General features: G+C 49.5%; 281 protein-coding genes, 2 tRNA genes, 1 other RNA gene, 2 pseudogenes and 3 riboswitches. Of the genes and pseudogenes, 124 read left to right on the top strand and 162 right to left on the bottom strand.

Annotated features, from left to right (window positions below):
* Nucleotides 1–604: 604 nt before the first annotated feature.
* A complete protein-coding gene (pssA, locus tag Q1B47_RS11770; RefSeq protein ID WP_299793585.1) occupies nucleotides 605–1,405 on the bottom strand; it encodes a CDP-diacylglycerol--serine O-phosphatidyltransferase in 801 nt (266 codons plus the stop codon).
* Nucleotides 1,406–1,556: 151 nt separating this feature from the next.
* Between pssA and Q1B47_RS11765 the strand changes: the two genes are divergently transcribed.
* On the top strand, nucleotides 1,557–1,991 hold the full coding sequence (locus Q1B47_RS11765; RefSeq protein ID WP_299793583.1) for a DUF4124 domain-containing protein: 435 nt from the start codon (nucleotides 1,557–1,559) through the stop codon (nucleotides 1,989–1,991).
* Nucleotides 1,992–2,146: 155 nt separating this feature from the next.
* Here Q1B47_RS11765 and clpB read toward each other — a convergent pair whose 3' ends face one another.
* From clpB to rluD, 3 genes are all read right to left on the bottom strand, one after another.
* Entirely contained in the window at nucleotides 2,147–4,720 is a 2,574-nt protein-coding gene (gene clpB / locus Q1B47_RS11760; protein ID WP_299793582.1) for an ATP-dependent chaperone ClpB, read from the bottom strand.
* 100 nt (nucleotides 4,721–4,820) lie between these two features.
* Entirely contained in the window at nucleotides 4,821–5,561 is a 741-nt protein-coding gene (gene pgeF, locus Q1B47_RS11755) for a peptidoglycan editing factor PgeF (protein WP_299793580.1), read from the bottom strand.
* Nucleotides 5,562–5,564: 3 nt separating this feature from the next.
* The gene (gene rluD / locus Q1B47_RS11750) at nucleotides 5,565–6,536 is read right to left on the bottom strand and encodes a 23S rRNA pseudouridine(1911/1915/1917) synthase RluD (RefSeq protein WP_299793578.1); all 972 of its coding nucleotides are present in this window, start codon (nucleotides 6,534–6,536) and stop codon (nucleotides 5,565–5,567) included.
* A gap of 122 nt (nucleotides 6,537–6,658) precedes the next feature.
* Here rluD and Q1B47_RS11745 point away from each other — a divergent pair, with 122 nt between their 5' ends.
* Together Q1B47_RS11745 and Q1B47_RS11740 are read left to right on the top strand one after the other, a co-directional pair.
* Nucleotides 6,659–7,420, top strand: coding sequence for an outer membrane protein assembly factor BamD (locus Q1B47_RS11745; RefSeq protein WP_299793575.1), 762 nt, complete (start codon nucleotides 6,659–6,661; stop codon nucleotides 7,418–7,420).
* 302 nt (nucleotides 7,421–7,722) lie between these two features.
* Nucleotides 7,723–7,798 (top strand) — tRNA-Phe (locus tag Q1B47_RS11740).
* 83 nt (nucleotides 7,799–7,881) lie between these two features.
* On the opposite strand, the gene Q1B47_RS11735 is transcribed toward Q1B47_RS11740, so the two are convergent.
* Together Q1B47_RS11735 and Q1B47_RS11730 are read right to left on the bottom strand one after the other, a co-directional pair.
* Complete coding sequence (locus Q1B47_RS11735) at nucleotides 7,882–9,462, bottom strand: diguanylate cyclase (RefSeq protein ID WP_299793573.1); 1,581 nt, start codon at nucleotides 9,460–9,462, stop codon at nucleotides 7,882–7,884.
* A gap of 54 nt (nucleotides 9,463–9,516) precedes the next feature.
* Complete coding sequence (locus Q1B47_RS11730; RefSeq protein WP_299793570.1) at nucleotides 9,517–11,379, bottom strand: methyl-accepting chemotaxis protein; 1,863 nt, start codon at nucleotides 11,377–11,379, stop codon at nucleotides 9,517–9,519.
* 277 nt (nucleotides 11,380–11,656) lie between these two features.
* On the opposite strand from Q1B47_RS11730, the gene Q1B47_RS11725 reads away from it, so the two are divergent.
* The 4 genes from Q1B47_RS11725 to Q1B47_RS11710 all read left to right on the top strand — a co-directional run bounded on the left by Q1B47_RS11725 (nucleotide 11,657) and on the right by Q1B47_RS11710 (nucleotide 14,775).
* Entirely contained in the window at nucleotides 11,657–12,613 is a 957-nt protein-coding gene (locus tag Q1B47_RS11725) for an ornithine cyclodeaminase family protein (RefSeq protein ID WP_299793567.1), read from the top strand.
* 151 nt (nucleotides 12,614–12,764) lie between these two features.
* A complete protein-coding gene (locus tag Q1B47_RS11720; protein WP_299793564.1) occupies nucleotides 12,765–13,301 on the top strand; it encodes an RNA polymerase sigma factor in 537 nt (178 codons plus the stop codon).
* Entirely contained in the window at nucleotides 13,301–13,834 is a 534-nt protein-coding gene (locus tag Q1B47_RS11715) for a hypothetical protein (protein ID WP_299793561.1), read from the top strand. The genes Q1B47_RS11720 and Q1B47_RS11715 overlap by 1 nt, the downstream gene beginning before the upstream one ends.
* On the top strand, nucleotides 13,831–14,775 hold the full coding sequence (locus Q1B47_RS11710) for a DUF4097 family beta strand repeat-containing protein (protein WP_299793558.1): 945 nt from the start codon (nucleotides 13,831–13,833) through the stop codon (nucleotides 14,773–14,775). Before Q1B47_RS11715 ends, Q1B47_RS11710 begins: the two co-directional genes overlap by 4 nt.
* A 69-nt stretch (nucleotides 14,776–14,844) precedes the next feature.
* Here Q1B47_RS11710 and rsuA read toward each other — a convergent pair whose 3' ends face one another.
* Nucleotides 14,845–15,537 carry a 16S rRNA pseudouridine(516) synthase RsuA gene (gene rsuA / locus Q1B47_RS11705; RefSeq protein WP_299793556.1) on the bottom strand — a complete coding sequence of 231 codons (693 nt, stop codon included), beginning with the start codon at nucleotides 15,535–15,537 and terminating at the stop codon, nucleotides 14,845–14,847.
* A 127-nt stretch (nucleotides 15,538–15,664) separates the two neighbouring features.
* On the opposite strand from rsuA, the gene Q1B47_RS11700 reads away from it, so the two are divergent.
* From Q1B47_RS11700 to Q1B47_RS11675, 6 genes and pseudogenes are all read left to right on the top strand, one after another.
* Nucleotides 15,665–16,246 (top strand): sugar O-acetyltransferase, encoded by a 582-nt coding sequence (locus Q1B47_RS11700; RefSeq protein ID WP_299793554.1) that lies wholly within the window; start codon nucleotides 15,665–15,667, stop codon nucleotides 16,244–16,246.
* Nucleotides 16,247–16,272: 26 nt separating this feature from the next.
* Nucleotides 16,273–16,377 (top strand): annotated as a pseudogene (locus tag Q1B47_RS11695) (sugar O-acetyltransferase); the annotation flags it as partial.
* A gap of 242 nt (nucleotides 16,378–16,619) precedes the next feature.
* The gene (locus tag Q1B47_RS11690; protein WP_299793551.1) at nucleotides 16,620–18,704 is read left to right on the top strand and encodes a M13-type metalloendopeptidase; all 2,085 of its coding nucleotides are present in this window, start codon (nucleotides 16,620–16,622) and stop codon (nucleotides 18,702–18,704) included.
* A gap of 190 nt (nucleotides 18,705–18,894) precedes the next feature.
* A complete protein-coding gene (locus Q1B47_RS11685; RefSeq protein WP_299793549.1) occupies nucleotides 18,895–19,683 on the top strand; it encodes a GTP pyrophosphokinase in 789 nt (262 codons plus the stop codon).
* Nucleotides 19,684–19,865: 182 nt separating this feature from the next.
* A complete protein-coding gene (locus Q1B47_RS11680) occupies nucleotides 19,866–20,267 on the top strand; it encodes an SMI1/KNR4 family protein (protein WP_299793547.1) in 402 nt (133 codons plus the stop codon).
* Nucleotides 20,268–20,340: 73 nt separating this feature from the next.
* Nucleotides 20,341–20,841, top strand: coding sequence for a DUF4447 family protein (locus Q1B47_RS11675; RefSeq protein WP_299793544.1), 501 nt, complete (start codon nucleotides 20,341–20,343; stop codon nucleotides 20,839–20,841).
* 87 nt (nucleotides 20,842–20,928) lie between these two features.
* Here Q1B47_RS11675 and Q1B47_RS11670 read toward each other — a convergent pair whose 3' ends face one another.
* Together Q1B47_RS11670 and Q1B47_RS11665 are read right to left on the bottom strand one after the other, a co-directional pair.
* Entirely contained in the window at nucleotides 20,929–21,552 is a 624-nt protein-coding gene (locus Q1B47_RS11670; RefSeq protein ID WP_299793542.1) for a glutathione S-transferase family protein, read from the bottom strand.
* Between the two features lie 148 nt (nucleotides 21,553–21,700).
* Nucleotides 21,701–24,286, bottom strand: a complete 2,586-nt coding sequence (locus Q1B47_RS11665) for a TonB-dependent receptor (RefSeq protein WP_299793540.1) — start codon at nucleotides 24,284–24,286, stop codon at nucleotides 21,701–21,703.
* A gap of 336 nt (nucleotides 24,287–24,622) precedes the next feature.
* On the opposite strand from Q1B47_RS11665, the gene Q1B47_RS11660 reads away from it, so the two are divergent.
* The 4 genes from Q1B47_RS11660 to Q1B47_RS11645 all read left to right on the top strand — a co-directional run bounded on the left by Q1B47_RS11660 (nucleotide 24,623) and on the right by Q1B47_RS11645 (nucleotide 29,708).
* Nucleotides 24,623–25,900, top strand: a complete 1,278-nt coding sequence (locus Q1B47_RS11660) for an Nramp family divalent metal transporter (RefSeq protein ID WP_299793537.1) — start codon at nucleotides 24,623–24,625, stop codon at nucleotides 25,898–25,900.
* A gap of 10 nt (nucleotides 25,901–25,910) precedes the next feature.
* A complete protein-coding gene (locus tag Q1B47_RS11655) occupies nucleotides 25,911–27,266 on the top strand; it encodes a serine hydrolase (protein WP_299793534.1) in 1,356 nt (451 codons plus the stop codon).
* Between the two features lie 87 nt (nucleotides 27,267–27,353).
* A complete protein-coding gene (locus Q1B47_RS11650; protein WP_299793531.1) occupies nucleotides 27,354–27,818 on the top strand; it encodes a DUF1456 family protein in 465 nt (154 codons plus the stop codon).
* A 201-nt stretch (nucleotides 27,819–28,019) separates the two neighbouring features.
* Nucleotides 28,020–29,708, top strand: a complete 1,689-nt coding sequence (locus tag Q1B47_RS11645; RefSeq protein WP_299793528.1) for an NAD-dependent malic enzyme — start codon at nucleotides 28,020–28,022, stop codon at nucleotides 29,706–29,708.
* A gap of 474 nt (nucleotides 29,709–30,182) precedes the next feature.
* Here the strand turns inward: Q1B47_RS11645 and Q1B47_RS11640 are convergent, their stop codons facing one another.
* Nucleotides 30,183–30,620: a DUF3069 domain-containing protein gene (locus Q1B47_RS11640; protein ID WP_299793615.1), complete on the bottom strand. Its 438-nt coding sequence runs from the start codon at nucleotides 30,618–30,620 to the stop codon at nucleotides 30,183–30,185.
* Nucleotides 30,621–31,136: 516 nt separating this feature from the next.
* Here Q1B47_RS11640 and Q1B47_RS11635 point away from each other — a divergent pair.
* The gene (locus Q1B47_RS11635) at nucleotides 31,137–33,053 is read left to right on the top strand and encodes a diguanylate cyclase (RefSeq protein WP_299793525.1); all 1,917 of its coding nucleotides are present in this window, start codon (nucleotides 31,137–31,139) and stop codon (nucleotides 33,051–33,053) included.
* Here Q1B47_RS11635 and Q1B47_RS11630 read toward each other — a convergent pair whose 3' ends face one another.
* Nucleotides 33,054–33,860 carry an ABC transporter substrate-binding protein gene (locus tag Q1B47_RS11630; protein ID WP_299793522.1) on the bottom strand — a complete coding sequence of 269 codons (807 nt, stop codon included), beginning with the start codon at nucleotides 33,858–33,860 and terminating at the stop codon, nucleotides 33,054–33,056. It lies immediately after the preceding gene.
* A gap of 379 nt (nucleotides 33,861–34,239) precedes the next feature.
* A riboswitch (purine riboswitch) is annotated at nucleotides 34,240–34,339 on the top strand.
* Nucleotides 34,340–34,437: 98 nt separating this feature from the next.
* On the opposite strand from Q1B47_RS11630, the gene add reads away from it, so the two are divergent.
* Nucleotides 34,438–35,433, top strand: coding sequence for an adenosine deaminase (gene add / locus Q1B47_RS11625; protein WP_299793520.1), 996 nt, complete (start codon nucleotides 34,438–34,440; stop codon nucleotides 35,431–35,433).
* 111 nt (nucleotides 35,434–35,544) lie between these two features.
* On the opposite strand, the gene Q1B47_RS11620 is transcribed toward add, so the two are convergent.
* Nucleotides 35,545–36,921: an MFS transporter gene (locus tag Q1B47_RS11620; protein ID WP_299793518.1), complete on the bottom strand. Its 1,377-nt coding sequence runs from the start codon at nucleotides 36,919–36,921 to the stop codon at nucleotides 35,545–35,547.
* 206 nt (nucleotides 36,922–37,127) lie between these two features.
* Between Q1B47_RS11620 and queG the strand changes: the two genes are divergently transcribed.
* Complete coding sequence (queG, locus tag Q1B47_RS11615; protein WP_299793516.1) at nucleotides 37,128–38,315, top strand: tRNA epoxyqueuosine(34) reductase QueG; 1,188 nt, start codon at nucleotides 37,128–37,130, stop codon at nucleotides 38,313–38,315.
* Between the two features lie 142 nt (nucleotides 38,316–38,457).
* Here queG and Q1B47_RS11610 read toward each other — a convergent pair whose 3' ends face one another.
* The 4 genes from Q1B47_RS11610 to Q1B47_RS11595 form a co-directional block, all read right to left on the bottom strand.
* Complete coding sequence (locus Q1B47_RS11610; RefSeq protein WP_299793514.1) at nucleotides 38,458–38,673, bottom strand: dodecin; 216 nt, start codon at nucleotides 38,671–38,673, stop codon at nucleotides 38,458–38,460.
* A 303-nt stretch (nucleotides 38,674–38,976) separates the two neighbouring features.
* The gene (locus Q1B47_RS11605) at nucleotides 38,977–40,656 is read right to left on the bottom strand and encodes a GMC family oxidoreductase (protein ID WP_299793512.1); all 1,680 of its coding nucleotides are present in this window, start codon (nucleotides 40,654–40,656) and stop codon (nucleotides 38,977–38,979) included.
* Between the two features lie 58 nt (nucleotides 40,657–40,714).
* A complete protein-coding gene (locus Q1B47_RS11600; protein ID WP_299793509.1) occupies nucleotides 40,715–41,422 on the bottom strand; it encodes a gluconate 2-dehydrogenase subunit 3 family protein in 708 nt (235 codons plus the stop codon).
* A complete protein-coding gene (locus tag Q1B47_RS11595) occupies nucleotides 41,416–42,003 on the bottom strand; it encodes a TlpA disulfide reductase family protein (protein WP_299793506.1) in 588 nt (195 codons plus the stop codon). The genes Q1B47_RS11600 and Q1B47_RS11595 overlap by 7 nt, the downstream gene beginning before the upstream one ends.
* A gap of 250 nt (nucleotides 42,004–42,253) precedes the next feature.
* Here Q1B47_RS11595 and Q1B47_RS11590 point away from each other — a divergent pair, with 250 nt between their 5' ends.
* Nucleotides 42,254–43,627, top strand: coding sequence for an FAD-dependent oxidoreductase (locus Q1B47_RS11590; RefSeq protein WP_299793504.1), 1,374 nt, complete (start codon nucleotides 42,254–42,256; stop codon nucleotides 43,625–43,627).
* A 49-nt stretch (nucleotides 43,628–43,676) separates the two neighbouring features.
* Nucleotides 43,677–44,042 carry a hypothetical protein gene (locus Q1B47_RS11585; RefSeq protein ID WP_299793502.1) on the top strand — a complete coding sequence of 122 codons (366 nt, stop codon included), beginning with the start codon at nucleotides 43,677–43,679 and terminating at the stop codon, nucleotides 44,040–44,042.
* A gap of 142 nt (nucleotides 44,043–44,184) precedes the next feature.
* On the opposite strand, the gene Q1B47_RS11580 is transcribed toward Q1B47_RS11585, so the two are convergent.
* From Q1B47_RS11580 to Q1B47_RS11565, 4 genes are all read right to left on the bottom strand, one after another.
* Nucleotides 44,185–44,625, bottom strand: coding sequence for a protein disulfide oxidoreductase (locus tag Q1B47_RS11580; RefSeq protein WP_299793613.1), 441 nt, complete (start codon nucleotides 44,623–44,625; stop codon nucleotides 44,185–44,187).
* Nucleotides 44,626–44,781: 156 nt separating this feature from the next.
* Nucleotides 44,782–45,600 (bottom strand): DsbA family protein, encoded by an 819-nt coding sequence (locus Q1B47_RS11575; protein ID WP_299793500.1) that lies wholly within the window; start codon nucleotides 45,598–45,600, stop codon nucleotides 44,782–44,784.
* A 97-nt stretch (nucleotides 45,601–45,697) separates the two neighbouring features.
* A complete protein-coding gene (locus Q1B47_RS11570; protein WP_299793498.1) occupies nucleotides 45,698–47,824 on the bottom strand; it encodes a protein-disulfide reductase DsbD domain-containing protein in 2,127 nt (708 codons plus the stop codon).
* A 193-nt stretch (nucleotides 47,825–48,017) separates the two neighbouring features.
* The gene (locus tag Q1B47_RS11565) at nucleotides 48,018–48,428 is read right to left on the bottom strand and encodes a hypothetical protein (protein WP_299793495.1); all 411 of its coding nucleotides are present in this window, start codon (nucleotides 48,426–48,428) and stop codon (nucleotides 48,018–48,020) included.
* Nucleotides 48,429–48,815: 387 nt separating this feature from the next.
* Between Q1B47_RS11565 and Q1B47_RS11560 the strand changes: the two genes are divergently transcribed.
* The 3 genes from Q1B47_RS11560 to Q1B47_RS11550 all read left to right on the top strand — a co-directional run bounded on the left by Q1B47_RS11560 (nucleotide 48,816) and on the right by Q1B47_RS11550 (nucleotide 52,508).
* Complete coding sequence (locus Q1B47_RS11560; protein WP_299793492.1) at nucleotides 48,816–50,366, top strand: glutamate synthase-related protein; 1,551 nt, start codon at nucleotides 48,816–48,818, stop codon at nucleotides 50,364–50,366.
* Between the two features lie 304 nt (nucleotides 50,367–50,670).
* Nucleotides 50,671–51,315, top strand: coding sequence for a recombinase family protein (locus Q1B47_RS11555; RefSeq protein ID WP_299793490.1), 645 nt, complete (start codon nucleotides 50,671–50,673; stop codon nucleotides 51,313–51,315).
* Nucleotides 51,312–52,508 (top strand): multidrug effflux MFS transporter, encoded by a 1,197-nt coding sequence (locus tag Q1B47_RS11550; RefSeq protein ID WP_299793488.1) that lies wholly within the window; start codon nucleotides 51,312–51,314, stop codon nucleotides 52,506–52,508. The genes Q1B47_RS11555 and Q1B47_RS11550 overlap by 4 nt, the downstream gene beginning before the upstream one ends.
* Nucleotides 52,509–52,585: 77 nt before the next feature.
* On the opposite strand, the gene metE is transcribed toward Q1B47_RS11550, so the two are convergent.
* Nucleotides 52,586–54,895: a 5-methyltetrahydropteroyltriglutamate--homocysteine S-methyltransferase gene (gene metE / locus Q1B47_RS11545; RefSeq protein WP_299793485.1), complete on the bottom strand. Its 2,310-nt coding sequence runs from the start codon at nucleotides 54,893–54,895 to the stop codon at nucleotides 52,586–52,588.
* Between the two features lie 213 nt (nucleotides 54,896–55,108).
* Between metE and Q1B47_RS11540 the strand changes: the two genes are divergently transcribed.
* Nucleotides 55,109–56,014, top strand: coding sequence for a LysR family transcriptional regulator (locus tag Q1B47_RS11540; protein WP_299793482.1), 906 nt, complete (start codon nucleotides 55,109–55,111; stop codon nucleotides 56,012–56,014).
* A 127-nt stretch (nucleotides 56,015–56,141) separates the two neighbouring features.
* Here the strand turns inward: Q1B47_RS11540 and Q1B47_RS11535 are convergent, their stop codons facing one another.
* The 8 genes from Q1B47_RS11535 to Q1B47_RS11500 all read right to left on the bottom strand — a co-directional run bounded on the left by Q1B47_RS11535 (nucleotide 56,142) and on the right by Q1B47_RS11500 (nucleotide 64,362).
* Nucleotides 56,142–56,870 (bottom strand): HDOD domain-containing protein, encoded by a 729-nt coding sequence (locus tag Q1B47_RS11535; protein ID WP_299793479.1) that lies wholly within the window; start codon nucleotides 56,868–56,870, stop codon nucleotides 56,142–56,144.
* Between the two features lie 354 nt (nucleotides 56,871–57,224).
* A complete protein-coding gene (locus Q1B47_RS11530) occupies nucleotides 57,225–57,830 on the bottom strand; it encodes an arylesterase (RefSeq protein ID WP_299793476.1) in 606 nt (201 codons plus the stop codon).
* Nucleotides 57,831–58,121: 291 nt separating this feature from the next.
* Nucleotides 58,122–60,131, bottom strand: coding sequence for a TonB-dependent receptor (locus Q1B47_RS11525; RefSeq protein WP_299793473.1), 2,010 nt, complete (start codon nucleotides 60,129–60,131; stop codon nucleotides 58,122–58,124).
* 109 nt (nucleotides 60,132–60,240) lie between these two features.
* Nucleotides 60,241–60,484: riboswitch (cobalamin riboswitch) on the bottom strand.
* 137 nt (nucleotides 60,485–60,621) lie between these two features.
* Entirely contained in the window at nucleotides 60,622–61,407 is a 786-nt protein-coding gene (locus Q1B47_RS11520; protein ID WP_299793470.1) for a hypothetical protein, read from the bottom strand.
* Nucleotides 61,408–61,616: 209 nt separating this feature from the next.
* Complete coding sequence (gene nrfD / locus Q1B47_RS11515; protein ID WP_299793467.1) at nucleotides 61,617–62,567, bottom strand: cytochrome c nitrite reductase subunit NrfD; 951 nt, start codon at nucleotides 62,565–62,567, stop codon at nucleotides 61,617–61,619.
* Entirely contained in the window at nucleotides 62,564–63,259 is a 696-nt protein-coding gene (locus Q1B47_RS11510; RefSeq protein WP_299793464.1) for a 4Fe-4S dicluster domain-containing protein, read from the bottom strand. Before Q1B47_RS11510 ends, nrfD begins: the two co-directional genes overlap by 4 nt.
* Before the next feature lie 14 nt (nucleotides 63,260–63,273).
* Nucleotides 63,274–63,774: a nitrite reductase gene (locus Q1B47_RS11505; RefSeq protein WP_299793461.1), complete on the bottom strand. Its 501-nt coding sequence runs from the start codon at nucleotides 63,772–63,774 to the stop codon at nucleotides 63,274–63,276.
* 84 nt (nucleotides 63,775–63,858) lie between these two features.
* Complete coding sequence (locus Q1B47_RS11500) at nucleotides 63,859–64,362, bottom strand: DUF2726 domain-containing protein (protein WP_299793458.1); 504 nt, start codon at nucleotides 64,360–64,362, stop codon at nucleotides 63,859–63,861.
* A 377-nt stretch (nucleotides 64,363–64,739) separates the two neighbouring features.
* Here Q1B47_RS11500 and Q1B47_RS11495 point away from each other — a divergent pair, with 377 nt between their 5' ends.
* Nucleotides 64,740–65,720, top strand: coding sequence for a LysR family transcriptional regulator (locus Q1B47_RS11495; RefSeq protein WP_299793455.1), 981 nt, complete (start codon nucleotides 64,740–64,742; stop codon nucleotides 65,718–65,720).
* A 38-nt stretch (nucleotides 65,721–65,758) separates the two neighbouring features.
* Here the strand turns inward: Q1B47_RS11495 and Q1B47_RS11490 are convergent, their stop codons facing one another.
* Entirely contained in the window at nucleotides 65,759–66,760 is a 1,002-nt protein-coding gene (locus Q1B47_RS11490; RefSeq protein ID WP_299793452.1) for a LysR family transcriptional regulator, read from the bottom strand.
* 471 nt (nucleotides 66,761–67,231) lie between these two features.
* On the opposite strand from Q1B47_RS11490, the gene Q1B47_RS11485 reads away from it, so the two are divergent.
* The 7 genes from Q1B47_RS11485 (at nucleotide 67,232) to Q1B47_RS11455 (ending at nucleotide 75,874) form a co-directional block, all read left to right on the top strand.
* Nucleotides 67,232–68,833, top strand: coding sequence for a pepsin-like aspartic protease (locus Q1B47_RS11485; RefSeq protein ID WP_299793409.1), 1,602 nt, complete (start codon nucleotides 67,232–67,234; stop codon nucleotides 68,831–68,833).
* A gap of 19 nt (nucleotides 68,834–68,852) precedes the next feature.
* Nucleotides 68,853–69,440 (top strand): GNAT family N-acetyltransferase, encoded by a 588-nt coding sequence (locus Q1B47_RS11480; protein ID WP_299793405.1) that lies wholly within the window; start codon nucleotides 68,853–68,855, stop codon nucleotides 69,438–69,440.
* A 109-nt stretch (nucleotides 69,441–69,549) separates the two neighbouring features.
* The gene (locus Q1B47_RS11475; protein ID WP_299793402.1) at nucleotides 69,550–70,347 is read left to right on the top strand and encodes an SAM-dependent methyltransferase; all 798 of its coding nucleotides are present in this window, start codon (nucleotides 69,550–69,552) and stop codon (nucleotides 70,345–70,347) included.
* A gap of 123 nt (nucleotides 70,348–70,470) precedes the next feature.
* A complete protein-coding gene (locus Q1B47_RS11470; protein WP_299793399.1) occupies nucleotides 70,471–70,749 on the top strand; it encodes a hypothetical protein in 279 nt (92 codons plus the stop codon).
* Between the two features lie 496 nt (nucleotides 70,750–71,245).
* Complete coding sequence (locus tag Q1B47_RS11465) at nucleotides 71,246–72,568, top strand: GGDEF domain-containing protein (protein ID WP_299793396.1); 1,323 nt, start codon at nucleotides 71,246–71,248, stop codon at nucleotides 72,566–72,568.
* A gap of 130 nt (nucleotides 72,569–72,698) precedes the next feature.
* Nucleotides 72,699–73,202, top strand: coding sequence for a hypothetical protein (locus tag Q1B47_RS11460; RefSeq protein WP_299793393.1), 504 nt, complete (start codon nucleotides 72,699–72,701; stop codon nucleotides 73,200–73,202).
* A 209-nt stretch (nucleotides 73,203–73,411) separates the two neighbouring features.
* Complete coding sequence (locus Q1B47_RS11455) at nucleotides 73,412–75,874, top strand: ATP-dependent Clp protease ATP-binding subunit (RefSeq protein WP_299793390.1); 2,463 nt, start codon at nucleotides 73,412–73,414, stop codon at nucleotides 75,872–75,874.
* A 115-nt stretch (nucleotides 75,875–75,989) separates the two neighbouring features.
* Here the strand turns inward: Q1B47_RS11455 and Q1B47_RS11450 are convergent, their stop codons facing one another.
* Both Q1B47_RS11450 and Q1B47_RS11445 read right to left on the bottom strand, forming a co-directional pair.
* A complete protein-coding gene (locus Q1B47_RS11450; RefSeq protein ID WP_299793387.1) occupies nucleotides 75,990–76,523 on the bottom strand; it encodes an NAD(P)H-dependent oxidoreductase in 534 nt (177 codons plus the stop codon).
* 124 nt (nucleotides 76,524–76,647) lie between these two features.
* The gene (locus Q1B47_RS11445) at nucleotides 76,648–77,883 is read right to left on the bottom strand and encodes a Bcr/CflA family efflux MFS transporter (RefSeq protein ID WP_299793384.1); all 1,236 of its coding nucleotides are present in this window, start codon (nucleotides 77,881–77,883) and stop codon (nucleotides 76,648–76,650) included.
* Nucleotides 77,884–77,985: 102 nt separating this feature from the next.
* Here Q1B47_RS11445 and Q1B47_RS11440 point away from each other — a divergent pair, with 102 nt between their 5' ends.
* A complete protein-coding gene (locus tag Q1B47_RS11440) occupies nucleotides 77,986–78,909 on the top strand; it encodes a LysR family transcriptional regulator (protein ID WP_299793381.1) in 924 nt (307 codons plus the stop codon).
* Nucleotides 78,910–79,064: 155 nt separating this feature from the next.
* Here the strand turns inward: Q1B47_RS11440 and nqrF are convergent, their stop codons facing one another.
* The 6 genes from nqrF to Q1B47_RS11410 all read right to left on the bottom strand — a co-directional run bounded on the left by nqrF (nucleotide 79,065) and on the right by Q1B47_RS11410 (nucleotide 85,007).
* The gene (gene nqrF / locus Q1B47_RS11435; protein ID WP_299793378.1) at nucleotides 79,065–80,282 is read right to left on the bottom strand and encodes an NADH:ubiquinone reductase (Na(+)-transporting) subunit F; all 1,218 of its coding nucleotides are present in this window, start codon (nucleotides 80,280–80,282) and stop codon (nucleotides 79,065–79,067) included.
* A gap of 57 nt (nucleotides 80,283–80,339) precedes the next feature.
* Nucleotides 80,340–80,948 carry an NADH:ubiquinone reductase (Na(+)-transporting) subunit E gene (gene nqrE, locus Q1B47_RS11430; RefSeq protein WP_299793375.1) on the bottom strand — a complete coding sequence of 203 codons (609 nt, stop codon included), beginning with the start codon at nucleotides 80,946–80,948 and terminating at the stop codon, nucleotides 80,340–80,342.
* 9 nt (nucleotides 80,949–80,957) lie between these two features.
* Entirely contained in the window at nucleotides 80,958–81,581 is a 624-nt protein-coding gene (locus Q1B47_RS11425) for an NADH:ubiquinone reductase (Na(+)-transporting) subunit D (RefSeq protein WP_299793371.1), read from the bottom strand.
* A gap of 1 nt (nucleotide 81,582) precedes the next feature.
* Entirely contained in the window at nucleotides 81,583–82,353 is a 771-nt protein-coding gene (locus tag Q1B47_RS11420) for a Na(+)-translocating NADH-quinone reductase subunit C (protein ID WP_299793368.1), read from the bottom strand.
* On the bottom strand, nucleotides 82,343–83,557 hold the full coding sequence (locus Q1B47_RS11415) for an NADH:ubiquinone reductase (Na(+)-transporting) subunit B (protein WP_299793365.1): 1,215 nt from the start codon (nucleotides 83,555–83,557) through the stop codon (nucleotides 82,343–82,345). The genes Q1B47_RS11420 and Q1B47_RS11415 overlap by 11 nt, the downstream gene beginning before the upstream one ends.
* Nucleotides 83,558–83,645: 88 nt before the next feature.
* Nucleotides 83,646–85,007 (bottom strand): Na(+)-translocating NADH-quinone reductase subunit A, encoded by a 1,362-nt coding sequence (locus Q1B47_RS11410; protein WP_299793362.1) that lies wholly within the window; start codon nucleotides 85,005–85,007, stop codon nucleotides 83,646–83,648.
* A 620-nt stretch (nucleotides 85,008–85,627) separates the two neighbouring features.
* Between Q1B47_RS11410 and Q1B47_RS11405 the strand changes: the two genes are divergently transcribed.
* Nucleotides 85,628–87,805, top strand: coding sequence for a cation:dicarboxylase symporter family transporter (locus Q1B47_RS11405; RefSeq protein WP_299793357.1), 2,178 nt, complete (start codon nucleotides 85,628–85,630; stop codon nucleotides 87,803–87,805).
* 275 nt (nucleotides 87,806–88,080) lie between these two features.
* Here Q1B47_RS11405 and Q1B47_RS11400 read toward each other — a convergent pair whose 3' ends face one another.
* The 5 genes from Q1B47_RS11400 to Q1B47_RS11380 form a co-directional block, all read right to left on the bottom strand.
* Nucleotides 88,081–89,046 (bottom strand): ABC transporter permease, encoded by a 966-nt coding sequence (locus tag Q1B47_RS11400; RefSeq protein ID WP_299793354.1) that lies wholly within the window; start codon nucleotides 89,044–89,046, stop codon nucleotides 88,081–88,083.
* 3 nt (nucleotides 89,047–89,049) lie between these two features.
* Entirely contained in the window at nucleotides 89,050–90,180 is a 1,131-nt protein-coding gene (locus Q1B47_RS11395) for an ABC transporter permease (RefSeq protein WP_299793351.1), read from the bottom strand.
* Nucleotides 90,177–91,766, bottom strand: a complete 1,590-nt coding sequence (locus Q1B47_RS11390; RefSeq protein ID WP_299793348.1) for an ABC transporter ATP-binding protein — start codon at nucleotides 91,764–91,766, stop codon at nucleotides 90,177–90,179. Before Q1B47_RS11390 ends, Q1B47_RS11395 begins: the two co-directional genes overlap by 4 nt.
* 142 nt (nucleotides 91,767–91,908) lie before the next feature.
* Entirely contained in the window at nucleotides 91,909–92,913 is a 1,005-nt protein-coding gene (locus Q1B47_RS11385) for a BMP family ABC transporter substrate-binding protein (RefSeq protein ID WP_299793345.1), read from the bottom strand.
* A 907-nt stretch (nucleotides 92,914–93,820) separates the two neighbouring features.
* Entirely contained in the window at nucleotides 93,821–96,061 is a 2,241-nt protein-coding gene (locus Q1B47_RS11380) for an OmcA/MtrC family decaheme c-type cytochrome (protein WP_299793342.1), read from the bottom strand.
* A 403-nt stretch (nucleotides 96,062–96,464) separates the two neighbouring features.
* Between Q1B47_RS11380 and Q1B47_RS11375 the strand changes: the two genes are divergently transcribed.
* Nucleotides 96,465–97,418 (top strand): LysR family transcriptional regulator, encoded by a 954-nt coding sequence (locus tag Q1B47_RS11375; RefSeq protein WP_299793339.1) that lies wholly within the window; start codon nucleotides 96,465–96,467, stop codon nucleotides 97,416–97,418.
* A 16-nt stretch (nucleotides 97,419–97,434) separates the two neighbouring features.
* On the top strand, nucleotides 97,435–98,385 hold the full coding sequence (locus Q1B47_RS11370; RefSeq protein WP_299793336.1) for a LysR family transcriptional regulator: 951 nt from the start codon (nucleotides 97,435–97,437) through the stop codon (nucleotides 98,383–98,385).
* Between the two features lie 89 nt (nucleotides 98,386–98,474).
* Here the strand turns inward: Q1B47_RS11370 and Q1B47_RS11365 are convergent, their stop codons facing one another.
* Nucleotides 98,475–98,702 (bottom strand): hypothetical protein, encoded by a 228-nt coding sequence (locus Q1B47_RS11365; protein WP_299793333.1) that lies wholly within the window; start codon nucleotides 98,700–98,702, stop codon nucleotides 98,475–98,477.
* Nucleotides 98,703–98,979: 277 nt separating this feature from the next.
* Here Q1B47_RS11365 and Q1B47_RS11360 point away from each other — a divergent pair, with 277 nt between their 5' ends.
* On the top strand, nucleotides 98,980–99,519 hold the full coding sequence (locus tag Q1B47_RS11360) for a redoxin domain-containing protein (protein WP_299793330.1): 540 nt from the start codon (nucleotides 98,980–98,982) through the stop codon (nucleotides 99,517–99,519).
* A gap of 73 nt (nucleotides 99,520–99,592) precedes the next feature.
* Here Q1B47_RS11360 and Q1B47_RS11355 read toward each other — a convergent pair whose 3' ends face one another.
* A complete protein-coding gene (locus Q1B47_RS11355; RefSeq protein WP_299793327.1) occupies nucleotides 99,593–100,378 on the bottom strand; it encodes a CLCA_X family protein in 786 nt (261 codons plus the stop codon).
* A 77-nt stretch (nucleotides 100,379–100,455) separates the two neighbouring features.
* The gene (locus Q1B47_RS11350) at nucleotides 100,456–100,998 is read right to left on the bottom strand and encodes a dihydrofolate reductase family protein (RefSeq protein ID WP_299793324.1); all 543 of its coding nucleotides are present in this window, start codon (nucleotides 100,996–100,998) and stop codon (nucleotides 100,456–100,458) included.
* Nucleotides 100,999–101,135: 137 nt separating this feature from the next.
* Here Q1B47_RS11350 and Q1B47_RS11345 point away from each other — a divergent pair, with 137 nt between their 5' ends.
* On the top strand, nucleotides 101,136–101,702 hold the full coding sequence (locus tag Q1B47_RS11345) for a TetR/AcrR family transcriptional regulator (RefSeq protein ID WP_299793321.1): 567 nt from the start codon (nucleotides 101,136–101,138) through the stop codon (nucleotides 101,700–101,702).
* Nucleotides 101,703–101,775: 73 nt separating this feature from the next.
* On the opposite strand, the gene Q1B47_RS11340 is transcribed toward Q1B47_RS11345, so the two are convergent.
* A complete protein-coding gene (locus tag Q1B47_RS11340) occupies nucleotides 101,776–102,387 on the bottom strand; it encodes a transporter substrate-binding domain-containing protein (protein WP_299793318.1) in 612 nt (203 codons plus the stop codon).
* A 258-nt stretch (nucleotides 102,388–102,645) separates the two neighbouring features.
* Nucleotides 102,646–102,885 carry a hypothetical protein gene (locus Q1B47_RS11335; RefSeq protein ID WP_299793315.1) on the bottom strand — a complete coding sequence of 80 codons (240 nt, stop codon included), beginning with the start codon at nucleotides 102,883–102,885 and terminating at the stop codon, nucleotides 102,646–102,648.
* Between the two features lie 537 nt (nucleotides 102,886–103,422).
* Here Q1B47_RS11335 and pyrC point away from each other — a divergent pair.
* Nucleotides 103,423–104,457: a dihydroorotase gene (pyrC, locus tag Q1B47_RS11330; protein ID WP_299793312.1), complete on the top strand. Its 1,035-nt coding sequence runs from the start codon at nucleotides 103,423–103,425 to the stop codon at nucleotides 104,455–104,457.
* A gap of 89 nt (nucleotides 104,458–104,546) precedes the next feature.
* On the opposite strand, the gene Q1B47_RS11325 is transcribed toward pyrC, so the two are convergent.
* From Q1B47_RS11325 to Q1B47_RS11315, 3 genes are all read right to left on the bottom strand, one after another.
* Entirely contained in the window at nucleotides 104,547–104,855 is a 309-nt protein-coding gene (locus Q1B47_RS11325) for a hypothetical protein (RefSeq protein ID WP_299793309.1), read from the bottom strand.
* A gap of 424 nt (nucleotides 104,856–105,279) precedes the next feature.
* On the bottom strand, nucleotides 105,280–106,398 hold the full coding sequence (locus Q1B47_RS11320; RefSeq protein ID WP_299793306.1) for a permease: 1,119 nt from the start codon (nucleotides 106,396–106,398) through the stop codon (nucleotides 105,280–105,282).
* Nucleotides 106,399–106,776: 378 nt separating this feature from the next.
* Nucleotides 106,777–107,097: a metalloregulator ArsR/SmtB family transcription factor gene (locus Q1B47_RS11315; protein ID WP_299793303.1), complete on the bottom strand. Its 321-nt coding sequence runs from the start codon at nucleotides 107,095–107,097 to the stop codon at nucleotides 106,777–106,779.
* Nucleotides 107,098–107,297: 200 nt separating this feature from the next.
* Here Q1B47_RS11315 and Q1B47_RS11310 point away from each other — a divergent pair, with 200 nt between their 5' ends.
* The 7 genes from Q1B47_RS11310 to Q1B47_RS11280 all read left to right on the top strand — a co-directional run bounded on the left by Q1B47_RS11310 (nucleotide 107,298) and on the right by Q1B47_RS11280 (nucleotide 114,547).
* A complete protein-coding gene (locus Q1B47_RS11310; protein ID WP_299793300.1) occupies nucleotides 107,298–108,674 on the top strand; it encodes a DUF3943 domain-containing protein in 1,377 nt (458 codons plus the stop codon).
* 100 nt (nucleotides 108,675–108,774) lie between these two features.
* Entirely contained in the window at nucleotides 108,775–109,053 is a 279-nt protein-coding gene (gene ppiC, locus Q1B47_RS11305) for a peptidylprolyl isomerase PpiC (protein WP_299793297.1), read from the top strand.
* 392 nt (nucleotides 109,054–109,445) lie between these two features.
* A complete protein-coding gene (locus Q1B47_RS11300) occupies nucleotides 109,446–109,832 on the top strand; it encodes a VOC family protein (protein WP_299793294.1) in 387 nt (128 codons plus the stop codon).
* A gap of 371 nt (nucleotides 109,833–110,203) precedes the next feature.
* Nucleotides 110,204–111,133: an aromatic alcohol reductase gene (locus Q1B47_RS11295; protein WP_299793291.1), complete on the top strand. Its 930-nt coding sequence runs from the start codon at nucleotides 110,204–110,206 to the stop codon at nucleotides 111,131–111,133.
* A gap of 123 nt (nucleotides 111,134–111,256) precedes the next feature.
* Entirely contained in the window at nucleotides 111,257–112,624 is a 1,368-nt protein-coding gene (locus Q1B47_RS11290) for a Na+/H+ antiporter NhaC family protein (protein ID WP_299793288.1), read from the top strand.
* Between the two features lie 84 nt (nucleotides 112,625–112,708).
* Nucleotides 112,709–113,584: a helix-turn-helix transcriptional regulator gene (locus Q1B47_RS11285; protein WP_299793285.1), complete on the top strand. Its 876-nt coding sequence runs from the start codon at nucleotides 112,709–112,711 to the stop codon at nucleotides 113,582–113,584.
* Nucleotides 113,585–113,668: 84 nt separating this feature from the next.
* Nucleotides 113,669–114,547 carry a nuclear transport factor 2 family protein gene (locus Q1B47_RS11280; RefSeq protein WP_299793282.1) on the top strand — a complete coding sequence of 293 codons (879 nt, stop codon included), beginning with the start codon at nucleotides 113,669–113,671 and terminating at the stop codon, nucleotides 114,545–114,547.
* A 120-nt stretch (nucleotides 114,548–114,667) separates the two neighbouring features.
* Here Q1B47_RS11280 and Q1B47_RS11275 read toward each other — a convergent pair whose 3' ends face one another.
* From Q1B47_RS11275 to Q1B47_RS11265, 3 genes are all read right to left on the bottom strand, one after another.
* Entirely contained in the window at nucleotides 114,668–115,132 is a 465-nt protein-coding gene (locus Q1B47_RS11275) for a hypothetical protein (RefSeq protein ID WP_299793611.1), read from the bottom strand.
* Between the two features lie 447 nt (nucleotides 115,133–115,579).
* A complete protein-coding gene (locus tag Q1B47_RS11270; protein ID WP_299793279.1) occupies nucleotides 115,580–116,569 on the bottom strand; it encodes a Gfo/Idh/MocA family oxidoreductase in 990 nt (329 codons plus the stop codon).
* A gap of 3 nt (nucleotides 116,570–116,572) precedes the next feature.
* On the bottom strand, nucleotides 116,573–116,875 hold the full coding sequence (locus tag Q1B47_RS11265; RefSeq protein WP_299793276.1) for a putative quinol monooxygenase: 303 nt from the start codon (nucleotides 116,873–116,875) through the stop codon (nucleotides 116,573–116,575).
* 116 nt (nucleotides 116,876–116,991) lie between these two features.
* On the opposite strand from Q1B47_RS11265, the gene Q1B47_RS11260 reads away from it, so the two are divergent.
* The gene (locus tag Q1B47_RS11260; RefSeq protein ID WP_299793273.1) at nucleotides 116,992–117,873 is read left to right on the top strand and encodes a LysR family transcriptional regulator; all 882 of its coding nucleotides are present in this window, start codon (nucleotides 116,992–116,994) and stop codon (nucleotides 117,871–117,873) included.
* A gap of 12 nt (nucleotides 117,874–117,885) precedes the next feature.
* On the opposite strand, the gene miaA is transcribed toward Q1B47_RS11260, so the two are convergent.
* The 3 genes from miaA to Q1B47_RS11245 form a co-directional block, all read right to left on the bottom strand.
* On the bottom strand, nucleotides 117,886–118,797 hold the full coding sequence (gene miaA / locus Q1B47_RS11255; protein ID WP_299793270.1) for a tRNA (adenosine(37)-N6)-dimethylallyltransferase MiaA: 912 nt from the start codon (nucleotides 118,795–118,797) through the stop codon (nucleotides 117,886–117,888).
* Between the two features lie 198 nt (nucleotides 118,798–118,995).
* Complete coding sequence (deoD, locus tag Q1B47_RS11250; RefSeq protein ID WP_299793267.1) at nucleotides 118,996–119,706, bottom strand: purine-nucleoside phosphorylase; 711 nt, start codon at nucleotides 119,704–119,706, stop codon at nucleotides 118,996–118,998.
* A gap of 452 nt (nucleotides 119,707–120,158) precedes the next feature.
* On the bottom strand, nucleotides 120,159–120,758 hold the full coding sequence (locus Q1B47_RS11245; RefSeq protein ID WP_299793264.1) for a short chain dehydrogenase: 600 nt from the start codon (nucleotides 120,756–120,758) through the stop codon (nucleotides 120,159–120,161).
* A gap of 124 nt (nucleotides 120,759–120,882) precedes the next feature.
* On the opposite strand from Q1B47_RS11245, the gene Q1B47_RS11240 reads away from it, so the two are divergent.
* The gene (locus tag Q1B47_RS11240; protein WP_299793261.1) at nucleotides 120,883–121,764 is read left to right on the top strand and encodes a LysR family transcriptional regulator; all 882 of its coding nucleotides are present in this window, start codon (nucleotides 120,883–120,885) and stop codon (nucleotides 121,762–121,764) included.
* 175 nt (nucleotides 121,765–121,939) lie between these two features.
* Here the strand turns inward: Q1B47_RS11240 and Q1B47_RS11235 are convergent, their stop codons facing one another.
* Nucleotides 121,940–123,682, bottom strand: a complete 1,743-nt coding sequence (locus Q1B47_RS11235; protein ID WP_299793258.1) for a DUF5666 domain-containing protein — start codon at nucleotides 123,680–123,682, stop codon at nucleotides 121,940–121,942.
* A gap of 315 nt (nucleotides 123,683–123,997) precedes the next feature.
* Here Q1B47_RS11235 and Q1B47_RS11230 point away from each other — a divergent pair, with 315 nt between their 5' ends.
* From Q1B47_RS11230 to Q1B47_RS11205, 6 genes are all read left to right on the top strand, one after another.
* Nucleotides 123,998–125,620 carry an HD family phosphohydrolase gene (locus Q1B47_RS11230; protein WP_299793255.1) on the top strand — a complete coding sequence of 541 codons (1,623 nt, stop codon included), beginning with the start codon at nucleotides 123,998–124,000 and terminating at the stop codon, nucleotides 125,618–125,620.
* A gap of 8 nt (nucleotides 125,621–125,628) precedes the next feature.
* On the top strand, nucleotides 125,629–127,473 hold the full coding sequence (locus tag Q1B47_RS11225) for an adenylate/guanylate cyclase domain-containing protein (protein WP_299793252.1): 1,845 nt from the start codon (nucleotides 125,629–125,631) through the stop codon (nucleotides 127,471–127,473).
* Nucleotides 127,454–128,014 (top strand): hypothetical protein, encoded by a 561-nt coding sequence (locus Q1B47_RS11220; RefSeq protein WP_299793249.1) that lies wholly within the window; start codon nucleotides 127,454–127,456, stop codon nucleotides 128,012–128,014. Before Q1B47_RS11225 ends, Q1B47_RS11220 begins: the two co-directional genes overlap by 20 nt.
* The gene (locus tag Q1B47_RS11215) at nucleotides 128,011–128,883 is read left to right on the top strand and encodes a M48 family metalloprotease (RefSeq protein ID WP_299793246.1); all 873 of its coding nucleotides are present in this window, start codon (nucleotides 128,011–128,013) and stop codon (nucleotides 128,881–128,883) included. The genes Q1B47_RS11220 and Q1B47_RS11215 overlap by 4 nt, the downstream gene beginning before the upstream one ends.
* 289 nt (nucleotides 128,884–129,172) lie before the next feature.
* Complete coding sequence (locus tag Q1B47_RS11210; protein ID WP_299793243.1) at nucleotides 129,173–129,877, top strand: helix-turn-helix transcriptional regulator; 705 nt, start codon at nucleotides 129,173–129,175, stop codon at nucleotides 129,875–129,877.
* 271 nt (nucleotides 129,878–130,148) lie between these two features.
* Nucleotides 130,149–133,706, top strand: a complete 3,558-nt coding sequence (locus Q1B47_RS11205) for a hypothetical protein (protein ID WP_299793241.1) — start codon at nucleotides 130,149–130,151, stop codon at nucleotides 133,704–133,706.
* A 182-nt stretch (nucleotides 133,707–133,888) separates the two neighbouring features.
* Here Q1B47_RS11205 and Q1B47_RS11200 read toward each other — a convergent pair whose 3' ends face one another.
* Complete coding sequence (locus tag Q1B47_RS11200; protein ID WP_299793238.1) at nucleotides 133,889–134,569, bottom strand: energy-coupling factor ABC transporter permease; 681 nt, start codon at nucleotides 134,567–134,569, stop codon at nucleotides 133,889–133,891.
* Between the two features lie 276 nt (nucleotides 134,570–134,845).
* Here Q1B47_RS11200 and Q1B47_RS11195 point away from each other — a divergent pair, with 276 nt between their 5' ends.
* From Q1B47_RS11195 to Q1B47_RS11185, 3 genes are all read left to right on the top strand, one after another.
* Entirely contained in the window at nucleotides 134,846–135,748 is a 903-nt protein-coding gene (locus Q1B47_RS11195; protein ID WP_299793235.1) for a GyrI-like domain-containing protein, read from the top strand.
* 398 nt (nucleotides 135,749–136,146) lie between these two features.
* Nucleotides 136,147–136,392 (top strand): YdcH family protein, encoded by a 246-nt coding sequence (locus tag Q1B47_RS11190; RefSeq protein WP_299793232.1) that lies wholly within the window; start codon nucleotides 136,147–136,149, stop codon nucleotides 136,390–136,392.
* Nucleotides 136,393–136,605: 213 nt separating this feature from the next.
* Entirely contained in the window at nucleotides 136,606–137,487 is an 882-nt protein-coding gene (locus Q1B47_RS11185) for a prohibitin family protein (RefSeq protein ID WP_299793229.1), read from the top strand.
* A 122-nt stretch (nucleotides 137,488–137,609) separates the two neighbouring features.
* Here the strand turns inward: Q1B47_RS11185 and Q1B47_RS11180 are convergent, their stop codons facing one another.
* The gene (locus Q1B47_RS11180; protein ID WP_299793226.1) at nucleotides 137,610–138,164 is read right to left on the bottom strand and encodes a porin family protein; all 555 of its coding nucleotides are present in this window, start codon (nucleotides 138,162–138,164) and stop codon (nucleotides 137,610–137,612) included.
* 195 nt (nucleotides 138,165–138,359) lie between these two features.
* Nucleotides 138,360–140,276: a methyl-accepting chemotaxis protein gene (locus Q1B47_RS11175; RefSeq protein ID WP_299793223.1), complete on the bottom strand. Its 1,917-nt coding sequence runs from the start codon at nucleotides 140,274–140,276 to the stop codon at nucleotides 138,360–138,362.
* Nucleotides 140,277–140,706: 430 nt separating this feature from the next.
* On the opposite strand from Q1B47_RS11175, the gene Q1B47_RS11170 reads away from it, so the two are divergent.
* Both Q1B47_RS11170 and Q1B47_RS11165 read left to right on the top strand, forming a co-directional pair.
* A complete protein-coding gene (locus Q1B47_RS11170) occupies nucleotides 140,707–141,024 on the top strand; it encodes a DUF1840 domain-containing protein (RefSeq protein ID WP_299793221.1) in 318 nt (105 codons plus the stop codon).
* A gap of 179 nt (nucleotides 141,025–141,203) precedes the next feature.
* On the top strand, nucleotides 141,204–143,273 hold the full coding sequence (locus tag Q1B47_RS11165) for a M13 family metallopeptidase (protein WP_299793218.1): 2,070 nt from the start codon (nucleotides 141,204–141,206) through the stop codon (nucleotides 143,271–143,273).
* Nucleotides 143,274–143,490: 217 nt separating this feature from the next.
* Here the strand turns inward: Q1B47_RS11165 and Q1B47_RS11160 are convergent, their stop codons facing one another.
* From Q1B47_RS11160 to Q1B47_RS11150, 3 genes are all read right to left on the bottom strand, one after another.
* Entirely contained in the window at nucleotides 143,491–144,768 is a 1,278-nt protein-coding gene (locus Q1B47_RS11160; protein ID WP_299793609.1) for an outer membrane protein transport protein, read from the bottom strand.
* Between the two features lie 390 nt (nucleotides 144,769–145,158).
* The gene (locus Q1B47_RS11155; RefSeq protein WP_299793215.1) at nucleotides 145,159–145,407 is read right to left on the bottom strand and encodes a hypothetical protein; all 249 of its coding nucleotides are present in this window, start codon (nucleotides 145,405–145,407) and stop codon (nucleotides 145,159–145,161) included.
* Nucleotides 145,408–145,542: 135 nt separating this feature from the next.
* A complete protein-coding gene (locus tag Q1B47_RS11150; protein WP_299793212.1) occupies nucleotides 145,543–147,840 on the bottom strand; it encodes a molybdopterin-dependent oxidoreductase in 2,298 nt (765 codons plus the stop codon).
* A 359-nt stretch (nucleotides 147,841–148,199) separates the two neighbouring features.
* Between Q1B47_RS11150 and Q1B47_RS11145 the strand changes: the two genes are divergently transcribed.
* From Q1B47_RS11145 to Q1B47_RS11135, 3 genes are all read left to right on the top strand, one after another.
* Nucleotides 148,200–149,618 carry a trypsin-like peptidase domain-containing protein gene (locus tag Q1B47_RS11145; RefSeq protein ID WP_299793209.1) on the top strand — a complete coding sequence of 473 codons (1,419 nt, stop codon included), beginning with the start codon at nucleotides 148,200–148,202 and terminating at the stop codon, nucleotides 149,616–149,618.
* Between the two features lie 261 nt (nucleotides 149,619–149,879).
* A complete protein-coding gene (locus tag Q1B47_RS11140; protein WP_299793206.1) occupies nucleotides 149,880–150,506 on the top strand; it encodes an AAA family ATPase in 627 nt (208 codons plus the stop codon).
* Nucleotides 150,507–150,647: 141 nt separating this feature from the next.
* A complete protein-coding gene (locus Q1B47_RS11135) occupies nucleotides 150,648–151,400 on the top strand; it encodes a sporulation protein (protein WP_299793203.1) in 753 nt (250 codons plus the stop codon).
* A gap of 102 nt (nucleotides 151,401–151,502) precedes the next feature.
* On the opposite strand, the gene Q1B47_RS11130 is transcribed toward Q1B47_RS11135, so the two are convergent.
* Entirely contained in the window at nucleotides 151,503–152,084 is a 582-nt protein-coding gene (locus Q1B47_RS11130; protein WP_299793200.1) for a TetR/AcrR family transcriptional regulator, read from the bottom strand.
* A gap of 141 nt (nucleotides 152,085–152,225) precedes the next feature.
* On the opposite strand from Q1B47_RS11130, the gene Q1B47_RS11125 reads away from it, so the two are divergent.
* Complete coding sequence (locus Q1B47_RS11125) at nucleotides 152,226–153,278, top strand: alkene reductase (protein ID WP_299793607.1); 1,053 nt, start codon at nucleotides 152,226–152,228, stop codon at nucleotides 153,276–153,278.
* A gap of 298 nt (nucleotides 153,279–153,576) precedes the next feature.
* On the opposite strand, the gene Q1B47_RS11120 is transcribed toward Q1B47_RS11125, so the two are convergent.
* The 4 genes from Q1B47_RS11120 to Q1B47_RS11105 all read right to left on the bottom strand — a co-directional run bounded on the left by Q1B47_RS11120 (nucleotide 153,577) and on the right by Q1B47_RS11105 (nucleotide 156,581).
* Nucleotides 153,577–154,818, bottom strand: a complete 1,242-nt coding sequence (locus Q1B47_RS11120) for a DUF2325 domain-containing protein (protein ID WP_299793197.1) — start codon at nucleotides 154,816–154,818, stop codon at nucleotides 153,577–153,579.
* A gap of 253 nt (nucleotides 154,819–155,071) precedes the next feature.
* A complete protein-coding gene (locus tag Q1B47_RS11115; RefSeq protein ID WP_299793194.1) occupies nucleotides 155,072–155,473 on the bottom strand; it encodes a ribosome recycling factor family protein in 402 nt (133 codons plus the stop codon).
* 94 nt (nucleotides 155,474–155,567) lie between these two features.
* Complete coding sequence (locus tag Q1B47_RS11110) at nucleotides 155,568–156,416, bottom strand: HDOD domain-containing protein (protein WP_299793191.1); 849 nt, start codon at nucleotides 156,414–156,416, stop codon at nucleotides 155,568–155,570.
* 39 nt (nucleotides 156,417–156,455) lie between these two features.
* The gene (locus Q1B47_RS11105; protein WP_299793188.1) at nucleotides 156,456–156,581 is read right to left on the bottom strand and encodes a hypothetical protein; all 126 of its coding nucleotides are present in this window, start codon (nucleotides 156,579–156,581) and stop codon (nucleotides 156,456–156,458) included.
* Between the two features lie 369 nt (nucleotides 156,582–156,950).
* Here Q1B47_RS11105 and Q1B47_RS11100 point away from each other — a divergent pair, with 369 nt between their 5' ends.
* Complete coding sequence (locus tag Q1B47_RS11100; RefSeq protein WP_299793186.1) at nucleotides 156,951–158,402, top strand: DUF3360 family protein; 1,452 nt, start codon at nucleotides 156,951–156,953, stop codon at nucleotides 158,400–158,402.
* 120 nt (nucleotides 158,403–158,522) lie between these two features.
* Here Q1B47_RS11100 and Q1B47_RS11095 read toward each other — a convergent pair whose 3' ends face one another.
* The 3 genes from Q1B47_RS11095 to Q1B47_RS11085 all read right to left on the bottom strand — a co-directional run bounded on the left by Q1B47_RS11095 (nucleotide 158,523) and on the right by Q1B47_RS11085 (nucleotide 162,357).
* Nucleotides 158,523–158,765 carry a hypothetical protein gene (locus Q1B47_RS11095; protein WP_299793183.1) on the bottom strand — a complete coding sequence of 81 codons (243 nt, stop codon included), beginning with the start codon at nucleotides 158,763–158,765 and terminating at the stop codon, nucleotides 158,523–158,525.
* Nucleotides 158,766–159,014: 249 nt separating this feature from the next.
* Nucleotides 159,015–160,088 carry a DUF3083 family protein gene (locus tag Q1B47_RS11090; RefSeq protein ID WP_299793180.1) on the bottom strand — a complete coding sequence of 358 codons (1,074 nt, stop codon included), beginning with the start codon at nucleotides 160,086–160,088 and terminating at the stop codon, nucleotides 159,015–159,017.
* 715 nt (nucleotides 160,089–160,803) lie between these two features.
* Nucleotides 160,804–162,357: an ammonia-forming cytochrome c nitrite reductase subunit c552 gene (locus Q1B47_RS11085; protein WP_299793177.1), complete on the bottom strand. Its 1,554-nt coding sequence runs from the start codon at nucleotides 162,355–162,357 to the stop codon at nucleotides 160,804–160,806.
* A 911-nt stretch (nucleotides 162,358–163,268) separates the two neighbouring features.
* On the opposite strand from Q1B47_RS11085, the gene Q1B47_RS11080 reads away from it, so the two are divergent.
* Nucleotides 163,269–164,003, top strand: a complete 735-nt coding sequence (locus tag Q1B47_RS11080; RefSeq protein WP_299793175.1) for a nucleoside phosphorylase — start codon at nucleotides 163,269–163,271, stop codon at nucleotides 164,001–164,003.
* A gap of 224 nt (nucleotides 164,004–164,227) precedes the next feature.
* Here the strand turns inward: Q1B47_RS11080 and Q1B47_RS11075 are convergent, their stop codons facing one another.
* A complete protein-coding gene (locus Q1B47_RS11075) occupies nucleotides 164,228–164,476 on the bottom strand; it encodes a DUF3297 family protein (protein ID WP_299793173.1) in 249 nt (82 codons plus the stop codon).
* Between the two features lie 276 nt (nucleotides 164,477–164,752).
* A complete protein-coding gene (locus Q1B47_RS11070) occupies nucleotides 164,753–165,859 on the bottom strand; it encodes a M20/M25/M40 family metallo-hydrolase (protein WP_299793170.1) in 1,107 nt (368 codons plus the stop codon).
* 223 nt (nucleotides 165,860–166,082) lie between these two features.
* Between Q1B47_RS11070 and Q1B47_RS11065 the strand changes: the two genes are divergently transcribed.
* Nucleotides 166,083–166,520 carry a dCMP deaminase family protein gene (locus tag Q1B47_RS11065; RefSeq protein WP_299793167.1) on the top strand — a complete coding sequence of 146 codons (438 nt, stop codon included), beginning with the start codon at nucleotides 166,083–166,085 and terminating at the stop codon, nucleotides 166,518–166,520.
* Between the two features lie 91 nt (nucleotides 166,521–166,611).
* On the opposite strand, the gene Q1B47_RS11060 is transcribed toward Q1B47_RS11065, so the two are convergent.
* From Q1B47_RS11060 to Q1B47_RS11045, 4 genes are read right to left on the bottom strand one after another with little or no spacing between them, the layout of a single operon-like run.
* Nucleotides 166,612–167,199, bottom strand: a complete 588-nt coding sequence (locus tag Q1B47_RS11060) for a cytochrome b (RefSeq protein WP_299793163.1) — start codon at nucleotides 167,197–167,199, stop codon at nucleotides 166,612–166,614.
* Nucleotides 167,180–167,359, bottom strand: coding sequence for a hypothetical protein (locus Q1B47_RS11055; RefSeq protein WP_299793160.1), 180 nt, complete (start codon nucleotides 167,357–167,359; stop codon nucleotides 167,180–167,182). Before Q1B47_RS11055 ends, Q1B47_RS11060 begins: the two co-directional genes overlap by 20 nt.
* A 10-nt stretch (nucleotides 167,360–167,369) precedes the next feature.
* Nucleotides 167,370–168,188, bottom strand: a complete 819-nt coding sequence (locus Q1B47_RS11050) for a nuclear transport factor 2 family protein (RefSeq protein ID WP_299793157.1) — start codon at nucleotides 168,186–168,188, stop codon at nucleotides 167,370–167,372.
* Nucleotides 168,189–168,239: 51 nt separating this feature from the next.
* Nucleotides 168,240–168,566: an antibiotic biosynthesis monooxygenase family protein gene (locus Q1B47_RS11045; RefSeq protein WP_299793154.1), complete on the bottom strand. Its 327-nt coding sequence runs from the start codon at nucleotides 168,564–168,566 to the stop codon at nucleotides 168,240–168,242.
* Nucleotides 168,567–169,582: 1,016 nt separating this feature from the next.
* On the opposite strand from Q1B47_RS11045, the gene Q1B47_RS11040 reads away from it, so the two are divergent.
* The 12 genes from Q1B47_RS11040 (at nucleotide 169,583) to Q1B47_RS10985 (ending at nucleotide 180,435) form a co-directional block, all read left to right on the top strand.
* Nucleotides 169,583–170,011, top strand: a complete 429-nt coding sequence (locus Q1B47_RS11040) for a hypothetical protein (RefSeq protein WP_299793151.1) — start codon at nucleotides 169,583–169,585, stop codon at nucleotides 170,009–170,011.
* Between the two features lie 131 nt (nucleotides 170,012–170,142).
* A complete protein-coding gene (locus tag Q1B47_RS11035) occupies nucleotides 170,143–170,670 on the top strand; it encodes a Na+/H+ antiporter subunit E (RefSeq protein WP_299793148.1) in 528 nt (175 codons plus the stop codon).
* Complete coding sequence (locus tag Q1B47_RS11030; protein WP_299793144.1) at nucleotides 170,670–170,966, top strand: monovalent cation/H+ antiporter complex subunit F; 297 nt, start codon at nucleotides 170,670–170,672, stop codon at nucleotides 170,964–170,966. The genes Q1B47_RS11035 and Q1B47_RS11030 overlap by 1 nt, the downstream gene beginning before the upstream one ends.
* Nucleotides 170,963–171,304: a monovalent cation/H(+) antiporter subunit G gene (gene mnhG / locus Q1B47_RS11025; RefSeq protein ID WP_299793141.1), complete on the top strand. Its 342-nt coding sequence runs from the start codon at nucleotides 170,963–170,965 to the stop codon at nucleotides 171,302–171,304. The genes Q1B47_RS11030 and mnhG overlap by 4 nt, the downstream gene beginning before the upstream one ends.
* A 26-nt stretch (nucleotides 171,305–171,330) precedes the next feature.
* Nucleotides 171,331–172,326, top strand: a complete 996-nt coding sequence (locus tag Q1B47_RS11020) for a Na(+)/H(+) antiporter subunit B (RefSeq protein ID WP_299793138.1) — start codon at nucleotides 171,331–171,333, stop codon at nucleotides 172,324–172,326.
* Nucleotides 172,307–172,669: a cation:proton antiporter subunit C gene (locus tag Q1B47_RS11015; protein WP_299793605.1), complete on the top strand. Its 363-nt coding sequence runs from the start codon at nucleotides 172,307–172,309 to the stop codon at nucleotides 172,667–172,669. The genes Q1B47_RS11020 and Q1B47_RS11015 overlap by 20 nt, the downstream gene beginning before the upstream one ends.
* Complete coding sequence (locus tag Q1B47_RS11010; protein WP_299793135.1) at nucleotides 172,669–174,147, top strand: monovalent cation/H+ antiporter subunit D family protein; 1,479 nt, start codon at nucleotides 172,669–172,671, stop codon at nucleotides 174,145–174,147. The genes Q1B47_RS11015 and Q1B47_RS11010 overlap by 1 nt, the downstream gene beginning before the upstream one ends.
* The gene (locus Q1B47_RS11005; RefSeq protein ID WP_299793132.1) at nucleotides 174,144–175,634 is read left to right on the top strand and encodes a monovalent cation/H+ antiporter subunit D family protein; all 1,491 of its coding nucleotides are present in this window, start codon (nucleotides 174,144–174,146) and stop codon (nucleotides 175,632–175,634) included. Before Q1B47_RS11010 ends, Q1B47_RS11005 begins: the two co-directional genes overlap by 4 nt.
* On the top strand, nucleotides 175,624–175,986 hold the full coding sequence (locus tag Q1B47_RS11000; RefSeq protein ID WP_299793129.1) for a hypothetical protein: 363 nt from the start codon (nucleotides 175,624–175,626) through the stop codon (nucleotides 175,984–175,986). Before Q1B47_RS11005 ends, Q1B47_RS11000 begins: the two co-directional genes overlap by 11 nt.
* A complete protein-coding gene (locus Q1B47_RS10995) occupies nucleotides 175,973–177,685 on the top strand; it encodes a Na(+)/H(+) antiporter subunit D (protein ID WP_299793126.1) in 1,713 nt (570 codons plus the stop codon). Before Q1B47_RS11000 ends, Q1B47_RS10995 begins: the two co-directional genes overlap by 14 nt.
* A gap of 489 nt (nucleotides 177,686–178,174) precedes the next feature.
* A complete protein-coding gene (locus tag Q1B47_RS10990; protein WP_299793123.1) occupies nucleotides 178,175–179,569 on the top strand; it encodes an AAA family ATPase in 1,395 nt (464 codons plus the stop codon).
* Nucleotides 179,569–180,435: a DUF4435 domain-containing protein gene (locus Q1B47_RS10985; RefSeq protein WP_299793120.1), complete on the top strand. Its 867-nt coding sequence runs from the start codon at nucleotides 179,569–179,571 to the stop codon at nucleotides 180,433–180,435. Before Q1B47_RS10990 ends, Q1B47_RS10985 begins: the two co-directional genes overlap by 1 nt.
* A 126-nt stretch (nucleotides 180,436–180,561) precedes the next feature.
* On the opposite strand, the gene Q1B47_RS10980 is transcribed toward Q1B47_RS10985, so the two are convergent.
* The 8 genes from Q1B47_RS10980 to Q1B47_RS10945 form a co-directional block, all read right to left on the bottom strand.
* Nucleotides 180,562–181,020, bottom strand: coding sequence for a hypothetical protein (locus Q1B47_RS10980; RefSeq protein WP_299793117.1), 459 nt, complete (start codon nucleotides 181,018–181,020; stop codon nucleotides 180,562–180,564).
* Nucleotides 181,021–181,354: 334 nt separating this feature from the next.
* The gene (locus Q1B47_RS10975; protein ID WP_299793114.1) at nucleotides 181,355–181,513 is read right to left on the bottom strand and encodes a hypothetical protein; all 159 of its coding nucleotides are present in this window, start codon (nucleotides 181,511–181,513) and stop codon (nucleotides 181,355–181,357) included.
* A gap of 726 nt (nucleotides 181,514–182,239) precedes the next feature.
* The gene (gene gcvP, locus Q1B47_RS10970; RefSeq protein WP_299793112.1) at nucleotides 182,240–185,128 is read right to left on the bottom strand and encodes an aminomethyl-transferring glycine dehydrogenase; all 2,889 of its coding nucleotides are present in this window, start codon (nucleotides 185,126–185,128) and stop codon (nucleotides 182,240–182,242) included.
* 148 nt (nucleotides 185,129–185,276) lie between these two features.
* Nucleotides 185,277–185,666, bottom strand: coding sequence for a glycine cleavage system protein GcvH (gcvH, locus tag Q1B47_RS10965; RefSeq protein ID WP_299793110.1), 390 nt, complete (start codon nucleotides 185,664–185,666; stop codon nucleotides 185,277–185,279).
* 305 nt (nucleotides 185,667–185,971) lie between these two features.
* The gene (gene gcvT, locus Q1B47_RS10960) at nucleotides 185,972–187,066 is read right to left on the bottom strand and encodes a glycine cleavage system aminomethyltransferase GcvT (RefSeq protein WP_299793108.1); all 1,095 of its coding nucleotides are present in this window, start codon (nucleotides 187,064–187,066) and stop codon (nucleotides 185,972–185,974) included.
* 312 nt (nucleotides 187,067–187,378) lie between these two features.
* Nucleotides 187,379–188,593: an FAD-dependent monooxygenase gene (locus Q1B47_RS10955; protein WP_299793105.1), complete on the bottom strand. Its 1,215-nt coding sequence runs from the start codon at nucleotides 188,591–188,593 to the stop codon at nucleotides 187,379–187,381.
* Nucleotides 188,594–188,693: 100 nt separating this feature from the next.
* On the bottom strand, nucleotides 188,694–189,941 hold the full coding sequence (gene ubiH / locus Q1B47_RS10950; RefSeq protein ID WP_299793102.1) for a 2-octaprenyl-6-methoxyphenyl hydroxylase: 1,248 nt from the start codon (nucleotides 189,939–189,941) through the stop codon (nucleotides 188,694–188,696).
* A 129-nt stretch (nucleotides 189,942–190,070) separates the two neighbouring features.
* Nucleotides 190,071–190,637 carry a UPF0149 family protein gene (locus Q1B47_RS10945; RefSeq protein ID WP_299793099.1) on the bottom strand — a complete coding sequence of 189 codons (567 nt, stop codon included), beginning with the start codon at nucleotides 190,635–190,637 and terminating at the stop codon, nucleotides 190,071–190,073.
* A gap of 641 nt (nucleotides 190,638–191,278) precedes the next feature.
* On the opposite strand from Q1B47_RS10945, the gene zapA reads away from it, so the two are divergent.
* From zapA to Q1B47_RS10910, 7 genes are all read left to right on the top strand, one after another.
* Nucleotides 191,279–191,587, top strand: a complete 309-nt coding sequence (gene zapA / locus Q1B47_RS10940; protein ID WP_299793096.1) for a cell division protein ZapA — start codon at nucleotides 191,279–191,281, stop codon at nucleotides 191,585–191,587.
* A gap of 66 nt (nucleotides 191,588–191,653) precedes the next feature.
* A non-coding RNA gene (gene ssrS / locus Q1B47_RS10935) (6S RNA) lies at nucleotides 191,654–191,835 on the top strand.
* Nucleotides 191,836–192,437: 602 nt separating this feature from the next.
* The gene (locus Q1B47_RS10930; protein ID WP_299793093.1) at nucleotides 192,438–193,901 is read left to right on the top strand and encodes a glycerophosphodiester phosphodiesterase family protein; all 1,464 of its coding nucleotides are present in this window, start codon (nucleotides 192,438–192,440) and stop codon (nucleotides 193,899–193,901) included.
* Nucleotides 193,891–196,350, top strand: coding sequence for a hypothetical protein (locus Q1B47_RS10925; RefSeq protein WP_299793090.1), 2,460 nt, complete (start codon nucleotides 193,891–193,893; stop codon nucleotides 196,348–196,350). Before Q1B47_RS10930 ends, Q1B47_RS10925 begins: the two co-directional genes overlap by 11 nt.
* Nucleotides 196,351–196,367: 17 nt before the next feature.
* Complete coding sequence (locus Q1B47_RS10920; protein WP_299793087.1) at nucleotides 196,368–198,257, top strand: zinc finger-like domain-containing protein; 1,890 nt, start codon at nucleotides 196,368–196,370, stop codon at nucleotides 198,255–198,257.
* Between the two features lie 149 nt (nucleotides 198,258–198,406).
* Entirely contained in the window at nucleotides 198,407–199,018 is a 612-nt protein-coding gene (locus Q1B47_RS10915) for a 5-formyltetrahydrofolate cyclo-ligase (RefSeq protein ID WP_299793085.1), read from the top strand.
* Nucleotides 199,019–199,095: 77 nt separating this feature from the next.
* A complete protein-coding gene (locus tag Q1B47_RS10910; protein ID WP_299793082.1) occupies nucleotides 199,096–199,581 on the top strand; it encodes a copper resistance protein NlpE in 486 nt (161 codons plus the stop codon).
* Here the strand turns inward: Q1B47_RS10910 and ung are convergent.
* Nucleotides 199,565–200,233 carry a uracil-DNA glycosylase gene (ung, locus tag Q1B47_RS10905; RefSeq protein WP_299793079.1) on the bottom strand — a complete coding sequence of 223 codons (669 nt, stop codon included), beginning with the start codon at nucleotides 200,231–200,233 and terminating at the stop codon, nucleotides 199,565–199,567. The genes Q1B47_RS10910 and ung overlap by 17 nt on opposite strands.
* 247 nt (nucleotides 200,234–200,480) lie before the next feature.
* On the opposite strand from ung, the gene Q1B47_RS10900 reads away from it, so the two are divergent.
* The 3 genes and pseudogenes from Q1B47_RS10900 (at nucleotide 200,481) to Q1B47_RS10890 (ending at nucleotide 202,452) form a co-directional block, all read left to right on the top strand.
* Nucleotides 200,481–201,044: a type II secretion system protein gene (locus Q1B47_RS10900; protein ID WP_299793076.1), complete on the top strand. Its 564-nt coding sequence runs from the start codon at nucleotides 200,481–200,483 to the stop codon at nucleotides 201,042–201,044.
* An 84-nt stretch (nucleotides 201,045–201,128) separates the two neighbouring features.
* A pseudogene (locus Q1B47_RS10895) lies at nucleotides 201,129–201,686 on the top strand (type II secretion system protein).
* 466 nt (nucleotides 201,687–202,152) lie between these two features.
* The gene (locus tag Q1B47_RS10890) at nucleotides 202,153–202,452 is read left to right on the top strand and encodes a DUF3144 domain-containing protein (protein WP_299793074.1); all 300 of its coding nucleotides are present in this window, start codon (nucleotides 202,153–202,155) and stop codon (nucleotides 202,450–202,452) included.
* Between the two features lie 236 nt (nucleotides 202,453–202,688).
* On the opposite strand, the gene Q1B47_RS10885 is transcribed toward Q1B47_RS10890, so the two are convergent.
* On the bottom strand, nucleotides 202,689–203,348 hold the full coding sequence (locus Q1B47_RS10885; RefSeq protein WP_299793071.1) for a LysE family translocator: 660 nt from the start codon (nucleotides 203,346–203,348) through the stop codon (nucleotides 202,689–202,691).
* 178 nt (nucleotides 203,349–203,526) lie between these two features.
* Between Q1B47_RS10885 and Q1B47_RS10880 the strand changes: the two genes are divergently transcribed.
* The 3 genes from Q1B47_RS10880 to Q1B47_RS10870 all read left to right on the top strand — a co-directional run bounded on the left by Q1B47_RS10880 (nucleotide 203,527) and on the right by Q1B47_RS10870 (nucleotide 208,704).
* Nucleotides 203,527–204,987, top strand: coding sequence for a sigma 54-interacting transcriptional regulator (locus tag Q1B47_RS10880; protein ID WP_299793068.1), 1,461 nt, complete (start codon nucleotides 203,527–203,529; stop codon nucleotides 204,985–204,987).
* Nucleotides 204,988–205,193: 206 nt separating this feature from the next.
* Nucleotides 205,194–206,639 (top strand): cytochrome c oxidase accessory protein CcoG, encoded by a 1,446-nt coding sequence (ccoG, locus tag Q1B47_RS10875; protein ID WP_299793065.1) that lies wholly within the window; start codon nucleotides 205,194–205,196, stop codon nucleotides 206,637–206,639.
* A 466-nt stretch (nucleotides 206,640–207,105) separates the two neighbouring features.
* The gene (locus Q1B47_RS10870) at nucleotides 207,106–208,704 is read left to right on the top strand and encodes an AMP-binding protein (protein ID WP_299793063.1); all 1,599 of its coding nucleotides are present in this window, start codon (nucleotides 207,106–207,108) and stop codon (nucleotides 208,702–208,704) included.
* Nucleotides 208,705–208,790: 86 nt separating this feature from the next.
* Here the strand turns inward: Q1B47_RS10870 and Q1B47_RS10865 are convergent, their stop codons facing one another.
* A complete protein-coding gene (locus tag Q1B47_RS10865) occupies nucleotides 208,791–210,611 on the bottom strand; it encodes an ABC transporter transmembrane domain-containing protein (RefSeq protein WP_299793603.1) in 1,821 nt (606 codons plus the stop codon).
* A 300-nt stretch (nucleotides 210,612–210,911) separates the two neighbouring features.
* Between Q1B47_RS10865 and Q1B47_RS10860 the strand changes: the two genes are divergently transcribed.
* Nucleotides 210,912–211,238 (top strand): DUF2956 domain-containing protein, encoded by a 327-nt coding sequence (locus Q1B47_RS10860; protein ID WP_299793060.1) that lies wholly within the window; start codon nucleotides 210,912–210,914, stop codon nucleotides 211,236–211,238.
* A gap of 195 nt (nucleotides 211,239–211,433) precedes the next feature.
* On the opposite strand, the gene Q1B47_RS10855 is transcribed toward Q1B47_RS10860, so the two are convergent.
* Entirely contained in the window at nucleotides 211,434–212,372 is a 939-nt protein-coding gene (locus tag Q1B47_RS10855; protein ID WP_299793057.1) for an ion transporter, read from the bottom strand.
* 416 nt (nucleotides 212,373–212,788) lie between these two features.
* Entirely contained in the window at nucleotides 212,789–213,079 is a 291-nt protein-coding gene (locus Q1B47_RS10850) for a winged helix-turn-helix domain-containing protein (RefSeq protein WP_299793054.1), read from the bottom strand.
* 175 nt (nucleotides 213,080–213,254) lie between these two features.
* Here Q1B47_RS10850 and Q1B47_RS10845 point away from each other — a divergent pair, with 175 nt between their 5' ends.
* The 3 genes from Q1B47_RS10845 to Q1B47_RS10835 all read left to right on the top strand — a co-directional run bounded on the left by Q1B47_RS10845 (nucleotide 213,255) and on the right by Q1B47_RS10835 (nucleotide 216,252).
* Complete coding sequence (locus Q1B47_RS10845; protein ID WP_299793051.1) at nucleotides 213,255–213,941, top strand: PH domain-containing protein; 687 nt, start codon at nucleotides 213,255–213,257, stop codon at nucleotides 213,939–213,941.
* A gap of 1 nt (nucleotide 213,942) precedes the next feature.
* Nucleotides 213,943–215,484 carry a PH domain-containing protein gene (locus Q1B47_RS10840; protein ID WP_299793048.1) on the top strand — a complete coding sequence of 514 codons (1,542 nt, stop codon included), beginning with the start codon at nucleotides 213,943–213,945 and terminating at the stop codon, nucleotides 215,482–215,484.
* 228 nt (nucleotides 215,485–215,712) lie between these two features.
* Nucleotides 215,713–216,252, top strand: a complete 540-nt coding sequence (locus Q1B47_RS10835; RefSeq protein WP_299793601.1) for a DUF924 family protein — start codon at nucleotides 215,713–215,715, stop codon at nucleotides 216,250–216,252.
* 117 nt (nucleotides 216,253–216,369) lie between these two features.
* On the opposite strand, the gene Q1B47_RS10830 is transcribed toward Q1B47_RS10835, so the two are convergent.
* From Q1B47_RS10830 to Q1B47_RS10800, 7 genes are all read right to left on the bottom strand, one after another.
* Nucleotides 216,370–217,995 (bottom strand): methyl-accepting chemotaxis protein, encoded by a 1,626-nt coding sequence (locus Q1B47_RS10830; protein WP_299793045.1) that lies wholly within the window; start codon nucleotides 217,993–217,995, stop codon nucleotides 216,370–216,372.
* A gap of 389 nt (nucleotides 217,996–218,384) precedes the next feature.
* Nucleotides 218,385–218,816 (bottom strand): universal stress protein, encoded by a 432-nt coding sequence (locus Q1B47_RS10825; protein ID WP_299793042.1) that lies wholly within the window; start codon nucleotides 218,814–218,816, stop codon nucleotides 218,385–218,387.
* A gap of 253 nt (nucleotides 218,817–219,069) precedes the next feature.
* A complete protein-coding gene (gene pcaF / locus Q1B47_RS10820; protein ID WP_299793039.1) occupies nucleotides 219,070–220,290 on the bottom strand; it encodes a 3-oxoadipyl-CoA thiolase in 1,221 nt (406 codons plus the stop codon).
* A gap of 1 nt (nucleotide 220,291) precedes the next feature.
* Entirely contained in the window at nucleotides 220,292–221,674 is a 1,383-nt protein-coding gene (locus Q1B47_RS10815; RefSeq protein WP_299793036.1) for an aspartate aminotransferase family protein, read from the bottom strand.
* Between the two features lie 127 nt (nucleotides 221,675–221,801).
* Complete coding sequence (locus tag Q1B47_RS10810) at nucleotides 221,802–222,482, bottom strand: 3-oxoacid CoA-transferase subunit B (RefSeq protein ID WP_299793599.1); 681 nt, start codon at nucleotides 222,480–222,482, stop codon at nucleotides 221,802–221,804.
* A gap of 41 nt (nucleotides 222,483–222,523) precedes the next feature.
* Nucleotides 222,524–223,234, bottom strand: a complete 711-nt coding sequence (locus tag Q1B47_RS10805; RefSeq protein ID WP_299793034.1) for a 3-oxoacid CoA-transferase subunit A — start codon at nucleotides 223,232–223,234, stop codon at nucleotides 222,524–222,526.
* Nucleotides 223,235–223,249: 15 nt separating this feature from the next.
* Complete coding sequence (locus Q1B47_RS10800) at nucleotides 223,250–224,851, bottom strand: hypothetical protein (protein WP_299793031.1); 1,602 nt, start codon at nucleotides 224,849–224,851, stop codon at nucleotides 223,250–223,252.
* A gap of 460 nt (nucleotides 224,852–225,311) precedes the next feature.
* On the opposite strand from Q1B47_RS10800, the gene Q1B47_RS10795 reads away from it, so the two are divergent.
* Entirely contained in the window at nucleotides 225,312–226,151 is an 840-nt protein-coding gene (locus Q1B47_RS10795) for a LysR family transcriptional regulator (RefSeq protein ID WP_299793028.1), read from the top strand.
* A 231-nt stretch (nucleotides 226,152–226,382) separates the two neighbouring features.
* On the opposite strand, the gene Q1B47_RS10790 is transcribed toward Q1B47_RS10795, so the two are convergent.
* The 3 genes from Q1B47_RS10790 to Q1B47_RS10780 all read right to left on the bottom strand — a co-directional run bounded on the left by Q1B47_RS10790 (nucleotide 226,383) and on the right by Q1B47_RS10780 (nucleotide 227,833).
* The gene (locus Q1B47_RS10790; RefSeq protein WP_299793024.1) at nucleotides 226,383–226,826 is read right to left on the bottom strand and encodes a universal stress protein; all 444 of its coding nucleotides are present in this window, start codon (nucleotides 226,824–226,826) and stop codon (nucleotides 226,383–226,385) included.
* A gap of 77 nt (nucleotides 226,827–226,903) precedes the next feature.
* Entirely contained in the window at nucleotides 226,904–227,335 is a 432-nt protein-coding gene (locus tag Q1B47_RS10785; RefSeq protein ID WP_299793021.1) for a universal stress protein, read from the bottom strand.
* Between the two features lie 120 nt (nucleotides 227,336–227,455).
* A complete protein-coding gene (locus tag Q1B47_RS10780) occupies nucleotides 227,456–227,833 on the bottom strand; it encodes an STAS/SEC14 domain-containing protein (RefSeq protein WP_299793018.1) in 378 nt (125 codons plus the stop codon).
* 386 nt (nucleotides 227,834–228,219) lie between these two features.
* Between Q1B47_RS10780 and Q1B47_RS10775 the strand changes: the two genes are divergently transcribed.
* The gene (locus Q1B47_RS10775; RefSeq protein WP_299793598.1) at nucleotides 228,220–229,644 is read left to right on the top strand and encodes a coniferyl aldehyde dehydrogenase; all 1,425 of its coding nucleotides are present in this window, start codon (nucleotides 228,220–228,222) and stop codon (nucleotides 229,642–229,644) included.
* Between the two features lie 88 nt (nucleotides 229,645–229,732).
* A complete protein-coding gene (locus tag Q1B47_RS10770; RefSeq protein ID WP_299793016.1) occupies nucleotides 229,733–230,308 on the top strand; it encodes a TetR/AcrR family transcriptional regulator in 576 nt (191 codons plus the stop codon).
* Between the two features lie 351 nt (nucleotides 230,309–230,659).
* Here Q1B47_RS10770 and Q1B47_RS10765 read toward each other — a convergent pair whose 3' ends face one another.
* The 13 genes from Q1B47_RS10765 to Q1B47_RS10705 form a co-directional block, all read right to left on the bottom strand.
* Nucleotides 230,660–231,004 (bottom strand): hypothetical protein, encoded by a 345-nt coding sequence (locus Q1B47_RS10765; protein WP_299793014.1) that lies wholly within the window; start codon nucleotides 231,002–231,004, stop codon nucleotides 230,660–230,662.
* Nucleotides 231,005–231,502: 498 nt separating this feature from the next.
* On the bottom strand, nucleotides 231,503–232,867 hold the full coding sequence (locus Q1B47_RS10760) for an ATP-binding protein (protein ID WP_299793012.1): 1,365 nt from the start codon (nucleotides 232,865–232,867) through the stop codon (nucleotides 231,503–231,505).
* A 73-nt stretch (nucleotides 232,868–232,940) separates the two neighbouring features.
* Nucleotides 232,941–234,404, bottom strand: coding sequence for a sigma-54 dependent transcriptional regulator (locus Q1B47_RS10755; protein WP_299793009.1), 1,464 nt, complete (start codon nucleotides 234,402–234,404; stop codon nucleotides 232,941–232,943).
* Between the two features lie 124 nt (nucleotides 234,405–234,528).
* Nucleotides 234,529–235,737, bottom strand: a complete 1,209-nt coding sequence (locus Q1B47_RS10750) for an FtsX-like permease family protein (protein WP_299793006.1) — start codon at nucleotides 235,735–235,737, stop codon at nucleotides 234,529–234,531.
* An 18-nt stretch (nucleotides 235,738–235,755) separates the two neighbouring features.
* A complete protein-coding gene (locus Q1B47_RS10745; RefSeq protein ID WP_299793003.1) occupies nucleotides 235,756–237,057 on the bottom strand; it encodes an ABC transporter permease in 1,302 nt (433 codons plus the stop codon).
* Nucleotides 237,058–237,068: 11 nt separating this feature from the next.
* Nucleotides 237,069–237,842: an ABC transporter ATP-binding protein gene (locus Q1B47_RS10740; RefSeq protein WP_299793000.1), complete on the bottom strand. Its 774-nt coding sequence runs from the start codon at nucleotides 237,840–237,842 to the stop codon at nucleotides 237,069–237,071.
* Between the two features lie 156 nt (nucleotides 237,843–237,998).
* On the bottom strand, nucleotides 237,999–238,358 hold the full coding sequence (locus tag Q1B47_RS10735; protein ID WP_299792997.1) for a hypothetical protein: 360 nt from the start codon (nucleotides 238,356–238,358) through the stop codon (nucleotides 237,999–238,001).
* 10 nt (nucleotides 238,359–238,368) lie between these two features.
* Nucleotides 238,369–239,631 (bottom strand): HlyD family efflux transporter periplasmic adaptor subunit, encoded by a 1,263-nt coding sequence (locus Q1B47_RS10730; RefSeq protein WP_299792993.1) that lies wholly within the window; start codon nucleotides 239,629–239,631, stop codon nucleotides 238,369–238,371.
* A gap of 364 nt (nucleotides 239,632–239,995) precedes the next feature.
* Complete coding sequence (locus tag Q1B47_RS10725; protein WP_299792990.1) at nucleotides 239,996–240,460, bottom strand: DUF6691 family protein; 465 nt, start codon at nucleotides 240,458–240,460, stop codon at nucleotides 239,996–239,998.
* 85 nt (nucleotides 240,461–240,545) lie between these two features.
* Nucleotides 240,546–240,998, bottom strand: a complete 453-nt coding sequence (locus tag Q1B47_RS10720) for a YeeE/YedE thiosulfate transporter family protein (RefSeq protein ID WP_299792987.1) — start codon at nucleotides 240,996–240,998, stop codon at nucleotides 240,546–240,548.
* Between the two features lie 39 nt (nucleotides 240,999–241,037).
* Entirely contained in the window at nucleotides 241,038–242,690 is a 1,653-nt protein-coding gene (locus Q1B47_RS10715) for an FAD-dependent oxidoreductase (RefSeq protein ID WP_299792984.1), read from the bottom strand.
* A 241-nt stretch (nucleotides 242,691–242,931) separates the two neighbouring features.
* Nucleotides 242,932–243,315 carry an MAPEG family protein gene (locus Q1B47_RS10710; RefSeq protein WP_299792981.1) on the bottom strand — a complete coding sequence of 128 codons (384 nt, stop codon included), beginning with the start codon at nucleotides 243,313–243,315 and terminating at the stop codon, nucleotides 242,932–242,934.
* Nucleotides 243,316–243,585: 270 nt separating this feature from the next.
* Nucleotides 243,586–244,425: a cobalamin-binding protein gene (locus Q1B47_RS10705; RefSeq protein ID WP_299792978.1), complete on the bottom strand. Its 840-nt coding sequence runs from the start codon at nucleotides 244,423–244,425 to the stop codon at nucleotides 243,586–243,588.
* Nucleotides 244,426–244,663: 238 nt separating this feature from the next.
* On the opposite strand from Q1B47_RS10705, the gene Q1B47_RS10700 reads away from it, so the two are divergent.
* Nucleotides 244,664–244,750 (top strand) — tRNA-Leu (locus tag Q1B47_RS10700).
* A 719-nt stretch (nucleotides 244,751–245,469) separates the two neighbouring features.
* On the opposite strand, the gene cobO is transcribed toward Q1B47_RS10700, so the two are convergent.
* The 8 genes from cobO to Q1B47_RS10660 form a co-directional block, all read right to left on the bottom strand.
* Nucleotides 245,470–246,084 carry a cob(I)yrinic acid a,c-diamide adenosyltransferase gene (gene cobO / locus Q1B47_RS10695; protein WP_299792975.1) on the bottom strand — a complete coding sequence of 205 codons (615 nt, stop codon included), beginning with the start codon at nucleotides 246,082–246,084 and terminating at the stop codon, nucleotides 245,470–245,472.
* A 231-nt stretch (nucleotides 246,085–246,315) separates the two neighbouring features.
* Nucleotides 246,316–246,933, bottom strand: coding sequence for a bifunctional adenosylcobinamide kinase/adenosylcobinamide-phosphate guanylyltransferase (cobU, locus tag Q1B47_RS10690; RefSeq protein ID WP_299792972.1), 618 nt, complete (start codon nucleotides 246,931–246,933; stop codon nucleotides 246,316–246,318).
* Entirely contained in the window at nucleotides 246,930–247,709 is a 780-nt protein-coding gene (locus Q1B47_RS10685; protein ID WP_299792969.1) for an adenosylcobinamide-GDP ribazoletransferase, read from the bottom strand. The genes cobU and Q1B47_RS10685 overlap by 4 nt, the downstream gene beginning before the upstream one ends.
* 138 nt (nucleotides 247,710–247,847) lie before the next feature.
* A complete protein-coding gene (gene cobT / locus Q1B47_RS10680; protein WP_299792966.1) occupies nucleotides 247,848–248,876 on the bottom strand; it encodes a nicotinate-nucleotide--dimethylbenzimidazole phosphoribosyltransferase in 1,029 nt (342 codons plus the stop codon).
* 268 nt (nucleotides 248,877–249,144) lie between these two features.
* Nucleotides 249,145–250,188 carry an iron ABC transporter permease gene (locus Q1B47_RS10675; protein WP_299792963.1) on the bottom strand — a complete coding sequence of 348 codons (1,044 nt, stop codon included), beginning with the start codon at nucleotides 250,186–250,188 and terminating at the stop codon, nucleotides 249,145–249,147.
* The gene (locus tag Q1B47_RS10670) at nucleotides 250,175–251,026 is read right to left on the bottom strand and encodes an ABC transporter ATP-binding protein (RefSeq protein WP_299792960.1); all 852 of its coding nucleotides are present in this window, start codon (nucleotides 251,024–251,026) and stop codon (nucleotides 250,175–250,177) included. The genes Q1B47_RS10675 and Q1B47_RS10670 overlap by 14 nt, the downstream gene beginning before the upstream one ends.
* Nucleotides 251,027–251,298: 272 nt before the next feature.
* Nucleotides 251,299–251,789: riboswitch (cobalamin riboswitch) on the bottom strand.
* A gap of 240 nt (nucleotides 251,790–252,029) precedes the next feature.
* A complete protein-coding gene (locus Q1B47_RS10665; RefSeq protein ID WP_299792957.1) occupies nucleotides 252,030–252,728 on the bottom strand; it encodes a histidine phosphatase family protein in 699 nt (232 codons plus the stop codon).
* Nucleotides 252,729–252,868: 140 nt separating this feature from the next.
* The gene (locus Q1B47_RS10660) at nucleotides 252,869–255,721 is read right to left on the bottom strand and encodes an ATP-binding protein (RefSeq protein WP_299792954.1); all 2,853 of its coding nucleotides are present in this window, start codon (nucleotides 255,719–255,721) and stop codon (nucleotides 252,869–252,871) included.
* A 566-nt stretch (nucleotides 255,722–256,287) separates the two neighbouring features.
* On the opposite strand from Q1B47_RS10660, the gene metH reads away from it, so the two are divergent.
* Nucleotides 256,288–260,028, top strand: a complete 3,741-nt coding sequence (gene metH / locus Q1B47_RS10655; protein WP_299792951.1) for a methionine synthase — start codon at nucleotides 256,288–256,290, stop codon at nucleotides 260,026–260,028.
* A gap of 780 nt (nucleotides 260,029–260,808) precedes the next feature.
* Here metH and Q1B47_RS10650 read toward each other — a convergent pair.
* The gene (locus Q1B47_RS10650) at nucleotides 260,809–262,548 is read right to left on the bottom strand and encodes an ammonia-forming cytochrome c nitrite reductase subunit c552 (RefSeq protein ID WP_299792948.1); all 1,740 of its coding nucleotides are present in this window, start codon (nucleotides 262,546–262,548) and stop codon (nucleotides 260,809–260,811) included.
* An 891-nt stretch (nucleotides 262,549–263,439) separates the two neighbouring features.
* Between Q1B47_RS10650 and Q1B47_RS10645 the strand changes: the two genes are divergently transcribed.
* Nucleotides 263,440–263,823 (top strand): TM2 domain-containing protein, encoded by a 384-nt coding sequence (locus tag Q1B47_RS10645; protein ID WP_299792945.1) that lies wholly within the window; start codon nucleotides 263,440–263,442, stop codon nucleotides 263,821–263,823.
* 431 nt (nucleotides 263,824–264,254) lie between these two features.
* Here the strand turns inward: Q1B47_RS10645 and Q1B47_RS10640 are convergent, their stop codons facing one another.
* Nucleotides 264,255–265,556 (bottom strand): multiheme c-type cytochrome, encoded by a 1,302-nt coding sequence (locus Q1B47_RS10640; protein WP_299792942.1) that lies wholly within the window; start codon nucleotides 265,554–265,556, stop codon nucleotides 264,255–264,257.
* A gap of 190 nt (nucleotides 265,557–265,746) precedes the next feature.
* Complete coding sequence (locus tag Q1B47_RS10635; RefSeq protein ID WP_299793596.1) at nucleotides 265,747–267,411, bottom strand: methyl-accepting chemotaxis protein; 1,665 nt, start codon at nucleotides 267,409–267,411, stop codon at nucleotides 265,747–265,749.
* Nucleotides 267,412–267,816: 405 nt separating this feature from the next.
* Between Q1B47_RS10635 and Q1B47_RS10630 the strand changes: the two genes are divergently transcribed.
* From Q1B47_RS10630 to Q1B47_RS10620, 3 genes are read left to right on the top strand one after another with little or no spacing between them, the layout of a single operon-like run.
* A complete protein-coding gene (locus Q1B47_RS10630; RefSeq protein WP_299793594.1) occupies nucleotides 267,817–268,554 on the top strand; it encodes a basic amino acid ABC transporter substrate-binding protein in 738 nt (245 codons plus the stop codon).
* Nucleotides 268,555–268,561: 7 nt separating this feature from the next.
* Nucleotides 268,562–269,242, top strand: coding sequence for an amino acid ABC transporter permease (locus tag Q1B47_RS10625; RefSeq protein WP_299792940.1), 681 nt, complete (start codon nucleotides 268,562–268,564; stop codon nucleotides 269,240–269,242).
* The gene (locus Q1B47_RS10620) at nucleotides 269,235–269,960 is read left to right on the top strand and encodes an amino acid ABC transporter ATP-binding protein (protein WP_299792937.1); all 726 of its coding nucleotides are present in this window, start codon (nucleotides 269,235–269,237) and stop codon (nucleotides 269,958–269,960) included. The genes Q1B47_RS10625 and Q1B47_RS10620 overlap by 8 nt, the downstream gene beginning before the upstream one ends.
* 127 nt (nucleotides 269,961–270,087) lie before the next feature.
* On the opposite strand, the gene Q1B47_RS10615 is transcribed toward Q1B47_RS10620, so the two are convergent.
* Both Q1B47_RS10615 and Q1B47_RS10610 read right to left on the bottom strand, forming a co-directional pair.
* Entirely contained in the window at nucleotides 270,088–270,711 is a 624-nt protein-coding gene (locus Q1B47_RS10615) for a hypothetical protein (protein WP_299792934.1), read from the bottom strand.
* 348 nt (nucleotides 270,712–271,059) lie between these two features.
* A complete protein-coding gene (locus Q1B47_RS10610) occupies nucleotides 271,060–271,425 on the bottom strand; it encodes a response regulator (RefSeq protein WP_299792931.1) in 366 nt (121 codons plus the stop codon).
* Nucleotides 271,426–271,781: 356 nt separating this feature from the next.
* Between Q1B47_RS10610 and Q1B47_RS10605 the strand changes: the two genes are divergently transcribed.
* On the top strand, nucleotides 271,782–272,438 hold the full coding sequence (locus Q1B47_RS10605; RefSeq protein ID WP_299792928.1) for a LiaF domain-containing protein: 657 nt from the start codon (nucleotides 271,782–271,784) through the stop codon (nucleotides 272,436–272,438).
* A 104-nt stretch (nucleotides 272,439–272,542) separates the two neighbouring features.
* On the opposite strand, the gene Q1B47_RS10600 is transcribed toward Q1B47_RS10605, so the two are convergent.
* The 7 genes from Q1B47_RS10600 to Q1B47_RS10570 all read right to left on the bottom strand — a co-directional run bounded on the left by Q1B47_RS10600 (nucleotide 272,543) and on the right by Q1B47_RS10570 (nucleotide 280,620).
* The gene (locus tag Q1B47_RS10600) at nucleotides 272,543–272,743 is read right to left on the bottom strand and encodes a hypothetical protein (protein WP_299792925.1); all 201 of its coding nucleotides are present in this window, start codon (nucleotides 272,741–272,743) and stop codon (nucleotides 272,543–272,545) included.
* A 61-nt stretch (nucleotides 272,744–272,804) separates the two neighbouring features.
* Complete coding sequence (locus tag Q1B47_RS10595; RefSeq protein ID WP_299792921.1) at nucleotides 272,805–275,678, bottom strand: assimilatory sulfite reductase (NADPH) flavoprotein subunit; 2,874 nt, start codon at nucleotides 275,676–275,678, stop codon at nucleotides 272,805–272,807.
* 234 nt (nucleotides 275,679–275,912) lie between these two features.
* The gene (locus Q1B47_RS10590; protein WP_299792917.1) at nucleotides 275,913–276,197 is read right to left on the bottom strand and encodes a tetrachloroethene dehalogenase; all 285 of its coding nucleotides are present in this window, start codon (nucleotides 276,195–276,197) and stop codon (nucleotides 275,913–275,915) included.
* A 2-nt stretch (nucleotides 276,198–276,199) separates the two neighbouring features.
* On the bottom strand, nucleotides 276,200–277,606 hold the full coding sequence (locus Q1B47_RS10585; protein ID WP_299792915.1) for a reductive dehalogenase: 1,407 nt from the start codon (nucleotides 277,604–277,606) through the stop codon (nucleotides 276,200–276,202).
* 86 nt (nucleotides 277,607–277,692) lie between these two features.
* Nucleotides 277,693–278,673: a LysR family transcriptional regulator gene (locus tag Q1B47_RS10580; RefSeq protein ID WP_299792913.1), complete on the bottom strand. Its 981-nt coding sequence runs from the start codon at nucleotides 278,671–278,673 to the stop codon at nucleotides 277,693–277,695.
* 249 nt (nucleotides 278,674–278,922) lie between these two features.
* Complete coding sequence (locus Q1B47_RS10575; protein WP_299792911.1) at nucleotides 278,923–280,005, bottom strand: rhomboid family intramembrane serine protease; 1,083 nt, start codon at nucleotides 280,003–280,005, stop codon at nucleotides 278,923–278,925.
* A 30-nt stretch (nucleotides 280,006–280,035) separates the two neighbouring features.
* On the bottom strand, nucleotides 280,036–280,620 hold the full coding sequence (locus tag Q1B47_RS10570) for a hypothetical protein (protein ID WP_299792909.1): 585 nt from the start codon (nucleotides 280,618–280,620) through the stop codon (nucleotides 280,036–280,038).
* A gap of 406 nt (nucleotides 280,621–281,026) precedes the next feature.
* Between Q1B47_RS10570 and Q1B47_RS10565 the strand changes: the two genes are divergently transcribed.
* On the top strand, nucleotides 281,027–281,890 hold the full coding sequence (locus tag Q1B47_RS10565) for a pirin family protein (RefSeq protein ID WP_299792907.1): 864 nt from the start codon (nucleotides 281,027–281,029) through the stop codon (nucleotides 281,888–281,890).
* Between the two features lie 41 nt (nucleotides 281,891–281,931).
* On the opposite strand, the gene Q1B47_RS10560 is transcribed toward Q1B47_RS10565, so the two are convergent.
* Nucleotides 281,932–282,861, bottom strand: a complete 930-nt coding sequence (locus Q1B47_RS10560; protein ID WP_299792905.1) for a hypothetical protein — start codon at nucleotides 282,859–282,861, stop codon at nucleotides 281,932–281,934.
* Nucleotides 282,862–282,904: 43 nt separating this feature from the next.
* Nucleotides 282,905–284,386, bottom strand: coding sequence for a protein adenylyltransferase SelO (locus Q1B47_RS10555; protein ID WP_299792903.1), 1,482 nt, complete (start codon nucleotides 284,384–284,386; stop codon nucleotides 282,905–282,907).
* A 359-nt stretch (nucleotides 284,387–284,745) separates the two neighbouring features.
* Between Q1B47_RS10555 and Q1B47_RS10550 the strand changes: the two genes are divergently transcribed.
* The 3 genes from Q1B47_RS10550 to Q1B47_RS10540 all read left to right on the top strand — a co-directional run bounded on the left by Q1B47_RS10550 (nucleotide 284,746) and on the right by Q1B47_RS10540 (nucleotide 287,353).
* Nucleotides 284,746–285,798 (top strand): MBL fold metallo-hydrolase, encoded by a 1,053-nt coding sequence (locus Q1B47_RS10550; protein WP_299792901.1) that lies wholly within the window; start codon nucleotides 284,746–284,748, stop codon nucleotides 285,796–285,798.
* Nucleotides 285,799–285,977: 179 nt separating this feature from the next.
* Nucleotides 285,978–286,193 carry a ribosome alternative rescue factor ArfA gene (locus Q1B47_RS10545; protein ID WP_299792899.1) on the top strand — a complete coding sequence of 72 codons (216 nt, stop codon included), beginning with the start codon at nucleotides 285,978–285,980 and terminating at the stop codon, nucleotides 286,191–286,193.
* Nucleotides 286,194–286,423: 230 nt separating this feature from the next.
* Nucleotides 286,424–287,353, top strand: coding sequence for a DMT family transporter (locus Q1B47_RS10540; protein ID WP_299792897.1), 930 nt, complete (start codon nucleotides 286,424–286,426; stop codon nucleotides 287,351–287,353).
* Nucleotides 287,354–287,388: 35 nt separating this feature from the next.
* Here the strand turns inward: Q1B47_RS10540 and Q1B47_RS10535 are convergent, their stop codons facing one another.
* The 7 genes from Q1B47_RS10535 to Q1B47_RS10505 all read right to left on the bottom strand — a co-directional run bounded on the left by Q1B47_RS10535 (nucleotide 287,389) and on the right by Q1B47_RS10505 (nucleotide 295,696).
* Nucleotides 287,389–288,717 (bottom strand): diguanylate cyclase, encoded by a 1,329-nt coding sequence (locus Q1B47_RS10535; protein WP_299792895.1) that lies wholly within the window; start codon nucleotides 288,715–288,717, stop codon nucleotides 287,389–287,391.
* An 82-nt stretch (nucleotides 288,718–288,799) separates the two neighbouring features.
* Nucleotides 288,800–289,795 (bottom strand): ABC transporter substrate-binding protein, encoded by a 996-nt coding sequence (locus tag Q1B47_RS10530; protein ID WP_299792893.1) that lies wholly within the window; start codon nucleotides 289,793–289,795, stop codon nucleotides 288,800–288,802.
* A 107-nt stretch (nucleotides 289,796–289,902) separates the two neighbouring features.
* Complete coding sequence (locus Q1B47_RS10525; protein ID WP_299792891.1) at nucleotides 289,903–291,792, bottom strand: HD domain-containing phosphohydrolase; 1,890 nt, start codon at nucleotides 291,790–291,792, stop codon at nucleotides 289,903–289,905.
* 303 nt (nucleotides 291,793–292,095) lie between these two features.
* Entirely contained in the window at nucleotides 292,096–292,584 is a 489-nt protein-coding gene (locus Q1B47_RS10520) for a hypothetical protein (RefSeq protein WP_299792889.1), read from the bottom strand.
* A 496-nt stretch (nucleotides 292,585–293,080) separates the two neighbouring features.
* The gene (locus tag Q1B47_RS10515) at nucleotides 293,081–293,278 is read right to left on the bottom strand and encodes a hypothetical protein (RefSeq protein WP_299792887.1); all 198 of its coding nucleotides are present in this window, start codon (nucleotides 293,276–293,278) and stop codon (nucleotides 293,081–293,083) included.
* 408 nt (nucleotides 293,279–293,686) lie between these two features.
* Complete coding sequence (locus Q1B47_RS10510) at nucleotides 293,687–294,613, bottom strand: hypothetical protein (RefSeq protein WP_299792884.1); 927 nt, start codon at nucleotides 294,611–294,613, stop codon at nucleotides 293,687–293,689.
* 21 nt (nucleotides 294,614–294,634) lie between these two features.
* Nucleotides 294,635–295,696 (bottom strand): endonuclease/exonuclease/phosphatase family protein, encoded by a 1,062-nt coding sequence (locus tag Q1B47_RS10505; RefSeq protein WP_299792881.1) that lies wholly within the window; start codon nucleotides 295,694–295,696, stop codon nucleotides 294,635–294,637.
* Nucleotides 295,697–295,939: 243 nt separating this feature from the next.
* Here Q1B47_RS10505 and Q1B47_RS10500 point away from each other — a divergent pair, with 243 nt between their 5' ends.
* On the top strand, nucleotides 295,940–297,220 hold the full coding sequence (locus Q1B47_RS10500; RefSeq protein ID WP_299792879.1) for a hypothetical protein: 1,281 nt from the start codon (nucleotides 295,940–295,942) through the stop codon (nucleotides 297,218–297,220).
* A gap of 40 nt (nucleotides 297,221–297,260) precedes the next feature.
* Here the strand turns inward: Q1B47_RS10500 and Q1B47_RS10495 are convergent, their stop codons facing one another.
* Together Q1B47_RS10495 and Q1B47_RS10490 are read right to left on the bottom strand one after the other, a co-directional pair.
* The gene (locus tag Q1B47_RS10495) at nucleotides 297,261–298,922 is read right to left on the bottom strand and encodes a diguanylate cyclase (RefSeq protein WP_299792877.1); all 1,662 of its coding nucleotides are present in this window, start codon (nucleotides 298,920–298,922) and stop codon (nucleotides 297,261–297,263) included.
* A 173-nt stretch (nucleotides 298,923–299,095) separates the two neighbouring features.
* Nucleotides 299,096–300,745, bottom strand: coding sequence for a CHASE domain-containing protein (locus Q1B47_RS10490; protein WP_299792874.1), 1,650 nt, complete (start codon nucleotides 300,743–300,745; stop codon nucleotides 299,096–299,098).
* 345 nt (nucleotides 300,746–301,090) lie between these two features.
* Here Q1B47_RS10490 and Q1B47_RS10485 point away from each other — a divergent pair, with 345 nt between their 5' ends.
* Complete coding sequence (locus tag Q1B47_RS10485) at nucleotides 301,091–301,750, top strand: DNA-J related domain-containing protein (protein WP_299792871.1); 660 nt, start codon at nucleotides 301,091–301,093, stop codon at nucleotides 301,748–301,750.
* 170 nt (nucleotides 301,751–301,920) lie between these two features.
* A complete protein-coding gene (locus tag Q1B47_RS10480; RefSeq protein WP_299792868.1) occupies nucleotides 301,921–302,583 on the top strand; it encodes a thiol:disulfide interchange protein DsbA/DsbL in 663 nt (220 codons plus the stop codon).
* Nucleotides 302,584–302,663: 80 nt separating this feature from the next.
* Here the strand turns inward: Q1B47_RS10480 and Q1B47_RS10475 are convergent, their stop codons facing one another.
* From Q1B47_RS10475 to Q1B47_RS10445, 7 genes are all read right to left on the bottom strand, one after another.
* On the bottom strand, nucleotides 302,664–303,704 hold the full coding sequence (locus Q1B47_RS10475) for a glycosyltransferase family 4 protein (protein WP_299792865.1): 1,041 nt from the start codon (nucleotides 303,702–303,704) through the stop codon (nucleotides 302,664–302,666).
* 83 nt (nucleotides 303,705–303,787) lie between these two features.
* Nucleotides 303,788–304,324, bottom strand: coding sequence for a cytochrome b/b6 domain-containing protein (locus Q1B47_RS10470; protein ID WP_299792862.1), 537 nt, complete (start codon nucleotides 304,322–304,324; stop codon nucleotides 303,788–303,790).
* Nucleotides 304,325–304,443: 119 nt separating this feature from the next.
* Nucleotides 304,444–304,965, bottom strand: a complete 522-nt coding sequence (hemG, locus tag Q1B47_RS10465; RefSeq protein WP_299792859.1) for a menaquinone-dependent protoporphyrinogen IX dehydrogenase — start codon at nucleotides 304,963–304,965, stop codon at nucleotides 304,444–304,446.
* 223 nt (nucleotides 304,966–305,188) lie between these two features.
* Nucleotides 305,189–306,802 (bottom strand): di-heme oxidoredictase family protein, encoded by a 1,614-nt coding sequence (locus tag Q1B47_RS10460; RefSeq protein ID WP_299793592.1) that lies wholly within the window; start codon nucleotides 306,800–306,802, stop codon nucleotides 305,189–305,191.
* Nucleotides 306,803–306,949: 147 nt separating this feature from the next.
* Complete coding sequence (locus Q1B47_RS10455) at nucleotides 306,950–308,098, bottom strand: imelysin family protein (protein WP_299792856.1); 1,149 nt, start codon at nucleotides 308,096–308,098, stop codon at nucleotides 306,950–306,952.
* 62 nt (nucleotides 308,099–308,160) lie between these two features.
* Complete coding sequence (locus Q1B47_RS10450; RefSeq protein ID WP_299792853.1) at nucleotides 308,161–309,558, bottom strand: hypothetical protein; 1,398 nt, start codon at nucleotides 309,556–309,558, stop codon at nucleotides 308,161–308,163.
* 430 nt (nucleotides 309,559–309,988) lie between these two features.
* Nucleotides 309,989–310,834: a formylglycine-generating enzyme family protein gene (locus tag Q1B47_RS10445; protein ID WP_299792850.1), complete on the bottom strand. Its 846-nt coding sequence runs from the start codon at nucleotides 310,832–310,834 to the stop codon at nucleotides 309,989–309,991.
* 186 nt (nucleotides 310,835–311,020) lie between these two features.
* On the opposite strand from Q1B47_RS10445, the gene Q1B47_RS10440 reads away from it, so the two are divergent.
* Together Q1B47_RS10440 and Q1B47_RS10435 are read left to right on the top strand one after the other, a co-directional pair.
* Complete coding sequence (locus Q1B47_RS10440; protein WP_299792847.1) at nucleotides 311,021–312,223, top strand: MFS transporter; 1,203 nt, start codon at nucleotides 311,021–311,023, stop codon at nucleotides 312,221–312,223.
* Nucleotides 312,224–312,283: 60 nt separating this feature from the next.
* Nucleotides 312,284–313,117 (top strand): TIGR03899 family protein, encoded by an 834-nt coding sequence (locus Q1B47_RS10435; protein WP_299792844.1) that lies wholly within the window; start codon nucleotides 312,284–312,286, stop codon nucleotides 313,115–313,117.
* 282 nt (nucleotides 313,118–313,399) lie between these two features.
* Here the strand turns inward: Q1B47_RS10435 and cobA are convergent, their stop codons facing one another.
* Nucleotides 313,400–314,209, bottom strand: coding sequence for a uroporphyrinogen-III C-methyltransferase (gene cobA / locus Q1B47_RS10430; protein ID WP_299792841.1), 810 nt, complete (start codon nucleotides 314,207–314,209; stop codon nucleotides 313,400–313,402).
* Between the two features lie 628 nt (nucleotides 314,210–314,837).
* Between cobA and Q1B47_RS10425 the strand changes: the two genes are divergently transcribed.
* The 4 genes from Q1B47_RS10425 (at nucleotide 314,838) to Q1B47_RS10410 (ending at nucleotide 317,971) form a co-directional block, all read left to right on the top strand.
* A complete protein-coding gene (locus Q1B47_RS10425) occupies nucleotides 314,838–316,385 on the top strand; it encodes a S41 family peptidase (protein ID WP_299792838.1) in 1,548 nt (515 codons plus the stop codon).
* A 114-nt stretch (nucleotides 316,386–316,499) separates the two neighbouring features.
* Entirely contained in the window at nucleotides 316,500–316,847 is a 348-nt protein-coding gene (locus tag Q1B47_RS10420; RefSeq protein ID WP_299792835.1) for a hypothetical protein, read from the top strand.
* A 149-nt stretch (nucleotides 316,848–316,996) separates the two neighbouring features.
* Entirely contained in the window at nucleotides 316,997–317,377 is a 381-nt protein-coding gene (locus Q1B47_RS10415) for a hypothetical protein (RefSeq protein WP_299792832.1), read from the top strand.
* 63 nt (nucleotides 317,378–317,440) lie between these two features.
* Complete coding sequence (locus Q1B47_RS10410) at nucleotides 317,441–317,971, top strand: redoxin domain-containing protein (RefSeq protein WP_299792829.1); 531 nt, start codon at nucleotides 317,441–317,443, stop codon at nucleotides 317,969–317,971.
* 142 nt (nucleotides 317,972–318,113) lie between these two features.
* On the opposite strand, the gene Q1B47_RS10405 is transcribed toward Q1B47_RS10410, so the two are convergent.
* From Q1B47_RS10405 to Q1B47_RS10380, 6 genes are all read right to left on the bottom strand, one after another.
* Entirely contained in the window at nucleotides 318,114–318,968 is an 855-nt protein-coding gene (locus Q1B47_RS10405; protein ID WP_299792826.1) for a PA4780 family RIO1-like protein kinase, read from the bottom strand.
* Nucleotides 318,969–319,093: 125 nt separating this feature from the next.
* A complete protein-coding gene (locus Q1B47_RS10400; protein WP_299792823.1) occupies nucleotides 319,094–319,507 on the bottom strand; it encodes a DUF3010 family protein in 414 nt (137 codons plus the stop codon).
* A gap of 80 nt (nucleotides 319,508–319,587) precedes the next feature.
* Nucleotides 319,588–321,324 (bottom strand): hypothetical protein, encoded by a 1,737-nt coding sequence (locus tag Q1B47_RS10395; RefSeq protein WP_299792820.1) that lies wholly within the window; start codon nucleotides 321,322–321,324, stop codon nucleotides 319,588–319,590.
* Between the two features lie 774 nt (nucleotides 321,325–322,098).
* Nucleotides 322,099–322,866: a phosphoadenylyl-sulfate reductase gene (locus Q1B47_RS10390; protein WP_299792817.1), complete on the bottom strand. Its 768-nt coding sequence runs from the start codon at nucleotides 322,864–322,866 to the stop codon at nucleotides 322,099–322,101.
* Nucleotides 322,859–324,568 carry an assimilatory sulfite reductase (NADPH) hemoprotein subunit gene (gene cysI, locus Q1B47_RS10385; protein WP_299793589.1) on the bottom strand — a complete coding sequence of 570 codons (1,710 nt, stop codon included), beginning with the start codon at nucleotides 324,566–324,568 and terminating at the stop codon, nucleotides 322,859–322,861. The genes Q1B47_RS10390 and cysI overlap by 8 nt, the downstream gene beginning before the upstream one ends.
* Before the next feature lie 117 nt (nucleotides 324,569–324,685).
* Complete coding sequence (locus Q1B47_RS10380) at nucleotides 324,686–326,464, bottom strand: assimilatory sulfite reductase (NADPH) flavoprotein subunit (RefSeq protein WP_299792814.1); 1,779 nt, start codon at nucleotides 326,462–326,464, stop codon at nucleotides 324,686–324,688.
* Nucleotides 326,465–326,822: 358 nt separating this feature from the next.
* Here Q1B47_RS10380 and Q1B47_RS10375 point away from each other — a divergent pair, with 358 nt between their 5' ends.
* Both Q1B47_RS10375 and Q1B47_RS10370 read left to right on the top strand, forming a co-directional pair.
* The gene (locus Q1B47_RS10375) at nucleotides 326,823–328,199 is read left to right on the top strand and encodes a MipA/OmpV family protein (protein WP_299792811.1); all 1,377 of its coding nucleotides are present in this window, start codon (nucleotides 326,823–326,825) and stop codon (nucleotides 328,197–328,199) included.
* 349 nt (nucleotides 328,200–328,548) lie between these two features.
* Nucleotides 328,549–328,809, top strand: a complete 261-nt coding sequence (locus tag Q1B47_RS10370; protein ID WP_299792808.1) for a hypothetical protein — start codon at nucleotides 328,549–328,551, stop codon at nucleotides 328,807–328,809.
* A gap of 119 nt (nucleotides 328,810–328,928) precedes the next feature.
* On the opposite strand, the gene Q1B47_RS10365 is transcribed toward Q1B47_RS10370, so the two are convergent.
* From Q1B47_RS10365 to hldE, 3 genes are all read right to left on the bottom strand, one after another.
* Nucleotides 328,929–329,408: a TetR/AcrR family transcriptional regulator gene (locus Q1B47_RS10365; RefSeq protein ID WP_299792805.1), complete on the bottom strand. Its 480-nt coding sequence runs from the start codon at nucleotides 329,406–329,408 to the stop codon at nucleotides 328,929–328,931.
* Between the two features lie 128 nt (nucleotides 329,409–329,536).
* Entirely contained in the window at nucleotides 329,537–330,400 is an 864-nt protein-coding gene (locus tag Q1B47_RS10360; RefSeq protein WP_299792802.1) for a hypothetical protein, read from the bottom strand.
* Nucleotides 330,397–331,827 carry a bifunctional D-glycero-beta-D-manno-heptose-7-phosphate kinase/D-glycero-beta-D-manno-heptose 1-phosphate adenylyltransferase HldE gene (hldE, locus tag Q1B47_RS10355; protein ID WP_299792799.1) on the bottom strand — a complete coding sequence of 477 codons (1,431 nt, stop codon included), beginning with the start codon at nucleotides 331,825–331,827 and terminating at the stop codon, nucleotides 330,397–330,399. The genes Q1B47_RS10360 and hldE overlap by 4 nt, the downstream gene beginning before the upstream one ends.
* A gap of 159 nt (nucleotides 331,828–331,986) precedes the next feature.
* On the opposite strand from hldE, the gene Q1B47_RS10350 reads away from it, so the two are divergent.
* Both Q1B47_RS10350 and Q1B47_RS10345 read left to right on the top strand, forming a co-directional pair.
* The gene (locus Q1B47_RS10350) at nucleotides 331,987–332,913 is read left to right on the top strand and encodes an LpxL/LpxP family Kdo(2)-lipid IV(A) lauroyl/palmitoleoyl acyltransferase (RefSeq protein ID WP_299793587.1); all 927 of its coding nucleotides are present in this window, start codon (nucleotides 331,987–331,989) and stop codon (nucleotides 332,911–332,913) included.
* Nucleotides 332,914–333,560: 647 nt separating this feature from the next.
* Nucleotides 333,561–333,974, top strand: coding sequence for an NUDIX hydrolase (locus tag Q1B47_RS10345; protein WP_299792796.1), 414 nt, complete (start codon nucleotides 333,561–333,563; stop codon nucleotides 333,972–333,974).
* Nucleotides 333,975–334,048: the final 74 nt, after the last annotated feature.

The following is a 334,048-nucleotide window of genomic DNA, read 5'->3' as shown; positions in this document are numbered from 1 at the left end:
ACCATCTAAGATGGTTTCGAATAACTCAACACCTGTGAGTGTCCACACAGATTTCTTGTCTTAACTTGTTAAAGAACATGGTGCTTGATAACACCGCCGCAGACGCTAGGCCCTTGGCTTGAGGAGGCGTATTTTACACTTCCCGCAGTTGGCGTCAAGTAGTTTTTAAAACTATTTTCGACCTCAGTTTTCACCGACTAAAATAGTTATCTATTCCGTGTCAGTGGATGCGCATTATAGGGGGGCAGAGCTCGAGTGCAAGCCCTTTTTGGATGTAGCCAATTAAGCGTTCACTTTTCAGGCGAAAAGTATAATGATAGCCGACCAACCTTGCCTTTCCCTACGATATCTTACCTCGCTCCTGTCTGAGAACCTCGTTCTAAAGAGCAATCACATATATCAGGGAACTAAGTCTGGCACATTTTAAAATTGCTGCACGAAAATTTCATAAAAAAATTCACATGGATTTTCGAGATGATAAAAATTAGACCTGCGACTTTCCCCCAAAAGCAAACAACAAGGGTAATAGGAGTACCTCACCTCTCTATTGACTCTCTCCATTGACTCTCTCCATTGACTATGAAGTGAAACGAAGTGAAACGCTTTACTCCTCTTTAGATTTTTTATCCTCTTTATCCTCATCTCTCGTTTTTGATATATCACCAGACATAGTTACCCGCTTTAGCTTTCGAATACGGTAGATGGTTATCACAGGTCCGGAAAGCGCATAAAGATAAAAGATCGAACACAGGATCAAGGCGGGCTCTATCGAAACAAAAACAAATACTCCAACGACAATTAATATAACGATAAAATTGACTTTACCGCGCCAGTTAAAGTCTTTAAATGAGTTATAGCGAAAGTTACTGACCATCAGCAGACCTGAAATAATCGTTACCAAAGCTACCAACCAACTTACCTCAGCTCCCACTACGCCACTTTGATCACCAAACCATATACTACCGGCGATGAGTGCCGCTGCGGCTGGACTTGCCAGGCCTTGGAAATACCTCTTGTCAGCAACTCCAACCTGGGTATTAAACCGAGCCAACCTTAGCGCCGCTCCAGCACAATAGATAAATGCAGCGAGCCAACCGATCTTACCTAACTCCGCAAGTCCCCAGTTATAAGCTATCAAGGCAGGGGCTACGCCAAAAGATACCATATCAGCCATGCTGTCATATTCGGCACCGAACTCACTCTGAGTATTCGTCATCCTGGCAACACGGCCATCGAGCCCATCACAAAGCATGGCAATAAAAACTGCGATTGCCGCCGACTCAAAATGGCCATTCATCGAAGCAATCACGGCATAAAATCCAGAAAACAAGCCAGCGGTAGTAAACAAGTTAGGAAGCAGGTAGATACCTTTACTCTTAACCGATTCTTTATCAAAGTTTTGCATAATTTTAAAACACTAGTATCTTGTATGAAAAAGATACCATACTTTAGGTATCCAATGCTTTACCGTTTAACCTGCACATTGATTGTCCCAGGCATTTAATGGAATAAGCTCCCGTATTTAACTATGTTGGATGTTGCGACCGGAAGGAATCATGTTAATAAAGTCATTAGTAGTCATTTTAACTCTCATGTCGATTGGCTCGGCATCAGCAACCGTCATCTATAAATGGGTGGATAAAGACGGGGTCACTCACTACAGCCAACAGATCCCTGAAGATGCAGCCTCAGACAAACTCTATAGTGAAGACATTGAGCAGCAGCCTATTGGCTTTATCGCTCCGAAGGAAAGACCCGCAGAACCAGAGCCAAGTGAAGAGGAGAAAAATGCGGCAAGGATAAAGAAGGAAAATAAGCAGCATGCTGCCGATATTTGCGAAAATGCCAAACATAGCCTGAAATTTCTGACGACCCACTCAAGGCTCAGAAGTAAAGATGAAACCACAGGTGAGATGGTAGCGATGAGAGAGGAAGATCGACAGGCAAGAATTAAAGAGCAAGAGGAGCGGATCAGGCTATTCTGTAAATAGTTACCTGACCCACCTATCCAATACCCTCTAAATCGAATAAAAACAGGCTCATTTGAGCCTGTTTTTATTTGGAGCTTATAAAGTTATCTTCATACGAGCCAAGAGCAAGCTGTCACTCACCCCATGAATTAACGACAAACCCCAAATTTCGCTCGTTATTGCCCGAACGCCAACTCAGCCCCCGCACATTCGACCTTAATTGGCTTACCAGGAACCAGGGAGCCGCTCAATATCTTTTGCGCTAATGGGTTTTCAATTTCATGCTGCAAGGCTCTTTTCAATGGTCTGGCACCATATATAGGATCAAAGCCTGCACGGGCGATAAGAGACAGGGCCTCATCACTCAAAACAAGTTCAAAATCTTTCTCAGCTAACCGTTGCCTTAGTGACTCGATCTGAATCCCTGCAATATGCTTAATATGTTTCTCATCGAGAGGGTGAAAAACTACCGTCTCGTCGATACGGTTGAGAAACTCGGGTCTGAAGCTGTGAACAACTACGTTCATCACCTCGGATTTCATTTCGCTATATGAAAGTTGTGTAAACCTATCCTGAATGATATCTGAGCCCAGGTTAGAGGTCATAATAACGACTGTATTTCTGAAATCTACCGTTCTCCCTTGTCCGTCGGTTAGTCGGCCATCATCGAGCACCTGAAGCAGGACATTAAATACATCCGGATGCGCCTTCTCAACCTCGTCGAGCAAGATGACAGAGTAGGGCTTTCTTCTGACGGCTTCCGTCAGATAGCCTCCCTCTTCATATCCGACATAGCCGGGAGGAGCTCCAAGTAAGCGCGCAACAGAGTGCTTCTCCATAAATTCAGACATATCGATACGAACCAGAGCAGATTCTGTATCGAAAAGAAATTTGGCCAAAGACTTACATAGCTCAGTCTTACCGACCCCGGTGGGGCCTAAGAAGAGGAATGAGCCTATAGGGCGATCCGGATCTGAAAGCCCGGCTCGACTTCGTCGAATGGCATTAGAAACTGCATCGACAGCTTCATTTTGACCGATCACTCTGGAGTGAAGGACTTCCTCCATATGCAGAAGCTTCTCCTTCTCACCCTCAAGCATTTTAGATACGGGAATACCGGTAGCCCTGGAAAGAACCTCAGCAATTTCAACATCGGTGACTTTATTTCTAAGCAGGGTCATCTCCTGCATCTCTGCTTGAGATGCAAGATCTAACTGTTTCTCAAGCTCAGGGATGCGACCATATTGAAGTTCAGACATACGAGTCAAGTCACTGGCCCTGCGGGCGACATCGAGCTCCAGTCTTGCCTGCTCAAGATCCGCTTTAATATGTTGAGTTCCGGCCAAAGAGGCTTTCTCTGTATGCCAAATCTCATTCAACTCAGATGATTTGGCATCGACAGTTTTTAGCTCCTGGCGTATTGAGTATAGGCGACGCAGGCTGGCTTCATCAGACTCCTTCGATAGCGCCTGCTCCTCTAGTTTTAGCTGTATAGAGCGACGCTCGAGACGATCCAAGGGCTCAGGTTTAGAATCTATCTGGATACGTATACTCGAGGCCGCTTCATCGATAAGGTCAATGGCTTTATCGGGTAGCTTACGATCGGACACATATCGATTCGACATACTGGCTGCTGCAACAATAGCGGGATCGGTGATCTCAACATGATGATGTAACTCATAACGCTCTTTTAACCCACGCAGTATGGCAATGGTATCTTCTACACTCGGCTCTTCGATCAACACCTTTTGAAAACGTCTCTCCAACGCAGCATCTTTTTCGATATATTGACGGTACTCATCTAATGTCGTCGCTCCCACACAATGGAGATCACCACGGGCTAATGCGGGTTTGAGCATATTACCCGCATCCATAGCACCGTCACCTTTACCGGCACCGACCATGGTATGCAGCTCATCAATAAACAGAATAATCTGCCCCTCTTCCTGATAGAGTTCATTCAGAACAGCCTTCAGGCGCTCTTCGAATTCACCACGATACTTGGCTCCGGCAACTAATGAGCCCATATCCAATGAAAGCACACGCTTATTTTTGATCCCTTCCGGCACTTCTCCATTGATAATTCGTTGAGCTAGCCCTTCGACAATGGCCGTCTTACCCACGCCGGGCTCACCAATTAAAACAGGGTTATTCTTGCTTCTACGCTGCAATACCTGAATAGTACGACGGATCTCATCATCACGACCAATCACTGGATCCAGCTTCCCCTGCTCCGCACGCTCCGTCAGATCGACGGTATACTTCTTCAAAGCCTGACGTTGATCTTCAGCATTGGGATCGTCGACATTCTTTCCGGCCCTGATCTGTTTTATCGTCTCTTCTAACAACTCTTTAGTGGCACCGGATTTTTTTAAACTTTGTGCAAGGGTGTCATTTCCTTCCAGTGAGGCCAAAATAAAAAGTTCACTCGAGATATATTTATCTTTTCGTTTCTGAGCTAACTTGTCGCATAGATTCAATAGTCGTATCAAAGCCTGCGATAACTGAATATCTCCGCCGGTTCCTTCGACTTGAGGTAAGCGTTCCAACTCCTGCCCCAGAAGTGAGCGAAGAGTACTAACACGAATACCCGCTTGTGTCAGCAGAGGGTGAATCGAACCATTATCTTGATTAAGCAGGGCCATCATCAGATGTATAGGTTCAATAAACTGATGATCACGCCCTAATGCCAACGACTGGGCATCGGAAATTGCAGTCTGAAATTTATTGGTCATACGATCGAGTCGCATACAGCCTCCACAAACGAAAAGAACTACTTCAATAATAAAAATATGGGGACAGATGGTGGTTTTTCAAGGCAGAGCAACTCTTTATCTGCAAAAGCGAGTGCTATACCAACCAGATAAATGAAGCCATACGACCTGTGACATTATCTCTGCGATAGGAGAAGTAATTATCGGCATTTTTAAAGGTACAGGTATCTGCTTGATAAACCTCATTTACACCAGCCAGATTTAGCCGAAATTTTGCCAGCCCCTGAAGGTCTGCAAGGTATTTCTTTTCGGTTGAGTCTGAAGAGGCTTTACTAATAAAGAAGATGTCACAGTCAGGATGCACAGAGATAAACATCTCCCTGACCTCCTCCCCGACTTCGAAGGCATCGGCACCAATTGCCGGCCCCAGATAAGCGATAAGCTCATCACTATCTGATTTAAACTTCTCCAGGGCCACCTCAATTATTCCGTCACACAGGCCTTTCCAGCCGGCATGAACGGCGGCAACCTCAGTTCCAGCTCTGTCGCACAACAATACAGGTAAACAGTCTGCGGTCATAACCACACATACCTGATTTGGGTGTTCAGCGTAGCTACCATCGGCATCATGTACGGTTTGATTATCGGCAACGATGACTCTGGTACTGTGGGTTTGCTCTAACCAGGCAGGAGAATTTGGAAGTTCAAAGCGCTCACGAATGAGCGCCCGGTTTTGCAGCACTTTCTCCTCGCAATCCCCAACATGCAAGCCAAGATTCAGGCTCTCGTATGGGGGGGTGCTAACGCCATCACGACGCGTAGAAAAAGCGATCCTCACTCCCTGAGGAATATGCCAACCTTTTACAAATGGCGGCATCGATTAAACAATCGAAGGGTTTTCAAGGGTATCCTGACGTAGTGCTTTAGTCAGTATCGCCATATCTTCAGGCACGGGAGCCTGCCAACTCATAATTTCACAGGTATGAGGATGTGCAAGCTCGAGTCTGATAGCATGCAGAGCTTGGCGCTTGAATCCCATGTAAGTTTCGAAGAACTCAGGCGTAGCCCCCTTTGGTGGTCTTGGGCGGCCACCATAAACAGGATCACCAACTAAGGTGTGACCTATATGAGACATATGTACACGGATCTGATGCGTTCTTCCCGACTCCAGGCGCAGTCTTAATCTTGTATGAGCCCTGAACTTCTCGGCAACACGGTAGTGGGTCATAGCAGGCTTACCTGTATGCACCACAGCCATATGGGTTCGCTTAGTTGGGTGACGGTCGATAGGTTCATCTACTGTGCCACCTGAGATGAGTGTGCCTTGAACTATGGCTTCATACTCACGTGTGATCTCTCGAGCTTGAAGAGCTGCCACCAGGTGAGTCTGTGCTTCTACTGTCTTAGCTACGACCATCAGGCCGGTTGTATCTTTATCCAGACGGTGAACGATCCCCGCGCGAGGAACCAGTTCAATATTTGGACAATGGTGCAATAAAGCATTCATCAAGGTACCGTCTTGGTTACCGGCACCGGGATGCACAACAAGACCAGCCTGTTTATTGATGACAATAATATGATCATCTTCATAAACGATATCTAAGTCTATCGCTTGCGCCTCAGCCTTAGTCTCCTCGACTAATGTTGCTTCAACTTGTATCTCTTGCCCTTCAAGCACCTTTTCTCTCGGCTTAATGGAAACCACACCGTCGATGTAAACCCAGCCAGCTTGGATCCACTCTTTGATGCGTGTGCGTGAGTAATCAGGAAACAATTCGGCCAAAGTTTGATCCAATCTTTGCCCTGTTTGTGTTGCTGTTATCTCACTTTTTAGATTAATCTCTTGTGTCATAGGAACCGTACCCGCGTTTCGGGGTCCAAAAATGTGTGCTATCTGTTACAATCGAATTGTTTCTATTTTATATTGAAATAGAAAAATTCTTAACCATAACTTTAAAAGAATCGAACTTAAGTATGCATAAATTTGCTAAAGGTGCCGTAGTAGGCCTGTTTTCATTGGCCTTAGCGGCCTGTAGTAGTAGCCCGGAAGAAGAGCTAAAGGTAAGTAAATCCTCACCAGATATACTATATTCTCAGGCAAGAACATCTATGGAGCTCGGAAACTTCAGTAAAGCGGTACGCTCATTAGAAGCATTAGACTCTCGCTACCCTTTCGGCCCGCATAAAACTCAAGTACAACTCGATCTCATCTACGCCTATTATAAACTAGATGACGCTGCATCTGGAATCGCTAATATCGATCGTTTCATCAGACTCAACCCGACTCATAAAGATATCGACTATGTGTACTACATGCGTGGCCTGGTTAATATGCAGTCTGATAACTATATGTTCCACGATATGCTGGATATCGACAGAACAGACAGAGATCCTAAAGTTGCACAAGATGCCTTTAAGGATTTCGATCGCCTGATAAAGTCATACCCAAACAGTAAATACGCACCGGATGCAGCTAAACGCATGCTGTACCTGAAAAATCGACTGGCTAAGTACGGTATCAGTGTCGCTGAGTACTACATAAAGATGAATGCCTGGAGTGCTGCAGCAACACGGGCTCAATCGGTTATGGAAACCTACCCGGGCACTAATTCAACCGAACGAGCATTGGAAATTATGGCTACGGCTTACGGTGAGCTGGGTCAGAAAAAGCTACAAGATAATGTGCTATCGGTGATGAAAGCTAACTTCCCGAATAATAAGCTGTTATCCCGTTAATTTCAGCGATAGTTTAGCGGTATCATATTAAGCTCCGAACTCCGGAGCTTTTTTGTGTGCCACTGTAACGATTTTTGATACAGCTGAACCAGCCATCGGCTCATTAGCAGTCGATACTCCAGACACACGCTTTTCCATATTCGTCAGGGCAGCCGCGATGAGGGTTACGAAGTGATTTTTCATACGTTACGGCAAGCATAGAGACAAATTAGAACAAAACTCATCCAAACGAACCACAAATACGATTAAATTAAATAAAGTTATTGACTCAAAACTCTAAAACCCGTTTAATAGCGCTCGTTGCCCGAATAGCTCAGTCGGTAGAGCAGAGGATTGAAAATCCTCGTGTCCCTGGTTCGATTCCGGGTTCGGGCACCAATTTTCTTCTCCTGACTTTAAGGTCAGACAAAGTTCTTATCTCACTATAATTCCCGATATTTAAATCATTTTTAGCAGTAAAACTACTCCACGAGTTGTAATGGCTTAGCTCTTCTGTACTCAAGCTTGAGTTGATTGCGTCCGGACAACTTAGCCTTATAGAGCTGCTCATCGGCCAACGCCACCATGCTTTCCCAACTTGCTTCAGTAAACGAAGGGTGGAAATGCTCATAAAAGACTCCGCCTATACTCACAGTGATCCTATCCCCGAAACTGGATTTTGGATGATATATATTGAGTTCTCTTACTTTTTCCAGCATCCTTTTTGATAACAACTCCATCTGTGCAAAGTTATCTCCCTGGATAACGACACAAAACTCCTCTCCACCATAACGTGTTACTAACTCTCCCCTGCGCCTGCACTCAAGAAGCAGGGTTTGAGCGATAGAGAGAATGGCCTTGTCTCCGGCTTGGTGACCTAAACTATCGTTGTATTCCTTAAACAGATCGATATCTATCATCAGGAAGCCGATGACACCCTTCCCCTCCTTCCATTGAGTAAAGGCGCGCTGTGCGAAAACCTCCAAACTGCGGCGATTAGCAATTCCGGTTAAGGGGTCTTTATAGGATAGAGACTCGAGATAATTCTGATGCCGTTCTAATTTATCTACCATCAAGTTAAAAGAGCTGGACAGGCGAACTATCTCATCGATATGCCATGTCGTTCTCATCTTATACAAGACCCCTCGCTCGGCCATTTTATCTAAAACCAAACTGGCACTGCGTATTGGCCTCAATATCATCACCGACACAGGAATCACCGAACACGCCGTTGCAATAATCAAGGTGATAAAGAGGAGGATAGACTCTGGAGTAAAAATTGAAGGCGAGAGCCTCTCATCATGAACCACCGTGATCTTCAGTGTCGGTACTCCAAAGATATCGTTAATAAGCCACTCATGTTTAGAGGCCAGCTCTCCTATATCAGGCGAGCTATCAAAATTTGTAAGGCCGGAATATGACTGCCCGGGATCTAAACTTTCGATATTGAAATTAACCAAGCTCAACTGCCTTATCTGCTCGAGCAAACTGGTGTCTATCGCCCTAATCATCAACAGGCTACCGACTATTTCACCACTCCCCCGCGTCGGTAACACCACGGCATTACTGAAATAGACCACAGTTCCGTTTAAGTTGATGATGCCATTTCTCGTTGATGGTTTTTTGCCATCAATAACATTGTCATCGGGTAATACATCCCCAACCCAGGCAGCATCATTTCGTTGTAAAAGGTGGGAGGATAGCTTAGGGTTAGCGTAATACTGCCACAGCAACTCCCCCTGAGTATCGAAGAGATAGGCCCCATCGATATCGGCAGCTTCAAAACTATTTACACTTAAGTTGGAATCGATAAAGGCTTGCTCGCCGGAATCGACAAATTCAACCATCTCATCCCAGACGGCGTAATCATAACAGAGGGTTTCCAGACTCTTTTGAGAAAACTTGATACCACGCTGAACAGCAAGAAGCTCCTTCTCCTGCTGTGAACGAATCTGTGACTCGATGGCCGGCAGGTAGACAAATTGATAGATCACACTCGCCGCCAGGAATGAGAGCAAGAGGATCACTAAGCCAAGTAAATTTAAAAAATGATTTAATTTCATCAATCGAACTTGCATCCCCCTGCGTATGTCTAACTTCGCCGAATAAGTCCGGGCCTAAATCTTAAATAAACTTACGGCTTGATGAAGCGACTCGGCACGAGCTTGAACCTCACTCGAAGCTTGCGCGTTTTCATCTGCAGCTGTCGCCGAATCCTGAGCAATATCTCTGATAACTACGACATTCTTGTTAACCTCTGAGGCAACCATACTCTGCTCTTCGATTGCTGCTGCAATTTGAGTACTCATATCCATGATATTTGTCACATCGACATTTATCTGCTCCAACAGGGTACCGGCTGATGCCGCCTGTTCCGCACTCTCTCCACCTTGCCTTTGTGTCGCCTCCATCAACTGTACTATGGAGCGGGTTCTCTCCTGCAGAGTTTGAATGATCCCGGCAATCTCTTCGGTCGATTCCTGAGTCCTCATCGCCAGGCTGCGCACCTCATCGGCGACAACCGCGAATCCCCGTCCCTGTTCACCCGCACGAGCCGCCTCAATAGCCGCATTAAGCGCAAGCAGGTTTGTCTGTTCAGCGATGCCTCTGATCACATCCAGTACGCTACCGATCGTCTCGCTGTCCTTCTCCAACTCGCCGACTACCTGCGCCGATCCGTTAAGTTGTTCGGCCAAAGATTGAATCTTCTCTATGGTCTGTTCGACTCCTGCCTGCCCTTTTTGAGCATTCTCATGGGTATTACCGGCCCTGTCGGCGGCCAGCTCGGTATTCTTTGCAATCTCATCGATAGTGGCCCCCATCTCGGTTATGGCGGTCGCCACCATATCGGTTTCATTAAGCTGCTGGCCCACGCCTTCTGAGGCTTTGGTTGCATTTAATGAGAGCTCTGCACATGAGTGGTTCATGATCTGAACCGATTCAATCACCTCCTCAATCAGCTTCTGGAAGCTTTCTACCATGAGGTTAAAGTGTTTAGCGATCTGGCCCAGCTCATCATTGGCGGTAGCATCGCAGCGAACCGACAGGTCTTTATTTTTTTCGATATTTGAGATTGCAAGAGTGATCCGTGTAACCGGCTCCATAATACTGCGGATAATGATGAAGGTGAAGGCGCAAAGAACAATTGCGATCAGAACAAATATCACGACTCCCCTCGTAAGAGAGGACTCTTCAGCGGCGTGGATAGCCGTAACGGCTTGCTCTTCGAGCCGTTCGGAATCCTCTTCTGCCGTCGCGATGGCATCACGCAGAGCCGCCATCTCACCATCATTCTTGGTTAAACCCAGAGCTTGCTCCTTGGCGACCAGGGTTCTGAAATCCCCCTGATAACTTCCGATGAGTGACAAAGTCTCACTTTTGGCCCTCTCGTCCAGTGCGGACTCGGCTAAGGCCTGCTCAAATTTGCTGATATTGCTGTCAAATTTTTCCTTATATTTCATATCCCGACGAAGCATGAAATCTTTCTCATTACGCCTCAGTTGTAACATGATCACCATCAACTCTGGCTCGTCATACTTCTTAACCAGAGTTTCCACATCATGAACGGCTTGTCGCAATGTGCCATAGAGACCGGTTTTCGGCGTTAAGCCAATCTCCTGCTGCAGCTTGACCACATTCTTGAAGGACTGCCCATAGTGACTCAAACTCCTCTCAAAGCTCTGCAATGTCTCGGTCGAAATATCGTAGGCAACGAAATCCTCCCTTAACTTCTCTATCACCATCGCAATCTCATCTGATTTTGCCTGATGCTTATCCAGATAACCGAGCTCTAAGCGGGCGAAAAAATCCTTCTCATCTTTTCTAAGGCTTAACACCCCTCTCTCTAACTCAATAATATTTTGAGCGGTATGTGACAGATCATCCTGTACACCGCTTGAATATAGTTGCAGTCCAAACATGGCAAATATCGAGAGAATCGACACTGCGGCGCTGAGCAGTAATTTATGACGAATAAGCATATTGGCGACCTTTTAACTAGAGCACTCTATTAAGAATAGTTGTAAATAAATCACAGGGCTAAGTTGATTACAGCAGGATTAAAATTATTATGATGTATCTCCTGCTGTTATCGGCACCTAAGCCAGCATCATTAGCTGATTTTAGTAAAAATACATAATATAACCATGAAATACAGCCTTTTTCAGACTTTAATAACGCTCCTTACATAAATTTAATAGTATATCTCCCACCCCAAATTGGTATACAATATCCAAAAAAAATACAAGCGGAGCCTTTATGTTAGTCATCGATGCCGACACCATTCATCAAACACTGAGTTTTCCGAAGCTGATCTGCGCACTGAAAGAGACCTTCTCTAAACCAGCCGGTATGCCTCAACGGCAAGTATTTTCTTTAGATGAATCATCATCCCACAGTGATGCCTTTGCCCTGCTCCCCTCATGGAATGAGCAAACAATTGCAGTTAAGGCCTTCACCTACTTTCCCGGTAATCCGGCTAAATCATCAGAGTTAGAGAGTCTCTACTCCAAAATCATGATTTTTGATCGTAAAACCGGCGTTCCGCAGGCATTAGTCGATGGTACCAGCGTGACTTACTGGCGTACCGCCGCCATCTCGGCGCTGGGAAGTGACTTCCTGGCAAGAGAGGACGCCTCAAGGTTGCTGATATGCGGAACCGGACGCCTGGCATCGTTTATGGCACTCGCCCACGCAAGCGTCAGGCCTATCACCGAAATAAAGATATGGGGCCGTAGCCCGGAAAAAGCACAACAAATTATCGATAAAGTGAACACCAGTCGACCGGATATCGATGTTCAACTATGTGATGACCTTGAAGCTGCGGTGCGAAATGCTGACATCATCAGTTGCGCCACCGGTTCTCCGTCCCCTCTGTTCGACGGTGACTGGGTACAGGAGGGGACACACACCGATTTCGTTGGTAACCACAACCATGACAGGCGAGAATGCGACACCAAGCTGATCTTAAAATCCGATGTTTATGTCGACTCAAAAATCAATGTTTTTGCTGAAGCCGGAGAGATCAAACTTCCCATCACCGAAGGGGTATACAGCACAAATAAGGTCAAGGGGGAGTTGGCGCAGTTGTGCGATGCCAGCATCAAGGGCAGAACCGACGACAAACAGATAACCCTATTTAAAACCGTCGGTACCGCTTTAGCCGATCTTGTCGGAGCACAACTGGTGTTTGCTGAAATAAAGCAAAACCAATAACCTTCAAGGGAGAGGAAGCCCCCTCTCCCCACCCAAACAACACATATACCTTTTTGCAACATTTATTTAATATGGGTTCAAACCTTTTCCTGCCAAGCCTATGTCTAAAACTATCAAAAGAGTTTGGAACTCATAACACAGGGAATATTGCGTGAATGCACAGATACAGTTCATCGAGAGCCATCAGCTTTCAGAGCCGGAACTGATTGAAAAAGCGAAGCTGGGGGATAAGACCGCCTTCAGGCAACTCTATCTGCTTCATCACAAGAGAGTGTATGGCCTCTGCTTCAGGCTATCAGGACAAGCCTACTTAGCCGAAGAAGCAACACAGGAAACCTTCGTGCGCTTGTGGCAGAAGCTACCTCAATTTCGGGGAGATAGCCAATTTAGCACCTGGCTACATAGCATGACCGTCAATCAGGCATTGAACAGCATTAAGAAACACAAAAGTTTTTGGGCCAGATTCTCATCGATACATGAACATAGTGAAACCGGCTGTGAGAAAGCAGAGTATGAGGTGTTTGACAAGTTACTGCTCAGACTTCCCGAGCGGGCAAGAATAGTGTTCATCCTGTTTTCAATTGAAGGTTACAAACACGATGAGATAGCCAGCTTGCTGGGCATCGCATCCGGCACCAGTAAGGCGCAATACCACAGAGCCAGAAAGCTACTACAGGAGATGCTGTAATGGATAGTAAAGGTAGCAAGCTAGACGATTTAGTCGCTAATCTGCCCAGGGAGATGACTCCGGAGCATGACCTATGGGGCAACATAGATAAACGCCTCGACGCCCCCATTAGTAACCCCGGCATGCGTGGCAAAGGCCACCTATGGCGTAATGCAGCATTAGCCGGAGTGCTATTGACTGCTCTCCTGTTAGGACAGAACTACATGACGCCGGATTTACAGCCCATCGAGACAAATGCCCCCCTGATAAATACCCTCGCGGAGATAAAGTTTCAACACGACATGCAAATTGCACAACTTCAACAAGCGAGTGCACTGGTTAACTGGCGGAGCAGCCAATATAGCTCTCCCGTCGAAACAGGTATCGAACAGCTAAGGGAGGCCGCCAGACAGCTCTATGAATCACTGCAACGTAACCCAACCGATAAACAACTCTGGCAATTGTGGCTATGGACCCAACACAGAGAGATAGAACTTTTAAGGCAGGGGCAGAAGCTACCTGTTTCACAACATTCACAAGGAGCGACAATATGAAACCCTCTCAAATATTAAGTTACCTCGCCATCCCCCTTATATTGGTAGCAAATATGGCTATCGCCGCACAGTCTGTCGATAAGCAATTATCTGTAGGTGACAACCTCAAACTCAATATCAAGGTGCTGAGGGGAGAGATTAAGATAAGCTCCTGGGATAAGAATGAGATAAGCGTAAAGGGGACCTTAGATGAACTCAGCGAAGGTTTTATATTAGATAAGCAGGGAAATCAGGTCACACTGGAAGATAAGATGCCCCGTAATTTCAATGGAAATAATAGCAAGGGTTCTGATTTTATCATCAAGGTGCCTAAAAACCTGACTCTCGACGCAGAGGGGCTTTCCTCCAGCTACAACCTCTCCTCGCTATCCGGAATCATTGGTGTCTACTCCGTCAGCGGCGATATCGAAGCCTCCGATATCACCAATCAAACCTTCATCCACACAGTATCCGGTGATATACAAACATCGAACTTAGCCGGAAAGATAAAACTGGATACGGTATCGGGAGCGATAGAGGATAGAAACAGTAATGGAGAGATAAGCTATAAGCTGGTCAGTGGAGAACTTACGGCAAACTCCTCAGCCGAAAATGTCTCTATCGAGCTGATATCGGGAGACGGCAAGGTTCAACTGAGTGAAGTTAACGAGTTAAGAGTCCAGACTATCAGTGGCGATATCTCGCTCAAGATGACGGGCCTGAAATCCAGAGCAAACCTGGATAGCGTGAGTGGTGATATAGCATTGAATCTCCCTGAAAATATAGCCGCCAACTTCAATATTAACGGCGGACCGGGAGGAAAGATCAGAAACAAACTTACCGATGACGAGCCCAAAAAGGAGAAGTACTCTCCAACCTCTTATCTTAAATTCCAAACCGTCAGCGGCGGTGCCGATATCAAAATATCGACCATCAGCGGTTCAATTGAGCTCTCTGACTGAGTATGATTATTTATTAAAGCCGATAACGAAAGGCCTGCATCTGCAGGCCTTATATCAATAGATATTCGTCTACTTGACCGAGTCTATCTCCTCATCGGTTAGGTAGCGCCACTCTCCGGGTTCAAGCTCTTCATCCAGCTCAATCTTACCCACGCACTCTCTGTGTAAGGCGGTGACTCTGTTTCCTACCGCAGCAAGCATACGCTTAACCTGGTGATATTTACCCTCGGTTATCGTCAGTCTTGCCTTATGAGGCGTTAAAATTTCCAATATAGCCGGTTTCGTTAATCCATCCTCATTATTAAGCTGCAACCCCTTCGCAAACTCATCGATGAGTGATGAGTCCAGAGATTCGGCCACCTCAAGCAGGTAGCGTTTACCGCACTCTTTCCTTGGAGAGGTGATTTTGTGGGACCACTGGCCGTCATTTGTGATCAGTACTAACCCTGTCGTATCTGCATCGAGGCGCCCCGCAATATGGAGATCTTCGGGCTTTTCAATATCCAACAAGCCAAGCACCGATGGATACACCTCATCTATGGTCGAACAGATAGTGTCGACAGGCTTGTTGAGCATGATAAAACGGGGGCCGACAACCGAAAGCTGCTCGCCTTCGAGGCAGATAGTATGAGCATCGGTCACCTTAAAGCCAGCGTTCTTAACAACTTCACCATCACAAGTCACATCACCACGATGCAGGGCTTTCTTCGCTAAAGAGCGGGTTAGCGAAGTAGATTCGCAGATAAATTTGTCTAAACGCACTATGGTTCTCAGCTAAAAATACACAAGTGGCGACATTATGAAGCCCAAGCTCACAAAGGGCAAAGATTTGCTTGGCAAGTAAGTCGACTTCCCCCTAACCTGTTTGGAGATACGAGCAGGAGCGCTTATGAACCAGGAACTCAGTAACTATCAAAAAATGATCTCCGGTCTGGAGTATAACTACTTAGACATGGAGATCATGGAGCTAAGAAAGCAACAACAGATCCGTAATCGACAGGCTAACCTGATGCTCGATTACCAACATGATGAGAAACTGCTGCCGCATATCTCATCCGATGCCATCATAGTCCCGCCTTTCTATATCAGTTACGGCCTGCACATTCACCTTGGCAGCAGGGTATATATCAACAGTAATGTGACTCTGCAGGACAACGCTCCCATCCACATTGGGGAGCACACCATGGTTGGTCCTAATGTCCAGTTTTATACCGCCAACCACCCGCTCGATGCTGAAAAGCGTTGTCGGGGCTTCGAGATTGCCAAGGCTATCACCGTAGGCAAACGGGTCTGGATTGGCGGCGGCGCAGTTATCCTTCCGGGTATCAGCATAGGCGATGAAGCCGTGGTCGGTGCCGGCTCGGTAGTCACTAAAGATGTTCAGGCAAAAACTGTGGTTGCCGGAAATCCGGCAAAATTAATCAAAGTGTTATCGCCAGATAATCAGCATAGACAAGCGCCTGAATTATAGGCGCAATTTCCCCTCCAAATACTAGCATCGGCGACGAAGCCGTTGTCGGTGCCGGCTCGGTAGTCACTAAAGATGTTCAGGCAAAATCTGTGGCGGCCGGAAACCCGGCGAAAGTGATCAAGCAACGCTAAGCCGATATTTGCCGGTTTCATGGTGGAAGAAACCTTTACTTACATAACTAAATGGCTTGAAACACACGTAAGTGCCCGTCAACACTTGTCTATACCCACCTCAAAACCTTAACATGTGTAACACGATGTAAGCCCCACATAGACTTACTGAGCAAAATCCAGTTGCCGTATCATTAAAGCAGTGGCATTGGACATAACAACAATGACCCAAAGATGGGCAACCAGCAGACAAAGGAATCGTAATGAAGAAAGTACTCGTTGGGGGACTTTGTGCCTCATTGATAGTAGGTCTCAGTGCCTGCAATAATAAAGAAGCCGAAATAAAGGCTCCTGAGACCAGTAAAACTGAGGCAGCAGCTGCAGTAGCTAAAGCACTGGGCTCAGGTATAGAGTTCGCCAATTTTGATAAGTCAGTTCGTCCCCAGGATGACTTCTACAGCTACGTCAACGGTACCTGGATAAAGAACACCGAGATCCCGAGCGACAGAACCAGCGCAGGGGCATTCTATGACCTTCGTGAAAAATCCCGTGATGATGTAAAAGCCATTATTGAAGAGGTTGCCGCCACTCCAAACTTAACTGAGGGTAGTGACGAGCAGAAAGTTGCCGACCTGTATCGTTCTTTTATGGATACAGATACGCTAAACAAGCTAGGAGTTTCGCCGATACAGGGCGAGCTGGATAAGATAGCCGCACTAAAGTCGAAAGAGGAACTGGTCAGATATTTTGCTCACAGCCAGCTCATAGGCGGTGGCACTCCACTGGCTTTCTATATCAATGTCGATGCTAAAGACTCCAGCCGTTATGCGACCCATATCTGGCAATATGGTCTGAGCCTCCCTGAGAAGGACTACTACTTCAACGAAGGCGAGCGATTCGTGAATATTCGTAAAGCCTTTGTCGAACATATCGAAAAGATGTTCACTCTGGCTGGTCTTGCAAACCCTAAAGCCAGCGCCGAGCAGGTATTAGCCCTCGAAACAGCAATAGCCAGCAGGCACTGGGATGTCGTCGAGACTCGCGATAGCACTAAGACCTATAACCTGATGCAAGTTAAAGACCTTCCAACATTGGCACCCGACATCGATTGGAACGGATACTTGACGACATTGGGTGTCGAGAAACAGAGCGACATCATCATTAATCAACCAAGCTTCATTCAGGGCTTCAATGAAGTCCTAAAGGCCAACGAACTTGCGACATGGCAGACTTACATGCAGTGGCAACTGCTTACACACTTTGCCGGCCAACTAACGGCTGAACTTGACAGGGAAAACTTCGAGTTCTTCTCTAAGACACTGAATGGCCAGGCCGAGCAGCAACCACGCTGGAAACGTGGCGTGAGCACGGTTAACTCACTACTCGGTGAGGTCGTGGGTAAAGTCTACGTTAAGCGCCACTTTACGCCTGAAGCCAAGCAGCGCATGCAGGCACTGGTTGAGAACCTGCGCGGGGCTTACGGTGACAGCATAGATAACCTGGACTGGATGGGTGCCGACACCAAAGTTGCGGCAAAAGATAAGCTCGCTAAATTCGATCCCAAGATTGGTTACCCTGACAGATGGGAAGATTACAGTAAGCTGACGATTAAAGCCGATGACCTCGTCGGCAACAGTATTCGTGCAAGTCTGCTGGGCCATGAGAAAGAGCTGGAGAAGCTTGCGGGCCCAATCCGTAAGTGGGAATGGCATATGACACCACAAACGGTCAACGCTTATTATAATCCGACCATGAACGAGATCGTATTCCCCGCGGCAATCCTTCAACCTCCGTTCTTTAATATGCAGGCCGATGATGCCGTCAACTATGGTGGTATCGGTGCCGTCATTGGTCATGAGATGGGCCATGGGTTCGACGACCAGGGGTCGAAGTTTGACGGTGAGGGCAACATGCGGGACTGGTGGACAGAGCAAGATCTATCTGAATTCGCCGCACGCGGTAAAGCCTTAGTCGAACAATATAATGGCTATGCGGTATTCGATGACCTAAACGTTAACGGTGAGCTGACACTGGGTGAGAATATCGGCGATCTATCGGGTGTCACCATTGCCTATAAGGCCTATAAGAAGTCTCTTAACGGTAAAGAGGCTCCGGTTATCGACGGCTTAACCGGCGATGAGCGCTTCTTCATCGGATTTACTCAGATCTGGCGTGCGAAGATCAAAGAGGAATCTATGCGTAACCGTGTGGCAACCGATCCTCACTCTCCGGCTAAATTCCGTTCAGTGGGAGCCCTGTCTAACATGCCTGAATTCTACACCACATTCGATGTAAAAGAGGGTGATGCCATGTACCTGCCACCCGAGAAGCGTGTAAAGATCTGGTAAGTTAACAAACCTATTTTATCTTTCACAAGAGCGCGTTAAGCGCTCTTTTTTTATATCTGAATCGGATAGACTCCTATATGAACAAACTTTAATTACCCATTCAGCGTGGATTAAGCAATCAGAGCCTAAATTAACCTTATCGTTTAGTATTTCAGCGAGAAAAGAGGTCTACTTTATGTTTATGACTAGTATGAACAGATTGTTTCGTACGTTTTTTATCTTCCTGCTTCTTCTATCTACCCGCACAGGGTTCGCGGCCACTTACGAACTACAAAATGACGTCAAAGAGAAAAGTGATAACTATGCCGTCAGGCAATCTCTGACCAAAAACCTGACCGGACTGACCTCTATCTCCAGTCACCAACACCAGATCCCCAGACAGACCAGCTGCGATCTCGCCACCCTCTACTCTCAGGCGCAGCCCGCGCAAGACGAGCTGAACCTTATCATGCACACCATAGCCGAAAACAGCCACAGCTCGCCTCTGCTGCCTCCCATCAAGAGTTACTCGAGGGCTCAGGAGAAGATGATAACTAAGTTTGATGGTGACGCGAGTCTGTTAACCGATCTGGCAAGAGCCACACTGGTTAGCAATAATATTCATGATCTGATGCAAGCCTATGAATCACTGAGCACAAAAACTCAGATAGTCCAGGTCAAAAACCGCTTCGCCTCACCCAAGGAATCAGGCTATCGCGATCTCAACGTACTTATCAGGCTGCCGGGGTCAAAGATGATCGCCGAGGTGCAGCTTCATTTAGATGAGATAGCAAAGATAAAGAGTGGCGCAGAGCACTTAGTGTATGAAGAGGTACAGGCGATACAAGCCCAGGCTAAGCGTGAAAGCAGAGCGTTAAATGAGTTTGAAACGGCGAGAATCACTCACCTGCGCCAGACCTCACATAAGCAGTACCATAAAGCCTGGCTGCAATATAAGCGCATCGATGAAGCCGGACTCATTACCGCCGCAGCAGCCTAACCCTTTACTGCCAACACAGGATGAGTGGCTCGGTTAAACCTCTGAGTCACTCACCGGGCTATCAACTCCCCAGATACAGAATAAGTAAAATCAAAATATGAGTTTTGCTACAAAGCCTAACTAACAAAATAACGACAATCAGGATATACTGTCGCCACTGATACATAACCAGCGAAGAGACGATGCACGACATCATTGAGCAACTACGGGAACTAAGCGAAACGGTTCCTATCCCTTTAGAACTCCCGACCTTTGAACAACTCGTGGTCGTTGAAGAGGAGATCCTCATTCCTCTGCCTGCAGAGCTAAAGGAGTACCTTCTTTTCGCCAGTGATGTTATCTACGGAACCATCGAACCGGTAACCGCCAGCGATCCCTACTCCCACACCTACCTGCCGGAAGTCACCGCCTATGCCTGGTCTATCGGCATGCCAAGAGAGTATATTGCTATCTGCCAACAGGGTAATAGCTTCTACTGCATCGACCAGGAGGGTCAGGTGATGCTCTGGAGCGAAGATGAGCTGGAGAGTGAAACCTGGGAATCATTCTGGCAGTGGGCCGAAGAGGTCTGGTTACAGAGCTAGATTCCAGGTTCTAAACAAGTTAAATAAATTTTCGCATCAAGCTTGCGGAAATCATCTCTATTTGGGAAAAATCATGTCAAAAAGTGCCGGCTTAAATGCCATCGAAATAAAGTACCTACGTTTATCTGTAGGTCTAACCCCTGCGCAGGTCGCCGAACTTTCAAAAGCGAGTGAAGAGGATGTTCTCGCCTGGGAAGCCGGCGAGAAACCGGTATCAGGTCTTGCTGAGAAGAAACTGCTGGAGATAGATGAGATCATTGAAATGCAGGTACTGAACACCTGTGACGGAATCGAAGAGTTATTTAAGAAAGAGCCTAAGCGCAGACTCAGTTTTGTGGTCTACCCGACTCAAGCTATCTATACCCAATACAACCCTGAGTTCTTGAGTTCGCTGCCGCTCACCGAGCTATATAACACAGCCGCGTGGCGTATCAAGAAAGAGTGTAAGCTTGTTCTTGAGGTCGAGGTAACCTTAGTCCCACTCGATGTTGAAGGTTACAAAGCCTTCCGTGAGAAGGAGGGCCTGAAAGAGAGCCGCGAAAGCCGGGCAAAATGGGCTGCAACGCAGATATAAATAGCGAGTTGCGAGTTGCGAGTTGCGAAGAGAGCATCAAAAAAAGCATCTAAATAGATGCTTTTTTTGTGTGCAACTCAGCGGCTTTTACTCGGCGCCGGCCATCTCTTTTTCGAGTGCTCTGGCCATCGCGGGTCTCGCAGTAACACGGTCTCGATAGGCCGCAAGTTTTGGCGGGATATCCTGCTCGAAACGCGTCGCCCACAACAGAGTATGTGCTAACAAGATATCAGCCGCGGATAAACTCTCCCCTAACAGGTAATCACTGTCCGGCAGCCACTCTTCCGCAATAGCCGCCGCCCTGTCAAACTCCCACTTAGCAACAGGTAATATGCTGCTCTGACGCAGGTTTTCTGGCAGGGCAAATTTGTGCTTACCCATGGTCCACAGAGGTTGCTCTAACTCACAGATAATAAAACTCACCCACCTGTGGTGGATGGCACTGAGATCGCAACCGACTTCGGGTAGCAGTTTCCTGTCGCCATACTTTTCCGCCAGGTGCAAAACGATAGCCGCCGACTCTGTCATAACCAGCTCGTCATCGATCAGTGCTGGCACTTTACCGCAGGGGTTCACCGCCAGAAAATCTGCGCTCCGGCTATCTCCTTTGGAGAAATTGATGAAGTGATACTGCCAATCCAGCCCTAACTCCTCCAGCGTCCATGAGACACGTAGCGAACGGCTACGGGGAACACCATACAACTTAATCATGACACACTCCTTCGTTATCCAAATTGCCTGCTCAAATACCAATGGGTACTGATTTAACTCTCTATTTAAAGGAAAAAATGCGGCCTATGGAAGACCGCATTTACATTCTCTTACCCTTTTATAATATCGCTCACTCCACGACTAGCCATTAAAAACGGTAGCTTGCTTTGGCATACCAGAGGGCCCCAATCGCCGAGTGGGTCGACTGATCATATCCCATAAAGTCAGCCTGACTAAAAGAGGGCTCCTGATTCAGAACATTATTACCACCTACTGTCAGGCTCCACTGCTGAAATCCGACATAGGTTACATTTAAATCAAGTGTCACCATGGAATCGATCATGCCTTCGGCTCCTGCATCAACATTATCTTCATACTCGCCGATATAGTTCACCCGTGCACTGGTTTGCCAGTCGGTGATGCCCCAGTCCAGTCCCCCTGTCCAACGAAACTCAGGGTGCTGATACTTGCCAGCCAACGCTTTCTTACTGCCATCTTCACGAACCTGATCGAATGAGTTAACCCAGGTCAAATTGTAGCTAAAGCCAAACTCTCCCATGCTCCCGGTATCCATACGATATTTAAGATCGAAGTCGATACCATCCGTTGTCTGGCCACCTAAATTCCTGAATTGGTCATAGATCTCAATGATACGGCCGGGTACACCACCAGCAGAAGGCTCACGCTTAACCACAGATGGATCTGAGCCCTGGGTATCGACCAAATGCTGCGTATCTGAGGTAATTAGCCCCTCTTGATCATAATTCCAATAATCGATACCGACACTTAAGTCTTCAGCAATTTCCCAAACACCGCCGAAGTTATAAGATGTTGACTCTTCAGGTTTAAGGTTGGGGTTGCCCGAAAACAACACGGTACGCTCTTGCGCACTACAATCCTCTTCGAGCCCGGTTAACGGGCAGCGAACCGAATCGACGATTCCGGGAGACTCCTGTGTTGCACCAAGGCCCATCTGAACTAAGGATGGAGCCCTGAATGCCTCTCCCCAACTCGCTCTCAGAGTCAAATTATCCAGTGGCGTATATCTCAGAGCAACCTTCGGATTGGTGGTGGTACCAAAGTCACTATAGTCTTCGTAGCGTAACGCCAACTGTGCTTCCAGTTTCTCAAATACCGGCACCGCAAACTCAACAAACAGTGAAGTTTGATCTCGCTCCCCCGCTGCCTGTGTCGCTTCAGTACCGAAAATCTCACCACGCAGGAAAAGCTCATCCGGATTATCCGATAACTCCTCCTCCCTGTACTCGAAACCGACCGCCATAGCCACGCTGCCGGCAGGCATGTCGAAAAGCTCACCAGCTATCTTGCCATCTACAGCTTGTGTCGTAGATTTACCGTCACGGGTCGTATTTACCGATATTTGCTCTAACACCTCTGCTGACTGGGTCGTTGCCAGAGGATTGAAGTTACCCGCATTAATCTGCTCCTGCAATCTGGGCGTCCAGACAAAACCTTGCTGACCGAATTCATAGTTACGGTTATAGGAGTAGGTGTACGCCAGCTCCCATTCCCACTGCGCCACCATTCCCTCAAGCCCCAGTACGACACGAGCACTATCCGATTCGGCACTCTTCTGTCTCGGACCCGTTTCAGTCAGGCGACGTCGCATGGTTAAGTCTTCGCCGGGGAAAGGATTTGTCGCGGCTCCGCTGGTGAAAAGAGGATTACTGTCAAGCATGTAAAACTCACTGAAAGATGGACTCGCCGCACCTTTGATCACGCTCTCGTTATGCTGATACATCAGCTCGGCAAACATCTTCAGATCGTCATTAATTTCAAAATCCTGAAAGACGGATAGACCGATACGACGGGTTTCCGGCACAGAGGTCATGACCGGAGCGTAGTCGTAGCGGCAATAGGCACCACCTATATTCTCTGCCGGACAGTTCGGATCCGGCGTCCAGCTATAAAGGTCTGACTTAGGTGTAATCGAACCATCAATGCCTATGGTGGCTGGAATATAGCTACCGGGATTACCCGCCGATGAGCGGAAATCGAAACCACCATTTGCGGTCTGATTCGCTGACTTAGAGTAATCCCTGTCACCAAACAGAGTCTCATTCTCTTTAAAATAGTCCAATATCACAGTGGTATGGGAACGTTCCGAGCTGGTCCCCCAAAGCATCGACGCCGCAGTTTGACCGCCGCCATCCTCAACTGTTTCAGCGACCTTTGCATTCACCTCGAAGCCTTCGAAATCTTTCTTCAGAATGATATTTATCACTCCGGCAATTGCATCGGAGCCATAAGTCGCAGAGGCACCATCTTTAACGATATCGACACGTTTTACCGCTGACATGGGAATAGAGTTGATATCCACAAAGGCAGTATCGATAGACTTAGCAAACGAAGAGACCGCGATTCGGCGTCCGTTAAGCAAGACCAGTGTCGAATCCGCCCCTAAACCACGCAAAGAGACCGCCGCGCCACCGTTGGCAGTATCGTCGGAGTTGTTACCTTGTGTGGAAAATGTACCGCTACCAGAGATGGGTAACTTACTCAAAAGTTGAGACATATCCTGTGCACCTGAGCGAGCGATATCCTCTTCGCTCAACACCGTCATAGGCGAGGCTCCCTCCATATCGATACGTTTAATATGAGTTCCAGTAACTTCGATTCTCTCTACGGGCTCATCGTTTGCAAACGCATTTGAAGTGAGTATTGATGAAACAGCCAGTGCGCACAGGCTGGGGTAAGCTTGTAGTATCTTCATAATCATCCTTTGATTTTTTTATTGTTTTTAGCGCCATGACTACCACAAACTTCAGTCCGGTTGCTGTAAGTGCTGCCAAAACTAAACTAAAGCCTAAATTAGCAAAGTCAAATAATTTAAGTTCAACACGTATCAAACAGGCAGAGGAAAGTGTTTAATGAGCTCCTCATTCCGAACCTTCCACATTAATGCAGCTCTCAGCATTGGTTTCATTGCAACATCTTGTTAATCTAATTTATTCGCTTTGCTAAACAAGGGGCGATAGATGGATAGGACATTAGTCAAACAGATAGAAATTAACGCCACTCAAAACGATTGCAGAGCGAACACTTTCTCATGGAAAAATTAGCCGATAAGCCTGATTTAAACTCACACAAGGCCACCTATAGCTCAGCGAGAGTACCCCTGAAGGCATTGGGGCCCGGCTTATTAATGGCCGCCGCAGCTATAGGCGCCTCACACCTGGTCGCCTCTACCCGGGCCGGCGCCGAATTCGGCTGGCAACTTGCATGGCTGATCTTAGCCGTCAACCTGCTCAAATATCCATTTTTTGCCGCCGGAGCCCGCTACACGGCGGCAACCGATGAGAGCCTGCTCCATGGTTACCAGAAACAGGGCCGGGGCTACCTGATACTATTTACCTCACTCAACACCATAGCGGCCATAGCCAGCACGGCAGGGGTAACCATGTTAACCGCAGCCATGCTGACACTATTCATCCCGTTATCTATCGATATATTGGGGCTGATTGTCTTAATATCCAGCTTGACTCTGCTTATTTTCGGCCACTATGCGCTTCTCGATAAACTCACTAAGGTGATCATGTTTTGCCTTACGGTCACCACCTTGATTGCCGTCGCCTTGGCACTGAATGCCCCCTCTCTGGTCGATTCCGAATTTATATCTCCCTCCCCATGGCAGTGGGGGTATATCGGTTTCCTGGTCGCCATGATGGGATGGATGCCCGCACCGATAGAGGTCAGTGCATGGAACTCTTTGTGGTTATTGGAAAAACAGAAAAGCCAAAGTATCACTAAAGAGCAGGCCATCTTCGACTTTAATCTTGGCTACATAATCACGGCTCTGCTAGCCGTCGTTTTTTTAGCCCTGGGCTCCTTGGTCATGCATGGCAGTGGTGAGCAGTTCTCAGCATCGGGGGTTAAATTTGCCAGCCAACTTATCACCCTATACAGCCAGATCCTGGGGGAGGAGACCCGTTACCTGATTGGTGCTGTCGCCCTGTTATGTATATTCAGCACCACAGTGACCGTTATCGATGGTTATAGCCGCACCCTGAACATGGGCATGCAGTTACTGACCCAAAAGCCCAATTCAAACAAGCTACTTACATGCTTCATGCTGCTCATCAGCGCCCTGGGGCTCGCCATCATACTCTTCTTTAAGGGGGCATTATTGCCACTGCTGGAATTTGTCATGATATTGGCCTTCATGACCACAGTGGTGTTTGCCTGGTTAAACTATAAACTGATGACCAGTTCCCCCCTCCCCGAATCTGACCGCTATGGCTGGAAGATGAAGCTACTCTCTAAAATAGGCCTACTCTATCTGCTCGGTTTCGCCGGCCTGTTTATCTACTGGATAGCAACGAAGTAAGGAAGTTAAGATGAAATCAGGGATTAACCCAATTGGCTTACGCGGGATTGCAATCCTGCTCAGTTTATTAATAGCCCCCGTTCATGGCGACACCCCAGATGCCAAAGAAAACGCCACCGCGGAAAACAGCCTGAACGAACAGGCTGACTCGAATAAACAAGCCTCGCAGGTGACTCCCCTGGCACATAGAGTCAGGGAGGCCATCGATAACTCCCTGCAACCCTTTAGCGGCAGTGTACTCTTGTCACAAGGGGGGAAACCTCTGCTCAGTTTGCAAAAGGGCAGAGGGATCGATCAAGAGTCCAGTTTTGTCATCGCCTCTCTCTCTAAACAGATCACTGCGACCTTAATATTGCGAGCCGTCGATGCCGGAAAACTGCACCTCGACCGTACAATTAACAGCTATCGATTCGATAGCGACACACGGGTCGATAACGAGCCGAACTTGAGTAAAAAGCCTGAGAGTGAGGCATCTCCGGGCTTCGATGCAAAGTTTGAGACAGTTGCCGATGCAGACTTAGCAACAGCTCAAGCCGATGACGAAAATGCACCGAGCAGCACTGCGGCTCTGCAGAGTCCCTCTCCCGAGAGCGTACCTGAGATCCTCTATGGCACCTCCACACAGGAGCAACCGTTTTTCAATCCGAACCGCTTCGATGAGAGAATTACCCTTCATCACCTACTGAGCCATACTTCGGGTATCGACAGATTAGGCAAGCCCAACCGCTTCGAACCGGGCTCACAGTTTCAGTATTCCAACTATGGATACACGGTTCTGGGAGAGTTGCTTGAGCAGGTTAATCAACAGCCGCTGGCTCAGCAGATTGCCGACTTCAAACTGGCCAATAGATTAGGAGGCATCTATGCAGAGCTGGGGGATATTGATGATATTCGTCAACGAGCCCCCGCTCTCGCCATAGGGTTAACTGAAACTGCAAACGGGTTAAGTCCATCAGATCTCGAGATAACCCCATCCCTGATCCCAGCGGGGGGAGTGATAGCCACCGCCAGAGCCTTCGCCGATTTTCAGCAAAAGCTACACTCGGGAAAGTTAACCAGTGCCAAAAGTTATCATCTGATGACAACGCCTCACACCGAGATAGCGTTCCTGTGGCCGAATATGAGTTACGGATACGGGCTACGCATAAACTTTGATGGTGACCTCACCGAATATAGCCATACCGGGTATCTGCCTGGCTATATGTCTATGACCCTCTACTATCCGCAATTTGACATGAGTCTGGTGATGCTTGAAAACATCTCATTAAACCTGAACTCTCTGGAGCGGGTATTTGAGCTGCATAACCAGGTTCGGGCAATCATCAGAGAGAGGCTGCTGTCGACACAGATTCAAGATGTTAAATAAATCCGGAGGTTCACCGGTAAATTCGGCTATAATAGCCACCACAAGATCCCGCAGACGCGGAATCATCGAGATAAAGAAATAAACATCATGATTAACAACGATATTTTACGCCGCTTACGTTTCGTGTTCGACTACCCAAATGCCAAGATGATCAAGATCTTCGCTAAAGTTAAGCATGAGGTATCTCAGGAGCAAATCATTAATTTGCTAAAGAAAGAGGCGGAAGAGGGGTATCAGCCCTGTAACGATAAGACCATGTGCCTGTTCCTCGATGGATTGATCATCGAAAAGCGTGGTCTGAGAGAGGGAGCGGAGATCCCAAAGCCGGTATCTCAGCTCAACAACAACCTTATCTTTAAGAAGTTAAGAGTTGCACTGGAGATGCGTGAAGATGACATCATCAACACTTTAGCGCTGGCCGACTTTAATATGTCTAAATCCGAACTCGGTGCCCTGTTCAGAAAGCCGGGTCATAAGCACTTCAAAGAGTGTGGCGACCAGGTACTGCGTAATTTCTTAGCCGGTTTGTCCCTTAAACATCGCGGTAAGTAGACTGACTGTCGAAGTTAAAACTAAAGCACAGCTCGGGCTGTGCTTTTTTGTCTCTGTGATCCAGAGTGTTTTAAACAGATAAGATAGAAAATAATCACAAAATTAGTCGGCTAAAAGGCAACAAAGATCACACTTTATGTTAATCTTGCTGGAGACAGATAACAGCATCCTAAATAACTAAAAATATCATAAAGGTTACCAATGGACGATCATAAACGCCCCCTCTACCTTCCCTTTGCTGGCCCCGCTATTCTCGAGGCTCCTCTGATCAACAAGGGCAGCGCATTTACCGATGAAGAGCGTGTTTTCTTCAACCTGGAAGGCCTGCTTCCCCATGTGATTGAAACCATCGAAGAGCAAGCCTCCCGAGCCTATGATCAATATACCAACTTCACTAACGATCTCGACAAACATATCTACCTGAGAAACATTCAGGATACCAACGAGACCCTATACTACCGTTTGGTTCAGAACCATATTACCGAGATGATGCCAATCATCTACACCCCGACAGTGGGTATGGCCTGTGAACGTTTCTCAAAAAACTATCGTCGTAATCGTGGTCTGTTTATCTCCTATCCAAACAAAGATCGTATCGATGATCTGCTGAATAACTCCACCCGTCAGAAGGTAAAAATAATCGTGGTCACCGATGGTGAACGTATTCTGGGTCTGGGTGACCAGGGGATCGGCGGCATGGGGATCCCGATCGGTAAGCTGTCGCTCTATACCAGCTGTGGTGGCATCAGCCCCGCGTATACCCTGCCTATCACACTCGATGTAGGTACAGATAACCCTAACCTTCTCGAAGATCCTATGTATATGGGCTGGCGCCACCAGCGTATTGGTGGCGAAGAGTATGCCGAATTTGTCGAAGCCTTCATGCAGGCAGTACACCGTCGCTGGCCGGATGCATTAATCCAGTTTGAGGATTTTGCACAGAAGAATGCGATGCCGCTGCTCGAGCGATACAAGGACCAATATTGCTGCTTCAATGACGATGTTCAGGGCACGGCGGCGGTAACCGTAGGTTCCTTGCTAGCGGCCTGTAAAGCGGCTAAAACCAAACTGAGTGAGCAGCGCGTCACCTTCCTCGGTGCCGGCTCCGCGGGCTGTGGTATTGCCGAGGCCATCGTGGCACAGATGGTGTCTGAGGGGCTCAGCGAAGAGCAGGCACGTGCACGGGTCTTCATGGTCGACCGCTGGGGCTTACTGCAAGATAATATGCCAACCCTGTTACCATTCCAGCAAAAGCTGGCGCAAAAATGTGACGACATCGAGAGCTGGGAGAACTTCAGTGAGAACATCTCACTGCTGGATGTCGTCAACAACGCTAAACCGACCGTATTGATTGGTGTGTCAGGTGCACCGGGGATCTTCAGTGAGGAGATCATCAAGGCGATGCATAGCCACTGCCCCCGCCCTATCGTCTTCCCGCTGTCTAACCCAACCAGCCGGGTCGAAGCCACTCCCAAGGATGTGCTGCACTGGACTCAAGGTCAGGCCCTCGTCGCCACGGGAAGTCCGTTCGAGCCCGTGGTCGTCGATGGTGATACCTTCGAGATAGCTCAGTGTAACAACAGCTATATCTTCCCGGGGATCGGCCTCGGCGTCCTGGCATGCGGTGCCAAACGGGTCAGCGATGAGATGTTGATGGCATCGAGCCGCGCACTGGCCGAGTGCTCGCCACTGGCACTGGAAGGCGAAGGCCCGCTGCTGCCACCGCTGGGGGAGATCCACAAGGTCAGTAAACATATCGCCTTTGCCGTTGGTAAGGTCGCCATCGAACAGGGACACGCCCTGCCCTGTACCGATGAGTTACTCGAGCAGGCCATCGAAGACAACTTCTGGACGGCAGAGTATCGACGTTATAAGAGAACGTCTTTCTAACTCTCTCTCTCGTCATCCTGAACTTGTTTCAGGATCCAGGTTCGAGGTTCGAGGTTCGAGGTTCGAGGTTCGAGGTTCGAGGTTCGAGGTTCGAGGTTCGAGGTTCGAGGTTCGAGAACAGCATAAAGCTACCGGTTAATATCGGTAGCTTTTTTTTGCCTTGGAATGACGGCTGGTTACATCTTCTATCTGTTCTTTATATTGGTAAGTATGTTGAAGCTTTTGCCTTCATGGTCATCTATTGCCTTCCCGACAGGGGTTATGCGCTCTTTACTTTGGGAGGCTTCTGCGAGCCGCAGGCTATAGATAACTCTGAAGCTACGGCACCCAGTAATCTGACTCAGTAGGTAGGCAACAGCAGTAAGGTACCTGCTGGCGGCAGATACAAAAAAGGCCATGGTTTCCCATAGCCTCAATCAGCACCCGGTAAAAGGATTAACACCTCATACTCGGGAGGTGACTACTCTCCTTCGACTACTTACCTTCAATAACCGCGCGAATGCTGTTGAGCAGGGCTCTGTCGGTGCGGGATTTCTTCAACTTCTTCGCGCTCTCTTTGAGCGACTCATCTGAGATGCGGGTAAATATACCGTTGTACTCCTTCTCATCGATGGCTTCATCGCTGTCGGCCATATCCGAGATATCCTGGGCGACACGACTTAGCTGCAGCCAGGCATTAGCGATATAGAAGCCGTGAAAGTCTTCTCTGGGCAGTAACGCCTTGGCACTATTTGGCAGCGCCTCCCACCCCTTGGCAAACTTCTCATCATTATCTTCGACTAGCTCATTACACAGGTTAGCATAGGCTTCCATCAGGTTTTCAGGGATCTGATCCATAGGAATCACTGTGTTACATACGTTCAATGAGACTTGCTCAACTCGTGCTTTATATTCAGGGGAGATATCAGTCATAGTTAACTCGGTGTCTTTTAAATTCATTCTGTTGAGTGCCGATTATCGGGCACAGATCGTTTGCCTATTGCATGCTTGTCGCTTGAAACATTCCACTCACACATAGGCGTAATTGCCATCTCCCGCAACCGGGGCGAGGGAGGTACCTTTATGGGGTTCAAAATAGATCCCGGATGACACACCGATAGCGGCGGCCACCAAGGCACCTTCGACATGATGCTTATCTCATTTCCGGCAACCCGGCTGTAACCAGGGTAAGCGACTCACTCATGTCCGGATAATAAAGCGTGCAGTTATACCCGCAGACAGGCTCAAATGCAAAAGTCTCTTACCCGGGAACCTCCCGACAAGACAAAAGTATACAACGGCCTGAAGGTGGGTGTAGTATTAGCCGACATAAAGCTCATTGATAAAAACCTAATTGATGGTTAATTAATACAATAAGTGCATGCGGATAGGGAAAACTGTATGCTATGTTTAAATGATGAATAAGATCAAAGGCATTAGTCCAATAAGATGAATAAACAATGGCTGAGCAGAGTATATTTTTTGCTGATAAGTTTCGGCCTCTGCTCTGCGCTTTTTTCATCTTCTCTGTTCGCCATCGAACAAACCGATATCGACAAGGTTTTTGACGAAATAGAGAGCGGGGTTGCAATCACTCCCGCCGAATTGACCGAAAAAATCCAGTATCTTAAAGCACGGATATCAATCGATAACGTCCCCCATTACTTCAGGCTACAGAGTGTACTTTGCTGGAATCATGACCCTACCGATGAAAAGCAGAGGGCAGAGGCGATTAAACTTGCCAATACCAACTTAACTTCCGAGAAAATTAGTCAGGTCCCTGAATTACTCACCGACATTAAACTTTGCCGTGCCTGGTTCTATCAACATCAGGGGCGTGTCGAGCAGGCATTGGAGGAGTACAACCAGCTGGTAGGAGACGCTTATCAACTGGAGTCACCTAAACTTATCGCCGATGTACGCAGCATCCGTGGTGCCATCTACTCGTTTCAGGGCAATTTTGCCCAGGCGCTGGAAGACTTGATCACGGCTCAGCACCTATATGACAGCCTGGAGCTGAAATATTGGTCCCTCTACAACCTAACAGAGCTGGCGACCAGCTATAGAAGGTTCGGTGACCCTCAAACTGCTATCAAGTATTACCGACAGCTCGAAGATAAGTTCATCGAACTCGGCGATATGAACTCGGCAACCGGCATATTGTCAGAGATGGCCATTGCGCTGGAGGAGCTTGGAGAGTATGAACAGGCGCTGGATAAATACCTACGGGTTTACAAGTATTGGACCGAACAGAGAAGCATCCGGGGGGCGAGCACTATTGCCGTCAATATGTCAGGAACACTGCTGAAATTAAACCGAATCGATGAAGCAAAGCAGTATCTGAATGAGGCGAATCAAACGATTAAACCGGATGATGAAGCCTTCTACAGTTTTATGAAGTTGTTCGAGGCTCAAGTGCATCTGATGCAGGCGGATCCCGCTCAAGCCTTAGTTGAACTCGAAGAGGCGAAAGCGGCGTTTTCCAGGGTTAAGAACACCCGGGGGATGGCGCAACTTCTTCTCCTGGAAAGCCAAACCTTCAGCACTCAACAGAATTGGAAGCAAGCCTTCGCCTCACTGGAGCAGTACCTTGTTCTGCACAACGAGTTGGATGCAAAGCTACAATCTAACCGTACCACAGAGATGCGCACCCGCTTCAATACCAAGCGGATTGAGACTGAAAATGAGCGTTTAGTCGAGCATCAGAGAATCAAAGAGCATGAGCTCGAGATTATGCAACAGAATAAACTGCTGCAATACGTGGTACTGGTGCTGGCATTCATTATCATCTTGATCATCTCCCTCTTTGCCTTCAAGCAGGCACAAAAGTCCAAGCTGCTGGAAGTGCTCGCCATGACAGATCACCTGACTCAGCTTCCTAACCGCAGGCATACGTACGCCACAGGTGAAAAGCTATTTTCAATTACACCACCTTCACTGGCGATCATTCTCTTCGATGCCGATAATTTCAAATCGATCAATGATAACTACGGCCATGACATAGGCGATAAGACACTGATAAAACTTGCAAAAATAAGCCGCGACCATATGAGAAAAAGCGATCTCGTTGGCCGGGTAGGCGGCGAAGAGTTTCTGATAATATTGCCTGATACCACACTCGAACAAGCCAGCGAGATAGCCGAGCGGCTCGTTAAGACGATTGCCGACACTGAGCTTAATGAGATAGCCGAAGGTTTTAAGATAACAATCAGTGCCGGTGTTGCCGCACAAGAGGAGGATAAGAGTTTCTCAGATCTGCTTCAACGAGCCGATAGTGCTCTTTATCGGGCCAAGTCTGAGGGAAGAAACCGGGTCATCAACAACACTGGCTTAACCGCTTCTGATACCAACAGTTCTAAGGGTTGATCACCTCTCCCGCCACAGTATCTCTGTCTCACCCGGTTCGCGCACCTCTTTGAACCAGCGGTGATAAAGTTTGCTGTACTGGCCAGAGTCTTTAAACCTAATGAGTGCCTCACTCCAGCGGGTTACCACAGATTCATCGGTTCCCTTTGAAAAAGCCAGATAGAGCTCGAGCTTTGAGATAACAAACACAGGCCTGACCCGCTCAGGATCTCCCCCTACCTTTGCCAACAAGCTGTTGACCGCAATATCGGCCTGACACCAAAACCGTACTCTGCCACGCATCAACTGCTTCGCATTTTGATGGGGAAAGCTGGCGATCAATAGCTGCTCTACGCCCGAGCGCCTCAACACCCCCTCTCCCAAAGAGCCGCGATATGCGCCGATTATTCCGGCCCTCTTCACCTGCTCCATTGAATCGATCTCGATCGTGTCTTCGGCTCTGGTATAGAGAGAGATATTACTCGTCAGAATAGGGCCAACAAAGTCAAACTGCTTTCGACGCTGCTCATCTACAGAGGTGGCAAAGAGGAGCACATTTGGAGTAGAGGTGGCGATCGCGAAACCTCTGGCCCAGGGAAGAACCTCGATCGGGTGTTTGGTTCCTATCGAAGCTTGCAAGTGATTTACCAGCTCGACAGCAAAGCCTTTTGCTACGCCCTCAACTTCATAAGATACCGGCTCCCAGGGCTCGGTGAGTAATCGTAACTCAGCCTCTGTCTGCCCGGCAACGGCCCTATTTCCGATACAATAAATAGCTAGCAGTGATGAACACAACACGAGCAAAGTTAACTGACCCAAACGCCCCATAAGACTCCAAAGTTACAAAACAACTCATCCATAAAAATCTCTCCGCCATAGTCTGAGACTTAGCTTAAGCTTCAAGCCAGACAGTATCAGTTTAAATCCGGTCAAGCCATAGCGAGCCACTCAAGCTGGCTGTAACCATTCCCCCATATTCTTGACTCAATATAGTAAGTTTAACCTATGCCCGAGTCTAAGCAGCCCAAAGCTGAAGTGGTAACTGAGTAACCCGTAAGTATAAAAGTAAGAGTACGGTAACTTTCAGACCGGTATTTGTAAAACCATAGCGATTTGCAGCGACATTAGTGCTCAAAGGAAGACAAAAATGAAATTTTTTGAATGATTTGTAAATCTAATATATTGCGACGATTTTATCGTAATGTTAATCTACGCGTTCGAATAGCTTCGTATAATCCCAATGATATGGTTTGGGAGTTTCTACCAAGAGCCACAAATTCTTGATTATGAAGTCTGTAACTTTATGCACTATCCAAAATATGTACTATTTCTATAGGTAGAACTGTTTAATTCAATTTATAGACTGCATTCATATTTAGGTACTATCCAATAAAGGTAGAGACTCATGAATTATTTTAACCTGCCCAAGATCGATCTACATTGTCACTTAGACGGCAGCGTCCGCCCGCAAACAATTATCGATCTCGCACAAGAGCAAAACATCCCTCTACCAAGCCAGGATATCAATGAGATCAACTCATTAATGATAGCGCCTGAGACTTGTCAAAACCTTGAAGAGTACCTGATGCGTTTCGACCTGCCCCTGTCAGTTATGCAGACCGAAGCCGGAATTGAGCGTATCTCATTTGAGCTTTTTGAAGATGCAGCCAGGGAAAACGTAAAATACTTCGAGGTCCGTTTCGGTCCGCAACTGCATCAGCAGCAGGGTCTGAGTTTCGAACAGATCATCAACAGCGCCGTCAAGGGTATGCAGCGCGCCGAAGCTCAATATGATATCAAGGGAAATTATATCCTCTCTATCTTAAGAACCTTTGCCAAAGATAACATCAATGCCGTTATCGATGCCGGCACGGATTTCTTAGGTAAAGGGGTTGCCGCTTTCGATCTCGCCGGTGCAGAGCTACCGGGCTTCTGTCAGGAGTTCATTCCCTATGCAAAATATGCAAAAGAGAAGGGTTACCACATCACCATACATGCCGGTGAGCAAGGGGTTGGCCAGAATGTATATGATGCGGTATCACTGCTTAATGCCGAGCGCGTCGGTCACGGCATCCATATCACAGGCCATCAGGGCGCCTATGACTTAGTCAAACAGCACAACATCGGCTTAGAGACCTGCCCCAGCAGTAATATCCAGACCAAAGCGGTGGATAAGTTAAGCGAGCATCCGTTTAAGGCGTTCTATCAGGCCAACCTGCCCACCACCATCAATACCGATAATCGCACCGTGTCTAACACCACTATGACCGATGAGGTGCGTAAGGTAGTAGAGGAGTTCAATCTGAGTCGTGAAGATTACTTCAACATCTACAGGATCAGTGTCGAGCAGGCGTTCGCCTCCGATGAGGTCAAACAACATCTGCTGCAGTACGCCGAATAACTTATAGGTCTAGCAAGCGGTCTGCCAATAGAGGGAAACTCATGAAGGGTTTCCCTTTTTTATTGCAAGTGCAACTGCCGGCGGTGAGCAGGCGCAGGCTTTACAGCAGGGTTACCCCCCTGTCTTAGCCGCCACCTCTCTCGAGGGAAGTGTCGGATACTGCCCCATGCACAGTATGAGTATACAGGCAACCACCATGGTGCCTGACATAATCCACAGCACCTCGGTGTAACGACCCAATCGGTCATAGGTCAATCCCATAATCAGAGGGCCTATACTGGCGCCCAACTTGAAGCCGGAGTAGCCGTATCCATAGATGACGCCGAATGAGCGTTTGCCGAAATACTGAGTCGTGAAATATGCCATCACATCAAACTCTGCACCGATGGCAATACCGATGAGGCCGGTTGATATCGCCGCCATCTCTCCGGTGGCCCCCATGGCAAATGCTGCCAGACCGACAACCGGACTTAGCATGAAGATGGCCACCACGTAAGGCGCGAAGAACTTATCCATCAGATAGCCTGCAACTAATCGCCCTGCGACTATCGAGATCCCCAGGTAGGCAAAGGTCTCCACGGCCTCATGCAGGCTCTCTCCCCTGTCCATCATCATAGGCACCAGATGAACCAGCACAGTAGAGGTGGTCAACCCCGTGATAATAAACGAGCCCACCATCAACCAGAATGTTCTGCGCCCCAGCGCCTCTTTAGCGGTAAAACCCAGCTTGAAATTTTCATGACGATTCAGGGGAAGCTTAGCTTTCGCCTCCTCGTCCATTGGCATACCATCTGCCGCTAATCCCCTATCCCGGGGTTTATCGGCAACGACTAATCTGGCAATCGGCCAGACCAGCAGCACAATCAACCCACCGATGAAGAGGTACGCCTCTCGCCAGCTATAGTGCTCGATGAAATAAGACACGATAAACGGCACCAGGGCGGTCCCCAGCCCCACACCGCTCAACCCTATTCCCAAGGCAAGTCCGCGCCTCTTATCGAACCAACTCACAAGCAAGCGGGAGTATGTGAGTGGTGCCGTACCTGCCCCAAGGAGTGGGATAAGAATACACATGGCATAGAAGTGCCAAATTGATGGAGTGAGCAGCGACATGGAGGCCATGACAAGGCCAAAGACAAAGGTGGAGGGTAGCAGGATCTTCTTAACCCCGTACCTGTCTACCAATCCACCCGCATAGGGAAAGAAGAGAATAGCCGTGATACCTATGACAGTAGAGCCAAAAGATATCTGACCCCGCGTCCAACCAAAGCTCTGTTCGAACTCCTTGATGAATGCACCGAAGGACATGGTCATCACACTGTAACCCAGAGATAAGCCTATGATTGAAAAGAGGACAATCCACCAGCCATAAAAAATAATAGGGGTACTCGAAGCGTTGACACCACTCCTGTCCGAAAGCGAACAAGCTAAGGCGATATCGTTTTTGCTTGCAACTGCTCCACTGTGTTTACTGTTATTGCCTTTCAAACCACAACCTGTTCACTGAGAAAGAGAGCGAAATATCCAAAACGGCTTCACATAGGGAGCATTCGCTTAAACAATCATGCCAAAAGAGCATTAAGAATATATGAATTACAATCACATTACATGGGTTATCTCCAGAGCTTTAGTCGATAGCATAAATACTGCTATCATATAGCTGTTCACCTTTGCCAATAGCCCTGAAGTTATCTATGTCAGACACACCCCTTAGCCAACCTTATACACTCTCACCTGGCGATCTCACCAGGCTTGCTATGCAGATCAAGCAGTGGGGGCGGGAGCTTGGCTTCGCTCAAGTCGGAATTTGCGACACAGATCTGACAGCTCAGGAACCTCAACTGCAGCAGTGGCTCGATGAAGGGTACCATGGAGAGATGGGATATATGGAGAGCCATGGCATGATGCGGGCTCGCCCCGGTGAGCTTCATCCGGGCACAATCAGAGTGATCTCCGCCCGCATGGATTACCTGCCCCCCAAAGCTGGGTTTGCCACCAACTTAAGCGACCCGAATCTGGCCTATATTTCACGATACGCCGGCGGCCGGGACTATCACAAGATGATCCGCAACAGGTTGAAAAAGCTGGGGCAGATGATAGAAGCTGAACTGGTCAAACTGGGAGCCAGCAAGCCAGGTTTCAGACCCTTTGTCGACTCGGCTCCGGTGCTGGAACGCCCCCTCGCCGACAAGGCCGGACTGGGCTGGACCGGAAAACACAGCCTGTTGCTCAATCAGGATGCAGGTAGCTGGTTTTTCTTAGGCGAGCTCTTCATAGACCTGCCTCTGCCTGTCGACATTCCGGTGTCAGAGGGGTGTAATACCTGTGTTGCCTGTATCAAGTCATGCCCCACCAACGCAATAGTCGAACCCTATATTGTCGATGGTCGCCGCTGTATCTCCTATCTGACGATTGAACTACAGGAGGCTATTCCCGAAGAGTTCCGGCCACTGATCGGCAATCGTATCTACGGCTGTGATGACTGTCAGCTTGTTTGCCCGGTTAATGCCGGGGCACCACTGACCGATGAGAGCGACTTCCACACCCGCGAGCCACTTCAACAGCCTGAGTTACTGGAGCTGTTCAACTGGAGTGAATCGCAATTTCTCAAGCTCACCGAAGGCAGTCCCATCAGACGAATCGGACACAAGCGCTGGCTGAGAAATATTGCCATCGCACTGGGTAATGCTCCGTGGTCAGAAGCGATCATCACCGCCCTTAAAGAGAGAAGAGAGTCAGATGAAGTGGATGAGATGGTTATCGAACATATCGATTGGGCCATCGAGGTGCAGCAGATGAAAGATGCAGGCTCAGACAGACTCAGCCGAAAGACCCAAAGGGTCATACGCAGTGTAGAGAAAGGCCTGCCAAGGGATGCTTAAAGAAGTGCTAAGCTCAAGAAAGAACAAAGACAGCGATAAGCTATAAGTTCAAAACTAAACAATTGTAATCAACTTAGCGACCAAGCGAACCGCTTAATCGCTTGCAGTTACTTATGACTTAAAACTTATCACTTAAGGCCTCTTAATCTTCCGGCTCTTCTAGTGTAAAACCTATCTTCAGTGTCACCTGCCAGTGGGCAATTAGCCCCGCCTCCAGATGTCCGCGGGTCTCGACGACCTGAAACCACCTGAGGTGTTGTAATGTCTGGCCTGCGGTCTTAACGGCATTCTTTATCGCCTCATCGGAGCTGATTGGCGATGTTCCGACTATCTCAATGATTTTATATGTATGGCTCATATTGAATCCCGGGATTAGAGAGTATATTCAGTAAATTAAGTATAGAAGGGATATCTCAACCTGCTCACCATAAAGGCCATATTTGTCACAGATTTCAGTTTATTTTGGAAAGAAAGGTTCCGGGTTCCGGGTTCCGGGTTCCAGCAGCTTCAATCATTTCACCACCCAGTCCATAAGTTCTGAGCCGTTAAACAGCTTCGCGGCTAAAGCCCGCTCCTACAAGGTCTAGCCTGTCGTCTATGAAACGATGTCCAGAGCCATAGTCTCAACACTAGTCTTTACATACCACTTAAAACTTACCGCTTATAACTGACTCATCTCCTCCAATATCTTATCCGCGACCCGAAACGCGTTGGCATAGATGGTCAGTGTCGGGGTAACTGAGCCACCATTGGGCATAAAGCTGCCATCGGTCACATAGAGATTATCGCAGTCATGTACCCGGCAATTTCTATCCAGCACCGAGGTATCCGGGTCATTGCCGAAGCGGCAGCCCCCCGCAACCAGATTGGAGGTGGGCGAGGTAAACACATTGCCCCAAGCCTCGTCTGCCCCCATGGCCTTCATCACCTCTACGCCGCGGTCGACCAAATACTGCGCTACCTTCTCGTCGTGGGGGTGAAAACCGGCACGCACCTTAGCCACAGGTTGATCCCACTTGTCCCTCTCATCAGGGTCTAAGCTGACATAGCACTCATCGTTTGTCAGCCAGTCACAGAACACCTCGAACTTAAAATCTTTCGATTGGGTAAAGTGCGACTTTATCTTCTGCTTCAGCGGCGTGCCCCAGAGCAGGTTATCTCCTTCCCACTTCAGCCCCGCCGCCTCGGCCGTGGGAGATGGCGGATCGAACACAAAATCTAAGGTACCGCCCTTTATCGGTTTATCAGAAACCGACCTGTCATCGATCACATACCAATCCTGCAGGGCGCGATTAAAAAACGGTCCCCGAATCTTGAGCTGTTTAGCTTCGGGGTCGGTGAGCTTGTTGAGCTTAAATACGCCATGCCCCGTCCCGCCGGCACAGCAGTGCAGGTTTTTACCAACCTGTCCCCTGTTGTTACCTATGCCATCGGGGTGCTTATGACCCTTTGAGCTTAATAACAGACGCGCGCTCTCGATAGCGTAACAGGCTACCACGAAGACCTTAGCCCGCACCCGTACAGAGGCGCCATCTTTGTCAAAGTAATCGACAGAGCTCACCCTGCCATTTTCATCGCTGTTGAGCCGATATACTTTCGCCTGGGTGATAACCTTGCAATTACCACCTGCAACGGCGTCATCTAACAAGGCTGCCCGGGAGCTGCCCTTGGCTCCGGAATGACAGCCATAGCTACCGCAATAGCCCGAATACTCACAGCTCATGCGGCTATTAAAGGGCACCGACAAGATAGCCCGCGCCATGGGAAGGGGGTGGAGTTTAAGCTTCCGACAGGCTAAGTCGAACCTCTGCGCCACCGGATGCTCGGCAGTGGGAGGAAAGGGAAAGTCTTTGGTCGAACGCGGCTCAAGATGGGGGTGTTGAACCACCCTGCCCGATACGCCGACAAGCTGCTCAACCTTAGTGTAATAGGGCTCTAACTCATCATAGCTAATCGGCCAGTCGACGGTGTTGGCCCCCTCAATCTCACCATATTCACTGACTAAGCGAAAATCCTCCGGCTTGAGGCGATGAAAGTAGCCACTCATAAAGTTAGAGGCACCTCCGACGATATTACCGCCCCAAAACTGTGCGGTGGTATCACGCGACCAACTGCCATCACCGTTGGGTTCCTCTAAGGTATGACGCTCGTCCCTGAATTGAGATCTAAATACCCGGTGGCGTCCCAGTTGCTCATCTTTGAAGAAATCACTCTCAGTGAACCACTTCCCCTTCTCGAGCACACCGACCTTGTAGCCCGCCTTAGCGAGCTCATAAGCCACGGGGCCACCACCTACGCCACTGCCTACGATACAGACATCAAATTCGTGTGTTTTTTTCATATGTTATCCGGCCTAATCCTGAAACCAAGCGGAGCTAGATTAACTAAAATCTAATTAGCTAAAAATCTAAATAGGTTTTCCCTTCGACGGGGCGGGGAAAGCCTGGTTGATGTTCGAGCCACTTCCACCCAATGCCATCCGGGTTACCACCATAGATGGGGTCGAGTGTCAGTGATTCGAGCAGATAGTAGAGCAGCAGAGATAGCCAATTTTCACCGGCTCTGGTTTGAGATATCTGCCGCATCACAGCATCCTGTGCAGCCGGGGTTAACTTTACAAAGCTCTCCCCCTGCGTACTCTTTGACTGCTCCTCTAACCAGCCTACGCCTCTTAAAATGAACGCCTTATCGCCATCGGCAACATTATCCGGCTCCTCCAGCGCCCAGGTCAGATACCTGAACCCATTGAGCTGCCTGGCCGAAGGGCCGTCACCATCATCGGGAAACAGCTGCTGCTGCACCGCCTCGATAACGGCGCGGCTGTGGGCATCAAACCCACCCTGTGCCTCCCCCGTGGATGACACAGGATCCTGTGCCAATGCCACATCGGGTTTGGTTCCAAGCAGAGCCAGTAACACGGCCGCGGCTCCCGTCTGCCGCAAAAAAGCACGTCGATTGAGGCCTGAATCATAGGCACTGACATATTCGGGTTTAATCGAGCCCTTCTTACACTTGGCCTCTGCGGCAACGCAGAGCCCCTTACCATCAGACGATGATACTTTAAGCTTCTCCCGTACACATTTTTCTAGCCGGCTCTTTTCTAGCATAGGCTCTCCTTTTCACACGCCACGCCGGCCAGGGACACGGCATTATCCTCGGTAGCTGAGAGACGATTCCAGCGCTCAATGTTGGCCGCCAGTGTATGGGTGATGCCATCGACCTGCCTAATCACACCGTTTATATCGATAAGAAAACTGGTAGGCGTACCGATCACGCCGTACCTGTGGGTGACATCGGCATTATCGTCGAATGCTATGGCGTAATTAGGCTCGAACCGGGCCTGAAACTGAGATATCTCGGCTAACGAATCGCTCCAGCCGGTGTTGATAGCCAGCAACTCCACCCTCTCACCAAACTCACGTTCGATGGCTATCAGATCCGGTACCTTCTTCATACAATAGCCACACCAGGTATTCCAGAACACCAGATAGACGGAGCGTTTCCCCCTGTAATCGCTCAGGGTGAAAGTGCTGTTATCGGTCTGTTTTAAGGTAAAGTCGGGGGCTCTCTCCCCGACACTTAAGGGCTCGGCATTAATACAAAACGTAAGGGTTAAGGCAAAGAGCAGCGCCACGACCTGACTAGCCGAGCGGCGTAACTTAAACAGTGATGAGATGACCCTATACATATAACAGTTCCTCAGCCCTATATCGAAAATACCCAACCCATTAAAAACACCCGACCGCGACATCGACTCAGCTATCACTATAGGATAAACCCAAAACCGACAACCTTGCAGCTACATTCAATTAACAGACCGTATTCATCTACAAAATAATTCATGTTAAATCACTTTTCGGTGAAAATTTGATTCAGAACAAGTTTTAACCACCCACCCAAGGTAGCTTGTCATCATTAACTCCCCACGGACAGAGACGATGAAACCGAAACCTAATCTGAATGAAAGTAACGAGGTCGCAATTATCGGTGGGGGAATTATCGGACTCTGCAGCGCCTATTACCTCCACAAAGCCGGTAAAAGGGTCACTGTGATAGACAAAGGCGAGATTGGCAAAGGCTGCTCCTTTGGTAACGCCGGCTACATTACCCCCAGCCATTTCATTCCGCTACCTGCGCCGGGTATGATACTCAAAGGACTCAAATGGATGTTAAACCCGCAGAGCCCCTTCTTCGTGCGTCCGAGCCTCAATCCCGGCTTTCTGCACTGGCTCTGGTCCTTCGCAAAAAAATGCACCAAACAACACACCTTAGATAGCCAAGAGGCTATCTTAGATATCAACCTTAAGTCATTAGCCCTTTATAAAGAGCTCCATGATGAAGATGCACTGGAGTTTCAGTTTTATCACCGGGGGCTGTTAATGCTCTATAAGACGGAGAAAGGCTTACGGGATGAGGCTGAAACGGTCAGACAGGCCAATATGTTGGGCATTAATGCCAGAATGCTCGGACCCGATGAGCTTAAGTCTCTGGAACCCGATATCGACTTCGATGTTATCGGCGCCGCTCATTATCCGGAGGATGCACACATAGCGCCCCATGAACTGCTCAGCAGCTTAAGAACCCACCTCGAAGATGACGGGGTTGAATTTATCGAGCACGCCGAGATCACGTGCTTTAATACCGGCTCGCTTTCGGGCGATGAAGCGATTGCAGGCTGCGCCGGACAGGACAAACTGATCTCGGCAAACTACATTAAAGACGACAAAAAAAGGGTCATCAACGCCGACGAGTTTATACTTGCCAACGGTGCCTGGTCGGGAGAAACGGCAGCTCGCTTAGGCTTGAAGCTCCCCGTTCAGGCCGGAAAGGGGATCAGCATCACCCTGAGTAACAGCTCAAATGAACCGAATACTCGCGCCACTTTTGAGTGTAAGACCCCCTTCATTCTCAGCGAGGCTAAGGTCGCGGTCACCCCTTTCAAGAATGAGATCCGCTTCGGCGGCACAATGGAGCTAGGAGTGCTCTGTGCTCAACAGAGGCCGGGGATCAATCCATCGAGAGTCAAAGGCCTGCTCAAATCGGCCGCTCGTTACCTGCCCGGCTTCGACGGGGATGGTATCGACCAAAATCAGTTCTGGTCGGGCTTACGGCCCTGCTCTCCGGATGGGTTACCTATCATAGGTCGCTACCACCAATACGCTAACCTGACGGTGTCGACAGGCCATGCCATGATGGGGTTAAGCCTGGGGCCTATCTCCGGAAAGCTGGTGAGCGAGATAATCACAGATTCAAAAACCAGCGTCGACCTCACCCCTTTCGATCCCAATAGGTTTCACAGCGGAAGAAAATAGCTTAATCTGGAGGTGTCATCATCACAGCGAGCCATTGCAGCGAAAAGGTATGAAGAGAAAAATAGCATTCACCCTCTGCCTGTTAATTATGATGAGTGCTATCGCTTATCATTTTCTGTCACCTAAGGTCGTACTTGAAAACCGTTCGGATAAGCGCTATTCCGCCTTAAACTTCTCGCTGCCATCCAGCAAGGTCTCCTTCTCATCCATCACCCCCAGAAGCCGTCAAACCATCTACTTCTCTCCACAGAAGCAGCTTGGCGTCATCACCTACAGGCTCTACTCCGATTCGGGTGATGTCGTGGCGCAAGGGCAGTTGAGTTATATCGGTGACGAAAGCCCGTTAGCCGAGCTGGGAAATACTCTCAGCTTCATCATCAATGAAAACTATGAGATAAGTTTTACCACCGACTAGAAAAGACGGGGCGGTTGTCACCATATCGGTTTTCTGCCGATGACATTGAGCCACCAGAGTGGAAAACTTAAACGATGGCAAAACAGAGGATGAGACCGATGCGGCGTCCGTTTTGAACACCGCATCGAACAGATAATCACATTTATGCAAACAGCATTCGCCACCACATACCCGGCAGACTGGTAAACCCTGTGGTGTAGTGCTTCAGCTCTCCATCTTTAAATACCATGATGGTCGGGGTCAGTTGTACCGACCAGGCTTTGGCAATGCTGTTACTCGAGTCATTAAGCACCTCGAACTCATACCCCTTATGTTTAAGGTACCTGACCATCTTATCATCGCTCCCCGAGTTCATCGCCACCGTCACCACAGGGTAGCGGGTCGCTAATATATCGACAGCCGGACTCACCAGGTTACACACAGGGCACCAGCTGCCCCAGAAATAGACCAGTACGGCCTGATCTGAGCTAAGCGCGGCGATATCCACACTCTCCCCGCTCAGGGTGATACCCGAGATACCGGGAAGCGTGTCTTCAGGGATGTCCCGCCCCCGCCACATATCCAGTCCGGCACTGAACACCATGGCAAATAGTATCAACACAGCAAGCTGCTTTCCCCAGCCCAGAACACGCCTTAAAAATGTGGGCTTGAGCTCCGCATCTTCTTGCCTGTTTTCGACGCCGTTATCGGCACTGTTATTATCGCTCATCGCCACTCTCCCTCAATACAGCCCTTAGGCTTAGCCCTTAGCCAAAAGCTCCTCTTCGAGCTGCGCCTTAAGCTGCTCGTAGGTGACGAGCCCGGGGATCACCTTATCTCCGAAGATCATGCTCGGCGTCCCGGTTAGCCCTAACTCTCTCATCAGGGAGACATTATCCCGCACGGCTTTAACGACACGCTCGTCCCCCTTACCCAGCCACTGCTCGGTATCCGTTAGCTTAGCCACCTTCTCTATGGCAGCACTATCGAGCCTGCGTGGACTGGACATCAACATATCCTTCAACTTGCTGTATTTTTCAGGCTCGTTTAGCCACACCTTCTGAGCCAGCACGACCGCTTTCTGAGAACCCTCCCCCTGAAGTGGCACCATCTTAGTGATGACCTTCAGCTTTGGATAATCTTCGATTAACTTCTCCAGTGTCGGCTCGAGTTTCTTACAGTAGGGGCAGTTAAAGTCGGTAAAGTAGACCATAGTGAGTTCAGGGTTCTCAGACCCTTTCCACGGATCGGTTTGAGCCTCAAACAACTCCTGCTTATGCTGCTCGACCAGACTATCTCTGACCTGATTCATCTGCTCCTCTTCACGAAGTTGCAGCGCGATAATGGCCTCTTTTAACAGCTCAGGGTCGTTGACCAATGCATCTTCAACGATCTCCCTGATCTCCACTCTTTGCTCATCGGTGAAACTGTTGTGATCTGCATGGGCAAGCTGACTGGTCATCAGCTGCGATGAGAGTACAAACACCGCACCGGCAACTGTGGTCAGCATGGCAAATCTGGCCTTACGGGACTGAAACAACCTGTCGGTAACGCTTAATAAACGTGATATAACTTTCATGATATTCCTTTGCTGTGCAAGGCGGCTTGATCGCCCTGCACACGCAATTATTCAATTTAGCGATTGACGATAAGCTCTATGAGCTTCAAAAAACGTCCTAGTTGTAACTTCTTTGGTCCGACGGATTCGCCGCCATGGCTCCCGAAGAGGCTCTTTCAATCGCCGACAAGACCTCGGCGCTACTTAAGATCTCCGGTAAGGCTATCCCCTGTGGTGCATTGGGACCATAGACCACATTAAAGGGCACGCCGAAACGGTTATGGCGCTGCAGGTAGCTGGTGATAGGGGCCGAGGGTTTAGTCCAGTCTCCCTTCATGATCACCATATTCTCCTGCTTAAGCTCGCTATAAACCGGGTCCTGCAGTATCACACCCGCCTTATTGGCCTTACAGGTGATACACCAATCCGCCGTCACATCGACAAACACCGTCTTGCCATTGGCAACCTGCGTCGCGATCTCGGTTTCATTCAGGGGAGTCCATACCAGATCGGTCGGCAGAGGTCTGGCCCACTGCTCAGAGGTCATAAAGGCCGTCACTGAGCCGAACAAAATCGCCAGACTCACGCTCGCAACCACGGCCGGAGCACCATGCTTCTTCGCCATAAACAGAATAAACAACAGCACCAATAACCCGGCTAATACCCATAAAATACCCGAAGCGATAAAGTTGCTGAGCAAAGTGATTAACCACAGGCTGGTTAGCAACAGCATCACCGAGAAGAACACCTTGACGATATTCATCCAGCGACCGGGTTTAGGGAAGTAATTAGCCACCTGAGGAAACAGCGCGACCAATAACCAGGGCAGTGCCATACCGACGGCCAGAGCGGTGAAAACAACAAACAGAGTTAACAGATCTGCACCCAGGGCAAATGCCACCGCCGTCCCGAGGAAAGGCGCACTACAGGGTGTCGCCAGCAGGGTCGCAAACATCCCCTGCAGAAAATGTCCCCGGTTATTGTTACCGCCTGTGGTCGCCAGCTTAGTCTGTAAACCGGAGGGCAGGTTAATCTCAAATGTACCCAGCATGTTGAGGGCGAAGAGAGAGGTCACTATGGCCATAAAGCCGATAAACCAAGGGTTCTGGAACTGAACGCCCCAACCGATCGCCTGCCCGGTTAGTTTCAGCACTATGATGAAGCCGGCCAGCAGCCAGAATGAGACCAGGATCCCTAAGGCAGATGCCACAAACTGCTGACGTATCTCGTTACGCTTAAGCTCGGGAGCGGCGATTATTGTGCTCAACTTCATCCCCAGTACCGGAAGTACGCAAGGCATGACATTCAATATCAGGCCACCTAACAGCGCAATAAATAGCACCTTCATCAGTGACAGTTCATCTTCAAGCACCTGAACCGGTATCACTTCATTTGAAAACTCCAGCGCCTGCTGTGTATCAACGATAGTGACATTGAGCGTTTTCCCCAGTAGTTCGGGAGCGCCCAACCAGCTCTTTCCATCGAAGATTGCAATGAGCTTAGTCAGTCCACTGTTACTGTCAGCATCACTCTCCCTCTTCTTGAGAGAGGTGAGGGTAAATACCGTATCGGGCTCGCCATCTATCAGGATCTCAGGTTGTCGCCATTGACCCGCATCGAGCTCAACCATCAGCTTACTCTTAGCGCTGTCCCAGCCAATTTGAATAGGCGAGTCGGCACCGTTTTCGACCTTTTGCGGCACCATAGAGAGGGCTTTGTTGTAGATGAACATCGCCTCACTGTCGGCACTTAACTGAGAAGGGATGACATCCAGTGACACCTCATAATCGGTAAGCACACATACGGTGGTGCACGATGACAGAGTGACCTTTCCCCTTAAGTTAGTGACTGCATCGCTATTGTTGACCGAAAGCAGCAGAGGAAAGCTGACATGTTCTCTATAGCCCCAGGTCTGCAGTCCCATCAGGGAGAAGTGTTCCGGTACAGGCCAGGACCAGTCGACACTCTCCAGGTTGGTCGACTTATCCCACTTTATTCCCGGAGCTATTCCCCCCTCCCCCGGGCTGCGCCAGTAGGTTTTCCAGTCATCCTCTAACTTTACCTCGAGTACGGCAGGCATGGTTTTAGTGGCAGGATCAAACTCACCGGTCAGCATAAACCTGAGTTTCACCGGCGGGTGGTTAGGATTTTCAATCCAGGGAGTGGATTGCGCAAACGCCGAGCTCGATAACAGGATCAAACAGAGCGCGAATAGATTTTTTAGATACTTCAAGTTCATCTCCATTGCGTAGCTAATACACAATAAACAGAGTTAATCCAATCGATGGTGACTGGCTTTGAATAAGCATGCACTCAGTAACAAGTGCTTTTAAATAGCTGGCTTTAAATAACAGCCTTAAACACAGTCTCTTATTTACGGGCACCGCGACCGACAACAGCCGGGATCACAGGCAGACCGACGAAGCCGCAAAACGCCTCTACTCCTGAAAGCGACAGAAGGTGAGATGAATTCGCCGAGATCTGAGAAATGAAGCATTCCTGGGAGCCTGGTTTAATATCCTGACAAGCGAAGGAGAGAGGGGAAGCAGAAACAGTAAAACCAATAGCGCGGCGACACTCGTATCTTCCAGGCATAAACGCATCGACTTTTCAGAGAGTTCACAGCGCTTAAATTCGAAACTTCCTGCCTGGGAAGAGTCGGCATCTAAGGACTGTGACGCGCCAACGCTAAACTCGCTACTGCCTCCGGCAGCCTCCGTTTCGAAAGCCCCTGCATACAACACAGATAACGGCCCAGCCGTCCCCCCTTGAGCTTTGCCTAAGTTAGCAGCCAAGTTGAATAACCCACTATTTTGAGCCAGGCAGAACAGCGTTAAGACAGTGACCACTATCGCCGTCCATCTGGTGCCTGCACGCTTAGCAAATGCCTGAGTGATTATCCTCTCCTGAAGAATGTATAGGTACTGTTTTGTCCATGGAGATATGACCGGGTTAAGCCGACATTAGTTCACCGAAATCGGCATTTTTTCCTCTCCGCAACCATAAACGAATAAAAAACCAGCTATTGCAGAAATAATATCCATCGCTTAGGTTATCTTTAAAAGAGCATAAAAATTCACCAGCGCACCAACTATTTTGATCCTTTGTCTCTGGTTGGTCGTTAATCTACTAAAATCTATATAAAAAGAGAAAGCAGAAAAGAGAACAGATAACCGCATAATCACTCGAACATGCCAAGAGCCGGGCAGCGGGTTAAACTTCATCAAGGAGATGGTATGAGCAATCCTATCGTTGCAGATAACAAACCTAAGAAAGTCGAACTCACCAAGGGAAAAGAGTACTACTTCTGCGCCTGCGGAAGATCCAAGAGCCAGCCTTTTTGCGATGGCTCCCACGCGGAAACCTCCTTCAAACCTAAAGCCTTTATTGCTGAAAAAGAGGGCGAGGCATACCTGTGTGCCTGCAAACACACGGGCAACGCCCCCTTTTGCGACGGCACCCATAAACAGTTCACAACTAAACAGGTCGGCAGCGAGGGGCCCGGGCGGACTATTGCAACCGATAAAGACAGCGCCCCCACGGCAAAGGCCACTGTTGAGGAACCTACCGTCGAGTTTATCCACCAACTTGCCAGAGATGGCTTGACCAAGCTTGGTCACCACGGTCCCATGACCTCCATGGGAGTGCCCCGCCATGAGCTGCCCCACTGGGATGATATTCAGATCATGACGGCACAGATGGCGACAAAACCTCTACAAGAGGATGAAGTCGTCTCCACCGAGCTGATCATCGGGCCTCAGGCAAGGAAACCACTGAAATTGAAAATCCCCCTGTTTGTCTCCGACATGAGTTTCGGCGCCCTGTCTGAAGAGGCAAAGACGGCGCTGGCAAGGGGCGCAGAACTGGCTGGCACAGGTATCTGCTCGGGAGAGGGAGGCATGCTGCCCGAAGAGCAGGCCGCCAACTCCCGCTATTTTTACGAGCTGGCCAGTGCACAGTTTGGCTACAGGGAGGAGCTGCTGCACTCGATACAGGCCTTCCACTTTAAGGGCGGCCAAGGGGCTAAAACAGGCACCGGAGGACACCTGCCCGGTATCAAGAACCATGGCAAGATTTCACAGGTCAGGGGCATTCCCGAGGGAGAGCCCGCCATATCGCCGCCAACGTTCAGGGAACTTAAAAGCTCATGCGACTTCAAACGCTTCGCGGACCGGGTACGCGAGGTCAGCGGCGGTGTGCCGGTCGGATTTAAACTCAGTGCCAACCATATTGAACGCGATATTCAGTTTGCCCTCGATGCCACCGCTGATTACATCATACTCGACGGACGAGGCGGCGGAACGGGAGCCGCTCCCGAGATGTTCCGGGACCATATCAGTGTTCCCACCATTCCGGCGTTGGCCAGGGCCAGGCGCTATCTCGATGAGCAGGGGGCGACAGGAAGGGTCACCCTGATAGTGACCGGCGGACTGCGAGTGCCGATGGATTTCGTCAAAGCCATGGCCTTAGGTGCCGATGGAGTGGCTATCTCCAACAGTGCGATGCAATCTATCGGTTGCGTCGCGGCGCGCATGTGCAACACCAACAACTGCCCCGCCGGTATCGCCACCCAAGATGCCGACCTGCGCCAGCGACTCAACGTAGAAAAATCATCACAACAACTGGCCAACTTCTTCAATGCCTCAATAGAGCTGATGCAGGTGATGGCCAGAGCCTGCGGTCATCACAACTTGAGCGATTTCAACAAGGATGATCTGGCTACCTGGCACAGAGAGATGGCACTGTTATCCGGAGTTAATTACGCGGGATTCACGAAGTTGGATTAGCCTCTTCAGCGATAAGCTGTAAGTTATAAGTTGTAAGTAACAGAGCGAGAATCTGACTTTTCTCGCTTTGTCCTCCGGGGCTGGTAGCTCATCGCTTCTTTGTCTTAGCGTTTACTTACCACTTACAGCTATCTCGGCTCTGTCTCTAACTTATAACTTCTTTACCCACCCTTCTCTCAACTTCTCAGCCTCTCAACTGCCTGTCCCCGATCTTTTAACTGCCAGCCTGCTTGGCATTGATCAAATTGGCTGGTTCGCATACAATAATGAGCCACAACACCAAGTGAGCCACACAAAGGATATTATGACGACCTATCTTTACACCCGCTTTTCCCCCAGGAATAAAGCGTATCCGGAGCAGCTCGCAGCCCTGAGAGCATTGGTTCCTGATGCTGAGCACTTTCAGGACAAGGTACGTGGTGACGTTCCTCCGATGGAGCGAGCGGCGTTTAGCCAGCTATTTAGCTCTCTCAAATCGGGTGATAGGGTCATCATCTGGTGGCTGACCGATTTTGGTCATGATTTCAGTCAAACACTGCAAGTCATCACCAGCTTGCTGGAAAAAAGGGTGATATTGCAGACTGCCTGTGAACCGCTGGAATTTGAAGCCGAGTCTGCTCATAGCCAGGCTCTGCTGACGCTCATATCGGGTTACGGAAAGGTACAAACCCAGCGTCGCCTGTTCGCCGCAGAGCAGGGGAGAAAGGCACTCAAAGAGAAGCCTGAACTGTGGAAACAAAGATTCAGCGGCAGACCGGCAAATAAAGAGAAGCATCGGCAGATAGCCACACTGTTACTCGAGGGGGAGACTCTACAAAGTGTTGTAGAGCGGTGCGACGTCAGCCTGTCCACGGTTAAAAGGGTCAAGGCCAGGCTGAATGAATTTGATGATGAAGGCTGCTTGAGACGCAGAGGCAAAGCACACTCATCTTCGGGTGATGCATCGTGAGCAGGGCAATTGAATTTAAAACAATTCTACTGGCGTGTTTAATCATCAGTGTCGGGCAATTTAGCATGGGGCTGGTATTTCCATCACTCCCATGGATAGCCAAAGACTTTGCGGTGTCCCATGAAGAGGTTCAGATACTGGTCAGTATCTACCTGCTGGGATTTGGCCCGTCACAGTTTATCTATGGCCCGATCTCCGATGCGCTGGGGCGCAAGAAGGTATTATTGGTTGGACTCACAATCGCCATGATAGGCCTGTTGATGATCATTTTTTTCAGCCATTCGTTTACCACAATGGTATTTGGCCGCTTCCTGCAAGGTCTGGGTACAGGATGTTGTGCCGTATTGGTACGAGCCTCTATACGTGACAGCTTCAGTGGTGCACAGCTCCCGGTTGCAATGTCCTACATTGCAATGGCCGCATCCATCACACCTCTGCTGGCTCCTGTTATCGGTGGCTTCATCAACTTTCACTTTGGCTGGAGTATGGTGTTCATCTCCTTATTGGGTTATCTCTCTATCGTTTGGGCGGTCATTGCATTGAGATTCCAGGAGACCGTCGGTCAAACCAGCGCGCTCCCATCTCCAAAGAAGATGTTACAGCAGTATTGTGACCTGCTCAGCTCACGTTACTTCATGAGTTTTGCCAGCATAGGTTGGCTGAACTTCAGTTTGATGATCACCACCATTTCTGTGATGCCTTTCATCATGCAAGACCAAATAGGCATGACATCTGATAAATATGCGATCTGGGCGTTGCTCCCCGCGCTCGGGATGTTAGCAGGTGCCGGGATCTGTAATCGTGTGCGCCCCATTATAGGGAGTAAGAAACTGCTGCTATATACTCCTGCGCTACATGTGGCGGCTGCGCTGTGGTTATTCTTCTGTCCACTGGAACCGTTATACCTGATGCTGGGACAGCTATTGATGATCCTGGGCAACTCTATCGCCCTGCCTTGCGTGCAAGCCATGGTGATGCAGCCATACAGGAAACAGGCGGGAGCCGCAGCGGCGATGTCCGGAGGCGGACAGATGGTGGTCTCCTCTATCCTCAGCATGGTGCTGGTGCATTTAGGCTTGAGCCAGGCATGGCACCTTTCTTTGATCATTGTCCTCTTTGCCGCCATTACGCTCGCTAATGTGCTGCGCGGCTTTGCCACCCCCGAAGCCCAGCAGCAAACCGCAGCAACTTAACAGCTCAACCTATCAAAGATGAAATGACTGTCAGTGAAAGACAGAGGCTAGAGACTCGAACCTCGCAGCTCGACTCTTTACCCCAACCTTCTCCTCAGCTCCTTAGTCGCCTGCACCAGGTTCTGCAGCGCAGGCTCCACCTCCTCCCAGGTGCGGGTCTTGAGACCACAATCGGGGTTGACCCAGAGCTGACGTACCGGGATCTTATCTGCAGCCTTTTCGATAAGCGTCACCATCTCATCCACCGTCGGCGTGTTCGGGCTATGGATATCATAGACTCCGGGGCCAATCTCGTTGGGATATTCGAAATCCTCGAATGCGGTGAGCAGCTCCATGCGTGAGCGTGAGGTCTCTATGGTTATCACATCCGCATCCATGGCAGCGATCGCCTCGATGGTTTCATTAAACTCGCTGTAACACATGTGTGTGTGGATCTGTGTCTCATCACTCACACCGGCGGCACTGAGTTTAAAGGCATCCACCGCCCACTGAAGGTAGGTATCCCACTCGCTCCTCTTAAGCGGCAGCCCCTCACGAAAGGCCGGCTCATCTATCTGAATGATCCCGATCCCCGCATTTTGAAGATCGATCACCTCATCACGAATCGCTAAGCCGATCTGTGTGGCTATCTGTTCACGGCTGATATCTTCGCGGGCAAAGGACCAGTGCAAAATAGTCACCGGACCGGTCAACATCCCCTTCACCGGCCTGTCAGTCAGGCTCTGAGCATACCTCGCCCAATCGACGGTCATGGCCCCGGGTCGTGACAGATCACCGTAGATAAGCGGTGGTTTAACACAGCGGGAGCCATAGCTCTGCACCCAGCCAAACTTTGTAAAGCCAACGCCCTGCAGCTGCTCCCCGAAGTACTCGACCATATCATTACGCTCGGCCTCGCCATGGACCAACACATCTATCCCCAGCTTAAGCTGACGATCCACGGTATCTTTAGTCACCTGACGCAGCTGATCCTTATAAAAGGTTTCACTGATCTCCCCCCTGCGCCAGCGGCTGCGTAAGCCTCTGATCGCCGGAGTCTGGGGAAACGAGCCTATGGTCGTGGTCGGCAGTAGTGGCAGCCGGTATTTCTGCTGTTGTCGGACCTGCCTCGCTGCAAATTCACTGTCGCGCTCATAATCTGCTGGGCTCAGGGCCGCGACTCTCTCCTGTACCCGCTTGTCGGCGGCCTCTGCCCGGGCGTTTCGCCGTGCGATACAAGCGGCCCTGATCGCATCGGCTTCAGCCTTGGTGCCAAAGCTTTGGTCAGTGGTGAGTAAGGTCTTTAACTGAGTCAGCTCAGACAGTTTCTGTTTCGCAAAGGAGAGCTGCTGCCTGAGCGCCGGGGCTAACTCATCCTCGACATCCAGATCCACCGGACTATGCAGTAGTGAACAGGAGGGCGCTATCCATACCCGCCCCTTGAGATCGTTCACCACAGGCTTGATGCGCTGCGCAATCGAATCGATATCTGCGGCCCAGACGTTTCGGCCGTTGATCACCCCTAATGATAAAACCTGCTCTTCCTGCAGGTGAGCGGCAAAGTCGGCCAGCTGCTCCGGCGCCGTCACCAGGTCAAGATGAAGGCCCGCAACCGGCAGAGCCGAAACTAAACTCTGGTGATGAGCAATGGTGCCATAGTAGCTAGCCAGTAAGATTTTAATCCCGGCATCTTGCAGCGCAGCATAGGTCACAGCGATAGCCTCCTGCCAGTCACTATCGAGCTCCAGAGCTAAAACCGGCTCCTCCAGTTGCACCCACTCTACGCCCTGAGCTACAAAGCGCGCTAAGATAGCCCCATACGCCTTAAGCAGATCAGGGAGCAGGGTTAATTTGTTGAACTCACTCCCCACCGCCTTAGCCAGATAAAGGTAGGAGACCGGGCCCAGAAGCACAGGCTTTGCCCTGTACCCCAGCGCCTGAGCCTCGCATACCTCATCAAATATCTGCTCATAGGCGATAGTGAACGTCTGCTCAGCCTTCAGCTCCGGGACTATGTAGTGATAGTTAGTGTTGAAGAATTTGGTCATCTCGGAGGCAGGGGCATCCTCTCCCGTAGGTGCACGACCACGGGCGACCCGAAACAGGGTATCGAGATCCACGCTCCCTTCCTGAGCTTCCCCCCGATGGCGGTCTGGAATAACGTTCAGTGTCGCACTTAGTGTAAGCACCTGATCGTAATAGGCAAAGTCACCGACGGGCAGCAACTCGACTCCGGCTTTGGCTTGCCACTCCCAATGAGTGCTGCGCAGCACCTTGGCAACCCGCGCCAACTCAAGCTGAGTGATTTCCCCACGCCAATATCGCTCCAGGGCAAACTTAAGCTCACGCTGACGACCGATTCGTGGAAAGCCTAGATTAGCTATCTGTACCGCTTGAGATGTTTGCATATTGTATACCTTTTTGCTTTAATGTGAGCAGAATTCAGAGTAAACGCGCCAAGAACCTTTTCTGGTGCTCATGGTGATTAACATCTGTCGATGCAAATCACATTTGGGCGTCTGGACGTCTAGAAGTTTATTGTGATAGTCTCTCTGCTGACAAACGATTTGATTTCAAGCGCAACATGAACAAGATTCATGTGGGAATAAACGGGTATATATATGATAGAGCTTAGACACTTACGAACATTAGTCGCCCTGAAGGAGAGTGGCAGCCTTGCCGGTGCAGCAAAGAAGCGCTTCGTCACTCAGTCGGCTCTCTCTCATCAGATCAAGGAGCTGGAGACCCGTATCAACTCCTCAATTTTTGTCAGAAAGAGCAAGCCTCTCTCATTCACGCAGGAGGGAACCAGGCTGCTCAACCTTGCCGAGGAGATCTTGCCTAAGGTGATTGAGACAGAGTCAGATCTGAAACAGGGGCTCAATGAGGAAGATAATCAGCTCGGCGTCGGTATCGAGTGTCACAGCTGTTTTCGCTGGTTGATGCCGGTGATGGAGGAGTTCAGAGCCCGCTTCCCTCAAGCCAACCTGGATCTCTCCAGTCGTCACCTCTTCGACTCACTCAACGCACTCGAGATGGGAGAGCTGGATGTGGTGCTCACCTCAGATCCGGTTCCCGGCCAGTCCCTTGCCTATCAGCATCTGTTTGACTTTGAGGTGAAGCTAGTGGTCGCTAACGACCACCCCTTGGCGCAGCAGGAGTATGTGACTCCAAGGCAGCTGGAGAAGCAGACCATCATCAGCTACCCGGTTCCCCTGTCGCGCCTGGATCTCTATCGACACTTCCTTGAGCCCGCGGGCATCGAGGCGGGTGAACAACTCAGCTGCGACCTGACCATGATGTTACTGCAACGTATCGCCTGCAAAGACGGAATCGCCGCCCTGCCCACCTGGTCTATCAGCGAATCCCATGGCTTAAATCTCACCGCACTCAAACTGGGCCCAGAGGGACTTAAACGCCCACTGTTCGGCGCTTACAGAAAAGATGGCTCTAATGCGCTATTAGCTCAAAAATGGCTCGAACTCGTCGCCATCGAGGGAGTGGCGAAACAGCATAAGTTGAATTAAAAAGAAGCGATAAGCGGTAAGCGGTAAGCGGTAAGCGGTAAGTAGGTTAACAAAAAAGCGAGAGTCTAAAGTTAAACACTCGCTTATCTTTTACTTATCGCTCTAAACTTACAGCTTATAACTTTATCTACAAAGGCTTAAGCAGTTGATTTCTCATCGATAAGACGCGGCGAAGCACCAGGCCTGGAGAGTTGGGGTCGCGAGTCTGTCGCAGGTTATGAGCAATCATAAACTCATCTTTAAGCTCCTCATCTAACCCCAGAGATTCGAACGCCTCTATGGTTAATGTCTGCTTCTGATTGTCGATGAGTGATTTTATGATACTCAAAGGGAAAGACTCTTCCGATTCAGCATTCAGATAGGCGAATGCGGTCAGGGCGATAATCTCACCAAATACACTGAACAGGGCTAAGGTCTGCACCTCATCGGGATTGATATCCACCCCTTCCATCATATGCAAACTATCGACGGCATCGGTAGCGATACTCTCGGTCAGCGCCCAATAGCCGTACACCAACTTCTTATAAGGCTGAGGCAACTCATCGAGTCGCTCTTTAAGATAGAAAGTGAAGGCATAACGATAGATATTGACCTGCCCCAGTCTAACCAGCGCATCTTTAAGAGAACGATTCTTTGATGACTTGCTGCTGACACACGAGGCTGTCTGACTACGCCATAGCATATGGGCCGCTAAAGCGGGATCTGATGACACAATATCGATGACATTACGAATATCACCATCGGCAATAATGGCTTTCTTTAACGGGATCAAAATACCCCGGCGACCAATTACCTGCTCTTCGTTACTGATAATTGCACGTACTTGAGTGAATACTTGATGCTCAAGATCTGTCATGAGAACTTTTTTACCTACTTTTTATGATGGCACGTCACCATTTGTTATCGGGGAATTTACCCACAAAAGGGCTATCATGGTCAAGTTGATTTCGCCTAAATGAATACTTTAACTCGATTTATCTGCCTTATGTCAGATAACACGAATTATATCACTCCATCAGGCCGATAAAAAAGGGCCGATAAGCCAATGTAAAACCCCCACCTCCTAAAGTATGGTCATTTAATCGCCATAATCCTAGGAGCAATGAATAATATGCCTGGAAACGATTCTCATCGGCATGTAACGGCTCTGATACACAGACAAGTGAAGAGAGCAGACCGCTCCTCTCTCCCGGTAAAGCCCCCATTTTGTTTAAAGGGCCTCGACCTCAATAAGACGGCGATGTATCACTTCGGCTAACGCCCTGTAACCTGCAGCATTGAGGTGAATCGTATCCGACTTCATCGAAGGGGTTTTCAAAAGGTCCGTTAACTCATCCTCTATGAAGATCACCCCATAGGTTTCAGCCAGCTCACTATAGAGTTCTGCAGGAGAGAGAAAGATACCTTTTTCCGGTACCCCCACCAGCACCACAGGAATCGCTCGACTCTGTGCCAGCTCTATCATCTGCGCCAGATTAGCCTTAGTCAGGCCGGTATCATGGTTACGCAGAAAATCATTTCCGCCCTCCATCAAGATAAGCAGCTCCGGAGAGTCATACTCTAACAGGTGTGTTAACCGCTCCAGCCCCTGTGTGGTGGTCTCCCCCGAGACCCCTTCATTGATCACCCGCCTGTGTGAAAGCTTTGCCAACACCGCCGGATAATCCTGCCCCTGTGGCGCCCCCTTGCCATAGGTCAGACTATCCCCGAACGCCCATATCTCGGCATCAACTGCAAGGGGCTCAAGCTTAGGGCCGGAGCAGGCCGATAGCAGCACTAAAGCTATCGGGAGTAATATGGCTGATACAGATTTCATCTCCTCTCCTGTGAGCATTAGCTGTAAGTTTTAAGCTGTAAACTGTAAGTTTTAAGTTTTAAGTTTTAAGTTTTAAGTTAAGGATAGAGCGAAGAAAGTTTCGAGCATCGAGTCGCGAGCGACGAAAAGCGAGAAGCAGTTATCTCGTAGCCCGTAGCTCAAATCTAGCACATAAAAAAGCCAGACCTAAGGTCTGGCTTCAATCTTTCACGGCCTGTCCCGTCCTGAGAATAAGTTATCAGGCTTGTGACTTCACTTACCGCTTATGACTTATAACTTACAACTTCCTTATTAAAAACGATAGCTGGCCGTCAGGCGCAGGGCACGTCCGGTCCCCGCGTAATAGCCGTTACCCCAGCTACTATAGTAACCGGCGCTGACATACTGCTCATCGAACAGGTTATCGACGCGCAGGCTGGCAAGCCAGGCATCGCGACTGTAGTTAACCGCCAGGTTGGTTAGCCAGTATGCGTCCAGCTTAGGGTCGGCATTGCCGTTATCCCCCTCGATGAAACGCTCTCCGGTATAGACCAGTTCGCTGAACACCTGCCAATGCTCGTTGGCATCGAGACTCAAGTAGCCACGGCCCGTATGCTCGGCGACCCAGGAGAGCTGCTTACCCTCGTTAAGCCCTTCGGTAAACTCGGCATCGATATAGTTATACTCGGCGCCCAGTTGTACCTTATCCGTCAACTGCCAATCCCAATCGGCACTCACACCGTAGCGGCGTGACGCATCGGCATTCACATTGGCCCCGGGAAAGCTCCCACCCGCCGGCGTTTCGGCACTCGGGTCGAAGACGATCTCATCTTCAAGATCTAAACGGTAGGCACTCAAGCGAACTGTGTGTGACTCGGGTGTCCAGTCCCAGCCCGCTTCATAGGAGCGTCCCGTCTGGGGCTTGAGGCCTACGACACTCGCAGGTGTATAAGCCTGCTCGTCGACCTTGGCGAAGCGGAAATTATCGTCGGCGCGCAGATAGAACCTGTGGGAGAGACTCGGGCGATAGTTCAATCCCAGCTCGAAGGCGTGAGCATCTTGATCTAACTCGACACCATTGGGGTATGATGCAGGATCAACCAGTTCATCTGTCACTTCCGCATAGCGTCCGCCCACCACATAACTGAGACTCTTCGATAGTGGTACCGTCGCTTGCACGAAGGCACTGGCGAGTTTCTGAACATTACCACGACCACTGCTGAACTCAGACTCGCCGCGGCTCAGGTCGATACCTGTGACGATATTCAGCTCACCCTTTTCGGTCACGATATTAGCCACGGCCTTAGGGGTAAACTCTAACAGGGAACGTGTGTCCCTTCTCGATGTACCCCAATCATTAAGCCCTGTTATCAGGGTCTCAGAGTAATTAAGATCGGCGCCCAGTGACCACTCATCGTTAATTTGGTATTGATATCCACTACGGGCAGCCGTAGTCATCTCGTGCATATAGCTGTCAAATGCCCCCGGCTTTGTCGCATTCGATTGACGCGGATCTTCCTTTATCTGCTCCTCAGTCAGCGCCCCGGCTAACTCACGATCGTTATCGTAGTAGCTGGCCTCGACGAAAAACTCCTGTGGGCCGTCGGCGTACTGCAGGCGACCTAATATTGACGAGGTCTTATTGGCGTTGTGGTCACGATAGTTATCGCCCTGGTTATAGCTGGCCGCTGCGTAGTAGCGCCAGTTATCGCTGATGGCACCGGAGATATCACCTTTGCCTTCATAGGTGTCGAAACTGCCGCCTGAAAGCTGGATACCACCGCCTGCGCTGTCGGGCGCCTTGGTGATGATATTAATCACACCGCCCACCGCCTGATCGCCATAAAGCACACCGGCACTGCCCGACAATATTTCTACGCGTTCTATCTGATTGAGTGGGATAGCATCGATGCTTGGCGCCGCGATATCGATATTATTCAATCGACGGCCATCGACCAAAATCAAGGTATTGTTAGCCGCCTGGCTGGCAGAAAAACCGCGCATGGCAAACACGGCGCCCGAGTTTGAGTCTGCGATCTGTATGCCACTCTGGCCACGCAGCACTTCGGTCAGTGTCGTCGCGCCGCTCATCTCGATAGCGGCCGCATCGATGATGTTGACATTGGAAGCGATGTTGAGGGGTGTGTTTTCACTGCGACCGATGACGGTTATCACCTCATCCACAGTGTCAGTAACGCCGATATCAGTTTTTGATGAGTCGGCCGCGAAAGTCAACGCTGATGCAGACGACAACGCCAAGGCACCACCGATGAGAGTGGCTAATGTTGATAATTTGTTTGATGGTCTAGCTTGAGTACCCATTTTACCTTTAACTCCTGAAAGGAAAACGGGGCAAAAATGTCACGACGAGGACGAGTTCAGTTCACCGAACTCAATCACCCTATCGCATCTCGAGATCTGCCCGCCGAAATCTCAAAATCATCTAATGGGCCGGTCTCCGGACTGAGGCTATTCGGTAGGGCCAAGCAGCCTTTCCGAGCAAGTTGAGATTTTTTTAACACCCTGCCATTACATCAAGAATGGCCAGGCGCACCTCACTTTCACCTTTCACCGTTGCGGGGGCAGTGCCAGATTTTCACAGGCTTCCCGATTATCCCATCTCTGTTCACGCGCTTAACGTTAAGAGAACGGGCACCACAAAAGATTGACAGCATAGATGGTATTATCGATCTATGCTCACACGTCTCCGGATAAACAGCCGGCTCACGATTGGCCGCATTATAGACGTCTATACGTATAAATGTCTAATATTTACGAATAACCCCCCTTTCCCGGCCGTCGCTATCATCCATCAGCGACTGAGTCTCACAGGGGAGATAGCCGACATAACATTGTTCTGCTTTAACCACTCCATAGGCGGGTCATCTGCACTGAATAGTTCGCCACGCCTGGATTGATGCAGGAGATAAAGGTCATCCACCCCGGAGATGGCGGTGTAATGGCCTATCTCCCCCTGCGGAACCGAAGTTATGCCGGTAGCGGTATAACGGGTCGCCCTATGGGTATCGGGCATGCGGGTGCAAGCTAAAATGGCACTGAAGCCCTCCAGGCCATCGACTTCACTCTCACCCAGCTTGTTATAGATAACTTCCCCCTCACAGGTCTCTGCATAGGCCGTTGCCAGCGAATCGATAAACGCTTCGGGCTCAATATTATCACTCAAGCCCTCAAAGCCCTGCACACAGAACAGCGAAGACCAGGAGCTTAACTGTTGATCTGATGGCACAAACTCGGCAGCGTACATTCCTGCTTGCTGCTGATTAAACGCCAACCTCCACTCTCCGGACAGGTTAAAGCTAAGCTCCTGACTGAAGATAGGGAGTGTATGTTTAACCTGTGAGCCACTGTCACTGTCGTCGAGAAAATCATCCAGAATTAACCCATGAGCCGCAGGGGGAAACAGGTAAACAGTAATGACAGCAGCGGTAATGGCGGCTGTGATAACTGATGCGGAGGCGGCAATTACCGATGCTGAGAAACGAGTCGTTTTAAACGGGGCTGACGCAGAGCTCTGTGACTGTCTGTGACGGGAATATTGCGTGCGAACATAGAGGGGAGATCTATTGAGAAATTTCATACTTATCATCCTTGATTAGCTTCTTGGTTCGATATTACCTGAGTATGAAAAATACGCAAAGAGGTTTACATGAATAGATTAATGAGATGATAGAGACGTTTACAAAAACAGAGGCAAGGGAAAACTCTCTCCTCACCTCCTCTGAGAAACCATAAATATCTAAAGCGTTGCCATTGACTCATTAACTAACTCTTTTACCAACTCTTTAACTAAGTCCCCGTCATCTGGCCGGTATAGAGAATAAAGTTACGCAGCAGTAATACCCCCACTAAACTGAAGCTTGCTGTCACCGCGACATAGGCAAACTTTCTGTCGGCCGAGACCTTCATCCACAGGTTAAACGCCAATGGCAGGGTCAAACCCAGACCAACCACGCCCCCCCAGAATATCCAGCCCCAGAAACCTTCGCCCAGCGCATTAAACGCCGCCACCTGACTCTGTCCGCCAGAGAGGATGAGTCCCGCGAAGAAGGTAAAGAGTACCGCCATCTCGATGAGTATCATGGGGATCTCAATTCCGTGAATGAAGCGCACCTCGGTGCCATTGGGGTTGCCCTTGAGCAGCACACCAACCAATAGCGTCGCCGCCGCGCCGGAGGTGAGACCCGAAACCAGAAACAGGACAGGTAATACCGGGTTATTGAGCAGCGGGAAGCCGATCAGGGCTGACAGCAGGAAGCCGGTGTAAGCCCCCAGCGACAGGGAGAGTATCAGCAGTATTCCCGTTATCACATCTTCCCACTGCTGCAACTTGATCAAGCCCCTTTGCAGCAGGTGCCAGTGTCCCTCCCGCCCCTCGCACCACTGCACCACGGGGGTTGCGAATAAGGTGCCGATCCAGGCAAACAACATTAGCTGATAGAGCATCAAAACCAGCACGCCCATGGACATCACGGAGGTGGAGTTATAGAAAACCAGGATCTTCCAAAAGTCGAAGGGCTTAGTCAGATCGATAACTAAGATGCCTAAGCCGGCACAAACCGTCACGGGTGCTATCAGAGCCGCCGCCTGAATAAAACGTGACTGATAGGCCTTCTTCCCCAGCTTAAAATGCTTCAGCAAGATGCCGAAAAAAACTGCCCCTGCCGACAAACCGGCCAGAAACAGGTAGATTGCGATCGGCCAATGCCAGACTAATCCGTCGAAATGAAATGCACTCATAACACTATCTCCCCATCAATAGTCGATACATGGAACAACTTAGGGTGTGTGCCTAAATCTGTTTTGGCGCGATACGTAGGTTTCGACTTTAACGTCTTAACCAGCTCGGACTCAGGGTCTCTGATATTGCCAAACACCAGGGCATTGGTCGGACACGCCTCGACGCAAGCAGGTAGTTTGCCCTGCTTTAGCTGCGTCTCTTTGCAAAAGTCACACTTGTCTGCCGTTCGGGTCTCGGGGTTAATAAACCGCACCTGATAGGGACAAGCCGCAATGCAATACTGGCAGCCGACACACCTATCCGGGTTGACATCGACAATCCCGGTATCGGGATCTATGTAAGCTGCACCCGTCGGGCACACCTTCACACAGGGCGCATCTTCACAGTGCCGACAAGATTTACGACTGAAGCGGTAACTCTGATTCGGGTACTCTCCATATGGACCGCTGCGATTGATCACCACCCGGGAAACCCCATCGGGAACATGGTTTACCTGCCGGCAAGCCTGCTCACAGGCGTTACAGCCGATGCAGAGGTTCTCATCATGCACCATGGCATACTTGATGGTTTTAGTCTGATCGACTGAGGCTGCGGTCTCAGACTCTGCAAGCTCTCTGGCTACCGAGTAGATAGAAAATCCCGCGATCAGCGTGCCGCATCCGGTAAGAAAATGTCTTTTTGAGATATCCATCTTTGATACTCCCCTTATTTAACCAGATGACACCCGCGGCAGAGCTGGCTGCGCTCCTGAGGCGTGTTAGTCAGCATGGGGTCATATTCCACATGCAGTTGATGACAGCTGGCACAGTTAACCTTGTCGGCATGAACATTATGGGTCCAGTCGGCCAGGGCTAAGGCCTCATGATCATGACAATCGAGACAGGCTGTGGTCTGCTCACCGACAGGGGTTGCGCTATCATGTGAAAAACTTCGTATTATCGAGCCCTTTCTGGGGTGCTTGCCTCGTTCTCCATGACAGCTCTGACACTCTATCGCCAGTGCGTTATTGCCATGGAGGCCAAACATGGTGCCGTTACGTTTATGGCATTTCATGCAGGTGTTTTGATTTATGGTCAAAGACTCACCTGGCTGAGCAGCGGCGTAACCTGACACTCCCGTCATGGCTAAGCAGATGATTGATGGCAACAGGAGTGATAGCAACTCAATTGCAGGAGACAGTGACCAATAGCGGGATAATCTGGACATGACTCGTCCTTACATCGACAGATGAATGCTAAAAATATTGGCTGGAGAGTGGCACCAAACTGAATCGCTTGGTGCCATTAGCGGCTATGCGGCAAGCGCGTTTCTGATCAGGGCCTCATCGCACTGTTTCTCTCTATCGAGCTTGATAAACTGCACGCCTGTGTATGCCAGGCACTTCTCGATAAACTCGACCTGCTCGCTGCTGCTCTCCTCAGGATTGGTCATCACCAGCTTCACTGATGAAGACTCATTATCCACGACCACGTAGTCAAGGTGGCAGTGCTCCATATACTCCTGCACCTCATCATGGTTCTTAACGGCCTGATCGATATCGACCACATTCACTAAAGATGCATCATAAAGCACATCGTAGCGGCCCTCGGCTATGGTTTTTAATGTCTTTAAAAACGCCATGGATTGCGTATCTAACAGGTGTGGCTTAATGCTGACTTCCGTTGCTGCCATCTGTACGTCACTTGTTTGGAAGAACTTGATGCAAGTCATCACAAACGTCACGATAACTAATGGAACGATAACAAACAGAACAAAGTACATAAATGTATAACTGAGTATGACGGTGGCGTTCATGATAAACCTCCAGAACTTCTGTTTATATTTAGTTTGCAATTAAGTATTGCGCCTAAATTTAAATATTTGCAATTATTTTCATCACAAAATAATTAAAAACAAACTTACTGTCATAATTTCAAATATAGATATTTCCCTTTGGAGATTATCGACAGTTAAAAACAACAGTTTTATATATTGCATATCTAAAAATTGAAAATAGAAATAACGATGAAAAACAACAAGTTACACGACAACCAAATTCACACCCTAGAGAGTATAAAATAGTTTAATTATTTTAACCATTTTATTAGCGCTTATTCAACAATAGCGTTATATTAACTTATGAAATTCACACATTGTTATTAATGCAAGTGTGTACCTTAGGGAGGATTAAAATGCACAATCTAAAACTTGATACTTTAGATCTTCTCAGCATTAATATTCTGGTTAATTTATATGAGCATCATTCGGCCACTTTCGTGGCTAAACAGATGAATATTTCTGCGCCTAAAATAAGTCGTTGCCTGCAGCACTCAAGAGTCATTTTTAATAACCCGCTATTTATCAGGAAAAAACATGGCTTGATTCCCAATGAGTTTGCCAAACAACTCTACCCTATCGCCAAAGAGATAGTGCAATGCTCTGAGCACCTTTACCAGCTCAATGCCGGCGATAGCCATAATGAAACATCACATTTCACCATTCATGTCAGCGACCTTATTGTGCACCATCTTCCCCAGCTGTTAGCCAACGCCATCAAGGAGAGTCACTTAGACCTCAAGTTCACTATCAGTGCGGATTCTGACGATCTCATCACCGACATCATCGAGAACCGGATCGATATCGCCTTAATCAGCGAGTCCGGCGGCGAACGACTGAAACAACTCAGTGAACAGGTCGATCTTCAGGCATTGAAACGGCTATCTCACCTCTATCTGGTGTGTGATCTTCACCATCCCCTGCTCAGGCAGGAGATCACCTTAGAGACCATAGCTCAATATCCCTACGTGAGTGTGCTTGGTGAACCGCAGCAAGCCAACATAGATCCATTTATACGCTACTGCAGCCAGCATCAGCTTGCTTATCAACTGAAGAACGAAGACCTGACCAACCATAACTTCAATATCGAGTCGCTCAGCCAACATATCACCGCTACCGATGCGGTCGCACTGCTGCCCTACAGCAAGGTCTACGATCACAGTAGTCAGCTGCCGAATCTGCACGTTTGCCGACTATCGGAGATAGAAACCGAGCGGCTCTACCTCTCCATTCAGAGTCCCACCCTATATTTAGCCTCAAAGAAAGGACTGCGGTCGCCCAATGCCGCCTGGCTGGTTGATACCATAGGCCAGATAGTCAACCGCAGTATTCATTAACGAAGAGGGGTGATTAATAGCAATCGCTTTAATCAACCTTAGGTCAGAAAAGCTTTAACACCGGCTCTCACATTAGTGGGGGCCAGCCCCTGTGAGCTCTCGTAATGGTGTTGGATGTCGATAAGCTTCTCGGTCAGTAATCTGGCCATACACTGCGCCAACAAGGGGGTCACCGAGCGGTGACAATGCAGGAAGTAACTCTCGGGTTGTTGTTCGACACAATCGCGCCACTGCGCCGAGATATCGATAAAGCCGACATCCTGTCGATCTTCAAAATACTCATAGGCCATGGCAGAGCTCAACACACACACATCCTCGGTTCGACTGGCATGATCGACAATCATACGCAGACTCGGGCTCTTAAGTGCGACCCTGAGCTTTATCCCCTGCTCATGGGCATACTCTTCGATTCTATGCAGTCTGTTGTTGTGTAGGTTTGAATTTACCAGACCGAGTTTATAGTTGAAGATATCCCTCAGCGGATCGGCCGAGGTCAGAATAGGGTGACCGACCCTGGCCACCAGGAAGAAGTGGGTGATATCGCCGATATTCACATCATCAACCATCTCATGCCGGATAGGCTCGATGGAGATACTGCAATCAAGTTTCCCCTGACACAGACGCTCACTCACGTTTTCAGACCAGGGCTGCACATTTACATTGACTCCGCCCTCGACACAGCAACATTGATGGGTCACACAGTTAAACACCATCATGGACCACTGTTCATGGGCGGCCACCGTCAACTCATAGGGGGCCACTACGGTATTTCGTGTCGTCGATATTATCTTGTCGTACTGTTCGAGAATGGATTGCGCCATGGGGTAGATACGCAGCGCAACTGAGTTAGGTTCGAAGCCATACTTCTGACGAATGAAGAGCTCATCGTCCAGCACTTCACGCAGACAGTTCAGTGCCCGGCTCACCTTAGACTGAGTCGTATGTAACTTATCGGCGACGGCGGAGCCGTTTTTCAACTCGACCAGGCCGACCAGCACCATCAAAGTGAAATAATCCAGACGGTTCACCTTCTTTAACATTAATCACTCCCCCGAAGCTTACATTTGTTATAAAAGCGTCATAACTGGTGCTGGAAAAAACGAATAAAACTCTGAGAACCTGCGTCACCTCTGGATTTGAGGCGACTTCGAAGTCAAGCAAGCATGAAGTAATTCTAATGTGTATCATTTTTAAACAAACAGATATGTGAAATAGATCACACATAATAAACCCTTATTTTATCAGTACTTGCTAATAAAAGGAGTAAAGTTCCCTCTGTTGACATCGCCTCAAAAAGCGCGAAAAAAAAAGCAGCTTTTCTCAGGGAGGCATACAGCGCAGGTGTTAGCCGTTGAATGATTTACCGCCATTGATAAATGTGAGCTTACAGGTTAAAAAAGAGAGGGTTAACACAAACACCTGGTATGGCCAGTGTGCAGTTACAACATTTAACAACAGGCATTAAACAAACCATTTTGCGGCAGATAAGAGAGTTAAGGAGATACCTCTGCATGGACGGTCAGATAAAAGCGCGCACGTTGAAAGTCCCCATCACCAATGTCTACGCCAAGGGCGACTACTGCGCACAGCTGCAACTGGGCAAACCACCGCAGAGGGTCAACCTTATCCTCGACACAGGGAGCAGCACCCTTGTCGTTAAACAAGGTGTCGTAAAACAAAGTGATGTTAAACAAAGCTTGGAAAGCCAGAGCTTGGAAAGCCAGAGCTTGAAAAATCAAAGCGCCTACCGCCCTGAGGATGACAAGCTGCTGACTCCCACCAGCCTGGCTCAGGAGGTCAACTACGGCATCGGCGGCTGGGACGGCCCCGTGGTCACCACCCGAGTCGCTATCTATGAAGAAAACTGCCAAGAGCCAGAAGAGAATAAGTGCGAAGAGAACTGCCAAGAGCCAGAAGAGAATAGGTGCGAAGAGAACTGCCAAGAGCCTCGGGAAAGTACATGTGAAGAGAGCGGTGAAGATGAAGCCCATCGGCCTCTGGTACTGGAGTCCTGCCATCTCGCCATCGTCTCGAGTGTAAAACAGCAACAAACCTTCGCTGACGCCGATGGCATATTGGGACTGGGCTACCATCATCTCAACAAGAGCTACGATCTCAAGGCCTATCTCGAACGCCATCACCACTCACCTGCGGTGACTTACCCCTGGCCCTTCGCCGATGCTAAAGCTAAGGATCACAGCCAAAGTGATACTAAGAGCAACTGCCAGAGCGATGTAAAGAGTCAGAGCTCATCAAAAGATAAACAGAAAGCAGAACCCTCTTTCAGCAGCGAAGACCTTAAGCAGTTTAAGCATTTCCTCTGGCAGCAGCCTGAGCAGGATCTCATCCCCTACTTCACCGCCCTCGAAGAGCATGGCCTCACCGCAAATAAATTTGCCCTCTACAGTCGCCGCTCCAGCATCCATGTCAGCAACACAGCTTTTACACCTAAGCAGCTGGCCGACGACCCGCTCAACCAAGGCTGGCTTATCCTGGGCGACGCAGAGCAGCATACCGAGCTCTATCGAGGGAATTTTCGCACCATCAAAGTCGACCACGATATCTATTACAACGTCACCCTCACCTCGATACGTGTCGGAAACCAGGCCGTGATACCCGCTCCCGCGCTCGAAGAGCAGTACCGTAAAAACTACTACAGCAATGCCATCGTCGATACCGGCGCCTCGGCCATCGCCCTCACCGAGCCCCTCTACCTGGCCATGTTGGCGAGCCTGGAAGCCATATCGCCAACGTTTGCCCCCCTGATAGCCCCCTTCAAAGAGATAGCCGCTCAAGAGACAGGCATAGACGCCTCGCTCCTGGACCTGAGCCAATGGCCGGAGATAACCTTCAGCTTCATAGGCGATATTAAAGATGATGTGGGTGCTCTTGATGCGGGTATTAGCCGTGAAGTGAGCATAGTCTGCAAGCCCGAAAGCTACTGGCAGCTCAACGCCCCAAGTGAAGGCCGGGCCTGCTTTAAGATATTGAGTCAACTGCCCAACTGGCCCAATCAAACCCTTTTAGGGCTCCCCCTGCTCAACGACCATCTGGTCATATTCGACCGCTCGGTGCATATAACCGGCGTGATCCGGTTTGCCGAGCAAAAATAGTCATCATTGGAGATAAAACGTGGAGCGAGTCATAAGTAAGAAGTCCAGAATAAAAAGTATATTAAACTCCCATGTGTTTACCACCGAGCGCCTGCTTATCAGGCCAATAGAGCAGCAGGATAAGCAACTGTTTCGTCAGTTATATACCGACAAAAAAATCATGCGAAACATAGCCGAGCCGATGACTATCGAGCAGGCAGATCGGGCCTTTCAGATTTCATTAAACAACACGAAAAAAGACAAGCCCAAACAGATGAGCTGGGTGATCACATCACTCGAGGATGACCAAGCGATAGGAATACAGGGCTTAGTCTGGCATGGCGAAGAGAGGTCTCAGGCAGAGATTGGAATTATGTTGCTGCGTAAAGCCAATGGAAAGCTGCTACCCGAAGAAGCCATGGGGGCATTAATGGAATACGCCTATAGCAAGTTAGAGATAGTTCGCATTAACGCCCAATTTTCCGGCCGCAACCTGGCTACTGAGCGCTTCGTAAAAAAACTTGGATTCGTCTTCGAAACACCATTGATTTCAACGGAATGTATTGAGAAGCAGAGTAAAAGTTTAGATAAACACTGCTTCGCCGAAAAGAATCACTACAAACTCTAAATTAAAACTCGAATATCCGTCCCTCGACAAGCAAGTTAACACTTTCAAAACAAGCTGATAACTGGTAGTTTGATTAAAAAATAACAGGAAGCATAAAAGGGACTTTTCAATGGCGGGTAGTTTAGCGTGTGTCGGTATCGGCATGACATTGGGGGCACATATCTGTCCCCTGGCTAAGAGCTATATCGAGCAGGCCGATGTGGTCTTCTCCGGCGTCTCCAATGGCATAGTCGAACTCTGGCTGCAGGAGATGCACAGCGACGTACGCTCCCTGCAGGTCTACTACAGCGAAGGTAAGTCCCGCCATATCACCTACCGCGAGATGGTCGATGCCATGCTGAGTGAGGTGCGCGCCGGCAAGAAAGTAGTCGGCGCCTTCTACGGACACCCCGGCGTATTCGCCCATGCGCCGCACAAGTCTATCGAGCTTGCCAAGGTCGAGGGCTTCGATGCCATCATGGTGCCGGGCATATCTGCAGAAGACTGTTTGATTGCCGAGTTAGGCATAGATCCCGGCAAGTACGGCTATCAGCAGTTCGAAGCCAGCCAGTTTATGTTTTACAAGCGCCGCTTTGACCCCTCCTGCTACCTGGTGCTATGGCAGATTGGTCTCGCGGGCGACAGGAGCCTGGCTAAGTTCGCCACCGGCGCGGCCCACCGACAAGTGCTGATAGAGCTGCTCGCCGACCAGTATCCGCTGGATCATGAGGTGATCTTATATGAGGCCGCCGTACTGCCCATAGACACGGTGCGCAAACAGAGACTGACATTGAGCGAGTTGGCCGATGCCGAGATATTTATGCACACCACACTGGTGATACCACCGAGCCAAAAGATGCAGCCCAACCATGAAGTACTGGAGAGGCTGAAGCAGATCGAGCATCAGCTCGAAGAAGCTGAGCTGTAGGACCGGCTTTAGCCCGGAAAGATGGAACAAACAGGCGATCGCAGCTAAAGCAGCTCCTACATAAGAGCTCGTAGCTCGTAGCTCGTAGCTAAAATCTTACAACAACAAAAAGGAAGAGAAATAATGTCAAATGTAATTGAACTGCTGGAACGTATGGGACAGGACGCTAGCTTACAAAGTACAGAAGAGCAATGTATAGCCATCAAAAGTAGCGGTTTGGAAGAAAACATTAAGGAACCACTTCTAAAAAAAGACTTAATAAAGTTAAAAAAAGAATTAGATATTTGTCCTGATGTAGTTTGTATCTTCTTCCCTGCAGAGGATGAACCAGAAAAAGATTCACCGGAAAAAGAATCACCAAAAGAAGACGAATCTGAAATAAAATCTGTAGCTAATGGTTAATTTGTTCTCCAAACAACTTAAAAGAGGTAGAATTTTTTGCCTCTTTTTGATGCTTATTGTCCATAACTCTTGGTCAGCACAGATAGAGGGAACCCAGAGCCTATTTAACCAAGCCGAACAAATCCGTAGTAGTGACCCAGTACAATTCATCAAAATCATTGAAAAACTAAAACAAAGAGAAGAACTTTTAACTAAAGAACAGTATCACCATCTAAAATATTTAACTGGCTACAGCTTATCTTTCCAAGGAAAGTTTGATGAGGCCTTAACGATCTACAAGAATATTTTAAGCTCTAATGCACAAACGACTTTAAAATTGAAAGCTAATTTATCAATAGTAAATACCTACGCAATATCAAAACAATGGCCAGAAGGCCTTTACTACCTCTCTGACACTTTAAATACTCTACCGAAAATTTCAGATAATTTACTTATTCAGCGTAGTTATGCCGTTGCTGCAATATTCTATAACCAACTAGGTCAGTACGAACTAGGTATGAGTTTTGCTGACAAGCTTCTGCAGGAGCCAATTGAAGGTCGAACACTCTGTGTAGCTCATAACCTGAAATTAGAGTCACTGTTTAAACTCGAGCTTCTGGAGGAAGATGATCCGCAGATCCGGGAAGGTATCGAGGCTTGCCAACAGAGTAACGAAGTGGTGATGGAGAGTGCCATCTATAGCTATTTAGCGACCCTATATTTGAAAAAGAATAACCCACATCAGGCAATATCCATACTGGAGTCGAATTTCGATTCTCTTAAAACGACAAAGTATGTCCCATACTTGGCTATTTTTAATTCTCTTCTATCTCAAGCTCATCATGTTATCGGCGCCAACAGACAAGCTGAAGAGTATGCATTAGTTGCAATCGATGAAGCTAAAAATATCAACATTAGTAACTCCACAGTCAACGCCTACCGGGTTCTCTACCAGATAGCCGAGTCCCGGGGCGATCATAAGATGGCGCTGGAGTATCACAAGAAATATGCCGAGGCGGATAAGGCCTATCTGGATGACATCAAGACCAAACATCTGGCGTTTCAGCTGGCCGAGCATCAGGCCGCGGAGCAGAAGAGCCGTATCGGGCTGCTGGATAAACAGAATAATCTGCTCAAGATAGAGCAGAGGCTGGCCAGGAGTGAGGCGGAAAATAATCGGCTATTTATAGCCCTGCTTATCGCCATTATTACCCTGCTCAGCTTCTGGGGCTATAAGTCGTGGATGACGCAGAAGCGGCTGAAACAGCTGGCCGAGTTCGACGCCCTCACCGGGGTGTTTAACCGCGGCCACTTCACTCAGCTGGCCCGAAGTGCCCTGCAGTATTGCCGGAACAGCGATATCTATCTCAGCTGCATCCTGTTCGATCTGGACAAGTTTAAATCCATCAACGACAGCTACGGTCACGCCTGTGGAGATTGGGTGCTGAAGAGGGTGGCCGATGTCTGTAAGGTGCAGGGCAGAAGCAACGATATCTTCGCGCGCCTGGGCGGTGAAGAGTTCTGTATCCTGCTACCGGGCTGCGACCTGATGACCGCGACCAGATTGGCCGAGACCTGCCGCAAAGCGATAGCGCAGATAGATACCCTGGATTCGGGCGCCGAGTTTATGCTCACCGCCAGCTTCGGCGTCACAGATGCCAAACTATCGGGCTATGATCTGGAAAAACTCACCGCAGATGCGGATATGGCCATGTATCAGTCCAAGCGTGACGGCCGCAACCGCACCACAGTCTTCGGACGCGCTGATTCAGGCGAAAAAACTGACCTGAATAGCGCCGGCAAGGAGAGCGAAAACCGTCAGGGGCAGCTGACGCTCTGATGGCTATTGGCACTGACCATCAAAGGCGCTTATCGTCACTGACGCTGTATAATCGCCGCCAACGCTTTATAATGGGTCGCTAACAACTCACCTCTCAAACCCAAGCATAAACATAAAGGGCAAAAGCGATATGACAGGCTCTCGCCAAAAAAATAGCCTCACCCACAAGGTACTCGGTTTTCTATCCGCCTACTTCTACGCCTTTATCGCCATAAGCGCCTTCGTGCTGGTGGAGTTTCTGCCCTATTATCTGCAGGAGAAAGCCCTGGCAGAGAGCTTCAACCAAGCGGTCACGGGCACAGTTATCAGGGTCGAGCGCAACATCTTGGGTAACGCCCAGCGCCCCGCATCTGATGAGGAGAGGAGCTGCACCCTGGTTTATCAGTACCCTCTCGATGATCACCTGTTCAGCGGCAGCTACCGGCATAGCTGCGCCGATTTCGCCGGTTTAAACAAGGGGGACAGCATAGATATCCTGCTGCAGGCCAATCAACCGACCAACTCGAAACCGGCATGGGTGACGCTCTCTCTCGGCTGGTTAAAAACCGGCAGCTATCTGGGACTCCTCTTTCTGCTATTGGGAGTCATCGGCATCATAGCGCGCATAAAGGGCATTGAAAAGCGCGACGGGTAGAGCTGTAAGGCTCCCCCCATCGGCTCAGGCCGTTTCCTCTCCTAAATTATCTGAGAAAAATTTTCGGCCGGATAAATGAAAGTAAAAAAATCGTCTAAACTCAAAGGAGGAGCTTAAGCGACTGATATTACTGGGCTGGCCGACACACTTGCTGCCAGCCGGTAAGACGCCGAGGCTAACGCTGCTGACAATGATGAAAGGAGTTCAAGGTGTTTCAGCAATATATCCGCCAATGCAATCAAGAGGTCCACAAGACCCTCAACGCCGCCATAGCCGAGCTTGCCAATGCCCATCAGAATGTGCTGACGCCAGAACATATCCTGCTCGGCTTGCTCTCACTGCCCGGCTCGGAGGCGTCGCAGCTGCTGCAACAGATACTGCCCGATCCCGAGAAAGATATCCAAGCCCTGACCCAAGCGGTATATCACGACCATGAGAATACCCCGCTCAAGGGCGATACCGGTCAGGTGGTCGCCGCCCACGAAGTGGAAGAGGTGTTCGGCATCGCGCTCAGCGAAGCCAAACGACTCGGCGATGCCTATATAGGCACGGGCAGTTTACTGCTGGCCCTTTGTGACAAGCGCTCAGGCGTTACCGCCATCCACCTGAAAAACCAGGGGATAGAGGCAGGCCCGGCCCGTGAGGCGCTGGTTAAGCTGAGAAGCGGTAAGACCCTGGACTCACCCGATGCCGAAGGGCGCAGCGATCCGCTGGATGAGTACACCCAGGACTTGACCGAGATGGCACGTAACAACCAGCTCGACCCGGTGATCGGCAGAGAAGATGAGATAGGCCGCGTCATTCAAACCCTCTCGAGACGTAAGAAGAATAATCCGGTGCTCATCGGCGAGCCCGGCGTAGGCAAGACCGTCATCGTCGAGGGTTTAGCCCAGCGTATCGCCGACGCCGAGGTGCCCGACACCCTGCGCGATAAGCGCCTGCTCTCACTGGATCTCGCCGAGCTGGTCGCCGGCGCCAATATGCGCGGAGAGTTTGAGGAGCGACTCAAGGGTGTCAGGGATGCGGTAATTGAGGCCAAGGGCGAGATCATCCTCTTCATCGATGAGCTGCATACAGTAGTAGGCGCCGGCGCCGGCGCCGGCGGACTGGATGCCCCCGCCCTGCTCAAGAGCGCCCTGGCAAGAGGTACGTTGCAGCTGATAGGCGCAGATACCCTGGATGAGTACCACAGGTATGTCGAGGCGGACAAGGCGCTGGAGCGGCGTTTTCAACCCATTTTAGTGCGCGAGCCCACCATAGAGGAGACCATAGATATCCTCAATGGCTTAGCGACCAAATATGAGGGCCACCACGAGATAGAGTACCAGCCCGAGGCGCTGGAGGCCGCAGCCAGACTATCGGAGCGTTACATCTCCGACCGTCACCTGCCGGACAAGGCGGTGGACCTTATCGATGAAGCCGGCGCCGACAGGCACCTGCATCTGCTGGCGCTCTCCAGGCCTATGCAGGAGCTGGAGCGCAAGCGTCAGACCCTGCTGTCGGGCAAGCAAAAAGCCTATAACGAGCAGGCCTTCGAGCGCGTGGCCAACATGCAGACCGAGATCCTCAAACTCGAGCAGCAACTCAAGCAGCAACGCGAAGAGCAAACCACAGACATCGACAGCGAGGATAAGGCGGTCAACCCCGAGGATATCGCCCGTGTGGTCGCCCGCCTGACCGGGATCCCCGCCGCCCGTCTTGCGGAATCTGAGGTCGAAAAGCTGTCCCGCATGGAGGATAAGCTGCATAAGCGCATCGTGGGCCAGCAGGACGCGGTCTCTGCAGTGGCCAACGCCATTCGCCGTAACCGTACCGGCATCAACCGGGGTCACCGCCCCATCGGCTCCTTCCTGTTTCTCGGCCCCACCGGTGTGGGGAAGACCGAGCTGGCTAAGGCGCTGGCCGAGTTTATGCTTGATGATGAGAGCCGCATAGTCAGGCTGGATATGTCTGAATATATGGAGCGCCACGAGGTGTCCAAGATGATTGGGGCGCCACCGGGTTATATCGGTTACGGTGAGGGGGGGCAGCTGACTGAGAAGGTGCGCCGCAACCCCTACACCATCATACTGCTGGACGAGATGGAGAAGGCGCACCCGGATGTGTTCAACATGCTGTTGCAGATCTTAGAAGATGGCCGCCTCACCGACGCTCAGGGGCGCACCATCTCGTTTCGCAACACCCTGCTGATAGGCACTTCGAATCTGGGCTCCGAATCGCTGATAAGCGACCGCACTCCGGTCGGGTTTATCTACAGCGAAGACCCGGACTACGAGGCCGCCCGCCGCACCGTGATGAACGAGGTGAAGAAGTTCTTTAAGCCTGAGTTTCTCAACCGGCTCGATGAGGTGATCGTATTTCACTACCTGACTCAGGAGGATGTGTTCAAGATAGCCAAGTTGCTGATATCTGAGCTGTGCAGACAGATGAAAGACAACGATATCACCCTGCATATCGACGCCGATGTGATAGAGCAGGTAGCAAAAGACGGTTTCGAGCCTGCCTATGGTGCCCGGCCGTTGAGGCGGGTGATAGAGAAGCAGATAGAGAATCCTATCGCCTCGCTTATCGTCAATAATGAGCATGTCACCGGCAGCGAGATACATATCAGCCTGGGCGCTAAAGGTAAGGCGTTTAACTTCAGGATAGAGTCTGGAGAGGGGAGCGAATAGGAGTTCCTTCCCCGGATATTACAGAGGGTCAGCCTTTACAGCCTGACCCTCTTTACATATCGGCACGAGTTAACTATTGGCTAACCATTAGTCAACCATTAGCTAAGCACAGACATCAACTCGTCGGCTGAAGCTTAAACACGGCGTCCACCAGCTGGCTGTTCAGCTCTTCGTTACGCATCCTGCCCGCTTCGATATCGAAATTATCATAGAAACTTGGCACCGACAGACTGGCTTTGACATCGGCGGCAAAGTAAGGCGCACTGCCTGTCGCAGCGGCCAGTACAGTAGCCGCTCCGCCGGGCCCCGGTGAGGTGGCAAGCAACACCATAGGCTTATTCTGAAACACCTTCATATCGATACGCGATGTCCAGTCAAACAGGTTCTTGTACGCCGCGGTGTAGGATCCGTTGTGCTCGGCAAACGAGATGATGATCCCGTCGACGCTGCCTATCTTGGCAAAGAACTGCTGCGCTAACTCGGGTTGGCCGAGTTCGTTCTCTCTCTCCTGGCTGTAGATAGGCATCTCGTAATCGTTGATATCTAAGATCTCAATCTCGGCCCCCTCGACCAGGGATGCGGCGTAGGTGGCGAGCTGCTTATTGATAGATGCCGAACTGTTGCTGGCTGCAAAGGCTAATAGTTTCATAGTGTCTCTCTCAAAATCTGTGTATAGGGTTAGTTAAGCTGGTTATGAGTCTTTTTTTTCTCACTCAGCAGTTATCTGTTATTACATGGCGCGCAGCCGAATTAGCGTTATCTGTCTGTATCACTCACTGCACCGGCATCCGAGCCTCTTCACCGCCCTGCTCGCCCTCTTCACAGGCCGGGGTGTTGGTGTAGATATAGGTACTGAAGATGGCGGCACAGGCACAAGCCAGCCCCATAAAGGTCAGCAGGGCCACCGGTGACTGCGCGTCCGACAGACTGATCGCAGCGCTGAACAGGGCGCCTAAGGCAAACTGGCTGAAGCCGAACACGCCCGATACCGCCCCGCCCTGAGCCGGAAAAAATGAGATGGCAGCCGTGATGGCATTCGCCGAGATAAACCCCAGCAGCAGGTTAAAGATAAAAACCGTGACCACAATTGTGCTTAAGGGGGCATCCATCTGTGCCAGCATGAAAAACAGCAGGCTCAGGGGGCCCAGCAGGGTGCCCGCAACAATCGCCTTAGCCTTAGGAGCGATCTGTCCCAGCAGCTTCACACTCACCAAACTGCCGATGATCACACCCAGCGCATTCCCCCCAAGCAGGTAACTGTAGTGTTCGGCGCTCACTGAAAAGTAGTTCATAAAGACATAGGGCGATCCGGCTACGAAGGAAAACAATCCGGCAAAGCCGAAGCTGCCAAGCAGAATATACGCCAGTGGCAATGGCTGTTTAAATACCTGAATAAAGTCCGATATCGAGGCGGCGCGGCGACGCTGTAGCTGCTCCCCTCCGCTTTCAACCTTATCGGCCTGAGTATGGGTCAACAGGCTCGCCACGAAGGCGAAGATGCCTGTTGCGCCCAGGGTATAGAAGACCCACTGCCAACTTGCATGCTTTAATATCTGTCCGCCGATCACAGGCGCCAACAGGGGAGCGGCCACCACGGCGGCCATCACGTAGGTGAGTACCCTCGCCCCCTTTTGCTTATCGTACTGCTGCTGGATCATGGCAAAACAGACCACAGAGCTCGCCCCGCCGATAGCCTGGAATATACGGGCGATATACAAACCAGTCGCTGAGTCCAACATAGGTATAGCCAGACTGGAGAGGGTGAAGATAACCAAGCCTGTCAGTAACAGATTTAACTTATGATATCGGTCGGCCAGCAGGCCGAAGAGGGGCTGCGCAATGGCGAAGGCCAACAGGAATACCGCTAACGACATCTCCATCTGACTATGGGTTGCATTCAGGTGCCGGGCCATCTCGGGCAGAGCCGGCAGAGACATATCTATCGCCAAAGGAGACAGGGCAAATACCAATACTGTGATAGCAATGAAGAGAAAAACTCTATTATTCATACCTGCTCCGCTGACGTTATTTAGCTGACAATTCAATGAGGATAAGTGTATATTGATAGCCAAATGAGATTAATAACCTAAATTGATAAAGACTATTTCCATATGACTAGCAATAAGCTGTTCGATGGCATCGTAATATTTACTCAGGTGGTTAAAACCGGTGGGTTTTCAGCGGCCGCGGAGCTGATGGGGCACTCCAGCTCCTACGTGAGTAAAGAGATCAATAAACTTGAAGCCCGCCTGGGGGTGCGTCTGCTTAACAGGACCACACGCTCTATCGGCCTCACTCCCGAAGGCGAAGCCTACTATCAGCAGTGCCAACAGCTGATGGTGGATGCAGAGCAGGCGGTGGAGCTGATAACCCAGCATGATGTCGAGCCCAAGGGCAGGCTCAAGATCAGCAGCCCCATAGGGTTTGCCAACAGCTATCTGCAGCCCATTCTGTCTGAATATATGCAACGTTACCCCAACGTGAGTCTGGAGCTGGATCTCAACGACAGGCGGGTCGACGTAGTGGCCGAAGGGTACGATCTGGCGATAAGAGCCGCGCTCCAGCTGGAGGAGTCCAGCCTCATCTGTCGTAAGATATTCAGCTGTAAGGGCTATACCGTTGCCAGTAAGGAGTATATCTCCAGGCATGGTCGTCCCCATCACCCTCAGGAGCTCAGCCGCCATCACTGCCTGTGTTACTCCAACCACAAGACACCGGGTCGCTGGCAGTATAAGGACAAGCAGGGAGAGCCGATACAGGTGGATGTGAGGCAAAAAGTGCTTAGCAATAACGCCGAGATGCAGCTGGCGATGACACTGAGCGGACACGGGATCTGCCGCCTCCCCAGATTCTATATGAATGATGAGCTGGAATCCGGCAGGCTGGAGATACTGTTTCCTGAGCTGCCCGCCCCGGAGATCGATGTCTATGTGGTCTATCCCAGCCGCAAGCACCTGTCGCCCAAGGTCAGAGCCTTTATCGACCTAGTGGTGGAAAAGATCCCGCCCACCATGCTCACGGGCGGCTCCTCATAACAGTAAGGGATAATCAGGCACAACGAAGATTTTATGCCATCCCTGGCAAATCTTCATAAGTGTTCCGGACACAAAAAAGCGAAGCCACGGCTTCGCTTTTCTTATATCGGCGTTAACTCGCCAATCCGGTCCTGGTTACTAATCTAGTCACCATTCTAGTCACCAAAGTCATCCAGCAGGATGTTTTCCTCTTCCACACCCAGACTCTCGAGCATGTTGATTACAGAGGAGTTCATGATTGGAGGGCCACACATGTAGAACTCACAATCTTCCGGTGCCTTATGGTTCTTGAGGTAGTTCTCATACAGGACATTATGAATGAACCCGGTATACCCATCCCAGTTGTCCTCAGGCAGAGGATCGGACAGGGCAACGTGCCAGACGAAGTTATCATTCTCGGCCGCCAGGGTATCGAAATCCTCCTGATAGAAGACTTCACGGGTCGAACGCGCACCGTACCAGAAGCTCATCTTACGCTTGGTCTTCACACCTTTAAGCTGGTCGAAGATATGCGAGCGCATAGGCGCCATACCCGCACCACCGCCGATGAATACCATTTCGGCATCTGTCTCTTTAACGAAGAACTCACCGAATGGCCCGGAGATAGTCACCTTATCACCCGCCTTGAGGTTAAAGATATATGAGGACATCTTACCCGGCGGCAGGCCTTCTGAAGGTGGCGTCGCGATACGCACGTTCAACATGATGCGCCCCTTCTCATCGGGGTAGTTCGCCATAGAGTAGGCACGCAACACATCTTCATCGACCTTAGAGATCAGGTCAAACAGGCCATACTTTTCCCAGTCGTCGCGATACTGCTCAGGAATATCGAAGTCTGAGTAGTGAACCTTGTGGGCAGGTGCCTCGATCTGAATATAACCACCGGCCTTAAACTTAACGTCTTCACCTTCCGGCAGTTTCAATAGTAACTCTTTAATGAAAGTAGCGGTGTTGTCGTTTGAGATGACTTCACACTCCCACTTCTTCACACCGAAGATCTCCTCTTCGACTTCGAGCTCCATATCTGTCTTAACCGCAACCTGACAGGCCAGACGACAACCCTCTTTCGCCTCTTTCTTGGTGATATGGTCGAGCTCAGTAGGCAGAATATCGCCGCCACCGGATTTTACGGTTACGCGACACTGACCACAGGTTCCACCGCCACCACAGGCCGAAGGGATAAAGATATCTTTGTTCGCTAATGCGCCCAACAGCTTATCGCCGGCCGAAGTTGTAATGCTTTTTTCTGCATCATCGTTGATGCGAATATTGACGTCACCAGTGGACACCAGTTTACTTTTGGCGAATAAGATCACCATAACCAGCATACTCACAACCAGAGTAAACATGCCGATACCAATTGCCATTTCCATCGAATCTACCTTTTCAATAATTCGTTTTCTTTAAGCTCATCTCGTAACAAGAGTCGCTTAAATAGAAATACCAGAGAAAGCCATAAAGCCCAGAGCCATCAAGCCGGTAGTGATAAAGATGATACCAATACCCTGTAACCCTTCGGGTATTGCATGAAACTTCATTCTCTCGCGCAGACCCGCCAGCATCACAATCGCCATAGCCCAACCCACGCCTGAACCCATGGCAAATACCGCAGATTCACCCAGGCTATAATCACGGTTAGCCATGAAGATAACGCCGGCAAAGATGGCACAGTTCACCGTCAGTAGTGGCAGGAAGATACCCAGAGAGTCATACAGACTCGGAATATACTTGTCTAAAACCATCTCCAGGATCTGAACCAGCGCCGCAATCACACCGATGAAGGTGATCAGCTGCAGGTAGCTCAGGTCCAACTCAGGCATGCCCGCCCAGGCCAGTGCTCCCGGTGCCAGCACGTTGGCATAGATCAGCTGGTTCAGCGGGACCGCCAGGGTCATCACCACGATAACCGCGATACCCAGACCGAAGGAGGTAGAGACCTTCTTAGATACGGCCAGAAAGGTACACATACCCATGAAGAATGACAGCGCCATGTTGTCGATGAAGGCTGCCTGAATAAAAAGATTAATGTAGTGTTCCATATCTCTTCCTTAACCTCGTTTGCGCTGTATTACGTTAATAGACCAGATCATTAATCCGATCAGGAAAAACGCACTAGGTGGGAGTTTGAACATCTCATTAGCCAGATACCAACCGCCATTTTCAACGGTCTGCAGGATCTCATGACCAAACAGGGTGCCACTACCGAGCAGCTCACGAACGAAGGCGACACCGAGTAAGATAACGCCATAACCCATGGCATTACCCACAGCGTCAACGACCGCAAGGTGAGGCGGGTTCTTCATGGCAAACGCTTCCGCTCGCCCCATGATGATACAGTTGGTAATGATCAAGCCGACAAATACCGATAGCTGACGGGACAGCTCGTAAGCGATATCCTGCAGCACCATGTCGACGATAATCACCAGAGATGCAATAACTGTCATCTGAGCGATGATACGCACACTGTTCGGGATCAAACGGCGTATAGCTGAGATGATCAGGTTTGAGAACACGAGTACAAAGGTCACGGCCAGTGTCATCACTAACGCCGTTTGCAAAGAGTTACTCACTGCCAGTGCCGAACAGACACCCAGCACCTGCATGGCAACGGGGTTGTTACTGAAAACAGGGGTGACCAGTATATCTCGGGTGGATGCGATATTAGTACTCACCTTAGACCTCCGAAGCTTTTAACTTGTTGAAGAAGGTTTGGAAGCCCTCTTTACCGAACCAGAACTGAATCGAACGTTGAACACCGCGCCCCGTCATGGTTGCACCACTGACGGCATCAACACCGTGAACATCACCCTCTTTAGCACCACCTTTAACCACTCTGAATGCCACTTTACCCTTGGCATCGAAAAGCTGCTTGCCCTGGAACTTACCAGTCCACTCGCTATCGTCGAGGAAGTCACCGATACCCGGCGTTTCACCATGTTCGTAAAAGACCACATTCTCGATGGTATTCATGTCCGGCTTAACCGCGACAAAACCATAGATGATCGACCACAGTCCCTTACCGTAGACAGGCACGACCACGCTGCTCAGCTTGCCGCTGTCGTCGAATACCTTAAAGACCCGAGCCTGATCCGCACGACTCTTGATCTTGGCGGTATCTTTCTTCGGCTTGCGCGATGTCTTGGGGTTGATGGCCGCCATGCGGTCATCGAAGTCCATGATCTCGCCTTCTGTCGTTACTGCACCGGTATCGAGCTCAACCAGCATAGGGGTGACAGATTTTTCAAAAATTGCACGAAAATCTTTGTCGCCGCCAATATCCACATCGGCAGCCATAAGCACGTAACGTTTCAGTTCGTCACGCTTCTTGGCAAGCTTACGCTCCTTGAGCAGATCCGCTGTACCTGTGATCATAAATGAACACAACAGGCACAGTGTCACTGTGAAGATCATAGTCCCAAGAACGGTATCTTTTTTAAAGGCCATTGCGTTTCAGTCTCCGCTTGATATTCGCTTTCGCGACCAGATAATCAAAAATAGGTGCCCATAAGTTAGCGAACAAGATAGCCAACATGATGCCCTCCGGCATCTTAGGGTTAACCACACGGATAAGCACAGTCATAAAGCCAATCAACAGACCATAAGCCAGCTTGCCTTTACTCGTATAAGCGGTAGTAACGGGATCGGTAGCCATAAACATCATACCGATAGCAAAACCACCTGTGACCATGTGCCAGGTCCAAGGCATAGCGAACAGTTCGTTTTTAGCCGAGCCGATCAGGTTGAACAAGACTGCGGTCGCTATCATACCCAGCATGACACCGGCGACGATGCGCCAGTCGGCCAAACGGGTCAGAATCAAGAGTCCACCACCAATCAGCAGTGCCAGAGTACTGGTCTCACCAATCGCACCAGCGGTAAAGCCGAAGAAGGCATTCCACCAATTTGGATCGGTAAACGCGTCATACCAGGCATAGTCTGCAAAGCTCATCTTGCCTGCGGCGGTCTGAATTAAGGCGGTTGCACCTGAGAAACCATCTACGGCAACCAGCTGACCGACCACAGAGACCTGAGATGGATAGGCGAAGTAGATGAATGCTAATCCGGCTAATGCAGGGTTGAGGAAGTTATACCCCATGCCACCAAACACCTCTTTGCCGATAACGACACCGAAGGTGATACCCATGGCCACTAACCACAGCGGGGTAGACACAGGTAAGATTAGGGTGAAGAGTAAAGCTGTGACGAAGAAACCTTCGTGCAGCTCCTGTCCTCTCACCTTAGCGAAAACCATCTCCCAAAACAGGCTGACAATCAGGGCGGTCAGATAGATAGGAATATAAAAGCTGGCACCGTAGAGAAACAGGCCAATCAGACCGGTCTGCTCCGTTAAACCACCAGATATCAGGTTAAACGGAATAAGTTGCCATACATCGGGTGTAGCCAGTCCACCGGCGACAGCAAGCTGCGCCTGCAGGCCTAAGTTGTACAGACCAAACAGAATGGCTGGCAGCAGGCAGAGGCCCACTAAGGTCATGGTACGTTTAACATCAATCGCGTCACGAACGTGCACTTTACCTTTAGTGCTACGACCATGAGCAACGACCAGCGAACGAAGGTAGCCCTTCATCGCATGCCCGGGTGCGTAGTAATCTTCCTGCGCGTCGGGCTTTCTATCTTTGCTACTCATTAACCTTCCCTCTGAATACTTAATTTGAACAGGTTAGGAACATACGGGGTCACGCCCTGCACATAGGACTCATTATTTAACTCAGTCATTAACCTTCTCTTTCAATAATATCTAAGCAGGCACGCAGCTCTTTGCCGAAGTCATACTTACCGGGACAAACGAAGGTGCACAGAGCCAGATCTTCCTCGTCCAGCTCCAGAGCACCCAGCTCCTGAGCCTCATCGGTATCACGAACCACAAGGTCGCGAACCAGCAGTGTAGGCAAGATATCCAGAGGCATCACCCGGTCCAGCTGACCGAACGCCATCATGGCGCGTTCTGAGCCCCCTGTGTGAGTCGTCATCTCAAACAACTTCTTAGTGGGTTTGAAACGAGAAGTTACGGCGCGGGTAATGGAGAACTTTTCAGATCCACCACGAACCCATGACAACAGATGATGCTCCGAGTCTTCGGTCAGGGCTGTAACCTGACTATGAAAACGCCCCAGATAATCGTGAACACCCGTAGCTGTGTGTCCCGAAAGCACCGAACCTGACACAACACGTGAGTAACCAGGCTTAAGTTCATCCTTGACGATACCGCTCATTTCGGCGCCCAGTTGGGTGCGAAGAAGACGAGGATTGCTGACGTTAGGACCGGCAAGCGACACCACACGGTCGGTGTAGAGTTCACCGGTAAGGAACAACTTGCCGTAGGCGATGACATCCTGATAACCGATATGCCAAACCTGACGCTCTATGCTGACAGGCAGGGTGAAGTGAATGTGTGTACCTACTAACCCGGCAGGGTGTACACCACCGAAACGACGGGTCTCAACCTGAGAAAGCTCGTGTCCCGGCAATGACTCACCTTCATCATGACACAGGTATACCTTGCCATCGGTCAGACGGGTCAGGGCCGACATACCCACAGCAAATGCCTGTTCATTTTCGGCAATGATCAGACGGGGGTCAGCCGAGAGTGGGTTGGTGTCCATGGCGGTTACGAAAATTCCCGCCGCAGTAGCGTCGAGCTGGGGCACGCGTGAGAAAGGTCGGGTACGAAGTGCGGTCCAAAGACCACTCTTGACCAGATTATCCTGCACCGACTGTCTGCTCATAGACGACAGGTCGCTGCTGGTCTCGAACGTCACCTGTTCATCGCCCTGGCAAGTGATAACCACAGATTGCAATACGCGGCGCTCACCGCGATTGATAGCCGTGATCTCGCCACTGGCTGGTGCAGTAAAGAGTACACCGGGGGTTTTCTTATCTTCGAAAAGAGGCTGGCCCTTTTTGACCATATCGCCGACTTCCACCATCATGGTGGGCTTTAAGCCAACATACTCTTCACCGAGAAGGGCCACGCGCGATGGCCTTGAGGCTTTGTCAATTTCCTGCCGGGGCTCCCCGGCAATGGGCACATCTAAGCCCTTCTTTACTATTCTAATCTGGTCTGAGAAACCTGCCATCACAACATCAACCGTTAAAATTTTGGATAGTTAATAGTATATCTTTGTTAACTTAAGTTCCGCTATTGGCGTCACATTACTCAGCCGTTTTGTAACTTAGTAACATTATTTTGGCTGATTTTGTGATCCAGCTTCACTTTCAGATCTACCACGTGTTACCAATGTAGTTTTATAACAATAAAAGTAGAAATCAATCATCGCTGATTTAGACACGACTAAATCTATAAAAAAACTACGATTTGTCACAAAGAATAGTCGAAGATATGAAGGAAAATTGTTTTATTTGAGAAAAATATCCAAAAGCATGTAATAAAGCCTCCAGAGTAACAAACAACAATATTTAAAATCCGCTCACTCACCCATCAGAAACTCATAGCTCGAAGCTCGAAGCTCGAAGCTCGAAGCTCGAAGCTCGAAGCTCATCATGATTTAAACGGATGGGATGGAAAACCACTGATAGAATGATAATGAAGTTAGCCATTAGTGTTACCATTTGATAGATATTACTTTAATTTATGTGAACACCTGGGCGGCAACGAATGGCCCCCTAAGTGCTGGCACTCTAAATAACACTTAACATCCGCTCAATATTATCAGCGGTGTAACACGACTCAACCGGAATGAAACCTGTGTTAAAAAAAATCTTCTCTATGACCAGCTCCACCCAGATGTTGGTCGCTATGTTTTTCGGCTTTGCCATCGGCATCTTCTTCGGCGAGTCCGTCGGTTGGCTTAGTTCCATCGGAACCAGTGTGATCTTACTGATGCAGATGACGGTACTTCCCTATATCGTGGTCTCTTTGGTAGGCGGCATAGGAAAGTTACAAAAAAGCACCGCGTCACTGATCTTCAGCCGCGCCGGTCTGATCATGCTACTGCTATGGTTAATCGGCCTCATCACTGTCGCCCTGATGCCATTGTCATTTCCCTTCGTCGAATCGGCCTCATTCTTCAGCACCAGTGCCATAGAGCCGAGTACGCCTATCGATTATTTCAAACTTTATATCCCCTCCAACCCATTTGAATCTATGGCTGCGGGATATGTGCCGGCCATGGTGGTATTCAGTATCGCCATGGGGCTGGCGCTTATCGGCATGGAGGGGGAACATAAACAACAGATACTCACCTTCATGCACACCACAAGCGAGATTTTTTCCCGTATCACTCAGGGACTGGTGAAGGTACTGCCTATCGGCATCTTCGCCATGTCGGCATCGGCGGCGGGTACCATGGGGGTCGATGAATTTGCCAGCATGCAGGTCTACCTGGTCAGTTATTTTGTACTCTGTTTGCTGCTCACCTTCTGGCTACTGCCCTGGATTATCGCCTCTGTCACCCCGATCACCTTCGCTCAGTCATTGCGGATCTCCAAGGCCAGCTTAGTCACCGCCTTCGCCACCGGAAACATCTTTATTGTGATACCTGTGATTGTTGAGGAGTGTAAGCAGATCATGCGCGAGCAGGACAATCTCAGTGAAGATGGCGCAACGCTCATCGAGATCTTAGTTCCCATCGCCTTCACCTTCCCCAATATCGGTAAGCTTACAGTGATTCTGTTTGTCTTCTTTGCGGGCTGGTTTAATGGCACACCGGTCGAACTCACCAGCATCCCCTCCCTGTCGGTCAGTGGCCTGCTGTCGCTGTTTGGCAGTGTCTACGTCGCCATCCCCTTTATGCTGGATCTGGTTCACCTGCCCTCGGATCTGTTCCAGTTATTCGTGATGGCCGGATTTATCACCGGAAAGTTTGGCTCCATCGCCGCCGTGATGAACCTGTTTGCCCTGACCCTAATAACCGCCGCACTGTTTCAGAAGAGTCTCAGACTAAAGCCGCCACAACTGATAAAGATGGGACTGGGTGTCGTCAGCGGAGTTCTGCTGACGCTCGTCGTCTGTCGCGTCGGCATGGGGCTGTTTATCACCAGCCCGGAGATCACCAGCGAGGTGATAGCTAATATGCAGGTGGCCGACAAAGTGCCGACTAAGGTAAAGAAACAGTATCCCGTCTTAGGTCAGACCCCCTCCTCCCCGGTTGCAGATATACCGGCCATTCGCAGCCGTGGAGTATTAAGAGTCGGCTATATCCCCAGTAATGTCCCCTTCAGCTACTACAATAACGGCGGACAACTGGTGGGCTTCGATAGCGCCATGGCCACTAAACTGGCCGAGGATCTTGGGGTCGAGGTAGAGTTTATTCCGTTTCGCAAGGCAGAATTAGCCCGCTCTCTTGATGCTGGCTATTTCGATATCGCCATGTCCGGGCTGGCCATGGATATAGGACAGATGGACCAGCTCAGTTACTGTGAGCCGATACTCGAACTCAATCTGGCCATCGCCACCAGGGACCACCTGGTGAGCAGCTTCAAGAGTAGCCAGAGCATATCTGAGATGGAACATGTCACCATCGCCTACGCCGAGCATAGCGATGCCATCGAAGATGTAGCCGCAAGCTACCCTAATGTGGAGTTTGTTAAGATCGAGGGATATAAGAACTTCTTCAGGCAGAAAAACGACAAATACGATGCCGTAGTGATCAGCGCCCAGGCAGGATCGGCCTGGACCCTGTTCTTCCCCGGTTATGGCATCGCCCTGCTGGAGAGCAAGTCCCGCTACCCGGTGGCTTATGCCGTCGCCCAGAACAACCAATCACTGCTTAACTATGTGAACAACTGGCAGCGTCTGCGCAAGGTCGATGGCCATCAGGAACGTTTCTATAACTACTGGATGCTGGGCCTGGGAGCCACCGAGCCCAAGCCTCGCTGGTCGGTTATCCGCGATCTGTTGCATTGGGTGGATTAAAAGAGTGTAGGAGCGGCTTTAGCCGCGAAGAGTCAGTTTGTTCCATCCTTCCCGGCTAAAGCCGGTCCTACACGTAATGCTGAATGACTCTGTCTGTAAAGAACAGCATCTAGACTTTCCCTGCTCGCTCCCCGTTCCTCGCTGTTATTCTGAAAACAAAAAAGCCGGGTATTAACCCGGCTTTTTAACTAACATTACTAACTGATGCGATGAACTAGCGCGACAAACTATCGCGACGAACTATCGCGACGAACTATCGCCACTAACTTACGCTGTTAACGTGTCTTCACGTATGGTACACCGATTGACTTAGGACCGACCGCGCGGCCGATAAAGCCTGCCAGCAGGAGTACGGTCAGGATGTAAGGCAGAACCTCGATAGCCTGTACCGGAATTTCACCCACTATCGGTAACTCGGCGCCCTGCAGACGAATCGCTACCGCATCGAGGAAACCAAACAGCAGACAACCAAACAGTACCGGTACCGGTTTCCACTTACCGAAGATCAATGCCGCCAGGGCGATAAAGCCTTTACCGGCACTCATGTTAGGTACGAAGCCTGCACTGTGTGCGGTCGACAGATAAGCACCGGCAATACCACATAATATACCTGCACAGATCAGGGCGCGATAACGTATCCAGGCAACGGAGATGCCCGCAGTATCCACCGCATGAGGGTTTTCACCCGCCGCGCGAAGACGCAATCCGAAACGGGTTCTGAACACGATCCACCAAACAAGCGGCACCATGGCCAACGCCAGATAGACCAGAATGTTATGACCCGATATCAGCTCGCTGTATAACAGGCCAATAACGGGAACATCGGCAACCGCATCGGCACCGGGAAGCGTGACCGGCGTGAATCGCTCACTGTCAGACAATGCTGGAGTCTGTCCCCCCAGACCAAACCAGAAACGGCCCAGTGTGACAGTCAGGCCCACAGCCAACATGTTGATCGCCACACCCGAAACGATCTGATCGCCTCTGTGGGTGATAGAGGCAAAGCCATGGATCAACGATAAGCTGACAGAAACTGCGATAGCAACCAGTAATCCAAGCCACACATTTCCGGTAACCGAAGCCGTAGCCGCAGCGGCAAACGCCGCCGACAGCAGTTTACCCTCAAGGGCAATGTTCACAATACCCGAGCGCTCAGAGAACAGGCCGGCAAGTGCAGCAAGAATAAGTGGCGCCGATACCCTGAGGGTAGCGTCTAAGATTAAAATAATATTCTCATACATAACTTAAGCCTCCGCCTGTGCATTGCCGGTGGATTTTTTCTTCTGATCCAGATAGACAAAGATTCGCTCGGTTGGTTTTACCAACATCAGTGAAAGCGCACCACTGAACAACACCACTAAGGCCTGCACAACCTGAATCATCTCACGGTCGATATTAGGGAAATCGAAAGAGAGCTCCGCTCCCCCCTGATAGAGCACACCAAACAGCAGACTCGCTAAAATGATACCCACCGGATGGTTACGACCAATCAGACACACTGCGATACCGGTGAAGCCATAACCGGCCACAAAGTCCAGCTTCAACTGCTGACTATAGCCCTGTACTTCGTTGAGACCCAACATGCCCGAAAGTGCACCCGAGATAAGCATCACTATGATGATCAATTTCTTATGGTTAATTCCGCCATATTCGGCAGCCGATGGGCTGGACCCCATGGCTCTGATGGCATATCCCCAACGCGTACGCCAAAGTAGAATCCACACCAAAACACAACAGGTCAATGCAATGAAGAAACTGAGATTCATCGGTGATTGTGAGAAGGAGAAGCCAAACCAAGCCGCTATCTCATGGAACATAGGCATCACGGCAGATTGTTCAAACACACGCGATACCGGCGCCATCTGACCGTCGAGCTTAAGCACGTTCACCATCAGATATACCATCAACGCCGAGGCGATAAAGTTAAACATGATGGTGGTAATGACGATATGGCTGCCACGATAGGCCTGCAGATAGGCTGGAATGAGTGCCCACAGTGCACCAAAGAGCATACTGACGACCATAGTGATAGGTAACAGCGCCCAGAATGGCAAGGTATGATCTAAGCCCAGACAGGCCAGTCCCACACCTAAGCCACCGAGATAGGCCTGACCTTCACCACCGATATTGAACAGCCCGGCAGAGAAGGCTACCGCTACCGCTAAACCGGTGAAGATAAAGTTAGTCGCATAATAGAGGGTGTAACCTACCCCTTCCTGATAACCCAGGGCTCCCTTCACCATCACGACCGCAGCCTCGACAGGGTTCACATCCACCGCAACGAAAATAATTGCAGAGAACGCAAAAGCAAAGAGGATATTGACCAGGGGCAGTCCGATGATATTTACCCATGACGGGATTTTTGAGTCGTTCACGACTGACCTCCGCTGCTAGTTTGTTCTTCACCCGACTCTTTAAGCTCATCGGGCATTATGTTGGCCATCATCATTCCGAGAATCTTCTCGTTCGCCTGTTCGGCACTCACTTCACCCACGATATGTCCATCAAACATCACGATGATCCTATCGGACAGGGCCATGATCTCATCGAGCTCCACCGATACAAGCAAGATACCTTGCCCCTGATCCCTCAGCTCGATGATACGTTTATGGATAAATTCGATGGCACCGATGTCCACCCCTCGCGTCGGTTGACCGATCAGCAACACATCCGGGTTCTTTTCCACCTCCCGGGCAATAATCAGCTTCTGCTGGTTACCACCTGAAAATAGTGAGCTTCTCAGCTTAGGATCCTGTGGCCTGACGTCCCACTCCTCCATGAGACGCTTACACTCTTCAGTTATCGCCTTAGGCTTATTCATCACCAGGCCATTGTATTGCGGCTGGTTCTGATGTCCCAGGATGGCTGACTCTTCGGCACTAAACGCCTTAATCAGGCCCATCTCCAGTCTGTCTTCCGGCACATGGCCCACGCTGAGCTGGCGCACGCCATCGGGCGTACTTGGGAACTCAGGAGAGATACAGGTATCACCTATGGTGATTAAACCACTGGTCGGTGTGAGCAGGCCTGCAAGTGCATTAATAAGCTGAGACTGGCCATTTCCGGATACACCGGCAATACCGACGACCTCGCCGGCCCTGATTTCCATGTTGACCTTTTTAAGACGGTCGACACCCATCTCATCTGTATAGGTCAGATCTTGAGTTGATAGTACAACGTGGGCAGGATTAGCCGGTTTCTTATCGACTTTCAGGCGTACCTTTCGTCCCACCATCAGTTCGGCCAGCTCTTCCTTATTCGTCTCCGCCGTTTTTCTGTGCGCAACCATCGCACCCTGGCGCATGATCGAGACATTATCTGTCGCTGCCAGAATCTCTCTGAGCTTGTGGGTAATAAGTAAAATAGTGACACCCTGCTCACGCAGCGCATCGAAAATATGAAACAGATGATCAGTTTCCTGAGGAGTCAGTACACCGGTAGGCTCGTCGAGAATAAGGATCTTAGCGCCGCGATATAGGGCTTTTAAGATCTCAACCCGCTGCTGCAGGCCAACCGGCAAGTCTTCAATTAAGGCATCTAGCGGTACTTCAAGCTGATAATCTTTTGCCAACCGCTCTAACTCTTTGCGGGCATCATGGAGACTGTGCTTGAGCAGGGCGCCATTTTCGGCACCTAAGATCACATTCTCAAGAACCGTGAAGTTGTCGACCAACATGAAGTGTTGGTGAACCATACCGATTCCGTGAGCGATAGCCTCTTTCGAGTTGGTCAGGTTCTGGACCTCACCGCCAATCATAATCTCACCGGCATCAGCGGTATAAAACCCGTAGATGATGTTCATCAGGGTCGATTTACCCGCCCCGTTTTCACCGATAATGCCATGGATGGTGCCGGGAGGAACTTGTAGATCAATGTTTCGGTTAGCGTGTACTGCGCCGAATCGTTTATCGATACCACGCAGTTCGAGTGCAAAAGGTTTGTCGCTAGGGAGTGTAGACATAAGTTATGTTTCTCTTTGCCGCCCTATGGGTACTTCTCAAAAAGCTCCCCCGCTTGAGACAGGAGAGCGAACTTTCACTTCTTACAGATGTTGAGCACTAATGCTAGTGCTCACATCAGTATTTAACAATAAGCACTTAACTTTAGTACTTACAGCTGTTATCAGCCATGTAATCGTGAACCTTAATATCTCCGGCTACGATCTTAGCTGAAATTTCACCCAGCTTAGTTTCCATTTCAGCCGTCACTAAGTCACGGTTGTACTCATCGATAGTCCAGCCAACACCGTTCTCTTTAAGACCACGGGCGTCGATACCCGGAGTGAAAGTACCACCTTCAGCAGCCTTAAATACTTCAAATGTCGCTAAACCTACGCGCTTAACCATAGAGGTAAGCATGACACCCGGATGCAGGTAGTTTTGGTTTGAGTCAACACCGATAGCAAATTTGCCTTCATCTTTCGCAGCCTGATAAACACCAACACCGGTACCACCAGCGGCGGCGAAGACTACGTCGGCACCTTTAGTGAACTGACTCTTAGTCAACTCGGCACCACGGGCAGGGTCTGACCATGCTGCGTTCGTTGAACCCGTCATATTCTGGAATACTTCGGTATCTTTACTGATGTATTTCGCACCCTGCTCATAGCCACAGGCAAACTTACGAATCAGTGGAATATCCATGCCGCCAACGAAACCAACTTTATGGCTTTGTGACTTCATTGCAGCTAGCGCGCCGACAAGGAATGAACCTTCATGCTCTTTAAACACAAGAGACTTAACATTAGGCAGGTCAACCACGGCATCGATAATCACAAACTGACTATCCGGGTACTTCTTAGCGACCTTTTCCAATGCCGAACCATACATGAAGCCAACTACAACGATTGGGCTGAAGCCACGACGTGCCAGACGCTCAAGGCCTTGTTCACGCTGTGCATCGTTTGCCGGTACAAATTCACGTACATCAATCTTGGTTTGTTCTGTAAATTTAATTACACCGTTCTGATAAACCGCTTGGCTGAAAGATTTATCAAACTTACCCGATGAGTCATAGGCTACGGCTGGTTTAAAATCTGCAGCGTTTGCGACAAACGAGCATAGTGCCAATGACACAGCTGTCGCAGTAGTTGTTAGGATTTTCTTCATGATTGTCCTCGTTGTAGGTATGTAAGTATGTATATAGATATGTATATGGGCAGTAACTTTATAATTTTTCGATTCAGTATTTTTATGCCCCTAAGCTCAGCTTGCTATGTTGCAAAATTACTGGCTCAGATACTGACTTTGTACATTAACGAAGATAGAGCTTACAGCAGGAAAGTATAGGATGGCTAGGGTTAATTGTGCCTTGGTTCCCATTCAATCTAAGTAACAGATACGATTAGCATTCATGTAATTTTAGAACAAAAAAGCAGACAATTTACGGCGTAATTGCGTTATCTGCCCCCACTTGGCCTAACTTTACAACTGGACAGTAATTATACAGCGCGACAAACAATATCCCTGTTCGTAATATGGGATGGAGAAAAAGAGAGAATATAAAGAATAGACATATGTATAACCACCAAACCATCGAACATCTGGTTAACACACGATCAACACACCGCCCATTAATAACTCAGGTTGTTCTGAAATCGAGACAATCACTTTCAATGTAACAAAACAACATTTTTAGCTGATTTTAGCTTGAATTATGACGCCAGACGGCCATGGGTAGTGGATCCTTCCCCATTTAGCCCATTTAAATGCCCCTAAAAAGCATAAATATCCAATTATATTATTTTGAAAAAATGAGATACGGATCCGACCAGCTAACTCGGTGTGGGCACTAAGCTGTCGTATTGGGACTGATATCGCCTTTCAAAGAGAGGAAAATCTACCACAGTAGAGGCTACGGCTTTGGGGGGGGCAATATTAATAAGCCTGCCCATTCGAAATAAAAAAGGCACCCTAGGGTGCCTTTGACATTGCAGGAAAACTTACTTTAGAACTTTACTTCACAATATAAGCACCCGGAGTCAACGCAGGGATTGCTCCTCCGGGCGCTTAATTCTTAAAGAGAGTGACCGTGATGCTCCATGATCTTCTCTGGGCTATGACAAGTCGCACAAGCTTCTTTAGCGTCTTTAGCCATCTGTTTGTCCGGACCGAAGTATGCGCCATTACTCTCGAAGTGGCTCATCGCAGCATCAGACAGGTACTTCTGGTGACAGCTCATACATGCAGCCGCATCAGGTGAGGCGTACCAGGTTTCAACTGGGTTTGCTACCGGATCATTACCTTCGCCAGCGATAAAGCTAGGTACTGTATGTGCAGCTCCGGCATTGCGACCAAGCTCGAAGCCATAGTCCTTACCGCCCCAGCCTTCGACTTCAGCATGACAAGTCATACAGTCTGTCTTCAGGATAGTACCGCTACCACCATGACCATTATCATGACCTTCAGCCTTGTGAGCCTTATACATAAAGCTTGTAGACTTCATCTGTCCCCATGGTACAGGCGCCCAGTTCTCTTCCACTGCACCTAACTTCTTGTCGTTAGTATGACAGGCGATACAGTTCACGCCGTTAGCATCATGGTATAGCTCCTCGCTATGACAGCCCATGCAAGTCCCTTCATTGATGATAGGTCGACGAGTCTGCTTATCACCGTAAGGACCGTCCAGAAGAACACGGTATGGTTCAGTTTGAACGTAAGCAGGGTATGCACCTTCTGCTGAACAATCTGTACGGGTACCACTGCCTTCGGCAAAACAAACTTTAACCAACGGAAGAATCTCTAAAGATCTGTCAGTCAGAATATCAGCCGGTACATCGGTACGATATGTCTTGCCACCTTTCACCTTCTCGGTGATGACATGGAACACTTTAGTGTCAGCGTTGTAGGTAGTTGAACCATCCCCCTTCAAGCTGAAACGTCTGTGATCATAGGTTGTGCCAATAGTCAGACTATCAGTCTCTGAAGTCACAAGCTGCTCAGGATAATCACCTTCGATATCCCAGCTCACAACCATATATGGGTTGCTGTAGCCTTGCTTGTAGATCTCATCTTCGGTGACCAGTGCACCTGCAGCGTCCATAACCTTGACGTCAAACTCAAGCAGGCCGTCAACGTTTAAGACAACATTGCTAACTTCAACACTGTAGTCTTGTGCAGCGTCATATGGCTTCTTGTGGTCTGTATGAACGGCTGCACTGTGACAGTCTGTACAGGTCAGAGAAGGGTTCTTGTCAGAATTATGCTGTGCCGGAGAGTCTGTGTGACAACCGGTACAGGCATTAGCATTGGCATTGGCCAGCCATAGATCTTTATCCGCCAGGCTTTCATCATCCAGGTGACAAGCCGCACAATCCATAAATGGCTTAGTTGGGAATGCAGGGTAGTCGAATGCATGATCGCCGCCGTAGCCCGCGATAGTGTATGGCATTTTAACTACGTTACCTTCAGCATCTTTACCTTCGCGATTTGGTCCCATATGGATAGCGTGTACCATATGCCCAAGTTCGACCGATACCGCATTAGGATCACTGACAATTCCGTTGTGACACGATTGGCAGTTTTCCATATCCAGACGACGACCACCATGAGCCTTTAAGCTGTCTGGTTGGTGACAGGTGTAACAGGTTTCCAGTGTAACCAGGTCACGGGTCGCTATGCCCTCTTGTGCATTGGTCGACGGGATCCAGTCATAGTGTGCATTTTCTGCCAACTCATGACCCGAGTCATATTCGAACTGCATCTCGATGGCGATACGCTGAGTCAGATCGGCATCGAATACGATACCCGCAGCATCTTCGGCAGCAGTTAAGTCAGTTTTGAAGGTGTAGATATAAGTACCATCACCGTTATCGACCAGACACTCGGGGCAGTCTTTTAACTTCTCGAAGCCTTGCTCGAATGTCGTCCCTTCATCGTTGGTCGTTTCGTTAAGTAGTGAGATCCACTGCTTAAGATCTGAACCTTGATTAGTTTGCAGCTGAGCCAATGAGAAGCGGAAATCATGAAACTCGTTCTCTCCGGTCAAGCCAAACAGGCCTACGCCCTCTTTGTTAGCCAGATCGAAATCGACAGTAATGATACCGTCTGCATAAGCAGCCTTGGTAATATTTGCAGTCGCTTCAGCGGCCATGTCGATATGAAGACCGGAGGTACCAGGCTTACCATTCTCGCCATTGCTACCATTTGAGCCATCTGCGCCGTTTTGCCCATCTTTGCCATCTTCACCACAGGCTGTGACCATCATTGCAGATGCAATTAACAGTGCCAGTGATGTTTTTCTTTTAGTTATAATCATTTTTTCTCCCTAATGTGTAACCACCATGTGGTTCATACAAAATGCTAGAGATAATTCAGATAAATAAATTTGAAGCACATCACTTTGCTATATCGACCACCAACCAGTCGATAACACTAAGGAGCGCGAAACAAACAAAACAACACCGAGGCGCTTGCAAGATGTGACCAGATTTAATATCAACAACATAAAATTTAACAGTTGTTCCAACCATAATTCGATAAATGGAATTGCGAACTACGAATAATAGAAATGAGGGGAGTGGATATTGTTAACAGATAAACGCAAGATCACAAAAACATAACCTGAGTTACATTTCACCCATTTCCATGATATTGATCCTCGCTTTACCTCATCTTTATCTCTAAATTAGCTGGGTGTGTTTTATATAACCAGAATAGTGATGAGTAAGTTTAAGCAGAATAATCTCTTTGATATCCAAGTATTTGTACTTATTTATGAATCGTTAAACTCAACATTAGTCGGCCAGGCACTGAATGTTCCCGCTTCTAAAATAAGTCGAAGTTTAAAGGCGTTACGTCACTCCCTCGATGCACCGTTATTCATCCGTAAACAGCATGGCTTCGAGCGTAGCCAGTTTGCCGATGAGATCTACCCTTCGATGAAGAGGATCATTCAGATTACTGAGAACTGTGGGCGCCTCAATGTTGAATCGGATAATAACCATAAGAAAGAGATTGTTATCGCATGCCCGCCGCTGCTCTCATCCAACCTGAGCCGTCTGCTGCAAGATAAGGCGACCGAGCATCAGAAAAACTACCTGTTTAATATCAAACCTTGCACGGCGGATATTGGCAACCTGGTAAAGCAGAAAGAGATCGATCTTGCCATCACACACAGAGCCTATAATACAGAGCAGTTACAATCGGATTTTATCTGCGAGGGGGAGTCTCTGTTTCTTGTCGGTAACAGGAGCCACCCTATCTGGGAGACGGTCAACCCTACGGCGCTGGAGAACATTCTGGAGCAGGCCTATATCGTCATCGACGCACCTGAGTTCAGCGACCCCAGAGATCCACTGGAGTTCTATGCTAAGGATCAGGGAAAGGAGCTAAATATTCAGGCCAAGGTGAGTGGCATTGCCGATCTCGCCTCCCTGCTGGAATTCGGCCACGCCATGGCTTTGCTCAGCTCCTTGAGTGCGATCAGCTTTCTAAACAAGAGTAGTGATATCCGCTCGATGCGGTTGTCGGCAGAACAGCAACAACAGCTCTGCCAGAGAAGCGGTCTTCCCCGTCACTATTTGACCAAAAGGAAGCAGAACCACCAAATCCCCAGCTGGTTACAGCTGGCGATAACACAATTTATATTCGATAACACCGCATCTAAAGCCTGAAGAAGAGGAAGGATAAATGTCCATAGATAAGTTGCTCAATCTCAACTTACTAAGCATTGAAATATTTTGTCAGGTCTATCTGAAACATACGGTGATCGATGTAGCCAACCATTTAGAGTTGTCTCAGCCCAAGGTGAGCAGAGAGCTTAACTCGCTCAGAAAAGCCTTTTCAGATCCGCTCTTTATCCGGCAGAACAACCGTCTGGAAGCCACCGAGTTCGCTCACAACCTCTACCCAAAGCTACAGGAGATGCTGCAGGCGAGCGCCGAGGCACAAAAGCACTTACTCAATATTCGCCACCGTCGCGAACCCAGCTTCACGATTGCCACCGTGCCACAACTTGAGATCAACTTGCCACAAACCATTCTAAAGGCGGCACAGAGGAGCAACACCAAGATAGATGTCACCCTTTGCCCCTGGACCAAATCGAGTATCGAACAGTTCCAAAGCGAAGAGCTCGATGCGGCTATCGCCTTCGAGCCAGCCGATAGAAAGGGGATACTCTCTAAACCCATCATACAACACAGAGGCGGACACTTAATTGCCCGTGAAGGTCACCCGATCTGGCAAAACCCCGTCATCGACGAGATGATAAACTATCCGATAGTGAAGCTTATCACTATGCCCTTTCCGGCCAACAAGTCACCGCTGATGAACTATGCAAAAACCCAGGGGAAAAAACTGGAGGTCTTCGCTACCGTATCCGATCTGGGGAGCGCCGCAAATACCCTGTTAAACTCGAATGCCATCATCATCGTCGGCGTGAGAGCCGCAGTCAATTTCTTGCAAAACATCAAAGGGATCCATGCTGAAATACTGGATTATCAACAAGATAAAGACATACTTAAGAATTTCAGTTACCCAACAACCTATCTTTGGTTAAAACACAACCATGAGGGTCAGGTCACGGCACCACCATGGTTACAACAAGCGCTGGAAAAATTTATCACCGAGGCTCACAAGTAGCGAGTCTAAAAGGATATGCGGAGTAATAGAGGTTAACAGCAGGAAGTTTGTCCTCGGCACAAGCCGGCCGAGGACGCTAAAGCCGGGAATTACATTCCGTGACAGTCAGCACACTCTTTCATCGTCAGTGTTGCTTCATGAAGCTCCATATCCACCTCGTGCGCACTGCCCATATCGTGACAATCATTACAGGTAGCCAGTGTCGCTTCTGCTTCTAAGTGAACAGTCAAATCGATTGTTTCGTGACAATCAGAGCAATCTGTCGCAGCGGCAGAACCAGCAAAAACAAGAGCAGTTAACAGAGTCAGGTATTTCATAGTTATTCCTTAAAGAATCGAAGATATAGTTATCTATGCCAATTCGCTACCATGTTAAGCATCATTATTAATTTAAACTTAATAAACTGAAAATTTCTGAATACTTGCTGAACAGATCACCTCTGCCACCTTTAAGCTGTGATCTAAATCATCTGCCACTTTTTATGATTAACTTATGCTCAAATAGCTGAGAAAACTTTCCGCCCCAAAATCCCCGGTTATTAGACTAAAATTACATTGTCACCCCCTACCACTCATCTTTAAGTGGAGAAAAATTATGAGTGTTTCAGTAAAGTTATCGGCAGGCTCTAACTTTCCATCGGTGAGGGTCAACACACTCGATGGCACTACGATCACATTGGGGCGGGCCTACCATGGGGCGTTATGGCAGATGGTGGTGATCTACCGGGGACAGCACTGTCCGCTATGTACAAAGTTTCTGAACCGGTTAGAAGACTATAAGGCCCGGTTGCAGAAAATTGGCCTCGATATTGTTGCCGCATCGGCCGACTCCATCTCTCAGCTTAAGGAACATAAAGAGCGGCTCACGACCAGCTACCCAATTGGCTACGGCTTGTCTCAAAAACAGATGCAGCAACTGGGGCTATATATCTCCATTCCCCGCTCTGAGCAGGAAACCGATCACGACTTTGCCGAGCCCGGGTTATTTGTAGTTAACCGACTTGGAGAGATCATCGTCATAGACATCTCCAATAATCCCTTCTCTCGCCCGGAACTCGAGTCCCTTGTCTCAGGTCTGGAGTGGATAAGCGACCCGGATAATGATTACCCCATCCGCGGTACCCTTGCCTATTGATAGAGGCGTCTTAGATTGGTCTCTGCTTAGGTCAATCTAAGCTTCTCTTTACCTATCTTCACCTGTTACCTTCTCAGGCCTTTTCACGCCCCAAGGCCTCACCCAGAGGCTCAAAGTATGCGATAAGGGCTGAGAAAATTTGTTCTCTATGGGCAAGGTCCGGGTAACCACCACTATCAGCCAGAGATGAACTCAAGGTTTCGGCGACAAGATAGGGGTTACTTATCTCTGGTTGTGATTCGATACACGCCTCGAAGGCGCGGGCCATCAGCTCGGTAGGCTTAGAGAAATATTGCCGACCATACTGCTTATCCAGTGCCACGGCGCGGCTGACAAAGTCATGGCAGTCGAGCCCGTCGCCACTGAGCATAGTCGTTGCAAAGACCTGTTGCAGACGCTGGTTCAACGGGTGCTCGATAGCCCTCACATCGGCAAGCCAGCTACTGCTGGCAAAGGAGATACCTTGTGAAGAGGTATTAAATGCCTTAGAAGCAATATAGTGGTCGAAGGCATGCCAAAACTCATGGGCAAGAGCTCCGGCTCCCGCGTTCTTAGCCAATGCAAGCTCACGACCAGCAGGCATGTAATGAGCCTGCACGCCCTGTTGGCCACCGCTACCGAAGGCCAGATTCAGGGTCTGTCTCAGGCCAAGGGCTTTTGGCGGCAACTTAAGTATAAAAGCCAGGTCGGCCAGAGAATCGAAGATCAAGTTGGCGGCCTTCTCCTTCTCCTCCTCTTCTACCCAGCTACCTAACCGAATATGATTAAGGCCAAAGGTCTCTTTGATATCATGAAAGCTCACCTGCTCACCGAAGCGATAATCGGGGCCGGTGCGTTGATACTCTCTATGCTTTAACACGTATACTTCTTCGCTAACTAATCTGACTCTGAGTACTAGTCTGAGGCAAAGCTCCTCTACAGGCCAGTTTATTTCCCTTAAACTCCGTCACGTACCCTGAGATAGTGATTTTTGACCAAACAATCCAGCAATCTTTCACACTTCACATGCTTGAAGTTTAATGGCGACACAAGATCAGCAAACAGAGGCAGGCCACCACCTAAGAGCACGGGTATCGTGGTGATGATCATCTCATCGATAAGGTCTGCTTTCAGAAAGTTCTGAATCGTCACCCCTCCATCTATATAGAGGTCCTTGTAACCCTGCTGGTTCAGTGTAGCCAGCACCTCATCGAGGAGCCCCTTAACCAAAAACACCTTATCCTCGTAACCGGAAGGTACCTGTTCCAGAGTATTGCTGAGCACAAACACTGGCTTACTGTAAGGCCAATCGATATCAAAACTCAGTACCATATCTAAGGTATTGCGCCCCATAATCAAGGCATCGACCCTCCCGATAAACTCGCCAAACCCCATATCTGAATTTTCAGGATTTGGAATTGAGTGTAACCAATCCACACTTCCAGCTTTATCGGCGATGTAACCATCCAAACTTGCCGCGATATACACTATGTTACTCATCAATTTCTCCACAAATTTTATCGAGCCGGACAAGCGTACCGATTCGATTCAGTAAGCATAATTGCTTGGATTATCCGACAAATTCAACTAAAATATTCTACACTGTAGAATTGCAATTATGTTAGTGAGAATAGGTAATGTCTGTCAAGGTAAAAAAAAGGGGACGGCCCACGGCATCTGCCGGACAACTGAGTCGCGAAGTCATCATAAATAAGGCAAAAGAGCTAATGCGGATCGAGGGGAAGGTTCCCAGTATCCGTAAACTTGCAAACAGTCTCAATATTGATGCCATGGCCATCTACCACTACTTCGACAATAAGAATGCACTACTGGAGGCGATCACAATCTCATTGATCGAGGCCATCTATCAACCTGAAATAAGTCACCAATGGCAAGCCGAACTCAAACTGTTATCATTGAGTTATCTCGGCTTGCTTCAGCAATACCCTGGCTTACTGGAAACGATGTTAGCAATGACAACAGATGGTCCTGCTGTGGTTTTTATAGCGCGTTTTCAGACCGCAGTAACGCCACTGAACTTAACCGACGCCACACTCAAACGTAGTTTAGACCTTTGGGTCGACTACCTTCACGGACTGGCACTGGCTGTAAACTGTGCCCAGGATGCCCATGAGATTGAACCTCTGCTTGAAGGGCCATTTATTTTTTTCACGAGATCACTGGAACACATGGGGTCAGGCTGACTCATCGGGAGAGCTCATATTATCCAGGTGGAGTAGTTCGACACTAGAGTGGGAAATATGCCAATGGTGCACACTACTCATTGAGCCAGCGCTTTAGAATAGCCTCATAGCGACCGTCGTTTTTTAATATGATCAATCGCCTCTCAAACTCTTCGCTGATCTGCTTGAGACCAGGGTAATCCGAGTTCTTAATGAATGGCATGGGATACCCCTTGGAAAATACAGACCTATCGTAGGAGACAACGCTTGCTTGCAGGTTATTTTTATTGACTAAGTATTGTCCGGTAATTCGGTCTTCAAGGAAGAAGGTGACTCTTCCACGCCCCAACATTTTCAGCGCATGGCTCGGCCCCTTAACAATAAACAACTGCTCGTTGTACATGTCATATTTTTTAAGAGTTGGAGAGTAAGTTGTCGTACCATCCTTATAGGGGAATGCTTTCCAAAAAGCCTCATCATAGGAGGCGCCTCGCCAGACGCCTACCTTGCCCCCTGAACTTGCCACCTCCTCATAGCTGCCATTGGGTGCCAGGTGTATATTCACATCCTGAACAAAGAAGACAAAATCTGAGCGCCACATATCTGTCTTAGGGTAGTAGAGATAGGGCTCTCTGAGCTTTTTTCTGGAAGTGGTAAATGCGGCCTCCCCCTCCCCGTTTTCAATTTTATGCCAGACCCTGGCCATATACCAATTGCACTAAATATCTGACCATTCAGCGGGAATTCAAAGCCCTGTAGGCAAGGTGAATGATTGAAGCTAATAGTTATTCTATATCGAAAGCATTCAACGCAGCATAAAGGGCTTTGAAACCCGCACTACGTGAGCTCTTCAGAATTTTCACTTCTGCTTTGCATTGACTTAAAAGGCCGAGTTCTACAACCAAGAGCAGCATTCCTTCATCAATGCGCCTTGAATTGAAAAACCTGAAGGGCTCTGAATTGATTACATATTTAATGCATTTGGTATTAGATCGATCACCTCATACTCCAGCTCCATCTCATCGAAGATAATATCGATAATATCGATAATATCGACGCAGATGCCGACGACCTCTCCCTTGCTATCGGTAAAGTGAAAAGGGGGGCGATCATGAGAAAGGATCTTCAGGGGTCTGCTTTCCGCGATAGCGAAAAGAGAGGGGAAGAACAACAGCAGCAATAGAAACTTAAATAATCGGCGCATCGAGAGTACCCTTGGCTTATACCAATTGCATTAAGTACCTGACCATTCAGCGAGAATTCAAAGCTCTTTAGGCAAGGGCTATATTTGCTCCTGCAATATAGACATATACCACATCCATGTGGCTATAGGATGATTGAAGCTAATAGTTATTCTATATCGAAAGCATCCAGTGCAGCATAAAGGGCTTTGAAGCTCGCACTACGTGAGTCCCCCAGGCTTCCCACTTCTGCTTTGCATTGACTTAAAAGGCCGAGTTCTACAACCAAGAGCAGCATTTCCTCATCAATGCGCCTTGAATTGAAAACCCTGGGGGACTCTGAATTGGTTAATTATTTAATGCAATTGGTATTACACCTCCATTGTAGTTCAAAAATCCCGGTTAAGCAGTGAACCGACTCCCTGGCTCTCCCATAACAGAAGCTGAAGAAACCATCTTGATATAGCTCAAACTCACCTATCAAAAAAAGTCGATTTCAGGCATAATATGTCGCAGAAATAAGCGAGCATATGCTTATCGCAGACCCTTAGGAACCCTAAATGACGCAGATCACCCTACTTACTCCCGACGATTGGCACCTTCACTTCCGTGACGGTGATATGTTACAAGAAACGGTACCGGCCACGGCCAGACTCTTCCAGCGTGCTATCGTCATGCCTAACCTGTTACCACCTGTGACCGATGCTAAGATGGTAAATGCGTACCGTGAGCGTATTTTGGCGGCGCGTCCGGAGGGTTCTGATTTCGAACCTCTGATGACTATCTTCCTGACCAACGACACCACTAAACAGGACATCATAGATGCCAAGGCGGCCGGTGTCGTTGCCGCCAAGCTCTACCCTGCCGGCGCGACCACTAACTCAGACGCGGCGGTAAAAGCACTCGATGCACTCTTCCCTGTTTTTGAGCAGATGGCTGAAATCGGTATGCTATTGTTGGTGCACGGCGAGGTGACCGAGTCTCATATCGATATCTTCGATCGTGAAGCGATATTCATCGAACGCAACCTGACCCGTATCGTAAACGCATTCCCGAACCTTAAGGTGGTATTTGAGCATATCACCACTAAAGAAGCAGCCGAGTTCGTGATGTCAGCATCCGATAATGTCGCCGCAACCATTACCCCGCAGCACCTGCTGCTAAACCGTAACGATCTGTTAGTTGGTGGGGTGCGTCCACACAACTTCTGCCTGCCGGTGCTAAAACGCAACATTCATCAGGAAGCGCTGCGCGCAGCGGTGTCAACCGGATCGAGTAAGTTCTTCTTAGGTACAGACTCAGCGCCACACGAGAAGCATCGTAAAGAGTCGGCCTGTGGTTGCGCCGGTTGCTACAGCGCCTGGAGTGCGCTTGAACTCTACGCACAGGTGTTCGATGACCTGGGGATCATCGACAAGCTTGAGGGCTTTGCCAGCATCTATGGCCCTGATTTCTATGGTCTGCCGAGAAATACCACTACTGTCACTCTGGTCAAAGAGAAGTGGACAGTACCGAGCGAGATCATCTTGCCAAATGGTAACCCTATAGTGCCTTTCTTCGCCGGTGAAGAGGTAAACTGGAAGGTTAAGAGTTAATCCGGATTTAACTTCTTCAGCCAACAAAAAGCCCGCTTAATGCGGGCTTTTTGTTATTCAAGTTATTGACTCGTTCAGTTCATCGGATGTTATTTACTGCAACTCTCACAGGAGGCATCGACACCAATATCTATCTCACCGCCCGCATCATGCACACCATACTGAAAAACTGCCGCCTCTTCATGATGCTCACAGTTGTGGCTCTGTATCGTGGTAGCTGAAAAAACAAAAACGATAAAAAACATCAGGTTCCCAAGCAAGATATAGGGAAGGTTCCCTTTTGTCTTTACCGTGATCACCAAATAACTCAGCACATTAACGACACAGATGATACCCAACAAAGCCAGCAATCCGGTGACGTTATTAAAAATATGAAAATAGTGAAAAATAGCAATCATTATGGTTAAACATATACATATCGCCGGAGTTAACAGCAACAGCAAACTCAACTTTTTCAACATAAGCCCCTTGTTTTATTTAATTATTATATCGTCTACATATACGCTGAATGAAGTAGCTTAGATTCAGCATCAAGCTTCCTTTATTTGAGCTCAGCCTCCAAAAGAAACTGAACCAGAGGGGGAGGAAAGGGCTATGACGGCCAGTCACAACTATCACTTATTGAGCATAGCCATAACAATTGGTTCAATTTGTTTCAAAGGGAAGGCGTCATTAACAAAGGAGTTTTGAGTGGACTCACATAATAAAGAAACAGGGCTAAAGAGAGGGAACTAACCGGGAGGGGAGTCACCATCCATACCCAGACGGCGGGATCCCTATAGAGAATTCGCGCCATAGACTCCTACGGCGCGAACCACTCATTTAACTGAACATATAGCTGTAGAGGTAGCCAGCGCCTATGGCCATACCCAAGATCACGGTAAGAAATGCGGCAATCATCTGATTCTTAAAGATAGACTTAAGCAGAATCACTTCTGTCAGACTCGCCCCCGCACTACCGATAATCAGCGCCATCACCGAACCTAATGCCATACCTTTCTGGACCAGTGCCGCACTCAGTGGGATCACTGCTTCGGCTCGAATATAAAGTGGAATACCGATAATCGCCGCCACAGGGATCGCATACCACATCCCCTCACCCGCATATTTAGCAATCAGCTCAGTCGGAATGAAACCATAGATAAACGAGCCTAAGGTGATACCCAGCAGCAGATAGGGAAACACCTGCTTGAAATCCTTCCAGGTCGAGCGCCAGATACGCAGCCAACGATTCTCCGCACTGCTCACCTTAGTGTCTGCAGTTCCACATGTTGAAGCAGTACCACAGGCGGAAACAGCTGCTGTTGAAGTGGTTGCTCCACATCCCCCCGCCTCCATTGCCAGTGCAGGAGTTGATGTAGCGCCGCAGCTTGTCTCAGATTGAACAGCGGAGCTTGTTTGACTGTCGCAGCAACTTGACTCGCTGGCTTCAACTGCTGTTTTGGTATCGCCACACGTCGCTCCACAGCTTGATGCATCGGCCGCTTCATATGCCTCTTGTCGAACATAGCGCTCGAAGCCCAGTTTTTCCAAGACAAAACCGGCGGTAACGGCCACAACCAGGGCAATGGTGAAGTAAAACAGCGCCACCTTTATGCCGAAGGTCACCACGAACAGGCCTATGATCACCGGGTTTAACAGAGGGCTGGAAAACAGAAACACCATCATGGGGCCGAATCCCGCTCTTGCTCTGAGTAACCCCTTAAGGAAGGGGATGGTCGAGCAGGAGCAAAACGGTGTGATAGCCCCCAGCAGCGCCGCAATCACGTAGCCCTTGCCGTTACGGGAGCTCAAGATAGATTGAATTTTCTCCGGTGTAATAAACTCCTGCAGTACACCAACAAAGTAGCTGATAACAAGAAAGAGGATGATCAATTCGGTTGCCAGGAAGGCAAACATATCTGCGGCCTCACGGGCCATGGTTAATATTTCAGGACTCATAATCATTTCCAATTTAATTAATTTTCCCCTCATTCAAATTGTCGCTATCCCTTTTAACCAGGTAACTCAGCAATTCTGTGAGAGAATGTTATTTCGAACAATATCGAAATGATAACCCACTAACGGCTTGTGTCAACTATATTTCTAGAATCTTCGAAACAATACTTGAGCGAACTGGCTAACAGACGAATCCAAAATGAATCAACCCATCAAATAGACTTTATAAAACAACATGTTACTACCTAGCTACTCGGGTAAAGCCCAGTTTGCTTAAATGAAAAATTTTATGGCACGGGCTTGCGTGTGACAGACAAGCAGCCCCTGAGGGCTGCGAGCTATTGTGGGGATAATAATGAAAGGAGTATAACTTTTGCGTCGCTAAGCCTTTTGGGTAGATAACTTAGGCGCACACTCTTCGTCGATACAACACTCATCCTGGAGGAAACCAATCACTCCCTCCAGCTTATCGAACTCGGCGACACAAAACAGGGTCCTGCCTTCACGACGCTGGGAGAGCAGTCCGGCAGACACCAGGCTGGAAATATGATGTGACAGGGTTGAGCCCGGGATCTTGAGCTGTTCCTGCAAGCTACCTACGGCAAGGCCCTGAAAACCGGCGCGCACCACACGCTTATATATGGTTAATCGTGTTGTATGACCCAGCTCTTTTAGCGCCTTAGCGACTACTTCAATATCCATCACGACATCTGCCCGTATCTACTCAAAAAATATATTTCGATATTAACAGAAATATATTTTTATACCAATAGCTGCACACATTTCCCAAATCTCATTTAAGTAACTAAACTCTTAGACAATAGTGGCTCATAAGGGAGGCATACCCTCCCAAACCAAATGAAAAAGCTTACGAATCGGCACTCTACACCAGAGAGGGTTTAATGAAATATTACTCAGTCCCCTTCTACAGAACTGCCTGCTTTGCCGCCGCCCTGAGCGCTTGTAGTGGCCTTGTATATGCTACAGACAAGAGCGATGAAACTGCAGAGATATATCGCCCCTCGATCACTAACAGCAGCTGGGAAGATACCGTCCGGTCACCCAGTGTCTACGAGCAGCCTTACAAGGTCTCCCTGTTCAGCGCAGAACACGGAGAGGACAGTGATCGTCTCTGGTCACAGACCAAGTCGGTTGCAGCCTACGGCGTAGCCTTCGCCGGTTTTCTGGCCCTTCTCCCCTCCTCTATCACCAACTGGGACAAGAGTGGTGAGAAATTACACAAAAAATGGTGGGACAATGTAAGTAGTGGCCCGGTATGGGACAGAGACAACTTTACCATCAATTACATAGGTCACCCCTACTTTGGTGGCGTCTATTATCAGTCCGCAAGAAAATCCGGCTACCGTCAGTGGGATGCCTTTATGTACTCCTTCATGATGTCGACCTTCTATTGGGAGTATGGTGTCGAAGCCTTCGCCGAGGTGCCATCGATTCAGGATCTGGTCGTGACCCCGGTACTCGGCTGGGTCTATGGTGAATGGGCCTTCAACAAGGAGCGGGAGATCCGCCAACGGGGAGGAACAGTATGGGGTTCTGAAGCCTGGGGAGATACGGCGCTGTTTTTTTTAGACCCCATCGACTCACTGGGAAGAGGGGTCAACATCCTGTTTGACGACGACATCGTCAAGGCCGGTACAGGTTACCTCTCGATGAGAGAGGTGCCGCTCGACAATGGTCAGATCGATAAACAGCTCCAGTTTCAGGTGCAATACGCCATAGGAGCGGGTGAAGCTACAGAGGGGGTCAGTCGTCACTCCAAAGCTAGCGATAAGGCTTCATCAGCAGAAGACCCGGTCGATTATAGCATTGTGGGCCTCTCTATTGGCAGCAGTTATATGTCACCGACAGAGGAGTGGGGCCTTGAAAGTGGCTGGGCACCCAGTGCCAGCGTAGGGCTCTACTTTACCCGCAGCTTTTCAACCAGGTTAAGCTACGCCCGCGGAAAGCTAACCGACAAGCGAACGGGAGAAAGCACAACCTTCGAGAACTACAGCTTCGACGGCCAGTACTACCTCAATGGCCAAAATAGATTGAGGCCCTTTCTGACGTTCGGTTTAGGCGAGTCTTTAATAGAGTTAGACAGGGAGAAAAAAACCTTTCAGGTCAATGGTGGAGCCGGCCTGCACTACCGCTTGACTCCCAATTGGGCACTACAGCTGGACTGGCGTTATTTCTATAGCGCTAAATTGTCCTCCGGGGACCAGCTGACCGTTGGGCAGTTGGTCTATCGCTTCGGCAGCGGGGAGAGCTGGTTATGACTCTGTAGCCTTGATTAGCCATAAACGGGTATAATTCAGCGAATGAGTCTGGCTGAGTAATTGAGTCAGTTTATGTAATAGATGATGAGAGTTTACAGAGATGGCAAGAACCGCTGCTGCACTGCACATATTGGTCAAACACAAAGAGCAGGCCGAAGATATTATTAAGCAATTGAAAAAAGGCGCTAAGTTTGATGTGTTGGCCAAGAAGCACTCAACCTGCCCATCGGGTAAGAAGGGGGGCAGCCTGGGTGAGTTCAAGAAGGGGCAGATGGTGCCTCAATTCGATAAAGTCTGCTTCACCGGTGAGCTAATCACTCCGCACTTAGTAAAGACAAAGTTCGGCTGGCATGTGATAAAAGTGCTTTACCGGACTTAAGGTTCTAGGTTGATGTGACCCATGTAGGAGCGGCTTTAGCCGCGAAGCTTTTGAGGTTCGAGATTCTAGGCTCTAGGTCCAGATTCAAGCTAGGAGGTTCGAGTCCGGCCTAAGGCCTTCGAGAACAAGCATTTTCTCTTCCTAGCAGACAACTTATTTGCGCACTCTCAAGGAACTTGTTCCCGCTCTCGTAACTCGAAGCTTAACGAGCCACTTTCTTTGTCTCCGCTCCTCTTCAGCTTTAAAAACCAGCAACCATTCTATTAATTAGAACAAACTCCGCCTTTTTTTCTACTTTTTCACCCAACTCAATATCGGTAAGATCCGCCTCTCGCTGAGCCCTTCAGCACGCGTAAATTGAAGATGAATTAACAGAGTGAAAAGGCGTTAACATGATTTTCAAGAGAGTCGACCACGTAGAACTGGTTCCCAAAGATCCCCACATCACCATAGGCTTCTTCGTTAATATCCTGGGCTTCAAGATAAAGAACCGAACCAAGGTTGATCTGCCCCCCATGGAGGAAGTTATCTTTCTTGAGTTGGGCGACACAGTCGTTGAGATCATCTCTGCGAAAGAGCCCGAGCAGGTATCGGAAGCTCCATGGCAGGTTGGTTACCGGGCCTTAGCGCTCGAGGTTGAAGATATGAGCAAAGCGGTGAACTACCTTAAGGCTAAGGGCATCCCCATGGCCGTCGATCCTGTCGATCTGGGCGGCTCCTACCGCGCAGAGATAAGAGATCCTAACGGACTGATTATCGAGCTCAGACAGTGGAAGTAGCGTTCGCTTACAAGATAGATGCTGTACGAACATATTAGGGGGAGCAAAATAGAGCCTACTGAACAGCATCGGTCTGGCTCTACCCTTCCCCTTCATTCAATGGCTTCTAAGCCCCCTGCAGGCAATAACATCAGGCTCCCCTTGCTAAACCATAACCGATGACACCCACATACCTGTTCCGATAAAAAAGGTCATTAACGGGGTTTAGGTTCGGGATTAACCATTTTTAGACTAGGTATCACCATGTAATACCTCTTTAGCTTGATTAACATTAACGTCAGAAAAAGCTGAGTATATTCAACCGATGACAAGCGCTTCGATACTCCTTCCCATTATCAAATATCGACTGGCTAAGCCAAAAGGAGCTTTCTATGGACAAAAAACATGTTGCAGTCATTGGTGCTGCGGGTCAGGTTGGTACGCCACTGACCAAGGGCCTGCTCTCATTAGGGCACAAGGTCACCATCATCTTTCGCGCCCGCAATGCACAAAACAGTGTCAAATTAACTGAGTTTGAAGCGCTGGGAGCAAGACTTATCGAGTGTCCGGATATGAAAGATCTGCATGCTCTGACAAAGGCCCTTCGAGGGGTTGATACCTTCGTCGTCAGCGTACCCGGCTCTAAGGAGAACATTCAGGATTTTGAACCTCTTTGGCTTGAGGCGGCAGTGAAAGCCGGCGTAAAACGGTTTGTCCCCACGGAGTTTGGCGCTCATACCCAGGCACTTGAGATGGGGGATGGAGAGGTCTTCGACCAGAAGAAACGCTTTCACGATCTACTCTTAAACTCAGGCCTTGATTGGACCCTGTTCTACAACGGTGGCATCTTCGACTACTTCCTGCCAAATCTACGTTTTTTCAGCAAGATAACTACATTCGGCAACATGGATATTCCTATCTATACCCACGATATAGAGGATATCGGCTACCTGGCCGCCATGGCGGTAACCGACGAGCGCACCGTGAATAGATGTGTTCAGCTCGATTACAACACCTTGACTCAGAACGAGATGTTAGCCCAGCTCAAACAGAACTGGCCAGATCACCCGTTTGAGTATGAGCACTTCACCAGCGAATATATCATTGAGCAGAAGGAGCACTCGGGTGATGAGGTGACTGCAAAGAAAGGGGCTGAAACCGACAAAGAGCGTTGGGGCATCAACTATGTCATCTATGTCGTCGACAAGCTTGCTGCGTTCACCGAACAGACATTAGCGGCAAGTCAACTCTACCCCGACTACATGTGTAAACGTCCTGAGGATGCGCTTAAGGATGCAAAATTTATCTTCGAAGATGAATAGCTGACAATTTCGAGATAATCTGCGGATTATCTCTTTTTACATTTTGATGAGCTCCCTCCGACTTTTAGCCTCTGAAACTGTCTCACGCGAAAGCTCTGAACACCAAAAGAAATAGCTCCTATTATGAATACTTGGTTAACCCTACTGCCTCCCAGTCTGGCAATATTGCTGGCGATTACCACAAGACAGGTCTATGTGGCGATTTTTGCTGGCATAGCAACAGGTTCTATTTTGATTTCACAGGAGCCGTTGACCGGCTTAGCAAACAGCTTTAACGCAATAGCGAATACCTTTCACTCCCCCTCAGCGGTCAAGAGCCTTATCTTTATCTTGCTAATAGGTGGCATCATCAATGTCATGAAACAGTCCGGCGGTGTGGATGCGCTAATCTTCCAGCTGTCAAATAAAGGAAAGCTGATAAAATCGAAATCGAGTGCCCAACTGGTCACCTTCTCGTTTGGTTTCTTGATGTGTCTGGAAGGGGTAGGCTCTATGATGCTGGTCGGCCTTGTAGGACGGCCACTATTTAGTAAATTTAAAATCTCGCGGGAGAAGCTGGCATTTGTTGCCAATAGTACAGGCTCTCCCCTGGCATGGCTGATGCCCTTCAGTGGCGCGGGGGTTTTTCTTGTCAGTCTAATCACTGCCCAGGTGGAAAACGGCACCTTAACCGATAAGCCTATCACCTATGTTTTTGCCGCCTTGCCTTACCAATTCTACTGCATATCGATATTGGCTTTGGTGCCTATAATGGCGTTTAGCAAGCGTGACTTCAACCCTGTCACTCCAACAACAGCCGACTCAACATCCAGCTCGTTTGAGCCACCACAAACCGGAATAACCGCTATCATACTGCCTATCAGCTTACTGTTAACCTCGATTGGTACCATCGCCTTCACAACCGGCAAGGGCAATATTCTGGCTGGAGATATAGGTTCGGCAATCTATTGGAGTGGCTTCATCTCCCTTATCGGCTCCGGTATCTACTTCCGCATGACAGGTGTCAATGCGCAGAGGTATATTGAGTGGTGTATTCAGGGAATGCAACAGATGTTGCCCGCGGTCATCATACTGGTGTTAGCCTTCTCCCTGAGTGATATAACATCACAGCTGGGAACCGGAGAGTACCTAGCGGGTTTGATATCAGCCGGGCTTCCGGCTTGGCTGGTGCCGGCGTCGATTTTTGTAATCTCTATATTGATCTCATTTTCAACAGGCAGCTCCGGTGCCACCGTGAGTATTATGACACCGATCATTATCCCTCTCGTTATAGGTATCGATATACCAGTGCCTCTCGCAATAGCGGCACTGATCTCAGGCGCTGTGTTTGGCGATCAAAGCTCCCTCATTTCAGACTCTGTCATCGTGGCCTCAACGGCGGCCGACTGTCCGCCACAGCGCCACTTTATGACTCAGTTACCCTATACTTTGGCTATGGCTTTACTTTCACTCACATTATATCTGGTCGTTGGATTTAACACTCAGATTTAAACACTTATATGCAAATGCTCAGGTTTAATCTCACTAAAACAAAACAAAAAGAAAATCAGCATGTAGCGGAGTCGCAGTTTCAATATGAAAATTCCAGAAGTAAACTTTAACTATCGCAAGTCGGCCAGCCGTGAAATTGAGGTCATAGACTTAGAGGAACTCTATGGGCGGAATCACAGCGACTCTCATCATCCCGGTGTGCCTCACAGAATACACTTCAATAACCTGATCTACATCGAGGAGGGTGAAGGTACTCACCTAATCGATTTTGTTAACTACCCCTATCAATCAGGCGCATTTATCTTCGTTCAAAAAAACCAGGTTCATGCATTTGATTTTAAAAATAAGCCTAAGGGAAAATTGCTGATATTCACTCAGGCATTTATCGATCAGGCATTGATGAATATGAGGCTATCGGACTTCACTCCGACACATCTGGCTTACTCCTATCAACCGGTTTTCTTCCCCGGTCCAGAGGTCATGAGCAGCAGTGAAAAGTTACTGAGCGAGATAGATAAAGAGTTGATACATCCGCAGTCTAACCCCTTAATCGTCATGTTTCTCTTCTCTTCACTGTCGTTGATGCTGCATAGGGTCATGCCGGAAAACCAACATGACAGGTTAAACAAAGATCAACAAGCTAAATTCACCGGTTTTATCGAACTGCTCGAGCAAAACTTCCACCGCACCCGGGATGCCATCTACTACGCAGATAAGCTGCATACTACCTACAAAACTCTGAATCAGATCTGCAAGATGGCCACCAGCCAGACCGCTAAGCAGCTCATAGACGCTCATACCATCTTAGAGGCCAAACGTCGGCTCATCCTGGACGGCCTTCCCACTCAACAGCTTGCCTATGATTTCGGCTTCGAAGACGCCAGCAACTTCGTAAAATACTTTAAGAAACATACCCTGCTCACCCCTTCTCGCTTCCAGAAGCAATTTAAAGGTGCGTAATTGACCATTTTTAGGCCAGCTCTCACCATGTAACTGTTACCAGTTTTCATTACAATTTTCTCACACTAACGAGAGGAAGTTATGATGAAAAAAAGTATTTCTACGGCCTTAGCTACGACGGTTCTGTTTTGCGCGGCGTGCTCCAGCCCGGTTACAGTTGAGGAGAAGAACATTAGCCTGTCAAACAAAGGCAAGGCTGTTGCCCTGCTTAACAGCATAGAAACCGGCGACAGAGAAGCAGTGGGTTATGTCAACCCAGACAAATATATCCAACATAACCTGGCTGTTGCCGATGGCTTAGCAGGATTCGGAGCTCTGCTTCAGGCGCTACCTAAAGGCAGCGCCAAAGTCGATGTGAAGCGTGCCTTTCAGGATGGTGACTATGTATTTACCCATACCGACTATAATTTCTTTGGTCCAAAAGTGGGTTTCGATCTATTCCGATTCGAAGATGGTTTAATCGTAGAGCACTGGGACAACCTGACAGAAAAAGCTGCGCCAAACCCAAGTGGTCGCACTCAACTCGATGGCCCGACACAAGCTAAAGACTTAGCTAAGACAAAGCAAAATAAGGCATTAGTTGCCGACTTTGTCGACACGATTTTAGTCAAGGGCGACTTTAGCCAGCTTGGACGTTTTATCGACAAGGGGGAGGCTAACTATCTTCAGCACAATACGGCTATCGCCGACGGTTTGAGCGGACTGGGGAAGGCGTTAGAGGAGATGGCTAAGCAGGGCATCAAGATGGCCTATACCAAAAACCATATCGTACTAGGTGAAGGGAACTTCGTACTCAGCATCAGCGAAGGAAGCTTCGGCGGTCAACACGTCTCCTTCTACGATCTGTTCCGTGTAGATAATGACAAGATTGTCGAACACTGGGACGTCATTGAGCCGATTCCAACCAAAGACAAGTGGAAGAATAATAACGGAAAGTTTGGTTTTAAAGACTCAATAAAGTGATCTTAGCAATAACAAGTTCCCCCTTATACTGATAGGTATTTAAAGCCACTAGCGATGCCCCAAGGCAAGGCACAAAAAACGAACCTTAACGGGTTCGTTTTTTTTAGCCTTTGCCTGCCTCTATTCACAAGCACACATGGCAGATTGTTCACAGGGCGCCGCCGCGGCGACCATACACATCCCCCCCTTCTTACCCGTACCGACACACCAGGCATTACAGTCGAAGGTGTCCGGATGTCCTATGTCATCTTTATGAGCGTGAAGAACATCTTTACCCGGATTAGACTCAACCAACAGACCGTTTGGCAGGCAGGCCTCACCAAACACCCTGCCATTAGGCACACCGTTCTCATCCGTGCCGATATGACACCCGGCGACACCCGGGGCCACGCCATCACTATCTTTCCACCAGCTCTTCTGTCCCGACATCCAGTCTGCGGGTTTAAACTCGAAGGTGCCTTTAGCACCCGGCATATCCTTAGCACCGCTCGAAGGTGCCCCCTCATGGTGCCCGGCAAATACACTGATAGGAAGCGCCAGAGCAGCGAGCAGGACGATACGTTTAACATTCTTAATAAGATTCATCACTTAGGTACCTTTTAATAAAATGTTTTCATCACTGATTAAACAGGCTGGAACACCTAGATACGACTAATCGATTAATACCTGTGCCATGGTCGGGCCGAAGCAAACACAACATAGCGACAGGCAGATAAAATTAAAACTCCACACCGAAGTTAGCAGCCACTAATTAACTCTTCCAGTTTATGAGTACCTGGCGTTAAAGGGCTGCTCTACAGGGCCATAGCGGATAAGGGCAGCACATTAATGGAAGTGAAAACAGCAAGGAGTAGAGCATCTGGCCCATCACGCAAGTTAACGCCACTCCTTATTAATTTGCATCACTCTCTACAATTGAGGTTGACGTTGCTCCCCCCCTCGCGGCTAAGCTCGTTAAGTTAGGGGAGAAAGAGACTGGATAGTCACTATCGTTGTAAATCACTTAACAAGCATGACAACAAAGGTGTTAACTCACTCGGGTCGCTGTTTCCAATCCGTCAGTAGCTGCATGATTTGATGAGAATCTTTCGCTGTCGCCGCCGGGCGTTGTAGTGAGTTTCTCCCCTGCTCTATGGCCTCAAGAACTAATCTGACCTGATATAAGAAACCGTTACCCTCTGCGGAAACGGTTACCGTCTCTTCATGCTGTTCATACTCAGTTATCACTAACCGGTTACCCTCAGACTCAGGTAGCCAGGGATTAGAAGCAAGCACTAAACTTCCCTTGCTGCCAAGCACCGTAAAGCCGGCATGCAGCCCATAATCTTCAGCCGTATGAAGCTGGCAGATAACACCATTGGAAAATTGAAGAGTGGCTGCCGACTCGCAGATATTGCCATCTTCGCCGACACGGCCAAATGCCGAGACATGGTAGCTGTCAAAAACAGTGTCTCCGAAAGCCTGTTGCATAACCAGGTGCATGAGTGACGCAGGGTAACAACCCAGGTTATACAGTGCCCCCTTACTTTCGGGGTTAACGAACTGAGATATGGCGGCGCAGTACTCTCCCTTGATGGAACGAATATCACCAATAGTCCCCGCACGGATCACCTCACGCACCTTTACGGCGAGCGGGTGCGTGAGGTACATCAGGCCCTCGGCGAAAAATACACCATGCTTCTCAACGGCGGCCAACGCTTCGCGGGTTTTCTCCATGTCGATTGATAACGACTTCTCACACACAATAGCCTTACCAGCATTAGCCGCCTTGACTACAAATTCATGATGGAGATGGTTAGGTAACGCGATGTAGATGATATCTACCGCATCATCTTTAATCAGGGCATCATAATCCCTATACACCTGCTCTATTTCGTACTTTTCGGCAAAGGCAACTAAGGGAGCTTCAGAACGTCCCGCCACAGAATAGAGTTCTGAGCCCCCCTCTTCGATGATGGCATCGGCCATAACCCCGGAGATAAAGCTGGTACCTAAAATCCCCCAATTCAACCTCTTTCTCATGGTTTACCTCTCCGCTGTCAGTATCTGGCTTTCAAACGCCTGAACAAGATCTGTTAAGCCTGACTGAATAAATCTCTGAGTATGTTCGGCCTGAAAGTGTTGTTCGAAGGCGGCTTTATCTTCATAACGTTCCCAGAAGATGAATCGGCGAGGGTTGTCTTTATCTTGCAGTGGAACAGCCATGGAACACCCGGCCTCACTGTTCATGCCTTCACAAAAGGTATGAATGGCCTCTATAGCCGTTTCGAGATCGACATCAGGTTTGATGCGCAGTTCTGCTGTAATAAATAAGCCTTGTTCAAACATATTATTTGTAAGTTAACCCAAAGAAGTGATCAGATAATGAGGTAGCAATTTAATTGAAACCGCCAGGTTGATAAACTACCATCCAGTTCATTCTTTAAAAACTATAGGTTGTTAATGTGGATAGACTGAAAAGCATGCAGGTGTTTGTCAGTGTGATACAACACGGCAGCTTCTCTCACGCCGCCACAGAGTTTGCCGTCACCTCGACCATGATTGGAAAACACATTAAGTTTTTAGAAGCCCACCTGGGAACCAGACTAATCAACCGTACCACTCGCAGACAATCATTAACCGAAACCGGGCAGCTCTACTACCTGGAATGTAAACGAATTCTGGATGATATAGCCGAAGCCGAAAATAGTCTGCAGACATTAGAAAATATGCCCAGAGGCAAGGTACGCATTAACTCGCCGGTCACCTTCGGTAATATTGTACTTGCGCCGATAGTGGCTGATTTTCTGCAGCAATACCCCGACATCAATATTGAGCTGACATTGGATAACGACTTAATCGATCCTCTGCATGAGCCGGTAGATGTGGTGTTCCGCATAGGTGAACTTGCCAGTTCAACCCTAATAGCCCGTAAGCTTGCCGTCTATGAGATGGTATTTTGTGCTTCACCGGATTATCTCGCCAAACACCAAGCTCCGCTTTCGTTGACAGATTTAATTGAACATCAATGTCTTGGCTTCAGCTATGGTGATATTCAGGCGAGTCTGGCACTGCAACTCGACACACGGGCCTTTGACCAACAGCACTCAAGACTGACCTCGAACAGTGGTCAGGCGTTGAAAGTCGCGGCATTAAAAGGGGCGGGCATAATACTTCAGCCACGTTTGCTGTTATCGGGAGAGTTAATGCGGGGAGAGTTGATCCAGGTCCTGGGTCATCAAGTCCCTAAGCCGGCTCCTGTACACATTATGTATAAGAGCAAGGCGCTGCCATTGAAAACGCGAGTCTTCATCGAGTTCGTTATGGCTGCGCTCAACCGCTCATAACGTCAGTCGGTATCAAGCTTGCTCTAATTCAGCCAACACATCGCAGGCCTGTTTGTAGATGTCGCCGGAGCCTTTTAACCAGTGGATCTTGCCGCCGTGCTTTTCGATTCGTCTGAACCAGGTTTCCTGACGTTTAGCGTATTGACCTATCGCGGTATTTAGCCTGTCGAACATCTCCTCATAACCTATCTGACCCGCTATATATTGGCTGACGAAGCGATACTCCAGGCCATAATATTCCAGCTGCTCGTGTGATACGCCGTTATCCAGCAGCCCCTGCACCTCCTCGACCATCCCCTGTTCCAGGCGCTCCTTCAACCTGATCTTGATTCGCTTTCGCAGCACTTTTCTGTCCCATTGAATGCCGAAATAGAGGGGCCTGATCTCGGGAAGAACCTTAGCCGGCTTTGGGGCGGCCTCTCTGTGTTTTGCTATTTCGATGGCGCGGTAGAGCCTGGGCCTCACCGTCAGGTCGATTTTTTCATATTGAGCGGCATCGAGTTCCTTAAGCAGGTTCTGAACCTGCTCCAATGGCAGTTGATCCAGCTCGGCCCTGAGCGCTAAGTCTTTATCTAACTGAACAAATTCATAGCCGGAAACCACGGCATCGACATATAAGCCCGTTCCACCGACGAGAATCGGCTGTTTATTGCGGGACTCAATATCTTTAAAAGCCTCGAAGAAATCTTTTTGAAATTGGAAGGCGTTGTACTCATGGGCGGGCTCAACAATATCGATAAGGTGATGGGGCACCTCACCATATTCGGCCAGGTCCTTACCCGAACCGATATCCAGCCCCCTATAAACCTGCCTGGAATCGGCTGAGATGATCTCACCATTGAGTGCTCTGGCAAGCTCAACACCCAGGCGGGTTTTCCCCGAGGCCGTAGCACCAATGACCAGAATAAGGTTGAAGTTTTTCATAAAGAGGCTGTATCCAGTAACAGGCAATGGGTGAGAGTATCGAAATTTTACCTTAGCGCCGCAGAGGCGCCAACAGGATTCTGCTTAAGAGTGGTAAAACTATGGGCCGATAACGCTTGTTAAGATAATTAGCGACCCGTATATCAATAGCGGCAACCACCCGAATAGCGAGCGGCAACCGCTACGTTCGATAAACGCCTATATACTGATAGCCGTCTCTAAGGCGACACTCATCATCTCGTTGAAAGACTTCTGCCTGTCTTCGGAGCTGAGCTTCTCACCACGTTTAATATGATCCGATACCGTGAGTATGGTGAGCGCCTTGGCATCTAACTCGGCGGCCACACCGTAGATCCCCGCCGCTTCCATATCCACAGCCATGATCCCCATATCCTCCATCTTGGCGAACAGTTCGGGCTGAGGCGTATAGAAGAGATCCGCCGAGAAAATATTACCCACACGCACCGACACATTCTGCTCGCGAGCCTTGCTCACGGCCGTCTCCAGCAGATGATAATCTGCGATAGCAGCAAAATCATGGTCGCTGAACCTCATGCGGTTGGTTTTGGAATCGGTGGATGCCCCCATGGCGATCACCACATCCATCATATTTACATCGTCACGCACGGCTCCACAGCTGCCGATACGAATGACATTCTTCACATCAAACTCACTGATTAACTCATGGACATAGATGCAGCATGAGGGGATCCCCATACCGTGACCCATGACCGAAATAGTAGAGCCTTTGTATGTCCCGGTAAAACCTAACATGCCACGAACATCACAGACCTGCTTAGCATTCTCCAGGTAAGTGTCGGCAATATATCTGGCGCGCAAAGGATCGCCGGGCATGAGTATGGTTTCGGCAAAATCACCGGGATTAGCATTAATGTGGGGAGTCGGCATAACAAATTCCTTATTGCTTTAGTTGACGATGACCTGAGTGAGAAGCATGAGGGCGTCAATCGAGCTTAGTGAAACAGACTTTAGACACGGGGTGACTTCTACTCACATTTACATTAAATACTAGTTAATTATTACGAGTTTGCGCTTATTGTTTCCCTAAACCTGAAAGTAAAAGCTGAGGCTCTGTAGACAAAGCTCTACGAGTTAGGAATAAAAGTGTCGGCGCTTAGATTAAGAAGTGAAAATGGACACTAGTGTGAAGCTAGTGTGAAGTTCGAGGTCGTAAATAGCAGTTGGCACCGCCATAACCGAGTATGAGTCAGGGCTGAGTTAACTCACTCAAGGCAGACGGTGCCGAATCTTGTAAACTAAAAACACCGGCACTGAAAGACAGCTGAACGGATCATTAAGGTATCCGGAGCTCCGGTTTAGTTAGCATGCGGCACAAGTACTTATTGATGCTCTGCCACATCCAGGGTCTGCCCATGCATCTCCCCCTTAACCGCCAGTTCATAGACTTTTGCCGTATCGGCCGCCGAAATCCCCCACTCGGGATCCATCCCCATCATCACCATGGTCTCTTTAACGAACGCCGGTGCAATAACATTCAGCCTCAGCTGATCGAATTCCAGTGCCGCAGCCTTCACAAAGCTCTCCAGGGCACCGTTAGCCATGCTGATCGATGCACTGCCCGGCATAGGCTGACGTGACAGGACACCGGAAGTCAGGGTAATTGAACCACCTTGACTAATATGATCGCGCCCGATTCTCAATAGATTAACCTGCCCCATCAGCTTGTTGTTCAGGGCAAGCTCAAAGTCCTGATCACTGTGTGCCTCCAGTGGAACGAAGTTTGCCAGACCTGCCGCCGACACCAGGGCGTCCACCCGCCCCACCTGCTCAAACATCTTTTTAATCGACTCTTTATCGCCGAGATCGACGGTAACATCCCCATCCTTATAGTTAGCCGTGATCAGCTCATTATCACCGGATAAACGCTTATATACCGCCTTACCTATGGTGCCGCTCGCACCGATTATAAGAATTTTCATACTCTCTCCAGTCACATTCATCTGTTTTTAAACCGGGTATCGTTTCGATATCGGTTAGCTTGTCTTACAGCTTATACCTGTGATTAAATATGAAAAATAACCTTCAGATGAATTGAATTTTCTCATGAAGAGAAATATAGACCTTATCACCGCCATGAGGACATTCCTCATAGTGGTCGAACGACACAGCTTCAGCGCCGCTTCCCGGGAGCTTAACATCGTGGTCTCTGCCGTCAGCCGGCAGGTGGCGGATCTGGAAAAGCATTTCAACTGTCAACTGCTCTATCGCACCACAAGAGCCATGCACCTGACATCCGAGGGGGAACATTACCTGCGTCAGTTTCAGGAGATCATAGCCCGCCTTGATAATCTGGAGTCCTTCTCCCGCCATCGCGGCGAGCTCATTACCGGTCACCTTAAGCTCACCGCCCCCCAAAACAGCGCCCTTATCGGCTTTCAGGGAGCAATACAGGAGTTTTTGAGACTGCACCCTAAGGTGAAAATCTCCCTGTTACAGCTCAATCGCTATGTGGATCTGGTCGACGAAGGGGTCGACCTGGCATTGAGAGTGGGTGAACTACAGGACTCGAGCCTGGTCGCCCGTCCATTTGGTCAGTTCACCCTAAAATCTGTCGCCAGCCCGGAATACCTGAGGCTCCATGGCATCCCAGAACACCCCGATGAACTGGAAAAACACCGCTGCATCTCAGACAGCTCCAATCGCCAACCCGGACGATGGCAATATCGGGGATCAGGTAAAGAGTTTCAGATCCGGATCAGCGCCGATGTCGAAGTGAATAATGGCGAAATGGTGGCTCAATTTGCGGCGGCCGATCAGGGAATAGCCCAACTCCCCGACTTCCTGGTACAGAAACATATCGAAGAGGGCACTCTGGTGACAATTCTTGATGAGTTCACCATAGCCCCCATCCCTATGTATCTGGTCTACCCGGCCAAACAGATGAAAAGTCCGGCGCTGGAGGCACTGCTCGACTTCCTGCTTTAACGCGGATAAGAGCACTTATATTGCAGGATAACGCCGCCATAACCATCATCTCAACATCACTGATCCATTGGACGATTTTAAATGAGTTCATTAATGCCGTGATAGCGACAAACACCTATGAGAGTCAGGCAACTCTCACAGGTGTCATTAGTGAGTGCACTTTCAGAAACGGGATTTAATCATCACTATCATCCTCTAACTCAACTTTATGAGCGATCAACTCTCCTCCGTCCCTCATGCCTTTTACCTCAACATCATCGCCAATTTGCACAATTTCAAGGAACCCTGCCATAGAGATCAGACTATCTTCCACCTCAAAATGAGTCATGGAAGTGAATGACACCCTGAGCCCGGACACCAATAGTCCATTCTCCAGAATCTCTTCGACCTGCCCCCGAAACTCACTCATATGGTGTTCACCCCCTTCACCATCCCCATGTTCACCCTCAATTTCGACTCGAATCGCTACAACACCATCACCGGTTTCGATGACCTTAACCTCGAGTATCATTCCGTCAACCAGTTGCCCGAAGAAGGTTTCCCGCTCCATTTCCTCGCCAAAAGCTCCCTTAAACATAGTCTGATCATTGACGGTAACAGCAACACCGACAAGGGTAAAACCGGAATCGGTAATTGTATTCACGGGCCCTTTCAGCTCCACATAGGGGTGGTGTTCGTCCCGGTGATTCTCCCGCTCAATCTGTGAAGCGATATTATCGCCATCACTATCAACGAACCCTTTTACACTGACAAAATCTCCAACCATAATCGATTCGAAGTTAAAGAATCGCTCTTCATCATCTGACTCATCATGCATCTGCGTCTGGTCTGTAACATGAAAGAGCGTCTCGATAACTGTAATGGTTTTCATGTCCGGGTTCAGCGCCGTAACCTCACCTTCTACCCGCAGCTGGCTCGAATGGTGAATATGGATCTTTTCCGCAACGAGTCTGCCTTCCGCATCAAAACTTCCCTTAACCTTAACCCAGCTATCTATCGAGAGATCGTCTAAACCGCCATGTTCAACCTCTGTACTTTCATGGGCGATAACCACAATATTATTGACGACAAAATTCACACTCGAAGTGAACTCAGTGATCACTCCCTCTATATGGCTCAAATCTCCCTCTTCGTGCTCCTCAAACCTATGGAGCCGTTTAATATCTGAAACCGTCAATACACCATCGACCAAGGAGGTTAGGGCCCCCTTCACGCGAACCTGAACTCCGTTCACTAAATCGGCAGCTCCATTATCAAAACCATGAAACTCGGCCTGGCTGTAATCGACAATCAGATTGTTGAGAGTAAAGGTCTCATCTGAGCTATTGAGCCCAAAAACCTCACCTTGCACCCTAACGTACGCCTGTTCAATCGATTCCAGCTCGATTCTGGTTGCATGAAGCTCATTTTCTTGATTAAAAAAACCATGAACTTCCAGAAAGTCTCCCGGCTTTAACTCCTCTGGCACCAGGTTTTCCATGATAGTTAAATCATCATAGTGAATGACCTGCCCTAAGATGGTTATTATCTTTAACCCCAGGTCTATGCTTTCCAGTGGCCCCTTAATCTGTTCGTCGTACTCGATGGATTTCGCCGTACCGGTCACTCCACCATCATCTATGCTGCCTGAGAGTTCCACAAACATACCGAGCTGAAGATCGGACTCACTCCCACTCTCATCATCGTTAGAGATCTCTGCGCCACCAGTTTCATACTCCACGCCGTTGATAAACACACTACCGAACCCGGTAATAACACCTGAGGTAAAAGTCGTTTCAGGCGGCACACCTGTGACCGGAGGTTGGGGGGGCTCGGGCGGTGGAAGGGGCGTACCCCCACTGTCTCCGCCGCCACAGGAAACGAGTGCAAGCAGGGTAAGTAGATTGGCAAGTAAGTGTATAAAACGGAACTTCTTCATTAGACTATCCTCTTAACATGCCCAGAGGCCACGGCTTATAAGCCTTTTAGGTAAAGTTTAGCCAAGAGGTGAATTTCTGCTTCAAAGGTCAAAATAAAGGGGGAAATATTTAGCATCGCAGAAGTGTCGCCTGCTCTTTACCCTGAGGTCGCATGTCTCACATTTTCTTCAATTTCCCTCTCCATGAGAATAAGCCTCACACCAGTTTGACGCCACCTGGGATCACGACTATATGAAGTAGAAGCACTCAATAAAAGCGCCTCGACATAGGGCTTAACTCTATCCCCTGAACTCTGATTTTAAGTGGTTTTGAATATGTCTGAACTCAGTAATAAACAGATTGCAGAGCGGCTGCAGCACCTTACGACCTTAAGTATTGCCCTCAATGACATCAAGAACGTCAAGGTCCTGCTGGAGCGAATTCTGCAAACGGCAAAAAATATCACCAATGCCGACGGGGGCACCCTGTACCGGGTCAGTGCAGATAAACGCTTTCTCGAGTTTGATATCCTTATCAATGACTCTCTGGGACTCCATTTTGGTGGAACCGAAGAGAAAACGGAACAGATGAGGTCTATACCGCTATATCTGGACAGTGGTGAACCGAATCTGGAAGCGGTTGGTGCCTACGCCGCAAACCGCAAAGAGTCCGTCAATATCGAACATGTTTACGATACGCCCCTGTTCAACTTTTCGGGTATGCGAAAGTTCGATCAGTTCTATGGCTACCACTGCCAATCCCAGTTAACTGTTCCCATGCTGGATCATAACTCCGAGTTGGTCGGCGTACTGCAGCTGGTCAACTCCAAAGAACCTTTCTCTCATCAGGTTCAACCATTCTCAATGACGGATCAGGTATTTATCGAGGCGCTAACCTCTCAGGCGGCCATCGCCATCACCAATCAGGAACTGATATTACAACTGGAAAACCTGCTGGAATCTCTGGTGAATTTGATCAACATAGGGATCGATGAGAAATCCCCCAACACAGGCAGACACTGCCAACAGGTGCCCAAATTGACCATGATGTTGGCCGATGCAGTGCAGGAGACAGATGAGGGGGCATTGAAAGATTTCTCCATGTCGGAAAGCGAACGCTACGAGCTCTGGTTAGCCGGGATGCTACACGACTGCGGCAAGATAACCACCCCCGTACATGTCATCGAGAAAGCCACAAAGTTACAGACCATCTTCGACCGAATTCACCTCATCGATTCCCGCTTCGAGATCCTCAGACGAGATGTAGAGCTCCAGTTCCTGAAGCAGCAAGCCCTACATGGGCCATCGAAGCAGTTATCCCGGGAGCGGGAAGATAAACTTAAACAGTTCGAGCTTGATCGCACCTTTCTGGCTTATGCCAATATCGGCTGTGAGCGGATGAAAGATGAAGATCTGCAACGCGTCGCCTCCATAGCCAAATACACCTGGCAGGACAGTCAAGGTAACCCGCAAACACTTCTTACCGACGAGGAGGTCGAAAACCTGATGATCCCCGCCGGCACCCTGACCGGTGAGGAGCGCAAGATAATCAACAACCATATCTCTGTCACCATACGTATGCTGGAAACCTTGCCCTGGCCAAAACACCTGCAACACATCCCTGAATTTGCAGGGGGACACCATGAACGAATGGACGGTAAGGGCTACCCAAAGGGCCTAAGGGGAGAGGAGATGTCGGTACAGGCAAGAATAATGGCTATCGCAGATATCTTTGAAGCCTTAACGGCCAGAGATCGCCCATACAAGACCGGCAAAACCCTGTCTGAGTCTTTGCACATTCTGGGAAAATTCAGTTTAAACGGTCACATCGACCCCGAGCTGTTCCAGATCTTCGTCAAACAGAAAGTCTACCTGGATTACGCTCAGCAATTTATGGACAGTGCCCAAATCGATGAGGTCGATGAGGCTCTGCTTCCCGGCTTCTCCAAGCCTCAATAAGTACTTAGATGAAAGAGAGTAAGCATTTTCTCAACGCATTCAGCTTAGTCTTCCTGTTATTGGCCCTCGGCGAGGTCCTCTGGCTTAAGACATTGATGCCTCTGGAGTTTGGCCTTTCCGATTATTTCGTCAGGATACATGCGCAAAACATAGAACCTGATCCCGATATCGTAATAGTTAACATCGATGATGCCAGTCTGGCCCGTATGGAGAACCGGGTGGGAAGTTGGTTCTGGCCTCGTTCGGTTCACGGTGAGATGGTTGAGGGGATCAACAGGCAACAACCAAAGGCCATAGTGTTTGACCTCTCTTTCGTCGAGCGGGACCTCTATCGCCCGGAAAGCGATGCCCTTTTTAACCGGGCGCTGGAACAAAAAGAGAATATCTTCTTCGCCTTAGTCCGCCTCGACTCGCAGCAAGATGAGAATGGCCCCGAGCTTGCGCTTATCGCCGATAAAATTGGCTTAATTAAAACCCCAAAGGCGTCCCCCAAAGCCAGAGCCGCGCTGATGCCGCCCCTGGCGATAGATCCCCGATACTGGCGTGTGGGCACGGTAAACTTTCTCAACGACAGTGACGGCGTAGGACGAAAATATGATGTTTACAGAAACCTCTACGGTTGGCTATTGCCCTCCCTGCCAGCTCGGGTCATGAGTGGGCTGGGCTATGAGCTGCCCATGGTGGAGCATATTACACTCTCATGGCGCGGCCCGAAAAATCCCTACCCAAGGCTCTCCTATGCCGATCTCTATGATGACTTTAACCGGGAGCACCCCCGAAGAGACCCAAACGAGCTGAAGGATAAAATTGTCATCATAGGCGCCGATGCCTCTGCGCTACATGATGTACGCGTGACACCGATCGACAGCCTCTACTCCGGCCTGGATATCCTGGCTACCGCCATCGACAACCTAAAAAACCAAAGTTATATGGCAAGCCTGCCCCAATGGAGCTACCTGCTGATATCTGTGGCCGCTATCGCTGGCGTTTACCTGTGTTTCATCTTCAGACTCAACGCTATCTCAGTGGGTATCTCTCTTCTTGGAGTGACTGCCGTAGCCCTGCTCATCAGCTACCTGGTATTAGACTGGCAGCTCTTACTTCTTGTATTAACACCACTATTATTGATGTGGCTCTACTACTTCTCTCTATCCCTGCGCGAATACCTGCTCGAACTGAGGGCGAGGGAGAAAACGGTTGAGCTCTTCAGCCGATTCGTCGATCCGGTTGTGGTAAAAGAGCTGGTCTCAAGCGAGGGGCTGAGTCGTGAAGGGGAGAGCCGACAGGTCTCGGTACTTTTCTCTGATATTCGCGGCTTCACCAGCCTCTCAGAAAACCGAACCCCACAAGAGGTGGTGAGCCTGTTAAACCGTTACTTTACCCTGCAGGTAGCAGTTGTGTTCAAACATGGAGGCTCACTCGATAAGTTTATCGGTGATTGCATCATGGCCTTCTGGGGTGCTCCGCTGGATGACCCTCAGCACGCCATTCATGCAGTCAATGCCGCACAGGAGATGGCTCAGGTGCTGCAGCAGTTCAAACAGGAGTTAGGGGAGCAGGATGCCGACTTCGATGTCGGTATAGGCATACACTCTGGCCCTGCCGTAGTCGGCCTTATCGGCTCCGAGCAGCGTAAGGAGTATACCGCCATCGGTGACACGGTAAACTTGGCCAGCAGGATTGAGGGGCTGACAAAGGGGGTCTCACGGATCCTGGTCTCCGCTGATACTAAGGCATTGTGCGCCGACCACTTTGACTTCAAGCCATATGGCTTCTATAAGGTTAAGGGCCGTGCACAAGATGTCGAACTTTTCGCACCGGTAAGGAAAACTGATGAAAATGATAGAGACTAAGCGAAAGGGGATGCCGCTCTGGCTGACACTCATCCTGTTCACAGTCGTCTGCCCTCTCCATGGACAGGAAAAAGCCGAGCCCAAAAGCGCTAGTCTGGTAAGAGATACCGAGCTTAAACACAAGCCATTCAGCGATGCTGCTACGGTAGCGACACTCCCCCGGGCCCTCGATATCCGTGTGCTGTCACGGCAGTCGAGTTGGTTGCAGATCAAAGCTGAAGATAAAAACGGCTGGGTGAAGATGTTCAGCGTGCGCTTCAGTGGTCCTGCAGAAACGACTTCAGACACCTTTGCAGGGACTAAGGAGTTATTCAACCTAATCACAACAGGCAGTAGCGGTAGCACAGTTACTACTGCCTCCCGCGGGCTCGATGAAAACAGGTTCTCCGAACCTATGCCTGACCCCGCAGCATTTACAGTGATGCAACAGCTGACAGTTTCTCGCTCTCAAGCCCGCGCCTTCGCAAGGGAGCAAAGTCTGCAAAAACGGCAAAAAGATTATCTGCCGGCCTCAGCGCCAGATTCCGGAGGTAAGTCATGAGACCTGTAGCCCTATCCCCTCTTCTCTTTGGCTTCATCATAATCTGCTCCGGCTGCGCTTCAAACCAGAGCCTGGTATTCAATAATATCGATATTGGCAAAGGACTCTCGGCGCTGGGACACACTCAGGAGGCCCTGACCGAGATCGATGAAACAGCCGAAATAGCCTTGGGCCGCGAGATAACAACAAACCTGCTAGGCGTAGCCCCCCTGCTCGATAATTCCGATGTGCAACAATATGTGAACAGTGTCGGTCGCTGGGTCAGCATGCACTCTGAGCGGCCAGATCTTCCCTGGAGCTTTGCCGTGCTCGACCATAACAGCATCAACGCCTTCGCCGCCCCCGGAGGCTACATAGTGCTCACCAAAGGGCTGCTGCTAAGCCTGGGCAGTGAAGCTGAGCTGGCCGGAGTACTCGGGCACGAAATATCCCATGTACTTCGCAGGCATCACCTAAACGCACTGAAGAAAGCGAGTGGAATGAGTGCATTAACCGAGTTCACCGACGTCATCTTAACCGCAAATGAGCGCAGTACAGAGTCGCTGAAGTTCGTTACCGCAGGCACCGAGCTCTATACCCGGGGCTTAGATAAGGGTGATGAGTTTGAATCTGACCGTATGGGGATAGTGTTAGCAGCCCGAGCAGGCTACGACCCCTATGGCCTGCCCGCCGCGCTGCAGAAGCTGGATATGATAAACCCCGATGACGCGGCCCTTGCCCTGCTATTTAAGACTCACCCGTCATTCGATGAGCGACTCAGCCGCTTAGAAACGGCGATGACGGGCCAATTCGAGCAGTTTGAAAGCCAGCCCTCGGCCGAAGCCAGGTTCACCCGCGCTATAGCAGCCATCTCTTCGAAGGAGAGGTAGGAGAGGCTTTAATTGACAGCAGCAAGACGCTTTAGCCCGGTTCTGCTACAACCATTACAGCGTCGCTCTCTTCCTCGTTTAGAGGCTTATGTTCTCTCTCTTTGGTTACCGCTATCCAGTTCGGCAATATCGTCTTCCCCCTCCTGTATTTGAAGGAAATGAGTAAAACCAATTTAATTAACCTACTGATTTCAAATGGCTGTCGTAAAACTGTCGGGATAAATATCTCGACAACTAACCAATAAAAACTAAATATGAGACCTGACTAAGTCGTGGAGTAGGCAAACCGGTGCAATTATCAACAAGTAAACTGAAAGCATTAAGAGGTGAGCGAAGCTGGTCTCAGGAGGTATTGGCAAAGTCCACCGGCCTGTCACTTCGCACCATTCAACGAATTGAAAGTGAAGGGAAAGCATCGGCGGAGTCAACCTTAGCTCTGTCCTCGGCCTTCGAGGTGACACCAGGCGATCTGATATCGACTCAGGCAGCCATCGATGTAAACTTCACCGGGAGAAGAGTCATGCAGGGCGATCTATTACTAATAGCAATATTTTCCACACTGATATCATTATTCTTTCTCGCCTCCGATGCGCTCTCCTATTTCGATCTGCCGACCTTAGTATTTACCTACACCCTAACCTACATGTTAACAGCACTCTCCTTTGGGTTCGATGGCTTAGCCCGCTCTATAACCGGGTTGAGGTACCTGTTTGCTAAAGAGCTCCTCGGAGGGAAAGCTGCAGTTTTTTTAGCAAAGCTCTATGGATGTCAGATACGGTTTTGCTACACCAGTGCCGTTCTGATTTTCCTGATAGGTTCAATCGCTATGTTGCGGCAGGCAAGTGAGACACAACAAGTAACGGATCTGTTTTTACTGCTTGAGTCTTCGGCCCCGGTAGTTGTACTTCCCTTTCTTTACGCCGTGATTTTATGTGAATGTCTCATCAGGCCACTAAAGATCAAGCTCGAGTGCGAAGATATTTCCACATCATGATCCCCCCTTAACTGAGCGGCCCCAAGCCTGTGGTCGCCCAGATAAACAAGCCAAATCAAGTTAGTAAAACCACACGAACACCACTCGCCGCTCATGAATCCTTCACTCTGGATAAAGTAGCGCTCCCCGGCACAAAGGTTAACAAACAAACCTCAAATAATTTACACGCAAGCAACTGTTATTTATGCAGTAATCAGATATTCTTTGCCATATTCCCAAAGCATTACCTTATGCCTATCAGGCCGCTTTTTAAATTTAACAGGACGTTTAGATGGACTCATTTCCAAAATCTCAGATCATCGAATTCAATCGCCGCGACATCGACAGCATCGAGCGGGCACTAAAGGATTATCAAACTCTTTTAGATAACCATCAGGCTTTCGAAGAGAGCCTGTTTGATATCGCCTTCATGGATATCGGTTCGGGTCAAAGGCAACACCTTCAGCTCAGCGACACCGCCAATGCAGAGCTGGTAATAAACGCACTCAATCTCACTCCTGACGGCGGATATGACCTGCAAGATACCGTGAGTGAGCAGAGTAGCCTCTATATCTCAGAGGCACTGCTGTTCGCCATCGCATTGGAGCATGATTCACTCAAACCGCAACTTCGCCTTACGGCTCAAGCCATGGTTAACTATGCCCGTCATGAGAATGACACCAGCGAGATGTGGGTAGATGATATGCGGGTCTTTGGCGCTGAAGCCCTCTATATGATGGCCGTAAAAGATGCCAATGATGCCGTATATCTGGCACAGTTTTTTATCCCCTACTGGGATGATGAACATGCCGGTGGTTATGAAGATATGCTGCTCAGCCTGCTCAATCAGCACGGCTGGTGCGATGCCATGATGAAGGCGTTTATCTGGTGTGACAACGCCGCTTTCCGCTTTGCCTTTTATGGCAGCCACTGGGAGGACACAAAACCCCGATATCAGCCATTGGGTGAATACCTTCAGGAAAAGCCGCAACTCTATCCACGTTTTATCGAGCTGATAAGACAGCGTTTTACATCTCAGCCTATGCTCGCCTACAGTGAAGATGAGGAGCTCGACAACCAGAAGCCGGTATTGGAGCTCTTCAAGAGTCTGTTCCCCGAGTTCTGCAGCTGGGAGCAGGAAGATATCGACATGCAGCTCGGGCGACACTTTATCCATAACAGCCTGGAAAATGAGGCGATGGATCTACAACTGCAGCTGGAAAATGAACTGCTTCGTCCACTGATGAGTTATGCCCAGAGTGTCTTTCAAAGACAGGAGGAAGAGCGCGCTCGCAAAGCCCTTAGAGAGGAGCGCGAGGCCGAGTTGGGTGGCACCCATATGCTGACCGATTTTATCGCAACACTGGACAACAGCGAAGCACTGCTGAAGTATGTCGTCTTCAACGAAAACCCTGCCGTTCTCGATGCTCTGCAACCATTCGATATTTGGGCACACTGTAAAGCACATGCACCCTCGCTGTTTGATGCCATGGATGATGCCTGCTGGGATCGGGGAAGCATTGAAAATCTGCGGGAAAACCTGCATGAGGTGCTTGTCTATCCCGCCAACGACCTGCTCGAAGATGAAGACTGCTTTGTACGCGTCGAGTTTAAAGATGGCACCCTGTCGAAAGCCTACGTCGCTGAGGGTGAAAACAGTGATAACCATGTTCAATCGGCCCATATCATGCTGAGGTTTATCGATATTTTTTATCGATTATTAGGTCGGCAAACACTATCTTCCGAACTGTGTGAAATGCTCACCGGTGAAGGGGACTATCAGGCCATTATCACCACCGAAGCCTACTACGCCCGTTTCGACCCGGCACCACCGGCGAGAGAGGGGGAACTGAGCAAACACGATAAACGCAAACTGGAACAGCTCATCGATGGCTTTTGCGACTTTGATGAGCCGGTAACCGGCACCATGCTGAAGCAGGCCGATAAGCTATTAAAGCAGCGCACCTGCTGTGATACCACAAACTGGCATGAGAACAATCTGGGTACTGACGCCCTGAAGGCCTACCGCCTTTTCCGGGATATGGAGGATCGGATTCATGACACCTTCACCCAAGGATTGCAAACCAGCTTAAGCGGCGTGTTCGAACGCGCCCTGAACTTACTGCTCGAACGGGCAGAGATCATGGGAGAGGGCCACTTCAAGCAGAAGGGGTTTAATCAATCGGAACTTGATCAGATCAGAGGTTTCTTCACTAAAGATCATGCTGAACTCAGCCAACAAGCGACAATCGACTTATTCGACAGGCATCTGCACAGAGATGAGGTATGCCGCCAATCCGATCTCTACTTCCCCAAGATTAGCGAAAAACAGATTGGCTACCACTTCCTTAATGACTACGACGATGACTACCAGCGCGTGGCCATTATCTGCTTTTGGCTAAAACAGCTTCCGATAGCCGAGGCTAAAATTGCACAGCGGCTATGGCAGCTTCTGGTAACTATGGCACCGACCAAGATGATCCGTCATATCAGTCGCCTCTATAGTGACCATGATTACAGGTTACGCTTCGACAACCAGCTCGATGAGATAAACTTCTACGAGATGCTTAACCGCCACGGCATAGCTCAGGACTATACTCTCGCATTTCAGGTCGAGCAGTCCGTCGACAAAACAAGCTGTGAACAGGAGTACCTCGCACTGGTAGAACTGATGGAGGCTAACACGCTTAATGATGAAGATAGCAGCATGATCGGCACCGCGAATAAAAGCCGGGCTCAGGCACTATTACGGGGGCTTGATTATACCTACCAGATGCACAAGTTGAAGTTTCATCAGGATGTCGCCCTGCGTTTCCCCAAGCAACTCTTTTCATTAGACGATGACTTTCGTCGATGTCTGGGAGACTTTATTAAACTCAATAGTCACTCCTGGGAGAGTGTGATTGCCCGCCAATTCGACTCATCGACACTCTTCTTCGACCATATCTGTGACCCGGAGGATCTCCCCAAGAGGCTAAGGCTACCGATACGGTTGCACCCACAGGCCGATACGACTCAATCCCGTCATTGCGATCATATGAGTTGGATCGACGCCACGATAGCGCAGCGTGTCGGTGATGAACTTCAGCTTCTGGTTGTCGATAAAGAGACAGCCAGTCGAGAGCAACTCTATCTGGGCGGGCAGGTACTCATCCTGGATAGCGATATCGATGCAGCTAAGGTTATCGCTGCCGTAGGTGAGCTGCCAGACCTTAGCGAACGTCGCCGGCTCACCGAAGAGACACTGTGGTCCTACATTCAGGGAGAAACCAGCTATGAAACTGCCGCCCCACTGTTTAACGCCTATATGCGCGAAGAGACCGTCGTAGGTGTCGATGAATATCGTACCTACAGTCTGGGGCAGTTCCTGTGGCGTATCGATACAGCACGCCGCGAACGACTCATGCTACTGTTGGCAAACCACAGCTATCGGGCCTACAAGGTAATTACAGAGCTACTGGTCGAAGGCGAGATGGACAGCTTGGTTCGTGACGGCAAAATCGACCTCGCTACCCGTCTGGATCTGGATAGCGATGACTATGAAGAGCAAGCCTATGACAGGCTGATGGGCTGGCTGCTGAGTCATGATATCAGGCGTGAATTAGTTGTCCTGTTTGCCATAAAAAACTATCACAGCTGCATGGGAGGCTACCTCGCGGCACTGGCCCGTAAAGGAGAACTCAAGTCGGTACTGACATACCTTAATGTAAACAATCGCGCCGCCCTGGTGGATATCCTGGCCCGGCAAACAGATGCATCTCAGCTACTGGAGATATTCAAGGGAGACAAGTCACGCCAGGTTCGCGACAGAGTCGATATCGCCACCCGAGCCATGGAAAACGCCGGATAGGCTTCCCCACTAACGATAAACATTCAAAGGCTTCCGCTATGTGCAGAAGCCTTTCTTATTTTGAACTATCAGAAAAAGCATAGACAGAAGGGGCACTGTGTCACGATCCCATTATAAAACCTTGACTCTTGTTCGGTTCAGCCAGTTTCTGAAGGGCTCAGCCGAACATCACAACACGTCTGTTAAAAGTAGGTGTTATCGGAGTAGTCATAGAGCCACTGCGGACGGTAGACCACAAGGAAGGTGATCGCCATGCCATTGAGCAGTGCTTCTGGAAACCCGAGCAGCGGGATCAGCAACAGGTAGTTATCGGTAAGAAAGGCCCAGTCATAATCCGTCGTCAGCCACAGCCAACCCGACCAGGCGAAGATATGAAACACTATAGAGAGGAAGCCGTTGAGAAATGCGCTGCCGAAGATATAGATAAACAGGTGGTGAGGTAAATATTTAAATATCTGACTATAGACCCCATAGCAGAGAAACAGAGGCAGACCGACGGCCAACAAGCCATAGATTGCAAAATCGAACGGCATCCTGAACATGAAGATGGTAAAAAACAGCACCGGCAACAGGGCAACCAGTGTCGCCAACCGCCAGCCATACATCAACATCAGGGTGACCAGCCCCAGAAAATGAAGATGTATCCCAGGTGTAACACTGGCATCCATCAACCACAAGCCGTTGACGCAAACTGCCACCAGCAGCAACCGTGACTGTCCGGCCTTATCCTTTATCAAATTTCTGAGGTCTTCGCTCGGCCATATTGCCCACAACCAGAGCAGCAACAGGCCCATCGAGAGGAGCTGCCCTCCTCCGATACTCCAATCTATCTCGCTGTAGCGTTGCAGTAAAAACTCCGTCATAACCTGCAAACCCTATGTATGAAATCATCAAGGCTTACTGCAAACTTAGATCAATATTGGTTAAGCGGCTACTAAAGAAGAGAAAAATTGAACCAGGTAGAATATGTTTAATGCCATATGGTTACACAACAACTCCCCACATGGGGCAGGTTCCGGTATGACATTTAACAGCACTATATCGATGTTGCGATAACCTCTGTTTATTAATGGATGAAAATCTGTTTTACTTGCGGCCTTCTTCTCCTTTACAACATACGTCTGAATCGAGAGCCCCCGATGAGAACCGATTACCAGCTGCGATTAAAACCTGTGATCCGCTACCTCGAACAAAACTTCAATCAACCACTGAACCTACCCGAGGTCGCAGCCAAGGCCAACATATCTCCCTACCACTTCCACCGGATATTCAAGGCCGTCACAGACGAGACACTGGCAGAGTATCTCAGACGCTTGAGGTTGGAGCGTATAGCCACAGATCTCTTCTATAAACAGATCTCCATCACCGAGCTGGCATTGAATAACGGCTTCTCAAGTTCACAAAGTCTGGCCAAGGCATTTAAACAACGCTTTGGCCTAACACCGAGCGAGCTAAGGGAATGTGAAAGCAGTGAGAAACTGTGTCAGTTAATGCGAAACAGCAAGATTGGACACACGCTGCGCAACATTGGAAACGCCAATGAGCTCGAGACTCCCTACCATGGTGACATTGACCAACAAGGGAGAGTCACAATGGAAACCACAACAATTGAAGCAGGAACCTTAGCCTACATTCGTGTCACCGGACCATACGGACAGGGGTACGAGGAGGCGATGAAGAAACTCTGCTTATGGGCCGGAGCCAAAGGGGTCGACTGTGAGAATGCGATATTCATCTACCACGACAACCCGGAGATCACCCCCGATGAGAAGTGTCGTACCGATATCTGCTTCAGGGTGCCGGCAGATACAGAGGTAAGTGGTCAGGTGGAGCTACAGGCGTTTCCCGGTGGAAGCTATGCCAGTATCCGCAAAACGGTGAAGCAGGTAAATGAGTACGGTCAGGCATGGAATGAACTGATGAAACAGGTTGTCGACACAGGACTCGAGTCGGACGAACGTCCCTGTTTCGAGCTATATCATAGCTTCGATCCAAAAACATATGTGAGCGATGTCAGCTTCTGCACCGCGATTAAAATCTAGCTTCTATTTATAGACTTAACACGACTCACAGCAATCTACAGGGAAACTTAATCGTTTCCCTTTATAGCCCTTCATCAAACGTTCCTGCCGCACATTATTTATGGAGTTAAAGAGAGGCTGGCGGCTAACATATTCAAACCAGCAATTGATTTACATCAAACTTCACCCAAAAACCTATTCTCCCGATGCGCTTAATGGGTTAGATTTTAATCATGGGTGATGAAAATTAACGCAGCACCCCTGGTTAATGAATCACCTGTTCATTCACCTTAATGCCACTAACACGATAAACGGATTTTATATAAAGCTTGCTTGTAAACTTGTAATTAACGACAGGGTTAGCTTTACTTATAAAGCGACAACACTGTTTATTAACTACCTAATTAAAAGGGGTTTTTATGTTAGGCGAAGATCACTCTCTTATCAATGAGTTTCCTGAGTACCAAGACATTATTGTCCAGCTTTCTCAAAGCAACGAAGCCTTTGCAAAAGGCGCCAAACAATACGATGCGCTAGATAAGGAGATTCGAGAACTCGAATTAAAAGGCGCGCCAATCAATGATGAATCCATGCACCAATTGAAACATGACAGAGCCGAGCTGAAAGACTCGCTGTTTCAGCGCTTAGCGAGTGAAAAAGCGTAGCGTTATTCGTTAAACCCGCTTTAGCCGGTTCACACAAGAATAAGCAGACCTGAGTCCAGTTCAACTCAGGCCCGCTTATTTTTTTGCCTTTTCCAAATCACAATTCAAAGAAACAATCTACAACCCTTGCATTACAAATGTTTCACAAGGTTACATTAACTGGTATCTTTGCCCGGCATATTTAGAAAGGATACTCAAATGCTGGCACAAAAAATGAAAACTTCTCAACTATTCAAATCACTTTCAATCGTTAAGCTTCTGCCACTCTTTTTACTGGCTATTGCCCTGTACAACTCCTATTTCATCGTTATCGAAGGCCATGTAGGCGTGGTGAAACGTTTCGGTGAAGCCAAGGGGCAGGAGAATCCTGGGTTACACTTTAAGATCCCCTTCATTGAAACTGTCGAGATGATCGAGGTCCGTACGCGTAAGAATGCTGAGAAAATGGCATCGAGCACCAAGGAGCAGATGCCGGTTACCATAGAGGTATCCGTTAACTGGACCGTAAACAAAGAGGCTGCCCTGGATCTATTCAAGCGCTATGGCGGCTTGACTCAATTTGAGCAGCGTATTTTAGACCCGCGTTTTCGCTCCGCTACCAAAGATACGATTCCGCAGTTTGAAGCTGAGCAACTCATTCAAGACAGAGCCAGCGCGATTCAGGGCATAGAGCACCGTCTGGCGGAAGAGATGGAGGGGTTCCCGGTCATCGTCGATAACATTCAAATTGAAAATATTGTCCTGCCACAAAAATACATCAACTCGATTGAGATCAAACAGACCGAGAAGAACCTCGCGGCGGCAGAGGAGCACAAGCTCGAACGTCAACGCCTCGAAGCCTTAAGAGCAGTTAACACCGCGGATGCGAAAGCTAAAGGGATCTTGAAGATTGCTGAAGCCGAAGCACAATCCATTCTGTTGAAGGGTAAGGCCGAGGCACAGGCGATTGAAGCGAAAGCTAAGGCCCTCAAGAATAATCCGCTGATTGTAAAGCTGACTGAAGCCCAGGCCTGGGACGGTAAGCTGCCAACCACTATGATGGGTGAAGGGGTTATGCCGATCATGGATATCAGAGAGAAACCAGAGTCGAACTAACTTATGGTTACCGGGAGCTTAGGTGAAATAGAACCTGACTCAGCCTATTAGAAAAAGGGATATCTCAGATATCCCTTTTTTAATGCCTACTCGCCCCTCAAGGATTGAGAAAGGAGGATCGATTAGAACTGGTAGTGCATGCCTAACGCGAAGTTAGAGATATCGGTATCTATGTTTTGAGCACCATTATAATACTCTGAATCCAGCTCACCGGTCACAACATCATAGCCTAGGCGAATGTTCAGATTCTCAGTCACAGAGGCATTTACCCCTACGCCATAGGCCCAACCGAAACCGCTGAAGTCTTCATTTCCATAGAAACCGTCTTTTGTAACAACCGCCATAGACGCAATACCGACCTTGCCGTATACGGAATAGGTATCATCGATCTGATAGGTAAACTTAGGGGTAAAAGCGAAAGTACCGGCACCGATATCAGTATACCTGTCACCCAGATCGCCGGAGACAAATAGGTTAGCTTCCAGTCCAAACCACTCGTTAAAGTTATAACCGCCGTATGCGCCCAAGCCAAAGCCAGTTTCACTGCCTTTGGCTTTTAGTTCTAGCTGGCCCAGGCTGCCACCGACGTAGAAGCCTGTATGGTCGTTGGCAGCCATAACACTCGTTGATGCAAAAATTGCTAATAATGATACCGCTGCGATAGAAAGTTTTTTCACACTATTCCCCAAAAAATATATTTTTCATTACATCTGTTTCGATATGGCGCGTAGGTTAATGCAATTCGACCCGAAGCGTTAATCAATTCTGTGGCAATCTGCTGCGTGTTCAGCAAGCATTCAGGTTTACAACCTCTCCCCTATTGAGGAGAGGTTGTAAGCAGATAACACAAAACGAAAAAGGTTAAATACGACTTAAATTTTAAACTGTCCAACCAATCTATCTAACTGAGAAGATAGATTCGACAAGTCTTCACTTGCCAGCGCAGTATGCGATGCTGCATCCGTAGTTTTGGCCACAACATCATTGATATTTGTGATATTTTTATTTATCTCATTTGAAACCGCACATTGCTCATTCGCCGCACTGGCAATTTGTATATTCATCTCCGTAATGGTATTAACGGCTGTCGAAATTTGGTTCAGCGCCTGATCAGCTAACGATGCTTGATGAACACAACCATCGGTAAAACCTCGACTGCTTTTCATGACATCAACCGTCTTCTTGGCTCCCAATTGCAGTTGCTCGATCATTTTTTGAATATCCAAAGTGGATGCCTGGGTTCGGCTTGCAAGCGTTCTGACCTCATCAGCAACAACTGCAAAACCTCTCCCCTGCTCACCGGCTCTTGCCGCTTCGATTGCAGCATTTAGTGCAAGTAGGTTCGTTTGATCGGCGATATTTCGAATCACCTCTAAAACACCATCGATATTTGCTGTTTCACTTTCTAAATGGGCCACAGCCTCTGTCGCCACCTCAATTTCAGCAGCAAGTTCATTAATTTGAACAGACACTTCACTCACCACTTGTTTACCGACCTCTGAGGCATCATGAGCTTTTTGAGCAGAATCTGCAGCTTCAGTCGCATTCTGTGCCACTTCTTGTACTGTGGCACTCATCTGATTCATGGCCGCAGCGACCTGCTCTGTTTCTTGTTGTTGCAACAAGGTGTCAGACTGAGTCTCATGTGTGATAGCCGTTAATTTTACAGCTGAATTTGATAGTTGCGCAGTTGCCCGTGACACTTGCTCTATCGTGCTATGCACTTTCGCGGCAAACTGGTTGAATGCACCTGACAGTTGAGCAACTTCATCATTACCTTTTATATTAAGGCGCAGTGTTAAGTCACCATCACCTTCAGCAATGTTACTCATCGTTTGGGTGGTCACATCTATTGGGCGAATAATACCTAAGCTAATGAACCAAGCAATAACCACCCCAAGAAGCAAAGCAAGCAAACCTATAAATACCACCCTATAGGTGACATCATTTAATGCATTGGCGTTATGGGAGCGATCTAATGCAATTTCAAGCACCCCAATAGACTCACCTGAAAAATCCTTTATTTCATGTAGATACACTGCATATGGTTTATTATTGAAAACTTGTTGTGTACTAATGGCTTGACCATCCAGCGCTTGTTGAAATTGGCTGGAAGTGGCAAACTGGTGATCCTTTACCGTTCGACCAAATGCTGAAAACTGATTGTTTTGTTCAGTATAAAGGGCTATTTCTACATTGTATTCGCTTTTGAATTCATCAAAAAATGCTTGCCCAAAAGACATACCAAACTCTACTGAACCTATATGTAACCCTTGATGTGATACTGGCACAATGCCACGAATACCGATCCCCGCAACACCTTTTTCTAACCCTTTTACCGCCTGTTTCTCCCTATTCGTATCGATAACAGTCTTCCTGAATGAGGATAAATCATCACCAAACTTTTTTGGTTTATGCACGCGTAAAAAGGAGGTCGCGGGAGGAAGATGGAATTGAAACTGTCTAACAGCATATTCTGATTTCAATTTAGAGAATAAAGGTATGGTTCGTTCAGCCAGCGTTTCACGATCCCCATTTGCAAAAAGATTTTGTACATCAGGATCTTGAGCGATCACGCTTGCTAACGCCATCGCAAGCGTTCCTTTAGATTCAATTTCTGCAACCGCAGCACCATAAAGTTTGTGAAGCTCTCTCTCTTCCGCTCTATCAATGTTTTTAGAAAATTCACTGAGTACCACAGGGATAACGATGGACATAACTAGCACGAGTAATAAAATAATCCCTACAATAATGCGGGTACGAATATTCAAATGAATTTTATTGAGCATACTACATTCCCCAAATAGCAAACAATTGCCCACAATTGAGCAACGACATTTTACAAACTGTTACATGGACATTATCCAACTGTCATACAACTTATTGAGATTCACAGCTCAAAATCTGCCAATATTTATCTAGATTTCAAATTTTGTGAGGCTGGTGACCCCATTAATTTTGGTAGGAGAAATGACTCAAATAAGTTTAAATATTTTCGATTATCTCTATGATATTTAACGTCCGTAGCTGAGATTTTTCGTTCAAAGGATGGTTATTGCTTAACATGATAAATTGTCAAGATAGACAAGCATCCTTGAAGAGAAAAACAGCCTATGAGAAGATTTTTGCTGGCAGCCTCATATCTACGCGAGCATACTGATGGTATGACACAAACTCATTTTTAACACTTAAACTGATAAATCAGATAAAGAGGCCTTCATGCTTGTTACCTTCAAGACAAAGTACTATTCGAACATCACCCTGTTCGGAAATATCGCACTCACATTTATCAGAATCATGGGTCACAGCAGCACAGTACCGGGGGCGATTCGAGCAGAGGATGTGCCCGCAGCACTGCGAAGATTATCTAAGGCTATCGAGCAGGAGCCTGCTTCCGAAACTTCCCCGTCAGACTCCGGCTATGATGACGATAACGGAGATAATGAACCGGTAGTAAGCTTAAGGCAGCGAGCTCTGCCTCTCATCGAGCTGCTTCAATCTGCGGTGGAATCGGAATCAAACGTGATGTGGGAATAATACCTTGCTAAAGAGCTTTGAATTCTCTACGAATGATCAGGTACTTAATGCAATTGGTATAACTCTCAATCTTTAGTAACAATTCTTTGGTTGACATTTTATGGCAGTCTTAGAATATGGTGCCGTTTATTTAATACCAATCGGTATAACACTCCCCCAGCAAGGAAGAATATAAAACAATGAAAAAATCCTTAATAGCTATCGCCTTAGCAACCACTTTTTTAGCGGGCTGTGGCACTTCAGAGATCAACAAAGAAACGAATGCAGAGGTCACCAAGGCCGTCTCCGGCAAAGCCGAGCTGGGCAGCTTCGGTGTCGATCTATCGGCGCGCAACGAAGCCGTTAAACCCGGCGATGACTTTTTTATGTACGCCAGCGGTACCTGGTATGACAACTATGTCATGCCTGCCGATAAAACCCGTTACGGGGCATTTACCGGGCTAGCCGAACGCAGTGAGAAACAGGTTAAAGAGATCATCGATGATATCGCGAGTCGCAGCGACCTAAGCGGTGAAGAGCAACTGATCGCCGATTTTTACCACTCATACATGGATACAGAGACCATCAACGCACTGGGTATCACCCCAATTCAGGGCACCTTAGATCAGATAGCAGCCATCAAATCTACCGATGACCTGACCAAGGTCTTTGGTAACGCCTGGCTCACGGGCGCAGCCTCTCCAATCGGTGGCGGCATGTGGTTTAACCGCCTGGATCCCAATCAGTATGAGATGTCTATCGGTGCCGGTGGCTTAGGTCTGCCCGATCGCTCCTACTACCTCGAACAGAGCGAACGCTTCGCCAAGATCCGTAGCGCCTATGTCGAACATATTGCCAAGATGCTCACCTTTGCCGGCGTAAAAGACGGCAAAGCTCGCGCAAATGCAATTTTAGCCTTAGAAACCAAGATGGCCGAAGGGCAGTGGCCAAGAGAGAAGCGTCGCAACCGCGACCTCACTCTTAACCAGATAAAGCGTGAAGCGTTAGCCAAGCAGTATCCGGATTTTAATTGGGATGTCTACTTCGCCCAAACCGGGTACCAGGTACCACAGCTGAACATCTCCCAGCCTGAGCCGGTTAAGGCCATGATAAAGCTGGTCAATGAAGAGTCTATGAATGTCTGGCAGGACTACCTGACTTTCCACACCATCAGTAATAATGCAGGCTTACTGTCTGAAGATATCTACGCCGCCAGTTTTGACTTTTATGGCAAGACCTTAAGCGGTCAGGAGGAGCCTAAACCACGCTGGAAACGTGCCGTAGCAGAGATGTCAGGCACACAGTCACTTGGATTCGCCATCGGCAAGGTCTATGTCGCACGCTACTTCCCGGAGTCATCTAAACAGCAGATGGCAGAGTTAGTTGAAAACCTGCGTACGGCTCTGGGTCAACGTATCGACGGCCTCGACTGGATGGGCGATGAGACTAAGGTCAATGCCCACGCCAAACTGGCCGCATTTACCCCTAAAATCGGTTACCCGGATGTGTGGCAGGAGTTCGACGGCTTAACTCTGACAGGCAAAGATCTGGTCGGCAACATCAAAAACCTGCGTCAGTTCTTTAAGGCCGAAAGCGTAGCCAAAGAGCTGAAGAAGACCGACCGTAATCGCTGGGGCATGACGCCACAAAGGGTCAACGCCTACTACAACAGCTCCTTTAACGAGATTGTATTCCCTGCGGCCATCCTGCAACCACCATTTTTCGACCCCAATGCCGACCCGGCCGTTAACTATGGCGGTATCGGTGCGGTGATCGGCCACGAGATGGGCCACGGTTTCGACGATCAGGGCTCGAAGTCTGATGCCAACGGCATCCAGCGCAACTGGTGGACAGATGAAGACCGCGCCGCCTTCGACGCTAAAGCGGATAAGCTGGCCGAGCAGTACAGTAAGTACGAGCCTATTCCGGACAACTTCGTCAATGGCCGTAACAGCCTGGGCGAAAACATCGGTGATGTGGGTGGTTTGGCTATGGCTTACCATGCCTACCAGCTGAGTCTGAATGGCAAAGAGGCACCGGTTATCGACGGCCTGACAGGCGATCAGCGATTCTTCCTTGCCTGGGCACAGGTATGGAAAGAGAAACGTACCGAACAGAGCATGCTCAACCAGCTCCGTGGCGGCACGCATGCACCGGGCCGATACCGTGCTCTGGCACCACGTAACCACGATGCATGGTACAAAGCCTTCGATGTCAAACCAGGTGACGCCCTCTATCTTCCGGAAGATGAGCGCGTACGTATTTGGTAAGAGGGTTTGAGGTTCTAGGTTCGAGCAACGGGGTTCGAGCCTAGACCTACAGGCACTATTGCACGAACAAGATATTCTCTATGTAGGAGCGGCTTCAGCCGCGAAGCTTTTAGGGGTCTAGGTTCGTTAAAAGAAAAATGCCAGTCAGAAACCTGACTGGCATTTTTTTATCGTTAGTTTAACCGTCGCTCAGCTAATAGTAATCGGTATAAAAAGGCTAAAAAGTCCTGTTGTACTGCAATCCGACCATCATGGCGTTGGCATGACTGGTCGCCGAAATACTGGTGGCCAGATAGGTGCCGCTGGCGATATCTATCGGGATCATAGGTTTAGACTCGACCACACTCACATCTTCACCCAATACATAGGTAAAACCAAAATCCAGGTCTGAGTCCGGCGTTAACCGATAGCTAAAGCCGGTCGAAAAGAACTGCCTGTTAGAATCCGGCACTGAAATGGAGGTGAGCTTATCCTGCGCGCTGGTATCAAACAGATAACCCGCCCTTAGAGTCCAGGTGCTGTTTAGGTAGTAAGTCGCACCGATAGCATAGTGCCAACCATCTTGCCACTGATAACGATTAAGGGTACCACTGGTCTCGGCCTCGAGGTTTTCAAATACGCTCCAACCTATCCACTGAATGCTGTAATGCAGCGCAAGCTTACTATCCTCCAGGTGGTGAAAACCGGAAAATTCGGCCATATTCGGCAGAGGTATCACTACCGTATCGTCGATGGGGCCTGATTCCGGAAGGTAGCCTGCGTAATCGACATCTCCCTCAGTCTCAAGCTCCGGACTATAGCGGTAAGACAAACCAAAACGGTTGTCATCATCCAGCTCATACACGGCTCCCAGATTAAAGCCCAGCCCCCACCCCTTGGCATCGACGGTCAACAGCTTAGTGTCTGTCGGTTGCAGGCTCCGCTTTAACTTGCCGGTACTGGCAATGATATCGAGCCCGGCACCGATGCTGAGACGCTCACTCAATCGATAGGAGGCCGATAAACCCAGGTTATAGCTCTTCACCTCACTCATGCCGCCATATTCACCGGCGATGTAATCATCACTGTACTCAGTCTTGGTGCCGAAGTTGGAATAGGCGTTAATACCCCAGGCGAACTTGTCAGTAACTGGCATGATAAAGTGAATATTGGGCGCGATAGCCATGTCTCCGGCATCATCATAGTTGGCCGGTTGAACCGAGCTGTCGACGAGTGCTCCCTGGCTATACAACTCACGGGTATAGAGCGCATCTTTAACTTCAACCATAGATGTGATGCTGATGAAGCCCGCCGAAAGGGCTGCCTCATCAAATAAGGCCATGGTAGCGGGGTTACGTGCCATAGAGGAGGCGTTATCGGCGATCACAGCATCGCCGGCAAATGCGCGCCCCAAACCTGCATTAGACTGTGCGTTAAGCTGAAAGCCGGCGCAATAGGCCTGTAGTGGTAGCAATATCGTTGCGCCAATAATGATTGTTTTATTCAATCGACTCATCTTTCTCATGGATTGCTACCCTCTGCTCCCGCCCTTTCCGGGCTTATCGAACCTGGTTTAACCGAGTAAACGCAGCCATAAAGGCCGACGCAAAATTAGAGTAAAAACACTACAACGATGGTAAGCGAATATCGAGTGCATTAATGAAATTAAGGTCGTATTTTGGACGAAAAAGTAAAAATAATTGTTGAATAGTGAAGCAGATGTTTCAGAAAGAAGACGATAGGATACGAGGAGCGGGAGTTAAGGGGGTGGCTCGGTAACCTTGTCTCTGTGTAACGTGTAATACGAACCTGTATGGAACTCAAGGTTATTTAAGTTGGAGCGGGATATCTCACTCCTCGCTCCTCAACTCCTGGCCTCTCACCAGACAGGACAGTGAGATGACTTTTAGTGCTTAGCTTTCACTCCATTACGAACCATCTCTTTGCCGTTCTCAAACACCTCATCGGTGATCCAGCGGGCATGCAGTAATTTATTATTGTTATCGAAAACCGCTACGAAGTGGCGACCATCTGCGTTGTTAGTTGCCATACCTACACCGGCAACACCTTCCAACCCCAAACCACCATTTTCAACCGACAGCAAGAAGCGCTCTAACTCTTCCAGGTTATCGATAACATTCAGTTCGTCATTCATTGTTCAGTACTCTTAGTTCTTTATCGGGCTGCGGATAGCGCAGCCTCAACGGCAATATGTGGCGTACTTTACAGATCATAGTCGATGATTTGAACCCTCAGTAACCACAGATACAGATTTAGCCCCCTATTCGGCTCACTCTTTTTGAGTGCCGGGGTTAATGAGCCTGCACCGCTGACTCTTCAAGTGGTTCGAGCCACTGATTGGATCCGCTTGTCCCTGCTCTATGATGCCATTATAGTTTTTGCCACTTTGCTGCCAGCCATACTGAGCACACAAGACGTTTTTCGCCAGATCGGCATTCAGTCTGACAACTGCCGTCATCCGCCCGATGGGGGTTTCAATAATAATCTCCTGATTAGTGCTAATCGACATCTCTTGAGCCAGCGCCCTGCTTATCTCAACAATCGGACCATCGACGCCGCGATTAAGCTTTTCGATATCCTTATGTTGGCTATGACAATGCCCCCTGAATTTTGCCGAGGTGAGGATAAGTGGGTAGCCTGAATCACTGTGGCTCTCAGAGAACTGAGGCACTGGGGCATATCCCGCTTTCAGTAAACAGGTAGAATAAAACTCCAGCTTGCCGCTGGGAGTATTAAAACCCTGCTCGCGATATTTCCGGTAATGAGTCTTAAGCCTTAAGTCTATGCCAGCCGGTTTCGCCTTAAGCTCTGATAAGCTCACTGCGCAAGGCGCTAACAACTCCTCGAGGGCAGCGTCGATATCTCCCTCCCAAAAGTGCTCACCTAACCCCAATGCTCTTGCGAGCTCGAACACGATCTCGGTATCCGATTTAGCCTCACCAAGAGGTTCGATGACAGCTTTTCGTAGCTGCAACAGAGATTCAGCCTCCTGTGAAACCAAGAAGCCAGGTGTGAGTCCCGAACGTTCCCACAAGCTGGATACGGGCAGTACGATATCAGCCTCTTTGGCCGACTCATTCAAAAACAGATCCCCATGCACATAGAACTCCAACTCCCGCAGAGTCTCACGCACGAAAGCCTCATTGGGTTTAGTCGCGATGGGGTTGCCGCCAAAGGCGATAAGGGCACGGGTTTTATAGGGCGCTTCATCTATCACACTTCTATGCAGATCGTTTGAGTTGACCCACCCCATCTTCCAGGGGCCCAGTGGCTTATCGGCCCCCAGCGCATCTTTTCGCTGCTCACTGCTAAGTAGCGAAAACCCCATGAGATTATTAACAGGCGGCTTAGAGAAGTAGACATTGCCCCCTCGTTTATCCAGACACCCGGTGAGCCCATATAGACAGGCTATGGCTAACGTAGTCTGCGTCGCTTGTTGATGCTGTGCGGTTCCCGTCCATGAGAAATAACTCACCGCACCGGACTGGCCGATCATCGAGGCCATCAGCTCAATTTGCTTAGCCGAGATACCGGTTACAGATTCGGCATACTCCAGGGTGTAGCGCCGGCAAGCATCCTTATAGTGCGAAAAAGCGGGCCGACATGGAATGCCGTTGAGCACTCTCTGACCGTCCAGAGCGAGTACGGCCTCCTCTATCGCGTCGCTCAGATATAGCCGTGACCTAGCATCATAAAGTACAAGCCCTTGCGCTCGTTCGTCCCAGGCAACGAGTTGCTCACCACCATTCGCACAGGGGAGCCCCAGATCATCGGCAGTCAGCAGGCAGCCATTGTCATCGCGCACTAAGAGTGGGCCATTGCTCCAATGACGAACAAAACTTTGATCGTACTGCCTCCCGGCGATTAACAGGTTGGCTAATGTCATAGCCAACACCCCATCGGTTCCCGGCTTGATGCCTACCCACAGGTCAGATTGTTTAGCCAGACCCGCTTTTCGGGGATCGATAACGATCAGTTTCGCCCCGCGTTTTTGCGCCTCCGTCACTTGCAGAGCATGGGCCGGCCAGGTATCCCTCGGATTAAAACCCCATAGCAAGATACAGTCGGTATTTTGATAGTCTGGCATGCCGATGCCCTGACCGAATACATAAGCATGAGTAAAGTCTTTATGCCAATTACAGTTCTCAGTGGCAAACAGCTTATTAGGAGAGCCATATGCATGGGCCAGACGATTAATCCAGGTAAAGCTGTCGGCAATGGCGGTGGCACTCGGGGTCGTTATCCCCCAACAGACAGACTTGGCACCGCTCTGAGATTTAAACTGCTTGAGTTTATCTGCGATAGTACCAAACGCCTGCTGCCACGAGATAGGTTGCCAACCGGGATTATCGCTCCCCTTGGGATTAGTACGTTGCATCGGCGTGAGCAGACGGTCGGGATGGTAAACTAGCTGCGGTGCCGCCTTTCCCTTAATACAGACAACATCTCCGGTCGGATGCTCCGCCAGGGTTTGTACTTGTGTTAATGTTCCATCTTTCACCCTAACCAGACAGCCACAACGCGAAATACATTGAGCGCAATAACCCGGCACCTGCTGCTCACCCATGATTTCCCCCTATACAGACTCAAGACGCCCCTATTAGATGCCCGCAGCTTACCTCTATTGCTTTGCTGTTCACAAATCCGGAGCGACAGAGTTTGAACTGCTCCCCCATAAACCATGGTCGCAGCGACCAGTATGTCCTTAACGATCCAAACAGCAGCCTACCACCTTTTTTGAGGCCAACTGTGGTGAGCTGTACTATTAATTACGGTTTATCTCCCCCGGACCAGAAAAGTTTCCCTAAGCATTGAATCAGTTAGATTCACAGGGAGACAGGATCAAACCGATAAACTCTGCGAAGGGGGTTAACACAGATAAAAACAGCTATATTTAAAAGAGGGGAAACAACGAAGGTAAAACAGATGAAGTACTTCAATCAACTCCTCATCATCGCCTCACTAGCGCTTGCCATTGCAGCCCAATCCGAAGCACAGGCCGCAAGTAAGGCCCCGGAGATAGCTTCGAAAGGGCAGGCCATAGCAGAGCAGAAGCAGGCGATGAAAAACCTGCATGGAAAACTTAACGCATCACTGCGCACGGCCAAGCGACACACTGTCGAACTGACCAGCAGTGAACTACAAACCCTGACCACACCGGGCATGGATCCCACCGGCCGATACCGGGTCGGCGTACATCGCGCCATCGGAAAATCGGTCTCCCACGACAACAGGGATCTGATAATCAACATTCCAGGCGCCCATGGTATTCGACTTGAATTGAGCCATGTTAAAGGCGTAGTTTCTGTGTTCAACGAGGCCGGCCAGGCCTACCAATATTCACAGGATGGCTTCACCCATACCTTTATCGGGAACCAGGTAACTGTTCGTGGCACAGCCCATATAGAGGGCGCTGGCGCCGTCAACATGGGCGGGAATCTGTGTGACTTCAATGCTTCATGCATTGAGAACGCACAATGCACCAGCATCCCGAACGATATAAATGCCGTGCGTAACGCCTACGCCAGCATACTATTCAGGTCCGGCGCTTTCTACTATGTCTGCTCCGGAGGCCTTGTGGCCGACAGCGACAGCAATAGTGAGATCCCCTACTTTCTGACGGCCAGACACTGTATCAGCAAGGGGCGGGAAGCCAACTCGGTCGAGACCTTCTTCCAGTATATCCAGAGCAGTTGCAACCAGCAGACAAATTGTAGTCTCCCCGACTCCAACACAGTTGGTTCGACCATAGTCAAAAGCGGCAGAAAAGGTGACTACTCCCTGCTGCGGCTCTCGGGTAATCCCCCAGCCAATTCTGTATATCTTGGCTGGAACTCAGACCCCATCGCATCCACCGATGCAGCCGAACTGTTTCGCATAAGCCATCCCGGCGGCGCACCTCAGGCATACTCAAAACATGAGGTAGATGTCGATGCTCCTAACTGTAGCTCCTGGCCACGGGGAGATTGGATCTATAGCCGCGATCTATTTGGCGCAACCGAAGGGGGCAGCAGCGGCTCACCTGTGATAAACAGTGATGCCGAGATCGTAGGCCAACTCAGCGGTGGTTGTGGCTACAACATCAACGATGTTTGTGACAGCGGCAATAACGCCACAGTCGATGGTGCCTTCGCCGCCTACTACTCAGATATTTCACAGTTCCTCGGAGGCGGCGACCCGGATCCCGGCGGTGACTGTACCGATGCCGACGGAGATGGCTGGTGCGTAGAAGAGGGAGATTGTGATGACAACGACCCGCAAGTCAATCCCGGCAGAAGTGATCGAGGACGCAAATGGGGCAATGATGGAAAAGACAACGATTGTAACGGCATTATCGACGGTTAAGCACTCCCGCTCCATAGCCGAAACGGAAATATCCTGAATCAGAGATAGCCTCAGACAGCCGCCAAACTATGGTGGCTGTCTTTTGTCTGGTAGAGGCGCCAGAACAATGAGCAAGTCCCGTTCCCCCTCACTGATAACCCTCACTATTGACTTACCCAATTTATTTTACTGTTTACATTCGATAAGTTTGAATCACGTGCCATAATGGCTTGTAGTAGCTAATCTTTTTTCAGTCAAAAAGCATACTCCCTGGCAGAGGTGATGATGAAAAGACAACTGAAAGTAGTGGTAACCGGTGGCCCGGGTGGGGGCAAGACCACAGCGCTCGACCTTTTCCGCCGCGAGCTTGGCGATACGGTTGCTATCGTTCCCGAGTCTGCGACCGTGCTCTTTTCCGGTGGCATCCCGAGATCCTCCGATGAGCAGGTAGTCAAGAATGTTCAAAAGACCATCTTCGCTCTGCAGCAGAATGTAGAGAATATCCAGGAGAAACAGTACCCTGATAGACTTCTCATCTGTGACAGAGGTACGTTGGATGGTCTTGCCTACTGGCCCGGAACGGAAGATGAATTTTTTGAGGAGGTAGGCTCCAGCATTGAAAAAGAGCTCAACCGTTACGACGCCGTTATCTTCTTCGAGTCTGCCGCCGCAAGTGGACGTGACATTCAGAGTAACAACCCCATAAGAAACGAGTCTTCGACTCAGGCTGCAGCGCTGGACAAAAAGCTACAGAATATCTGGTCGAGACACCCCTCTTACTATTTCGTTGGTAACTCGGAGTCCTTCGTCAAAAAAATTATGTTTGGAATCATGACCATAGAAAATGTGATCAACAGACACAATGGAGGATATGTTGGACCAAGCTTTGTGCCTGAATTCACAAAGTAACCACGCCCCAGAGCTCTTCCTTAGTGCACTTTCTTAGTGCCTTGCCCACTTTAACTATCCAGTTACAAAGTGATTATTGAATGGCAGAAGCCAGAGTGCTAGTGTCAGCATCAAGCTAGTTCAACATCTAAGGAAAGAACCATGTTAAAGAAGATCTTAGCCAGCGTCGGTATCGGGAAAGCGACCGTAGATACCATATTGCTCGACAAACAGTTACGCGCAGGCGAACCATTTAAGATTGAGGCAGTCATTAAAGGCGGCGAGGTCGAACAGGAGCTCAATGGTCTTGAGTTCGCCATCATGGCACAGGCCAAGGCCGAGAAAACAGTGGGCGATGACGAGGTAAAATATAACAAGAGTGTCGTGCTACAAAGCTGGAAGCCGATGCTAAAACAGGTTATTCAACCCGGTGAGACCGTCACCCGCCAATTCGAACTAAACCTTCACCCTGAGGCTCCCGCCACCAGCCTGTTTGGTCAGCGTATCGGCAAGGTCTGGCTACAAACAGGTCTTGATATCAAAAATGGTATCGATGGCAGCGATAAAGACCCATTAGTCATCGTCCCCTCAAACACTCAGCTTGCGGTATTAGAACTAATAGAGAGCAGCGGCTATCGCCTGTTTAAGAGCGATATCGAAGCCGGTTATGTACATGCCCACGAGTTCTCATCACACCTGCCATGTTACCAGGAGTATGAGTTTAAGCCTGAGTCCCGCTCATTTTTCGGTGCCCGTGAGCTCGAAGTCACCTTCGTCGACAATGGCGAAGAGACCGGTGTTCTGATAGAGATAGACAGGGCCTTCGTAGGCGACGGCTACCGCAGCACATCTATCCCCAACCACTGTGACAGCGTCGAAGCCGTCAGACCTTACATAGAGAACCTGCTCTCTTAGTCTCGCCTGAGTGCTGATAAGAAAACAGAAAGGGCCGGAGTTAATCAGCTTCGGCCCTTTTACTCTTTATACTGATTGGTATTAGACTTTTTATTGAGAAAATTAAGCGCAGATATCCAGATAGAGCTGATCCGCTAACTCTTGCAGGATTTCCCCCTGAGGATGGGTATGTGCAAAGGTTCTTAAACCATAGATCCCCATGGCCAGAAAGCGTGCCAGATGTTGGCTATCGCGATTAGTGCTGAGCTCTCCCTTAGCCTGGGCCTGCTCAAAAACATCGGCGAGCCCCTGCTGCCAGCTAGCCAGGTTCTCCGTAATAATTTTTTGCAGCTCTTCATCCTGCTGAGCCATCTCGTTAAGCGCTTTAGTAAGCAGGCAGGCCTTCACCGCCTCGCCACTCACGCACTCCTGAACGATGCTATCCAGATAGGCTTTCAGCTCGGTTAATACCGGCCTCTCTCCAGAGAAGAAGCTCTGAAACTCGGCACTAGCGTCACGCTGATACAGCGCTAAGGCCTCTAACAGAAGGCCACGTTTATTGCTGAATGCGCAGTAGATAGACCCAGGGTGTATGCCTGTAGCTTTAGTTAGATCTTGCATACTCGTCTTGCCATAACCTTTCTTCATAAAGGCGGCTATGGCGGATCTCAATACTTTCTCTCTATCAAATTCAGCGTTGCGCATCTGGGCTTTGGCTCCGGGCTATGACTCACCAATCGTCAGTAAGCTGATTGTACTTAATTTTGAATGCTTGTTCAAAATAATACTTGAATGATCGTTCAAATAAGAATATCTTGAATGGACATTCAAGAAAAAGAGGTCGCTATGACTGAGAATCTATTTCAACCCTTTGCACTCAACGAGACTATCACCCTACAAAACCGCATCCTGATGGCACCGCTGACTCGTTGTATGGCAGATGAGGAATTAGTGCCGACTCAGGCCATGGCTGAATATTATGCTCGTCGCGCCGAAGCAGGCCTTATCATCTCTGAAGCCGTACTTGTTCGTCCCGACGGTCAGGGCTACCCCAATACCCCTGGTCTGTTTACCCCGGCTCAGATCGATGGCTGGCGTGTAGTGACAGATGCAGTGCATAAAGCCGGTGGCAAAATATTCGCCCAGTTATGGCATACCGGCCGGGTCGCCCACCCACACTTTTTCGAAAAATCTGGTTCTACTCAGGTATTGGCCCCATCCGCCGTTGGCCTGGAGGGAACTCTGCCCAGAATGCGAGAGTTGAGCTATCACCTCCCTAAAGCAGTAACTCATGATGAGATAACTCAGCTAGTTGCTGATTTCGCACAAGCTGCGGCGAACGCGATAGATGCCGGCTTCGACGGCGTCGAGATCCACGGGGCAAATGGTTATCTTATCGATCAGTTCCTGCATCATGACAGCAATCGTCGCACCGATGAATATGGTCAAACAGCCGAAAATATGACCCGCTTCCCCTTGGCCGTTGTGGATGCGATATCTGACCGCATCGGCAATGACAGAACAGGCCTAAGAGTTTCACCGGGAGCCTATGTCAATATGGCCGGAGACATCAGAGACCGTGCCGTATTTGATTATTTTCTCGCTGAGCTGGAACAACGCGAACTGGCCTTCCTGCATATCGGTATTTTCGATGATGCCATGGAGTTTGATTACCTGGACGGCAGCGCATCGAGTTACGTACGCAGCGTTTATAGTAAAACCTTGGTTGGGGTAGGCAGCTATAGCGCAGAAACTGGCAGCGCAGCCATCGCCGAAGACAAATTTGATCTGTTAGCGATCGGCAGACCTTTTATCGCTAACCCCGATTATGTAGCCCGAGTCCGTGAAGGGGCTGAGTTGGTGGAATATTCCGATGAGATGCTAACCAGCTTACTTTAAAGGTATTAGTTTAAAGAGATGGGTGTAAAGAGTTTGCTGCAATAAATTTAGAGTGAAAAGTTTTTAAAAATCATCAATCCTGTGTCTTATCTTTGTCTTGAGGCAGAAGAGGCTAACCTAATGGTTAACCTCTTTTTTTTTACCTAAGTGGGCCTCCTTTGGTCACCGGACACACCATCAGCATCACTTTCTGACGGCGATCTATTGATAGCCGCACAGAGGTAGGTTTCATTCAAAATAATCAACTACAGCTTATGAGCAGCGCTATTAAAACCTTCGCAACCGGAGCCGTCCTACGTCAAAGGCTGATGCAGCTGACCTCATTGGCAACATCATCCATCGCCTTGGCAAAGCTGGATATGCCGGATGAAGGGATAAACAGGTGGCGCTTCTTGTGCTGCTTGCAGAAACGCTTCAACCGATAGTAGGCGTCGTGACTGATACAGTCGGTGGCACAGATAACCGCATCGGCGGACCAGAGCAGGGCATCGAGGCGCTTGCTGCGATCCTCGATGCCGCCGTCATGGTGACTGAATTCGCCATTGCAGCGAGACACCAGCTCCCGGTACTGATCTGTCATGCGGTGCAGACCGCCAACACAGAGGATCTTCTGCCCCTTGAGATCCGGACAATCGCGACAGCTGTCGGCACTACAACCATTACAGGGAGAGAGACTCTGTTTTACAAACCCTTCCAGAGCCCGGGTCTCCTGCTCCCGCTGCTGTAGCTTCTGAGTTAAGTCCAGAATGTTATCTTCACTCTGCCTCAGTTTCTGCTGCCACTGCAGCTTTTGCTTATCCAGGATCTCGACCGAGCTACTCTTGCTGGAAAGCTCGTTACGCAACTGCTGCAGTTGCGGCGCAAGAGCCCTGCTCCCCTCCTGCTCTAGTCTTTGGCTGTGCTCCTTGAGGCGCAGATTCTCCGCCTTGAGTTCAGCCAGTTGCTGCTGCAGTGTCAGCAGCTGACTCTCTTTGCTGGAGATGGTCTGTCGCGCCTTCTGCTGGCTTTTATCCAGCGCTTTTTTCAGTTCAGCCAGCTCCTTTTCGACATCATGCAGGCGTTTCAGATCGGCACGCTGACCGGCACCAATCTGGTGCGACAGCATATGAATAGTTTCATATGCCATATCCTGCGTGGCCAGATCGCACAAGGGGTGGGTTAGCAATGCCCACAAGGCTTCGGCACTGGCCCCTCGATCAATATGTTGCTGCCAGGCCTGCTTGAGTTTATCGCGGCATTTAAGCTGACCAAAGCGCTTGATGGCGGCGGCAAACTTTTTATCCAGATGCTTTTGCACCGTCAAAGAGAGCCGGTGTTTGCTGTCGCAGTTGGAGACCACCCAGGTATGAAGCCAGTAATCGCCTTTTCGGGCCTGATCCTTATCGACAACCTTCTCCGCCAACTTTCGGATCTCAGAGGTGGTCAGGCAGGTACCTATAACCGGGCATAGCAGCTTGCCGGGTAGCTCCCACAGTTTACGCTTCCCCTTAAAGCCGTTTGATACCTCTGCCCCTTTGGCACTAGCTGACGCATCGCACATGCCATCCCCCTTATTCTATCGTGGTTCTGTCGCGGTTATGCTTGCCCTTTGGCAATGATTCATTCGTTAATGAGGTTAGTGTAATGGTTATACCCACTCTGTCAATGATAATAATTATCATTACCAATGATAAAGGTAAAAGAAACAGAGTCAGACTCATTAACAGCATGAGCCGGTCGATATGGATATATCTCTGAGGTTAGGCTGGCAGTACCAAACTTGATTAGCTCCCCTTTTCGACCGCCAGATACTTTTACCAATCGTCGGCATTAAAACGTGCCGATCTCGCTTCAGCCAGAGAGCAATCGGTAATATGCATCAACTCATTCAGGGTGATGTTGGGGGTGTCGGTAATAAGACGGGCAAGCTTTGCCTCTATCGGTTCCAGCTTGTCGGTATGCTCAAGCAAGGCGGTTTCAACCTTTTGGATAAGGTAACGAAATTCAACTGCTTCCCTTTGCAACTGAGTCGCTTTCAGCTGTCCTGTAAAGGATTGAATGTTGATGGCATCACCGGATATGCCCCAATTTCTGGAGCGGCGCACACGCTTGAGCTCGCACTGATATTGCCGAGCCACGGCTTGGGCCTGTTTGACAGCCTCTCTCCCTATCCGATGGATAAGGGATGGAAGTGGGATAGTGATGGCTTCATTCATGGCTGCATTTCATTTATAACCGCTGACTCTTATTCTACTTTGCCCTGTATTTCCTATGAGTGTGCCGCCACGAATGGCTGTTAGCAACCCGGTGTTACCTCTTTCGGCCCTGTATCGGAAAAGTCGCCAGAAGCTCCATCGCTTGTAGGTTACAATACTGAAGCGACTCGTTTAACTCATCTAAGCTAATACCCATATCATCCAGGATATCCGCATTGATTAACGCCTCTTTAGTATAAATCCCGGGTTCTGCGTTAATTACGGCCAGACGCGAGGCAATATAAAGCAATTTACTATTCTCAGGCAATGGTTCAGTTTCGACATGATTGAACTCTGCGATGGGCTGTATGATGGTCTCCGGTAAATTCCACAGCTTTAACAGCTCGGTGGTACAATCGGCAAAGGTAAATCCAAACATCTCACACTGGCGATACCAGGGAGTTTCGTCACGATCATAACCCTCACAATATTTAACTTTATCCGGGTCGCTCGTGACCACGGCCAACATCCCCAGGTTATGAAACAGCCCGGACAGGAAGATGTTATCGGTATCCTTAATCTGCATATTTTTTGCGAAGTACTGACAGATAAGGGCGCAATCGACACTGATCTCCCAGAATTTATCCATATCCACGACCTTAGGGTCGATAGCTGAAAATGCCGCAGTCACACCATAGGCATCGACCAGTTTCTTTACCTGCTTGATACCCAGCAGAACTAACGCTTTAGAGAGGCTGTCTATCTCTCTCGGCATGCTGAACATGGCACTATTGGCGATTTTTAAGATCGATGCGGCTATAGCCGGCTCATAGGCAATAGCATCGCCCAGCTCCTCCATGCTGCAACCATCGCTGGATAACATTCGATTCAATTTTATATAAACATCGGATAGCACGCATAATTCCTGCGCTTGCCTGGCATAATCAAGAGGTGATTTTGACATTGGATTCACCTTGAACGGATAGGGTAGTACTAATAATAGTTAATGCCATAATTTGTTCAATGCGATTAAAGAGCTGTATGCGATAGAGGGGCAACCTGTCCCAGCAAACAGAAACTCTTCATCACTAACAGGTGGCTCGCTACTGACAAGTCGGGGTTTATTCATACCCGGCTCCCCATTTACTCCCTACATTATTCACTCCCGCCCAAGTTTTACTGTCGCTCCCCTTTATGACGACAAAAAGTGACTTTTAAGTGCCAAAAGTCTTAATGACACATAAGCCTTTGACTCTAATGAAGAACCACAAGTGTGACAGAGATCTCATTTCAGGTTCTACTAATACGCGAAAGATCACAAGATCAAAAAATGTCCAACCTGTATATTAAAGATCACTAATTGTTATTGAAATTGTTCAGACCATGCTTAAACTTCGTTAATAGAACTTTCATTAATGTAAACTTCTTTCAGTAACATAAGTTACTTTCACTAACAGAGAGTATTTTCAGCTGATGTTATTGATAAATCGGAGAAGATATGAGTACAGAACAAGCGACCTATAAACAGCGCCGTCGCAAGGCAAGCGAGTTTGAATCGAGGACCGCCTATCTTGAGCATGAATTATCAATCATGGATCTAAAACGTTGGCGGATTAACCTACCGTTTCGTGACTTTGGTATCGAAATAGAAGATTGGGTACCGGCGCTTGCCGCAACAATCGGTAAAGTTGTGATGGTAGCCGCTATGGTTGCTGCATTTGCGAGCCAATTTGGCCTGTCACAAGAGTTTGTCGCTGAAAACACCCGCTTCGAACTATTGATAGCCGGTATCATCTTTGTTGTATTCTTCTCCGCAATCCTCAACCCCTTGACTAATTTGGCTGGTACTCACGGGCCAATGATCCCCCTCATTCCTTTAATCGCAGCGGCTGGCGGACACCCGCTGGCACTGGGGATTATGGTGGGTCTGTTTGGCTTAATCCTGAGTGCAACCAAGGGCGGCTCCCGGCTGGTAAACCTGACCGGCGAAGGGGTTCGGGGTGGATTGCTGATATACCTGGGTGCAGTGGGACTAATCGGACAATTAAACAAGTTTGAGTCCTGGGCCATAAGCTCTGCCCAAGATGCGGTCCCATTCGTGGTCATTCTCACCTCCATCATTATCTATGCCTATCTGGCCAAAATTCAAAAGCGTTGGGTGGCTATTCCACTGTGCTCACTGATCGCCGGTATCGTTTCATTCGCCATGGGCGTACCGTTTGAATTCGTTACCGAGCCGGGTTTGCCCAATATGAATCCGTTCTACTGGTGGGGTGAAACGACCGGTTGGCAACTGGGCTGGCCACAGCTGGAGCACTATATTGCCGTTGTTCCTTTCGCCATTCTGGCTGTGGCGATGTGGTCACCGGATTTTCTTGGGCACCGCGTATTCCAGGAACTGAATTACCCTAAAAGTGCTAAAGGCACATTGATGAATGTAGATGACACCATGGCCGTGTGTTCTATTCGTCAAATTGTCGGTGCAGGTTTAGGTGGAGGTAACCTCTCCTCATCCTGGGGGACATACATGATCCCGGCAGCGATAGCCAAGCGTCCCATTCCTGGTGGTGCATTACTGACAGGCCTGCTTTGTGTCATGACAGCCGTATTGGGATTCCCGATGGATCTCGCAATGTGGGAACCTGTTCTGCGCGTTGCACTGTTAGTGGGTGTATTCCTGCCGCTGTTGGAAGCCGGAATGCAGATGGTGAAGAGTTCGAGTAACGCTCAAAGCGCTGGTATCTGTATGTTCGCTTGCGCCCTGGTCAACCCTGTATTTGGCTGGGCACTGACTATGGTACTCGATAACCTTGGATTAATAGGCAACAAAGAGCGTGCAGACTCTCTTTCACGCACAGACAAACTTGTAATACCGATGGCCGCCTTGATCATCTGTGTTGGTTCGTTGGCGCTTGTGGGTCAATTGCCGGGTATACCAGCCTTGTTATAAGCTAAAACCTGTGAAACAGATAGGCCAGATATCTGGCCTATCTATCACGACTGAGTATAGAGACAGGCCAACAGGCCTTAACGAGTAGAGGCAGAAAGTCCGCACTTACGCTGAGCTCACCTATCCCCCCTCCGGCTTTTCCTTTTCAGTTTCTCTCTTTACCAGAAGAAAGGTCAGGTACATCTTGGTCGGCAGAGACAGCGCCATACCAAAGGCCACACACATGGCACTGATGATGATCCCTTTTACCCCCATAGCCTCAACCATTTCGCTGAAGTTGTGGAAATAGATGCCCAGAGCTATCAGGACCAGACCGAGAGCGATACAGCACTTCAGCAGCAAGATTAGCTTTTCATCAGTCACTATTATCCCTCATCCGATTGCATCATATTTAACTAATGTAATGGATAGCTAGACGCAATTTCAAGTTAACTGAATTAAAAAAGCAAAAGTCTGACAACGGCAAACTAAAGAGAGGATGAATGGTTAACTTTCGCAGTTAACCATCCACTTAGCTCTGGCCCAAAGGCCAAGCCTACTTAAACATCCTGGTCGATGTTTAAGGATAGGCAAGGCTCCTGCAAGGAAGATGAGTGCTTATCAGCCGATAAGCTACTCCGGATATTGGTAGCTGATATGTTGATGGAAGCGTACGATGAGCTCCTCTCGTGCTCTGTCTAACTCTAACTCAGACGTCAGGCTCTTCAACGCATCTTCAACCCGGTTCAGATAACGGCTGAGTCCACCATCTTTGGAGTCTTTCACGCCAGAGGCTATGGTAAAGTTCACCGTTTCGACTAGGCGATTACCGTCCCAGTGACGAATATATTGCTGCTCCTCAACATTGGGATCGAAACCTAGCATCTGCACTTCGTCGGTGCCATCGACCTGATCGTATTTACTGTTTCGTACCAGAGGGGTGAGCCCATTGGCAACCATGGCGATCCGGTTCAACTGCTTAGCCGATGCCGCCTGAATGAAGGTATCTTCCAGCTTCTTATACAGAGGCGTGAAGTCATCGGTATGGCTCGGTAAGAGCGCCTGTTTGAGCTTACGGCTAATGGGGAGTTTTACCGTGACATAGCAGAGCGAACCATGCCCTTGCGGCAGAGAACACTCCCTCGCTCTGTATCTGTCGCTGATTGAGCGTAGCTTATAACCATAACTCTCTTTATTACCCTTAGCCTTGGCGAACAGATCATAAGAGAGATGCTGGTGATCGCGGATTTTAATTCTCAGATCTTTTTCCGGCAGTTGAGGCGTCAACTTCCCGAGGAAAGATTGCACTCTTATATGAAAATTAGCCGAGTTGCTGCGGATCTCTTCACCCGTGGCTAACAGCACAATACGTATTTTGCGTGCCCGGTAATCATCCTTACTATGGAGCGTTTGCGCCTCATGATACTCAGGATTATAGAAGAATATGATCTGTTCAGCGGTCGGGAAACAGTAGGCTTCGGTATGAAAACGAACTACGGGTAACTTATCGTTAGTGATCACATGAACGTTATATAGCTCTTCCTGTTCCGCAAGATTAAAGATGGTGCGGCTGATACTCTGATAACAGGTTTTGTAATCAGGATAATGGGCCAGTAACGCATCCGTTACTATGATTTCCGCGGTGATGTACTGATTGCTGCGAACGTCCTTGGGTAGATACACTTTCTGCTGATGGCTAAGGGCCATAAAAACTCCTTGTGATATGTAAACCATATGTAGCTTAGTGCCAATGGTAACGATAAATTATGACGAGAATACTGCTATAGAGCACACTTTTAGCTGAAGCTACATAATACCCTTCGAATATGATTTATTGCTTAAAATCGATAAGCCAAAAAGCTAAAAACAGAGATAAATATCTCACTGGCCGAACCGCCTCATGACTCACTGCAAGCCCAAAACAATCCATGCACCACAACGCCCTTTGAATTCGGGCACTTAATCAAATTGATACCTTATTGACTTCAGCGATGCTTCCTCAGTACCAGCCACAGGAGATAACCAGGGGAAACTGATTGCGACCAGGTGAACTGCCGCAATACCGGCAGTTTTCAGGTGCAGTGAGAAGTTAAAAAGCACTCATGAGCGGACACTCACTATCAAACGCTTATTAGGAGGAGTATAAGATAGGAATGATGATTAAAGTCTGAGGTTGCGACTAAGTAAAGCCTGCGCCAGCTAAGTGGAGCATCGACTTAATACAAAAGAGAGAGGCATACTCTGCTCCGGTTTATTAATTTTCACTAAATACAATAAACCACAGCAATATAAACATTTAATTATCCGCCACTATTTTAGTAATAACAGATGACAATATTACTTTATTAAAAAATGAGTAAAAAAGGCCAGTCGACTTACACCGACTGGCAAACGGATTTGAGAGTAATAGTGGAGAGGCTATTTATTTCAAATCAACGGGCCACTCTTTTTCAACGCGTTTCTCGATAAATTTGTCTTTCGAGGTTTTCATCGCTTCAAAATTTAGACCTGCTAAAGGTTGAACCTTAGCTTTAGTATCGTATTTACTGCCATCATAAACATAGTTAGGCGCATACTTAGCTAATAACAGATCGGCTTCAGCAATTGCTTCATCCAGAATTGAATTTGATTTTTCCAGCAGACGTACCGCTTCTGTAGGGTTATGAGCATGGATACCGTGAGACGCTGTTGCACTGTCCCAGAACCACTGACCATGTCTGATTTTAGTTAATAAGCTATCCATCTCTGCCGCTAACGGAGTGCCTGCTTTTAGTGCCGCTTCGTAGTTACCCTTAGCTTCAGCAATACTCTTACCTGCTTCCAGCCCTTTAATCCCGTTCGCAGACCATATGGCCTGTGCCTTAAAGTGGGCTTCAGTTAAGCGGGGATCTGTACCATTGGCAGCAAAACGTAACTTTTTGATCTCAGCTTTACGCTCATCAAATATCTCTTCGAAGTCAGTACCTTCATGACAACTTAAACAGTTTTCAGGCAGTTGTTCAGCGTCGAAGGTCACCTTATGGTTAGAGTACTTAGTCCCGGCTTTATTGGTCGCCTTAGGCATATGACAAGTCGTACAACCAAACTCTAGATGGTTATCCATCGCATGGTCAGTTCGATCTGACATGTTTTCATACTCAGGGTGTTGCGCTTTGAGCGATGGTGCCCCCGAAATGGCATTAGTCCAGTCTTTGAAGTTACGCTGATCATAATAAGCAAGCTTAGCTTCAGCCGCAAAACCTTCATACAGACCATCAGTCCCGGTGTAGTTCACGACCTCTTTATAATCCGTTTTCACACCCGGCACCCAATGATCCCAAGGGTAGCGAACTTTCTTACTGTCAGAACCTTCGAAGTAATATTCAATATGGCATTGAGCACAGGTCTGACTGGCTTGCATAGTCTGTGTTTGAGCGGCAAAGTCTTTGCCAATCACTTTCATTGCACGATCGGCATATGGGCGACTAATTCTAATTTCATCACTGCCTAGCTCGTGACAATCGGCACAACCTATGGTGTTAGACATTTCGTGGCCCCAGGTTGACCAGCTATTGTCAGAGAAATTAGCCTCCCCTACTTTGTCATACATGCGAACAATGTCGGGGGTTTTACAAGACCAGCAGTTAGCAGGCATCGCTTCGCCAACGACGACCCCATCATGGCCGACAACCGGATGACCTGTACGCAGTGTCTTTACGATATCAGTCATGGCAAAGTGATGACCTCTGGCACGGTTATAATCTTTCGCAAAACCGTAACCGGCCCAGGCACTGACGAGGTTTGGGTTAGAAGCTAAGAAATCATCTAATTTACCGGAATCAGGAGTAGTCTGTTCTGTTTCAGCCCAGGTAGTATATTGTTCAGGAAATTGCTTTTTCCAATTTTCACTTTTATATAAATCGACTTCTGTTGCCATACTATAACCGGTAAATACGGTTGATAGCATGACAGCAGCTGCCAGCCTTTTAATTTTCATGTTCATTCCTCATCTGCATTTTTAATTCTTATTAAAAACCAGCTCGCCAGCAATTAAATCAACTCAGCCAACAAACTTGAAATAATTAATATCACAGCAAAAACAGCTGAACATAAATTTAAAGTTACAATGTGACAAACCCCTAATCAAATTTAATAAGTATGTTGCAGATCAAATTTCACACTCAAATTAACTATCTCCTTATAGGTATGCAAATTTTATTTATTAATTAAAAACAACATCCAATTAAACGATATATCGCACATATAGCGATATATCGCGACCCAGATTAAAGACTAAATAAGCTTATAAAAAACCAAAATTAATACAAGCAATATAAAAACACAAAATAACAACAACTTACAAAAGGAGAAAATCTTTTGTTATGCAACTTAAAATATTCATTTCACTTATCAAAAAACATTACCGACAGAGTTCACAAACCAACACAGTAACAACGACCAGTTCAAATTAAACTGCCGCAGATCAAGGTTAGCAGTAGAGCAAAACGGGGTCACCTACAACGCAAACCTTAACTCAAGCTTAATTTCAAGCTGAAATAATGAGAGCATCAAAGAGAGATAAACCAATAAGGTGAAGTAAATCATTAGCTCCTGATACTTGCGAACCTTAAAAGATGGTGCATAAGTTAGCACTGCATCTCTTAAGCCCAACAAAGCCACCCACCACACCGAAAACCAGCTTTTGGTGACTAATTTAATTCAATAATGGCGACAAGATCTAAGTATCTGAATGCCAAGTTGATATGATAGCCGGCATACTCGTTGCTGCCGGCTTTCTTCACTGAAGCCGGGGCAGACAGAACCAAATAACCCCGCCTCTGTCACCGTTAACTACAGCCGACCATTTGGCTGCAGCGGCTGATGGCGGGTATTGTCATTAAGAGGCAAATGATGAGCAAACAACCCCATATCGCGGTGAGTCCACAGCAGGTAGCAGAGCGTGTCATAGTCTGTGGTGAGCCGGATCGCGTCAATCGCATCTCCTCCCTGCTGGAACAGGTTGAACTGATAGCCGATAACCGCGAGTTTCGACTGATGAACGGACAGTATCAGGGCAAGATGATCACCCTTTGCAGCACAGGTGTCGGGGCACCATCGGCTATCATAGCTTTGGAGGAGCTCAAGCTGTGTGGCGCCAAATATCTGGTGCGGGTCGGTTCGGCCGGGGCGCTACAGCACAATATAGGCCTGGGCGAGCTGATTGTTGCCGAGGCTGCGGTGCGAGACGAGGGAGGCTCTAAAGCCTATGTCCCCGGCGAATTCCCGGCCTGTGCCGATCGCCATCTGCTCTCTGGTATCGAGGCATATCTTTCGCAAAACAACTACCCGGCACACATAGGGGTGGTGCGCTCCCATGATAGTTTTTATCGCGATGATGAGGATGATATCTGTCAGCGCTGGAGCCAAAAAGGCGTGCTGGGCGCAGATATGGAAACTTCCGCCCTGTTGACCGTAGGCAGGCTAAGGGGGATGAAAGTGGCATCGATACTCAATAACGTCGTGCTCTACCAACAGGATGTCCAGGATGGGGTCAATCAGTACCTGAATGCCGACGACGTGATGATGCAGGGGGAGATGGCCGCCTCGAAGGCCGCGCTGCACGCCCTGTGGTTAGAGCCTTAAAAGAAGTAAAAAAAGTTATAAGTGGTAAGTTTTAAGCTGTAAGTTTTAAGCTGTAAGTTATAAGCAGTAAGTTTTAAGCTGTAAGAATGGTATATAGATTCCGGCGAAAGCGATCGCCGGAATGACGGCAATATAGCCCTCAAACTCCGCCTATAAAAAAACGAACCGCAAGGGGTTCGTTTTAATCACTTCGCGGCTAAAGCCGCTCCTACATTAAAAGCGTTTTATTTATAAAACGCTTCAACCTCGCCTTTCATCGTCATCAGCAGAGGTTGACCGCGACGGTCTAACGCCTTGTGTGACGGCACCTTTACCCAACCTTCACTGATGCAGTACTCCTCGACATCGAAACGCTCTTTGCCGTTAAGCTTGATACCGATATCATGCTCGAAGATCTCTGCCACATGATGTGGGCTACGTGGATTAACGGAAAGACGATCGGGTAAAGCTGGTTGCGCTGTGGTGTCGGTCATGGTCTGGCCCCAATTATAAGAAAGTTGAAAGATTGCATAAAAAAATCGTGCGCCATTGTAGGCATTACAGACATTGGGCTCAAGCACGGCATTCATAAATGTGAGTGGCCCTTCCCCTGAGCCATAGACATAAGCTGAACAATAGCCGGGCAATGGCTCGTCATTGATCGTGACCGCATTGCCCCCGACTCAGATAGAGCAGAGAGCGAGGCCGCTATCGGCACAGACCGATAGCTTGCCTCATGCTTCATAAGTGGTGAGAACAATCCACCTTCATCAACGCGTCAGGTAGCTGCTGATAAACTCTGTGATTTTTACCATGTCGGCGACGGCAATGAACTCATCTGTGGTGTGCACTTTTGTCATCCCCGTCGACAAGTTAACCGTCTTCAGCCCTTTCTCATTGAAGATGTTGGCATCTGACCCGCCACCGGTAGGCTTAGTGACACCTTCGATACCTATGGCCTCGAAGGCGGCCTTAATCGCAACGACGTGCGCGTCATCGTCAGCGATATGATAGGCGTTGTAGGAGCGGGTTGAGGCGATCTCTATGCCTGCGCCATGCTTTTGTGCCGCCGCTTCAAAGGTCGATACCATGTGCTCCACCTGTTTCGCCAGCTTATCATCATTGAGTGAGCGGGCTTCCGCTTCGATGCGAAGCTCAGGCATCACTATGTTGGTCGCCTGACCACCTTGTACCACACCGATGTTGGCGGTGGTTTCATCATCGATTCGACTCAGCTGCATCTGGCTGATGGCATCGGCGGCGACCGTCAGGGCATTGATGCCGGCTTCAGGTTCCAGCCCCGCATGAGCAGGCTTACCTTCGATGGTAATTTTAAGGCTTTGCTGACCCGGAGCGGTAGTGATAATGGTGCCAATGGGCCCACCGGAATCGAGCACGATAGCCTGGTCAGACTCAATCTTACTCATATCGAAGTTCTTAGAGCCATGCATGCCACGCTCTTCATAAACAGTAAAGGCCACTTCAATGGTTTTATGTGCTTCACCGCTCTCTTGAATGCTGCGTACCGCCTCCATGACCGCGGCGATACCGGACTTGTCATCGCCCCCTAAGATGGTGTCGCCTTTAGCGCTGATGATGCCATCTACGATGATAGGTTCAATACCATTACCCGGTGTTACTGTATCCATATGGCTGCTGAAAACAATGCTGCCTTCCAGCGAACCCTGTAGCTTGCCGTAGATATTAAAGCCATTAGAGATGGTGCCCGGAACGCTAAGCTGAGTCACCTCAAAGCCCAGTTGGCCGAGTTGCTCTGTCAGCAGTTGCGCAACGGCTTTTTCATTGCCTGATTCACTGTCGATTTTCACCAGTGAGATAAAGTGTTCAACCAACCTTTCCTGATTAATATTTGTCATCTGTATGCGGCTTCTTTTCTGCGAAATAGACAAGAATCATAAACCTAAGTTACACAGCGGATAGGTGAGTTACATCAAAGAAATGACAGAAAGGAAAAGTGAAGACTCACTCAGGCCCAGCTATATTGATTGCTTATGTGTTGATTTATCATTGTTCTCCATAGAGAATAACGCTTGGTACCTGTGGTTTACTCAATAGTATTGATTTAGGAGTTTCTGTTAGATGATGACAAAATGGGCGATACGTTTTTTACAGATGGCCGAGCTTGTTGGCTCCTGGAGTAAAGATCCCTCCACTCAAGTCGGGGCGGTGATCACCGAGAATAACCGCATTGTCTCATTAGGGTTCAACGGCTACCCCCATGGGATCTCCGACAGTGCCGATACCGATAACCGGGAGATGAAGCTGCTGAAAACCCTTCATGCAGAAGAGAATGCCATTCTCCATGCAAAACGTGATCTGAGCAGCTGTGAGATCTGGGTGACCCACTTCCCCTGCCCTAACTGCGCCGCCAAGATCATCCAGACAGGTTTACGTGCCGTACATAGCCCGCAACCAAGCCAGGACTTTCTTTCCCGCTGGGAAGATAAGATTAAAGTCAGCCAGGATATGTTCGAGCAGGCCGGCGTTCAGGTCGACTGGATGCAGGTAGAGCAGTAAAGATAAACTTCTATAATGAGGCCATACCTGGGGTCAAAGCTGGCTTAGATTAAGTTTACTCTGGCCCCACCTATCTTGGATAAAAAAACAACTAAAGCATTCTTTTTAAAGTATTATCCCTCTTAACAAAATGGTGGTACATGGCTGCCATTGCGTGCCCTAATATCAAAATCCACACTAACCACTTACCGCCGATCTCTTTATGAATAAAGTCCATTGTCGGTTCAATCGCTTCAAAGCTGGAATTCAGCCCATCTACGACTAATGCCTGATAAATCCAGGTATCGGCAAACTTACTGATATCAAATAAAAAGAAGAATTCAGTGTTGGCTCCGGTACCCATGTAACCCGTTAACGGCATAACAAGCATGACAAGATATAAGGCGTAATGCCCCAACTTAGCTGCAAGGTGTTCCATAGGCGTTCCGGGTTCAGCTCTAGGTGTAACGTTAATCAATTTCCAGATTATACGCAGCAGAACCAAAACGCCTATGGTTACTCCGACTGATAAATGAACTTGAAGGGCATTCCAATTTTCCGGCGTTTTCTCCTCAGTAAACCATTGGCGGTAATACACGCTAACGTAAGCTAATAAAAACAGTATTGCGACTGACCAGTGAATCCATTTGGCAATACGCCCATAAGCCTGCTCAGTATTTTTAAAATGTTGATGTTTCATTGCTTAACCTCGCCGTTAATATTGGTTTACTCACCTGGAACTTGAGCTGATAACCCAGATAGGTATAACTAGCACCCGACTCATCACGCTTACCACAGTATAAATCGCCATAGTTATAGTTATAGTTATAGTTATCGCCATAGTTATCAGCCCATATCACGCTTACAAACCTATCTCTTTAATGGAAACTGGCAGAACTCCTTAGCGACTTCTGGATCGGGGTCACTGGGCAGGTTCAGGAAATCGTAACTGGGATCATTACGCCCCAGGTCGCTGCCGTCGTGCCATTCACCGGACTTACCATCCTGATTTGTATCACGGGAGCCCTTGAATCTGTCCTTATAGCCTTCAGCAAAATGGCCGGTAGCGGGGACTTTTGTAAACCAGTCAAAAACAGTCAATCGTTTTAAGATGCGCCATTCATCACCGCGCTTTTCAAAGTTAAAAAGCATGCGGCCATACAGTGTCACCTCATGAGCCTCTTTACCTTCACCGACAAGATGAAAAGCCCAGACATAGCTCTCTGCATTAGCCCTGTTTTCATCCAACAGGTCGATGACGATGTTGCTAACACGGTGTTGCGTGGTTCTTAATGTCGAGAACCCCTTCATAGCCTGGCAGGCAAATTGATTATAGGTCGCTGGGGCAGGACTAGATTCTGCATCTGTAAAAAACACCGGGAACTCAGGATCTTGATGCTCTTCAATTGCTTCCGGCCAATATGTTGACCGCATTAAACCACGATCCATGCGGTCAAGTGAGCGAGTCAGGTGATGAATAACGTCTTTGATTGCTTCCTTATCCAGTAAATCTTGCAATCTATTTTCCGTACTTCTTCTCCAGTTTTTTCCTTCAACAGACTTATCCGTAAACTGGCGTTCAAAATCCGAGCCTTTAGCGGTTTCTCCGGCGATTCCCGGTTGGCTCACAATAATTCCCATAACAGAAAACACGATTGCAGCCTTGGTAACCCTTTTTAAAATCTTCATAAAATATATCCCAGAACTTGGCTTAAACTAAGGTAAGGAGTAAAGGCCCCATTAAGCGCCCTTCTTCCATTCACCAATTGGCTCTAAAACCGCAAATGTTCTTGGGCTTGCAAGCATTTCAGGCAAGATTTTTTCATATTCAGCTCGATACTGCTTAACCTCCAACTGGTTCTTCACAAAAGCATCCATTGATGGCTCGTTCCAGCGTTCATACAGGGTAAACTTATTTGGCTCGTTCACATTTCGGTGAAAATAGGTATCAATAAAAGTATCCTCATGGGACATGGCTTCAAGAACCTTAGTGGCCTCTTCAACGAAACGCTCAACAGATCCCGCTTTAACATCAAACTCAACATAAAACACAAGTGGCTTACTCATAGTTAACTCCAACACTTACTCTTTTAGTAACGATAGATAAATAGTAACCACCAAATATTTGGAATAGTAGACAGGAAAATTGAATAGCTTTCATTCGATTTTGGAATACATTTAAGATCAGATAACTGTCATGTATTTATATGGGTTGAAAAGCCGGGGGCTTTACCAACATCGCCTGAGAGCAACACGGCCCGCAACCAAGACAGGACTTGCTTTCGCGCTGTAAAGATAAGGTTTAAGTCAGCAGGGATATATTCGAACAGGGCGGCGTTCAGGTCGATTGGATGCAGGTTGAGTCGCAGCGGCAAACTTCTATCTGTAGGCCATATCCGGGGTCAAAGTTGGCTTAGGTTAAGTTTACTCTTACCCCACTTACTCTGCCCCCACTTATCTGCCGCTTATAACGTCGATATAGCAATATAGATACATCATTACTTGAGCGAGACTCTATTACTTAAACGAAACGCCAATATGGTTATCCGCGGACAGACCGCGAAGCTTAAAATAAACTTAATTAAAGGTTAACCCAAACTTTAATTAAGCTTAACTTAACATAAATCAAAACTTAAATGTTCTGACATTTTCATCTGACAGGCATTTGACGAAAAAAATTAACCCCACCAAACAATAACTTATTACCACACCTCGTTATTTCCGATGAATAGAGAAATAATATGCGAGTTTACACTAACTTGCCATTTCCTCTTAAATGTCAAAACTTATAAATGACCACATAGAATAGATAGAACATTGGTGCACCTCGACTTAAATAAATAAAGTAATAGCAGATACATGACAAAACTCTTTACCTCACTATATGCAGTTACGGAAAACCCATGACGTGAAATATAAACAGATAGGGTCAAGCGTTTAATTTACTGAGGCACAGCAGAATCTGAATTGACGGTTAAGAAATAATAACCGCACACATTGAGTTGTTATTTCTGGTTACGAGGCACTTAAAAAACGGGAACTATTCACAAACGAACAGGCTAACACATCGCCAAGGAATTCACATGAAAATCATCCAGTTATTAATAATTGCAACATTAACCCTCCCCTTTTCGTTATCTGCAGATTCGGAAAACCATGAATATGAGGAACAGATGGTGCTTGCATCTTGCATGTCACTCAAAAAGCCATCTGCAGATATTTCAGCTGACTCCTGCATCTACTATATTCAGGGGTTTCTTGCCGGCTCCTTAAACATAAACACTAATTATAAATTCCGTGAAACATCGGGGGGATTTTTAGATAGAGCCTATAACACCAGAGTAGGGAAACAGACATCAAAGAAACAACTTACCCAATTATGCATCCCCAAAGATGAAAACTTTGAAGATCTTGCCGGGCGTCTGGTTGGTCATTTGTCATTTCCTATCGACTCTATGCAATTGCTGCACAATCAAATTTACCAAGCGCTCGAAGTGGAATCTTTATGCTAATAAATAACTGTAAAAAAACAATAAATCTATTGGTAGCATTGAAACTTACAAAGCAGAAATAAGGCCCTCTTCAATTTGCATCTTGTAAATACTTACCAATTTTCTGTTTATGCTAGGTTTAAAGGAAGACGATGAACAACAGCAAGGTATTAAATACATTGACACAGGACACAAATAACAGCCATTTGCCGAGCCACAAGCTCAGCCTATTGCTCACCTTAGCCCTGTTTTGGTGGATCAACTCCAATTACAGCAACCCGCTTCTGCTCTCATTGGGGGCGGGGTCGATCATGCTGGTGCTCTACATCGCACAGAAAATGGATGTGATCGACCATGAGTCTCAGCCCATTCATCTATCAATCAATATGCCCGGCTATGTGGTGTGGTTAGCAAAAGAGGTGATTTTGTCCAATATCAGTGTGGTTAAGCATATCTGGCTGGGCAACAAGAGTATCTCACCGACACTGACCACCATAGATACTCGCCAGTGCACGGATATCAACAAGGTTATCTACGCCAACTCCATCACCCTTACCCCAGGCACAGTAGCGATAGACCTGATTGATGACCAGATCACCGTCCATGCCCTGCATAAGGCGGACATCGAGACACTGAAAACCGGCGAGATGGATCGCCGTGTAAGGGAGCTCGAAGACTAATGTTAGCTGCCGCCACTATCGCCATTCTCGTCGTCATGCTGCTGGCGATCATTCGCTGCGTCGTTGGTCCGACCCTGTACGACCGCATATTGGCCTTCAATATGTTTGGCACCAAAACAGTACTGCTGATCTCTGTATTGGGCTTTTTAATGGGCCGTCCTGAGTTCCTCGACATCGCCCTCGTCTACGCCCTGATTAACTTCATCAGTGTGGTGGGTGTATTGCGCTTTTCAGACTCAGCCGAGTTCAAGGTCACCCCCTATGAACGTCCTTCAACCAAGGAGAGTAAAGAATGAACCTCCTGATCGATATAAGCAGCGGCTTGTGCCTGCTCATTGGCTGCTTCCTGTGCCTGTCTGGCGGGGTCGGCATATTACGCTTCCCGGACTTTTACACCCGCATGCATGCGGTGAGTGTCACCGACACCTTAGGGGCTGGCCTGGTGCTGATAGGTTTAATGCTGCAAAGCCCCGATGGCTTAGTCCTGATCAAGTTGATACTCATCTTACTTTTCACCCTTTTTATCAACCCATCAGCCAGCCATGCGCTAGCAAAAGCGGCGCTGCATAATGGTTTGTTACCCAAGCAAGGTAACGAGGCTAATCAAGGAGGAAACACGCCATCGAAGCGCTAGTTGATATCGTACTATTAACCTTTCTGGTGGTGATCGCCATCGCCATAGTACGGACAAAAGATCTGTTGGCGGTTGTCATGTTAACGGGGATCTATGGCTTATTATCAGCCAGTTTCTTTGTGGTACTCGACGCCGTAGACGTGGCCTTTACCGAAGCTTCTGTAGGGGCCGGGATATCCGGCCTGCTCATGTTGTCGGCCATAACCATGACCGGACGTAAAGAGGCGCCGGGGCGACACAAGCCATTTCTGGCGCTATTCGTGGTGCTCGTCACCGGCGGTATGCTGGTCTATGGCACCATGGACATGCCCTATTTTGGTGCTGTCGATGCCCCGGTTCATCAACATGTAGCGCCGCGCTATATTCACGAATCGATGCAGGAGGTGGGCGTTCCCAATGTCGTTACCGCCGTATTAGGCAGTTACCGGGCCTTCGATACCTTAGGCGAAGTAGCCGTTATCTTTACCGCCGGTATTGGTGTGCTGTCACTGCTGTCGCTGCCAAGGCGCCGCAAAGATTATCAATCGGATGAGGCCACCGAAGAGCAGATGCATGAGCGTCATATGGTACTGCGCATTGTCAGTAAGGCCTTGATCCCCTTCATCTTGCTGTTTGCACTCTATGTGCAGTTCCATGGCGACTTTGGCCCGGGAGGTGGCTTTCAGGCCGGCGTGATCTTTGCCGCTGCCATCATCCTCTACACCATGCTATTTGGCTTAGATACCGCCAAGAAGGTGTTTAATCAGGGGCTGGTTCAGCTGCTGGCCGCGGTGGGACTGCTGCTCTACGCCAGTGTTGGCGTGGTTTCCATGCTCAATGGGGCTAACTTCTTAGATTATGACGTACTCGCCGATGACTCTATTGCCGGCCAACACCTGGGGATTTTGCTGATTGAGTTAGGCGTCGGAATCACCGTCGCATCAGTAATGCTAATCATCTTTTTCAACTTCGATGGCCGCAGGCAGGCCCAGCTCAACGGCAACAAACAAATAGGGGAGCATGATGTTTCTCGGACTCTATAACTACTGGATCGTGGTGCTGCTGATGATGATCGGATTCTACATCGTCATCGCCCACGGAAATTTAATCAAAAAGCTGGTAGGTCTCACCATTTTCCAGACTTCGGTGTTTATCTTCTATATCAGCATCGGCATGGTCGAGCGCGGCAGTGCGCCAATCTTAGCCGAAGGGATCAGCGATTACTCAAACCCGCTACCCCATGTATTGATCCTAACGGCCATTGTGGTGGGCATTGCTACCACCGCCCTTGGACTCGCGTTGGCGGTGAGGATAAAAGAAGCCTACGGCTGTGTTGAAGAGGATGAGATCCAGAAACAAGATCAGCTTAACGAGGATAAGTCATAGTGTTAGCTCACCTGCCTGTTTTACAAGTCGTACTGCCGCTGATGGCTGCGCCATTCTGCTGGTTTTTAAACCGCGCCAAGCTGGTGTGGGTCTTCGCCCTGCTGGTCAGCGGCGCAGTCTGTGTCAACAGCGTACTGCTGCTGATAGAGGTGATGAACTCCGGCACCATTATCTATGAGCTGGGGGGCTGGGAAGCGCCCTGGGGGATCGAATACCGCATCGATAAACTTAACGCCCTGTTACTGCTGATCATCTCGACCATAGGGACTGTGGTGCTGTTTGCGGCGCAAACCAGTATTCAGAAGGAGTTACCCGAAGATCGCCACACCCTGTTTTACAGCCTCTACCTGCTGTCATTGACCGGCATGTTCGGCATTGTCGCTACCGGTGATGCGTTTAACGTGTTTGTATTTTTGGAGATCTCGTCGCTGTCGGCTTACGCCCTGATCGCCCTGGGCAGGGATAGACGCGCGCTTTGGGCGGCGTACCAATACCTGATAATGGGAACTATCGGAGCGACCTTTATCCTGATCGGCATCGGCCTGCTCTACCAGATGACCGGCACCCTGAACATGAACGATCTCGCCGGTCGACTGGCAGAGGTTGGTCATACCCGTACCGTGTTTGCCGCGTTTGCCTTCCTCATCGTCGGCATCTGCTTAAAGCTGGCGCTGTTCCCACTACACCTGTGGTTACCCAATGCCTATGCCTACGCACCCTCGATGGTGACGGCGTTCTTGGCGGCAACGGCGACTAAGGTGGCGGTGTACCTGCTGATCCGGTTTACCTTTACCGTGTTCGGCATCTCATTCTCCTTCACCACCCTGCCGCTGCAGGACATCTTGATGGTGCTTGGACTTGCGGGTGTGTTTGCCGCCTCCATCGCGGCCATTTACCAGAAGAATGTGAAGCATATTCTCGCCTACTCCAGTATCGCGCAGGTGGGTTATATGATTATCGGTTACTCCATCAACACCAGCACAGGTGTCATGGCAACCCTGCTACACCTGTTCAATCACGCCCTGATGAAAGGCGCGCTGTTCTTAGCCTTAGGCGCGGTGATGTACCGCATAGGTAGCGTGCAACTGAGTCAGTTCCAGGGCTTAGGCCGACAGATGCCCCTCACCATGGCAGCCATAGTAGTGGGTGGCCTCAGCCTTATCGGTGTGCCCCTGACTGTAGGGTTCGTCAGCAAGTGGTATCTGCTGGTTGCCAGCGTCGAAGCGGGAATGTGGCCGGTCGCCGTGCTGATCCTACTGGGCTCACTGCTGGCCATTGTGTATATCTGGCGCATCGTTGAAACCGCCTACTTCAGGCCGCCACTGCCGGGTCGCGAAGCGGTGAAAGAGGCGCCTTGGTCTTTCCTTGGGCCAATTTGGGCACTGGTCATCGCTAATATCTACTTCGGTATCGATACTCGCCTGAGTGTGCAGGTCGCACAGGCGGCTTCTCAGAGTTTGTTTGGAATTAACCCATGAATCTTTCTTTAGCGCTGATGTTACAGCTCACCATTCTACTGCCGCTGCTGGCCACCCTCGCCATCGCGGCGACAGGGCAGAAACCTAACCTTCGTGAGGCGATCACCATAAGTATCAGCCTTGTGGTGCTTTATTGCGTGGTTAACCTCTACCATGCACTCAAGGCAGGCGCCAGCATAGCGGTGTCATGGTGGGAATTAATACCCGGCTTAGAGATAAGCTTTGTGGTTGAGCCCCTCGGCATGCTGTTCGCCCTGATTGCCAGTTTTCTCTGGCTGATCACCACCATTTATGCCATCGGCTACATGCGTGGCCATGGTGAAGACAATCAAACACGATTTTATCTCTGCTTTGCCTTAGCCATCAGTGCCGTGATGGGGCTGGCGTTTTCGGCGAACCTGTTTACCCTATTCGTTTTCTACGAGGTGCTGACACTATCGACCTACCCGCTGGTGACGCACGCCGGTACAGACAAGGCAAAAAAAGGCGGGCGGGTCTATCTCGGGATCTTGCTCAGTACCTCTATCGCCTTCTTCCTGCTGGCTATCATCCTCACCTGGTTTGTAGCCGGAAGCCTGGAGTTTAAATCCGGCGGCGTCTTCGGCCCAAGTGTCGATACCGGCCTGGTGGGGGCCATCCTGGTGCTGTTTGTTTTCGGCATAGGTAAAGCGGCAATAATGCCGTTCCATCGCTGGCTACCAGCCGCCATGGTCGCGCCGACACCGGTCAGCGCCCTGCTGCACGCCGTCGCAGTGGTCAAGGCCGGCGTTTTCACCGTACTGAAGATCTGTATCTTCATCTTCGGACTCGATCTCCTGCCAAGCCTGCCGACTACCGAGTTCCTGCTCTATCTGGCCAGCATATCTGTCTTGCTCGCCTCGATTGTGGCAATGCGTCAGGACAACTTAAAAGCACGGCTGGCATACTCTACGGTGAGCCAGCTGGGCTATATCACCATAGGCGCACTGCTGGCCACCTCATCCGGGGTTATCGGCAGCTCGATGCACATTGCGACTCATGCTTTTGGCAAGATAACTCTGTTCTTCTGTGCCGGTGCCATCTTAGTGGCGGCCCATAAATCTAAGGTAAGTGAGATGCGTGGCCTGGGCTTTACCATGCCGGTCACCATGGCGGCCTTCTTCATCGCCAGCCTCAGTATCATTGGGGTTCCGCCGGCGGGTGGCACCTGGAGTAAGTGGTTCCTGTTAATGGGCACCATGGAGACAGGTTATTGGTCCATCATGATGGTGCTGATGCTGAGCTCACTGCTCAATATCGCCTATCTGTTGCCTATCCCCTATCACGCCTTCTTCCCGGGTAAGGAACACTCGCCGACAAAGGCCGGGCTCAAGGAGGCACCTCTGCCCTCATTAATCGCGTTATCCATCACCACCTTAGGTTGCCTGCTCCTGTTCATCTACCCGCAGCCTTTTTATGAACTGGCGAATGCTATCTTGACAGTACCGGGAGTCAGCCATGAACAATGAGAAACAGTATTTCTTTGATCAACCCAAGAACGTCAAACGCATCTTGTATCTGCTGTATGCCTGCTGCGCCCTGCTTGTGGCGCTTGAGTTTGTCATCCATCGCCATGTCTATCACAGCTGGGAGAACCTTATCGGCTTCTACCCCATCTATGGCTTTGTCGGCTGCGTGATTTTGGTGCTGATAGCACGTTGGATGCGAACCTTCCTGATGCGCTCGGAAGACTACTATGACCGTAATGACGACAATGACCATGACAACCATTCAGAAGATGCTCCCGGGCAGCACACCCGAGGCGGTGGGGCAGACGGGACAGCAAACAAAAATATAGGTGATCATAATGTGGATGCTTGAGCTACCGCCCTTTACCCTGTTCTTTATCGGCGGGCTTATTGCTGCACTGACCAGCGGCAAGCTGCGTGGCGCACTGATGATTGCCATCCCGGTTATCAGCGGAATCCATCTGTGGACCGTACCAGAGGGAATTCATCTGCAACTCATGTTTTTAGATTATGAGTTGATCCCCTACCGCGCAGACAAACTGAGCCTGATGTTCGGCTATATATTCCATATCGCCGCGTTTATCTCCGTCATCTACTCACTACATGTGAAAGACACGGTGCAGCAGGTGGCGACCATGCTCTATGCCGGCAGTGCGCTGGGCGCGGTGTTTGCAGGCGACCTGCTGACCCTGTTTGTATTCTGGGAGCTGCTGGCATTTACCTCGGTATTTCTGATCTGGGCGCGCCGCACGACTCGCTCCTATCAGGCGGGCATGCGCTACCTGATCATTCAGGTATTATCCGGCGTCATTCTGCTCGTTGGTGCGCTGTTCTATATCAAAAACACAGGTTCAACAGCCTTTGACTATATCGGTTTGGAGGGTGCGGCCGGCTGGCTTATCTTTATCGCCTTTGGCATCAAGTGCGCCTTCCCCTTTGCCCATAACTGGCTCACCGATGCCTACCCGGAAGCCACGCCTACTGGCACAGTTATCTTAAGCGCATTTACCACTAAGGTGGCCGTTTATGCACTGGCGCGCGCCTACCCGGGCACCGAGCTGCTGGTCTATATCGGCGCCGCCATGACCTGCTTCCCCATCTTCTTTGCCGTGATTGAGAATGACCTTCGCAGGGTACTGGCCTACAGCCTGATAAACCAGGTCGGTTTCATGGTGGTCGGCATAGGTATCGGCACCGCACTGGCACTGAACGGCGCGATCTCACATGCCTTCAACGACGTGATCTTCAAGGGGCTGCTGTTTATGAGCATGGGGGCAGTGCTGCATATGACAGGCAGGATGAACGGCTCAGATCTCGGCGGCTTGTATAAAACCATGCCCAAGACCACGATACTCTGTATCGTCGGCGCCGCCTCTATCTCAGCCTTCCCGCTGTTCAGTGGCTTTGTCAGTAAATCTATGGTGATGTCTGCCGCTATAGAGAACGGTTATGACTGGATCTGGTTGATGCTGCTGTTCGCCTCCGCCGGTGTGTTCCATCATGCAGGGATCAAGATCCCCTACTTTGCCTTCTTCGCCCACGACTCGGGACTGCGAGCGAGCGATCCACCAAACAACATGTTACTGGCCATGTTGATCGCGGCTACCTTATGTATCGCCATCGGCATCTATCCGCAAGCGCTCTACTCGCTGCTGCCATATGATACGGGCTACAATCCTTATGATGCGACCCATGTATTGGCACAGACTCAGCTGCTGCTGTTCTCGGCCCTGGCCTTCGTCTGGCTGAACCTTAAGAATATGTATCCGCCTGAACTACGTTCGACCAACCTGGATGTAGATTGGTTCTATCGCCGCGCCATCCCCAATGTGCTGCAAAAAGTGTTTGCAGTCATTTGGAAGGCCGATGGCGACCTGCGCCAGGCAGCCAAGGTTAAGCTGGATCTCTGTCGTGGCTACCTTGCCCGCCAGCACAAAGGCTTGGGAGGCCTGATGTCAGGCACCTATCCCTCGGGCAATATGGTGCTCTGGGTCGCAATACTGCTGGCCTCCTACCTGTTTATCGGCTTTGTGAGTAAGCTATCTGTTTAGCGTAAGGCTCGAATAAAGAGAAGGGAACTTAAGCGGCTTGCATAGGGATATGCAAGCCGCTTTTTTTACATCAACCGCCCATACACCGATACAAAAACAGCAACCAGAACAGAGCACTAGAACAAAACACAGAGTTTTCTATTTTAATTAGAAATATGTGATAAATGTATTGAAACACACATCAAAAGTAGGTTAATGTCTGTGCAATTAGGGGAACACAGGCAAGCTCTCACATGAGCAAACAGCCAATCAGGGATGAAGGAAAAGAATATGCCAAAATCAGCTCAAACATATGAATGTTATCAACCTTCTCTTTCTTTTTACAAAAATGCATTACCCCAAGCTTTTAGTCAGTTAGGTTTAGAATGATTAACACCGTCATTTTTTATGATTAAAAGAGATAGGACTTCGTTGAAGTTATAACACTGTGCTTTCTTAACTTTGTACATTAATCGACACTTAACAAACCTTTTAAGAATGGTAAATATAATGGATGGTTACATAAGACGTATATTAATAGATGGATTATTCGAAGAAAAAAACAATTACAGAATTGACCTTGAGCAGGGGTGTAATTGCCTATTTGGTGATAATGGCTGTGGCAAAACGTCTATCATAAATTTAATTGTTAATTCATTAACCTTGAACCTGGAGGGATTACGTGAAATCCCTTTTAATAAAGTAACATTAATGTACGCTAAAACTGGGCAAAAAAGGGCATCAAAATTACTTACAGTTTTAAAAAGTTCTACCAAAACTGAGCAAGGGCTTGACGAACTTAATTTAGTATGTGAAATCCATCCTTTCAATCTTAATTATACATTTAATGTATCTCGCATTGAATTAATTGATAGAAATTATGGCCCAGTTATCACTCACTTTAAAACAATGCTCTCTGATTTCGTCAACTTAACACATGTACCATTATTAAGATTGCATGAGTCAGAAATGGATTATGATGATGACATATTAAATAGAGCATTAAGAAAGAGAAGGTTTTCACAAAAACAAATATCAGAACTTTTGGACCCAAGCGTGAGAACATTAGTTTCTCTAAAAAAAGAATTCAAAGAAGCATACACTGAAAAAACAAAAGTTATTAAAGATGAATTAGAGTCATTAAAGTCTCGAATCATTGAAAAGGTTATGATTGACGCAAGAGTTGTGCAAGAGACAAGTCGCTCATTTGCCTTAATGAACAGAGCACTAGAAAAAGAGCCTGAAGAGATAGATGTAAATTTATATGCAGAGAAGTTTAATTTAGCGAACCTCAATGTTCCCATAGAAAAGGTTCAAGAACATTTCAAACAGTGGCAGGCTCTTAATGAAAGGCATCGCCAGAACTGGTTGAAGCTAAACAAAATAAACAGTAATAAAAATGTGTCACAGAAAGAAAAAAGAAAAGCTGACACAGAATACAGTAAAAGTTACTTCAATTTATTTTCGTTAACACATATCTACAATCGATTTGAATCGATTGTAACTGATGTGGAAAATGTTCAAGACTCACAAGCTGAAGAGTTGCAGGTTTTTACAAACTACGAAAAACAGGTAAACGAATTTTTCAAAAATAAAAAATTTAGAATTACCGAGGATGGTGACTTTGAAATAAAGTCTGGAAAAAGAGAAATTGATATTGCTAATCTTAGTAGCGGTGAAAAGCATATCTTAACTATATTGGGGCGTGTCGCCTTATCCAGTGAAGGGGTTTCGTCTTTTATTGCTGACGAGCCAGAATTATCACTTCACTTGGATTGGCAAAGGAAAATTATTCCAGCCATAACAGCATTATCTCCAAATACTCAAGTTATTGTTGCAACTCATTCACCTGCAATCTTCGAAGAGGGAGCTATAGAGATTGATATCGAGGAGTGCAAAGTTTAATGGGTAATAGACCAATATTTACGTATCAAGAAAAATTGCGCTCGATAAGGCGTCGGCCAGGTACAAAATTTGTTATTGTTGAGGGTGTAGATGATGTTCCGGCATTTTGTTCAACCTTTCGTGCAGCAGTTGGCCCAGCCTCTGCACAACACTGGGAGGTATTCCAGGCTGAAGGTAAACGCGGAGTTTGTGATTTCTTAAGAAGCTATCAAGGCAGTAATGTAAGGTACATTGTAGACAAGGATTTCGATGATATAGACTTGCAAGATGAACGACTAATTATATTGGGGCGATACTCAATAGAGAATTACTATATTTGCCAAGATATACTTTCATGTAGTTTGTCAGTTCCTTTGAAACAAGATCCTACATTAGTAAAAGATGATTTACAGGTGAATCATTTTCTCGAAGAAGTGGATAAGGAGGGAGCTAGATTGCTAAAGGCTTGCTTCTATTATCACCGTGTAGTAGCACCTGAAATTAATGGAGAAAAACCATCGTGGACGGATGATGATATATATATCAAGCAAGATGCGAATTCTTGGGGGCTTTGTAGAGCTTCAATTGATAATATTATCAACAAACTGTTACCAGGGTTAGAGGACTGGGAAGAAGTAAATAACTATTTCAATCAAAGCTTTAACTCTAGTGGGCAAACTGCGTTTGATTTACCTGGTAAGATGTTAAAGGAGCCACTGCGTCGATTCGCTAAAGAGTACTATCGAAGTAAAAAGCGTAAAGGTGGAACTCAGTTTAATACTTTAGATGGTTTTTTGGGAGTTGTTGTTGCTAATTTACCTGTATCAAAAGACTTTAGAGAGAAAATTGATCCTGTAATTGACTTTCTATCAGGTAGAGCAGCATGAGCATAGTGATAATAGGGTCGTAATCAACTAGCCTCTAATAAACGTGGGCTGAGTAAGCTTTCCATTTCCCATAAAAAAGCGAACCATCTCTGGTTCGCTTTAATCCATTCGCGGCTAAAGCCGCTCCTACACCAAACCCAACAACCCATGCTCGCTTGCCACAGAGTTGGCAACAGCTGTCAGTCTGTCTTTTATCCCCTGCTCGATACCCACGCCAGCTTCAAGCAGATCATCAACCGCAATGAAAGCAGTTGTCATCAGGTTGCTGCTTTCATAGTGATAGGCATAGCCTTTCTCAATATTCCAAGCCGCCGCGCTCCCATTACTTGTATTACAAGACGCTCCGGCAGCCTCCAACTGTTGCATCTTCTCATCCAGTGATCTGATCAGAGTAAAATCAAAATTGAGGACAAACTCTTCATCACCATACCAATCCGCTTTCAGCGCCTGAAAGTTGAGCCACATCTCCAGCTCGGTCAGCAAGGGCTTGAGCGAACTCGAGAAGCGACTATCAGCCGCTATGGTAATAGGAAGTTCCTGCTGCAACTCTGCAATTGTCTGTGCTTCTGCGTTTTCTTTTGTCATGGGTAATAGCTCATTGAGCATACTGGTGATAAGAGTGATTCTGCTAGCTAACTCCTCCTGATGCAACCACAAGAATGATAATAGTGGTAAGTTGTAAGTGGGGAGAAAAGACAGGACTGCCATATCTTTAGCCCTTTAGCTTTCCTCTATTGGGCTTTAAGTTACCTCAACTTGACCTCGTGTGGGATAGAAATTATTGCCTCAACTCGACGAACATTATTTTTAGAAAGATTGGCGTCCCAGAGTCTATGTAGTGTCACGACCTGCTTTAGACTGATATAGAAACCTTAAGGGGTTATAGTCCGCAATCAAGTGACCATAACCCAAATTTTAATCACTTACCTTTTGATGGTGCATTACCACGCCCACCTCCTGACGGTTTACCCGATGTACTTGGCCAATTACCACCAGGCCCAGGATGACTAGAAGGGCCTTTACCGCTACCACCTTTACTTCCGCCTCCACCTTTAGAGCCACCGCTGCCTTTACTCATAATAAACTCCATTATTTTCTGCTAAAAAATACAACTTCACTATGAACACAATGCTCACATTTTAAGTATAGGCATTGGGAACCGAGCTCATAAAGATACAGGTAGCTCCAAACACCCTCGCAGACAACAACAGTCCCCGTTGGAAGTTGCCGAAGGGCTTCGCAGAAAATAGCGTGAGCCCCACACGGATGTGGGGCTAGTTTTCGGGGGGCATGGACGCCCCATCGGAAACGTTAGCTATTTTCAAGAAAGACCGGAGGAAGACAACTTCGCCGGGGCGTTAGGGTGGATGCAAGGAGGGCGAGGACGAGCAGTCCTCCTTGCCCTGGTGTGGAATGGAATTCCACGACGTTAATGGCCGACAGGCCATAAAAAGGTAACAAAAAAGCGAACCATCTCTGGTTCGCTTTAATCAATTCGCGGCTAAAGCCGCTCCTACATCACATGAAGCCAACTACTCCATAATTGCGTTGCTGACGAAGCTAATGCAAGGCGGACCGAAGGCTCTAGCGCGGAGTTGACTGTTGTCATACTCTTTATAAAAGAGCTGGCTGGAGCCGAGGTTCAACGCCGCAGTAGCTAGCTCAATGAAACCATTGAAGCCTAAATGACGTTACTGCCGACGGTAAGACAATAAAGCCGATGGTTTTCGCCGCGGAGTTGACTGTTGTCAATGAGCAGCGAAAACCTGAGGCTGAAGCCGTATTACCTAGGCCAAGTAGTCATTTACTCGTAGTCAGACATTGGCACACAGGCACAGAACAAATTCCTGTCACCAAACACATCATCGATACGATTAACCGTTGGCCAGAACTTATTCGCCTTAACCGCCGCCGTCGGGAACACGGCCACCTCACGGCTGTATGGACGCTCATCGAACGCTGGGTCCATGATATCGGCCATGGTGTGCGGTGCGTTGTGCAGCGGGTTGTTGTCGGCAGGCCACTCGCCCGACTCGACACGTGCCGCCTCACCGCGGATGGCGATCATCGCCTCGATGAATCTGTCCAGCTCAACCTTAGACTCAGATTCCGTCGGCTCAATCATCAGCGTGCCCGCTACCGGGAAGCTCATGGTTGGCGCGTGGAAACCGTAGTCGTTCAGACGCTTGGCGATATCCATCTCGGTCACGCCCGATGACTCTTTGAGCGGACGCAGGTCGATGATGCACTCGTGCGCCACACGGTCATTACGGCCGGTATACAGCACAGGATAGTGCTCAGACAGCTTCTTCATCACGTAGTTGGCGTTAAGCAGTGCAACCTGAGTCGACTGACGCAGCCCCTGATGACCCAGCAGCTTGATGTACATCCAGGTGATAGGCAGGATGCTTGCGCTGCCGTATGGCGCCGCAGATACCGCACCATTGTTGTCAGACTCACGACCATGCTTGACCACCACGTGACCGGCAACAAACGGTGCCAGGTGCGCCTTAACACCAATCGGGCCCATACCGGGTCCACCGCCGCCATGTGGAATAGCGAAGGTCTTGTGCAGGTTAAGGTGTGATACGTCGGCGCCGATAGAGCCCGGCGTTGTCAGACCCACCTGAGCGTTCATGTTGGCACCGTCGAGGTAGACCTGACCGCCATGCTGATGAATCACTTCACAGATCTCACTGACCGTCTCTTCATACACACCGTGGGTCGATGGGTAGGTGATCATGATGCATGACAGGTTGTCGGCAACTTCTGCGGCTTTCGCCTTAAGGTCTTCCATGTCGACGTTACCGGCCTTATCACAGGCGGTGACGACGATCTTCATGCCCGCCATCTGCGCCGAAGCCGGGTTTGTACCGTGGGCAGACTGAGGGATCAGGCAGACATTTCTGTGGGCGTCGCCACGTGAGATGTGGTAGTTCCTGATTGCCAGCAGACCGGCATACTCGCCCGATGCACCTGAGTTGGCCTGCATGCACATGGCGTCATAGCCAGTGATGTCCACCAGCCAGTCGGCAAGCTCTTCGATGAGGTCGGTGTAACCCTGGGACTGATCCAGCGGGCTGAACGGGTGCATGTTGCCAAACTCAGGCCAGCTGACCGGCATCATCTCTGTGGCCGCATTGAGCTTCATGGTGCATGAACCCAGTGAGATCATCGAGTGGTTCAGCGCCAGATCTTTATTTTCGAGACGCTTGATGTAACGCATCATCTCGGTTTCGCTGTGATAGCTGTTAAACGTCGGGTGAGTCAGGATGGCATCTTCACGCACCAGCGGAGCCGGAATTGAAGCGCTGCCGGCCTTGATGATCTCAGCATCGAGTGCGGCCACATCCAGACCATGGCCTTCGCCTAAGATCACATCGAACAGTTCAGCCACATCTTCACGCAGCGTGGTCTCGGCCAGGCTGACACCTAAGATACCATCACCGTCGATACGCAGGTTAATGCCCGCAGCGATTGCACGAGCCGTGATAGCCTCGCTGTCGATGCCTTTCAATGAGATGGTATCGAACCAGCTCTTGTTAACCAGCTCAACGCCCTTAGCCTTAAGGCCGGTTGCCAGAATATCGGTGAGGCGGTGAATGCGCTCGGCGATGATTTTAAGGCCTTGTGGGCCATGGTATACGGCGTAGAACGAGGCCATGTTGGCCAAAAGCACCTGAGCGGTACAGATGTTTGAGTTGGCTTTTTCGCGGCGGATATGTTGCTCACGGGTCTGCATCGCCATACGCAGCGCGCGATTACCCCGGGTATCTTGTGATACACCGATAATACGACCCGGCAATGAACGCTTATGTGCGTCACGGGTAACGAAAAACGCTGCGTGCGGACCACCAAAGCCCATAGGTACGCCGAAACGCTGAGCACTGCCGAAGACCACGTCTGCGCCCATAGAGCCGGGTGATTTCAGCATCACCAGCGACATGATGTCGGCGGCAACCGTTACGACCGCCTTCTTAGCTTTAAGCTCGGCAAACAGCTCTGTGTAGTCACTGATCTCACCGAAGCGGTTGGTATACTGGAACAGGGCACCAAAGAGCTCGTAGTTGACCGCGTCCTTTGCAGGACCGACGACAACCTCGAAACCGAAACACTCGGCGCGGGTTTTCACCACATCCAATGTCTGCGGGAACACGTCATCGGCGACGAAGAAGATGTTGGCTTTTTTCGCCTTGGAGACGCGCTTGGCCAGTGCCATGGCTTCTGCCGCTGCCGTTGCTTCATCGAGCAGGGAGGCTGAGGCAAGGTCAAGGCCGGTCAGATCCATAGAGACCTGCTGGAAGTTAAGAATCGCTTCTAAACGGCCCTGGGCGATCTCCGGCTGATAGGGGGTATATGCCGTGTACCAGCCGGGATTTTCGAATACGTTACGCTGAATAACAGCAGGTACCTCAGTACCGTAGTAACCCATACCGATGTAGCTCTTGAAGACCTTGTTCCTGTCCGCTATCTCGCGGATATAGGCCATACCTTCGGCTTCACCACACGCGCTGCCAACGGCAAGGTCACGATTGAGGCGAATTGACTCAGGTACGATCTGCTGGGTGAGATCTTCTAAAGATTCTGCACCAACAAAGTTCAGCATCTCCTGACGCTCGGCACTGTCCGGACCAATGTGACGGCGGATAAATAGTTCGTGCTGCTCTAACTGAGTGAGGGTTTCTGTGGTCATGATAACCTGGTTCCGTTTTTGCCGATATCCAGCCTGTAGGGGGGCGGAGTTACCGGTCTCATTTTTGATTAGTTTGATTTAGCAATTTGAAGCGGTATAACGAACAAAGCCCCATATTTTGATATGAGGCTTTGTCTTCAATCGGCGATTACTCTTCGTCGATAACGGCTTGGTAGCCTTCTGCATCGAGCAGGCTGTCGATTTCGGCAACATCGCTTGGCATCACGCGGAAGAACCAACCGTCACCGAACGCATCGCTGTTTACCAGCTCAGGAGAGTCTTCGAGTGCTTCGTTAATGGCAAGTACTTCACCTGACAGCGGTGCGTAGATGTCTGAAGCCGCCTTTACAGACTCGGCAACGGCACAGTCTTCACCGGCACTGACGGTATCGCCAACTTCTGGAAGCTCAACGAAAACCATGTCACCAAGAAGCTCCTGTGCATGCTCACTGATACCAACGGTATAGCTACCGTCCTCTTCCTTACGGATCCACTCGTGAGAAGAAGCGTATTTCAATTCAGCTGGAATGTTGCTCATTATTGTTAATCCTTATTCCGTTATCTAAATTTTTATTCGTAAGACAATATACTGATTTATCGTTCGAATTAGCAGGTGTTTCGCTCACGTTTTAGGAGCCTGCGCACTCTTGGAGTGCATCTAAGACCACAGACGACAAAAAACTCACCACCACTAACTCTACTATCTGTTCTACTAACTCATTTTCTGCGGTTAATACGCAGGAATTTCGTTCTAATTTTAGGAGCCAGCGCGCAGTTGATACGTATCAATGAGCACTGGCGACAACAAAGTAGGACGAAATAACCAGTATTAAGCCAGAAAAATTAAAAAGCTTGTTTACCGTTGCGCACAAAGCTTGGGGCAACAACCTTAACAGAGACACGCTTCTTACGCATTTCGACTTCAGCCGTATCACCTATGCTTCTCGGTACGCGAGCCATGGCAATAGAGTAGCCCAGAGTCGGCGAGAAGGTGCCGCTGGTAATGGTGCCCTGCTGCTCTACACCTTCGCCGTCGGTGAAAAATACCGACATACCCGGACGGATAACGCCTTTGGCTTCCATGATAAGGCCAACCAGCTTCTCGGTACCGGCGGCTTTAATCGCGGCCAGCACTTCACGGCCGTTGAAGTCACGGTCCTGTGGCTCCCATGCAATGGTCCAGCCCATGTTGGCCGCTAACGGATTAACCGTTTCGTCCATATCCAGACCATAGAGGTTCATACCGGCTTCTAAACGAAGGGTATCACGGGCACCGAGTCCACAAGGCTTAACGCCGGCGTCTAACAGTGCCTGCCATAGTGCTTCGGCTTCTGCCTCGGGTACGATGATCTCATAACCGGTTTCGCCGGTGTAACCTGTGGTGGCGATAAAGAGTGAATCGGCTTGCACTCCGAAAAATGGCTTCATCCCTTCGACGGCCGCATTTTGTGCGTCGTTAAATACCTTAGCGGCCTTCGCCTTGGCATTGGGGCCCTGTACGGCGATCATGGCAAGCTCAGGACGCTCAGTAATAGTCACGTCGAAGCCTTTAACCTGCTCGGCAATCCAGGCCAGATCTTTTTCACGTGTGGCTGAGTTAACCACGATGCGGTAATGGGTATCGGAAAGATAATAGGTGATCAGGTCGTCAATCACGCCAGCGTTATGGTCCAGCATGCCGCCATATAGCGCCTTACCGGGAACCTTAAGCTTAGCGACATCGTTCGCTAATAATTTACGCAGGAAAGCACAGGCGTCAACACCGGTCACATCGACGACGGTCATGTGTGACACGTCAAACATACCGGCATCTTGACGAACCGCGTGATGCTCTTCGATCTGAGAACCATAGTTAAGCGGCATATCCCAACCATGAAAGTCGACCATCTTGGCGTCAGATTCCAGGTGCTTATTAAAGAGTACAGTTTTATTAGCCATTATTATCTCTTCTTTGTGGCCCTTTTCGGGTCTTTGCCTGGCGTAGGGAACATCACTGCCAGGATGTGATTGCAAAGATAAAGCTTACCTCTATCGCGTCGAACAGAGATCTTTGCAAGGTATCAAAATGCGGCGAAATTATACCTTGCGTCACAGTTTTGTATACAAGAGAATTTTCTAATCCGAACGATTCAGTCATTACTTTTTCTCATGTTAAACATGTAGTTTTTTTACATGCTCAAACAGGCTTTCAAATAAAGCACTAACAACTTACTGAAAAATTTGGATTATTAATCCTGTTCAACAGAGCCCCTATTCTGCTTTGCAGAGTTTGGGTAGGCTGTTTTTATTACCCATGGCCTGCTGCATAAACAGTGTTTTCACAGGAGAAAGATTATCGACCAAATTAAGACCGAAATCCCGCAGGGCCTTCTTGACCGGATTGCTGCCCTCGAAGAGGCGTTTAAAGCCCTCCATCGCCGCAATCATCTCCAGGGCGTCGGCCTTTCTCCAGCGCTCGAGTGAGCGCAGGTTGCTGTAGTCGCCGATATCTTTGCCATCGAGCTTTAACTCGCCAATGGTCTCGATGATCGCCGCCGCATCCAAAAAGCCTAAGTTAACCCCCTGCCCCGCCAACGGGTGTATGGTGTGCGCCGCATCGCCGGCCAGTAACAGGCGGTGACGGGCGAAGTGGCGGGCATAACGCATTCTGAGTGGAAACGCCTGAGGCTTACCCTCTAAGTGGCACATCCCCATGCGGCCATCGAACTCGGCGGTAAGGGTGCGCTCAAACTCCTGCTTGTCGGCCTCGAGCAGAGAGTTAGCCTTTGCCGGTGGCACAGACCAGACGATAGAGCAGAGGTTGTTTTCATACAGGGGCAGGAAGGCCAGTGGCCCCTCATCCAGAAAGACCTGCCTCGCCGTGTCCAGGTGGGGGATCTCGGTGCGTATGCTGGCGACGACGGCATGGTGGCCATAGTCCCAGAAGGTCATCGGGATCTTGCACTGCTCGCGTACCCAGGAGTTGGCGCCGTCTGCGCCTATGACCAGGGCGGCGCTGAGGTTGTCGCCGTTATCCAGCGTCAGCCAGGCTTCGCGCTCACCGAAGGCAATCTTATCGAGCCTGTGATTTTCCAAATGGGTAATTTCGTCAAACTCCGCAGCCCGCTTGGCAAGAGCAAAGCTGATATTGTCATTTTCTATGATGCTGCCAAGGTGCTGCTCGCTCAGGGAGTGGGCATCGAAACCAATTTTCCCCAGGCTGTCTTTATCCCACACCTCCATTTTCTGGTAGGGACTGAGGCGTTCACCGTCCAGGTAACTCCAGGCGCCAAGATTTTGCAGCAGTCGCTGGCTCGCCTTGTTGATTGCACTCACCCTCAGCCTTGCTTCGCCCGAGACGGCATGAGTTTCACCGGCATCGATAACCACGACCCGTAACTCTTCCATTGCCAGCCCGATTGCGGTAGCCAGCCCGACCATTCCTCCGCCGATTATGGCGACATCATAGGTTTGTGAACTCAACATTTAGATTTCCTTAAAAGTAAACACTTATGATTCTGCAAAGCCAGTACTCAACGCTCAGCTCAGCGTGAATGTTCAAGCCGGGGTTTTAAACCCGGCGGACTTATGTTCTCCACCCCATAGCTGTGCGCGCGACAGGCGTCTTCAGTGGCGGCAACCAAGACAGTAGCCTCAAAGCCAGATTTCGCCCCGCGACCAGCGGCCAATAATCGTTAGAGAAGCCCCGCACCAGAAACTCGATGTTGGTCATGGTGCTGCTTCGGTCCGCTTCCCGGCTCTGCAGATATTTATGGATCACATCGGCGCCGCCAAGATCCGGCAACTCACCCGCTTCACCCTCTATGGCCTGTTTCAGCACCTCGAGCAGACTCACCAGATCTCTCAAGCCTAAGTTGAATCCCTGCCCCGCGATGGGGTGCAAGGTCTGCGCCGCATTTCCGATAAAGACGGTGCGATGATAGATGGGTCTGGGCATATGGGTGAGCAGCAAGGGATAGGAGTGACGTTCACCCATGCCGGTAAACCGGCCGGCGCGATAACCAAAGGCCTGCTGCAGCTCGGTCAGGAACGTATCGGTGGGGACCGACATCAACCGCTCGGCCTCATCGGGTCGCAGTGCCCACACCAGAGAAAGCCTGTTTACCCCTTTAGCGTTCGCCATGGGAAGAATCGCCAGCGGACCTGAGTTGGTAAATCGTTCGTAGGCCCACAGCTCATGAGGCCGGTCGGTTTCAATGTTGGCAATGATGGCCACCTGATCGAAGTCGACCTGCTCCAGCGGCTGGTTAAATGCCTCCCTCACCCTGGAGTTGACCCCATCGGCGGCGACCAGCAGTGAGGCGCTGATTTGAGTGCCATCGTCCAGTGTCAGCAGTTGAGCATCGGTTTGCGCCTCCACCGAGGCGAGTTTGGCCGGGCAGTAGAGTTCGACATCGCTGTCGGTAAGCAGCTTAAACAGCACCTGCCCCACCTGCTCCAGTTCGACCACCTGCCCCAGGTACTTGAGATGGAGATCATCGGCGTTGAGTTCTGTCATGCCGCAGTGGCCACGGTCAGAGACATGGATATTCTCTATCGGCGTGCCAAGGTGGGCAATCTTAGGCCAGATACCGAGTCGATTCAGCTCGAAGATGGAGCCGTGGGCGACGGCAATTGAGCGCGCGTCAAACCCCGGATGCTTGTCGTCGGGGCGGTGAGCCTCGATAAGCGCCACCTTGAGGGGCCTGTTAAGATCTTTGGCAAGCCGCTTTAACCCCAGGGCTAAGGTCGCCCCGGCCATGGCGCCGCCAACGATAGCGACATCGACAACATTGATATTTGAGCTGCCATCTTGTTCAGTTTGAGCTTTCATTGAAATTCTCTACTACACCAAAGCTTCAGGTTTACGACTTTCACTGTAAGGTCAGTTACGCACACTAAGCACAGTACGATAAGCGAGGCACGACAAAATCTGTTTTACTTCTATCGCGCCTCAACTCGGCTAGTGGATAATAGTCTCATCTGGATCTGAGGGCTCGGGACCGAACTCTGAGTAGCAGAGCAAGGCCGCCATCTTAGAGAACTCCATCAGCTCCATATACGCGGCTTCGGACTCTTCATCATCGGCGACATCGAATTCGACCAGGGCGATCTCGGCAAGATCTTTTATGACCTCCTGCACATCACCCGATGCCTTGTTCAGCTTTGGCTGGACGATCGCGATACCGGTAAGGAAGCTTTGCACCCACAGGGAGAGAGCCTCGACACGCTTGGCCAGGGGCTCCTCCTCTTCAGGCAGCATAGGAGTAAAGCCAAAATCGATATCCGACAGTCTTGTCAGCGTATCCTTGTAGAGTTCATCGATGAGTTGCTGCAGAGTTTCCGGCAGCGGCTGACCATCATTGATCAACTCGAGAAATGCACTATTCCACTCTCTTCTTGACTGCTCGACACCGCCGCAAATCAAGCCCACCAGCGCACCGTGGACCTCAACCGGTTGCTGACCAATTTCTGCCGCATCTAATGCAGCCATTAAGTTGTCTATACGTAAAGATGGAGGGGTAGCCATAACTGTGTCCGAAAGCAAAAAATACTGGTACACATGCTAGCAGAAGTGAGACGTTCGACCAAGAAAAGCGATGCACAACACCGACATCGGAACGCTTTTGTATCCAGAGGCGCTAAAGGAAGTGATAAGTTGTAAGTTCAAGACAGAGCGAAGAGAGTTTTAAGTCGTAAGTTTTAAGCTGTAAGTACAAGATAAAGCTATCAAGGCCACGAGCTAAAGCTTTTACCTCGTGGCTAGAACCTCGCCACCTAAACATTCGCGGCTAAAGCCGCTCCTACATAAAAGCGCTCCGAGCGTCCTCACCCTGCTGTTGCTGTTGCTGTTGTTGCTCTTACTTATCACTTACAACTTACCGCTTATAGCTTCTTTGCTTACCGCTATCACCCATGCCATTGACTCTTCTCCCTTTATTCATGCGCTTTTCATGCGCTATTTGGTTATCTAAACAAACCGTTTTGAAACTAGCCAATCTGGAGCATCTTAGCGGCTTTTCTTGGAAACTGGGCGTTATCTATTCAGCTTTAGGTTATCTAAACAACATTTAATCTAATATGGAGCATCTTAGCGCTTCCTCATGTTGCACTTTGCCAGACAGACCGATATAGTCCGCTCAAGAGCCAGAAGAGAGGACCCTTTGCGTCATGAGTAGCCACGCTATTGAAATTAGCTTATTAGGCCGTACATACTCTATCGCTTGCCCGCAAGGACAAGAGGAGGCATTGCAGCACGTGGCACAAAACCTCGAAAAACAGTTGAGTTCACTGAAAACCCGAACCAACAATTTGAGTCGCGAAGAAATTGCCATTATGGCAGCCTTGAATATTGGTTATGAGTTGTTGGAAGAACAGCAGAAGAATCAAGATTATATTCAGCAGATGGATGATAAAATCGGTTTGCTTCAATCAACTTTAGAGAACGCACTCGTTGAGCGTTCGACAAAAGACGATTAAACTATAGATATAGATTGTTTTAACTCGGTGTCCGCCCGCTTTAAGAGTGAACCCGATAACCAGTTTTGCTCCCTGGTATATGCGTCAGTCGGCAATGTCCCTGTGCCGATATTTACAAACCCAGGGTGAATGCTTTATTGACATTGTGCAAGCTCGGCTCGTATCGAGAAGCCTTAGGATATAATCATTTACCCGCCTTGAACCTACGGTTCAAGGGCTTACGCCGGCAACGGTATTTTGGGGAGCATTCCAAATAAGAAAGCCACTGTTAATTAAGACAGTGGCTTTTTTATGTCTGAATTTTATGGGATTAAAACGAACAACATACCCGCCCTGAAACATTTATAGTTCAAGGAGCTACTCCAGTAACGGTATTTTGGGGAGCATTCCAAATTCAACTTAGGTTGAAGCAACCAAGCCATCACTGACAAGTGATGGCTTTTTTGTATCTAACACTTAAACCAATCAGCAACTCCCCCGCCTTGACCCCTTCTTTCAAAAAAAGCCTATGGTTCAAGGGCACTCTTTATAACAGAGAGTGGCGGCAAGGGTATTTTGGGGAGCATTCCAAATAAGAAAGCCACTGTTAATTACAGCAGTGGCTTTTTTGTACCAGATGATCCTCGCCAATACTGCTAGCAGACAGAAGTAGCTGAGATGAATAGACTGCGGTGCGCATTTTGGCACCAATCACAGCATTGCTGGTGACTTTTCAAGCGACCAACTAACTAATTTACAAGCGTTTCACCTTTGAGGTCAAAAAATTGACAACCCCCTAACTTAAACGGTTGCAGTTTATGATCCAATCCAGTATAAACCCCTTACAATTAACAACTTGCAATCAGGATACATGACAAGTTTAACATGGAAGTCATATCAGCTACCGCTACTCGTTTTCACTATTCTCACCCTTATTTCTGGTTGTAAATCCACCCCAGAACCTGACAGTAAAGCACAAATCACCAAGATACCTGCAGTGTTAAGCCACTATCCTGCCGATGTTAAAATCACTGGTGATGATATTGTCGATATTCAACTGGCACTGGGGGACAGAAACCTCTATTTGAATCAAAACGGCAACATCAAGATGCAGTCAACCCGCCAATGTCCCATCGATATTGCGGCTCACCGCGGCGATTACCGCCAACCAGAAAGCAGCAATCTAGCCATCGCAGCGGCGCTCAACGATAACTACAACAGTGTCGAGATCGATGTGATGCTGCTAAAAGATGGCACCTGGGTCAACCATCACGATAAATATACCGGCCGCGCAACGGTACACTATACCGGCCAACGTTATAAAGTTGAGAAGATGAAGCTAAACCAGTTTGCTCAACTGAAACTACGCAATAAGCAAAGCCACGACCTGCTGGATATTCGTCCCATCACCGCCTATGAAGCGTTCCAAACCTTTGTCGCCTATCGCAGCCCAGGACAGAAGCTCAATGTCGAGATCAAGTCAGATACCTATGGCCAGAAGCTGGTCGAGCTGGACAACATGCTGCGGCAACTGGTGGGCCAAGGACACTTCTACTACTCTAGCGCCGATCTCGATACCCTTGAAAAGCTGCGCGGCATCAACCCGACCACCTACCTTGGTTTTGTTCAGGGCGCCCATCCCACAAGTGTTGAGCTGTTGCAGCGAGATCTGCGTCGTGGCGTAAAAAACGATGCCTACTACCTCGATAACCAGAACAAACTGGAGTTTGTCGGTAAATATGGCACCAAACGTTACCGTTCCCGTTATAAGAACTACGCCTCCAGCAAGGGGGTTACCAATCTTGTGCGTAAGCTGGGACGCAACAGCGGATTGCATCTGGATATTCGCAGCTATATGCAGCACAAAAAGGTGAAGCGTTATGCCGAGGATTTTGGCATGAAGACCTACACCTACTCCATCAACGGCAGTGAGTACCATCAGTCACAGCTACTACGACTATCACGCGCAAGCCTGCCCCATGGCGCCATCGTTGATGCCACTCCCTTTAAGATCTGCCAGCAACTGTTTAGCCCAGCCAAACCTAAAGGAAATTATCACGCGCTGTCAGCAGTTGGCCGCTATATTGAAGCGCTGCCCGCCGACGCAGACTTTGATCAGTTTCAGCAGATGCTTGGCTATCAACACGAGGGCTATTACATCTCACTGAACTCAGGACTAAAAGCGATCAACGCCAGACAAACCACAGTCGTGGAGACCCCTAAGGCCAAAACCACCGCGACCCCCATGTTTCCAACCATTGTCGATGAGACCATCGAGACACGCTCCACTAACACCATTATTTTAACGCTGCCAAGTAACAAAGATGAACGATAACAAACAGAGCCCATTTGCCACCCAACTGCTCAATGATGACCCCACGCAACAGAAGCTAGCCAGTGCCAATAAAGCACTGCAAAAAGAGCAGAAGCAACAGCGCAGCCAAGCGGCAAAGCAAGCGAAACAGAAGCAACGTGACACACAAATTGCGATCACAGGTAAGCCGTTTTGGTGGATGTTGACCATGTTCATCTGCTCGGTGGTGTACCTGTTTCCCGAAGCGGTATTTAATGCCGCGCTGACCGAAGTTGCTGGAGGACGCAACTCCAGTGAGGAGGATCTGCGTGCGGTGGAGCTGTTTGGCCGAACCATCAGTGGTATTGGTGTCACCCTACTGCTGGCCGACCTGCTACTGAAGGGGAAACAGGTGGCCCATGTTGGACGCGCAGTGGGTTACTTTACCCTTATCGCCGTACTTGTATGGCCCGCGGTCTTTTTCGGCCAGAAGTGGTTGGTGGATCATTTTATTATCGATGCCTCCAGCAGTGAGGAGCGCCAACAAGCCTACCTATCGCAGGTATTACGCAGTGCTCTTATCGAAAAATCGATCCAGTTTGAGGGGATCGAATACGATCCGAGCAAGGCCCACAGCGCCACCGAGAAAACCTTTCTCTCGGTCTTTGGTGGCTTGGTCTACGCCGATGACAAGCTGGTGAGCGACATTAAGCAGAAGAAGCGGATGATCATGGAAAAATTTGTCCGAGACCGCGCCATGTCCAGCTTCGACAGCCACTACCAAGATTATGACCAGTTTCGCCAACAACTGCGGCAGCACTACACTGAGTACCATAAAAGCTCGGCGAAATACAATGATGCACTCGCCAGTGCCCCAGCGCGTGCAGACGAGCATTGGTTAGAGACCCAAAATCAGGTGAAGCAGGGCTGGCAGCAGTACCAAAGCGGTGTTAAAGCCTATGAGGCGCGGGTAGAGAGCCGGGCGCAAAAGCTGGCACCTAAACTGGTGGACTACTTCGAGCGACGCAACAAATGCGCAGACCGAAAGCCAGGAGCGAGCCGCGACCGCTGCTTTGAGCGGCTGCAGCAGGGCTATGACCGCGAGATCGCCAAGTACAGCATCCCCTACATTCCACCCAATGACTGGTTGATCCGTGAAGAGATCTCTACCACTGAAAATATTGGTAATTCACTGATTGCCGGCGTGATGACCCTAGGCCTGTTTACCGCCATGCAGGCGGCCGATGCTGTGACCGGTGGTGATGCCGGCTTTAAAGACCATCGCATGGTGTTCACCGACGATGTCAACCACTACAAACGGGTGTTGATGGTGAAGATGGAGCCAGAGTTTATCAAAGAGTCCGGTGGCTACCCGCTTGGAATCGACTCGATTCATCGTTTCCGCGTCCATGAGCTAACCAGTGTTAAGGTTAATAAAAAGCTGAAGCAAAAGGGGCTCAACCTGCCTGCAAATTGGTCTATCACAAACAGATCCAGCTTTGACCAAGCGGTGGCGAAAAAGGTTCGCCAACAAGCCGATGCCCAATGGCGCAGTGGTATCGCCAAAAAAGGGCTCAATATGGCACCTAACCTCAGCTGGGCTCAGTTCCAGCGCCACAGTGATGTGCAGCAGCGTATTAAGGCTAAGATGAAGGAGCTGTATGTGAAGCCTACCTTGGCCGACTGGAATAACCGTCAATTTAAACAACAGATCATTGAACCCAATATTCAGCGTAAAACCACCGAATACCTCAATGTGCTAGAGGCGCAAAAGGTGGAGTTTGCCGATGGCGGCGCATTCGAACATGCGGGGAAATCGGCACTTAGAGCCACCATTATTCCGCCGATCTCGATGTCGATCAGCTTGGCGCTGGTGCTGCTCACAGTGCTGAAGTTACCGATTAAGGCGGTTGAATTGGTGCAAGCCAAACGCGCCAGCACTACCACAGCAGTAACGAGCAAAGGCTGGATAAAGCCGGCCACCACCGCAGTGTTGATTGCCGCTATCTTTGTGGTGCCGATGTCCTTGGGAGGCAACCACTACACCATGAAGGATTCGGCAACCAACTACTTCTTTGAACAGATGGAGAAGAACGATTCCGCCGTAATCTCCTTTGCCTTGCGTTGGCTGCTCACCACCCAGCCACTAGTGCAGCCCATCGGCGCGGCGATTGACCAGCAGCTAAAGATCACCAGCGGTTTCCATGCCATTAGCGCACCGTTGAACCGTTTCGATCTTGCGCTGATGCCGGAGCACACAGCCCCTAAGGCGGAGCAAAAGACACCGAAGAAGCTACTGCTGCCATTAACCATCAACACCAACGTGGCCAATGCCACCATAGCAGTGATGAATATCAAGCCCAAATACCGTGCTGGAATGCGCTTACCCGCAGGCCGCTACGATATAAAGGTCAACGCACCGGGTCACGCCAGTGTCAGACAGGATGTCTACCTGAGTGAAGATAACACTCAGTTTTTAATAAAGTTATAGTGGAATAGGAAGATAACTTGAATAAATTAGAACATTTTCAGAGCTTTGTTCGCAAGAATGGCAAGAAACTCACTGGCGTAGATGTGCCGGTTGTATTAAGTGATGAGCAGAGCAAGTCGCCTCAATTAAGCTTCACCTTTGGCTGGCGCATCGAGATTGGCGTTGGCGCACACTCCCACGGCGCCTATAACCCATCGGGCGTGAACTGTGGCAGCCGCTCTCAAGCCAACAGTGCAGCCCATGATGCGGCTAAAGAGTACGTCAGTGGACGAGACTCACTGTTTAACGCCCGCTTTAAAAAGATGCTCGATGATGACATTCGGCAAAAGTTCCTACTGCGAAGCCAAGATCTCGGTTCGGCTCCCGACCGCTATGTGGGAAGTGAAACCTGTGATACCTGCTATGGTTCAGGCCAAAATACCTGCCACAGCTGCAGTGGACGAGGCAAAACCGACTGTAACTCCTGTTATGGCCGTGGGCGAAAAGAGGTGTCGAAATATGACAGCTATACCCAACGAACCGTCTACACCACCGAATCCTGCTCCTCATGCTGGGGCAGTGGCGATCAAACCTGTTCCAGCTGCAGCGGCAGTGGCTATCGTATCTGTTCAACCTGTAAGGGCGGCGGCTACCTCTACTACAGCTATACCATCGACGGTGATGCCACGCGCGCAACCCGCTGGCAATTCGATAGCAACGACTACCATAGCTGGACCCAGGACTTTGTTAAGAACGAAGGCCTGAATATCATCAATGAAGTCGAGAACGTGACCGAACAGGATGTCAAAGGTGATCTTGAAGGTTGTACCTTTGTTTATGCCTTTAGCGCCACCCTGCAGACCCTACAATACACTGCCACACTGGATAAAGTTAACACCCACCTCTGTTTCGCTGGTAAACATAACCAAACCCATGATGGTGGCGGTGTGTATGACCCAGCCGTCTGGAGCGTAGCTAAGCGACTCGGCGCGGGTAACAAGGATGATGATACCCAGGCCCTAGCCACGCCAGCCATCAACAGTATTATTGTCAGCCAAACCAATAACAGCGCGTCGGCGCTGCTCAAAGAAAACTGGGTCTCAAGCGAGATTAAAAACGCCGTGATGACCAACTACGATACCTTAGTCACCCAGCTGAAGAAAAAGAGTGTCAAAGGGATTGTTCCCAAGATGCTGGCTGCATTGATGAAGTTTGGCTTCCTGTTTTTCATGCTCAGCCTGCTGATCGCGCTGGCGTTCCCACAGTTTGCCGAGATGACCGACGAGCGCATGGGCTTGATGCGTTATCCCCACTTCTTCTGGGCACTGCTCACCTTAGAATTTGGCCTATTCGGTCTGCCTGCACTCGCCAACTACCCGATGTTGCTCGGCCTACATTACCTCTGCTATCAAGGGGTTAAGCGGCTTAGTTGGCGCCGACTCAACAACAAGCTCTACATGCTGATAGCGCTATTGGCGACCTTCCTGCTTCCCCACGTGCTGTTTAGCCTCTACTTCAACGTGCAGCATCTGCTACAGAGCTCAACGGCGTTGGGCCACGCCCTCGTCGGGGGCTCGGTGTTCCTCTGTTTTTATCTACTGCCTTGGGGCTTTGCTAAGCCTAAAAAGTGGTACCTAAAACCCCTAGGCTTAATTGCCGCAGCCGCTGTTTACTTGGGGCTACAGATAGTGATGATGACACTGGATCAATCCATGGGGATACTGCCCGAGGCGAAAAACTATATCGAAGGTTTAGGCCATGTTCTCAACCCAGCGATGCAGTTCATCGGGGCCAATATCCTTGAGATTGCGCTACTGTCGTTGCTGTTTAGCTACAGCTTGACCCGACGCAGCTTCTGGTTAAAGTCAAAAACGGCGGTTGCCGATTACAACAGTGCTGTACTGATGAAATCGATGAAGATGGACTAAAACATACACGCGTTAATAAAACGGGTTGAGGGTTTTGCACCAGCACGCTAACCCCTTAACCCGTTTTTTTATGCCTGGTTGCACACATTCAGCCCGCCTTGCCAGCCGTAACTTAGCCAGTATACACTGAGCGCAACCTAGGAGGAGATGTGAAAACTCGATACCAATGCAGCGATCAGATTAAGCAAGCGCGACAACAGATAAGGCAAAGTGTGCGCAAAGCCCGGCGCAGTATCAGTGAGCCTCAGCAACGCCTGTTTGCTTCCAGTGCCAGCCAGCGTCTACTGCAACAGGTGCAAACCAGAGGTGCGCGTCATGTTGCCCTCTACCTGACCAATGATGGTGAGCTGGATACAGCTCCCCTGATACAGGCGCTTTGGGATGCAGGGGTTAATCTCTATCTGCCGCGGCTTCACCCTTTCTGTAGAGGCAATCTGCTCTTCTTCGCCTACACACCCGAGACGACGCTCGTAGAAAACGTGCTCAAGATCCGCGAACCGATATTAGATATCACCAGAATGATATTACCTCATGAGCTCGACGCCGTTGTCACCCCCTTAGTGGCGTTCGACAACACCGGCGCCAGAATGGGGATGGGTGGCGGCTTCTATGACAGAACCCTGGCCAATTGGCACAAAACAGGTAAACCTTATCCCATAGGTTTTGCCCATGATTGCCAGCAGGTTGACTCGCTCGACAGCGAGCACTGGGATGTGCCCCTGCCTGTGATAGTCACACCGACACGGGTGCTGAAGTTCTAGGTTCCAGGTTCTAGTTGCGAGTTGCGAGTTGCGAGTTGCGAGGAACCATAGCGAGATCTAAAAAGATAAGGAATAGGATGAAAATTCAATGTATTGCACACACTAAGCTGGCTGTTCTGGCACTGCTGGCATTAGGCGCTACGGCCTGTTCGACACAGGTTCCGGAGCTAAAAACCAGCACAGAGCCAGCGCAGGCGTCACAGCTTCCCCTTGGGGATAACAGCCAGAATGCTCTCGACTGGGATGGCAGCTATTCGGGTATCACCCCATGTGCGAGCTGCGAGGGGATCAAGACCCTGCTGACCCTCAAACGCGATAACAGTTACATTCTGGAGTCGGTCTACCTTGGCAAAAGCGATAAGCCCTTTATCGAGCAGGGAAGGTTTGAGTGGAACCGGAGCGGCAGCAAGATCACACTGAAGCCGGAGGCTGCCGACGAGGAGGCCGGCAAGCAGTTTCTGGTCGGTGAGAATCAGTTATTTATGCTGGACAGGGCGGGAGAGCGCATCACAGGCGCCCTTGCCGACAGCTATCGCTTAGTAAAAATCACACCTGCCAGATGATAGGCTCACTCCCCAGTGATGTCAGCAAGGCATTGGTTTTGGAGAAATGTTTGCAACCGAAGAAGCCCCGATAAGCGGACAGCGGCGAGGGGTGGGGGCCCGATAGCACATGATGCTGAGGTGCGGTGATCACCTTGCCCTTTTTAATGGCGTGAGCGCCCCACAGAATGAAGACTATCGGTGTCTCCTGTTGGTTCAGTAACTGTAATGCATGGGTGGTAAAGGTTTCCCAACCCGACTTTGCGTGTGAGTGAGCCTTACCCTGCTCTACGGTCAACACGGTATTGAGCATCAACACCCCCTGCTCCGCCCAGCTCGACAGATGCCCGTGGTTTGGAATAACAAACCCATCGATATCATCGGCGAGCTCCTTATACATATTAACCAACGAGGGGGGCGTCTTAACACCATGCTTAACCGAGAAACAGAGGCCATGGGCCTGGTCCGGGCCATGGTAGGGGTCCTGACCTATGATAACGACTCTGACTCTGTTTAAAGGCGTAAGATCGAATGCGCTGAACACCTCATCCCTGGGGGGGAAAATAGCCTTACCGCTGGCTCGCTCGGCAGAGACAAATGTCTGAAGTTGGTTGTAGTAGTCCTGCTGCTTTTCAGCCTCAATAAATGAACCCCAGTTCGAATGCTCTAGCATATACCCCTCATTAACAATTTTTAAATTAGCCAATCCCTGAAATAACAGGGCTCAAATAACCCGCACCAAAACAGACGTGTATATTCGACAGACGAGTCTGTTACTACCACAATTATTACAGGAGCAATGACAAGAGCTGTAACAAGGCTAATAACAGATAAGTACAAATAATGGACCCGGCTCAGATTATACGGCGCTATAAAGTGTTACTATACCCGGATCAAATAACCAAAGGTTTCACACACATATGTATTCTGGCTCACACACCTCTTCCATCGCAAAAACAGAAGGCTTTACTCTGATTGAGCTTGTAGTGGTGATCATTATACTCGGAATACTCTCTGTCGTCGCCCTGCCCAAGTTTATCAATGTCTCTCAGGACGCCCATGTATCCACGGTTAAGGGGACGGGAGGAGCATTCAAGTCGGGCATCAATCTGGCCAGAGCCGTCTGGGCCACCCGCGTAGGCTCGGGCCCCGCCGATGACCTTCCCGTTTTCGGTACCGCGACTGAGGGTGAGTTGGACTTTAACGATAATGGCTGGCCTGCCCAGCACTGGGGGATCGCAGATTCAGAAGGCGATTCACCGAAACTCGACAACACAGATGATTGTATCTCTGTCTGGGAAACCATTTTCGAAGGCGACGAGCCCAGCGTATCTGCAGCCGGCAGCAGCGATGACACCGACTACAAGGCTAACTACCTCTTTTCGAACAACTGCCGCTACGATTACTCGGCCAACACCAATCTGAGCATCACCTATAACTCCCTCGACGGCAGTGTCACTATCGACTCTGATCCCAACAGTTAAAGTGGTTTTAACTTACTGAAATAAAAGCTAACATATGCGCCAAAAAGAGGCTGAGCTTATATCGCTCTCCCGGTAATCACTTCCATGGATGACACAATGAGCAACAACTACCCGGCAACACAACGCGCCTCCGGCTTTACCTTAATCGAGCTGGTCATCGTGATTATCGTGCTGGGATTACTGGCGGTTATCGCCTTGCCTAAGTTTGTGAACATCAAGCTGGACGCTCAAGTATCGACGGTCGAGGGCACAGGTGGCGCCTTTGCCGCGGGCATAAAACTGGCCAATGTGAAGTGGGCATCGAAGGGACATTCAGGCCCGGTCGATAACCTTCAGGTGTATGATACCGGCAGTAGCGGTCAACTGGATATCAACCTATGGGGTTGGCCGGCTTAGAATTACCCGCCTTTCGAGGCGAGTCCACGCCTTAACAATACCAACGACTGCATGTCAGTGTGGCGCACCGTATTACTCGATGCACCTAAGGTATCCACCTCTGCCGATGTGGCCGATTCTGTCTATAGAGCGACCTATATCAGCCCGGATCAGTGCAGATACTTTTTCAATGAGCTGCCGACGCTCTCCATCTATTATGACTCCCGCGACGGCACGGTTATCACAGACTCAGATCCGGAGACCTAAACAGGGCAAAGAAAGCCGTAAGCCCATGGAAAGTAAAAGAAAGTTGTAAACTGCAAGCTGTAAGCTGTAAGCTGTAAGTTTTAAGTTTTAAGTTTTAAGTTGTAAGAAAAGGGCGAGACTCGCAGCTCGAAACTCGTGGCCTTATACACATTCGCGGCTAAAGCCGCTCCTACATATAGAATGGTTCGCACCGGTAATGGCAGACCCCCTGCACTTCACATAATCACGAAGTTGATGTCGGATAGGCGAAGCCGTCTGCGAAGCAACAGGCCTATGGCCGTCGTCATTTCAGCTGCAGTACCATCATCATATGTCCTCGTTTCCAGCTTTCAGAATGTGAGAGCTGAAACCTTGTTCTTGGTAACCGATAGCGATAAAGATCCCATATAGTTCACAATAATGATTTATTAATGACTAATTTAAGTTAGAATCCGGAGACTTAAATTTATTACAGAGTGAGTGCACCATGTCAGAAGCGGGAAAAGAAACCACCATTTTTCAGTTAGCCGATCAGTTTATTGCCCTTGCAAACGAATTAAGCGCTAAAGAGCAGGATGTAAGCAAGGTAGGCACGGCAATGCGTTTTGCAGCTTCGCGCTTCAACGCTTTCGAGGCGGCACTGAAATCAGCCGATCTTGCGGCAGAGAAAGAGAATGCACTCGAGTGGTTCACCAAAGAGTACAAAGATATGCTTAACGATAACCTGGATGATCACATCAAGCATCCACCGGTATCTAAAGCGGAAAAGACAGAAGAGCCTGCTTAAAAACTAAGTTCTAAGCTGTAAGCTGTAAGCTGTAAGCTGTAAGCTGTAAGCTGTAAGCTGTAAGCTGTAAGCTGTAAGCTGTAAGCTAAAAAAATGCCATCGGCAGTAGTTAACTGCGATGGCATTTTTGTATCCGGCGTATGGGCAAATATCGTGGCTCATAAATCTCAGCTCGTAGCTCGTAGCTCGTAGCTCGTAGCTCGTAGCTCGTAGCTCGTAGCTCGTAGCTAAGCATTCTAAATCGTCACGATAACCCTGATAGCCAGCAAGATCAGCACCACACCCGAGAGTTTATCTATGATGGCCGCCTTGGCTCTGAGTCTGGGCAGGACCGAGGGGTGTGACAGGATAAGTGCGATAAAGGTATACCAGAGTCCATCTACCACCAGTGGCGTAAACACGATGAGAGACTGGCCAATCAGGCTGTCGGCGGCCATAACAAATTGACTGAACAGTGCCAGGAAAAACAACATGATCTTAGGATTAAACAGTGAGATGGCTAAACCATCCCTTGCCGCCGCCAGTGTGGCGGCTCTGGAGTGACCCGCCGCAGAATCGGTTACAGCAACACTGTCTGAGTCATTTCCGCCATCCAGCTTATCCGATATTCCGCCGTTTGAGCCCAGTGCCTTAACCCCCATCCAGGCAAGATAAAGCGCACCGATAATCGCAATACCATTGAATACCATAGGCGCCTGCTTAAGCACGACGGCGAGTCCCAGCAAGGTAACAAGGGCATACAAGCCAATGCCGATAGAGTGCGCCCAGGCACAGAGGATACCTTTGCCACGTCCCCCGGTAAGCGTGTGGCGCACAACCATAGCCAGACTCGGGCCCGGCGACATCGCCCCCAGGCAGCATATGGCCAATAAACTTAGCCAGGCAGTAAAACTCATAAGACCCCTAAATCAAAGTGAAAGCGGGCTCAGAGCCCTATCTGTGTTCATCGGTAAACTGTCCCGGATGGTAAGAGCTGCGTCCGGCATTTGCAAGCGATACAAAAAAGGCACGATATTTCGTTATTAGGAAGTTTAGCGTTATACTAAAGGCAATAACCTACTCTTTGGATGCCCTATGACCGCCATTAATTTACACCCAAGCTCAGACCATGACGGCTTTCTCCCGGAAAACCAACTCATCCTCAATGCGGTCAGCGAGGGGATATATGGATTTAATCTCGATGGTAACGCGGTATTTATCAATCCCGCCGCCGAGCGCATGACGGGGTGGAAAAGCGCCGAGCTACTAGGAAGAAATATCCATGATTGTCATCATCATAGCCACATGGATGGCAGCCATTATCCTAAGGAGGAGTGCCCCATATATAACACCTTAAAAGATGGGATCGCCCGCGAGATAAGCCATGAGGTTTTCTGGCGCAAGGACGGCACCAGCTTTCCCGTGCACTATACCTCGACACCGGTATATAAGGAGGGACGTCTCATAGGTGTGGTCGCGATATTTCGCGACATCAGCATACAAAAGCAGACAGAGCAGTCGCTCAGACAGGCTCTGCAGCAGGTACAGGCCCTGTCTGAGAAGCTATCGTCTGAGAATCAGTACCTGCAGCTGGAACTGGCGGACAAAACCGGCGATGTGGGGATCTCGGGCACCAGCTCACAAATAAAACAGCTGATCGGGCAGATAAAATTAGTTGCCAATACCGAGAGTACCGTATTGATCAGCGGCGAGAATGGGACCGGCAAGGAGTTGGTCGCACGTAACCTGCATAAACTCAGCAATCGTGCCGACAAGCCCCTGGTCTGTGTCAACTGCGCCGCCTTCTCCTCCAGCCTGCTGGAGAGTGAACTCTTCGGCCATGAGAAAGGCGCTTACACCGGAGCGACCAGTCGCCGTAAGGGACGTTTCGAACTGGCGAATGGCGGCACCCTGTTTTTGGATGAGGTAGCAGAGCTGTCTCTGGAGGCACAATCAAAACTCCTGCGGGTGATCCAGGAGCAGGAGTTTGAGCGAGTCGGCAGCAGCGACACCATCAAGGTCGATATCAGGCTTATCACTGCCACTCACCATGATCTGCTCAAGCGGGTAGAACAGGGGCTGTTTCGCATGGATCTCTACTACCGCCTCAACGTATTCCCTATTTACGTGCCCCCCTTAAGAGAGAGGCTCGACGATATCCCCGAGCTTGTCAGCCATATCATTCAAGAGCTTAATCGTAAACTGGGTAAGAAGATCACCCGAGTCAGCCAAAAGGGACTGCAGAGACTGATGCAACACAATTGGCCGGGCAATGTGCGTGAACTGCAAAATGTTATCGAGCGGGAATCGATTCTTACTCAGAGCCAGGTGCTGAAGTTGTCACAACAACTTGGTCCGCAAGGCGATCAGGAAAAGAGGGTGAAAAAATCAGATGATCAGACGCTGGCAACCATGGAGAAACATCATATCAGCCAGGTTCTGCAGGAGACCCATTGGCGTATATCCGGCCCCACCGGAGCCGCTGCCAGGTTGGGGCTGCCGGCCAGTACCCTGAGATCCAGAATGAAGAAGCTCGACATCAACCGCCCTGTATAGCTGAAAAACAGTCCTTAGCTTCTGTTAAGTGGCTAAAGCTTACAGGTCACGATATATCGCCACAAAGCGATATATCGTGACCCTATATAGAATCAAAAAATATAAAAAGCACACTTTTCAATCGGTTAAAAAATATATCTGTTGGCCTGAGCCTTGCTATATCTGCGCATGTGTAGAGTCTAATTCGTGCCATATAGAGAAGTCAGATGCCAGACAATAAAAGCAAACCTGAATACCAAACATCAAGCAACACCATAGCGATCAAGCAGATCCCTGTAGATCAGCCTCCTTCAGACAAGCGAAGTGTCACTAAGATCCAGATGAAACAGCAGAAAGGGAGATTTCAGAAGATCCGCACCACAATGAATACGGGACTGGTGTTGCTGTTTTTACTACTGCCCTTTATCACCCACGGTGGCCGACAAGCCATTCTTTTCGACCTGGAAGCGCAGCAGTTCTTTTTCTTCGGCACCAGCCTCTGGCCACAGGATTTCACGGTATTGGCATGGGTCTTTATCGCCGCCGCTTTTCTGCTCTTTTTTGTAACCGTTTTCTGGGGTCGTGTCTGGTGTGGTTATCTGTGCCCGCAAACTGCCTGGACCTTCATGTTCGCCTGGATTGAAAATCGTGTCGAAGGAAACCGCACTAAACGCCTGGCCTTAGATAAAGCCCCCTGGAGTACGGACAAGCTATTAAAACGGCTCACAAAACACCTGATTTGGGGGCTGGCCGCAGTGATCACAGGTTGCGCCTTCATCGCCTACTTTATTCCGGCAAGAGAACTCTACCTGGATATTTTCACCTTCAATGCCAGCTTCTGGGTATCCGCCTGGGTCTGGTTTTTTGCCCTTTGTACCTATCTCAACGCCGGCTGGATGCGCGAACAGATGTGCCTGCACTGCTGCCCCTACGCCCGATTCCAGTCTGCCATGTTCGATGGCAATACCAAGACGGTGACCTATGATGCGGCCAGAGGTGAGAGCCGCGGCCCCAGAAAGCGTAAACAGGAGACCAAGCTCGGAGACTGTATCGATTGTAACCTGTGTGTGGATGTTTGCCCGACAGGGATCGACATCCGCAATGGCTTACAGTACGAATGCATCAACTGCGGTGCCTGTGTCGACGCCTGTAATGAGACCATGGAGATATTCGGCTATCGGCCGAACCTTATCGGCTATTTCAGTGAAAATGCCCTTAAGGGCAAGCCTAAGCCCATATTTGGCTCGACTAAGTTCATCGGCTATGGCATCGCCGCCGTCATCATGTTTATCGTGATCGCCATAGATATGAACGGCCGCAGCGATATTCAACTCAATGTCATACGTGACAGGCAGCAACTATATCGTGAAACAACCGATGATATGGTTGAGAACAGCTACACACTCAAGATCAGAAATAAGACCCAGCAGACCCGCTATTATCGCCTCTCTGTCGACAACCCTGAGCTGTTTACGCTGTCGGCGAAGCAGGAGTTAGTGATAAAGGCCGGAGAGCTGCTCGACTACCCGGTTACGGTGAAGGCCAATCCGCTTATGTTGTCCGGCGCGCAGAGCCCGATCATATTTTCGGTCTCCGAAGTGGGTCACAGTGAGACGGCTGTTTATCAGGAGACTAACTTCTTCGGCCCCATCTTCCTGGCCAGCTGCCGCTAGCCCATCTCTTATCAGCCCCCTATTCGCTCCCGGGAGTCTCTCCCGGGAGTCTCTCCCGGGAGCATGACGACTCAATATCAGAGACATTCAACTCATCCGATGACTTATACAGGTCTCATTCAGAGCTGGCCGGCAGGCCAATCTAAGCTTCCACTCTAAGCCCTGCTCTTGTCGAAGAAGCTTAAAAAAAATCACAAAGTAAACGGGGGTTTTTCATAACCTTAGCATCGAAATCCTGCCAAAGGGAGCCATGAAAACAACCTCTAGCCAAAGATGAAATTAGAGTATAAATTCTAAATTTTACAATATGATAGCCTCTTTACGAATGTGATCTATTTCTCATTTTCCTGTTGACCTCTGACTATTTTTGCCTCTAATCTAAACGCCTGTTTGATTTAAATAGAAACAAAAACCACTAAAGATTCCGGGCAACCAATATTCAATTAATTGAACAAGGGCAGTAACAATGGCATATGATTCAGATGTGAAACTTGACCTCACAACATACACCTCTCTTATCGATCTGATTGAGCAGACTGCCAGCCGTTACGGTGACAAGACAGCCTATGCCTGCCTTGGGCATCACACCACTTTCTCTGAAATTGAGCGCGACTCACGCTACTTTGCCGCATATCTGCAAAATCATTCCGGATTGGAGGTGGGCGACCGCGTCGCGATACAGCTCCCCAACATTACCCAGTTCGTTATCGCCGCCTATGGGGCCATACGAGCCGGCATGGTGCTGGTCAACACCAACCCACTGTACACAGAGCGTGAGTTGACCCACCAGTTTAACGATAGTGGCGCTAAGGTATTAATTGTGCTCTCAGATCTGCTGCCGACACTCACCAATGTGGTCGCCAACACCGCTATCGAAACGGTCATATCCACCCATGCCCTGGACCTGATATCCCCTCAGACACAACCCGAGGTGCCGTTTGAGACCGAGCCATTTAATGCCGTGTTACAAAAGGGAAAGCAATCACCATTTGAGCGACTCACCTGCCCGGTAGAGACCCTGGCGGCGCTGCAATACACGGGAGGCACGACGGGGCTGTCGAAGGGAGCCATGTTGAGTCACAGCAACTTAATCGCCAACGCCATGCAGATAAAGTCCCGTTTAGGCGAGCAGCTTGTCGAAGGAGAGGAGATATTTGTCGCACCGCTTCCCGTCTACCATATCTACGCCTTCATGGTGAACCTGGTGCTCTATTTCGAACGTGGCTGCTGCTCGGTACTGATCCCCAACCCGAGAGATATCTCCTCGCTGATAACGACCCTCTCACAGTACCCATTTACCGGTTTTGCCGGCCTTAACACTCTCTTTGTCGGCCTGTGTCATCAACCCGAATTCAGGGCGTTAGACTTCAGTCACCTGAAGATCACCATCTCAGGAGGCACCGCCCTGACACAGGCAGCGGCCAATGTCTGGCAAAAGACCACGGGGTGCAACATCTCAGAAGGCTACGGTTTATCTGAAACATCACCGGTCGTTTCGCTTAATGCTCCGGGCCATGAACGGCTGGGCACCATAGGTAAACCTGTGCTGGGCACAGAGGTAAAGATCCTCGATAACGATGATAACCAAGTGCCACAGGGAGAGAGTGGTGAGCTGGCAGTGAGAGGCCCTCAGGTGATGAGCGGCTACTGGAACAAGGCCGCAGACACCGCAAGGGTGATGACTAAAGAGGGGTTCTTTAAAACCGGCGACATCGCCATCGAGACCAGCGACGGCTTTCATAAGATAGTCGATCGTAAGAAGGATATGATCATCGTCTCAGGCTTTAACGTCTACCCTAACGAGGTGGAGGAGGTACTGGCCAGCCACGACAGTGTACTGGAGTGTGCCGTGGTGGGGATAGACAACGAGCACAGCGGTGAAGCGGTGAAGGCCGTTATCGTACTCGCCAACGATGAGGCTGACACCATAGAGGTGGAGTCAAGCATCCTGGCCCACTGCCGCGATCAGTTAACCGCCTACAAGATACCTAAAGTGGTCGAGTTTGTGCCTGTGCTGCCAAAATCTACCGTCGGTAAGATACTGCGAAGGGAGTTGAGGAAGTAGGACCGGCTTCAGCCGGGAATGGAGGCAAAAAGAAAGCTGTAAGCGATAAGAAGCTTCGCGGCTAAAGCCGCTCCTACACCCCATAGCTATTCAGCCTCAGTGAGCAGTTGCAGGCTGGCAAACTCACGGTAGAGCTCACTCGACTCCATCAGCTCCTGATGAGTACCACTGGCGATTAGCTCGCCTTTGTCTAATACCAGTATGCGGTCGGCATTGAGCACTGTCGCCAGCCGGTGGGCGATAATCAACGTCGTCTTACCTGCCATCAAGCTATCAAGTGCCTGCTTAACCTTCTGTTCACTGATCGCATCCAGGGCACTGGTGGCCTCATCGAGCAACAAAATAGGCCTGTCGGCTAATATGGCCCTGGCAATAGCGATACGCTGCTTCTGTCCACCCGATAACCTGACGCCCCGCTCTCCCAGATAGGTTTGATACCCCTCACCGAACTCCTGAATAAACTCATGGGCTCTGGCGGCGATACAGGCCTCGATGACCTCCTGCTCACTCGCATCTAACCTGCCATAGCGCACGTTTTCCAGCACACTGGTGGCAAAGATCACCGACTCTTGCGGAACCAAAGCATACTGTTTCCGCAGTATCTGGGGAGAGAGTCTGGCGATATCTACGCCATCGAGCTCTATGGTACCGCTATCGAGCTGATAAAAGCGTTGCAGCAGCTCGAACAGAGTACTCTTTCCGGCACCACTCGCGCCCACCAGCGCCACCCGCTCACCGGGCTGAACCTCGATATCCAGCCCACGTATGACCTCTGCTTCTCCCGCGGTCGCATCACCATTCTGCTGAATGTTGTGATAAGAGAACCGCACCTGTTTAAGGCTCAGCTTTCCCTCTACCTGTGGGGGCAGTTGCTCCGGGTCAACGACCGTAGGTATATCGATTGGTGTTTCAACCAGCTCTATCAGACGCTCGGTGGCCCCCGACGCCCGCTGTATCTCACCTATCACCTCGCTGATGGTTGCAACCGACCCTGCCACCATCACCGCATAGAACATGAAGGCCGACAGTTCACCACCGGATATACTCCCGGTCATCACATCCTGAGCCCCCACCCAAGTCACCAGAGCTATCGCCAATATGCTGAGAAACATCACCAGAGCGATCAGAATCGAACGATAGCGGATACGTCCCCTCGCCGCCTGCATCACGGCCTCGACCCGCTCATTGAACAGCTGCCTGTCTTTCTCTTCATGGGTGTAGGCCTGAACCGTGTGGATCTCGTGCAGACTCTCATCGACATAGGCCCCCAGGTCGCCCACCCTGTCCTGGCTCTTACGGGAGAGGTCCCTCACCTTGCGGCCAAAGAAGAAGATAGGCCCCAGCACCATAGGCACAGCCAGCAACACCAGACCGGTCAGCTTAAGGCTGGTTATCGCCATCATCACTATGCCACCGACAACCGTGACACTGGCCCGCAGGGCCATGGAGAGGCTGGAGCCCACAACAGACTGCAGCAGGGTCGAGTCGGCTGTGAAACGGGAGATCACCTCACCGGTACGCAATCTGGCATAGAAGCCCGGGGACAACTTCAACAGGTGGTCATAGACCTTGAGGCGAATGTCGGCACTCACCCTCTCCCCTAACCAGGTCATCAGGTAGAAACGGCAGAATATGGCGGAACTACTCACGGCTGTGATGCCTATCACCAGCATGATGATCTCGTTAAGCCGGTCGCCGTTATCCTGCAGGAAGCCCTCATCGACCATCAGACGCACTCCCTGACCGAGGGATAGCCAGGCCAGAGAACCGATAAACAGGAAGATAATTGCGGCGACAACCCTTCCCTTATAGGGCCGTAAAAAAGCGCCTATCCAGGGGAGAACCGGTCTCTTGTTTATTGCGGGAGCTGAAGAGAGCGGCTGACTCTGTTTCGAGTCGGCGGTCATGGGTGTTGAAACTGAGGTCGTATCTTGACTCAATGGAACTTCCTTATCTGAAGCAACGACTAATAATAGAGAGCATTTCTCAGGCAAGTTCATTAAACCGGCACGCTGAATACACTCTTTAAACAAACTCTTTGTACAAGCAGAGAATATCAAAACCCGATTATGAAAGTGGGTTTTGTTTGTATCAAAAAATGCGCCCTCTTTGACTGAACTTATATGAATTTAAGTATATAGTCTTGTCACATCAGCAATCGATACGAATTCAGAATCGATACTAATTCAGAGTAGCAGTAAAACTTTATGGCAAAGAACATCTCCAGCGAAACCCAAAACGAAGCGATGAAAGTCGCTAAGGCCACTCAGAAACCGGGACAAACCAAGGAACAGACTAAGCTTATCGCCTTAGGCATCGAGAAGGGGATCGCGGAATACAAGAAACAGCAGAAGAGCAAGGCACGTGACCGGGACAAGTCCCGTAAACAGGAGATAAGAGCCAAGGCTAGGGCGGCCGAGGTTCAGAATACCGAAACCGATGAGGTTGAAGCTAAAGCAAACATCCAGCTGTTGCCATGGGGATTGCTGATCATCAGCTGGATTGGGTTTATCGGCTTCCACTTCTTGAAATAAAGAGTATGAAATAAAGAGTTGAAATAAAGAGTATGAAGTAAGCAGCACGAGCCACTATGAAGAGCCTGGATGACAGCAGCATACCTGCTGATATCTTTGGCTCTTACTTACCGCTTACAGCTTTATGATTACTCCTCTGAAACCTTCGCGGCTAAAGCCGCTCCTACAGGGGCCATGAGCTCGTAGCTAATCAACTTACCCCACCCTTTGTGCTCTCTGAACTAACAAGCCTTTGAGCTCGGCAATCTGCTGCTTCAGCTCTGCCACATCGGCGGCGCTGGCTGGCTTTTCGGCCTCAGCGATCTGGCAGGCGTGTTCAGCAACGAGTCGATCGGTGCGTTCATCCAACGGCTCTGATACCTTGGCGGCTTCGGCTTCATAGACAGCGTCGCCTCCGGCATCTGCAATCTCCTCCTTCTCCTGGCGCATCGCCTGGGTCTCCTGAGTCATCACATCCAGTACGGCTCCCACCATCATGTTAAGAAATACGAAGGCGGTCAGAAAGATAAAACTAAGGTAATAGATCCAGCTAAGCGGGTAGACCGCCATGGTTTCATACATTACAGAGGTCCATGATTCGAACGTAGATACCCTGAACAGGGTTAGCATAGCGACCGAAACGTCGCCCCAGAGAAAGTCATTAATATGAGCGAACAGCATGCTGCCGATGGCCCCGTAGATATAGAAGATCACAAACATCAACAAGGCGATATAACCCATGCGCGGAATCGCTTTCAGCAGGGCATTCACCAGCATTCTCAACTCAGGGATCATAGAGACGAGTCGCAGTACCCGGAAGATACGCAACAAACGGGCGATGAGTATTCCGGCGCCTCCGGCAGGGATCAGGCTGCCAATGACAATCAGAGTGTCGAAGATATTCCAGCCATTACTGAAGAACTTCTTCGGGCCATCACTGGCTAAGAACCGAATCACAATCTCTATGGCAAAGAACACAGTGATACCAATATCCAACACCACCAGGCTCTTCTCCATCCAGATGGGAAGGTGATAGGTGTGCGCTCCGATCGACAGGGCCGATACAATGATCACGAATATCACAAAGCCCTGAAATGCTTTGCTGTTGTCTATCAGCTTAAGTTTGTCCTGTATGCCAGAAACGTTTGCCAGCACGGCAGATCTCCTCTACATCAAAATTTAGTTATATGAAAAAGTAAAAAATAACTGAGTCAGTCAGGTTTATGGGAGCCGCAGAGGTTATGAGTGAGTCCGCAATGGTGAGAGTGCGTCAGCCTCTTCAGCAGCCGGCGGACTCTATCAGGAGTAGCTTAAATTTTTATTAAAAAAGAGATGGCCAAGGTGACAGGATTAAATGACAGGATCGGATAGCAGAAGTAACAGAACGGATTAGGGTATAAAAGGGAAAACCAAACGCCTTTATGCACCAGCTTTATACACACAAATAACAGCCGGATGCCGCTCTTTACAAAGCATGAATTCGGGAGAGAAGGCTCTCAAGCTCGTGTCTCGCTCTTCGTAGCACTTAAAGATTCGCGGCTAAAGCCGCTCCTACATCGCTCGAAACTCGATCAAGCCAGTATTTCGGTGATCTTCTCCAGATGAGTATCGACCCAGGCACTACTGATGGGCCCCCAGGTATGAATCCGATAGTAGCCGGCATTGTTGCGTTCACCATCCTGAATAAACTGACACTCGATACCTATGTCTGAAAGCGCCGCGATAGCGTCTTGAAGCGTTCGCCTCGGCATGCCAGTCAACTTGTTTAAAGACAATAGGTTATGTTGCTCACTGTCAATATGGTGCGCAAGGTATAGCTTTCGGAGAAATGCTTTTTTCTGTTTTGAGACTTGAATGTCCAAATCGGCACCTTTTATTTAAATAGACCAAATTATCAATAACTAATATCTTTCATTCACTAACAGTAAAAATACCACAGAGTAAAATTGTTGTGAAATATGTCAGCCTATGGAGAAAGATAACCTCTTCTTGATATAGTGCTCTTCGGAAATAAAACCAGAAACGGATACTGGCAGTATGCTCCATGAAACAACTGAAACACAGAACAGCTTAGTTGATACCAGGGCCGGGACTTCAACCGGGGAGCCCACTGCTATTGAGCACTCTCTTCTCAAGGAGCCTCTCATAAAAAACGAGCCACTGGATCACAGTCCACAGCCACAAGCAGTGTGGCAGGGGTTCGATCAGATCCCATTATCCCCCGTCGAGACCCGCTATTACACACAAGTACTGATAGAAACATCACTCATCTCCCTGGGACTTATCTCTATCCTGTCGGTATTTCTGATTTTTGTCGCGACCATCCCCCTGCAGATAGCAGCCATTCTTCTTCCTGCTCTGTTACTGATTGGCTCTGTGGTCACTTATCTGAGGTACCTCAATGCCAAGGCTATTGGTTACGCCGTATGTTCACATGAACTGGTGATGCAGACCGGGCTCATCTGGGTAAAGCGGATCTCACTCCCCTATACCCGCCTGCAACATATCAGCCTGTCCCAGGGGCCGTTAGAACGAAAGTTTTATCTGCGAACCCTGAAATGCTTTAGCGCAGGCAGCGGTAGTGCTGAGATAGAGCTGCCGGGACTGGAGAGTAAAACCGCAGAAAAGCTCAGGCAGCACCTGCTCACCATGGCGGCTATCGCCATAAAAACCTCGCAAACCACCGAGGAGAGCCCACTGACACTAAACGAAGCAGGGCAATAAGATGGAGCAGTTATCCCCTCAGTGGAGGGGCCTCTCTCCCTGGTCAATCGTAAGCTTTACCTTTCATACCATTCGGGTGCTCGTCACAAATGGCTACGCCATGCTGCCTTTCATCTATACCGGCTGGAAACAGGGGTTTGACTCCATCTGGATGCTCATAGCCTTTGTCGGCTCCTGCTTACTCATTTTCACCAGCGCAATCATAGACTGGGCCATGTTTCGCTACCGCCTGTTCGATGACAAGCTGGGAATACGCCAGGGGCTTATTTTTAAGAAGGCCCATGAGATCCCCCTAAGCAAGATTCAGAATATCCGCCTGGAGCAGCCCCTCTACTTCAGGCCCATGGGCCTCTATAGTTTAGTGGTGGAAACTGCAGGCTCGAAGAAAGATGAAGCCGAATTAGCCGCGGTCAGTTACCGTCAAGCTATCGAGCTTAAACAGCGACTGGTTAACCCTTCGAGCCTGGCCGGTTCAGAGGCGGCTCCCGAGGCCGAGCTCCCCCAGTGCCCGACACCCGGCCATATAGGAACAGATACGAAACAGCCGAATAACCGAGGGCCTCTGGTACTGAAAAAGATGAAGTCGCTGTTACTGTTCGGCTTCTATCAGAATAATCTATTTTGGTTTGCCATCATTGCCGGCCCGATTATCGGCCAGTTCGATTGGGAAGCGCTGGCAAACACCGAGCTTGCTCTCACTGCAATGCATTGGTATGAGCAAAACATCAATGTGAGTATATCACTCCAGCTCTTCTTTGCTCTTGCTATGCTTATCGGTTTTTACCTGCTGTTGTCACTGATATCCATGGCGGCAGCGGTACTAAAATATTACCCCTACCAGCTGAGTTTACATGGCGATACACTGCATAGGACAGGTGGAATAATCGCTAAGCAAAATGATGCCCTGACCCAACATCGCATACAGGTTATTCGCTTTACTCAACCCATAATCGGCCGCTTGCTCAAGCTATGGACCATTAACTTCAAGCAGGTCAAAGGAACCGAAGTCGAACAGGCCGCAAAGAAGCATATGCTGGTCCCCAGCATGACAAGAGAGGGCATCGCAGAGTTAATGCCTGAGTTACCCGGTTTAGCCTCTGTGAGCTCAACCTTGCCTCGTGACTACCGGAAAATCCACTCTGGCTGGTTCTGGCGACGGGGCTTTCTGCCACTGCTCATCCCTATGGTTAACACCCTGTTCATCGGCCTGAATCCCTTCACTGAGTTGTTATGGTTTGCGGCCCTCTGCTTTGTCTTTGGTCTCTACTTGAGATATCGGCAATGGGGATATCAACATCAAGGAGATGATTGCTGGATCCATACCGGTATGCTCGGACAGACCTGGCACCTTATCCCATTGAAGAAAGTTCAACATGTGGCCATGACCCAGACCGCGAGCCAAAAAAGAAAACAGTTGGCCAGTCTGGAGCTGGGACTTGCCAGCGGCAAGCAGACCATTCCCTATATGCCCCTGAACGATGCCAGAGCTATCGCAGAACGGGCTCTGGCGATAACCGCCAGGGATCATACGAACTGGATCTAATAGGTATAAATATAAAAACACAAACAAGCAGTTGAATAGCCTAAACTTAAATTGCTAAATTATTGTCAGTGAGTATCAGGAAAAATTGGACACCAGCATCTATTAAATAGCCATATCGCCATCGACAAGGAGAGGCAAACTTTTTTATGTCGATTACGGTTCGTGCCAGCCAAGGAGAGTCAGACATTGAACATCAGCAATCAAGTCAATAATCAAAGCATTATTAATATGACCCCCGATACCATCATCAACTTCTGGTTTGAAGAGATAGATCCTAAACTCTGGTGGGTCAAAGATATCCATTTCGATAATCTGATCAAAGACCGATTCGGAGAGTTAGTTCAGCAGGCAAAGCGTGGAGAGCTATACCATTGGCGTACAACGCCTGAGGGACGCCTCGCCGAGATCATAGTATTGGATCAGTTCTGTCGCAACATCTACCGCGATACGGCCGAAGCATTCGCCGCCGATCCCATGGCGCTGACCCTGGCACAGGAAGCCGTTGCGCTGAATATCGATAGCGAACTCAAAGGAAAACAGATCCCTTTCCTGTTTATGCCCTATATGCACAGCGAGTCTAAACGCATCCATGAGGTGGCGTTGATCTTATTCAGCAGGGAGTCCGCCAAGGGCAATCTGGAGTTCGAGCTCCGCCACAAAGCCATCATAGATCGTTTCGGAAGATACCCACACAGAAACGAGATCCTGGGGCGTGAATCAACGGCGGTCGAGTTGGAATTTTTATCACAACCGGGCTCAAGTTTTTAACACCGGATAAGAAGCTGTTAATAAGCAGAAAACGGGTGAAAGCTGAGACAGAACCCTGAGGTTCTGTCTCTATCTGAATTGAGTTGCATAGGTAATAAAGAGCCGAAGTTTACATGGCTAGAGCTTAAACTGGCTCACCTGTTCACGCATGCTCTCGGACAGGTTAGTCAACTCGGCTACCGAACTCGTCAGCTCTTGCGCCGCCATGGTTGAGGTCTGCGCGATATCGCTGATGGCAATGATGCTGCGGTTAATATCTTCGGCGACACTGCTCTGCTCTTCGGCAGCGGTAGCGATCTGAGTATTCATGTTGCTGATGTTATCTACAGAAAGCACTATCTCATTCAGTGCCTCTCCGGCCATATTCGCCTTCTCATTGGCATCATAAACCTGTTCTGTTCCCACTTTCATGGCACCGACCGCTTCCTGAACTCCCTTCTGTAACCCCTCGATCATAGATTCGATCTCTTGGGTCGACTCCTGAGTTCTCTGCGCCAGGGTTCTCACCTCATCGGCCACCACGGCGAAACCACGTCCCTGCTCACCCGCACGAGCGGCCTCGATAGCCGCGTTTAACGCCAGCAGGTTAGTCTGTTCGGCGATCCCTTTGATCACATCCAGCACACTACCGATATTCTGACTCTCACTTGCCAGATGGGTGATCACCTCAGAGGTCTGCTCTATCTGATTGGAGAGCAATGACATGCTGGAAACCGATTGCTGAACGATTCCATTACCTTTGGTCGCATTGCCCTCTGCATCTTTTGCCGAATCCGCGGCATTAGTTGCACTCTGGGCGACTTCGGCAACGGTGGCCGTCATCTGGTTCATCGCCGTCGCCGTCTGTTCTGTTTCAGATTGCTGCTGATGCATTCTGTCGTTAGTCTGCTGAGTAAACTCACTCAACTTGATGGTTGAATCTCCGACTGTATTAGCGGCATCTGAGATAGAGTTGAGTATGCCACGCAGGTGTTCAATCACCAGGGTCAGGTTAGTAGATATCTGCCCGAGTTCATCATCATTAAAGGTTTTAAATGTAACCGTCAGATCTGAATCTTCCCGGACGGTATTGAGTGTGCTGACAATGTTATCTATGGGACGCATCACCGCCTGTGTCACCCAGAGACTGATCAAAATACTCGCCACCACGGCTATCAGCGTCAGGATGATAAAAATTTTCATAGAGGATGAGTAGATCTCATCGACCCTGTCCTTCTCCTCAGCAGCGACCTTCAACTGCAGACTCACCAGTTCAGAAATCTTTCCACTGATAGGGTCTATCACGTCATACAGAGGCGCAATATCATCATTCAACTGCCACTTGGCCGAGCCCTGCATACTGCCGAGTTTATCGATGAGCTGAGCGATCTTCTGATTTGCCGGAGTGAACAAGCGATTGGCCTCCTTGGCAAGCCTTGACTCCTCTTCGGTCAGGCTTGTCGCCATATAGCCATCCCACTTCTCACTGATATTCCGGCTGGACTCACTCATGGCACGGCTTGCTTGTGCGGCACTGAACATGCCTGCATTGGCTTTGTTAATCGCATCGATGACCGAGACCGCATAGTCATCTCCGATTATCTTAAGATCTTCCAGAGGCACGACTCTGTCGTTATATATGCTGGTGACACCGGTTTCGATCTTTCCCATCATATTGACCGCTAAAAAACAGATGCTGATTAATAGAATTAAGGGGACCAACAATCCCAGTGTCATTTTTTGTTTAATCTGTAAGTTGACCATCACGATGCCTACCGAGTCTGGTTAATCGCCTCCTTTGTTCCGGCTCAGCCACTCCGTTTTTCGAGCCCTAGCATTAAGCATAACAAACAAAAAAGAATACTGGAGGAGTTTTGCACTAAGCCGCAACCACTTATCAAAAGATTAATCTAATTTAAGGATAGAAAATAACTAAAGACAGATAATTACTCTGCAAAGGGTGTTACGGGGAGTTCTTGAAATTTTCGGCAAAAATTAGCTGTCGATAATAGAGATGAGGGGGAGAGAGTGAGCTGTTGCAGTTTTCAGTAAAGCTTAAGTCACAAGATTGTGTCTATTACAGCCGTTTAAGGAGTTTGCGCTAAAGACCTTAAGTTCAGGCTCTAGCGCAATTTATGGCCTTAAGTTTATTATCACTTCACCACTAAAACCGGACACTCGGCTCCGCCGGCAACCGCTTCGGCGACATTAGGGTGCAGAAAATGGCTCAGGCCGGTATAGCCATGGCTGGCTATGACTATCATGCCGGCATTCATCTCTTTAGCGCCTTCAAGGATCTGCTTGGCTGCATGCCCATGGCGGATCATAACCCCAATTTCTATCTCAGTATCCAGATCCGATATCAGCTTTTGCATCTTTTCAGCGGCCTCACCCTCAAGCCGGGTCGCAAGCTCTTCTGATGTAACGGACAGGACCCGTGTATGCTTGTCACCAAAAGGTTTATCGATAACGTGCAGTAAACGCATACCAACCTGATAATGTCGAGCCATCTCCATGGCATAACCCAAAGCATGAGATGCAGTCTCGGAAAAATCGGTGGGACAGAGTATTTGACGAGTACGCATTATTTTTCTCCTATCACCTTATAACTAATTGTTAAGTTAACTAGTTAACTTAAATCTAGATGACTTTCACCGATGCAACCAGTTTTAACGTTAAGAAATCATGGATTTTAATTGCCGGGTTTCAACTTTTCTCCCCTCGGACAAAACTTCATAAACAGCTAATAAATCATGCACTAAATCCTAAAGCCAGAAACATGGATTCCTGGAACCAGGTCCTGAAACCTGATTCCTCTCACCTAGCTCCTGAAGCCTTCTAGCACTCCACCCTCTCTATCACCATGGCGATCCCCTGCCCCACGCCGACACACATGGTGCATAGCGCCAGCTTTTTGCCTGTGCGGGCCAGCTGGTAGGTCACACTGGTAGCCAGACGTGCTCCGCTCATGCCCAGCGGGTGACCGAGGGCGATAGCGCCCCCCTGTGGATTGATTCTGGGATCATCATCCTTTAATCCAAGCTCACGGGTACAGGTTAATGCCTGTGCGGCAAAGGCTTCATTAAATTCCAGAATGTCCATATCATCGAGCGAGAGTGAAAGCCGCTTTAACAACTTACGGGTAGCGGGCACCGGGCCTAATCCCATGATCCTTGGCGGCACGCCGGCAACGGCCATCCCCAATATTTTTGCCTTGGGCTTCAGGTTATATCGCTTAACCGCATCATGGGAGGCCAACAGCAGGGCCGCGGCCCCATCGTTTACTCCCGAGGCGTTACCCGCTGTGATAGTGCCACCATCGAACAGGGGTCTTAGCTTGGCAAGTTTCTCCAGACTCGTTCCACGCAGGTGCTCGTCCTGACAGAAGATCACAGGATCGGCACGGCGCATAGGTATACTCACCTCGATGATCTCTTCTGCCAGTCGACCATCCTCCTGTGCCGCAGCCGCCTTTTGCTGACTCCACAACGCAAACCTGTCCTGATCTTCCCGGCTGATATCAAAATCTGTGGCCAGATTCTCTGCCGTCTGCGGCATCGCTTCGGTGCCATAGTCGGCATCGAGTTTGGGGTTGATGAAACGCCACCCCATGGTGGTGTCGTAAAACTCAGTAGAGCGTGAGAAGGGGGCCGTGGCCTTAGGCATGACGAAGGGAGCACGTGACATACTCTCTACCCCACCGGCTATGATCAACTCGGCTTCACCACAGCTGATGGCGCGAGCCGCATCACCGATGGCATTAAGGCCCGAACCACAGAGACGATTAACCGTACAACCGGGCACCTCCTGAGGCAGACCGGCGAGCAGCGTCGCCATTCTGGCAACGTTACGATTATCTTCACCGGACTGATTAGCACAGCCCAGCAACACATCATCGACAGCCTGCCAGTCGACTCCCGGGTTTCTCTCCATCAGCGCCTTAAGGGGCAGCGCGGCGAGATCATCTGCCCGAATGGAGGATAAGGCGCCACCGTAACGGCCAATCGGTGTTCTTACGGCATCACAGATGTAGATATCTTTAAGCTTACTCGAACTCATTTTATTGACCTTCTACAGATTGAAACATTGGCTTAATCTTACGCAGTCCATCCAGCAGAACCTGGGTAAACTGATTGATCTCTTTACCTGTCATCTCGGTAGATAGCGTTCCCGAACAGGTATTGATCATCATAAATCCATTAGCAAAAAGATGATCCACCAGCGCGGTTCTGATCTTTGCCTCTCTGGCATCGGCAAAGGCGGCGCGGTAATTCTCAGGAGGCGTAGACTTCATATGGATCCTGAACATGGAGCCGGCACCGGTAACACAGACGGGAACATCCGCTATCTCAATGACCTCAGCAATCTGAGAGCGCAGTTGATCCCCGAGTTCATTGAGCTCAGCAACGGCCTTGCGGTCAAACATGGTCATGGCTGTTAAGCCCGCAACCATAGTGACGGGGTTAGCAGAGAAGGTGCCCGAGTGCGGAAATAGCACCTTATCATTGAGGGGATTCATCACATCCATCACCTCACTGCGCCCTGCAAGCGCCCCCACGGGAAAACCTCCGCCAATCATCTTACCCATAGCGGTCAGATCGGCAGTCACAGGATAGTTGTCCTGTGCGCCGCCATAGCCGTTACGGAAGGTGATCACCTCATCGAAGACTAACAGGGCATTGTGTTTAATCGTCCACTCCCTGAGCGCAACTACAAACTCCTGCGAGGCAGGAATAAGCCCTACCCTGTGTGGCAGAAGATCTACCAATACACAGGCCAGTTCATCCCGATACTTATCTAAGATGCTGATGGCGCGTTCAACATCGTTAAACGGAATAACCACTACGTCATTCAGTGTGGCTTCGGGTGTACCATAGGCCACGGGAACACTGTTGGGGCTTGACTCGTCTCCCCAGTTTGCTGGGCTGGCAGTCTGGCTCACCTCAGCATGATCATAGAGGCCATGGTAAGCCCCCTCGACCTTGGCAATTTTTGCGCGTCCCGTATAGGCTCTGGCCGCCTTGAGACAGCTCATCACCGCCTCGGTGCCTGAGTTAACGAAACGGATCTTCTCAAAACCGGGATTACGGCTGCACAGATGCTCGGCAAACAGGAGTTCGGCTTCGGTAGCCAGGGTAAACGCGCTGCCTTTTTTGAGCTGCTCGGTCACATTGTCGACTATCTGAGGGTGAGCATGGCCATGGATCAGCGCCGCCATGTTGTTGGCAAAATCGACACGGGTGACACCCTCGATATCGGTGACATAACAGCCCTTCGCCGACTCGGCATAGAGCGGGTTAGGGCTTCTGAGTACGGTATTTCGGCTACAGCCGCCCGGCATAAGAGTCAGCGCCTTACTGTAGAGTTCGGCGCTGCGGCTGGCAGGTATCTTATTATCGTTCTTTCTGTCAGATCTATGGATATTGTTCTGGTTATCTTCCATCTTTCATATTCCAAATTACAATCTTTGTAGGGTTGTTGCCATTTGTCGGCCCCTCCCCTTTGCCTTAACTCAATAAAGAGCTTTAACTAAAACGCTATAGCAAAGGGGCATTAGGCTCGTGACAAAGCTATGGGCGGAGCAGTTCACAGCCGGTGCGCTGCTGTACATAATCAAAGTCGACACCCGGCGCCAACTCAACCAGCTGCAAGCCTCGCTTTGTGACCTCGATAACAGCCAGATCGGTATAGATGCGACTCACCACCCCCTGTCCTGTCAACGGATAACTGCAGTGCTCAAGCAATTTAGCCTCGCCATGCTTGGTCGTATGTTGGGTGATGACAAAGATGGTCTTTACCCCCGCAACCAGATCCATGGCTCCACCAACGGCAGGAATGGCATCGACGGCACCGGTAGACCAGTTAGCCAGATCGCCCTTAGCCGAAACCTGCATCGCGCCTAACACACAGATGTCGATATGTTTGCCACGGATCATGGCAAAGCTGTCGGCATGGTGAAAATAGGCGGCGCCGGCAATGGCGCTGACGGGTTTCTTGCCTGCATTGATAAGCTCTGCATCGACCTCCCCCTCCCCGGGCGCGGGTCCCATGCCCAATAAGCCATTTTCGGTGTGGTAGATCACCTCTCGCCCTTCGGGAACATAACGGGCAACCTTCTCCGGGATCCCGATCCCTAAGTTAACGTATGAACCATCGGGAATGTCCCGGGCTGCCATCTGAGCCATCTGCTCACGATCCCAGCCTATCTTTGCCGATGCCTCTTTTGGATTACGCTGATCTGACTTGTTCATGGGTGACTTGTTCATGGCTGACTCACTCATTGAAAGATTGCTCATGGATAGGTTACTCCCGCGTTGACCAGTTTCGACTCCTGGGCCGGGTCGGTAACCGTCACGATACGGTTTACGAAGATTCCGGGAGTAACGACGACCTCGGGATCGATATCTCCCGCCTCGACAAACTCCTGGGTCTGTACCAGGGTGCACTTGGCCGCCATCGCCATGATGGGAGCGAAGTTGCGCGCCGTCTTATTAAATATCAGATTGCCATAACGATCGGCCTTGAGGCTTTTGATCAGGGCAAAATCTGCGGTCAGGCCACGCTCCTGAACAAACTCCTGCCCATCGAATATCTCGTGCTTCTTACCATCGGCTAATGGCGTTCCTACCGATGTCGCCGTGTAGAAGGCGGGGATCCCCGCACCTCCGGCGCGGATCCGCTCGGCAAGCGTGCCCTGGGGCACTAACTCAAGCTCAATCTTGCCTGCACGATACAGGTCGGGAAATACCGTCGAATTTGCGGTGCGGGGAAAGGAGCAGATCATCTTGCCAACCTGGCCATTCTCGATCAAAGCCGCGAGTCCGACATGACCACTCCCGGTATTGTTATTAATCACGGTTAGGTTGCGGGCACCGTGATCGATCAAGGCATGAATAAGCTCAATGGGGCTACCGGCTTCACCGAAGCCACCAATCATCACAGTGGCACCATCGAAAATATCCGCCACCGCATCGCTACAGGAAGCTATACGTTTATCTATCATATTTATAACCCCTTATTAGCCTAAACGCTGCTGCAGCGCATCTGCCAGCTCGGTCTCAATCTGTTTAAGCTCATCTTCGAAGAAGAACTTGTCAGTATCCAGCGGGGTGAGGCAGTCGATCTTGCTCTCCTGCTCATCGTATTTAGCCAGTATCACCCTATCCATCCACTCCATGTTTCTGGCCTCGGTAAACTGCAAGGCAAAACACTTCTCGCCATTGACCACAGATGTGCCCAGAATGGCCAATTTACCTGCCGATATGGTCATGGAGATATGGCGGGATGGACGATTGATGGACGCGAGTGAACGATAGATTCGATTGAAAATCTTGCCCATATCAGCCAGCGGCGCCGTGTAGTAGTGATGTTCGCCGGTCGGGCGGGCACAATACATAGAGTGGAAGCCTACACACATCATGCCCAGTATGGTTGCCAGATCGATCCAGTTCTGGGATGAGCGCTCGACATCGACATTGCCCTCTTCATCTTTAAACAGGCTGATATGGTTCATCATCGGGCTCTGACTTCGGATATTCACCCCATGATTCTGCAGGCGACGGATCGCCGCTATTGTGCTTGGGTTAAGCAATTCACGAGGCGTTGAGAAGTGAGCCATCCATGCCAGCTGGATACCGTTATCGCGCAGGGTATCGAACAGCTCGAGCATAGGTTCATATTTTTCAGTTAACACCATCTCCGGCTGGAAAGTCAGTGCCCGGGTTGCCAGGCGTACATTTTTGACATGCAACAGGCTGGGATCTTCGATAAGAGGCATCACATACTGTCGCAGACGGCTCACCGGCATATAACCACCGTCGCCGCCGGTGATCAGAATATCGGTCACCTCGGGGTGACGTCTCAGGTATTCATGTAGCTGAGCGATATCTTTCTGGATAAACATATCTTCATCACCACGAACCTGAGCATGGCGAAAGCAATAAGTACAGAATGAGAAACAGTTTTGGGTGGTCTTATCGAATACCAGTTGGCACTGAGGGTACTTGTGCTGACTACCATCGAGAAACTCAAGCACGCCTTCATCGTTCACAAACCAAGGCTTATTTAGCTGCTGATTACCATCATGGGGGTTAGTTTTCTCCATATAATCGACGGCCACCTGAGTGCGTGCCTTGGCATCCTTGCTGTCGATATACTCTCGAGTCGTCTTCTCATCGATCATTCCCGGCTGAGGAAATACCAGCTGGAACACAGAGTCGGTGGGGTAATCATCCCAGTTGATACTGTTCAGGGTATGACGTGTGGCCAGAAAACGGTAGACCTCGACAAATAACTCCCGCTCATCGATGGCACCGATATCTATTCCATTCTTATTTAATATGGCGCAGACCTCACGAAAGCCGGACAGGCCCGTGTAATGCTCCTTGTCGTTAAACAAGAACTCGCGGTTTTCCAGCAATCCAGAGTGTTGGGGATAGGAAGCGTGCAGGCGACTGAGCAATCCTGCCGGCAGTAGCCTCTCGCGGTTAATGATCGACACCGTTTCGTCGTTATAACCATATCGGGCCATAGTCTGCTCGACTGCGGCCGTACTAACGACCAGATGTTTTTTAGGGGCGGAGGTGGTAATTATGCGTTCGGCAGTGTTCTGATTGCTCATTATTATGTCCTATCGGTGACTTATCTCCCCTGTAGAGAGGAGGCAATGCTCTTCTTAAATGCGCTTTAACCTGAGATTTAATAAGAGTTTTTTAATAACAGATGTCTAAACAAGAGTCGTCAAACGAGAGCGATGAAATAAACTGAGTAAAATTTCAGCGCACAACGATTAATTATTAACCATACAATTTTTAGGGACATTGATGAAATACAATCTTTTTATGTCTACCATAGCCAAAAGCTATATCATAAGCTTGTTTGTATAGAAAAGTCTGAGTAGACTCGAATGGCAGAGAAGCCGCGAGAAAAAACAAGGCAAAGAAAGTGTCGAGTATCGAGGACAGGCTGAAACAAAGGCAGGCTCGTAACCTATGACTCATAGACATTCGCGGCTAAAGCCGCTCCTACATAAAGAATGTCGTAGCTCGTAGCTCGTAGCTCGTAGCTTAACAGGATCCCCAATGAAACTGAGATCGATTAAGTATTTTCAATCTGTCTATGAACAGGGCAGCATCACCAGTGCGGCGCGACAGTGCTTCGTTTCCCAGCCTTCGATCACCGCAGCGATTTCACAACTGGAGCAGGAGCTCAACGTCGAGCTGTTTGTCCGCCACGCCGGGGGCGTCAGACCCACATCTGCGGCAGATAAACTCTACCCTCTGGCCAGGGAGATGAGTGATAACGAACAATCCATTCTGCATCTGTTCAGCGATGGGCCGACACCGGTTCCGCTGCGTCTTGGACTCATGCGCTCACTGGGAGCGCAGCGCATGAGTGAACTGCTCACCGAATTGACCAAACGCATAGATAATCTGGAGCTCACCCTGGTTGAACCCGATGAACCCTGTGATGCCCGTGTTGTGCTATCTCACTCTGCATCGAGTTGTGAGGAGTTCGTTCCTATCTGGGAAGATAACTATCAACTGGCCATTCCGAAGAACTGGCCTCTTGCCACTAAGCCGCTGGTTTATATCGAAGATCTGGACGGCATCCCCTTTATTAACCGCACCCCGTGCGACGCACTGGAGAGGCTCAAACAAACCATGTCCGCTGAGGGGGTTCAGTTTCAGCCAAGAGCTAACATCAGAACCATTGAGTATGCCTGGCCTATGGTAAGCGCGGGCGTCGGCGCCGCCCTCCTGCCCGACTGGCATGAGATAAAACATAACGATGGTTTCGTGCTGCGGCCGATAGCTAATGAAAGGTTGGTAAAACGGATAGGGCTGGCCTACAGTGCCGGCAGAGTGAAGGAGCCCCTGATAGCCTCTGTAATATCCGTATGCAAGGCAACGGCAAGATAGCCCTGGCTATTCAGCTACAGGTATTCCGGGGAAGTTTTGCCGACCCTCGCTTCACAGGAGCTGGCTTACAGGCTCAGATCTACAAGCTCTCCGTTCACAAGCTCTCGTTCACAAAGAGTGGGCTCAAAGACAACTCATAGACAGCCAAGTTCAGTGCCCGAGGGATCCCCTCAGGCACCATATTCTTCCGGGTCTCTATTCGAGCGAGAAATGGATATGTGAACCCGAAATCTATTTAACCACTAAAACCGGACACTTAGCCTTATTTGCCAACGCCTCGGCCACATTAGGATTAAGCATATGAGACAAGCCTGTATGACCATGGCTGGCAATGACTATCATGCCGACCTCATTCTCGACACTGTCTTCCAGTATCTGAGCGAAAATATCGCCACTTCTGATCACAGGAACTACGCTCAGAACGTCATCCAAAGCGGGTTCAATTTGAGCAACCAGCTCAGTGAGTTTCTCTTCTGAATAAGCTTCCAGCTTATGCTCGAGCTCTTCGGGGGTCTCAACAACGATACCGTAATTGTGCTCGCCATAAGGCTTGCTCATAACATGTACAAGTCTGATATTTACCTGATATAGATTTGCCATCTCTATGGCGTAGCTTAAGGCATGGGAAGCTGTCTCTGAAAAATCAGTAGGGCATAAAATTTGACGAGTACGCATAATTATCAACTCCTTCTTGTTTTTACTCGTGAGTCGTTCACATCAGTCCACAAGACTCTGTGGCTTATTTATTGGGTCTATTTCACCACCAGCACAGGGCACTTAGCGCCATTGGCAACCCCTTCGGCAACATTTCTATGCAGGAAGTGGGATATCCCGGTGCGGCCATGACTTGCCATCACAATCATTCCTACGTCGTGCTCTTCCGCCTCTTCGAGGATCTGCTCCACGGGCACACCACGGCGTATCACAGTTTCGATACTCAGCTCACTCTTAAGCTTTGCCAGCAGCTGCCGCATTTGTTCGGCGGCGTCCTCTTCCATATTCTGAGCCAGCTCCTCCGGAGTAATAGCCAAAATCTGAAAGTTTGCGTCGCCATAAGGCTGGTCTATCACGTGCAGTAAACGAAAACCGACATGATAAAAATTAGCCATCTCTATCGCATAACTCAATGCGTGAGATGCCGTCTCGGAAAAGTCAGTAGGGCATAAAATTTGACGAGTTCTCATAATACCTCCATTAATTAAAGCATAGCTTTCATATCGGACTTTTCACCCATGCATACGAAAATATTGGTGATTTTCCCAATTTTTATCTGTTTCCTGTTTAAAGCATAGTTTAAAAAACTTTCACTGAAGCCAGTCTAAGGCCTTTTCTTTATCTTCGAAGAATCTGATCTCACCCGGCGTAAACCAGTCGGCCATTTTAGACATCCACTCCTGCAGGCCGCCCCTACCCAGTACCGCCATCTTCTTGAACTCTTTGCCATGGGAGAAGCCCAACTTTATGTCATCCCATGCCGCATGCAGAGACATGCCTTCCAGCTCCCTGAGATCGGCAAGCGCGTGAATATCGGGTTCTCTTATTCCAATGAGCGCAGACTCCAGCAGGGGGACCATACGTTCATAGTCATCGTGGGTCAGGCTACCGGTCGCAATGAAGGACAGATAAAAGTCGTCACCGTTGCGCTCTATTCCGATTGAAATTCCATGTCGCTCGTTACTCATAAATCACTCCTTATACCTGAAAAGTAGTGATGCCCCCTCCCACTAAAAGCACCGCTGACCACTCAAGTCTAGTTTTTTGTCAGAAAGTGAAGGTTGATCGTGATCACACTGCGCCCCTAATTTGCACAAATATCAAACAACACTAGACCTGATGATTATAATAAACTAATATAAAAAGCGCAGACCGACTAATCAGTCGGTTTAGTACTTCAGGAAATAATTTTATAAAAAGAGGTTGCAGCCAGGTCCTATACAAAGGGCTTGGTGAAAGTACTTGCAGACAGTCCTTGTAATTAGTCTTTGTAGTTGGTCCCTGTAGACAGAACCTGTAATAACGAGCATGCGACACCAACCGATACTTAAAGTGGAGAAGTGAACCAATGAATATGCCCCTCACGACCGAGATCAGTTCAGCAAGCGGATTAACTGAGCTATTAGCACTACAAAGAGACAGCTACAACTCACAAGGCACACCGTCATATCAACAGAGAGTCGAGATGCTTAAGTCGCTTAAATCAGCCCTGCTTGAATATCGACAGCCTCTGGCTGAAGCACTCAATCGTGACTACGGCACCAGATCGACAGATGACACACTGATCTCCGACATCATGCCCTGTATCAATAACATCAACTACAGCCTGAAGAATCTTAAGAAGTGGATGAAGCCGAGCCGTCGTCACGCGGGTTTGCTGCTCGCCCCGGCAAAAGTTCGGGTGCATTATCAGCCCGTCGGAGTCGTCGGTATCATAGTCCCCTGGAACTTCCCGGTAATGCTCTCGGTAGGGCCACTTATCACGGCACTGAGCGCGGGAAACCGTGCCATGTTGAAACTCTCTGAATTTACTCCCCAAACCAATAGAGTCATAGGGGAGATGTTAGCCAGCATCTTCGACAGCAGCCAGGTTGCCCTAGTGGAGGGTGAAGCCGATGTCGCCGCAGCGTTCTCATCACTCCCCTTCGATCATCTGCTCTTCACCGGCTCTACAAGCGTGGGACGTCATGTCATGCGAGCGGCCTCCGCAAACCTGACACCGGTCACCCTTGAGCTCGGTGGCAAGTCACCGGTCGTAATCGCACCGGATATGCCGATAGAGACGGCGGTCGAGCGAATGATCTACGGTAAATGTTTAAACTCTGGCCAGATCTGTGTCGCACCGGATTATGTATTGGTACCGAAAGAGAAGCAGGCCGAATTTATCAAGGCCTATCAGGCTAAATTCACTTCGATGTACGGCAAGGTTAGCGACAATGACGACTACGGCGCCATCATCAACCAGCGTCAGTTCGACCGTCTGATGTCGGTTCTCGAGGATGCTAAATCCAAAGGAGCCAAGGTGGTTTCTGCCAACGAAGAGGCCATCAATAGCGCTAAGCGAAAGATCCCGACTCAACTTATCACCCGGGTCGATGACGATATGCAGTTGATGCAGGAGGAGATATTTGGCCCGCTATTGCCGATCATCGGCTATGAGACACTCGATGAAGCTGTCACCTATATCAATGAGCGTCCAAGACCCTTAGCCCTGTATATCATGAGCTTCGATGCGCAGGTTCAAAACAGTATCCTCAACCGGACTCATTCGGGCGGCGCCTGTATTAATGAGACCGTATTTCACGTCGCAGCCGACGATGCCCCATTCGGTGGAATCGGGCCATCGGGCATGGGACACTATCATGGCAAGGAGGGGTTCCTGACACTCAGCCATGCGAAAACCGTATTGAGTCGGGGCAAGTTGAACACAGGAAAGTTTGTTCATCCGCCCTACGGCAATCCGATCCAGAAACTGCTTTATAAGATGTTTATTCGTTAATGAGGGGCGAGGGGCGAGGGGCGAACCATATGATTAAACTCGTAAATGATAAAACACAGCTAGTTAATAGACAGTTAATAGGTAATTGATGAGCAAACCCGATAAGAAACAAACCATATTAGATACTGCGCTGTCCCTGTTCGTCAGCCAGGGGTTCTATGCGACATCGACCGCCTCGATAGCCAAAAAGGCGGGTGTGGCGACCGGCACCCTGTTTCATCACTTCCCCTCGAAAGATGAGCTGATGAATGTGCTGTTTTTAACTATAAAGCAGGAGTTCGCCGACGCAATCCAGGCCCAAATACAAGATAGCGGCGACCTGAAAAAAGATGCCGAGCATCTCTGGTGTAGCGCCATACAGTGGGCCATAGATAACCCACTCAAGCAGGAGTTCTTTCAGCAGTACTCCATGTCCCCCTCGATAGCCATCGAGGTCAGAGAACAGGCCATGAACAGTATCTTAGGCTTCATGGGCGCCCTGCTCTTGCAGGGCCAGGCGCAGGGGCTACTCGCGGCCTACCCGCTGGCTTTGATGCAGGACAACTGTCACGGCCAGTACCTCGCCGCCACCCGTTACTTTCTGGATAATCCAGGCAAGTGGCAGGAGCCTGAGCACAAACAAGCCAGCTTCGCCCTGTTCTGGAATGCGATGGCTAAAGGCTGAGAAAGCTTCGAGTTACGAGCTGCGAGCAACGAGCTTGATATGCCCCTTGTAGGAGCGGCTTTAGCCGCGAAGCATTTGTTGGTGGTATAAGGTTCTAGGTTCGAGCAAAAGACAGAGCTAAGAAAGTCTCGAGTCGCGAGTTACGAGCAGCGAGCTTGATATTCCCCTGTAGGAGCGGCTTTAGCCGCGAAGCTTTTATGGTCTGAGGTTCTAGGTTCTAGCTAAAGACAAAATTAAAAATGAATCAGAGGAACCGGCTCCTCCCTCCCCGCTGAGATTTTTAACAGGAGAGCTATAGCAATCTGATATGCAGTAACTCCTTGCTCAAATGTGAAATAACTTGTTATATGCTTACTTTATGCTTGGTAAACAATTCATCGAACAATCTTCTTTTTTGTAATGATTAATTTTCCGGAGAGTTGAAGTTTCATACTCGCTTAATGAAGAGTACTTATTTGAGAAGGTATCAACTTTTATCTCCACCATACTCTCCGAAAATTTTAATGCTTCATCATATCTTCTATCTCGAATTGCTTTTGCTATAGCCAGATAATTACCAGCATCAACCCATTCATCTCTCTCTATCTCTTCAAGCATTGTTTCAACTCTATTTTGAGCGAAATATTTATAGGCTACACCTCCCAAGGTAAAACCTAAGGAAATGAAGAATATTGAATTTAAAATTTTTGTTCTCATAATTTCACATATAGCTGCTTAATTAGTGTGAACACCAAAAAACACTCCATAGACAGTCAATGCTTACTATCGCAGAACACAACTTATTAGCTTGATTTTAATAAGTTATCAGTAAGATTTCGATGAGGCAATGACCCTTTAGTCTAAAAAATCCAAGGATTTAGATAATAGAGAATCAATTAGGCAGTTTATGTAAATACCAACACATAACCACTTGTTTTGAATGGTATAGCGACGTATTCAAGGAGAAGTCTAGATCTTGAAACTAGTCTTGGATGACGATGGTAGCTACGAAGAGATTACTTTCCTGAAACCATCGGTGTAGATGCGGCTGTGGCCGTTGGCGGCGGGGATGCCGCCGTCGAGCTTACACGGACGTACTTGCAGCGGGCCACAGAAGTATCTGCACATCCCCCCGCCGGCAGGCGTTAGATAACAATGAAGATAAAAGTTATAAACACACTCCCCAACACCAAATAAACAAAAGTATAAATGTAATCAAGCTTCATTCGAAGGTAACCATACCCGCACACACAGGCCCACATCGTCTCGGTTATGCAGGCTGATACGGCCATCGTGAGCCTCGATGATCTCACGGCAAAGCGGTAAACCTAATCCGGTGCCGGACTGTTTGGTGGAGTAGAAAGGCAAAAGTGCCTGTTTGAGCACCTCCGGAGGCATGCCTGAACCCTCATCGTTGATCTCGATATTGATCCCGGATGTACCATCGACAAGTTTCGACGCTTCGATGCTCAGGGTTATCCCATCAGCTGCAGAACCGGACTCATGGGCATTCTTAAGCAGGTTAAGCAGCACCTGCTCCATCTGGATAAGATCCAGGCTCCCCTCGGACTCGGGAAGTTCCCCCAACAGTTTAAATGAGTAGTGCTGAGCCAACTGCTCTGTCAGCTTGTGCCAATCTACGGCAGACCTTTTTGGCAGTGGCAGCTTGGCGAAGCGGGCATAGTTGAAGATAAACTGGCTCAGATGGTTAGTACGGTCTTCAATCGTATCGAAGATCATCGATAACTTAGGATCATTCAACTCGCGGGTGATCATACGCCCCGAGTTCACCATGGAGGCGATAGGCGCCACCGAGTTATTCAGCTCATGGCTGATGATGCGTATCACCTTCTTCCACACCGCCACCTCCTGCCTGTTCAGCTCATGGGTCATCTGTTTGAGGAGCAGCAGATGATGATATTGCCCATTGAGCAGGAACTGGCCTCTGGAGAGGTGCCATGTTTCATCCTCCCCCTCCTCACTGCCAGCCAGACTAAACAGCCCGCCTTTGGGATTTTGTAGTGCCCGTGAGAGCTCATCGCTCACAGACTCCAGCAGCGTCAGCAGGTTTAACCCCTCGATACGCACCCCCTTATTAAACAGGTGACGCGCCGCATTGTTGGCATAAATAATTCGCTGCTCATCGTCGAGCAGCAACATGACATTCGGTGAGCTTTGGATCACCTTATCCAGCAACAGCTCCCGCTGATAGATATACTGGCGCTCCTGCCTTAATGTTTCGGCCGACTCGTTAAATAGCGTCGTCAGCGCCTGCAACTGACGATCACCACCGACAGGAATCGTGACACTGAAGTCATTATCTTTGAAGTTCAGCAGCCCCACCTCCAGTGCATCCAGGCTGGTCGCCAGGGTGCGGGTTGCAAGATGACTGATCACCCAGGCGCAGATGCCGGCCGATATCAATATCAGTACAAACACAAAAGAGGAGGTGCCGATTAAGGTTTGAGGATGGATCAGCTGCTGCATAAGCAACATAGACAAGCCGGTCCCGACCTGTGAGGCAAGGATGGCACCAAGGATCAATTTAGTTCTTAAAGAAAAGTACGATAACAGTGCCATTTAAGCTCAACCTACATTTAACCAAAACAATAAATCCCAGCCGCTTGCAGCATAGTAGAGGTGCTATGCACAACTACTTATCTATGCCAAACTTTTCCATGCGTCTGTAGAGGGCCTGCCTGCTGAGGCCCAGTGACTTAGCGACTCTGGCGATCACCCCGCGATGTTCCACTAAAGCCGCTTCGATACTCGCCTTGTCCAGAGGCTGCTCATTTACCCGCCCGACTGCTTTGCCGGACGCTATTTCGGCAACCGCCCGGGATGATTCGGCATTGTCATAATCATCCACTGCAGCGTTTGCAACTCTTGCAACATCTTCTCTTTGCTTATATTCAATTCCGCTATCCACAGGGCCGGCAGCCGATCTCCCCATCAGGCCGAAATCTTCTACCGTTAACACACTATCCCGCGCCAATATCACAGCACGCTTACAGACATTTTCAAGCTCCCTGACATTCCCCGGCCATTGATGCTCAACGAGCACCTGCTGAGCCTGTTTATTCAGTGAGAACTCCGGGCCGACAAAATGGCCGGCCAGAGGCAGAATATCATCACGACGGGCATTGAGTGGTGGCAGAGGCAGCTCAATAACATTGAGGCGATAGAATAGATCTTCACGAAAGCGGCCCTCACGGATGTCGACCGCCAGGTCGGCGTTCGTTGCACTGAGCACCCGCACGTTAACTTTACGGGTCTGATGACTGCCCAGACGCTCAAACTCACCGGTTTGCAGTACCCGCAGTAGCTTAACCTGACCCGAGAGTGGCAGGTTACCAATCTCATCCAGAAAGAGTGTGCCGCCATCGGCCGCCTCGAAGCGACCGATGCGGGTCTTGTTTGCCCCGGTAAAGGCCCCGGCCTCGGCGCCAAATAACTCAGCCTCTAATAGCTCCATCGGCAGTGCGCCAATGTTCACCTTGATAAAAGGCTTACTCTTAAGAGAGGAGTTAGCATGAATGATATCGGCCAACTTATCTTTACCGGCACCGTTGGGGCCGGTAATAAGAACCGACACATCTGAACGCGCTATCTGCAGAGCTAAATCTACACAGCGCTGCATTGCTCCGCTGCCAAAGACGATGCCGCACAGATCGGCGTGCTTAATGGCTGACATGCGGTCACTCTCGACGCGCTTGAGCTGAGTATTGGCCTTCGAGAGCGTATGCAGCGAAATAAGGTTATTGATACTGGTCAGTAACTTGGCATCATCCCAGGGCTTACCCATATAATCTGCAGCGCCCTCTTTTACCAGCTCGACGGCAATATCGAGTTGCGTCCAGGCCGTGATCAATACAATGGGCAGTTGAGGTTGAAGGGCTCTCAACTCATAGAAAAGGGTTTTGCCCTCTTCGCCGGACGTGGTGTCCTGAGTGAAATTCATATCCTGAATCACCAGGGCAATATCATGTAACGTTACCAGCTCGAGGGCAACTTCAGGGGAGAGGCAGGTAAGCGTGTTAAAGCCATTAAGCTCTAACATCAACGACAGTGCATTACACACCGCCTGATTGTCGTCGACAATGAGGATCGTATCCATACTTCTGTTTATCGTTCTTATTCTGTTGAAATCCAGATATTAGTTCATTCAAACTAACCGAAAGCGAATGAGAATTAAAGGCAAATCCTCATTCGCAATAGCCGAGCCTGTATCTCAGCAGGAGCTATACACTTCGGGTAGCAATAGCCGGAGAGATCCTCGCCGCTTTTCGGGCCGGCAGAATAACCGCTATGGTCGTCAACACAATGAGCCCGGCAACGGTCAATAGCGGATAGATTAGCTCCAGCTGAGGTAAGCTGTATAGACTCATCAGCTGCTGTCCAAGTTGAACCGCAACTAAACCGCCAATCACGCCGCCAACAATGCAGATGATATAGTTTTCCACCAGGAAGAAGCTGATAATGTCACGCTTCTTCGCGCCTAATGCGCGGCGGGTGCCTATCTGCTTAGTACGACGTTCGATGTTGAACATCACCATGCCCGCTAAACCCAGAGAGGTGATAAGTAGCAGCAGTACCACCATCATAGAGAGTACCGTTGCCATCAACTCATGATCACGGTAAACCTCTTTCCTGTGCTCACTAATCAAAGTAAAGCCTCTGATCACTCGATTGATATTATCTTTATGCAAGGCTGTTGGAATCGCCTCTTTAAGTTGGGTTAAGGTGCCCTCTTCGGCTCTGACTAAAAAAGTGGTGAAGGGATAAGCCAGCTCAACATTAAGAATAACACTATTTTCAAGGTTATCATTGTCTACCCAAGCGCCTTGTAACGTTTCAATCACCCCAATGACCTCAACGGGCTGCTCTCCAAAACCTGCTGCATACATGACCTGACCAACAGCTGGTTTATCGCCCCATGTAGCCTTGGCAAAAGCTGCCGTGACTATAGCTAAATTGGCTTTATCCGGGATCTCCAGCTGAATCTCCTCTTCATAGAAGTTACGACCGGCAATTAGAGTCACCCCTAGAGAATCTAACATCTGCTCATCGCCATAATAAATTGCCGCATACGTCGATTTAGCCGTGTCTTCACTGTCACCGACACTAAATCCAGACATCCAGCCTCCACCGCTGAGTGGTACCATGCTGGCAGTGGTGGCTGCAATCACGCCGGGCAGGTCTCTAACAGTTTGCATATCACGGGTATTTTGAGCACTAAAATCCACACTGTCATCGAAATTGTAAACATTAAAGTCAAACACTTCAGACTCGGCGATCCCTGATTCTCGTGCCATCAAGTCAATGCGCTCATTGATGATAAAGCTGGCATTTGCCACAATCGCTACAGAGAGGATGATCTGAATAAGCAGTAGTATCGGCCCACTCTTATTTCGCATTAAGGTACTGATAATTGGTTTAATTTGTAACATGCCAAGCTCTCCCTCTCTTTATTGGCTTTTCAGATGAACGCTGGGGTTGGTCGAACAGATACGCCAAGCGGGATAAATACCGGCCAAAAGTGCTGCTAAGATGGCAATACCAGGTGCAAGCACCCACATGCTTGAGTCTAGTTGGGTCAAAGCATCTTCCAGTTCAAAATGAAGCGACAACATAGATAGTGACCCCCAAGCCCATACCAGGCCTAATAAACCACCACAGAAACCAATTAACCCAACCTCAACCAAGTGCTGAGAGAAAATCTGACCTTGGCTAGCGCCAATGGCACGGCGAACGCCAACCTCGGACGCACGTTTGAGAAACTTAGCCAGTAACAATCCAAGCATGTTAACCATACACACGATAAGAAATAGTGCACTCAAGCCAACGAGGATCTTATTATCTTCTGGCACAACATTATTTACCTTAAGCCAAGTTGCCACATCGGAGAGGTCTGCTTTAGCCTCCGGCATCTCGAAGCGACCGATCAATTTTTGTTGCTCGATATAGTTAGACAACCACTCTTCATAGGCCTGTTTCTGCTCCGGTGTATTGAGTTCAACCCAATATTGATTCCAATGAGACTCAGAAGCTAAACGTTCCGCATAAGTATTAAGAGACTCATTTCTCCAGCTTTGATTATTCCCCCAGCTTTGGTACTCCTCTATAGGCGCCAGCGAATAGGGGACGAATATCCGCTCGGCATCGTTAAAGGCACCGTTGTTAACATCATAATACTTAGGGCTTGGGTTCCAGTTGTCGATCACTCCCACCACTTGATAAGGCTTCTGGTTGAGGTAGATGGTACGGCCCACACTATTTTCGCCACCAAACAGCTCCTTGTTGAGATCTTCTCTAATTACCACCTGATAGGCAGAGTCAATATCGACCTGCTTTTCCCATGCCTCGCCATAGAGAAATGGTATGGAAAATAGGCCAAAGAAATCTCTGTCTATGACGCGAGCACCTTCTAATATGGGCTTGAAATCAGGATCATCATTTTGCACCGCAAAGCCGGTACGGAACATAGGGCTCTGCCTTACAGGCACTGGGCTTTTACGCAGATTAAAACCATCTTGATAGGTGACCTGAGGGTTAAGCTCATCCCAGGTGTCGATTCCCTGACTCCATAAACGTACGGCAAACAAATGAGACGAACGCTCCCCTGCCGGGTTTATCGATGCCATCTGATAGATATTCAACGTGGTGATGGTGATCCCTATACCAATTGAGATGGCAAGCACCATAAGTAATGATAAAAATGGCGTCTTCCTGATGCTGCGCCAGGCGAGATCCAGATAATAGAAAAACATAGCTACTCTCCTTAACTCGCCACTTTATCTTGATTTGAAGACACCTGAGACTCTGTCACCAGATGTGGCTTCTCGCTGATACGCTCTCCACCTTGATACCCCTCCCCACCTTGATACATGGTGAAGTCACACACCTGACCATCGACAATCTGAATATTTCGCTGGGCACGACGGGCAAGCTCAGGGTCGTGGGTCACCATGATAATGGTGGTTCCCGCCTTGTTAATCTCCTCCAACAGCTCCATCACCTGACGCGCCATCATGCTATCCAGGTTACCCGTTGGCTCATCGGCAAGCAGGAACCTTGGTTCACCAGCCAGCGCCCGGGCAATCGCGACACGCTGCTGCTGGCCACCGGAAAGCTGAGATGGAAGATGCTTCATACGGGCCCCCAGGCCCACCTGCTCCAGCGCCTGCTGTACACGGCGCTTGCGCTCCTTGGAGTTGAAGCCGCGATAACGCAACGGCACCTCAACATTTTCGGCCAGATTCAGATCCGGTATCAGGTTAAAGCCCTGAAAGATAAAACCTATCTTCTCATTTCGAATCGCCGCACTCCTGTTATCGCTTAAGTTTGAGATATTCACACCATCGAGAAAATAATCCCCCTGAGTAAAACCTTCGAGCAAACCGGCAATATTGAGGAAGGTGGTTTTACCCGAGCCCGATGGACCGGTAACCGCGACAAACTCGCCCTCATTCACCTCAAGATTAAAATCACGCAGCGCATGAGTCTCCACCAGATCCGTTTTAAACACTTTGCTGATATTCTTCATCGATAACATGGTCAATATTCCCTATTTTTTATCGCTTAATTCTTTGATATTCATTGTGTGTGATTGCAGGAGGTACTTTGCAACTCTTTTCCATTCCCGGCTAAAGCCGGTCCTACATATATTTGAATCATCTTTCCCGACTGAAGCCGGCCTTACATTGAGTCTTTAATCCAATACATATTCGACTAACGTCATCACTATTTTCTGTATAAAGTCAGGCGCATTAGCCGTTACACTGCCCGTTACATTAGTACTCACGCTGGCCCCGACATCTGAAACTTCTGAAAGCGGCTCGGTAAGCTCTAAGATATTCAGTCCGAATACAAACCAGTCACCGACACTCTGGGTCGATACCTGTACGGCCACCAACAGCAGTACCAGTGCAAATACGGTTGTGACTTTTTGTGGGCTGAAGGCTCGTTTAACGCTGAAGGCTCCTTTCATGCTGATGGCTCTATTCACGCCAATATCCCTTACCTGGTTGAAGCCGCTTTGCTCGTTCGTAATTTGCTTTAATCTGTTCATCATGTTCTCCTTAACGAACCAGTACTTGCGCTGCTTTGTTAAATGGTTGAATGCTTGAGATAACCCAAACATCACCGACCTTCCCGCCCTGAAGTACCTCGATATGGCTCATGCTGCGGGCACCAAGCTGAATTGAAGTCTGCTCCGCAATATCGCCATTCATGGCGTACACCTCCCGACCACCACCGGTGGATACAAAGGCGCCGCGTTTGACCATCAGCACATCGGGTCTGTTTTCCAGTAATACCCGTGCCGACAGTCTCTGATTTTGACGGAGTTGTAAGCTTTTATCCTGCTCGAATCGAACCCGGGCGGTCACCTCACGATTTCTGACCTCAGGCGAGATGGAGGAGAGCTGCCCCATCAGTGTCAGAGAGCCGAAACTCAACTCCACATCCATGCCTAAGCCCAACTCATCGGCATAGGACTCGGGCACAGCCAGCTCGGCCTCGAAGGCACTCAGGTCAACCACGGTAAGGATTGGCTGGCTCTGGGCGATACGCGCTTTCTGCTCTGTCAACCAGTTACCTATGATGCCGCCCACCGGGGCCACAACGCTAAGGGCTGCCACCTGGCGCTCAAGCTCTGCAACGACCAGTGCCTGACGGTTAACCTCGGCCACTTTATTCTTCACCTCGAAGGTGAGCGTGTCTTTCATCAGCTCCGCTTCCTGCCTTGCGTGAGCCCAAAGCAACTTAGCCTTATGGAGGTCGTCTTTCCCCTTCTCAAAATCTATCTTAGAGATCAGCTCATTATGAATAAGCTCGTCACCACGACGGCTCTCACGATCGGCGGCAGCAAGATCCACCTCAGCCATATCGATAGTCTGTTGCGCTTTAAGCTGTTGACGACGGGCGTCGAGACGAGCACGCTCTAATGCACTTTTCATCCCCTCTAACAGAGCTTGTTGTTGCTTCAGGCTATTGGTGAGTTTGTGACTTTCGATGGTGGCAACCACATCCCCCTTTTCGACATGGTCGCCAGGTTTTGCGATCAAGGTAACCGTCCCCTGCTCGCTGCTATAGAGGACAGGCGCATTGGCGGCAACGATTTTACCGGTAGTGGCGATATCACGTGTAAGCGTACCCCGCTCTAAGGTGGCAAATCTCAGCTCACTCCGGCTGATTGACTCACTAACCTGACTACCACCGATACTCGCCCATACCAGGCCGGAGACCAGCAGTACGGCAACGCCCGCCAGCAGAGGAAATTTAAACTTTCTCGTCAGGCTCGCCTCTATAACCCTGTCCTGTCCGCTCGTATCCTGAATCATCATCTATCCCTAACTGTCCGTTTGGTCACTATTGTGTAAATAGCGCTGAATTAACACTCTTACTACAAGTAGTGTGCCAAAAGCAGTTAGATTAATAATATCAGCACGTTATGAATCTACTGTTGATTCTGTTCAACAGAAAGTGTCCGCGGACACAGGGGAAAGTGTCCGGTTTTGAGGAAAAGATGTCCGATAAGGGGAAAGTGTCCGGTTTTTTTAAACGAAGAGTTTCGAGACGCGAGTCGCGAGCCAGAGATAGTGCGAAAAAAGCTATGAACTTAAAGTCTGGCTCCTGCTCTTTACATAGAAAATGTTCAGGGTAACGGGCCCAAAAGCTTCGCGGCTAAAGCCGCTCCTACGTATACTAACTCGCCTTCACCATATCGGGTTGGGCAGAATTGATAAGTTTACCGATATAGAGACCGAACAACATGGCCAGGAGAAACAGGCCAAGGTTCATATCAAGGGTGGCAATATTGACAATAGCAGGACCCGGACAGATCCCAACGCTCCCCCAGCCCAGTCCAAACAGGCCCGCACCGATAATCAGCTGCCTGTCTAAGGTTTTCTTTTCCGGCAGGTGATATTGGGTTTCACACACAGGAGCAAGGTTTGCCCTGACACGAGGCTTAACCACAAGGTAGAACAGTGACATATAGACGGCTAACGCCCCTGTCATTACCACCATCAAGGCTGGATCCCAGCTACCGTCTGAGATACGGCTGATATCGAGAAAGCCTATCACCTTAGCCGGATCGCCCAGTCCTGACAGCAGCAAGCCTGAACCAAATAGCACACCACAGAGTAATGCCAGGATTTTGCTCTTCATCGAACGGTTTTTTATTGTGAAACAGGTTTTCATCAGGAACGACCCACTAGTTTTTTATTGTGACTGTGCGAAATGAAAAGCACCATCAATGGACAAGCACTGCGGTAGAGACAGCCACAGCAATAAACACGCAAGTGGCCAGGATTGAACGCAGAGATAGACGCCCGATACCACAGATCCCGTGTCCGCTGGTACAACCGCGCCCCAGGCTGCACCCGAGGCCGACCAGGAGACCACCGATTAACAGCATAGGCTGCGATACACTATCGAACCCGAAGGCCGGTATGCCCAACCGCTCATGTACAAGGCTATATATCATCCCCGACAGTACTAACCCGGCAATAAAGAACCACTGCCAGGATGGAGCGGAGGTTTTTTCCGGAGAACCTTCATCGGTTAACTTTTTATCCGTAAAGATAGCCGACGACAGGATGCCGCTGATCCCGGCAATTCGGCCATTGAATATCATGAGCAGGATGGCAGACAGGCCGATGAGCACACCGCCACCCAATGCGGCGGCAAACGATGAAAATTCCAAAACGTCCCCTTAGAATTGAAGCAATGACAATACCGATAGTTAGAACTTAGCGTTAACCGCCTGATAGGTCTTATAGCCGCCGGTCATATTCTTGGCACTGAAGCCATGATTGACCAACATGCGATAGGCCACATGGCCGCGTAAACCGACATGACAGATAATTAATATCTCCTTGTCTCTCGGCAGTTCATCGAGACGCTCCCTGAGTTGATCGACAGGAATATTAATCGCCCCCTCAATCGAGCCGGATTTGGCTATCTCCCCTGGCCTTCTGACATCCAGCAGAACCTGATACTCGCTCAAGGCATCGATATCCGCCGTGTGGCACAAACGGGTCTCACCCTTCAAGCTGTTGGAGGCGACAAATCCCGCCTGATTCAGCACATCTTTTGCCGACCCGAATGGCGGCGCGTAGGTCAGCTCCATATCCTGCATATCGTAAACGGTAAGTTCGGCCCTGATAGCAACGGCCATTACATCGATACGCTTATCGATACCATCACGGCCAATGGCCTGAGCGCCTAATATCGTGCCGTCATCGGTGCTAAACAGCAGCTTAAGTGACACCGGGTGAGCCCCCGGGAAATAACTGGCATGGCTCGCCCCGTGCACATAGATCTTCTCATAGGGAATACCGCTGCGCTTAAGACGTTTCTCGTTGAGTCCTGTGCTTGCAACAGCCAGATCGAACACCCTGCAGATGGAAGTACCCTGGGTACGGTTATAGCTATCATCTGCACCGAAGATATTATTCGCAGCGATTCGCCCCTGACGGTTAGCCGGGCCGGCTAACGGGATCAGCGCCTTCTCACCGGTGAGAAAATCAAACTCCTCGACGGCATCGCCAACGGCGTAGATGGAGGTATCGCTGGTTCTCATCTGCTCATCGACCACAATACCGCCAAGCTCACCTATTGCCAGACCGGCGTTTACCGCCAGCGTCGTTTCCGGCTTAACCCCGACTGCAGAGATCAAAATTCCGGTATCCAGTGACTCGCCGTTACTCAGGAAAAGCTTTAAACCGGAGCCCACCTGTTCGACGCTGCTCAGGCCACAGTTGAGCCGCAGATCTATGCCCTTATCAACAATCTCCCTGTGCAGCATATTAGCCATCTCGAGATCGACCGGCGCCATCACCTGGGGCGACATCTCCAGCAGGGTGACATCGATATTCAACTCATCGAGCGCCTCCATCATCTCCAAACCGATAAAGCCACCACCGACGACCGTGGCATGAGCAGGCTTATTCTCCTTAAGCGAGGTTAAGATCCTATCCATATCGGGAATATTTCGCAGTGAAAACGTTAAAGGAGTATCCAGACCAGGAATTGGCGGCGCTACCGGAGCCGCGCCCGGAGAGAGTAGCAGAGCATCATAACTTTCCAGATACTGCACACCTGTGACATGATTCTTTACGGTAACGGTTTTAGCCGTTCTGTCGATTGCAGTGACCTCCTGCCGCACACGCACATCAACATTAAAACGATTTTTGAAACTTTGAGGTGTCTGAAGAATAAGCGCCTTTCTGTCGGCGATTTCACCACTGATATGATAGGGCAAGCCACAATTAGCAAAGGAGACAAACTCACCACGTTCAAACATGATAATTTCAGCTTCTTCATTTAATCGTCTGGCTCGCGCAGCCGCTGAGGCACCTCCAGCCACACCACCAACAATCAGTAACTTCTTCATACTTAACCCTAATACCCTGACAATCCAATTTTCTTGCGGGCTAGTTTATTACATCGTCAAGTACATGAGAATTTATTTCATTAGGAAAAACTAAGGAATGTATAAAAAAGTGATCCAGGCCAAGAAAAGCCAATCAGAGAGGGAAAATCTGACCCATATCCAGGGTGAGGAACTAAAGTTGATTCCAGCTCTTACTTGCAGCTTAAAACTTACAGCTTACGACTCTTTAGCCTGAAACTGCTCAAAACGCCTGAAAGAAGATCCCGAACGAGCAGAAGATAGCGACGAACCATGACAATGACCGTAAGCTGCTTTTACCGATTAGGTACAGAAGCTGATAGGCCATACGCGCGACGACATGGATGACCGCCAGCAACACGGCCGTATCGGTCACATTCTGCGTCGCAATCACCGTCAGCACAGACAGACCAAATATCAACAGAGACTCGAAGGCATTCTGATGAGCCGCTAAAGCGCGGGCCCCGAAGCCACTTAACCTGGACTGCTGCTCTCTGGGGTGCGCGTTATCATAGCCCCCCAGCTTTGCCATAGCGACCGCCACCGGCCCCTTTGCAAGGTAGGGAAGTAACATGGCAACAAACAGACAGATGAGTATGGTGGTCATAGAGGTAAAAATCCTTTTAAAATGAAGTTTTAAGTTTTAAGTTTTAAGTTTTAAGTTTTAAGTTTTAAGTTTTAAGTTCAGGCTGAAGTTGCAAGCTCAAGGTAAAGAAAGATTTAAAGAATAAAGTCTGGATCCTGAAATGATTTCAGGATTACGGCTAAAACTTATCGTCACGACCACCAGGCTCTTACTTACCGCTTAACACTTACAGCTTTTTAAACTGAAACCTTCGCGGCTAAAGCCGCTCCTACACTGTAACCCTCAATAGGATCAGCGCGCCTTATCCAGGGCATCACAAAGCGACTCAACGCCTAATATGGCGCGGGGAGCGGCTCGATGCAGGAGATCGGCATTGAGTGGATAGATATGCTTATTCCTTACCGCCGGGACCTCCTGCCATCGACTCCAGTCCACACCGAGAATATTCCCCTTATCCTGACTCTGTAAGATCACATCCGGCATCTTCAACACCACGTTCTCCAGACTAAGTTGCGGATATTCACTGGCTGCATCGTAGAAGACATTCTCACCATGACAGACATCGATCAATTGCTGAATCCAGCTATTCTTAGCCACAGACATCAAAGGGGTGGACCAGAGTTGATAGAACACCTTGACCTTAGGTTTAACCGAATTGCTCTCACGTAACGCCTCCAGCTGCAACCGGTAACCCGCAGCCACCTCTGACGCCTCTCTTCTATGCCCGGTTAACTCCCCCAACTCCTCGAGTTCATCTGCAACAGACTCAAGTGTCTTTGGATCGCTGTTATAAACCTTGAAGCCCAGCTTTTTAAGCTTTTCGATATCTTCGGCCTTATTCCCGCTCCCCCATACCACGACCAGGTCTGGCTCCAGCTCAATCACCCGCTCAATCTGAATGCCATGATAACCACCGATACGGGGAATTTGCAGCGCCTGCTCCGGATAATCGGCATGTTCAGTGGTAGCCAGGATGGACTCTCCCGCTCCAATCGCATAGAGCATCTCCACCGAATGAGGCGACAATGCGACCACCCTTTTTGCCGGCTCCGCGCTTGCCGGTGACACAGCAATCGACAAAACCGAAAGGGAAATGGCGAGTGGCCACAGTTTTTTTCTTATTATGTTCATTTTATTCTCATTAAAAAAATGGCGAGCGATATCTCTTGCCATGCATCCACCACATCAGAGGTGAGCTTTCGCTATCGGGAAAAACAGTTCAGATCGGCTCAAGCTGGTCATACTTCAAGCAATCGAAAGCAGTTCGGATAAAACGTATTGACAGCCGTATGATAGAGCAGTAGTATCCGCCCTACAAGCAGTTGAAAACTAGATATTTTAACTAGTAATGATTCAGCGCTTTGTTGATGCAGATGTGGTGGAATTGGTAGACACGCTAGCTTCAGGTGCTAGTGCCCGCAAGGGCGTGAGAGTTCAAGTCTCTCCATCTGTACCAAATTTTCAAGTCTTTTCAAACTCTTCGAGTTTAGCTCCTCTATTTATTTTCTGTTTACTCTCTTAAGCTTTTAAAAGCTATTGTCTCTTTGCGTGCCCGTTAACTGGCCATCAAGCCCAGATTTTCGTAAGAACCAGCCCCTGAGCATATGTGCTTTACCAAGTGCAGCTGAAGGCTCTTATCTAAGAGACGCTAAGGGCTCTTTGCCTAAAAAACCGCTGACGGCCCTCTACATAAATGCTGCTGAGGGCTCTCTACCAAAAGCCGCTGAAGGCCTTTTATAACAACCGCTGAAGGCTCATTACTACGAACCGCTGAAGGCTCTGTGATGGGGTGACTCTTTATAACGGCAATCCGGGCAAACAATAACGTCACTGTGGTGAGCACGAAGAAAGTTAAATTGCGTCACGAAGGAGCGACATGCAAGGCGCCCCACAGTGAACGACGAAGACATACCTTTAGGTAGGCGAGTTGTGAGCGAGGACGCAACGCAGCAGATCGTTTCTGCAAATGAGTAAAGAGCAAGTCGCCTTGCCAGTATGGATATTTCAAAGTGATCGCCTATCTCATTAAAAATCAGGGGGTAAGCCGTCGAGCCCGGGCTTAAATAAAGAGCCTGACCATGAGCATATGCGCTCTTTACCAAAAGCCGCTGAAGGCTCTGTGATAGGAAGCAAAAATGAAGACAATAACGCCACAGTGGTGAGCACAAAGAAAGATCAGTAGTCGAAGCCGGGCTGGGCTTTAACGCCGCTATCAAAGGCGTGCTTGATGGGCTTAACCTCACTCACGGTATCGGCCAAATCAATTATTGCCCTGTGACACGCCCTTCCCGTAATGATGACATGCTGCATCGGCGGACGCTTCTTCAGTGCCTCTATCACCCTGTCGACATCCAGGTAGTGATAGCTCACCATATATGTAAGCTCATCTAACATGATGCAGTCTACCGACTCATCCTGAAGTAGTTTCTCTGCGGCTGTCCATGCCTCCATTGCCGCTGCCGTATCTTTCTCCCTGTCCTGCGTCTCCCAGGTAAACCCGGTAGCCATGACATGAAATTCGACGCCGGCGCCTTCGAGCAGGGTACGCTCGCCGCACTCCCAGTTGCCCTTGATAAACTGCACTACGGCCGCTTTTTTACCATGGCCAACGGCTCGGGCAAGGGTGCCGAAACCAGAGGTCGACTTGCCTTTACCGTTACCGGTGAGCACCAACAGGATACCCTTCTCCTCCTGAGCCTTGGCAATTTTGGCATCCACCCCATCTTTTAGCTTCTGTTGTCGTGCCTTATGACGCTCAGCTTTTATCTCTTCTGAATTTTTTTCGGTCATGGTACTTCCGTATTTGTTAAGTTATAAGCTCAAGAAAAAGCCAAGAAAGTTGTAAGCTATAAGTTCAAGATAAGGCAGAGAGCTGCGCGCTCAACTCTTTTCTGGCCTTTCTTACTGCTTATGACTTACAGCTGATCAATCGTATCCCTTAAACATTCGCGGCTAAAGCCGCTCCTACATGGAGAATGTCATAGCTCGTAGCTCAAACCCAGAACCTCGAAGCCCTATGCATCAAGCGCCTTTCAGTTTCATTGGTAATCCGGCTGTGACCAGCACCACCGAATCGGCAAGTCGGGCTATCTCCTGATGTAACCATCCGGCCTCATCGACAAAACGGCGATTCAACTCGCCCAGAGGAACGACGCCGCAACCCACTTCGTTACTCACAAGGTAGATCTCCCCTTCGAGTGTCGGCAGCAACTCAAGCAGTTCAGCCTTGGCTTCGGCCCAGGTTTTCCCGTCACCGCCGGCATAGGCATTACTCATCTCCCCGCTATCCTGCTTCTTCCCCCTCTCCTTCTCAAAAGCGGTGTCAGTAACCGGTTCGTGGGCTAACAGCCGATTAGTCAGCCAGAGTGTCATGCAATCGACGATGATGACACGATCTTTGCGGGCATACCCTTCCAGAGACTCTGCTAATAATAGTGGTGTTTCCACCGTTATCCACTCCAGCTCATCCTCTGCTCTATCCTGTCGATGCCGCGCTATCCTCGAGCTCATCTCCTCATCGAGCGCCTCAGCCGTGGCCATATAGATGCACTCATATCCCTGCGCGCCTAGTCTGGCTGCCGCATCGGTGGCATATCGGGTCTTGCCGCTTCGGGCTCCGCCGAGTATCAGATGGATCATACAGAGGCCACCAAGACCAGCAGGGTAAGGTAACAGAGCACTTCAGATATCTGCTGAGCCGCGCCTAAGGTGTCGCCGGTGTAACCACCAATCTGGCGACGAAAGCCTCTTACCAAGCCCCACCTCAGCACAAGGAGTGTGCCAATCATTAACAGCGCTTGAGTCAGACTCAGCAACATCAGGACAATAAAAGCCGTCACCAGCGAGATCAGTAACTCATTCACGCTCTGGTTCTGGGCCAGTGGTTTGCTCTTACTGGTATCCTTATCGCTGACATAGGACTCGGTGAAGATAAAACTGGCCGCAAAAACCCGACTCAGACAATGCCCTATGATTAAGGCCGGAATCACCAACTGGGTATTAATAACGGCCAGCTCACTCAATAGCTGCCACTTCAGCAGCAGGGTAAATACCAACGCCAGAGCCCCGTAACTTCCCAGGCGGGAGTCTTTCATGATTAATAGTTTGTCGGTAACACTCCAGCCACCGCCGAAACCATCGGCGGTGTCTGCCAACCCATCTTCATGAAAGCCTCCGGTCGCAACAGCACTGGTGATCATCGCAAAGATAATGGCTATCGCTGCCGGCAACCAGATAACCGCGATGGCGTAGACACAGGCACTCAATGCTCCCACCAGGATGCCAACCAGGCCGAAATAGCGGTTTGCTCTGTTCAGGTTTTCGCTGTCAAACTTCACCCACGCCGGCACAGGGATACGGGTAAAGAACCCCATGGCAATAAAAAAAAGTGTCAACTCCCGTCGAAACATATTCATTAAATTCCTTAAGAAAACTTCGCGGCTAAAGCCGCTCCTACATTGTAGCCCGTCATCCCGGCGATGTTTTAGCCGGGATGACGGGCTATTAAGCCCTTGGCTCGTGACTCGCAACTCGAAGCTTCTGCGCCTTTTCAGCTAAATCTCAATCCCCGCATCGCTGAAGCTGGCCATCTCGTTATAGAAGCCGGTCGCAGCACGAATGAGTGGCAACGCCAATACCGCGCCGCTGCCCTCACCTAATCTCATGCCCAAATTCAGCAGCGGGCGAGCCTGCAGGTACTCCATCATCATGCAGTGACCCCGTTCATCAGACTTATGGCCAAATATCATGTAATCACGCACATTGGCATCTATCTGCACCGCAACCATGGCCGCCGCCGTTGCGATAAAACCATCGACAACCACCAGCATCTTTCTCTCAGCCGCGGCAAGCATGGCACCTGTCATCTGTACTATCTCGAAACCACCCAGGCAGGCCAGAATATTGTAGGGATCGGTCAACTCAGATTCATGAATACGCAGTGCCTGCTCCACCAGCATCTGCTTGCGCTTGAGCGTTGCAGCGTCAATACCCGTGCCGCGCCCGACGCAATCGGCGCTGTTCATCCCCATGATAGATGCCATTATCGCCGCCGCAGAGGAGGTGTTGCCTATTCCCATCTCACCCAGTGCGATGAGGTTACAGCCCTGTTGATGGTGGAACTCGATTCGCTCCCGCGCCATCTCAAGCCCCTGCTTAACGGCCCCTAAAGTCATGGCCGGTTGCTTATGAATCGCCGCCGTGCCTGCGCCCAGCCTCTGTTCGATGACCCCGTCAACGCCCTCCAACGGCTGAAGAATGCCACAATCTATCACCTCCATCTCTACCCCCATCTGACGGCAGAAGACATTGATGGCAGCCCCTCCGGCAACGAAGTTCATCACCATCTGGGTGGTTACTTCACTGGGAGCGATTGAGACACCGGAGGCGGCAATACCATGATCCGCGGCAAAAACCAGTAGCTTAGGGTTGATGATCTCAGGCTTGTCGCGCCCCAGCACCCTGGCCAACTGTTTAGCCAAGGTTTCCAGCTCACCAAGTGCGCCCAAGGGCTTAGTTTTATTGTCTATTTTACTTTGGATCTCATCGTCAAACTCATGGTTTGCCGGACTGATATTAAACATCACTGCACCCTGACTATATTTTTAAGTTTTAAGCTTTAAGTTTTAAGTTTTAAGTTTTAAGTTTTAAGTTTTAAGTTTTAAGTTTTAAGTTTTAAGCTACGAGTCACGAGTCACGAGTCACGAGCTCAAGATAAGCAAAGAAAGCGGTAAGCTTCAAATCTGTAGCCTGCTGTTTGCATTAAATTAATTCGTGATGACGGGCCCGAAAGCTTCGCGGCTAAAGCCGCTCCTACATGGAGAACCTCGTACCTCAGAGCTAAAGCCGCTCCTATCTTCTGCTCCCCAGGATAACCAGAAAGAACACACTGCCTATTACCGCCGTGATGATACCAACCGGTAACTCCTGACTGCTCAGTATGGATCTCGCCAGCACATCGACCCAGACCATAAACAGACCACCCACCAGGGCGGTTGTAATTAATGGAAAACGACCGGGAAGCAACAGGCGTACGGTATGGGGAACCATCAGGCCCACGAACCCTATGCCGCCACAGTTAGCCACTAAGATTGCCGTGATAAGTGAGCAGAGCATCAGCATCTGCAATCGCAAACGGCTCACATTGATGCCCAAGGTATGGGCGGTTTCATCCCCCGCCCGCATCGCCATTATCTGGCGCTTGAACAGCAAAATAACTGTGCTGCATACACAGACAACAATGGCCGGAGGTAATAACCCCTCCCAACTCGCTTTTGCGAAACTTCCCAGGCTCCAAAACAGCACAGAGGCGGCCGCCGCAGGGCTGGAGAAATAGAGCAGCAGACTGGTTAATGCGCCAAACATAAATGAGATCGCCACACCGGAAAGCAGCATCCGCTCAATCTGGCTCCCCATATTACGGCCACATAGAGCCAGCACCATGATCACCGACACCCCGGCCCCGAGAAAGGCCCCGAGCGGCAGGCTTATCCAGCTGAGCAGGCCGGTCAGCCCCGAGCCGGTAAACAGGGTTATCACCACCACGGCGCCAAATGAGGCACCGGAGGAGATGCCGAACAGGTATGGATCGGCCAGCGGATTGCGGGTCACGGTTTGCAGCACACTGCCCGCAACCGAGAGGCCCGCTCCGGCAATAAAGGCCAGCAGGATGCGGGGAAACCTCAGCTCCATGACGATACGCTCGGCGACCCCCGATACCTCAGTCACTCCTAAGCTACCCACACCGAAGGTATTTTGCAGCACCAGAGCGAACACATCACCAAATGAGATATCTGCGGCGCCAAAACTGGCCGCAGCCAGCAGAGTTATCAGGCTCAACAGCACCAAAACAGGCACTGCCCACCTCTGCCCGCCATAGCGATCACGCTTCATCATCTTTATGCCTTTGCGTAGAGTAACCATAGAAGTAACTGATCTGAGGGTTACCATGTTGAATATGAGGTTCTGTCGTGCAACACACGCCGAACACTTCGCTGATACGCGCCTCGGTGAGCACATACTTAGGGGCTCCGTGGGCGATAGCTCTGCCCTCATCTAGCAGCAGCAACTGATCACACATGGCACTGGCTAAATTCAGATCGTGTATCGATGTGATCACAGAGATCCCAACCTCTCTGAGCAGTTCCATTATCTGTATCTGATAGCGAATATCTAAATGGTTGGTTGGCTCATCCAGGATTAACAGCGAAGGCTGCTGCACTATCGCCCTGGCAATCAGAGCCCTCTGTTTCTCACCACCGGAGAGGTGCTCATAGACCTGACCGGCCTTATGGGTCAGCCCCACCTTCTCTAAGGCATCGGCAATCCGTTTTCGGTCCGATTGAGTGGTAAAGTCGAATGCTCCCTTATGGGGAGTCAAGCCTATGGCGACCAGTTGCTCAGTGGTGAGCTCAAAATGGTGAGGCGTATCCTGCAAAACCACGGCCACCTGCCTGGCAAACTCCCTGGCACTGAACAGGGCAATATTCTGCCCGAACAGGCTCATGGTACCGCTATCCGGCTTAATATAGCGATACAAGCAGCGCAGCAGACTGGACTTGCCGGCGCCGTTTGGCCCAATGATGCCCAGCATCTCCCCCCTGGCGAGAGAGAAACTGATATCGGATAAGATCTCTCTGTCATCGGCGTGCCAACTGAGACCACTGACAGCCAGAGCACAAGGGGTATCGACAGGTCTATTAACCTGATGGGCGGCATTATATTGAGTCTTCAAACAGGCAACCTCACAGATGATCTCTTCGAGTTCATAAACTTGAGCGGGAGTACGAAAAGAGGTTCGCTAATGCCACAACTAGGCTCGGGGAGGAGTTCAGAGCGAGGCGAGCTGACAGCGGCAGCCCCCTTAGAAAAGAGAGTGCAGGACATAACCAGAGCCTGGTAGCCAGCTAAAAGGAACGCCGGAGCCACAGCCGGGCGAAAACGGCAGTATATACAACAGCAAATAAAAGACAGCATGACAGCTCCCCCCGAGTTACCCGCTCGAGTTCTTTAGCGACAAAATTAGGCAGGTATCCTGACTCGTAGTTTAAAGAAGGAGCGTGGCACTTAAACGGCAAAGATGACGGCCTTCGGCCTATCGCTACGCGGACGGCTTCGCCTATTCGACGGGCCCAGCCCTGACAGCACAGCGTCATCTTAGCTCTATCAGCGCAGCGTCATCTTAGCTCTGACAGCGCAGCGTCATCTTAGCTCTGACAGCGCAGCGTCATCTTAGCTCTGACAGCGCAGCGGCACCTTAGCTCTGACAGCACAGCGTCATCTTAGCTCTGACAGCACAGCGTCACCTTAGCTCTGACAGCGCAGCGTCATCTTAGCTCTAACAGCGCAGCGTCATCTTAGCTCTTAATCTTCTTCAAAACACTCACAGTTGCGGGCACAGTCCGGGCTTGTGCGTTAACGCTCCCGGTTCCCTTTTAAGTTTGAGTTATCCCTGTCTTTCGACAGTGGTTCTCAACACCTGATTTTGCGATCCTATTCACCCACTTAGCCGTCGATGCCTGAAGCTGGCCAACATAGGCTCATGTATCAAGGCAAACAACAGAGTGAAGAGGCTCTGAGAGCGGTTATTATGCAGCTTTTATCACTTAAGGCAAAGTCTGTCGCCTGGCTGAAAAGAACAATCAAGATTCTCAGTTACACTCTTTAGCAGGTATGGGGACAAGAAAGAACCACTGAAAAAGGTCCACCTGTGGGAAAGCCTCCCCCAACGAAACAGCTTATCCCCAATGCAATCGAGGATAGTGAACCCCCTGAGGCGTGGTATAGACAGTGATTTTCACAATTGACCCGTAGGCCAGAGAGAGCTGAGTGTAAAACCCCGCCACCCCGCTGACTCCCAGCGCTCTGGCCATCAGGTGACGTATGACCCCCGCATGGGTGATCAGCAGCAGAGATTGTCCCCTATGTTGGTTGAGCATCGACTCCCAGGCCTTAGCGATTCGGGCTTCGAAGTCCAGCATCCTCTCTCCGTCCGGCGGCGTGCTCGCCCAAGGGTTCTTCCAATAGGCTTCGATAGGCCCCGCGCAGTTCTGATACAGGCTCTCTAATGTCTCTCCGTCCCAGTCACCGAAATTCATCTCCTTAAGACCATCTTCGAGCTTGAGCGGTACCCCTCTTTTCAGGTAGAGCCTGAGGGCGAACTCACAGCAGCGACGCAGGGGAGAGCTGATGATATGCTCGAAACTGATATCCGCGGCTTCTATGGCATCAAACATCTGTTCACGACCACTGTGACTCAAAGAGACGTCCGTATGCCCCCTCAGGATATCCCCTCCCTCACACTCGCCATGGCGCATAAGGTAGAAGGTCGTGGTGATCCCAGGGTTAGGGCTTATCTGCTCCGGCTCCTCACTGTTAGCTAGGTGAGCAGCCTTATGATCATCATCGGCTTGGTTGTTGGCTTCACTACAGGTCATAAGAGTTTGCTATCCGGACTGGTTATCGAGAATTGGTATACCCATTCATTTATACCGCCTTTTCTTAAGGATGAAAATAGTGCACCGGGCATCGCCAGAGTTATGGCAACACCTCAATTATATACATAAGCCACTCACGGCTATATATTATCTCCCAGGTCCCGCTCCAGCTTTTGCAGGTTCGCCGGGAAACGAATGTGATAACACAGGCCGCTACCGGGTGAGGTCTCAACCTCAACTTCTCCCCTGAGCCTCTGGGTAACCAGGTTATACACCAGGTGCGTCCCCAAACCGCTGCCTCCCTGATTTCGCTTGGTGGTATAGAAGGGATCGAACAGGCTCTTCACTCCCTTCTCATCCAAGCCGACACCATCGTCGCGATAGTCGATAAACACCCAGCTATCCTTAATCTCTCCCTTAATCACTATCTCTCCCTTCTGATCGGGAAGAAAGGCATGCAGCAGGCTGTTCATGATCAGGTTTGTCATCACCTGAGCCAGGACACCGGGATAGGTATTACATCTTAAGTTAAAGTCACACTCTAACTTTATCTCATGGGGCACCTTCTTAAGCGTTGGCCTCAAAGACATTATAACCTCCTCCAGATACTCCTCGAGATCGAACTCCCGCAGCTCTTCGCTGGATTGATCCACCGCGACCTGCTTGAAACTCTGGATAAGCTTAGAGGCGCGGGCATTATTCTTTAAGATGATATCCATGGCCTCACAACAGGTCTGCATGAAGCCTTCAAACTCATCTTCACTGAGCTCACCTTCCAGGAACATCCTCCTGACCTCCTGCACCTCCTCATTGAGGTGTGACGCCGCGGTGACGCAGACACCGATTGGAGTATTGATCTCATGGGCAATGCCGGCCACCATCTTACCCAACGAGGCCTGTTTCTCGGTTTCAACCAGCTGATGCTGGGCACTCTTCAGCTGATCCAGCGTGGCCTGAAGCTCATAGGTGCGCTCCTCCACCAACTTTTCCATCTGCTCAGAATAGCGCTGAGCAAACTGCTCCTTCTCTTTTGAGTAGTTCAATTGCTGTCTCAACTGTGCGGGACTGATCTTCAGCTGAGCCAGCAGCTGGCCGTAATAACGCTCCAGAGTCAGACTCTCCTTGTGGGAGTAGAGGTTAGATTGAGTCACCACCATATGTGCCACAGCAGCCCCTGTGATGCCGCTAAGTAACCTCTCCGTTGCCCGCTCCAGATAAGCCAGCTCCTGCACATTAATCAGCTCATCGTCACTGAGCTCGGCCTCGACCAGGCAGGCACTCACCTTAGCCTCCGCCTGCTCAGCGGACAGATACTGGCTGAATATTCCCTTAAGCAACTCAAGCTTAGGTTGCAGCTGAATATTACGGGGCAGTGTATCCATAATCGCCTCGTCTTCGGCCACACGTTCGGCCATCACATCCATAAATTCGGCGTTATATCTCTGCTCCTCTCCGCTCACCTTGGTAAGCAAGCTGCCCAGAACCAGGGCTATGCAGTTTCCCGCCAGAGACCACAGCGCTCCATGGCTTACCTTATCCATCTCGGTGCCCATCAAATGTTCCGGGTGCAGCCAATAGAGCCCCCAGGGTCCCAGCTCTAGAATGTCTGCATCTATCCAGCCGCTCTTCATTATCGCCGGCAACATCAAACAGTAACTCCAGATGATAAACCCCACCGTCAGCCCGGCAATGGCTCCTCTGGTGGTGACTTTAGGCCAATAGAGTCCGGCCAGAACCGGGGGAAGAAATTGCAATACGGCGGCGAAGGAGATCATCCCCATATTCACCAGCATGTATGACTCCCCCAGATAGAGGTAAAACATCTGCCCGGCGCCCAACACGATAAACACCGCAAGCCATCTGGACTGAAGCAGGTAGCGCTTTAAGGTACTATTCGGGCTGAAGCGCTGCAGCAGAGGTAAGACAAGATGGTTACTGAACATGGTAGAGAGCGTCATACCCGACACCATCAACATGGCCATGGAGGCAGAGAAACCACCGATGAATACGAAGAGGGTCAGCAGCTTCTGCTCTGCCAGCATAGGCAGGGATAGCATATAGCTGTCCGCCGTCTCCGGCCCCAGCAGTAACATGCCAGCAGCGGCTATCGGCGTGATAAAAATAGTCATTGATATCAGATAGATGGGCAACCACCACTGCACCTTCTTGATATGTCTGGTATCCGGGTTTTCAACGACCATCACATGGAATTGGCGCGGCAGTAACAAAAAGGCGGAGCCTGACAGCAGCAGATAACTGAACCAGGTGACAAACTCCGGCTTAGATGACATCTGCTTTGCCGCCTCCGGCATCTTCTGTTCCAGCAGTTGCAGAATAACCAGAGGAGAGTCAAACATCACGAAACTGACGAATACGCCCACACACAACATAGCCAGCAACTTAACCAGACCTTCGACGGCCAACGCCAGCATCATGCCCGGGTGGCGCTCGGTAGGATCCAGGTGGCGAATACCGAAGATAATGGTAAACAGGGCGACCCCCAACCAGACCAGCCAGGCTATCTCATCGGCAGAGACGCCCCCTTCGGACTCCAGCACAAGATCGATAGCGGTATTAATCGCTTTGAGTTGCAGCGCCAGGTAGGGAACGATCCCCACCATGGCGACGGTCGCCGCCAGGCCCGCAAGAAAGATACTGCGGTTAAACCGAGCCGAGAGAAGATCGGCGATGCTGGTGACCCTGTAGATCTGTTTTATCAGCAAGACCCGCTGCATCAAAGGCCAGATAATTATCATCAGGAGTGTCGGCCCCAGATAGATAGAGAGCATCAATATGCTGGATCGGGTTGCGAAGCCGACGCTGCCGAAGAAGGTCCAGCTGGTGCAGAAGATGGCCAGTGACAAGGCATAGACGGTAGCGCTGGTTGTCAGTTTTTTCGCTCGAGCACTGCCGGATTCGGCCCACGACGCCAGCATATATAGCAGTGCGACATAGGCAAATATCACCAGCAAGAGACCCGAGGCACTCATCATAAGCCACTCCCCTCTTTGGCATCCACGGCTGAAACGCCATACCGGCAACAGATAAGAGCTGGGACGAAGAGCAGGCCATAGAGGATGTTCATCGCGCCGCCCTACTTAGTTAACGCAAACAGAAACAGAATTAACCCCAGCCAGATCAAGGTTATACTAAACAGCATGGCCGACAGGCTCAGAGTAAAATATGTTGAGACAGGCCAAGAGGTTATAAAAAAGGCTAACAGCAAAGTTAATATTCTGAAAGCTGGCTGACTATTGATTTTCCTCCACACTATGGTCTCTCCGGCAAAAGGTCTGTTTAAAGCATAGTTCAGAGCCACAAAGAGTGAAAAACTCAATGCCGGATGCGCTAATCCACAAGGCGCTCATGGGGCGGTAATTGGCTTAAAAAAGCGCACTCGACACTCACTCGCGTCTGGTCTATTATAGACGTCTATACGTATAAACATCTAAAACTCGAGTTCGAACAGGGTCTGAGATGACCGTATTTTCGAAACCAAACTGCGGATAGCAGATATAAGCATCAGACATTAATCATGTAGTTAAGGCAGGTAGAAGTTATGGCCACTGGCACCCTAATCAAGAGCACAATAAGAGATATCGGCCCCGAAATCAGCCAACGACTAGAAGAGACTATCCTGATCCTTGACGGTGCCATGGGCACAATGATCCAGGACCACAAATTTGAGGAGGCCGATTTCCGGGGAGAACGCTTCAAGGAGTGGCCCTGCGACGTCAAGGGAAACAACGACCTGCTGGTGCTGACCCAGAGCGATGCGATTAAGCAGATCCATAAAGACTACCTGCTCGCCGGCGCCGATATTATCGAGACCAACACCTTCAACGCTACCCGCATCGCCATGGCCGATTACGATATGCAGTCGCTTTCGGCAGAGATCAACCGGGTCGGAGCCCGCCTCGCCCGCGAAGCGGCCGACGAGGTTGAAGCCGAAACCGGCCGAACCTGTTATGTGGCCGGCGTACTCGGCCCGACCAACCGAACCTGCTCCATCAGCCCCGATGTAAATGATCCGGGTTTTCGTAATGTCAGCTTCGATGAGCTGGTCGAAGCCTATATCGAATCTATCGACGCCCTTATCGAAGGCGGCTCGGATATCATCATGGTGGAGACCATCTTCGATACCCTGAACGCCAAGGCGGCGCTGTTTGCCATAGAAACCGTCTTCGACAACTCTGGCATGCGCCTGCCTGTCATGATCTCGGGCACCATCACAGACGCCTCCGGCCGAACCCTGACCGGCCAGACAACAGAAGCCTTCTACAACTCGCTGCGCCATGTAAAACCCCTCTCTATCGGCCTTAACTGCGCCCTTGGGCCGAAAGAGCTGCGTGCCTATATCGAAGAGCTGTCTAAAATATCTGAATGTTATGTCTCGGCGCATCCCAACGCGGGGCTGCCCAACGAATTTGGCGGTTACGATGAAACGCCTGCCGAGATGGCCGAAGTGATAGGTCAATGGGCCGAAGAGGGGATGCTCAATATCGTCGGCGGCTGCTGCGGCACCACCCCGGAGCATATCCGCGCCATCCGCGAGTCCGTTATCGAGCATTCGCCGCGCCCGCTGCCCGACATACCGGTGGCATGTCGCCTCTCCGGACTCGAGCCACTCACCATAGATGAGGAGTCGCTGTTTCTGAACGTGGGTGAACGCACCAACGTCACCGGCTCAGCCAAATTCCTGCGCCTGATCAAGACCGGCGAATATGAGGAGGCGCTCTCTGTCGCCCGCGATCAGGTGGAGAACGGTGCCCAGATCATCGATATCAACATGGATGAGGGGATGCTCGACGGCGTCGAGGTGATGCAGAAGTTTCTCAACCTTATCGCCTCTGAGCCCGACATATCACGGGTGCCTATCATGATCGACTCCTCCAAATGGGAGGTGATCGAAGCGGGCCTCAAGTGTATTCAGGGTAAAGGCATAGTCAACTCCATCTCCTTGAAGGAGGGAGAGGAGAACTTTATCGAGCAGGCTAAGCTGGTGAAGCGCTATGGCGCCGCGGCGATCATCATGGCGTTCGATGAGCAGGGGCAGGCCGATACTAAGGCACGCAAGGTCGAGATCTGCAGCCGCGCCTACCGTGTGCTGGTCGACAAGGTAGGCTTTCCGCCGGAAGATATCATCTTCGATCCCAACATCTTCGCCATCGCCACCGGCATCGACGAGCACGACAACTACGCGGTCGACTTTATCGAAGCCACCCGTGAGATTAAACGCACCCTGCCCCACGCCATGATCTCCGGCGGTGTCTCTAACGTCTCCTTCTCGTTCCGTGGCAACAACCCGGTGCGAGAGGCGATTCATGCGGTCTTCCTCTATCACGCCATTCAGGCGGGGATGGACATGGGTATCGTCAACGCCGGACAGCTGGCCATCTATGACGATATTGACCCTGAGCTCAAGGAGAAAGTTGAAGCCATAGTACAGAACCAGCCCTGCCCGGTCACGGATTCATCCAATACCGAGTTGCTGCTGGAGGTCGCCGAGAAGTTTCGTGGCGACGGCGCTCAGGCCGCCAAGAAGGAAGATCTGCAGTGGCGCACTAAGCCGGTCAATGAGCGCCTGGCACATGCCTTAGTAAAGGGCATTACCGAGTTTATCGATCAGGATACCGAAGAGGCTCGCGCTGCTGCCGCCCGACCGCTGGATGTTATCGAAGGCCCCTTGATGGATGGCATGAATATCGTCGGCGACCTGTTCGGCTCCGGTAAGATGTTTCTGCCGCAAGTCGTTAAATCGGCTCGGGTGATGAAAAAAGCGGTGGCCTACCTCAATCCATTCATCGAGGCCGAAAAGGTCGAGGGGCAGTCAAACGGCAAGATATTGATGGTCACAGTAAAGGGTGATGTGCACGATATCGGCAAGAACATCGTCGGCGTGGTGCTGGCCTGTAACGGTTTTGAGGTGATAGACCTCGGTGTCATGGTGCCGGTTGAGAAGATCATCGAGGTCGCCAGGGCCGAGAAGGTCGACATCATCGGCATGTCAGGACTTATCACCCCGAGCCTGGATGAGATGGTTCACAACGTGAAGAGCTTTCATAAGGCGGGGTTAACGATCCCCTCGATTATCGGCGGCGCGACCTGCTCCAAGATCCATACCGCGGTGAAGATTGCCCCCCACTCGCCAGAGGGTGCCATCTATATCGCCGACGCCTCGCGCGCCGTGCCTATGGTATCGAAACTTATCAATGAAGAGACGCGTCAAGCCACCATAGATGAGGCCTACAGCGAATATCAGCTGATGCGCGACAAGCGCAACTCTCAGGCCAAACGTAAACAGATAATCCCCATCGAGGCTGCCCGCGAAAACCGCTGCCAACACGACTGGGACAACTACACCCCGTTCGTGCCTAATCAGCTTGGCCGTCAGGTGTTCGATGACTACCCCCTTGAAGACCTGGTCGATCGTATCGACTGGACGCCGTTCTTCCGCAGCTGGGAGCTACATGGTCAGTTCCCTAAGATATTAGACGATGAGGTGGTGGGCGAAGAGGCACGCAAGCTGTTCCATGACGGCAAGGCGATGCTGAAGACAATCATCGATGAAAAATGGCTCACCGCAAAGGCGGTCATCGGCCTGTTTCCGGCCAACACGGTAAATCATGACGACATCGAGCTCTATGCTTGCGACGGGACGGATGAAAGCCGCGAGCATCCTATAATGACCACCCACCACCTGCGTATGCAGATAGATCGTGTGGGTAACGACAACTTCTGTCTCGCCGACTTCGTCGCACCGAAAGAGTCGGGAGTGGCCGATTACATGGGCGGCTTCGCAGTCACCGCGGGCCACGGTATCGACGAGCATATCGAGCGCTTCGAAGCCGACCACGACGACTACAAGGCTATCATGCTGAAATCTTTGGCCGACCGATTGGCCGAAGCCTTCGCCGAACGTATGCATGAGCGGGTACGGAAGGAGTTCTGGGGCTACGCAGCGGATGAGGCGCTCGATAACGAAGCGCTTATCCGGGAGAAGTACAAGGGTATTCGCCCCGCCCCCGGATACCCGGCCTGTCCCGATCACACAGAGAAGGGGCTGCTCTGGGAGCTGCTCAAGCCGGACGAGACCATAGGGTTAAACATCACCGAGAGCTACGCCATGTTCCCGACGGCGGCCGTCTCCGGCTGGTACTTCGCCCACCCCAAGTCACGCTACTTTGGCGTGACCAATGTTGGCCGGGATCAGGTAGAGGATTATGCGGCGCGTAAGGGGATGAGTGTAGAGGAGACTGAGCGCTGGCTGGCACCAGTGTTAGACTATGATCCCGAATAATCGGGATCTAGGATTACGCTGGTCGCGGGCTGATTAGTTTTTTTGTGGTCATCGACTGATAAGATACCTATTTTGATTCTTGTTAGTGGAAGGTGCTGCACAGGGATGTGCGAATGTCGTGATCACAAGGATGTGAATGAACGACCTTTTGTATCTATTGACTGCAGCAGACTTTTGCACTATTACACCAGTGGAACGCTGACCGTTGATTTAACAAGAGTCATCCCAGAGGGCTCGACGATGGCAAACAACTTCCATGTTTAAATGCCAATTCGGCATCCTTGCCTCCTGTTCGAAGAGCATCACTTCGTGATGCCTCACCATGCCATCAACGCCCACTGTTGCAACAGTGCCAAGTATCTATCAAGCCTAAATGAAGAGATCAGGTTCAAACTTTCTCTGAGAGCTATTCTTTTATCCCGTCATCCCGGCGATGCTTTTAGCCGGGATCCAGTTTTCGAAACCTGCAAATATAAAAGCCTAAAGCTGGCCCCGAAAACATTCGCGGCTAAAGCAGCTTTTACTTACCACTTAAGACTTACAGCTTACGACTCTTTAACTCGATTCCTTCGCGGCTAAAGCCGCTTCTACATGGAGAATGTTGCAGTCGTTCCTCGCATCTCATGACTCGCCCCTCATAAATAGTAACCTCTAAACTTTCGCGGCTGAAGCCGCTCCTACATAGGCCTATATAAGCTATAAAAATGGCAAAAAAAATGCCGGTCAGTTACTGACCGGCATTTTGCTTAGAGACGAGCTGGAGGGAGATGTAACGACTACTTAGCGTAGTTCAACTGGCCACTCTTTCTTAACACGCTCATTGATAAACTCATCTTTTGCAGCTTTCATGGCGTCATAATCAAGACCGGCTTGTGGTTGTACCTTCGCCTTAGTGTCATACTTAGTTGCGTCATAGACATAGTCAGGCGCATACTTAGCCAGCAGTACGTCGGCTTCGGCGATGACCTCGTCTAAGATAGCGTTAGACTTAACCAACAGACGTTTTGCTTCAGTAAAGTTATGAGCATACATACCATGAGATGCGGTAGCGCTATCCCAGAACCACTGAGCATTACGGATTTTGCCTAGCAGGCTGTTCATCTCTGTGGCTAACTCATTACCTGCTTTAAGTGCAGCCTCATAGTTACCTTTAGCTTCACCGATAGTCTTACCGGCTTCGATACCTTCAACACCGTTTGCAGCCCAGATAGCCTGTGCCTTAAAGTGCGCCTCGGTCAGACGTGGGTCTGTACCTGTGGCAGTAAAGCGCAGGTTATCGATCGCAGTCTTTCTTGATTCAAGCATTGACTCGATCGCAGTGTCATCGTGACAACCCTTACAGGTGCTTGGTAGCTTAGCCGGGTCAAATTTGACATTGTGGTTAGAGTACTCAGCACCCTCTGCATTTTCAGCTTTAGGCATATGACAGGTATTACAGCTGAACTCAAGGTGAGTAGGCATCATGTGTGATGCTCTATCCATCAAGTTTTCATACTCTGGATGTTGGGTTTTCAGCGATGGAGTACCGGATATCGCGTTTGTCCAATCCTTGAAGTTGATGTTGTCATAGTAGGCTAACTGAGCTTCGGCAGCGAAGCCTTTATAAAGCATATCGGTACCTGTGTAACCAACAACGCTGGCGTAATCAGTTTCTACACCTGGTACCCAGTGATCCCATGGGAAGCGAACCTTCTTGCTGTCTGTGCCATCGAAATAGTATTCAACGTGACACTGAGCACAGGTTTGACTTGCCTGGCCGTTGTGATCCTGCTCTTCGAATGTCAGGCCAACTTTTGTCATTGCACGGTCAGCATATGGACGGCTCAGGCGAAGGGTGTTTTCACCCAGCTCGTGACAATCAGCACAACCGATAGTATTGCTCATCTCATGGCCCCAGGTGGACCAGCTGTTATTAGCAAACTTGCCTTCACCGACAAGATCGTACATACGAGCTACGTCAGGAGACTTACAAGACCAGCAAGATGCAGCCATCGCCTCACCAACAACTTTACCGTCGTGACCGACAATCGGGCTACCAGTTCTCAGCGTCTTAATCACATCGGTCAATGCAAAGTGGTGACCGCGAGCGCGGTTATAATCTTTAGCAAAACCATATCCAGCCCATGCGCTAACAAGGTTAGGGTTTGCTTCCAGTAGATCTGTCGGCGTGCCGGACTCTGGGTTGTTCTCTTCGGTGCTGGCCCAGGTCGCATGCTGATCAGGGAAAGTTTCTTGCCAGTTATCGCTGTTGTATAGATCAACAGGTCCGGTTGATGGCGGAATGATACAGGTATTGGTATCGGCATCTAACACTGTCCCTTCACCACACACAACCGGATCGACGGGCTCAACCGGATCAACAGGGTCGACCGGGTCAACTGGTAGTACTTCACAGACATTAGTTTCTGTATTGAGTTGTGAACCCTCACCACAGGTAATTAATTGCGTATCATCGTCATCACTACAACCAACTAAAACAGCAGATACTGCAATAGCAACCGCAAGCTTTTGTAATTTCATCTTACTCTCCTAAAAATGAATTTTATTCACTTTTTATGTAATTTATTATTGTGAGCAAAGTGTCCTAAAGACGAGTAAATCTATAACAAGCAGGAGTAGTGACGGTAAACATACGCATAACATTTGTGTGAAGAGGGTCACTGGCAAACAGGTCAAATATATCTAAAGAGGTATACCACATATTGGTTTTAGATCAAATTCTACACCTATAATGATATATTAAACAAAAATTATTAAGCCCAAATGACTATACATAAAGGCAAAATTAAAAATAGCTCATATATTAACCGCTAATATAGTGGTATATACCGTTGTGTCTAGGCTGTAGCATTATTGACCAAAACCGTTAACAATAATGTTCAGTTTCAATTAAGGTTATGTTAACAAGCTTAAGATTTCATCGGCATAGGTAAAGGCTGTTAACAGCTGAATAACCATTCAAAAAAACCAAATAAAAAGTCAGCGCATTTAACGAGGTTCAAACTAGCATAAAGGAGAAGCACCTTTTGACTTTACAGCCCGCTAATCTGCAAGAGATGTTATTTCAAAAGTTGAAAGCACAGCACGACAGCGTAATAACAAGGCAAGAGCAGAGGTATCGTCACCCCGATACTCTTTTAGGGAGGGGTGACGGGCTTTAATCTTCTAAGCCTTCGCGGCTAAAGCCGCTCCTACAGGCTAGCCGCCCCCAAGTCTGCTATCCTCATCTCTCTTGCTGTGTCTCTTTCTGAAACTCATTTCTACGACCCCACTTAACAAAAGCCCCCGTTTAGACCTTTTACTCAGCTTTATTTTATTTTTGTGAACTGTGCACCTGTATTTCAGCGCACACTTGTACACATAATTAGCCATAAGCAATTTTTTGACTAACCTATGACACCGGAGTTTGTAATGAAAAGCAGTGACGGCTCATTCTCACATCATAAAGAGTCGCAGTATAGAGAGTCTCAATGTACACAGTGCAGCCATGAGCTAGCACCGGGTTTAGTCAGCTGCCCTCAATGTCATACCGCGATGGGGTTCGAAGCTTTTGCGGGTGTGGACCCGAATATCCGCATTAAGAATCAAAAACTGGCGATATGGTTTGGTTTCCTGTTCGGCTGTTTCGGCGTACACAAGTTCTACTTAGGTCAATATCTTAAGGGCAGCTTGTACCTGATATTCAGCTGGACGCTGGTACCTATGGTTGTCGGCTGGATCGATGCAGTACGGACGATGAAGATGAGCTCGTTTAACTTTGAGAAGCGCTATTGTCGACGGGTTGCCTATTATTGAGCCCGAATAATCGGGATTAGGGATTAGCCTGATCGCGGACTTGAGTCAGGCTTCGCCTGACAAACGTCGTGGAATTCCATTCCCTTCTTGCAATAAAGAGCAGGACAGGAGGGGGCGGGGGAGCAATAGCAACTCCAAATATGTCCATATACAAAGGCCAGTTCGGCATCCATATACATCCTGAATCAGGCCAGCTCAACATCCTTGTCTCGCGTTCATAACGAATGGCTTTGCCATATTCACCCTCTCGCTCATAAACACAATTACCTCAGGTGATTATTCGCCTTCCAACGGGGACAAGTTGTAACTTTATGCCTCTTTCGGTTTAACCAGAGAAAGTTTACTCTAACCACATTTATTCAGAATATATGAAAACGCCTGTCGGTATGACAGGCGTTTTGTTGCTTGCTCAGCTTATTCTGTATACCAAGTTAGCGGGCCGAGGCCGACTTGCCGTGAGCTGCGCGCATCTCCTTCGCTTTCTCTTTTATCTCCTGCAGATCTCTCACCATCTCACTCCAGCCATACCAGAGGGCATAGTCGGGGTTGGCGTGGAATGCACCCTGGAAGCCGCGCATGCGGTGCTTGAGGTGCATCTCGAACAGGGTTTGTTCTATGGTGGTCGGTGCATCCTGGAAGGTTAACAGATCCGGGAAGGCGTAGGCATAGCCGTCTGGCTTAGCGATGATGCCGTCCTGATAGAGCCCGGCGATGATGCGTATCCCTTCTGCCAGCAGATGGTCGAGATCGCGGATAAGCTTATCGGCGTTTTCGAGCTCGTTACGGGCAAAGTTTTCCGAGTGACACTCACCGCAGACGGCCAGCATCTTATTACGCTCCTTGTCGAACGATGCCTTATCCAGGCGGGCAACGTCGGCAGCCTTGACCACGTCGAGTCGTCCAGTGGGTTGGCCCTTTGGATCGAGCACGCCCAATGCCTGCAAGATGGTGATCTGATCGGCTTTCCACTGCTCATCGTCTTCCGGCAGCGGCAATCTTACCGCCAGGAAGCCCCAGGCGGTACGCACTTCATGGTCGCCGTCGACCATATGGCATGTCTGACAGGTTGGCGCCGGTGTGCCTTCGGGCAGTACGCCGTTTTGCTTCAGCAGATAACGCACACCATGCTTGGACGATGACCACATCTCCCATTGCGGGTGATCGAAACCCATATGGCAGGTCTGACAGGCCTGAGGCTGCTGCGCCTCTTTCACCGAGAAGGTGTGGCGGGTGTGGCAGGCATCGCAGGAGGCATGACCAAACTTGCTGCCCTGCTCTTTGAGCTTGGCGATCTCGGCGTCGGTTTTGATACCCAGCTTATGACAGCCTGTACAACCCTTCATTCCCTGGTTCAATGCCATAGGCTGCGCATGAGTAGTAGGCATGGCATTGACCGCAGCCCACGCCAGAGCATGCTTGCCCTTAGAAAACTGCTCCAGACGATCGTCATGGCAGCTGCCACAGGTTTCGGCTGTGATGGTGACTAACTTGTCTACATCCTTAGCCGATGAGTGGTCCCCTTCGTGACAGGTATCGCAGCCTACATCATTCTCGCTGTGACGGCTCAGTTGCCAGTCCTTAACGGCGTTGGGCGTGACCTCCTTGTGGCATGACACGCATTTGTCGGCTGCGTAAAGTGGCGCACACAGCAGTAATATCAGTGAAACTAACAATCCCCTCATCATATCCGCCTTTTTTATGTGGTTATAGTGACAAAAAGTATAGTCAGCCATTGCAGAGTCGCCAGTTTGCTCTATGAAATTATTGAAGATTTTTATATATACGATGAGGTAGGGTTTGATTGCAAAAGATTGAAGAACAAAAAATCGAATCGATAGCAGAGCACCAGCTGAAACAGGAAACTATTTAACAAAAAAAGGGAAGCATATGCTTCCCCGTTCTGATTAACTCAACTCACCATGGTTAAACTTTAAACTGCCCAACCAGCTCGGCCAGATTATCTCCCTCATGAGCCAGCTTCTGACTCACTCCGGATGTACTTTGGCTAGAGCTCATCAACTCATTGACGATATCCTGAATCGCAAACACGTTACGGTTGATCTCTTCGGTCACTGAGCTCTGCTCGGTTGCTGCTGCGGCTATCTGTGTACTCATATCGTTAATCGACGTTACCGCCGAGGTTACCGCTCCCAGGCTCTCGGAGATCGCCCTCGAGGACTCAACCGAACGCAGACAACTCTGCTGACTTGAGTCCATGGTAGTTACGGCCTGCGAGACCAGATTGTGAAGCTCACTGAGCATCTCATTGATCTCTAAGGTACTGGCCTGAGTCCTGCTGGCTAAACTTCGCACCTCATCGGCTACGACGGCGAAGCCCCGGCCCTGCTCGCCCGCTCTGGCCGCTTCGATGGCAGCATTAAGCGCCAACAGGTTAGTCTGCTCGGCGATGCCACCGATCACTGTCAGCACACTGTTGATCTTTTGCGACTGCTCACTCAACGAGTTGATATGCGCTGCGGCGGAGTCTATTTCTGACATCAAAGATGACACTTCTGTCAGTGAAGTATCGACACACTCCTGAGCCGTGGTGACATCCCCGGTTGCCGCGAGCGTCGCCTCGGCAACCTGAGAGGTATTTTGTGCCACCTCACTGGCCGTCGCCGACATCTCGGTAATGGCGGTAACCACCTGATCTGTCTCATTGTTATGGCTGCTCAGTTGATCGGCCATCATCAAGGTCTGACTATTGATATCACCGGCACCACTCTTGACCTCCTGAGTAACATTGGCAACATCCCGGATGATCCCCTGCAGCTTATCGACAAACAGGTTAAATGCGCGGCCAAGCTGCGCTATCTCATCGCTGCCCTGAACATCCAGTCGCTTAGTCAAGTCTCCCTCGCCCCTGGCAATATCTTCTAAATTGGTTACCATGTTTCTTATCGGATTAACCATAATCTGAGCAAAGTAGAGCACGGCAACCGTAGTTAGCAGTACAATGATGAGTACGATAATCAGCACGGTTATCGCCTTATCCTGCATATGCTCAGTGATAACATTCCGGTAATCGCTAACCTCACGGTCGATATCATCGACATAGGCACCGGTGCCTATCACCCAATCGGTACCGGGGATCATCTCACCGTAGCTTATCTTCTCAACCAAACCACTGACACCCGGTTTGTCATTGTGATAACCGAAGATGCCATCACCGCTTTTCGCCGCCTTAAGCAGACCAACAATGACCTTCTTGCCATTGGGATCTGTCATACCGATAAGATTCTTTCCCTCTTTATCAGGGGTTGCGCCATGAAAAATATTGACCCCCTGCTCATCATAAATGAAAAAATAACCTGCCTGACCAAAACGAACCTGTCTCAATGCCGCTTTTACATCTCCCCGCTCTCCCAATGACAGCTGGTAGGCAACGATCTGAACGGCGATCTCGACCTCCTCTTTTAACACAGCCTTGCGGTCTTCGATTAACTTATCCTGAAAGGATGCGATGTTTTGTTCCAGATTGTTGGATTCGATGTTGTAGGTGATTACCATTAAGCAGATAAAGATCAGCGCTACCGGTAAAAGGGCAAAAAGCAGCAGTTTATTCTTCAAAGTCATGTTCATAATTATTTTTATCTCTCCAGGAAGCGCTTTTACAATACGTAATACAAAAACAATCCCTGTCATCTCTCTAACAATATATACCTAAACATACAAAAAAAACCAATTGTTATAACAAGATCACAAAAAGATATAAAACATGATACGTGCACGATCGTACCAATTAAAACCACAACCTTCTGCTTAACTAGTTATTCACTTATCACTACTATATCGATTACTCAACCTGGACACACAACAAGCCCATAAGCATGTTAAGCCTTGATTACGGACACTACCGAAAGATTAATTATTGAACATTTAAACGAGATGTAGTGAATCAATAATCATTTTTTACGCATAATTATTGACTTCATTTTATATCGGCTTATAGTCGTTGCCAGTTGAGTATTTTGCTGATGAGAGTAGATGATGAAGAAGTCGATGTTGTTTTTGGGAAGCTTAGCTTTAGCCGGCATGATGATGCTGGGCGGATGCGGTAAGAGTGATGATGTGCTTGTGGTTGGCACAAACGCGGCGTTCCCGCCTTTCGAGTATGTCGGCGGGGTGAGCGGCGATGAGATCAAGGGCTTCGACATCGACCTGGCTCGACAGATTGCCAAGGATGCGGGCAAGACACTGAAAGTTGAAAACATGAAGTTTGATTCGCTTATCGTTGCGCTGAATGCGGGCAAGGTCGACTTTATCGCCTCGGGTATGACGATCACTCCTGAGCGTCAGGAGAGTGTCAACTTTTCAAAGCCTTACTACGAGGCGACACAGGTGGTGCTGGTAAACAAAGACAACACAAGCATAAAGAGTGTCGACGACCTTAAGGGAAAGCATATCGCGGTTCAGCTGGGTTCCACCGGCGATATCATGGCCAAGAGTTACAGCCAACAGGTCACCGCCTTCAACACAGGTTTCGAGGCGATCATGGAGCTTAAGAACGCTAAGGTTGATCTGGTGCTATTTGACAGTGAGCCTGCGGCCAGCTTTCTGGAAAAGAATCCGGGACTTAAGATGCTTGAGCTGGATTTCGAGCCCGAATTTTATGGCTTTGCGGTCGCCAAGGATAAAGTTGAGCTGTTAGAGAGCATCAACAACACCTTGAGCTCGATGAAACAGAGTGGCGGCTATGACGCCCTCGTCAACAAGCATATGAAGTGAGCCGGTGATGATAGACGCAATTAACGCTTCACTGTTTACCCCAATAGGGGAAGATGGCTTAATCGGTATTTACCTCATCTTAAATGGCCTTAAGGTCACCCTGATTGTGACCTTCTTCGCCATGATCATCGGCTCGATTCTTGGTGTAGCGACCACCTTGATGAAGATGTCATCGAAATGGTATCTGAGTTGGCCGGCCCATATCTATGTCAGCATTATTCGCGGCACGCCGGTGGTTGTACAGTTAGTGATCCTTTACTTCATCGTGCTGGCCGCGCTCGATGTCGATAAGATCACCGCCGCCATCATCGCCTTCGGCCTCAATAGCGGCGCCTATATCTCTGAGATCATCCGCGCCGGGATCCAGGCAGTGGATAAGGGGCAGATGGAGGCCGCACGCTCCCTGGGCCTGTCCCACGGGGCAACCATGAAAGAGGTGATACTGCCACAAGCCGTTAAGAACATTCTCCCTTCGCTGGGTAATGAGTTTATCGTGTTGCTGAAGGAGACGGCGGTAATAGGCTTTATCGGTGGGGTCGATCTGATGCGCGCCGGCGAGATCATCCGTAGCCGTACCTTCGAAGACAGTGTGCCGCTGTTTACCTGTGCGCTGATCTATCTGCTGCTGACATATATCTTCACCTTCTTGCTGTCAAAATTCGAAACGAGGTTAAAGCAAAGTGATTAAGATTAATAATTTACATAAGAGCTTTGGCGATAACCAGGTGCTGAAGGGGATAGACGAGCAGATAAGCCATGGCGAGGTGGTCAGTGTTATAGGCCCCTCGGGCAGCGGCAAGAGTACCTTTTTGCGTTGCATCAACCTGCTTGAGCAGCCGACCCAAGGGGATATATTTATCGATGGCCAATCGATCACGGCGCCTGCTGCCTGCATCGATAAGTTAAGACAGAAAGTGGGCATGGTGTTTCAAAACTTTAACCTCTTCCCCCATAAGACGGTTAAGCAGAACATCACCCTCGCCCCGGTAAAGCTTGGAGTGATGACGGCAGAAGAGGCCGATGTTGAGGCTGTAGCACTGCTTGAACAGGTCGGTCTGAAAGATAAGGCCGATGCCTATCCGGCCAGCCTGTCCGGAGGCCAGAAGCAGCGGGTCGCCATCGCTCGCGCCCTGGCGATGAAACCTGAGCTTATGCTGTTCGATGAGCCCACCTCGGCGTTGGATCCCGAGATGGTCGGTGATGTCCTCGATGTGATGAAGTCGCTGGCCAATAAGGGGATGACCATGGTGATAGTGACCCACGAGATGGGCTTTGCACGGGACGTGTCGGACAGGGTCATCTTTATGGATGGCGGCGTTATCGTTGAAAACAGCGAGCCCGATGCTTTGTTCAGCGCACCGAAAGAGGCGAGAACCCAGGCCTTCCTGAGTAAAGTGCTGAGGTAAAGCGTTAGGTAAGAGTGTCGAGGTGCTAGTTTTTAAGTGAGAGTACCTAGGAAAAGTACCAAGATCGCCTCCCCTTCTATCGAACCATAACAGAAGGGGGGGCCAGTGAACTCTATCCGCGAGAATATCAGAGGTACTCTTCGCACTCTTCGCCTTTCTTACACGCCTTTTCTTTGCGCTCTTTGGCCCTCTCCTTGGCTTCACGCTGGCGCTCTTCCGCCTCTAAGCGAGCTTCACGCTGTCGCTCTTCAGCGTCTTTACGGGCATCACGGTCATACTCCCTGGCATCCTTACTCACTTCCCGTTCACGTTTTTCGGCCGCCTTGCGGGCATCACGATCATACTCTCTGGCATCCTTACTCGCTTCCCGTTCACGTTTTTCGGCGGCCTTGCGGGCTTCACGGTCATACTCCCTGGCATCCTTACTCGCTTCCCGCTCACGTTTTTCGGCGGCCTTGCGGGCTTCACGGTCATACTCCCTGGCATCCTTTTTTGCTTCCCGCTCACGTTTTTCGGCGGCCTTGCGGGCTTCACGGTCATACTCCCTTGCATCTTTTTCCGCTTCTCGCTCACGTTTCTCGGCGGCCTTGCGAGCCTCTTTCTCACTCTTTTTCTGCTCCTTCATCGCCTTCTTCTCTGCCTTCTTTTCAGCCTTCTCAGACTTAGTTGGCGGCTCTGCCATTGCGGCCGGAGCGAGCATCATCAACGAGGTGGATACGAGTAATGCTTTTACAAACTCAGACGCTTTCATAGAGTAACTCCTTTTAAACTGCGTTATCGCTCCCGGTAACGCCATCAACTAACAAGATTAAAAACGGTTATTTACCGCGCTCACCCATAAAGAGTACGCCAAAACAGAGATGTTAGGAATATGTTAAGTTCAAAGTCGGTAGGATATTCATTATCTGTTTCTCCGGTGGTTCAACAGATAAAAGCGGGAGAATACAGAAAGCAAAAACAGAGGAGCGAGGAGTCTCTGAGCGACAAACGACAGACTCATGTGAGGGTTAGCTTAACAATAAGCAGTCAAGCACCCTCCACCAGGTCTAAAGAGTAAACATGTTCAAACTCCGCCATTAAGCAGAGACAAAGTTGATGGCTATCGGAGGTATTTTTCGAGTTTACCCTGTATCACATTTGGCATGATAGGTTTATTGATGTAATCATCGGCGCCAAGCTTGATAGCAAAGTCTCTGTCGGAGCTCTCGACTAAGGTGCTGATCACTACCACAGGGATACTGCTCCGCGATGGCTCCTCCTGAAGAAATTTAAGCACCTGATAACCATTCACTTCCGGCATGGTGATATCGAGCAGGATCAGATCCGGGGCCTGTGAACGCAATATATCGATGCCACCACTGCCGGAGTTGGCGGTAGTCACATCATAATCGTCGCCTAACAAGGCGAGTAACACCCCGGTACACACGGGATCATCGTCAATTATCAGTACTTTACTCTTGTCCATTCCACCCACTCCAAACCATCACTGTTGCCTACATTGTATCCAAATTAAGGATAAAAGATACCCGCTAATCGGTGTCGTTCATCTGAGTCATCGGCGCTGTGCTACACCCGATGATGCCACTCTTAACAAGCCAGTACAGCTTACTCAACTAAACTTGTACCTAAGCTGACTTAAGCAACTTTATCTGTCAGTTTTCACCAACTATCGGTTAATTCTACGACCCATAAAAAACGTAAAAGTTTAATCTTATGTTTTTAAAAGCTAAATTTACTGGCTTGAAATTTGCTTACTTTTCGCTCAGGACATTTTCGTTTAATCATATAAACTAATATTTCATCAGTAAGAGGAGTGACAGCATGGATGTGATCCTTGAAGATCGTCCCATTGAGCAAGTACGTGAAGAGGTGATCGATCAGTTGATCGTCAACTATAGCCATGGTGTCATCTCGGCAGAGGCCTTCGAGCGCCGACTCGACGATGCGATGAACTCCTCCTCCCACCGGGAGATACTCGAGCTGGTTGCCGACCTGTCCCTAAAGGCGGACACCGACTACAACAACAGAAAAGAACATCAATTCACCCCCGGCTACTCGAATAAGACTCAGGATGAGGCACTCACATTAAACTCTGTTCTGGGGAATAATGAACGCAGCGGACAGTGGCAGGTACCTAAGGTGATAAATGTTCGCAACATCTTAGGTGAGTCGACACTGGATTTCAGCGATGCCATCTTTCAGCATCAGCATGTCACCATCAAGCTACATTGTGTACTGGGTGGCGCTGTCATCTATGTTCCGGAGGGGATAAATGTGGTTTGCAAGAGCTACGGCATTGTCAGCAGCATAGAGAATCGGGCACCATCACTGGCAAGCCGCCAGGCTCCCGTCATCACCATCGAGGGCAAGGTTATTTTGGGTTCTCTTAATGTGTCAATCAAGCGCACCATCAAAGAGAAGTTTATCGAGTTTGCCAACAATCTGAAGAGTGCATTCGATATGAAGGGGCAATACTAGCTCACGACATAGCCGCTATCATCGCAGACAGGAGTGACATCGAACCCATATCCTTATGGGTCGATGTCGGGGAGATGACTGTAAATAGCTAATACCGATTGGCATTACTCAGCGCCTGAAGCGGCCTCTATTCTGTCGATGGCGATAACGATCACCTCCTGACGCTGAACCTCCTGAAACGACTCATAGAAATAGCCGAAGATGAGCAGCAGGGTGATGAGTCCCAGGCCGAAACTCATCTTTGTTTCGAAGGTGCTTATCTTTTTGCCGCTCTGTTCGTGACCCGTATTGTTTGATTCACTCAAAATCGGTGCCTCATAAGTTAACTGTAATTGCACTGCTTGCACGTCTGTAAAGAGACGAGCGCTAGTAGACGTCTTTCAACAGGCGCTTTTCACGTTTAAGGCGCTCGAAATACTCCATCGCCTCCTCCGCTGAGCGCTCTCCATGGGTCTCGATCACCTGCATGATGGCGCTCTCAACATCGGCCGCCATGTGCGAGACATCGCCGCAGATGTAGATATAGCCACCCTGCTCGAGCCATGCATAAAACTCTGCACCCTGCTGCTCGATCCTATGTTGAACATAGATCTTCTGTTGCTGGTCCCGAGAGAAGGCAAGATCCATGCGACTCAATGAACCGCGTTCCAGGTACTGCTGCCATTCATCCCGGTAGAGGTAATCCAGCGCTTCGTTTCGGTTACCGAAGAAGAGCCAGCTCTTGCCCCTGTGTTTTTGCGCCGAGCGCTGCTGCATGAACCCCCTGAAAGGCGCGACACCGGTTCCCGGACCGATCATGATCACAGAGGCGTCGTCATGCTCGGGCAGACGGAAGTGTTCATTCTCCTCGACGAAGACCTTCACCTCTGCTTCCACTGCCAGTCGCCGACCAAGGTAGCCGCTGGCTCCCCCCACATATCGGTGACTCTCGGTGCCATGTTCACGCTGGTATTCGACCACGGCTATGGTCAGATGAACCTCTTCCCCCACCTCGGACTGACTGGAGGAGATAGAGTATTTTCTTGGCGTCAGCCTGCGCAGGGATGACAGTAACTGCTCCGCCGTTAGCCTTGCCGGATACTGACGCACCATTTCGAAGATCTGATGGCGGCGCGCATAGTCGCGCATCTTGTCAAAATCAGCCGCCAACTCAGCCAACTCGGCTTGTTGGCTCAGGGCGGCATACTTTTCTATAAAGCCCGGATGGCACTGGGTCAGCTCATAGCTCTCAATCAGGGCCTGCTCTATGGTCACCGGGGCGCCGTCTACTTCGACCTCGGTATCTGCCGGGATAGATAGACTGGAAAGCAGGGCCTCGACCTCAGCCTCATCATTCTTAAACCATACACTCAGTAGATCCCCCGGTTGATAGCGGATCCCCGAGCCTTCCAGTGACAGCGCGATATGACGGAAATCTTTTTCACAGCCGTCGGCTGCCAGTGCTTCATTAGCCAGCAGGCGGGCCGGGTACGGACGAGCCTTGTTGTAGTATGCCTGCTCCGCCCCGGTCGATTCGGTAGGCATCACGGCATTGGCGCAGCTGGACTCCAGTCGATTTTGCAGTAACTTAATGACCGACGTGATCCATGCATCTGCCATGGCCTCGTAGTCGACATCACACTCCGCCCGCTCATGCAGACGCTGTGCACCAAGCTCGGCCAGTCGCTCGTCGAAGTCGATGCCAGTCTGACAGAAGAAACGGTAGCCGGTGTCGCCCAGCGCCAGTATCGAATAGGAGAGGTTCGGCAGCTGAGGCGCATCGTCACTGAAGAGGCTGTGATAGAAACCTTCGGCGCTCTCCGGGGGCTCCCCCTCACCATAGGTACTGGTCACTATGATCAGGTGGCTTTCACGCTGCAGGTTATCGATGTCGTAGTCGGCCATGGATTGAATCCGCACCGGCAAACCATTGGCATCGCAATTCGCCTTTAACTGATAAGCCAGATGCTTGGAGTTACCGGTTTGCGATGCAAACAGTATGGTCAGGGTATCGGTCGCCTTAGAGTAGCTCTCGAAGCTGCTTTGCGGATCACTGCTGACATTCTTCACTAAGATGTTGCCTGCGGTGCGAACCGTGGCATGCTGTAAACGCACCGCCTCGGACAGATACAGACCTACCGGACAGAACAGGCGGCACCAGAACTGAGGCACGAAGAATGACCCCAGCAGACTGAAAGGTAAGATATACCATTGAATACCCATCCCCTGCAGCGAGAACATCATGCCGAAGGGTTCATAGGATCCCAGAGCCGGATGGCGTGACAGGAAGATGAGGATAAGCGCGAACCAGCTCAGACCATAGATGACACGTCTGGCGTTTCTGGCCATGCCCGGTCGCAGAGCCAGCTTGATGCCGCTGATCTTTTGCAGCAGATCCTGGATGACGCTGAATGGACAGAGGTAGCCACAATAGAGGTTGCGCCCCAGAAAGATGATACCGGCCAACACACCACCGACGATGATCCACCAGATGGGATACTGCCTGAACTCCGGCACATAGCCCATGACAATTCCGGCCAATGTTCCCAGGCTAATGGAGGCATTCACATAGAAGCCGACGAAAGCCAGGCTGGCAAAGGGCAGAATAATTTTGAACGGCTTGGCAATATGCCTCGGCGCGTAAACGACCACCAGCACCATCAAAAACAGGCCGACCATCAGTGCCTCATTGAGCCCCGGCGACCACTCGACCTCCTTCCAGCTTTTCTCGTAACCCAGATGGTTTTCGGCCCCCTTGTGCAGGGCTCCGGCAATCGCCTTGGTGAAGCCTTTGGAAGAGACGGTCGCGCCGGAGATGCCATCGACATCATCGTCTATCAGAAAGTTATCGGTAACAGATTTATTGATAAACTGCCTGAAAAAGTTGTTATTAATCAGCTTCTGCAGGTAGGCGGGTGTCTCTTTATGTGACAGTACCACCACCTCTTTGATTCGGGCTGTGTTCTCACCTTTCTGGGCTCTCACCCCCAGTACAAACGGGCCGCCATAACCGGTACCGGCCGCGATGACTACGGCCTCGCCCTCGCTTGTATTTTGGCTGTTCTCACCCGGCACAAATACCACAGGCAGGCTGGTATAGTCTTTGGAGGGAACCAAATTGAAATTGGTATAGTGAGCCTTAGCCATCGTCAGATAGTCGGGTTTAGCCGCTATATGGCCTATGATGAAGGCTAAGATCAAGGTGCTCCATGCAAACAAGAGCCACAGTTTCTCTAGATGGGGGCCTAAGTTCTTTTTCATGAAAGTCGTTGGTTGTTTGTTCATCAGCGAAGGGTAATTAAGATAACAGGGGTCGTCTGTAAGCCAGTTCACACTTGCATTTTATCGGGTAACATTGCTATGACTTACTGTAGTGATTTTCTCTTTTTTCTAGCCCGCTATTGCTCAGTTGACTGTAAGTCATCTCAATCGCAGCGGTCGTTATGCTCTGGAGGTGTGACATCATCGAATACACCACACCTCCGGCATTTCAAGCTAGTTAAGCGAGCAATTCTTCGGCTTGATAAAGGCACGCCAGGTGCCACTGAATATCAGCAGGCCACCGAGTCCGAATATCAGCAGCCCCATGGCACCGGATCTGGCCTCGCCCTCGGCGAATGATGCCCATGACCAACCGAAGCAGACTAAAAGAGTGCAGGCTGAAATGAACAAGCCAAGGCTTGCTTTCCAGTCGAGTCGATAGTGACGCCCCAGCCATAAGTAACCGTTCCAGGCAAAAATGGTCAGTGCTCCCATCAGGTACCATTGCAATCCCATCATGACTAATCCTCCTTATTCCAAAACAGTTTGGTCGCCTTAGCCACATCCATATCGCCATAACCAAACAGGGTGTCCATATCCTTCATAAAGGTGTGAACCGGGCCTTTGGTGAAGGTGTTGGATGCATCGATCAGGCGATGATGCCAGAAATCCGGCTTATTCCACGGACATGCCTTGATGCAGTTTGTGCAGGCGACGGTATTATCGGCCCAGAACTTGAAGCACTTCTTGGCATCGTTGTAGAACTTCTTAACCCCGATCTGTCCGGCCCAGGCCAGATCCGGATTGTCGGCCCCCTCGTAAGTGGGCCTGAAACCTGGCTTATCATCGAATGTGATGGCTTTGGAAGGACAACGGTCGGCACACAACTTACAATGCTCGCAGAACTCCATGATGCCGAAGTTTCGTGGCTTGTCATATTCGACAAAATCAAAATCGGTGATCACCGCCGAAATACGGACTCGTGGCCCCAACCCAGGTGCCACCAGGGCGCCGTTTCGTGCACCTTCACCAAGCCCCGCCATGATGCCGTAAGCCACTTTGTTGATAGAGTCATTGTGCGAAGCTACCGCCTTATAGCCCAGACGCCTAATAAAGTCGGCCAATGAGCCCGCCTTCACCGCCATGTCGGTATACCCCTTGTTGACGGCTCCCACAGAGGCGGGAGACGGGGAGGTCCTAATCGCATCGTAGTCCATCTCGTGCAGCATGACGATTACAGTCTTGGGCTTAAAGGGATACTCGTCCCAGGAAACCTCCTTAGACTCGAAGATGTTGTACATTGGCTCGTAGTTCCAGCGGGGATCGTTATAAGTGATCCCAACCCGGGTGGCGCCGAATAGCTTAGCGGCGCGCTTGATTTTGGTAGCCGCCTCTTTCTTGGAGGTAAACTGCCACTTCACCGGCGCAAGGTTCTTTTGGGGCCAGCCACAGATCCCAGGAGCATCCGGCATGCCGAATTTGGCCATCTTGCCCAGGTATTCCAGCGGGTGTGAGGCCGCACAGAAGAGTGCCCAGTCTATCTGCTGGTAACCGGGGCGTGCATTGTCCCACTGCTCAGGGCTGCGGGTATAGTCTGACGCGGCAAACATACCATCTTGAAACGACCACCCCTCTTCGCCGATCAAATCAGAAAATGCCTTATCCCGGTTAGGAAATTCGGCCCGGTTCCTCTCTGAACCACCTTGAGAAAAGATCCAGTTGCGCTGACTAAAAGGCTTGAGCACCTTATCATCAATTGGCATAGGGAAGCCCCCCTCGAAGGGAACCCCCTCGACTCGATGGCTGATAAAAGAGCCTGCGCCGCCCACAGCCGCAATACCGGCCGCCACCGCACTGAGCCTGAACATCTTACGACGGGACGGATCCGCCGGTGCATCGGTGGAATTGTTATCCTTCTCTGTAGTCATAGGGTTACCTTAATTAACAACATGTTTATGTCGCCGGAGTATACCCATGATTTTTATATGGTTTTAGTAGCGCCAGTCGAAACCGTTTATGCACTTACTGCATGACCGTTGCGCAGGAAGCGGGTCAGCTCCTCCATAAAGACTTTGACTTTGGGGGAGAGGAGTCGTCGGGACGGATAGATGGCGTTAAGGGTTATGCTTGTCGCATAGGCACCATCAAACAGCCTTACCATCTTCCGCTCAGGATCGGCTTTATCGATGAGAGGTGTTGGACACCAGATCACCCCAATCCCCTGCAGAGCCCAGTCTAACGCCGGAGTGAATGTCTCGAATGTACTCAGCGCATTGATGATGACCGAATTGGATTGGCCGTTTTCAGTCCAGATCCAGCCCTTGTCCTGTAAAAACGGGTTTCTGACATACAGGCAGTCGTGATAGCTGAATTGACGTGGGTGCTCCAGTGTCGGGGCCCTTGCCAGGTAATTTGGATTGGCAAAAAAATCAAGCTGGTACGCTTGCAGCGGCCGGGCTGTCATCTTGCGATCCGCGGGAAGAAAGAAATGCAGCATCAGATCCATTTCGTCACACTCAAAGCTCTCGGCTTGCAGCCGCACCGGGGAAACATTATAAAAGTTGAGCCGGATTTTCGGGTACTTTTGCAAAAAGTCCGCAAAAAAAACGCTGTCGATTGTTTGCAGTAACCAGAGTGGTAGACCCACAGTTAACAGGCCCTCAGGCTCCTCTCTGGTCTGCTGCACGAAACTCAGGGTACTGTCGAAATTGGCCATCAGTTGCAGACTGTGCTGCAAAAATTGTGTCCCAAGTTCAGTCAGAGTCACAGTGTGGGTCGTGCGCTCGAACAGCCTCAGGCCCAGACTATCCTCCAGTCGACGAATACGACGACTGGCAGTAGGCTGGCTAATGCCGGATTGCTTGGCTGCGGCACTGAAACTGCCCAGTTTGGCGACCAGATTAAACAGCTTTATCTCATCTAACCTGAGTTGACTGGCCAGCTCTTGGGGCGTGCTTTGTTGTTGAGGGGGGCGTCTTCGTTGCATAGTTTTCATAACTCTTTAGTACCTGCCAACCCCTGAATCGAGGTTGTGATTTATTAGCATCGAAGGGTAATTAAGATAACAGGAGTAGTAAGTAAGTCAGTTCACAGATACATTTTATCGGATAGTGTTGCTATGAGTTACTACAGTGATTTTGTCTTCTATATGAGATGCGGAAGCCCTAAACAAAAAAGAGTCCAGACATAGTCTGGACTCTCCCTTAATGCACACAGTAATGTAAGCCCTAACGCACAGCTCTGCCTATCGGCTTACCTTCACCTCTGGCTCATTCATCATCGCCAGCAAAGGGTTGCAGTGCATCACCTTAGCTTTCAGCGCCGCGCCAATCACAAGGCCCGCAACGAAACCGCCGATATGCGCCCAGTAGGCCACGCCCTCACCAGCCATGACCAGGCCTAATATGTTAAAGGCCAGCCAGATGGCAAAAAACGCCATGGGACTGAGCTTTCGCTGGTAGATAATGAACATAAACGTCAGGCTGGCATGGCGGAACCACATCAGATACATGCCGAACAACCCGGCAATCGCACCGCTGGCCCCCACCATATAGACCCCCGAGCCGGGTTCGGCGATAATCTGCGCTGCCGCAGCCGCAAAGCCACAGAGCAGGTATAAGCCGAGAAACTTCATCCTGCCCAACGCATCTTCAAGGTTATCCCCAACCACGTAGAGGAAATACATATTGCCCGCTAAGTGCATGATGTCGCCATGGAGGAACATGTGACTGAGCAGTGACCAGGGATGATGCCCGGCGAGTAGTTCACGGGACTGCATGGCAAAGTTTGCAAACACCCTGTCTGTGGCTTCGAGATTAAAGCCGTAGCCCATGAAGATCAGGATATTGAGCGCCAGCAGCAGGTAAGTGATCACCGGTCGGGATTTCGGCTTAAGGCTGAACTCCACCGGCATCTGCGACAGAAACTGAAACAGCCAGGTCTTGACGCTGATCTTAGCGTCGAGCTCGGCGAGCAGCTGCTTCACCATGGGAGACTGCACCACTTTTTGCCTCTCATGTTCATCGATCCACACGCCACTGCAGCGGTGGCATACGTCGACCTCGATCTGGTAACCATCCATCAGATGATAGCGCTCCATAGAGCAGTTGCAGTGGTTACAGCGACGAGTCGATTGACCAAGGCGTTGTCCCAGAGTCTCCTCTACCCTCACCTTATCATCACCATTATCGGCCTTGGATAACGCGGCATTCAGCTCGCCGTTTTCAAACCACATGCCGCCACAGGATTGGCAGCAATCTACCTCTTCTCCATGAAAGTCATACACCTTCATCACGCTCTGGGGGCAGTCCGGACAGGATATTGTCATAGTTGTTTTCTCTCAGTATTTCTCTCGGGCTTAATCTACGTTGATCTCGTTACGCTTCAGCTCCAGGGCCAGGGCGGTGTAATTCCTCTTCAACGCAGGCAGGGTCTTGTCGCTGACCTCCTGAGTGAGGGCTTTGAGTAAGCCGCCACCATATTGAGAGCCGTAGGTTCTGGCTTCGATCTTGGAGACGATTTCTGTCGCCTTCATATAGAAGCGGCGCGTGTCTGACAATATCTGTGAGGGTGTTTCCAGGGTATTTGGGGAATAACGCATATTTTCCCACACGAAGCTTGCGAGCACAGGGTGGTGATTCTTAATCTCATGGGTCGATTTACCCGAAATAAACTCAGCGTAGTCATTGATGATGGTGACATTATCATTGAGCTCATCATAGAGCGCATGGCGCAGGTAGTAGTTGTTCTGCTGATTGGTCAGGTTATCGAAGGTAATAGCCTGAGAGAGCCCCTCCTGAGCGGCCAGGTAAACACCTGCCACGGTAGCTATAATCATGAAGATCTGACTGATCCAGAAGCTGGTCTTGACCAATTCACCGTTATCGAGTCGGGGAAAACGTTTAACAGGCGCACTCGCGTCCTGCTTCGGGGTGATATCCATATCGTGCAATACTCCTCATTGTTGCACAGCCAAGGCTCTGACGAACACACTTTGACGGCAGAGACTTAGCTATTTCGATTTAGCTATTTCAATTTTGCTGTCTCAATAAGACCGCGCCAATTTTCAGAAGCAGGGATACTAACATAAACAGATGGAGAAACGTCACTTAAAAACAATATTATTCACAATAAAAACAAGCGTTAACAGAATGTTTCATCGTCAATTTATCACCTGAAAATTCACTCATGCTTTCTCCGTGTACTGCCTTCGGTTCAATTCTATTAAATCGAATAATTTGCATACATTTACGCGATATTTGTTCGATACTTTAATTGTTAAGCTGTGACTCATCGGCTCGTCGTTAACCTTTTTGATGGTTAGCCAGAGCACAATTGAGGAGTATTTCATGAGAGTCATAAATCAATTTTCCGCCAGACCGGCAATGGATGGCGATGGGGTAAATATTCGTCGGGTAGCGGACTTTATGAATACCAGGTTCGACCCTTTCCTGATGCTGGATGAGATAAAGTCCGATGACAGACAAGATTTCATCGGCGGCTTTCCACCCCATCCACACCGAGGTATCGAAACCTTCACCTATATAAAAAAGGGTGGCTTTGAACACAGAGATCAGTTAGGTCATGTCAAAGCGATTCGAGCCAAAGATGTGCAATGGATGAGTACCGGAAGTGGGGTGATCCATTCCGAAATGCCCCTGGCCGATGCCGATGAGGGGCTGCATGGCTTTCAGATCTGGCTCAATATGCCCGCAAAAGATAAGATGCGTCCGGCCAGGTATGAAGACAGTAGTGACACCACCAACCCTGAGTCAACGAATGACAAAGGCGCTGTTTTGCGGGCTCTAGCCGGTAACTGGGCATTCGCAGGACAGGAAAGTATTGGCGCCCCGATACAGGAGCTGGCTGGTAAGGCCGCGATTGCGGATCTGATGCTACCCACTGATTCAATGGCCGAGTTGGAACCGGGCAGCCATGAATTTGTCGGCCTCTACCTCTACGAGGGAACGCTTATCGGCAACCATGACTCCCTTGATGAAGCTTATGCTGCGGGTCAATACTTGATTCTGGATAACCGGGAGCAGCTCAAGCTTGAGGCCGGCCCCGATGGAGCCGGGCTGTTACTGTTTACCGGACAACCTATCAAAGAGAAGATCGTTCATATGGGGCCCTTTGTGATGAACTCCCGGGCCGAGATAGAGCAAGCCATTGAAGACTACCAACAGGGACGCTTCGGCGAAATCCCACGCTAACCATCATACAGCACAAGAGGCATCAATCTCTTGTGCTCAGATTACCGACTTCCCGGCAAAGTCTCATACAGCCACAATGATTTATTATTCAGTAACTTCCGACTCATAGGGGAGAGGTTAGGATTATCTATCTCAAAAATTTTACGGCTTTTAAGCTTGGCCCTTTTTAACATCTCTGCCGTGGTCGGATGGCTGTAGAAGAGCTTATCGAAACTGCCGTCTTCGACGGCACGTTCGAGTCCGGATTCGATACGACGGGCAAGCTGCTCATTCTCCTTATTAACGAAAAAATAGATGGGCGCTGTGTACTTAATCAGCAGCGACGACTCAACCTCAACATCACTACGACCTTCGACCTCACTCCAGGGTTCATGCAATGCCCGTGGAAAGGCATCGAACCGACCCTTTGAGAGCATATCGATCAGGGTGCTACTTTTCCCTCTCATCACTGTAAAACCTTGAGATTCGAGAATATCGCTGTCGGGCCAATCCTGCCCCTGCCCCAAGGTAAGTGTCTTTAGCTCTGCCAGGTTATCGATCTGCCCAAAGCGCGTCTGCTCGCCACTGCGGATCAGCGAGATCCGGTAACCCATCAACCCCTTCATCAAAGGTACATAGATGGCCCTTAACTCCTGCTCCCGCGGCTTGGACGTCATGGTCCACATCACATCGATTAACTGCTCATCGGCAACGAGCTTTATCCTTCTCCCCTGAAGCGTTTCAACAAAAACAGGTTCGAGCAGAAAAGGGCCAAACTCTTTCCTGCTCTTCTCTAACGCCAGTTTGAGCACATCGATATAGTAGCTCTGTTTTGAGTCAATATCCCCTGAGGCGACGTTGTACCGGACTATTACAGGAGCATTCTCTGTCGTATCCACATCAGGCTGCTCAGCCGCATAAAGAGAGGCTGATATCAAAAAGTTAGTGAGCACGAGCAAAATCGACAGGCAATAGATACGGATTGCAGACATTTCACTTCCCTATTAGAGTCTAAGAGTCCCCGTTCAGCATAACCTAAGTACCGCAATAAGTCGTGTAACGGCCAAAGCTCTCGGGCGCAGGCCTGGCGTAATCGTCGGCGTCAAGCTGCGGGGTATAAGGGGTCGATAGCACGGCAACTAACTGCTCAAACGGCTGGTAATCACTGTCTTGCTCGGCCGCCTCGATGGCATGTTCGACCAGGTGGTTTCTGGGAATGTAGAGCGGATTAGCCCCGTTCATCATCTCTACCCGCTCAGCCGTTGACAGGCTCTCCCGGGCAAGTCGCGCTAACCAGGACTCCCGCCACCTGAGAAAGTGTTCTGCATCGTTAAACAGGGTTTGGCTACCGCTGTTGCCACTCGCTAAGTCATCGGCTAATTGCCGAAACAGCAGGGTAAAGTCCACCTCCTGATCTGACATCGATTCCAGTAGCTGCTCACATAGCGCCAGATCGTCTTCCTCCTCCGTCGATAAGCCTAACTTAACTCGCATGCCGGAGAGCCAAAATCGATGAAAGCTGTCCCAGAATCCGGTCACCGCTTCACTAGCCTTAGTTATCGCCTGTTCACGTTCGTCATCTATCAGCGGCAACAGGGTTTCGGCAAATCTGGCCAGATTCCACTGAGCTATGACCGGTTGATTATTATAGGAGTAACGTCCCTGCTCATCGATAGAGCTGAATACGGCATTGGTGTCGTAGTTATCCACGAAGGCACAGGGGCCGTAGTCTATGGTCTCCCCGCTGATGGTCATATTGTCGGTATTCATCACACCATGTACGAAGCCGACCAACAGCCATTTGGCGACTAACTCAGCCTGCCTGTCACGAACCGCACAGAGAAAATCCAGATAGGGTTGCCGGCTCGCTTTCAGCTCAGGGTAGTGGCGTGCTATTGCATAGTCGGCGAGTTGCCTGACCTTATCCAGCTCACCACGTGCGGAGAAAAATTGAAAAGTACCGACCCTAAGGTGACTCGAGGCTACCCGGGTGAGCACGGCACCGGGCAGATACTGAGTACGCAATATCGGCTCACCGGTAGTGACCACGGCCAAAGCCCTGGTGGTTGGAATATTCAGGGCGTGCATCGCCTCACTGACTATATACTCGCGCAATACGGCGCCCAGTACCGCCTTGCCATCCCCCCGGCGTGAAAACCTGGTCGGCCCCGAGCCTTTCAGCTGTAGATCCTGTCGCTTGCCATCACTATCCAGCACCTCTCCAAGCAGCAGTGCACGGCCATCCCCCAGTTGGGGCGTAAAGCCACCGAACTGGTGGCCGGCATAGACCTGTGCCAGTGGCAGCGCGCCGACAGGGGTTTCACTGCCCGAAAAAACGGCGGCTAACGCGCTGGGGTCGGTATTGGTCAGGCCGATGTTCTCAGCCAGAGATCTATTTACCTTCACCAGTTCCGGGCTTGGGGCCCTATCCCCCGAACAGGCAACATAAAACCCCTCCAGCTCCTCAAAGTAACTGTTGTCGAATGTTAAACCCAGGTCTATTGCTATGCTGCTCATGATCTGTATCCGTGTTCTCGAGGTAATGTATCTTCGATACTCATCCCTCTACTTTACCCCAATCGACGCCGGAAGGAGATAAAAATGTGATCTTGGTCACTTAGACTGTTCTGGAGCCAATCAGGTAGACCTGCTCTCGTAGCGAATGGTGAATTGTAAGAAAGCTTCGCGGCTAAAGCCGCTCCTACATCAAGAATGTCAAACCTCGTAGCCCGTAGCCCGCGACCTTACCTTCAACAACCTGACTTATCGTAATATTTTCCTTTTAGTCCCGCGGTTTCGACTATATTTACACTCAACAATGATTATGGGCTGTAACATTTATACCCGGACCAACAATATCTACAGGAGAAAAGAGTATGTCGATGATATTTCACCGGATCCGCACAGATCGTGGTTGCCAGTCTTACCTGCTGGGCTGTAGTGAAACTAACTCGGCTATCATCATAGATCCTGAGATAAGCCAGATGGAGCACTACCTGGGGTTAGCCAGTCACGACGGATTGACGATCCACTATCTGCTGGACACCCACACCCACGCGGATCACTTCTCCGCCAGTAAGCAACTATCGGCTCAGTTAAACGCCCCTGTCATCATGCACTGTAATAGTCCGGCCCCCTTCGTCGACATGTACGTCGATGACGGTGAGATCATCATAGTCGGTAAACTCAGGCTTACCGTGCTGCACACTCCTGGACACACCGCGGACTCTATCTGCATTGCGATGAAAGATAGGGTGTTTACCGGAGATACTCTGCTGTTGGGGGGAACGGGGCGAACCGATCTCCCCACCGGTGATCCCGAGCAGTTATACGACAGCCTCTTCAATAGCTTGCTCAAGCTCCCGGCCGATCTGAAGGTCTATCCCGCCCACGCCTATTCGGAACGGACCCATAGCAGCATAGGAGAGGAGATCTCCAACAACCCAAGGCTGCAGAAGAAAGACAGAGTCGAGTTTGTGGCTCAGATGCGGGCATTGGATCTTAAGATGCCGAGTCAATTGACCGAATCGCTACGCGCCAATTTAAGCGGCGGGAAAACCGTCGAACAGTTTATCAGCGATGCCAGAAGAAAGATCTCATTTGTCTCACTGGAGCAGGTGCTGCGTTACAGTCAATCGATAGCGCCTAAGTTTGTCATTATCGATGTGCGCGAACGGGAAGCCTTCGACAAGGGGCATATTGCCGGTGCTATCCATATCCCCAGGGGCCAGTTGGAGCTGAGAGTCAATGAGTTACTGCCCGATCCGACACGGCGTATCGCAGTATATTGTGAGTACGGCATCATCTCAGTATTAGCCACCTCTACCCTGAGAGAGATGGGCTTCCTACGTGCCGTTGCGCTCGATCACGGCCTGAATCTCTGGCGGGAGCTGGGTTATCCGTTAATCGAAAGCAGAAATGAAGAGTAGCTTACAAGATAGCCTGAGCCACTGTGTTGTTCGAGCCGATGGTCGATTAAAAGGGGCTACCTGCAAAAAAAACTGTTTACTAAATATACAACCCTGTTCTATAGTAGCGCCGCGCCTTCCCTGAGTGGGGGCGCTTTTAACAAGTCAAGGGATCCCCTGATGAAACACAGGAGCAATCGATGACGAAACATCGAAAATCCTCAAAGCATATCGAACACGATAGCAAAAGAGGCACAATTAAAGACAATGCCTTAAAAGCATTGGTCACAAGTGAACTATTTAAGATGCGAACCGAAAGACCGAAGAAAGGCAAAGGTTCATATAACCGCAAGCAACAAAAGGGGCATAAGCTGAAGGGCTTTGCCCCTTTTGACTTTCTGGCACGGGCACATTAGCTCCCATTATCTCCCTCTTTAACTGAGCCGACTTGACAGCCATCGTCCCGAACAGCAGTATTACCCGCTCTCTCTGAGTGACGTTCGACTAAACACAAGATTGTCACCGTGACAGAGTTTCACACTCATGATGGCTCGATGCATTCTTGGGCAAAACCTAACTTTGAGTCAAACCTAAACCGTTTCCGGCTTGCCTCGGCTAAAGGCAAGCAGATGAGGAGTTAACAGCAATGCACAGCCCGGCTTCACTGCCCAAAATGGTCCCGTTCGCTTTCTTATCTGTGGTCCTTATCTGGTCAACGACCCCCCTTGGCATCGTCTGGAGCAGTGCCTCGGTTCACCCTACCATGGCCGTTTTGCTGCGCATGGTATTAGCCCTGATATTAGGTGGCCTGCTTCTGCGCATATTTCAGATCCGCTTTCCCTGGACTAAGGCCGCGAAAAAGCTATATGGCTTCTCCTCCATAGGTATCGTCGGCGGTATGTTACTCAGCTATTTTGCCGCACAATATTTAGCCTCCGGCACTATGTCCTTAATCTTCGGGCTATCCCCCCTAATCTCAGGGATGTTAGCCCAAAAGCTGCTGAATGAACCTAAATTTGGGCCGACTAAGCTAGTCTCACTGGCTTTGGCGTTTATTGGCCTGGGTATCGTCTGTTCCTCTAAACTGTCGTTAAACTCCGATAGCTGGGTAGGTCTGGTATTGGTTTTGGCTGCCGTTTTTCTATTCAGCCTCAGTGGTGTCTTGATTAAGACGGTGCAGATAAATATTCATCCTATTGCGAGCACTGTCGGTGCACTGCTGTTTTCAACCCCACTGTTCACACTGGCCTGGTTACTGTTTGACGGAACCCTGCCTATAGACACCTGGCAGGTGAAGTCTATCTGGGCCATTATCTACCTGGGTATCTTCGGTTCTCTGATTGGCTTTATCGCTTACTTCTACGTGCTACAGAACTTAAAGGCCAGTACTGTAGCCCTGGTTACCCTGATCACGCCGGTTTTTGCCATGGGGTTAGGCGCAACGCTAAATGGTGAGGTGATCACCGATACCTTAATCATCGGCGCATTGTTCGTACTCGCAGGATTAGCCCTGTACCAGTTCGGTGAGAAACTGAAGAGTTTATTAAAAAAGTCAGACGTAGAGGCTAGTTCCTAGAGCCTGGAATCTAGGAGCTAGCATCCAGAACCTCTCTACGCCATCTTGATATTCGTGAGTCCCCGGGTCGCCTTATCGGTGAACTGGAAAGTGGTGCCATCAACTTCCTTCGCTTTATACATATTTTCATCGGCAACTTTCAACAAACTACTTAGCTCTGTGGCATCGATGGGAAAGAAGCTCACGCCTATGCTGGCATTAACCAGCAGGCTGATATCTTCATATTGAATGGGTAGCGCGAACTGCTCGGTCAACTTGCGGATCACTGTCATTACCTGCGTGGCATTTTCTATAGGCTCTAACCAGATGATAAATTCGTCTCCCCCGATTCTGGCGATGATATCCGATGAACGTACCGTCTGTAACAGCTTTTCAGCAACCTCCACCAAGACCAGATCACCCGCCGCATGACCATGGCAATCGTTGATGGCTTTAAACCGATCGAGATCGATAAAGAGCAGCGCGGCGCTCTGTTTCGTACGGCTACAGCGGGCCAGAGCCGTGTTCATCTGCTCCTCAAATGCGCTTCGGCTGTATAGCTTGGTCAAGCTGTCATGATTGGCCAGGTGCTCAAACTCCTCACGCTGATGCTGTAGCTCCTTGGTCTGACGCTCCACCTCCAGTTGTAGCTGATCTTTCTTGACCGTCGTCTCCTCCAGTGAGCGTTTCATCAAATTAAACTGCTCCGCAAGCACCGACAACTCATCGGTATCCTTAACCTCAATACGACTGTTAAGATTACCTTTAGCCAGATCTTTTATCCCTATGGTTAATGCGTTGAGGTTAGTATTAAAAGTTTTTAGCGTGAGCAAGGTCAGAGTCAAGACCACCGCCGAACCGACGACCATCAGCAATATTACCGAAGCAAGGATCTTTCGTTGGGATAACTCAGAATCCTGTATCGCTAATTTTTCTAACTTCCACAGGTCTTCATTCATCGACTGCAATGTCATGTTATAACGCGCTGAAAGCATACCGGAGGGCGAGGTGATACCGTGACTCACCTGAGACTCGAGATCCTGCTGCGACAGGTTCAGCAACACTCCTATGTTGTCGTTCATTCTCTTCAGGTTGGCAGCGATGACATTCTTATTTCTCTGGCTGAAAAGCGCCTGCTGCAGCAAGCGCTTAAGTTCTTCATGGGCGATGCGGGTCTGCTCGAGCGCGTCTTGATCATGATACTCCTGCAGCAACCATAACTTGCTGCTCAGCATATCAATTTTATACTCGATATCGCTGACCAGATAGAGCTGTGAGTTAGTCTCTACCTGGATCTCTTTAAGCGTAACAAAAGAGAGCAGGATGACACTCGTCAGCATCAGGCTCACGATCAGTAATATTTTAAGACGCAACGTTACTTTCATCTTCCTGCCAAATTAATTCACTAAGTCACTCCCATTGGCATATCCGACTTCTTCGCTCAGATAAACAACAAAGGGAGGCGTATTATAGATGTGTATCGGTATTTCCGGCCCGCTCCAGTGCCCGGCCATCGATTAACAGCCTAAAGTCCGGCACCCCTTGTGTAGCGGTAACTGAGCCCGTTGCTATCGCCCATCTCGCCTGTGTCTGTAGATTGGACAACAGCACATTGCTCAGGGAGAGTCTAAACAGGTAATCACTCCAGCCCCACTCAAGTTCTCTCACTGGAATGTTCAGAAAATTGCTGACTATGCTCTTGGAACGCTCCGGGTTTTGAGCAATATAGCTTTGCGCCTCATCGATGGCGGCTAAAATTTTCACATAGGAATCCAGGCTAGCTTCCAAAGTGGCTTTTTTTGCTATCAGATTAAAGGAGAGGTTATATATGCCCTTAGTCTGAAACTGGCTGATTTGGTCGCCATACTCTTTATGAAGCTGATAGCCCAAGGGCTCCCAGATCGATATCGCATCGACCTCTCCCGACAGTAACGCGGGACCTAATTCTGACGCCTCCATATATATTCGGTTAAATTTAACCTCTTTATTTCCGGTGAGGATCATATAGGCATAGATAAAAAACTCGCTGGCGCTGGACTCTATCATCCCTACATTTTTCCCCTCCAGTAATTTTGCATCTGTTATGGCAGAACTTTTTAAGGTGAGGAGTTTGAGATCATTATCTGACTCTACAAAACTGGCCAACACGGTGAAATCATTGCGTGAAAAGCTATTAAACATCACCACAGATTCAGAACTGGTCGCCAGCTCAACCTCATCATCGCTCATCATGCCAAAGCTCCTGTGTCCGCCTCGAACAGGCAATAACTCAACATGAACCTTGTGCTTGTCAAACAGTGCTAACTCTTGAGCGATAATTAGGGGGGAGCTTAATGGCGTGGTGGACATGGCTATCTTAACCGGCGCTGCAAACTCCTCCATTGAGGTTTCAGTCGGCACCGTCATAGCGAGATATATGGCGATTCCGACAAAAGGCAAAATCAGCGACAACTTCTTTATCATTCTCATGTCCATACTGAAACCAGAGTTCAGTTCAAATTGTAGTTCAGGAAGTCAGTACCCGCTTACTCCTCTGCCCGTAAAAATAGCAACTGAATTCTCCAACCAGCTCAGATCCCCTGCCCCATATTGATAAGCTGAGAGTATTCGGCCGGAAAGTGTTCGATACAGCCATTAGTGATCTCCGGAGGCTCATCTTCATACAAGGCTTTGACCTCCCAAAATGACTCTCTGATCCTGCTGAAGGCGTCGATCATTCTGGGATCAAAATGATTACCGCTTCCCTCAAACATGATGTCTTCAGTCTTATCGCGACCGAAGGCCTCTTTATAAACCCTCTTGCATGACAACGCATCGAATACATCGGCAATCGCCATGATCCTGGCGGCAACTGGGATATCGTCACCCGATAAACCATTGGGATAGCCACTACCGTCCCACTTCTCATGATGGTAATGAGCAATGTCCTGAGCAAACTGTAAGAACGTAGGACCATCATTTTCCGCCAGCTCATTGGTTAAGGTATTGATAGATGAGCTTATCGCGTTACTGCCATAGGTCGTATGTCGTTTCATTATCTCAAACTCAAAATCAGTCAGTTTAGTAGGCTTGAGTAAGATCTCATCGGGTATGCCCACCTTGCCGATATCATGAAGTGGTGCCGACTTGTACAGGAGCTCAATGTTCTTGTCAGACATAAAGTCATGAAAATCAGGGTGTTTTTGTAGCTCTTGTGCCAAAAGCTTCACATAGGTCTGCGTCCGCCTCAGATGCTGTCCGGTTTCGTTATCCCGTGTTTCTGCCAGTGTCGCCATGCTGAGAATCGTCACATCTTTGATGACGGCGAGCTCCCGTGTTCGCTCGGCAACTTTTTGCTTCAATGTGTTGTTGAAATTTTTCAAATGCTGCTCGGCACACTTTCTTCCGACTGATGCCCGGGCCCAAAACCAGATGAGAATCAAGCCAATGGGATAGATGATCAAGGCCGGATACAAAAACTCCATCTTAGATAACACTAAAGCAGGGCCGATCCCCCAATAGGTATTCACTATGATGATGCGCCACTCGTCGATAAAGTGATCCCTGTTGGCCACCTTCTTATGAATATCTTTAATGGGGTGTACGGTGGCGAAGGTAACCAGTCCATCTGAGCTCTCTACACTGCCCTTCTCGGCCCGCTTGATGGCCTGCCAAAGCTCCGGGCTTTCGGAACCGAAATTCTGCTTATGGTCGAGCATAAACCCCCACTCCTTAGAGGCATCCTGATTTGAAAGCCAATAACCCTCCTTATTCAATAGTGCTCCCTCACCCGGAGCAAACATCATCTGATTCCTGAATTTATCGAGCAATAAACTGGCGAAGTAGTTCAACACTATCACCCCTCTGAACTCCCCACTCTTATCCCGCAGGGGCTTGGCAAACCTGATCATAGGTTTCAGTGGTTGCTCGATAACGCCATTTTCCACATTGAGGTCGAGAGCCGAGATATAGATTTTATCGGAGGCAATTGAGGCCGCTTCCTGGAAGTAGTAACGCTTCGACTTGTCCTGTAGCAGTTCGGGGACCACTGCGACCGCTTGGTCATCGAAGAAATCGACCCGAACTAACTCCATTCCGGAGGGGGCGATGAGTCGAATTTGATCATAGAGTTGGCTGGTATTCGCCAGATTCAGAAACTCTCTTTCGATATGCGCTTTACTGTCATCGATTCCACCGTCCAAGAAGCTTTCTACGTGCTCACTGGCGGTTAAAAACTCCAGGTGAGACATGACGGTTGCCAGATCGTGTTGAGCTAAGTTGGTGCCAACCTCTATGGCAGCCTGAACCATCGCCTGTTGCTTGGCTTGTTCGACATTGATAAACAGAGAATTTGCCAACATTAAAGCGGCGATATTGAGTAAGGTGAGGGGAATGAATAGTGCAAAAAAGCGAGCCCGAACCAGTCGATTAAAACCAGAAAAGCGTTTATCCCTATCGCCGACTCGGTTACCGAATATCAAGGCCCACTCCTATCCTTTTGATATTACCAGATTCTTCCATAACGGCAGAGATCGATACCCAATATAAGGATCGCGCCCTGCACCATTAAATCTAGTTCACAAACGAGTTTCTGGCCACTATCAGGCTATGCAATGAGAGGGGGGGGGGGGGACTTGACCTATGACATCACTATCGGTGAGCCGATTTATGGGCCGGGGTTTATCTCTTTAATTGTATGACAGGTTGAAATTAAGCGGCTTAAGCCTGCAAAAAGGAAAGCGCCGCAATAGAGCTGCAGGCGTGTAGATACGAAGAGGTAAGCGCTATATTCGGGCTCGATTATTAACCTTATTCATCGCCTGTAACTTCTTTTGCAAACGACTATCTAACTTGAACCACAACTCTCCGGCGGGACTCACCTCTTTCATCACAGTGAAACCAGCGGCTTTTCCCACATAGAAGCGAGAAAATTTATCGGCGATAAATGAGGTCTGGGCAAACAGTTCAACCTCACCTATGGGATCACACACTAACTGAACCGGAGAGGTGTTGGATAACTGAAAATTAACGATCTCCAGAGTCTCGCCTTTTATCTTTAACGACTGCTTATTCATTATATCCATCTGCTCCAGATAGACGGTCTTACCTTCACAAAATCCAGGGATCCTGACCCAGGAACCTATGACCAGAGGAAGAAGTTGCTTATGGTTTTCACCCTGCTCTGAATTAAGGTATGCGCTGATCCCGATACCGCAACCTATGGCCAGAAGGGTAAAGCAGATAGCGGCAAGCTTAACTAAACGAGAGGGCATAGGGTCTCCGTATTGAAGCAAAATGGACTTCGAAGCGACTCGACCCGATAAAGGTGGAGCCAGCTCAGTCGACGCTTAAAATATTGCCGACTAAGGTATCTTATCGGGCAGAAAACATCCAGAGCAGTTTCCTGAAAATGACCAATTTTAACTTTACAGTCCAACAGGTTAGCTTAGGGGAACAGGTCAAGAGTAAGTGTTAACCACTACAGATAACTCAAATGGCAAACACCCGTAATGATTGAGTGAAAATAAGCAGCTTGTTGCTCTGCTTTAAGCCGATATTGGAGGGGCCATGCTCGGCATGATAAGTAGTGTTCAGTCTCTCTGCACACCTCTATTAATTAATGCACTCCTCTCTGTTTAGAGTATGCAATTTTTAATGAGTGTATCATCGTAGAAAGCGGGAGAAGCGGGAGGAACGAATTTATCAATTGAACCCTGCCGACTCCCTCGCCCCTCTAATCCTCGCCTCTCGGTTAATCATCATTAAGATTTAGTTGTAACCGAGGACAAAGTCTTTCTCCTCGTTAATGATATCCGCCTTATGGTTGAGACATTGATGATTCGCGGCCATCTCTTGACTGCCCAGCAGCTTGATGACGTAGTCGACTCTGCAGCGATAGTGGTTAGAGGTTTGATAGAGGTGTTGGTTAACCGTAAAGTTGAGATGCTTTGGTGCTGTATAAGACATAATCTTTTCCTCAGGTTATTTATTAGCACTTCAGGTGAAGCTTGAGCGTGCTAACCGTATTCAGACCGTATTCAGACCGTATTCAGATATAAGCATTTACTATGCCAAGCGAGTAATACTCACCCACAACACCTTAATTATAATCCGCGAAGGCGGGGAATGTTTGAAAACAAGCTGGATAACTAACTGTTTTTATTGGGGGTGAGATTAAATATAGAGGGGTAAGGCGATACATAGATACTCAGGAATAACTTAGATGACTGGATTATGAGAGAGATAAGGCCGTGGTTGCTTTCCCATTTTGCCTCTCTGTTTAGCGAATCTGTTCTCATTTTGCCAACCACTTGCGGGGGGCGAAGCAGAGACAGATAGGCACCTGAACAACTGCAACGGCGTACAGCACTTAGTTTAGTCATCGAGCCTGGAGATAAATATACGGCTAATATCCTTTCCCCACAGCTGAATGATCTTTCTGGTTTTATCTTTATTCAAGAAACATTTTCCAAAGATGATAATACCAGCCCCTTCTATATCACGGCGTTCCTCGATATTGAACCGCTTAAACAAACTGTCCCTGAACCCCTCGATAGGTATGCCGATATCCCGGCTATCTGAGGGGTTAAGCCACTGCATCGTCTTATCGATATGAGATACAGTCCCCCAATACATGCGCGGTGCCCCATTTTCAGTCGGCTCGGCATCGGCAAAGTTTACGAAGAGATTCCTGGCGCGCCAGCGATACTTTTCATCGGTATAGACCCAGAGATCAGATTCGGCCAGCCCACTCCCTCTCAGTAAGCTGTGAAGCAGCTTCTCCAGCCCCTGAGTTGCAACACGTTTGTCATCAGGTAGTTGAGGCTGACTCGTGTTTCCGCTCTTATTTTTGCCCTCTTTGACACTTTCATCATCTGTGTCGTATGCCTGTTCACTCTCCCTTATCCCGCTCTTGGTATCACTCTGATTCTCGTTAGGCCGCTTCTTAGAGACGGGTTTGGCACTCATCTTAGATGAATGAACTGAGGGAGGTTTGGCGAAGTCGATGATCATGGCGTCACTGTCGACCACCACCCTGTTAATTTCGATAGCATCTTGCTCCTCCCGGGTCTTAGCCTGTGAGGGCTTAAACTCTCGGCAGTTATCCTGATGATAGCGGGAGCCGAAACAGGCAGCCTTACCGTCCGCCGACGCCTTGCGGTAATAGGCTTTGCCGTGGCACTCAGGGCAGATAAGCGATTGCCGATACAGCTCAATCTCTGCATCGCTCAGCTTTTGAAACCTGAACACAGAATAGGTAACAGGTTCACTTTCATCGAACATACAGATGGCATCAAGCATAATATCGAAAACCCCGGTAAATTAGTGCCTAATCGAGATGGTTATCATCACGGGAGCATGGTCTGTGCTGTGACCGTCAAGTTCAAATCTGGGATTGATAAGATGCCTGTCATAGGTCTCATACCTTCCCACCTCAGCAAGGCTACGGCTGTTCTTCACATCGAACTCACTCGAGAGCAGGATATAATCCAGCACGGTGCCTCTAGCGTAATAATAATGTGTTGCAGGCCTCTGTTGGCAGGAGAGGCTATATTGACCATCCTGATATATCTCGTAAGCATCTTTCAGCCTATGGTCCTGCAGTTGATGCTCAACCTCTCCCAGCGAAGGATCGGGCTTTATGCGGGTATCGACAGAGGTCAAGGCACTTAGCACGCCATCACTCAAGATATCATTGAAATCTCCCATTAATACCATGGGGTACCCGGTTTGAAGGCGACGCTCAACCATGGCGTATCGCAACAGAGCGGCCTCGCTGCCTCTTTGTATACTTGCCCCCCACTGACCCAGGGCTTCGAGGGAGAGTAACCGACCGACACTCTCGCTGCCGGCACTGTGACTGCTTTGCTCCTGTGCATCGAACAGTGGCCGTTTTGATTTAAAGTGAACAACATAACAGTCGCAGGCTCCCAGCTTGGGCAGGGATATTGTCACACGCAGTGGTTTTCGGCTAAAAGCAAAGTCACCGGATAACCCCATCTGGGTCGCCCGCTCTCCATCCACTGTAACGCTGTGTGCCTCAGCGATGGGGTAGCGGGACGCTATGGCAACAACAGGCTTACTATAGATAAAATCATCGACCACATCTGGGGTATCCAACACGGCAAAGTACTCCAGTCCGCAGCACTTGGTTAATTTTGCCAGGGCATCCGGGCTAAATACTTCCTGAAAACCGATGACATCGGGCTGGTGTGTCTCTATGTAATTCGTTATCCACTCCAGTTTCTTCCGCCACTGCTCCTGAGTATAGATATTCTCAAATTCATAGTATGCACCGGGCGGCTCAATAAAGTTGAACAGGTTGAAGGTCGCTATCTTGATAAGCTCAGATGCATCAGAGCTACAGGTCGATTGAATATGCAAGCTGAAACCTTAATTCGATCACAACTGATTAATAGGCTTAGGTTACAATGAAATGCCGATAATGACACGATATGATGGATCCACAGACAATAAAAGTTCCCTGCTGAAAATAAAGATTTCAAGGAGGGTATGCCCGTCACATCTTTGCACCCAAGTGCTGTTGACCATATTCATTGCGCGTTAGGATTAAAAACTCTTACTGCTCCCCTTTTTCTTTTTGCTGCTTATTCATCAAGGTACACCATGCAAGTCACTTCAATCGAACGGGTTAAACGTGCTTTTATTGCCGGGATCTGGGCAACACTCGCGAGCATCACGATTGGGTTTGGATTTAAAATCTGGTTGGCGCAATGGGTCGACAAAGCGGATCTGGCTCTGTATCACACGGTCGTGGATATCGTCTCCCTGTCCCTGATCCTGATGACAGGGTTTCGTTCCTCTATGGTGGTAAGCTACTCACAAACTCAAAACGATAGGGATATCACCAATATCTTTCGTTACAGTCTAATCGCTATGGTTCTGTTTACCTGGGGTGGAGTATTGCCCTACATCAAGCATAGACTCCATATCGATGTGGAGTACTTTCACTTGGTCGGCATCATCTTAGGGATGGGATTAAAGGTCTACTTTACCAATCAAATTGCCATGTATCGCATCTACTCCATCTCCAATAGAGTCACCTGGATGGAGCCCTTGAGTCAGGTCGTTATCTTTCTGTGCTGTTACTATCTGCTACGCCAAAGTGCTATCGCTTCTCTTTTTTACAGCTTGATGCTCTCCTCCGTCGCCATGGCCGGCTTTATGTTTATCAATCGGCGTAAACAGGTAGCGACCACACCTCTGGCGTCGGTAAATCTGGACTCAAACCTGCGTAGCTTTGTAAAGAAAAGCTTTACCGCTTCCCTTGAGGCCGGAGCAAGCATCTTGATGATCTACATGACCGTACTGATGACCATCGGCCACTTCAGCATAGATGAACTGGGCGACTTTCAGGTTGTCGTCAGGCCCATAATAGCTTATCTGACCCTGCTTTTTGTTTTCCCTATGTATCGATTCGTCTTTCCCGAGCTCGCGGTCTGCGTGCGCCAGGAAGACCATGAGCAGATCAAACAGATAAAGCTGTGGGTATATAAGTTAGCCATCTCTATCAGTGCCTGCTTCTTTACGCTTATGCTGTTCTATAGTCATGAAATAGTAAACTGGGTTTTTCCGGCACAATACACCAAGGCCGCACCGGTACTGATGCACTTCTCTATGTTCTTCGTGTTTATGATGCTTAACGCCTATCAGTTAGCCTTTATCAAGGCCCATGGCCTCTTCACCCAGAGTCTGCTAATCAGGCTCAGCGGAATACTGGCCTTAATTGGAAGTTATTATATCTACAGCAGAATTACAGATAATGTCGTTGCCGTTATCTTATCTCTGGGAAGTGGCTATCTGTTGATGTTCATTCTTTCCAGCATAGTCGAGAGCCGGGTACTAAAACGCAGCCAGCCGCAACTCTCACCGCCTCAGAGAAGCTGACTCCGGATAAAATAGTAGCCCGCCAATCACAACTCGGGGATCATCCCAGAGAGCTATTACTGCCTGCATCCGGGCAGTCCTTATGGTGACTCTGGTTCTTATGGTTGAGAATTGATACCTGGGTTGGCTTTGGCTCGAAGAAGCAGACCCGGTTTCTCCCGGTATTTTTAGCTTCATATAGAGCCAGATCTGCCTGAGTCGTGAGATCCAGCAGATCAGAGTCTTTCGTCGGTGATATGCTCGCAACACCGATGCTGACAGTAATAAACTCACTGGTAAGTGACGTTTCATGTGGGAGCGCTAATCGCTCGATATTATATTGGCAACGTTTGGCCGGAGAGGCGCAGTCTCGGGTCCTGGGCAACAGAACCACAAACTCCTCTCCTCCGTAACGGGCGACAAGATCCGAGTTCAGGTTGAGTGTCTGGCTTAATGCCTGAGCCACCTCCCTTAAACACTGATCACCTGCGAGATGGCCATAGGTATCGTTATAGAGTTTAAAGTGGTCTATATCGATCATCATCAAACCGATATGTGACCCCTCTCTTATCGCTTTCTGCCACTGAGCCTGCAGGGTCTCGTCAAAGCAGCGCCTGTTAGGGATCTTGGTCAGGCCATCTGTCTGCGACAGCTCCTCCAGCTTTCTTTTAGCCTCATTAAGGTCATGGGTTCTCTGCTCAACCTCATTTTCAATCAGCACGGAACGCCTTAGAATCGCGTAGATATAGGAGGCACCGAGCAAGACAAAAAGCCCACCGAAAATCGCTATCATATAGGGCAGCTTTCCTCTGCGCTCAGCCACATAGCCCACAGAGGGCGTCGCAACAATTGCCCACTGCCTGCTACTGATACGAGCCAGTGACTTCTCATAGGTAAAGTCGATCTGCGACAGGCTCAACTCCAGCTTTTCAGGGAAGTTTGAGTAGAGCGAGGCATTGCCGTTTGAGGTCCGGTCTTCCAGAGAGAAGTAGATGCCGTGAGCCGAAGTTCTCTTGATCGCACTGTCGAACATATCGCCAATACGGTAGACCCCCAAAACATACCCCCTGAGCTGCTCACGACGTTTAAAGACTGTTGTGGGATCTCCCGAGTAGATAGGCAGGAAGATGCGGATCCCCTTCTGCTTAGAGTGATACTGAAGCAGGCTGATTCCCGGAGTCGCCACCGACATATCCAGATCCCGCGCCTTCTCCAGAGCCTCTACACGTTTGTGATTTGAGGAGAGGTCGAACCCCATCACCACCTCATTGCCTGAAAATGGAGCGACATAGGAGACGGGAAAGTAGCTCTCCCTGTCCAGGGCACGGATCATCCCCTCCGGGCCAAGTTCGGTAATTTCAAAGTCCGGAAACTCACCTCGCTTCATCTCTTCGTAGGCGGCTCTCTCCCCCCCGGTGACTTTAGGTGCCCATTCCAGGGCCTGGATATCCTGATGCCTGACCAGAAAGCTGTGGGCAATACGATTAAACTCGGCAGGGCTCACTTCGCTGGAGCTGTCAAACAAGCCTTTGATGGCAAAAAGCACCTCAATATTGAGCAGTAACTCCCTCTCTAAGGCGGCCGCTTTATCATCGACATCCTTACGAAAATCCTGCTCTATCGCCTTGGTCTCTTTTTCATAGAAGCTGAATCCCATATAGGTCGAAAGGCTTAATCCAAGCAGAATAGCGCTAAAAAGAATGTACTTAGAAAAAAAATTCATACCGAAGCAATGTATCCATAGAAACAGGCATTTAATGCGCAGTTTACACGAAAACCCGGCACAAAGTTAACATTTTCATCACATTGCAACCGAATTTAGTTTCAATAAAAAGCATGGCTGTTGTCATAAGAAAGTCGTAGTAAGCGATTCGGGATTTAAAGCAGATTGCTGGATTACTCAGGAGTTTTCTCCCGGGGAGGGGTGAAATCGATAATATCCCCCTGTTTGGCGACCCGGGCTCTGTCGGAAACATAAACTCTGTTCCTGCCGGTTGTTTTGGCCCGGGACAGGGCATTAATTGTCTCATTGATAAGATCATCCGGGTCATAATCTTGAGTCGGAATCATAGTCATCACCCCCAGGCTGATGGTGAGGTATTGTGAGAGAGGTGAAACCTCATCGGAAATATACAGCTTCTCGATATTAGCCCTGCACTTTTCAGCCAAAATGCTCGGTTCCTCTGTATTTGGTAACAAGATGGCAAACATGTCGGCGCTGTATCTGGCCACCAGGTCAGAATTTCGACTCGTGGCACGGGAGAGCTCTGCGGCTACATCTTTAAGGGACTGTTCTCCAGCCAGATGACCGTAGTGCTCCCTGTATAAATTGAAGTCATCTGGCTCGATCATGATCAGCGACAGGGCACTGCCATCACGAATAGCCCTCAGCCACTCGGTCTCAAATTGCGCATCGAACTGTCGGCGATTAGCCAGGTTTGTCACAGCGTCGATGCGTGAACTCTCCTCCAGAGTCCGGGTTACTTTTTGTAGTGCCAGAGTACGCTCAACCACCTCTGCTTCGATAAGATCTGACTGCTTGAGAACCACATAGATATAGCTGCCGACAAGCAGTACAAATAAGATACTGAAACTTCCTGTTATCAATGGCAGCATACTTCTTCTCTCGGCGATATAACCTAACGTCGGGGCTGCCACTAAGGTCCACTGTCTACCGCCGAACCTGCGCAGGGGCTTGCTATAACTGAACGCTGCCTGAGTTGTATCTTGATACTGAGAGTCTGAGTAGTTGTTATACAGTTGAGCCGCCTCGATACCTGTATTATCGATTAACCTCAGCTTGATCCCATGTACCCTGGAGTGCATGGTAGCGGTTTCAAACATGTCCCCTATTCGAAATACGCCAAGTACAAATCCTAAGAGCTTTTCACGTCGCTTCCCCTGCGTTGCCGGGGCCCCTTCATAGATGGGCGCAAACATTAAAAAACCTCTCTGTTCAGAGGTTTCCTGAACCAACTTTATGCTTTCAGTCGCAAGTAATAGGTCTAAATCTCTAGATTTGTTGATTATTTTTGCCCGTTTATCATTTGAAGCGAGATCAAAGCCCATAGCCAGCATATTTCCCTTGATGGGCTCAGCATAGTAAACAGGAAAATACTCGGCACGCTCTGATGCCCGCACCATACGCCCCTGTGATTCGCGCTCAGTAAACTCAAAATCCGGATAGTCCACTCTTCGGGCATGCTCATAAGCCTCCCGCTCCTCCTGCTTGACTCTGGGAACCCACTCCAGGGCCTGAATATCCGGATGCCGAACTAAGAAGTCTGAAGCCAGTTTTTTAAACTCATCTGCCGTGACATTTTCAGAACTATCGAACAAACCTTTGAGCGCATACAACACCTCCGATTTCAGTAGTAACTCACGCTCGAATGCCGACGCCTTATCATCGACATCCCTTCTGAATTCGGCAGCTATCGCCTGAGTCTCCTTCTGATAGAAGCTATGGCCGGTCAAGCCTGAAAACAGTATGCCTAACAACACGGACAGAAAGATGATGTATCGTGATTGGGGGTTAGAAATGGGCATGATTATGGCGAAGTAACCTGTGTAGCACACAGACGCTTGATGACGATGAGATCAACTAACTTCCCGGTACTTAAACTCATCCGCCAAGTGATATAAAGCCGAAAAAAGTTAACCATTGTTATTACCAGCCCTCTACAGCACCTTCAGATCTACCGACTCGTATAAATATGCGAAATCCCTCTTCATTGAGCTTAGTTACAAAAGGGGGAAAATCAAATGATAATCGTTTGCCCCAGGCCAGAGTGTCCTTCCCTACTTGTAATCCTAATCCCCTGTGTCATAGTCTGTTTAGTGTTACTCTTTTTTGCATGTAGAGTTGTAGCCAGTCGAGGACGGATTCTGAGTATGCTATTAGCCAAAAAATCAACGACACTCCCAGCACTGTCTGATGGTAAGTCAGCAGCCGAAGTCTCTGTCATCAAAGGGGATAACCCCCTGATATGGCCTCTACTCAGTGTTCTCCAGACCTCAAGTAAGAGTTGGAAGGTTCACCACCTTGCGGCCGAACTTCAGAAAAAGGGATTGATGCAAGATCTCGATGAAGACAAGCAGAAGGCACTCTTTAAAAGCAATTTTCTGTTGATGAATGCCCTGTTTGAACTACAGGCAATGTTACTGCCCGAGCACTGGTTGCAGGTCAAGGCCATGGAGATACAGATATTTCGGATCCTGCCCGGCAACTTAGATTCCAGTCTCAGGGAGGATGATGCACTGAGAGAGTATTACCTCAACTGGGTTAATTATGATACCTGCCCCGATATCATCCAGGAGATGCTTGAGTCCTTCTGGAATCGATACGAAGACTACATAGGCACTAATCCGAATTTAATGCATAAGAGTCAGGCTCTCGCCGTATTCGAGCTGGATACGAGTGCTACAGACAGAGAGGTACGGCGGCAGTGGCGTAAGCTGGCACTGCAGTGGCACCCGGATCGTCCCGATGGTGATGCGGCTCAGTTCCGGAAAGTTTGTGAAGCCTGGCAAGCTTTAAGAGAGAAATATTAAAATCTCACTCAAACCCCAACCTAAGTCACACTAGTAGACCTGTTTCACCGACCAATTTCAGTCATAATTAAGCTTTAGCTTTTATGCTAAATTCAGCTGAATTTTTCAGGCACCTTTGCCGGCTCTTGCCCTACCCGACCGAGCCGCAGGTCACTTTTGAGGACAAAAGATTGATTAAACATATTGCACTAGCATTAACACTGGCCGTTGCGCCATTGAGCAGCTTTGCTGCACAGTTTGTAGAAGGTAAGCATTTTACTCAAGTTTCTGATAAAGCGCCGAGTGCCCAGCCAAAGCTTACTGAGTTTTACTCTTTTTATTGCCATAACTGCTTCAACATGGAGACTCAGTATCTCCCCGATATCAAAGCGAACTTAAATAAAAACGTGAAGTTCGATAGCAAGCACGTTGACTTTATGAACAGTGATATCGGTACCGAAGTGATGCGTTCACTGGCCGTCATCCAGGAGCTGGATGCAGGTGAGAAGATGACTCATGCCATGTTCGCCGCCATTCAGGGTGAAGAGGGAGCTCACGGCCATAGCCATGATCACGACCACAGCGCCCATGAGAAGCCTGAACTAAACAATCGTGATGACATCAAGAAAGTCTTCGCCGACAACGGCTTTGATATCAGCAAGTACGATGCTATCGCCGACAGCAAAGCCGTGAGCGACAAGATTAACCTGTGGCGTGCTCAGCAAAGAGAGTTTCGCATTCAAAGTGTTCCGGCATTTATCGTTAACGACAAATACGCCGTCAATATGGGACAGATCCGCACTCTGGGTGAACTTATCGACCTGATCAACTACTTAGCCATCGAGCATAAGTAACAGCTCAGCTTCGGCTGTACAGCTTCAAAAAAGGCTCCTCCCGGAGCCTTTTTTTTATGGATGCTCTTCGCGGTTGCGCCTCACAAATAGATATTCAAGATTTCACGCCACCTCTGGATCAGCCTAGGCCAACGCTGCGCGGCTCCCTCTCTCACCTGGCGACTCAGGCCCAGTGATACCAAATGCTCGCCTGCTGATAGCGTCCGGGCATCGGCTATCAGCCTTTCTATGACCTCAACCAGCCGCTCCGGGCTCAGCTCTTCAAGCTTAATCAGGCGCACCGTCTCAGACGTCATAGATTCAACCTCCGATAACTGCTCATCGAGTCCATCGACGCCACTGGTAATGACAGGTTTTCCTGCCGCCAATGTCTCCTGGCAACTCAGGCCGAAGGGTTCCCAACGTGAGGGGATGACAACCGCATCGCACCGGGAGAGGAATCGTGGCACATCTTGAACCTCACCGACAAAATGTACATGAGGTAGTTGTCCCCAACTTTGCTCAAACTTACTCAGCTCCTCTCCATCACCGGCAAGCCTGAGCTCTACCTGTTCCGGAGGCAGCTTAGCCATGGCCTGCAACAGCAGATCGAAGCCTTTTTGGGAATCCAGGCGTCCATAGGCTCCGAGCACTATCGGAGCAACAACTGCTTTAGGCGGCAACTTAAGAAAAGCACTCACATCCACTGCCTGGCCAACCACGGTAAGCCTCTCCCGGCTCGTCAGCCGCTCTTTTTTCATCCAGTCAGCTTGCGCGTTTGACACCGCAAGTACATGGGTCACGACACAATAACTGAGCCTCAGCATCACCAGAAAGCGCAGGGGGCTGGTCACCCTATGCCTGACAAAACACTCACTGTAGTGATGCTCCTGAAAGAGCAGAGGTGTTCCTATATTCATAAGACGAAGCAGGCAGAGCCCGGGGAGCTTTCGCCAGGATACGGCGGCGTGCAGACAGATAATATCGGCCCTGTAACGCCTGGGGAACCAGGAGTGTAGATTGAGGGTCGATATTTTAAAATCAAACATCCTATTCAGGCTCGAGCCCGACAGATTCTCGAGCGCTACCTTTACCCCGCCTAACTTACAATCGTCGACGAGATGAATTACTTGCGGTCGCAAAGGCACCTCACAGATACGAGGTTCTAGGTTCCAGGTTTTAAAGGAAATATAGCCTAATTAATGGCTTACTTACAGAGTGTAGATCAGTCTCGAATAAAGTCTAATAGGTGTAAAGCCGCTAAGACAATATGCAGCAGAATAAAGCCGATAAAACTCTTAGCCAGGAAGATATGGTATCCACGCCACATCAGAGCATCAGAGCTGCCCTGCATGAAGAACCAGAGTACGCCGGTGAAACCAACACCAACGAACAGCAGCATGCCGAGTCCCTCAATCCAGCTGAACAGGCCACTGCCGCCGGCAATGGGGAGCTTTCCTTTGAAAAGTCCGCCGATATCTCTCTTTAACTGTGAAAAATCCCCCCGCAACCAGGGAAAATACTGTCGCCACTTCCCCTTCAGGCTATTGGAGAGCAGAAAAGTGAAAGAGAGCAGAGCCGTTAATAGCCCCAGATAGACATGGGCTAAGTCCCAGAATGAGGCACTCGCTCTCAGGCTTCGACCTATTAAGATCCAGCCGCTGGTAACAATCAGATAAGCCGATAGTATGATGATAAACAGATGCTGAAGCTCATTTAACTTAGAGAATAACTTTGTGATTACGGATGCTGGCTTAGACATATGATGCCTCTTAAATGAGCGAAATAAATTGCAAAGTGATGAACCTGATACCCAGCAGCCCTCTTTCTGAATCGCCCCCTCGCCGGAGGGCTACTCAAGCCCTGATGTCGGGGGCTTAATCAAAGTGCATGAAACTCCTGAGCATAACTCTCAAGCTTTGACCAGTCGGTATACTCTATCTTAGTGTTGGCGTCGGTGGGCCCTTTGGTGATCCACATGATGAAACGAATAATATTACGATCCATCGCTCCGTAACCTTGATAATCTAAATTACCGGCGACCACCTGCATCAAGGTAGGGCGCCAATCCGTCTTATCGAGAAATGCCTTGGTATAGGGGTTGGTCTCGACCGTATTCTTGGCAGGCTTACGAGCCACAAGATTGACCGAGAAGAAGCTGGTGATCTTCTGGTCTAAGATAGCACGATTGTGAGAGATAAACTGATAAACCGATGGGTTATGCTTACCGTTACGGATGCTCGCACCTAAAATTATCTTATCGAATACCGCTAAATCCGGTGTGTCATCGATGCTCGATGTCGTCACACTATTTCCAGCAGTCTCAAGTTGTTGCTTCAAATATTCACAGATCTTGCGAGTCTGTCCATGCACACTTGAGTAGATAATTAAGATGTTACTCACCAGCACCTCTTGAAAAATTAATAATTATTGACACTTACAATAATAAGATAAATGCCATTTTATTTACATGAAACAGATCACGGCGGTCATTTGCAAAACTCAGCTTAACTTTATCTGCATCACAAATCCTTATTTCCATTTTCCGGAAACGAAGATATAGAAAACAAAAGGCCACCTTAGTCGGCGGCCGTTTCATCTGGCAGGAGTTACGCGCCAAAGGCAGCTAGAGTGACATCAGGAAGGCTATCACCTGCTCCCGCTCTGCTCTGTTCAACGCCATAAAGTCATCACGACTCAGCTCACTCTCACCGCCATGCCATAATATAGCCTCTTCGAGAGTGGCCGCCCGGCCATCATGGAGGAAACCCGCCTGAGGGTTAACGGTTTGCGTCAAGCCTATCCCCCACAGAGAGCGTGTACGCCACTCATTGCCATCGGCCAGAAAGTCAGGTCGTCCGTCGGCAAGCTCATCACCCATGTCGTGGAGCAGCATATCGGTGAAGGGGTAGATGGTCTGCCCTTTGAGTGCCTCATCCATAGGTAAACCTCCGATATCACCCGAAGACTTAGTGACGAAGCTGGGTTTATGGCAGCCGGTACAGTTGAGTTGATCGAACAGGCGAGCCCCCTCACGCACATCAGGGGCGTCGATGTTTCGCCGAGCGGGCACGGCAAGGGTTTCGGCATAGAAAACCACAGAATCACTGAACTCTGCACTGGCTTCCGGTGCCCCATTTTCATCTTCTCCGGTATCGGTGAAACCGGTTCTGGTCAGGTAACTGTCGTGCAGCGCCGTACCGACGATGCTCTCGTCGGGAAACAGAGGGTTAGTGATGCCGATATCGCCACGTAGCGCACCTAAAGATTGAACCCGTACGCTTGGCGTATTGGCCTTCCAGCCAAAGCGGCCCAATGAGACAGGGTTAGTATCGCCGGCACGCGCCTTAACCGCATCGAACACAAAGTTAGCACGACCGGAGATCTTGTCTCCATCGGCATCATCTGTGTCTACCAGAGCTAAAATATCGGCCTCGGGGATCGCTTCGAGCAAGCCAAGGCCAAATACCGGCAAGCCGTTTCGCCACCCCATCAGGACATCATCCTGCAGTAGCTCAGAGGTTACATTGGCACTGTTTAAGGTCTCACCCGGAGCATCGTATGGGTTTTCAACATCAAACAGTGGCTTTTTCAAGGTAATGCTACTTCCGTCAGGGTAGGTAACCAGCTTGGTCTCATAGGAGAGGTATACATCAGCCTGGCCGCCAAACAGATTGTTCTCCCAGTCCGGCCTCGCCTTCAGCACACCGCGATGGAACAGTTGCCCACCGAAATTCGGCACCGGGATGGGAGCGCAATAGTCATTTGCCTCTGTGCCCCGGGTACATGGCTGTGAAGGTGCCTTACTGATACGCAGAAAGAGTCCCGCCTCAGAGCCCAGCTTTACGCGCTCTTTTCCGGCAGGAACGATCGGGGTTGAATTTCGTCCGTCACGCTGATGGCATGAATTACAGTCGGCGTTATTAAATACCGGTCCCAGACCATCGAGCTCCGGGTGGTCACTGTTCGGCGCGGTGGTGAATGCGGTTTCGAAACTGAGATCCCCCTCTAAATGATGCTTCAGACTCGCATCAGACATATTGGGAGCGGGTGTCGAGAAACCATGCCCCGACTCAGATGCATCGAAGGTTGTAGTCTCACCACCACTGGCTCTGATATCGGTAAACGCGGGGTAGTTTTTTTCCTCCGGCTTAGGTTCGGGGGTATCATCGCCAGAGCCACCACATGCACTCAATCCCATACAACACAGGAGTGCAAAAGCCGGGTATCTGTGTGTCATCATCATTTTATCTCACACTGGTTTTAATCATCCGGCAGGGCTGTCTCTATGCTGAGTTTATCTGCCGAAAAATTGAGTTGTAAAAACAGAAAAGGAGGCCGCTTTACCGCCTCCTTTCACCTACTTAACAATCGAATAAGTCAGGAGTTAAACTTTCCAGTCGTTAAGCAGAGGAAGTACGTCTGACTCCAGGCTGGTTTGCAGCTTAGTGAGTGCATCGACCGCAGTTTGTACTCTGACCCGGCCCTCGACATCGGAGATAGCCTGACGGAAGGGCATGTTATTTGTGCCTGAGATAGCCTGGATCTTGATGATGGCATCGTCTATCTCACTGCCAACACGGGCAGCCAGTGTCGCATCGGCCGCCTTGACAAAGTCGACAATCCCTTGCTTATCCGACTCGCCCGTGAACTCTCCCTGATAGACATTACGGACACCTATGATGTTATCGCTGAAGTCGGTCAACGAGTTCCAGGAGTACTGTGACTCCACCTTCGAAGTGTCTGCAGTCTCTATAGATACACCGAATGGGTCTGCAATTTTACCGTTACCCACCTCATCGACGATGCCTATCATGCCATTCACTAGCTCCTGAATGACACCAACCTGGGAGCTGTAAAAGGTGTTGCCTTCACTGCCCGGATTCTTAACCAACTCGCTGTATGCCTTGCCACCCTGACCATCGTGGCTAACCTGCCACGCATCATCGAGCATCTTAGTGTAGTCACGGAAGACTTCTGCCAGTCCCATCAGGTATTCACTCTCGGCGGTCGTCAGGTCGGCGATCGCTTTCTCGTTATCGGCAACGCCGTCACCAAACAATAGATACTCCATGGTATGAAATCCCTGAACATCGTCGTTCCATCCCTTGATAGTTTCCGCATCAAAACCGGCATTATTTGCCAGAACCGTAGTTAGATCTGTGGTATTCAGTGGCCAGCTATCTAAGTGTGGATCGATCCCTAAAGAGTCAACCGGACCGAAGATATGTGACTCCCCCTGCTCCCAGGGCTGACGCGCAGCCTTCCATGCCTCCTGAGCGGCAAGCAAGTTCGCTTGCGTAGGCGTATTGACCAGTGTCTGAGTGGCTTGAAGCAGGGCTTCACCTTTCATAGCCAGATTGGCATAACCACTGACGATCACGTCATCGGTAAGATTAGTGATCATCTCTGTTGCCGCAAACTCAAACTTAGACTCATCAACCGGAGGAGTCGTCTCATCGCTGCCCGAGCCACCGCAAGCCGCCAGGGTGGAGATAAGTGCAATTGCGATGGCCGAATATTTTAAAGATTTCATGTAAAGCTCCATTTTTACTTCATGTTGTACTTCATGTTAGTGACGCTGCCCGATCCCATTGATCACAGCGAGAACTGGTAACCGACACCCAGTGCAAAAAAATTGGTATCGGGAATCGATGACACGGCGACCTGCTGGCGACCCACCTCGGCCTTCAGCACAATCTCCGGAATTGGAAAGTAGTTAACCCCGACACTGGTCCAGGTATTTTCATAGCGCTTGGTAGCGGTGCCGGTTTCAACCTCTGCCAGCGGGTTTGAGTAGTCGATATTGGCAAATATGGTGACAGGGACCGGCGTGAACTGACCCAGATCCACCCCCGCCTCAACGAAGAAGGCCTCCGACTTAGAGCCTAACTGGGCAAAGTTGCCAGGCTTCAGTCCCGGTGTGGTTTTGTTAGATTGAGTGATAGCATCGGCGTCGCTGAGCGTGCCGCTGAGATATTGGCCGCGTAATATCCAGGGGCCCTGAACAAATGCACCGGAGACGGCAAAGATACTCACAGTGCCATCCCCCTCTACCTTGTTACTCTTATGGCGGTTGCCCGTGGTGTTGCCGTAATAGTAGGCGACACCGATAGCCGAGCCTTTCTTGAAATTTCCATAATCGAGACGCAGGGCATAGGCCAGATCATCGGCATTGACATGTTCGAAGCGCTTTTGATGCCCGGATGCAACCCAGTCGTAGGTTCTGAAGTATTCGGAGTTCAGTCCGCTGACAACCTGTGCCTGATAATGAAAGTTAGCCACTTTGCCAAATACGCCGACACCGGTCTCATTCCATACCGCTGGTAACATGGCCGCCTCACCGCGGTGACGCAACACAGTCAGGTACTGGTCGGGTTTATGCAGAATACTCGACAGACCGATCGGCAGGTGGATATTACCGAATTTAACCCCGAAGTTTTCACTGGGACGATATCTTATTTGCGCCTTCTCGATCATCACCTCGCCACCGGCTTCGACCTCTGACTCAAACTCGCCAAACTCATCGAAACCATCGTACTCCAGTGCGGTACCTGTTCCGCCATGCTCATACTCGATCTCGACCTCCATGTCCCACTCATCATTAAACTGATAACCAAACTCGGTCACGATTCTTTCCAGATCGAAACGACCACGACGTTCAGCTGTGGTGTCCTGTACATTTTCAAAATATTCGTCACTGGTGTAGTTCATGCTGCCATATGACTTGAACTTAAATCTGCTGAACTTACTTTCAGCCAGCTCTTCTTGAGCCGTAGCAACCACTTGGGCCTGCTTATCCTGCTCTTGCTGCTGCACTTTCTGCTGAGCTGCCAGCTCGGCCAGATCTTGCCTGAGCCTTTGAAGCTCGGCTTCCTGCTTCGCGATCGCCTGCTCAAGCTGAGCAGGCTCGGCAGCTAAAACATTGGTACTGCTTAGGCTTGTAACGCTTAGCGCAGAGATCGATAGCGCCAGCAAACTTAACTTACATTTCATATTGTTATCCGCACTGAGTTAACAGCTCCCCCTAAATTTGCGGACAAATTAAAGCAAATGCGAATCATTTGCATTAAAATTTACAATAAAAATTACAGTTTGATTACTTTTTTTGCAGCCAAATGGATAAAAAGCTGATAGGGGAGATGGGGCAAATAACCGTCAGTAAGGGCGTTTTCAAGCAGTCCGATGACAAGAGGTTGAAAATTTACCCTGTAGGAGCGGATTTAGCCGCGAAGCGAAAAGAAGCTGTAAGTTTTAAGTGGTAAGTAGGAGCTAGAAACTAGAAACTAGAGACTAGAGACTAGAGACTAGAGACTAGAGACTAGAATGATATGAACCCGGTAAAGTGGACACGAGGCTTAAATTCTTGATTCAAAGGTTGTGGAGCTCATTCCATATAGAATCTCGTGGCCTCTCAAGCTACACCTTAATCTTTGACGCACCTGAAGCCAATGGAACCATAGACACTCTCACCACTGACCGGGGCCTTGATATTGCGAAATGAGCTTCTAAGGTTGAGTGCCATCTCATCCCAGGATCCCCCCCTCACGACTTTACGAGGGCTGGGCTTCTGATCTGTCAGGTTACCAGTAACGTATTGCGCCAAGCCATCTTTGGCATACCAGTTCATGGTCCACTCTCCGACATTACCATGCATATCGAACAGGCCTAAAGCATTGGCCGCTCTGGTTCCAACGGGCCAGGTTCGATCTTCACCGCAACCATCACCTTCACCGGCCACCGAGCCCATGGTTTCACCGTCATCTAAGATCGCCTGTTTGCAGCTGACAGACTCTCCCCAGGGATAGCGACTTAAGCTCGATGCGCGAGCGGCCTTCTCCCACTCCGCCTCATAGGGCAGGCGTTGGCCCCGCCACTTACAAAATGCCTTAGCCTCGGCCCAGTCGACACAGTTGATGGGGTGTTCACTTCGGCCCCTTGCCCCTAAGTTGCAATACTTATTACGGGCAAAATCTTTGGGCCTGCTGCACTTTCCGGCATCCATACAGGCCTGATATTCACTGACCATCACCTCATGGGTATCGATATAGAATGCTGGCACAAACACAGCTACGCCACCGGGTTTCCCCTCATCGGATTCACAATCGGCGTCATTGAGCGAACATCCCATCTGAAATGAAGATTCAGGCACAAAAATTACCGATTTCGGCTTGGAAGGATCGGCAAAAGCCGAGGAGCTAACCAGGAGCCCGCACAGGCTTAAGCGCAACACCGCTGATACGGGTAAAGAGAATTGTTTAAAACCAGACATAACATCTTCCTTATGTAATTTCTGAAAATGACCGGGGAAATATGTGACCCTTTATCAGCAACAGCAATTAAACGAGCCAGATCTCCTTAAGCTCCTTTCACAGTAATAGATGATAAATTAATCTGACAAATTAAGAAATAACTGATGTAAACTGGCTCAATTCATTCATCATTGTGCTTCCTGAGTATGCAAAACACTATGAGTAAAAGCCCGCAAACACTCCTTCTCCTGATGACCTTCATCATGTCTCTGGTGTTTTCGGTTTGGCAGGTACTACTAAATAATTTCGTTATCGAACAGGCTCAATTCACCGGTGCCGAAATTGGCATGCTGCAGAGCCTGAGAGAGGTTCCGGGCTTTCTCGCCTTTACCGCCATCTTCATTCTTCTGCTCATCAAAGAGCAGTCGTTTGCACTACTCTCCCTCGCGGTATTATCTGTAGGCGTCGCTATCACCGGCTTTTTCCCTCAGGTACTAGGGCTATACCTTACCACCGTACTGATGTCAGTCGGTTTTCACTACTTTGAGACCATCAACCAATCGCTGACGCTACAGTGGGTCGATAAGAGAGAGACCGCCGGCTTTCTCGGAAAGGCATTAGCATGGCGCTCAGCCGCAGCACTCTCGGGTTATGCCAGTATCTGGATAATCATGAGCTGGTTTAAGCTGGATTATGTATGGATGTACGCCCTGATTGGAGGCTTAGGCCTTATGATGGTGCTCACCATTACTCTCTATTTCCCAAAGTTTGAGGTGGGTGAGCCACAACACAAGAAAGTGATTCTGAGAAAAAAGTATTGGCTCTACTATCTGCTGACCTTTTTCTCCGGCGCAAGACGGCAGATATTCATGGTATTTGCCGGCTTCATGATGGTCGAGAAGTTTGGTTATAGCGTGACTGAGATCACCGCACTCTTCCTCATAAACTATGTGGTCAACCTGCTCTTTGCCCCAGCCATAGGTCGCTTTATCGGCCGCATCGGCGAACAGCGGGCTTTGACGATTGAGTACCTTGGGCTCATCATCGTCTTTGTCAGCTATGCCCTGGTCGAACACCCGGAGATAGCGGCCGCCCTCTATGTCATCGACCACCTGTTATTTGCTATGGCCATAGCAATTAAGACCTATTTCCAGAAAATTGCCGACAGCAAAGATATCGCCGCCACCATGTCAGTCAGCTTTACCATCAACCATATCGCAGCTGTGGTTATTCCGGCACTGCTGGGGCTGCTTTGGCTTCACTCGCCTCAAGCTGTTTTCTACATAGGCGCCGGTTTCGCCGTATGCTCTCTGGTACTCGCGCGAAATATCCCTTTAACACCGGCTCAGGGGAATGAGGTGAATTGGTCATGGAATCTAAAAAAAGCCCCACATAGAGTGAAGCAGTGAGCCATTTTGGTTAAGATAACCAGAGTCATATTCGGTCGATAACAAACATCTGGGTGGAGCATGGTTGAATTAGCAAGAGTCAATGAAGCAAAAACTGCGCAGTCAGAGGTATCGGCCCGAAAGAAGGCTCTGCTGCTGGGACGACAGCTCGGGTTAAGCAGTGAAGAGGGCTATCGTCCCAGTAACGCCTCTGTTGCCGAACGCGCAGCCTATCGCCAACAGAAGATATCCAGCCAATATCAAGCCAATCTGGAAACCATATACACGATTGCGCTCAGTCATACTCCCTCGGATGTAACCGGGGTCGATCTGGATCCCGACTGGGCCCATCAATTCTTTCAGATCGCCGAGCAGATACATAACCGTAAGATGCAGGAGCTGTGGGGACGCATACTCGCCAATGAGATCACCAACCCGGGAAACTTTAGCCTGAGAACCCTCTCGACTCTGAAACAGTTGACTCACAAGGAGGCGCAGATATTTGAAAAAGCCCTGGGGATGGCCGTAACAGTCAATGGTGAATCGCGGCTGAAGCTGATCATAGGCTATCGTTACGCAGGCGGCTTAGGGCAGATATTCAGAAAGTCTTCACCTATCAATATCGGCCTATCAAACTATGGCCTGCCCTACTCTCATATCCTGACCCTGGTCGATGCAGGGATCCTACACAGAGGTGAATTCGAGACGGGCTTGCTGAACAGCAAGACCCCCATTAGTTTTACCCTGCTCGACGAGAAGATGACACTGACTCCAAAGAGCGGACACCTCCTGTTTAATTACTATCGCCTCACACCCATCGGCGACGAGTTAACTCAGTTGATACACCCCAAAGCCGATGCCGAGTATGCTAAGGCGCTTAAGACACTATTTTCGAAAGACTTTAAGGTAAAGTAGAAAAGACAGTTTTAAGTTTTAAGTCACGAGTCACGAGTCACGAGTCACGAGTCACGAGTCACGAGTCACGAGCTAAAGATAAGCAAAGAAAGCTATAAGCTTCAAACCCAAAGCCTGCTCTTTACAAAGAGTGAGTTCAGGATGACGGGCTTAATAGCTTCGCGGCTAAAGCCGCTCCTACATGGGGAGTGTCGAACCTCGTGGCTCGAACCAATAACCTTGTAGCCCCAAAAGCTTCGCGGCTGAAGCCGCTCCTACATGGAGCAGCTCGTAGATTATAGCTTACAGCTCATAGCTGATGGCACGGGCCTCTGAATCACTATCTGGGGTAAACCAGTTAAGGCTGTCGGCAAGCTCTACCACCTCGCCTATGATCATCAGGGCTGGCATCTTCAACTCCGGATTTGAGGCGAGTGACTCAAGCTCTCCCAGGTTACCGATAAAACGGCGCTGCTCGGAGGTCGTCGCCTTTGAAACTATCGCAACCGGAGTCTGCGCACTTCGTCCCGCATCCATGAGTCCCTGGCTAATGATACCGGCGTTCAGGATCCCCATGTAGATGACTAAGGTATTATTGGGGTTGGCATAATCGGACCAGGGCATCGGGCGGCTCCCCAACTGGCAGTGCCCTGTGATGAAGGTGACCCCTTGAGCATAATCTCTGTGGGTCAGGGGGATACCGGCATAGGATGAAGTACCACTGGCGGCTGTAATGCCCGGCACCACTTCAAACTCCAGGCCAGCCTCAACCAAGCTCTGTAACTCCTCTCCGCCACGGCCGAAGATAAAGGGATCCCCACCTTTCAAGCGAACCACATTCTTCCGGGTAAAGCCTTTGGTCACCAGAAGTTGATTTATCTCATCCTGATTGGCGCTATGCTTACCGGCTCGTTTACCGACGGCAATTTTTTCAGCACCATGGGGAACGAGTGCCATTATCTCTTCACTGACCAGGGCATCGTAGAGAACGACATCGGCACTCTTGAGGATGCGGTATGCCTTGAGTGTCAGCAACTCGACATCTCCCGGTCCTGCACCCACCAGCCACACTTTTCCACCCGCTCTTTGACCCGGTAAAGTTACAATTTCCATCTCACTGCCCCACATGCTATCGAATACAGTGAAATATAACCGCCACCTTATAACTTAATAAATAGATAAAAGTTAGCGTTTATAACTTATAGTTATTTGTGTGTGGTTACTCTCCCCTTTTGCATCGGTAAAGATAAAAACGATAGCTTCTAATGAAAAAAGCTCAATTTTATACCTTTATATTCAATTGGTTAAAAAACACCTCTCGATTGACTCGACAGACACCCCGTCATTCGATCAACCAGTCAGCCTCGCTTTAGCACTAACATAGTACAAATGATTCTATTGAAAACTGCATGAGTTAACTGAGTTCAAGTGACCTGTGCTCATCGATTCTGTGGTCTGGGCGGGCAAGGAGATAATGGCGCCCCCTGTAGCTGCAGACGATATGAAGAGCTGTCAGGAGAGAATAACCAGCAGTAGAGATAGCGAGTGTACAGGGCTCTCACATAGCAACATTTTAGCCTGACCAAAAGTACAAAAATTATGAAAGGTGGCAGTTAGACTACAATTGAGATACACGACTACCCGGCCGGAGAGGGGATCATATCGATCATCCTGGGGTTCAAGCTGGAGTTCTCAGACCTCTTAATCGAGCGGGACGGAAACGAACATATCAAGGAGTGATATGAAGTTTGGTTTTAAAGAGATAGTCAATCTGTTTGGCATATGTTTGCTGATCAGCACACTGCAGCTGGCGCGCCTGACACTCACCTCTGGTGAAAACAGGGTTAACCTGAGGCACGGTGAGATGCGTGCCGATCTCGATACTCTGGTGAATGAGATCAGAGTACACTCTGCCTTTTCGAGTCTGGATAGCTCACGCCTGAAGCAGATTGAGAGTGCTGTCGACTCTATCCTGTATCGCTACCCCATCAATATTACCAGCCAAAGATTCAACACCGAGGTGATGAAGTTAGTTGCCATGCTTAACGACCCGGGTTCGCGTACCCGCTCCCCCTCACCGGCAACGGGCTTCCTGCCGATTCGGTTGAAGCCGCTGCAAGGGAGCTGGCTGGCTCTGAATGAGGGGGCACAACCATTGGATCCGCAACATCCGTTTATCACTCATATCGACGGGATTCCACTCTCACGCTGGGTAAGTATCAGCCAACAATTTGTCCCAAAAGCCCTGCAACTGAGCCCATCGCAGCAGGTAGAGCGGCTTTCGCAACTGAATATGTTGCGAGGGGAGATGGGGTTGGCAATCAGCGATAGGGTCAGGTTAACGCTGACAGATCATATCGACTCTGAAATACAGCTGAACCTTGATGTGGCCGCAACCCCTCTGCCGACAAGAACTGTGATTCACCAGCCCCCTGCCGCCATAGAAAAGAGAGTTTCCCTGGTTAAAGTCACCGAGCTAACAGATTTCAAGACGGGTAGCCCATCTCTGACTCAATTGCAATTTGCCTTCGAAGCCTCTTTAACCGTATTAGATCTTACCGATACAACAGGCTCCAGTGATAGACTACTACAACTGCTGACAGAGGAGTTTGCCGAACCCGGTACACTCCCGCCCCTCGATGAAACGGGTGCTCATATCCTGGCACTGTCTCAATATCGGCGCGCCATAGGCTTCAGGAGCGACTTCTTAAGACCACTTCACTTTCGCCCCTTCGACGAGTTCGACTTCTTCGAACAGATAGCATTGACAGATATAAGCCAACAGATAGAGATTGAAAACAGCGAAGGCTTCGGGCTGTGGCATGGCAGGTACACCCCTCTCCCCTCCTCTGCAAAATCAAACATGGCAGCTTCCGGGGAGGGCCATGTAGCGTTATTGATAGGGCCAGGTTGTCGCAAAGAGTGCGAATGGATTGCGTATGTGGCGAAATCTCTACCCGGCGTCACCCTGGTTGGTGAGCGAACATTCGGTGATTTCGGCAGGCATTACAGCTTCAAGTTACCCCATAGCAAAATTGACGTAAAGCTCACAGCAAGTATTATCTACAATGCCCGGGGAGAGTTACTGTCGGGACAGGGTACCCGACCGGATATCGAGCTACCTATTGATGAAAGTATTCATTGGGAGGGGTTACTCACCTTGCTCACCGAGGCAAAAGAGAGCAGTGGGGAACCACTGGCGACGACCTCTAATCGAAGGTTCAGGCAAGGCGATACAGGCAAATCGACAACCGGCTATATCAAAGCGTTGAACCTCACCACTCCTTAGACATTAATTATGTAGCCTTTGAGCCTGGTATCTATATGTAGAGTGCCAGTCAGGACTATCGAGCAGATAAATTTATACTCATTGTTCAATGACAAACAATGAAGGAGAGAAGAGATGCCCACTCAGGCAAAGCATCTGTTAACGGCAGATACCTTTAACCGCGGAGCCCTGCGCATGACCGTCGCCCTGCTTCGTGGTGTTGACCCGAAACTGGCACTTCATGTCCAAAATCAGATGCGTGGCCCCATCAACCCGCAGTCCGATGCCAGCCCCAGCCCTAAGGATAATTTCAGGTTATCCCTCGAGCCGATAGAGGTCAGAAGGGTCGTAGAAACACTCAAACGTAAAGCCGATCACCCTAATGCCGATGCAGGAACCGAGATGCTTATCAAGGCGCTCATCATAGATTGGGTCAACTATGCTAACTTTCTGATTGAAAAAGAAAATAACCAAAACAGCTAATTCTTCGGCCCGATAAAAAACTTCATTGCTCTAGAAAACGACCGGGATGCATAGTAGAGTTATTACTAATATTAGTAATGCCAAATATGAATGACTCCTCTCCACAGGGAATTTATCGCCTCAAATTATACAGATAATGGAATATAAGAATGAGCAGTCCAATCGGCGGCTTCTATCTCAATGCGCAATACAGGAAGAAAGCTGAAAAATTTGAGCTATCGGTCAAGCCCAGGTTATCACTCACTCTGGAGTTGTGGCTCGATGAGATGACTATAATCAAGGATACTCAAACATGTCAGGCCGACATGGAGTGCCACTTCTCCAATCCTGAGGCCAATATCTCTGTGCTTCCCACTATCGGTTCCAATGGCGTGATAAGGATTATTTTCTCAATCATAATCGAACATCACGACAAAGATATAGCCAAACCGAAACAACAAGTTATCAATGTTGATTCCGGCGAGAGCCTCTCGACTCTGGTTGAGGGAAACGAAAGAGTAAAGCTAAAAATAAGCTGTAACATCTGTTAGCTTTGATTTTTTTAGCCTGTTAGTACAATTGAATTAACGGATTAACGGTTCCTGGAGATAGTGATGATTAAGCTGACTAAAATACTGTTCCTTTCTTTGATACTTACCTGCTCTGCCTATCTGCAGGCAAGCGACCTAAAGGTCGGAGACAGAGCTCCGGACTTCAGATTGCAGTCCACCAACGGCGAATTCTACCAACTTAAGGATTATCTGGGAAAACAGACATTAGTTCTGGCCTGGTACCCCATGGCCAATACCCGAGGCTGCACCCTAGAGTGCCGCTCTTTGGTTCAAAAAGGTCACCTGATCCGTGAATACAATGCAGCCTATATGATGGCAAGCGTCGACGACTTAGAGGATAACCGGGACTTCGCCAAGAAACAGAAAGCGGACTTTCCCATGTTAAGCGACCCGACCAAAGAGACGGCGAAAGCTTATGATGTACTCAACTTTGTCCGCGTCGCCAGCCGGGTAACATTTTATATTGGCAAGGACGGGAGAATCCTGAAGATAGACGAGGACATTAACGCCGAAACAGCAGCGGAAGATATTGCGGCAACACTGAAGCAGTTGGGAATTGAAAAACAGCAATAAAAAGCTAAGATGACGGTCTACGGCCTATCGCTTCGCGGACGGCTCTGCCTATTCGACGGGCTTCGCCCTGTTAGCGAAGCGTCATCTCAGCTCTACCAGCGCAGCATCATCTCTGCTCCACCAGCGCAGCGTCATCTCTGCTCTACCCCTCTACCGCCTCACGGATCCGCACTTTGCGCGCCTGTTCCTCTTCGAAGGCAGCTTCAATCTCGGCCAGCACAGATTCGACATCGGCGGCCTTAGTGCTCTCTTTAAATTTCCCGGTCAATTCTGACTCGGGGTTTAACTTAGCCGACTCGAACAGCGCCCACATCTCCTTAGCATACTTAGTCTTGAGCAACTCCGGGGCAAACTGACCATAATAGTGAGTCATATTATTCACATCACGCTCAAGCATTCTCTTGGCATTATTATTCGCTGCCGCATCGACGGCTTGAGGGAGGTCGATGATCACCGGACCAGTACTGTCCAGCAGGACATTAAATTCAGACAGATCGCCATGAACCAAGCCTGCACAGAGCATGCGTTGCACATCTTTCATAACCAATTTATGGTGCGCCAGAGCCTGATCCGGCGTCAATGTGACATCGTTTAATCTGGGAGCGACAAAACCCTGCTCGTCGGTGATCAGCTCCATCAGTAATACACCATCGAAACAGCCATAGGGTTGTGGCACTCTTACACCGGCATACGCGAGGCGAAACAGGGCGTCGACCTCGGCATTCTGCCAGGCCTGCTCCTGTTCATTGCGGCCAAATTTCGAGCCTTTCTCCATTGCCCGGGCTCGCCGGCTATTGCGGCTCTTCCTGCCCTCACGGTATTGAACCGCCTGCTTAAAGCTGCGCTTCTCGGCTTCCTTGTAAATTTTGGCACATCGAACTTCGCCGCCACAGCGAACAACAAAGACATCGGCCTCTTTGCCGCTCATTAATGGACGAATAACTTCATCAACTAAGCCTTCATCTACGAGAGGCTGAATACGTTTCGGAATTTTCATAGCGCTCTTATACCCTACTTGAGGCGTCGATGGAATATCTAAGTAAATTATCAATCACAACCAACACGCTGGCGCTCACAAGACACTGAGTAAGGGGGAAGTAATTAGCAGTTGTTTTTATACAATTAATCCAGCAACTCGAATGCCAGATCGTAAGCCTTACCCAGATCTACCGTCTTCGGTTTCAACACTTTCATATCCGATGTGCGCTTATCTGTCGCTCTGACCGTCGCCGGATGCACAAGTTCGACAGTCGCCGGCGACAGGGCCAGAATCACTCCCTCCATCAGGAACGTCCCGGCGCCTCCGGCGCCCTGCCCCTTGCTCGCTCGTCGGTTCAACACCACTTTATCGATACCGTGTTCGAGGCAAAACGCCTTTACCTGCTCACCGAAGAGCCTTACCTCCTCCTGAGTCGGATTCTTAATCAGGGTAAGCTTATTCCTCTTGGGAGCGACCAACTGATGATCAGCGCGAGTCCCGCTCAAGGTGACTATACGAACCTCATTTGCTTTCAAAAACATGCCGGAAATCAACATAACGCACCTTTTTTCTAGGGTATAAACCAATAAAAAGAGCCAGCAATGCTGGCTCTATCCGGAGAAGGTCTTATGTTAACTTACTCTTCCGCCGGTGTAACTTTGTTATTGATATAGGAGTCGAAGATGATGCCTTGCGCATTGATATCCACGCCCATTTTCACCTGCATATCATAATCCTTCATCATAGAGAGCTCTTCGGGAAGCGGCTCCCCGGTCATCTCGGCAAAGGTCACGATTGGAGTAAATAACTTTTTATAATCTAAGGAAATGTTATACAAACCATTATCACTTAACGGCTCATTGGCAAGCTGCTCGGCGATGGACTCAGCCTTATCACCATTGAACAGCACCAGGTGATTGCCTTTTACTGCGATCTTCGGCTTGATACCATATTCAGCCGGCAGAGGAAGCAGGTGAGAGAGATCGATAACGCTACCGTCTTGACGCAGTTGAATATCAGCCAGCTCGGGGGCAAAAGGCTTTACCATGTTGAACAGCATTGCCGGATTATCGGCTGACAAACTTACGATGGCATCGACACTCTCAAGTTGTGGCTCACCCTGAAGGTCTGCAAAGGTATAATCGATAAGCGCAGCACTCACCCCTCTCACACCATTTGCCATACCGGTAAACATCCCTAACATGGCCGGGCTCTGACCCGACAGCTCCTGCTGAAACTCCTGCAGCACCTGACACTGGTATTGCGGCTGCAGTAGCTCATCCCAAACCGCGGTCAAGGAGGGCACCAGCTGATTGAGCTCAATGCCCACTCCCATCGAAAACACCGAGTCGCCCGAATTTTTTACATAGCCGGGTATGAAGCCACGCATCTTCTTCAACGCATTGAGCAGAGGCTGATTCTTACTCTCGATTATGGTGGAGATATCGAAGCTGCTCTGCTCATCTCTTATACTGACGCTGTTTAACCCAAATACGGTGCGCGGCCAGTTAGCGGTAATCGCTGAAAACTCTTGATGACACTCCGGAGTTCTCAGTCCGGCAAGGGGAGCTTCCCCCTCATGCTCAGAGAAAGCGGTAATCTGTCGAGCCAGCTGATTTCCCTCTTTCGTGGTGAGAGCTTTGACTATCTCCTGATGATTGATGTAGCCCACAGCCTCATCGCTGAAACCATGAGTGGAGATGATCTGCTCCAAAATGCCTGAATCGGCCAACGAGGATGGAACCGGACGAAGAGCCAAAGCCGTCTCAAGGGTAGGCTGATCGATAAACGCGCTATTGAGCGTCGCGGTTAGTAAGCCATCTTTTTGGGCAATCAGTAGCTCTAACTTGTCCGGATCGCCGATATCGCTGAGGGTATAGACCCGATACTCCAGTCCCTTCAGCATTCTGCTCTCATGGGTGTACCCACTCTCCTGCTCCGCCTTATCCAGCAGTGCCCAGATCGCCTCCGGCTTCTCCACCTCAAGTTTCATCACTGGTAAGATACCCAGAGTGTAGAAATAACTACGGACCTCTTCAGATAAGCCAAAGGTGGTGATAAATTGCTCACCGCTTTTCAGGCTGTCCATATAGGCACGACCCAGACTCAAGAGAAATGCAGCTCTCGTATCGTCAGACTGCTCTAACTCTGCAAAAAGCTCTTCGGGAGAGTGCTTATAACTTTGAGAGAGTGAATTCACATAAGACTTGATAGGGAAGGGCTTAAGCTGGCCAGAAAAAAGCGGAGTATCGGCGGGAATTGAGGCAAGTACACTGTCTGGTTGACCGGAAGCAGAACCAGGCATCTCTTGACTCAGCCAATATCCACCCGCACCAGCCGCGACCACGGCCGCCGCAATTAATAATCTCTTCATCCATCAAACTCCATTTTAAATTAACCAAATGAGTGTCTACCTATGAGGGCTCCCTGTAGACAGGTTTCAATATACTATATCGATGGTTCATATGGGAAGCCGCCTCCGGTGACCGCAATCGTACCAAACCTTTCAAAATCCACTGAGAGTGCCTAAGTTACAAACTAGCCAAAGAGGGGATATCTCATACCGGGAGTGTTAACACGTTTGCGGGAGTGGTTGACAGGGAAGGTATCAAGCAAAACCTGAGATACAACCTGAATAGCCACGTCGGGCTATTCAGGTGTAACGGCTTTTGATTAAGCAGGCGCCAGCAAGCCAATCAAAGTCACGCGCTCATTTCAGGCTGTGAAACGAGCAAGGTTTTTGTTTGCCGACGGCTCTGCCTGTGACTTTTAGTGAGCATCATCAAATGGGTGATGATAAAGGCTCAAGGAAGAACTAAAAAGCACTGAGTCCAACTCTACAGATGAGAGACTCGATACAGAACAGCATTCTAAAACCACCTACGGGAACCACAAACTATAGACTAAAAAAAGAGCTGTGCATAAGTTTGTGGGTATTTATGTACAAAAAAATTATAAAAATAAAACTAAAGTATAATCCCGGAAGATTAAAACTCGTAAAATTAGACAGATGACAACGGTGTCATGCGTATCCTGTTATCCACAAAGATGAATCGGCTCGCTCACTAGACAGTGATGAATATCGATTGAAAACAAAAGGAGCCACTAAACAGTGACTCCTCTACCTTAAGTGAAGAGGTGTATCGGCTTAGATCTCATAGTGCAGACCACACTCACGCTTCAAGCCATTGAAGCGTGTCTCCTCTTCGCTCATGCCTAACTCGAGCGGCTTACTGGAGTGAACATCTCCGACTGAGACATAACCTTGCTCCCATAATGGATGATAGGGGAGATCATGTTCGGTAAGATACTCATGGACATCTTTATTGTTCCACTCGAGGATCGGCAAGATCTTATAACGCGAACCATGAATAGCCAAAACCGGCAACGCCTCACGGGTACTCGATTGTGAGCGGCGCAAGCCGGCAAACCAGGTCCCCACCTTCAGCTCACTCAGTGCCCGCTGCATAGGTTCGACCTTATTCATACGATTATATTGATCTAACCCGTCTAAGCCTTTCTCCCACAGCAAGCCAAAACGCGCCTCCTGCCAGGCCGGTGTCATCGGCGATGCAAAAACCTTAAGGTTTAACTTTAACCGTTCGGTTAGCTCATCGATGAAGCGATACGTCTCGGAGAAGAGGTAACCGGTATCTGTCAGTATGACCGGAATATCCGCCTTCTGAGCGCTGAGCAGATGCAACATTACGGCAGCCTGGATCCCAAAACTTGATGAAAGCGCATGATTTCCAGGCAGATATTCGAGTCCCCAGCTAACCCTCTGAGCGGGAGTTAATTCAGCAAGAAACTGATTAATACGCTCGAGTTCGAGCCGCTGCTCGACTTCCGGGGCGTTCAATAACGCCAGGAGTTCATCGGCCGATACGACCGATTCCACCTTTAAAGAGTTAGCCATGAAAGTCCTTAGCGGCATCGATAACCGCCTTCACCACGCCGGAACGTACCGTGAAGTTACCAAAGGTTTCCCCCTCTTCACGCTCACTGACATAACGCGCAAACAAGAGATCCAGTTCAGATAAGATCTCGGCTTCCTGAATATTCTCACGATAGAGTTTATTCAGTCTGGTCCCTTCAAAACTGGCTCCGATATATAGGTTGTATCGTCCCGGTGCCTTACCCACCAGACCAATTTCGGCGGCAAAGGGTCTGGCACACCCGTTGGGGCATCCCGTCATACGGATCACTATGCCTTGATCCTTGAAACCATGTTTCTCCTGCAAGGCTTCAACCTTAGTCAGGAAATCGGGGAAGTAACGTTCCGCCTCGGCCATAGCCAGCGCACAGGTGGGCAGAGCCACACAGGCGATAGAGCGACCACGGGTTTCGCTGATTAGCTTACCCATCAAACCATGACTGCGAGCCAGGGCTTCGATCGCATCTTTATCCTCGTCGGCAACACCGGCGATGATGAAGTTTTGATTTGAGGTCATTCTAAAATCACCCTTGTGGATTTTAGCTATCTCCCTCAACCCTGTCTGTAGTGGTTGTCCCGGAAGGTCTTTGATTCGACCACCTTCGATAAAGAGTGTCAGGTGCCAGTTATTATCCACCCCTTTTATCCAGCCGTAACGATCGCCGCGATCGCCGATCACCACTTCACGCTTAGGCTCAAACTTAACACCGGCGCGCTTTTCAACTTCAGCCTTGAAGGCTTCGAAACCATGCTTGACTATGGTGTACTTGAGTCGCGACTGCTTACGGTTAGAGCGGTTCCCCCAGTCACGCTGAACCTTCAGTACAGCTTCGGCAAACTTGAGGGTGTCTTCGGCCTTAATAAAACCAAAGTCATCGGCTAGACGCGGGAAGGTCTCGACCTCGCCGTGGGTAGACCCCATACCACCACCGGCAACCAGGTTAAAACCTACAAGCTCCCCCTCTTGTGCAACGGCGATAAAGCCAAGATCATTGGTATAAACATCTACATCATTATCCGGCGGCACGGCGACGGCCATCTTAAACTTACGCGGCAGGTAAGTCTTACCGTAAACCGGCTCCACCTCATCTCCCTCACTGGTTGCAACCTTGTCATCTCCCAACCAGATCTCGGCATAGGCCTTGGTCCTTGGCAGATAGGTATCAGACAACTGTTTAGCCCAGTAATAAGCCTGCTCATGGAGGCGTGATTCGACAGGGTTCGGATTACACATCACGTTTCGGTTTACATCACCACAAGCCGCGATAGAGTCCAGTGCCTTCCTGTCCAGCCCCTGGATCAAGGTCTTAAGATTGCGCTTCGAGATCCCATGATATTGAAACGTCTGTCGGGTCGTGAGTCGAATGCTGTTGGAACTGGTCAATGTCGAGGCTATCTCATCGACACCCAGCCACTGGTCGGGTGTACACACCCCGCCGGCAACTCGGGCACGCAACATGAAGCTATAGAGAGGTTCAAGCTTCTGCTCTTTACGTTCGTTACGCAGATCCCGATCATCTTGCTGGTAAAAGCCGTGGAACTTGATCAACTGCTGATCGCCTTCGCTGAATGCGCCGGTGACAGCCGTATCCAGCCCCTCTTCAATACTTCCCCTGAGGTAGTCACTGTCGGTCTTCAGGTGTTCATTAACCGATAATTTCTCTTCAACATTTTCTACAGTCATGGCAACAGTCTCACTCATTCTCTATATGCAACGCTCAGGGGCGTCTCATCAATTCTCTTAATCGTTTCGAACACATTAAAGGGGGTTCGACCTATATCGAACCGCTCCTCTATGGGATCAATAGACATCTTTTTGGTAACGCTTAGCACTCCGCAGACCTTCGAAATACTCCTCGGCCTCATCAGGGGTCTTGCCGCCAAACTTAACTGCCACATCCAGCAGCGCCTGATGGACATCTTTCGCCATTCGCTCTGCGTCACCACAGATATACAGGTGAGCGCCGGACTCCAACCACTGCCATAACTCTTTCCCCTGTTCGGCAATACGGTGCTGAACGTAGATCTTATGCTCCTGATCTCGCGAGAAAGCCAGATCAAGACGGGCGAGCGAGCCATCTTTCAGATATTGCTGCCATTCGGTCTGATAGAGAAAATCTTGCTCGAAATGCGGATTACCGAAGAAAAGCCAGCTGTTCCCCTCGATCCCCCGGGCAGCTCTCTCCTGCATGAAGGCTCTGAAAGGGGCCACACCGGTTCCCGGGCCCACCATGATCACCGGTGTCTCAGGGTTTTCAGGCAACCTGAAGTGATTGTTAGGCTCGACATACACCTTGACTTCACTTCCCTCTTCGGCTTGAGCCAGGAATTGGGACGCACCACCGAACCGGGTTGTCCCTCCATGATCATCTTCAACCAGAGCAACGGTAAGGTGAACTTCAGACTCGACCTCTGCCTGACTCGAGGCGATAGAGTAGAGTCGAGGCGTGATAGGGCGAAGTAACTCGAGCAGCTGGGTCACAGTGATCTCGACTTCATAGTTAGCAACCAGATCGGCCAGCTGGTTATTAAGCACAAAATGACGGGTCAGCTTCTTATCTTCGACAATATTAAGCAGCTCCTCGCTACCGCTTAATGCGGCCCAGCCCTGAACCAGCCCTGGGTAGATCTGAGTCAGCTCTTTCTTCTCTATCAAGGCTTGTTTGAGGGTCAATGAGTCCTTACCTACCGTCACCGGCGTATCGCCATCGAGTGCCAGCTTAGCCAGGATCTCATCGACTAAACCCTCGGCATTGCTGAACCAGATGCCCAACGCATCGCCAACCCGATAGTTCAACCCTGATTCGTCCAGATCGATCTCAACATGGCGCACATCGCGGTCTGAGTCACGACCGGTAAGCTTTTGGCTAACCAGGATCTCAGCGGTATAGGGGTTTTGCTTGCTGTATTCACTCCCCGCCGCAGCTGGTGAGATAGAGACAACACTGGCACCTGAGGTCTGAATTAACGGCTTGACCGCCTCCAGTACACTCTGCTGCCACTGCTCTGCGGCTGACTCATAATCCACATCACACTCGACCAGAGGCTGAATCGCTGTGGCACCGAGCTTTGATAACCTCTCATCGAAATCTTTACCTGTCTGGCAGAAAAATTCATAACTTGAATCCCCCAGGGCCAACACCGAGTAGTTCAGGTTTTCGAGCTTGGGCGCACGCTTGGATGCCAGGAACTTATGCAGCTCTATCGCATCATCCGGTGCTTCCCCTTCACCATGGGTACTTACCACGGCCAGCAGCAGCGTCTCCTGCTTGAGCTGCCTGACCTTATAATCTGACATGGAGGCCAGGTTGACCGCATACCCTTGAGCCTGAGCCTTAGCAGCCAGCTCGGTGGCGATACCGCGACCGTTTCCGGTTTGGCTGCCATATAAAATAGTAATGGTTTGCGCAGGCTCCGTTTCCGCGACATTAACTGGGGTAGCCTGTCCGGCAGATGCAGACAGGTAACCTCCCACCCAGGCGAGTTGGATAGCATTCAGCTCAGAGGTGAGCTGCTTTAACTTATCCACCTGCCCCTGGGACAGGGGGGAAGCGAGTGATGAAAGCTCTTTTAGCAACATGAGAAACGGCCCTATATCAGTGTAATGTCGGTTAGCTTAGCCTCCACACAGAAAAGCAAAAAAGAATAAAATCTAATTTTTAATTCCTTTTTGATATATGTCGGTTCAAATATTCGGCTAAAAGTGAACAAATAACGACTAAATGGACAAGTTTCAGGCTGTTAGCTCACAGGCTTACGAAATAATGAAAGTGAAGGGGTGGCAGGAAATTACCTCAAGTGTGAAAAAAATGAGTTGAGTGGGTGAATAAGTGCTACCACAAAAGCTGGATCTTGGTACGAATTCTTTTTTAACTTTCTGTTTTCATTCTATACTGGCATCACAATCGGCATCACGAGTTTAATAATAACGACAAACTATGAATAATAACTCCCTACTCATTAGCTCCACTCTCGCACTGGCTCTGTCCGGCGCGGCGATCGCCTCTCCCGATAACCGGGAGAGTAATGAACTCACCGAAGCTTCGGCTCAGGTTTACCCAACCCGATATCAATCCGAAGATTGGGGTCTCGCTATGGGAGTAAGGCGAGGTGATATCCCCTATGCCGTCGACGATGATGAGGTTTACGATATCCTTCCTCTCATCAAATTCAGGAACGATTACTTCTTTGTCGATGGCATGGAGGCAGGCGCACACCTGTGGAAGAATGAAAACCATCAGGTCAACGCATACACGCGTTTCAGGTTTGTCGATATCCCCACCGAGCTGCAAAATGAGTCCCAATCGCAGGCTTTCGATTTTGGCCTCCAATACCGGTTTCTCAAGGGAGCCTGGGAAGCGGATATCGCATTTATGGCCGACTCGAACAAACGAAGCTACGGTTATTCAAGGACAAAATACCATTGGGAGTCCGGTGACTGGTACCTTAGCCCTTACGCCGAGCTACATTGGAAGAGTGCCGACTTCAATCAGTTTTACTATGGCCTGGATAAATATGACGCCTCGGGGGGAGTAGAGTTTAATGCTGGTATTACCGCACGTTATCACCTTATCAGTAACCTCTACCTATTGGGAAAACTGGGAGTGGGACGAATAGAAGAGGATATTGTTAACCTGCCTACCATAGACACTCAGTATCAATATGAGTCATTTTTCGGCTTAGGTTTCTATCCCGATTCAAACAAAAAGAAAGCTGCAGGCGCTCACCCGAGCCCACAGCTTAACTCAGACACAGACTCGGATGATGAGTTCATCAGAATCGCCCATGGCTGGGCGACCCCGTCGAATCTGAATGCTATCTTGTCATGGCAGACCAGAACCGATCCCTACAATAACCAGCTGACGTCGGTATTCTATGGAACCCGGCTCACCGAAACTCTGTTTACTCTGCCGATAGAGTTATATTTTACCCCCGGTGCCGTTTGGCATCACGACTCTGAAGTTCAGGGAAATTTGGCCGAGGGCGTCGTGGCGATAAAGGCATTTTACACCTTCGAGATCGGCCCCAGATGGCGTCTGGGTGTTGCTGAGGGCCTCTCCTATGTCAGCAGCGTGACTCATATCGAAGGCACCGAGATGGAGGAGAAGGGTTATAAGCCTTCTAAACTTCTTAACTTCCTCGACTTCTCATTAGATGTGAATATGGGCGACCTTTTCGGAAACAATGCTCTTAACAAGATGTGGCTGGGCTATAGCATCCATCATAGATCCGGGATCTACGAGAAGAGTTCAGCCTTTGGTCGTATCGGCGGAGGCAGTAACTATCAGACCGTCTACATTCAGTGGCACTTCTGATAGCCCTCCGATAATCCCTCTGGCAGACTGAGTTCCGCCGGCAAACAGTGCCTTAAGCCCGACAAGTCCGCTACCGCTCGGCGACAGATAAAGCTTAAGCTTAAACAGAAGCAAGGGCTTTATCACGGCTGACTGGCCAAAGTGATTTGGCCTCGCTCCTGTAGATTTATTTAAATAAAAATTTCACTTAAATATCCACCGACAAAACAGGGCGTTATTCAGGCTGTATATCACTTAAGTTACCATACGTATCCACTTGCTACTTGCATAAAAAGTCGACATCTGCTTATATAAGTTTGAGCTTATCTATAGGTGAAGGTGGGGAGTAGTTAACATGCAGGCATCGACCATGAACTCTTCTTTTGCAGAGTTCAATGACAGAAGGGTCAATCAACCTAATATCGAACAGCACTGGCACCGACTCTCTACGGCGCAAAGATTCGCCTTCTATACCCTTGCGAAACTGGGTTATCAACTACTCTTTGTCAGACAATCACAAAATGAGAAAACCGCGGTAGCAAGGCAGGATGACAGGTTAGTCACTATCGATGGTGATGGGGATATAGACTTCAATCCGACCCTTATTCTTCGTGAAAACAGGGCTGCATAAGATCGCGACTCAGCAGCTTTAAGTCCTTATCCGGATTAACAACATACAAGCACAAAAAAGGAGCCGACGCTCCTTTTTCTACCTTTATCGGTGAGCCGACTTACCTATACACAGCTCGGCTAGGCCGCCTCGGCTTCATTGGTCTGTGCAAGCAAGGCAACCGCACTCCTTCCCAACAGGTCACTGATAAGCCTGTCCCCCTCGGCTCCCAACTCCGAGACTGCGGTCTCTCTGGCCAGGGAGATAGCCCGAAACTGAGTTATCTCGCTGCCGGAATAACCACACAGACTAAAGAACAGGCGTAACACGGCAGCGTGTGTCGGTTGCTCCAGCGCGGCCATCCAGGAGCTTTCCAGTCGTGTCAGACTGGAGAAGTCTAAGCCGTCGATAAACAAGCGGGCGATGTTAGGATCTAATCGAGTTAAAAAGTCCACTTTGCGTGGAAAGTGGTGGCTGATGCCGGTCCTGCTTATCCCCGTCGCATCTGACAGAGTCGTATATGACATGGAACCATAGCCCAGCGTAAGCAGCTGACTTAGCACCTCGTCCAGTATTTGATTTATCGTTTGCTCGGTGTGAGCCTTTGATCGCTTAGCCATTGCCGATCCTCCGATCTTCTCGTCTATGCCATAGATGCTATCAAACAAGATTAGAGAATTCTTCAGTAAGGTGGCGAATAGCCAGGGTATCTGACTCTCGTTCAGCAAAGGTTCAGCTAATTGAGCCGTTAGTGGCCGGAGTTGGCATGAAAACCCTCATCTCCCGTCAACATCTTTCGCTCCTTCAACCAATCTCCGGCCGTTTTTTCCCCTAACAGCTCGGCTAGGGTGGGCTTGAGGTAGCGTCCCAGCTCTGCTTTACGCCAGAACATATAGTCAGGCAAAGCTTGACTGACCTCAGTGCTGAAAGTTCGATGCACCAGACTGGAGAACTCGGCCAGAGTATCTGAGTCCGGAACAGTTATCAGGGGAAGAAACTCGCTCATCAGCGCGTTAAACGTATCGAACTGACTTAACTGCTGCGCCGAATACCGGCCGAGTAACTGAGACAAGACAGGTACCGTCCAGTGGGAGATGGCGGTGACACTCTGCATCATAGCCAGGTTTCTGCGGTGATACTGCTGCCAGATAAGCGCCAGGCTCCCTGTCTCCTTAACCGCTCGCCAGGCCAGATAGCAATCGGCAAGCCATTCGTGGCTATATGGCGTAAGCTCATCGATTAAACCATTATCGGTCAAGGCGATAGCTTCGAGATGCCCGGCTTCATGCCAGAGGGTCATCAGCTCTGTTTTTTCGAGTGGAAAGGAGAGAATTGAACCGGACAGGTTAACTGAGAGTGAACCCGGAATGTTCTTGGGAGATAAAACGATGACCCCGGCGATAGCCCTGTCCTCTACCGCCATCACCATGGCGCCTCTTTGACCCAATAGTTGATTAAAGCCGGAGGGCTTATCGGGTAACTGGTGGCGAGCCGGCAGGGGTAACCGGTGTAAACAGGCCTGCAGCGACGGCAACTCACACACCAGTGCCTGTTTTGAACCGATATCGATCCAAAACAGGCTGGCACTCAGAGCGAGCGCCGACCAGATCACTGATTAGCCATGATATTTTCGATAATAGCCGTGGTTGAGACGCCATCTTCGAAACAGAGTACCTTTACAGCTCCTCCGGCTGCGATGACCTCTTTACCACCCGCGATCTCCTCAACCTTATAATCTCCGCCTTTCACCAGCAGATCCGGCAGCAGTCTGGAGATGATACGTTGGGGAGTGTCTTCACTGAAAGGGACGACCCAATCGACCGAAGCCAGGCCGGCCAGAACCGCCATACGACGATCCGATGGATTAACCGGGCGCCCTTCGCCCTTGAGACGTTTAACAGAATCATCGTCATTGACGGCGACAATCAACCTGTCGCCCAGTTCTCTCGCCTGTTTCAGGTAACTCACATGCCCCGCATGCAGGATATCGAAACAACCGTTGGTCATCACGACTCGCTCTCCCCGCAATCTCGCCTGCTCCAGTGCATAGACCAACTGATCTTCGCTGACGGCACCAAAACCCGACTCACCGTGACTAACCGACAGCGCCTTAATCAACTCAATGCGGCTTACCGTAGAGGTACCCAGTTTAGCGACGACGATGCCCGCCGCCGTATTTGCTATAGCACAGGCCTGAGGAAGATCGCTCCCGGCCGCTAATGAGGTAGCAAGCGCCGAAATAACCGTATCGCCGGCGCCGGTCACATCATAGACTTCACGGGCGACGGTAGGAATATGTAACTCGGGAGCATCAGCGGTGATCAGGGTCATCCCTTTTTCAGAGCGGGTCACTAAGATAGCCTCAATATCAAACTCATTCAGCAGAGCTTGTGCCTTCTCAACCAGATCCGCCTCAGAGGTGACATGACCCACAACCGCCTCAAACTCACTCATGTTAGGGGTGATTAACGACGCTCCACGGTAGCGGGAAAAGTCGCTCCCCTTGGGGTCGACAAGTACCTTAACGCCTTTGGCTCTGGCCTTGGCTATGAACTCCTGAGGCTGGGTAATCGCCCCCTTGGCATAATCTGACAGCACAGCTACCGCCACACTGTCGAGCTCAGACTCAGAGTGAGCCAGCAGTGCCTGACTCTCTGCTACCGGGTAGGCTTCCTCGAAATCAAGACGGATAAGCTGCTGGTTTCTCGACATGACCCTCAGCTTAGTGATGGTAGGCTTATCCTCTACACAGTGCCATTTAGGCTCTACGCCCAACGCCTGAATCCCGGTAGTGAGCGCATCAGCCGCTTCATCCTTACCGACGATCCCAGCCAGAGAAACCTGACCGCCCAGGGTTGCAACATTGAGTGCTACGTTTGCGGCTCCACCGGGTCTGTCCTCACTCTGTGAGATCTTAACCACAGGCACTGGTGCTTCAGGCGAAATACGGCCGGTAGGGCCTGTCCAGTAACGGTCTAACATCACGTCGCCGACGACTAATACCTTTGCTTTTTCAAATGCTGGTAGAGAAACCTTCATAACACTCTTGTCTTCTAAAAAAATGAATTATCGATTGTACCTAATTTTGCCTTCAACTAACAGGAGGGGCTGGCTGTGATAATACCCGATAATTTTCCCCCTTTTTGACGCTTATTTGCGTTAGAATACACGATAATTTTTCAAGATTTCGAGTTGACCGTGGTAGAGAAAGCCCAATTTTCAGCCCATTTATATCACCCCAAATACTGGCTACTCTGGCTGGGTGTCGCCTTGATGCGCCTCACCCAGATACTTCCGCTGCAGATCCAGATGAAACTGGGCGCCATGATAGGCAGATTGGCTAAGCGCCTCATGGGCAGCAGGGTAAATACGGCTAAGCGCAATTTAGAGCTCTGCTTCCCACAGATGACGGCCGAAGAACAGCAGAGTCTGCTTGAGCGCAACTTCGAAGAGACGGGAAAAGCCATCTTCGACACCATCAATGCCTGGTGGTGGTCAGATGCAAAGGTCAAGCGCCATATGACCATCAAGGGACAGGAGCATGTCAGAGATACTCTCGATAACGGCCAGGGGGTGATCCTGTTCGCGGTTCACTGCCTGCCACTGGAGATGGGGGCCAGAATCTTCGGTCAGTTCCAACCCGGCGTTGGTGTCTATCGTCCGCACGATAACCCAGTGATGGAATACCTGCAGGTGAAAGGACGCCTGCGTTCGAATAAGGCATTGGTACCCAAACGAGATCTGCGCCAGATGGTTCGCTGCCTGCGTAACCCCGATGTGATCTGGTACACCGCCGATCAGGACTTCGGGCGCTCCAGTGCCACCTTCATCCCCTTCTTCGCCATGCCCGACGCAGCCACCATCACAGGTGCAACGACGCTGGCACGTCTTGGCAAGGCCAAGGTGCTGCCTTTCAGCGTCGAGCGAAACGCCGATGACAAGGGGTACACCATCGAGATACTGCCGCCACTGGAGAACTTCCCCGGCGAGGATGAGGTAGCCGACGCCAAGCGTGGCAACGGGATCATCGAGCAGATAATCAACCAGAATCGCGCCCAGTATATGTGGCTGCACCGCAGGTTTAAGACCCGTCCCAATGAGGACGACCCATCCGTTTATAAGTAGATGTATAAATAGCCATTTCAATCACGGTTAGGATATGGCCCCGGAATTTATTTCGGGGCTTTTTTATGACCTTCGAATGAAGGTCTATTACATTTCTTTTTTAGCTTCTGGCTGAGTTGGTATTGGAGTGTGTGCTTGAAGCTCGTATCTTCATGCTCTTTCATCACCTGCGGTGAGCTTATGTGTAGATACTTCAGTGGCTCGCTGCAAGTACATCTGACCTCCATGGATGGAGAGAATGCCTAATTTTGTATGGAACAAAATGGGCCCTGTAGGCTCGACGATTTCAAACAACCTCCATGTTTAAATGCCAGTTCGATATCCCTATCTCCCGCTCGGCGAGTTTCACCTTGTGAAACCTCGCCATGCCATCAACGTCCACTGCCGCATCTACACAGTATTGTTCACAAGAAGGTTTCCCTCTTCGATTTGGCTTTTGCGCTATTTGGTTAAGTGTTATGCAGACCTCATTAACACCCATGCATTTTTTACCGAGCAGCTCTGAGTATGGAACGTCAGGAAATAACCTTTTACAGCAATGAGTTGTAGATGATACTTTTGCCTGACTGAACAAGCAGCTAAGAAGATTATCGGGCAGCGATTAAATAAGCTGCTAGGCAACATAGTTATCTGATAAGGAAGATATCGTGAATAAAGAAGTACGTGTAGGGGTTGCAACTGTCATTATTAGAGATGGCTGTATTTTGCTTGGTGAGCGTATTGGCTCTCATGGCTCACATACCTGGGCTACACCTGGCGGGCACCTTGAATTAGGCGAGAGCATCGAAGAGTGTGCGCAGAGAGAAGCGCTAGAAGAAACGGGTTTAGTCGTAGATTCGATAACAAAACTTGGCTTCACGAATGATATTTTCGAAAAAGAGAACAAGCATTACGTGACATTATTTGTAGTAGCATCATGCAAAGCAGGTGAGCCACGAGTCGCTGAGCCTGATAAATGTAAACAATGGAAGTGGTGCAGACTAGACGAACTGCCACATCCGCTATTCTTGCCACTGATTAATTTACTGGAGGAAAATCCAAGCCTCAAGGGGTTTGCCTAACAAGAGACTATGGCGTCAACAGCTAAATTTAAGCTTTTGGCGCTTCCCATAAAACACCATCTCTCAGCATTGAA

This window comes from uncultured Shewanella sp. (assembly GCF_947501225.1).
In the GTDB taxonomy this organism is placed as follows: domain Bacteria; phylum Pseudomonadota; class Gammaproteobacteria; order Enterobacterales; family Shewanellaceae; genus Shewanella.
This window is presented reverse-complemented; position numbering and strand designations above follow the sequence as displayed.

Excerpts from the sequence above, each read along its gene's own strand:
- Q1B47_RS10995 (WP_299793126.1), top strand. The coding sequence starts at position 175,973 with ATGTGGATGCTTGAGCTACCGCCCTTTACCCTGTTCTTTATCGGCGGG.
- add (WP_299793520.1), top strand. The coding sequence starts at position 34,438 with ATGAATTATTTTAACCTGCCCAAGATCGATCTACATTGTCACTTAGAC.
- Q1B47_RS10795 (WP_299793028.1), top strand. The coding sequence starts at position 225,312 with ATGAAACTGAGATCGATTAAGTATTTTCAATCTGTCTATGAACAGGGC.
- Q1B47_RS10885 (WP_299793071.1), bottom strand. The coding sequence starts at position 203,348 with ATGAGTTTTACTGCCTGGCTAAGTTTATTGGCCATATGCTGCCTGGGG.
- Q1B47_RS10790 (WP_299793024.1), bottom strand. The coding sequence starts at position 226,826 with ATGCGTACTCGTCAAATTTTATGCCCTACTGATTTTTCAGAGACAGCT.
- Q1B47_RS11085 (WP_299793177.1), bottom strand. The coding sequence starts at position 162,357 with ATGAAAATTAAAAGGCTGGCAGCTGCTGTCATGCTATCAACCGTATTT.
- Q1B47_RS11510 (WP_299793464.1), bottom strand. The coding sequence starts at position 63,259 with ATGGATATCTCAAAAAGACATTTTCTTACCGGATGCGGCACGCTGATC.
- clpB (WP_299793582.1), bottom strand. The coding sequence starts at position 4,720 with ATGCGACTCGATCGTATGACCAATAAATTTCAGACTGCAATTTCCGAT.
- Q1B47_RS11130 (WP_299793200.1), bottom strand. The coding sequence starts at position 152,084 with ATGCGCAACGCTGAATTTGATAGAGAGAAAGTATTGAGATCCGCCATA.
- Q1B47_RS11400 (WP_299793354.1), bottom strand. The coding sequence starts at position 89,046 with ATGTATGAGAATATTATTTTAATCTTAGACGCTACCCTCAGGGTATCG.
- Q1B47_RS11030 (WP_299793144.1), top strand. The coding sequence starts at position 170,670 with ATGTTAGCTGCCGCCACTATCGCCATTCTCGTCGTCATGCTGCTGGCG.
- Q1B47_RS10395 (WP_299792820.1), bottom strand. The coding sequence starts at position 321,324 with ATGAAGAGATTATTAATTGCGGCGGCCGTGGTCGCGGCTGGTGCGGGT.
- Q1B47_RS10760 (WP_299793012.1), bottom strand. The coding sequence starts at position 232,867 with ATGGCACTGTTATCGTACTTTTCTTTAAGAACTAAATTGATCCTTGGT.
- Q1B47_RS10650 (WP_299792948.1), bottom strand. The coding sequence starts at position 262,548 with ATGAAATTACAAAAGCTTGCGGTTGCTATTGCAGTATCTGCTGTTTTA.
- Q1B47_RS11735 (WP_299793573.1), bottom strand. The coding sequence starts at position 9,462 with ATGAAATTAAATCATTTTTTAAATTTACTTGGCTTAGTGATCCTCTTG.
- cobU (WP_299792972.1), bottom strand. The coding sequence starts at position 246,933 with ATGATCCATCTGATACTCGGCGGAGCCCGAAGCGGCAAGACCCGATAT.
- Q1B47_RS11165 (WP_299793218.1), top strand. The coding sequence starts at position 141,204 with ATGAAAAAATCCTTAATAGCTATCGCCTTAGCAACCACTTTTTTAGCG.
- Q1B47_RS11640 (WP_299793615.1), bottom strand. The coding sequence starts at position 30,620 with ATGACTGATATCTCCCCTGAATATAAAGCACGAGTTGAGCAAGTCTCA.
- Q1B47_RS10470 (WP_299792862.1), bottom strand. The coding sequence starts at position 304,324 with ATGTCTAAGCCAGCATCCGTAATCACAAAGTTATTCTCTAAGTTAAAT.
- Q1B47_RS10675 (WP_299792963.1), bottom strand. The coding sequence starts at position 250,188 with ATGATGAAGCGTGATCGCTATGGCGGGCAGAGGTGGGCAGTGCCTGTT.
- miaA (WP_299793270.1), bottom strand. The coding sequence starts at position 118,797 with ATGAAAAACTTCAACCTTATTCTGGTCATTGGTGCTACGGCCTCGGGG.
- Q1B47_RS11665 (WP_299793540.1), bottom strand. The coding sequence starts at position 24,286 with ATGAAGATACTACAAGCTTACCCCAGCCTGTGCGCACTGGCTGTTTCA.
- Q1B47_RS11490 (WP_299793452.1), bottom strand. The coding sequence starts at position 66,760 with ATGTTAAAGAAGGTGAACCGTCTGGATTATTTCACTTTGATGGTGCTG.
- Q1B47_RS11205 (WP_299793241.1), top strand. The coding sequence starts at position 130,149 with ATGGACTCATTTCCAAAATCTCAGATCATCGAATTCAATCGCCGCGAC.
- Q1B47_RS10880 (WP_299793068.1), top strand. The coding sequence starts at position 203,527 with ATGACCGCCATTAATTTACACCCAAGCTCAGACCATGACGGCTTTCTC.
- Q1B47_RS10410 (WP_299792829.1), top strand. The coding sequence starts at position 317,441 with ATGATTAAGCTGACTAAAATACTGTTCCTTTCTTTGATACTTACCTGC.
- Q1B47_RS10805 (WP_299793034.1), bottom strand. The coding sequence starts at position 223,234 with ATGATAGATAAACGTATAGCTTCCTGTAGCGATGCGGTGGCGGATATT.
- Q1B47_RS11270 (WP_299793279.1), bottom strand. The coding sequence starts at position 116,569 with ATGAGAAAGAGGTTGAATTGGGGGATTTTAGGTACCAGCTTTATCTCC.
- Q1B47_RS11580 (WP_299793613.1), bottom strand. The coding sequence starts at position 44,625 with ATGGTGTTCAGTGCCGGACTGGATATGTGGCGGGGGCGGGACATCCCT.
- Q1B47_RS11460 (WP_299793393.1), top strand. The coding sequence starts at position 72,699 with ATGACAGGCTCTCGCCAAAAAAATAGCCTCACCCACAAGGTACTCGGT.
- Q1B47_RS11530 (WP_299793476.1), bottom strand. The coding sequence starts at position 57,830 with ATGAAATCTGTATCAGCCATATTACTCCCGATAGCTTTAGTGCTGCTA.
- Q1B47_RS11040 (WP_299793151.1), top strand. The coding sequence starts at position 169,583 with ATGAAAATCATCCAGTTATTAATAATTGCAACATTAACCCTCCCCTTT.
- Q1B47_RS10370 (WP_299792808.1), top strand. The coding sequence starts at position 328,549 with ATGAACTCTTCTTTTGCAGAGTTCAATGACAGAAGGGTCAATCAACCT.
- Q1B47_RS10990 (WP_299793123.1), top strand. The coding sequence starts at position 178,175 with ATGGATGGTTACATAAGACGTATATTAATAGATGGATTATTCGAAGAA.
- Q1B47_RS10725 (WP_299792990.1), bottom strand. The coding sequence starts at position 240,460 with ATGAAGAGCAAAATCCTGGCATTACTCTGTGGTGTGCTATTTGGTTCA.
- Q1B47_RS11110 (WP_299793191.1), bottom strand. The coding sequence starts at position 156,416 with ATGTCAAAATCACCTCTTGATTATGCCAGGCAAGCGCAGGAATTATGC.
- Q1B47_RS10570 (WP_299792909.1), bottom strand. The coding sequence starts at position 280,620 with ATGGATATCACCCCGAAGCAGGACGCGAGTGCGCCTGTTAAACGTTTT.
- Q1B47_RS11475 (WP_299793402.1), top strand. The coding sequence starts at position 69,550 with ATGGCGGGTAGTTTAGCGTGTGTCGGTATCGGCATGACATTGGGGGCA.
- Q1B47_RS11385 (WP_299793345.1), bottom strand. The coding sequence starts at position 92,913 with ATGAAGAAAATCCTAACAACTACTGCGACAGCTGTGTCATTGGCACTA.
- deoD (WP_299793267.1), bottom strand. The coding sequence starts at position 119,706 with ATGCCGACTCCCCACATTAATGCTAATCCCGGTGATTTTGCCGAAACC.
- Q1B47_RS10435 (WP_299792844.1), top strand. The coding sequence starts at position 312,284 with ATGGTTGAATTAGCAAGAGTCAATGAAGCAAAAACTGCGCAGTCAGAG.
- Q1B47_RS11680 (WP_299793547.1), top strand. The coding sequence starts at position 19,866 with ATGCACGACATCATTGAGCAACTACGGGAACTAAGCGAAACGGTTCCT.
- Q1B47_RS11155 (WP_299793215.1), bottom strand. The coding sequence starts at position 145,407 with ATGAATGACGAACTGAATGTTATCGATAACCTGGAAGAGTTAGAGCGC.
- Q1B47_RS10365 (WP_299792805.1), bottom strand. The coding sequence starts at position 329,408 with ATGGCTAAGCGATCAAAGGCTCACACCGAGCAAACGATAAATCAAATA.
- Q1B47_RS11645 (WP_299793528.1), top strand. The coding sequence starts at position 28,020 with ATGGACGATCATAAACGCCCCCTCTACCTTCCCTTTGCTGGCCCCGCT.
- Q1B47_RS11745 (WP_299793575.1), top strand. The coding sequence starts at position 6,659 with ATGCATAAATTTGCTAAAGGTGCCGTAGTAGGCCTGTTTTCATTGGCC.
- Q1B47_RS10745 (WP_299793003.1), bottom strand. The coding sequence starts at position 237,057 with ATGTTTTTCTATTATCTGGATCTCGCCTGGCGCAGCATCAGGAAGACG.
- Q1B47_RS11525 (WP_299793473.1), bottom strand. The coding sequence starts at position 60,131 with ATGGGTACTCAAGCTAGACCATCAAACAAATTATCAACATTAGCCACT.
- Q1B47_RS10550 (WP_299792901.1), top strand. The coding sequence starts at position 284,746 with ATGTCGATGATATTTCACCGGATCCGCACAGATCGTGGTTGCCAGTCT.
- Q1B47_RS10560 (WP_299792905.1), bottom strand. The coding sequence starts at position 282,861 with ATGTCTGCAATCCGTATCTATTGCCTGTCGATTTTGCTCGTGCTCACT.
- Q1B47_RS10615 (WP_299792934.1), bottom strand. The coding sequence starts at position 270,711 with ATGAAAGCGTCTGAGTTTGTAAAAGCATTACTCGTATCCACCTCGTTG.
- Q1B47_RS11265 (WP_299793276.1), bottom strand. The coding sequence starts at position 116,875 with ATGTTTGAACAAGGCTTATTTATTACAGCAGAACTGCGCATCAAACCT.
- Q1B47_RS10770 (WP_299793016.1), top strand. The coding sequence starts at position 229,733 with ATGAGCAAACCCGATAAGAAACAAACCATATTAGATACTGCGCTGTCC.
- Q1B47_RS11605 (WP_299793512.1), bottom strand. The coding sequence starts at position 40,656 with ATGAAAAAAACACACGAATTTGATGTCTGTATCGTAGGCAGTGGCGTA.
- Q1B47_RS11495 (WP_299793455.1), top strand. The coding sequence starts at position 64,740 with ATGCACAATCTAAAACTTGATACTTTAGATCTTCTCAGCATTAATATT.
- Q1B47_RS10780 (WP_299793018.1), bottom strand. The coding sequence starts at position 227,833 with ATGAGTAACGAGCGACATGGAATTTCAATCGGAATAGAGCGCAACGGT.
- Q1B47_RS11315 (WP_299793303.1), bottom strand. The coding sequence starts at position 107,097 with ATGGATATTGAAGTAGTCGCTAAGGCGCTAAAAGAGCTGGGTCATACA.
- Q1B47_RS11120 (WP_299793197.1), bottom strand. The coding sequence starts at position 154,818 with ATGTGCGATGCGTCAGCTAGTGCCAAAGGGGCAGAGGTATCAAACGGC.
- Q1B47_RS11590 (WP_299793504.1), top strand. The coding sequence starts at position 42,254 with ATGAAACCGAAACCTAATCTGAATGAAAGTAACGAGGTCGCAATTATC.
- Q1B47_RS11300 (WP_299793294.1), top strand. The coding sequence starts at position 109,446 with ATGATTTTCAAGAGAGTCGACCACGTAGAACTGGTTCCCAAAGATCCC.
- Q1B47_RS10830 (WP_299793045.1), bottom strand. The coding sequence starts at position 217,995 with ATGGTCAACTTACAGATTAAACAAAAAATGACACTGGGATTGTTGGTC.
- cobT (WP_299792966.1), bottom strand. The coding sequence starts at position 248,876 with ATGTTTAATATCAGTCCGGCAAACCATGAGTTTGACGATGAGATCCAA.
- Q1B47_RS11080 (WP_299793175.1), top strand. The coding sequence starts at position 163,269 with ATGATGAGCAAACAACCCCATATCGCGGTGAGTCCACAGCAGGTAGCA.
- Q1B47_RS11070 (WP_299793170.1), bottom strand. The coding sequence starts at position 165,859 with ATGACAAATATTAATCAGGAAAGGTTGGTTGAACACTTTATCTCACTG.
- pgeF (WP_299793580.1), bottom strand. The coding sequence starts at position 5,561 with ATGCCGCCATTTGTAAAAGGTTGGCATATTCCTCAGGGAGTGAGGATC.
- Q1B47_RS10910 (WP_299793082.1), top strand. The coding sequence starts at position 199,096 with ATGAAAATTCAATGTATTGCACACACTAAGCTGGCTGTTCTGGCACTG.
- Q1B47_RS11350 (WP_299793324.1), bottom strand. The coding sequence starts at position 100,998 with ATGAGTAACATAGTGTATATCGCGGCAAGTTTGGATGGTTACATCGCC.
- Q1B47_RS11445 (WP_299793384.1), bottom strand. The coding sequence starts at position 77,883 with ATGAATAATAGAGTTTTTCTCTTCATTGCTATCACAGTATTGGTATTT.
- Q1B47_RS11000 (WP_299793129.1), top strand. The coding sequence starts at position 175,624 with ATGAACAATGAGAAACAGTATTTCTTTGATCAACCCAAGAACGTCAAA.
- Q1B47_RS10500 (WP_299792879.1), top strand. The coding sequence starts at position 295,940 with ATGCAAGTCACTTCAATCGAACGGGTTAAACGTGCTTTTATTGCCGGG.
- Q1B47_RS11675 (WP_299793544.1), top strand. The coding sequence starts at position 20,341 with ATGTCAAAAAGTGCCGGCTTAAATGCCATCGAAATAAAGTACCTACGT.
- Q1B47_RS10985 (WP_299793120.1), top strand. The coding sequence starts at position 179,569 with ATGGGTAATAGACCAATATTTACGTATCAAGAAAAATTGCGCTCGATA.
- Q1B47_RS11470 (WP_299793399.1), top strand. The coding sequence starts at position 70,471 with ATGTCAAATGTAATTGAACTGCTGGAACGTATGGGACAGGACGCTAGC.
- Q1B47_RS10645 (WP_299792945.1), top strand. The coding sequence starts at position 263,440 with ATGAAAAGCAGTGACGGCTCATTCTCACATCATAAAGAGTCGCAGTAT.
- Q1B47_RS10535 (WP_299792895.1), bottom strand. The coding sequence starts at position 288,717 with ATGAAAGTAACGTTGCGTCTTAAAATATTACTGATCGTGAGCCTGATG.
- Q1B47_RS10590 (WP_299792917.1), bottom strand. The coding sequence starts at position 276,197 with ATGATGGGATTGCAATGGTACCTGATGGGAGCACTGACCATTTTTGCC.
- Q1B47_RS10840 (WP_299793048.1), top strand. The coding sequence starts at position 213,943 with ATGGAGCAGTTATCCCCTCAGTGGAGGGGCCTCTCTCCCTGGTCAATC.
- gcvT (WP_299793108.1), bottom strand. The coding sequence starts at position 187,066 with ATGGCTAATAAAACTGTACTCTTTAATAAGCACCTGGAATCTGACGCC.
- Q1B47_RS11235 (WP_299793258.1), bottom strand. The coding sequence starts at position 123,682 with ATGAAGAAGTTCCGTTTTATACACTTACTTGCCAATCTACTTACCCTG.
- nrfD (WP_299793467.1), bottom strand. The coding sequence starts at position 62,567 with ATGAGTGCATTTCATTTCGACGGATTAGTCTGGCATTGGCCGATCGCA.
- Q1B47_RS11485 (WP_299793409.1), top strand. The coding sequence starts at position 67,232 with ATGGACGGTCAGATAAAAGCGCGCACGTTGAAAGTCCCCATCACCAAT.
- Q1B47_RS11005 (WP_299793132.1), top strand. The coding sequence starts at position 174,144 with ATGAATCTTTCTTTAGCGCTGATGTTACAGCTCACCATTCTACTGCCG.
- Q1B47_RS11310 (WP_299793300.1), top strand. The coding sequence starts at position 107,298 with ATGAAATATTACTCAGTCCCCTTCTACAGAACTGCCTGCTTTGCCGCC.
- Q1B47_RS11275 (WP_299793611.1), bottom strand. The coding sequence starts at position 115,132 with ATGAATCTTATTAAGAATGTTAAACGTATCGTCCTGCTCGCTGCTCTG.
- Q1B47_RS10445 (WP_299792850.1), bottom strand. The coding sequence starts at position 310,834 with ATGTCTGGTTTTAAACAATTCTCTTTACCCGTATCAGCGGTGTTGCGC.
- Q1B47_RS11050 (WP_299793157.1), bottom strand. The coding sequence starts at position 168,188 with ATGAAGATTTTAAAAAGGGTTACCAAGGCTGCAATCGTGTTTTCTGTT.
- Q1B47_RS10625 (WP_299792940.1), top strand. The coding sequence starts at position 268,562 with ATGATAGACGCAATTAACGCTTCACTGTTTACCCCAATAGGGGAAGAT.
- mnhG (WP_299793141.1), top strand. The coding sequence starts at position 170,963 with ATGAACCTCCTGATCGATATAAGCAGCGGCTTGTGCCTGCTCATTGGC.
- Q1B47_RS10610 (WP_299792931.1), bottom strand. The coding sequence starts at position 271,425 with ATGGACAAGAGTAAAGTACTGATAATTGACGATGATCCCGTGTGTACC.
- Q1B47_RS10530 (WP_299792893.1), bottom strand. The coding sequence starts at position 289,795 with ATGATAAAGAAGTTGTCGCTGATTTTGCCTTTTGTCGGAATCGCCATA.
- Q1B47_RS10735 (WP_299792997.1), bottom strand. The coding sequence starts at position 238,358 with ATGAACAGATTAAAGCAAATTACGAACGAGCAAAGCGGCTTCAACCAG.
- Q1B47_RS11690 (WP_299793551.1), top strand. The coding sequence starts at position 16,620 with ATGAAGAAAGTACTCGTTGGGGGACTTTGTGCCTCATTGATAGTAGGT.
- ung (WP_299793079.1), bottom strand. The coding sequence starts at position 200,233 with ATGCTAGAGCATTCGAACTGGGGTTCATTTATTGAGGCTGAAAAGCAG.
- Q1B47_RS10860 (WP_299793060.1), top strand. The coding sequence starts at position 210,912 with ATGGCAAAGAACATCTCCAGCGAAACCCAAAACGAAGCGATGAAAGTC.
- Q1B47_RS11225 (WP_299793252.1), top strand. The coding sequence starts at position 125,629 with ATGAAAGAGAGTAAGCATTTTCTCAACGCATTCAGCTTAGTCTTCCTG.
- Q1B47_RS10845 (WP_299793051.1), top strand. The coding sequence starts at position 213,255 with ATGCTCCATGAAACAACTGAAACACAGAACAGCTTAGTTGATACCAGG.
- Q1B47_RS11700 (WP_299793554.1), top strand. The coding sequence starts at position 15,665 with ATGAACCAGGAACTCAGTAACTATCAAAAAATGATCTCCGGTCTGGAG.
- Q1B47_RS11465 (WP_299793396.1), top strand. The coding sequence starts at position 71,246 with ATGAGTTTTGCTGACAAGCTTCTGCAGGAGCCAATTGAAGGTCGAACA.
- Q1B47_RS11140 (WP_299793206.1), top strand. The coding sequence starts at position 149,880 with ATGATGAAAAGACAACTGAAAGTAGTGGTAACCGGTGGCCCGGGTGGG.
- Q1B47_RS10390 (WP_299792817.1), bottom strand. The coding sequence starts at position 322,866 with ATGGCTAACTCTTTAAAGGTGGAATCGGTCGTATCGGCCGATGAACTC.
- Q1B47_RS11325 (WP_299793309.1), bottom strand. The coding sequence starts at position 104,855 with ATGATTGCTATTTTTCACTATTTTCATATTTTTAATAACGTCACCGGA.
- Q1B47_RS10415 (WP_299792832.1), top strand. The coding sequence starts at position 316,997 with ATGAGCAGTCCAATCGGCGGCTTCTATCTCAATGCGCAATACAGGAAG.
- pyrC (WP_299793312.1), top strand. The coding sequence starts at position 103,423 with ATGACGCAGATCACCCTACTTACTCCCGACGATTGGCACCTTCACTTC.
- Q1B47_RS10975 (WP_299793114.1), bottom strand. The coding sequence starts at position 181,513 with ATGAGTAAAGGCAGCGGTGGCTCTAAAGGTGGAGGCGGAAGTAAAGGT.
- Q1B47_RS11175 (WP_299793223.1), bottom strand. The coding sequence starts at position 140,276 with ATGCTCAATAAAATTCATTTGAATATTCGTACCCGCATTATTGTAGGG.
- Q1B47_RS11135 (WP_299793203.1), top strand. The coding sequence starts at position 150,648 with ATGTTAAAGAAGATCTTAGCCAGCGTCGGTATCGGGAAAGCGACCGTA.
- Q1B47_RS10565 (WP_299792907.1), top strand. The coding sequence starts at position 281,027 with ATGAGAGTCATAAATCAATTTTCCGCCAGACCGGCAATGGATGGCGAT.
- Q1B47_RS11145 (WP_299793209.1), top strand. The coding sequence starts at position 148,200 with ATGAAGTACTTCAATCAACTCCTCATCATCGCCTCACTAGCGCTTGCC.
- Q1B47_RS11575 (WP_299793500.1), bottom strand. The coding sequence starts at position 45,600 with ATGAAAGTTATATCACGTTTATTAAGCGTTACCGACAGGTTGTTTCAG.
- Q1B47_RS10540 (WP_299792897.1), top strand. The coding sequence starts at position 286,424 with ATGCACAGCCCGGCTTCACTGCCCAAAATGGTCCCGTTCGCTTTCTTA.
- Q1B47_RS11290 (WP_299793288.1), top strand. The coding sequence starts at position 111,257 with ATGAATACTTGGTTAACCCTACTGCCTCCCAGTCTGGCAATATTGCTG.
- Q1B47_RS10890 (WP_299793074.1), top strand. The coding sequence starts at position 202,153 with ATGTCAGAAGCGGGAAAAGAAACCACCATTTTTCAGTTAGCCGATCAG.
- Q1B47_RS11715 (WP_299793561.1), top strand. The coding sequence starts at position 13,301 with ATGGATAGTAAAGGTAGCAAGCTAGACGATTTAGTCGCTAATCTGCCC.
- Q1B47_RS11295 (WP_299793291.1), top strand. The coding sequence starts at position 110,204 with ATGGACAAAAAACATGTTGCAGTCATTGGTGCTGCGGGTCAGGTTGGT.
- Q1B47_RS11280 (WP_299793282.1), top strand. The coding sequence starts at position 113,669 with ATGAAAAAAAGTATTTCTACGGCCTTAGCTACGACGGTTCTGTTTTGC.
- gcvP (WP_299793112.1), bottom strand. The coding sequence starts at position 185,128 with ATGACCACAGAAACCCTCACTCAGTTAGAGCAGCACGAACTATTTATC.
- Q1B47_RS10765 (WP_299793014.1), bottom strand. The coding sequence starts at position 231,004 with ATGAGAACAAAAATTTTAAATTCAATATTCTTCATTTCCTTAGGTTTT.
- Q1B47_RS10740 (WP_299793000.1), bottom strand. The coding sequence starts at position 237,842 with ATGTTATCGATGAAGAATATCAGCAAAGTGTTTAAAACGGATCTGGTG.
- Q1B47_RS11240 (WP_299793261.1), top strand. The coding sequence starts at position 120,883 with ATGAAGAGAAATATAGACCTTATCACCGCCATGAGGACATTCCTCATA.
- Q1B47_RS11160 (WP_299793609.1), bottom strand. The coding sequence starts at position 144,768 with ATGAGTCGATTGAATAAAACAATCATTATTGGCGCAACGATATTGCTA.
- Q1B47_RS10945 (WP_299793099.1), bottom strand. The coding sequence starts at position 190,637 with ATGGCTACCCCTCCATCTTTACGTATAGACAACTTAATGGCTGCATTA.
- Q1B47_RS10440 (WP_299792847.1), top strand. The coding sequence starts at position 311,021 with ATGCAAAACACTATGAGTAAAAGCCCGCAAACACTCCTTCTCCTGATG.
- Q1B47_RS10450 (WP_299792853.1), bottom strand. The coding sequence starts at position 309,558 with ATGAAATGTAAGTTAAGTTTGCTGGCGCTATCGATCTCTGCGCTAAGC.
- Q1B47_RS11520 (WP_299793470.1), bottom strand. The coding sequence starts at position 61,407 with ATGAAATTTCTCAATAGATCTCCCCTCTATGTTCGCACGCAATATTCC.
- Q1B47_RS11045 (WP_299793154.1), bottom strand. The coding sequence starts at position 168,566 with ATGAGTAAGCCACTTGTGTTTTATGTTGAGTTTGATGTTAAAGCGGGA.
- rluD (WP_299793578.1), bottom strand. The coding sequence starts at position 6,536 with ATGACACAAGAGATTAATCTAAAAAGTGAGATAACAGCAACACAAACA.
- Q1B47_RS10490 (WP_299792874.1), bottom strand. The coding sequence starts at position 300,745 with ATGCCCATTTCTAACCCCCAATCACGATACATCATCTTTCTGTCCGTG.
- Q1B47_RS10595 (WP_299792921.1), bottom strand. The coding sequence starts at position 275,678 with ATGAAAAAGAACTTAGGCCCCCATCTAGAGAAACTGTGGCTCTTGTTT.
- Q1B47_RS11505 (WP_299793461.1), bottom strand. The coding sequence starts at position 63,774 with ATGTCCAGATTATCCCGCTATTGGTCACTGTCTCCTGCAATTGAGTTG.
- ccoG (WP_299793065.1), top strand. The coding sequence starts at position 205,194 with ATGCCAGACAATAAAAGCAAACCTGAATACCAAACATCAAGCAACACC.
- Q1B47_RS11650 (WP_299793531.1), top strand. The coding sequence starts at position 27,354 with ATGATTAACAACGATATTTTACGCCGCTTACGTTTCGTGTTCGACTAC.
- Q1B47_RS11320 (WP_299793306.1), bottom strand. The coding sequence starts at position 106,398 with ATGAGTCCTGAAATATTAACCATGGCCCGTGAGGCCGCAGATATGTTT.
- nqrF (WP_299793378.1), bottom strand. The coding sequence starts at position 80,282 with ATGGAAATGGCAATTGGTATCGGCATGTTTACTCTGGTTGTGAGTATG.
- Q1B47_RS11765 (WP_299793583.1), top strand. The coding sequence starts at position 1,557 with ATGTTAATAAAGTCATTAGTAGTCATTTTAACTCTCATGTCGATTGGC.
- Q1B47_RS11170 (WP_299793221.1), top strand. The coding sequence starts at position 140,707 with ATGCTTGTTACCTTCAAGACAAAGTACTATTCGAACATCACCCTGTTC.
- metH (WP_299792951.1), top strand. The coding sequence starts at position 256,288 with ATGGCCACTGGCACCCTAATCAAGAGCACAATAAGAGATATCGGCCCC.
- Q1B47_RS11150 (WP_299793212.1), bottom strand. The coding sequence starts at position 147,840 with ATGGGTGAGCAGCAGGTGCCGGGTTATTGCGCTCAATGTATTTCGCGT.
- Q1B47_RS11105 (WP_299793188.1), bottom strand. The coding sequence starts at position 156,581 with ATGAATAAACCCCGACTTGTCAGTAGCGAGCCACCTGTTAGTGATGAA.
- Q1B47_RS11500 (WP_299793458.1), bottom strand. The coding sequence starts at position 64,362 with ATGAACGCCACCGTCATACTCAGTTATACATTTATGTACTTTGTTCTG.
- Q1B47_RS10375 (WP_299792811.1), top strand. The coding sequence starts at position 326,823 with ATGAATAATAACTCCCTACTCATTAGCTCCACTCTCGCACTGGCTCTG.
- Q1B47_RS11540 (WP_299793482.1), top strand. The coding sequence starts at position 55,109 with ATGATAGAGCTTAGACACTTACGAACATTAGTCGCCCTGAAGGAGAGT.
- Q1B47_RS11115 (WP_299793194.1), bottom strand. The coding sequence starts at position 155,473 with ATGAATGAAGCCATCACTATCCCACTTCCATCCCTTATCCATCGGATA.
- Q1B47_RS11610 (WP_299793514.1), bottom strand. The coding sequence starts at position 38,673 with ATGAGCCATACATATAAAATCATTGAGATAGTCGGAACATCGCCAATC.
- Q1B47_RS10545 (WP_299792899.1), top strand. The coding sequence starts at position 285,978 with ATGACGAAACATCGAAAATCCTCAAAGCATATCGAACACGATAGCAAA.
- Q1B47_RS11535 (WP_299793479.1), bottom strand. The coding sequence starts at position 56,870 with ATGACAGATCTTGAGCATCAAGTATTCACTCAAGTACGTGCAATTATC.
- metE (WP_299793485.1), bottom strand. The coding sequence starts at position 54,895 with ATGCAAACATCTCAAGCGGTACAGATAGCTAATCTAGGCTTTCCACGA.
- Q1B47_RS11365 (WP_299793333.1), bottom strand. The coding sequence starts at position 98,702 with ATGAAATACCTGACTCTGTTAACTGCTCTTGTTTTTGCTGGTTCTGCC.
- Q1B47_RS10630 (WP_299793594.1), top strand. The coding sequence starts at position 267,817 with ATGAAGAAGTCGATGTTGTTTTTGGGAAGCTTAGCTTTAGCCGGCATG.
- ppiC (WP_299793297.1), top strand. The coding sequence starts at position 108,775 with ATGGCAAGAACCGCTGCTGCACTGCACATATTGGTCAAACACAAAGAG.
- Q1B47_RS11220 (WP_299793249.1), top strand. The coding sequence starts at position 127,454 with ATGAAAATGATAGAGACTAAGCGAAAGGGGATGCCGCTCTGGCTGACA.
- Q1B47_RS11345 (WP_299793321.1), top strand. The coding sequence starts at position 101,136 with ATGTCTGTCAAGGTAAAAAAAAGGGGACGGCCCACGGCATCTGCCGGA.
- Q1B47_RS10515 (WP_299792887.1), bottom strand. The coding sequence starts at position 293,278 with ATGTCTTATACAGCACCAAAGCATCTCAACTTTACGGTTAACCAACAC.
- Q1B47_RS10460 (WP_299793592.1), bottom strand. The coding sequence starts at position 306,802 with ATGACACACAGATACCCGGCTTTTGCACTCCTGTGTTGTATGGGATTG.
- ubiH (WP_299793102.1), bottom strand. The coding sequence starts at position 189,941 with ATGAAAGCTCAAACTGAACAAGATGGCAGCTCAAATATCAATGTTGTC.
- Q1B47_RS11065 (WP_299793167.1), top strand. The coding sequence starts at position 166,083 with ATGATGACAAAATGGGCGATACGTTTTTTACAGATGGCCGAGCTTGTT.
- Q1B47_RS11560 (WP_299793492.1), top strand. The coding sequence starts at position 48,816 with ATGAGCAATCCTATCGTTGCAGATAACAAACCTAAGAAAGTCGAACTC.
- Q1B47_RS10955 (WP_299793105.1), bottom strand. The coding sequence starts at position 188,593 with ATGTTGAGTTCACAAACCTATGATGTCGCCATAATCGGCGGAGGAATG.
- Q1B47_RS11555 (WP_299793490.1), top strand. The coding sequence starts at position 50,671 with ATGACGACCTATCTTTACACCCGCTTTTCCCCCAGGAATAAAGCGTAT.
- Q1B47_RS10380 (WP_299792814.1), bottom strand. The coding sequence starts at position 326,464 with ATGTTGCTAAAAGAGCTTTCATCACTCGCTTCCCCCCTGTCCCAGGGG.
- Q1B47_RS11405 (WP_299793357.1), top strand. The coding sequence starts at position 85,628 with ATGAAACCTGTGTTAAAAAAAATCTTCTCTATGACCAGCTCCACCCAG.
- cobO (WP_299792975.1), bottom strand. The coding sequence starts at position 246,084 with ATGACCGAAAAAAATTCAGAAGAGATAAAAGCTGAGCGTCATAAGGCA.
- pssA (WP_299793585.1), bottom strand. The coding sequence starts at position 1,405 with ATGCAAAACTTTGATAAAGAATCGGTTAAGAGTAAAGGTATCTACCTG.
- Q1B47_RS10870 (WP_299793063.1), top strand. The coding sequence starts at position 207,106 with ATGGCATATGATTCAGATGTGAAACTTGACCTCACAACATACACCTCT.
- Q1B47_RS11195 (WP_299793235.1), top strand. The coding sequence starts at position 134,846 with ATGAGAACCGATTACCAGCTGCGATTAAAACCTGTGATCCGCTACCTC.
- Q1B47_RS11585 (WP_299793502.1), top strand. The coding sequence starts at position 43,677 with ATGAAGAGAAAAATAGCATTCACCCTCTGCCTGTTAATTATGATGAGT.
- Q1B47_RS11230 (WP_299793255.1), top strand. The coding sequence starts at position 123,998 with ATGTCTGAACTCAGTAATAAACAGATTGCAGAGCGGCTGCAGCACCTT.
- Q1B47_RS10665 (WP_299792957.1), bottom strand. The coding sequence starts at position 252,728 with ATGACCTGTAGTGAAGCCAACAACCAAGCCGATGATGATCATAAGGCT.
- queG (WP_299793516.1), top strand. The coding sequence starts at position 37,128 with ATGTCAGACACACCCCTTAGCCAACCTTATACACTCTCACCTGGCGAT.
- Q1B47_RS10750 (WP_299793006.1), bottom strand. The coding sequence starts at position 235,737 with ATGTTACAAATTAAACCAATTATCAGTACCTTAATGCGAAATAAGAGT.
- Q1B47_RS10580 (WP_299792913.1), bottom strand. The coding sequence starts at position 278,673 with ATGAAAACTATGCAACGAAGACGCCCCCCTCAACAACAAAGCACGCCC.
- nqrE (WP_299793375.1), bottom strand. The coding sequence starts at position 80,948 with ATGGAACACTACATTAATCTTTTTATTCAGGCAGCCTTCATCGACAAC.
- Q1B47_RS10715 (WP_299792984.1), bottom strand. The coding sequence starts at position 242,690 with ATGAAGAAGTTACTGATTGTTGGTGGTGTGGCTGGAGGTGCCTCAGCG.
- Q1B47_RS10660 (WP_299792954.1), bottom strand. The coding sequence starts at position 255,721 with ATGATGAGTGCCTCGGGTCTCTTGCTGGTGATATTTGCCTATGTCGCA.
- Q1B47_RS10785 (WP_299793021.1), bottom strand. The coding sequence starts at position 227,335 with ATGAGAACTCGTCAAATTTTATGCCCTACTGACTTTTCCGAGACGGCA.
- Q1B47_RS11420 (WP_299793368.1), bottom strand. The coding sequence starts at position 82,353 with ATGGCCTTTAAAAAAGATACCGTTCTTGGGACTATGATCTTCACAGTG.
- Q1B47_RS11390 (WP_299793348.1), bottom strand. The coding sequence starts at position 91,766 with ATGTCTACACTCCCTAGCGACAAACCTTTTGCACTCGAACTGCGTGGT.
- Q1B47_RS11335 (WP_299793315.1), bottom strand. The coding sequence starts at position 102,885 with ATGCGCCGATTATTTAAGTTTCTATTGCTGCTGTTGTTCTTCCCCTCT.
- Q1B47_RS10520 (WP_299792889.1), bottom strand. The coding sequence starts at position 292,584 with ATGCCCTCTCGTTTAGTTAAGCTTGCCGCTATCTGCTTTACCCTTCTG.
- Q1B47_RS11375 (WP_299793339.1), top strand. The coding sequence starts at position 96,465 with ATGAGTAAGTTTAAGCAGAATAATCTCTTTGATATCCAAGTATTTGTA.
- Q1B47_RS11415 (WP_299793365.1), bottom strand. The coding sequence starts at position 83,557 with ATGAGTAGCAAAGATAGAAAGCCCGACGCGCAGGAAGATTACTACGCA.
- Q1B47_RS11725 (WP_299793567.1), top strand. The coding sequence starts at position 11,657 with ATGTTAGTCATCGATGCCGACACCATTCATCAAACACTGAGTTTTCCG.
- Q1B47_RS11245 (WP_299793264.1), bottom strand. The coding sequence starts at position 120,758 with ATGAAAATTCTTATAATCGGTGCGAGCGGCACCATAGGTAAGGCGGTA.
- Q1B47_RS10585 (WP_299792915.1), bottom strand. The coding sequence starts at position 277,606 with ATGACTACAGAGAAGGATAACAATTCCACCGATGCACCGGCGGATCCG.
- Q1B47_RS11450 (WP_299793387.1), bottom strand. The coding sequence starts at position 76,523 with ATGAAACTATTAGCCTTTGCAGCCAGCAACAGTTCGGCATCTATCAAT.
- Q1B47_RS10900 (WP_299793076.1), top strand. The coding sequence starts at position 200,481 with ATGTATTCTGGCTCACACACCTCTTCCATCGCAAAAACAGAAGGCTTT.
- Q1B47_RS11370 (WP_299793336.1), top strand. The coding sequence starts at position 97,435 with ATGTCCATAGATAAGTTGCTCAATCTCAACTTACTAAGCATTGAAATA.
- Q1B47_RS11710 (WP_299793558.1), top strand. The coding sequence starts at position 13,831 with ATGAAACCCTCTCAAATATTAAGTTACCTCGCCATCCCCCTTATATTG.
- Q1B47_RS10420 (WP_299792835.1), top strand. The coding sequence starts at position 316,500 with ATGCCCACTCAGGCAAAGCATCTGTTAACGGCAGATACCTTTAACCGC.
- Q1B47_RS10730 (WP_299792993.1), bottom strand. The coding sequence starts at position 239,631 with ATGATTCAGGATACGAGCGGACAGGACAGGGTTATAGAGGCGAGCCTG.
- Q1B47_RS11440 (WP_299793381.1), top strand. The coding sequence starts at position 77,986 with ATGACTAGCAATAAGCTGTTCGATGGCATCGTAATATTTACTCAGGTG.
- Q1B47_RS10810 (WP_299793599.1), bottom strand. The coding sequence starts at position 222,482 with ATGAACAAGTCAGATCAGCGTAATCCAAAAGAGGCATCGGCAAAGATA.
- Q1B47_RS11125 (WP_299793607.1), top strand. The coding sequence starts at position 152,226 with ATGACTGAGAATCTATTTCAACCCTTTGCACTCAACGAGACTATCACC.
- Q1B47_RS10425 (WP_299792838.1), top strand. The coding sequence starts at position 314,838 with ATGAAGTTTGGTTTTAAAGAGATAGTCAATCTGTTTGGCATATGTTTG.
- Q1B47_RS10710 (WP_299792981.1), bottom strand. The coding sequence starts at position 243,315 with ATGACCACCATACTCATCTGTCTGTTTGTTGCCATGTTACTTCCCTAC.
- zapA (WP_299793096.1), top strand. The coding sequence starts at position 191,279 with ATGAGTAGCCACGCTATTGAAATTAGCTTATTAGGCCGTACATACTCT.
- Q1B47_RS10605 (WP_299792928.1), top strand. The coding sequence starts at position 271,782 with ATGGATGTGATCCTTGAAGATCGTCCCATTGAGCAAGTACGTGAAGAG.
- Q1B47_RS11340 (WP_299793318.1), bottom strand. The coding sequence starts at position 102,387 with ATGGCCAGGGTCTGGCATAAAATTGAAAACGGGGAGGGGGAGGCCGCA.
- Q1B47_RS11015 (WP_299793605.1), top strand. The coding sequence starts at position 172,307 with ATGTTTCTCGGACTCTATAACTACTGGATCGTGGTGCTGCTGATGATG.
- Q1B47_RS10815 (WP_299793036.1), bottom strand. The coding sequence starts at position 221,674 with ATGGAAGATAACCAGAACAATATCCATAGATCTGACAGAAAGAACGAT.
- Q1B47_RS10980 (WP_299793117.1), bottom strand. The coding sequence starts at position 181,020 with ATGACAAAAGAAAACGCAGAAGCACAGACAATTGCAGAGTTGCAGCAG.
- Q1B47_RS10755 (WP_299793009.1), bottom strand. The coding sequence starts at position 234,404 with ATGGATACGATCCTCATTGTCGACGACAATCAGGCGGTGTGTAATGCA.
- Q1B47_RS11660 (WP_299793537.1), top strand. The coding sequence starts at position 24,623 with ATGGAAAAATTAGCCGATAAGCCTGATTTAAACTCACACAAGGCCACC.
- Q1B47_RS11185 (WP_299793229.1), top strand. The coding sequence starts at position 136,606 with ATGAAAACTTCTCAACTATTCAAATCACTTTCAATCGTTAAGCTTCTG.
- Q1B47_RS11190 (WP_299793232.1), top strand. The coding sequence starts at position 136,147 with ATGTTAGGCGAAGATCACTCTCTTATCAATGAGTTTCCTGAGTACCAA.
- Q1B47_RS11380 (WP_299793342.1), bottom strand. The coding sequence starts at position 96,061 with ATGATTATAACTAAAAGAAAAACATCACTGGCACTGTTAATTGCATCT.
- Q1B47_RS11285 (WP_299793285.1), top strand. The coding sequence starts at position 112,709 with ATGAAAATTCCAGAAGTAAACTTTAACTATCGCAAGTCGGCCAGCCGT.
- Q1B47_RS10555 (WP_299792903.1), bottom strand. The coding sequence starts at position 284,386 with ATGAGCAGCATAGCAATAGACCTGGGTTTAACATTCGACAACAGTTAC.
- pcaF (WP_299793039.1), bottom strand. The coding sequence starts at position 220,290 with ATGAGTTCGAGTAAGCTTAAAGATATCTACATCTGTGATGCCGTAAGA.
- Q1B47_RS11215 (WP_299793246.1), top strand. The coding sequence starts at position 128,011 with ATGAGACCTGTAGCCCTATCCCCTCTTCTCTTTGGCTTCATCATAATC.
- Q1B47_RS10510 (WP_299792884.1), bottom strand. The coding sequence starts at position 294,613 with ATGCTTGATGCCATCTGTATGTTCGATGAAAGTGAACCTGTTACCTAT.
- Q1B47_RS11200 (WP_299793238.1), bottom strand. The coding sequence starts at position 134,569 with ATGACGGAGTTTTTACTGCAACGCTACAGCGAGATAGATTGGAGTATC.
- Q1B47_RS11685 (WP_299793549.1), top strand. The coding sequence starts at position 18,895 with ATGAACAGATTGTTTCGTACGTTTTTTATCTTCCTGCTTCTTCTATCT.
- Q1B47_RS11635 (WP_299793525.1), top strand. The coding sequence starts at position 31,137 with ATGAATAAACAATGGCTGAGCAGAGTATATTTTTTGCTGATAAGTTTC.
- Q1B47_RS11630 (WP_299793522.1), bottom strand. The coding sequence starts at position 33,860 with ATGGGGCGTTTGGGTCAGTTAACTTTGCTCGTGTTGTGTTCATCACTG.
- Q1B47_RS10800 (WP_299793031.1), bottom strand. The coding sequence starts at position 224,851 with ATGAGCAATCAGAACACTGCCGAACGCATAATTACCACCTCCGCCCCT.
- Q1B47_RS10685 (WP_299792969.1), bottom strand. The coding sequence starts at position 247,709 with ATGAATATGTTTCGACGGGAGTTGACACTTTTTTTTATTGCCATGGGG.
- Q1B47_RS10405 (WP_299792826.1), bottom strand. The coding sequence starts at position 318,968 with ATGAAAATTCCGAAACGTATTCAGCCTCTCGTAGATGAAGGCTTAGTT.
- Q1B47_RS10400 (WP_299792823.1), bottom strand. The coding sequence starts at position 319,507 with ATGTTGATTTCCGGCATGTTTTTGAAAGCAAATGAGGTTCGTATAGTC.
- Q1B47_RS11360 (WP_299793330.1), top strand. The coding sequence starts at position 98,980 with ATGAGTGTTTCAGTAAAGTTATCGGCAGGCTCTAACTTTCCATCGGTG.
- Q1B47_RS11035 (WP_299793148.1), top strand. The coding sequence starts at position 170,143 with ATGAACAACAGCAAGGTATTAAATACATTGACACAGGACACAAATAAC.
- Q1B47_RS10485 (WP_299792871.1), top strand. The coding sequence starts at position 301,091 with ATGCTATTAGCCAAAAAATCAACGACACTCCCAGCACTGTCTGATGGT.
- Q1B47_RS10775 (WP_299793598.1), top strand. The coding sequence starts at position 228,220 with ATGCCCCTCACGACCGAGATCAGTTCAGCAAGCGGATTAACTGAGCTA.
- Q1B47_RS11100 (WP_299793186.1), top strand. The coding sequence starts at position 156,951 with ATGAGTACAGAACAAGCGACCTATAAACAGCGCCGTCGCAAGGCAAGC.
- Q1B47_RS11730 (WP_299793570.1), bottom strand. The coding sequence starts at position 11,379 with ATGCTTATTCGTCATAAATTACTGCTCAGCGCCGCAGTGTCGATTCTC.
- Q1B47_RS11655 (WP_299793534.1), top strand. The coding sequence starts at position 25,911 with ATGAAATCAGGGATTAACCCAATTGGCTTACGCGGGATTGCAATCCTG.
- Q1B47_RS10575 (WP_299792911.1), bottom strand. The coding sequence starts at position 280,005 with ATGACAATATCCTGTCCGGACTGCCCCCAGAGCGTGATGAAGGTGTAT.
- Q1B47_RS10640 (WP_299792942.1), bottom strand. The coding sequence starts at position 265,556 with ATGGCTGACTATACTTTTTGTCACTATAACCACATAAAAAAGGCGGAT.
- Q1B47_RS10865 (WP_299793603.1), bottom strand. The coding sequence starts at position 210,611 with ATGACCGCCGACTCGAAACAGAGTCAGCCGCTCTCTTCAGCTCCCGCA.
- Q1B47_RS11600 (WP_299793509.1), bottom strand. The coding sequence starts at position 41,422 with ATGCTAGAAAAGAGCCGGCTAGAAAAATGTGTACGGGAGAAGCTTAAA.
- hldE (WP_299792799.1), bottom strand. The coding sequence starts at position 331,827 with ATGAAGGTTTCTCTACCAGCATTTGAAAAAGCAAAGGTATTAGTCGTC.
- cobA (WP_299792841.1), bottom strand. The coding sequence starts at position 314,209 with ATGGAAATTGTAACTTTACCGGGTCAAAGAGCGGGTGGAAAAGTGTGG.
- gcvH (WP_299793110.1), bottom strand. The coding sequence starts at position 185,666 with ATGAGCAACATTCCAGCTGAATTGAAATACGCTTCTTCTCACGAGTGG.
- Q1B47_RS11570 (WP_299793498.1), bottom strand. The coding sequence starts at position 47,824 with ATGGAGATGAACTTGAAGTATCTAAAAAATCTATTCGCGCTCTGTTTG.
- Q1B47_RS10930 (WP_299793093.1), top strand. The coding sequence starts at position 192,438 with ATGACAAGTTTAACATGGAAGTCATATCAGCTACCGCTACTCGTTTTC.
- Q1B47_RS11090 (WP_299793180.1), bottom strand. The coding sequence starts at position 160,088 with ATGGCCCTTAGCCATCAGCAGAAAGTGTATCTACCCAAGGACGTTCGC.
- Q1B47_RS10835 (WP_299793601.1), top strand. The coding sequence starts at position 215,713 with ATGACCCCCGATACCATCATCAACTTCTGGTTTGAAGAGATAGATCCT.
- Q1B47_RS10925 (WP_299793090.1), top strand. The coding sequence starts at position 193,891 with ATGAACGATAACAAACAGAGCCCATTTGCCACCCAACTGCTCAATGAT.
- Q1B47_RS11060 (WP_299793163.1), bottom strand. The coding sequence starts at position 167,199 with ATGAAACATCAACATTTTAAAAATACTGAGCAGGCTTATGGGCGTATT.
- Q1B47_RS11595 (WP_299793506.1), bottom strand. The coding sequence starts at position 42,003 with ATGTATAGGGTCATCTCATCACTGTTTAAGTTACGCCGCTCGGCTAGT.
- Q1B47_RS10455 (WP_299792856.1), bottom strand. The coding sequence starts at position 308,098 with ATGAAATCTTTAAAATATTCGGCCATCGCAATTGCACTTATCTCCACC.
- Q1B47_RS10495 (WP_299792877.1), bottom strand. The coding sequence starts at position 298,922 with ATGAATTTTTTTTCTAAGTACATTCTTTTTAGCGCTATTCTGCTTGGA.
- Q1B47_RS11670 (WP_299793542.1), bottom strand. The coding sequence starts at position 21,552 with ATGATTAAGTTGTATGGTGTTCCCCGTAGCCGTTCGCTACGTGTCTCA.
- Q1B47_RS10705 (WP_299792978.1), bottom strand. The coding sequence starts at position 244,425 with ATGAACATAATAAGAAAAAAACTGTGGCCACTCGCCATTTCCCTTTCG.
- Q1B47_RS11410 (WP_299793362.1), bottom strand. The coding sequence starts at position 85,007 with ATGGCAGGTTTCTCAGACCAGATTAGAATAGTAAAGAAGGGCTTAGAT.
- Q1B47_RS11075 (WP_299793173.1), bottom strand. The coding sequence starts at position 164,476 with ATGACCGACACCACAGCGCAACCAGCTTTACCCGATCGTCTTTCCGTT.
- cysI (WP_299793589.1), bottom strand. The coding sequence starts at position 324,568 with ATGACTGTAGAAAATGTTGAAGAGAAATTATCGGTTAATGAACACCTG.
- Q1B47_RS10825 (WP_299793042.1), bottom strand. The coding sequence starts at position 218,816 with ATGCGTACTCGTCAAATACTCTGTCCCACCGATTTTTCCGAGACTGCA.